This is a genomic window from Streptomyces puniciscabiei, assembly GCF_006715785.1.
Lineage (GTDB): Bacteria > Actinomycetota > Actinomycetes > Streptomycetales > Streptomycetaceae > Streptomyces > Streptomyces puniciscabiei.
Window position 1 is genome coordinate 5,203,592 of record NZ_VFNX01000001.1, and the last position, 455,509, is coordinate 5,659,100.

Here is a 455,509-nt window from a genome sequence, read left to right on the forward strand (position 1 = left end):
GGGCCGCCGCATGGACCCGCAGGCCCTGGCCGACCCCTCGAAGCCCCTGAAGGATGCCACGGACGACTAGCCTGGTCATCCCCGCCGGACCTGCCTGACTTCCGACTGTCAGTGGGGGATGGCAGGCTAGTTCTCGTGACCGAGATTGACGCAAAAATCGATGCTCTCGTCCCCGCCTGGCTCACCCTCCCCGACATCGCCGAACAACTCGGCGTCGAGGTGACGCGTGTGCGGCAGCTGGTCAAGGAGGGCCAGCTCATCGCCGTACGCCGGGGTGAGAACCGCGCGCTGCACGTCCCCGCCGCCTTCATCGACGGGGACAAGGTCGTCAAGGGCCTGTCCGGCACCCTGACGCTCCTGCGGGACGACGGCTTCACGGTCGAAGAGATGATCGAGTGGCTCTTCACCCCCGACCCGACCCTGCCCGGCACCCCCGCGCAGGCCCTGAGCGAGAATCGCGGCACGGAGGTGAAGCGCCGCGCCCAGGCGCTCGCCGTCTGAGCCGAACCGCACCACCAGGGGTGGCGTGCGGGCTGCCCGCAGCCCGCACGCCACCCGACGAAACCGCCAGGGACACCGATCAGGGGGGACCCACGTATGTCCGACACCGCACGCGCCGCGCTCGCCGACGCCCGGCTGTACCTCTGCACGGACGCGCGCACGCGCCAGGGCGACCTTCCCGAGTTCCTGGACGCGGTCCTGGCCGGCGGTGTCGACGTCGTGCAGCTGCGGGACAAGGGCTTGGAGGCCGCCGAGGAGCTGGCGCACCTGGAGGTCTTCGCGGACGCCTGCGCCCGGCACGGCAAGCTCCTCGCGGTGAACGACCGCGCGGACGTCGCCCACGCCGCCCGCGCCGATGTGCTGCACCTCGGCCAGGGCGACCTGCCGGTTCCGGCGGCGCGCGCGATCCTCGGTGACGAGGTGCTGATCGGCCGCTCCACGCACGCCGAGTCCGAGGCCGCCGCGGCGGCCGTGCAGGACGGCGTGGACTACTTCTGCACCGGCCCGTGCTGGCCCACTCCCACCAAGCCGGGCCGTCCCGCGCCCGGCCTCGGCCTGGTGCGGTACACGGCCGGCCTGGGCACCGACCGCCCCTGGTTCGCGATCGGCGGCATCGACCTGACCAACCTCGACGAGGTGCTGGACGCGGGCGCCCGCCGGGTGGTCGTGGTGCGGGCGATCACCGAGGCCGACGACCCGGGAGCGGCCGCGGCGGACTTCGCGAAGCGGCTGCGGCAGGGTTAGCGGCACCGCCGTCCCGGTCTTTGTCCGCGGCTTTGTCCATGGTTTTGTCCAAGGAGTGGACAGGAAAGCGACAATTCGGGCAAATCTCAGTCGTCCGGTTGGGGGACCGGCCACCCCTGGCTAACCTGCCCGTATGGCCCTCGGAACCCCCTCCACCAGGACTGATCGCGCACGCACCGTGCGCGACATGCTCGCCACCGGCAAGACGACGTACTCGTTCGAGTTCTACGCGCCGAAGACCCCCCAGGGCGAGCGGAACCTGTGGAACGCGCTCCGGAGGGTCGAGGCCGTCGCCCCCGACTTCGTCTCCGTCACCTACGGCGCCGGCGGTTCCACCCGCACGACCACGGTCCGGGAGACCCAGCAGATCGTCGTGGACACGACGCTCACCCCCGTCGCCCACCTCACCGCCGTCGACCACTCGATCGCCGAACTGCGGAACATCATCGGCCAGTATGCGGACGCGGGAATCCGCAACATGCTCGCCGTGCGGGGCGACCCGCCCGGCGACCCGATGGGCGAGTGGATCCCGCACCCGCGGGGCCTGACCTACGCGGCCGAACTGGTCCGGCTCATCAAGGAGTCGGGCGACTTCTGCGTCGGTGTCGCCGCCTTCCCCGAGATGCACCCCCGCTCCGCGGACTGGGACACCGACGTCGCCCACTTCGTGGACAAGTGCCGAGCGGGCGCGGACTACGCCATCACACAGATGTTCTTCCACCCGGAGTCGTATCTTCGGCTGCGTGACCGCGTGGTGGCCGCGGGCTGCGATACGCCCGTCATCCCGGAGGTTCTGCCGGTCACCAGTGTGAAGATGCTGCAACGGGTGCCGAAGCTCAGTACCGCTCTGTTCCCCGACGCCCTGAAAGAGCGGATCCTCACAGCGAAGGACGATCCGGCGGCGGTACGCTCCATCGGTATCGACTTCGCCACGGAGTTCTGCGCGCGGCTGCTCGCCGAGGGAGTGCCCGGACTGCACTTCATCACGCTCAACAACTCCACGGCGACCCTGGAAATCTACGAGAACCTGGGCCTGCACCACCCCCCGCAGGCCTAGACCGGCCGCACCGCGATACGACACACTGCGTAGCGGTCACTGGGAGAGGGGCGTACATGGGCTGGACGGTCCTCTACATCGCGTTCGGCATCGTCGCACTGTGGTTGCTGGGCGAGGTGCTGCTGCAGTACAAGGCGCGCCTGCGCTGGCGGCTGCTGGCGTTCGCCGGCTTCCTCGGTGTCGTGTTCGGCGTGCTGATGCCGTCCGTGATCGTGATCGGCATCGGTGCCATCGCCTTCGCGATCGGCCAGACCTACGTCACGCTGTCGTTCCGCCGTGGCTTCGCCGCAGGCTGGGCGGTCAAGCGCCCCGACGCCGGGGCCGAGACCGCGGGAGGCAGCAAACGCCGCCGCGGCAGGGCCGACCGGCACGACCCGGCGCTGGAGGGCGCCGACCCGGAGCCCCTCGCCCCGGAGGACGACCGGGACGCCGACCAGGCCGGCTACGGCCAGGGACACGGCGACTACGACGACTACGACCGCGACGACGTCTTCACCCCGGCCGGCCGTCCGGTCACGGAGCCCACCGCGGCCGAGACCACCACCGTCTACGAGCCGCAGCCCATCCCCGAGGACACCGGCTCCTACGGCGTCTACGGCGACACCGCCTACGCGGGCGCCACCCAGCCCCAGGGCACCGAGCAGCAGGCCTACGCCTACGACTACTCGGGCTACGGCCAGCAGGGCTACGGCTACGACACAGGCCAGCAGGGCTACGCCAACTACTCCGACCCGTACATCGGCAGCCAGTCCTACGACGGCGCCGCGTACGGCACCGGCTACACCGACCAGTACGGCCAGCAGGGCTACGCGCAGGCCCCGTACGGCGGCGGCTACGGCGAGACACCGGCGGGCGGGGTGTGGGTGCCGCAGCAGCGCACCGACGAGACCTACGGCGGCGAACTCCCGCAGGAGCAGCCGTACCCGTACCAGAACCAGGGGCAGGTCCAGCAGCAGCCCGGGACCGGGTACGACGAGCAGTACCGTTTCTGAAGCCGTACCCGCTCATGCGGCCCGGGCTCGGCTCACTGGGAGCCGCGGAAGCCCGGGCCCTCCACGATCAGTCCCGCCACCAGCGCGCCCGACATGCCCGCGTGCGGCAGGCCGCCCCCCGGGTGGGACCAGCCGCCGACCCGGTACAGACCGGGCAGCCGTGTGGTGTTCGACGGATGCAGGAAACGCCCCTGGCCCGCGGCGAGGGCCGGGGCGGGCACCGCGCCGAGGAAGGCGCCCGTCTCCTCGGCGGTGCGCCCGGGCGTGCGCACCTCCTGCCACAGGACGCGGTCCCGCAGCCCGGGCAGCGCGGCCTCGGCGGCCTCGAGGAGATGCTCCGTGTACCGCCGGACCGTGCCTGCCTGGTCCCAGTCGGCCTCCGTCGGCACGACCGCGGACAGCACCACGGACTCGTGCCCGTCGTCCGGTCTGAGCGTGGGGTCGTCCGGGCGCAGCACGGTCACCGTGGGACGCGGGGACCGGTCCCCGCCCGGCGAGGCCAGGAAGTCCAGCTCCGGCTCCGGGGCCGGCGCATGGACGACCGTGCGGTGCGCGGCACCTGTCTCGCGCCCGCCGCGCAGGGCCAGCAGCACGGCGAACCGCCCCGGCCGGGGGCCGAACGGATCGGTCCGTACGTCCCCGTCCTCGTCCAGCGGATGCTCCGTCAGCGTCCTCAGGCGCGCCGGGTCCACGTCCGCCACGACCTGGTCCGCCTCGGCGACCTCGCCGTCTCCCAGCTCCACGCCCACTGCCCGGCCGTCCTTCTCCAGGACCCGGGTGACCTCGGCGCCGAAGACGAACTCCACCCGCCGCCGCACACAGCGCTCGTACACCGCGCGCGCCAACTCCCGGATGCCGCCGCGCACATACCAGGTGCCGAAGGCGTGCTCCATGTAGGGCAGGACGGCCGCGCTCGCCGGAGTGGTGCGCGGATCGAGGCCGTGGGCGAGTGCCGAGCTCGTCAGCAGGGCCGCGAGGCGCTCGTCGCGCAGCTCCCAGGTGCCGATCTCGGACAGCGTGCTCGCGCGCCGCGTGCGCAGCAGCCGCTTGTGCGGGACGGCCGGATACGGCTCCTTCTCCGCCAGCACCCGCCAGTCGGGCCACAGCGGCTCCTCCAGCAGCGGCCTGCGGGTGCGGTCCCAGGCCTCGCGGGCCCGCACCAGGAACTCACCCCAGCGTTCGCCCGCGCCCCCGCCCAGCGCCTCGTCCAGGGCCGCGACCACGCCCGCGCGCGAGGCGTTCGGCAGCGCCACCTCGGTGCCGTCCGGGAACAGGTGCCGCGAGGACGGATCGACCTGGACCAGCTCGACGCAGTCCTCCAGCGGCTCCTTGCCGGTCTTGACGAACAGATCGCGGTACACGGCGGGCAGCGTCAGCAGACCGGGGCCGGTGTCGAAGCCGAACCCGTCCCGCTCGAAGCGGCGCACCGCACCGCCGTACGTGTCCGTCCGCTCGTACACCACCACCCGGTGGCCCGCGACGGCCAGCCGGGCGGCGGCCGCCATCGCGCCCATCCCGGCGCCGATCACCGCAATCCGTGCCATGCCTGCGACTTTATCGACCGCCACTGACAATCCGGCCGGTGGGAGGTGGGCGCGGACGCGATCGTGAGCCGGGCGGTGGCCTGGAAGCGTGGGCACGCGTGCGTACGGCTGAGTATCCGTACCTAGGCGGCGAGATGAGTACGCGCGCGGATGGGCAGCGACCTGTCTCGACGGGACAGTGGAGGCACGGCAAGGGGGCGCGGCCCGGCACCGCCGGCACGGGGCGGCGGAACGGCGCCCGCCACCCGGCCGCTCCTTCCGCCGATCCGTCGGCGGAAGCGAGCCGGGGGACCCGGGGACGACCACCCACGGGGGACCACAGGGGGAGTACGGGGGAGTGGGAGGGCGCCGGTCCGGCATGGGACCGGCGCCCTCCTCATGCGCTCAGCCCTTTCCGCTCACGCGTCCCTGGAGCAGCCGGGACAGGGCCGCGTGGACGTCGTCCAGGGAGCGTTCCGGCTGGAAGGACTTCCAGTCCAGCGCGGCCACCAGCACCATGCCGACCAGCGCGGCCGCCGTCAGCTGCACATCGATCTCGTCGCTGAACTCGCCGGCCGCCACGCCCTCGCGCAGCACCCCCTCGACCACCGCGACGGCCTCCTGCCGGACCACCATCAGGGTGGACTGCCAGGCCCGGTTGGTGCGCCACAGTTCGGCCACGTACAGCTGGGTGAAGGCCGGATAGCGGTCGATGAAGACCAGGCCCGCGCGGACCATCGCGTCCAGCGCGTCCACCTTGCTGCCGCCCGCCCGCGCGGTCTGCTCCGCCGCCTCCTGGAGAGAGGCGGTGAGCAGGCCCACCCCGTGCCGCAGCAGCTCCTCGAAGAGGACCGACTTGCTCGCGAAGTTGTAGTAGACCGTGCCCTTCGCGACCCCGGCCCGCTCCGCGATCTCGTCCACCGTGGTCGCGGAGAAGCCCTGCTCGGCGATGAGCGTGACGGCCGCCTCGTAGAGCTTCTGCCGGGTGGCCTCCCGGCGCGTGCTCCCGCCGGACCTGGTGCTGCTGCTTTCCATGGCCCTGATTCTCACAGGTACGCGCGCGTGCGAGGCCTCCGCCTGGTTCACAGGCTCAGCTCCGGGTGCAGCCGGTCCAGTGTCCACACCTGGCGGCGCCGGGCCGCCAGGGCGGTCAGCGCGAGCGCGCCCGCGGTGAACGCCGTCAGTACACCGCACGCCTGCCAGACCGGGCCGAGCCCTCCGCCGGTGATCAGCCGGCGCAGCGCCTCCACGATGTAGCTCATCGGCAGGAACGGATGGATCGCGTTGAAGAAGTGCGGGCTGGTCTGCACCGGGTAGGTGCCGCCCGCCGAGGTCAGCTGGAGCATCAGCAGCGCCAGCACCAGGATCCGGCCGGCCGCGCCGAAGCGGGCGTTCAGCCACTGCACGATCGCCGCGAAGCAGGCGGTGACCAGGCACAGGAAGCCGATCGTGCCGGCCGCGCGGAGCATCTGCAGACCGATCCCCCAGTGCAGTACGGCCATCAGCGCGGCCACCTGCAGCACGCCCACGGCGACCACCGGCAGCCAGCCCGCGAGCGCGATCCGCCAGGCCGGCGAACCGGCCGCCAGGGCACGCCGGTTGAGCGGCGGGATCAGCATGTAGGCGACCATCGCCCCCACCCACAGGGACAGCGGGATGAAGTACGGGGCGAAACCGGTGCCGTAGTTCGGCGCCTTGTGCAGGTCGTGGGAGGCCAGCTGGACCGGGTCGGCCATCACGCCGGTGCGCCGGTCGCGGTCCTTCTTGTCGTAGTCCGGGATCTTCTTCGCGCCGTCGTGCAGTCCGCCCGCGAGCTGCCCGGAGCCGTCGGACAGCTTGTACAGGCCGCCGCTCAGCGTCGTGGCGCCCGACGCGGCCGTGCCGATGCCCTGGTCCAGGGTGGTCGCGCCGGTCTGCGCGGTACCGAGCCCGGTGTGCAGCTTCTTGGCGCCGTCGGCGACCTGCTGAGCGCCGGTGTTCAGCTTGTTGATCTTCTTGACGGCGTCGTCGACGTCCTCGTACAGGTGCGGCGCGCGCTTTTCGAGCGCCGTGGCCTGCTGCTGGAGGGTGCCGAGGTTGTCCCGCATCGTCTTCAGGTCGCCGTCCTGGTCCGCGATCAGCGTGTTGAGGTCGTCGGCGACGGTGGCCACCTCGGCGGCGGCCTGCTTGGCCCGCTTCAGGTCCGGGCAGATCGGGTCGGGGAGGGTCGCGCTCTCGCAGTGGGTCCGGTAGATCTCGTCCAGGACGGCGGATTTGGCGTGGGCGGTCTTCGCCGCGCCCGGGGCCAGCTTCACCAGGACGTCGAGGTTGTCCTTGACGGTCCTGGCCGAGTCGGCGACCAGCTTGGCGGTGTCCCCGATGGTCTTCTCATTGTCCTTCAGATAGGGGCCGGTCTTTCCGTAGACGCCGTTGACCTTGTCGGCGAGGGCCTGGGTGCCGTCGGCGACCTGCCGGGACCCGTCCTGGAGGGCACCGGCGCCCGTGTTGAGCTTCTTCAGTCCCGTGGCGAGCTTGCCGCTGCCGGTCTTTGCCTCCCTGAGTCCGTCGGCGAGGTCCTTGGAGCCCTTCTCCGCCTTGCCGATGCCGGTGTTCAGCCTGTCGGCGCCCTCGGCGGCCGTGACCGTCTTGTCGTGGATGTCGGAGAACGAGACGAAGATCTTGTCCAGGAAGGTGCGGGAGGCCTTGGTGGAGGCGGCCGAGCGGACCTCGTTGAAGACGGTCCGGGAGATCTGGCCGACGATGTAGTTGTTCGCGTCGTTGGTGCGCACCTGCAGGGCGCCGGTCTCCGGGGAGTCGCCGGAGCTGGAGGCGATCCGCCGGCTGAGGTCGGCCGGCATGGTCAGCGACAGGTAGTACGTGCCGTTCTCGACACCCTCGCGGGCCTCCCGCTCGCTCACCTCGTGCCACTCGAAGGTCCGGCTGTCGCGCAGTCCGTCCACGATGTCGTCACCGGCGGTGATCCTCTTCCCGCCCGCGGTGGCGCCCTTGTCGTCGTTCACCAGGGCCACCGGGATGCGGTCCAGACGGCCGTAGGGGTCCCAGAAGGACCACAGGTACAGGGCGCCGTAGAGCAGCGGCAGCACGAGCAGTGCCACCAGGGCGGCGCGCGGCAGCCGCCCGCGCCCGAAGCGCCTCAGCTCGAGTACGGCCAGCCTAGGCGAGCGCATCGATGTCCTCCTTCGGATCGCTCTTCTCGCCCGGGTCGCCCTGCTCGCTCGCGTCGCCCTTGCCGGCCTGGGCCCCGGCTTCCTTCGCGTCGCCCGTGCCGGCCGTGGATCCGGCTTCCTTCGCGTCGCCCGTGCCGGCCGCGGATCCGGTTTCCTTGTCGTCCGTGCCGGCCTCTGCCGCGGTGTGCCTCGGTCCGGTCGGTACGACGACGCAGCCGCCGGGTGCGGTGCGGCAGACGGCCGCCACCGTCGTCCCCGCGCGCGTGAGCGAGCGCAGCAGCTCCCACAGTTCGGCGCGCTCGGCGTCGGAGAGCTTGGTGTCGAGGTCGTCGACGCCGAGCAGTCCGGGCCTGCCGAGCAGGGCCAGGGCGATGGACAGGCGCAGTTCCTGGGGCCGCTCCAGGTCGCGCACGGCCGTGCGGGAGCCCTTCGGCAGCGTTTCCAGGTCGAGCCCGGCGGCGGCCAGGGCCGCGTCGACGCGCAGCCGTGCCTCGTGCACGCGCTGGGTGCGCGGGCGCAGCAGTTCGCGCAGGGAGTCGCCGAAGCGGCTCTGCAGCAGGGCGCGTTCGCGCAGGTGCTCGCCGACGGTGAGGGCCGGCTCCAGGTCGGTCACCCCGGCCACGTTGGCCACCGCGCTGACGCGGCGCAGCGGGGCCGTCTGCCGGGGAAGTTTGAAGCCTCCGACGGTGGCCACTCCCTCGGTGGGCTTCATCCGTCCGGTGAGCGCGAGCAGCAGACACGTGCGGCCCGAGCCGGACGGTCCCTCGATCGCGATGAGTGAGCCGGGCTCCGCGTCGAGGGTGACGCCGCGGAAGGCCCACCCCCGAGGCCCCTTGAGCCCGAGGCCCTCGGCCTTGACGTGCACGCCGTCCACAAGCCCCCCTGCCCCTTCGGTCGAACCGTATTTTTGAACTGACTGGTCAGTGCAAAAATACGCCCGAACCTACGATCGAGGCAAAACCCCAGGTCAGAACGGATTGTCAGTGCCATACCCCACGATGGGCACATACGGCACCCGTGCCGTCACCCAGACGACAGGAGGTTCGTCATGGCCAATCCGTCCGCAGCCGCCGCCCGCCGGCGCCGCGCCACCGGCCCTGCCCCCTCACTGACCGGCCCGGCGAGCGATGTGCACCCCGTGCTCCGCCGGGCCACGGCCCCGCCCGCCGCCCTCGATCTGCTCGCCCAGGCCCGGTCCGGACTGGACGAGGCCACCGTCCTGGAAATGCCGAACGAGCGCTATGCGACGGCCCATCTCGCCGCCCTGCGCACCGCCGCCGCCGTGCTCGCCGCCCGCGGCCGCCCCGAGACCAACCCGCGCCGCCGCGCCCGGATCCGCAGCGCCTGGGAGGTGCTGCCCGAGATCGCCCCCGAACTGACCGAGTGGAGCGCGCTGTTCGCCTCCGGGGCCGCCCGCCGGGCCCGCGCCGAGGCCGGCATCCAGGGCGCGGCGAGCCGCCGCGACGCCGACGACCTGATACGGGACGTGGGCATGTTCCTGCGCATCGTCGAGCGGATGCTCGTCCTCCAGCCGGTCCTGCCCCAACCCCGCCAGGACCCCGGGGCACCGGACGGCCCGAGAGCGCGCGGTGACCTGCCGGACGCGGGCTGACCACGGGGAAGTCCGCCGTGCGAGACGCGTCGGCCGTACCCGCCCGCGGTGACCCGGTACGGCAGCGGAGGCAATAGGGTGGACGACGACTGAAGCCTTCAGCCTTCCGCCCTGCCGAGGAGTCAACTGCCGTGTCGGACCCGAGCCGCCCCCGCGCGTCCCTGCGTACCGCCGTGGTCTGGGATGTCCTCCAGGACGCCCTCGACCGCCGGGTGAAGGCCACGGGCCGGGAGTCGCTGGACGTCCTCGACACCGGAGGCGGCAGCGGCAACTTCGCCGTGCCCGTGGCCCGGCTCGGCCACCGTGTGACCGTCGTCGACCCCAGCCCGAACGCGCTGTTCGCGCTGGAGCGCCGGGCCGCCGAGGCCGGTGTCGCCGAGCGGGTCCGGGGCGTACAGGGCGATGCGCACGGCCTGTTCGACGTGGTCGAGCGCGGGGGATACGACGCCGTGCTGTGCCATGGCGTCCTGGAGTACGTGGACGACCCGGCCGAGGGTGTCCGCAACGCCGTCGCCGCGCTGCGCTCCGAGGGCGTCCTCAGCCTGCTCGCCGCAGGACTCGGCGGCGCCGTGCTCGCGCGCGCCCTCGCCGGGCACTTCACGGAGGCCCAGCAGGCGCTGCAGGACCCCGAGGGCCGCTGGGGCGCCGGCGACCCGATGCCGCGCAGGTTCACGGCCGGACAGCTCACCGCGCTGGTGGAGGCCGCGGGTCTCAGGGTCGGCGCCGTGCACGGCGTGCGGGTCTTCGCCGACCTGGTCCCCGGAGTCCTCGTGGACACCGAGCCCGGCGCCCTGGACGCGCTCCTGAAGCTGGAGGCCGCGGCGGCCGAGCTGCCCGCGTTCCACTCCGTCGCCACCCAGCTGCATGTGCTCGGCGAGACGCCGGGTGCCGCCGAGGTCTGAGCCGACGACCGTGACCCGCCGCTGATCAGGGCCTGGGCAGCGGATGGAGTACGCCACAAGCCCCCCGATCGAGGGGTTTGCGCCGTATGATCGAGGTACACCACCCGGCATGACGGGTCGGCCGCCGGGGAATGGAAGCCTCAGCGAGCCGGGACGGCCATGACGGATTCCGGTTGGTCAATTGGCGTAGAGGGGCGGGTTTCACGGGGGCGATTCCCTGCCTATCCTGAAGGGACCCCCCGGGTCGCCCCGGCGACTGCACGATGAGGAGGACTCCGTGCCGCTCTCGGAGCACGAGCAGCGCATGCTCGAGCAGATGGAGCGAGCGCTGTACGCCGAAGATCCCAAGTTCGCGTCGGCGCTTGAGGGAAACGGGCTGCGGACGTACACCCGGCGGCGGGTCTACCAGGCGGTTGCAGGCTTCCTCATCGGTATCGCGCTCCTCATGACCGGAATGGTCATGCAGCTGATCTGGGTCAGCGTGGTGGGTTTCCTTGTCATGCTGGGTTGTGCCGTACTCGCCGTCACCGGCTGGCGCAGGGCGCCGAAGCCGGGCGAGCAGCCCGCGGGCGGCGTGCGTCGCCCGGTGCGGCCGAAGCGCTCCATGATGGACCGGATCGAGGAGCGCTGGCAGCGCCGCCGGGACGGACACGGCCAGTAAGCCGGACGGAGTTTTCCCCGGACTTCCCGGACGCCGACAGACAACGTGTGAGGGGCGACCACCGCGGTGGTCGCCCCTCACCCATGTTCTCAGCCCTGCTGCTGCGACGGCCGGCGAAGTCCCGTCCGGGCCGTCGCCACCCTGGTCCTGAGCGCCGACCAGCGGGCCGACACCGCCCACAGCACCCGCACCGACGAGCGGGGCAGGAACAGCGCCCGCAGCCGGGCGCCGGTGCTCGCCGTGCCGCGCAGCCCCTCGACCACCCGGCGCACATCCGCCGCCGTGCCTGCCGCCGGGCGCGGCCGGGGCGCGTACAGCACCTGCTCCACCGCGTCCGCGACCCGGTGCACCAGTGCACCGGTCGCCGGGTCCAGCCGCCCGAGCTCGACGATCCGGGCCGCCGCCCGGCGCGGGGTCAGCGACTCGTCCGGCGCAATGCCATGGTCCCAGGCACTGTCCGTCAACTCCTGCCAGGCCGCCACCGTGTGCGCCGCCGCGCCCTGCTCGGTCCGGGCGTGCCCGCCGAGCCGCACCGAGCGCACCCGCGTCCGCCACATTAGCGGCGACAGCGGAATCGCCAGGACCACCAGCGCGGCCAGGCCGATCAGCAGATACCATCCCGGGCCCGGGCCACCGCCGCCGCTGTTCGGGGCCGCCGCGGCGGACGTGTTACCGCACTCCTGGAGCCTGCGCAGCCCGGGCGGGCAGCTCTGGCTGGGCGAGGGCGCCGCCGAGGGCGCCGTGGACGACTCGTGCGAGGGAAGGTCCTGGTCCGGCAGCGCGGTGCCGGGTGTGTCCGACTGGGTGTACGACGGCACGGTGCCGCGTGTCGGGGTCGGCTCGAAGCGAGTCCAGCCCACACCCTCGAAGTACAGCTCGGGCCAGGCGTGCGCGTCCTTCTGGTTCACCGCGACCGTGCCGTCGGCCTGCGGCGTACCGGGCGCGAAGCCCACCGCGACCCGGGCCGGGATGCCCAGGGTGCGGGCCATCGCCGCCATGGCGAAGGAGAAGTGGACGCAGAAGCCCTGCTTCTTCTTCAGGAAGTTCGCGATGGCGTCCGGCCCGCGGCCCACCTCGACCTGGGTGTCGTACTGGAAGCCGCCCGTGACCGCGAAGTAGTCCTGGAGCTTGACGGCCTCCTCGTAATGGCTGCGCGCGCCCGCCGTGATCTCCTTGGCGGTCCTGGCCACCACCTTCGGCACCGAGGACGGCACCTTCGTGTACTCGCGCTTCAGGGCCGCCGGCGGCTCCGGCGCGGTGGCCAGCTGCTCGGCGGTCGGCTGCAGGTCCAGGCTGGTCACCTGGTAGGTCTCACCGCGCGTGGTCTGGCCGTGGTCGCCGACCAGGGTCATGCCGACCGGCTCGTAGCGCCAGCGGCCCGAGATCCGCACACCGCTCGGCGGGTACGGCATCGGCAGCCAGTCCTGGGCGTACCAGTCCGAGGCCGTGACCGTGGTCGTCACCGTGCCGCGCTTGACGTCGCCGTCGAGGCCGAGGGGCGTGGGGAACCGGTCCGGTACGCCCACGATGTGCCGCTGGGCCGGTCTCCAGGTGGTGCCGTCGAAGTCGTCCAGGGAGACGATCCGCAGATACAGGTCCGAGAGGTCGTTGGTGCTGGTCTTCAGGGACAGCACCTGGCGGTCGTCGTTCGTGTTCAGGCTGTCGCGCAGCGACACCAGCGGGTTGACCGCGGAGATCGTGCCGCCGTCGCCGTTGCCCACTCCCACACCCGTGCCTGCGGCGTCCAGCAGGCCGCCCTGCATCGCGGGCAGGGCGAGCGGCACCACCAGGGCCGCACCGAGGGCGACCGCGCCGATCCGGCGTCCGGTGCGCACCGGAGCCACCGCACCGCTCTCCGGTGAGCCCGGGGCACGGGGAGCGCCGCCGAAGACCCGGCCCCACTGCGCCAGCCGGTCCCGGCCCTCCGCGAGCAGCAGCATCAGATAGCCGGCCGCCGCCACCAGGAACCACAGCCAGTCGGCCCCGCCGTGGGACAGCCCGGCGGCCACCGAGTACAGCGCGAGCAGCGGCAGCCCGGCCGGGGCCGCGCTGCGGAAGGTCACCGCGAGCGTGTCCACCAGCAGGCCGATCAGCAGCACCCCACCGATGAGCATCAGCCTGATGCCGTCGGTCAGCGGCGCCGGTATCGCGTATTCGCTGACGTCGTTCGAGCCCTGCTGGAACAGGTCGGCGAAGTGCCGGAAGGCATCCGGGCCGGGGATCAGCCCGACGATCGCGTACTGCCGGGCGAAGACCAGGGTCAGCAGCACCAGGGTCACCAGCGCCTGCGCCGCCACGGTCAGCGGCCGGCCCAGCGGCACCCGGCGGGCCGCCGCGCCCACCCCGGTCTGCACGGCCACCAGCGGCACCAGCTGCAGCAGCCAGGTCGGCGCGGCCACCAGGGGCAGCAGCGCACAGGAGGCCATCAGCGTGGCCGCTGCCGCGCACAGCGCCAGGCGTGCCCGCCCGCTCATCGCGTCGCCTCCCCGCCCACCGCGGCCAGGCCCGAGCGCTCCCGGTCCGCCTGCTGCCACAGCGCGTTCAGCGCGGCACCGCGCGGCACGCTCAGCGCCGTCCAGCCCGCCTCGCGCAGCATCCGCAGCCGCTCGGCGTGCCGGCCGCCCGGCCGTGGCACATCGGTCGCCTCCCGCACCCAGGTGTCCGGGTCCAGCACGAAGGCGACGGCACCGCCGCTGCGCCGGCTCATCTTGGCGACCGTCGCGGCCTGCTCCTCGTCCAGGTCGCCCAGGAAGGCGACCAGCAGCCCCTCGTTGCCGCCGCGCAGCACGTCGTACGCCCGGGACAGGCCCGTGCCGTCGGAGTGGTCGATCACCGCGAGGGTGTCCATCATCAGCCCGGCCGCCTCCGCCGTCTCCTGGCCGGTGCCCGCGAAACCGTCGGCGCCGTGGCCCGGCACCACACTGCCGCTGTCGGTCAGCAGCCGTACGGAGGAGCCGCGTTCGAGCATGTGCACCAGCACCGAGGCGGCGCCGGAGACGGCCCACTCGAAGGCCGAGTCGGGGCCCGCGCCCTCGTAGGCGCCGCCCCGGGTGTCCAGCAGCACGGTGCACCGCGAGCGCCGGGGCTGCTCCTCACGCCGCACCATCAACTCGCCGTAGCGTGCGGTGGACCGCCAGTGCACGCGCCGCAGATCGTCGCCGTAGCGGTAGCCGCGCGGGATCACGTCGTCCTCGCCGGCCAGGGCCAGCGAGCGCTGCCGCCCGTCGCCGTACCCCTTGGCCTCGCCGCTGAAACGGACCGGGGCGAGCGGCTCCACGCGCGGGATGACCGTGAGGGTGTCGAACGCCGAGAAGGAACGGGTGAGTTCGCACATCCCGAAGGGGTCCGTCAGCCGCAGCTGCAGCGGGCCCAGCGGGTAGCGGCCGCGCAGGTCGGAGCGGACCCGGTAGGAGACCTCGCGGCGACCGCCCGGCTCGACCCGGTCCAGCACGAACCGCGGCCGCGGCCCGAGGACGTACGGCACCCGGTCCTGGAGCATCAGCAGGCCGGTGGGCAGCCGGGAGACGTTGTCCATCCGCAGGTGCACCCGGGCCTCGCTGCCGGCCGGCACACGGGCGGGGGAGAGCCGGCGGGTGCCGGCCACCCGGTAGCGCGTGCGGTACACCACCGTCGCGCAGATCAGCGGCAGCGCGGCCAGCAGCAGACCGACCCGCAGCAGATCGCTCTGGCCGAGCACGTAGGCACAGATCGCGGCCGCGATCCCGGCCGCCAGGAAGGAGCGGCCGCGGGTCGTCAGACCCGCCAGGGCCGTACGGACGCCGCCCGCCTCCCCGCGGTCGGCCTCCGTCTGCCCCGTCCCCCCGGCGCTCATCACAGACTCCGCGGGGGCTGCTGGGGGTACGCCGGAACGCCACGGCCGAGCCCGCCGAAGCCCGGCGCCTGCTGCCCCGGAGCCGCGGGCACCGGGGTGTGCTGCAGGATCTCCTGCACGACCTGCTCGGCGGTACGGCGGTTCAGCTGGGCCTGGGCGGTCGGCAGCAGGCGGTGCGCGAGAACGGCGACGGCGAGGGCCTGGACGTCGTCCGGCAGGGCGTACTCCCGGCCGGCGAGGGCCGCGGACGCCTTCGCCGCGCGCAGCAGGTGCAGCGTGGCGCGCGGGGAGGCGCCGAGTCTGAGGTCGGGGTGGGCGCGGGTGGCGGCGACCAGCTCCACCGCGTACCGCCGGACCGGCTCGGAGACGTGCACGGTGCGCACGGCCTCGATCAGCTTCACGATCTCGTGCGCGTGCGCCACCGGCTGCAGGTCCTCCAGCGGGCTCACGCCGCCGTGGATGTCGAGCATCTGCAACTCGGCCTCCACGCTCGGGTAGCCGACGGAGACGCGGGCCATGAAGCGGTCGCGCTGTGCCTCGGGCAGCGGGTAGGTGCCCTCCATCTCGACCGGGTTCTGCGTGGCCACCACCATGAAGGGACTGGGCAGTTCGTACGTCTGTCCGTCGATGGTGACCTGCCGCTCCTCCATGGACTCCAGCAGTGCCGACTGGGTCTTGGGCGAGGCGCGGTTGATCTCGTCGCCGATCACGATCTGCGCGAAGATGGCGCCCGGCTTGAACTCGAAGTCCCGGCGCTGCTGGTCCCAGATGGACACACCGGTGATGTCCGAGGGCAGCAGGTCGGGCGTGAACTGGATGCGCCGCACCGAGCAGTCGATGGACCGCGCCAGCGCCTTGGCCAGCATCGTCTTGCCCACCCCGGGGACGTCCTCGATCAGCAGGTGGCCCTCGGCGAGCAGCACGGTCAGTGCGAGCCGTACGACCTCGGGCTTGCCCTCGATCACGCCCTCCACCGAACCGCGCACCCGCTCCACCGTGGCGGTCAGTTCAGTGAGGCTCGCTCGATCGTCATAGGTCGTCACCCGGCCCTCCTCGGCCCATTCTTTCCGGGCCGACGCTGCGTGCGAATCCGGCCCACCCCGAAACACGGACACCACGCGGGAAAAGTTCCGCGTGACGCCACACCCGCATTCTTGCCGCCGTTACCGATTCGTGTCACTCGCCTGTGGACAACTGCCCGCACGATGTCGGTCTTACGTCTTTTTCGACCGCATTTTCGATACGGAGGCGGCGGGATGCTTTCGGGGTGGCCGGCCGGTGAGCCCGGTCAGGCCGGGTCGACCTCGCGCAGCAGACCGGTACGCACGTCGAACACGAAGCCGCGCACGTCGTCGGTGTGCAGCAGGAACGGCGAGGTGCGCACGCGCTGCATGGACTGGCGCACGTCCTGGTCGACGTCCCGGAAGGCCTCCACCGCCCAGAGCGGCCGCTGGCCCACCTCCATCTCCAGGTCGTGCCGGAAGTCCTCGGTGATGGACTCCATGCCGCAGCCGGTGTGGTGGATGAGCACGACGCTGCGGGTGCCGAGCGCCCGCTGGCTGATGGTCAGGGAGCGGATCACGTCGTCGGTGACGACACCGCCCGCGTTGCGGATGGTGTGACAGTCGCCGAGTTGCAGGCCGAGCGCCTTGTGCAGGTCGAGGCGGGCGTCCATGCAGGCCACGACGGCGACCTTGAGAACGGGACGGGCGTCCATGCCGGGGTCGGTGAACTCGGCGGCGTACGCCTGGTTGGCCTCGACCAGGCGATCCGTCACGGTACCGCCATTGGTTATGGCGCCTTCGGATCCAGTGGGAACTGCTGCGGAAGTCGTCATAGTCATGACGTTACTGGTCACCCCCGGTCCCGGCGCGCTGTGAGAGGGGACAAAGAACGTCATCGCGGCTTGTTGTGAGCTACCCCATAGGGAGGGCAAACCTGTTCCGGACGGGTGAATCCCGCCGAATCGCGGCTCCCGCGGCGCCGCGGCAGGCGACGCGCAGGCCGGTTGATTGACCGCGAGACAGGGTGGACTAAAGTGACGCGAAGCGGGAGACGTGGCTCTCCCTGCTGGTGAAACCCCCGGAGACCCCGGTTCACCCCGGACCGTCTCCCCACGTGCGCGGCGCGTACGTACGGCTCGGCCTCCTCCCGCTCCCGGTCCGGCTGACGCTTCCGGCGCCGGCAGGCCCGACCCTTCACGAGCTGGCGGGGACCCGGCGGTGCGTGCGAGCCCGCCGGAAGATGAGAGGCCCCCTTGAGCCAGAGTCGACACGTCCCGGTGATGCTCCATCGGTGCCTGGACCTGCTGGCGCCCGCCCTGGAGCGCCCGGGAGCGGTGGTCGTCGACTGCACCCTGGGCCTCGGCGGGCACAGCGAGGCGCTGCTGACCCGGTTCCCCGAGGCGCGGCTGATCGGCCTCGACCGGGACAAGGAGGCGCTGCGCCTGTCGGGCGAGCGGCTCGCGCCCTACGGGGAGCGCGCCACCCTCGTGCACGCCGTCTACGACGAGCTGCCCGACGTACTGCAAAGGCTCCGCATCGCGCGCGTGCAGGGTGTCCTGTTCGACCTCGGGGTCTCCTCCATGCAGCTGGACGAGGCCGACCGCGGCTTCGCCTACGCCCAGGACGCGCCGCTGGACATGCGGATGGACCAGACGACCGGCATCAGCGCCGCCGAGGTCCTCAACACCTACCCGGCGGGCGAGCTCGTGCGGATCCTGCGCGCGTACGGCGAGGAGAAGCAGGCCAAGCGGATCGTGGCCGCGATCGTGCGGGAGCGCGAGAAGGAGCCGTTCACCAACAGCGCGCGGCTGGTCGAGCTGATCCGGGACGCGCTTCCGCAGGCCGCCAAGCGCACCGGCGGCAATCCCGCCAAGCGCACCTTCCAGGCGCTGCGCATCGAGGTCAACGGCGAACTGTCCGTCCTGGAGCGGGCGATCCCGGCGGCGGTGAAGGCCCTGGACGTGGGCGGCCGCATCGCCGTGCTGTCGTACCACTCGCTCGAGGACCGTCTGGTCAAGCAGGTGTTCGCGACCGGTGCCGCGACCACCGCGCCGCCCGGCCTCCCGGTCGTGCCGGAGCGCTACCAGCCGCGGCTCAAGCTGCTCACCCGGGGTGCCGAACTTCCCACCGAGGAAGAGGTCGCCGAGAACCGCCGGGCCGCACCCGCCAGGCTGCGGGGCGCCGAACGCATCAGGGAGGACGCCGAGTGACCGAGACGGGTCGGTTGGATTCCCGAACTCACCCGGGGGCTCGCGAGGATTCCGGGCCTCGCCGGAGTGCCCGCAGGGATCTCCGGGTGCGACGGGTGACCGGTGAGGGGATCCGGACGCACCGGAGGACCGGTGAGAGTTCCAGGGCGCACCAGGGCCGCTTCGAGGACTCCCGAAACCGACCGGGGGAGCAGTGAGTAGGAAACCCGAACTGAGGGGGCGGGCCGCGCGGCTCGCCCAGCTCTTCCCGGCCGGCCGTGCCCGGGCGGCCCGCACCCCGTTCGTCCTGCTCGTCGTCCTGCTGCTCGGCGGCGGCCTCATCGGACTGCTCGTGCTCAACTCGGCGCTCAGCGAAGGCTCGTTCAAACTCGCCGACCTGCAGAAGCAGACGAAGAACCTCACCGACGAGGAACAGGCCCTGCAGCGGGACATCGACGCCTACTCCGCTCCCGACGCCCTCCAGCGCCGCGCCCGCCAGCTCGGCATGGTCCCCGGCGGCGACCCGGCCTTCCTCGGCCCCGACGGCAAGGTCAAGGGCGCCCCGAGCGCCGCCCCCGAGTCCGCCGCCCTCACCGACCCGGTCGCCCCCGAGCCCACGACCCCGACCGCGACCCCCTCCGTGCCGCCCGCCACCGCCACGACGCCGACCCCGGCCACGCCCACCACCCCGGCCTCGGTCACCCCCTCGGCCGCGGCACCGGCACCGGGACAGCCCCAGTCCGCCCCCGCCGTCTCCGCCCCCGACGCGGCCATTCCCCCACCCCCCTCCCTCTCCCAGCCCATTCCCACCCCGACCCCCGGCAGGTGACGGAAGTGTCCGACAGGGAACCGCCGCGGCGTCGTGTGCCCGGACCGGCCAGGGCGCCGCGGCCGAGGAGTGCCGTACGGCGGCAGCCCGGGCCCGGTGCGCGTCCGGTGCGGCGGCCGAGCGCCACTCGGCCGCCGGGCCAGCGCCCCCTCCGGCTCGGCAGCCCGCGGCCCCGGCTGCGCCTGGTCAGCCTCACGCTGACCCTGGTCATGATCGCCTTCGTGGTACGGCTGCTCCAGGTGCAGGCCGTGGACGCCAGCGCGTACGCCGCGCGGGCCGAGCAGAACCGGTATGTGGTGCACACGCTGGCCGCCGAGCGCGGTGGCATCACCGACCGCACCGGCGTGGCCCTCGCCATCAGCGAGGACGCGTACGACATCACGGCCGACCCGACGATGTTCAGCAGGAAGCAGCTGAAGATCGGCGACGGCCCGGAGCGGGCCGCCGCGCTGCTCTCGCCGATCCTCGGGCAGAGCCAGGCCGAGATCGTGAAGAAGCTGCGGCCGGCGAACAGGAACTCCCGGTACGCCCGGCTCGCCACCCGGCAGACCCCGCAGGTCTGGAAGCAGATCAAGGACCTGAAGAACGCGCTCGCCAAGAAGACGGAGACGGACGGCGGCACCGTCAACGTGCTCGCCGGTGTCTTCGCCGACCCCAGCAGCCAGCGCGTGTACCCCAACGGCGATCTCGCCGCCGGGATACTGGGCTGGGTCAACGCCGACGGCCAGGGCGGCGGCGGCATCGAGCAGGAGCTGAACAAGGAGCTGGCCGGCAAGGACGGAAAGATCCGTTATGCCCAGTCCGGAGGGCGCGAGGTGCCCACCGCGGGATCGACCCAGATTCCCGCCGTGCCCGGTTCCGACGTCGAGCTGACCATCGACCGCGACATCCAGTGGGCCGCGCAGAACGCCATCACCGAGCAGGTGAGGAAGTCCAGGGCCGACCGCGGTTACGTCGTCGTCCAGGACACCCGCACCGGGCAGATCCTGGCCATGGCCAACGCGCCGGGTTTTGACCCCAACGACCTGTCGAAGGCCGACGGCGCGGCCCTGGGCAACGCTGCCGTCCAGGACGCCTACGAGCCCGGCTCCACCGCCAAGGTGATGTCCATGGCGGCCGTACTGGAGGAGAACGCGGCCACCCCGCTCACCCATGTCGTCGTACCGAACCGGCTGCATCGCGGCGACCGGCTCTTCGCCGACGACGTCGACCACGGCACCTGGTACCTCACGCTGAACGGCGTCCTCGCCAAGTCCAGCAACATCGGCACCATCCTGGCCACCGGCCAGCTCGGCAGGACGCAGGCGCAGGCCAACAAGGTCCTCTACTCGTACCTGCGCAGGTTCGGCATCGGCAGCTACAGCGGACTCGGCTTCCCGGGCGAGACCCCGGGCATCCTCGCGCCGTACCAGAAGTGGTCCACCTCGCAGCAGTACACGATTCCTTTCGGCCAGGGTTTCTCCATCAACGCCGTCCAGGCCGCCTCCGTCTACTCGACCATCGCGAACGGCGGGGTGCGTGTCCAGCCGACCCTGGTGCGCGGCACCAAGGGCGCCGACGGCCGCTTCACCCCCGCGCCCAAGCCGAAGGAGACCCGCGTGGTCAGCGAGAAGACGGCCAGGACGCTCGCCCAGATGCTGGAATCCGTCGTGGACGACGAGCAGGGCACCGGCATCAAGGCCCGCATCCCCGGCTACAACGTCGCCGGCAAGACCGGGACGGCCAACCGCGTGGATCCGGCCACCGGCAGGTACCGCGGCTACACCTCGTCGTTCGCCGGTTTCGCGCCCGCCGACAACCCCCGCATCACCGTCTACTGCGCCATCCAGAACGCCACCGCCGGCAACTACTTCGGTGGCCAGATCTGCGGTCCCATCTACAAGCAGGTGATGGAGTTCGCCCTGAAAACCCTCCAGGTCCCGCCGACCGGTGCGCCGGCCGCGAACCTGCCCGTCGACTACAAGCCCTGATCAGCACCGGAACACCAGGAACCGACTCGTGACGACGATCACCCCCGACGCCGGGAACCAAGGGGCCGAGAACCCCTCACTTCGCTCCGGAGCGGGTACGCCCGGTACGCTCACCGCCGTGCCACACGCTGATCAGTCCCAAACCACCCAGAAGGGCGCTTCCGTGACATACCCGGGACCGCCGCGACCGGTTCAGGTCTCCGCCACACCCCTGGCGGAACTGGCCGATCAGCTGGGTGCCGCCGCTCCGGACGCCGCCGCCGAGGTCACGGGCATCACCCATGACTCGCGCGCCGTCCGCCCCGGCGACCTGTACGCCGCCCTCCCGGGCGCCCGTCTGCACGGCGCCGACTTCGCCACCCAGGCCGCCGGCCTCGGCGCGGTCGCCGTGCTCACCGACCCGACCGGTGCCGGGCGCGCCGCCGCGACCGGACTGCCGGTCCTGGTCGTCGACGACCCGCGCGGGCGGATGGGCGAGCTGGCGGCGACGATCTACGGCCGCCCCGGCCGCGACCTGCTCCAGATCGGCATCACCGGCACCTCCGGCAAGACCACCACCGCCTACCTGGTCGAGGGCGGCCTCAGGACCGCGAAGTCCACCGGACTCGTCGGCACGGTCGAGATGCGCATCGGCGACGAGCGCATCAAGTCCGAGCGCACCACCCCGGAAGCCACCGACCTGCAGGCCCTGTTCGCCGTCATGCGCGAGCGCGGCGTCGAGGCGGTCGCCATGGAGGTCTCCAGTCACGCCCTGGTCCTCGGCCGGGTCGACGGCTGCGTCTTCGACATCGCCGTGTTCACCAACCTCAGCCCGGAGCACATGGAGTTCCACTCCGGCATGGAGGACTACTTCCGGGCCAAGGCGCAGCTGTTCACGCCGGAACGCAGCAGACTCGGCGTGATCAACGTGGACGACGCGTACGGCCGCCGACTGGCGGAGGAAGCCACGGTCCCCGTCGTCACCTTCTCCGCCGAGGGTCACCCCGACGCCGACTGGCGCGCCGAGGACGTCCAGGTCGGCCCCATGGACTCGACTTTCACCGTCGTCGGCCCGGACGGCGCGCGCATCCACGCCAGGTCGCCGATCGCCGGCCCCTTCAACGTGGCGAACACCCTCGCCGCCGTCGTCGCCCTCGCCGCCGCCGGTCTCGACCCGCAGACCGCCGCCGACGGCATCGCCGCCGTGCCGGGCGTCCCCGGCCGCCTGGAGCGCGTGGACGCCGGGCAGCCCTACCTCGCGGTCGTCGACTACGCCCACAAGACCGACGCCGTCGAATCCGTGCTCAAGGCGCTGCGCAAGGTCACCAAGGGCCGTCTGCACGTGGTGCTCGGCTGCGGCGGCGACCGCGACCGGACCAAGCGGGCCCCGATGGGCGCCGCCGCGGCCCGGCTCGCCGACACGGCCGTACTGACCTCGGACAACCCGCGCTCCGAGGACCCCCTGGCGATCCTCGCGACCATGCTCCAGGGCGCCGCCTCCGTGCCCGCGCACGAGCGCGGCGAGGTCCTCCTGTTCGAGGACCGGGCCGCCGCGATCGCCGCCGCCGTGGGGCGCGCCCGGGCCGGCGACACCGTGCTGGTCGCGGGCAAGGGCCACGAGCAGGGCCAGGACATCGCCGGCGTGGTCCGTCCCTTCGACGACCGTCAGGTGCTCCGCGAAGCCATCCAGAAAACCCAGGGATGAAAATCCAGAAGACCCAGGGGATGAACTTGTGATCGCCCTCTCCCTCGCCGAGATCGCAGCAGTCGTCGGCGGGCAGACGCACGACATACCGGATCCGTCCGTGGCCGTCACCGGACCGGTCGTCCGGGACTCCCGCGAGGTGGTGCCCGGCAGCCTGTTCGCCGCGTTCGTCGGTGAACGGGTGGACGGCCATGACTACGCACCGCAGGTGATCGGGGCGGGCGCGGTCGCCGTACTGGCGTCCCGTCCGGTCGGCGTGCCCGCGATCGTCGTCGACGACGTCCAGACCGCCCTCGGCGCGCTCGCCCGGCACGTCGTACGCCGGCTCGGCGCGACCCTCGTCGCCCTGACCGGCTCGGCGGGCAAGACCAGCACCAAGGACCTGATCGCCCAGGTGCTCCAGCGCAAGGCGCCGACGGTGTTCACGCCCCAGTCGCTCAACAACGAGATCGGGCTGCCGCTCACCGCCCTCACCGCCACCGAGGAGACGCAGTTCCTCGTGCTGGAGATGGGGGCCCGCGGCATCGGGCACATCCGCTACCTCACCGGCCTCACGCCGCCGAAGGTCGGTGTCGTCCTCAACGTCGGCACCGCCCACATCGGCGAGTTCGGCGGGCGCGAGCAGATCGCGCAGGCCAAGGGCGAGATCATCGAAGGCCTTCCGTCGGCGGAGGACGGCGGCGCCGCGATCCTCAACGCCGACGACCCGCTGGTCCGCGCCATGGCCCCCCGTACCAAGGCGAAGGTGGTCCTTTTCGGAGAGTCGGCCGAAGCGGACGTACGCGCCGAGAACGTGCGACTCACGGACAGCGGACAGCCCTCCTTCAGGCTTCTCACACCCTCCGGTGCATCCGATGTGACCATGCGCCTGTACGGTGAGCACCACGTGTCGAACGCGCTCGCCGCGGCCGCCGTCGCCCATGAGCTGGGCATGTCCGCGGAAGAGATCGCCACCGCGCTCTCCGAGGCGGGCACCCTCTCCCGCTGGCGGATGGAGGTCACCGAGCGCCCGGACGGCGTGACCATCGTCAACGACGCCTACAACGCCAACCCCGAGTCCATGCGGGCCGCCCTGCGGGCGCTCGCGGCCATGGGCAAGGGGCGCCGCACGTGGGCGGTGCTCGGCAAGATGGCCGAGCTGGGGGACGAGGCGCTCGCCGAGCACGACGCCGTCGGACGGCTCGCCGTCCGGCTCAACGTCAGCAAGCTCGTCGCCGTCGGGGGGATTGAGGCCTCCTGGCTGCAACTGGGCGCATATAACGAGGGTTCGTGGGGTGAGGAGTCGGTGCACGTGTCCGACGCACAGGCGGCGATCGACCTGTTGCGCAGCGAGTTGCGCCCGGGGGACGTCGTGCTCGTGAAGGCGTCCCGTTCGGTGGGGCTCGAGAGCGTTGCCCAGGCGCTCGTCGAGACCGGTGCCGAGGGCGAGGTTGCCGCCCGATGATGAAGCAGATCCTGTTCTCAGGAGTCATTGGCCTCTTCCTGACGCTGATCGGCACCCCGCTGCTGATCAAGCTCCTCGCCCGCAAGGGCTACGGCCAGTACATCCGCGACGACGGTCCGCGCGAGCACGCCAGCAAGCGCGGTACGCCGACCATGGGCGGTATCGCCTTCATCCTGGCGACGATCGCGGCGTACTTCCTGAGCAAGCTCATCACCGGTTACCCGCCCACCTACTCCGGGCTGCTGGTTCTCGGCCTGATGTTCGGCATGGGCCTGGTCGGCTTCCTCGACGACTACATCAAGATCGTCAAGCGGCGTTCGCTGGGCCTGCGGGCCAAGGCGAAGATGGCCGGCCAGCTGATCGTCGGCATCGCCTTCGCGGTGCTGTCCCTGATGTTCGCCGACGCACGCGGCAACACCCCGGCCTCCACCAAGCTGTCGTTCATCACCGACTTCGGCTGGACGATCGGCCCGGTGCTGTTCGTCGTCTGGGCGCTGTTCATGATCCTCGCGATGTCGAACGGCGTGAACCTCACCGACGGTCTGGACGGCCTGGCCACCGGCGCCTCCGTGCTGGTCTTCGGCGCCTACACGTTCATCGGGGTCTGGCAGTTCCAGGAGTCCTGCGCCAACGCGCAGACCCTGACGAATCCGGCCGCCTGCTACGAGGTGCGCGACCCGCTCGACCTCGCGGTGATCGCCTCCGCGCTGATGGGTGCCTGCCTGGGCTTCCTGTGGTGGAACACCTCGCCGGCGAAGATCTTCATGGGTGACACCGGTTCGCTCGCGCTCGGCGGTGTCCTCACCGGTCTGGCCATCCTCTCCCGCACCGAGCTGCTGCTGGCCATCATGGGCGGCCTGTTCGTGCTCATCACCATGTCGGTCGTCATCCAGGTCGGCTCCTTCCGGCTCACCGGCAAGCGCGTCTTCCGGATGGCGCCACTCCAGCACCACTTCGAACTCAAGGGCTGGTCCGAGGTCCTGGTGGTGGTCCGATTCTGGATCATCCAGGGCATCTGTGTGATTGTCGGACTGGGCCTCTTCTATGCAGGATGGGCAGCGGACAAGTGACCTCCACCTCGGAGCTCTACGACTTCCAGGGCAAGCACGTCACCGTCGCCGGGCTCGGCGTCTCCGGCGTCCCGGCGGCCAAGGTGCTGCACGCGCGCGGGGCGGTCGTCACGGTCGTCAACGACGGCGACGACGCACGCGCGCGTGAGCAGGCCGCGGAACTTCAGGCGCTCGGCATCACCGTGCGCCTCGGCGACGGGGCGACCCTGCCGGAGGGCACCGAGCTGATCGTGACCGCGCCCGGCTGGAAGCCGGACAAGCCGCTGTTCCAGGCGGCCGGGAAGGCGGGTGTGCCGGTCTGGGGCGACGTCGAGCTGGCCTGGCGCCTGCGCGGCCCCGATGCGGCGCCCTGGCTGGCCGTCACGGGCACCAACGGCAAGACCACGACCGTGCAGATGCTCGCGTCCATCCTGGGGGCCGCGGGCCTGCGCACCGCCGCCGTCGGCAACATCGGGGTCTCCCTGCTGGACGCGGTTCTCGGCGAGGAGACCTACGACGTCCTCGCCGTCGAGCTGTCCAGCTACCAGTTGCACTGGGCGCCCTCGCTGCGGGCGCATTCGGCCGCGGTCCTCAACCTCGCGCCCGACCACCTGGACTGGCACGGTTCCATGGAGGCCTACGCGCGCGACAAGGGCCGCATCTACGAAGGCAATCGGGTCGCCTGCGTCTACAACGTCGAGGACAAGGCGACCGAGGACCTGGTCCGCGAGGCGGACGTGGAGGAGGGCTGCCGGGCCATCGGCTTCACCCTCGGCGCCCCCGCGCCCTCCCAACTCGGCGTGGTGGACGGCATCCTGGTCGACCGCGCCTTCGTCGAGAACCGGCAGAAGAACGCCCAGGAGCTCGCCGAGGTCTCCGACGTCAACCCGCCGGCCCCGCACAACATCGCCAACGCCCTTGCCGCGGCGGCCCTCGCGCGTGCCTTCGGGGTACCCGCCAAGGCCGTACGCGACGGCCTCAGGGCGTTCCGCCCGGACGCGCACCGCATCGCGCACGTCGCCGATCTCGACGGGGTGGCCTACGTGGACGACTCCAAGGCGACCAACACCCATGCCACCGAAGCCTCGTTGGCGTCATATGAGTCGATTGTATGGATTGCGGGCGGTCTGGCGAAGGGCGCGACCTTCGACGAACTGGTCGCCAAGTCGGCAAAGCGACTTCGCGGTGCCGTCCTCATCGGCGCCGACCGGGCGCTGATCCGCGACGCCCTCGCGCGACACGCGCCGGAAGTACCCGTGGTGGACCTCGACCGGACCGACACTGGGGCGATGCTCCAGGCGGTGGCGGAGGCGAAGCGGCTGGCTCGGCCCGGTGACACGGTGCTGCTGGCCCCGGCCTGCGCCTCCATGGACATGTTCACCAACTACAACCAGCGCGGTGACGCGTTCGCGGCGGCGGTCCGCGAACTCGAAGCGGGCGCCTGACGGCGGGTCTCGGCCACCCAGGGTGCTTCGGGACCCTTGGAGGAACGGGAGACTCGGATGTGGCTGAGGTCGGGAGGAGCCGGTGATGTCCGGTAGCCGTACAGGTCGTCCTCCGGTTCAGGGGGCCGTCAAGCGGCCCCCCGCGCAGCGCCTTCCGCGCGAGAGCCCCGTCCAACGGGCCTACACCCGCGCGCGCAAGGCCTGGGACCGGCCGCTCACCGCCTACTACCTGATCCTCGGCGGCAGCGTGCTGATCATCGTGCTGGGTCTGGTGATGGTCTACTCGGCCTCCCAGATCACCGCGCTGCAGATGTCGCTGCCCGGCTCGTACTTCTTCCGCAAGCAGCTGCTGGCCGCCGTGATCGGCGGGCTGCTGCTGTTCGCGGCCTCCCGCATGCCGGTGAAACTGCACCGGGCGCTCGCCTACCCGATCCTCGCCGGCGCCGTCTTCCTGATGGCCCTGGTGCAGGTGCCCGGGATAGGGATGGCGGTCAACGGCAACCAGAACTGGATCTCCCTCGGCGGCTCCTTCCAGATCCAGCCCAGCGAGTTCGGCAAGCTCGCCCTGGTGCTGTGGGGCGCGGACCTGATCGCGCGCAAGCAGGAGAAGCGGCTGCTGACCCAGTGGAAGCACATGCTGGTGCCGCTGGTGCCGGTCGCCTTCCTGCTGCTCGGGCTGATCATGCTCGGCGGCGACATGGGCACCGCGATCATCCTCACGGCCATCCTGTTCGGCCTGCTGTGGCTCGCGGGGGCGCCCACCCGGCTGTTCGCCGGGGTGCTGACGATCGCGACCCTGATCGGCGGCGTCCTCATCAAGACCAGCCCCAACCGGATGGCCCGGCTCGCCTGCATCGGCGCCACCGAGCCCAGGGCGGGGGTGGCCGACTGCTGGCAGGCCGTGCACGGCATCTACGCCCTCGCCTCCGGCGGACTCTTCGGTTCCGGTCTCGGTGCGAGTGTGGAAAAATGGGGCCAACTGCCCGAAGCCCACACCGACTTCATCTTCGCCGTCACCGGTGAGGAACTGGGCCTGGCCGGGACGCTGTCCGTGCTCGCCCTGTTCGCGGCTCTAGGCTATGCGGGTATCCGCGTGGCCGGACGCACGGAGGACCCCTTCGTGAGGTACGCCGCGGGAGGCGTGACCACCTGGATCACCGCCCAGGCGGTGGTCAACATCGGTGCGGTGCTCGGGCTGCTGCCGATCGCCGGCGTCCCCCTCCCGCTGTTCTCCTACGGGGGGTCCGCCCTGCTGCCGACCATGTTCGCCATCGGGCTGCTGATCGCCTTCGCGCGCGACGAGCCCGCTGCGCGGGCGGCGCTTGCGATGCGGCAACCTCGCTTTGGTAGAAAGCGGGCGGGAGGCTCCGGCGGTGAGCGGGGGCCTCGGAGATGGAACACGATGCGACGGCGTGCCTCGGTGGCGCGTCCGTCCGGAGAGCGGTGAATTTCGGTGCATGTCGTACTCGCCGGTGGGGGGACCGCCGGCCACATCGAGCCCGCGCTCGCCCTCGCGGACGCCCTGCGCAGGCAGGACCCGACCGTGGGGATCACGGCCCTGGGCACGGAGCGCGGCCTGGAGACCCGGCTCGTCCCGGAGCGCGGCTACGAACTGGCGCTGATCCCGGCGGTGCCGCTGCCCCGTAAGCCGACCCCCGAGCTGATCACCGTCCCGGGCCGGCTGCGCGGCACCATCAAGGCCGCCGAGCAGATCCTGGAGCGCACCAAGGCGGACGTCGTGGTCGGTTTCGGCGGCTATGTCGCCCTGCCCGGCTATCTGGCCGCCAAGCGCCTCGGGGTGCCCATCGTGATCCACGAGGCCAACGCCCGCCCCGGCCTGGCCAACAAGATCGGCTCGCGGTACGCGGCCCGGGTCGCCGTCTCCACGCCCGACAGCAAGCTGCGCGACGCCCGCTACATCGGCATCCCGCTGCGCCGCTCCATCGCCACCCTGGACCGCGCCGCGGCCCGCCCCGAGGCCCGCCACCGCTTCGGTCTCGACCCGAACCTGCCCACACTGCTCGTCTCCGGCGGCTCCCAGGGCGCCCGGCGCCTCAACGAGGTCGTCCAGCAGGTCGCCCCCTGGCTCCAGCAGGCGGGCATCCAGATCCTGCACGCGGTCGGACCGAAGAACGAACTGCCGCAGGTGCACCAGATGCCGGGAATGCCCCCCTACATCCCGGTAAGTTACCTGGACCGGATGGACCTCGCGTACGCCGCGGCCGACATGATGCTCTGCCGCGCGGGCGCGATGACCGTCGCCGAACTCTCCGCCGTCGGGCTCCCGGCCGCCTATGTCCCGCTGCCCATCGGCAACGGCGAACAGCGGCTCAACGCCCAGCCGGTGGTGAAGGCCGGCGGCGGGCTGCTGGTCGACGACGCGGAACTCACGCCCGAGTGGGTGCAGCAGAACGTCCTGCCCGTGCTCGCCGATCCGCACCGGCTGTACGAGATGTCCCGCGCGGCAAGCGAGTTCGGCCGCCGGGACGCCGACGAGCTGCTCGTCGGCATGGTGTACGAGGCGATCGCCTCGCGCCGTTAGGACCGTATGACGAAAGGGCAGTGAGGGTGGCCGGACCGACTACCGCCGAGCGCGGTGAACGCCAGCAGGAGTCGTCCGGCCCGCCGCTCGCCCGCCGGCTCAGAAGGCCGCGCCTTCGTACGATCGTCATCCTGGCGGTTCTTCTGCTGCTCCTCGGAGCCGGTGGCACCTGGGTGTTGTACGGCTCGAGCTGGCTGCGCGTCCGGCATGTCTCGGTGTCGGGCACGCTCGTGCTGAGCCCCGCCGAGGTGCGGGACGCGGCGGACGTACCGGTCGGGGCGCCGATGATTTCCGTCGACACCCATGGCATCGAAGCCCGACTTCGCCGGAAATTGCCCCGAATTGACACCGTTGATGTGGTCCGTTCCTGGCCCCAGGGAATCGTTCTGAAAGTGACCGAGCGCACTCCGGTTCTGCTTGTCCAAAAGGGCGGCGAGTTCGTCGAAGTCGACCACGAAGGTGTCCGATTCGCTACGGTTTCGCAGGCGCCGAAAGGCGTTCCGACACTGGAATTGTCCGTCTCCCGCACGGGCTCCGGCGCGGCGAGCTTCCGCCGCTTCGGCACCGACCGGCTGGTGCGCGAGGCGGTCCGGGTCGTGGGGGCTCTGCCGGCCGCCGTGGCGGGGGACACCCGGACCGTCCAAGTCCGTTCCTACGACGACATCTCGCTGGAGTTGGCCGACGGCCGCACGGTGGCATGGGGCAGCAGCGAGAACGGCCGCGCCAAGGCACGGACCCTCGCAGCTCTCATGAAAGCAGCTCCCGGTGCGCGGCACTTCGATGTCAGCGTTCCCACCGCCCCTGCGTCATCGGGGAGTTGACGCACATCAGCGCAGGCCAGCACCCTGGTTGGGCACTGCTACGGCTGATCACATAGGGTGAAAAGAAAAACGGGAGGTTCGGCGTGTTCGTTGAACGGGCGCCACTTGTCGACTTAGTGTCCTGTTCAGAAGACTCCAGGGAACACACACACTGGTAACCCTAAACTTCAGGGTTAGGGTTCGGGTCGGCGCTACGGACCGTCCCATTCGGCATCCGTCGTCCCGGCGCGGGGCACCGCCCGGCGGCGACAACGTAATTCGAGGCGAGAGGCCTTCGACGTGGCAGCACCGCAGAACTACCTCGCAGTCATCAAGGTCATCGGTGTCGGCGGCGGTGGTGTCAATGCCATCAACCGGATGATCGAGGTCGGTCTCAAGGGCGTCGAGTTCATCGCCATCAACACCGACGCGCAGGCGCTGTTGATGAGCGACGCCGACGTCAAACTCGACGTCGGCCGCGAACTCACCCGCGGACTCGGCGCCGGAGCCAACCCGGCCGTCGGCCGCAAGGCCGCCGAGGACCACCGCGAGGAGATCGAGGAGGTCCTCAAGGGGGCCGACATGGTCTTCGTGACGGCCGGTGAAGGCGGCGGCACCGGCACCGGCGGCGCGCCCGTCGTGGCCAACATCGCGCGCTCGCTGGGCGCCCTCACCATCGGCGTCGTCACGCGTCCGTTCACCTTCGAGGGGCGGCGCCGCGCGAACCAGGCCGAGGACGGCATCGCCGAACTGCGCGAAGAGGTCGACACCCTCATCGTCATCCCCAACGACCGGCTGCTGTCCATCTCGGACCGCCAGGTCTCGGTCCTGGACGCCTTCAAGTCCGCCGACCAGGTCCTGCTCTCCGGTGTCCAGGGCATCACCGACCTCATCACCACCCCCGGTCTGATCAACCTCGACTTCGCCGACGTGAAGTCGGTCATGTCCGAGGCCGGTTCGGCCCTCATGGGCATCGGCTCGGCCCGCGGCGACGACCGCGCGGTGGCCGCCGCCGAGATGGCGATCTCCTCGCCGCTGCTGGAGGCCTCCATCGACGGCGCCCGGGGCGTGCTGCTGTCCATCTCCGGCGGCTCCGACCTCGGTCTGTTCGAGATCAACGAGGCGGCCCAGCTCGTCAGCGAGGCAGCCCACCCCGAGGCCAACATCATCTTCGGCGCGGTCATCGACGACGCCCTCGGCGACGAGGTCCGGGTCACCGTGATCGCGGCCGGCTTCGACGGCGGCCAGCCCCCGGCCCGCCGGGACAACGTCCTCGGCTCGGCCTCGACTTCGACGGGCGCCCGGCGCGAGGAGCCCGTTCCGGCCCGCTCGAGCGAGCCCAGCCGCCCGTCCTTCGGCTCGCTGGGCAGCGTCAAGCCCAAGGAGGAGCCGGAGCCGGCGCCCGAGCCGGTGGCCGACATCCCGGCGCCCCCGCCGGTGACGCCGGCGCCCCGCCCCTCCTACGCGGACAGCGCGGCCGAGGAGCTGGACGTGCCGGACTTCCTGAAGTGATAGGAGAGCGCGAGAGCGTGAGCGGCGCGCACTTCGCCTTCACCGACCGGTGGGGCGGGGTGAGCGCCGCTCCGTATGAGGAGCTGAACCTCGGCGGCGCGGTCGGCGACGACCCCGAGGCGGTACGGGCCAACCGGGACATCGCCGCCAAGTCGCTCGGCCTCGACCCCGGCCGGGTCGTCTGGATGAACCAGGTGCACGGCGCCGCCGTGGCCGTGGTGGACGAGCCCTGGGAAGACCGCCCGGTGCCGGAGGTCGACGCGATCGTCACCGCGCGCCGCGGACTCGCCCTCGCCGTCCTCACCGCCGACTGTGTGCCGGTGCTGCTCGCCGATCCCGTCGCCGGGGTCGTGGCGGCGGCGCACGCGGGCCGGCCCGGCATGGTCAAGGGGGTCGTCCCCGCCGCGGTACGGGCCATGGCCGAACTCGGCGCCGAGCCGGGCCGGATCGTCGCCCGCACCGGACCGGCCGTCTGCGGGCGGTGCTACGAGGTGCCGGAGGCGATGCGCGCCGAGGTGGCGGCCGTCGAGCCGGTGGCGCACGCCGAGACGAGCTGGGGCACGCCGGCGGTCGACGTGAGCGCCGGGGTGCACGCGCAGCTCGACCGGCTCGGGGTGCGCGACCGGGCGCATTCGCCGGAGTGCACGCTGGAGTCGGGCGACCACTTCTCGTACCGCCGTGACCGCACCACCGGGCGGCTCGCGGGCTATGTGTGGCTGGACTGATGGGGCATGACGGACCGTAAGACCGAACTCGCCGCAAACCTGGCGAAAGTGGAAGAGCGCATCACCGCCGCGTGTGTGGCGGCCGGGCGCGAGCGGGAGGAGGTGACCCTCATCGTGGTCACCAAGACCTACCCGGCGAGCGATGTGCGGATCCTGTCGGAACTCGGTGTGCGCCACGTCGCCGAGAACCGCGACCAGGACGCGGCACCGAAGGCCGCGGCATGTGCGGATCTGCCCCTCAAATGGCACTTTGTCGGCCAGTTGCAGACCAACAAAGTCCGTTCCGTGGTCGGTTACGCGGATGTCGTGCAGTCCGTGGATCGTCCCAGGCTCGTCACGGCTCTGTCGAACGAGGCCGTGCGGGCGGGCCGTGAGGTGGGGTGTCTCATCCAGGTCGCGCTCGACGCCGGGGAGAGCGGCAGGGGCGAGCGCGGAGGCGTGGCCCCGGGCGGAATCGAAGAGTTGGCCGATCTCGTCGGCGAGGCGCCGGGGCTGCGGCTCGACGGCCTGATGACCGTCGCTCCGCTCACCGGCGAGTACGCGGGACGCGAACAGGCGGCGTTTGAACGCCTCATGGATTTGTCGACCGACCTGCGCCGAGCCCATCCGGCTGCAACCATGGTGTCGGCAGGGATGAGTGCGGACCTCGAACAGGCCGTGGCCGCCGGGGCGACACATGTGCGCGTCGGCACTGCGGTACTCGGAGTCCGCCCCAGGCTCGGGTAACGTCGCCAAGAAGTCGGACCACAGCAGAAAATATGGTCAGTGCCCGTGAAGGCGGGCGCAACGACCTCGTGGATCGCGGGCACTTGGCAGTCGTCAGCCGATCCACCACAGAGCGGAGGACTCAGAGCATGGCCGGCGCGATGCGCAAGATGGCGGTCTACCTCGGCCTCGTGGAGGACGATGGGTACGACGGCCGCGGATTCGACCCCGACGACGACTTCGAGCCCGAGTTGGACCCGGAACCGGAGCGGGATCATCGACGGCACGAATCGTCACACCAATCGCACGGCGCACATCAGTCCCAAAGGGACGAAGAGGTGCGAATCGTGCAACCGCCCGCGCCGCGCGAGCCGGTGGTCCGTTCGACGGCCCTCGCCGCGGAATCCGGACGTCCGGCGCGCATCGCGCCCGTGGCATCCATCACACAAGAACGTCAGTCCCTCGAGAAGAACGCACCGGTGATCATGCCCAAGGTTGTGTCCGAGCGAGAGCCTTACCGGATCACCACGCTTCACCCCCGGACCTACAACGAAGCCCGTACCATCGGGGAACACTTCCGTGAGGGCACCCCGGTGATCATGAATCTGACTGAGATGGATGACACAGACGCGAAGCGACTTGTCGACTTTGCGGCCGGTTTGGTGTTTGGTCTTCACGGCAGCATCGAGCGGGTGACGCAGAAGGTGTTCCTGTTGTCTCCTGCTAACGTCGATGTCACGGCGGAGGACAAGGCCCGCATCGCAGAGGGCGGGTTCTTCAACCAGAGCTGAGACGCACAACCGGATCGAAGTTCGGAAGAGCTCGCAAGAGCATGGAGCAGGGGAGAGGGAAGCGCAGGCCATGAGCGTGTTCGTCACGGTGGTCCACACCGCGCTGTTGGTGTTCCTCGCCGTGCTCATCTTCCGGCTGGTCATGGATTACGTGTTCCAGTTCGCCCGCTCGTGGCAACCCGGCAAGGCGATGGTGGTCGTACTGGAGGCCACCTACACTGTCACCGATCCACCGCTGAAGCTTCTGCGGCGGTTCATCCCGCCGCTGCGTCTCGGGGGCGTGGCGCTCGACCTGTCCTTCTTCGTACTGATGATCATCGTCTACATCCTCCTCTCCATCACGGGGAGCTTCATGTGATGAGGGTGGACGATACGGTCTTGCCGACTGCCGATGACTACGTTGAGGTGAAGAGATGCCGTTGACCCCCGAGGACGTGCGGAACAAGCAGTTCACGACCGTCCGCCTCCGAGAAGGCTATGACGAGGACGAGGTCGATGCCTTCCTCGACGAGGTCGAAGCCGAACTGACCCGTCTGCTCCGCGAGAACGAGGACCTGCGCGCCAAGCTGGCCGCGGCGACCCGTGCGGCCGCGCAGAACCAGCAGAACATGCGCAAGGGCCCGCCGGAGCAGGACCAGCAGCAGCACCCGCAGCAGCAGGGCATGCGAGGTCCCGGCGCGCCGGTGCCCGCCGGCATATCGGGCCCGCCGCAGCAGCAGATGGGCGGCCCCATGGGAGGCCCGCCCCAGCTGCCGAGCGGTGCCCCGCAGCTGCCCGCCGGTCCCGGCGGTCAGGGCGGCCCGCAGGGTCCCGGCCCGATGGGCCAGGGTCCGATGGGTCAGGGCCCGATGGGCGGCCAGCCGCCCATGCAGCAGATGGGTGGCCCGATGGGCGGCCCCATGGGCGGTCCGATGGGCGGCCCCGGTCAGGGCCCCGGTGGCGACAGCGCCGCCCGAGTCCTCTCGCTGGCCCAGCAGACCGCCGACCAGGCGATCGCCGAGGCCCGCTCCGAGGCCAACAAGATCGTCGGCGAGGCCCGCAGCCGCGCCGAGGGTCTGGAGCGTGACGCCCGTGCCAAGGCCGACGCCCTGGAGCGGGACGCGCAGGAGAAGCACCGCGTCGCGATGGGCTCCCTGGAGTCCGCCCGCGCCACGCTGGAGCGCAAGGTCGAGGACCTGCGCGGCTTCGAGCGCGAGTACCGCACGCGCCTGAAGTCGTACCTCGAGTCCCAGCTGCGCCAGCTGGAGACCCAGGCCGACGACTCCCTGGCCCCGCCGCGCACCCCGGCCACCGCGTCGCTGCCGCCGTCCCCGGCGCCCTCCATGGCTCCGGCCGGCGCGAGCGCCCCGTCCTACGGCGGCAACCAGACGATGGGCGGCAACCCCGGTCCGTCCGCCCCGTCGTACGGCGGCCAGCAGCAGATGACCCCGGCCATGACCCAGCCCATGGCCCCGGTCCGCCCGCAGGGCCCGTCCCCGATGGGCCAGGCACCCTCGCCGATGCGCGGGTTCCTGATCGACGAGGACGACAACTGAGCACCGGGCACTAGTACGACAACGGCGTCGGCAGCGCTCCATAGGGCGGGCCCCTTGGACTTCGGTCCAGGGGGCCCGCCCTTTTTACGCGGGTTGCGTCACTCGCCCGTGCAAGAAGGGCCCGGCCTCCTCAGGGGAGACCGGGCCCTACTCGAACCGCTCGGCGCTTACGCCTTCCGCAGCCGGAACGTGAGAGACAGTCCCTCGTCGGTGAACGGCTCACCGAAGCTGTCGTCGCCCTCACCCTGCTGGAAGTCGGTCGACAAGACCTCCTCGGCGATCAGCTCGCTGTGCTCGGCCAGCGCGGCGACCACCGCGGGCTCGGTCGACGCCCAGCGCAGAGCGATCCGGTCGGCCACATCCAGGCCGCTGTTCTTGCGGGCCTCCTGGATCAGCCGGATCGCGTCACGGGCCAGGCCGGCCTGCCGGAGCTCCTCGGTGATCTCCAGGTCCAGCGCCACCGTGGCACCGGAGTCGGAGGCCACCGACCAGCCCTCGCGCGGGGTTTCCGTGATGATCACCTCGTCCGGGGCGAGGGTGACCGTCTCACCGTCGACCTCCACGGAGGCCGTGCCCGCACGCAGCGACAGGGACAGCGCGGCCGCGTCGGCGGCGGCGATCGCCTTGGCCACGTCCTGCACCCGCTTGCCGAACCGCTTGCCCAGTGCACGGAAGTTGGCCTTGGCCGTCGTGTCCACCAGGCTGCCGCCCACCTCGGACAGCGACGCCAGCGAGGAGACGTTCAGCTCCTCGGTGATCTGGGCGTGCAGCTCGGGGTCCAGGGACTCGAAGCCGGTCGCCGCGATCAGCGCGCGGGACAGCGGCTGACGCGTCTTGACGCCGGACTCCGCGCGCGTGGCCCGGCCCAGCTCCACCAGCCGGCGCACCAGCACCATCTGCTTGGACAGCTCCGGGTCGATCGCGGCGAGGTCCGCCTCCGGCCAGGCGGCCAGGTGCACGGACTCGGGCGCGCCCGGGGTCACCGGCACGACCAGGTCCTGCCACACCCGCTCGGCGATGAACGGGGTGATCGGCGCCATCAGCTTGGTGACCGTCTCCAGCACCTCGTGCAGCGTGCGCAGCGCGGCCTTGTCGCCCTGCCAGAAGCGGCGGCGCGAACGGCGGACGTACCAGTTGGACAGGTCGTCGACGAACGCGGACAGCAGCTTGCCGGCGCGCTGGGTGTCGTACGCCTCCAGGGACTGTGTCACCTGGTCGGTCAGCGCGTGCAGCTCGGACAGCAGCCAGCGGTCCAGCACCGGGCGCTCGGCCGGCGCCGGGTCCGCCGCGCCGGGCGCCCACTGGGACGTACGGGCGTACAGCGCCTGGAAGGCCACCGTGTTCCAGTACGTCAGCAGGGTCTTGCGGACGACCTCCTGGATGGTGCCGTGGCCGACCCGGCGGGCCGCCCACGGGGAACCGCCGGCCGCCATGAACCAGCGGACCGCGTCCGCGCCGTGCTGGTCCATGAGCGGGATCGGCTGGAGGATGTTGCCCAGGTGCTTGGACATCTTGCGGCCGTCCTCGGCCAGGATGTGGCCCAGGCAGACGACGTTCTCGTACGACGACTTGTCGAAGACCAGCGTGCCGACGGCCATCAGGGTGTAGAACCAGCCGCGGGTCTGGTCGATCGCCTCGGAGATGAACTGAGCCGGGTACCGGCTCTCGAACAGCTCCTTGTTCTTGTACGGGTAGCCCCACTGCGCGAACGGCATGGAACCCGAGTCGTACCAGGCGTCGATCACTTCGGGCACGCGCGTGGCGGTCTTGCCGCAGCCGTCGTGACGGCAGGCGAAGGTGACCTCGTCGATGTACGGGCGGTGCGGGTCGAGGCCCGACTGGTCGGTGCCGGTCAGCTCGGTCAGTTCCGCGCGGGAGCCCACGCAGGTGAGGTGGTCGTCCTCGCAGCGCCAGATCGGCAGCGGGGTGCCCCAGTAGCGGTTGCGGGACAGCGCCCAGTCGATGTTGTTGTTCAGCCAGTCGCCGTACCGGCCGTGCTTGACCGTCTCCGGGAACCAGTTGGTCTTCTCGTTCTCCTGGATCAGGCGGTCCTTGATGGCCGTCGTGCGGATGTACCAGGAGGGCTGCGCGTAGTAGAGCAGCGCGGTGTGGCAGCGCCAGCAGTGCGGGTAGCTGTGCTCGTACGCGACGTGCCTGAAGAGCAGGCCGCGCTGCTGGAGGTCCTCGGTGAGCTTTTCGTCCGCCTTCTTGAAGAAGACGCCGCCGACCAGCGGGACGTCCTTCTCGAAGGTGCCGTCCGGGCGGACCGGGTTCACGACGGGCAGGCCGTAGGCACGGCAGACCTTGAGGTCGTCCTCACCGAAGGCGGGGGACTGGTGGACCAGACCCGTACCGTCCTCGGTCGTCACGTAGTCCGCGTTGACCACGTAGTGCGCCGGCTCCGGGAACTCGACGAGCTCGAACGGACGTTGGTAGTTCCAGCGCTCCATCTCGGCGCCGGTGAAGGTCTGGCCGGTGGCCTCCCAGCCCTCGCCGAGCGCCTTGGCGAGCAGCGGCTCGGCGACGACGAGCTTCTCCTCGCCGTCGGTCGCGACGACGTAGGTGACCTCCGGGTGCGCGGCGACCGCCGTGTTGGACACCAGGGTCCAGGGGGTCGTCGTCCACACCAGGAGCGCGGCCTCGCCGGCCAGCGGACCGGAGGTGAGCGGGAAACGGACGTACACGGAGGGGTCGACGACCGTCTCGTAGCCCTGCGCCAGCTCGTGGTCGGACAGGCCGGTGCCGCAGCGCGGGCACCAGGGGGCGACGCGGTGGTCCTGGACCAGCAGGCCCTTGGTGAAGATCTCCTTCAGCGACCACCAGACCGACTCCACGTACTCGGGGTCCATGGTCCGGTAGGCGTCGTCCAGGTCGACCCAGTAGCCCATGCGGGTCGTCAGCTCGGCGAAGGCGTCGGTGTGCCGGGTCACGGACTCGCGGCACTTGGCGTTGAACTCGGCGATGCCGTACGCCTCGATGTCCTGCTTGCCGGAGAAGCCCAGCTCCTTCTCGACGGCGAGCTCCACGGGCAGGCCGTGACAGTCCCAGCCGGCCTTGCGGGCCACGTGGTAGCCGCGCATGGTGCGGAAGCGCGGGAAGACGTCCTTGAAGACGCGCGCCTCGATGTGGTGGGCGCCGGGCATGCCGTTGGCGGTGGGCGGGCCTTCGTAGAACACCCACTCCGGGCGGCCCTCGGACTGCTCCAGGCTCTTGGCGAAGATCTTCTGCTCGCGCCAGAAGTCGAGCACGGCGTGCTCAAGAGCGGGCAGGTCGACCTGTGCGGGCACCTGGCGGTACGTCGGCGCTGTCATCTGCGAGCATCCTCCAACGGACTTGCTGCCTTCCGTCGGAGGGACGAGAGCCTTCGATCCTGCCTACGCCGTGTGCGGCGCGCTCCCGCGGTACCACCCTCCTTGGCCCCCCGTCGCGCCCTACGCGCCGGTGAGCCCCCTCATTGGGGTCGCGAAGCCGGTTCTACTCGCCCTGCCTCACGGCTGCGGCTTTCTTCCGGCGGCTCCGGGGTGATCTTCACGTCGCGCTCGCCCCCGGGCTCACACCGTCCCCGGGTCGCTCTGGGCTGCGTACGCCGCTACTCGTCCCCATCCACGCTTTTCGCTCCGCCCAGTGTACGGCGCCGCGCGGACAGCGGCCGACCGGATTTCCCTGCGGTGCGTCCGCCGGCCGACGGGACGGTCCTGGATGACCCGAATGGCCAGGGGGCGGGCGCCCGGGTCCAGGCGGGCAGGGCCGGGCGGATTACCCGGCAGGGAGCTGGGCACAACGGATGCAGGCCCGCTGAGCGGGGGTGCGGGCGGGCGAATCGGGCGGTGTGCCCCGTTGCCGCGGGACTCAAGTCGATTTATCGTCCCAGCACGATTCGCGAGCAACATCACAATATGTGAAGGGGTCGCGGCCATGGTGGCGAAAAGGACCGCCGTACAGCAGCCGGCGACCGGCCGGCGCGGGGGCGCGACCGCCTCCGGCGCGGCTGCCTCCGGCGGTGCGGCCAAGGGAACGGCCGGGAAGAAGAGGGTGCCCGGGGGGAAGGGCACCGGGGGAAAGGGCACAGAGCCGGCCGTCGGGATGACGGCGGAGAAAGAGGCGACCACGAAGGACGCGGCCACGCGGCAGCCGGCCGCCGCCGGGAAATCGGCCGCGAAGAAGACCTCGGCCAAGGAGACGGCTGCCAAGCAGGCAGCCGCCAGGACGACGGCCGCCAGTACGACGGCCGCCAAGAGGACGGCCGCCAAGAAGGCCTCGGCCAAGCAGACGGCTGCCGAGAAGGCTCCGGCGAGGGAGGCGGTTGAGCGAACGGTCGTCGAGAAGGCGGCCGGGAAGAAGCGGGCTGGAGCTGCCAGGAAGGCGGACGGAGTGCCGGTGGCCGGCAAGAAGGCGGTTGCCGGGAAGGCCGCCACCAAGGACGCCCCGGCCAAGCGGACAGCGACCGAGAAAGCCCAGGCCAGGAAGGCCGTCGCCCAGGAGGCGGCCGGCGACGAGGCGGTCGCCCCGAAGAAGGCGGCGGGCGAGATGAAGGCGGCGGCAGGGAAGACCGGCGGAAAGACGCCGGCAGCGAAGGGAGCGGTGGAGGACACGGCCGTCAAGAAGACGCCGGCCAGGAAGGCCGGCGGCAGGAAGGCGGCCGCGGCGGGCGTCTCCCCGGAGGCGGCCGGCACCAGCAGGGCCAAGAAGGCGGGCGCGGCGCGGGCCGCGAAGCAGACGGGAGCCACGACAGTGGTTGCGAAGAAGACTCCTGGCACGGCCACGGCGGACACCGCCGTTCCCAAGGCGCGGGTCGCCGCGGCGGAGCCCGGCGAGCTGGCGGTGCGCCCCGGTGAGGATCCCTGGACCCCGGAGGAGGTCGCCGAGGCCCGTGCGGAGCTGCTGTCCGAGGTGGAGCGGCTGCGCGCCGAGATCAGCTCGTCCGAGGCGTCCCTGGTGGGCCTGATGCGGGACTCCGGGGACGGCGCGGGTGACGACCAGGCCGACACCGGCACCAAGAACATCACCCGTGAGCACGAACTGGCGCTGGCCGCCAACGCGCGCGAGATGCTGGTCCAGAACGAGCACGCGCTGGAGCGGCTGGACGCCGGCACCTACGGCCTGTGCGAGAACTGCGGCAACCCCATCGGCAAGGCCCGGATGCAGGCTTTCCCCAGGGCGACGCTGTGCGTCGAGTGCAAGCAGAAGCAGGAACGCCGCTCCTGAGTGTGCGCGGCCGTGCCGTAGTCTCGTCCTCAGTCAGGCACCTAGGTTGAGGGACTCACGTGGCAGAGGCGGAGCGCATCATCGGTACGCCGGACACCCCGGACGACAGCGGCGAGCAGCGGGACCGGGCACAGGCGCGAGGCAGCCGAGGCCGCCGGATCGCCCTGCTGTTCGCCGTGGCCGCGTTCGCGTACTCCCTCGACCTGATCAGCAAGGTGCTCGTGGTCGCCAAGCTGGAGGGCCACGAGCCGATCAGGCTCGTCGGGGACTGGCTGGAGCTGAACGCCACCCGCAACCCGGGCGCGGCCTTCGGATTCGGCGCGGCCTTCACGGTGATCTTCACCCTGATCGCCGCGGCCGTGATCGTGGTGATCATCCGCCTGGCCCGCAAGCTGTACAGCTACCCCTGGGCCATCGCGCTCGGTCTGCTGCTCGGCGGCGCCCTCGGCAACCTCACCGACCGGATCTTCCGCTCGCCCGGTGTCTTCGAGGGCAAGGTCGTGGACTTCATCGCGCCCAAGGGCTTCGCCGTGTTCAACCTGGCGGACTCGGCGATCGTGTGCGGTGGGATACTGATCGTCCTGCTGTCCTTCCGGGGCCTGGACCCGGACGGCACGGTCCACAAGGACTGAGGCCGGCACCGTCCACAGGCGGTTTTCCACAGGCTCGTGCGGGCCGGTTCCACCCGTCCGGCATACTCGACGGGTGAGCACGATTCCCGAGATCCGTACCCTGCCCGTGCCCGACGGCCTGGAGGGCGAGCGCGTCGACGCCGCCATCTCCCGCATGTTCGGCTTCTCCCGCACCAAGGCGGCGGAGCTGGCCGCGGCCGGCAAGGTCCAGGTCGACGGCACCGTGGTCGGCAAGTCCGAGCGGGTGAGCGGCGGTGCCTGGCTCGAGGTCGAGATGCCACAGGCGCCCGCACCCGTGCAGGTGGTCGCCGAGCCGGTCGAGGGCATGGAGATCGTGCACGACGACGAGGACGTGGTCGTCATCGTCAAGCCGGTCGGCGTGGCCGCGCATCCGTCGCCGGGCTGGAGCGGCCCCACCGTCATCGGCGGTCTCGCCGCCGCCGGGTACCGGATCTCCACCTCCGGCGCCGCCGAGCGCCAGGGCATCGTGCACCGCCTGGACGTCGGCACCTCGGGCCTGATGGTGGTCGCCAAGTCGGAGCGGGCGTACACCTCGCTCAAGCGCCAGTTCAAGGAGCGCACGGTCGACAAGCGTTACCACACCCTGGTCCAGGGCCACCCGGACCCGACGAGCGGCACGATCGACGCGCCCATCGGCCGCCACCCGAACCACGACTACAAGTGGGCGGTCACGGCCGACGGCAAGCCCTCGGTGACGCACTACGACCTCATCGAGGCGTTCCGCGCCGCCTCCCTGCTGGACGTGAAGCTGGAGACCGGCCGCACCCACCAGATCCGCGTCCACATGTCCGCCCACCGCCACCCCTGCGTCGGCGACCTCACCTACGGCGCCGACCCCACCCTCGCCAAGCGGCTGCGCCTGACCCGCCAGTGGCTGCACGCCGTGCGGCTCGGCTTCGAGCACCCCGGGGACGGCCAGTGGGTGGAGTTCGAGAGCGCCTACCCCGAGGACCTGCAGAAGGCCCTCGACCAGGTGCGTGAGGAGACGTACGCGTGAGCGTGCCGTACACCGTCCGCGTGGCCGAGGACCCCGCCGACCGCGAGGCCTGCTTCGCGGTCCGCAAGGAGGTCTTCGTCGTCGAGCAGGGCGTCGACGAGACCATCGAGTACGACGCCCACGACGCGGTCGCCGTGCATGTGCTGGCGGTCCGCGAGGACGGAGCGCCGCTCGGCACCGGACGGCTGCTGCACGGCGAGGCCGCGGTGGCGAAGACCGGCGCGGACCCCTCGGTGGGCTCCCTGGGGCGGCTCGCCGTCGCCCGCGCTGCCCGTGGGCTCGGCGTCGGTGTGGCCCTGGTGCGGGCCATCGAGGACGCGGCCCGCGCGCGTGGCCTCACGGCGGTGGACCTGCACGCACAGACCCAGGCGCTGGGCTTCTACGAGCGCCTCGGCTATGCGGCGTACGGCCCCGAGTTCCCGGACGCCGGCATCCCGCACCGGGCGATGCGCCGCACCCTGTAGCCCTGGGAGCCGCGTCCCGTCGGCGGCGGGCGTCGCCGTCGGTCGGATGGCAGGCTGGAGGCCTGCCGTGTGATCGTCGACCCCCGGAGCGCCGGCCGTGGACCAGTTGGCTCTGCTGTTCGTCCTGCTGCTCGGGGCGCTGGTGAGCGTCCCGGTGGCGGACCGGCTGAGGGTGCCGGCACCGGTGCTGATGACCCTGTTCGGCGGCGCTCTCGCGGTGGCAGACTTCGTGCCCGACGTGGACATCCCGCCGGATCTGATCCTGCCCGGGCTGCTTCCGCCGCTGCTCTACGCGGCCGTACGGCGCACCTCCTGGCGGCAGTTCACGGCCAACGTCCGCCCGATCCTCCTGCTGGCCGTCGCGCTGGTGTTCGTGACGACGGTGTGCGTGGCGTTCGTCGCCAACGCCATCGTGCCGGGGCTGCCGATCGCCGCCGCCGTCGCGCTCGGCGCCCTGATCGCCCCGCCCGACCCGGTGGCCGCGACCAGCGTCGCCGGGCAGCTCGGGCTGCCGCGCCGCCTGGTGTCGATCCTGGAGGGCGAGGGGCTGTTCAACGACGTCACCGCCATCGTGCTGTACCACGTGGCGATCGCCGCGGCCGTGAGCGGCTCGTTCTCGCCGTGGCGGGCCGGCCTGGACCTCGTGCTGTCCGCCGTTGTCGCGGTGGCCGTGGGCCTGGTGCTCGGCTGGGGCGCGAACAGGCTCATGGACCTGCTGGGCGATCCGACCCTGCAGATCGGCATGACCCTGCTGGTGCCGTACGCCTCCTACGTGCTGGCGGAGAAGCTGCACGGCTCCGGGGTGCTCGCGGTGCTCACCACCGCGCTGTTCCTCGCGGAGTACGCCACCGACGCCGACGACGTGATGACCCGGCTGGCCGGGCACACCTTCTGGGACATCATCGACACCCTCGTCACGGGCGTCGCCTTCGGGCTGATCGGCCTCGAACTGCACAACGCCATCCGCACGGCCCAGGGCCGCTGGGGCGAGATGCTCGGCTGGGCGGCCACCGTCGTGGGCGTGGTGATCGTCGTACGGCTGCTGTGGCTGCTGCCCGCGACCTGGCTGACCAAGCGGCTGCACGCGCGGCGGGACTCCGACGAGGAGATCCCGGTCAGCTGGCGGGAGACCGTCGTGATGTGGTGGTCCGGGATGCGCGGGGTGGCCTCGGTGGCGCTGGCGCTGGCCGTCCCGCTGAAGACCGACGACGGCTCCCCGTTCCCCGACCGGGACGAGATCGTCTTCATCGCTTTCGGGGTCATCATCGTCACCCTGGTCCTGCAGGGGCTGACACTGCCGTCCCTGGTCAGGTGGCTCGGGGTACGGGCCGACTCCGAGCGGGAGAAGGAGTTCGAGACGGAGCTGGCGGTGCGGGCCGCGAAGGCGGCCAAGCGCAGGCTGCGCGAGATCGAACAGGTGGAGGACCTGCCCGAGGACCTGTCCGAGCAGATGTTGCGCCGCGCCTTCGACATCGGGATCCGGATCAGCCCCGACATGGGGGAGAAGGAGCGGCGGGAGGCGCAGCACCAGCGGGCCAGGCGGCTGAAACGGATCCGGAACATCCAGAACGAGATGCTCAGCGCGGCGCGGCACGAGGTGCTGGCGGCGCGGAGCGAGCCGGGGGCGGATCCGGAGATCGTGGACCGGGTGCTCAGGCATCTCGACGTGCGCAGTCTGCGGTGAACTGAGCCCTGCGCATGAAAAGTCATATGAACATGACGGACCTGTGGATAAATCCGGGCATCGTCCGCTCATCACTCCTACTCTCGGATCATGACTCGCAACATCGTGATCAGTGGAGGCGGTACGGGCATCGGGCTGGCGACGGCACAGGCGTTCGCGGCGGACGGCGACCGGGTGCTGTTGCTGGGGCGGCGCGCTGAGGTGCTGCAGAAGGCCGCGGTACCCGGCTCCCTCACCTACGCGGCGGACCTGACAGAACCGGCGGACGTACGGGGCGTGGCCGAGTTCGTCGCCCGGGAACTCGGCACGGTCGACGTGCTCGTGCACAGCGCCGGAGGTGCCGGCGGCCGGCGTCCGGCGGCCGGCGACGACCCCCTGGAACAGGTGGCTCGCGCCTGGACCGACACCTTCCGGCTCAACACCCTGACCGCCGCTCTCCTCACCGAAGCCCTGAAGGACCGGCTCGCCGAACCGGGCGGGCGGGTGCTGTTCATCTCGTCCATCGCCGCCTACCGCGGTTCGGGCAGCGGCGCCTACGCGGCGTCCAAGGCCGCGCTGCACCCGTACGCCCACGATCTGGCCCGGCAGCTGGGACCGCACGGCATCACCGTGAACGTGGTCGCGCCCGGTTACATCGAGGACACCGAGTTCTTCGGCGACGGCCCGGCGCCGGAGCGGCGGGCGCAGCTCATCGCCGAGACCTCGACCGGCCGCGCCGGGATACCGGGAGACGTGGCCGCGACCCTGCACTGGCTCGCCTCGCCCGGCGCCGCGCATGTCACCTCTCAGGTCGTCCAGGTGAACGGCGGTGCTGAGCGGGGACACTGACGGGCTCCGAGGGAGGCGGCACCGCCTCAGAGGTGTTGACGCGAGGGAGGGCGTAAGGGTGTTCCCTGGCCAGCCAGGCGATCATCTGCTCGCGGACCGTGACCCGGACCGTCCAGATGTCGTCGGCGTCCTTGGCGGTCACCAGCGCGCGCGCCTGAATGGTGTTCGGCGTGGTGTCGGTCACCACCAGGCCGTAGGCGCGGCCGTCCCAGGCGGGGCACTCGCGCAGGAGGTCGCGCAGCTTCTCGCGCATCGCCTCGATGGGCGCGCTGTGGTCGAGGTGCCAGAAGACGGTGCCGGTCATCTGCGGGGTGCCCCGCGACCAGTTCTCGAAGGGTTTGGAGGTGAAGTACGACACCGGCATGGTGATCCGGCGCTCGTCCCAGGTGCGCACCGTCAGAAAGGTCAGGGTGATCTCCTCGACCGTGCCCCACTCGCCGTCCACCACCACCGTGTCGCCGATGCGCACCATGTCGCCGAAGGCGATCTGCAGTCCGGCGAACATGTTGGACAGCGTCGACTGGGCGGCGACACCGGCGATGGCGGCGATGATGCCCGCGGAAGCCAGCAGTGAGGCACCCGCCGCGCGCATCGCCGGGAACGTCAGCAGCATGGAGGCGATCGCCACGACGATGACGATCGCGGACACCACCCGCATGATCAGCTCCACCTGGGTGCGCACCCGGCGCACCCGGGCCGGATCCCGGTGTGCCCGGGCATAGCGGCTGTAGGTGGTCTCGACGACCGCTGCGGCGATCCGGATCATCAGCCAGGCGGCGGAGCCGATCAGCACCAGCGTCAGCGTCCGGCCGATGCCGGCCTGGTGCCGCTCCAGCAGCTTCGCCTGGTCGTACGACCCGCGGAGCAGGGCCGTGCACAGCACGAGCTGGTAGGGGACACGGCCGCGGCGCAGCAGCTGCCACAGAGGTGAGTCGTGGTCGCGTTCGTCGGCCTTGCGAAGGAGCAGGTCGGTGGCCCAGCCGATCGCCAGCGTGAGCAGCACCGAGCCGCCGATCACGATCACAGGACGGACTAGGTTCTCCATGCCTGCGCTCCTATCCGGTGCGGTGCGGGCATGAACATGTGAGTTCGGCGTGTTCCCGGGTACGGCCGCTCCGGCTGTGTCGCACCGGCTGGCACCATGGCCTCATGAACATCATGCTTTTTCACTCGACCTACGGGCTCAGGCCCGCGGTGCGCGAGGCCGCGGACCGGCTGCGCGCGGCCGGCCATGAGGTGTGGACACCGGACCTCTTCGAGGGGCGCACGTTCGACACCGTCGAGGAGGGCATGGAGTTCAAGGAGTCGATCGGCAAGGAGGAGCTGCTGAAGCGGGCCGTGCTGGCGGCGGCCCCGTACTCGGACCGCGGGCTGGTGTACGCCGGGTTCTCGCTCGGCGCCTCCATCGCCCAGACCCTCGCCCTCGGCGACGACAAGGCGCGCGGTCTGCTGCTTCTGCACGGCACGTCGGACATCGCGCCGACCGCGCACGTGGACGAGCTGCCGGTGCAGCTGCATGTGGCCGAGCCGGACCCGTTCGAGACGGACGACTGGCTGACCGCCTGGTATCTGCAGATGGGCCGGGCCGGAGCCGACGTGGAGGTCTACCGCTACGCCGGCGCCGGGCACCTGTACACCGACCCGGAACTGCCGGACTACGACGCCCAGGCCGCCGAGGCCACCTGGCGGGTGGCGCTCGGCTTCCTCGACAGCCTGCGGTCGGGGTAGCCGCCGGCTACACCGGGTCGTAGGTCCGCTCGACCCTCTGGGTGCCGCTGCGGGTGCGGTAGGAGCGCACCCACTTCGAGGTGGCGTTGGGGTCGGTGCGGTCGGACAGCACGTAGTAGTCCATCTGCGCGCGGTCGGCGGTGATGTCCAGCACGCCGTAGCCGTGCCGGTCGGTGTCCACCCAGTGGACGTGCCGGTTGGCGGCCTCGATGAGCGGCGCGGCGACGGCGGAGACGGTGCCCTCGGGCACCTTGACGATGTCGTCGAGGTTGTCGGAGGTCACCGAGGTGATCACGAACTCGGTGGCCGCCGACGGCGACAGCGGGTAGGTGCCCGCGTCCACGGGCACGTCATTGGCCCAGGACATGTGGATGTCACCGGTCAGGAAGACGGTGTTGCCGATGCCGTTCGAGCGGAGGTGGTCGAGGAGTTCCCGGCGGTCGTGGGTGTAGCCGTCCCACTGGTCGGTGTTGACGCCGATGCCGCCCCGCGGCAGGTCGAGCATCCTGGCGAGCGGCGCCAGCAGGCCGGCGGTGAGGGAGCCGATGACGAACGGCGCGATCATCACGGAGTTGCCGACCAGCCGCCACTTGGTGTCGGAGGCCTTCAACCCGGCCTTCAGCCAGTCGAGTTGGGCCCGGCCGGTGAGGGTCCGGTTCGGGTCGTCCACCGAGCCGCTGCCCGCGGACGCCTGCTGGGAGCGGAAGGAGCGCAGGTCCAGCAGGGACAGATCGGCGAGCTTGCCGAAGCGCAGCCGCCGGTAGGTGGTGCCCTCGAGCGCGGGGCGCACCGGCATCCACTCGAAGTAGGCCTGCTTGGCGGCGGCCTTGCGGGCGGTCCAGGTGCCCTCGGCGCCCTCCGTGTGGTTGACCGCGCCGCCCGACCAGGCGTTGTCGGCGAACTCGTGGTCGTCCCAGATTGCGATGACCGGCGCCTTCAGGTGCAGGGCCTGGAGGTCGGGATCGGTCTTGTACTTCGCGTGCCGGACCCGGTAGTCGGCGAGCGTGATGATCTCGTTGGCCGGTGCGTGCGGGCGGACGACCGTGCCGCGCGCCGCGTACTCGCCCGACTTGTACTCGTAGATGTAGTCCCCGAGGTGCAGCCAGGCGTCCAGGTCGCCGCGGGCCGCGAGATGGCGGTAGGCGGCGAAGTAGCCGGCCTCCCAGTTGGCGCAGGTGACCACGCCGAAGCGCAGTCCCGACAGGTTCGCGTCGGCCGCCGGGGCGGTGCGGGTGCGGGCCACCGGGGAGTCGGTGCCGCCGGCCGAGAACCGGAACCAGTAGTCGGTCGCCGGCGCAAGACCGCGGACGTCGGCCTTCACGGTGTGGTCGGAGGCCGCGGTGGCGGTGACGGTGCCCTTGGCGACGACGTTCGTGAACGCCTTGTCCCTGGCGACGACCCAGCTCACCTCGGTGTCCGGGCCGAGCCCGGAGCCGGGGGCGGCCTCGGGCGTCGGGGTCACCCGGGTCCACAGCAGGACGCCGTCGGGCAGCGGGTCACCGGAGGCGACCCCGTGCAGGAAGGCGGGGGCCTGGTCGGCGGCGCGCGCCGGAAGGGAGGCGGCGAGCGAACCGCCCAGTACAGCCGTCGCCGCCGCGGCCTTGACGACCGTACGGCGGCGAGGTGAGAACGAAGTGCGGCCTTCGGTGGCCGGAAGTGATCTTTTTCGACTGGTCACGGCCGATCAGGTTACTGATCGGTACGCAGTGAAGAGCGGGCGAACCCTCAATGTTCGCCCGCTCTTCACGGGAAGGCCGGATTCCGGCGGGTTCAGCCCTTGAGCGCCGCGTCGAGGGCCTTGTCGAACTCGGCCGTGGTCAACGGAGGGTTCTTGCCGTCGGCGCCGGTCAGCGTCTTGCCGCCCATCTTCAGGGTCGGGGTGCCCTGGATGCCGTCCTTGTCGAAGATCTTGGCCTCCTCCAGCGCCCACCGGTCGTAGGTGCCGTTCTTGACGTCCTTCTGGAAGGCCGCGTTGCCCTTCAGCGCGGGCACCGTGTCGGCGATCTGGATCAGATAGGAGTCGTCCTTGAACTTGTCGTCGGTCTCGTTCGGGTGCCACTTCGTCGAGTACATCGCGGCCTTGTACTCGAGGAACGCCTCCGGGCTGACGTTGAGCGCGGCGCCGAGGGCGCTGAGCGCGTTCTTGGAGCCCACCCCGGGCAGGTTCTTGTCGAGGAAGGTGGCGCCGACGTAGTGGAGCTTGAACTTGCCGTCGTCGACGTCCTTCTTCACCGTCGGTCCGACCTTCTGCTCGAAGTCGGCGCAGATCGGGCAGCGCGGGTCCTCGTAGATGGTAAGGGTCTTCTGGGCGGTGCTCTTGCCTATGACGACCGTCGTGCCGTCCGCGCCGGTGGTGTTGGCCGGCTTGACCAGCGGCTTGTTCTTCGTGGCGTCCCATCCGGTGGGCTTGTTCGCCTGGACGACGGCGTAGCTGATGCCGAAGACCGCGCCCAGCACCGCCACGACCGAGGCCGCCACGATGACCTGCCGCTTGGCCTTGTCGCGCTTGGCCTGCCGCTCGCGCTCCTGGCGCAGCCGCTCCCGGGCCGCCGTCTTCGCCGACTGGCTGTTCCGCTTGCTCATGTTGGTGATCTCCGTGTGGGACGCGCACATGCTGTACGCGGGATACGTGTGGGGGACTGGGTGTGCTCAGCTCTCGCCACTCAGGCGGCGGCGAGGGCGGGCGAGCACGGCGGTCCACGCCGTCCCAGGGAGTGCACGAGAAGCCGGTCGCGGGCGGCGGCCCGGCGCCTGGCCGGGCGCGGCGGCCGGCGGACCGGGGCCGGCCGGACGGTGACCGCGGCGACCGCCAGCAGCAGCGGCCGGAAGGTGGTGGCGGCGACCGCGCGCACCAGCTGCACCAGCGCCCGCTCGCCCCGGCGCAGCCAGGCGGCGGCGAGCAGGCCCACGCCGACGTGCGCGGCGAGCAGCAGCCAGGCGGCCGCCGGACTGGCGTGCGCGAACAGCGCTCCCGGGTGGCCGTGGGCCCCGGTCATCCGTGCCAGCGGGGAGCCGACGGCGCCGCCCTGGCACAGCACGTCGAAGCCGAACGCGTGCAGGGGCCCGGCGACCGGGCCGCCCGCCCGGCCGTAACAGGTGTTCTGGCCGGTGGTGAACAGCGTGTCGGCGGCCAGTTCCAGCGGGATCAGCAGGGCCGCGATCCGGCCGAAGCCGCGCTCGCGGCCAGCCAGCGCATAGGCCGTGGCGAACACCCCGGTGGCGACCGCGAGCACGGTCGCCACCGGCAGCGGGGCCCGGGACAGCAGGACGTGCGACGCGGTGCTGAGCGTCACGACGACAGCCGTGAACAGCGCCGCGCGCACGGCTCTGAGCTGGGTCCCGGATATGTCCATAGCGAGAGGAGAGTCTGTCACGTACGCGGTTAAGAGACCCCTAAAGGGTGCCTGTGAGTGCGCGAAGGTTACAGCCCCGGAATCCGGCCGTTGCGGAACAGGTCGACGAAGATCTGGTGGTCGGCACGCGCGCGTGCGCCGTAGCCGTGCGCGAAGTCCACCAGGAGCGGCGCGAAGCCCTCCTCGTCGGCGGCGATGGCCGCGTCGATGGCCCGCTCGGTGGAGAACGGAACCAGGGACTCGCCGGAGGTGTCGTCCGCCGCCGCGTGCATCGTTGCCGTGGCCCGGCCCAGGTCGGCGACGACCTGTGCGATCTCCTCCGGGTCGTCGATGTCGCCCCAGTCCAGGTCGACCGCGTACGGCGAGACCTCGGCCACCAGCTGACCGGCGCCGTCGAGCTCGGTCCAGCCCAGCCACGGGTCGGCGTGCGCCTGCAGGGCGCGCTGGGAGATCACCGTGCGGTGACCCTCGTGCTGGAAGTAGCCGGCGATGGCGGGATCCGCGATGTGCCGGGAGACGGCCGGGGTCTGCGCCTGCTTGATGTAGATCACGACGTCGTTCTCCAGGGCGTCGCTGTGACCCTCCAGGAGGATGTTGTACGACGGCAGGCCGGCCGAGCCGATGCCGATGCCGCGGCGGCCCACGACGTCCTTCACGCGGTAGGAGTCCGGGCGGGCCAGGGAGGAGTCCGGCAGGGTCTCCAGATAGCCGTCGAAGGCCGCGAGGACCTTGTAGCGGGTGGCCGCGTCCAGCTCGATGGAGCCGCCGCCCGGCGCGAAGCGTCGCTCGAAGTCACGGATCTCCGTCATCGAGTCCAGCAGCTCGAAACGGGTCAGCGAACGGGCGGCGCGCAGGGCGCCCAGCAGCGGGCCCTCGGCCGTGTCCAGCGTGAACGGCGGCACCTCGTCGCTCTTCGCGCCCGTGGCCAGGGCGTGGATGCGCTCGCGGTAGGCCGCCGCGTAGACCGTCACCAGCTCGGTGATCTGCTCGTCGCTGAGCGCCTTCGCGTACCCGATGAGCGCGATCGACGCCGCGAAGCGCTTCAGGTCCCAGGTGAACGGGCCGACGTAGGCCTCGTCGAAGTCGTTGACGTTGAAGACCAGGCGCCCGTTGGAGTCCATGTAGGTGCCGAAGTTCTCCGCGTGGAGATCGCCGTGGATCCACACGCGCGAGGTGCGGTCGTCCAGAAACGGACCACCGCGCCTCTCCGCGTCGAGGTCGTGGTAGAAGAGGCACGCCGTGCCCCGGTAGAACGCGAAGGCCGAGGCCGCCATCTTCCGGAACTTCACCCGGAACGCGGCCGGGTCGGCGGCCAGGAGCCGGCCGAAGGCGGTGTCGAAGACGGCGAGGATCTCCTCGCCGCGCTGCTCGTCCTTGAGCTGGGGGACCGACATCGCTGGGTGCCTCCTGGTGCATTTACTGGTGCATTGACGTGCATGACCTGAACGACGGCGTTTCTGCCGTCTCCAACGGGCGACGCCACGCGGGAGTGCCCGGTTCCCGCATGAAGGTACGCGGGGATCCGCCGCGCGTGTCAGTGCCGAGGCATAGACTTCGACGCTGACCCCAGAACTGTCCGCCTGCCCGCCGCCCAGTGTTTCCGTTGGAGGCCATACCGTGTCAAAGCCGCCCTTCACGCACCTGCACGTCCACACCCAGTACTCGCTGCTGGACGGTGCCGCGCGGCTCAAGGACATGTTCAACGCCTGCAACGAGATGGGCATGACGCACATCGCCATGTCCGACCACGGCAACCTCCACGGGGCGTACGACTTCTTCCACTCCGCGAAGAAGGCCGGAGTCACCCCGATCATCGGGATCGAGGCATATGTCGCCCCCGAGTCCCGCCGCAACAAGCGCAAGATCCTCTGGGGTCAGCCGCACCAGAAGCGGGACGACGTCTCCGGTTCCGGTGGCTACACCCACAAGACGATGTGGGCCGTGAACAAGACCGGCCTGCACAACCTCTTCCGCCTCTCCTCCGACGCCTACGCCGAGGGCTGGCTGCAGAAGTGGCCCCGGATGGACAAGGAGACCATCGCCCAGTGGTCCGAGGGCATCGTCGCCTCCACCGGCTGCCCCTCGGGCGAGGTGCAGACCCGGCTGCGCCTCGGCCACTTCGACGAGGCCCTGAAGGCCGCCGCCGACTACCAGGACATCTTCGGCAAGGACCGCTACTTCCTGGAGCTGATGGACCACGGCATCGAGATCGAGCGCCGGGTCCGTGACGGACTGCTGGAGATCGGCAGGAAGCTCGGCATCCCCCCGCTGGTCACCAATGACTCGCACTACACGTACGCGCACGAGGCGGGGGCGCACGACGCCCTGCTGTGCATCCAGACCGGCAAGAACCTCTCCGACCCGGACCGCTTCAAGTTCGACGGCACCGGCTACTACCTGAAGTCCACGGACGAGATGTACGCCATCGACTCCTCGGACGCCTGGCAGCAGGGCTGCGCCAACACGCTCCTCGTCGCCGAGATGGTGGACACGGACGGCATGTTCGAGAAGCGCGACCTCATGCCGAAGTTCGACATCCCCGAGGGCTACACCGAGGTCACCTGGTTCAAGGAGGAGGTCCGCCGCGGCATGGAGCGCCGCTACCCGGGCGGCATCCCCGAGGACCGCCAGAAGCAGGCCGACTACGAGATGGACGTCATCATCTCGATGGGTTTCCCCGGCTACTTCCTCGTCGTCGCCGACTTCATCATGTGGGCCAAGAACAACGGCATCGCCGTCGGCCCCGGACGAGGCTCCGCGGCCGGCTCGATCGTCGCCTACGCCATGGGCATCACCGACCTCGACCCGATCCCGCACGGCCTGATCTTCGAGCGGTTCCTCAACCCCGAGCGCATCTCGATGCCCGATGTCGACATCGACTTCGACGAGCGCCGGCGCGTCGAGGTGATCCGGTACGTGACCGAGAAGTACGGCGCCGACAAGGTCGCCATGATCGGCACCTACGGCACCATCAAGGCCAAGAACGCGATCAAGGACTCCGCGCGCGTGCTGGGCTACCCGTACGCGATGGGCGACCGCATCACCAAGGCCATGCCCGCAGACGTCCTCGGCAAGGGCATCCCGCTGTCCGGCATCACCGACCCCTCCCACCCCCGCTACAGCGAGGCGGGCGAGGTCCGCTCGATGTACGAGAACGAGCCGGACGTGAAGAAGGTCATCGACACCGCGCGCGGTGTGGAGGGCCTGGTGAGGCAGATGGGTGTGCACGCGGCCGGCGTGATCATGTCCAGCGAGACCATCACCGAGCACGTCCCGGTCTGGGTCCGGCACACCGACGGCGTGACCATCACGCAGTGGGACTACCCGAGCTGTGAGTCGCTCGGCCTGCTGAAGATGGACTTCCTGGGCCTGCGCAACCTCACGATCATGGACGACGCGGTCAAGATGGTGAAGGCCAACAAGGGCCTCGACATCGACCTGCTGTCGCTGCCGCTGGACGACCCCAAGACCTTCGAGCTGCTCCAGCGCGGCGACACCCTCGGCGTCTTCCAGTTCGACGGCGGCCCCATGCGCTCGCTGCTGCGGCTGATGAAGCCGGACAACTTCGAAGACATCTCCGCCGTGTCGGCCCTGTACCGCCCGGGCCCGATGGGCATGAACTCCCACACGAACTACGCGCTGCGCAAGAACGGCCAGCAGGAGATCACGCCCATCCACCCCGAGCTGGAGGCGCCGCTCAAGGAGGTCCTGGACGTCACCTACGGCCTGATCGTCTACCAGGAGCAGGTGCAGAAGGCCGCCCAGATCATCGCGGGCTACTCGCTCGGCGAGGCCGACATCCTCCGCCGTGTGATGGGCAAGAAGAAGCCCGAGGAACTGGCGAAGAACTTCACCATCTTCCAGGCCGGCGCCCGCAAGAACGGCTACAGCGACGAAGCGATCCAGGCCCTGTGGGACGTGCTGGTCCCCTTCGCCGGCTACGCCTTCAACAAGGCGCACTCCGCCGCGTACGGCCTGGTCTCCTACTGGACCGCCTACCTCAAGGCGAACCACCCCGCCGAGTACATGGCCGCGCTCCTGACCTCCGTCAAGGACGACAAGGACAAGTCGGCGGTCTACCTCAACGAGTGCCGCCGCATGGGCATCCGCGTCCTCCCGCCGAACGTCAACGAGTCCGAGTCCAACTTCGCCGCCCAGGGCGACGACGTGATCCTCTTCGGCCTCTCCGCCGTCCGCAACGTCGGCACCAACGTCGTCGAGTCGATCATCAAGTGCCGCAAGGCGAAGGGGAAGTACGCCTCCTTCCCCGACTACCTCGACAAGGTCGAGGCCGTGGTCTGCAACAAGCGCACCACCGAATCGCTGATCAAGGCGGGCGCGTTCGACTCCATGGGGCACACCCGCAAGGGACTCATGGCCCAGTACGAGCCGATGATCGACAACGTGGTCGCGGTCAAACGCAAGGAGGCCGAGGGGCAGTTCGACCTCTTCGGCGGCATGGGCGAGGACACCGGCAGCGAGCCCGGCTTCGGACTCGACGTGGAGTTCTCCACCGACGAGTGGGACAAGACCTATCTGCTCGCCCAGGAGCGGGAGATGCTCGGTCTGTACGTCTCCGACCACCCGCTCTTCGGCCTGGAACACGTCCTCGCCGACAAGGCCGACGCGGGCATCGCCCAGCTCACCGGAGGCGAGCATGCGGACGGCGCGGTCGTCACCATCGGCGGCATCATCTCCGGCCTGCAGCGCAAGATGACCAAGCAGGGCAACGCCTGGGCCATCGCCACCGTCGAGGACCTCGCCGGCTCCATCGAGTGCATGTTCTTCCCGGCGACCTACCAGCTGGTGTCGACCCAACTCGTCGAGGACGCCGTGGTGTTCGTCAAGGGCCGCCTCGACAAGCGCGAGGACGTGCCCCGGCTCGTCGCCATGGAGCTGATGGTCCCGGACCTGTCCAACGCGGGCACCAACGCGCCCGTGATCCTCACCATCCCGGCCGTGAAGGTCACTCCGCCCATGGTCAGCCGCCTCGGTGAGATCCTCAGCCACCACAAGGGCGACAGCGAGGTCCGCATCAAACTCCAGGGCCCGCGCAAGACCACCGTGCTGCGCCTGGACCGTCATCGGGTCAAGCCCGACCCGGCGCTCTTCGGCGACCTGAAGGTGCTGCTCGGCCCGTCCTGCCTGGCCGGCTGACACCCCACCAGGCCACGGCACACACGAAGGGGCGCACCCGCCAAGGGTGCGCCCCTCCTGTGTGCCTGGGCTTCAACTGCCCTTTAGTTGTGGCCGAAGCTCTTCCGCTTCTTGCCGGCAACATCCGCCGGGCTGCCCTGGATGTGCGACATCGGCGACTCGTGCGCCTCCGTCTGCCGCTGCGCGTGCTCGTGGGTCTGCTCGGCGTGCGACGCGCGGTTCTGCGGGCCGGCCTGCTTGCGGTTCTTGTTCTTGGCCATGGTGATCTGCCTCCTGTGGGGGATCTAGGGGCCAGGGCCGGGACCAGATTCACATACGCTGACATCAAGCGCATGTCGGATAATTACCGTGTGTGACAGGGGAGGTGGGTGCGGCGGATCCGGAAACGCCACGCCGAAGATCGAGTTCGGGCCGTTAACCTCCGCGCCGTCGGGCAGACTCGAAGGAAGTCCGAAGCAAAACCTCCCGGGAAGAGGGTGAGTCGCGTGGACCGCTGCATCGTCCTGGTGGACGCCGGGTACCTGCTGGGAGCCGCCGCCAGCCTCCTCGCCGGTGAGCCCTCGCGGTCCCGGATCACCGTCGACCACACCGCGCTGATCCAGGCGCTGCGGGTACGCGCGGAATCGGAGACCGAGCGCCCGCTGCTGCGCATCTACTGGTTCGACGGCGCGCCCGACCGCGTCCCCCAACCGGAGCATCGCCGGCTGCGTGTGATGCCCCGGGTCACTGTCCGGCTCGGCGCCCTGACCCGCAGCGACGGACGCTGGGCGCAGAAGGGCGTGGACGCCGCCATGCACGCCGAGCTGACCGAGCTGGCCCGCAACCGCGCCTGCTCCGACGTCGTCCTCGTCACCGGCGACGGTGATCTGCTGCCCGGCATGATGGCCGCCAAGGAGCACGGTGTCGCCGTTCACCTGTGGGCCGTACAGGCCGCCGACGGCGACTACAACCAGTCCGAGGACCTGGTCGCCGAGGCCGACGAGCGGCGTGTGCTGGACCGCGCCTGGATCACCCAGGCCGTCCGCGCGAAGGAGCTGACCGGCGTCTGCGCGCCGCCGCCCGCGCCCCGGCCCGAGATCGCCGCGATCCTCTCCGCCCCGCTGCCGGAGTCCGCGCTCGCGGGAGCGGCCGAGCGCCCGCCCGAAGACGGCGTGGCCCAGCCGGCCGCGGCGGTGACGGAGAACGGCACCCAGGAGCGGGCCACCGCCCACAAGGGCGTCCCCACCCCCAAGGACCTCGCCGCGCTGCGCGCCCCCGGCGCCCACCCCGTCCAGCACCCGGCGACCGCGACCCTGCGCTGGTCCTCCGACAAGGGCTGGGTGGACCGGCCGGGCGTGGTCGCCGAGCCGCCCGAGGTCGCCTCCATGCCGACGCTGGCCCAGCTCACCACGGCGGAGCAGCGGTGGGCCGACCGCGAGGAGGACATCACCACCGTCGGCGGCGACCCGTACGAGGTGGGACAGGTCTTCGCCCGCCGCTGGATCTCCCGGCTCGGCGACCAGGTCCATCTGCAGCGGCTCTCGCAGCTGTATCCGCGCATCCCGCACCGCATCGACGGGGAGCTGCTGCGGTACGCCGCGCGGTTCGGGCTGCTCGCCCACAAGGACGACCAGATCGACGAGCACGACCGCTACGCCATTCGGGCGGGGTTCTGGCGGGAGATCGACGTGCCGGCGGCGGCGGAGAGCGTGACCGGGGAGTGACGGCCGGCGTTCCTTACCGGCCGAGGACGGAAGTGCCCCCAAAGGCGAGTAAAGGGCCACGACCCCGTACTCTCGTCCCTTGTGAGTACGCGCGCGGCACAGGCATCTCGGCATGACGAGGTCGTACGCGTGCGCGGGCTCGGCAAGACCTATCCGGCCGTCAAGGGGCGGCGCGGTGCGCCCGGCACCCCCGAGGTGCGGGCCACCGACGGGGTCGAGCTGGACGTGCGGCGCGGCGAGGTCTTCGGGCTGCTCGGGCCGAACGGCGCCGGCAAGTCCACGCTCGTACGGCAGCTCACCGGGCTGCTCCGGCCCGACACCGGCAGCGTCGAGATCCTCGGGCACGACATCGTGCGGCACCCCGAGCGGGCCGCGCGTCTCCTCGCCTACCTGGGGCAGGAGTCCTCCGCCCTGGACGAGCTGACCGTCTCCCTGGCCGCCGAGACCACCGGACGCCTGCGCGGCCTGGACGCGGCGCGGGCCCGCGCCGAGCGGGACGCCGTACTGGAGGAGCTGGGGCTCGGCCCGATCGCCGGGCGGGCGCTGAAGAAGCTTTCCGGCGGGCAGCGCAGGCTCGCCTGCTTCGCCGCCGCCCTCGTCGGCGAGCGGCCGCTGCTCGTGCTGGACGAGCCGACCACCGGCATGGACCCGGTGGCCCGGCGCGCGGTCTGGGCGGCCGTGGACCGGCGGCGCGCCGAGCGCGGTACGACGGTGCTGCTGGTCACCCACAACGTCATCGAGGCCGAGACCGTAATGGACCGGGTCGCCGTCATCGACCAGGGCCGGGTGATCGCCTGTGACACCCCGGCCGGGCTGAAGGAGCGGGTCGCCGGCGAGGTGCGGGTCGAGCTGGTGTGGCGCGACCGCGCGCCGCTTCAGGTGCCCGAGGTCGCCGCGCTGCGCGAGCGCGCCGTGGAGTCCGGCCGGCGCTGGACGCTGCGGCTCGCGCCCGAGGAGGCCCGCGCCGCCGTCGCCACCGTGACCGGCGGGGCCGCCTTCGCCGCCCTGGACGACTTCACCCTCGCCACGCCCAGCCTGGAGGACGTCTACCTGGCGCTCGGCGGCGCGGCCCGGCAGGGGTTGGTGAAGGCGTGAGCGCGGCGGCCGTGCGGTGCGTATGGGTCTGTACGTCGGTCTGCGCGATCGCCGTGGGGAAGAGGAGCAGCTCGTCGTGAGTGTCGTACCCGCCGAGGTTCTGCCGGGCGGTGCCCGGGCCGTGCCGGAGACGGCGCCGGGCGCGGCCGAGCTCGGGCCGGCCGCGCGGCTGTGGCCGTCGCTCGTGGCCGTCTACCGGGCGCAGCTGTCACGGGCCCGGGTGGCGCGGATCCCGCTGCTGTTCGTGGCCACCTTCCAGTCCGTCGGCATCACCGTGATGATGCGGGGCGTCGTCGACAGCGGCAGTGAGGCCCAGTCCGTGGTGGCGGGGTCGTCGGTGCTGGTCGTCGCCTATGTGGCGCTGAATCTGCTGTCGCAGTACTTCGGGCAGCTGCGGGCCAGCGGCGGGCTCGATCACTACGCCACCCTGCCGGTGCCGCCGGCGGCCGTGGTGCTGGGCGCCGCGGCGGCGTACGCCTCGTTCACCGTGCCGGGGACGCTGGTGACGGCCGTCTTCGGGTGTGTCCTGTTCGGGCTGCCGCTGGGCAATCTGTGGATCCTGGTGGCCGTGATCCCGCTCGCCGGGGCCGCGCTGTCCGGCCTCGGCGCCGCCTGCGGGCTGCTGGCGCCGCGGCCCGAGCTGGCCACGCTGCTCGGGCAGCTGGGCATGTCGGCGGCGCTGCTGCTGGGGGTGCTGCCGGCCGACCGGATGCCGGAGGTCGTGCGGCTGGCGCGGGATCTGCTGCCGTCGACGTACGGGGTGGAGGCGTACGCCCGGACCTTCGGGGCCCATCCGGACTGGGCCGTCGTCCTGGCCGACCTGGGGGTGTGCGCGGGTGTCGGAGTCGTCTCGCTGGCCGTGGCGGCGCGGGCGTACCGCAGGGCCGCCGTCCGGTGACGCGGCGCGCGGGACGGCCTGGCACGATGTCAGGGTGACCGCACCGCTGACTCCGCCTCCGCCGCCGCACAACCAGTCCTCGAACGATGTCCGGCAGGCGCCGCCGCCCGCCGGGATGTCCGGGGGCGTGTACGAACAGGACGGCCCCGGGATGAAGACCGAACTGCGGGATGCCGCCGTGATCACGGTGGCCGTGGCCCTGGGCGGTGTGCTGTTCGGGCTGCTGTGGTGGTGGCTGGCGCCGCATGTGCCGCTGGTCGGCGACGTGGTCGACAGGAGCTGGGTCGTCTACCTCAAGGACAGCGAGGGCGAGCAGGCGGTGGGGGTGGACGGCACGTTCACCCTGCTGGGGCTGGGACTCGGGCTGGTCAGCGCGGTGGTCGTCTTTCTGGCGCGGCGGCGCGGGGGTGTGCCGGTCGTGGTGGCCCTCGGACTCGGCGCGCTGCTCGGGTCGCTGCTGGCGTGGCGGCTCGGGATATGGCTGGGGCCCACCTCCGACGTGCTGGCGCATGCCAAGCAGGTGGGGAAGGGGGTCACCTTCTCGGCACCGCTGAAGCTGGGCGCGAAGGGCGCGCTGCTGGCCTGGCCGTTGGCGGCGCTGTTGGTCCACCTCGGGCTCACGGCGTTGTTCGGGCCGCGTGATCCCGAGCTGCCGTATCCGCAGCAGCCGTAACCAGGGGGCTCCGCCCCCCTGGACCCCCCGTTTCCCGTCCGCCCACCCGACTCGGTGGGCTGAGAGCGCACCCGCCCGGCCGAGCTCGCTCCGTAAGGCGCCCGGTGTCGCCCACCGGAAAGGCGTTCGTCAGCCCCGCCCGATCGGCGCCTGGCGTCGCCCTCCGTAAGGCGTCCGTCAGCCGCGCCCGATCGGCGCCAGCACCGCGTCCGTCAGCTTCGCCAGATCCCCCGGCGCCAGCTCCACCTCCAGGCCCCGTCGGCCCGCCGACACGCAGATCGTCTCGTGGACCTCGGCCGAGTCGTCCAGGACCGTCGGCAGCCTCTTGCGCTGACCCAGGGGCGAGATGCCGCCCCGCACATAGCCCGTCGTCCGCTCGGCGAGCGTCGGGTCGGCCATCGTCGCCCGTTTGCCGCCCACCGCCGCCGCCAGGGCCTTCAGGTCCAGGGAGCCGGACACCGGGACCACGGCCACGGTCAAGGTGCCGTCGACATCGGCCACCAGCGTCTTGAAGACGCGCTCGGGGGACACGCCCATCGCCTCCGCCGCCTCCTCGCCGTAGGAGGGGTGGGAGGGGTCGTGGTCGTAGGAGTGGACCGTGAAGTCCACGCCGGCCGACGACAGGGCGACCGTCGCGGGGGTGCCTCCGGACTGCTGCTTCTTCGACTTCTTCGCCATCCGTGTCCCTCAGCCGTGTTCCTCAGCTGTCTTCCTCAGCCGTCTTGCTCAGTTCAGGCTCGTCGGCGCCCGGGTCAGCTCGAACGCGGGCAGCGACGGAAGGCTACGGATGATGGCCGTCTCGGCGCGAAGGAGTTTCAGCTCGTCGCGCAGGCGGGACGCGGTGTCGGGGGCCTGGAGCAGCCGCTGTTTGGTCGGCGTGTCGTGCACCATCGCCGCCGCCACCAGGTACGACACCACCGAGGGGTCGTCGGGGAGGTCGGCGCCCGTCGACAGCGAGCGCTCGCGTGCGCCCGCCAGCCGCTTCTGGTACTGGCGGAAGGAGCGCAGCACCCCCTCGGCCAGCGCGCCCGCCTCGTCGCCCGGCTCCTCCGGCAGTTCCTCCAGCTCCGCCGTCAGGTACGGGCCCGACGCGTCGACGGAGAGCAGCCGCACCCGGGTCGTGCCCGTCGCCAGCACCTCGTACGTGCCGTCGGCGCGCTCCCGGATGGTCGCCGCGTCCGCCACACAGCCCACTCCGTGGAAGGCCTTGAGTGGGTCGGGGCCGAAGCCCGCGGCCGGTCCGCGGTCGGGCTGTGCGGTGGGGTCCGGCATGCCGGGGGCGCTCGGCGCCACCTCGTAGCCGTCGCGGATGGCCACGACGGCGAACCGGCGCGGCTCGTCCTCCGGTGTCTTGAGCAGCTCGCGCATCATGGCGCGATAGCGCTCCTCGAAGACGTTCAGCGGCAGCACGAGCCCCGGGAACAGCACCGTGTTCAGGGGGAAGAGCGGGAGACGGACGGTGGTCACGACGCCCCAGCCTAGTGGTCACCGGCACCGGCGTGTCCGCCGCGTTCGCCGATGCGGTCCGGGGGCCCGGGGATCAGCCCGGCCGGGGCAGGCGCGGGAGCCGCCGCCAGCAGGTGCTCGCGCAGCCGCAGGAAGTGGCCGAGCGGGTCCTCGGCGAACCGTTCCCAGGGGAAGGACGTGGCGTACGGGCCGATCCGGCCCAGCTCGGCGCGGGCGTCCGCCCAGCGGTCCAGGCGCAGCAGGACGTACAGCAGCTTGTTGCGGATCTCGGCGGGCCACGGGTCGGCCGCCGGGAAGCGCGCGGAGAGCGCGAGCGCGCGGTCGGCGGCCGCGTGCAGCCGGGCGCGTGGCACCTCGTGGCCGCGGCCGTCGGTCAGATAGCCGAAGGCGGCCCGGGCCGGCAGGGCCTGGACGGGCGAGTCGGCCGGGGCGTCCTGCGCGGCCCGCTCGGCGAAGTCGAAGCAGGCGCCGTGCGAACCGTGCCGGAAGGTGGCCAGGTAGCGCAGGGCGGCCACATGGCAGCCGTAGTGGTGCGGGGCCCGGCGGACGGCCGCCTCCCACAGCTCCTCGAAGTACCGGTGCCCGGCCCGTGAGCCGCGCGCGTGGTCCAGGGCGATCCGCCAGGGCACCGGGTCGCGGTCGTCGGCGCGGGCGGCGGCGGTGATCAGCGGGCTCACCTCGCGCAGCAGCTCGGCGCGGGCCGGCGAGGGCCAGGCGCGGTCCACCGCCAGCTGCGCCCCGAGCAGCAGCGGGCCGGGGTCCTCCGGGGCGTTCGCGCGCCAGGCCTCGAACCACTCCGGGCGCGAGCGGGCGAAGGCGGCCAGGCGCCGGGCGTACCGGTCGTGGTTCTCCCACTCGGCCCCGGCGCGGGTGGCCGCGAGCAGCTCGGCCGCGGCCCGGTACTCGCCCCGGCCGGCCCCGACCAGGGCGGGCGAGAGGCGGTCGTCGGGTGCGTCGAGCACGACCTCGTCCCCGGTCGGCGGTCGGCCGGCCGGGCGGACGGGGCGTCTGGTCATCCGGGTGGGGCGGATGAACGAGGGGAGCAGAGCCATGGTGACCACCATTGAAAGACCGCAGGTCGGCGCCGCGCCAGAGGGTGCGCGGAAGTCGCGGAAAGTTGTACGGTCAAGGGTCAAGGGCCGGTAAAGGGTGACTGTTCAACTTTTGGCGGACCGGCGGTTTTCCCCCTCGTCCGGGCCGGCGCTTCCCGCTGTCGTCCGGGTCAGCTGCGCCGCAGCAGCCGGGTCGCCCCCGCCGCCACCGTCGTCGCCAGGATCCAGCCGAGCAGGATCATCACGGCCGCCAGCCACTGCCAGCCGCCGCGCAGCTGCCACTGGCCGACCTGGCCCAGGTCGATCACCGGCAGCAGCAGGTCCAGGGTGAACAGGGCGGGGCTCCAGTAGGGGTGGCCGTCGCGGCTCACCGGCGGATGGTCCGCGTGGGCGAACGCCAGCGTGCCCGCCGCCCACAGCACCGCCATCCACACCGCGGCACGGCCGGGCCGGTAGCCGTAGGCGACCGTCCAGTCCTGGACGTACCCCCAGAACTTCCCGGCGAGCGGCAGTGTCTCGCGGCGCCGGCGCTGCTTGGCCAGCAGCACCTCCCGCGCGTCCTCGTCCTCCCCGGCGGCCCGCAGCACCGCCGCCAGCCGCTCGTACGGCTCCGGGGCGTACTCCGCGGTGGCCGCCGCCACCCAGTCCAGCCGGCCGGCCAGCGGGAACGGGCCGCGCGGGACCAGGTTCTCGTACACGAACCCGCCCATGTGCAGATTTCCCGGGCCCGGCCAGCTCGCCGCCCGGTCCACCAGGCTGACGATCCGCGCGCCGGACAGCACCACCTTGCCGCGCTGCGGCCCGTCCCCGAGGAAGCGCAGCTCCGAGGCGTGCACCCGGCGCAGCGACAGCTCCTGGTCGTCGGTGAGGGTGTACCGGGCCCGCTCGAAGTCGACGGCGTCCCCGAAGCGCCCGTCGTCCAGGCGTATCCCGCCCCGGCACTCGAAGCGCTGGATCCGTGTCCCGCGCGCCGGTGTCGTGCCGCTCAGCAGCGGGCTGCCCACGCCGGCCGGGGTCAGGTAGAGGGTGCGCTCGACGGTCAGCTGGGGGGCGTTCAGGGCGTAGCGGGAGTAGGGGTTGTCCAGGCTGGCGCCGCGCAGGCTGAGCGACACGCCGACCTTGGCGCCGCGCAGCCGCAGCTCGCCGTGCGACTGGAGCATCTCCGCCTGGAGGTCCTGTCCCACGGTCATGCCGTCCGCCGAGATCGACCGCCCGCTGCGGTCGCGGTACACCACCGCCTCGTTGAGCATCAGATCGGTGCCGATGTGGGCGTCCGTCAGCCGGGCCCCGCTCCGGAACCGGCAGCGCGGCAGATGCAGGTCGCCCTCGGTGTGCACCCGGGCCGCCTCCAGCCGGGGCACCGCGCAGTCCACCATGCGCAGGGTGGTGAACCGGGCCTCCGGCAGCAGGACCTCCTCGTCGAAGCGGCAGCCGCGCAGCTCGACGTACGGCCGTACCGTGCCGCCCGAGAGGTCCAGCGTGCCGGTGATCCGCACGCCGGTCAGCTTCAGCGCGGACACCCGGCCCGCGAGTGCCGGCGGGCCGTCCAGCAGCAGCCAGGCCACGATCCGCGCCCGCACGGCACGCTCCGCGCCCCAGGGGTGTCCGCCGTGCGGATCGTCCACCACGGCGTCCCCGCTGCTCAGGTCGTACACACTGCCGTTGCGGAAGGCCTGCCACATGCCCGCCTCGGCCGCGGTCAGCTCGTCCGGCAGGTCCCCGGCGGCGAAGCCGGCCCCCTCGGTCACCTTTGTCCTCTCCTGCTCCCGTGCGTCCTGTACGTTCGTACAGCCGTTCATGCCCGCTCAGTGACGCCCGGAACACTAGAGGTGAAGGAGATCTTCCGAGTTCCGCCACATTCTGTATCAGCCATTGATACGCGCCCACGGCTCGCGAGTGCGGTCTGAGAGAATTGGGACTGTGATCTCCCGAATCGATCTGCGCGGCGACGCCCTGCCCGAGGGCCCCGCCCTGCGCGACCTGCTGCCCCGAGCCGACTTCGATGTTCAGGCCGCCCTGGAGAAGGTGCGACCGATCTGCGAGGCCGTGCATCATCGTGGCGACGCGGCGCTGATCGACTTCGCCGAGAGGTTCGACGGAGTACGGCTGGAATCCGTCCGTGTCCCGGCCCAGGCGCTCGCCGACGCGCTCACGGCCCTCGACCCGGCCGTGCGCGCCGCGCTGGAGGAGTCCATCCGCCGCGCCCGCCTGGTCCACCGCGAGCAGCGCCGCAGCACCCACACCACGCAGGTGGTGCCCGGCGGCTCGGTGACCGAGAAGTGGGTGCCGGTCGAGCGCGTGGGGCTGTACGCGCCGGGCGGCCGGTCCGTGTACCCGTCCTCCGTGATCATGAACGCCGTGCCGGCCCAGGAGGCCGGCGTCGGGTCGATCGCGCTCGCCTCCCCGCCGCAGGCGGAGTTCGGGGGCCTGCCGCACCCCACGATCCTCGCCGCCTGCGCGCTGCTCGGCGTGGACGAGGTCTACGCCGCCGGCGGCGCCACCGCCGTCGCGATGTTCGCCTACGGCACCGAGTCCTGCCCGCCCGCCAACATGGTCACCGGCCCCGGCAACATCTGGGTCGCCGCCGCCAAGCGCTTCTTCACCGGCAGGATCGGCATCGACGCGGAGGCCGGCCCGACGGAGATCGCGGTCCTCGCGGACGACACGGCCGACCCGGTGCACGTGGCCTCGGACCTGATCAGCCAGGCCGAGCACGACCCGCTCGCGGCGGCCGTCCTGGTCACCGACTCCGTCGAGCTCGCGGAGGCGGTGGAGAAGGAGCTTCAGCCGCAGGTCGCCGCCACCAAGCACGTCGAGGACCGGATCGTGCCCGCGCTCAAGGGCAGGCAGTCCGCGATCGTGCTGGTCGACGGCATCGAGGAAGGCCTCCGGGTCGTCGACGCGTACGGCGCCGAGCACCTGGAGATCCAGACCGCGGACGCCGCCGCGGTGGCCGACCGGGTGAAGAACGCGGGCGCGATCTTCATCGGCCCCTGGGCGCCGGTCTCGCTGGGCGACTACGCGGCCGGGTCCAACCACGTCCTGCCCACCGGTGGCTGCGCCTGCCACTCCTCGGGTCTGTCCGTGCAGTCCTTCCTGCGCGGCATCCACATCGTGGACTACACCAAGGACGCGCTCGCCGAGGTCGCCCATCACGTGGTGACGCTGGCGGAGGCGGAGGACCTCCCGGCGCACGGCGCGGCGATCAAGGCGAGGTTCGGCTGGAAGGTACCCGAGAGCAAGTGAGCGACGTGCGGATCGACGATCTTCCCGTACGGGACGAGCTGCGTGGCAAGTCCCCTTATGGCGCGCCCCAGTTGGACGTCCCCGTACGGCTGAACACCAACGAGAACCCCTACCCGCTGCCCGAACCGCTGGTCGAGCGGATCACGGAGCGGGTGCGGGAGGCCGCCCGCGACCTGAACCGCTACCCCGACCGGGACGCGGTCCAGCTGCGCACCGAGCTGGCCAAGTACCTGACGAGGACGGGCAAGTACCCGCTCGGCATCGAGAACGTGTGGGCCGCCAACGGCTCCAACGAGGTCATCCAGCAGCTGCTGCAGACCTTCGGCGGGCCGGGCCGTACGGCGATCGGCTTCGAGCCGTCGTACTCGATGCACGCGCTCATCGCGCGCGGCACCGGCACGGGCTGGATCTCCGGGCCCCGCAACGAGGACTTCACCATCGACCTCGCGGCGGCCGAGCGGGCGATCGCCGAGCACAAGCCGGACGTCGTCTTCATCACCACCCCCAACAACCCCACGGGCAACGCGGTCCCGCCGGAGACGGTCCTCGCGCTGTTCGAGGCGGCGCAGGCGGCCAAGCCGTCGATGGTGATCGTGGACGAGGCGTACATCGAGTTCAGCCACGGCCACTCGCTGCTGCCGCTGCTGGAAGGCCGCCCGAACCTGGTCGTCTCCCGCACGATGTCCAAGGCGTTCGGCGCGGCGGGCCTGCGCCTCGGCTACCTCGCCGCCGACCCGGCGGTCGTGGACGCCGTCCAGCTCGTCCGGCTGCCGTACCACCTGTCGGCGATCACCCAGGCGACCGCGCTGGCCGCCCTGGAGCACACCGACACGCTGCTGGGGTACGTCGAGCAGCTGAAGGCGGAGCGGGACCGGCTCGTCGCCGAGCTGCGCGCGATCGGCTACGAGGTCACCGAGTCCGACGCGAACTTCGTACAGTTCGGCCGGTTCGCGGACGCCCACACCGTCTGGCAGAAGATCCTCGACCGGGGCGTGCTGGTCCGGGACAACGGCGTACCGGGGTGGCTGCGGGTGTCCGCCGGAACCCCGCAGGAGAACGACGCGTTCCTCGACGCGGTCCGTGAAGTGAAGAAGGAGCTTGAGGCATGAGCCGCGTTGGACGCATAGAGCGCACCACGAAGGAGACCTCGGTGCTCGTCGAGATCGATCTCGACGGCACCGGCCGGACCGACATCGCCACCGGCGTCGGCTTCTACGACCACATGCTCGACCAGCTCGGCCGGCACGGTCTGTTCGACCTGACCGTGAAGACCGACGGCGACCTGCACATCGACTCCCACCACACCATCGAGGACACCGCCCTCGCCCTCGGTGCCGCCTTCAAGCAGGCCCTCGGCGACAAGGTGGGCATCTACCGCTTCGGCAACTGCACGGTCCCGCTGGACGAGTCCCTCGCCCAGGTCACCGTCGACCTGTCCGGCCGCCCGTACCTCGTGCACACCGAGCCCGAGAACATGGCGCCGATGATCGGCGAGTACGACACCACGATGACCCGGCACATCCTGGAGTCCTTCGTCGCCCAGGCGCAGATCGCGCTGCACGTGCACGTGCCGTACGGGCGCAACGCGCACCACATCGTGGAGTGCCAGTTCAAGGCCCTCGCCCGGGCGCTGCGGTACGCCTCCGAGCGCGACCCGCGCGCGGCCGGCATCCTCCCCTCGACGAAGGGCGCGCTGTAAAGCCATGAACAGCCTCTCCACCCTGCTGATCGTCGTCGGTCTCTTCCTGGTCGGCGGCATCATCTCCTTCGTCAAGCAGAAGATGCCCGCGAGCCTGATCGTGCTGCTCTCCATCGGCGCGGGGCTTTGCCTCGTCGCGGGCGTCATGCGGCTGGGGGTGTGGAATTGACCGCCGCTGCGAAGAAGGTCGTCGTCTTCGACTACGGCTTCGGAAACGTCCGTTCCGCCGAGCGCGCCCTCGCGCGCGTGGGCGCGGATGTGGAGATCACCCGTGACTTCGACGAGGCGATGAACGCCGACGGTCTGCTGGTTCCGGGCGTGGGCGCCTTCGCGGCCTGTATGCAGGGCCTGCGCGCGGCGCGCGGTGACTGGGTGGTCGACCGCCGGCTGTCCGGCGGACGTCCGGTGATGGGCATCTGCGTCGGCATGCAGATCCTGTTCGCGCGCGGCATCGAGCACGGCGTGGAGGCCGAGGGCCTGGACGAGTGGCCCGGCACGGTCGCGCCCCTCGAGGCCGACGTCGTGCCCCACATGGGCTGGAACACCGTCGACGCCCCCGCCGACTCGGAGCTGTTCGCCGGCCTGGACGCCGACGCCCGCTTCTACTTCGTGCACTCCTACGCCGTCCACGACTGGCAGCTGGAGTCGCACAACCCGGTGATCTCGGCCCCCAAGGTGACCTGGTCGACGCACGGCAAGCCGTTCGTGGCCGCCGTGGAGAACGGCGCCCTGTGGGCCACGCAGTTCCACCCCGAGAAGTCCGGCGACGCCGGCGCCCAGCTCCTCACCAACTGGATCGGAACCCTGTAGAGACATGGCCAAGCTCGAACTCCTCCCCGCCGTCGACGTCCGCGACGGCCAGGCCGTCCGCCTCGTGCACGGCGAGTCCGGCACGGAGACCTCGTACGGCTCCCCGCTGGAGGCCGCCCTCGCCTGGCAGCGCTCCGGCGCCGAGTGGCTGCACCTGGTCGACCTGGACGCGGCCTTCGGCACCGGCGACAACCGTGAGCTGATCGCCGAGGTCGCCAGGGCGATGGACATCAAGGTGGAACTGTCCGGCGGCATCCGTGACGACGCCTCGCTGGCCGCCGCCCTGGCCACCGGCTGCACGCGCGTGAACCTCGGCACGGCCGCCCTGGAGACCCCGGAGTGGGTCGCCAAGGTGATCGCCGAGCACGGCGACAAGATCGCGGTCGGCCTGGACGTGCGCGGCACCACCCTGCGCGGCCGGGGCTGGACCCGCGACGGCGGCGACCTCTACGAGACGCTGGAGCGCCTCAACAAGGAGGGCTGCGCCCGCTACGTCGTCACCGACATCGCCAAGGACGGCACGCTGCAGGGCCCGAACCTTCAGCTGCTGAAGAACGTCTGCGCGGCCACCGACCGCCCGGTCGTGGCCTCCGGCGGCGTGTCGTCCCTGGACGACCTCCGTGCCATCGCCGAGCTGGTACCCCTCGGTGTCGAGGGCTCCATCGTCGGGAAGGCCCTGTACGCGAAGGCGTTCACCCTGGAAGAGGCCTTGGAGGCTGTGTCGTCATGACGTCCGAAGCCGTACGGCGCGTGCAGAGCGGAAGTCCCTGGGAAGAGAGTTTCGGTTTCGCACGTGCCGTCGCGGCGGGCGACCGGGTGCTGGTGGCGGGCACGACGTCCTTCCGGGGCGATGTGCTGTACGGCGAGGGCGACCCGTACGAACAGGCCAAGGTCGCCTTCACCAGCGCCCTGGAGGCGATCGGCGAGTTCGGACTCGGCATCGACTCCGTCATCCGGACGCGGATGTACCTGACCCATGTGCGGGACGTGGACGCCGTCGGCCGGGCGCACAAGGAGATCTTCGACTCCGTGCGCCCCGTCTCCACCCTGCTGGTCGTGGAGGGGTTCGTCGATCCCCGCATCCTGGTCGAAGTAGAACTCGAAGCATTCAGAGGAGCCTGAGCAGTCATGACCCTGGCGGTCCGAGTCATCCCCTGCCTGGACGTGGACAACGGCCGGGTCGTCAAGGGCGTCAACTTCCAGAACCTGCGCGACGCGGGCGACCCCGTCGAGATGGCCAAGGTGTACGACGCCGAGGGCGCCGACGAGCTGACGTTCCTGGACATCACCGCGTCCTCGGGCAACCGGGAGACGACGTACGACGTGGTGCGGCGCACCGCTGAGCAGGTGTTCATCCCGCTGACGGTCGGCGGCGGTGTCCGTACGGCCGAGGACGTGGACAGGCTGCTGCGGGCGGGCGCCGACAAGGTGGGCGTGAACACCGCCGCGATCGCCCGCCCCGACCTGATCCGCGAGATCGCCGAGCGCTTCGGCCGGCAGGTGCTGGTGCTGTCGGTGGACGCCCGCCGCACCGAGGCGGGCTCCTTCGAGGTGACGACGCACGGCGGCCGCAAGGGCACCGGCATCGACGCGGTGGAGTGGGCCCACCGGGCGGCGGAACTGGGCGCCGGCGAGATCCTGCTGAACTCCATGGACGCCGACGGCACCAAGGACGGCTACGACCTGGAGATGATCGCGGCGGTCCGCAAGCACGTGACCGTCCCGGTGATCGCCTCGGGCGGCGCCGGCAAGCTGGCCGACTTCCCGCCCGCCATTGAGGCGGGCGCCGACGCCGTGCTGGCCGCGTCGGTGTTCCACTTCGGGGATCTGCGGATCGGCGAGGTGAAGGAGACGCTGCGGGCGGCGGGGCATCCCGTGCGCTGACGCTGCGCTGAGCCCCGGTTGCCTCTTCGGGCGGCCGGGGCTTTCTCGTGCGCGGATACGAAAGAGAAGTTGCGCAAAATCTGTTGTGCAATTTTTCTTTCGTATCTACGGTGGGTGCATGGCGAGCAAGGAGAACCGCCGCATCACGGACGTGGGCACGCTCAAGGCCCTCGCGCATCCACTGCGGGCCAACCTGTACCGGCTGCTGTGCATGGAGCGGGTGGCCACCGCCTCCCAGCTGGCCGAACGCGTGGACGAGGCGGTGTCCCTGGTCAGCTATCACCTGCGCAAGCTCGCCGACCACGGGCTGATCGAGGAGGCCGAGCCGCAGACGACGGACGGGCGGGAGCGCTGGTGGCAGCCCGCGTCGGACGGGGTGAGCATCCGGGACGAGGACTTCCGGGGCGAGCCGGGAAAGGCGGCCGCACACCTCGCGGCCACGCGTCTCTTCCACGACCAGCGGGCCGACCAGTACCGCCGCTACCTGGACGAACGCCCCACCTGGGGGCCCGAGTGGAACACCGCGTCGCTGGACACCGAATCCTGGATGCGGCTGACCCCGGCGGAACTCACCGAGCTGAAGGACGAGTTGGACGCCCTTCTGCGCAGGTTCGACGCGCGGGGCCGGGCCGCCGAGGCCGCGGGCGAGACCGGGGGACGCGAGCATGTCGCGCTCTACCTGTACGGCTTCCCCTTCCGCGGCTGAGAGGACCACGTCCGTGACCGCCACGCTCATACCGCCGGCGACCGCGCCGCAGGCTCACCGCGACCCCAACGTCCGGCGCTGGCTCGCCGCCTACACCTCCTCGATGCTCGGCGACAGCGTCTACTACCTCGCCCTGTCCTGGGCCGCCGTCCGGGCCGGAACCCCGGCTCAGGCCGGTCTGGTGATGTCGGCCAGCGCGTTGCCCAGAGCGGTGCTGATGCTGGGCGGCGGAGTGATCGCCGACCGCCTCGGGCCGCGCCGGGTCGTCATCGGCAGCGACGCGGCGCGCTGTGCCGCCGTCCTCGCCGTGGCCGCCCTGCTGAGCCTCACCAGCCCGGGGCTGTGGCCGCTCGCCGCACTCGCTCTGGTCTTCGGCACGGTCGACGCCGTCTTCATGCCCGCCGTGGGGGCTCTTCCGGCCCGTCTCACCGAGAAGGACCAGCTCGCCCGGGTCCAGGGGATGCGCGGACTCGCCATCCGTTTCTCCAGCGTGGTCGGCGCCCCGCTGGGCGGGCTGGCCGTGGCCCTGGGCGGCGCGGCCGCGGCGTTCGCGCTCGCCGGGCTGCTCATCGCCGTCTCGGTGCCGCTGCTGCTCTCGGTGCGGGTACGGGAACTGCCCGGACCGGGGAACGGCACCACCGCCTGGAGCGACCTCGGCGCCGGTCTGCGCTACATCCGCCGCCACCGCGTCCTCGCCCCGCTGATGCTGGCCATCGCCCTCGGCGACCTCGGCTTCGTCGGCCCGCTGAACGTCGGACTGACCCTGCTGGCCGACCGGCGCGGCTGGGGCGCCTCCGGCATGGGCTGGGTGCTGGCCGGGTTCGGCGTCGGCGCGGGAGCCGCCTCGCTGTTGCTGACGGTCCGGGGGCGGTTGCCGCGTGCCGGGCTGGTCACCGGGTGGGCATGTGTGGTGGGGGCCGTGGCCGTCGGCGCTCTCGCGTTCGTCCCCGCACTGGTCGCCGCCGTCGGCGTGGCCCTGCTCGTCGGCCTGCTCGCCGGGCTGAGCGGCGCACTGTGCGGGGCCCTGCTGCAGACCCAGCCCGACCCGGCGTACCTGGGCCGCGTCACCGCCGTCTCCAGCCTGGTCAGCCTCGGTCTGACCCCGCTCAGCATGCCGCTCGCGGCGGCCGCGATCGGGGCCTTCGGGCTCGGGCCGGTCTACGCCGTCAGCGCCGCCGTCTGCGGCCTCGGCGGGGTCGTCGTCCTGGTCGTACCGGCCCTGCGGCGCGCGGAACTCCCGGGCTGAGCGCCGGTTCACCCCTTCAGGCGAACCGGCTGCGCCGTGTTGCCGCGGCTGCCGGTCGGACACCCCAGCCGGCACGGAACCGGCGGCTCGCGGGTGAACCGGACAGACCTGCACCGCCCCACTCGGCTGCCGGGTTCCCGGCTCAGATCCCCAGCTGCCTGGACTCGTGCAGCTTGGCGATCGCGTCCGCCTCGCCCTCGACCTCCACCTCGGCCGCGTTCTGCCGCCCGAACGCGAACATCAGCAGCTCCGAGGGCTCGCCGGTCACCGTCACCACCGGCGTGCCCCGGTGCGCCACCGCCGTCTGCCCGTCCGGGCGGCGCAGCACCAGCCCCGTCGGCACCCCCCGGGCCACCAGCCGCGCGGTGCGCTCCAGGCGGGACCACAGGGCGTCCTGGAAGACGGAGTCCAGCTCGCGCGGGCTCCAGTCCGGCTGGGCGCGGCGGACGTCCTCGGTGTGGACGTAGAACTCGACGATGTTGGCCGCCTCGTCGACCTGCTTGAGCTGGAACGGGGAGAAGCGCGGCGGGCCGGTACGGATCAGCTGGATGAGCTCCTCGTACGGCTTCGCGGTGTACTCGGCCATCACCTTCTCCAGGCGCGGCACGAGCTGCTTGATCAGCGTGCCCCCGGCCGCGTCCGGGCGGCGTTCGCGCACGATCACGTGCGCGGCCAGGTCCCGGGCCCGCCAGCCCTCGCAGAGGGTGTCGGCGTCCGGACCGACGGTTTCCAAGAGGTCGGCGAGCAGCAGCCGTTCACGCTTGGCGAAGGTCGACATGGGGCCAGCCTACGACCCCGCGCCGAGTCCGCGCAGTGGACACGGCACCGGCGTTGTCGTACCCGCGCGGCACAATGGCACCCATGACCAGTACGACCGGGAGTCCCCGGCCCAGCAGCCTCGACCCGGAGATCGCCGCCCGCCTCAAGCGCAGCGCGGACGGCCTCCTGCCCGCCATCGCCCAGCAGTACGACACCGGTGAGGTGCTCATGCTCGGCTGGATGGACGACGAGGCCCTGCACCGCACGCTGACCACCGGCCGCTGCACCTACTGGTCGCGCAGCCGCCGGGAGTACTGGGTCAAGGGCGACACCTCGGGCCACGTCCAGTGGGTGAAGTCGGTCGCGCTGGACTGCGACGCCGACACCGTGCTGGTCAAGGTCGACCAGGTGGGCGCGGCCTGCCACACCGGCGCGCGCACCTGCTTCGACGAGGACGTGCTCCTCGGGGACGCCGACAAGCACGCCGATTCCGCCGCTCCGGCATCTGATCAGTAAGGTCGGCCGCCATGGACCTCGAGACCTTCCGCAAGCTCGCCACCGACCGGCGCGTCATCCCGGTGACCCGCAAGCTGCTCGCCGACGGCGACACCCCGGTCGCGCTGTACCGCAAACTGGCCGCCGAGCGCCCCGGCACCTTCCTGCTGGAGTCCGCGGAGAACGGCCGCTCCTGGTCCCGGTACTCCTTCGTCGGCGTCCGGTCCGCCGGGACGCTGACGGAACGCGACGGACAGGCCCACTGGCTCGGCACCCCGCCGGTGGGCGTCCCCGTGGACGGCGACCCCCTGGCGGCCCTGCGCGCCACCATCCAGGCCCTGCACACCCCGCACCACCAGAACGGCCTGCCGCCCTTCACCGGCGGCATGGTCGGCTACCTGGGCTACGACATCGTCCGCCGCCTGGAGAAGATCGGCCCCGGCGAGCGCGACGACCTGAGGCTTCCCGAGCTGACCATGCTCCTGACCAGCGACCTCGCAGTGATGGACCACTGGGAGGGCTCGGTCCTGCTGATCGCCAACGCGATCAACCACAACGACCTCGACACCGGTGTGGACGAGGCCTATGCCGACGCCGTGGCCCGGCTCGACGCCATGGAGGCCGACCTCACGCGCGCGGTGGCCCAGCCCCCGGCCGTGCTGCCGCCCTCCGAGCTGCCCGAGTACACCGCGCTGTGGGGCGGCCCCGACTTCCAGGTGGCCGTCGAGGACATCAAGGAGCGCATCCGTGCGGGCGAGGCCTTCCAGGTCGTGCCCTCCCAGCGCTTCGAGACCCCGTGCAGCGCCAGTGCCCTGGACGTCTACCGGGTCCTGCGGGCCACGAACCCGTCCCCGTACATGTACCTCTTCCGCTTCGACGGCTTCGACGTCGTCGGCTCGTCCCCCGAGGCCCTGGTGAAGGTCGAGGACGGCCGGGCGATGGTGCACCCCATCGCCGGCACCCGGCCCCGCGGGTCCACCCCGCAGGAGGACCAGGCCCTCGCCGAGGAACTGATGGCCGACCCCAAGGAGCGCGCCGAGCACCTGATGCTGGTGGACCTCGGGCGCAACGACCTGGGGCGGGTCTGCGAGCCCGGCTCGGTCGAGGTGGTCGACTTCATGTCCATCGAGCGCTACTCGCACGTGATGCACATCGTCTCGACCGTCACCGGCCGGGTCGCCGAGGGCCGCACCGCCTTCGACGTGCTCACCGCCTGCTTCCCGGCGGGCACCCTCTCCGGCGCCCCCAAGCCCCGCGCGATGCAGATCATCGACGAGCTGGAGCCGTCCCGGCGCGGCCTGTACGGCGGCTGTGTCGGCTACCTGGACTTCGCGGGCGACTCCGACACCGCGATCGCCATCCGTACGGCGCTGCTCCGGGACGGCACGGCATACGTGCAGGCCGGAGCCGGCATCGTCGCCGACTCCGACCCGGTCGCGGAGGACCAGGAGTGCCGCAACAAGGCGGCGGCGGTCCTCCGCGCGGTGCACACGGCCAACAGGCTCAGCTCATAGGGGAGTTCAGCCGGTGAACGCGGCGGTGCCGTTCGGGGTGCCGAGCCCGGTCGGCCCGTCGTACCCGGTGGTGCCGGTGCACAGGTACGAACCGGAGCAGCTGCCGTTGGAGCCGCTCGTCACGTCGTTCAGCGACGAGGTGTGCGCGTAGGGGAAGGACGCCGGGTAGGAGCCGGCGGACGGGGCGCCGGCCAGCGCGTAGGTCGCCGCGATCAGCGGGGAGGAGGCGCTGGTGCCGCCGAAGACCATCCAGCCGCTGCCCTGGCCGTAGGTGTCGTACACCGCGACACCGGTGTTCGGGTCGGCCACCGCCGAGACGTCCGCGACCGTGCGCTTCGCACAGCCGGAGTCCTTCTGCCAGCTGGGCTTGGCGTCGTAGGCGGAGCAGCCGGAGCCGGCCCCGCTCCACACCGTGTCGGTCCAGCCGCGCGTGTTGGACGCGGTCTTCAGGGAGGTGCCGCCCACCGCGGTCACGTACTTGGAGGCCGCCGGGTACTCGACGCCGTAGCCGTTGTCACCGGAGGAGACGGTGATGGCGACGCCCGGGTGGTTGAAGTAGGCGGAGTCGTACGTCGCGTCGCTGGAGGACTCGGAGCCGCCGTAGCTGTTGGAGACGAACTTGGCGCCCAGGTTCACGGCGGTGTTCACGCCCGTGCCCAGGTTGGTCATGCTGGACGAACTGGCCTCCACCAGCAGGATCTTGCAGTTGGGGCAGGCCGCGCTGACCATGTCGAGGTCGAGGGAGATCTCCTCGGCCCAGCCGGAGTTGCCCCGCGGGTACTTGGTGCCCCCGTTCTGGTCCACCTTCTTGAAGCAGCCGTTGGCCGTGGTGCAGGCCGACAGGCCGTACTGGGAGCGGTAGACGGCGAGGTCGGACTCGGCGTTGGGGTCGTCGTAGGCGTCGACGATCGCCACCGTCTGGCCCGAACCGCCGCTCGCGGAGGGCAGGTTGTACGCCGCCTGCAGCGAGGCGGGGCCGTAGCCGGAGGGAGCGGCGGCGGCCGTCAGGGCGCTCTCGGCGTGCGCCGAGGCCGGGGTGCCGGAGGTGACCTGCAGGGCGTTGCAGGCCATCTGGTCCTTCTTCGCAGGGGCGGCGCAGGCGTGGGCGACGCTGACGCCGTGGGACGAGGAGGCGGCGGCCTGGCCGACCGGGGCGGCCAGGGCGAGGGCGGCCGTGGCGAGCGTGGCCACGGCGGTGAGGGAAACGGTTCTGCGCAACGTACGTCCTCCACGAGGTGGGTGAACCGGGAAGGGCTGTGGGGGGTGCGCGGTGCCACCACGGCGCGGGGTGGCGCGCCGGGGTCGCGCAGAACGTACGGATGGCGGGACCACGTCAACAAGATGGATGTTGAAGGCGGAACGTTGCTTTGCCTTTCCTGGGGGATTCATGTGCCGTTCCTGAGCGCGGCATGGCGGAAATCTGAGATCCCCATGGGTTGACGGGCACCCGGGTGTCGGTTCGCCCGGGGTTCAGGCGATAGTGGGGTGCATGACTGCTGCTGTACCTCACCCCCGCCCGGAGGCGACCGGATCCGCCCGCTCCGGCCGGCGGAGCCTCGCCGTGGCTCTCCTGTGCGGTGCGCTCGGCGCGGCCGTGGCGCTGCTCGCGACCCGGCAGCGCTGGGCGGAGGGCACCGCGACGGTGGCCGGCGGCGCGTTCCCGCTCACCGCCAAGGGCAGCGACGTCACGGGCGTCCCCGCGGCCCTCGCCATAGTGGGCCTCGCCGCGCTCGTCGCCGTCTTCGCCGTCCGCAGGGCCGGCCGGCTCGTCGTCGCCGGGCTGCTCGCGCTCTCCGGCGCCGGCATCATGGCTGCCGCGCTCGTGGCCGCCTCCGACAGCTCCGCGCTGGACGAGAAGGCCGCCCAGGCGAGCGGCGACACCTCCGCCACCGTCGCCGCGCTCAGCCACACCGGCTGGCCGTACGTCGCGGCCGCCGGCGGCCTGCTGATCCTGCTGGCCGGCCTGCTCGCGCTGCGCTACGGCAGCCGGTGGCCCGCCATGTCCGGCCGTTACGAACGCGGCACCGAGCGGCCGCGCCGCACGGCCCGGCCGGTCGACCCGGAGCGGCCCGAGGAGATCTGGAAGGCCCTGGACCGGGGCGAGGACCCGACGGGAGCCTGACGCTCACCGCGGGTGTGGCGAAACAGACGCCACCCCCGCGTCCGGCAGGTGCGCCCGTACGGGACAATGGACGACGAGCGTCCGGCTCGGACAGTGACGGGCGGGCTCGGAGCCGTACGACACGTACGCCGCTCTCCTGGGACACGTACACAGCAACGAGGAGCACAGACATGGCGGGCAGCAGCCACGGCCACGGTCACACCCCGGCCGCCTGGACCGGTGTCATCATTTCCTTCATCGGTTTCTGCGTCGCGGGCGCCTTCATGGTGATGGCCCAGCCGGTCGGCTTCTGGGCCGGCATGGTGCTGATTCTCGGCGGCGCGGTGGTCGGCGGCATCATGCGCGCCATGGGCCTCGGCCAGGACCCCAAGCCGCTCAAGGTGGCCGGCGCGCCCGCCGCCGCGACCCGCGAGCCGGCCGGCGTCGAGAGCTGAGCGCACACACCGCTTCCCCGAGGGGCGGCCCGGCACCCGCACAGGGTGCGGGCCGCCCCTCGGCGTTTCCGGGGGAGGATTCCGGCGGCCCTGGGCGCGCGGGGTGCCGATGCGCCGGGGACAATGGTCGGGTGAACGCCGACAGCCGCACGGTCGCGCCGACCGTCCCGTACCCGGCCGTGCCGACCGTCCCGTACCCGGCCGTGCCGTCCGGCCCGGCCTGGCGGCGGCTCGCCGTCCCCGCCGGGCTGTTCGCGGCCGTCGCCGGGGCCTTCGCATACGTGGGCGCCGTCGACCCGAACGAACCCGGCCACTACCCCGTCTGCCCGCTGTACCGGCTCACCGGCCTGTACTGTCCCGGCTGCGGCGGACTGCGCAGCGCGCACGCCTTCGTCCACGGCGACCTGCTCACCGCGCTGCGGGACAACGCGCTGGGCGTGGCCCTCTACCTGGGCTTCGCGGTGCTGTGGACCGCATGGGTGGTCCACGCCGTACGCGGCCGGCCGATGCGGCTGGAGCCGCGGCCGGCGCACCTGTGGGGGATCGGCGCGTTGCTGCTGGTGTTCACCGTTGTCCGCAACCTTCCGTCAGGAGGCTGGCTGCACCCGTGATCACCTCGTGAACGTCCAGCTGATGGGACCGGCGTCCACCGGATGCGAGGGGTCCGCGCTCCTGCGGATACCATCGCAGTGACCACGGGTTTTCAAAACCTGGGTTTTCAGAACCTTAAGGAACCACCGTCTGAAAGGGGGCCGCTCGCGTGAGTGTGCTCGACGAGATCATCGACGGAGTCCGTGCCGACCTCGCGGAGCGGCAGGCACGCGTCAGCCTCGACGAGCTCAAGGAGCGCGCGGCCAAGGCTCCCGCCGCCAAGGACGGGGTGGCCGCGCTCAAGGGCGACGGCGTGAAGGTGATCTGCGAGGTCAAGCGCTCCAGCCCCTCCAAGGGCGCGCTGGCGGCGATCGCCGACCCGGCCGGACTCGCCGCGGACTACGAGGCGGGCGGCGCGGCCGTCATCTCCGTCCTCACCGAACAGCGCCGCTTCGGCGGCTCGCTGGCCGACCTGGAGGCCGTCCGCGCGCGCGTGGACATCCCGGTGCTCCGCAAGGACTTCATCGTCACGTCGTACCAGCTGTGGGAGGCCCGGGCGTACGGCGCCGACCTCGCGCTGCTGATCGTGGCCGCCCTGGACCAGCCGGCCCTGGAGTCGCTGATCGAGCGCGCGGTGTCGATCGGGCTCACCCCGCTCGTCGAGGTGCACGACGAGGACGAGGTCGAGCGGGCCGTGGACGCGGGTGCCAAGGTCATCGGTGTCAACGCGCGCAACCTGAAGACGCTGGAGGTCGACCGCGGCACGTTCGAGCGGGTCGCGCCGGAGATCCCCGACCACATCGTCAAGGTCGCCGAGTCCGGTGTCCGCGGCCCGCACGACCTGATCGCCTACGCCAACGCCGGCGCCGACGCGGTCCTGGTCGGCGAGTCCCTGGTCACCGGGCGCGACCCCAAGACCGCCGTCGCCGACCTGGTCGCCGCGGGTGAACACCCCGCTTTGCGGCACGGCCGGAGCTGATCACCGCTAAGCTGACCTTGATGACTCTCACCATGACGACCGTGGACCGGTACGCCCGCCTCGCGCGCGGCTGCCGCCCGAGGGGCTGCCGCGCCCCGGCGAGGCGTGTCCACGGTCGCAGAGTGCGTTATGTCATCGGTGATGAGCCCGGGCAAGTCAACGGCATGCGATGGCAGCAGCCAACCTAAGGGGCGCGGGGAACTGCGCGAGAAACCACTGACGGCTCGCAGCCAACAGACAAATCCCCGCCCCCACGGCGAATAGTGTCTTTTCACACGCACTCACCGTGAGGTTTCGGCATGCCCAGCACCTTCTTCCACCCCGACCCGGAGGGTCAAGTCCCCAGCCCCGAAGGCTACTTCGGGGTATTCGGCGGCAAGTTCATCCCGGAGGCCCTCGTCGCCGCCGTGGACGAGGTCGCCGTCGAGTACGACAAGGCCAAGCAGGACCCCGAGTTCGCCCGAGAGCTCGACGACCTGATGGTCAACTACACCGGCCGCCCCTCGGCGCTCACCGAGGTACCCCGCTTCGCCGAACACGCCGGAGGCGCCCGTGTGTTCCTGAAGCGCGAAGACCTCAACCACACCGGCTCCCACAAGATCAACAACGTCCTCGGCCAGGCGCTGCTCACCAAGCGGATGGGCAAGACGCGCGTGATCGCGGAGACCGGCGCCGGTCAGCATGGCGTCGCGACCGCCACCGCCTGTGCCCTGTTCGGCCTCGACTGCACCATCTACATGGGCGAGGTCGACACCAGGCGCCAGGCCCTGAACGTGGCCCGCATGCGCATGCTCGGCGCCGAGGTCGTCTCCGTGAAGTCCGGCAGCCGCACCCTGAAGGACGCCATCAACGAGGCGTTCCGCGACTGGGTCGCGAACGTCGACCACACCCACTACCTGTTCGGTACGGTCGCCGGCCCGCACCCCTTCCCGGCCATGGTCCGCGACTTCCACCGGGTCATCGGCGTCGAGGCCCGCCGCCAGCTGCTGGAACGCGCCGGACGCCTCCCCGACGCCGCGATCGCCTGCGTCGGCGGCGGCTCCAACGCCATCGGCCTCTTCCACGCCTTCATCCCCGACGAGGGCGTCCGCCTCATCGGCTGCGAGCCCGCCGGGCACGGCATCGAGACCGGCGAGCACGCGGCCACGCTGACCGCGGGCGAGCCGGGCATCCTGCACGGCTCCCGCTCCTACGTCCTGCAGGACGACGAGGGCCAGATCACCGAGCCCTACTCCATCTCGGCCGGTCTGGACTACCCGGGCATCGGCCCCGAGCACTCCTACCTGAAGGACTCCGGCCGCGGTGAGTACCGCGCGGTCACCGACGACGCGGCCATGCAGGCGCTGCGTCTGCTCTCCCGCACCGAGGGCATCATCCCGGCCATCGAGAGCGCCCACGCCCTCGCCGGCGCCCTGGAGGTCGGCAAGGAGCTGGGCAGGGACGGGCTGATCGTCGTCAACCTGTCCGGCCGCGGCGACAAGGACATGGACACCGCCGCCCGCTACTTCGGCCTGTACGACACCGACGCCGAGGTGGCCGCCGACGAAGCCGACACCGCCGAGATCGAGGGGGACGCCAAGTGAGCGGGAAGAGCCAACTGCTGTCGGACACCCTGGCCGCCGCCAAGGCCGAGGGCCGGTCCGCGCTCATCGCCTACCTCCCGGCCGGGTTCCCGACCGTGGACGGCGGCATCGAGGCGATCAAGGCCGTCTTCGACGGCGGGGCGGACGTCGTCGAGGTCGGCCTGCCGCACAGCGACCCCGTCCTCGACGGCCCGGTCATCCAGACCGCCGACGACATCGCCCTGCGCGGCGGGGTCAGGATCGCCGATGTCATGCGCACGGTTCGCGAGGCCTACGCGGCGACCGGCAAGCCCGTACTCGTCATGACGTACTGGAACCCCATCGACCGCTACGGCGTCGAGCGGTTCACCGCCGAGCTGGCCGAGGCGGGCGGCGCGGGCTGCATCCTGCCCGACCTGCCCGTCCAGGAGTCGGCGCTGTGGCGGGAGCACGCCGAGAAGCACGGCCTCGCCACCGTGTTCGTGGTGGCGCCGAGCAGCAAGGACGAGCGGCTGGCGAAGATCACCGCGGCGGGCAGCGGCTTCGTCTACGCGGCCTCCCTGATGGGCGTCACCGGCACCCGCGAATCCGTCGGCGCGCAGGCCCAGGACCTGGTCGAGCGCACCCGCGCCACCGGCACCGAGCTGCCCGTCTGCGTCGGTCTCGGGGTCTCGAACGGCGCTCAGGCCGCCGAGGTCGCCGGCTTCGCCGACGGAGTCATCGTCGGCTCGGCCTTCGTGAAGCGGATGCTGGACGCCCCGGACCACACAGCCGGCGTGGCGGCGGTCCGCGAGCTCGCCCAGGAGCTGGCGAAGGGCGTGCGCGGGCAGGCGTAACCGCAGGTCACAATCCCAGTCAGACAATTCGCTCAGAACATTCGGTCACTCGAACGAGTGGACCTCCGGCCGGGGAGGCGCGCTGCGCCTCCCCGGTTCGTTCTGGGGGTGTGAGCGAGAAGAACCATGACGGAAAGCGCACCGCACGGGAGCGGCTGGCGGTCGAGCGCGAGAAGCAGAAGGCCGCTGACAGGCGACGGCGCACGCTGATCGTGAGTGCGAGCGTCGTCTGTGTCCTGGGCCTGGCGGCGGTGATCGGCGTGCTCGCCGCGAACTCGGGCAAGAAGGCAAGCAGCTCGGGCCCGGTCGTGGCGCCCTCCGGCGCGCAGGGCAAGGACAGTCTGGCGGTCCCGGTCGGCAAGGACGGCGCCAAGTCGACGCTCACCATCTGGGAGGACTTCCGCTGCCCGGCCTGCCAGATGTTCGAGACGGCGTACCGGCCCACGCTGCATCAGCTGACCGACGCCGGCAAGCTCAGAATCGAGTACCACCTGGTCCGGCTGATCGACGGCAACCTCGGCGGCACCGGCTCCCTGCGCGCGGGCAACGCAGGCGCCTGCGCCCAGGACACCGGAAGGTTCCGCGACTACCACGACGTGCTGTACGCGAACCAGCCCAAGGAGACCGACGACGCCTTCGCGAACAACGACAAGCTGATCCAGCTGGCAGGCAAGGTGAAGGGCCTCGACACCCCCGCCTTCCAGAAGTGCGTCAAGGGCGGCACCCACGACAGCTGGGTGAACAAGTCCAACAAGGCCTTCCAGACCGGCGGCTTCAGCTCCACGCCCACGGTCCTGCTCGGCGGGAAGAACATCTACCAGGACCAGACCCTGACCCCGGCCAAGCTCAAGCAGATGGTGGAGGCGGCCGACCGCGGGTAAGGGATCTTCCCCCGCCGTCCGTTTTTCTCACGCCCCCGTTATGGACCCGTAGCCGGGCTGCTTGCCGTCACCACGGCCCGGCAGGGTAGCGTCGGACTTGCCATGGAACTTGCCTACATTCCCAGCCCGTCGCGCGGGGTGCTGTATCTCGGCCCGATCCCGCTGCGCGGCTACGCCTTCTGCATCATCATCGGCGTCTTCGTCGCCGTCTGGCTCGGCAACAAGCGCTGGATCGCCCGTGGCGGGCGGGCCGGCACGGTCGCCGACATCGCGGTCTGGGCGGTGCCGTTCGGTCTGGTCGGCGGTCGGCTGTACCACGTGATCACGGACTACGAGCTGTACTTCAGCCCGGGCCGTGACTGGGTGGACGCCTTCAAGGTGTGGCAGGGCGGCCTGGGCATCTGGGGCGCGATCGCGCTCGGCGCGCTCGGCGCGTGGATCGGCGCGCGGCGCCGGGGCGTCCCGATGCCGGCGTACGCCGACGCCGTCGCGCCCGGCATCGCGTTCGCGCAGGCCATCGGCCGCTGGGGCAACTGGTTCAACCAGGAGCTGTACGGCCGTGAGACGCATGTTCCCTGGGCGCTGCACATCACCTCCTCCGAGGGCGGCCGGGTGCCGGGCTACTACCACCCGACCTTCCTGTACGAGTCGCTGTGGTGCATAGGCGTGGCCCTCCTGGTCATCTGGGCCGACCGCCGCTTCACGCTGGGCCATGGCCGGGCGTTCGCCCTGTACGTCGCCGCGTACTGCGTGGGCCGAGGGTGGATCGAGTACATGCGCGTGGACGACGCCCACCACATCCTGGGCCTCCGCCTGAACGACTGGACCGCGCTGATCGTCTTCCTGCTGGCGGTGACGTACATCGTGGTGTCGGCCAGGAAGCGGCCCGGCAGGGAAGCCGTGGTTGAGCCCGCGGCCGTTTCCGAGGTGGCCGGTGACGAGCCGGAAGCCGCCGCCGAGGTGCAGGACAAGGCCGAGCCTTCCGATGTGCCCGGGCCTTCCGATGTGCCAGAGCCTTCTGACGCGGAGGCCGAGGACGAGGCCGAGTCGGCGACCAAGAAGAGCTGACGGCAGGTTGTACGGCCTGAGGGCGCCCGGAATTCGGATCCGGGCGCCCTCGGCGTATGCGGGCGACTGGTCGCGGCGGCACAACTAGTTCCTGCGCGCCAGCGACATGGTGCGCCGGGCCAGCGTCACCGCCGCCGCGTCGATGAAGCGGCCGTCGGGGAGGGCCTGGGCGCCCTCTTGCGCGGTTGCCGCCTTCAGCACCGTTTCGGCGTGTTCGAGCTCCGCCGGGGTGGGCAGGTAGGCGCGTTCGATCACCGGCAGCTGCCGGGGGTGGATGGCGGCGCGGCCGAAGAAGCCCAGGGAGCGGCCGTGGGCACAGGAGGCGGCGAGGCCGTCCAGGTCGCGGATGTCGGGATGGACCGACTGGGGCGGTGGCGCGAGGCCGGCCGCGCGGGCGGCGACGATCACCCGGGAGCGCGGCCAGTCCAGGCCCGCGTCGGCCCGCACCCCCAGGTCCGCCCGCAGGTCCGCCTCGCCGAGGGCGATGCCCCGCAGGGCCGGGTGTGCGGTGGCGACGGCGTAGGCCTGCTCGATGCCGAGGGCCGTCTCCAGCAGGGCGTACAGCGGCACGGGGGTGGCCGCGGCGACCTGCCTGATCTCGGCCGGCGCGGTCACCTTGGGCAGCCGCAGGCCCGCCAGGCCGGGAAGTGCCGCCAGGGCGGCCAGGTCCCCGGCGGACCAGGGGCTGTCCAGCGCGTTGACGCGGACGTGGACCGGGACCGGCGGAGGGTCGGTGAGGAGCTCGGCCGTGGCCGCGCGGGCGTACTGCTTGCGGTCCGGGGCGACGGCGTCCTCCAGGTCGATCACCACCACGTCGGCGCCCGCGGCGAGCGCCTTGGCCACCACGGGCGGCCGGTCGCCGGGGACGTAGAGCCAGGTCAGCGGGTGCGGGGTCACAGGGCGCCCTCCTCGCGCAGGGCGCGCAGTTCGGCGGGGGTGAGGCCCAGCTCGGTGAGCACGGCCTCGGTGTCGGCGCCGTGCGGGCGCCCGGCCCAGCGGATCGCGCCGGGCGTCGCGGAGAGCCGGAAGAGGACGTTCTGCATCCGCAGCGGGCCCAGCTCGGGGTCGTCGACCGTGGTGACCGTGCCCAGCGCCTGGTACTGCGGGTCGGCCAGCACGTCCCGCACGTCCTGCACCGGGGCCACCGCCGCCTCCGCCTTCTCGAAGGCCGCGAGGACCTCGGCACGGGTGCGGGCGGCGATCCAGGAGCCGACCGCCCGGTCCAGGACGTCGGCGTGGGCGGCGCGGTCGGCGCCGGTGGCGAACCACGGTTCCTCGATCAGCTCCGGGCGGCCCACCAGGCGCATCACCCGCTCCGCGACCGACTGCGCGGAGGTGGAGACGGCGACCCAGTGGCCGTCGGCGGTGCGGTAGGTGTTGCGCGGGGCGTTGTTCGAGGAGCGGTTGCCGGTGCGTTCCTGCACGTGACCGAGCTGGTCGTACCAGGTGGGATGCGGGCCGAGGACCGCCAGGATCGGCTCGATGATCGCCATGTCGACGACCTGCCCGGCACCGGTGCGCTCCCGCGCGGCCAGCGCGGTGAGCATGGCGTAGGCGGTCGCCAGGCCCGCGACCGAGTCGGCGAGCCCGAAGGGCGGCAGCGTGGGCGGCGCGTCCGGTTCGCCGGTGATCGCGGCGAAGCCGCTCATCGCCTCGGCGAGGGTGCCGAAGCCGGGGCGGTGTGCGTACGGCCCGAACTGCCCGAAGGCCGTCACCCGGGCGAGGACCAGCCGGGGGTTGGCGGCCGCCAGCTCCGCCCAGCCCAGCTCCCACCGCTCCAGGGTGCCCGGGCGGAAGTTCTCGATCACGACGTCGGCGGTGGCGGCGAGCCGGAGCAGGACGGCACGGCCGCCGGGCCTGGACAGGTCCAGGGTGACGGTCCGCTTGTTGCGGCCGAGCACCTTCCACCACAGGCCGACACCGTGCTTGGCCGGGCCGTGCCCACGACAGGGGTCGGGCCGCTCCGGATGCTCGATCTTGATCACCTCGGCGCCGAAGTCGCCGAGCAGGGTGGCGGCCAGCGGACCGGCGAAGAGGGTCGCGAGGTCCAGCACCCGCAGACCGGTCAGGGGCGCAGTCGTCGTACTCATGCGGAGTACCTCATGGAATACGTCATGGGGTACCTCATGCGGTGAACTGCGCGTCGATCTCCGGGCGGTACGGCATCGATGCCGACGCCCCCGCCCGCTGGACGGAGATCGCCGCGGCGGCCGCCGCCCAGGACAGGGCCTCCCGCACCGGTTTCTCCTCGGCGAGGGCCACCGCGAGCGTGCCCACGAAGGTGTCACCGGCGCCCGTGGAGTCGACGGCGGTCACCTTCGGTGCCGGGATCACCAGCGGCTCGGTGCCGCGGGTCAGACAGAGGCTGCCCGTGGCGCCCAGGGTGACGACGACCTCCGGCACCACCTCCAGCAGGGCGGCGGCGGCCTCGCGCGGGTCGGTGCGGCCGGTGAGGGTGACGGCCTCGTACTCGTTGGCCACCAACAGGTCGGTGGCGTCGAGGAGTTCGGGCGGCAGCGGCTGGGCGGGCGACGGGGTGAGCACCGTACGGACCCCGTGCCGGCGCGCCGCCTGAGCGCCCAGGACGACCGCGCGCAGCGGGATCTCCAGCTGTAGCAGCAGGGCGTCGGCGGAGGCGATCACACCCTCGTCGCCGGGGGAGAGGTGGTCGACGGTGCCGTTCGCGCCGGGGATGACGACGATGGAGTTGGCGCCCTCGTCGTCCACCACGATGTGCGCGGTGCCGGACGGGCCCTCGACCGTCCGCAGGAAGTCGGTGTCGACACCGGAGTGTTCGAGGGTGTCGCGCAGCCGCAGGCCGAAGGCGTCGTTGCCGACCGCGCCGATCATCGAGACCGTGGCGCCCGCGCGGGCCGCGGCGATCGCCTGGTTGGCCCCCTTGCCGCCGGGGATCGTGTGGAACTCCCGACCCGTCACCGTCTCGCCGCGCTGCGGGGCCTTGGCGACATAGGTGACGAGGTCCATGTTGATGCTGCCGAGGACGACGATGTGGGTCATGGGCGGGTCGCCTCCAGGTGGGTGAGATGGGCGAGGGTGTCGAAGCCGGTGCCGTCGAAGTCGGCGACGGTGGTGGCGAGCCGGTTCTTCAGCGGGGCACGCCAGCGGTCGGGCAGGGCCGCGGGGCCGCCGGCGAGCAGTCCGGCGATGCTGCCGGCCGTGGCGCCGTTGGAGTCGGTGTCCAGGCCGCCCGACACCGCACGGCAGATGGAGCCGGTGAAGTCGCCGTCCGCGTGCGTGAGGGCGGCGGTGAGCAGGGCGGTGTTGGGGACGGCGTGCACCCAGTGGTGGGCGGGGGAGTAGCGGGCGTGGAGCGCGTCCACGACGTCGTCGAAGTCCTCGTGGGACTCGGCCAGCCGGACGGCGTGGTCGATCGCCCGCGCGAGCCGGGAGCGGGGCGGGATCACCCTCCGGCCGGTGCGCAGACAGGCGTGCACGTCGTCGGTGCCGGTGGCGGCGGTGGCGATGACGGCGGCCGTGAACATCGCCGCGTAGACGCCGTTGGCGGTGTGGGTGAGGACCGCGTCGCGGTGCGCCTGCTCGGCGGCGGCGGCCGGGTCGCCGGAATTGGTCCAGCCGTGCACGTCGGCGCGGATCCGGGCGCCGATCCACTCGCGGAAGGGGTTGCGGTGACGGGCCGTGTACGGGGGTTCGATGCCGGAGAGGAGGTTGCGGTAGGCGACGCGTTCGGCGGTGAAGGTACGGCCGGGCGGGAGCTCGTCCAGCCAGAGCCGGGCCACGTCCGCGGTGCTGAAGGTCCTTCCGTGACGGCGCAGGAGAACCAGGTTGAGGATGGGGTAGTCGAGGTCGTCGTCCTCCGGCATGCCGTCGATGTTCTCGGCGAGGGAGGTGGGCCCGGAGCGGCGGTTCCAGGGATGCGCGGCAAGAAGCTCCCCCGGGACCCCACGCGCCGTGAAGTACGAGGTCAGGGGCCAGTTGCCGGTTGCCCGGGCGAGGGCGCGAATCCCGTCGAGGGGCAGCTTCTCGACCGGCTTGCCGAGCAGGCAGCCGATGGCCCGGCCGAGCCAGGCGGCTTCGAGGGCCTCCTGAGTCGGCACCGACGTGGTGGGGTCGTCGCCTGCCCGGGCCGGCGGGTCCGGCCAGTCCGGGCACAGGGACTTGATACGGGCCAGCTCCGTCGGCTCGTCGTGGGACAAGCCGCTGGGGAGGTCGGCCAGTTCGTCCAGGAGGTCTTCCGCCAGCAGGCGCAGATACCGCGAGACGCCGTGAGCGGACGCGCCCGCGCGGGTCGGGGCGTCCGGGCCGCCCGCCGCTCGCCATCTCGCCTCGATCCGCGACGGCTCCCGGCCGTCCAGGCGGGCCTGGCGGAGTTCGTGGCCGAGCAGGTCCTCCGGCTGGACCCAGGTCAGTCGGAGCATGCGGTGCCTCCGAGGGCCGTGAACGCCCGCTCGTGGGCGCGCCGCCGGCGCACGTCCCGCTGGAAGACCTCCCGCGCCACCTCGGTGAGGGTGCGGGCCGGCCCCCACAGGTCCAGGCGGCTGGCCTCCGCCACCGTCTTCGCCCAGTCCTCCGGGACGGGCGAGCCGAGCGCGCCCGCGACCGCGCCGGCCATCGTCGCGATCGAGTCGCAGTCGCGGCCGTAGTTGACCGCGCCCAGCACGGCGTGCCGGTAGTCACCGCCCGACACCAGCACCATGCCGAGGGCGATGGGCAGTTCCTCGATCGCGTGCAGCCGGGACGGGCGGCGGGCGCCGAGAGAGGGCGCGCGGTAGTCCGGGCCGACCGTGTCGTACGGGGCCACCGCCGCGCGCAGGGGCCGTAGCGCCGACTCGAAGTCCCGATGCCGTACGGCCACTTCGCAGACCTTCTCGACCGCCTCGCGCGTGCCGTCCTTCGCCAGGGACAGGCACGCGGTGACGACCGAGTCCGGGCTCGCGCCCGGGGTCGCGGCGGCGGCGACGGCCGCGGCGAGGACACCGGCCGCCTCCCGGCCGTACGACGACTGGTGTGCGCCGGCGATGTCCAGCGCCTCGGCGTAGGCGGCGGCCGGGTCGGCCGCGTTGACCAGGCCGACGGGGGCCATGTACATGGCCGCGCCGCAGTTGACGATGTTGCCGACGCCCGCCTCCCGGGGGTCGGCGTGGCCGTGGGCCAGCCGGGCCACGAGCCACTTCTCGGCGAGGAACAGGCGGTGCAGCGGCAGCGCCTCGGCCTCCAGTTCCGGGATCCAGCGCGGGTTCGTCATCAGGTCCGGGACCAGGTGGTCGGCGATCGCATAGGCGTCGAGGTGGTCGCGGACGCGGTCGTACACCCGGATCAGCGCGTGGGTCATCAGGGTGTCGTCGGTGACGTGGCCGTCGCCCTTGTGGTACGGGGCGAGGGGGCGGGCGGTGCGCCAGGCGTCGCCGTGCCAGGGGCCGACGACGCCGTGGACCCGGCCGCCGTGGCGCTCGGCGATCTGGTCGGGGGAGTACCCCTCGACCGCACCGCCGAGGGCGTCGCCGACGGCGGCTCCGACCACGGCACCGGTGATCCTCTCCTCGAGGCCGAGCAGGGATGGTCGGCCGCTTTCTTCTTCTTTGAGTCCTTTGGACTCCTTGGGCGTCATGCCCCGAATCATCCTCCTGGGTGGGCCGGTTGCGCGGCTTCCAGGAGTCCGGCGAGTTCCACCAGGTCGGTGCCGGTGAGGCGGGGCAGGGCGCAGCCGGACAGGGTGCGGCAGGCGTCCCGCCAGGTCCGCGGGACGGCCGCGCCGCCGCCGAGGGCTCCGGTGAGGGCGCCCGCGAGCGCGGGGGCGGAGTCGGCGACCCGGGACAGGCACGCGGCGGCGGGCACGGCCTCGGCGATACGGCCGCCGGCCGCGGTGGCCAGGGCGAGGGCGACCGGCACGGTCTCCGCGGCGGCGATGCCGTAGCTGTAGACGTGGTCGACGATCTGGTGCTCGAGGAGCGGGACGAGGGCGAAGGCGGAGTCGCTGTCCTCGGCGAGGGCGAGCGCGTGGCGGGCGTTGCGGCCGATCTCGGTGTGGGGCGGGAGTTCGGCGAGCGCGGCGGTCACACACGCGTCCGTGCCGGCGTCGGCGAGGGCGAGCGAGAGGGCTGCGGCCATGGCTCGGGCGCCGTGCACGCCGTCGCCGTCCTGGGTGTAGCGGGCGTCGAACTCGGCGAGGGAGGCGGCGCGTTCGGGGTCGCCGGGGTGGGCGACGGCGAGCACGCAGGCGCGGACGCAGGCGGCGTCGTCGAAGTAGTGCGGGTTGTCGTGGCCGGTGGCGGGCGGGCGCAGACCGGCGGCGAGGTTGCCGAGGCCGGCGCGGACGGAGATGCGGGCGCGCAGGGGGAGCACGGCGGACTCGACCTCGGGGGCGCGGTCCGCCGCGGCGGCGACTTCCGCGGCCACGGCGGTCCAGGTGAGGTCGATGGCGGCGCGGGTACGGCGCTCCCGGCTGAGGTCGCCGAGGGCGGCGTCGTCGCCGGCCCGCAGCACCGCCTCCGCGGCGAAGGCAGCCCACTCGGCGTCGTCGGAGGGGCCGAGGCGGAGGGGTTCGGGCGGTTGGTTGAGGGCGATCGGCACGGGAAGTGTGGTGGTCGCGTTGTGCTCGGCGAACGTGTCCAGTTCCCGGGTCAGCCGGCGGGTCCACTCCGGCATGCGGGCGGCTCGGTGCCGGGCGGCGGGCCAGCCGGCGGCGTCGCCTGCGGCGAGGCCCAGCAACAGGCCCTCGATCCGGCGGGGTTTCACGGCCGGCCCTCCCTGTCCGCCCCGACCAGGGGGCTCCGCCCCCTGGACCCCCGCTCGCCCACCCGCCCACCCGACTCGGTCGGCCGAGAGGCGGACGACAGGGGTGGGGATGGTTCGGGTGGTCGGAAGGCCGGCCCGACCTGGGTGACGGTGGCCGGGCGGGTTGGGCGGATGGACGGAACAGGGCCGGGGCGTTCGGGCGGCTGGGGGGTGGTGGGGAGATGTGGGGGTTTCTCGGTCGGCCGGGAGGCGGGTGAGAGGGGTGGGGGTGACTCGGCGAGTTGGGACGCCGATGCGACCTGGGTGGGGGTGGCTCGGTGGGCTGGGGAGGTGGAGGGAACAGAGGCGGGGCGCTCGGTTGGCTGGGAGGTGGGCGAGAGGGGTGGGGAGGTCGGCGAGATTGGGGTGGAGGTGGCGGGGCGGGGTGCTTGGGAGGTCGGCGGAACAGGTGCGGGGCGCTCGGTTGGCCGGCCGGTGGGCGGTGGGGATGTGAGTGAGAGCGGTGGCCGTGGTTCGACAGATGGGGAGCTCGGCGAGAATGGGGTCGGGGTGGCTTGGTGGGGTGTCTGGGAGGTCGGCGGAACAGGTGCGGGGCGCTCGGTTGGTCGGGAGGTGGGCGCGAGGGGTGGGCGGGGCCCGGTGGGGTGCGAAGTGGGGGGCAGGGGTGGGCGGGGCTCGGTGGGGTGGGGGGTCGGTGGGATGGTCGTGGGGCCGGGGACCAGGAGGTCCGCCACCTCCAGGACGTGGCGGCCCGCCATGGAGGGCAGGCAGCGGCCGTGGACCGGGCCGATCGCCGCTGACCAGTGGGCCGGAATCGCCGCGCTGCCCTGGGTCGCGCCCGCCAGGGCGCCGGCCACGGCCGCCGTGGTGTCGGCGTCGCGGCCCATGTTGACGGCGGTGAGGACCGCCTCCGCGAAGTCGCCGTCGGCCGCCGCGTACGCGCCGAAGGCGAGGGCGACCGCCTCGGGGGCCAGGTCGGTCCAGGGGTAGCCGCCGATGACGACCGCGGAACGGACCGCCCGTTCGCCGAGGTGGGACACGGCCACCGCGCGGCGCAGGGAACGTGCCGTCCACGAGTCCTCGGGGATGACCGCGAGGGCGGAGGCGATCACCACCGCGACCGGGGCGCCCGTCATCGCCGCGGCCACCCCCGCCGCGACGGCCTGGCCGCCGTAGATCCCCTCGCCCTCGTGGCTGACCGAACCGTCGATCGCCACCAGGCGGGCCGCTTCGGCGGGGCGGCCGGCGGCGAAGACGCCGAAGGGGGCCGCCCGCATGGCCAGGCCGTCGCTCCAGGCGTGCCGGTGCTGGGCCGAGATGGGGGCGGCCAGGCCCCGGCGCAGGTTCTCCAGCGTGCCGCGTTCGCTGAACCCCGCGCCGCGGAAGGGGCCCTCGGCGCGGTCGGCGATCCACTCGTGCCAGGCCGCCTCCACATGGGCCGGAGTCAGCGCCGAGCCGTGCCGGGCGAGCAACAGCCCCGAGAAGATCGCGTACTCGGTGTCGTCCGTACCGCACGGCCGCTCCGTCACGTAGCCCGTGATACGGCCCCAGCGGGCGCGGATCTCGGACGGCTTGAGGTTCTCCGCGGGCGCCCCCAGCGCGTCCCCGACGGCCAGGCCGAGCAGCGCGCCGCGGGCCCGGTCGCGCAGCCCGGCGGCGTCGTCGGGCGCCGGAACCGGGGGAGTGCAGGCGATCGATGCCATGGGCGGCCTCCTTCAGCGGGACCACGGGACGCTTTGCGGATGTGTGCCACCACGCGCGGCCGCGAGAGCCCCGGCAGGGTCCGAGTCACCCACTTGGCAACTGAGCAAGATCATGCACGGATGAGCAAATCCGGGTAAAGGCGCAGGTTAGCCCAGCCTTTCCTTGCTGGCGGCGAGGGGGGAATGGGCGTAGGTTCGGTGGCGTCGAAAAGTAGAACTCGTCCAAAGTTAGCTTTGGCTAAGCTATCCCGGGGGGCCCGCATGGCCATCATCGAAACCCAGGCCGCGCTCCACGAAGCGCACCGCGACAACCACACCCACCGCGATGTCAACGGAGGGTGGCTGCGGCCCGCCGTCTTCGGTGCCATGGACGGACTCGTGTCCAACCTCGCCCTGATGACCGGTGTGGCCGGCGGGTCCGTGAGCCAGCAGACCATTGTCATCACCGGGCTCGCGGGACTGGCGGCGGGTGCCTTCTCCATGGCGGCCGGTGAGTACACCTCGGTCGCCTCCCAGCGGGAGCTGGTCGAGGCCGAGCTCGACGTCGAGCGCCGCGAGCTGCGCAAGCACCCGCAGGACGAGGAGGACGAGCTCGCCGCGCTGTACGTCGCCCGGGGCGTGGAGCCGGACCTGGCCCGCGAGGTCGCGCGGCAGCTGTCCAGGGATCCCGAGCAGGCTCTGGAGATCCACGCCCGCGAGGAACTGGGCATCGACCCCGGTGATCTGCCCTCGCCGCTGGTCGCCGCCGTCTCCTCCTTCGGGTCCTTCGCCCTCGGCGCCCTGCTGCCCGTGCTGCCGTTCCTGCTCGGCGCGACCGCCTTGTGGCCCACCGTGCTGCTCGCCCTCGCCGGTCTCTTCGGCTGCGGTGCCGTGGTGGCCAAGGTGACCGCGCGGAGCTGGTGGTACAGCGGTCTGAGGCAGCTCGCGCTGGGCGGTGCGGCGGCCGGTGTGACGTACGCCCTGGGCACCCTGTTCGGAACGGCCGTAGGATAGCGACGCCGGTACTTATGCGTTGGGCCGTATAAGTAGCCAGGAAAGCCCGTTACTCGCTGGTTTCGACCGCGTGACCACCGGGCATGAGCCGTAAGCGCTGTGGGCAATGACGCCTGTGGCACCCCGCGGGGTGAGTGACGACGCTCCCCCCGCCTCCCATAGGGCCGCCGGATGCCGATCCGACCGATCGGGTCCGTTCGGTCCCCTTCACACGTTCGCCGCGACCGTGCGGCGCCCCGGCCGTCACGCGCGGCCCCGCCGTGCGCCGTGCGGCACTCGCCGCCCCCGTGCGGCAATCGCCGCCCTGCGCGGCACCCCGCCGCCCCCGTGCGGCACCCGCGCCACGGACCCCGTGGCGTCCGCATGTTGGAACGGTCTATCCGCTTCCCGGGAACCGCCCCATCATGTAACCTGCACGAAATTTTGAGATCACGCAGAGGGCCAACGTCGTCCCTCGGCACCTGCCACATGCCTGATGACGACGACGGGAGAGCCGATGCGTACGCCGCGCCAGCCGTCCCAGCACTCCGCGAATGGCCAGAACTGGTCCTTCATGGATGCTCGCCCTGCTGCGCAGGGTATGTACGACCCCCGCAACGAGCACGACGCCTGCGGCGTCGGTTTCGTCGCCACCCTCACCGGCGAGGCGTCCCACACCCTGGTGGAGCAGGCACTCACCGTGCTGCGCAACCTCGAACACCGCGGCGCCACCGGCTCCGAGCCCGACTCGGGCGACGGTGCCGGCATCCTCTCCCAGGTGCCGGACGCCTTCTTCCGCGAGGTGGCCGGATTCGACCTTCCCGCGGCCGGCTCCTACGCGGTAGGCATCGCCTTCCTGCCGGAGGAGGGGACCGCCGACGCCGTCTCGAAGATCGAGACGATCGCGACCGAGGAAGGGCTGACCGTCCTCGGCTGGCGCGAGGTTCCCGTCGCCCCCGAGCTGCTGGGCGCCACGGCCCGCTCCACCATGCCGGTCTTCCGGCAGGTCTTCGTGACCGACGGCGCCAGCGAGGGCATCGCGCTGGACCGCAAGGCGTTCGTGCTGCGCAAGCGCGCCGAGCGCGAGGTCGGTGTCTACTTCCCGTCGCTCTCCGCGCGCACGATCGTGTACAAGGGCATGCTGACCACCGGCCAGCTGGAGCCCTTCTTCCCGGACCTGTCCGACCGCCGGTTCGCGTCGGCCGTCGCGCTGGTGCACTCCCGGTTCTCCACGAACACCTTCCCGTCGTGGCCGCTCGCCCACCCCTACCGCTTCGTCGCGCACAACGGTGAGATCAACACCGTCAAGGGCAACCGGAACTGGATGCGTGCCCGCGAGTCCCAGCTGGTGTCCGACCTGTTCGGCCCCCAGGAGAAGCTGGACCGCATCTTCCCGGTCTGTACGCCGGACGCCTCCGACTCCGCCTCCTTCGACGAGGTGCTGGAGCTGCTGCACCTCGGTGGCCGTTCCCTGCCGCACTCCGTGCTGATGATGATCCCGGAGGCGTGGGAGAACCACGACTCCATGGACCCGGCCCGGCGCGCCTTCTACCAGTTCCACTCCACGATGATGGAGCCCTGGGACGGCCCCGCCTGTGTCACCTTCACCGACGGCACCCAGGTCGGCGCCGTACTCGACCGCAACGGCCTGCGCCCGGGCCGCTACTGGGTCACCGACGACGGTCTCGTCGTCCTCGGCTCCGAGGTCGGCGTCCTGGACATCGACCCGGCCAAGGTCGTCCGCAAGGGCCGGCTGCAGCCCGGCAGGATGTTCCTCGTCGACACCGCCGAGCACCGCATCATCGAGGACGACGAGATCAAGGCGTCCCTCGCGGGCGAGAAGCCGTACGCCGAGTGGCTGGAGGCCGGCGAGATCGAGCTGGGCGACCTGCCCGAGCGCGAGCACATCGTCCACACCCACGCCTCGGTCACCCGCCGCCAGCAGACCTTCGGCTACACCGAGGAAGAGCTGCGCGTCATCCTCGCGCCGATGGCCCGCGCCGGCGCCGAGCCGATCGGGTCCATGGGCACGGACAGCCCGATCGCCGCGCTCTCCGAGCGCCCGCGGCTGCTCTTCGACTACTTCACCCAGCTGTTCGCGCAGGTCACCAACCCGCCGCTGGACGCCATCCGCGAGGAGCTGGTCACCTCCCTGCGCTCGTCGCTGGGCCCCGAGGGCAACCTGCTGGAGCCGACGGCCGCCTCCTGCCGCTCGGTCACCCTGCCCTTCCCGGTGATCGACAACGACGAGCTGGCCAAGCTCATCCACATCAACGCCGACGGCGACATGCCCGGCTTCAAGGCCGCGACCCTGTCCGGCCTGTACCGGGTCTCCGGCGGTGGTGACGCCCTCGCCGCGCGCATCGAGGAGATCTGCGCCGAGGCCGACGCCGCCATCGAGAACGGCGCCCGTCTGATCGTCCTGTCGGACCGCCACTCGGACGCCGAGCACGCGCCGATCCCGTCGCTGCTGCTCACCGCGGCCGTCCACCACCACCTCATCCGCACCAAGCAGCGCACCCAGGTGGGCCTGCTGGTCGAGGCCGGTGACGTCCGCGAGGTCCACCACGTCGCCCTGCTGATCGGTTACGGCGCCGCCGCCGTCAACCCGTACCTGGCGATGGAGTCCGTCGAGGACCTGCTGCGCGCCGGCACCTTCCTCAATGGCCTGGAGCCCGAGAAGGCCATCAAGAACCTGATCTACGCCCTCGGCAAGGGCGTCCTGAAGGTCATGTCCAAGATGGGCATCTCCACCGTCGCCTCCTACCGCGGCGCCCAGGTCTTCGAGGCCGTCGGCCTGGACGAGGCCTTCGTGGAGAAGTACTTCAACGGCACCGCCACCAAGATCGGCGGCGTCGGCATCGACGTCATCGCCAAGGAGGTCGCCGCCCGCCACGCCAAGGCCTACCCGGCCTCCGGCATCGCTCCGGCGCACCGCGCGCTGGAGATCGGCGGCGAGTACCAGTGGCGCCGTGAGGGCGAGCCGCACCTGTTCGACCCGGAGACGGTCTTCCGCCTGCAGCACTCCACGCGCACGGGCCGGTACGACATCTTCAAGAAGTACACGTCCCGTGTGAACGAGCAGTCCGAGCGCCTGATGACGCTGCGCGGCCTGTTCGGCTTCAAGTCCGGCCGCGCCCCGATCTCCATCGACGAGGTGGAGCCGGCGAGCGAGATCGTCAAGCGGTTCTCGACGGGCGCCATGTCGTACGGCTCCATCTCCAAGGAGGCGCACGAGACCCTCGCCATCGCCATGAACCAGCTGGGCGGCAAGTCCAACACCGGTGAGGGCGGCGAGGACCCGGAGCGCCTGTACGACCCGGCGCGCCGCTCGGCGATCAAGCAGGTCGCCTCCGGCCGCTTCGGCGTCACCTCCGAGTACCTGGTCAACGCGGACGACATCCAGATCAAGATGGCCCAGGGCGCCAAGCCCGGCGAGGGCGGCCAGCTGCCCGGCCACAAGGTCTACCCGTGGGTCGCGAAGACCCGTCACTCGACGCCGGGTGTCGGTCTGATCTCGCCGCCGCCGCACCACGACATCTACTCCATCGAGGACCTGGCCCAGCTGATCCACGACCTGAAGAACGCGAACCCGCAGGCGCGGATTCACGTCAAGCTGGTCTCGGAGGTCGGCGTCGGCACGGTCGCCGCGGGTGTCTCCAAGGCGCACGCGGACGTGGTGCTGATCTCCGGCCACGACGGCGGTACGGGTGCCTCCCCGCTGACGTCGCTGAAGCACGCCGGTGGTCCCTGGGAGCTCGGTCTCGCCGAGACCCAGCAGACGCTGCTGCTCAACGGCCTGCGCGACCGGATCGTCGTGCAGACCGACGGCCAGCTGAAGACCGGCCGTGACGTCGTCATCGCCGCGCTGCTCGGCGCCGAGGAGTTCGGTTTCGCCACCGCGCCGCTCGTCGTCTCCGGCTGCGTGATGATGCGCGTCTGCCACCTGGACACCTGCCCGGTCGGCATCGCCACCCAGAACCCGGCCCTGCGCGACCGCTTCGCCGGCAAGGCCGAGTACGTGGTGAACTTCTTCCAGTTCATCGCCGAGGAGGTCCGCGAGCTGCTGGCCGAGCTGGGCTTCCGCTCCATCGAGGAGGCCGTCGGCCACGCCGAGGTGCTGGACGTCGAGCGCGCCGTCGACCACTGGAAGGCGCAGGGCCTGGACCTGGAGCCGCTGTTCCACGTGCCCGAGCTGCCCGAGGGCGCGGTGCGCCACCAGGTGGTCGAGCAGGACCACGGCCTGGAGAAGGCGCTGGACAACGAGCTGATCAAGCTCGCCGCCGACGCCCTGGCCGCGAACGACGCCACCGAGGCGCAGCCGGTGCGCGCCCAGGTCGCCATCCGCAACATCAACCGCACGGTCGGCACCATGCTCGGCCACGAGGTGACCAAGAAGTTCGGCGGCGCGGGCCTGCCCGACGACACCATCGACATCACCTTCACCGGCTCCGCCGGCCAGTCCTTCGGCGCGTTCCTGCCGCGCGGTGTCACGCTGCGCCTGGAGGGCGACGCCAACGACTACGTCGGCAAGGGCCTCTCGGGTGGCCGGGTCGTCGTCCGCCCGGACCGTGCGGCCGACCACCTCGCCGAGTACTCGACCATCGCGGGCAACACCATCGCCTACGGCGCCACCGGCGGCGAGCTGTTCCTGCGCGGCCGTACCGGTGAGCGGTTCTGCGTCCGCAACTCCGGCGCGCTGGTCGTCTCCGAGGGCGTGGGCGACCACGGCTGCGAGTACATGACCGGCGGTCACGCGGTCGTCCTCGGCCCGACCGGCCGCAACTTCGCGGCGGGCATGTCCGGCGGCATCGCCTACGTCATCGACCTCGACCGCGACAACGTCAACGTCGGCAACGTCGAGTCGGTGGAGGCGCTGGACGACACGGACAAGCAGTGGCTGCACGACGTGGTGCGCCGCCACGCCGAGGAGACCGGCTCGACGGTCGCCGAGAAGCTGCTCGCCGACTGGGACGCGGCCGTGGAGCGGTTCAGCAAGATCATTCCCAGCACGTACAAGGCAGTGCTCGCCGCCAAGGACGCCGCCGAGCGAGCCGGTCTGACCGAGACCGAGATCACCGAGAAGATGATGGAGGCGGCGATCAATGGCTGACCCGAAGGGCTTCCTGAACCACGGCCGCGAGGTCGCCAAGACCCGCCCCGTCGCCGAGCGGGTCAAGGACTGGAACGAGGTCTACGTCCCCGGCTCCCTGCTGCCGATCATCAGCAAGCAGGCCAGCCGGTGCATGGACTGCGGCATCCCGTTCTGCCACAACGGCTGTCCGCTGGGGAACCTGATCCCCGAGTGGAACGACTACGCCTACCGCGAGGACTGGGCGGCCGCCCAGGAGCGCCTGCACGCGACCAACAACTTCCCGGAGTTCACCGGTCGCCTCTGCCCGGCCCCCTGTGAGTCGGCGTGCGTGCTCGGCATCAACCAGCCGCCGGTCACCATCAAGAACGTCGAGGTCTCGATCATCGACAAGGCCTGGGAGACCGGGGACGTCGCCCCGCAGATCCCCGAGCGCCTCTCCGGCAAGACGGTCGCGGTCATCGGCTCCGGCCCGGCGGGTCTCGCCGCCGCCCAGCAGCTGACCCGGGCCGGCCACACCGTCGCCGTCTACGAGCGCGCGGACCGCATCGGAGGCCTCCTGCGGTACGGCATCCCCGAGTTCAAGATGGAGAAGCGGCACATCAACCGCCGTATCGAGCAGATGCGCGCGGAGGGCACCCGCTTCCGCACCGGCATCGAGATCGGCCGCGACCTCAAGGCGACCGACCTGAAGAAGCGGTACGACGCGATCGTGATCGCCGCCGGCGCCACGACCGCCCGTGACCTGCCGGTGCCGGGCCGTGAGCTCAAGGGCATCCACCAGGCCATGGAGTACCTGCCCCTGGCGAACAAGGTCCAGGAGGGCGACTACGTCACCCCGCCGATCTCGGCCGAGGGCAAGCACGTCGTCGTGATCGGCGGCGGTGACACCGGCGCGGACTGCGTGGGCACCGCCCACCGGCAGGGCGCGGCCTCCGTCACCCAGCTGGAGATCATGCCCCGCCCGAACGACGAGCGGCACCCGGTCAACCAGCCCTGGCCGACCTTCCCGATGCTCTACAAGGTCACCAGCGCGCACGAGGAGGGCGGTGAGCGGGTCTACTCCGTCTCCACCACCCACTTCGAGGGCGACGAGGACGGCAACGTGCAGTGGCTGCACCTCACCGAGGTGGAGTTCGTCGACGGCAAGCTGACCTCCAAGCCGGGCACCGAGCGCAAGATCCCGGCCCAGCTGGTCACCCTCGCCATGGGCTTCACCGGCACCGACCGGGAGAACGGCCTGGTCGAGCAGTTCGGCCTGGACCTCGACGAACGCGGTAACATCGCCCGCGACGCCGACTTCCAGACCAACGTGCCGGGTGTGTTCGTCGCCGGTGACGCCGGCCGCGGCCAGTCCCTCATCGTGTGGGCGATCGCGGAGGGCCGCTCGGCCGCCCGCGGAGTCGACCGCTTCCTGACCGGTGCCAGCGACCTGCCGGCCCCGATCCGCCCGACGGACCGCGCCCTGGCGGTCTGACGGCACCCCTGAAGACGTCCCGTACAACGGCGTACGGAACACTGACGGCGCCTGCCCAACTGTCCCCGACCGGACGCCGGGCAGGCGTCGTTGCATGTCCGGATGCGGGCGCTACTCGTACCAGACACCAGCGAGCGGCCCGCGCTCCGTGACGGCCCGCACCCCGGACGGCAGGACCGCCCTGTCCAGATCACCGCGGATGTGCTGATAGAGCGAGGGTGTGGGCAGGCCGGTGGTCTGGATCCAGCCACGGCCGTGCACATGGCCGGCCGCGATCAGCTCCTCCGTCTGCCCCGCCGGGGCCAGGTCCTTGTGGTACAGCTGACCGATCGTCTGGTCGTCGTCGGCGTAGGCGAACCGTGCCGCGTAGGCGTACCGGTCGGCGTTCAGCCAGACGTAGAGCACGACGGGCTTGTCCAGCACCGTACGGAACCACCGCGCCGACCGGTCGGCCAGTTCCTCGACGGTGCCGGTGGCCTCCAGACCCCAGCCGGAGGGACGGTCGGTCAGGGTGAACATCTGGTTGTGCAGACGGTCACCGCGGACCCGGTCGCCGTAGAAGTGCACGCCGACGTCGATCAGATGCCGGCGCGCCCCGGGGTCGCCGAAGGACAGGCAGGCGACCAGCGAGTCCCAGCCGTCCGACCGGAAGATGTCTCCGTCGACACGGGCCTCGGCCCAGCCGGCGGTGCGCTCCCGCAGCGCGGCCGCGAAGGCGCGCTCCTCGTCGGTGAACTCGAACTCTTCGTCGTCCTCCGGTTCGATGACGAACCACGGGTGCTCAGGCATGGCCGGAAGCGTACGGTCGGCCCCGCGGGCCGGACACCTGGTTTTCCCGTGCCGGCTCAGGCCGTCAGCGACGTCACCTTCATCCAGGTCAGGACCAGCAGCAGCGCGAGCACCGCCACGCACACGCCCGCCTGGATCGGCGTGCGCCGGCCGTCCCGGGGCGCGTAGGCGTAGGCCAGCGTCACCACTCCGCCCGCGAGCAGGCCGCCGAGATGGGCCTGCCAGGAGGTCAGCCATGCGGAGATCACCAGCCAGGCCAGCAGCCCGCCCATGTACTGGTTGACCGCCCGCATGTCGTAGCCGAGGCGACGCCCCATCACGTAGTAGGCCGCGCCCAGACCGAAGATCGCGCCGGACGCGCCGACCGTGAACGACGTGGGGGCGAGCAGCAGCACCAGCACCGAGCCGCCCAGCGCCGACAGCAGATACAGCGCGAGGTAGCGGGCGCGGCCGAGCTGCGCCTCGACCACCCGGCCGAGGTTCCACAGCGCGAGCATGTTGAACAGGACGTGCGTGATGCCGAACGTCCCCTCGCCGGGCGTCAGATGCAGGAAGGCGCCGGTCAGCAGTCGGTACCACTCGCCGTGGGCGACACCCTCCGGGAGGTATCCCGCGGGCACGGTGCCGAGCATGGCGAACCGGTCCTCGACCGACGGCCGCGCCAACTCGGCCAGGTAGGCGAGCAGGTTGAGCCCGATGAGGAGGTAGGTCACCAGCCGTACCGCGCTGACCCGGCCGCCGAACGCCGTGCGCGCCCGGCGGACCGACCGCGCGCCCTCCTTCACGCACTCCACGCACTGGTGGCCGACGGCCGCCTCGCGCATGCAGTCCGGGCAGATGTAGCGGTCGCAGCGTGTGCAGCGGACGTGGGACTCCACCTTGGGATGACGAAAGCAGGTGGTCACGGCGGACTCGGCGGTCACGGCCGGCTCCTCGGGGGAAGGTCGGGTCGGGGTGAGCCGGTGGGGACGGCGGCGAACAAAATAGCGAACTGGTGTGACGTGAGCGACAACAGGGCCCGGTGTTCACATAAGCTGCCCGGAAAGCCGAGGGGGGACCATGGCCGCGATCAGTCTCAGCAAGGTGGCGGAGACCGCGCCCGCGCTCGTCGGCGCGTACCGGTCGGCGGGAGTGTCGCTCACCAAGCACGGGCTCGACGGACTGCGCGCCGCCGTCTACCTGGTGGTCGACCACTCGGGCTCGATGAAGCCGTACTACCGGGACGGCAGCGTGCAGACGCTCGCCGACCGGGTGCTGGGCCTGTCCGCGCACCTGGACGACGACGGCCGGGTGCCGGTGGTGTTCTTCTCCACCGACGTCGACGCGGTCACCGACATCGCCCTCGACCGCCACGAGGGCAGTGTGGAGCGGATCGTGGCCGGGCTCGGGCACATGGGAAAGACCAGCTATCACCTGGCGATGGACGCGGTCATCGACCACTACCTGGACAGCGGCGCCACCGATCCCGCCCTGGTCGTCTTCCAGACCGACGGCGGCCCGGTCGACAAGCTCGCCGCCGAACGCTATCTGTGCAAGGCGGCGGGGCTTCCGCTGTTCTGGCAGTTCGTCGGCTTCGGCGACCCGGGCAGCCGGCAGTTCGAGTTCCTGCGCAAGCTGGACGAGCTGGCCGTGCCGGACAAGCGGATCGTGGACAACGCCGGCTTCTTCCACGCCGGCCAGGACCCCCGGCGTCTCTCCGACGCCGAGCTGTACGACCGGCTCGTGGCCGAGTTCCCGCGCTGGCTGGCGGCCGCACGCGCCGCCGGCGTCGTCCGGATTCCCTAACAGGTGTTTGAAACAATGGGTGGGTGCCGACCAAGAAGAAGCCCCAGGTGACCGCGGCGGCGGCCCGGCGCGGCGAACTCCTCCGCACCGCCGCCGAGGTCTTCGCCGAGCACGGCTACAACGCCACCACCGTCCGCAGGATCGCCGACCACGCCGGGATGCTCGCGGGCAGCCTGTACTACCACTTCGACTCCAAGGAGTCGATGCTCGAGGAGATCCTGCGGACCTTCCTCGACGAGCTGTGGGACGGCTACGACACCGTCCTCGCCTCCGGGCTCGGGCCCCGCGAGACGCTCCAGGCGCTGGTCACCGAGTCCTTCCGGGAGATCGACCGGCACCGCGCCGCCGTCGCGATCTACCAGAAGGAGAGCAGGCAGCTCGTCGCCCAGGAGCGGTTCGCCTTCCTCGCCGAGTCGCAGACGCGGTTCGAGAAGGCCTGGCTCGGTACGCTGGAGCGCGGGGTCGCCGAGCACGTCTTCCGCGCCGACCTCGATGTCCGCCTCACCTACCGGTTCGTGCGCGACACCGTCTGGGTCGCCGCCTCCTGGTACCGGCCCGGCGGCGGGCACAGCCCCGAGGAGATCGCCCGCCAGTATCTGTCGATGGTGCTGGACGGGATCGCCGTACGCGCCTAGATCCCCGTACGGTCAGCCCGTCAGGCGGGCCGCGGCGGCGCGCTGGCGCTCGCTCATGACGGACAGGAACCGGATGACGGTCCGCAGCTCGTCGGTGCTGAACTCCTCGCAGGCCTCGACGACGTCCCGCGCCCAGTCCTCGAAGAACCCCGCCAGCTCGGCGATCTTCTCCTCGTTCAGCTCGACCAGCACCCGGCGCTTGTCGGTCGGGTGCTTGACCCTGCGGACGAAGCCCTTGGTCTCCAGCCGGTCCAGCAGCCCGGTGACGGAGGCGGGCGCCAGTCCGGTCAGCTCGGCGAGGTCCTTCGCGGTGAGCGGGCCGTGTCGCTGGAGGAGGTCGAGGGTCTTCTCCTCCGTCGCGTTCAGCCCCTGCCTGGCGGCGACCGCGGAGTGGAACATGACCGTCACCCCGCTGTGTACCCGCCCCACCTCCATGAGCTGCCGCAACGCCTCGGACCGCGCCGGCTCGTCCGGCCTCTCGTCTGCCTTGGTCATGTCCCCAGACTAACAAAAATTTCGTTCGGACGAACTAACGACTTGCCAAGGCTGGCGTGCGGGTGCAACTCTTTCGTTAGGTCGAACGAAAGAAATCTGGAGGGGACCTTCATGTCCGCAACGCTCACCGAACCCGCCCCCACCACGGCGGAACCGCATCCGCGCCGCTGGGCCGCCGCCGTCGTGATGATGATCGCGGCGCTCATGGACCTGCTGGACGGCACGATCGTCAACGTGGCCGTGCCGTCCATCAGCCGTGATCTGCACGCCTCGGCGAGCGACCTGCAGTGGGTCGTCTCCGCCTATCTGCTGGGCTTCGCCGCCGCCCTGATCGTCTCCGGCCACCTCGGCGACCGCATCGGCCGCCGCCCGCTCTTCCTCACCGGCACGGCCGGGTTCGGACTGACCAGTCTGGCCTGCGGGATCGCCCAGTCGCCGGGGCAGCTGATCGCCGCCCGGGCGGTCCAGGGCGTCCTCGCCGCCGTGCTGGTGCCGCAGGTGATCGGCTCGTTCCGCACCCTCTTCACGGGCAAGGAGCGCGGGGCCGCCTTCGGGATGTACGGCGCCGTCGCCGGGTTCGCCTCCGCCGTCGGGCTGCTGCTCGGCGGGGTGCTCACGGACGCCGACCTGTTCGGCTGGGGCTGGCGCTCGGTCTTCCTGGTGAACGTGCCGGTGGCCGTGGCGACCTTCGTCGGCGGGCTGCTGCTGGTCCCGGCCACGCGGGAGCGGTCGGCGGGCCGGCCGGACGTCCTGGGCAGCCTGCTGCTGGCCGGCGGCCTGGTCGCGATCGTGCTGCCCCTGGTGCAGGGCCGGGAGAACGGCTGGCCGCTGTGGGGCTGGATCTGCCTCGGGGCGGGTGTCGTGACCGTGGCGGCGCTCGGGGTGTACGAGGCCCGGCGGCACCGGCCCGGGACGGTGCCCCTGCTGCCCGCCCGCGCCTTCCGGCTCCCCGCGTTCTCCCTCGGCGTGCTCGTGCAACTGCTGTTCTCCGTCGGCATGCAGGGCTTCTTCCTGGTCTTCGCCGTCTGGCTGCAGGCCGGTGAGCGGTACACGCCGATGCAGGCCGGGCTGGTGACGGTCGCGTTCTCGGCCGGCGGTTTCCTCACCGCGCCCGCCGCGGACGGGCTCGCCGTGCGGTACGGGCGGCTGGTGCTCGGCGCCGGGGCGCTGCTGATGGCGGGCGGCTTCGGCTGGGTCGGGGCGGTGGTCGACGGGGCGCCGGCCGTGCACACGGGGGCGTGGCCGCTGGTGCCGGGGCTGCTGATCGCCGGGGCCGGCCTGGGATTCCTGGTGGTGCCGCTGGTGAACGTGGTGCTGTCGGCGGTGCCGGGGGAGTTGGCCGGCGGCGCGTCCGGGATCTTCTCGACAGCGCAGCAGTTCGGGGGAGCGCTGGGCGCCGGCGTGGTCGGCACGGTGTTCTTCGGGGCCGTCGGGAAGGGGATGACCGGGGCGCTGACCGATGCGATGCCGTGGGTGGTCGGGGCGTTCGTGGTGTGCGCGGGGTTGTGCGCGGCGCTTCCTCGGCGGGGGTCGGCCGAGCAGCTCGGCTGACGCCCCGGGCCACCCGGGGGCTCCGCCCCCGGACCCCCGGCCTTCGCCCACCCACCACCCGACCCGGTCGGCTGGAAAGCGAGGTCCAAGGAACTCGCCCTTGCCTCGCCTCTCAGCCGACCGAATCGGGTGGGCGGTTGGGCGAACGGGGGTCTGGGGGCGGAGCCCCCGGGCGGTGCCGTTGCTCTACGTGTCGCACTCCAGCACCGTCCGGCAAAGACCGCACCGCGCCCGTACCCGCCCCTTCACCGGCACCCTGATCCGCTGCTGGCAGGTGGGGCAGGGAAAGGTCACGCGGAGGTGGCCGGCGGGGTCGGGGGAGAAGGCGTAAGGGACCGTCGGCTGGACACCGGAGGCGTGCCGGCGGTCGTGGGCGTACCGCCGCCGCCCCGCCCACCCGGCCCCGGTCAGCGGCGGCTGCTGCTCGTCCCGGCGGGCCACGGCCAGCCCCTTGACGTACGCGTCGTAGGCCTGCGGGCTGGTGAACCACACCGAGGGGTCCTCGTGGAAGAGCAGTGCCCGCTTGGCCAGGACGTAACCGAACTCCTCCGGGGTGAGATAACCCAGCTTCTGGGACGAGACGCCGTCCTCGCGGAAGGCGTCCAGCAGCAGCCAGCCCGCGCCGAGATACGTCGTCACCGTGTCCGTGAGGATCTCGTTCTCCGCCGTGCTGGGGAAGGAGAGGTCCAGGCGGTGCAGGTACACGTGCGCCACCTCGTGCGCGAGCGCCGCGCCGATGTCCCGGCGGTGGGTGCGGAAACGGTCGTTCAGCTCCACGAAGTACTCGGGACCCGCCGCCAGTTCGACGTTCGCCGCATGGGTCATCTCCCGGAAGCCGACGATCAGCCGCGCGTCCGGCAGCCGGAAGTGCCGCACGATCTCGCGGGCCACCCGCTGCGCGCCCAGATGCAGGTCGTCGGTGTCGCAGAAGGCCACGTCGGCGGGGGCCAGGCTGATCGAGAAGGTCTGGACGGTGTCGTAGGACAGCCGCCTGTACAGCGCGGTGATGGCGGCCCGCACCGTCTCCAGGTGCGGGTAGCCGTGCTGGACCGGTCCGCCGTTCGCCACGTCCGCACCCCCAAAGACGCCGGAACTCCTCTCCACTGTAGGCGCGGCGGGCACCCGGTCACACGGGCAGGAGACGGGGCGCCGGCCGGTCCTGGCCGGTCTCCTGCAGCTCCAGTACCCACACCTCGTTCTCGCCCTCGCGCAGCACCGGGCCGGGCACGTACAGGGACCGCTGGGGGCCCACCGACCAGTAGCGGCCCAGGTTGAAGCCGTTGATCCAGACGAACCCGCGCGTCCAGCCGGGCAGCTCCAGCCGGGCGTCCCCGGCCCCGCGGACCGTGACGCCGGCCCGGTACAGGCCCGGGGCGCCCTCCTCGGGCAGCGCGCCGAACCGCACCGCGTCCACGCCGTCGTCGAACGCGCACAGATCCAGTCCACGCGCGCGTACCCCGTGCAGAAACTGCCGCTCGTGCAGGATGCCGCCGGTGATCCCCTTCCCCTCGCCGAAGCGCGGACCGTAGTTCACCCGCCCGAGGGACTCCACCCACACCTCCACGCGCGCGGGGCCCGCGACGGGCTCCTTCAGCCGGGGCTCCTCCTCGGTGAGCACCCCGGCCCGCACGCCGTCGACGTACACCACCGCGAGGTCCCGCAGCCCGCGCAGGGTCAGCGGGTACGGCCGCCGGGGGCCGGGCACGTCCACCTCGTAACGCACCAGCCCCCGGGTGACGCGCAGTTCCTCGAAGGTGGCCGGCGCCGGGGCGGCTCTCTCCTCGCCGCCCAGTGTCTCCAGGACGTCACCCAGGGACACCCATCCGCCGAGCGTCACCTCGGCCGGGCCGCCCAACGGCGCGGGCCGGGGCGGCGGTTCGGGCAGCGGCCCGCAGTGGTACGCGGCCAGTACCTCGCGGAAGCGCCAGAACTTCTCCGTGGGGCGGCCGTACTCGTCCACGGGGGCGTCGTAGTCGTAGGAGGTCACGTCCGGTTCCAGCGGGCCCTCGTGCAGCTCGCCGCCGCCCCGGTTGGCGCCCGCCCAGCCACCGAGACTCGTGCCGCCGTGCGCCATGTAGAGGTTCACCGACGCCCCGCACTCCAGGATCTCCCGCAGCGCCCCGGCGGCCTCCTCCGGGTCCCGTACGACATGTTCGCCGGCCCAGTGGTCGAACCAGCCGCACCAGAACTCCATGCACATCAGCGGGCCCTCGGGGCGATGGCGGCGCAGCGTCTCGAAGGCCACGCGCGCGTGGGAGCCGAAATTCACCGTGGCGAGCACTCCGGGCAGCGAACCGCCGGTCAGCATGTGGTCCTCGGGGCCGTCCGAGGTGCACAGCGGGACCGTGATGCCTTCGGCGCGCAACAGACCGGCCAGGTGCTCCAGATGGCCGGTGTCGCTGCCGTAGCTGCCGTACTCGTTCTCGACCTGCACCAGGATCACCGGGCCGCCGTGGTCGATCTGCCGGGGCACGATCTCGGGCATCAGGTGGTGGAACCAGTGCTCCACATGGGACAGATAGCGCTCGTCTCGCGTGCGTACGCGCGTGCCCGGCTCGCCCGTCACCCAGGGCGGCAGCCCGCCGTTCTCCCACTCGGCGCAGATGTAGGGGCCCGGCCGCACGATCGCCCACAGCCCGGCCTCCCCGACCGCGTCCAGGAACCGGCCGACCGCCCGCACGTCCCGGTGGCCGCCCGGGACGGGCTGGTGCAGGTTCCAGGGGACGTACGTCTCCACGCAGTTCAGGCCCATCGCCCGCAGCATCGCCAGCCGGTGCCGCCAGTGCCCCTCGTGCACCCGGAAGTAGTGCAGCGCCCCGGACAGCAGCCGCAGGGGCCGCCCGTCCAGCAGGAAGTCGGATTCCCCCACCGTGAACTCGCTCATGCGGCCCAGCCTCACCCCTTTCCGGCGATGAGCGCCATGGACGAAGATCGTCGCTGCTTGGACAAAAGTCCGCCCGACCGCACGCCCGGGAGGAGCGCCGGTGTACCAGACCTGGATGCGGTTCTTCAGCCCCGGCCCCGCCCACCACCGCCTCGGACTGGTCTGTCTGGGCGTCGGTCTCCAGCACGGCGCCCTGCCGACGGTCGGCCCGCGCGCCCTCGACCACCACGTGGCCGTCGTGATCAGCTCCGGCCGCGGCTGGTACCGGGGCGCCGACGGCCGCCGTACGACCGTCACCGCGCCCGCGCTGCTCTGGCTCACCCCCGGCGTGACCCACCACTACGCGCCCGATCCGGACACCGGCTGGGACGAGGGCTTCGTCGACTTCGCCGGGCCCGCCACCCCGACGTACACCGAGCTCGGCTACATCGAACCCGAGCGGCCCGTCGTCCCGCTCTCCGACGCCGCCGGGCCCCGCGCGGTGGTCGCCCGCATCGCCCGCGCCGCCCGCCGCGGCAACCCGCTGCTGGAGGTGGAGACCGGTGCCGCCGTGCACGAGCTTCTCGTCGCCCTGCGCCGCGCCCGCGCCGATCTCGCGCCGGACGGCGACCAGGTGCTCCAGGCGCTCGCGCGGGCCGCGTGCACGCCGATGAGCGTCGCCGACCACGCGCGCGTGCACGGCATGACGCCCGCGGAGCTGCGCAGCGCCGTACGCCGGGCCGCCGGCTGCAGCCCCAAGGACTATCTGCTCGGGATCCGCCTCGCCCGCGCCAAGGAACTCCTCGCCGCCACCGAACTGCCCGTCGCCGCCGTGGCCCGCCGCGTCGGCTACGACGATCCCGCGTACTTCTCCCGGCTGTTCACCCGCCGGGTGGGACTCGCCCCGGTCCGCTTCCGCGCCCAGCAGGGCCGCAGCGTGCCCGGCGGCTGGAGCGACCGCGTCCCGGACCCGGACGATCCGCCGATGATCCACTCTCCGGACAGCCCTGAGAAGCGGCCCGCGGAACCCATAGGGTGACGTGCATGACCACCAGCAACACCGGAACCGGTGACGTGGACCCCGAGGTCCGCCAGGAACTGGCGCGGCTGCGCGACAGCATCGACAACATCGACGCGGCCGTCGTCCACCTGCTCGCCGAGCGGTTCAAGGCCACCCAGCAGGTCGGCCGGCTCAAGGCGGTGCACCAGCTGCCGCCCGCCGACCCGGCCCGCGAGGCCCGCCAGATCGCGCGGCTGCGCCGCCTCGCCGAGAACGCCAAGCTCGACCCGGCCTTCGCCGAGAAGTTCCTCAACTTCATCATCGCCGAGGTCATCCGGCACCACGAGCGCATCGCCGAGGACACCGCCAACGGACAGCAGACGGACGGCTGACCGCACGCCGGCAGCGGTACGCCGGGGGTTGGGGCCGGGGCCGGGGGCCGCGGACGGAAGCGGGGGTCCGGGAGTGGACGGAAACGGTCGGGAGTGAGCGGGGATCCTTCAGAACCGGGCGCATGGCAAGCCGGACATAAGCCGTGAACCCGTCCACCCCCTGTGCGCTGTCAGTGCGATCAGGCAGCATGGCCTGCATGTCCGTACTCACGCGCGATGAAGCGCAGCTCCGAGCACAGCTCCTCGACGTCCACCGCTACACGGTCGAGCTGGACCTCACGACCGGGGACGAGACCTTCGACTCCCGCACCGTGATCCGGTTCACCGCGCGGTCCGCCGGGGACACGTTCGTGGAGCTGAAGCCCGCCGAGTTGCGCGCCGTCACGCTCGACGGGGAGCACCTCGACCCCGAGTCGCTCGCCGACGGCCGGCTGCCGCTGAAGAACCTCGGTGCCGGGGAGCACGAGCTGCGCGTCGACGCGGCCATGCGCTACTCCCACACCGGCGAGGGCATGCACCGCTTCACCGACCCGAGCGACGGCGAGACGTACGTCTACACGCAGATGTTCATGGACGACGTCCAGCGTGTCCTCGCCGCCTTCGACCAGCCCGACCTGAAGGCCGTCTTCGAGGTCTCCGTCCAGGCTCCCGAGGGCTGGACCGTGCTCGCCAACGGCATCACCGAGCACAAGGGCGGCGGCCTCTGGCAGGCCGCGCCCACCCCCCTGATCTCCACCTACCTGGTCGCCGTCGCCGCCGGCCCCTGGCACTCGGTGCGCACCGAGCACCGCGGGCTGCCCTTCGGCATCCACTGCCGCCGCTCCCTCGCGCCCCACCTGGAGGCCGACGCCGAGGAGATCCTCGACGTCACGCGCGCGTGCTTCGACCGCTACCACGAGAAGTTCGAGGAGCCGTACCCCTTCGACTCCTACGACCAGGCCTTCGTCCCCGAGTTCAACGCGGGCGCCATGGAGAACCCGGGCCTGGTCACCTTCCGCGACGACTTCGTCTACCGCTCCGCCGTCACCGACACCGAGCGGCAGACCCGCGCCATGGTCATCGCGCACGAGATGGCCCACATGTGGTTCGGTGACCTCGTCACCCTCAAGTGGTGGGACGACATCTGGCTGAACGAGTCCTTCGCCGAGTACATGGGCTACCAGACCACCGCCGAGGCCACCCGCTTCAGCGGCCCCTGGACCGAGTTCGGCGTCACCCGCAAGGCCTGGGGCTACGACGCCGACCAGCGGCCCACCACCCACCCGGTCGCCCCCGAGAACGTCGACGACACGGCCTCCGCACTGCTCAACTTCGACGGCATCTCCTACGCCAAGGGCGCCTCCGCCCTGCGCCAGCTCGCCGCCTGGCTCGGCGAGAAGGACTTCCTCGCCGGCATCAACACCCACTTCGCCCGCCACAGGTTCGGCAACGCCACCCTCGCCGACTTCATCGACTCCCTCGCCTCCGCCACCGAACGCGACGTGCCCGCCTGGGCCGACAGCTGGCTGCGCACCACCGGCGTGGACAAGCTCACCCCCCTCCTCGCCCCCGCCGACGGCGCCTGCACCCTGACCGTCGACCGCACGGGCAGGCGCCCGCACCGCCTCACCGCCGGGCTGTACGACCACGACGTCGCCGACGAGGGCCGGCTGGTGCTGCGCGAGCGCCTCGACCTCGACGTCCCGCTGAGCGCCCCGCACCCCATCGGCAAGCGCCCCGCCCTGCTCGTGCTCAACGACGGCGACCTCACCTACGCCAAGGTCCGCTTCGACCCCGGATCCTTCCAGGCCGTCCGCGCCGGGCTGTCGGGCCTGCCCGACCCGCTCACCCGCGCGGTCGTCTGGAACGCCCTCAGGGACGCCGTACGCGACGGTGAACTCCCGCCCGCCGGCTACCTGGAGACGGCCCGCGCCCACCTCCCGCGCGAGACCGACCTCGCCCTGGTCCAGGGTGTCCTCGCCTTCGCCTCCGGTCAGATCGCCGACCAGTACCTGACGCCCGAGGACCGCCCGGCCGCCCTGTCGACCCTCACCGCCCTCTGCCGCGACCTCCTGCGCCGCACCGAGGACGGCGACAATCCGGGCCTGCGCCTGATCGCCGTACGCCATCTGATCTCCGCTGCCGCCCACCCCGACACCATCGCCGCCTGGCTCGCCGACGGCACGGTGCCCGGCGGGCCGGAGCTCGACCCCGAGCTGCGCTGGCGCATTCTCGGCCGGCTCGCCGCGCTCGGCGCCACCGACGAGGCCGCCATCGCCGCCGAGCTGGAGCGCGACCCGAGCGCCACCGGCCAGGAGGGCGCCGCCCGCTGCCGTGCCGCCCTGCCCGACCCGGAGGCCAAGCGGACGGCCTGGGAGGCCATGTTCGCCGGCGACGAGCTGTCCAACTACCTCTTCACGGCCACCGCCCAGGGCTTCTGGCAGCCCGAACAGGCCGAGCTGGTACGGCAGTACGTGCCGCGCTTCTACACGGACGCCGTCGCCGTCAGTGCCCGGCGCGGCCCCGCCATAGCGGTCGCCGCCGGCCGCTGGGCCTTCCCGGCCCATGCCGTCGACACCGAGAACCTGCGGCTGGGCGAGGCCTGTCTGCAAGGCGCCGACCCCACCCCGGCCCTGCGCCGTACCCTCGCCGACCGCCTCGACGACCTGGCCCGCGCCCTGCGGGTGCGCGGCGAGCAGGCACAGGAGGCGGCCGAGGCGCAGTCGGCGGAGGCGGAGGCGGAGTAGGTCCGGCGGCCTAGGGCGCGGCTGGTCCCTGCCGACGATGCGCCGGTGCGGACGGCCTTCCTAGGCTCGGGCTGTCAGGAACGACCAGTCCGATCCTTCGGAGGCAGTTTCCGTGATCGTAGTGACCGGCGCGACCGGCAATGTCGGCCGTGCCCTCGTCGACCGTCTCCTCGCCGCGGGCAGGCCCGTGCGGGCGCTCACCCGTGACCCGCAACGGGCCGCCCTGCCCGGCGCCGCCGAGGTGGTCCGGTTCCAACCGGACGACCCCGCAGGCCTGTTCGGCGGGGCGACGGCCCTCTTCCTCTACGCCCAGGCCACCACGCCCGAGCTGCTCGCGGCGGCCCGCGCCCACGGCGTACGGCACGTCGTGCTGCTCTCCAGCGGCATCATCCAGGAGGGCGCCGACGAGACCCACCCCATCCACATCATGCACGCCACCGCCGAACGGCAGATCCGTGACAGCGGGCTCGACTGGACCTTCCTGCGCCCGAACGCCTTCGCCACCAACGCCCTGCAGTGGGTGCCGCAGATCCGCGCCGGCAACGCCGTCCGGGGCGTCTTCGCGGACGGGCTCTCCGCGCCCATCCACGAGGACGACATCGCGGCGGTCGCCGAGCGGGTCCTGCTCGACGGCGGACACGAGGGTGCCGCGCACCGGCTGACCGGCCCCGAGGCGATCAGCAACGCCGGCCAGCTCGCGGCGATCGGCGAGGCCGTCGGCAGGGAGCTGACCTTCGTCGAGACCGACCCCCGCGAGGCGGGCCCGGAACTGTTCCCGCACGTCCCGCCGCCCCTGCTGGAGCGGCTGCTGCAGACCTTCCAGGAGACGGTCGGCGTGCCGCCGGAGATCACCGACACGGTGCACAAGCTCACCGGCACCCCGGCGCGCACGTTCGCCGAGTGGGCGCGGGATCACGCCGAGGACTTCGGCGCAAAGGCCTGAACGCTCCGCTTCCGCCGTACCCCCTTTCGGGTTCCGATCGTTGAACTTTCAGGACACACGGGGCTCTTCCCGTACAACCTGGAAGCCCACGGCCCCGTGAACGCCGGAAGCGCGAGGGCCGGGTCCACGAGCGGAGGGACAGCCGATGAGCGGTGCAGAACCTCTGCGCACCCCACCCCTCGCCTCGGGCCCGCACGGCCCCGGGACCCTGCGCCCTCTGCTCGACACCGTCCTCGACGCGCTCGCGGCCGGTGCCCGGGCACGCGGCGGGCCGTTCCCCGGCGGGGGCCCGGAGGCCGTGGCCGCGCGCGTCGCCGGCGTGCTCGGCGACGCGCTGCCGGAGCAAGGCGACCCCGGTGCTCTGGGCGCCCTGGTGCACGCCCTGGCCGAGGGCGCCGCCGACCCCGCCGACCCGCTGTGCGCGGCCCATCTGCACTGCCCACCGCTCGCCGTGGCCACCGCCGCCGACCTCGCCGTCAGCACCCTCAACCCGTCCCTGGACTCCTGGGACCAGGCCCCGGCCGCCTCCGCCCTGGAGGCCGCGGTCACTCGCGCCCTCGCCCGCACCGCCCGTCTCGCCGACGCCCTCGTCACCACCGGCGGCACCGAGTCCAACCAGCTCGCCCTGCTGCTCGCCCGCGAGGCGCACGGCGGCAGTGTCCGGCTGGTCTGCGGAGCCAACGCCCACCACTCGCTGCCGCGCGCCGCCTGGCTGCTCGGCCTGCCCGACCCGGTCGTCGTCCCGGCCCCCGGCGGCACCCTCGACCTCGCCGCCCTCGACGAAGCCCTCACCACGCTCTCCGGCCCGCTGCTGGTCGCCGCCACCGCCGGCACCACCGACGCCGGCCTCATCGACCCGCTGCCCGAGATCGCCGGCCTGTGCGCCGCACACGGCGCCCGACTGCACATCGACGCCGCCTACGGCGGCGGCCTGCTGTTCAGCGACCGGCACCGCGACAAGCTCGCCGGGCTGGAAGCCGCCCTCACCGTCACCCTCGACCTGCACAAGCTCGGCTGGCAGCCGGTCCCCGCAGGCCTCCTCGCCGTCGCCCGCCCCGGCGAACTCGCCGTACTCCACCAGCACGCCGACTATCTGAACGCCGACGACGACACCGAGGCCGGACTGCCCGACCTGCTCGACCGCTCCCTGCGCACCACCCGCCGCCCCGACATCCTCAAGATCGCGGTCACCCTGAAGACCCTCGGCCGCACCGGACTCGGTGCCCTGGTCGACCAGGTCTGCGCACGGGCGGGCGAGTTCGCCGCGCTGGTCGAGGAGCACCCCGGCTTCGAGCTGTACGACCGGCCCGTCATCAGCACCGTCCTCTTCCGGCCCGCGGGCGCCGCCGACGCCACCGTCGCCGCCGTACGCCGCAGGCTGCTGCACGAGGGCCGGGCCGTCCTCGGGCGCGCCCGGCCGGACGGCCGCCTCTGGCTCAAGGCCACCCTCCTCAACCCCCACATCCGGCTGGACGACCTGGTCCAGCTCCTGAAACTCGCAGAAGAAGGCACCCTCGCATGACCAACCCCCCACGCCACGAGCCCGCCTCCCCCCGTGACCTGGTCGGCGTCGGCATCGGCCCGTGCAACCTCTCGCTGGCCGCCCTCGCCCACCCGCTCGCCGAACTCGACGCCGTCTTCTACGAACAGCGCCCCGGCTTCGACTGGCACCCCGGCCTGCTCATCGAGGGCGCCACCATCCAAGTGCCCTTCCTCGCCGACCTGGTGACCCTCGCCGACCCGACCAGCCCATGGAGCTTCCTGAACTACCTCAGGACCCGCGAGCGGCTCTTCCCCTTCTACTTCGCCGAGCGTTTCCACATCGAGCGCGCCGAATACGACGCCTACTGCCGCTGGGTCGCCCAGAGCCTGCCCGGACTGCGCTTCCGCCACCAGGTCGACGCGGTCCGCTGGAACCCCGAACGGGACGTGTTCGAGGTCGACTTCACCCAGCTCGACGCCGAGGGCGAGGCCGAGGCACTGGGCCGCACCTACAGCCGCAACGTCGTCCTGGGCATCGGCACCGTGCCCCATGTGCCCGACCCGCTCAAGCCGCTGGTGGACGCCCCGGGCGTGCCGGTCGTCCACGCCGCCGACTACCTGGACCACCGCACCGAGATCCTGGCCGCCGAGCACGTCACCGTCGTCGGCTCCGGACAGTCCGGCGCCGAGGTCTTCCTCGACCTGCTCCGGCACCGCCCCGCCGGACGGGAGAAGCTGCACTGGATCGGCCGCACCGAGGCGTTCGCCCCGATGGAGTACTCCAAGCTCGGCCTGGAGCACTTCACCCCCGACTACACCCGCTACTTCCACGCCCTCGCCGAGCCCGTCCGGGACCGGCTGGTCACCGCGCAGTGGCAGCTGCACAAGGGCATCGACGCCGGCACCCTCGCCGCCATCCACGACGAGCTGTACCGGCGCACCCTGCACGGCGGCTGGCCCGACGCCGTCCTCACCCCCGGCGTCCGGGTCCGCACCGCCGGCCGCATCGCCAACACCAAGGTCGAGCTGCACCTGGAACACCTCCAGCAGGACAGCCGCTCCCGGCTCACCACCGACGCGGTCGTCCTCGCCACCGGATACCGCGAGCGTCCGCTCGACCGCGTCCTCGCCGGGCTCGACCCGTACCTGCGCCGCGACAGCAGCGAACGCCTACGCGTCGACGAGGAGTTCAAGCTCGTCCTCGACCCGTCCGTGACCGGCTCGGTGTACGTCCAGAACGCCGAACTGCACACCCACGGCGTGGGCGCACCCGACCTCGGCCTCGCCGCCTGGCGCAGCGCCACCATTCTCAATTCGCTCACCGGAAAGGATCTTTATCCGCCTGCCCCCCGCACCGCCTTCACCACCTTCGGCCTCCAGGAGGACCGGCACCGAGTGCCACCGTCCCGGCATCCACAGCACCTCACCCCCCTGGTCGAGGAAAGGTGACCAGGGAAATTCGCTCATCGGAGCGAGTGGTCGCACAATTCAACACTTGTCAATGACGCTTCACTCAAAGGTTGTTGAGTGGTCATGTGGGGCCGATTCTCTACCCGCGGGTAAGGCCTAGGCTCGAGATATGCGCCGAGCAAAGATCGTCTGCACTCTGGGGCCCGCCACCGACTCGTACGACCAGATCAAGGCACTGGTCGACGCCGGAATGGACGTGGCCCGATTCAATCTCAGCCACGGCACCCACGCCGAACACGAGGAGCGATACCGGCGAGTGCGCAAGGCGGCCGACGAAACCGGCCGCAGCGTCGGAATTCTCGCCGACCTTCAAGGCCCGAAGATCCGCCTCGGCCGATTCACCGAAGGCCCCGTACTCCTTGAACGCGGCGACACCTTCACCATCACCGTCGAGGAGGGCGTCGAGGGCGACCGCCACCAGTGCGGCACCACCCACGCCGGCCTCGCCGCCGACGTCACCCCCGGTGAGCGCGTCCTCGTCGACGACGGCAGGGTCTGCCTGGAGGTCACCGCCGTCGACGGCCCGCGCGTGCGCACCCGCGTGATCGAGGGCGGCATGATCTCCGACCACAAGGGCCTGAACCTCCCCGGCGTCGCCGTCTCCGTCCCCGCTCTGTCCGAGAAGGACGAGGAGGACCTTCGCTGGGCGCTGCGCACCGGCTTCGACGTCATCGCGCTCTCCTTCGTCCGCAGCGGCGACGACGCCAGGGGCGTGCACCGGATCATGGCCGAGGAGGGCCGGCGCCTCCCGGTGATCGCCAAGATCGAGAAACCGCAGGCCGTGGCGAACCTGGTCGACATCGTGGCCGCCTTCGACGGGCTCATGGTCGCCCGCGGCGACCTGGGCGTGGAGATGCCTCTGGAGCAGGTGCCGATCGTGCAGAAGCGCGCGGTCAAGCTCGCCAAGCGCAATGCCAAGCCGGTCATCGTCGCCACCCAGATGCTCGACTCGATGGTCGACAACTCCCGGCCCACCCGCGCCGAGGCCTCCGACGTGGCCAACGCGGTGCTCGACGGCGCGGACGCGGTCATGCTCTCCGGCGAGACCAGCGTCGGCAAATACCCCGTCGAGACCGTACGCACCATGGCCAGGATCGTCGCGGCAGCAGAGGAGGACATGCTGGCCAAGGGCCTGCCGCCGCTGACGGAGAGCAACAAGCCCCGCACCCAGGGCGGCGCGGTCGCCAGGGCGGCGGCGGAGATGGGCGACTTCCTCGGCGCGAAGTTCCTGGTCGCCTTCACCCAGTCGGGAGACACCGCCCGCCGCCTCTCCCGCTACCGCTCCCCGATCCCCCTCCTGGCCTTCACCCCCGAGCCCGCCACCCGCTCCCAGCTCAGCCTCACCTGGGGCGCCGAGACATTCCTCGGTCCGCACGTCGACTCCACCGACGCCATGGTCGACCAGGTGGACGAACTCCTCCTGAAGTACGGCCGCTGCGAAAAGGGCGACATCGTGGTGATCACGGCGGGCTCCCCGCCCGGCGTCTCCGGCTCGACCAACATGGTCAGGGTGCATCACATCGGCGAGGACGACAGCCCGAAGTAGGCGGGGCGAGGGTCAGTACTTCGGGCCGACGTGGGCGTCCATGAGGGCTACGGAGGCTTTGCGGGCGATGGAGATGGTCACGGCCGCGCGGCTCTGGTTGAGCGGCTTCCACTCGACACCGACCTTGTCGAGGGCGTCGGTGAAGAGGCGCACGATGTCGGTCGAGGTGTTGGTGAAGAAGTAGCGCGGGTATTCGTACCGCTTGCTCTCACCGGCCACCACGCGGGTCGTCCAGTTAATGATGCGGCAGCCGTCGGAGTGGATGAGGCCGCGGATGAACTCCCAGGGGTGGGCGTCGACGATGGCTTGCTGCCAGGGTTCGAGGACGATGGGGCGGTCGTGCTTTTTGCCGGGGCCGTGTTGAGGGAAGAAGCAGGGCCAGTGTGCGTTGTAGCCGACCACGGACGTGTATCCGACAGCCTGTACTCGGTATGCCTTCTTACTGGGGCTGACAGCTTCGACTGCGGAAGCGCACGCCTCGATGAGGCCGGGCCATGAGTCGGCGCACGCGATACGGAGGTAGTAGCCCGACTTCGGGGCGGGGCTGATGCAGCCATCGCCCAGATAGAGCCCGAGGAGGTAGCTGTACGACGCCTTGTCCTCGGGCGGTTCTCCCAACGGCCCGCACAACGAGCACGGGGTCTGGCACATGCGGGGCAGCGGTTCGATCCGCGTCTGCCACGAGCGGATGGCGGCCCGAGATACGCCCATTTTCTTGCTGACGGCATTCAGGCTTCGGCCCTGCGCAACGAGCGCGAGGGCTCGCTTGCGCGTGCTGATGTCGTACATGTGGACACCATCTGAGAGTGGCCCAGGCGACACGCAGCAAAAAGCGGAGAATCACGCGAGCGTGATCCTCCGCTTGCATGGGCGACCTTAGAATCCAAGGAAAAGTGCCCCGGGTGGGACTCGAACCCACACTGAATACCTTTTGAGGGTATCGTCTCTGCCGATTGGACTACCGGAGCCCCTGCGAATCGAAGATTTCCCCCGACCCGCTGCCCGTCCACCATACCGCAGCTAGGTAGGCTCTTGTCAGCAGTACCCCTGCCTGGAACGAGGAGCCCCCGTGACCGCCGAGTCGCCCCAGCCCGTAGACGCGCCCGACGACGACAAGTCGCACGTGCCTCCGCTGACGACCCGTGTCGTCATCGCCGAGGACGAGGCCCTGATCCGGCTCGACCTCAAAGAGATGCTGGAGGAGGAGGGGTACACCGTCGTCGGCGAGGCGGGGGACGGTGAGCAGGCCGTCGAGCTGGCCCGCGAGCACCGGCCGGACCTGGTCATCCTGGACGTGAAGATGCCCAAGCTGGACGGCATCTCCGCGGCCGAGAAGATCGCCGAGGAGTCCATCGCGCCGGTCCTGATGCTCACCGCCTTCTCGCAGCGCGACCTCGTCGAGCGTGCCCGGGACGCCGGTGCCATGGCGTACCTGGTCAAGCCGTTCAGCAAGAGCGATGTCGTCCCGGCCATCGAGATGGCCGTCTCCCGCTTCACCGAGCTGAAGCAGCTGGAGAGCGAGGTCGCCGACCTCACCCAGCGCCTGGAGACCCGCAAGCTGGTGGACCGCGCGAAGTCCATCCTCCAGACCGAGTACGGCCTGACCGAGCCGGCCGCGTTCCGCTGGATCCAGAAGACGTCCATGGACCGCCGGATGTCGATGCAGCAGGTCGCGGAGGCGGTCATCGCGGACAACCAGGAGAAGAAGGCGGCCAAGAAGGGCTGACCTACGCCGGCCCGCGCCCCGGAGAAGGGGGCGCGGGCCGGCGTCGTCGTACGGGTCAGTCCTCGCCGAGGTAGGCCTTGCGGACGGACTCGTCGTGCAGCAGGTCCTGCCCCGTGCCGGAGAGGACGATGTTGCCGACCTCCATGACGTGGCCGTGGTCGGCGAGGGAGAGCGCCGCCTGGGCGTTCTGCTCGACCAGCAGGATCGTGGTGCCCTGGGACTTCAGCTCGGCGATCGTCGCCATGATCTTCTGCATCATGATCGGCGACAGGCCCATCGACGGCTCGTCCAGCATCAGCAGCTTCGGCCGGGACATCAGCGCCCTGCCCATCGCCAGCATCTGCTGCTCACCGCCGGAGAGGGTGCCCGCGGCCTGCTTGCGCCGCTCGCCCAGGATGGGGAAGAGGTCGTAGGCGCGCTGGATGTCCTTCTCGATGCCCTCCTTGTCCTTGCGGAGGAAGGCGCCGAGCTGGAGGTTCTCGGCGATGGTCAGGCGCGGGAAGATGTGCCGGCCCTCGGGGGAGTGGGCGAGTCCGAGGGCGACGATCTTGTGCGCCGGTACGCCGGTGAGCGGCTTGCCGTCGAAGGCGATCTTTCCCGACGTGGGTTTGAGCAGGCCGGACAGGGTGCGCAGCGTCGTCGTCTTGCCGGCGCCGTTGGTGCCGATGAGGGTGACGACCTGGCCGGCCTCGACGCTGAACGAGATGCCCTTGACGGCCTCGATCTTGCCGTAGGCGACCCTGAGGTCCTCGACCTCCAGCAGTGCGGTCACTGGGCCTCTCCCTTGGTGGTGCTGGTGCTCTCCGCGCTTTCGGCCGGTTCGGTGGCGGTGGCGGAGTCCGTGGCGGCTTCCGCTGCCTCGGCTTCCGCGGCGTCGACCTCGGCTGCCTCGGCTTCCGCGGCCTCGACCTCGGCAGCCTCCGCCTCGCCCGGGTCGCCCTCGAAGGGCTCACCCAGATAGGCGGCGACGACCCGCTCGTCGGCCTGTACGACGTCGGACGTGCCCTCGACGAGCTTCTCGCCCTGGACGAGCACGGCGACCCGGTCGCACAGGTTGAAGATGAAGCGCATGTCGTGCTCGATGACGAGGACGGCGATGCCCTTGTCGCGGATGGCGAAGACCAGTTCCTCGGTGGACCGGGTCTCCTGCGGGTTCATGCCGGCCGTCGGCTCGTCGAGCAGCAGCAGGCCCGGCTCGCTGGCCAGTGCCCGGGCGATCTCCAGCTTGCGCTGCTCGCCGTAGGGCAGGTTGCGCGCGAGGTGGTCGCGCTTGGCGGCGAGGCCGACGAACTCGAGGAGTTCCATGGCCTTCGCCTCGGACTCCTTTTCGGCCTTGCGGAACCCGGGGCCGCGCAGCAGCGCGGACCACAGGCCCTCCTTGGTCCGCGTGTGGCGGCCCACGAGGACGTTCTCCAGCACGGTCATGTTGGCGAACAGCCGGATGTTCTGGAAGGTGCGGGCGATGCCCGCCTGGGTCACCAGGTGCGGCTTGGGCGGCAGCACCTTGCCCTGGTAGGCGACCGTGCCCTCGGTGGGGACGTACAGGCCGGTGAGGCAGTTGAAGAAGGTCGTCTTGCCGGCGCCGTTCGGGCCGATGAGGCCGACGATCTCGCCGCTGTTGACCGTGAAGTCGACGGACCGGACGGCGGTCAGACCGCCGAAGCGCATCGTGACGTCACGGGCTTCGAGTACAGGTGTCGTCATGGTCGCTCACGCCCCTGCCTTGCTGACGGCCGCCTCGTCGGTCAGCGTCTTCTGTTCCGGTACGTCGAGTTGGCCGGTCTCGTGGAACTCCAGCTGGCGGCGGCGGTTGGCGATGATGCCCTCGGGCCGGAAGCGCATCAGCAGGATCAGCGCGAGGCCGAAGGCGAACAGCTCGTAGTTCTGCAGGAACTGGAGCTTCTCCGGGACCAGGTAGAGGACGCTGGCACCGAGCAGCGGGCCGCTGACGGTGCCCATGCCGCCGAGGACGACGGCGGCCAGGAGGAAGGCCGAGTTGGGCGGGGCGGCACCGGCGAACTGGTACGGCTGCGGGTTGACGCTGTAGTTGACGTGCGCCATCACGGTGCCGGCGAGGCCCGCGAGGGAGGCGCCGAGCGCGAAGGCGATGAGCTTGACCCGGAAGCCGTTGATCCCCATGGCGGTGGCGGCGGTCTCGTCCTCGCGGATGGCGATCCAGGAGCGGCCGATGCGGGAGTCGGCGGCGCGGGTGAAGACGAGCACGACGATCGCCGTGATGAGGAGCATCAGGAAGAGGTAGTTGGCGAAGCGGCCGAGGGTGAACCCGCCGACGTCGTGGGCGTCACCGAGGTTGAACCCGAAGATCTTGATGTCGGGGATCTGGGTGATGCCGTTGGGGCCGCGCGTGACGTTCGGTCCGGAGGTGCCGTCCAGGCTGTTGACGGTGATGCGGAAGATCTCTCCGAATCCGAGGGTGACGATGGCCAGGTAGTCGCCGCGCAGCCGCAGCGTGGGACCGCCGATCAGGACGCCGAACACCAGCGAGGCGGCCATGCCCGTGAGGGCGGCGGCCCAGAAGGGGAAGTGGACGTTGTACGGGGAGTATTCGGACCCCGAGACCAGGGCGGCCGCGTAGGCGCCGACGCCGAGGAAGGCGACGTAACCGAGGTCGAGCAGTCCGGTGAGACCGACGACGATGTTCAGGCCGAGGGCGACGGTGGCGAAGATGAGGATGTTGACGCCGATGTTGGCGTTGTGGTCGTCGCTCTGGGTGAACGGGAAGATCACGGCGGCGAGGAAGGCGAGCGTGGTGGCGAAGCCCTTGTGGCGGGCGGACATCGTCGCGAACCGGTCGAGGAGGCCGGCGTGGACCAGGCCCCAGGCGCCGAAGACGAGGACGAGCAGGAAGCCGATGAAGGTCTCGCTGTCGTCGTCGTTGATGCCGATGCCGTAGGTGAAGACCACCAGGGCGAGAGCGGTGCCGACGGTGATGGCGACACGCTCGGCGAGCGGCGAGAGGGTGCCGGGCCGGGGCTGGTCGGGCTTGGTGAGGTAGCCCCGCAGGCCCGTGCCGGGCGCCGGGTGGGGCAGCGCGAGGGCGCCGACGACGGGCAGCGCGGAGGCCGCCATCGCCACGAAGGCACCGGGTTCCAGGTTCACCAGGCCGCCGAGGTCGACGGCGATGGCGATACCCGTGAACCAGCAGACGGCGAACGCCGAGAGGGCGATGAGGAGGACCGGGCTGGTGGCCTTGCCCGGGTTCAGCGGTCCCAGCCCTCGTACGTTCCACAGGGTGAGCCCGTACAGCAGGGTGAGGGCGCCGGCCACGAGGGCGATGACCTGCAGGCCCGCCGGGTAGCCGTAGATCGTCAGATCGCCGGGGAAGTCGGGGGTCCAGGTCCAGCTGAGGAAGGTGCTGGCGATGGTGCCGACCGCGCCGGCCGCGATGAGCAGGCGGGCGGCGACCGGGGGCAGCGGGACGGGCCCGCGCGCGGCCGGTTCCGGCGTCGTGGCGGTGGTCTCGGTGGTGGTGTCGGTCATGCTGCTCACGCCCTGTCCGCGACGCGTTCGCCGAGCAGGCCCTGTGGCCTGATGAGGAGTACGAGGATGAGGAGGACGAAGGCCCACACGGCTGCCCAGCCCTGGCCGCCGAGCTGGTGCATGCCCGGGATGTCGGCGATGTAGGCGGTGGCCATGGCCTCGGCGAGGCCGAGGACGAGGCCGCCGAGCATGGCCCCGTAGATGTTGCCGATGCCGCCGAGGACGGCCGCGGTGAACGCCTTCAGACCGGCGAGGAAGCCCATGTCGTAGGAGACCGAGCCGTACTTGAGGCCGTAGGAGACACCGGCGACGGCCGCGAAGAAGCCGCCGATGGCGAAGGCGATGACGATGATGCGGTTGGTGTCGATGCCCATCAGCTGGGCGGTGTCCGGGTCCTGGGCGGTGGCCTGCATGGCGCGGCCGGTGCGGGAGAGCCGGACGAAGAAGGCGAGGACCGCCATGCACACCGGGGCGGCGATGATCAGGAAGACGTCACCGCTCTGCACGGTCACGGAGCCGAGGTGCAGGGGCCCGAACGGCAACTGCGGGAAGACCCGGGCGGACTTGGCGTCGCCGCCGACGTGGTACCAGTTGAAGACCGCCTGCTGCAGGGCGAGCGACAGGCCGATCGCGGTGATCAGCGGCGCGAGGCGTGGCGCGCCGCGCAGTGGACGGTAGGCGAAACGTTCCGCGCCGACGGCGATGAGCACGGCGACCAGTGCACCGCCGATCAGCATCGCCGGCAGGGCTATCCACATGGATATGCCGTCCGGCAGGACGAGGTAGACCGTGAGGGCGCCGAAGCCTCCGGTCATGAAGATCTCGCCGTGGGCGAAGTTGATGAGCTGGACGATGCCGTACACCATCGTGTAGCCGATGGCGATCAGCCCGTACATCGAGCCGAGGAACAGCCCGTTGGCCAGCTGCTGCGGCAGGGTGTTCACCGCATGGCCTCCATGTGGTGGGGAGAGTCAAGGGGGCGGTAGAAGGCGGGCCGCGCGGTGACGGTGGTCTGCGCCGCGCGGCCCTGGTGAGGCGGTGTGCTCCGGTGGCTTACTTCGGGCTGGCCGTTCCGCTCTTGACGGACTTCCACTCGCCGTTCTTGACCTGGTAGACGGTCAGCTGCTTGTTCGTGGTGTCGCCGTACTCGTCGAACGAGATCTTGCCGGAGATGCCGTCGAAGGAGGTCTTCTGGACGGCGTCGACGATCTGGGCGCGGGCGTCGGACGGAATCTTGCCGTCCTTCACGACCTGGCCGACGGCCTTGATGATGGCGGTGGCGGCGTCGTAGGCGTAGGAGCCGTAGGTGCCGTAGTCACCGGGGTACTTCTTGGCCTTGTAGGTGGCCACGAAGTCCTTGGCGGCCGGCAGGGTGTCGACCGGGACGCCGATGGAGGTGACCAGGTCGCCCTCGGCGGCCTTGCCGGCGGTCTTGATGTAGGTCGGGGTGAACATGCCGTCACCGCCGAACAGCGGGATCTTGGCGCCGGCGTCCTTGAGCTGCTTGGTCAGCACCTCGGACTCGTCGTACTGGCCGCCGTAGTAGAGCAGGTCCGCACCCGAGTTCTTGATCTTGGTGACCAGGGTGGAGAAGTCACGGTCGCCGGTGTTGACGTGGTCGGTGCCGATGACCTTGCCGCCCTGCTTGGTGAACTGCTGGGTGAAGATCTTGGAGAGGCCCGCGCCGTAGGTCTGCTTGTCGTCGACGACGAACGCCTTCTTCGCGTGGACGCCGTTGTAGGCGTAGTCCGCCGCGTAGGCGCCCTGCAGGGCGTCGGTGGTGGCGGTGCGGAAGTAGGTCTTGAACGGGCGGGACTTGCTGGTCTGCCAGTTCTTGCCCTGGGTGAGCTCGGGGTTGGTGTTGGACGGGGAGATCTCCACCAGGTTGGCGGTGGCGAAGACCTGCTGCATCTGCGTGGCCACACCGGAGTTGAGCGGGCCGACGACGCCGAGCACGCTCTTGTCGGAGACGAGCTGGGTGGCGTTCTGCTGGCCGGTGGCGGGAATCGCCTTGTCGTCCAGCGCTTTGATCTTGAAGGTGACGCCCGGGACCGTCTTGTTCTTGTTGGCATCGTCGACGGCGATCTGCGCGCCGTACTGAATACCCAGGCCCGTCGCGGAGTTCTGGCCGGTCAGCGGAGCGTCGACGCCGATCGTGACGGTCACGTTGCCGCTGTCGCCGCCCTTGCTGTCGTTGTTGCGGGAGCCGCAAGCGGTGAGAGTCAGAGCTCCGGTGGTCAGCACGGAGGTAAGAATCACCAGAGAACGCTGTCGCACTATCGATCCTTTCCGCAGGCACGTTCCACCCCTTGCGGGGGAAGGAGGATGCCGCGCCGGTACCGAACTCCCTATGGAGCGGTGACTGGCCGTGACTCTAAGCGTGTGTGAGGAACGTGGAGGAGTGCTTGACCAAGGCTGTGACGCTCTTGTTATGACACGAGGTAATGCAGAGCGGTACAGCGTGGGGGGAAAGCAGGAATTCGGCCCGATTCACCCCGTCCGCATTCTGAGAAGCCGCAGGCCTCGCCTCGATCGGTTCAGGCGTCTCGGGGCTTTTGGTGATTACACAATGCCGTTGCTGCAGGTAACTTCCGGGGGTTGCGTGGGTGTTGTGTATCGGCCGGCTCGGAAGTGAAAGTATGAATGCGTATTGCACGCACATTACGCAGCGTTACGCGCGGGAAAAGAAGGCGCAGCCGGAAGGCGGGGGCGGGGCTTCGGAACTTCCCCGCGTTTCCGCGCCGGCGAGGGAGCCGCGTGACGGGCGTCCGGGCGCGGTGCGCCACGGGTGTTGGGCCATGGGCGGCGCGTGTGGCTGGGCTGCGTGGCGGTCCATCGGACCGCCGACTGGGGAAAGTTGCTGCCGACGGACCGTCAATTCAGCGGGGGACCTTGGTTGTTGATCTTCCGCGTTCGAGGTCCGTGTCCTGCGGCGGGCCGCTACAGGGAGCAGCCCTCTCGCCGGGCACGACGGATCGGCGGGGGTCGGCAGGCCCCCGCCGGTCGCGGTCAGGCGCGGTCGCCCTGGACGTGCGCGGCGTCGTCCTTGTTCACGTCCCGCAGCAGGCAGGTCAGCCGGGCGCTGCACACCCGGCGGCCCTGCTCGTCGCTGATCACGATCTCGTACGTCGCGGTGGACCGGCCCCGGTGCACCGGCGTGGCCACACCGGTCACCAGGCCCGAGCGCACCCCGCGGTGGTGCGTGCAGTTCAGGTCCACGCCCACGGCGATCTTGGAACTGCCGCCGTGCAGCATGGAGCCGACCGAGCCGAGCGTCTCCGCCAGGACCGCGGAGGCGCCGCCGTGCAGCAGGCCGTACGGCTGGGTGTTGCCCTCCACCGGCATGGTCCCGACGACCTTCTCCGCAGAGGCCTCCAGGATCTGCACGCCCATGCGCGTGCCGAGATGCCCGGCCGAGAAGAGTGCGGGCAGGTCGACACCGAGCGCCGCGTACTCGTCGATGACCTCCTGCGGGAATCTCACCTGCTGCTGCTCGCCCATGGGCCCGGCTCCGTTCGTCGTACAGCTGTCCGCTGCGGCTGTCTGCTCGCTGAGCAAACGCTCAGTCGGTCGCCGATTGTTCCAGACGGTCCTCCCCGCCGCGGATGTGACCTTCGAGACGTACGACCACGGACTTGCTGGCCGGGGTGTTGCTGGTGTCGGCGGTGGCGTCGAGCGGGACCAGGACGTTGGTCTCCGGGTAGTACGCCGCCGCGCATCCCCTGGGCGTCGGGTAGTGCACGACCCGGAAACCCGGCGCCCGCCGCTCCACCCCGTCCCTCCACTCGCTCACCAGGTCGACGTACGACCCCTCGGCGAACCCGAGCGCCCGCGCGTCCTCGGGGTTCACCAGCACCACGCGGCGGCCGCCCGTGATGCCCCGGTAGCGGTCGTCCAGGCCGTAGATCGTGGTGTTGTACTGGTCGTGCGAGCGCAGGGTCTGCAGCAGCAGCCGGCCCTCGGGCAGTTCGGGGTACTCCACCGGCGCCGCCGTGAAGTTCGCCTTGCCCGTGGCGGTCGGGAAGCGGCGCTCGTCGCGCGGGGCGTGCGGCAGGGCGAAGCCGCCCGGCCGGGCCACGCGCGCGTTGAAGTCCTCGAAACCGGGGACCACGCGCGCGATGCGGTCACGGATCGCCGCGTAGTCCTTCTCGAACTCCTCCCACGGCACGACGCTGTCCGCGCCGAGCACCCGCCGCGCGAGGCCGCAGATGATCGCGGGCTCCGACTTCAGCCGCGGGCTCGCCGGGGCCAGCCGCCCGCGCGAGGCGTGCACCATGCCCATCGAGTCCTCGACGGTGACGAACTGCTCGCCGCTCGCCTGCAGATCCCGCTCGGTGCGGCCCAGCGTGGGCAGGATCAGCGCCCGCGCGCCCGTGACGACGTGCGAGCGGTTGAGCTTGGTCGACACGTGCACCGTCAGCCGCGCGCGCCGCATCGCGGCCTCGGTGACCTCGGTGTCGGGGGAGGCGGAGACGAAGTTGCCGCCCATGGCGAAGAACACCTTCGCCTCGCCGTCGCGCAGCGCACGGATGGCCCGTACGACGTCGAACCCGTGCTCGCGCGGCGGCGCGAACCCGAACTCCTTCTCCAGCGCGTCCAGGAAAGCGGGCGCGGGCCGCTCGAAGATGCCCATGGTGCGGTCGCCCTGGACGTTGCTGTGTCCGCGCACCGGGCACACGCCCGCGCCCGGCCGGCCGATGTTGCCGCGCAGCAGCAGGAAGTTGACCACCTCACGGATGGTCGGGACGGCGTGCTTGTGCTGGGTGAGGCCCATGGCCCAGCAGACGATGGTGCGTTGCGAGGCGAGCGCCATGCCGAGGGCCTGCTCGATCTCCGCGCGCGTGAGGCCCGTCGCTCTCAGCGTCTCGTCCCAGTCGGCGGCACGGGCGGCCGCGGCGAACTCCTCGAAGCCGTGCGTGTGTTCACGGATGAACTCTTCGTCGACCGCACCCTCGGTCTCGAGGATCAGCTTGTTGAGGAGGCGGAACAGTGCCTGGTCGCCGCCGATGCGGATCTGCAGGAACAGATCGGTGAGGGCGGCGCCCTTCAGCATGCCCTGCGCGGTCTGCGGGTTCTTGAACCGCTCCAGACCGGCCTCGGGCAGCGGATTGACGCTGATGATCCTCGCGCCGTTCGCCTTGGCCTTCTCCAGCGCCGAGAGCATGCGCGGATGGTTCGTCCCCGGGTTCTGCCCCGCGACGATGATCAGGTCCGCCTTGTGGAGGTCCTCCAGCAGGACGCTGCCCTTGCCGATGCCGATGGTCTCGCTCAGGGCCGAACCGGACGACTCGTGGCACATGTTGGAGCAGTCCGGCAGGTTGTTCGTGCCCAGCTCGCGGGCGAACAGCTGATACAGGAACGCGGCCTCGTTGCTGGTGCGGCCGGAGGTGTAGAAGACGGCCTCGTCGGGGGAGGAGAGCGCGGCGATCTCCTCGGCGACGATGTCGAAGGCGCGCTCCCAGCCGACCGGCTCGTAGTGCGTGCCGCCCTCCGGCAGATACATGGGGTGCGTGAGCCGCCCCTGCTGCCCCAGCCAGTAGCCGCTCCTCGTCGCCAGGTCGGCCACGGAGTGCGCGGCGAAGAACTCCGGGGTGACCCGGCGCAGGGTGGCCTCCTCGGCCACCGCCTTCGCGCCGTTCTCGCAGAACTCCGCCTTGTGCCGGTGGTCCGGCTCCGGCCAGGCGCAGCCCGGGCAGTCGAACCCGTCCTTCTGGTTCACCCGCAGCAGCGTCAGCGCCGTGCGCCGCACGCCCATCTGCTGCTGGGCGATGCGCAGCGTGTGCCCGATGGCCGGCAGCCCGGCCGCCGCGTGCTTGGGCTCCGTGACCTGCGGCGCGTCCTGAACCGGATCACCCTTGGGCGGCTTCGTCGCCATCGCACGCTCCCCTTCGACTGCGTGTGAGAAGTACGCTGCCGATCCTCCCACGGCCGACCGACAACGCCCCGGCCGCCTTCTGCGCAGCACCTCTTCATAACCGCCACCCACAGCGCGTGACCGACCAGCGACCCTCGGCAGCCGGGACCGGAGTGTCAGTGCGGCGTGGCAGGATCGGGGACGTGGCAGAGACAGCATCGAAGCAGACCGACAAGACCCCCGGCGGCACCCGTCCCCGGCTGATGCTCATGGACGGGCACTCGCTGGCCTACCGCGCGTTCTTCGCGCTGCCCGCGGAGAACTTCACGACCGCGACCGGCCAGCCGACGAACGCGATCTACGGCTTCGCGTCGATGCTGGCCAACACCCTGCGTGACGAGGCGCCCACGCACTTCGCGGTGGCCTTCGACGTCTCGCGCAAGACCTGGCGCTCCGAGAGGTTCACCGAGTACAAGGCGAACCGCTCCAAGACGCCCGACGAGTTCAAGGGCCAGGTCGAGCTGATCGGCGAGCTCCTCGACGCGATGAACGCCCCGCGCTTCGCCGTGGACGGCTTCGAGGCGGACGACGTCATCGCCACCCTCGCCACCCAGGCCGAGGCCGAGGGCTTCGAGGTGCTGATCGTCACCGGCGACCGCGACTCCTTCCAGCTGGTCACCGACAACATCACCGTGCTCTACCCGACCAAGGGCGTCTCGGAGCTGACCCGGTTCACCCCGGAGAAGGTTTTCGAGAAGTACGGCTTGACGCCCGCCCAGTACCCGGACTTCGCGGCCCTGCGCGGCGACCCGTCCGACAACCTCCCCGGCATCCCCGGCGTCGGCGAGAAGACCGCGGCGAAGTGGATCAACCAGTTCGGCTCCTTCGCCGAGCTGGTCGAGCGCGTCGACGAGGTCAAGGGCAAGGCCGGGCAGAACCTCCGCGACCACCTGGAGTCGGTCAAGCTCAACCGCGTCCTCACGGAGCTGGAGCGCCAGGTCGAGCTGCCCAGGGCGGTCGCCGACCTGGAGCGTGCCGCCTACGACCGCAAGGCCGTCACGCTGGTCCTGGACACCCTGGAGATCCGCAACCCGTCCCTGCGCGAGCGTCTCTTCGCCGTCGACCCCGGCTCCGAGGAGGCCGAGGCCACGCCGATCGCCACCGACGGGGTGGAGCTGGACGGCAAGATCCTGCGCACCGGCGAGCTGGCCCCCTGGCTCGCCGAGCACGGCGCCGGGACCCTGGGCGTCGCCACCGTCGACACCTGGGCGCTGGGCACCGGCTCGGTCGCCGAGGTGGCCCTGGCCGCGGCCGGGGGAGCGGCCGCCTGGTTCGACCCCGCCGAGCTGGACGAGGCCGACGAGAACGCGTTCGCGGCCTGGCTGGCCGACGCCGCCCGCCCCAAGGTGTTCCACAACGCCAAGGGCGCCATGCGCGTCCTCGCCGAGCACGGCTGGTCCGTCGAGGGCGTGACCATGGACACCGCGCTCGCCGCCTACCTCGTCAAGCCCGGCCGCCGCTCCTTCGAACTGGACGCGCTGTCCCTGGAGTACCTGCACCGCGAGCTCGCGCCCGCCGCCGCGGCCGACGGCCAGCTGGCCTTCGGCGCCGACGAGGGCGCCGAGGCCGAGGCCCTGATGATCCAGGCCCGCGCGGTCCTCGACCTGGGCGAGGCCTTCGGAACCCGGCTCGAGGAGGTCGGCGCGGCCGACCTCCTGCGTGACATGGAGCTGCCCACCTCCGCCCTGCTCGCCCGCATGGAGCGGCACGGCATCGCGGCCGACCGCGCGCACCTCGAAACGATGGAGCAGACCTTCGCGGGTGCCGTGCAGCAGGCCGTGAAGGAGGCCCACGCGGCCGCCGGGCACGAGTTCAACCTGGGCTCGCCCAAGCAGCTCCAGGAGGTCCTCTTCGGCGAGCTGGCCCTGCCGAAGACGAAGAAGACCAAGACCGGCTACACCACCGACGCCGACGCCCTGGCCTGGCTCGCCACCCAGACCGACAACGAACTGCCGGTGATCATGCTTCGCCACCGGGAGCAGGCGAAGCTGCGCGTCACCGTAGAGGGCCTGATCAAGACGATCGCGGGCGACGGCCGTATCCACACCACGTTCAACCAGACGGTCGCCGCGACCGGCCGCCTGTCCTCCACGGACCCGAACCTGCAGAACATCCCGGTCCGCACGGACGAGGGCCGCGCGATCCGCCGCGGCTTCGTGGTCGGCGAGGGCTTCGAGTCCCTGATGACCGCCGACTACAGCCAGATCGAGCTGCGCGTGATGGCCCACCTCTCCGAGGACGAGGGCCTGATCCAGGCCTTCACCTCCGGCGAGGACCTGCACACCACGGCCGCCTCGAAGGTGTTCGGCGTCGAGCCCGCCGCGGTGGACGCGGAGATGCGCCGCAAGATCAAGGCGATGTCGTACGGCCTGGCCTACGGCCTCTCCGCCTTCGGCCTGTCCCAGCAGCTGAACATCGAGGCGGCCGAGGCGCGCGCCCTGATGGACGCCTACTTCGAGCGCTTCGGCGGCGTCCGGGACTACCTGCGCCGCGCGGTCGACGAGGCCCGGGCGACGGGCTACACGGCGACGCTCTTCGGGCGCCGCCGCTACCTGCCGGACCTCAACAGCGACAACCGCCAGCGCCGCGAGGCCGCCGAGCGCATGGCCCTCAACGCGCCCATCCAGGGCACGGCCGCCGACATCGTCAAGATCGCCATGCTCAAGGTGGACAACGCCCTGCGGGCGGCGGACCTGAAGTCCCGCATGCTCCTGCAGGTCCACGACGAAATCGTGCTGGAGATCGCCCCCGGCGAGCGGGCGGCCGCCGAGCAGATCGTCCGCAAGGAGATGTCCGACGCGGTCCACCTCCGGGCCCCCCTGGACGTCTCGGTCGGCGTCGGCCCGGACTGGGAGTCGGCGGCGCACTAGCCTGCGGCGCCTGAGCGGGGGGGCGTTGCGACTGGCCTCGATCGCAACGCGCCTGAGCAGGGGCGCTGCGACCGGCCTCGATCGCAACGCCCCCTCCATCGCAACGCCCCCTCCGCCGGCACCCCAACCGCTGTCCATCCCCACGCCGGCACCGATCCCGCCGCACCGGCCCTCAGCCCCACGGCGCGACCCGGCGGTGCCACACTCCCCGCGCGGCCCCCCGACCAACCGCCACCCCCAATCTCCGCCAACCGAAGAGCCCGCCCCCGGACACCGCCGCAACGGCGCTCAGCCCCCGACGGCGCGAACCGGCGGTGCCACACTCCCCGCGCGGCCCCCCGACCAACCGCCACCCCCAATCTCCGCCAACCGAAAAGCCCGCCCCCGGACACCGCCGCAATGGCGCTCACCCCCACGGCGCAACCCGGCGGTGCCAGACCCACCGCACCCACGCCCCCGCCCACCCCACCAGCACAAGACCCCGGCGCTCACACCGGCAAGTCGGCCGAACCCCCGGAGGGACCCGTCACTCACGTGGCCCCCGCCAAAACGCCCCCCACCCCCCACAGCCGCAACACTGCGGGCATGGGTATACGCACGCTTCACCGCCGGACGCCCGAGGCAGACCTCCGGGCCTGGGCGGACGCCGCCGCGGCGCGGGCCGTGCCCGCCTCGCCGGTCCCGGCCCTCGCGGCCGACGCAAGCACCGCCCGCATCCCCGCCGACCTGAGCGCGACCGTCCGCAGGGCCGCCAGGAACCTCCGGCACCGACTCGCCGGCCTGACCGCTCCCGTGGACCACGCCCCCGACTGGCGCCAGTGGGCCGACCTCGCCCGCGGTTACCTCGCCCTCGCGCTCACCGCGATCCCGAGACCGCGCCCCCGGCGTACCCTCACGGTCTTCGTCGCGTCGCTCACCGAGCGGCCGGCCGCCCCCGCCCCGCACCGACCACCCCACCAGGATCAGCGGGATCAGCGGGATCAGCGGAACCGCCCGGAGCCGGGCCCCGACGCCACACCCTGACCCCGACGGCGTACAGCACAAGCCCCAGGACCGGCCCGGCGCCCACCCCGAAGCACACGGCGGGCACCAGATCCCACGGCCGCTCGGGCGCCCCCACGAGCGCCCACCAGCGCGCCGCCCGCTGCACCGCCCCGGCCACCGCACACCCGCCGATCACCGCGCCGGCCCACCACCGGTCCCGCACGGACAGCACGGGCACCCCCACCGGCGCCCCGCCCGGCGTCCGCCGCAGCACACGCACGGCGAACACCGCGATCACGACCGCGCCCGTCACGGACGAGCCGTACTGCAGCAGCGAGAACAGCGGCACACCCGCCACCCGGTCCCGCCCGATGGCCGGAACCAGCCGCGTCCCCCACCGCCCCTGATGCGTGAACGCGTCCCACACCACATGGGTCAGCGCACCCAGCACCGCGGAGAGGTACCACCACACCCCCGTGACGACGCTCGCCCGCGCGCGTGCCGCACCGCAGCGCAGCAGCACGGCCGGCCGCCCCCGCCGGCCCCGGGGCAGCAGCGCGAGCAGCGGTTCGCGGACGAGCAGCCACAGTCCCACCAGTGCCCAGGACATGAGTACGTCGACCGTGAAAACCCGGCGAACGCGTGCGTGACGGCGCCGAATTCCATGCCGCCCGGCAGGACACTCGCCGCATAGAAGGGCATGTCGGGCGCGAAGGATCCCGCGACGAGCACCGCCGGCACGAGCCGGCCGCGGCCGGTCCCGTCCCGGCGGACCGCGGGCAGGACGGCCGCCGCATGGCTGAGCGTGAACGGCAACAGAGCCGCCGACAACGGTTGTCGGCCCTGGCGCCGGGCCGGTGATCAGGTCCGTCCAGTATCCGCCGATCGGGTCCGTCCGGTATGCCGGACCGCCCTCCCGGGGCCTGCGTGCCAACGAGAGTTGGCCAACGGGTGAAAAGCGGGCGGGAACGGGTCCCGACGCAAAGCAAGTTGTCGTAGGGTCACCTGCGGTGTGTCCTGCCCGGCGCGCGGCGGAACGCACGTCGCACGAAGGGAAGGACGTCACAGGGGAAACCAGAACACCGGGTCGACCGTCACACCAGTGCGAGGCGGACAGACGGAGACGGACGTACGAAGTCCACAGGAGGGGTTCACTCGATGGCGGCGCACTTCGGAAGGCGGCTGCGCAAGGGGGCGGCGACCACCGCCGTGGCCGCGGCGGCGGTCGCGGCCCTGTCCGCGTCCCAGGCTCCGGGAATGCCCGGCGGGGACCACGGCAGACAGGCGACGGCCGGCGCCTCCGCCCCCGTACCCGACGCCACCTCCGACGGCAACGCCACCGGCAACTCGCCGTACTACACGGACCTCCCGCCCCTCAACAGCCCCAACCCCAGCCCCTCGCCGAGCGCCACCGGCACCCCCGCCCCCCAGGGCGACACCGAGGCCGGCATCCCGGCGACGGTCCTCGACGCCTACAAGAAGGCCGAGGCCGAACTGCGTTCCTCCAAGCCCGGCTGCAACCTGCCCTGGCAGCTGCTCGCCGCCATCGGCAAGGTCGAGTCGGGCCAGGCGGAAGGCGGCCGGGTCGACGCCGACGGCACCACGATCGGCCGGATCCTGGGCCCCGCCCTCGACGGCAACGGCTTCGCCCTCATCAAGGACACCGACCACGGCCTCTACGACGGCAACACCGAGTACGACCAGGCCGTCGGCCCCATGCAGTTCATCCCGTCGACCTGGGCCTGGGCCGGCCGCGACGGCAACGGCGACGGCAAGAAGGACCCCAACAACGTCTACGACGCCGCCCTTGCCGCCGGCCACTACCTGTGCCGCAACGGCTGGGACCTCGCGCGCGAGGACGACCTGCACAGCGCCATCCTCAGCTACAACAACTCGCAGGACTACCTGAACACCGTCCTGTCGTGGCTGGAGTACTACCGCAAGGGCACCCACTCCGTGCCCGACGGCACCGGCAGTGTGCCGAGCCACCGCAGCGACGACGGCACCCCGCGCGCCAAGTCCCCGAAGCACACCAAGGCGCCGAAGACCAAGCCCCATCCGAAGCCGGACCCCAAGCCCAGCACGCCCGGCGGCAACGGCAGCCCCAGCCCGACCCCGCCGAAGCCGCCCGCCCCGCCGACGCCCCCGCAGACCCCCACGGACACCGTGGACCACCTGGCGGACGCGGGCACCGCCAAGCTCACGTCGATGGCCGGCCACGCCTTCAGCGAACGGATCGGCACCCGCGCCGAGACCAAGGCCGGCAAGGCCGTCGCCAAGGTCAGGATCCGGTTCACCATCACCGGGGACACCGACGCCACCTTCGCCGGCGGCGAGACCGTGGCCACGCTCGCCACCGACGCCAAGGGTGTCGCTCTCGCACCGGCGCTCCAGGCGGGCGAGAAGACCGGCGACTTCAAGATCATGGCCACCGTCGTGGGCCGCACGGTCACGGGCCTCGGCTACACGGCCACCGTCACCGAGCGCGCCGCCGACACCCTGACGCGCACCAGCGACACCCCGCTGACCTGCACCCCGGGCGGCGAGTTCGCCGACCAGGTCCAGGTGAAGGCGACGTACAAGGGCGCCGTCGCGGACAAGGTCGCGGCCACCGCCACCCTGATCAAGTCCGGCACCGACGCCACCGAGAACGACAAGGGCCCGTACTTCAAGGACGCCGACGGCAAGCCCGTCCGCACGCTCACCGGCCTCCAGACGGACGCCAAGGGCCTGCTGACCCTGCCGAAGCTGTACGCGGACGACACCACCGGCACGTTCCTGCTCCGCATCACCACCACCGGCGGCGCGACGCTCACCGTCGAGCTGCAGGTCGCCGCGGCGGACGCCTCGCCGAGCCCGTCGCCGAGCCCGTCCGCCTCCTCCTGAGAGCACGCGAGGGCGCCCTCTTCCGCACCCGCGGGGAGGGCGCCCTCGTTCGTGGGTGCACCGCTGTTCTCATCTCACCCGCCGGTTGCTACGGTGCCGAACCTGACGAACCATCAGGAACTCATGGGGACACCACCGTCCGCCGGGAGGCCCGTATGCGCGCCCTGATCGCCGCCGCGACCGGTCTCGCCCTCGCGCTCGCCCTGGTCCTGGCGATGACCGCCATGGGTGCGCCGACGGGCCGGACATCCCCCCAACCGCTGCTGACGACGGTGCCCTCGCACCCCTAGCCGCGCCCGTCCGGGAGGGAGGCCTTCCATGCGCCGCAAGGCAAGCCTGGTCCTGCTCGCCTGCGCCGTCTTCTGCGCCGCGCTCGCCCCGCTCATGCGCTGGTACGCCTTCCCGCGCCTGGCCAGGATCCCCGCGAACCAGTACCAGGACATGGTCCTGGAGGCCAGGGGCGCCACCCTGCTCGACTACGGCACCATGCGCGCGAAGAAGGTCTCCAAGGTCACCATCGTGCAGACCCTCAAGGGCGACGTGGCGGCCGCGCAGCGGATCGAGAGGACGGCGGGCCGGCCGGTCGTGGTCTGGGACGGCCTCTCCTACGTCCAGGGACCCGACGGCAAGATGGTCTCCGAGGTTCCCGAGCGCTACATCTTCGACGCCCACAGCCAGGACCCCGTGCACGCCACCGGCGAGATGGTCGACGGCGACCCCGTCACACGGCAGGGCATCGAGTTCAAGTGGCCGTTCCTGACACAGAAACGCGACTACGAGTACTTCGACGCGCAGACCCGCACCACCAGCCCCATCCACTACAAGGGCACCCAGACCTTCCGGGGCCTGAAGGTCTACTACTTCGAACAGACCATCCCCTGGACCAAGGTCCCCATGCCGAAGACCATGCCCGTCCAGGGCATCACGCCGGAATCGGTCGCCAGGACCGGAACCACCCGCTGGTACAGCACGGTCCGCAGATTCTGGGTCGAACCCGTCACCGGCGCGCCCGTCTACGGCGAGGAACTCCACAAGGAGGAACTGCGCGGCGGCACCCTGCTCGGCGGCCGGGACAGGGTCACGGCGTTCGCCGGGGACGTGAAGATGCGCGAGGACTACATCGAGCACACGGTCGCGCTGGTCGCACACAACCGCACCCTGGTGCTGATGCTCACCTCGTACGTCCCCTGGGGCTCCCTGACCGCGGGAGCCCTGCTCCTGGCCCTCTCCCTCTACCTGGAGGCCCGCGCCCGCCGCCCCCGGGACCCCGCACCCACCCGGCCGGCCGAACCCGAACCGGTCAGCGCCTGAGCCGCGCGTTGGTGTGCCGGGTGGGCTCGGCGGCCGCCGGGTCCTCGGGCCACGGATGCTTCGGATACCGCCCGCGCAGCTCGGCCCGTACCCCCTGGTAGCCGTCCTTCCAGAAGGAGGCGAGGTCGGCCGTCACGGCGGCGGGCCGCCCGGCGGGGGAGAGCAGATGCACGAGCAGCGGCACCCCCGCCACGGTCGGCGTCTCGCGCAGCCCGAACATCTCCTGCAACTTCACCGCGAGCACCGGCTGCTCCGGATCCCGATAGTCGATCCGGATTCTGGACCCACTCGGCACGGTGATCCGCTCCGGCGCAAGCTCGTCCAGCCGCCCGGCTTCCCCGCTCGCCCACGGCAGCAACCGCGCCAGCCCCTGCCCGGCGTCGATCCGGCCGAGATCGGCCCGCCGCCGGGCCCGGCTCAGCTCCGGCTGCAGCCATTCGTCCACGCGCGCGTGCAGCGCGTCGTCGGACACGTCCGGCCACGGCTCCCCGAGCCGCACCCGCAAGAACGCCAGCCGCTGCCGCAGCACCTCCGCCTCCGGCGACCACCGCAGCAACCCGAGCCCCTCCTGCCGCAGCCCCTCGAGCAGGGCACCGCGTACGAGCGCCGGATCGGCGTCCTTCAGCGGCCGTACGGCCAGCTCGATGGCGCCCAGCCGCTCGACATGCCGGGCCACGACATCCCCGTAGGCCCAGCGCACCTCGTCCCGCTCGCCGAGCAGCGCCCCGGCGGCGGCCCGCGCCACGTCCTCGCTCACGGCAGCCCCGAGCCGCACACGCGCGTGCCCCGTACCGGAGGGCCGATCGGCGACGGCGACGACGATCCACGGCGCACCCCGCAGCGCCGACGCATCACCCACCTCGGCCCGCGTGCCGGAGGCCATCAGATACGACCCACCGTCGAGCTTGGCGACCCGCTCGGGAAAGGCGAGCGCGGCGACGACCCCGGCGAGCTTGTCGTCACCGGTGCCCGGTCCGACCCGGACGGCGCCTTCTGACCGACAGGGACGGGTGGGCGAGTGGGAAAACTCCTGTGAGACGGCCCGGAGCCGCCGTACTTCCGCGGCCCACCGCCCTGCATAGGCGTCACCCCCACGCCGAGCACGACGCAACGCGCCGGCAAGATCATCCCCGTAATCCCGCGGCACCTCTTCGGACAGCAGAGCGACAACTTCCGCGCCCTCGCCGGCCGTGTCCAGGAGCGCCCGCCCCAGCCGAGGGTGCACCCCCAGCCGAGCCAGCCTCACACCGACCGACGTGGCCCGCCCGACGGAGTCCACCGCCCCCACCGCCGTCAACGCGGAGCGCGCCGCCGCCATCGCCCCACCCGGCGGCGGATCCAGCAAGGCCAGCCCGGAGGCGTCCGGATCCCCCCAGCAGGCCGCCTGCAGGGCGAACGCGGTCAGATCGGCCACCTTGATCTCCGGCGCCGGAAACGCCGGCAGACGCCCGTCCTCGGCCTCGGACCAGCACCGGTACACCGCCCCCGGCGCCTCCCGTCCGGCCCGCCCCGCCCGCTGCCGCCCGGCCGCCCGCGACGCCCGTACCGTCGTCAGCCCGCTCAGCCCGCGCGCGTGATCCACCCGCGGCTCCCGCGCCAGCCCGGAGTCCACCACCACGCGCACCCCGGGCACCGTCAGCGAGGACTCCGCCACCGAGGTCGCCAGCACCACCCGGCGCCGGGCCCCGGGCGCCAGCACCGCGTCCTGCACGGCGGCCGGCGCCCGCCCGTGCACCTGCAGCACATCGACCTCACCGAGTGCGCCGAGCTGCCCCGCCACGCGCGCGATCTCGCCCACGCCGGGCAGGAAGCACAGCACGTCCCCCTCCCGCTCGGCCAGCGCCCGCCGCACCACGGACGCCACGTGCGCCAGCAGCGCCGGATCGACCCGCATCCCGTGCGGCGGCCGTATCGGACGCACCGGGGGCGCCCAGACCACCTCCACCGGGTGCGCGACGCCCGCGGCCTCGACCACGGGCGCCCCGCCCAGCAGCCGCGCCCAGCCCTCCGCGTCGGTCGTCGCCGACGCGGCCACCAGCCGCAGCTCCGGCCGGAGCGCCTGCCGTACGTCCCACAGGAACGCGGCCGCCGTGTCGGCGTCCAGATGCCGTTCGTGGCACTCGTCGAGGACGACGGCGTCGACGCCCGGCAGCTCCTGGTCCCGTTGCAGCCGCTGCAGCAGCACGCCGGTCGTCACGACCTCCACGCGCGTGTGCCGGCCCACGGCCCGCTCGCCGCGCACCGTGAAGCCCACGCTCTCGCCGGGCTTCTCACCCAGCAGCCACGCCATGCGACGGGCCGCCGCCCGTGCCGCGATCCGGCGCGGCTCGGCCACCACGACCCGCCGCGCGGGCCCGCCCCCGGCCAGCCCCGCCAGCACGAGCGGCACCAGCGTCGTCTTGCCGGTGCCGGGCGGCGCCACGAGCACGGCGGTGCCGCCGTCCTCCAGGGCCTCGGTCAGGGCGGGCAGGGCCGAGCGCACGGGCAGCGCGTCCAGGGCGTCGTAACGGATCACGCCCCCCAGTGTCGTACGACGGCGAAACCGGCCCTCACGCGCGCGTGCACGTAGGTATAGGTACGGGACACGAGGCGGGAGGTCAGTCCCGCTCGCACACGAAGATCGCCGTGCCGGGGATGAGACGGCCCCGCAGCGGGGACCAGCCACCCCACTCCGAGGTGTTCCAGGCCGGCCATTCCGGCTCCACCAGGTCCACCAGGCGGAAGCCGGACGCCACGATGTCCCGGACCCGGTCGCCGAGCGTCCGGTGGTGCTCCACGTAGACCGCGCGGCCCTCCTCGTCCTGCTCCACGTAGGGCGTGCGGTCGAAGTAGGAGGACGACACCGACAGACCCTCGGGGCCCGGCTCGTCCGGGAACGCCCAGCGGATCGGGTGCGTCACCGAGAAGACGAACCGGCCGCCCGGCCGCAGCACCCGCCGCACCTCGCGCAGCACCAGCCCCGGGTCGGCGACGAAGGGCAGCGCGCCGTACGCCGAGCAGGCCAGGTCGAAGGAGCCGTCCGCGAAGGGCAGCGCACCGGCGTCCGCACAGACCAGCGGAAACGATCCACCGATCCGCAGGGCGTGCTGCAGCTGGCGGTGCGAGAGGTCCAGGGCCACCGGGCGGGCCCCCTGGGCGGCCAGCCAGCGCGCGCACTGCGCCGCGCCCGCGCCGATCTCCAGGACGTCCTTGCCCTTCAGCTCCTCCGGCGGGCCGAGCAGCTCGGCCTCCACCTCGTCCAGGCCCTCCGGGCCCCACACGAAGCGGTCGTCGCCGAGGAACGTGCCGTGCTCGACCTGGTATTCGTCCGCGTTGCGGTCCCACCAGCCCCGATTGGCCCGTGCGCTTTCCGCGACCCCGGCGTCACGCCGTGTCGCCTCCGGCTCGCACGCCTCGGGTCCTTCGGGCTCGTACGCTTCCGGCTCTTGGATGATCGGCTCCCTCGTCGTACTCTTCCGTCCAACCCGCCGGGTTCGTCACGGAACCGGTTCCCTCGGCCTGCGTGGCCTCAAGGGACGTTTCTTCTGCCGGTTATGGGGCGATCCGCCCCGGGTGTGCGCCTTCGCGCATTGACCATGTCCGGCTGCCCCCGTATGCTACAAGTTGCGCTGCGGGCCTGCGCACCTCAGACGTAGCAGGCTGCGCTCGCATCTGTTGTATGTCCCCTCGGTTGTCGAGGCGCCACCGGGCACCCGGTGTCCATTTGGTGGCGCTTCCTTGGCTGTCCGGCTTCTGCAGAGCGAAACGGGCTCCCGGCGTAAGCAGTACCTACGACTTCAATGTCCGTACCGGAGCCCTTTCCCACATGACGAGCAGCACCGAGACCACCGCCACCACCCCGCAGGTAGCGGTCAACGACATCGGTAACGAGGAAGCCTTCCTCGCAGCGATCGACGAGACGATCAAGTACTTCAACGACGGCGACATCGTCGACGGCGTCATCGTGAAGGTCGACCGGGACGAGGTCCTGCTCGACATCGGTTACAAGACCGAAGGTGTCATCCCGAGCCGCGAGCTCTCGATCAAGCACGACGTCGACCCGAACGAGGTCGTCGCCGTCGGCGACGAGATCGAGGCCCTGGTCCTCCAGAAGGAGGACAAGGAAGGCCGCCTGATCCTCTCGAAGAAGCGCGCCCAGTACGAGCGTGCCTGGGGCACCATCGAGAAGATCAAGGAAGAGGACGGCATCGTCACCGGTACCGTCATCGAGGTCGTCAAGGGTGGTCTCATCCTCGACATCGGCCTCCGTGGCTTCCTCCCGGCCTCCCTGGTCGAGATGCGCCGCGTCCGCGACCTCCAGCCGTACGTCGGCAAGGAGCTCGAGGCCAAGATCATCGAGCTGGACAAGAACCGCAACAACGTGGTCCTGTCCCGCCGTGCCTGGCTGGAGCAGACCCAGTCCGAGGTCCGCCAGACGTTCCTCACGACCCTGCAGAAGGGTCAGGTCCGCTCCGGTGTGGTCTCCTCGATCGTCAACTTCGGTGCCTTCGTGGACCTGGGTGGCGTCGACGGTCTGGTCCACGTCTCCGAGCTGTCCTGGAAGCACATCGACCACCCGTCCGAGGTCGTCGAGGTCGGCCAGGAGGTCACCGTCGAGGTCCTCGACGTCGACATGGACCGCGAGCGCGTCTCCCTGTCGCTGAAGGCGACCCAGGAAGACCCGTGGCAGCAGTTCGCCCGCACCCACCAGATCGGCCAGGTCGTGCCCGGTAAGGTCACGAAGCTGGTGCCGTTCGGTGCGTTCGTCCGCGTGGACGAGGGCATCGAGGGTCTGGTCCACATCTCCGAGCTGGCCGAGCGCCACGTGGAGATTCCGGAGCAGGTCGTCCAGGTCAACGACGAGATCTTCGTCAAGGTCATCGACATCGACCTCGAGCGCCGCCGCATCAGCCTCTCGCTGAAGCAGGCCAACGAGTCCTTCGGTGCCCACCCGGAGGAGGTCGAGTTCGACCCGACCCTCTACGGCATGGCCGCGTCCTACGACGACCAGGGCAACTACATCTACCCCGAGGGCTTCGACCCGGAGACCAACGACTGGCTGCCGGGCTACGAGAAGCAGCGCGAGGAGTGGGAGCGCCAGTACGCCGAGGCGCAGGCCCGCTTCGAGCAGCACCAGCAGCAGGTCATCAAGTCCCGCGAGGCGGACGCCGCCGCTGCCGCCGAGGGTGGCGGCGAGGCCGCCGCTCCGGCCGCGACCGGCGGTTCGTACTCCTCCGAGGGCGCGGACACCTCCGGTGCGCTGGCCTCGGACGAGGCGCTGGCCGCGCTGCGCGAGAAGCTGGCCGGCGGCCAGAGCTGATCGCTGTCGCTGAGGCTTAGCCGATAGCTGGTTCTGAGGGGCCGTACCTTTCGGGGTACGGCCCCTCAGGCGTGTCCGGGGACCGAGCCGCCGTCGGTTCGGCCGCGGGCGGTCTGTGGTCGCGCACGCCGCCGGGGAGTTGCGGGTGCCCACGCTTTCCTTCGTACCGCCCCCGAGAGCCTGATCAACGGCGTGTCGTGGGAATGCCCGTCGTCCAGGGCGTGTTGACGATGTCGAACACGAGGAGGAGCGGTCACAGTGCTTGATCCGCAGGGTTTGTACGCATGGGAGCCGAAGGGCCTCGCCGTGGTCGACATGGCGCTCGCCCAGGAGTCGGCCGGCCTTGTCATGCTCTACCACTTCGACGGATACATCGACGCGGGCGAGACCGGGGACCAGATCGTCGACCGGCTGCTCGACTCACTGCCCCACCAGCTCGTCGCCCGTTTCGACCACGACCGGCTCGTGGACTACCGGGCCCGGCGCCCTCTGCTGACCTTCAAGAGGGACCGCTGGACCGACTACGAGGTGCCGGCCATCGAGGTCCACCTCGTCCAGGACACCACGGGTGCCCCCTTCCTGCTGCTCTCCGGGCCCGAGCCGGACGTGGAGTGGGAGCGGTTCGCGGCCGCCGTACGCCAGATCGTGGAGCGGCTCGGCGTCCGCCTCTCGGTGAACTTCCACGGCATCCCCATGGGCGTCCCGCACACCCGCCCGGTGGGTCTCACCCCGCACGGCAACCGCACCGACCTCGTCCCGGGCCACCGCAGCCCCTTCGAGGAGGCCCAGGTGCCCGGCAGCGCGGAGTCGCTCGTGGAGTACCGCCTGATGGAGGCCGGGCACGACGTCCTGGGCGTCGCCGCGCACGTACCGCACTACATCGCCCGTTCGGCGTACCCGGACGCCGCCCTGACCGTCCTGGAGGCCATCACGGCCGCCACCGGTCTCGTCCTTCCGGGTGTGGCGCACTCGCTGCGCACGGACGCGTACCGCACCCAGACGGAGATCGACCGGCAGATCCAGGAGGGCGACGAGGAACTCACCGCGCTCGTCCAGGGCCTGGAGCACCAGTACGACGCGGCCGCGGGCGCCGAGACGCGGGGCAACATGCTGGCCGAGCCGGTGGAGATCCCGTCGGCGGACGAGATCGGGCGCGAGTTCGAGCGGTTCCTGGCGGAGCGGGAAGGCGAGAACTGACCTGCGCCGGACCCGCTGTCAGCGGCAGGGCCTAAGCTGACGCTCATGCTGAAAGTGGGCCTGACCGGTGGAATCGGTGCCGGCAAGAGCGAGGTGTCACGGCTGCTCGTGGAACACGGGGCCGTGCTGATCGACGCCGACCGGATCGCGCGCGAGGTCGTGGCGCCGGGCACCCCCGGCCTCGCGGCCGTGGTCGAGGCCTTCGGCGAGGACGTCCTCGCCGCTGACGGCAACCTGGACCGGCCCAGACTCGGCTCGATCGTCTTCGCCGACCCCGAGAAGCTCGCCGTGCTCAACTCGATCGTGCACCCCCTGGTGGGCGCCCGCTCCCGCGAACTGGAGGAGGCCGCGGCCGCCGACGCCGTCGTGGTCCACGACGTGCCCCTCCTCACCGAGAACGGCCTGGCGCCGCTGTACGACGTCGTGGTCGTCGTGGACGCGACCCCCGAGACCCAGCTCGAGCGGCTGGTCCGGCTGCGCGGCATGACCGAGGAGGACGCACGCGCGCGCATGGCCGCGCAGGCGACCCGCGAGCAGCGCAGACAGATCGCGGACATCGTGATCGACAACGACGTACCGCTGGACGCGCTGCACAAGCGTGTCACCGAGGTGTGGGAGGACCTCGTACGGCGGGCACATGAGGGCACCGCGCGGTAGCGCAGGAATAGCGGCCCCCTTCTCGCGCGTTGAAGGGGTGGAGTGAGGGAAGGACTCAGCCGTGCCCGAGACCAGCGGTTCCACCGGACGTACTCCGGAGACGCATGTCATCGACTTCCGTGCAGCCGAGCATCTGCTCAACTCACGGGACCCGCGGGGTGCGGTGAAGCTCCTCGATCCAGTCATCGCCGCGCACCCGGAGAACACCGCCGCCCGGCTGCTCCGCGCGCGTGCGTTCTTCGCCGCAGCCCAACTGCGGCCCGCCGAGCTGGAGTTCACGATCGTGCTGGAGCGCGAGCCGGACAACGCTTTCGCGCACTTCGCGCTGGCCCGGACCTATGAGCGCCAGGGCCGCCCCGACCAGGCCAAACGCCATTTCCGTCTCGCCGCCGCGCTGGACCCGAACCCGCAGTACGTGAGAGCGGCACGCTTCGACGACTGAGCGGCGGGCGTGCCGGGGCCCCACGGATGCGGATGCCGGTGTGGGGTCATGGACACCGGGCGTTGGCCATGCGCGCCGGGCGTTGGTCAGGGACGCCGGTGCCTCGACGGCCCCGGGAGTGGCGGTCCGTTGTCCGGGGGCCGGTACGGCGGTACGTCACGGCCCGGCTGATAGTGCGGACCCTGCCGGATGTGCCGGAGGATCATGATCATGTCCACGGTGACCACCAGCCACAGCGCCCCGCAGGCCGCCGCCCAGCCGGGGCGACCGACGAGCGCGAACGCCACCGTGCCGAAGACCGACCAGGCCAGTCCCCACACGCACAGCCAGAACCGCGCCCGCAGAGCACTGCGCGCGGTCACCGGTTCACTGCCCGTACGCATCGGACCACCACTCCTGCTTGCAACGTACTCTTCGCGGACGACGTTCATCAACGGCGCTCGTCCGCCGCTCGTCGAAGGGGGATCTCTTGCTGCCGGACGCCGACGACCTGCCCGAACTGCTCCTCGACCTGGCCGTGCCGCACGAGGACATCAACGAGCTGGTGGCCGGGTCGCGCCGGGTGACCGGTGACCCGGGGGCGCTGAGACTCCTGGAGGAGTGCGTCGAGGAGCTGTTCCGCGATCCGGTGGAGACCGGCCGCACACCCGAGCTCGCCGAACTCCTCGACGCGGCGCCGGCCGGGCTGGCCGGCACCTTCGCCGCGTACGTCTTCGTCGCCGCGCTCCCGCACACGCTCGCCCGGCACCGGAAACGCGGCATTCCGCCCGAAGTTTCCCGGCGCACCCTGGCCGACCTGGGCCGTCAGATGGCCGTTCACCGCCGACGGCACGGAACGACCGGGGTGAACGCCCGGCGCTGGCTCGTGCGGCACTTCCGCGGTGAGCTGTACCAGTTGGGCCGGCTGCAGTTCGAGCGGGCGCGGCACGGACAGCGCACGTCCGCGGTGATCGCGGCGGCCGGCCTGGACGTGGCGCCCGGCACCGCCTGTCTGAACCTGCACATCCCCGACTTCCTGGGCCCGCTGACCCCGTCCGCCTGCGACCGCTCGCTGGCCTGGGCCCGTGAGTTCTTCCCCCGGCACTTCCCGGAGGAGCGGCCGGTGGCCGTGCTGTGCCACTCCTGGCTGCTCGACCCGCAGTTGAAGCGGTACCTGCCGGCCGACTCCAACATCATTCGCTTCCAGGACCGGTTCCGCACCGCCCGCGAGGACACCGAGCCGTCCGACACCGAACCCGTCCAGTTCGTCTTCGGCGACCCCGGCCTCGCGATCGCGGACCTGCCGCGCCGCACGTCCGTGGAGCGGGCGGTGGGGGACCACCTGCGGGCGGGCGGCCACTGGTACATCGGACACGGCTGGTTCCCGTTCCGGTCGGACGGTGGACGCTGAGGGCTGAGCCGGACGGTGCGGACTGAGCCGGACGGTCCGGGCTGAGTCGGACGGTGCGGGGTGAGCCGGACGGCGGGGACTGAGTCGGACGGTGCGGGCAGAGTCGACGGTGCGGACTGAGCCGGGCAGCGCGGGCTCACTCGGACGGGTGAACCGCGGTCGGAGGGGAACGGCCGTGCGAGGGCGGGCCGTTGTTCGGGCATGACGGTCGAAATGCGTGAGGGATACGAGGGCACGGGGCCCGGCGCGATCACCCCGGACGGCTGCGCGGTCGAGCTGTACGAGCGGCTGCCGGTCGGAGACGAGCCGGACATCATCGCCGCGGCGGTACCGGCCGGGGCGCACATCCTGGAGCTGGGCAGCGGGGTGGGCCGGATGACCCACCCCCTGCTCGAGCGGGGCTTCACGGTCACGGCGGTGGACGAGTCCGCCGAGATGCTGAGCCGGATCCGCGGGGCGCGCACGATATGCGGGCCCATCGAGCAACTCGACCTGTGCGGTGAGAAGTTCGACGTGGTGATGCTCGCGTCGTTCCTCGTGCACGCCGGTGACGAGGAGGTGCGCCGGGGCATGCTGCGCACCTGCGTCCGGCATGTGGCGAACAACGGCTGCGTGCTCATCCAGCGGGAGGGCGAGGACTACCACACGAACGTGCCCAGGGAGCGGGTCGACCCGAGCGGCTTCACCGTACGGATCGTCTCCGCGGAGCCGGTCGGCAACGGAGCGAACTCGGTCCATGTCGAGTACGACTTCCCGGACGCACGCTGGACCCAGACATTCCTGGCCCGGCCGCTGACCAAGGAGCAGTTCGAGTCGGCACTGGAGGAAGCGGGGCTGGAGGTGGACGCGTATCTGACACCGGACCGGACATGGGTGCGTGCGGTGCCGAAGGGATAGCGGGCACTCGGTCGCCCGGCGCGGCCGGGAGAGCGATGACTTTCCGGATGCCGCGGGGTCTACCCCGGTGAAAGCAATCGGCACCGCTTCCCCAGGAGATCCCACATGTCCGAGACGACCGCTCCCGCCGCCCGCACCTCCTCCGTCGCCTCCGCCGGCTCCCTCAGTGGCCGCAGGCGTGTGGCCCGGGTCACGCTGCGGACCGTGCAGGTGCTGCTCGCGTTGTTCTACGGCGTCGCGAGCGCGCTGCCCAAGCTCATCGCGCACCCCTCGGCCGTCGAGGCCTTCGACAAGATCGGCTGGGGCAGCGGGGCCATGTACACGATCGGTGCGCTCGAACTCGCCGGAGCGATCGCGCTGTTGATCCCCGTGCTGCAGTCCCTGGCGGCGATCGCGCTCAGCGCGCTGATGGTGGGCGCGTTCATCGTCCAGCTCACGGCCTTCGACGGCCAGAACGCGGCGACCCCGCTGATCCTGATCGTGCCGCTCGCCCTGATCGCCTGGGCCCGGCGCGAGCACAACGGTGAGCTGCTGCGGCTGGTGCGGCGACGGTGACCCGGGTGCGCGGCGCCGGCGCGGCCGGCCGGGCGCGGGGGCCCGGCCGACGGCGCCGGCGTGTGCGTGCGTGGGGAGGCCGGCGCCTCCGGTCACCGTCCGCGGGGGCGCCCCCCGCTGCCGCCGGATCCGGATGCGCCGCGCCTGCCGGACGCGCGGGATGCGCCGCGTCCACCGGATCCGCCGCGTTCACGGGTTCCACCGGATCCACGGCGTTCACCGGACCCGACGGGGCCGCCCGGCCCGGACCCGCCCTGGCCCTCGGACCGATCCCGGCCCTCGGAGCCGCCGAGGCCGGCGGGCCCGGCGAGGCCTCCGGCGCCGCCGAAGGCGCCGAAACCGCCCGGGAGGCCCGGGCCCGCGAGGCCGCGGAGGCGTTCCATTTCGCGGCGGTCGCGCTTGGTGGGGCGGCCGGTGCCGCGGTCGCGAAGGCCCGCGGGTGCGACGGCTTCGCGGGGCGGAGGCGGAGGGGAGTTGTCGATGTAGCACTGGGCGGCCACGGGGGCGCCGACCCGCTTGCGGATCAAGCGCTTGACGATCACGATTCGCTCCCGGCCCTCGTGCCGCAGGCGGACCTCGTCGCCGACGCGCACGGAGTAGGCGGGCTTCACCCGCTCGCCGTTCACATGGACGTGGCCGCCCCGGCAGGCGGTGGCGCCGAGGGAACGCGTCTTGATCAGACGCACGGCCCAGATCCAGCTGTCGATCCGTACCGTCTCGCCCTTGCCCGGCCCCGCGGCCTCGGCGGCGGCCACCGCGGCGGCGGTCTTCGGATCAACGGGCTGCTCGACGGAGGCACCGGAGCTGGGGGTGTCCTGGGTGTTCCGGGCGTCCTGGGCGGGGTCGGGACCGTCCGGTCCGGCGGTCCCACGGTTCACGTTCTCGTCCGCATCCTCGGAAGCCATGCCCCGACCTTAACTCCCCGGGCGGGGTGAGCCGGAGGCGATTTTCCCGGGCGGTGGGGGCCGGTTTCCCAGGGCGCCGGGTGCCGGGTGCCGGGTATCGGCACGGATCACTGACGGCCGCAGCCGCCTGGCACACCCCGGATGTGCACACCGCGGCGGCGCCCTGTCGTCGTGCGCTCACCGGCGAGACGGACACCACGCCCTGCGGCCTCGACGGCCTCGACGACCTCGACCCACCCCTCCCGCAGCGGCCCGCGCCGTCTCCGTCGCACCTGTGCCGGCCGGGCCCGCCGGGGCATACGGTGGCCGTATGGACGACAGCTGCGCCCTTGCCCGGCTCGATCGGCGGGTCGCGGACTGCCGGGCCTGTCCTCGGCTGGTCGAGTGGCGCGAGGAGGTGGCCCGCACGAAGCGGGCCGCGTTCGCCGACTGGACGTACTGGGGGCGGCCGGTGCCCGGCTTCGGCCCCGCCGACGCACGCCTGGTGATCATCGGGCTGGCCCCGGCCGCGCACGGCGGCAACCGCACCGGCCGGATGTTCACCGGAGACCGTTCAGGAGACGTGCTCTATCAGGCGCTGTACGACGAGGGGCTCGCCTCGCAGCCCACATCCGTCAGCGCCGACGACGGGCTGGAGCTGTACGGCGTCCGGGTGACCGCGCCGGTGCACTGCGCCCCGCCCGCCAACAAGCCGACCCCGGGCGAGCGGGACACCTGCCGCCCCTGGCTGGTCCAGGAGCTGAAGCTGCTGCGCCCGACGCTGAGGGCCGCGGTCGTGCTGGGCGCCTTCGGCTGGCAGGCCGCGCTGCCCGCGTTCAGCGAGGCGGGCTGGACCGTGCCCCGGCCGCGCCCGGCCTTCGCCCATGGCACCCGGGTCGCGCTCGACGGCCTCGACCTGTTCGGCTGCTTCCACGTCAGCCAGCGCAACACCTTCACCGGCCGGCTCACCACCGAGATGCTCCGCGAGGTGCTGCGCACCGCGGCGAGGACGGCCGGACTGCGGTAACCGGCCGTCGGCAACCGACCTCGGCCGACCCTCGCCCGTCAGCGGCACGCAGCGGCCGATCCGCCGGCCCCTCGCCACCGGACTGGAGCTTCTCGGACTCCCGCGGCCGGTCCGTCAGGAGTCGATAGCCGCCTGTCAGCCGCCCTGGGGGCGCCCTGGGCAGCCGCCGGCAGCTGACCGGGGCACCCAGGGACCGGTCATCCGCAAGCCACTGGCCACCGATCCGGATGCTCCGGCGCCCACTCGGGGGATCCCGTAGCCGCCTGCAGGACCCGGCACCGGGCCACAAGGAGCCGATAGCCGCCCGTCAGCAGCCCACGACGAACCCTCGGGAACCGAACGTCGCAGGTCAGCAGCTCGCAGCGGTTCCTTGGGAGTGGGCAGCCGTCGGTCGGGGTCGCGCGGTGGCCCGTGGGGGAGCCGGTGCCGCTGGTCAGCACCTCTCGGCGGTCTCCCGTGAGTGGACAGCCGTCCGCTTCTCGCGGTGGCCCATCGGGAACCGACACCGCCGGTCAGCGCCTCGCCGGTCTCTCGTGAGTGGTCAGCCGTCGGTCGGGCCGCGCGGTGGCCCGTGGGGAGCCGGTGTCGCCGGTCAGCGGCTCGTGGCGGTCCATCGGGAGCCGGCCGGCGCCCTCCGCAGCCTGCGGCAGCGCTCGCCGGGGAGCGACAGCCGCCCGCCAGGAGCGCGCAGCGGTTCCCCTGCCGCCGGCCGTGGTTCTTCAGTCGGCGTCAGCGGTTCTCCAGTCGACGTCAGCGGGATCGGTGCCGAACAGGTGCCGTACCGTCGAGCGGTAGTTGGCGCGGACGTGGTCCAGGGCGTGGGCGCGGGCGCGGTCGGGGTCTCCGGAGGCGATGGCCTCGTACAAATCGCGGTGCTCGGTGAGGAGTTGGGGCCATTCCTCGTTCCGCCGGGTGAGCCAGCGCAGGCGGCCGTCGACCGGCTCCATGACCGAGATCAGCAGGCTGTTGCCGGCCAGGGCGCGGATGCCGTCGTGGAACCGGGTGTTGATGTCCGTGATCGCCTCGGCGTCGCCCTCCTTCGTCGCCCGCGCCGCCTGGTCGAGCAGTTCCCGCAGCTCCGCCAGAGCCTCGGGGGTCCCCCGGGACGCCGCCAGCCCCGCCGCGTACACCTCCAACGCCTCGCGCAGTTCGAAGAGTTCCCGGACGTCGGTCGGGGTCAGCCGGCGTACGACCGTGCGGCGGGCCGACTCGAAGAGGACGAAACCCTCGGCGACCAGCGCGCGGATCGCCTCCCGCACCGGCACCCGGGAGACGCCGAACCGCTCGGCCAGTTCCCGTTCGACGAGCCGGTCACCGGGTGCCAGACGCCCGGCGATGATGTCCTCCCGCAGACTCGCCAGGACCCGCTCGCGCACCGCGCCCAGGGGTTCGATCTTCGTCATGGGCCCATCTTCGCCGACGCGAGGCGACTTTTACGGGGCCGTAACGGCAGCGACATCGGTCCGAACGCTTGACGACGGCACCATGTCAGCAGTTTGGTATACCAAACGCGGCCCCGCTGTGGGCTTCCGGTCGCCCCGGCGCGCCACAGCCCGTCCGAGTTCCTGCGGTATGGCCCCTTCGTCCCCCCGTCCAGGAGGCCCCGTGTCCCTCGCCGACCGCGCCGAAACCACCGGCGCCCCCGCGTTCGTCCCCGACCCCCGCCTCGTCAACGAGGACCTCGCTCCCGCCAGGCAACGGAACTGGAAGGTCTTCGACCTCTTCGCCATGTGGATGTCCGACGTCCACAACCTCGGCAACTACACCTTCGCCGCCGGTCTGCTGGTCCTCGGCATGAACGTCTGGCAGGTCTTCACCGCCCTGCTCGTCGGCTTCGTGCTCATCTACGCCGGCATGAACCGGATGGGCAGGATCGGCCAGCGCCACGGCGTGCCCTTCCCGGTGGTCAGCCGCATCGGGTTCGGCGTCTGGGGCGCGAACATCCCCGCGCTGATCAGAGCCGTGATCGCCATCATGTGGTACGGCATCCAGACCTATCTGGCCTCGGTCGCCGTCAATGTGATGCTGCTGGCGGCCTGGCCGGGCCTCGCCTCCCTCACCCACCACTCCTTCCTCGGCCTGAACGCGCTCGGCTGGATCTCCTTCGTCTCGCTCTGGCTGCTCCAGGCGCTGATCATCAGCCGGGGCATGGAGTCGGTGCGCAAGTTCCAGGACTTCTGCGGTCCGGCGATCTGGCTGGTGATGATCGCGCTGGCGATCTGGGTCCTGGCCAAGGCCCACTGGAGCATCTCGCTCACCTCCACCCCGCACCCGGTGTCCGCGGGTGAGCAGTGGCGCCAGTGGTTCGGCGCGATCGGCCTGATCCTCGCCACCTACGGCACGCTGATGCTCAACTTCTGCGACTTCTCCCGCTTCGCACCCGACTACCGGACCGTGCGGCGCGGCAACTTCTGGGGACTGCCCGTCAACTCCACCGCGTTCGTGGTCGTGTCGGTGATCGTCACGGCCGGCTCGCTGAAGGCGTTCGGGCAGGCCATCACGGATCCGGCGGAACTGGTCGCCAAGGTCGGCAACACCTGGGTGCTCGTGATCGCCGCGTTCACCTTCGCGGTCGCCACCATGGGCGTCAACATCGTGGCCAACTTCGTCTCGCCGGCGTACGACCTCGCCAACGTCTGGCCGCAGAAGATCACTTTCAAGATCGGTGGCCTGATCAGCACCGTCGCCGCGCTGCTCGTCACCCCCTGGAACCTCTTCTCCAACCCGACCGTCGTCAACTACTTCCTCGGCGGCCTCGGCGCCTTCCTGGGCCCACTGTTCGGTGTGATCATGGTCGACTACTACTGGGTCAAGCGCGGCAAGGTCGACGTCGACGCGCTGTTCGACGCCCGGCCGGGCTCCCCGTACCACTACCGCAAGGGCGTCAACCCGAAGGCGCTGTGGGCGTTCCTGCCCTCCGCCGCCGTGGCAGCCGTGGTGGCGCTGGTCAAGAGCTTCAGCGACGTGGCGCCGTACTCCTGGTTCATCGGCACGGCACTCGCCGCCGCCCTGTACGCGCTGCTGGGCCGCGGGGAGCGCGCCGCGACGGCGAAGGAGGCCTGACCGGCGTGCGGATCGTCGTCACCAACTGCAACACCACGCAGGAGATGACCGAGGAGATCGTCCGCGGCGCCCGGGCCGCGGCGGCCCCCGGCACCACGGTGACCGGCCTGACCCCCGGCTGGGGCCCCGCATCGGCCGAGGGCTGGCTGGACAGCTACCTCTCCGCCGCCGCCGTACTCGACACCCTGCGGACGTACGACGGGCCCGCGTACGACGCCGTCGTCCTGGCCGGCTTCGGCGAGCACGGCCGGGAAGGCGTACGGGAGTTGGTGGACGTCCCGGTCGTGGACATCACCGAGGCCGCCGCCCACCTCGCCTGCCTCCTCGGCCGCCGTTACGGCGTCGTCACCACTCTCGACCGCTCCTGCGGGCAGATCGAGGACAGCCTGGAGACGGCCGGCGTGGCCCGGAACTGCGCCGCCGTCGTCGGCACCGGCCTCGGCGTCCTCGACCTCGCCGGTGATCCCGGCCGCACCGAGGCCGCGTTCCTGACGGCGGCCGAGCGGGCCCGGGACGCGGGCGCCGAGGTCCTGGTCCTGGGCTGCGCCGGGATGACGGGACTGCAGCAGGCGGTGGGGGAGAAGCTGGGGATGCCCGTGGTCGACGGCGTGGCGGCGGCGGTCAAGCTCGCCGAGTCCCTGGTCACCCTGGGCCTGACCACCAGCCGAGCGGGCGGCTACCAGCAGCCGCTGCCCAAGGAGAGGAGGTGGGGGCGGCCGGCGCGGGGAGCCGATGGGGCGTGACCCCGACCGCCACGGCGGGGCCGGAACGGCAGGGCTCACGGACGCCAGACGTACCGCACGTCCGGCTCCCGCTCCTCGTTCCCGCTTCCGTCCGTGAACTCGACCGCGGCGAAGCCGTGCCGCTCGTAGAAGCGGTGGGCGGACTTGTTCACCTGGAAGGTCCACAGGGTCAGCCCGCCCGGGCTGCGCTCCTTGGCCAGCGCGACGAACCGGTCACCGATACCGCGCCCGCGCCACTCCGGGGCCAGGTACAGCTGCGACAGCAACTCCCCGTCCAGCACCATCAGTCCGACGATCCCGCCACCGTCGGCCTCCGCCACCCAGGTCTCCCGCAGCGGCACCACCACATCCCGGATGTACGCGCGCACCTCGTCGTCGGTGTGCGGCCGGACGACGCTGGGCAGGGCGGCATCGAAGGACCGCAGATACACCTCCGCCGCGGCACGGGCGTCCGCCGCCAGCGCCCGGCGCAGTACGACCTCGCCAGTCATCGGTGGCCCTCCCGGTCCGGCACCACGGCCGTGGCCGTGATCTCCACCAGCTGCCCGGTGTAGCCGAGGCAGGCGACCCCGAGCAGCGTGGACGAGTGCGGACCCGCGCTCAGCCCGGAGGCCGCCACGACCTCCCACACCGCGGACAGCACCGAGGGCTCGCTGCTCACCACGTACACGTCCGTCGCGACGACATGCGCCAAGTCGCTCCCGACCGCGCCCAGTTGCTCTCGGAGATTGGCGATCACCTGCTCGGCCTGCCGCACCGGATCACCCGGCCCGACGATCTCCCCCTTCTCGTCGAGCGGCACCGCCCCGGCGAGGAAGGCCAGCTTCGTCCCGGCCTCGACGACGGAAGCGTGGGAATAGCGGGGTGGCGGAAAAAGGACCGGGACGGTTACGCGCTGGATCACGAGGGCTGCTCTCCTGGAAACGGCGGCGGACGACTTACTGACGCCCCCCGATAATCGTTCCCCTCGCCCCTGCCCGCATCCGAATTCTGCAGGCCGGGCCGACGCCCATCGCCTCGCGTCTGTGCCGGCGATGAGCAGTGGTTCGTTCGCGTGCTTCCAGCAGGTCACCCACAGTCCGCGGTCGAGGTGGTGGCGGACGGCTCCTGCCAGGTCCAGTACGCGTCCAGACGGAATCCCTGCAGCCCTTCGGCGCGGCAGGCCTCGTAGAACCGTGTTCAGCACCGCCCCGGCAATACCCCTGCGCCGGGCCGCCTGACGGACGTGGCGAGAGGAGACGCGGAGCGCGTCCGCGTCTGACGGCCAGGTGTCGACGGCGACGGTGCCGACGACTCCACGCCCGCCCTCCTCGGAACGATCGACCGGCCGCGCGGTCGCTGGGCTCTGGCACCCCCGGCCGCGGCCGCGGCGCGGCAGCGAAGTGCGGGTCGCTCCGCGGTGGATCGGGCTCGGCGAGCAGTCGCCGGACCATGCCCGGCGTGCATCCCCGCCCGTGCACGCCCGCCATCGACAGATGGGCGCGCGCATGAGCCGCGTCCCGACGGCCCCCTGCTGTTCCGGGACTTCCCCCCTCCCTCTCGTGCGCGCCCGCGTCCCTGTCCTGGATCGTCACGACTGCCTCCCCCGTCGTCACCCTGCGTTACGATTCCTTGATAACGCATGCCACTGACAACGGCCCGTGACCAGGGAGGCCGGACGCGGAGCGGACCTCAGACGGCGGCGGAGGACATGTGGCGGCAACCGGCCGGACCACGGGCGCCAGGGAGTGGACTGCGGCGGACTGCGGGGTGGCCGCGGCAGGCTGAGCACATGCATCGATCTCCCGACCCGCTCTTCCTCGACGCCGTCGCCGACCGCCTCGCCGCCCTGCCCACCGTCCGGGCCGTCGCCCTCGGCGGTTCCCGTGCCCAGGGCACCCACCGGGACGACAGCGACTGGGACCTGGCCCTCTACTACCGCGGCCCCTTCGACCCCGACGACCTGCGCGCCCTCGGCTGGGAGGGCGAGGTCTCCGAGATCGGCGGCTGGGGCGGCGGGGTCTTCAACGGCGGCGCCTGGCTGACGATCGACGGACGCCGGGTCGATGTGCACTACCGGGACCTCGACGTGGTCGAGCACGAGCTGGCGGAGGCGGAGGAGGGGCGGTTCCGGGTGGAGCCGCTGCTCTTCCATCTCGCCGGCATCCCCAGCTATCTGGTCGTGGCCGAACTCGCCGTCAACCAGGTGCTCCGCGGCTCCCTGCCCCGCCCGGCGGACTACCCGGCCAGGCTGCGCGACACCGCCGCCGCGCGCTGGCACGGCACCGCCCGCGCCACCCTCGCCTACGCGAAGGCCAACCACGCCCCCCACGGCCGGCTCACGGAGACCGCCGGCGCCATCGCGACGGCCGCCGCCCAGGCCGCGCACGGAGTGCTCGCCGCACGCGGTGAATGGGTCACGAACGAGAAGCGGCTGCTGGAGCGGGCCGGGCTGCGCGGGATCGACTCGGTGGTCGCTGAGCTGCGGGCCGGACCGGAGACCCTGGTGGCCGCCGTGACCGAGGCCGAGGAGATCGTCGCCGACGCATCGCGTCCCTAGAGGAGCCGGCGCATTGCGTTCATAAAGAAACCGGCCGCCCGGGCACCTTTCACATGCCCGAAACCTGATCGCCCGGTCCGCACCGGGAACGCCCCCTACCGTGAAGCGCAGCCCACCACCCGGCCACCGTCGTCCGAAGGCAAGGCACATCCCGCCCGCGTACGACAGGAGGCCCGTGTCCCGGCCCGCCGCACCCCTCTGGCTCGCCCACGCCCTGCGCGCCCAGCGCGGACCCGTCCCCTGGAGCGCGATGACCCGGGGCGCCCTCGCCGCCGGGCCGCTGCTGCTGGCCGGAGTCGGCACGGGACACACCGCCCCCGGCGTCCTCGCCGCCATCGCCGCGATGCTCGCCGGCATCAACGACCGGCCCGGCAGCCGGCGGGCCTCCGTCCGACGGCTCGGGGTGCCCGCGCTGGCCGGGGCACTCGGGCTGCTCGCGGGGACGTACGCGGGGCAGGGGCTGGCCGCCGTACCGCTGACCCTGGTGCTCACCCTGCTCGGGCTGTTCGCCGGCGGCATCAGCGCGGTCGGGCCCGTCGCCTCCGCCGCCGGAACGCACCTGCTCGTCGGCGCCGCGATCGGCGCCGGGATGCCGGCGGCCGCGAGCGGCTGGCAGCGGGCGCTCGCCTTCCTCGCCGGGGCCGGCTGGCTGCTCCTGCTGCGGCTCGCCCTGCCCACGCCCGGTTCGCTCGCCGGGGACTTCCGGTTCGACGGGGAACGGGCCGCGGTCGCCGAGGTGTACGACGCCGTCGCCGCGCTCCTCGACGCCGTGGGCGGTGAACACGCCACCGCCCGGCGGGCCGCGCTCACCGCCGCCCTCGACCACGCCCAGGACGCCCTCGCCGGACCCCGGCTGCGCCGGCGGGCCGGCTCCGCCGCCGAGCGCCGGCTGCACGCGCAGTACGTGGCCGCCCTCCCGCTCGCCGAGGCCGCCACCGCCTTGTTCTGGGCGGGGGAGCCCGTCTCCGTGCGGGCGGCGGAAGGGCCCCGGCGGCTCGCCGCCGCCGTCCGCGGCAACACCGGCACCGGCCCGCTGCCCGCCCCCCACCGGTCCGCCCCCGCCCTGCGGGCCCTCGACGACGCCCTGTTGCGCGCCGCCGAGGCCTTCGACCGGGCCGAGGACGCACAGCAGCGGCCACCCGCCAGGCGCCGGGGCGTGCGGCACGCCGTCCGCGCCGCGGTCGGCACCGGTGGACGCGAATACGGGCTGCGGGTCGCCCTGTGTTTCGGAGCCAGCGCCGCGATCGCCCAGGCCCTGCACCACACCCGCTGGTACGGCCAGCACCAGCACTGGTACTGGCTGCCCGCCACCGCCGTCTTCCTCGTCAAGCCCGACCTCGGGCCGCTCGCCTCCCGCGTGCTGTGCCGGGCCGCCGGAACGGTGCTGGGCGCCCTGGTGTTCGCCGGGCTCGCCGCGCTGCTGCCCCGGCCCGCCGGGCTGATCGTGCTGGTCGCGGTCTGCGGGGCGCTCGTGCCGGTCGCGACGAGGCACTTCGCCGCGCTGACCGCCGTCGTCACCGTCCTCGTCCTCGCCCTGGTCATGGCGGGCGGCGAGCCGCAGGCCTCCGTCAGCCGGATCGGCGAGACCCTGATGGCCTGCGCGCTCGTGCTGGTTGTCGGGCATCTGCCGATGCCGGGGGAGCGCGGCGGCGGGGTCCGGGCGCGGCTCGCCACGGCCGGGAGCGCCGCGCACGCCTATCTTGTGCACGTCCTCGGCGAGTCCGGTGACCGCGCCCAGCGGTGGGCGCTGCGGCGGGAGGCCTACCGCACCCTCGCCGAGGCCCGTACCGCCATCGCACTGGCCGCCGCCGAACTGCCCGCCCTCGCCCGGCACACCGCGGGCACGGACACCGTCGCTGTCGTCCTGGAGCGACTTGTCGACACGACCACGGCCTGTGCCGTCCACCTCGACGAGACGGGCCGGCTCACGCCCCGGCACGTCCGTCAACTGCGCAGCGCCTTGGATGAGTTGAGGCTGCAGGGGTTGGAGGTGCCCCTGCCCGCCGCCGCTCAGCCGTACCACGGGGCCCATGCCTGACACTCCCGCCGACCTCGTCGTCACCGGCCCCACCGGCCTCGTCCATGACGAGGACGAGGACATCGGGTTCCGCGAGGACGCGCCGATCGTCGTACGCGACGGCGCCATCGAGTCCGTCACCGCCGCCGCGTCCGTGCGGGACCTGCCCGCCGCGGAGCGGATCGAGGCGCACGGGCAGGTCGCCGACGTCGTCTGACCTGTCGAGTCCAACCTCACCGCCATCGGTACCGACTTCCTGACCCCCTGCCAAAAAATCTTCGCGCTCGGCGATGAGTTCCGCTCCCGGCAACGGTCACCATCCCGGACCGGCCGTTGGACAGGAGGGCTCATGTCGCTTCCGGAGATCGTCTCGCCCGAGCGGTGGCGCGCGGCGCGCGAGGAACTGCTGCGCAAGGAGGAGGCGGTCAGACGGGCCCGCGAGGTACTCGGGGAGGAGCGGCGGCGGCTGCCCATGGTCGAGGTCGAGGCGGAGTACGTCTTCGAGGGCGGCGACGGCAAGGCCACCCTTCTGGACCTCTTCGAGGGCCGGGCCCAGCTGATCGTCCATCACTTCATGTTCGCCCCGGAGTGGGAGACCGGCTGCCCGTGCTGCGCGGCCTTCCTGGACCAGGTCGGCCCCCTCGCCCATCTGCGGGCCCGCAATACCTCCTTCGCGGCCGTCTCCCGCGCGCCGTTCACCCGGATCCTGCCGTTCAAGGCGCGCATGGGCTGGACGGTGCCCTGGTACTCCTCCTCGTGCGCGTCGTCCCAGGGCGACTTCAACCTCGACTTCGAGGCCACCGTGGAGTCGGACCGGGGCCCGGTCGAGCGGCCCGGCATCAGCTGCTTCCTGCGCGACCACGACCGGGTCTTCCACACCTATTCGGCGTACGACGACGGGCTGGACGGAATCGGCACGCTCGCCGGCCTGCTCGACCTGACCCCGTTCGGCCGCGACCCGGCCGGCAGCGACCGGCTGCGCCTTCACGACGCGTACGACTACTGACACGCAAGGTGCGGAGCACGTCACAAAGTGAACGGTTTCTCACGCTCCGCGCCGAACGAGTGTAGGTAATGTCTCAGTCCCGTCACCGAGCGAGGCGTTTCCCTTCTCCAGGGCGTTAACTCCTACAAGTACGACGCTTTCTGGAGGTGCGAGATGGTGAACGGGCGAACGGTGCTCGAACGCTTTCCCGCCGGTGGGCCGCGGGGATCCTGGCCCGCGGAGGAGTTCGCGCACGCCCGGCGTCAGGAAGGCCTGCCGGCGGAGGTCGTCATGGACCTGGCCACGGACACCTTCCTGGTGATCGTGCGCGGCGGTGACAACACCGAGTGACCCCGCTCGGGCCGGCTTCGGCGCCGGTCCACGCGCCATGAACCGGTGTGCCCCCGGCGCGTGAGCTCGGCGCAGAGGGCGCCCCGCCGGCAGTTCCCTCCGGCGTCACAGCCAGTCCGGAGTCGTCCCGGTCACCCGGCACAGCGCCAGGTACAGCGGGATCGGCGGGGTGTACGGCACCGTGCCCTCCGGGCGGTGGATGAGCCGGGCGGTGCCGGTCACCAGGGCGCCGGGGGCGTAGTGGGCCGGGGACGGCCAGGGGAGGGCGTAGTCGGAATCCGACGGAACGATCCACCACCAGCGGGCGCCGTCGGTGTACACACAGCCCAGCCTTGGCAGTCGGGGTACGACGAGCGGGCCGAGGCGGTCGGGCACGGCCACGGCGTCGCAGCCGAGCGGTGCGGTCATGCCGTCCGGCACGGCTAGCCGGCGGGGCGCGTCCGGGACGGACCTGCGCCGCTGCAGCCGCACCAGGGTGTCCAGACCGAGGGCCCCCTCGGGACCCCGGCCGACGGCACCGGCGGCGCCGGGCGGGAAGGAGCTGCGCTGCGGCTCGTGGCCGTAGCCGCCGGAGTCGTGGGCGCGGAAGTCGCCCCTGCCGGTGCCGTCGTCGCCGAAGTCGCACCTGCTGGTGCCGTAGGCGCCGGAGTCGTACCCGTCGGAGCCATGGCCGGTGGGGTTGCGGCCGCCGGAGCCGTGCCGTGAGGTCACGGACGCTCCCCGGCACGGCGCTGCTCGGGGGGCCGGTGCGCCGGCTGGTGCGGGGGCCGGTCCGGAGTGCGGTGCCGGTGCGGATCCGGTGCGGCGTGGCGGTGCTGGTGCTCGGGAGCGTGAGGGGGGCGGGGGAGACGCGGGTGCCCGGCGGCCCGTTGCCGGCCCTCCGGCGTCTCGTCCTCGCCGGAGTCGTCGGGGCGGTCCGGCTTGGGGCGGGCGCCCCAGCCCAGGTCGCCCCGCGGAGCGGTGGTGTCGTGGGCCGCCTCGGCCCGGCGGGCCAGCTCGGCCCAGACCAGTAGTCCCGGCCCGTGTTCCTGCACGCCCCAGGCCCGGCACAGCGCGCCGACGAGGAGCAACCCCCTCCCGTGCTCCTCGTCGGCGCGCTGCGGGCACGGGTGGGGTTCGCCGGGGGCACAGCCCTCGTCCCGTACGGCTATGCGCACGGTGTCGTCCTGGTCATGCAGCTCGCACACCACACGGCTGCTCGCGGTGTGCACGATCGCGTTCGTGACCAGCTCGGATATGACCAGGACCGCGCTGTCGCAGGTGTCCGCGCACACCGACCAGCCGGTCAGCCGGGCATGCGCGAGGCGTCTCGCCTGGGCGACGGAACCCGGATGGGCGGCCAGCTCGAAGCGGAACCGGCGCCCGGCAGCGGCATCGTCGGGGGCTGCTTCCGTGGCTGCACCGCGACCGGGACGGTCTGCGGCGGCGGCTGTTCCTAAGGGCGCGGACGGAATCACGCTTGCCACTATCTCCCCGCCGTGAACACTTGGCAAGTGTCACTCTGAAAATTGCAGAGTGCCGTGTGACTCGGTCGAAGGCCGTGGCACACTGCTCGCAACAGCACGTCGCGCGGCGCCAATTGGAGTCATCGAAGAGCCGGCCCGGACTTCGAATGAACCTTCGAACGGCGCCGCAGGGCTGTCGGGAACATCTGTCAGGAAACGTTCGGTGGAGGCGGCGTCCGGTGGAGGTCAGAGCGTGAGCGAACCGCGGTCCGCACCGACGGTGGGCCAGGTGGTCCTCGGCCGACGCCTGTTGGACCTGCGGGAACGCGCCGGACTCAAGCGCGAGGAGGCCGCCCGCGTCCTGCGCGTCGCGCCCGCCACCGTCCGCCGCATGGAGATGGCCGAGGTCGCCCTCAAGATCCCGTACCTGCAACTGCTGCTGAAGGCCTACGGTGTACCCGACGACGAGACCGAGCTCTTCGTCCAGCTGGCCGAGGAGGCCAACAAGCCCGGCTGGTGGCAGCGCTTCCACGACATCCTGCCCGGCTGGTTCTCGATGTACGTCAGCCTGGAGGGCGCGGCCAGTCTCATCCGCTCCTACGAGCCGCACTTCGTCCCCGGTCTGCTGCAGACCGAGGACTATGCGCGTGGCGTGCTCAAGTCCGGTGCCATCGGCCAGACCAGCCCGGACGACATCGAGCGGCATGTCGCCCTGCGCATGCAACGCCAGCACCTGCTCACCCGCCCCGACGCCCCCCGCTTCTGGGCGGTGATGGACGAGACCGCCCTGCGCCGCCCGGTCGGCCCTCCGGAGGTGATGCGCGCGCAGATCGACAAGTTGCTCGAGGCCACGAAGCTGCCCCATGTGACGCTCCAGGTCGCCCCGTTCGCGAGCGGGCCGCACCCGGGGACGTACGGGCCCTTCGTGCTGTTCCGATTCGCCGTGCCGGAGCTGCCGGACATGGTCTACAGCGAGTACCTGACCGGCGCCGTCTACCTGGACGCGCGCACGGAGGTGGCGACCCACCTCGAGGTCATGGACCGCATGGCGGCGCAGGCCGCTACGGCACAACGCACGAAGGAGATCCTCCGGGATCTCCACAAGGAGCTGTGAATGGATCGCATCACGCCGCGCGGACACGTCTACAACGGCATGCCCGCACGGGAGTTGGGCAGCGAGGGCTGGCACAAGCCCTGGAGCGGTGGCAACGGCGGGAACTGTCTGGAGGCGATGAAGCTGGCCGACGGCCGGATCGCCGTACGCCAGTCCACCGACCCGGACGGGCCGGCGCTGATCTACACCACGGCCGAGATCAGTGCGTTCATCGAGGGCGCCAAGGCGGGGGAGGCCGACTTCCTGCTGTCCTGACCTCGACCATGTGTTGTCTTACGCTCAACTTCCTTATCCTGGCTACGACTTGATCATTCACTGCGCCAGACGTTCACGACACTGATGACGCCGATGACGCCGATGACGCTTATGGAGCGCCGCATGACAGGGCAGGACCCGACGGCCGTCGAGATCGACACGAGCAAGCCGCATCCCGCGCGGATGTACGACTGGTATCTGGGCGGCAAGGACAACTACCCCGTCGACGAGGCGATGGGCCGGCAGATGCTGGCCCTGGAGCCCCGGGTGCCGGTGATGGCCCGGGTCAACCGCGCGTTCATGCACCGCGCCACCCGCTGGCTGGCGCGCCAGGGCGTACGGCAGTTCCTGGACATCGGCACCGGCATACCCACCGAGCCGAACCTGCACCAGATCGCCCAGCGGATCGCGCCCGAGGCCCGGGTCGTCTACTGCGACAACGACCCGATCGTGCTGGCCCACGCCGCGGCCCTGCTGCGCAGCACACCGGAGGGCGCCACCGAGTACCTGCAGGCCGACGTGCGCGATCCGGACGCGATCATCGCGGGTGCCAGGGAGCTCCTGGACCTCGGCCGGCCGGTCGCCCTCTCCCTCGTCGCCCTGCTGCACTTCATCCCCGACGAGGACGGCGCACACGAGCTCGTCGCCCGCCTGCTCGCCGAACTGCCCTCCGGCAGTTTCCTGATGATGACCCACGCCACGGCCGACTTCACCCCGGAGGAGTCGGCGGCCGCCACCGAGAAACTCAAGGCGGCCGGCGTCACCCTCGCCCTGCGCTCCCGAGAGGAGTTCACCCGCTTCTTCACCGGTCTCGACCTGGTCGAACCCGGCGTGGAGATCGTCCACAAGTGGCATCCCGAACTGGGCGAGCCGGTCCCCGGCCAGGACGACGGGGTCATCCCGGGGTACGGGGCGGTGGCGCGGAAGCGGTAGCCCTGGCGCCGTAATCCTGGTGCACGTAGGTCCGCACGGCGCTTATGGTGACCGTGGTTCAGGTGCGCAGGCAGCGGATACTTCTGTCGCGAGTCATCGCTACCCCCCGGTGGGCCGGACCCGTTCCGGCCGACCGGTCATGCCGGCCGTCGAAGCCTCGATGCCTCGAAGCCTAGTTGTCCGACGACCGGCATCGCGAAGGTTTACGTCACCGCCGCCGACCCCGATCTCTGAACCACCGCCCCTCACCCGGCGGGCTCGGCGGGCTCGGCCGTCTCGGCCGTCTCCGGCGGCAGCACCCCGCACAGCGCCTCCAACGCCGCGCCGTAGGCATGCTCGGCGGCGGCCGCGTAGCCCACGACCAGTCCGTCACCCACCGTCGCCCGCGCCGCCTCCGGATGCCGGAACGCGGCGAGTCCGTCCAGGGCGACCCCCTGCCACGCGGCGGCCTTCACCGTGGACCGCTCGGTGCCCGGCGGCAGCCGCAGCACCGCGTGCAGCCCGGCCGCGATGCCCGTCACCTCGACATGCGGAGCGTGTTCGGCGAGCGCGGCGACGAGCCGGTCACGCCGGTGCCGGTAGCGCTGCCGCATGCTCCGCACATGACGGTCGTACGCCCCGGAGACGATGAACTCCGCCAACGCCAGCTGGTCCAGGACGCTCGCCCAGCCCTCCCGCTCGTCCTTCGCCGCCAGCACGGGCCCGACATACCGCTCCGGAAGCACCATCCAGCCCAGCCGCAGCGCCGGCGACAGGCTCTTGCTGACCGACCCGAGGTGGATCACCCGCTCCGGATCGAGGCCCTGGAGCGCGCCGACCGGCTTGCGGTCGTACCGGAACTCGCCGTCGTAGTCGTCCTCCAGCACGACCGTCCCACGCGCGCGTGCCCAGTCGATCACCGCCGCCCGGCGCTCCGGGTGCAGGGGGCCACCGGTCGGGAACTGGTGCGCCGGCGTGAGCAGCACGGCCCGCTCCCGCCTCAGTACGTCCACCCGCGCGCCGTGCTCGTCCAGCGGCAGCGGCACCGTCCGCACCCGGGCCGTCGTGAGCAGCCTCCGATGGAAGTCCAGCCCGTACGCCTCCACGCCCAGCGGGCCGCGCAGCACCCCGCCCGCGCCCTGGCCGAACAGCAGCCGCAGCGCGTGCGCGAAGCCCGAGCAGATCACGATCCGGTCCGGCTCTGTCCGCACGCCACGCGCGCGTGCCAGATATGCGGCCAGCGCCTCCCGCAGCTCCCGGCGCCCGGCGGGATCCCCCGGCCCGAAGGCCTCGTTCGGCGCCGCCTGCAGCGCCCGCCGATAGCAGGCCGACCAGGCCGCCCGCGGGAACGCCGACGCGTCCGGCCCGCCCTGCCGCAGATCGTGCCGCGGGCCACGCGCGCGTGGAGGTGTTCTCACCGGCGTCCGTACGGCGTGCCGCAGCGGCTCCGCCCGGTCGGCGACCCGGGTGCCCGAACCCTGGCGGGCGGTCAGCCAGCCCTCCGCGACCAGTTCCGCATAGGCGTCGGCCACCGTGTTGCGGGCCACGCCCAGATCGGCGGCGAGCGACCGGTACGGCGGCAACCGGGTGCCAGGCGCCAGCCGCCCGCTGCGCACGGCCTCCCGCAGCGCCCCGGTCAGCGCCGCCCGCCGCCCGCCCGGACCCGACAGCTCCAGATGCAGATCCGCGCCGATCCGCTCAGCGGAATTGACCCACGATTCCGTCATGGAAATGCACCCCATAACCGGTCTATCGGGCCCGTAGGTTGAAGCCATGCCGACGAACACGACAGCCACCGCAGCCGACCTCACCACAGCGATCGCCCAGGCCGAGGACGCCCGCAGCCGACTGGACTTCGCGAAGTCCGCCCCGAAGGCCTTCCGCGCCGTCATCGGCCTCGACGCCGCCGCCCGCGCCGGCCTCGACCCGGTGCTGGCGGAGCTGATCCAGATCCGCTCCTCCCTCCTCAACCACTGCGCCTACTGCCTGCACATGCACACGAACGACGCCCGCACGGCCGGCGAGACCGAGGACCGGCTGCACATGGTCGCCGTCTGGCGGGAGGCCCGGCACTTCTTCACCCCCAGGGAGCAGGCCGCCCTCGCCCTCACGGAGGCCCTGACCCTCGTCGCCGACGCGGGCGTCCCCGACCCCGTCTACGCCGAGGCCGCGGCCCACTTCGACGAGGCGGAACTGGCCCACGTCATCGCCCTGATCTGCACGATCAACACGTGGAACAGAGTGGCCCTGGCGACGGGGAGGGTGGCGGGGACGGACGAGCGGAAGGGATGACCGAGTCCCTGCGCGACCGCTGACCCGACCGCCGCGCTGCGCCACCGGTATGCCGCGACCACCAGGGCCACCAGCCGCCCAGGAGCCACAAAGAAGCCGTCGGCCACATTCATACCGTCATCGGCCGATCCCTCGGAGAGACCGGCGCCGGCAGCCGCGAGCGGCCGGTCAGATAACGGTCGACGGCCGCCGCCACCGCCCGCCCCTCCGCGATCGCCCAGACGATGAGCGACTGCCCGCGCGCCGCGTCACCGGCGGCGAACACCCCGGGGACGTTGGTCGCGAAACCGTCGTCCCGGGCGATCGTGCCGCGGGGTTGCAGCGCCAGCCCCAACTGCCCGATCAGTCCGTCCTCCTGGTCCGGTCCGGAGAACCCGAGGGCGAGCAGCACGAGATCGGCGGGAAGCGTCCGCCCGGTGCCCGCCACCGGGCGGCGCGACTCGTCGACCTCCACCAGGTGCAGCGAGCGCACCCGCCCGCCGTCGTCCCCGGAGAAGTGGAGGGTGGACGCCGCGAACAGCCGGGCGTCCGCGTCCGCCGCCGGTGCCGTACGCAGGTCCCGGGCCTCCTCGTGCGCGGCCGACAGCCGGTAGATCTTCGGGTACGTCGGCCATGGCTCGGTGTCCTCGTCGCGCTCGGCGCCCGGCTGCGCGTAGATGTCCAGCTGGGTCACGGACGCGGCCCCCTCGCGCACCGCGGTTCCCAGACAGTCCGCCCCGGTGTCCCCGCCGCCGACGATCACCACATGCTTGCCGGCCGCGGACAGCGGTGAAACCTCCAGATCCCCCTCACACACCCGGTTCGCCAGCGGCAGATACTCCATCGCCTGGTGTATCCCGTTCAACTCCCGGCCGGGCACCGGAAGTTCCCGCCACGCCGTGGCCCCGGTGGCGATGACGACGGCGTCGTACCGTCCCCGCAGGTCTGCCGCCCCGATGTCCCGCCCGACGGCCGTCGACGTACGGAACCTCGTCCCCTCGGACCGCATCTGCTCGATCCGCCGCTCCAAGTGGTGCTTCTCCATCTTGAACTCGGGGATCCCGTACCGCATCAGCCCGCCGATCCGGTCGTCCTTCTCGTACACGGCGACCGTGTGCCCGGCCCGCGTCAGCTGCTGTGCCGCGGCGAGCCCGGTGGGCCCCGAGCCGATGACGGCGACCGTCTTCCCGGACAGCCGCTCGGGCGGCCGCGCCTGGGTGAAACCTTCCTCCCAGGCCCGGTCGGCGATCGCGCACTCGACGTTCTTGATGGTGACGGCCGGCTGGTTGATCGCGAGCACGCACCCCGCCTCACACGGCGCCGGACACAACCGGCCGGTGAACTCCGGGAAGTTGTTCGTCGCGTGCAGCCGGTCGCTGGCCGCCCGCCAGTCCTCCCGCGAGACCAGGTCGTTCCACTCCGGGATCAGGTTGCCCAGCGGACAGGCCTGGTGGCAGAACGGGATGCCGCAGTCCATGCACCGGTCGGCCTGCTTGCTGATGATGGGCAGCAGCGCTCCTGGGACGTACACCTCGTCCCAGTCCCGCACCCGCTCCTCGACGGGCCGCCGCGGCCACTCCTGGCGCGGCGTGGTCATGAACCCCTTGGGATCGGCCATGGTCGTCTTCCTCGCGTACGGATACCGCGCGGGTATCGGGTGTACGACGGGCCGTACGCCATCGGGCGGCATCCTCCGGCACTCTTTCGGCCACGATACGTCCGCACCGACCACCGCGCAGAGTGGCGGACAGCGCTTTCTGACAGGGCGGTCCCGGCCTGGCGACGGACACCTTTCGACTCCCTGGCGGGGGGCCCTGAGAAGAGGGTCAGGGAGTGATCAGGGAGGGGGGTGCCGCTTGCGGAGTGGTCAGGGAGAGGTCGAGGCGCCGTCAGGGAGCGGTCCGCAGGATCAGGGAGCAGCTGCCGGGGGCTGGTCAGTGGCCGGTCAGGGGTCGATCAGTGGCTGGTCAGGGGCCGATCAGGGAGCGGTCATGGATCGGTCAGGGGGCTGTCGGAGGTGGGTCGGGGGGCGCTCGGGCATGAACGGATCAGGGGGCGCAGCGATTGTCAGGACCTTGTCAGGCAACGGTTGTCAGGACTGGTCGAACAAGGACCCGCCTGCAGGTCAGCCGAGCGCCAGCACGTAGACAAGGGTGGCCGCTGCAGAGGCGGCGGCGCGGATGTGGTTCCAGAACGTCCACTCGCGCACATACGCCGGCCAGTACACGGCAGCCTCCGGGGCGCCCGGGGTCATGCGGGCCAGCCTGTCGTTGCGCGGGACGTTGGCGACGATCGTCAGCCCGAACGAGCCCAAGAGGTACAGCGTGCTGCCCAGCAGCAGTTCGAGCCTCCCCTCGTCCGGCCAGACCACGAACGTCACCACTGCGATCATCGCGCTCAGTACCGCCGAGCCGGTGAACACCGCCATGAAGGCGGGCCTGACCGCGGCGGCGTTGATCGCGTTCATCGCCGCGACGCCCTGCGCCGGCGGCAGCGCGGCGAGCCCCCGCATCACAAAGGTCGAGAACGCGCAGAAGACCCCCGCCATCAGGCCGGTGCCGACAATCGCCACCACGACCAGGACGAAGAACGGTCCGTCGATCATCCCCACGCCCCATCTCGTCCTGTTCCGCCCAGTACGCCCCCGGTCGCTCCGCCCGTACGCGCCCGGCATGCACCGTCCCCCGGTGCCCAGGAACGGTCCTCGACCATGGCCGAGGAACGCGACGACCTGGCGAACGTCTGCCCCTCCCGCTCAGCCTGCTTCCGCCCCCGCGTCCTGCCAGGCCCGCAGCACGCTCTCCACAGCCGGGGCGATCCGACGACGTGCCTCGTACCGTGACACCCCGCTCATCAGTAGTTGGTCGTACGGCGTGTCGACGTGCCGTACGGCCGCCACCACCGCCGAGAGCACCGCTCCCTCCGACAGCGCCCGTCCGGCCGCACTGCGTCCGACCCGCCCACTGCCGCGCGCGGACGCGTGTGCCGCGATGGCTCGCGCGCGATCGGGAGGACAGCCGGGAAAGAGTCGCAGGATCTCGGCCGCGAACGCCGCCGCGAACCGCTCGTCCTCCACCGTCCGGCGCCGTGCGTCCCGCGCCCGCCGCCTGCGCCGCGCCTCCGCGTCCGCCAGGCAGCGTGCCTCGGCGCGGGCCAGCGCCGCCTCCTCCACGAGCACACCCTGCCGCTCGTAACGGCTCTTGCGCCGGTTGAACCGCACCACGACGACCGACAGCCCGCTCTCCTCCCTCGACCTGCGGGTCAGCGCGGTGTCCCCGCGCGGCAGGAACACCAGGTGTCCGAGGTCCGCGCACTCCAGGCAGCGCGGTGCCCCGTCCTCCAGCACGAGCAGCGACAGCGGCCCACGCCGGCAGGCGGCGCACCGCTTGGGCTTCTGCGCCTGGATGACGACAAGCCGACCGGGGGAGTGGGCAGTTGAGGGAAGCGCCATACGCGGTACTTTCCCCGCCGCCGCCCACGCCTCCCACGCGTGGGGCTACTCCTTCTTCGTCCTCGTCTCCCCTCCCCCTCCCCCTTCTCCGTTGCCTCGTCCCGGATGCGCTGCTCCTTCCCGCTCCGGAAGTTGAACACCGACACCCGCGTGCGGTGCCGTGCCGGAGCCCGGGTCTCGTCCACCACCGCCTCCGCGAGATCGGCGTACGACAGCCACGGTTCACCCCCGCCCTCGCCACCCTCGGTCCCGGGCAGCCGTTCCCTGCCGGCGCAGTACCGTCCCGTCCGCGGCCGCCGTTCGAAGTGTCCGGCGGGCGTGACCCGCCCCTCCGCCGCCGATCAGGCCCTTCCCGGACCCAGCGCGCGGCTCGCCCGGCAGCCTTCAGCACCTCGCTCTCTCCGCGGCCGAGCCCGCCCCCGGCGGCCAATGTCACCTCACCTTCCGTCACCCGGCATCATGGCCCTGTGCGACTCGAAGCGATCACGTGGGACCGGCTCGCCGGGCTGCTGGCCGATCGGCTGGCCGGGCTGGAGCCGGCCGACGGAAGCGCCTGGCTGCGTGTCTGTTTCGACGGAGCCCCGGCCGCCCGGCCCGGTGACCTCGCCGAATGGGTCGGTGATGCGTTGCGGGTGCGGGGCCGGCCCTCACTCGTCGTCGGCGCAGAGGGCTTCCTGCGCCCCGCCTCGCTGCGTCTGGAACACGGGCGGGGCGACGCGGAGTCGTACTACGGCGGTTGGTTCGACACCGGCGCGCTGTGGCGCGAGGTCTTCGGCCCGCTCGACCCCGGCGGCAGCGGGCGCGTCCTGCCCGACCTGTGGGATCCGGCCACCGACCGGGCCACCCGCAGCCCCTATGTCCAACTCCCGCCCGGCGGAGTCCTGTTGCTCCACGGACCCCTCCTGCTGCGGCACTGGTTCCCCTTCGACCTGACCGTGCACCTCCTCCTCTCCCCGGCGGCCCTGCGCCGCCGCACCCCCGAGACCGAGCACTGGACGCTGCCCGCCTTCGAGCGCTACGAGTCCGAGACCGACCCGGCCGGCACGGCGGACGTCCTGGTACGTGTCGACGACCCGCGCCATCCCGCCTGGAGCGGCTGATCCCGAACGGCCCGGCAGGGCGCCCCCCGCGGCTCAGAGCCAGCCGTTGCGCCGGAAGCCCCGGTACAGCACCAGACATGCCGCCGCCATGACGGCCATGACCAGCGGGTAGCCGAACCGCCAGTGCAGCTCCGGCATGTGGTCGAAGTTCATGCCGTACACCCCGCACACCATCGTCGGCACGGCGATCACCGCGGCCCAGGCCGTGATCTTCCGCATGTCCTCGTTCTGCGCGACGGTCACCTGTGCGAGGTGGGCCTGCAGGATCGAGTTGAGCAGTTCGTCGAAGGCGGCGATCTGTTCCTTGGCCCGTATCAGGTGGTCGAGCACGTCCCGGAAGTAGGCCTGTATTTCGGGGGCCACGACCCGTATGGGCCGGGTGGCAAGGTCCTCCACCGGTCGGCCGAGCGGCACCACCGCCCGCTTCAGCTCCAGCAGTTCACGCTTCATCTGGTAGATACGGCCGGGGTCGACCCGTGCGCCGTTCTCCGAGAACACCTCCGTTTCGACCTGGTCGATGTCGGCCTGCACCGCGTCCGTGACGTTCAGATAGTCGTCGACGACATGGTCGGCGATCGCGTGCAGCACCGCCGCCGGCCCTTTGGCGAGCTGATGCGGATGTGCCTCCAGCTCCTCGCGCAGCGGTCCCAGAGAGCCGTGCCGGCCGTGCCGCACCGTGATGACGAAGTCCTCGCCGACGAACACCATGATCTCGCCGGTGTTGACCACTTCGCTGGTCGCCGTCAGCTGTTCGTGCTCCACGTAGCAGACCGTCTTGAACACCGCGAAGAGCGTGTTGCCGTAGTGCTCGAGCTTGGGACGCTGATGAGCCTCGACCGCGTCCTCCACGGCCAGGGGGTGCAGGTCGAACAGCTCGGCGATGCCCGCGAACTCACGGTCCGTCGGCTCGTGCAGCCCGAGCCAGACGAACCCCTCGCCCGTCTTGCGCACCATCCGCACGGCATCCACCAGGTCCGTGCACTGCGGCACGCGCACGCCGTCCTGGTACGTCACACAGTTGACCACCGAGGAACCCAGCGGTGACCGGGCGGGATGACTCAGGTCCACGCGCGGCCGCCGCCGGGCCAGCCGCGCCACCTTGCGCAGGCCGCCGACCCTGCCCAGCTCTGTGACCTTCCGCAGATTCCCCGCCATGGACATCTGGATCTCCTCGCCTGGATCTCCTCACGCGACGCTTTCGCGCCTTGGTCGGCAAGTCTGCCAGCCGCGGGCAAAGTGCGGGTAAGCCTGTGGGAACAGGATGTTCCGCTTCGTTCCCGGCTGTGGACGAAGGCGACTGGGAAGATCGAGGCATGACCTCATCCGACGGCTATCTCCTGGACAACCGGCAGAACGAGGCCGCAGAGCGCTTCGACGCCTTCGCCGCCCTCTTCGATCCCACGACCTTCCGGCACATTGAGGCGTTCGGCATCGGGCCCGGCTGGCGCTGCTGGGAAGTCGGCGCCGGCGGCGCCTCGGTGGTGTCCTGGCTCGCCGGGAAGGTGGGTCTCACCGGACAGGTCGTCGCCACCGACATCGACACCTCGCGGATCGCCGCCGCTGCCCGTCCGCCGGTGGAGGTCCGCGTTCACGACGTGGGTGCCGAGGAACCGCCGGGTGAGGGCTTCGACCTCGTCCATGCCCGGCTCGTCCTCGTCCATGTGCCGGACCGGGAAAGGGCGTTGCGGTCCATGATCCAAGCTCTGCGGCCCGGCGGGCGGCTGCTGATCGAGGATGCCGATCCCGCTCTCCAGCCCCTGATCTGCCCCGACGAGTACGGTCCCGAGCAGCGGCTCGCCAATCGCCTGCGTCAGGGGTTCCGCAAGCTGCTCGCCGAACGTGGCGCCGATCTGTCCTACGGCCGCAAACTCCCGCGTCTGCTCCGCGAGGCCGGTCTGAGCGAGGTGGAGGCCGATGCGTTCTTCCCGGTGACATCACCTGCCTGCACCGCTCTGGAGGCCGCGACGGTCCGCCAGATCCGGGACCGGCTCGTCGGCGCGGGGCTCGCCACCGATGAGGACATCGACCAGCACTTGGCCAACGTCGAGGCCGGCGGCATGGATCTGGCCACCGCGCCGATGATCTCGGCGTGGGGGAGGAAGGACTAAAAGGACCAATAGGGGCGAATGGTAAACGGGGACGAAGGGATAACGGGGGCGAAGGGATAACGGGGGCGAAGGGATAACGGGGAGGAAGGGCTGACGGGGAGGAGGACCCGGGCGCCCGCGCCTCGGTGCGGCACCGATCCCAGCCGCCCCCGCCACGGCGTCAGCGGTGCGCCGAGGGTCGAGTCTCCGCTTCCCCTGCCCTCGCGCCGTCGGCCGCCGGCTAGCCGTCGCTTCCCGGACGCGGCGGTCTGGCGCCCACGCGTTCGACCGCTTCCGCACCCGCCCGGCAGCCGTGTGCCGCCGCCTCCTCCGGGTCCGCGCCTGCGAGCAGGCCGGCGAGGAACGCGCCGGTGAAGGCGTCACCGGCGCCCGTGGTGTCCCGGGAGACCGCGGGTGTGGCCGGGATCCTGGCCGGTGCGCTGCCGGAGCGGGCCACCAGCGCACCGTCCGCACCGGCCTTGGCGACCACCAGCGGGACGAGACGGCTCAGCTTGGCGGCCGCGTCCGCCGGATCCGGCAGCCCCGTCAGCAGACATGCCTCGTCCCGGCTGGGCAGCAACACGTCCAGCCCTTCCGCGAAGGCCAGGAAGCGGTCCAGCCCCAGCCGCACCAGGAAGCCGGCCGACGCCGGATCGAGGCTGACCGGCACGCCACGCGCGCGTGCCGCCGCGAGCGCGGTCCGCGCGAGCTCCCGGCTCGGCTCCGTGAACAGCAGATAGCCCGACAGGTGCAGCCTGCCGACGCCGTCGAGCAACGCGTCCGACCAGTCGGCGGGTTCGAGCCGCAAAGAAGCCCCGCTGTCCGTGAGGAACGTGCGCTCAGCCGCCGCACCCGTGTCGACGAGGCAGATCACCGTGCCGGTCGCCGCTGTCGGATCGAGGACCAGCCGGGGCCGCACCCCGGCCGCGACCAGCTCACGCTCGTGCCACGTGGCCGCGTCCTTGCCGACCCGCGCGAGCAGCCGCACGTCCGCACATCCCGTGTACGCGGCCCAGCAGGCCACGTTCGCGCCCGCGCCGCCCGGCAGGGTGCGGATCGCCGCGGCGGTGTCGGTGCCGGCCGCCAGCGGCCCCCGGTGCCGGGCGACCACATCCGTGACCACGTCACCGACGACCAGCAGGGCCCGGCCCCGGTCCGTGATCACCCCCTGGTCCACGCCGTGGCGATCCGCGCCGCCAGCCGTACATTGCCGCGCACTGCCGCCAGATTGGCGCTCAAGGAGGCCCCGTCGGTGTGCTGCACCAGGTAGTCCAGCAGGAACGGGGTCACCGCCTGACCGGAGACGCCCTGGTCCGCGCAGGCGCGCAGGCCGTCGGCCAGCACGCGCGCGTGCAGCTCGGGATCGAGCTGCTCCGCCTCGGGGACGGGCTGGGCGACGATCAGCGCCGACGGCGGCGCGTCGAGCGCATCCTGGGCCCGCATGACGTCCGCGACCTGCTCCGGGGTGTCCAGCGTCCAGTCCACCGGATGCCCCGAGTCGGACAGATAGAAGCCGGGGAACCGGTCCGTGCCGTATCCGGCGACGGCCACGCCCAGCGTCTCCAGCCGCTGCAGGGTCGCCGGCACGTCCAGGATCGACTTCACGCCCGCGCAGACCACCGTGATCCGGGTGCGGGCCAGCAGCCCCAGATCGGCCGACTCGTCCTGGGTCACCGTCCACTCCCGGTGCACACCGCCCAGCCCGCCGGTCGCGAACACCCTGAGGCCCGCGAGCGCTGCCAGTTGTGCCGTCGCCGACACCGTGGTCGCCCCGCTGGCACCTGCCGCCACGGCGAGCGGCAGATCGCGGTGGCCCAGCTTGCGGATGCCGTCCTCGTTCGCAACCCGCTCCAGTTGCTCCTTGTCCAGACCGACACAGGGGCGACCGTCCAGCACGGCGATGGTCGCCGGTACGGCGCCCTCCCGCCGCACCGCGTCCTCCAGCTCCAGGGCCACCTGCAGGTTGCGCGGGCGGGGCAGACCGTGCGCGATGATCGTGGACTCCAGGGCCACCACCGGCCGCCCTGCGCCGATCGCTTCCCGGACTTCTTCCGACACCACCAGCACCACGAGCACCGCCTCCTGTACGTCGGCCCTTCCTCATCTCTGGCGGGCGCGGGCCGCCGTTAAACGCCTGCGGCCGGTCCGCTTGCGGACTGTGGGGCATGCCACCAGCCTGGGGCCCATGACCAGGAACAGCACGCGTCTCGACCACGTCGTCCTGTGGGTGGCCGATCCCGTGGCCGCGGCCGCCTTCTACCGCGAGGCCGTCGGTCTGGAGCCGATCAGGGTCGCCGAGTTCGCCGGGGGAGAGGTGGCCTTCCCCTCGGTGCGCGTCAACGAGGAGGCCATCCTCGACCTCGCCCCGCTCACCATGGCCGCACGCATGAGGATGCTGCCCGGTGCGGCCGAGAGCGCGGGCCATCCCGTCAACCACATCTGCCTGTCCCTGCCGGCCGACGAGTTCGACGCCCTGCGCGCCCGCCTGGAGGAACGCGGCGTCGCCGTGTCGGGCATCGACCACGACCTCTCCGGCGCCCGCGGCAACGCCAAGCGCAGCTTCTACTTCCGCGACCCTGACGGCAACGTCTTCGAAGCCCGGCACTACGACGCATAGCCGGTGCCGGTCGGACACCGGTGGCCGGGACCGATCAAGACGCAGGTGGCCGGCGACGGCCGGACACGAGCAGCCGGGCCCGGTCAGAACAGCGGCTCGGGCAGCACCCCCTCCAGGGCCAGCAGTTTCCGCTTGGTCTCCAGCCCGCCCCCGAAGCCGCCTATCCCGCCGTCGCTCTCCACCACCCGGTGACACGGAACGACGACCGGCAGCGGATTGGCCCCCATGGCCGCGCCGACCGCCTGCGCCCCTCCGGGCTGTCCGACGCGCCCGGCGAGATCGCCGTACCCCACCACCGTGCCGTACGGCACACCGGTCGCCAGCTCGCGCAGCACCTGACGATTGAAGCCGGAGATCAGCGACCAGTCCAGCGGAAGGTCGAAGTCGTGCCGCTCGCCCGCGAAGTAGGCTCGCAGCTGGTGCGTCGCCTCCGCCAGCAGCGGCGAGTGCGGGTCCTCCACCGCAGCGGTGCCCAGCCGGGCCGCCAGCCGCTCCAGGGCGGCCTCGCGCACCGCGTCCGTGGCGTGGAAGACGACGTTGACCAGGCCGTCACGGGTCGCCGCCAGCATCAGCGGCCCGATGTCCGTGCCCACCACGGTCCACACGACCCGCTGCTCATCCTGCCCATGGCTGTCCATGCGCCCACGGTACGGCCCGCCACTGACAACGCCCTGCGCGGTCAGTGCGAGTCGAGTGCCGCCCGCACCACGTCGGGCTTGTTGGTGATGATCCCGTCGACGCCGTAGCCCGCGACCTTGCACGCGGTGGACGCGTCGTTCACCGTCCAGGCGAACACCCTGAGCGGCCTGCCGTGCGGCCCGTCCATGGAGTGCACCGCCGCGACGTACCCCTTGGAGAGCGAGGCGTACGAGGGGTTGACGAGATCGGTGAAGCGCGCGTACTGGTGCAGCTGCGTCGCGGTGGGCGATCCGAGATAGCCGGTGGTGATCGCGGGTTTCAGCTGGTGCACGGTCCGGATGCTGTCGGCGCTGAAGCTCTGCACGACCAGCCGGTTCAGGTGTTTGTGGTCCAGCCAGCCCTCGTTGCCGAGGAGCTTGAGGGTCTGCTGCTCGATGCCCGGATACAGCTCGGGGTTCTTGATCTCCAGGAGCAGCTTCTCGTGGTTGTGCTCGATCCGGCGCATGTACTGCTTCAGCGTCGGCACGCGCGTGCCCGCGTAGGCGGGGGAGTACCAGCTGCCCGCGTCCAGCCGGCCGATCTCGGCCGCGGTGAAGTCCTTCACCTTCCACGGCGCCCGGCCGGGGAAGACCTGCTCGACGTTGGTGGTGCGTTGCAGACTGTCGTCGTGGATGACGACCAGCTCGCCGTCCTTGGTGCGCTGGACGTCGTTCTCGACCCAGGAGAAGCCCAGCCGCGCCGCCTTGTCGATCGAGGCCAGCGTGTTCTCGGGGGCGTAGGCGGAGGCGCCCCGGTGGGCGATCACCACCGGCTCGCGGAAATCGCCGGCCCGGGCATCGGAGCCGGGGCTCAGCGGGACCGCCGTGCCCAGGAGGGCGGCGGCCGTGGCGGCAACTACGCGCGCGTGCATGCAGACTCCTCGCCTCTGGCGAACACGGACAGCAACTAGAGTGACAGCAGAAAGTCAATGGCACTCGGGCGCACGACGGCCACAGGCTGAATGGATCCGTCCCGAGTCCGCTCACCGATGCCCCACAACTGCGGCAAGGCCGTGTTTCTTTGCCGGAAAATCGTTCGACCATTCCGGTGGGGGTCATACTCTCTGCGACAACCCTGACCGCCCCGGCGGTCCTGGGCGGGGGGACATTTCGAGGGATTCCAGGGCGCAAGAGGGCGGAAGGGCAGCCGCGGATGCAAGGCACGGTCGACGGATTCAGCTACGGGGCCGTCACCCCGGTGGTGGCCTACCTGATGGCCTGCCTCGGCGGCGCCCTCGGCCTGCGCTGCACCACCCGGTCCCTGCTGGTCACGCACTCCCGGCGGCCCGCGTGGCTGGCCCTCGGCTCGGCCGCGATCGGCTCCGGCATCTGGACCATGCACTTCGTCGCCATGATGGGCTTCGCCGTCAAGGAGACGCCGATCCATTACGACAAGCCGATCACCTATGCGAGCCTCGCCCTCGCCATCGTCATGGTCGGTGTCGGGATCTTCATCGTCGGATACCGGGGCGCCACCGGCACCGCGCTGTACACCGGCGGCACGATCACCGGTCTGGGCGTCGCCTCGATGCACTACCTCGGCATGGCCGGCGTGCGCTTCCACGGGCGGTTCACCTACAACACGCTCACCGTCGCCGCCTCCGTCGTCATAGCGGTCGTGGCCGCCACCGCAGCGCTGTGGGCCGCCGGACGTGTCCGGGGCTTCATGTGGAGCGTGGGAGCGAGCCTCGTCATGGGACTCGCGGTCAGCGGCATGCACTACACGGGTATGGCGGCCCTCAACGTCCACCTCGACGGCACTGCCCACACCGCCGGAGGCGCGCCGGAGCCGTCGGTGCTCGCGCCCATGCTGATCGGCCCGCTCGCCTTCCTGCTCCTCGCGGGAGTCGTGGTGGTCTTCGATCCGCTGATGATCATGGGTCGGCCGGTTTCCAGGCCCGTCGAGCACAAACCCGGTGTCCCGGCCTCGGCCGTCGCCTCCCACCCGCACCGGCGTCCCGCCCTCCACCCTGGGCACCGGCCCGAACGCCCCGTCTCCCGGACCCCGCAGAACCGCTGATCGGGGCCCGTTGTCAGTGCGGGGTCGTACGGTGGATGACATGCGGCCCGTTTCCCACATCGAACGCACGGTGGCGCCCTTCGAGGTCGTCAGTTCCTACCAGCCCAGCGGCGACCAGCCGACGGCCATCGCCGACCTGGCCAAGCGCATCCGGACCGGCGAGAAGGACGTCGTCCTGCTGGGCGCGACCGGCACCGGCAAGTCCGCCACCACGGCGTGGATGATCGAGAAGCTCCAGCGCCCCACCCTGGTGATGGCGCCGAACAAGACGCTGGCCGCCCAGCTGGCCAACGAGTTCCGCGAGCTCCTGCCCAACAACGCGGTCGAATACTTCGTCTCGTACTACGACTACTACCAGCCCGAGGCCTACGTCCCGCAGTCGGACACCTACATCGAGAAGGACTCCTCGATCAACGAGGAGGTCGAGCGGCTGCGCCACTCGGCCACGAACTCGCTGCTCACCCGCCGTGACGTCGTCGTGGTCGCCTCGGTGTCGTGCATCTACGGCCTCGGTACTCCGCAGGAGTACGTGGATCGGATGGTCCCCCTCAGGGTCGGTGACGAGATCGACCGGGACGAGCTGTTGCGCCGCTTCGTCGACATCCAGTACACGCGCAACGACATGGCCTTCACACGCGGCACCTTCCGGGTCCGCGGCGACACCATCGAGATCTTCCCGGTCTACGAGGAGCTGGCCGTCCGCATCGAGATGTTCGGCGATGAGATCGAGGCGCTGTCCACGCTGCACCCGCTCACCGGCGAGATCATCAGCGACGACCAGCAGATGTACGTCTTCCCCGCCTCCCACTACGTCGCCGGCCCCGAGCGCATGGAGCGGGCCATCAACGACATCGAGAAGGAGCTGGGGGAGCGCCTGGCCGAGCTGGAGAAGCAGGGCAAGCTCCTGGAGGCCCAGCGCCTGCGGATGCGCACCACGTACGACATCGAGATGCTCCGCCAGATCGGCACCTGCTCCGGCGTGGAGAACTACTCGATGCACTTCGACGGCCGCTCGCCCGGCTCCCCGCCCAACACCCTGCTGGACTACTTCCCGGACGACTTCCTGCTCGTCATCGACGAGTCGCATGTCACCGTCCCGCAGATCGGCGCGATGTACGAGGGCGACGCCTCCCGCAAGCGCACCCTCGTGGAGCACGGCTTCCGCCTGCCCTCCGCGCTGGACAACCGTCCCCTGAAGTGGGAGGAGTTCCAGGAGCGCATCGGCCAGACCGTGTATCTGTCGGCGACCCCGGGCACCTACGAGCTGTCGCGCTCCGACGGCGTCGTCGAGCAGATCATCCGCCCCACCGGCCTGGTCGACCCGGAGGTGGTGGTCAAGCCCACCGAGGGCCAGATCGACGACCTGGTGCACGAGATCCGCAAGCGCACCGAGAAGGACGAGCGCGTCCTTGTCACCACGCTCACCAAGAAGATGGCCGAGGACCTCACCGACTACTTCCTGGAACTCGGCATCCAGGTGCGCTATCTGCACAGCGACGTCGACACCCTGCGCCGCGTCGAGCTGCTGCGCGAGCTGCGCTCCGGTGAGTACGACGTCCTGGTCGGCATCAACCTCCTCCGTGAGGGCCTCGACCTGCCCGAGGTGTCCCTGGTGGCGATCCTCGACGCCGACAAGGAGGGCTTCCTGCGCTCTGGCACCTCGCTGATCCAGACCATCGGCCGCGCTGCGCGCAATGTCTCCGGTCAGGTCCACATGTACGCCGACAAGATCACCCCGGCGATGGAGAAGGCCATCGAGGAGACCAACCGCCGCCGGGAGAAGCAGATCGCCTACAACAAGGCCCACGGCATCGACCCGCAGCCGCTGCGCAAGAAGATCAACGACATCGTCGCGCAGATCGCCCGCGAGGAGGTCGACACCGAGCAGCTGCTCGGGACCGGCTACCGCAAGTCCAAGGACGGCAAGGGCGCCAAGGCACCCGTCCCGACGCTGGGCGACAAGGCGGCCAAGGCCGGGAAGGCCGCCAAGGGCAAGGCGGCGGCCACCGTGCCCACGGACCGCCCGGCGGCCGAACTGGCCGAGCAGATCGAGGAGATGACCGAGCGCATGCGCGCCGCCGCAGCGGAGCTGCAGTTCGAGATCGCGGCCCGGCTGCGTGACGAGGTCTCGGAGATGAAGAAGGAGCTGCGCCAGATGCGGGAAGCCGGCCTCGCCTGAGCCCCCCGCCACCGTGCCGGACCTCGGAATATGCGCCAAGTGTTGCAACACCGACACAAAGCGCGGGCCGGGGTTCGGCACTGTCGGTGCCCCTGCGTAGGGTTCTGGACAACCGCGCGCTGCGCGGCAACAGGGGACCTTCGAGAGGGGATTCAGCGGTGTCCGTCAACTTGAGCAAGGGTCAGGCCATCAGCCTGGAGAAGAAGGACGGGGGCACCCTGACCGCGGTCCGTATGGGGCTCGGATGGCAGGCGGCGAAGCGGCGCGGTCTGTTCGGCTCCCGCACGCGCGAGATCGACCTGGACGCGTCGGCCGTTCTCTTCGCCGAGAACCAGCCGGTCGATGTCGTCTTCTTCCGCCACCTGGTGAGCGACGACGGTTCCGTCCGCCACACCGGTGACAACCTCGTCGGCGGCGCCGGACAGGGCGGTGACGACGAGGCGATCCTCGTGGACCTGCAGCGCGTTCCGGTCCACGTCGACCAGATCGTCTTCACCGTGAACTCCTTCACGGGCCAGACCTTCCAGGAGGTGCAGAACGCGTTCTGCCGTCTGGTGGACGAGACCAACGGCCAGGAACTGGCTCGCTACACGCTGGACGGCGGCGGCGACTACACCGCCCAGATCATGGCGAAGGTGCACCGCGCGGGCTCCGGCTGGACGCTGACCGCGCTGGGCGCCCCTGCCCGCGGCCGTACGTTCCAGGACCTGATGCCGGCGATCCAGCAGCACCTGTAGGACCGCCTGCTCGACCGGCGGGGCGTACGAGAGAACGACAACGACACAGGGGGGCGACGGCGATGACGGCCGAGCTGGTGCGGGGGCAGAACCACCCGCTGTCCCAGGTCCGGCTGACGATCCGGATCTCGGCCGGGGTGCCGGTCCTGGCCGGAGCCACGCTCGGCGACGAGAACGGCACCGTGCACGGCCCGCAGTGGGTGGCCCACCCCGGCGCGCCCGCCCTGCCCGGTGTTCAGGTGCCCCGGAAGGCCGCCACCGGACACCGGGTCGCCGTCGATCTGGATGCCCTGCCCGAGGCCGTCCACCGCGTCGACGTCTTCCTCGCCCTGCCCACCGGGCCCGGCACACCGCTCCGGTTCGGTGCCGTCGCCGCCCCGCAGGCGACGGTCGAAGGCCTCGACGGCACCGAACTCGCCTGCTACACCCTCACCGGCCTGGACCGTGAGACGGCCGTGCTCGCACTGGAGCTGTACCGCAGACAGGGCGTCTGGAAAGTGCGTGCCGTGGGCCAGGGCTACGCGGCCGGGCTGACCGCGCTCCTCGCCGACCAGGGCCTGCGCGAGGCCGCCGATGTCGCGACCGCCGCCCACGCGGCGGCGCACGGCGAGGCGGCGACCGCTGGCGGGGCGGTGGCGGATGGCGACGCGGTGGCCGCTGGTGAGGCGGCGGCGCATGACGACGTGGTGGCCGCCGGCGAGGCGGTGGCGCACAGTGAGGCGGTCGCCCACGGTCCGTCCCGCCCGCTGCCGACGCCGTCCTCCGCTCCGCCGGCGCACGAGACTCCGGCCCGCGCGCCGCAGGACACCTTCACGGCCCCGCAACCCGAGCCGTCTGCCTCCGCCGCCCGCGTCACTCCGACGGCAGGGCCGTACGACACCGACGCACCCGAGCCCCAGGACACCCCTGCGAGCGGGACGCCCGGGCCGACGCCCTCCCGCGCCCCGCGGCAGCCGGAGCCGACGCCGCCGTACGAAGCGGAGAACCCGCACGACACCCAGACGTCCGGCGCAGCCTCGCGAGACCGCGGCACCCGGGTCGACTACACGCACCCCGGCCGTCGCCCGCACGGGACACCTCCCCCGGCGGCCCCCGCTGCCGGCGACGACCGGCCCGCGCAGCCCGTCGCGGGCGACGCCGTGGGCTGGTCGATGGAGGAGCGGCTGTACAACCAGGTCTGGGGCATGTTCGAGGACCTGGCCCGCACGACCGCCGCGTACCGCAGCGCCGTCGACTTCGCCGACTCCCGCCTGGAGAAAGAGCTCGACCAGGTACTCACCGACCCCCGCGGCAGACTCGGCACCGCGGGCGACGCGGCGCGTGAGGCGGCCCATGCCCGCCGGACACAGCTGGTGGACCAGGCGCGTGCGGTCCTCGACCGTGACATCGCCCAGCTCACCGCCGAGTGCGAGGTGGTCGAGCCCGCGCTTCCGCCGGCCTGTGCCCGCTGGGACAACCCCGTCTGGCACGGCTATCGCGTGCCGACCGAGCCGCCGATGGCCCTGCGGCTCGGTGACCTCCATCTGCCCGAGAGCCTGTCGCTGCGCATCCCTCTGCTGGTCAGAATGCCGCTGGAACGCGGCCTGTGGCTCGACAGCGGCCCGGCGGCGTCCGGCGGCTTCCCGGACTCCGCCGAGCTGCGGCGCCTGGCCATGGAGGCGGCGGTGGCGCTCGCTGCGCGGCTGCTCGCCGTGCATCCGGCGGGGGACTTCACCGTGCAGGTCATCGACCCGGCCGCCACCGGGGCGGCGGTGTTCGCCCCGCTCACGCGGACCGGCGTGCTCGCCGCGCCTCCCGCGACCGGTGCGGCCGGTGTGACGGAGCTGCTGGAGCGGCTCACCCGGCGGGTCGACCTGGTGCAGATGGCGCTGCGCGGCGGCGCGCCCGAAGCGCTGCCGGCCGATGTCGACCCCGCACGTCAGCTGCTGATCGTCAACGACTTCCCGCACGGCTTCGACGACCGGGCGGTGACCCGGCTGCGCTATCTCGCCGACGAGGGGCCCGGCGTCGGTGTCCACCTCCTGCTGGTGGCCGACCGCGAGGACGCCGCCGCCTACGGCCCCCTGCTCGATCCGCTGTGGCGTTCGCTGATGCGACTCACCCCTGTACCCGACGATCACTTCGCCGATCCCTGGGTGGGTCATGCCTGGACCTACGAACCGTCGCTGGTGCCGACCGGGAGCCGGATCGTGCACCAGGTACTCACCGAGGTGGCGCGAGCTCTGACCAAGCGCAGTTAAAGTGCGCTGAACAGGCATCTTGGTCCTTATTTTACTTTTCTCTTTACCTTTCCTTGGTGATTGGGGTACTGTCTTCCGTACGGAGGGGAGTACTCCCTGACTGCGGCGCACCCGTCAGTACGGACCGGTTCCGGTCCCGGGGCGCCGGCCCGGCGCGGGTGGAAGAGACCTCCGGCAGCGACGATGCTGACGTGTTTGCCGTTACCTGATGCCGGAGGTGCAGTGGAAGTCTCCATGACCCTGTGGGTCCTCACCATCGTGGGTCTCGCCGGCCTGATCGCGGTCGATTTCTTCATCGGGCGCAAGCCCCATGAAGTGTCGATCAAGGAAGCCGGTATCTGGACCGTCGTCTGGATCGCCCTGGCTGGGCTGTTCGGCCTCGGTCTTCTCCTCCTCGGCGGTGGAGAGCCGGCCGGCGAGTTCTTCGCCGGGTTCATCACCGAGAAGTCGCTGAGCGTCGACAACCTCTTCGTCTTCGTCCTGATCATGGCGAAGTTCGCGGTGCCCACGCGGTACCAGCAGCGCGTCCTGCTCGTCGGCGTGCTCATAGCGCTGGTCCTGCGGGCCGTCTTCATCGCCGCGGGAGCCGCGATCATCGCCAGCTTCTCCTGGGTCTTCTATCTCTTCGGTGCCTTCCTGATCTGGACCGCCTGGAAGCTCATCCAGGAAGCCCGCGCGGACGAGGAGGACGAGGAGTACGAAGAGAACAAGCTGCTGAAGGCCGCGGAGCGCAAGTTCGGTGTCGCGGACCGGTACCACGGCACCAAACTGTGGATACGGCAGAACGGCAAGCGGGTCATGACGCCGATGCTGGTCGTGATGCTCGCCATCGGCACCACGGACGTCCTGTTCGCCCTGGACTCCATTCCCGCGATCTTCGGTCTGACCCAGGACCCGTACATCGTCTTCACCGCCAACGCCTTCGCCCTCATGGGGCTGCGGCAGCTGTACTTCCTCATCGGCGGCCTGCTGAAGAAGCTGGTCCACCTCTCGTACGGCCTGTCGATCATTCTCGGCTTCATCGGCGTCAAGCTGGTGCTGCACGCCCTGCACGAGTCCGGCGTCCATGTCCCCGAGATCGGCATCCCTGTCTCGCTCGGCGTGATCTGCGCGGTCCTGGTCGTCACGACCGTCACCAGTCTGATGGCCACCAGGAAGCAGGCCGCCGTCGAGGCGGCGCAGGCCGGCGGCGAAGCCGCTGCGAAGGACAGCGTCGACGCCTGACCGGACCTGCGGCAGCCACGCCCGGTGCGGGAGCGGATTGTGCTAAGCGGGTGGGCGCTCCCGCCGCGGTCGGCCTCGCGACGGAAACGGAAAGAAGCATCAGAAAGGGGACGAGGAATTCCGGAAATGAACGAAATGCGGATCCTGTACGTCTCTGCGACCATCGCGGCATGATCACTCGGCTCGGGGCGCTCACCTGGCAATGGACGATTTTCGTGCCCGTCCTCGCTGTCGTCCTCCTGGTCTTCACCTGGGGCCGTCACCTGCCGGGCGCGGTGGTCGCCCTGATCACCCTGGTGCTTGCGGCCTCCGTCCTGGCAGCAGTCCACCACGCCGAGGTCGTGGCCCACCGCGTCGGCGAGCCCTTCGGCTCCCTGGTGCTCGCCATCGCCGTCACGATCATCGAGGTGGCCCTGATCGTCACCCTCATGGCCGACGGCGGCGCCAAGAGTTCCACCCTGGCGAGGGACACCGTCTTCGCCGCCGTGATGATCACCTGCAACGGCATCGTCGGGCTCTGTCTGCTCGTCGCCTCCCTGCGGCACGGCACCGCGGTCTTCAACCCGGAGGGCAGCGGCGCGGCGCTGGCGACCGTCGCGACGCTCGCCACCCTCAGCCTGGTGCTGCCGACCTTCACGACCAGCAAGCCCGGACCCGAGTTCTCCTCGGTGCAGCTGACCTTCGCCGCGCTGTCCTCACTGATCCTGTACGGGCTGTTCGTGGCCACCCAGACCGTGCGCCACCGCGACTACTTCCTGCCGATCACCCGGCAGGGCGAGGTCATCGCCGCCGACCATCACGCCCCGCCCCCGTCCGCGCGCACCGCCTGGATCAGCCTCGGTCTGCTCGGCCTGGCCCTGATCGGTGTGGTCGGCCTGGCCAAGGGGGTGTCGCCCACCATCGAGTCGGGTGTGAAGGCGGCCGGGCTGCACCAAGCCGTCGTCGGTGTGATCATCGCCCTGCTGGTCCTGCTGCCGGAGACGATCTCCGCGCTGCGCGCCGCACGCCGTGACCGGGTGCAGACCAGCCTCAACCTCGCACTCGGCTCGGCCATGGCCAGCATCGGCCTGACCATCCCGGCCGTCGCCCTCGCCTCCATCTGGCTGTCCGGACCGCTCGTCCTCGGCCTCGGCTCCACGCACATGCTGCTGCTCGCGCTGACCATCGTGGTCAGCTCCCTGACAGTGGTGCCGGGACGGGCCACACCCCTGCAGGGCGGTGTCCACCTGGTGCTCTTCGCGGCCTACCTGGAGTTGGCCATCAACCCGTAGCCCACACGCCCGTCCCCTCTCCTTCCGAGGGAGGCTGGCGGCGCCCTCGCTGTCGTCAGGTTCCCGGCCGGTCAGCCCGTCGCCGGCTCCACGGCCGGCACGGGCACCGGCCGTGTCTCCGGAAGCAGTGCGAAGCACACCAGGCTGACCAGTCCGATGCCCGTCAGATACACACCCACGGCCCAGGGCACACGCCCGCTCTGCTCCGCGAGCGCCGTGGCCACGATCGGGGTGAGCGCGCCGCCGAGGACCCCGCCGAGGTTGTAGCCCACCGCGGCCCCCGTGCAGCGCACCCGCGCCTCGTACAGTTCCGGCAGGTAGGCGGCGATGACCGCGAACATGGTGACGAAGGCGATCAGCGCGCCAAGGATCCCGAGGAACATCAGCAGAGGTCGGCCGGTGGCCAACAGCGCAACCATGGGGAGCATCCACAGAACGCAGGCCGCACACCCGGTCAGACACATCGGCCGCCGACCGTAGCGGTCGCCGAGCAGCGCCACCAAGGGCGTGAGGGCCCCCTTCACCGCCACCGCGGCCATGACGCAGCTCAGCATCACCGTCCGGCTCACCCCGAGCCGTTCCGTCGCGTACGCCAGCGACCAGGTCGTCACCGCGTAGAACACCGCGTACCCGATGGCCAGCGCACCGGCCGTCAGCAGCACCAGCCGCCCGTGATGCCGTACGACCTCGACGAGCGGCACGCGCGCGTGGTCGTCGATTTCCAGGAACCGGGGGCTCTCGGCGAGCGACGAGCGCAGCCACAGCCCGGCGAGCGCCGGCACACCCGCGACCCAGAACGGCACGCGCCAGCCCCACCGCGCGAACTCCGTGTCGGAGAGTGCCGCCGACAGTGCGAGCATCACCCCGTTGGCGAGCACGAAGCCCACGGCGGGCCCCACTTGAGGGAAGCTCGACCACAGGGCACGTCGCGCGGCCGGGGCATGCTCGGCGGTCAGCAGCACCGCCCCGCCCCACTCCCCACCGAGCCCGAGACCCTGCAGGAAGCGCAGCAGGAGCAGCAACAGGGGCGCGGCCATGCCGATCGTTCCGTACGACGGCACACAGCCCACCGCGACGGTCGAGGCGCCCGTGAGCAGCAGGGAGGCGACGAGCACGGGCCGCCGTCCACGACGGTCACCGAGATGCCCGAACACCACCGAGCCCAGCGGCCGGGCCACGAATCCCACCCCGAACGTCACGAACGCCGCCAGCGTCCCCGCGACCGGCGAGAACGTCGGGAAGAACAGCGGTCCCAGGACCAGGGCCGCCGCGGTCCCGTAGACGAAGAAGTCGTAGAACTCGATCGCGGTACCCGCCAGGGACGCGGCGGCGAGTCTCGGCATCGAAGGGGCGCTCACGGCACGTACAGGCTGCATGCCGCGTCAACCACCTGCCGTGATCAAGAGTTACGGGGCGCGCGGAGGTGACCGAAGCGACCGTGGTGTGCGCCGAGACCCCCGGCGCAGATGGCCCGTCGTGCACTCCGGCCGCCGTGATAGACCGGGTGCGAGCGGCGGTCGCCGACGTACCGCCCCGAACGGACCGGAGGAAACGTGCCCCGCACCCTGGCCAACGCCCCGATCATGATCCTCAACGGGCCCAACCTGAACCTGCTCGGCCAGCGCCAGCCCGAGATCTACGGCAGGGACACCCTGGCCGACATCGAGGCGCTGTGCGCCAAGGCCGCGGCCGCGCACGGCGGCACGGTGGACCTGCGGCAGTCCAACCACGAGGGTCAGTTGGTCGACTGGATCCACGAGGCGCGCCTGAACCACTGCGGGATCGTCATCAACCCCGGCGCCTACTCCCACACGTCGGTTGCGATTCTGGACGCACTCAACACCTGTGACGGCATGCCCGTGCTGGAGGTCCACATCTCCAACATCCACCAGCGCGAGTCGTTCCGGCACCACTCCTATGTCTCGCTGCGCGCCGACGGTGTGATCGCCGGGTGCGGCGTGCAGGGCTACGTGTTCGGAGTGGAGCGGGTCGCCGCCCTGGTGGGCGCGGCCCAGGCCGAGGCCTAGGCCGGGGGGCTTCACAGCCGGCCCGCCTCCACGAGCCGCCGCAGGAAGCGCCGCGTGCGCTCCTGCTGCGGGTCGCCGAAAACCTGCTCGGCGGTACCGCGCTCCAGCACGACGCCACCGTCCAGAAAACAAACCTGGTCGGCGACGTCCCGGGCGAAGCCCATCTCGTGTGTCGCCAGCACCATGGTCATGCCGTCGTCCTTCAGGTCCCGGACCACCTCCAGCACCTCGCCCACGAGTTCGGGATCGAGCGCCGCCGTGATCTCGTCCAGCAGCAACAGCCGGGGCCGCACGGCGAGCGCCCGTGCGATGGCCACACGCTGCTGCTGGCCGCCGCTGAGCCGGTCGGGGTAGGCATCCGCCTTGGCGGCCAGTCCGAGGCGCTCCAGCAGCTCCCTGGCCTGTGCCTCGGCCTCCGCGCGGGGGACGCCGTGCACCCTGCGGGGCGCCAGCGTGATGTTGTCCACCACCGTCATGTGCGGGAAGAGGTTGTACGCCTGGAAGACCACGCCGATCCGGCGCCGCACCGCGTCCTGGTCGACGCGCGGACCGGTGATCTCCTCGCCGTCCAGCCAGATCGCGCCGTCGTCGATCTCCTCCAGCAGGTTGGCGCAGCGCAGCAGCGTGGACTTGCCCGAACCCGAGGCGCCGATCAGCGCGGTCACCGTGTGCGGGGCGACCTCCAGACCGACGTCCCGCAGCACGACGGAGCCGCCGAAGGTCTTGCGGACGGACTCCATGCGCAGCACGGGCGCGACTGCGTCGCTCATAGCGATCCTCCCTGGGCCCGCTGCCGGTCCATGCGGGCCGTCACCCAGTCCGTGAAGCGGGTCATCGGAATGGTCAGTGCGACGAAGACCAGGCCCGCGACGATGTACGGCGTGTAGTTGAGGCTGCGCTGGGCGATGATGTCGGCCGCCCGTACGGCGTCGACCGCGCCGCCGATCGACACGAGCCCGGTGTCCTTCTGCAGGGACACCAGGTCGTTCAGCAGGGGCGGCACCTGCCGGCGTACGGCCTGGGGAAGCACCACGTACCGCAGCGCCTGGCGGTTGGTCAGGCCCAGCGAGCGGGCCGCGGCGCGCTGCGAGGGGTGCACGGACTCGATGCCGGCGCGGAACACCTCGGCGACGTAGGCGGAGTACGTCAGCGTCAGTGCCGTACCGCCGAGCAGCACGGGATCGACGGTCACGCCCTGGAGGCGCAGCGCGGGCACCCCGAAGACCACGATCATCAGGTTGATGATCAGTGGCAGTCCGCGGAAGAAGTCCGTGTACGCGGCCGCAAGTACCCGCAGGGGGAAGAACACTGGGCCGGGAAGGGTGCGCGCGATGGCGATGAGCATGCCCAGGACGAGCACCAGCACGCCGCAGATCAGCAGCAGCCGGACATTGAGCCACAGCCCTTGGAGCACCTTGGGGAAGGCCTCGCGCGCGTACTGCCCGTCGAAGAACGTCTCCTCGGTGCGGGGCCAGCCGGGCGCGTTGACGACGACCAGGTAGAGAACGACGCCGGTGACCAGGGTCGAGAGTGCGGCGATCGCGGTCGCGCGGCGGGCACGCGCGCGCTTGTGGCGCTCGCGCTCCAGCCGCCGCTCGGACGGGACGTACCCGTCGTGCGGCACGTCCTCGCCGGAGGACTCCCCGGACTCCTCCTTCGTGACCGTCACTTGAGCACCGGAGCGTCGACGGCGTAGGAGAGCCACTGCTTCTCCAGCTTCGCCAGCGTGCCGTCCTTGCGCAGGGCGTCCACGGCCGACGTCACGCAGGACGTGAGGCCGCTGCCCTTGTCGAGGACGAGCCCGAACTGCTCGGGCGTGCCGCCCTGGTTCTCGAACTGGCCGACGATCCTGGCGTTGGTCACCTGGGCCGAGGTGACGTAGAAGGCGGTCGGCAGATCGGTCACGATCGCGTCCACCTGGCCGTTCCTGAGCGCGGAGATGGCCTGGTCGTTCTTGGAGTACGCGGCCGCCTCCTGCGACGGCTTCACCACGTCGCTGATGTAGTCGAGGCTCGTGGTGCCCACCTGGGCGCCCAACTTGAGTCCCTTCAGGTCCGCGACGCTCGTCGCCTTGGCGGCCTTGCTGCCCTTCAGCGCGATGACGGCCTGGCGCACGTCGTAGTAGCCGGAGGAGAAATCGACGGCCTTCTTGCGCTCGGCGCTGATCGACACCTGGTTGATGTCGAAGTCGAAGGTCTTCTCGCCGGGCGCGAACGCCTTGTTGAACGGCACGCTCTGCCAGACCACGGCGCTCTTGCCGTAGCCGAGCCGATCGGCCACGGCGTACGCGACGGCCGACTCGAAACCCTTGCCGTTGGCGGGCGTGTCGTCCTTGAACCAGGGCTCGTACGCCGGTTCGTCCGTCGCGATCGTCAGCTTTCCGGACGTCCTGGTGGCCAACTTTCCCTTGGCGCAGGTCTGCGCCGCCGAGCCGGAGGAGGCGGCCGACGCCTTCTTCTCGGGCTGCGGAGCACAGCCGACGGCGGTGGTGAGCAGGGCTACGGTGGCGGCGGCGGCTGCCGCACGGCGCAGGAGGCGAGGGGCTGGGTACATGGCGGGAGATTGGCAGCGAACTCCGCGTCTGTCCAGGTCACGACCACAACTGTCCGCATAGTGGGAGCGGGTGTTGCGGGAATGTGAACATCTCTCAGGGTTGCGAGTCGCCGGCCTGGGCCGCCGGTCGAGGGCGGGGTGGGAGACCGGCGGCCCTGCCGCAGAGGAGCCGTCATCCTCTGCGGGGTTGCCATCAGTTGACCGCGCGACAGGGCGTGCGGGGAGTGCGCACGCGCCCCCGTCGTGTGTGAATCGTTCACACGGGGCGCGCGGCGAGAAAAGCGTCCCGCGCTCAGGAGTGGACAGCGCCCGGCGCTCACCACCCGCGCGCGTGCCACTCCGGAAGATGCGGCCGCTCCGCACCCAGGGTCGTGTCGTTGCCGTGCCCGGGGTAGACCCAGGTCTCATCGGGCAGCACGTCGAAGATCTTCGTCTCCACGTCGTGGATCAGGCTGGCGAAGGCCTTCGCGTTCTTGTGCGTGTTGCCGACGCCGCCCGGGAAGAGGCAGTCACCGGTGAAGACGTGCGGGTGGCCGTGCGGGTCGTCGTAGACCAGCGCGATCGAACCCGGAGTGTGCCCGACGAGGTGCCGTGCGGTGAGCTCCACCTGGCCCACCCTGATCACGTCGCCGTCATCCACCAGGACGTCGGTGTGCACGGGGATGCCGGGGGCGTCCTCGCGGCCGGCGTACGTACGCGCGCGCGTGGCCGCGACGACCTCGGCGAGCGCCTGCCAGTGGTCGCCGTGCTGATGCGTGGTGACGACGGACGCGATGCCGTCGTCACCGATCATGCCGAGAAGCGTCTGCGCCTCGTTGGCGGCGTCGATCAGAAGCTGCTCGTCGGTGGCCCGGCAGCGCAGCAGATAGGCGTTGTTGTCCATCGGGCCGACCGCGATCTTCGTGATCATCAGGTCTTTCAGCTCGTGCACATCCGCAGGTCCGCCGACCCTGACCTCTCCGGTGTACGTCATGCTGATCAGCCTATAGCGGGGGAGGGCCCGCGGACCGTAGCGGACTACAGCGGAGGCAGCTCGGGCAGCGTGCCCTTCGTGGACAGGCCGGAGCCGTCGCGCCGCCCGGCGAGCCAGCCCAGCAGGTCGGCGGCCGCGCCCTCGACCTCGACGGGTCCGCCCTCCGCGCCGCCGCCGGTCGTCCAGGTCCGGCCGTTGCCGCTGGTCAGACTGGTCGACGGCACCTCCTTGTGGCCGGCGAAGCGCTGCGCCAGGAAGTCGATCTCCCGGTCCGTGAACTCGGCCGGAAGGTCCTCCAGCTCGTATCCGATGCCGAGGTCGACATGGTGCAGCTCCACCTCGGTCCAGCGCCGGAACGGCACCCGGGCTGCCGAGTCGGTCACTCCGTTGCGCAGCTCCACCGTGCGTGACCAGTCCGCCTGCGCGTCCCCCGCCGCCTGGAAACGGGCCGCGCTCTCACGCAGGTCGGTGAGCTGTTCGCCGAGGGGGCGCGGCGCGTCACGCTCGATGTCGGCGTCCCGCGCTTCGGCGCTGGCGTACATGGGGCGGCCTTCGAGAACGTTCACGAGGGCGTCCGCGTTGCGGGCGAGGTGGGCGAGGACGTGCCCGCGGGTCCATCCCGGAAGCCGTGACGGCTCGGCGAGCGATGCGTTGTCCAGTTCGGCGACGGCGCTGAGGAGCCGTTCGGTCGCGTCGCGTACACAGGCCAGGTCATGAGCGTGATCAATCATGGGCCTGACATTAGCCCCGCCACACCTTTGGGTGAAGGTGGTGAACCCCGACCGCAAATCGAAAGCACGTGCTATATCGTCGAAGGCGGCGTCGGGCATGCTGGATGGCCGGAGGTTGTTATGCAACCGGGCAATCCGACCGGCGTTGTCAGTGGCTCCCCCTAGTCTGAAGAAGCACGGGGGCCCCGCCCCTGTCACTTCTCTCAAGAAAGGTGCGGACCGGCGTGGCCGACCGTCTCATCGTCCGTGGCGCGCGCGAGCACAACCTGAAGAATGTCTCGCTCGACCTGCCTCGTGACTCGCTCATCGTCTTCACGGGCCTGTCCGGGTCGGGCAAGTCCTCCCTGGCCTTCGACACGATCTTCGCAGAGGGCCAGCGGCGCTACGTGGAGTCGCTCTCCTCGTACGCCCGGCAGTTCCTCGGCCAGATGGACAAGCCGGACGTCGACTTCATCGAGGGCCTGTCCCCGGCGGTCTCCATCGACCAGAAGTCGACGTCGCGCAACCCGCGCTCGACGGTCGGCACCATCACCGAGGTCTACGACTACCTGCGTCTGCTCTTCGCGCGTATCGGCAAGCCGCACTGCCCCGAGTGCGGCCGCCCGATCTCCCGCCAGTCGCCGCAGGCCATCGTCGACAAGGTCCTGGAGCTTCCGGAGGGCAGCCGCTTCCAGGTGCTGTCGCCGCTGGTGCGCGAGCGCAAGGGCGAGTTCGTCGATCTCTTCGCCGACCTGCAGACCAAGGGCTACTCCCGCGCGCGCGTGGACGGGCAGACCATCCAGCTGTCCGACCCGCCGGTGCTGAAGAAGCAGGAGAAGCACACCATCGAGGTGGTCGTGGACCGCCTCACGGTGAAGGAGTCCGCCAAGCGCCGCCTGACCGACTCCGTGGAGACCGCCCTCGGCCTGTCCGGCGGTATGGTCGTGCTCGACTTCGTCGACCTCCCCGAGGACGACCCGGAGCGCGAGCGCATGTACTCCGAGCACCTGTACTGCCCGTACGACGACCTGTCCTTCGAGGAGCTGGAGCCCCGCTCCTTCTCCTTCAACTCGCCCTTCGGTGCCTGCCCCGACTGCACCGGCATCGGCACGCGCATGGAGGTCGACCCCGAGCTGATCGTCCCGGACGAGGAGAAGTCCCTGGACGAGGGCGCCATCCACCCCTGGTCGCACGGGCACACCAAGGACTACTTCGGCCGCCTGATCGGTGCCCTCGCCGACGCGCTCGGCTTCCGCACGGACATCCCGTTCGCGGGCCTGCCGCAGCGCGCCAGGAAGGCCCTGCTCTACGGCCACAAGACCCAGATCGAGGTCCGGTACCGCAACCGGTACGGCCGCGAGCGCGTGTACACCACGCCGTTCGAGGGCGCGGTGCCGTTCGTGAAGCGCCGTCACAGCGAGGCCGAGAGCGACGCCAGCCGTGAGCGCTTCGAGGGCTACATGCGCGAGGTGCCCTGCCCCTCCTGCGAGGGCACGCGCCTGAAGCCGATCGTCCTCGCGGTCACGATCATGGAGAAGTCGATCGCCGAGGTCTCCGCGATGTCGATCAGCGACTGCGCGGAATTCCTGGGCCAGCTCAAGCTGAGCGCCCGTGACAAGAAGATCGCCGAGCGGGTACTGAAGGAGGTCAACGAGCGACTGCGCTTCCTGGTCGACGTCGGCCTGGACTACCTCTCGCTGAACCGCGCGGCCGGCACGCTCTCCGGCGGCGAGGCCCAGCGCATCCGCCTGGCCACCCAGATCGGCTCCGGCCTCGTCGGCGTCCTGTACGTCCTGGACGAGCCGTCCATCGGTCTGCACCAGCGGGACAACCACCGGCTGATCGAGACCCTGGTCCGGCTGCGCGACATGGGCAACACGCTCATCGTCGTGGAGCACGACGAGGACACCATCAAGGTCGCCGACTGGGTCGTGGACATCGGCCCCGGTGCCGGCGAGCACGGCGGCAAGGTCGTGCACAGCGGCTCCCTGCAGGACCTGCTCGCCAACACCGAGTCGCAGACCGGCGCGTACCTCTCGGGCCGCAAGGCGATCCCGCTGCCGGACATCCGGCGGCCTCGTGACCCGTCCCGTCAGCTGACCGTGCACGGCGCCCGTGAGAACAACCTGCAGGACATCGACGTGTCCTTCCCGCTGGGCGTGTTCACGGCCGTCACGGGCGTCTCCGGATCCGGCAAGTCCACACTGGTCAACGACATCCTCTACACCCACCTGGCCCGCGAGCTGAACGGCGCGAGGAACGTCCCCGGACGGCACACGCGCGTGGACGGCGACGACCTGGTCGACAAGGTCGTGCACGTCGACCAGTCGCCGATCGGCCGCACCCCGCGGTCCAACCCGGCGACGTACACCGGTGTCTTCGACCACATCCGCAAGCTGTTCGCCGAGACCACCGAGGCGAAGGTCCGCGGCTACCAGCCCGGCCGCTTCTCCTTCAACGTCAAGGGCGGCCGCTGCGAGAACTGCGCGGGCGACGGCACGATCAAGATCGAGATGAACTTCCTCCCGGACGTCTACGTCCCGTGCGAGGTCTGCCACGGCGCCCGGTACAACCGGGAGACCCTGGAGGTCCACTACAAGGGCAAGTCCATCGCCGACGTGCTGAACATGCCGATCGAGGAGGCCACCGACTTCTTCGAGGCCGTCCCGGCCATCTCGCGGCACCTGAGGACGCTGAAGGACGTCGGCCTCGGCTATGTCCGCCTGGGCCAGTCCGCCACCACGCTCTCCGGCGGTGAGGCTCAGCGCGTGAAGCTCGCCAGCGAGCTGCAGAAGCGCTCCACCGGACGCACGGTCTACGTGCTGGACGAGCCGACCACCGGCCTGCACTTCGAGGACATCAGCAAGTTGCTGACGGTCCTCGGCGGCCTGGTCGACAAGGGCAACACGGTCATCGTCATCGAGCACAACCTCGACGTGATCAAGACCGCCGACTGGATCGTCGACATGGGCCCGGAGGGCGGCGCCGGCGGTGGCCTCGTGGTCGCCGAGGGCACCCCCGAGGAGATCGCCGGGGTTCCGGCCAGCCACACCGGCAAGTTCCTGCGCGAGATCCTCGGCGCCGACCGCGTCAGCGACGCCGAACCGGTGAAGGCGCCGCGGAACGGTACGGCCAAGAGAACGGCCGCGGCGAAGACGGCGGCGAAGAAGACGGTGACGGCCAAGGCCAACAGCACGGCCACCAAGAAGGCCGATGCGGCCACGAAGAGGGTGGCGACCGCGAAGAAGACGACGCGGACACGCAAGGCCTGACACAGCACCAGAAAAACGGCGCCCCGCGGGAACTTCCCGCGGGGCGCCGCTCGTTCCACCATCAGCCACCCCGGCCGCGAGGTCCGCCAGGTCCCCGCACCACGCGTCGGGTCGCACCTTGACAACAGCAGAGTCGAGCACAGCAGACAGAACAGGCAGAGAGAACAGGCAGAGAAGAAGGCCGCTCAGAGATCACCGAGCTCGGCCGCGAACGGCGGCTCGGCCCCCGCCCGCGAGCAGGTGATCGCAGCCGCACGTGCCGCGAAGCGCAGCAGCCGCGTCCAGCCCTCCGTCCCGAGGGCGGCGAGCGCTTCCTCCGACAGCGCGTCCAGGGCGGAAAGCCCGTGCAGCAAGGCGGCGTTCACCGTGTCACCGGCGCCGATGGTGTCCACCACGGCGACCTTCTCACCGGGTACGAAGTGCTCCGCGCCGTCCCGGGTGAACGCGGTCAGCCCGTCCCCGCCCCGGGTCACCACCACGGCCGCAGGTCCCGCGGCCAGCCACTCCCGCGGGGTGCCGCCCAGCCACTCGGCGTCCTCCGCTGACAGCTTCAGCAGCGTGACCGAGGGCAGCCAGCTCTTGAAGCGCGCCCGGTAGGCGTCCGCGTCCGGGATCAGCCCCGCCCGGATGTTGGGGTCGAGGGCGGTGAACAGCCCCTGCCCGGCCGCCGTGCGCATCAGTTCCTCGTAGGCGCTCGCCCCCGGTTCCAGGACGAGCGAGCAGGTGCCGAAGGACACGGCGCGCGCAGCGGCGGGCAGCGTGGCGGGGGCGGTGAACAGACGGTCGGCGGTGCCGTCGACATAGAAGGAATAGGCGGCAGAGCCGCTGTCGTCGATCGTGGCCACCGCCAGCGTCGTCGGCTCCGTCCCGCGCTGCACGCCCGACAGGTCCACCCCCGCGCGCCGCAGCCCGTCCAGCAGGGCCTCGCCGAAGGCGTCGTGCGAGGTCCGGGAGCAGAAAGCGGTGCGGGAACCGAGCCGGCCAAGGGCCACGGCGGTGTTGTACGGGCCGCCGCCGAGCGCCGGCTTCAGTGCCGCAAGGGCACCGGAGCCCTGCGGTACCAGGTCGATCAGTGCCTCACCGGCGACGACGATCACGAAGCGGTTCCCTTCTCCAACGGCGTGGACGATTCGGTGTGCCCGGGCTCCTCGGGCCCTCCCGGCTCCTCCGGGCACCCGCAGGACGTGCGATGGACGAACGCGCACGGCAGCCGCACGGTCCGGGTCGGCCGACGCGGCACGTCGAGACGCTCCAGGAGCACCTCGACGGCCTGCGCGCCCAACTCCCTGCTCGGCTGGGCGATGGCGGTGAGCCGGGGGGAGAACAGATCGGCCCAGGCGAAGTCGTCGAAGCAGCACAGGGCGATGTCGTCCGGGACGGACAGGCCGTGTCGGCGCAGAGCGCGCAAGGCGCCGATGGTCATGGCGTTGTTGGCGGTGACGAGTGCCGTCGGCGGTTCGGGGAGTGCGAGCAGGGCGGCCGTGGCCTGCTCGGCACCCGAGGACTCGGAGTTGCCGGACACGAGGAGCCGTTCATCGACATTCAGGCCGGCGGCGCTCAGGCCGTCCCGGTAACCGGAGACACGCTCACTGGTGGTGCTGAGCCCGGGCAGGCCCGCGACCAGGGCGATCCTGGAGTGGCCCAGACCGGCGAGATGAGTGACCAGCCGGGCGGTCGGCTCGGCGCTGTCGGCACAGACCTGGTCGTACCAGGGCGTGTCCTCGTCGCGGGCCGCTCCTGCTCCGGCGTCCACCGCGGAGCCGTCCGTCGCGCCCGTGTCGATCATCCGGTCCAGGAACACGGTCGGCACGGCATGGCGGCGGAGATAGCGGACCAGTTCGTGAGGACGCGCGGAGGGAGCGACGATCAGGCCGTCCACCCTGCGTTCATGCAGCAGCTGCACGACCTTGCGTTCATGCCCGGGGTCGTCGTGCGGGTCCGCGATGAGCAGGCTGTAACCCGCCTTCAGGGCGGCGGCCTCGACGCCCTGGAGGATCTCCGTGAAGTACGGGTTGCTGATCGCCGACACCGCCAGCCCGATCGAGCGGGTGCGCGAGGTCACCAGGGACCGCGCCAGGGTGTTGGGCGTGTAGCCGAGGGCGTCGATGGCGTCGAGCACGGCCTGGCGGGTGTGGGGCAGCACCGGGCGCGTGCCGTTCAGCACATGGGAGACGGTCGCCACGGAGACCCCGGCGCTCCTCGCGACGTCTGCCATCGTGGGCATCGCCTCTCCCTCCTGAACCGGCCGAACGCAGTCCTTCCGGCCGGGACGCTATCTCATCGAGCAGGCCCGCGTAAACGCTTGCGCAAGCGTTTACGCGCCCTCCCTCGCCGTGGTCCTCTCCAGGCGGCCCTTGCGCTCCGCACCGCCACTGCCGGCACCGCTTCCTCCCAGCTGCCGCCCCCGCCCCAGGGCCGGCCGTTGTGCCCGGGTATCGTCGCCCCGCATACCCCTTGAGCAGTGGAGTCCCAGATGCCCTCCCGACCGTCCGCGAGCCGTCGTACCGTCCTTCGAGGGGCCGCCGTGGCCCCGGTCGCCGGGCTCGGCCTGACTGCGTGCTCCGCGCCGGGGGGAGGCGACTCGGTCGCGGCCACGCCTACCGCGTCGGTGGACCTCGGCGCCGAGAGCGAGGTCTCGAAGGGCGGCGCCAAGCTCTACCGGGACCACAACGTGGTCGTCAGCCGGGACGGGAGCGGCGCTCTGAAGGCCTACAGCACGATCTGCACGCACGCGGGGTGCCCGATCAACAAGCTCCAGGGGACGACTCTGATCTGCCCCTGTCACGGCAGCCAGTTCGACGCCGTGACGGGCAAGGTGGTCCAGTCGCCGGCCACCGAGCCCCTGGCCGAGCTGCCCGTGAAGACCACGAACGGCAGGATCATCGCAGGCCCGGGCGCCTGAACGAACAGCCGCGGTGTCGCCCCGGGCGCGTCAGCAGGGTGCACGCCCGCCCACCGTCGGCGTAGCCCCGCGCGATGTCGGGCCCAGAGGCCGGAGGAGTACTGCCACGCCACTGCACTGATGCACCGAGCAACCGCGTTCCTGCGGGCCCTCGGCCCTGGTGCGCATTTCACGGCCTCAGGGTCGAGCCTCCGGACCGACCCGGCCCGGCCCGGCCCACGGCCCCAGCCCGCAGCGCCCGGCCTCCGGCCGGCAGTGCCACCATGCCCAACCACTCAGCCGCCGCACCGCACCTCACGCCCGGCGCAACACCCCCGTGGCCCACGACCGGGTGATCTCACCTCCGCGCAGCCCCCGCCGGACCGCCCCCTCCCGGCACTTCACGCCGCAGCCGCACCTTCCGCGCCCGGGCGCATGCCTCGCGCTCCAACGCGAGCGCCCCAGGGCCCCATGGCCCCGTCCACGCCCAGCCCGCCCCGCGCCCCACACGCACCCTCAATCCCGCCACCACCCCGGCGTCCCACCCACCACCATGGCGCCCGCATGCCCGCATGCCCGCATGCCCGCACGCCCGCGTGCCCGACGCCATACCTCCGCCCCGCACGCCCGACGCCATACCTCCGCCCCGCACCCCGGCTCCGTCGCCCCCGCCCCGTACCCGAATCGCCTCAACGTCCGCCATCCCGTGCGGAGTTCACTCCCACTCCCACGCGATGCCGACGATGCCCGGGCGGATCCGTGGTTCGACCACGTGGACGTAGTGGTGGGGGCCGGTGAGCCGCAGTTCGTGGCGGCCGCTGCGGGGGGCCGCCGTCGAGTGCTGGGTGAAGCGGTGGCAGCGGGCGGGCAGCTCGGCCGCGTCGAACCGCACCTGGAGGGCGTACTGGCCGCCGGGGGAGCCGAAGCGGTGGAGGTACTCGCGGCAGGGTCCGGCCGTGCCGTCCTCGATGCCGTAACGGAAGAGGAAGGTGTCGCCCGCGCGCAGCCGGGTCCCGAAGAGCAGTTCCGCGACCAGCACACCGGTGTCCTGGTCCCAGCGGACGCGGCCGGTGCGGCAGTTCTCCAGTGCCCGCACCCTGATGTCGTACGGGCGGCAGCCGGGGTCGCCGTGGTGCACGGCGAGGAAGCGGTCGACGCCGTCGCGGTGGGCGCGCACGATGTGGTGGGCCTCGCGGCCGGCCAGCTCGCGCCGGGCGCCGATGCGGACGCATTCGTGGTGGCCCAGGGTGTGCAGCCCGCCGTCGAGGGACCAGCCGAGTTCGGCCCGGAGCCGGTCCAGGACGTCCGAGGCCTCGATCAGCGAGCGGTAGGAGCGCCCCGCCGGGCGGCCGGCCGTCGCGCGGCCGTCGGCCTCGGCGAGCAGCCGGATCAGTGACTCGTCCGGCAGCTGAAGGATCTCCTCCAGGGCCCGTACGGCCCGCAGGGACTCCGGGCGCTGGGGGCGGCGGGCGCCCTGCTGCCAGTAACTCAGGCTGGTGACGCCCACCTTGACCCCGTGGCGGGACAGGTGGTGCTGGACGCGCTGGAGCGGCAGCCCGCGTGCGGCGATCGCGGCGCGCAGCGCCACGTGGAAGGGGCCGCCCCGCAGGGCCGTGTCCAGCTCCGCGGTGGGGAGATGCGCGTGCTCTGTGGCATGCCGCATGCCGGGGCGCCTTTCTGTGAGGTCTCGCTACGGCTGGTCAGGCCGTCTGCGCTGGTCTGCGGGGCCACCCCCGTGGGCGTCGCGGACGCCCCTGGCTGCGCACGCGGTGCCTGTTCGGGTGCGTGCACGGCCCCGAGTTCCCCCGCATTGAAGCGTGTTGACCAGACCCCGACAACACCTCGAACCCGCCATGGCCACCCTGCGCGGGTCGTGGCTCCGCGCCGGGCCTTCCGGCCATGAGCGCCACGCCCTCCCCCACCGGCCGGTGCGAAGATCGACGTGTGACGGAGACCTGGACCTTCGGCGCTGATCGCACGGCTGTGACAGCGGAGGAAGCGGTCGACGTGCTGCTGCGGCGGATCGCCGAGGGCCGTCTCGAAACGTGGCCGACCAGCTCCGCCGGACGCCTGCTGTCCGTGGTGAGCAACGCCGAGCGCGCCCTGGTGATGTTCCTCGACGGAGAGGACGATCCGGGCGCCCACGCCGTTGCCGCGGGATCCGGAGGGCTGAGCGGGGGTTTCCGGACGGCGAACGGGCGGTGCGGCGCGTACCCCGGCCAGGACGCCGCACCGCTCGACGAGGCGTTCCGGATCGTCCGGCATCTGATCGGCACGGGCGGCCGCCGACGGACACCGGATGGGCTGTGGACAGGTGAGCGGCACGGGCGTGGGCGTTGTCCACAGGCCCGACGCGGTGTCGGTGCTCGCCAGTAGGGTGTGAGACATGGCCGACCCCTCCAGCTACCGCCCCAGGCCGGGTGAGATCCCGGACTCCCCCGGGGTGTACAGGTTCCGTGACGAGCACCGCCGGGTGATCTACGTCGGAAAGGCGAAAAGCCTGCGCCAGCGCCTGGCGAACTACTTCCAGGACCTGGCGAACCTGCACCCGCGCACCCGGACGATGGTGACCACCGCCGCGTCCGTGGAGTGGACCGTGGTGTCCACGGAGGTCGAGGCCCTCCAGCTGGAGTACTCCTGGATCAAGGAGTACGACCCCCGGTTCAACGTCAAGTACCGAGACGACAAGAGCTACCCGTACCTCGCGGTGACCATGAACGAGGAGTTTCCGCGTGTGCAGGTGATGCGCGGTCACAAGAAGAAGGGCGTCCGGTACTTCGGGCCGTACGCGCACGCGTGGGCCATCCGGGACACCGTCGACCTGCTGCTGCGCGTGTTCCCGGTGCGCACCTGCTCGGCCGGCGTGTTCAAGAACGCCGCCCGCACCGGCCGCCCCTGCCTGCTCGGCTACATCGGCAAGTGCTCCGCCCCCTGCGTCGGCCGGATCAGCCCCGAGGACCACCGGGAGCTGGCCGAGGAGTTCTGCGACTTCATGGCCGGCCGCACCGGCACCTACCTCCGCCGTCTGGAGAAGCAGATGACGGAGGCGGCCGAGGAGATGGAGTACGAGCGGGCGGCGCGGCTGCGCGACGACATCGAGGCCCTGAAGAAGGCCATGGAGAAGAACGCCGTCGTGCTCGCCGACGCGACGGACGCCGACCTCATCGCCGTCGCCGAGGACGAGCTGGAGGCGGCCGTGCAGATCTTCCACGTGCGCGGTGGCCGGGTGCGCGGCCAGCGCGGCTGGGTGACCGACAAGGTGGAGGAGATCACCACCGGCGCCCTCGTCGAGCACGCCCTGCAGCAGCTCTACGGCGAGGAGAGCGGGGACGCCGTGCCCAAGGAGGTCCTGGTCCCGGCGCTGCCCGAGCCCGTCGAGCCCGTCCAGGAGTGGCTGACCGGCCGCCGCGGGGCGAACGTGTCGCTGCGCATCCCGCAGCGGGGCGACAAGAAGGCGCTCATGGAGACCGTGCAGCGCAACGCCCAGCAGGCCCTCGCGCTGCACAAGACCAAGCGCGCCTCCGACCTGACCACGCGCTCGCGCGCCCTGGAGGAGATCGCCGAGGCCCTCGACCTGGACAGCGCCCCGCTGCGCATCGAGTGCTACGACATCTCGCATCTCCAGGGGGACGACGTGGTCGCCTCCATGGTCGTCTTCGAGGACGGCCTGCAGCGCAAGAGCGAGTACCGCCGCTTCCAGATCAAGGGCTTCGCGGGCCAGGACGACGTCCGCTCCATGCACGAGGTGATCACCCGCCGCTTCAAGCGGTACCTCGCCGAGAAGGAGAGGACGGGGGAGTGGGCCGAGGGCTCCGATGATTCCCTCTCCGACGGCGACGGTGCGCTCACCGGCACGGAAGGGGTCACCGACTCCCTCAAGGACGACGACGGCCGCCCCAAGAAGTTCGCGTACCCGCCCCAGCTGGTCGTCGTCGACGGCGGGCAACCCCAGGTCGCCGCCGCCCGGCGCGCCCTGGACGAGCTGGGCATCGACGACATCGCCGTCTGCGGCCTCGCCAAGCGCCTGGAGGAGGTCTGGCTGCCCGGCGACGACGACCCGGTGGTACTGCCCCGCACCAGTGAAGGGCTGTATCTGCTCCAGCGTGTGCGGGACGAGGCCCACCGGTTCGCGATCACCTATCAGCGCACCAAGCGCGCCAAGCGCTTCCGGGCCGGCCCCCTGGACGACGTCCCCGGCCTCGGCGAGACCCGCAAACAGGCGCTCATCAAGCATTTCGGCTCGGTGAAAAGGCTGCGGTCCGCCACAATCGAGCAGATCCAGGAGGTCCCGGGGATAGGCCGGAAGACGGCCGAGACCATCGCTGCGGCCCTCGCCCAGGCGGCTCCGGCCGCCCCCGCCGTGAACACGGCGACTGGAGAGATCATTGATGACGGGGAACCCGAGACGACGGCGGGTACCCCGGGGGAGCCCGTGACCGCGGGCCTCCCGGACGAACGACGGGGGCAGGAGAGATGACGGAGCACGACGCACAACCCACAGCGGCGCGAGATCGGGCCCACGAGGAAGCGGGGCAGGATCAGCGGCACCCCGCGGCCGGCGAGCAGCCCGCCGCCCAGGAAAACGGAGCACAGGTGAGCACGGACGGTACGCCGGCCTCGGGCCCGGAAGCGGCCATCCCCGAGCTGGTGATCATCTCCGGCATGTCCGGAGCGGGACGGTCGACGGCGGCGAAGTGTCTGGAGGACCTCGGCTGGTTCGTCGTGGACAACCTCCCGCCCGCCCTCATCCCCACCATGGTGGAGCTGGGCGCCCGCTCGCAGGGCAACGTGGCCCGGATCGCGGTCGTCGTGGACGTCCGCGGCCGGCGCTTCTTCGACAATCTGCGTGAATCCCTCGCCGACCTCGACACCCGGGGCGTCACGAGGCGGATCGTCTTCCTCGAGTCCTCCGACGAGGCCCTGGTGCGCCGCTTCGAGTCGGTGCGCCGCCCGCACCCGCTGCAGGGCGACGGCCGCATCGTGGACGGCATCGCCGCCGAGCGCGAGCTGCTGCGCGAGCTGCGCGGAGACGCCGACCTGGTGATCGACACCTCCAGCCTGAACGTGCACGAGCTGCGCGCCAAGATGGACGCCCAGTTCGCCGGCGAGGAGGAGCCCGAGCTGCGGGCCACCGTGATGTCGTTCGGCTTCAAGTACGGCCTCCCGGTCGACGCCGACCTGGTCGCGGACATGCGGTTCCTGCCGAACCCGCACTGGGTCCCGGAGCTGCGCCCGTTCACCGGCCTGAACGAGGAGGTGTCGGCGTACGTCTTCAACCAGCCCGGCGCGAAGGAGTTCCTCGACCGCTACGCCGAACTGCTGCGGCTCATCGCCGCGGGCTACCGGCGTGAGGGCAAGCGGTATGTGACCATCGCCATCGGCTGCACCGGTGGTAAGCACCGTTCGGTCGCGGTGTCGGAGAAGCTCGCCGCGCGCCTCGCGGCCGAGGGTGTGGAGACGGTGGTCGTACACCGGGACATGGGACGGGAATGACGGAACGTACACGGCGGCTCGGCAGGCTGCGCCGGATGGTGCCGGAGGGGCGCTCCAGCCGCGCCACGGCCGAGGGGACGGCCCGCCCCGCCGAGGCCCGCGGCGGCCGGCCACGCCGCCGGGGTGCTCAGCCCAAGGTGGTCGCGCTCGGCGGCGGCATGGGCCTGTCCGCCTCGCTCGCCGCGCTGCGCCGGATCACCGGCGACCTCACCGCCGTCGTCACCGTGGCCGATGACGGCGGCTCCAGCGGCCGGCTGCGCGACGAGCTGGGTGTGCTGCCGCCCGGCGACCTGCGCAAGGCGCTGGCCGCGCTGTGCGGCGACGACGAGTGGGGCCAGACCTGGGCCCGGGTCATCCAGCACCGCTTCCAGTCCAAGGGCGATCTGCACGAGCACGCTGTCGGCAATCTGCTGATCGTCGCCCTGTGGGAGCAGCTCGGCGACCACGTGCAGGCCCTGGACCTGGTCGGCAAGCTGCTCGGCGCGCACGGCCGGGTGCTGCCGATGTCCGCCGTGCCGCTGGAGCTGCAGGCTCTGGTCAAGGGCCACGACCCGGAGCGCCCGGACGAGGTGGACACCGTGCGCGGGCAGGCGAACGTCGCGCTCACGCCCGGTGAGGTCCAGTCGGTGCACCTGGTGCCGCACGACCCGCCGGCCGTGCCCGAGGCCGTGGCGGCGGTGCTGGACGCGGACTGGGTGGTGCTCGGTCCCGGCTCCTGGTTCTCCTCGGTGATCCCGCACCTGCTCGTCCCCGAGCTGCTGGACGCCCTCACCGAGACCAAAGCACGCAAGGTGCTGTCCCTGAACCTCGCGCCGCAGCCCGGAGAAACCGAGGGCTTCTCCCCGCAGCGTCATTTGGAGGTTTTGGGCCGACACGCCCCTAAACTCGCCCTGGACGTGGTGCTGGCCGACGAGGCCGCCGTGCCCGACCGCGACTCGCTCACCGAGGCCGCCAAACGGCTGGGAGCCGCGATCGAGCTGGCGCCGGTGGCCTGGACCGACGGAACACCCCGGCACGACCCGGAGCTGTTGGCCGCCGCGTACGACCGTATTTTTCGGATGCATGGAAGGATCGGCCCATGGCGATGACGGCAGCGGTGAAGGACGAGATCTCCCGGCTCCCCGTCACCCGGACCTGCTGCAGGAAGGCGGAGGTCTCCGCCATTCTGCGGTTCGCCGGCGGCCTTCACCTGGTGAGCGGGCGCATCGTGATCGAGGCGGAGCTGGACACCGCGATGGCGGCCCGCCGTCTCAAGCGGGACATCCTGGAGATCTTCGGCCACAGTTCCGAGCTGATCGTGATGGCGCCCGGCGGGCTGCGCCGGGGCTCGCGGTATGTCGTGCGGGTCGTCGCGGGCGGTGACCAGCTGGCCCGCCAGACGGGTCTCGTGGACGGCCGGGGCCGCCCGATCCGCGGACTGCCCCCGCAGGTGGTCTCCGGGGCCACCTGCGACGCGGAGGCGGCCTGGCGCGGGGCCTTCCTGGCACACGGCTCGCTGACCGAGCCCGGCCGTTCCTCCTCCCTGGAGGTGACCTGCCCGGGCCCGGAGGCCGCGCTCGCGCTGGTCGGCGCCGCCCGCCGGCTGTCGATCGCCGCGAAGGCCCGCGAGGTGCGCGGCGTGGACCGGGTGGTCGTCCGTGACGGCGACGCGATCGGCGCGCTGCTGACCCGGCTCGGCGCGCACGAGTCGGTGCTGGCCTGGGAGGAGCGCCGGATGCGCCGTGAGGTGCGGGCCACGGCCAACCGGCTCGCCAACTTCGACGACGCCAACCTGCGCCGCTCGGCCCGGGCCGCCGTGGCCGCCGGTGCGCGGGTGCAGCGGGCGCTGGAGATCCTGGGCGACGAGGTTCCCGAGCACCTCGCCGCCGCCGGTCGCCTGCGCATGGAGCACAAGCAGGCCTCGCTGGAGGAGCTGGGCGCGCTCGCCGACCCGCCGCTGACGAAGGACGCGGTCGCGGGCCGTATCCGCCGCCTGCTGGCCATGGCCGACAAGCGCGCCGCCGACCTCGGCATCCCGGGCACGGAGGCCAACCTCACCGAGGAGCTTGCGGACAACCTGGCCGGCTGACCGGTCTCCTCGCCAAGAGGCCGGTGCCGAGGCCCAGTCGGGACTCGGGCGCCGGCCTTCGCGCTCCTGGCAGCCGCTCATTTGCATGGCTATGAGGCGCTCTTGACTCGATCAAGGGGTGGCATGAACCTGGCAACCGTTCGCCGCTGTGGCGGACCACCGCTAGGGGGGTTCATGAGACACAGAGCGAGATCGATCCTCGCTGTCGGCGCGCTCCTGATCGGCGGAGCGAGCCTCGCACCCGTGGCCCAGGCGCGGAGCGGAAGTCCGGCGACGTCCGATCCTGACGCGGTCAAGGTCTTCCGCGCCGACGTCACCAAGCAGCAGGTACCCCTGCTTCTCAAGGCCGGCCAGGACGGTGAGGAACTCGCCGAGCAGGTCACCGGCGGCGGGAAGGCCCAGGTCGAGGTCTACCTCACCGAGCGACAGGCCGCGAAGCTCCGTGAACAGGGCGTGGCCCTGACCGAGCACACCGTTGCGGCCAAGGCCGAGGCGCTCATCGAGAAGGCGTCCCAGGGCGTGTTCCGCCCGTACGGCGGACGGAGCGGACTCAAGGAGGAGATTCTGCGGACCGCCCGGGCCAACTCCGGCCTGACCAAGGTCGAGTCCATCGGAAAGACCGTCAACGGCCAGGACATCCTCGCCCTGAAACTGACCGGGAACGCCCGCAGGACGAAGGACGGCTCCAAGCCGTCCGTGCTGTATCTGTCCAACCAGCACGCGCGCGAGTGGATCACACCGGAGATGACCCGGCGTCTGATGCACTACTACCTGGACCACTACACGACCGACAAGCGCGTCCGGAAGATCGTCGACACCACCGAACTGTGGTTCGTCATCTCGGCCAACCCCGATGGCTACGACTACACGTTCAAGAACTCCACGACCCGCCTGTGGCGCAAGAACCTGCGGGACGTCAACGGCGACGGCGTGATCGGCACCGGCGACGGCGTCGACCTCAACCGCAACTTCCCCTACAAGTGGGGCTACGACGACGAGGGCTCGTCGCCCAACCCCACCAGCGAGACCTACCGCGGCGCGAGTCCCGAGTCCGAGCCCGAGACCAAGGCGCTGGACGGCTTCGAGAAGCGCATCGGGTTCCGGTACGCCGTCAACTACCACTCCGCCGCCGAACTCCTCCTCTACGGCGTCGGCTGGCAGGTCGCCACCCCCACCCCGGACGACGTCCTCTACAAGGCGCTCGCCGGCACCCCGGACCACCCGGCCATCCCCGGCTACCGTTCGCAGGTCTCCTCGGAGCTGTACACCACCAACGGCGAGGCGGACGGGCACGCGTCGAACGTCAACGGCATCGCGATGTTCACCCCGGAGATGTCGACCTGCCAGACCGCGTCGGAGATCGACCCGAACGACGCCTGGAAACCCGAGGACTGCCAGTCGGTCTTCAACTTCCCCGACGACGAGAAGCTGATCCAGCAGGAGTTCGCCAAGAACATCCCGTTCGCGCTCTCCGTCGCCGAGACCGCCGTACACCCGGACCGCCCGGTCTCCTCGGTCGGGCTGAGCGCCGCCGACTTCACCCCGGCCGCGTTCCCCACGTCGTACGCGCGGGGCGCGGACCAGGAGGTCTCCGTCGTCGTCCGCAAGGCGATCCGCGACAAGCGGCTGAAGTACCGCGTGGACGGCGGCCGTACGCACGACGGGGCGCTGCGGCACTGGAAGGGCGGCAGGACCTACGGCGGCCACGACGACCTGTACTTCGACGAGTACCGGGCCACGGTGCGGGGCGGCGAGCCGGGAGACAGGGTGGAGGTGTGGTTCACCGGCGAGACGAAGAGCGGCAGGAAGGTCTCCAGCCCGCACTTCACCTACACCGTCGCCGAGCGGCCGAAGGCCGACACGCTCGTCGTCGCCGAGGAGGGCGCGGCCGCCACGCAGGCGCAGAAGTACGCGGACGCGGTCCGGGCTGCCGGGCACCGGGCGATCGTCTGGGACGTCGCCACGCAGGGCGCCCCGGACGCGCTCGGCGTGCTGAAGCACTTCCGCACGGTCGTGCACTACTCCGGCGTGCACGGCCCCGGCAACGCCACCCAGCTCCAGCTGCGCGCCTACCTCAACGAGGGCGGCAGGCTGATCGAGGCCGGTGAGCTGGCCGGCGGCAGCGTCGACCTGGGCGGCGGCACCCTCTCGGACGACTTCAGCCAGTACTACCTGGGCGCCTACAGCCGTACGTCGACCAAGGGAGCCACCGGCTTCACCGGTACCGGCGCCCTGGAGGGCTACTCCGGTGCCCTCGGCGACGCGCCCGGCGATCCGCTGGACGCGGCCGGCACCTACGGCGTCACCTCCGACGAGCTTCCGGTGTCTGCGTATCCGCAGTTCAAGAGCGCGGGCGCGGGACGGTTCGCCGGGGCGGCCAGCCCCTACGGGCCGTACTCCGGCTCCTACATGGCCGCCGCCGTGCACACCGACGACGCCTACAAGCGCCTCACCCGCACCATCGACCTCACCGGTGTCAGCGCTGCCGACAAGCCGGCCCTGCGTACCCGGCTGCTGTGGGACACCGAACCGGGCTACGACCACGCGGTGATCGAGGCGCACACCGTCGGCGCCGACGACTGGACCACGCTGCCGGAGACCGGAGGCGCCACGAGGACGGACGTGCCGGCGGACTGCGGACAGGGGTTCCTGATCGCCGAGCACCCCTGGCTGAAGCACTACCTCACGCTCGCGGACAACGCCTGCACCGCGACCGGGTCGACGGGCTCCTGGAACAGCCTCAGCGGCAGCTCCGGCGGCTGGCGGCAGGTCGGCTTCGACCTGAGCGCCTACGCCGGGGAGTCCGTCGAGATCTCGATCAGCTACATCACCGACCCGGGCACCGGCGGACACGGAGTCCTCGCCGACGACACCTCGCTCGTCGTGGGCGGGACGGCGAAGGAGACCGAGGGATTCGAGTCGTCCCTGGGCGCCTGGCACGTCGCCGGACCGCCCACGGGCAGCCCGCCGGCCCTGAAGGACTGGGCACGCTCCGGGGCGTTGTTCCAGACGTACGGAGCGGTCACCACGGACGACACGGTGCTGCTCGGTTTCGGCCTGGAACAGGTGTCGTCGGCGGCCGACCGGGCAGCCCTGTTGAGGAAGGCCTTCGCGGCCCTCGGCGGGTGAGGGCCGCCACGCCCGACGCGTGAGGGCCGCCACGTTGACAGATCCCGCTCGCCTTGTTCCAACAGGTGAGCGGGAGGCGTCTCAGCGGTGCGCGAAAGGGGTCCTGATCAAGTGAGCCGACCCGCTCACGAACGAGTGAAGACGGCGCGAAAATCGCCCGGCATTCCGTACTAAATACGAGTGAATCCACTGCCGATCCGGGAGGGTCCGTACCCCTACTGGCGGGTACGGAATACCTGCCCGTGTATGCGCCGTCTCGATGTCACTCCGGGGCCCTCCGGGAGGTAGGGTCGGTGGTGGTCGGGGACATCCCAAACAGAGCTCGCCGGCTCCGCATGGCCGGCGTACCAACGAGGAGATCGGTTCGTGACGATCCGCGTAGGCATCAACGGCTTCGGCCGCATCGGTCGTAACTACTTCCGCGCGCTGCTGGAGCAGGGGGCGGACATCGAGGTTGTGGCTGTCAACGACCTGGGTGACACCGCGACCACGGCTCACCTGCTCAAGTACGACACGATCCTGGGTCGCCTCAAGCAGGAGGTCTCCCACACCGCCGACACCATCACCGTGGACGGCCACACCATCAAGGTGCTCTCCGAGCGCAACCCGGCCGACATCCCCTGGGGCGAGCTGGGCGTCGACATCGTCATCGAGTCGACCGGCATCTTCACCAAGAAGGAAGACGCCGCCAAGCACCTCGCCGGTGGTGCCAAGAAGGTCCTCATCTCGGCCCCGGCCAAGGACGAGGACATCACCATCGTGATGGGCGTCAACCAGGACAAGTACGACCCGGCGAACCACCACGTCATCTCCAACGCCTCCTGCACCACCAACTGTGTGGCGCCGATGGCGAAGGTCCTCGACGAGAACTTCGGCATCGTCAAGGGCCTGATGACGACGGTGCACGCGTACACGAACGACCAGCGCATCCTGGACTTCCCGCACAAGGACCTGCGCCGCGCCCGTGCCGCCGCCGAGAACATCATCCCGACCACCACCGGTGCCGCCAAGGCCACCGCCCTGGTCCTGCCGCAGCTCAAGGGCAAGCTGGACGGCATCGCCATGCGCGTCCCGGTCCCGACCGGCTCGGTCACCGACCTGGTCGTGGAGCTCTCCCGCGAGGTCACCAAGGAAGAGGTCAACGCCGCCTTCCAGAAGGCCGCCGAGGGCGAGCTCAAGGGTCTCCTCGACTACACCGAGGACCAGATCGTCTCCTCCGACATCGTCAACGCCCCGGCCTCCTGCACCTTCGACTCCTCCCTGACCATGGTCCAGGAGGGCAAGAACGTGAAGGTCATCGGCTGGTACGACAACGAGTGGGGCTACTCCAACCGCCTCGTCGACCTCACGGTCTTCGTCGGCAACCAGCTCTGATCGCCGCAGATCGCGGCAGCAGGACCTTGAAGTGAGAACAGGGCCCGGGCAGCGCACCGCCGCGCTGTCCGGGCCCTGTCTCGCGTACAGACCACGTCCTTTTACGATCAGGTGCACCACGAGCCCTCCTTTGGAGTCCACTCAATGAAGACGATCGACGAACTTCTCGCCGCCGGCCTGAGCGGCAAGCGGGTCTTCGTCCGCGCCGACCTCAACGTGCCGCTGGAGAGCGGCACCATCACCGACGACGGCCGCATCCGCGCCGTGCTGCCCACCGTCAAGGCCCTCGCGGACGCGGGCGCCAAGGTGGTCGTCGCCTCGCACCTGGGCCGCCCCAAGGGCGCCCCCGACCCCGCCTTCTCCCTCGCGCCGGCCGCCTCCCGCCTGGGTGAACTCCTCGGCTCCGCCGTGGCCTTCGCGACCGACACCGTCGGCCGGTCCGCCCAGGACACGGTCGCCGGACTCACCGACGGCCATGTCGCCGTCCTGGAGAACCTCCGCTTCAACCCCGGCGAGACGTCCAAGGACGACGCCGAGCGCGGTGCCTTCGCCGACCAGCTCGCCGCCCTCGCCGACGTCTACGTCGGTGACGGCTTCGGCGCGGTCCACCGGGGGCACGCCTCCGTCTACGACCTGCCGAAGAGGCTGCCGCACTACGCCGGCTACCTCATCGCCACCGAGGTCGGCGTCCTGAAGCAGCTCACCGAGGACGTCAAGCGCCCCTACGTCGTCGCGCTCGGCGGCGCCAAGGTCTCCGACAAGCTCGCCGTCATCGACCAGCTGCTCGGCAAGGCCGACCGCCTGCTCATCGGCGGCGGCATGGCCTACACCTTCCTCAAGGCCAAGGGCTACGAGGTCGGCATCTCCCTCCTGCAGGAGGACCAGATCCCGGCCGTCACGGAGTACATGGAGCGCGCCGAGAAGCTGGGCGTCGAGCTGGTGCTCCCCGTCGACGTCCTGGTCTCCCGGGAGTTCCCGGACCTGAAGACCAAGGCGCCGGCCGACTACACCGTGGTCGACGCGGACAAGATCCCCGCCGACCAGGAGGGCCTGGACATCGGCCCGAAGACCCGAGAGCTGTACGCCTCGAAGCTCGCCGACGCCGCGACCGTCTTCTGGAACGGTCCCATGGGCGTCTTCGAGCACCCCGACTACGCCCAGGGCACCGCCGCGGTCGCCCAGGCCCTCGTCGACTCGAACGGCTTCTCCGTCGTCGGCGGCGGTGACTCCGCCGCTGCCGTGCGCACGCTCGGCTTCGACGAGAACGCATTCGGCCACATCTCGACCGGTGGCGGCGCCTCCCTCGAATACCTCGAGGGCAAGACGCTCCCCGGCCTCGCCGCACTGGAGGACTGACCTCAATGAGCACGCGCACGCCGCTGATGGCGGGCAACTGGAAGATGAACCTCAACCACCTCGAGGCCATCGCGCACGTCCAGAAGCTCGCCTTCGCCCTGGCCGACAAGGACTACGAGGCCGTCGAGGTCGCCGTCCTGCCGCCCTTCACCGACCTGCGCTCCGTGCAGACCCTGGTCGACGGCGACAAGCTCAGGATCAAGTACGGCGCCCAGGACATCTCGCAGCACGACTCCGGCGCCTACACCGGCGAGATCTCCGGCCCGATGCTGGCCAAGCTGAAGTGCACCTACGTGGTCATCGGCCACTCCGAGCGCCGCCAGTACCACAACGAGACCGACGAGCTGGTGAACGCCAAGGTCAAGACCGCCTACAAGCACGGCCTGACCCCGATCCTGTGCGTCGGCGAGGAGCTGGACGTCCGCGAGGCGGGCAACCACGTCACCCACACCCTCGCCCAGGTCGAGGGCGGTCTGAAGGACCTCCCGGCCGAGCAGGCCGAGACGATCGTGATCGCCTACGAGCCCGTGTGGGCCATCGGCACCGGCAAGGTCTGCGGTGCCGAGGACGCCCAGGAGGTCTGCGCCGCCATCCGCGGCAAGATCGCCGAGCTGTACTCGCAGGACGTGGCCGACAAGGTCCGCATCCAGTACGGCGGCTCCGTGAAGGCCGGCAACGTCGCCGAGATCATGGCCAAGGCCGACATCGACGGCGCCCTGGTCGGCGGCGCCTCGCTGGACGCCGACGAGTTCGTCAAGATCGTGCGTTTCCGCGATCAGTGACGCACGCTGTGAGTAGGCGCTAGCGGCGATACGTCGTACTCTTGCGGGGGCACCGCCGACGTGTTGTGCCCCCGTCGTCCATCCGAATCCGAGGAAGTTGGTCCAGCCGTGGTTTTGGGGTTCTCGATCGCCCTGATCGTCTTCAGCCTGCTGCTGATGCTGCTGGTGCTGATGCACAAGGGGAAGGGCGGCGGCCTCTCCGACATGTTCGGTGGTGGCATGGCGTCGTCCGTCGGCGGCTCCTCGGTCGCCGAGCGCAACCTCGACCGGATCACCATCGTGGTCGGTCTGCTGTGGTTCGCGTGCATCATCGTCCTCGGCATCGTGATGAAGACGAACAGCTGAGACGAACAGCTGAGAGGTGCGGCTGACAACCCGCACAGCACACACATCACGCATATTCGGTACGTAAGGCCCCATGTTCGGTACGCGCTCCTGGGTGCGGCCTATCATGGGGCTTGCGTCTGGATGTGGGGCTGGTAACTCCAATCACTGGACGCGCGTTGGGCCTTACGTAGACTGAGGCGCTCGCAGCGAAGCGAAACGCCGACTCGCTTCGCGGCACCATCACGCAGGGAGTTACACCGTGGCAAGTGGCAACGCGATCCGAGGAAGCCGGGTCGGGGCGGGGCCGATGGGCGAGGCCGAGCGCGGCGAGTCCGCGCCGCGTCTGCGCATCTCCTTCTGGTGCTCCAACGGGCACGAGACGCAGCCGAGCTTCGCCAGCGACGCGCAGGTTCCCGACACCTGGGACTGCCCGCGCTGCGGCTTCCCGGCCGGACAGGACCGGGACAACCCGCCGGACCCGCCGCGCACCGAGCCGTACAAGACGCACCTGGCGTACGTGCGGGAGCGGCGCAGCGACGCGGACGGCGAGGCGATCCTCGCCGAGGCGCTCGCCAAACTGCGGGGCGAGATCTAGTACTTGACACCAGCCGGGCGCCTCGAGGTGCCTGGCCGGAGCCGTGTCCGCCCGCTCGCGGCCGACCGATTGTCAGTGGCGCCCTCTACGGTTTTTCCTGAGCCGTTCTTCGACGGCACGGATCGTGAGGGGGAGCTGTGTCGGGGGTCGGGAAGGTGCAGGCGGGGGCGCCGGCGTGGCGCGGGGGATTCGCGCGGCTGTGGACGGCCGCCGTGGTGTCCCGGTTCGGGGACGCGTTACGGAACTCGGCGCTGCCCCTGCTCGCGGTGCGGCTCAGCGACGAGCCGCTGGTCATCGCCTCGGTGACAGCCTGTGGGTATGTGCCGTGGCTGCTGTTCGGGCTGCTCGGCGGGGCCGTGGCCGACCGGGTCGACGGGCGGCGGGCGATGTGGGCCGTGGACACGGTCCGCTGCCTGCTGGTGGCCGCGTTCGCCGTCGCCGTGGGACTGGGCCATGCCTCGATCCCCCTGCTGCTCGCCCTCGCATTCGCGTTGACCACGCTCCAGACCCTCTTCGACAACGCCGCCACGGCCCTGCTGCCCGCGCTCGTGGACCGAGCGGCCCTGGGCGGCGCCAACGCCCGGCTGATGACCGGCCAGCAGATCGCCGGCGGTCTGCTCGCCGCCCCACTGGTGCCGCTGCTGCTGACGGCGGGCGCGTTCATGCCGTTCGCGGCCGACGCGTGCACCTTCCTGGCGGCCGCCGCCCTCGTGGCGTCCCTGCGGACACGCCCGCCCAAGCGCGCGCCACGCCCCGCGGGCAGCACCCTGCGGACGGAGATCGGGGCGGGCCTGCGCGCCCTGTGGGGCGACCGAGCCCTGCGCGCGACCTGTGTGGCCACGCTGCTGTGCAACATCGGCATGGGCGGCCTGATCGCCACCCTGGCGCTGCACGTGACGCGCTGGCTGGACGCGGGCAACGCCGGATATGCCGCCGCGATGACGGCGTTCTCGGTGGGCAGCATCACGGGCGGATTCGTCGCCCAGCGTCTCGCGCGCCGCACCGGCCGGGTGCGGGCGCTGCTCGTCGCCGGCGGCATCCAGACGTCGTCACTGCTGCTCATCGGATCCGTCCGGCACCTGGCCGCGCTCGTCACCGGCATGCTGCTGCTCGGCGCCATGAACATGGTGTGGAACGTCAACCAGGTCACCCTGATGCAGCAGCGCAGTCCCGAGGCGATGGTGGGCCGTATCGCCTCCGCGTTCCGTACGTCCTCGACGTCCGGCGCCCCGCTCGGCGCGCTCCTCGGTGGAGTGGCGGCCCGGACATACGGGCTGAACGGCCCGGCCCTGTTCGCCGCCGTCCTGTTCGCCCTCGCCGTCACTTCGCTGATACCGGCCCGCAAGCCGGACGTACCTGTTGTTGCGCCGCACGACGACGTCATGACGGCTCGTGCCGCGCAGTGATCAATTAGGTTGGAACAGCTGGGACAGGCACGAAAGAAGGCGGAAGTCGGAAATGAACGCAGACGGCCGTACCAGGCTCCATCAGACGCCCGAGTGGACCGCTCTCGCCAAGCACCGGGAGGAGCTGGCCGACACCCATCTCAGGGAGCTGTTCGCCGCCGATCCCGGGCGCGGTGAGGGATACACGCTCCAGGTCGGCGATCTGTACCTCGACTACTCGAAGCACCTGGTCACCGACGAGACCCTGCGGTTGCTGCGCGAGCTGGCCGCCGCCACGGACGTGTTCGGCCTCAGGGACGCCATGTTCCGCGGCGAGAGGATCAACGTCACCGAGAACCGTGCGGTCCTGCACACCGCGCTCCGCGCCCCGCGCGACGCGGTGATCGAGGTCGACGGGGAGAACGTCGTCCCGAAGGTGCACGCCGTCCTCGACAGGATGAGCGACTTCGCCGACCGCGTCCGCTCCGGGGCCTGGACCGGCCACACCGGCAGGCGCATCAAGAACGTCGTCAACGTCGGCATCGGCGGCTCCGACCTGGGCCCCGCGATGGCCTATGAGGTGCTGCGCAGCTTCACCGACCGCGCCCTGACGGTCCGCTTCGTCTCCAACGTGGACGGCGCCGACCTGCACGAGGCCACGCGGGACCTGGACCCGGCCGAGACCCTGTTCATCATCGCCTCCAAGACCTTCACCACCATCGAGACCATCACCAACGCGACGAGCGCGCGGACGTGGCTGGTGGAGGCGCTCGGTGACGAGTCGGCGGTGGCCAAGCACTTCGTGGCGCTGTCCACGAACGCGGAGAAGGTCGCCGAGTTCGGCATCGACACGGACAACATGTTCGAGTTCTGGGACTGGGTCGGCGGCCGCTACTCGTACGACTCCGCGATCGGCCTGTCCCTGATGATCGCCATCGGCCCGGACCGGTTCCGGGAGATGCTCGACGGCTTCCGGCTGGTCGACGACCACTTCCGCACCGCGCCCGCCGAGGCCAACGCCCCCTTGCTGCTGGGCCTGCTGGGCATCTGGTACGGCAACTTCCACGACGCCCAGTCGCACGCGGTGCTGCCGTACAGCCACTACCTGTCGAAGTTCACCGCCTACCTCCAGCAGCTGGACATGGAGTCCAACGGCAAGTCGGTGCAGCGGGACGGCCGGCCGGTGGAGTGGCAGACCGGGCCGGTGGTGTGGGGCACCCCGGGCACCAACGGGCAGCACGCCTACTACCAGTTGATCCACCAGGGCACCAAGCTGATCCCGGCGGACTTCATCGGCTTCGCCCGGCCCGTCGGTGAGCTGAGCGTGGAACTCAAGGCCCAGCACGACCTGTTGATGGCCAACTTCTTCGCCCAGACCCAGGCGCTGGCCTTCGGCAAGAGCGCCGAGGAGGTCCGCGCGGAGGGGGTGCCTGAGGAGCTGGTCCCGCACAAGACCTTCCGGGGCAACCGGCCGACGACGACCATCCTGGCGAAGGAGCTGACCCCGTCGGTCCTCGGCCAGCTGATCGCCCTCTACGAACACAAGGTGTTCGTGCAGGGCGCCGTGTGGAACATCGACTCCTTCGACCAGTGGGGCGTGGAACTGGGCAAGGTCCTCGCCAAGCGCGTCGAGCCCGCCCTGACCGAGGGCGCCGAGGTCGAGGGCCTCGACGCGTCGACGCGGACACTGGTCGCCAAGTACCGGGAGCTGCGCGGCCGTAGCTGATCGGCGGGCAGCTGAGCGGTGGCACGCGGGAGCCGGACGCGGCGGTGGCCCTCCGAGGGGCCGGCCGGCCCGGCTCCCGTAGACTCCCCGATGATCATGTGAGTCACGACTCGGGGGAGTACGCAGTGGCCGCTGGGCGGGGAAGCCGCACCGGATCCGCGGAGCGCGGGCGAAACTTTCTGAAGGCCCATCACGCCGCCTGGGCGGTGTTCCACCCCGCGTGGATACCCGAACCGCTCGATCCGGCGGTGGAGGAGCTCAAGCGGATCCGCGTCGCCGCCGGCACCGTCGCGGCGGTCGGTGTCTACACCTTCGTCGAGGGCGGCTTCGCTCCCGAGGAGATGCTCCAGAACCTGCTGATCGCCTCGGTCGTCCTGCTGTTCGTCACCCCGCTCACCGTCGGTGTGATGCTCTGGATCTGGCGGCGCACCGGCAGCCTGCGCCCGCTGCGTCCCGCCCTGCTGAAGGCCCTGGGGCTGTTGCTGACCTTCGTGGGCTCGGTCGTCGCGACGGTCCTGATGCTGCAGCACGCCAATGCGCTGGCCGGCGGGCTGCTGATCATACCGGTGAGCGTGCTGACGCTGTGGATGGTCTGGTTCGTCGGGGCGGGCGCCCTCCGGATCAACGGGAACTTCTTCGGCACGGCAGCCGTGCACCGCTGTCTCCCGCCGCTGCTGGCCATGGTCACCAGCTGGCTGATGGCCCTGCCCGATCTCCTCACCGGAGACCTGCACGGCCTCGGCCTGCTGCTGGGCGTCGTGTTCATCCTCGGCGCCCCCGTGACGGTCTCGGCCATCGCGCTGTACGAGCTGGCCCTGCTCAAGCGCAGGCACGGCATCCGGCTGGCCGCCCATCCGGCGCTGCACACACCCCAGGGCCCGTACAACAACCGCACCCACAACAGCCGGTTCTCTTACGGGAGTTGAGTTCCCGACAGGCCTCGGTCAGGCCACCGCGCTCAGCGTGTCCGCGAGGCGGCTGCGTGCCGCGCGGGCCGCGGGCAGTGCCGCCAGCGCCGCCGCCCCGAGCACGGCGGCCGCGCCCAGCGCGAGCAGCAGCGCGGGCGACGGGGACTGGGCGATCCCTGCGCCGATACCGCTGGAGCTGCCCTGGGCGTCGATCAGCCGGCGGCCCAGCGGCAGCCCCAGCGCCATGGCGGCGACCACCGCGGCCAGGGCCGTACAGCTCGTCGCCGTGACGGTGATCGCGGTGATCTGCCGCGGGGACATGCCGATCGCCTTCAGTGCCAGCACGTCCCGCTCGCCCTCGCGGACGCTGCCGCCGATGGCGGTGAGCAGCTCGACCAGCCCGATCAGGGCCAGTACGGCGATCAGCCCGGCGACGACTCCGCGCAGCGGGGAGAGCCCGTCGGCGGGGTTCTCCACCGGGTGCACGTCCAGGTGGCCCCGGCCGGCCGCGGACAGCGCGGCGGCCACCTGCTGCGGGTCGGTGCCGGGGCGCAGCCGCAGTTCGTAGAAGGCGGGGGCCAGCGCGGGGTCGTTCTCGCGGAGGGTGTCCAGGGAGGTGGTCACCACCCGGCCGGCGTTCTGCGGTTCGATGCTGCGGCCCACGATGTGCAGGATCTGCGGCCGGTCGCCCACCGTCATCCGCACCCAGTCACCGACCCGGGCGTGCAGCAGGTCCAGCAGGCCCTGGCCGGCCACCGCCTCGTCCGGTCCGCGTGCGGCCCGGCCCTCGGCGAGGGCGTAGGGGTAGGGCTCGGCGCGGGTGCCGACACCGCGCAGCGCGATGGTGCCGGTCTGGCCGGGGACCAGCGCGGCGACCTCGACTCCGGGGTAGGCGGCGGCGACCCGGTGATCGCCGGTGAGCAGGTCCCGTACGGCGGACGTGTCCATGGCACCGTCGGAGCGGACGGTGAGGGACGTCGGCAGACCCATGTGGTCCGGGCTGCTGTGGAAGCGGTCGATCGTGGTCCAGGCGCTGAGCGCCACCACGATCAGCAGCAGCGGCAGGGTCAGCCGGGCCACGGTGGCCAGCGACCGGCCGCGCCCCGAGAACGCCTTGTGGCAGCCGAGGACCAGCGCGGCCGGCAGCCGCAGCCCGAGCGCCCGCCGGGCCGCTCCGGTCAGCCGCCCGCCGGCCGGTGCGGTCCGGCGCGGCACCGGAACCGGCGGCACCCGCCCGGCCCGCCACGCCGCGAGACCCGTCGTCAGGCCGATGAACAGCACCGCGCCCACGGGCACCACGAACAGCGCCACGGTGTGCCCCGGCAGCCCCTGCCACACGCCCACGGCGTCGCCGAGCCGGCCGGGGATCCGGTGCCCCAGGGCCTCGGTGAGTGCCGCGGCGGCCACCGAGCCGAGCAGCGCGTACGCCAGGTGCTGGAGCAGGAAGATCCGGACGACCTGGCCGGGGGTGAAGCCGATCGCCTTCAGCACCGAAATGTCCCGCAGGTGCCCGCGGATGCGGGTGGCGATGGCCCCGTGCACGGCGAACCCGGCGGCGATCAGGGCGCCGAGACCGAACAGGCCGAGCACCTGCCCGAGCAGCCGGTTGTCGCCCTGGGCGGCGGAGCGCGCCTGCTGCCAGGTGGAGACCTCGCCGACCGCGCCCGCGCCCAGCACCGTGACGGCACGCTGCACGGCGTAGTCCGTGTCGCCCGGGTCGGCCAGGCGCAGCCCGATCACCTGGCCGCCGGGAGCGCGTACGGCGGAGGGCAGGGCCCACACCAGCCCCGGCTGCTCGCCCGGGCTGTAGCGCGGCTCGGCACTGTCCGCGATGCCCTCGACGGTCAGGGTGCGGGCGGTGCCGGGCAGCGTGAGGGTGTCCCCGGGCTCGGCCAGCAGCGCCCGGGCCAGGCCGGTCTCCAGCACCACGCCGTCCGGTTCGGCCGGATCAAGCCAGTGCCCGGCGGTGAGCAGCGGCCGGCCGACGGACGGCAGCCCCGGCGTGCCGCGCAGCTCCACGGAGGCGCGGGTGCCGCCGCGTACGGCGACGGTGGCGGACTCGGTGCGGTAGGGGCCGGCCACGGACTCGACACCGTCCAGCCGGGCCAGCCCGCGGGCGTCGGCCGACGGCACGGTGTGGATCCACACATGCGCGCCACGGGCCTGGGTGAACACGCGCTGCCAGGGGTTGGTGGCGTACCCGAACAGGGCGGTGGCCAGCAGCAACGAGACGACGATCCCGGCGGTGGCCAGCACCAGGAACAGCGCCTCGCCCCGGTGGGTGCGCACGTCGGAGTGCGCCCAGCGCAGGGTGGCTCGCACGTCCCGGAGATCCAGCACCGTCAGTCCCTCAGCTCCAGCACACCCGAGATCCCCGACTTCCGGGACGCGGTGGTGCCGTCCAGCTGCGCGTCGTCGGCTATCCGGCCGTCGAAGAAGCTGATCACCCGGTCGGCGGCGCTCGCCAGCCGGGCGTCATGCGTGACCAGCACGATCGTCTGGCCGCGCCCGTGGAAGCGGGACAGCAGCCGCATGACCTCGCGCGTGCCCTTGCTGTCCAGGCTGCCGGCGGGCTCGTCGGCCAGCAGCAGCGGCGGATGGTTGACCAGGGCCCGGGCGAGCGCGACCCGCTGCTGTTCGCCGCCGGACAGCTCGCCCGGCATGCTGCGCTCCTTGCCCGTGAGCCCCAGCTCCGCCAGCAGCTCCTCACGCTCGGCGCGCGCCTTCTTCGGCGGGACGCCGGCGAGCAGGGCGGGCAGCTCGACGTTGTCGGCGACGGACAGGTTCGACACCAGGTTGAAGAACTGGAACACGATCCCGATGGCCTTGCGGCGCTCCACCGCCCAGCGGGCCTCGCCGAAGGAGTCCGTGCAGCGCCCGTCCAGCCAGATGCTGCCCGCGTCCGGACGCTGCAGCCCGCCGAGCAGGTGCAACAGCGTGGACTTGCCCGCGCCCGACGGGCCGGTGATCGCCACGAACTCGCCCCGCGCCACGGACAGGTCGACCCCGCGCACGGCATGCGCGGGCGCGCCCTCGCCGTGGTGCGTCTTCACCAGCCCCTCGGCCCGAAGCACCGGAACAGTGTCCTCGCTCGCCCCAGTGCTCATTCCAGTTCCTCCTGGCACCGCTCGAGCCAGTCGAGGTCGGCCTGCAGATGCAGCATCGCGCCCTCGATGAGCAGCTGGGCGATGCGGTTGTCCCGGTTCTCGGCCGTGGCCAGTTTCGACAGGTTGCGCATGGTGTTCAGGTACTGGCGCCGCTGCTTGTTGATGAGGGCGATCTGGTCGGCGAGACCGGTCTGCGGGGCGAGGGCGAGCTTCATGAAGAACTCGTCCCGCACCCGCGGCTCGTCCTCGGTCTCCTCGAACCAGGCGTGCAGCGCCTCCCGCCCGGCGTCGGTGAGGTGGTAGACCTTCTTGTTGGGCCGGCTGGACTGCTCGACGTCCTCGCCCTCGATCAGTCCCGACTTCTCGAGGCGGCCGAGGGTGACGTAGATCTGGCCGACGTTCGGCTGAGGGTACGCGGAGCCCAGCAGTTGCTCAAGGTCCTGCTTCAGCTCGTAGCCATGGGCCGGACCACGGGCGAGGAGTGCCAGGAGGGGCAGGCGCACTCGTGCTGTCCTCCTGTCTGCTCACAATGTGCTCCAGGCCCTAGTATCGCCCATACCTAACAGGTATACATGGCCTCTGACTCCCGGGCGAGGGTGCCCGGAGCCGTGTGTACGTGTTCAGGGAGGAACCTATGCGGTGGATACGCGCCGCCGGTAGGGGCCTCCTCGTTCTCGCCGTGATCCTCACCGGGTACGTCGCCTCCGGCGCGCAGGCCGACGAGGGCGCGGGCGAGAGCCGCGGCCCGCTCACCCTGGCCACCGCCGGCGACCTCACCGGATATCTCGCCCCGCTGCTGCAGGGCTGGAACCGCACCCACCCCGGCGAGAAGGTGACCCTCGTCGAGCTGCCGGACTCCGCCGACGAGACCCATGCGCAGATGACCACCGACCTGCGCGGTGGTGACCGGGGCCGCTTCGACGTCCTCAACATCGACGTCAACTGGACCTCGGAGTTCGCGGCGGCCGGCTGGATCCGCCCGCTGCCCCGTGATCGCTTCCCGCTGAAGAGCTTCCTGCCGCCGGTCGTGGACACGGCCACCTACGACGGCCGGCTGTACGCGGTCCCGTACGTCACGAATGCCGGACTTCTCCTGTATCGCAAGGACATCCTCGCCAAGGAGGGCGTCCCCCCGCCGCGCACCTGGGCCGAGCTGGAGCACGACGCGAAGACCATCGCGCCCAAGTACCACCTCGGCGGCTACGCGGGCCAGTTCCTGCCCTACGAGGGCCTCACGGTCAACGCGGCCGAGGCCGTCTACTCGGCGGGCGGCACGATCCTCGGCGGCGAGGGCACCCGGGTCACCGTCGACTCCTCCGCCGCCCGCGAGGGCATCGGCTTCCTCGCCCGCGGCGTCCGCGAGGGCTGGATACCGAAGGCGGCGCTGACGTACAAGGAGGAGGAGTCCAAGCAGGCCTTCCAGGACGGCGGGCTGCTCTTCCTGCGCAACTGGCCCTATGCGTACGCCGTGGCCTCGGCCAAGGGCTCCAAGGTGGCCGGGAGGATCGGCGCCGTACCGCTGCCCGGCCCCGACGGACCGGGGACCAGTGTGCTCGGCGGCTCCAACCTGGCCGTCAACTCCCATGCGGCGCATCCCGATTCGGCCGCCCGGCTGATCGCCTACCTCACCAGCGCGCCCGTCCAGCGCCAGGTGCTCACCCGGGGTGCCCTGCCGCCCGTGCGCGCCGCGCTCTACGAGGATCCCCAGCTGGTGCGGCGCTTCCCCTATCTGCCGACCCTGCGCACCGCCGTGCTCACTGCCCGGCCGCGCCCCAAGAGCCCGCACTACGACCAGGTCAGCCTGGTGGTGCAGGCCGTGATGCAGGACGCGCTCAGCGGGCGGGAGACGCCCGAACAGGCCGTGCGCAGGCTCGCGCGCGAGCTCGACGCGATCGCCCGCCGATAGTTACTTGTTAAGTAACGCGCAGATCTCATCTCGGCGCATGATGCCCGGTTAAGTCCGATTTTGCGCCCTCAACTCACCAGTAGCTTCCGTTCTTTTCGTTGACACCCTCACGACACGCCTACCTAACATGCATGCATGCTGAGTAAGTACCACTGGTGGCGTGACGCGGTGATCTACCAGGTCTACGTCCGCAGCTTTCTCGACAGCACCGGCGACGGCATCGGCGATCTGGCCGGCGTCCGGGCCGGGCTGCCGTATCTGAAGAAGCTGGGCGTCGACGGGATCTGGCTGAGCCCGTTCTACCCCTCGCCCCAGCACGACCACGGCTACGACGTGGCCGACTACTGCGGGGTCGACCCGCTCTTCGGCGACCTCGCCGAGTTCGACCTGCTGATGGCGGCCGCGCACCGGCTCGGCATCAAGGTGCTCCTGGACATCGTGCCCAACCACTGCTCCAGCGAGCACCCGTGGTTCCGCGAGGCGCTCGACAGCGCGCCCGGCAGCCCGGCCCGCGCCCGCTTCCACTTCGCCGACGGCCGCGGCCCGGACGGTGCCGAGCCGCCCAACAACTGGCACGCGATGTTCGGCGGCCCGGCCTGGACCCGGGTCGGCGACGGCCAGTGGTACCTGCACATGTTCACGCCCGAGCAGCCCGACTGGAACTGGCGCACCCCCGAGGTCGCCGCCGAGTTCGACCGCGTCCTGCGCTTCTGGCTCGACCGTGGCGTCGACGGCTTCCGCATCGACGTCGCCGCCGGCCTCTACAAGCACCCCGAACTGCCCGACTCCGACGACCCGGAGGCCGACGCCCGCACCCGCGACTCGGTCAACCCGCTCGCCTGGAACCAGCCCGAGGTGCACGAGGTGTGGCGGCAGTGGCGCGCGACCTGCGAGGAGTACACGGCCCGCGACGGCCGTGAACGCCTCCTCGTCGGCGAGGTCTCCGTCCCCACCGCCCGCGAACACGCCCTGTACGTCCGCCCGGACGAACTCCACCAGGCCTTCTTCTTCGACCTGCTCGGCGCCCCCTGGGACGCCGACGCCTTCCGCAAGGTCATCTCCGAGGCCATGCAGGACATCGCCGGCACCGGCTCCACGGTCACCTGGGTGCTCAACAACCACGACCAGGTCCGCACCGTCACCCGCTACGGCGAACCCGCCCCCGAGGGCAGCGGACTCGGCGCCGCCCGCGCCCGCGCCGCGGCCCTGCTGATGCTGGCGCTGCCCGGAGCCGCGTACATCTACCAGGGCGAGGAGCTGGGTCTGCCCGAGGTCGTCGACCTGCCCGACGACGTCCTCACCGACCCGATATTCCGCCGCACCGGCAGCCGCGCCCGCATCCGCGACGGCTGCCGGGTGCCGCTGCCCTGGTCCGGACAGGCCTCCCCGTTCGGCTTCACCTCCGGCGTGGAGGGCGCCAAGCCCTGGCTCCCGCAGCCCGACTACTTCGCCGAGTACGCCACCGACCGCGCCCTCGCCGACACCCGCTCCTTCTGGCACCTGTACCGCGACGGCCTCCAACTCCGGCACTCTCTGCCCCAGTTGGGCGAGGGAACGCTGCACTGGCTGGAGTCCCCGCCCGGCGTCCTCGCCTTCACCCGCGGCGACGGCCTGGTCTGCGCCGTCAACTTCGGTACGGCCCCCACGCCCGCCCCGGTCTCCGGCACCCCCCTGCTGTCCAGCGGCCCCTGCCCGGCCGGCGTCCTGCCCGGCGCCACGGCCGCCTGGTGGCTCAGCGATCTCTGACCCCCGACACCGTCACCTCACCTCCCCGAAGGGACATCAACGATGATGCGACGACGTACCACCCTGCTCACCAGCTGCACCGCCCTCGCCCTGGCGCTCGGCGCGACCGCCTGCGGCGGCGGGCCCGTCTCGGCCGGCGGCGGTGACAAGGCGCTCAGCGGCCAGACGGTCACCGTGGCCGGTGTCTGGACCGGCAGCGAACAGAAGAACTTCCAGAAGGTGCTGGACGCCTTCACCGCGAAGACCGGCGCCAAGACGCAGTTCATCTCCACCGGCGACAACGTCTCCACCGTCGTCGGCAGCAAGATCGAGGGCGGCAACGCGCCCGACGTCGTGATGGTCCCGCAGGTCGGCGTGCTCGACCAGTTCGCGAAGAAGGGCTGGCTCAAGCCGCTGTCCCCGACGGCGCAGGCGACGATCACCGCCGACTACGCGCCCGTGTGGAAGAAGTACGGCAGCGTCGACGGCACCCTGTACGGCCTGTACTTCAAGGCCGCCCACAAGTCCACCGTCTGGTACAGCCCCGGCGCGCTCTCCCAGGCCGGGGTCAAGCCGCCGAAGACGTACGACGAGATGCTGAAGGCCGGCCACACCGTCTCCGACTCCGGGCTCGCGGCCTTCGCCGTCGGCGGAGAGGACGGCTGGACCCTCACCGACTGGTTCGAGAACATCTACCTCTCCCAGGCCGGACCCGAGAAGTACGACGCCCTCGCCGCGCACAAGCTGAAGTGGACCGACGCGAGCGTGGTCAAGGCGCTGGGGACGCTCGGCAAGCTGTTCAAGGACAAGCAGCTGATCGCTGGCGGCCAGAAGGAGGCCCTGAACACCGACTTCCCCAGCTCGGTGGAGAAGGTGTTCGGACCCAAGCCCGAGGCCGGCATGGTCTACGAGGGCGACTTCGTGGGCGGAGTCGCGCACGACCAGTTCGGCAAGACCATCGGCAAGGACGCCGACTTCTTCCCGTTCCCGGCGGTCGACGGCGGCACGGCACCCGTCGTCAGCGGCGGCGACGCGGCGGTCGTCCTCAAGGACGGCAAGAACGCCAAGGCCGGCATGAAACTCCTGGAGTACCTGGCCACCCCGGAGGCCGCGGCCGTGTGGGCGAAGGCGGGCGGCTTCCTGTCCCCGAACAAGAAGCTCGACCCGGCCTCCTACGGCGACGACGTCACCCGCGCCACCGCCAAGTCCCTGATCGACGCGGGCGACTCGGTCCGCTTCGACATGTCCGACCAGGCCCCGGCGGCCTTCGGCGGCACCAAGGGCGCCGGCGAGTGGAAGCTGCTCCAGGACTTCCTGCGCGACCCGTCGGACCCGAAGGGCACCGCGGCGAAGCTGGAAGCCGCCGCGGCCAAGGCCTACCAGGGCTGAGCGGCAGCCATCATGACCGCCACCGCTCTCGTGAAACAGCAGGCGGGCCCGCGGGCCGCCGGCGCGGCGCGCGGGCGCCGCAGCCGGCGGCGCGCCCGGCTGATCGCCCTGCTCTTCGTCTTCCCCGCGCTGCTCCTGCTCGGCGCGCTCGTCGTCTACCCGGTGCTGTTCTCCGTCGGCCGCAGCTTCTTCGACGCCTCCGGCACCCGGTTCGTCGGCGGCGGCAACTACGCCGAGATGTTCCGCGACCCGGCGACCCTGAAGGCCATCCGCAACACCGCCATCTGGGTGGTGGTCGCCCCGGCCCTGCTGACCGGCCTCGGCCTGATCCTGGCCGTGCTGGTCGAGAAGGTCCGCTGGGCCACCGCCTTCAAGCTGCTGCTGTTCATGCCGATGGCGGTGTCCTTCCTGGCCGCCGGCATCATCTTCCGGCTGGCCTACGACGAGGACCCGAACAAGGGCGTCCTGAACGCGGCCGTGGTCTCCGTGCACGATGCCTTCGAGGGCACGTCGTCGTACCCGACGGCGCGCGGCCGCCAGGGCCTGCTGACCCAGGACCGGGACGGCTCGTACCGTACGACCGCCTCCGCCGGCCACTCGGTGGCCCTTCCGATGGTCGGCGTGCTGCCCAAGGACCTGCCCAAGGGCGCCGAGCCCGCTGCCGCGGCGGCCGCGCGCAAGGCGGCGCCCGGCGAGCTGCGCGGGGTCGTCTACCTCGACTTCACCCCCGGCGGCGGAGGCAGGCAGGGCAAGGTCGACCCGAAGGAGAGCGGCCTGCCCGGCATGAAGGTCCAGGCGGTGCGCGACGGCAGCACGGTCGCGAGCGCGACCACCGCGGCCGACGGCTCCTTCCGCTTCTCCGGGCTGCGCGCGGGCTCGTACACGGTGAGACTTCCCGGGTCCAACTTCGCCCCGCCGTACCAGGGCGTCTCCTGGCTCGGCCCGGCCCTCGTCACCCCGGCGATCATCGGCGCGTACCTGTGGATCTGGACCGGCTTCGCGATGGTGCTGATCGGCGCGGGTCTCGCGGCCCTGCCCCGGGACGCCCTGGAGGCGGCCCGGATGGACGGCGCGAACGAGTGGCAGATCTTCCGCAGGATCACCGTGCCGCTGCTGGCCCCCGTGCTGACGGTCGTCTTCGTGACCCTCGTCATCAACGTGATGAAGGTCTTCGACCTCGTCTACATCATCGCGCCCGGACCGGTGCAGGAGGACGCCACCGTGCTCGCCACCCAGATGTGGCTCGTGTCCTTCGGCGGCGGCAACAACCAGGGCCTCGGCAGCGCCCTCGGCGTGCTGCTCCTGCTGCTGGTGATTCCCGCGATGGTCTTCAACGTCCGCCGCTTCCGCAACAGTCAACGATGAGGAGTCAGCGATGAACGCGATCAGGCGGGGCCTGGGCAACGGCCTGGTGCAGGCCTTCCTGGTGGTGATCGGCCTGGTCTGGCTGACCCCGCTCGCAGGCCTCTTCGTGTCCTCCCTGCGCTCGGCGCAGGACACCGCGAAGGGCGGCTGGTGGACGGCGCTCACCAGCCCCGGCCAGCTGTCCTTCGACAACTACTCGGCGCTGCTGAAGAACTCCGGCATGACGCAGGCCTTCTGGAACACGGTGCTGATCTCGGTGCCGGCCACGACGCTCGTCGTGGTCATCGCCGCCCTCGCCGGATACGCCTTCGCCTGGCTGGACTTCCCGCTGCGGGAGCCCCTCTTCCTGCTGGTGGTGGCCCTGTTGGTGGTGCCGGTCCAGATCGGCCTGCTGCCGGTGGCCAAACTCTTCGGCGCGCTGGGCCTGTTCGGCACGATCCCCGGCGTGGTCCTCTTCCACGTGGCCTACGGCCTGCCCTTCGCCGTGTTCCTGCTGCGCAACTACTTCGCGGAGATGCCGAAGGAGATGCTGGAGGCGGCCCGGATGGACGGCGGCAGCGAGTGGCGCATCTTCACGCGCCTGGTCCTGCCGGTGGGGCGTCCCGCGATCGCCTCGCTCGCGATCTTCCAGTTCCTGTGGGTCTGGAACGACATGCTGGTCGCCCTGCTGTTCGCCGACAGTTCCTCCCAGCCGCTGACCGTGGAACTCCAGTCCCAGATCCGCCAGTTCGGCAGCAATATCGACGTCCTGGCCCCGGGCGCGTTCCTGTCCCTGATCGTGCCGGTGGTGGTGTTCTTCGCCTTCCAGCGGCACTTCGTCCAGGGCGTGATGGCGGGCTCGGTCAAGTGACCGAGCCCGCTGGGCTCACGCGTACGTCCAGCGCCAGGCGCTGCCGCTGTACGAGCACGTGATCGTCGTGCCGGCCGCGTCGGTGGTCGTCGCCCCGTGGTCGCCGCTGCGGCAGAACTGGCCCGCCCGGTAGCAGTTGCCCGCGTTGGAGACGATGGAACAGGTGCCGGTGCCGGTGCCGTCACTGCGCACCGTGCCGGAGGCGGCCTTGGTGACGGTGACGGTCGGTCCGGGCGTTCTGACGGTCTTCGTCCTGGTGACCGTCGGCCCGGGCTCCGGCCGGGCGGTCACGGTGGTCGTGGCCGTGACGGTCACGGTGGGCCGCGGCGGCGGTGCCGACGCCTTGGCCGCGCTGTCGTGCGTGGACTGGCCACAGCCGGCCGCGCCGGCGGCCAGCAGCGCGACGCAGGCGGCCCACAGCCGCACCCTCCTGGTTCGGCGGGGCATCAGCCGTGGAAGGTGATGTAGCCGTTGCCGTCCCGGTCGTCACGGGACCTGGTGTAGGCGTGGGTGTCCGCGTGGGCGCCGGACGGCTTGTACAGGTAGATGGTGTCCCCGTCGTTGTTCCACATGAAGTTGCAGTTCTGGCGGTAGACGACGTTGTTCGCGTCCGAGTCGGTGCCGTGGCCGCCGCGCAGCTTCACGTAGTCGCCGGGCTCGAGGTAGTGGTTCGAGGGGAACGTGAACCGGTTCCCGGCGGCGTCCTTGACGACGTAGCCCTTGAGGTTGACGGTCGTGCTGCGCGAGTAGTTCTTGATCGTCAGGTACTCGTCGCGGGTGTTGCCGGTACGGCAGTTGTTGGAGTCCCGCCCCGGGGCGTCGTACTGGACGCCCTTGATCTTCAGGGCGGAGGAGTACTCGGTGGCCTGGGCCGGCGCGGCGACGACGACGGCGAGCGTGCCGGCCGTGACAGCGGTGGCCAGCGCGAAACGTATACGCATGATGAGGTCCCCCCTCGGTGGTGCGATTCAGCGGCAGGAGCCTACACAAAAGTTGACGGTTGCACGGATATTCCGTGCAGAAAATGTGAAGCTCCGTTGAGGGGGGACCTCAGTGGTTCAGCGGTTCACGGCGAAGCCGGCGGATACAGCGACCTCGGCAACTGCGAAGCCGCGGCCGAGTCCAGCAGCCACAGGGTGCGGGAGCGGCCGTACGCACCCGCCGCCGGGGCCTGGATCTCGCCCGCGCCCGACAGGGCGATGGCCGTGGCCTCCGCCTTGTCCGCCCCGGCCGCGAGCAGCCAGACCTCCCGGGCCGAACGGATCGCCGGGAGGGTGAGGGAGATCCGGGTCGGCGGGGGCTTGGGCGCGCCGTGCACGCCGATCACCGTGCGTTCCGTCTCCCGGACCCCCGGATGCTCCGGGAACAGGGAGGCCACGTGGGTGTCCGGGCCGACGCCCAGCATCAGGACGTCGAAGGTCGGCACCGAGCCGTGGTTCTCCGGCCCGGCCGCCTTCGCCAGCTCCGCCGCGTACGCCTCCGCCGCCGCGCCGACGTCCGTGCCGTACGGGCCGTCGGAGGCGGGCATGGCGTGCACGCGCTCCGGATCCAGCGGGACGGAGTCGAGCAGGGCCTCGCGGGCCTGCGTCACATTGCGCTCGGGGTCGCCCTCGGGCAGGTAGCGCTCGTCGCCCCACCACAGGTCGAGCCGGCCCCAGTCGATGGCGTCCCGGGCCGGGGCCGCCGCCAGCGCGGCCAGCAGGCCGTTGCCGTTGCGGCCGCCCGTGAGGACCACGGACGCGGTGCCCCGGGAGGCCTGCGCGTCCACGATCTTCGTGATCAGGCGGGCCGCGGCGGCCTGCGCCATCAGGTCCTTGTCGCGGTGGACGACCAGCTGCGGAGTGCTCACTTCGCCGCCGCCTTCCTCGCCGGTGCCTTCTTCGCGGTCCTGGCCGCCGCCTTCTTGCCCGGCGCCTTGACCGCCTCCTCCACGGGCTCCGGCTCGGCGACCGGCTCCTGGCCTGCCTGCTCCGGAACCGTGTTCAGCCGCTCCACGCCGTAGCGCAGCGCCGACGCGTAGGTGTCGTCCGGGTCGAGCCGGCGCAGCTCCTCCGCGATCAGCTCGGCGGTCTCCCGCCGTTTCAGCGCCACCGCGCGGGCCGGCTGGCCCTCGATGGACAGCGTGGCCAGCGTGCCGTCCGCGCGGTCCAGGACGATCGGGCCGCAGCTCGTGTCCATGCGGACCGCGGTGAGCCCCGGGCCGCCCGACAGCGAGCGCTTCACCGGTACGTCCAGCCGGTCCGCGAGCCACATCGCCAGCAGCTCACAGCTCGGGTTGAACTCCTCGCCCTCCACCTCGACGGCCGTCACCTCGCAGGTGACCTGGTCCAGGGCGGCCGCCAGCATCGAACGCCACGGCGTGATCCGGGTCCAGGACAGGTCGGTGTCGCCCGGCGTGTAGGCCTCGGCGCGCGCGGACAGCTCCCGCACCGGCTGCTCGGCGGTGTAGGTGTCGGTGACCCGGCGCTGGGCGAGCGCGCCCAGCGGGTCCTTCGCCGGATCCAGCGGGGCGTTCACCGGCCACCACACGACCACCGGCGCGTCCGGCAGCAGCAGCGGCAGCACGACCGAGTCGGCGTGGCCCACGACCTCGCCGTACAGCCGGAGCACGACCGTCTCGCCGGTGCCCGCGTCCGCGCCCACCCGCACCTCGGCGTCGAGACGCGAGGAGGTGCGGTCGCGCGGGGTGCGGGAGACCCGCTTGATGACCACCAGCGTGCGCGAGGGGTGCTCGCGCGAGGCGTCGTTGGCGGCCTTCAGCGCGTCGTAGGCGTTCTCCTCGTCGGTGACGATGACGAGGGTCAGGACCATGCCCACGGCGGGGGTGCCGATGGCCCGGCGGCCCTGCACGAGCGCCTTGTTGATGTCGCCGGCGGTGGTGTCGGTCAGGTCTATCTTCATGGCCGGCGCCAGCTCCGTCCGTCTCGTGCGAGCATCTCGTCCGCCTCGGCGGGACCCCAGGTGCCCGACGGGTACTGCGCGGGCCTGCCGTGCTTGTCCCAGTACTCCTCGATCGGGTCGAGGATCTTCCAGGACAGCTCGACCTCCTCCGTGCGCGGGAACAGGTTGGCGTCGCCCAGCAGCACGTCCAGGATCAGGCGTTCGTACGCCTCCGGGCTGGACTCGGTGAAGGACTCGCCGTAGGCGAAGTCCATGGAGACGTCCCGGATCTCCATCGAGGTGCCCGGCACCTTCGAACCGAACCGCACGGTCACGCCCTCGTCCGGCTGGACGCGGATCACGATCGCGTTCTGGCCCAGTTCCTCCGTCGCCGTGGTGTCGAAGGGGGAGTGCGGGGCCCGCTGGAAGACCACGGCGATCTCCGTCACCCGGCGGCCGAGGCGCTTGCCCGTGCGCAGGTAGAACGGCACACCCGCCCAGCGGCGATTGTCCACCTCCAGCTTGATCGCCGCGTAGGTGTCGGTCTTCGACTTCGGGTCGATGCCGTCCTCTTCGAGGTAGCCGATGACCTTCTCGCCGCCCTGCCAGCCGGCCGCGTACTGCCCGCGCACCGTGCTGCGGCCCAGGTCCTTGGGCAGCCGTACGGCGCCCAGCACCTTCTCCTTCTCCGCGGCCAGCGCGGACGCGTCGAAGGAGGCGGGCTCCTCCATGGCCGTCAGGGCCATGAGCTGCAGCAGGTGGTTCTGGATGACGTCACGGGCGGCGCCGATGCCGTCGTAGTAGCCGGCCCGGCCGCCGATGCCGATGTCCTCGGCCATGGTGATCTGCACATGGTCCACGAAGGACCGGTTCCAGATCGGCTCGAACATGGTGTTGGCGAACCGCAGCGCCAGGATGTTCTGGACGGTCTCCTTGCCGAGGTAGTGGTCGATCCGGAACACCTGGTCCGGCTCGAACACCTCGTGCACGACCTTGTTCAGTTCCTCGGCCGACTTCAGGTCGTGCCCGAACGGCTTCTCGATGACCGCGCGCCGCCAGGAACCGCCCGACTGCTCGGCGAGACCGTGCTTCTTCAGCTGCTGGATGACGACCGGGAAGGAGCGCGGCGGCACCGACAGGTAGAAGGCGAAGTTGCCGCCCGTGCCCTGGGCCTTGTCCAGCTCCTCGATGGTGGAGCGCAGCCGCTCGAACGCGTCGTCGTCGTCGAAGGTGCCCTGGACGAAGCGCATCCCCTGGATGAGCTGCTGCCAGACCTCCTCGCGGAACGGCGTACGGGCGTGCGCCTTGACGGCGTCGTGGACCTCCTGCGCGAAGTCCTCGTTCGCCCACTCGCGGCGGGCGAAGCCCACCAGCGAGAAGCCCGGCGGCAGCAGACCCCGGTTGGCGAGGTCGTACACCGCGGGCATCAGCTTCTTGCGGGACAGGTCGCCCGTGACACCGAAGATGACCAGACCGGACGGCCCCGCGATGCGCGGGAGCCGTCGGTCGGCCGGGTCACGAAGCGGGTTCGCTCCGGAACCGGAAACGGGTGACAAGTCAGCCCTCCGTAGGGGCGAGGCGCTCGAGCTCCGCCTGGGTGGACTTCAGCAGGTCGTTCCAGGACGCCTCGAACTTCTCGACGCCCTCGTCCTCCAGCACCTGCACGACGTCGTCGTACGAGATGCCGAGCTTCTCCAGCGCGTCGAGGTCGGCACGCGCCTGCTCGTAGGTGCCGGCGATGGTGTCGCCGCTGATCTCGCCGTGGTCCTCGGTGGCCTCCAGCGTGGCCTCCGGCATGGTGTTGACCGTGTTCGGCGCGACCAGCTCGGTGACGTACAGCGTGTCCGGGTACGCCGGGTCCTTCACACCGGTCGACGCCCACAGCGGACGCTGCTTGTTGGCGCCCGCGTTCTCCAGCGCGCTCCAGCGGTCCGAGGAGAAGACCTCCTCGTACGCCTGGTAGGCGAGGCGCGCGTTGGCGACGGCGGCCTTGCCGCGCAGTGCCTTGGCCTCGTCGGTGCCGATGCCGTCCAGGCGCTTGTCGATCTCGGTGTCCACGCGGGACACGAAGAAGGACGCCACGGAGTGGATCAGCGAGATGTCCAGGCCGCGCTCCCTGGCCTTCTCCAGGCCGGAGAGGTAGGCGTCCATGACGGCCCGGTACCGCTCCAGGGAGAAGATCAGGGTCACGTTGACGCTGATGCCGAGGCCGATCGTCTCGGTGATCGCCGGCAGGCCCGCCTCGGTGGCCGGGATCTTGATCAGGGTGTTGGGCCGGTCCACCAGCCAGGCCAGCTGCTTGGCCTCGGCGACGGTGGCCCTGGTGTTGTGCGCCAGGCGCGGGTCCACCTCGATGGAGACCCGGCCGTCCTTGCCGCCGGTGGCGTCGAAGACGGGGCGCAGGATGTCGGCGGCGTCACGGACGTCCGCCGTGGTGATCATGCGGATGGCCTCTTCGACGGTGACCTTGCGGGCGGCGAGGTCCGCGACCTGCTGCTCGTAGCCGTCGCCGCCGCTGATCGCCTTCTGGAAGATCGTCGGGTTGGTGGTGACGCCCACGACGTGCTGCTGGTCGATCAGCTCGGCGAGGTTGCCGGACGTGATCCGCTTGCGCGACAGGTCGTCCAGCCAGATCGCGACGCCTTCCTCGGAGAGGCGCTTGAGTGCGTCTGTCATGGAATTACATCTCCTACGTGTCGTATATGAGCGTCAGCGCTGGGCGGCGGCGAGGGATTCCCGCGCCTTGGCGGCCACGTTCTCGGCAGTGAAGCCGAACTCGCGGAAGAGCACCTTGCCATCGGCGGAAGCACCGAAGTGCTCCAGGGAAACGATGCGGCCGGCGTCCCCGACGTAGCGGTACCAGGTCAGCCCGATGCCCGCCTCCACGGCCACACGGGCCCGGACGGACGGCGGGAGCACGGAGTCCCGGTACCCCTGGTCCTGCTCCTCGAACCACTCGACGGACGGCATCGACACGACCCGCGTCGGAACGCCGTCGGCCTGCAGCTGCTCACGCGCCTCGACGGCCACGTGCACCTCGGAACCGGTGGCGATCAGGATCACCTGCGGCTCGCCGCCGTCGGCCTCGAACAGGACATAGCCACCCCTGGCCGCGTCCTCGTCGGGCTCGTACACCGGCACGCCCTGGCGGGTGAGCGCCAGACCGTGCGGCTGACCCTTGCCGAACTCCTTGGTGTACCGCTTGAGGATCTCGCGCCAGGCGATCGCGGTCTCGTTGGCGTCCGCCGGGCGGACGACGTTCAGGCCGGGGATCGCGCGCAGCGAGGCCAGGTGCTCGACCGGCTGGTGGGTGGGGCCGTCCTCGCCGAGGCCGATGGAGTCGTGCGTCCACACGTACGTCACCGGCAGGTGCATGAGGGCCGACAGGCGCACCGCGTTGCGCATGTAGTCGGAGAAGACGAGGAACGTACCGCCGTAGACACGGGTGTTGCCGTGCAGCGCGATGCCGTTCATCTCGGCGCCCATCGAGTGCTCGCGGATGCCGAAGTGGATGGTGCGGCCGTACGGGTTGGCCTCGGGGAGCGGGTTGCCCGCGGGCAGGAACGAGCTCTCCTTGTCGATGGTGGTGTTGTTCGACCCGGCGAGGTCGGCGGAGCCGCCCCACAGCTCGGGGATCACCGCGCCGAGCGCCTGCAGCACCTTGCCGGAGGCGGCACGGGTCGCGACACCCTTGCCCGGCTCGAAGACCGGGATCTTCTCCTCCCAGCCGGTGGGCAGCTCGCCCTTGCTGATGCGGTCGAACTCGGCGGCACGCTCGGGGTTGTCGTCCCGCCACACCTGCAGCGCCTTCTCCCACTCGGCGCGCGCCTGCGCACCGCGCTCCAGGGCCTTGCGGGTGTGGGTGATCACCTCGTCCTCGACCTGGAAGTGCTTCTCGGGGTCGAAGCCCAGGACGCGCTTGGTGGCCGCGACCTCCTCCTCGCCCAGGGCCGAGCCGTGCGCGGCCTCGGTGTTCTGGGCGTTCGGGGCCGGCCAAGCGATGATCGAGCGCATCGCGATGAAGGACGGCTTGTCCGTGACCGCCTTGGCCTTCTGGATGGCCTCGTAGATGGCGGCCGGGTCCAGGTCGCCGTTGTCCTGGGCCTCCACGCGCTGCACGTGCCAGCCGTAGGCCTCGTAGCGCTTGACGGTGTCCTCGGAGACGGCCGTCTCGGTGTCGCCCTCGATCGAGATGTGGTTGTCGTCCCACAGCAGGATCAGGTTGCCGAGCTTCTGGTGACCGGCCAGCGAGGAGGCCTCGGCGGAGATGCCCTCCTGCAGGCAGCCGTCACCGGCGATGCAGTAGACGAAGTGGTCGAAGGGCGACTCGCCGACCGGGGCCGCCGGGTCGAACAGACCGCGCTCGTAGCGGGCGGCCATCGCCATGCCCACCGCGTTGGCGACACCCTGGCCGAGCGGGCCGGTGGTGGTCTCGACGCCCTTGGTGTGCCCGTACTCCGGGTGACCCGGGGTCTTCGAACCCCAGGTGCGGAAGGACTCCAGGTCCTCGAGCTCCAGGCCGAAACCGGCCAGGTAGAGCTGCGTGTAGAGGGTCAGGGACGAGTGGCCGGCGGACAGCACGAAACGGTCGCGCCCGACCCACTGCGGGTCGGCCGGGTCGTGCCGCATCACCTTCTGGAAGAGGGTGTAGGCGGCCGGGGCCAGGCTCATCGCCGTACCGGGATGGCCGTTGCCGACCTTCTGTACGGCGTCGGCGGCCAGGACACGGGCGGTGTCCACGGCCCGCTGGTCCAGGTCGGTCCACTCAAGGTCTGTGGTGGTCGGCTTGGTGCTCACCCTGGGTCAGGGCTCCTCTCCACATGTCGGTCGCCGGTCTTCGGGGCATACGCCCACCCGGCCGCCGGCGTGCTTGTCGCCCGCCGGCCGTTGCCGAGCCTACCCCTGTGAGGACGTGCATTTTTTCGAGTGATTCCAGACTGCCGGGACTCCGCACGATCCGCCTCCCGACTGGCCGAGAGGCCATTTGGCACATGAATACGGAGCCGGTCATCTGAGCGCTCAATCGAGTGCCGTGTCCCCTCTTATGGGGCTCCTCCGGGGCTCCTGTCATGGGGGGCCGCCAACACGACCCACCCCCGCGAAGGCCGGGGTATGGGCAACGTCTAAAGTGGCGTGGTACGCGCGAGCCCTTTACCCCGACTTCACACGGGGAGGCTCGCTGGGATGTCTCTGTCAGGGGTGTGCGTGACGGCCGTCGAATCACGTCCAGCGGGCGTGCTGGGTGGTGCGAGCCAGGGCCCGGTTCACCGGCCGTTCGGGGCCCGTGTCAAGGCGTTCGTGGCTCTGACCAAGCCGCGGATCATCGAGCTGCTGCTCATCACCACCGTTCCGGTGATGTTCCTGGCACAGCAGGGCGTGCCCGACCTCGGGCTGGTCCTCCTGACCTGCGTCGGCGGCTATCTGTCGGCGGGCGGCGCCAACGCGCTGAACATGTACATCGACCGGGACATCGACGCCCTGATGGACCGCACCTCGCAGCGGCCGCTGGTGACCGGCATGGTCAGCCCGCGCGAGTGCCTCGCCTTCGGCATCACCCTCGCGGTCGTCTCGACTCTCCTCTTCGGCCTCACCGTCAACTGGCTGTCCGCCTGGCTGTCCCTCGGCGCGCTCCTCTTCTACGTCGTCGTCTACACGATGATCCTCAAGCGGCGCACGTCGCAGAACATCGTGTGGGGCGGCATCGCGGGCTGCATGCCGGTGCTCATCGGCTGGTCGGCCGTGACGGACTCGCTCTCCTGGGCGCCGGTCGTCCTGTTCATGGTGATCTTCTTCTGGACCCCGCCGCACTACTGGCCGCTGTCCATGAAGGTGAAGGACGACTACGCGCGCGTGGGCGTGCCGATGCTCCCGGTGATCGCCTCCAACAAGGTCGTCGCCCGGCAGATCGTCGTCTACAGCTGGGTGATGGTCGCCGTCTCCCTGCTCCTCACCCCGCTCGGCTACACCGGCTGGTTCTACACGGCCGTCGCGCTGGCCGCCGGCGGCTGGTGGCTGTGGGAGGCCCACGGGCTGCAGAACCGGGCCAAGGCCGAGGTCACGGGCGCGAAGCTGAAGGAGATGCGGCTGTTCCACTGGTCGATCACCTATGTGTCGCTGCTGTTCGTGGCGATCGCGGTGGACCCGTTCCTGCGCTGACACCCCTTTCTTCCCGGTCGGGAGGGGTGCGTGGTCAAGGCCACGCACCCCTCCCGTCGCCCTTTGATCTACCCGCGAGTAGCATCCTGGCCATGGCAGACACGCAGCAGGTTGACCCCAAGGCCGAGCGCAAGGCGGCCAGGCTCGCCCACCGGATCAGCGCCTTCGCCAAGGCCCACGGCGGCGCCGAGGGCCAGGTGGCCTACATCGGCGAACGCGGCGCCCGCATCGTCCTCGTCGGCGAGGACGGCGGCTGGGGCGACCTGGTGGCCCCCAGCACGGAGATCGCCGAGAAGGCCGTGGAGAAGTCCGGCATCACCGTCCACGAGTCCTTCGACGGCGAGTTCGCGGCGAAGGTGAAGACGGGCTCGTACGAGTGGAAGCGGATGGCCGGCATTCAGGTGGGCGGCTGACGGTCGGGCAGCCAACCCCGACCGCGACCTCCGGCCCGTTCACCCGTTAGGACGTGTGAGGCAGCACGCGTCCAACGGGGAGTCCGGATGATCGAAACGCCGTCCCTCGTGGACCAGTACTGCCACGGAGTGCTCCGCACCGAGCTGGGCCTCGGCACCTTCGAGGCCCAGCTGGCCCGCACCGAGGGCCCGCCCGCTGCCGGCACCACCCTCTTCGACACCCAGACGGGGTTCGCCGTACGGCGCTGGTGCCCGCCCCTGCTCGGCCTGGAGCCGCACTGCCCGCCCGCCCGCTATCTGGCCCGGCGCCGGGAACTGGGCGTCCTGGAAGCGGGCCGCAGGCTGCTGCGCGGCAGCGGCATCACCACCTACCTCGTCGACACCGGCCTGCCCGGCGACCTCACCGGCCCCACCGAGCTGGCCTCCGCGGGCGGCGCCGACGCCCATGAGATCGTGCGGCTGGAGCAGCTCGCGGAGCAGGTCGCCGACACCTCCGGCACCGTCGAGTCCTTCCTCGCCAACCTCGCCGAGTCGGTGCACGCCGCCGCCGCGCACGCGGTCGCCTTCACCTCCGTCGCGGGACTGGGACACGGCCTGGCGTTCGCTCCTGAGCCGCCGGAACCGGGGGAGGTGCGCGGCGCGGCGGGCCGCTGGCTGGCCGGGCGGCGCGTCGGCGGGCCGCTCACCGACCCGGTGCTGATCCGGCACCTGCTGTGGATCGCCGTGGCCTCCGGCCGCCCGCTCCAGCTGCACGCCGGGCTCGGCGAGCCGGGCACCCGCATCGACCGTACCGACCCGGTGCTGCTCACCGACTTCGTGCGGGCCACGGCCGGCCTGGGTACCGACCTGATCCTGCTGCACGGCTACCCGTACCACCGCCACGCCGCCCATCTGGCCGGTGTCTTCCCGCACGTCTACGCCGACTCCGGCGCGGCGCTCGTCCGTACCGGCGCCCGTGCGGCCACCGTCCTCGCCGAGATCCTGGAGCTCGCCCCGTTCGGCAAGATCCTCTTCTCCACCGGCGCCCACGCCCTGCCCGAGCTGCACGTCGTGGGCGCCCGGCTGTTCCGCGAGGCCCTGGGCCGGGTCCTGGGCACCTGGGTCGCCGAGGGCGCCTGGTCCCTGGAGGACGCCCAGCGGGTGGCCCGGATGGTGGCGGCGGACAACGCGCGCCGGGTTTACGGACTCGGATGAGCTGTCCAGACTGGGCGGATGCCGACCGCACCGCTGCTCGACCGGTTCCTGGAGGAAGTGCTGCCCCTGCGACCGCGCGCGTTGTGGGCGCACGGCTCACTCGCCGGCGGTGACTATCAGGAGGGCCGGAGCGACCTCGACCTGATCGCCGTGCTGCCGGGCCCGGTGCGCCTGGCGACCGTACGACGGGTGGTGGCCCTGCACCGCAGGCTGCGCGCCCTGCCGCTCGCCGCGAAACTCCACTGCAGCTATCTCGCCCCGGCCGGCCTGGAGGACCCGGACCGCTCGCACCTCACCTGGGCACACGGACGCGTGCTGCGCCGCCCGGTCACCCCCGTCACCCGGCGCGAGCTGCACGACTTCGGGCGGGTGCTGCACGGCGAGCCGCCGGCCGGGCTGCTGCCGCCGGTGCCGGAGCGGCAGCTGCGCACCTTCGTCGTACGGGACCAGCGGGACTTCTGGCGGCCCCACGTCGACAGGGCCCGGCTCTGGACGCAGGACATCTGGGTCGACGCGGGCCTGCTGACCTTCGCCCGGGCCACCGTGACCCTGCGGGACGGGCGGCTGATCTCGAAGCGACAGGCGCTGGCCGAGCTGCCCTCGCTCGGCGCGCCCGCCGAACTCGTCGCGGACATCACCCGCCGGCGCTACGACGACGATCCCGCCCCGGCCACCGCCGACTGGCTCGGCCGCCGCGCCGGGCTGACCCGCGCCTACCTCGCCCCGGCGATCGACACCCTGGTCAGCACCTACGGGTGACTCACGCGCGCGTGCCCACCGAAACCTCGGCCGAGGGGCCGGGCAGGTCGAGGGCGGCCCCGGGGCGTTCGCGGAGCGCCAGCAGGATGCGCAGGACGCCGATCCACACCAGGCAGGAGCCGAACATGTGGAGGCCCACCAGCAGCCCGGGCAGGTGCGTGAAGTACTGCACGTAACCGATCACGCCCTGGCCGAGCAGGATCAGGAAGAGATCGCGGGTGCGGGCGAGCGGCCCCTTCGGCGCGTCCACCGCCTTCAGCACGAACCACAGTGCGAACGTCAGCGTCACCACGATCCAGGCGAGCACCGCGTGCAGCTTGGCCACCGTCTCCCAGTCGACGGGGATCCGCTTGACCTCGCTGGAGTCACCCGCGTGCGGTCCGGCTCCGGTCACCACCGTGCCGGCGACGATGAGCAGCAGGGACGCGGCCACCAGGAACCACACCAGCTGCTGCACGGCCTTGCCGACCAGCGGCCGGGGCGCTTCGTCGCCCTCGCGGGTGCGCTGCCACATCACCGCGGCGACCGTGGTCAGGGCCGTGGCCAGCAGGAAGTGGGCCGCGACGGTGTACGGGTTGAGGCCCACGAGCACGACGATGCCGCCGAGGATCGCGTTGCCCATGACCAGCCAGAACTGCGCCCAGCCCAGCCGGGTCAGGCTGCGCCGGTACGGCTTCTCGGAGCGCGCGGCGATGATCGCCCAGCCGACCGCGGCGCACAGCACGTACGTCAGCATCCGGTTGCCGAACTCGATCGCGCTGTGGTAGCTCAGCGCGGTCGTCGGCGTCAGCGAGCCGTCGGTGCACTCCGGCCAGGTCGGGCAGCCGAGGCCGGAGCCGGTCAGCCGGACGGCGCCGCCGGTGACGACGATGACCACCGACATCACGAGCGCGGCGAGGGCCGCCCGCTGGACGGTCCGGGGCTGCGGGGTCCAGCGGTCGGCGATGAAGGCGAGCGGGTTGCGCACGGCCGCTACGGCGTCGGCGGGGTTCAGCTTGGGCACGCCCACCATCGTAGGCCGCGGCTTGTGCACGCTTTCACGAGGGTCGTCGTGGCGGCTCACTCCCAGCGGAAGAACTTCCCGGCCGCGGTCAGCCCCACGACCGCCCACACGGCGAGGATCCCCAGGTCGCCCCACGGCGTCCCGGCGCCGTGCTGGAGCACGTCCCGCAGGCCGTCCGACAGCGCGGAAATGGGCAGCAGGCCGAGGACGTGCTGCCCGGCCGGGCCGAACCTGTCCAGCGGCACGACGACCCCGCCGCCGACGAGGAGCAGCAGGAAGACCAGGTTGGCGGCGGCCAGGGTCGCCTCCGCCTTCAGCGTGCCCGCCATCAGCAGTCCCAGACCGGAGAAGGCGGCCGTACCGAGGACGAGGAGGAGCAGCACGGCGGCGGGGTTTCCGTGCGGGGACCAGCCCAGCGCGAACGCGATCACCGTCAGCAGGATCACCTGCAGGACCTCCGTGACCAGCACGGACGCCGTCTTGGCGGTCATCAGGCCCCAGCGCGGCAGCGGCGAGGAGGCGAGCCGCTTGAGCACGCCGTAGCGGCGCTCGAAGCCGGTCGCGATGGCCTGCCCGGTGAACGCCGTCGACATCACGGCGAGCGCCAGGATGCCGGGGGCGAGGAAGTCCACCGCCCTGCCCTTGCCGGTGTCCACGATGTCCACCGAGCTGAACAGCACCAGCAGCAGGGTCGGGATCACCACGGTCAGCAGCAGCTGCTCGCCGTTGCGCAGCAGCATCTTCGTCTCCAGGGCCGCCTGGGCCGCGATCATGCGGGGGAGCGGCGCCGCACCCGGCTTCGGGGCGTACGTACCAACAGTCACGACCGCAACTCCTTGCCCGTGAGCTCCAGAAAAACGTCCTCCAGCGTGTGCCGCTCCACCGAGATCCGGTCTGGCATCACTCCGTGCTGGGCGCACCAGGAGGTCACCGTGGCCAGCAGCTGCGGGTCGACCTTGCCGACGACCCGGTAGGCGCCCGGGGTGAGCTCGGCGGCCGTGCAGTCGGCCGGGAGGGCCTTCAGCAGGGAACCCACGTCGAGACCGGGGCGGCCGGTGAAGCGCAGGGTGTTCTCGGCGCCCCCCTTGCACAGCTCCTCCGGGGAGCCCTGGGCGATGACCCGGCCGCCGTCGATGATCGCCACGGCGTCGGCGAGCTGCTCCGCCTCTTCCATGTAGTGCGTGGTGAGGATCACCGAGACACCGTCGGCGCGCAGGTCCTTCACCAGGTCCCAGGTGGCCCGGCGGGCCTGCGGGTCCAGGCCGGCCGTCGGCTCGTCCAGGAACACCAGTTCCGGCCGCCCGACGACGGCCATGGCGAGCGCGAGCCGCTGCTGCTGGCCGCCGGACAACCGCCGGTAGCTCGTCCGCCCGCAGGAGCCGAGCCCCAGCCGCTCGATCAGCGCGTCCACGTCCAGCGGGTGCGCGTGCAGCTTCGCGACATGCCGCAGCATCTCGTCCGCCCGGGCGCCGGAGTACACGCCGCCGGACTGGAGCATCACGCCGATGCGGGGGCGCAGCTCGGCGGACTGCCGCACCGGGTCGAGGCCCAGGACGCGCACCGTGCCGGAATCCGGCTTCCGGTACCCCTCGCAGGTCTCGACCGTGGTCGTCTTCCCCGCCCCGTTGGGACCGAGGACGGCGGTCACGCCCGCTTCGGCCACCAGGTCGAGGCCGTCCACCGCGGTCTTCGTGCCGTACCGCTTCACCAGGGCCCGGACCTGGACGACAGGCTCACTTCGCATGGGTCCAGAGTCTAGGGAGACCGCTTGCCGCTCAGGCGCGGGGGTGGTGGAAGTCCTCCTCACGGGGACGGTGGAGCGGCAGCCACCGCTCGGCGTAGGCCACGGCGTCCGCCACCGGGAACAGCCGTGCGCCGGCCGCGCCCACCGTCCCGCGCACGACGGGCCGGTCCCGTTCGAAGTCGTGGCCCAGCTCGGCGAACCGGTCGGAGGTGATCGACACCTCCCTCACCGTCTCCCAGCCGCCGCCCGGCGCGGGCCGTCCGACGTCGACCAGGGGCGCGGGGATCCGGTACTCGGCGAGGTGGAAGGCGGTGCAGGCGTCGTAGCCCGCGCCGAGCAGCAGGACCCGGGCGCCCAGCTTCTCCAGCCGGGCCAGCGGGCTGCGCTCGCCGAGCCGGCAGTCGGGGGCGTGGCCGTCGGTGATCTCCCGCGCCCGTGGACCGAGCGCCGCGAACGAGGTGTGCGGATGCGCGCTGCGCAGGGCGCCCGGCCAGGTCCGTACCGTCTCGGGGATGACGCCGACGCCCCGGGTGGGGGTGATCAGCGGATCGTACGGCGGCATGGTGGCCCGGATCCGGTCCCACCACTCCCGGGGCACGGGCGGCCTGCTCCACAGCGCGGGGTCCGACAGGTCGGCCGACTGGGCGGGGACGACGAGCGTGCCCGAGGGCCCGAGGGCGTCGAGGAGTCCCTGGACGACCGCGACCGCGCCGCCGTTGACCCAGCCGAGCGAGCTGAGCGAGGAGTGGACGAGCAGGGTCTCGCCGGTCTCGACACCCAGAAGGCGGAGCTGTGTGGCAATGGTGTCCCGCGTGACGAGAGGGCCGGTCGGAGGGGGTGTCGGCATGGTGGGGGAGTCTGCCGGACGGGGTCGCCGCGCGCCACCGAATTGCCTGCTCAGGGCCGCTCCGAATGATCGATCAAAGATCGTTTCCGCAGGTCGGATTAGGTAGGCCTAAGTGACGCAGGGCACCGCCCGGTGATCCGGACGGCGCTTGTCAGGCTCTGAAGAATTACGCAACAATGGCGTTGTGAAAAACGTCGGCGAGGCTCGGGAGGCCCCTCTGGGGGCCCCGCAGGAGGAACTCGCGACCGGTGAGCGCTCCACGCGCAACCGCGTCGCGCGCTCCATCCTGGACCACGGCCCGTCGACCGTCGCCGAACTCGCCGGCCGGCTGGGGCTGACCCAGGCGGCCGTCCGGCGCCACCTGGACGCCCTGGTCGCCGAGAACGTGGTGGAGGCCCGCGAGCAGCGCGTGTACGGCGCGCGCACCCGCGGCCGCCCCGCCAAGGTCTTCGCGCTGACCGACTGCGGCCGGGACGCCTTCGACCAGTCGTACGACAAGCTCGCCGCGGACGCCCTCCGCTGGATCGCCGAGCAGGGGGGCGGCCCCGAGGCGGTCGCCGCCTTCGCCCGCGCCCGGATCGCCGCCCAGGCGAGCGCGTACCGCAAGGCGATCGAGGCGGTCACGCCGGACAAGCGGGCCGAAGCGCTGGCCAGGGCCTTGAGCGTGGACGGGTACGCTGCTACGGCGCGCAGCGCACCGGTCGGCGAGCAGCTGTGCCAGCACCACTGCCCGGTCGCCCATGTCGCGGAACAGTTCCCCCAGCTGTGCGAGGCGGAGACGGAGGTCTTCGCCGAGCTGCTGGGTACCCACGTCCAGCGACTGGCGACCATCGCGCACGGCGACGGCGTCTGCACGACGTTCATCCCCAAGATTTCCAAGACCAGCGACAACGCACCTGCAAGCACGGCCGGGAGGAACCCCGCATGACTCTCCCCACGGAGACTGCCCACCCTGAGCTCGAGGGCCTGGGCAAGTACGAATACGGCTGGGCCGACTCCGACGTGGCCGGTGCCTCCGCCAGGCGCGGCCTCAGCGAGGAGGTCGTCCGCGACATCTCCGGCAAGAAGTCGGAGCCGGAGTGGATGACCAAGCTGCGCCTGAAGGGCCTGAAGCTCTTCGAGAAGAAGCCGATGCCGAACTGGGGCTCCGACCTCTCGGGCATCGACTTCGACAACATCAAGTACTTCGTGCGCTCCACGGAGAAGCAGGCGGAGTCCTGGGAGGACCTGCCCGAGGACATCAAGAACACCTACGACAAGCTGGGCATCCCGGAGGCCGAGAAGCAGCGCCTGGTCGCCGGTGTCGCCGCGCAGTACGAGTCGGAGGTCGTCTACCACCAGATCCGCGAGGACCTGGAGGAGCAGGGCGTCATCTTCCTCGACACCGACACCGCCCTGAAGGAGCACCCGGAGCTCTTCAAGGAGTACTTCGGGACCGTCATCCCCGCCGGTGACAACAAGTTCGCCGCGCTGAACACCGCCGTGTGGTCGGGTGGCTCCTTCATCTACGTCCCGAAGGGCGTCCACGTCGAGATCCCGCTCCAGGCCTACTTCCGCATCAACACGGAGAACATGGGCCAGTTCGAGCGCACCCTGATCATCGTCGACGAGGGTGCCTACGTGCACTACGTCGAGGGTTGTACGGCGCCGATCTACAAGTCGGACTCGCTGCACTCCGCGGTCGTCGAGATCATCGTCAAGAAGAACGCCCGCTGCCGCTACACGACCATCCAGAACTGGTCGAACAACGTCTACAACCTGGTCACCAAGCGCGCCGTGGCCTACGAGGGCGCGACCATGGAGTGGATCGACGGCAACATCGGCTCCAAGGTGACGATGAAGTACCCGGCCGTCTACCTGATGGGCGAGCACGCCAAGGGCGAGACCCTGTCCATCGCCTTCGCGGGCGAGGGGCAGCACCAGGACGCGGGCGCCAAGATGGTCCACATGGCGCCGAACACCTCGTCCAACATCGTCTCCAAGTCGGTCGCGCGCGGTGGCGGTCGTACGTCCTACCGCGGTCTGATCGAGATCGGCGAGGGCGCCGCCGGGTCGAAGTCCAACGTGCTGTGCGACGCGCTGCTGGTCGACACGATCTCCCGCTCGGACACGTACCCGTACGTCGACGTCCGCGAGGACGACGTGTCCATGGGCCACGAGGCCACCGTCTCCAAGGTCTCCGAGGACCAGCTCTTCTACCTGATGAGCCGCGGCCTGTCCGAGGACGAGGCCATGGCGATGATCGTGCGCGGCTTCGTCGAGCCGATCGCCAAGGAACTGCCCATGGAGTACGCGCTGGAGCTCAACCGGCTGATCGAGCTGCAGATGGAGGGCGCGGTCGGTTAATCACCGGTCCGCACTCCCCGTCAAGCCCACCCGTAAGAAAGCGAGCATTACGACAGCCATGGCTGAGGCCCAGAACATCCCGGTCGGTTCCACGACCGCCGGCTCGATCGCGGTCGCCGCGGAATCGACCGTCGTCTCGCGCATGAGCGCGCCCCCGTCCTTCGACGTCGCGGACTTCCCCGTCCCGCACGGCCGTGAGGAGGAGTGGCGGTTCACCCCGCTGGAGCGCCTGCGCGGGCTGCACGACGGCACCGCCGTAGCGAACGGCGACGGCGTGAAGGTCGACGTCCAGGCCCCCGAGGGCGTCACCGTCGAGACCGTCGGCCGTGACGACGCGCGCCTCGGCAAGGCGGGCACCCCGGTGGACCGGGTCGCCGCGCAGGCGTACTCCGCCTTCGAGAAGGCCTCGGTCGTGACCGTCCCGAAGGAGACCGTCCTCGCCGAGCCGATCCGTATCGCCGTGCACGGCCAGGGCGGCACCCGCTTCGGCCACCAGGTGATCGAGCTGGGCGCCTTCGCCGAGGCCGTCGTGGTCATCGACCACACCGGTGACGCGGTGCTCGCCGCCAACGTCGACTACGTCCTGGGTGACGGCGCCAAGCTGACCGTCGTCTCCATCCAGGACTGGGACGACAAGGCCGTCCATGTCGCCCAGCACAACGCGCTGGTCGGCCGCGACGCCTCCTTCAAGTCCGTGGTCGTGACCTTCGGCGGCGACGTGGTCCGCCTGCACCCGCGCGTGCAGTACGCCGGCCCCGGCGGCGAGGCCGAGCTGTTCGGCCTGTACTTCACCGATGCCGGGCAGCACCAGGAGCACCGCCTGCTGGTCACCCACAACACCCCGCACTGCAAGTCCAACGTCGTCTACAAGGGCGCGCTCCAGGGCGACGACGCGCACGCGGTCTGGATCGGCGACGTGCTCATCGAGGCCAAGGCCGAGGGCACCGACACCTACGAGATGAACCGCAACCTGGTCCTCACGGACGGCGCACGCGTCGACTCGGTGCCGAACCTGGAGATCGAGACCGGCGAGATCGTCGGCGCCGGACACGCCTCCGCGACCGGCCGCTTCGACGACGAGCAGCTCTTCTACCTGATGGCCCGCGGCATTCCGGAGCACGAGGCCCGCCGCCTGGTGGTCCGCGGCTTCTTCGCCGAGCTGGTCCAGCAGATCGGTGTCGCCGACATCGAGGAGCGCCTGCTCGCCAAGATCGAGGAGGAGCTGGAGGCTTCGGTCGCATGACCTTCGTACGCGCCTGCGGGCTGAGCGAGCTGGAGGAGGACACCCCGAAGCGGGTGGAACTCGACGGCACGCCGGTCTCGGTCGTCAAGACCGAGGGCGAGGTGTTCGCGATCTACGACATCTGCTCCCACGCGAACGTCTCGCTCTCCGAGGGCGAGGTGGAGGACTGCCAGATCGAGTGCTGGCTGCACGGCTCCTCCTTCGACCTCCGCACCGGCAAGCCGTCCGGCCTCCCGGCCACGCGCCCCGTCCCCGTATACCCCGTAAAGATCGAAGGGGACGACGTTCTCGTCTCCCTCACCCAGGAGTCCTGAGGCACCCATGGCAACGCTTGAAATCCGAGACCTGCACGTCACCGTCGAGGCCGACAACGCCACGAAGGAGATCCTCAAGGGCGTCGACCTCACCGTGAAGCAGGGCGAGACGCACGCCATCATGGGCCCCAACGGCTCCGGCAAGTCGACCCTCGCCTACTCCCTCGCGGGTCACCCGAAGTACACGATCACCGAGGGCACCGTGCTGCTCGACGGCGAGGACGTCCTTCAGATGTCCGTCGACGAGCGCGCCCGCGCGGGCCTGTTCCTGGCGATGCAGTACCCGGTCGAGGTCCCCGGCGTCTCGGTCTCCAACTTCCTGCGCACCTCCGCCACCGCCATCCGCGGCGAGGCCCCCAAGCTGCGCACCTGGGTGAAGGAGGTCAAGGAGGCCATGGAGCGCCTCAACATGGACCCCTCCTTCGCCGAGCGCAACGTCAACGAGGGCTTCTCCGGCGGTGAGAAGAAGCGCCACGAGATCCTCCAGCTCGAGCTGCTCAAGCCGAAGGTCGCGATCCTGGACGAGACCGACTCCGGCCTGGACGTCGACGCGCTCCGCATCGTCTCCGAGGGCGTCAACCGCGTCCGCGGGACCGGCGAGGTCGGCACCCTGCTGATCACGCACTACACGCGCATCCTGCGCTACATCAAGCCCGACTTCGTCCACGTCTTCTCCGGCGGCCGGATCGTCGAGTCCGGTGGCGCCGAGCTCGCCGACAAGCTGGAGGACGAGGGCTACGAGGCATACACGAAGGGTGGCGCATCCGCGTGACACAGCTGCCGGGCCTCCTCGACACCGAGGCGCTGCGCAAGGACTTCCCCATCCTGGACCGGGTGCTCCACGACGGCAGGAAGTTGGTGTACCTGGACAACGCGGCGACCTCGCAGACGCCGCGCCAGGTGCTCGACGTGCTCTCCGAGTACTACGAGCAGCACAACGCCAACGTCCACCGCGGTGTGCATGTGCTCGCCGAGGAGGCCACGGCGCTGTACGAGGGCGCGCGCGACAAGGTCGCCGAGTTCATCAACGCCCCCAGCCGCGACGAGGTGATCTTCACCAAGAACGCCTCCGAGTCGCTGAACCTCGTGGCGAACATGCTGGGCTGGGCCGACGAGCCCTACCGCGTGGACCACGAGACCGAGATCGTCATCACGGAGATGGAGCACCACTCCAACATCGTGCCGTGGCAGCTGCTGGCGCAGCGCACGGGCGCGAAGCTGAAGTGGTTCGGCCTCACCGACGACGGCCGGCTGGACCTCTCCAACATCGACGAGATCATCACGGAGAAGACGAAGATCGTCTCCTTCGTGCTGGTGTCGAACATCCTGGGCACGGTCAACCCGGTCGAGGCGATAGTGCGCCGCGCCCAGGAGGTCGGCGCGCTGGTCTGCGTCGACGCCTCCCAGGCCGCCCCGCACATGCCGCTGGACGTGCAGGCCCTGCAGGCCGACTTCGTGGCCTTCACCGGTCACAAGATGTGCGGCCCGACCGGCATCGGCGTTTTGTGGGGCCGCCAGGAGCTCCTGGAGGACCTTCCCCCCTTCCTGGGCGGCGGCGAGATGATCGAGACCGTCTCGATGCACTCGTCCACCTACGCCCCGGCGCCGCACAAGTTCGAGGCGGGCACGCCCCCGATCGCGCAGGCGGTCGGCCTCGGCGCGGCGATCGACTACCTCCAGTCGATCGGCATGGAGAAGATCCTCGCCCACGAGCACGCGCTGACCGAGTACGCGGTCCAGCGTCTGCAGAAGGTCCCGGACCTGAGGATCATCGGCCCGACCACGGCCGAGGACCGCGGCGCCGCGATCTCCTTCACCCTGGGCGACATCCACCCGCACGACGTGGGCCAGGTCCTCGACGAGCAGGGCATCGCGGTCCGCGTCGGCCACCACTGCGCGCGGCCCGTCTGCCTCCGGTACGGAATTCCTGCGACCACGCGAGCGTCGTTCTATCTGTACTCCACGCCGGCCGAGATCGACGCACTGGTCGAGGGGCTGGAGCACGTACGGAACTTCTTCGGCTGAGAGGCGTGAGCTGAAACCGTGAAGCTGGATTCGATGTACCAGGAAGTCATCCTGGACCACTACAAGAACCCCCACGGGCGTGGTCTGCGGGATGGCGACGCCGAGGTGCACCACGTGAACCCGACGTGCGGCGACGAGATCACCCTTCGCGTGAAGTACGACGGCACGAAGATCGCGGACGTCAGTTACGAGGGCCAGGGCTGCTCCATCAGCCAGGCGAGCGCGTCGGTCCTCAACGAACTGCTGGTCGGCAAGGATCTGACCCAGGCGCAGAAGATCCAGGAGACCTTCCTGGAGCTGATGCAGTCCAAGGGCCGGATCGAGCCGGACGACGCGATGGAGGACGTCCTGGAGGACGCGGTCGCGTTCGCCGGTGTCTCCAAGTACCCCGCGCGGGTCAAGTGCGCCCTCCTGAGCTGGATGGCGTGGAAGGACGCGACGGCCCAGGCGCTGGGTGCCGACGCCGAAAGGAAGACCGCATGACCGACACCGCAGAGATGAAGCCGGTCTCGGAGGAGGAACTCCGCGAGGCCCTGATGGACGTGGTCGACCCCGAGCTGGGCATCGACGTCGTCAACCTCGGCCTGATCTACGGCATCCACATCGACGAGTCCAACATCGCGACCGTCGACATGACCCTGACCTCGGCGGCCTGTCCGCTGACGGACGTCATCGAGGACCAGGCCAAGTCCGCCACGGACGGCCTCGTCAACGAACTCCGCATCAACTGGGTCTGGATGCCCCCGTGGGGCCCCGACAAGATCACGGACGACGGCCGCGAGCAGCTTCGGGCGCTCGGGTTCAACGTCTGAGCACACCGCGTGCGTGAAGCGGCGGCACCCACCGGGTGCCGCCGCTTTTTTCGTTCTCAGTCCAGTCCGTCCACCAGCCGGAACGCCGAGTCCGCGCGGTACAGGTCGGTGTTCTGGTACGGGTCCAGTTTCAGCTGGAAGTTCTGGTGGCGCAGGAAACGGCCGGGGTAGTCGACCGACTCCAGCATGGTCGCCCCGGTGAAGGACGACCGGCGCGGGCAGAAGGTGGCGTCCTGACGGAACAGGGCGGTGCCGTCGTCGGGTTCGGCGCGGAGCAGGAAGTTCCGGTGCCGGAGGTAGCCGCCGCCGGCCGTGGCGAAGGAGTAACAGCGGGCGTCGGCAAGGCCCTTGACCAGGGTGAAGGTGGCGGCGCGGCGGGCGTCGGGCGAATTGACCGGGTCGAGCTTCACGTAGTCGCCGCTGACGTGCCAATAGCGGTCCGGGTAGTTCACGGAACGCACCGACCGCCGCGTCGTGGTCGGGGCCGGCGAAACCCCGTGTCCCGGGGCCGACTTGGAGGGACTGGGCGTCGGAGTCGGCTCCGCGGGGCGTGCGGCGGTGGTACGAGACGTCGCCGACGTCATCGCGGTTCCGCCCGCGGGCGGCGCGGCCGTACTCGCCGACGGTGAGGCGAAGGAGAGCAGTCCGGGGCCGTTGTCCGTGGGGGCTCCGGACGTCCGCGGCGTGGCTGCGGTCCGCGGGGTCCCGTCCGTCGCCAAGGCGGCGACACAGGCGGTGACGACCGCGAGCGCCAGCGCGCCGGCCAGCCAGAGTCTTCGGGTGCCGGGGGGCCGGGAGGTGTCGGCGGTCATGCCGGTCTCCCAGGGATGGGGGGTGTGGTCGGGCATGAGCCCGCACATTAGTGGCCGGAGGGTGCCCGGTGAGCGGCTTCTGTGAAAGTGAAACTTTCTTGTGGCCCGGGCGTGTGTACGACCGTACGCATCCGTTGTGTACGCTCGTACACATGGGATACCTGACGCTCGCCGGCGCCATCGCCGCCGAGGTCGCCGCGACGACGGCGATGAAGTACAGCGAGGGTTTCAGCCGGCTCTGGCCCTCGCTCGTGACGGCTCTGGGCTACGTCGTCTCCTTCGCGCTGCTCGCCCAGACGCTGAAGAGCGTGCAGATCGGCACGGCGTATGCGATCTGGTCCGGCGTGGGCACCGCGACCATCGCCGTCCTCGGTCTGCTTCTGTTCGGCGAGGGGCTGAGCCTGCCCAAGGTCGCCGGAATTCTGCTGATCATCGGCGGAGTGGTGGTGCTGAACCTCGGCGGGGCGAGTCACTGATGCCCAGGCGCTATGACCCGGAGCGACGCCAGCGGATCATCGACGCGGCGCTCCGTGTGGCCGGCCGGGACGGCATCGCCGGACTGAGCCACCGTACGGTCGCCGCCGAGGCGGACGTCCCACTCGGCTCCACGACCTACCACTTCGCCACCCTCGACGACCTGCTGGTGGCCGCCCTCTGCCAGGCCAACGAGGGATTCGCGCAGGTCCTCGACGCGAGCGGGGTCCTGGCGGACGCCGACGGCGACCTCGCGGCCGGTCTCGCCCGTGTCCTCGGCGAATGGCTGGGACGCGAGCGGCCGGGCGTGGAGCTGGAGTACGAGCTGTATCTCGCGGCCCTGCGCCGCCCCGCCCTGCGTCCGGTGGCCGCCCAGTGGGCCGAGGAGACGGCCCAGCGGCTGGCCGCACGGGTGGACCCGGTGACGGCGCGGGCGCTGGTGGCCCTGCTGGACGGAATCTGTCTCCAGGTACTGCTGACGGGCGGTTCCTACGACGAGGGGTACGCCCGTGCCGTGCTGGCTCGGGTGATCCCCTGAAGCGGCGCCCGGCACGTGAGACGCGGTTCGCCCTGACCACCCCGCCCACGTTAGGTTTTCTTCCATGACCGACTCTGCTTCCCGCACCACCGGCGCCGTCGCCGCCGGCCTCGCCACCATCGCCTCCGACGGCACCGTTCTCGACACCTGGTTCCCGGCCCCCGAGCTGGTCGAGGCGCCGGGCCCGGCCGGCACCGAGCGGCTCTCCGCCGAGCAGGCGGCCGAGCTGCTGGGCGGCGGCGCCACCGCGGCGACCGGCCCGGACGCCCGCCGGGGTGTCGAGGTGGTCGCGGTCCGTACGGTCATCGCCTCGCTGGACGAGAAGCCGATCGACGCGCACGACGTCTACCTGCGCCTGCACCTGCTCTCGCACCGCCTGGTCAAGCCGCACGGCCAGAGCCTGGACGGCATCTTCGGCCACCTCGCGAACGTCGCCTGGACCTCGCTCGGCCCGGTCGCCGTGGACGACATCGAGAAGGTGCGCCTCAACGCCCGCGCGGAGGGCCTGCACCTCCAGGTCACCTCGATCGACAAGTTCCCGCGCATGACGGACTACGTGGCCCCGAAGGGCGTCCGCATCGCCGACGCCGACCGGGTCCGCCTCGGCGCCCACCTCGCCGAGGGCACCACGGTCATGCACGAGGGCTTCGTCAACTTCAACGCCGGCACGCTCGGGACCTCCATGGTCGAGGGCCGGATCTCCGCGGGCGTCGTGGTCGGCAACGGCTCCGACATCGGCGGCGGCGCCTCCACCATGGGCACCCTGTCCGGCGGCGGCAACGTGGTCATCTCCATCGGCGAGCGGTGCCTGATCGGCGCCGAGGCGGGCGTCGGCATCGCCCTCGGCGACGAGTGCGTGGTCGAGGCCGGCCTCTACATCACCGCGGGCACCCGGATCACCATGCCCGACGGCCAGATCGTCAAGGCCCGCGAGCTGAACGGCGCCTCCAACATCCTCTTCCGCCGCAACTCGGTCACCGGCACGGTCGAGGCCCGCCCGAACAACGCGGTCTGGGGCGGCCTGAACGACATCCTGCACAGCCACAACTGACCCACCGTGGCGCGTCGGCGCCCTCCGCCGTGCCTGGCGGAGGGCGCTGTGTCATGCGGACCGGGCCCCGGCGAACTCCCGCAGCGCCGCGAAGTCCGGCTCGCGCAGGCCGATCCTCGGGTTCACGTGCTGGAGCAGGGCCGGGGCGGGATGGCGGGCGGCCACGTACGCGGTGTCCTGCGCGCTCTGCTCGTCGTCCACCCATGCGAACGGGCGGCCCCCGGCGTAGGCCACGACCGCCTCGGTCTTCCAGTGCACGCCGTCCGGCCGCTCGGCGAACAGGCCGGCGCCGAAGTCGACGTACGGCAGCTCGGGCAACCCGACGGCCGGGGCGATCCAGACGTTGGCCTCGGCCATCCAGCTCGTCGCCCAGACCAGCTCGTAGCCGAGCCCGAGCAGAACCAGGCCGTGCTCCGGGTTGAGCCACACCCGCAGCGGACGCCGGGAGAACTCGGGCACCCGGATCGTCGTATAGCCCGCGGGCCGGCGTTCCGGCTGGGCCGCATACGGATTGAGGGGACCGTCGACGTCCAGGAACAGCAGGGGGCGGCTCACGGGGACACCGTACGGCAGGGGAGGCAGGCCGGTCCTCGGAGTTCTGCTCCGGGTGGGAGCGCCGGAGGACACCTTGCGGGCGCGAGCCGCCGGCCGCCGAAGTGGCCGCGGCAGCGTGCGTGGCTGACGGGATCACCACGAGTGATCAGGGCGCCATGAGCTCCTCGTAGCGCGCCAGCAGGCCGTCGGCCGTCTCCCGGGAGGTGGGCAGCAGCGGCGCGCGGACCGGGCCCGCGGGCAGGCCGAGCCGGGCGAGCAGGGCCTTGGCGGTGACCGTGCCGGGCAGGCCCGCGTCCATCATCGCCTCGATCAACGGCGTGGCCCGCAGCTGGAGTTCGGTCGCCAGAGCGGTGTCGCCGGCGTCGAAGGCGTCGAGGATCGCGGCGATCGGGCCGGGAGCGGCGTTCGCGACGGTGCTCACACAGCCCGCCGCGCCGACCGCGTACAGCGCCAGTACGTGCTCGTCGCAGCCCGCGTAGTACGCCAGGTCCGTACGGGCCAGCACCTTCTGGGTGCCGAGGAAGTCGTAGGAGCAGTCCTTGACGGCCACGATCCGCGGGTGTGCGGCGAGGCGGATCATCGTCTCCGGCCGGATCCTGGTGCCGGTGCGGCCCGGGATGTCGTAGAGCATCACGGGCAGCCCGCTCGCGTCGGCGACCGCGCGGAAGTGCGCCTCCACGGCCTCCTGCGGGGGCCGGCTGTAGTACGGCGTCACCACCAGCACGCCGTCGGCACCCGCCTTCTCGGCCGCCAGGGCCAGCTCGACGGTGTGGCCGGTGTCGGGCGTGCCCACCCCCGCGACCAGGGACACCCGGTCGCCGACCGCCTCCCGTACGGCCGTGACCAGCCGCGCCTTCTCCGTGTCCGTGGTGGTGGGCGACTCGCCCGTGGTGCCGTTCAGCACCAGGCCGTCGCAGCCCTCGGCCACCAGCCGCGCGGCCAGCTCGCGGGCGCCGTGCAGGTCGAGGGCGCCCTCCCCGGTGAACGGCGTGATCATCGCGCAGAGGGTGCGGCCGAAGGGGCGGGAGGTGGTGCGGGGGCGGGAGGTGGTGCGTGTGGGCGTCATACGAGTAGTCTCGGCAGGCCGGTGGTGAAGCTCTACTTAATTCTCCTAAGTGGCATCGCTAAGCGTTGCTGATGTGTGTGGGTGGCGGCCGCAGGCCCTGTGTCCAACTCGGCCCCTCATGGGTCACTATGGCCGGAGGGTCACCGACGTCCGTCATGGGAGGCACCATGAAGCTCGGCAAGGCACTGGCTACCGGAGTCGCCGAGGAGCGGCCGCTCGTCGGCGAAGAGGCCGTCCGCGAGGAGCGGGCCACGGTTCCCGAGGAGACCGCCCGCGTCGAACCGGCCGAGCCGGCCCGCGAAGAGGTTCCGGCCGCCCGATGAGACTGCGGCTCCCGGCGGAACGCCCTGCGGAGCCGCCGACCGGATACAAGATCGCCCACCCGGTGCTGTCCCAGGACGGCACCCGGGCGGGGTTCACCGGAGTGTCGCTCGGCGGCGCGCTGCCGTATGCCGTGCTCGACGACGCCGCGTGTGTCTACGGGCGGCGGCACCGGCCGCCGGCGCGGCTGTGTGACTGCGGGTTCCACTGCGTGCACGAGCGCAGTGCCGCCGAGGCCCTGTTGTGCACCACCGAGCATCGGACCGCCCTGCTGCTGGAGGTCTCCGTGCTCGGCGCCTACATCAGGTTCGAGCGGGGTTTCCGTTATGCCCGGCAGCGGGTGCGTGCGGCCACCGCCGGGCCGTGTGCCTGCGGCGCCGCCGCCGTCGCGCTCGCCGACGCCGGCTGGGGCAGGCCGGGCTGGCGGGTTCTCGGCCCCGTCTGCGCCGGCTGTGTGCGCGGCCGTACGTCCGTCTCGCTCGCCGGCTTCGCCCGGCTGGCCGGGGAGGGGCTGCGGGTCGTGGCGGGGGGTGGTGGTACGGCGGTGCCGTCCGCCGGGTTGGCGCACGACGGGGAGTTGGGCGTGCCCGAACTCGTTGCCGAGGCGGCGCTGTTGCAGGCGCGCCTCGACTGGTTCCAGAGCCAACTCGCGCGGCTGGGCGAGCGGGGGAGCGGGGGAGCGCAGCAGGGCTGACGGAATGGCCGTCTTCGGGCCGGGTACCCGTGGCTTCGGCGGCCGGCGGGTGGGTCGTGGGCGCGGATGCCCGCGGCGGCCCTCGCGTGGGTCCGGGTGCACGGGTGCCCGTCGCGGGTCGTGCGCTCCGTGTGGGTGCCTGTGGGTGCCTGTGGGTGCCTGCGACGGGTTCCGCGCGATGCCTGCGGCAGCCCGTGCGGGTGCGTTGTGGCTGGTGTCGCGCCTACGGTGGTGTGTGAGTCGGTGCCGCGCCGGGTGGTGCCCGTCCTCGGTCCGGCAAGCACTGTCTTGTGCGGGGCACTGCGTGTTGTCGCCGGCCGCTGCGGCGGACACCATCCGCCACGCCCCTCGCCGCCGTGCGCGGCCTCCCTTCGGGGCAGGCGCTCGGTGGTCGACGCGATCAGGGAAAGGGCATATCGATGAGGCACAGGATCCCGCACGGTTCGGGCGCCAAGGGGCCCGACGAGCTGCGGCAGCAGATCGAGCACGCCAGGCACCAACTCGGCGACACGGTCGCCCAGTTGGTCGGCAAGGCGGACGTCAAGGGGCGGGCCCGGGTGCGGGCCGCCGACCTGAGGGACAAGGCCGGTGCCATGTCCGTACAGCTGCGCGTGAGCGCCGCCCAGGCCGGCCACGGCATGCAGCACCGGGCCGCCAAGGCCGGGCACGTCATGCAGGGCAGGGCGGCCCAGGCGGGGCACATGGTGCAGGGGAAGGCCGCGCAGGCGGGGCACATGGTGCAGGGCAAGGCCGCGCAGGCGGGGCACGCGGTGCAGGGGCGGGTCGCGCGGGCCGGCCATATGGCGCAGGGCCGGGCCGGGCGTGCGGGCCACGGCGCTCAGGGCAGTGTTCCGCAGCCTCTGCGCGCTGCGCTGCGCCATCCGGGGCCGGTCATCGCCGTGGGTCTGCTGGGGGCGGCCGCGGTCGCCGCCGGCATCGCCTGGCGTCGGCAGCATCAGGGCTGAGCGGCCCGGCAGCATCAGGGCCGAGCGGCCTGGTGGTCCCGCCCTCGCACCGAAAACTATGTCCGTCTGGACAAAAAAAGTTTTCGGTGCGAGGGTGGACGCATGCTGGACGTGACCGTGATCGAGGACCCCGAGGCGGCGGCCGTGTCGCTGGACCCCATCCGGGCCCGGCTGCTCGCCGAGCTGGCCGCCGAGCCCGCGTCGGCGGCGATGCTGGCCGGCAAGGTCGGACTGCCCCGGCAGAAGGTGAACTACCACCTCAAGGCGCTGGAGCGGCACGGCCTGGTCGAGCTGGCCGGAGAGCGCCGCAAGGGCAATGTCACCGAGCGGCTGATGCGGGCCACGGCGGCGTCGTACGTCATCTCGCCGCTCGCGCTGGCCGCCGTGCAGCCGGACCCGGACCGCTTCCGCGACCAGCTCTCGGCGCGTTGGCTGCTCGCGCTCGGCGCCCGCCTGGTGCGGGACGTCGGTGCGCTGATCAGCGGTGCCGCGAGGGCAAGGAAACGGCTGGCGACCTATGCCCTGGACGGCCAGGTGCGCTTCGCCTCCGCCGCCGATCGCGCGGCCTTCGTGCAGGAGCTGACGGCGGGCGTGAGCGCGCTGATCCGCAAGTACGACGCCCCCGGCGCCGAGGACGGCCGCGACCACCGGATCGTCGTGGCCCTCCACCCCACGGTCAAGGACCAGCAGCCCACCCCCGCACTGGAACAGTGAGCAGGAGCCCCGCCATGTCCAAGGAATTCGAGATCGTCCGCGAGTTCGAGGTCGACGTCCCGCCCGAGAAGGTGTGGGAGGCGATCACCACGGGTACCGGGGGCTTTCTGTGGCCGATGGATCCGCCCGAGCCCCGGGAGGGGGGAAAGGGGCCCTTCGGGTCCACCGTCACCGCCTGGGATCCGCCCCACCGCTACACCAACCGCAGCGAGGACGTCGGCTTCCCGGTGCAGTCGGCCAACCAGCTCGACTACACCATCGAGCCCCGTGACGAGGGCCGCCGCGCCTGGGTGCGGTACGTGCACAGCGGCATCTTCACCGACGACTGGAACAACCAGTACGACGGGGCCAGCAAGCACACCAACTTCTATCTGCACACCCTGTGCGAGTACTTGACGCACTTCGCACCCCGCCCGGTCACCTTCGCCCAGCTGGACGGGCCCGCGGCCTCGCGGACCACGGAGGGGCTCGCCACCGTCGGCCGCGCCCTCGGACTCGCCGACGACGCGGCCGCGGGTACCAAGGTCGCCGTGCGGGGCCCCGGCGGGCGGACCCTGGACGCCGTGCTCGACTACCGCAACCCGTACTTCATCGGGCTGCGCACCGACGACGCCCTCATCCGCTTCTTCGGGCGCGGCCACTGGGGCGCCCCGCTCGGCATCAGCATCCACGACTTCGCGCCGGACGCCGACGCCGAGGCGAACGAGAGCGCCTGGCAGGACTGGCTGAACGGGGTGTTCAGCCGGTCCTGAGCAGGCGGTCACGGGCGGAAGCGCAGCACCTGCGGGTCGTGGTCGCTGATCTGGTCGTTGAACTCCGCGTTGATGTGCACGCTGTCGTACTCGAAGTCGCAGCCGCGCCGGATCGCCGGGCTGATCAGGATCTGGTCCAGGACCTGCTCGTTGCCCTGGTAGTCGTAGGTGTAACGCTCGCTCCTCGGCAGCGACTTGATCGCCGACCACAGCTCGCCGTCACCCTCGAGGATCTTCGCGGTGTCGGAGAACTCGAAGTCGTTCATGTCGCCGAGCGCGATGACGTCCGCGTTCCTCTGGACCTTCAGGATGTCCTTGACGAACGCGTTCACCGCGGTGGCCTGCGCGTGGCGCTGGATCTCCGAGCTGCGGGTCGGCGGCTGGTACTGCGAGGTCAGGCCCTGGTCGCCGCCCTTGGAGACCAGGTGGTTGGCGATCACGAAGACGGTCTTGCCGCGGAAGACGAACTGGCCGGCCAGCGGCTTGCGGCTGTCCTTCCAGGCGGCGTTCGCCGGGTCGATCCGGCCGGGGGAGACCGTCAGTTCGGCCTTGCCGTCCTCCTTGGTGACGCCGACCGCGGTGGTGGAGTCGCCGCCCGCGCGGTCCACGAAGGACACCCGCTCGGGGTTGAACAGGAACACCTGGCGGATGTTGCCGCCCGGCTCGCCGCCGTCCTGGTCGTTGACCGGGTTGATCGAGCGCCAGTCGTACTTCGGGCCGCCCGCCGCGACGATCGCGTCGATCAGTTTGCCGACGGTCTCGCTCGCGTCGACCGTTCCGTCGTCCTTGGCGCCGTTGTTGTCCTGGATCTCCTCCAGGGACACGATGTCCGGCGACTGGAGGTTGTTCACGATCGCGGCGGCGTGCTCGTCGAAGGTGGCGTCGGAGGGGTCGAGGTTCTCGACGTTGTACGTCGCCACCGCCAGCTCGCGGCTCGACTGCTTCCGCGTGGTCTCGCGCTCCAGGCCACCGCCCTGCAGTGTGCCGAGCTTGCTCGCGACGAGGGTGTAGCCGCCGAACTGGTTGAAGTCCAGGGGGCCGGTCGTCGTGCCGGAGAGGGTGTCGCCGACGTTCGCCTTCGGGAAGTCGGCGGTCGCGCCCAGCGACTGGATCTGCAGCCGGCCGGTGTTCTGCGAGTCGTAGGAGCCGTAGACCGTGCCGCCGCGGCGGTTCGCGTGTTCCCACGGCTTCACCGTGACCCACAGTTCGCTGTAGGGGTCGGTGCGGCCGACCACGCGGGTGTCCTCGACCTGGACGTTCATGCCCTCCAGGGACTCGTAGTAGTCCAGGGCGTACGTCGACGGGTCCAGGGTCAGGCCGTTGATCGAGCCCGCGGCCGCGGTGTCGCCCGCCGGTGCGTACGCGTCCGGCACCGAGTCCTCGTCGATCACGACCGGCGCCGGGACCGGGTTGCCGGTGGAGACGGAGGTGACCGTCGGTTTGGTGATCTCCGTGACCGACTGGTTGCCGGAGGAGGCGCCGCCGGGGACGTACTCGGAGACCGTGCCGGTCACCGTCACCGAGTCGCCGACCGCGACCTTCGGGGCGGAGCTGGTGAAGACGAAGACGCCCTCGCTGGTGGCCGGGTTGTCGTCCGGGTTCGGATCCTGGATCCAGAAGCCTCTGGAGGAGCCGTACGTGCGCGTGGCCGTGACGATGCCGGGCACGTCCGTCACCTTCTGGCCCGCGAACGGCGATATTCGGGTGGTGCCCTGAATGTCGTGGATGCGCACCGAGTCGGCGTGCGCGGGAGAGGTGAGGACGACGGCGGACGCCGCGCTGCAGACGGCGGCGACGGTGAGCGCGGCGAGGCGCGCGGAAGACCTGCTCGGCAAGGGTTCCCTCCGGGGACGTGACGATGCGCCGGGACGAGGGTGGTACGGGAGCGTGGAGGACTCGTAGCCCTCTGTGACACGCGTAGAGCCGAGTGAACAGTTGTCCCCCCAACTTCTACGCGCGTCAATCTCCTGCCTGACGACGGGAGTTGTCAAGGTTTCGGCCATGTACGGCGGCCGACGGGGAGATGAACCGGGCGGCATGGGTGGAAATCCGTCTAGGCTGAGCGGTTGAGCCCGTTCACGGTCCGAGGAGAACCAGCCGATGTCAGACAGCTCGCCCCTGCCGCCCGTACGGCTGCGCCCCGAAGCGGAGCTGGCACACGCCGCGCTGTCCACTCCGCTGCTCTCCCGCGCCGCCCGCCTCGCCCGCTGGGCCGGGCCCGACACCCGCGTGGACGCCGGCGGCGGACTGGTCGAGGAGCAGCTTCCCGCCGCCGCCGAACTACTCGGACTGAGCGGCGAGGACGCCGCCGCGTACGCGAGCGAGGCCTGGCGGGTCGCCGTGGACGCCGGACTGGTCGAGATCGTGGACGAGGAGGCCGGGACGGTCCGGGCCGGCGAGGAGCTGAACCTGCTCACCGGGGGTGCCCCGGCCGATGTGCTGGCCGTGTGGCTCGCCGCGCTGGAGACCGTCATCGCCGACGCGAGCGTCCCCGACCTGGACGATCTGGTCGACGCCCTGGACGAGGGCGGCGAGATCGATTTCTCGTCACTCGACTGGGACCCCGAGGCCGAGGCGGAGTTCCTGGACGGCGTCCTCGGCAACCTCTACCTGCTGACGGTGAGTGAGGACGGCCCGGGCGGGGGCCCGGTCCCGCTGCCCGCCCTCGCCGCCTCGATGATCGTCCCCGACGGCATGGGCGAGCCCACCAACGACGTCCTGGAGCAGGTCTCCGACGCGATGATGCGGCTCGACGACCAGTTCCGGGTACTGGAGCCGGTCGGGCTCGTGGAGTACCAGCCGGTCGACGAGGCGTTGATGGCCGACGCCGAGGAGGAGCCCGCGGCGGCGCCGGACGACACCGACGTCACCCGGTACGGCATGGTCCGGCTCACCCCGCTCGGCGCGTACGGGCTGCGGGCGCGGCTGCTGGAGGCCGGGCTCCAGGCGCCGGCCGTCGGTGAACTCGCCGACAAGGGCGCGGACGCGCTGCTGGACGGCACGGCCGCGTTCGGGCAGGCGGCGGCGCAGGCCGAGACCGAGCAGTGGCTCGCCCGACGCGAACCGCTCGCCGCGGCACGGGAGTTGCTCGCGGCGGCCCGGGGCGCGGACGCGGGCGCCCCGCTGCGCCGGCTGCGCTGCCAGCAGGCCCTGTCCCTGATCGGCGCGGAGGCCGAGCCGGCGCTGCGGGAGGTGCTGGACGATCCGGAACTGGGCGGTCTGGCCCGGGTGTGGCTCAGCGAACGGGGCGCGGTGGGGGTGCCGGCGCCGTCCGAGGAGCTGGTGTTCTGGCTGACCGTCGACACGGTGGCCGCGCAGCTGGCGGCCGAGGGCAACTCCGAGGAGCTGCAGGCGCTGGTGGAGGGGCTGGCCGCGCAGCACAGCGGGTTCTTCTCCGCGGCCTGGCGGGTGGAGCATCCGGCCACCGCCGACGTACTGGAGGCGATGGGGCGGCTGCATCCGGACAAGAAGGTGGCGAAGGAGGCGCGCAAGGCCGCGTTCAAGGCGCGCTCGCAGCACGGGGCCTGACCCGACTCCTTGAGACGGTCATGGGCCGGAGCATACGGATTCTTGAACAAGGGCTCCCGAAGTAGCCCGGCGTTCAACTCGCGTTCAGGGTGTGGCGGGAGCGTGTGCGCCGAACCGAGGTCCGCCACCCTCCACGGCACTCCCACCGTCTCAGGAGACACACCATGTCGCTCACTCGCAGGGACTTCGCCGGAAAATCCGCGATCACCGGCGCCGGGGTCGCCCTGACGGGCAGCGTCGGCGCGCTCGCCACCGCGCCGAACGCTCTGGCCGCGACCGACATCGACAGCGGCGAGGCGGAGCCGGCGCACGGTGGCCACCACGGCGTGGGCTACGGCCCGTTGGTCCCCGATCCGAACGGCATCCTGGCCCTGCCCGCGGGCTTCAGCTACCGGATCGTCACCCACAGCGGCAGGACCAGGCTGGAGTCCGGCGAGTTCACCCCGTCCAACCACGACGGCACCGCCGCCTTCGAGGGCCCCCGCGGCGCCACGCTCCTGGTCAACAACCACGAGCTGAAGGGCCCCCGCGCCAACTGGACGTATCCCGTGCCGCTCACCGAGGGCCTGGTCTACGACCCCGCCGCCTCCGGTGGCTGCACGGTGGTCGAGGTGCGCCGCGACCAGGTCGCCGAGTGGGTCGGCATCGCCGGCACCTCCACCAACTGCGCGGGCGGCAGCACGCCCTGGGGTACCTGGCTGACCTGCGAGGAGACCGAGGACAAGGCCGGCCAGAACGGCATGACCAAGGACCACGGCTATGTCTTCGAGGTCGACCCCGAGGACCGTCGGGCCAACCGCGACCCCCGGCCCGTCAAGGCCCTCGGCCGTTACGCCCACGAGGCCGTCGTCGTCGATCCCGGGCGCGGCCACCTCTACCTGACCGAGGACGCGGCCGGCCCCAACGGCCTGCTCTACCGCTGGACCCCGCCGGAGGGCTTCCGCCACGGCCGCGGCCGACTGCGCACCCTCGCCGAGGACGCCGGGGTGCTCCAGGCCTTCAAGTGCTTCGACTCCGGTGGAAGGTTCGTGGACGACCTGTCCCGCGCCACGAGGATCGGCACGGTCTACGGCGTCGACTGGATCGACGTCCCCGACCGCGACGCCCGGACGGTCCCGGTCCGCAAGCAGTTCACCGACGGCCAGGTCACCCGCGCCCGCAAGCTGGAGGGCATGTGGTGGGGCGACGGCGGGGCCTACATCGTCTCCTCCTACGCCCGCGAGGAGAGCCCGGGCCGGCACGACGGCCAGGTCTGGTTCTACGACCCGCGGCGGCGCACGCTGACGCTGAAGGTCGTGCTCGGCGTGAACCCGGACCCGGGCACGGACGGCGCCTTCGACGGCCCGGACAACATCACCGTCTCCCCGTACGGCGGCCTGGTCATCGCCGAGGACGGCGAGGGCGTCCAGCACCTGTTCGGCGCCACCGAGAGCGGCCGCACCTACCCCATCGCCCGCAACGAACTGAACATCGGTACCGAAGCGGAGCCGGGGTACAGCGAGTTCACCGGCGTCACCTTCTCCCCCGACGGCCGGACCCTGTTCGCCAACATCCAGACGCCCGGCATCATGCTGGCGATCACGGGGCCGTGGAAGCGGCAGCGGCGATAGAAGAAGCTGCGTGCCCTGCCGGCCCCGGAATTAATTCGCTCGCCCGTCCCGCGGCTCCCCTCCTAGAGTGATCCTCGTCCAGGTGCGACAGGCAGGACCTACTTCCGCTGATAACGGGGAGGCCGCGGGTTCGAGTCCCGCCACCGGTACCACAGGCCGGTGTAGCTCAGGGGTGAGAGCACCACACGTCGGTTCCGCCGACCTCGATCTCTGGACACGTAAGACCTCACGCACCTCCCGGTGCGAAGGCAGCGGCTACTTCCCTTTCATGGAATGAAAAACAGCCGCAGCCGATCTGATCTCGGGAGGCGCAGCTCATGGTGGGTGTCCGGTGCGCAGGCAGCGGTTACTTCATCGGACCGGACGGGTACGGGTTCGACTCCCGTCATCGACCCCAGGTCGATGTAGCTCAAGCGGAAGAGCATCTGGCTAAAGTCCGTCGCCGACCCCTGTCCTCGGACACCCTCCATTTGCTGCGCCTCCCTCCGAAACCGCAATGAATTCGGGGGAATTCACCATGGCGCGATTCAACACGCGTGCCGCCAAGGCACAGCCGGTCTCGCCGGTCACCACCACCGGCCGCACCCTGCTCACCCACGAGGGCGGCCGGGGCCACGAGCGGGACGCGCGCTCCGAGCTCTTCCTGCTCGCCGTCTCCAACCTCGTCACGCAGAACACCTTCTACGAGTCCGGCACCGACCGCGACGACCGGTTCGCCCGGCTCGTGCGCGACCTCGCCGTCAGCGACCCGGAGTGGACGGCCGGCCTGCTCGGCTGGCTGCGCGGTGAGGGACACATGCGGACGGCGTCGCTCGTGGGCGCCGCGGAGTACGTGCAGGCGCGTCTCACGGCCGGCGCGACCGGCGGCCCGTCGAACCGGCAGGTCGTGGACCGTGTACTCCAGCGCCCGGACGAGCCGGGCGAGTTGCTGGCGTACTGGACGTCGACGTACGGCCGTGCCCTGCCCAAGCCCGTCAAGCGCGGGGTCGCCGACGCCATACGACGGCTGTACCACGTCAAGTCGCTGCTGAAGTACGACACCGCGTCCAAGGGCTACCGCTTCGGCGACATCCTGAACCTGGTGCACGCGGCACCGGACCCGGACAAGCCGTGGCAGGGCGAGCTGTTCCGGTACGCGCTCGACCGCCGGCACCGCCCGGACACCGCCGTGCCGCCCGCGTCCCTGCCCGTGCTCACCGCGCACCGCGAGCTGATGGCACTGCCGGTGCCGGAGCGGCGGGCGGTCGTCGCCTCGCCCGGCGGCGCCGAGCGGCTCGCGGCGGCCGGCCTCACCTGGGAGGCGCTGGCCGGCTGGCTCCAGGGCCCCATGGACAAGGCGGCCTGGGAGGCCGTGATCCCGTCCATGGGCGCCATGGCGCTGGTGCGCAACCTGCGCAACTTCGACGAGGCCGGGGTGTCCGACGAGGTCGCGGCCCGGGTGGCGGCGAAGATCAGCGACCCGGAGCAGGTCGCGCGCTCGCGGCAGTTCCCCTTCCGCTACCTCGCCGCCTACCGGCACGCGCCGTCGCTGCGCTGGTCGTACCCGCTGGAGCAGGCGCTCGGTCACTCGCTGGCCAACGTGCCCGCGCTGCCGGGCCGGACGCTGGTCCTGGTCGACCGGTCGGGCTCGATGTTCTGGGCGCAGTCCCGGGACCGCTCGGAGCTCACCCGGGCCGACGCGGCGGCGATCTTCGGCACCGCACTCGCGCTGCGGGCGGCCGACGCCGACCTCGTGGAGTTCGGTACGACCAGCAACAAGATCACGTTCCGCAAGGGCGAGTCGGTGCTGAGGATCCTGGAGCGCTTCGGCAACCTGGGCGGCACCGACACCACCGACGCGGTGCGCCGGCACTACAGGAAGCACGACCGGGTGCTGATCGTCACCGACGAGCAGTACGCCCCGAACCGGCACGGCGACCCGACCGCCCAGATCCCGGCCCATGTGCCGGTCTACACCTGGAACCTGGAGGGCTACCGGGCGGGCCACGGCCCGTCGGGAAGCGGGAACCGGCATGTATTCGCCGGCCTTTCGGATGCCGCCTTTCGCATGGTTCCCCTGCTGGAGAGTGGTCGCGACAGCCGTTGGCCGTGGCTTGCCTGAGTTGCCGGAGCGGTGTCGGTACGGCGCTGGGCAATCCCGGCTGGGGCCGGCGCGGGCCGGGTTCGGGATCGGCGTCAGGGAGAGCTGGGAGCAGGCGCTGCGAGACGTCGAGGCGGCGGGCGGCAAGCCGTACGCCATCCCGGCCGGCGCCTCCGACCACTCGCTCGGCGGCCTCGGCTTCGCGCGCCGGGCCCACGAGGTCGCCCAGCGGGATGAGGAGTTGGGCGTCTTCGTCGACAAGGTGATCATCTGCTCGGTGACGGGTCCGCGCAGGCGGGCCTGGTCGCCGGATTACGGGCGATCGAGGAGACGGGCGGACGGCGGCGCCGGGTGATCGGCATCGGCGCGTCGGCCAAGCCCGCCGCCACGGGGACGTACGGCATCCGGACGAGGGAAAGTCGATGGCCGGGCTCATCGGTCTTGTCGGGCGCGGTGGGACCGGCGCGGTCTCCACCGTGCTCCACGCCCGCCTGGGCGGCCGGCCGGCGCTGAACGCCCGCCGTGCCTGCTCCGACGGCAACGGCGGTCCGCAGCAGGTGTCCGCGGTGGCTTCCGCGCAGGCCGTGAGAGGCCTGCTCGGTCATGCGCCGGAGTTCCGGGGCGGCGGCCGTCGGCGGGCGGAGCCATGATGGCGGTGTGCCCCGCCCCTCGACGCCCTCGGCCCCGGCGCCCCGCCCCCCGGCGTCCCCCGCCGCGTCCCGCCCGGCCGAGGAACCCCGTCCGGCGGCCGCCTCCGGCCGCGCCGAGTCGGCCCCCACCCCCCGGACCGCGGTGGCCTGGCTGCCCCCGGCCGAGCTGTGGCCCGCCATCCAAGGCATCCGTGCAGAGCACGACCCGCAGATCCGCCGCTGGCCGCCCCATGTGAACCTGATCTTCGGCTTCGTACCGGAGGAGGACTTCCCGGCGGCGCTCCCGCCGCTGGCCGCCGCGGCCGCCGAGTGCGCGCCCTTCGACATCCGCCTCCACGGCGTCCGTTTCTTCCGCCACCGGTCCTACTCCACCGTGTGGCTCGACCCCGCCGCGGCCGGCGCCGCGCCCTGGACGCGGCTCCGGAGCGTGCTGGCGGAGCCCTTCCCGTCCTGCACGGACCGCTTCCCCACCTTCACCCCGCACCTCTCGCTCGGCCGCACCCGTGCCCCGCGCGTCCTCGCGGCCGAATGCGCCGCCCGGCTCGGCGTGCTGCACGCACGCGTCGCCGAGATCGTGGTGCTCTCCCGCCGCGGCGACGGCCCCATGCGGACGCGCGCCACGATCGGCCTGGGCACCGGCGCCGTACGCCACCACCTCGGGCCGGATCCGGCTACCGGCGGGTACGAGCCACCGGAACGGCACTGAGCGGGCGGGCCGGGTCCCGATAGGATTCGGGGAGAATCCCCGGTTGGCGAGGAGTTCCTGGATGCCGCAGGTCAGGCCCATGCGCGCGGACGCTCGCCGCAACTACGAGCGACTGCTGAAGGTCGCGGCGGAGGCCTTCGCCGAGCATGGGGAGAACGCCTCGCTGGACGACATCGCCAAGCGGGCGGGCGTCGGCTCCGGCACGCTCTACCGCCACTTCCCGACCCGTCAGGCGCTGCTGGAGGCCGCGTACGTGGACCGGATCGAGGCCATGTCGGCCCGGGCCGGCGAGTTCGCCGCACAACTGCCGCCGGGCGAGGCGCTGATGGAGTGGCTGGGCGCGGTGTGTGCCGGGGCGATCCAGGTGCGCGGCCTGAAGGCCCTCCTGGGGTCGGCCGTCACCGACGGCGGCTCGGTCGCGGACACGGCCTGCGGCACCCATATGAAGGACGCGGCACGGCGGCTGGTGGAGGCGGCCCAGCGGGAGGGCAGCCTGCGGGAGGACGTCGAGCCGATCGAGGTCCTGCGCCTCGCCCATGGCGTGGCCTCGGCGTCGGAGCTCGCGGACGGGCAGGGGAGGCAGATCCGCCGCTATCTGTCGCTGCTGATGGACGGACTGCGGCCGGGCGGGGAGGCCTGAGAGCCGGGCGCCCCTGACGGACGGGGGCGCCGCCGGCTGTCGTACGGCCGTCTACAGAGCCCGCGCCCCCGGCTCCACCATGTTGCGCACCGTCCGGGCCTTCACGAAGTCGCCCAGCGCCGTCATGTCCCACTCGCCGGAGAACTGGCGGATGAGCTTGGCCATCATCACGCCCGTCTGGGGCTCGGCGTGGGTGAGGTCGAAGCGGACCAGTTCCTCGCCGGTGGTGCCGTCCAGCAGACGGCAGTAGGCCTTGGCGACCTCGGTGAACTTCTGGCCGGAGAAGGAGTTGACCGTGAAGACCAGGCCGGTGACCTCCTGGGGGAGACGGCCGAGGTCGACCGTGATCACCTCGTCGTCGCCCGCGCCCTCGCCGGTGAGGTTGTCGCCGGAGTGCCTGATCGCGCCGTTCAGGATCGTCAGCTTGCCGAAGTAGCAGCTGTCGAGGTGGTTGCGCTGCGGGCCGTAGGCGATGACCGAGGCGTCCAGGTCGATGTCCGCACCGCGGAACGCCGGCTCCCAGCCGAGCCCCATCCTGACCTGGGAGAGCAGCGGGCGGCCGCCCTTGATCAGGGAGACGGTCTGGTTCTTCTGGAGGCTGACCCGGCCCTTGTCGAGGTTGATCTTCCCGGCGCCCGGGGCGGGAGCGGGCGGGGCCGGCGGGGTGACCGGTGTCTGCACGGTGGGCCCCGGCGGAGCCACCGGCTGCGGCGGCGCGGCCGGCTGCGGCGGGGCCGCCGGGGCTGCCGCCGGCTCCTCCACCGTCACCCCGAAGTCCGTGGCGATGCCGGCCAGCCCGTTGGCGTACCCCTGGCCGACCGCGCGGGCCTTCCAGACGCCGCCCCGGCGGTAGATCTCCACGACGACCAGCGCCGTCTCCGCACCGAGCTGCGGCGGGGTGAACGTGGCCAGCACCGAGCCGCCGTCCGCGTCGCGGATCGTGGCCGTCGGCTCGATGCCGTGGAAGGTCTGGCCGGCCGCGTCCGGGCTGGCCGTGACCACGATCTTCTCGATGTCCGGCGGGACGGCGGCGGTGTCGACCGTGATCGCGTCGGGGGCCGTACCCCCGCCGGACGCGTGGTTCACACCCGGGCCCGTGGGCTGGTTGTAGAAGATGAAGTCGTCGTCCGAGCGCACCTTGCCGTCGGCGGTGAGCAGCAGGCCCGACACGTCGAGCCGCACCGGAGCGGCGACGTCCACCGTCACGCGCGCGGCGGAGAGAGGGATGTTCGAGCCAGGGGTCATAGCTGTCATGCCGGATGAACGAACGACACCGCTTTACCGTTCCCTTACCCGACCCCCATTCGGCTCAGGGTCCCACCCCGAGGCGGCTCAGGGTACGACCACGATCTTCCGCCCCACGCCCGCCGCGAACTGCTCCAGGGCCTGCGGGTACCGCGCCAGCGGGATCCGGTCGCTGATGAACACCTCTGGGTCCAGCACCCCGTTCGCGAACAGCTCGGCCGCCCGCTCGAAGCTGTGCAGCACCGCCATGGAGCCGGTGATGGTGATCTCCTGGTTGTAGATGCGGTACGGGTCGATCGTCACCCGGGTCGCGTAGTCGGCGACCCCGAACTGCAGGAACGTGCCCGCCTTCGCCACCCGGTCCAGGCCGTCCTGGATGGCCGCCGCGTTGCCGGTCGCGTCCACGACGACGTCCCAGCCCTGCGGCCGGTCCAGCTCGTCCGCGTTCCCCGCCGACGCCGAGACGCCCAGTCGTCGCGCGGTCTCCAGCCGCGCCGGGTTCACGTCGACCACGTCCACGCTCGCCGCGCCCGTCCGCTTGGCCAGCTCCAGCATCATCAGACCCATGGTGCCGGAGCCGTAGATCAGGACGTGGGCGCCGAGGCGGGACTGCAGGACGTCGTACCCGCGCACCGCGCAGGACAGCGGCTCCACCAGCGCCGCGTCCTCGGTGCGCACGTGCTCGGGCAGCTTCACGCAGTTCGCCACCGGCGCGACGGCGTACTGCGCCGCTCCGCCGGCCGTGGTCACACCGATCGCGGCCCAGCGTTCGCACAGGTTGTTGTGGCCGGTACGGCAGTAGCGGCACTCGTAGCAGTACAGGGAGGGGTCCACGGCCACCCGGTCGCCGACCGCGACCTCGGTGACCTGGCCGCCGACGCCGACCACCTCGCCCGCGAACTCGTGGCCGGGGACGATCGGCAGCTTGGGCGCGAACTCGCCCTGGAGGATGTGCAGATCGGTGCCGCACAGCCCGCAGGCGGCCACTTCCACGACGACCTCCCGGGGGCCCGGAGCCGGGTCCGGCACCTCGGTGACCACGGCGCGGCCCACGGACTCGATGACGGCGGCCTTCATTTCACGGCTCCCAACGACAGGCCCTGGACCAGCTTGTCCTGGGCGGCGAACCCCGCGGCGAGCACCGGCAGGGAGACGACGAGCGACGCGGCGCACACCTTGGCCAGGAACAGGCCCTGGCTGGTGATGAAGCCGGTCAGGAAGACGGGGGCGGTCTCGGCGACCACGCCCGTCAGGACTCGGGCGAACAGCAGCTCGTTCCAGCTGAAGATGAAGCAGATCAGCGCCGTGGCGGCGATGCCGGGCAGGGCGATCGGGGCGACCACGCGCGCGAGGATGGTCGGCAGCCGGGCGCCGTCGATCTGCGCCGCCTCGATCACCGCCACTGGGACCTCGGCGAGGAAGGACTGCATCATCCACACCGCGATCGGCAGGTTCATGGAGGTGTAGAGGATGACCAGGAGCCAGATGTTGTCGAGCATCCCGGTGTTCTTCGCGAAGAGGTAGATCGGCAGCAGGCCGGCCACCACCGGCAGCATCTTCGTGGACAGGAAGAAGAACAGGACGTCCGTCCACTTGCGGACCCGCCGGACGGACAGCGCGTACGCCGCCGGGAGGGCGAGGAGCAGCACGCAGACCGTCGACACCACCGAGGCCACGGTGGAGTTGACCAGCGCGGGCCAGGGGCTCGCGCCGCCGCCCGCCCCGAAGAACTCGCGGTAGCCGTCGAGGGTCAGCGAGGCGGCGAAGGACGGCGGGTTGGTCGCCGCGTCCGCCTCCGAGTGGAAGGACGTCAGCGCCATCCAGGCGATGGGCAGGAAGAACACGATCCCGACCAGCCAGGCCACGAGACCCAGCCCGTTTCTGCGGATCACGGCGTTCATGCGCGGGACACCTCCTCGCGGAACAGGGACGACACCACGCGCAGGGCGAAGGTCGCGATGACGATCGAGCCGATGACCACCAGGACGCCGGCGGCCGAGGCGAGGCCGTTCTCGTGGGCCTGGTAGAAGCTCTGGTAGACGGTGTAGGGCAGGTTGGCGGTGCCGAGCCCGCCGGACGTGATCGTGAAGACCGCGTCGAAGTTCTGGACGATGTAGATCGAGCCCAGCAGGGCGCCGAGTTCGAGATAGCGGCGCAGGTGCGGGAGCGTCAGATGGCGGAAGACCTGCCAGTCGTTCGCGCCGTCCACCCGGGCGGCCTCGATCTGCTCGGGGTCACGGCTCTGCAGCCCGGCGAGCAGGATCAGCATCATGAACGGCGTCCACTGCCACACCAGGGAGGCCTCGACCGCGAGCAGCGGGGTGTTGGAGATCCAGTCGGGCTGTGGGCCGCCCACATAGTGCAACAACCCATTGAGCAGTCCGTATTCGGGGTTGTACAGCACATGCTTCCAGAGCAGGGCCGCGGCCACCGGGACGACGAGGAACGGGGCGATCAGCAGCGTGCGGACGACGCCCCGGCCGCGGAACTTGCGGTCCAGGAGCAGGGCCAGCGCCAGCCCGAGGACCAGGCTGACCAGCACCACCGTCACCGTGAGCAGCACGGTCGTCCAGACCGAGTGGCGCAGGTCCGCGTCGGTCAGCACCTGACGGTAGTTGTCCAGCCCGGTGAAGTGGCGGGCCTTGGGGTAGAGGGCGTTCCAGTCGAAGAAGGAGATCACCAGCGTGGCCACGAACGGCAGCTGGGTCACGACGATCATGAAGACGAGGGCGGGCAGGAGGGGGGCCCGGGTGGCCCAGGCGCGCAGGCGGGCGGAGGGCTGCCGCGCGGCGCGTACCGGTGTGGCGGCGAGGGGTGCTGTCGTCGCGGTCATCGTCCCTCGTACTCCTTGGATATCTTCTCGGCGAGCGCCTGCGAGTTCTTCAGGGCCGTCTCGACGGACTGGCGTCCGGCGATGGCCGCGCTGATCTCCTGGGAGACCTTGGTGCCGAGGTCGGTGAACTCGGGGATGTCGACGAACTGGATGCCGGGCGCGGGGCGCGGCTGTACGCCGGGGTCGTTCGGGCGGGCGCTCTCGATGGCCTGCTTCGTCATGTCCTGGAAGGCGGCGGCCGACCTGCGGTAGTCGGCGTTGGTGTACGTCGAAGCCCGCTTGCCCGCCGGGACGTTCGGCCAGCCGCTGGTCTCGCCGACCAGCTGCTCGTACTCCTTACTGGACGCCCAGGACACGAACTTCCAGGCCTTGTCCGGGTTGCGGGAGGCCTGCTGGATGCCCCAGGCCCAGGTGTAGAGCCAGCCGGAGGACGGGGTCTTCTCCACGGGGGCGGGGGCGTAGCCGAGCTTGCCCTTGACGGGGGAGCCCTTCGCCTCCAGCAGGCCGGCCGCGGAGGTGGCGTCGTACCACATGGCGACCTTGCCCTGGGTCATGTCGTTGAGGCACTCGGCGAAGCCGGACTGGGCGGCGCCGGACTCGCCGTGCGCGCGGACCAGGTCGACATAGAACTTCGTCGCCTTCTCGAACTCGGGGGAGTCGAGGTGGGCCTTCCAGTTCCTGTCGAACCAGGTGCCGCCGAAGGTGTTCACCACGGTGGTCAGCGGCGCGATCATCTCGCCCCAGCCGGGCAGGCCGCGCAGACAGATGCCCTTCATGCCGGACCGCGCGCCGTCCACCTGTGCGGCGAGGTCGGCGACCTGCGTCCACGTGGGGTGCGCCGGCATGGTCAGGCCCTTCGCCGCGAACACGTCCTTGCGGTACATCAGGAAGGACGACTCGCCGTAGAAGGGCTGGCCGTAGAGCTTGCCGTCGGAGGCGGTCAGGGACTGGCGCATGGGGCCCAGGACGTCCTGTTCGTCGTACGACGGGTCCTTGGCGACGTAGGAGTTCATCTCGTGCAGCCAGCCGTTGCGGGCGTAGATGGGTATCTCGTAGTTGCTCAGGGTCGCCACGTCGTACTGCCCGGCCTGGTTGGCGAAGTCCTGGCTGATCTTGTCGCGGACGTCGTTCTCGGGCAGGACCGTGAAGTTGACCTTGATGCCGGTCTCCTTGGTGAAGCGGGGGGCGAGCTTCTGGAGTTCGGTCATCTGGGGGTTGTTGACCATCAGCACGTTGATGGAGTCGCCGCCGGAACCGGTCCCGCCCGCACCGACCCAGCAGCCGGAGAGCAGCGGGGCGAGCAGCGTCCCTGCGGCGGCCATGGCGAGCGTGGCTCGCGGCCTCCGTCGGCTCTGGGTTCGCATGGATCGCTCCTGGAGATATCTGGATATAAGGGGCACTTGGAGGTGCGGAGCGCCCCCAAGGGGAGTGGGTTGTACTTTCGGACTCGGACTTCTCAGACCCTGATGACCTGCGGGCCCAGCAGGGAGTAGCGGTGGGCCTCGGCGGCCGGGAGCTGGGTGCTCGTCACGATCGCCTCCAGCGCGCCGATCTCGGCGAACCGGCAGAAGCTGACCGCGCCGAACTTGGTGTGCACGCCCGCGAAGACGGTCCGGCGCGCGGCCCGTATCGCCTGCGCCTTGACCTCGCTGACCGCCGGGTCGGGCGTGGTCAGGCCGTGCTCGCGGGAGATGCCGTTGGCGCCGATGTAGGCGAGGTCGAGGACGAAACCGGCCAGCATCTTCGTCGTCCAGTGGTCGACCGTGGCCAGCGTGCCGGCCCGCACCCGGCCACCGAGCAGCAGCACCGAGATCTGCTCGGCCTCCGCCAGGGCGCCCGCGACCGGCAGGGACGCGGTGACCACGGTCAGCGGCCGGTCCGCCGGCAGGGCCTCGGCGATGAGCTGCGGGGTGAAGCCCTCGTCGACGAAGACCGTCTCCGCGTCCCCGAGCAGCTCGGCCGCCGCGGCCGCGATCCGGCGCTTCTCGGGCACGTGGCTGGTGGCGCGGAAGGCGAGCGTCGTCTCGAAGCCGGCGCTCTCCACCGGGTAGGCGCCGCCGTGCGTACGGCGGACCAGGCCGTGGTCCTCCAGGGCGCGCAGATCGCGCCGGATGGTCTCCTTGGCCACGCCCAGCTCCAAGGCGAGTGCGGTGACGTCGACCGAGCCGGTGGCGCGTGCGGCCCGCACGATCTCGCGCTGGCGTTCCTCCGCCGTCCTGATGGTCATGTCGTCACCCACTTCCCTGTGGAGCTGCCCGTTCGGGCCCATGGGGGAAGTTCTACCGTCGGTCTCCGGTGCTGACCAGGCCTGTTGCGGGCCCGATACTGCCCGTTCGTGCCCGTTCACCGAGGGCGGTGCCCGGCTCGGACCTGCGCGGCCGTGCCCCGCGGGGTGGGAGCGGGCGTACCGGATGCCCGAATACGGCGGCGGGCGGGCCCGTTCGGTGCCCGCCCGCGCGCGTGAGCGATCGTTTTGCGCCGCCCGGGCGCCTTGGACGGTTGCCCGAGGCGCCCGGGAAGCTCAGTACGGCCAGATCGGCGGGTCGTTCACGAAGTGCCCACCGAGGTGGCTGTGCGCCGGGTTCTGCGGGTCCAGCTCGCCCTGCTCGGCGATCAGCTTCTCGGCGTACGGCTCGGAGTCGTCCTGCGGCTCGTAACCGAGGGCCCGCGCGGTGGTCAGGTCCCACCACAGCCGGGTGTTGGCGGAGGAGCCGTAGACGACGGTGTGGCCGACCCCCTCGGCGGTCAGGGCCGCGTGGAAGAGGCGGGCGCCGTCGGCCGGGCTCATCCACACCGAGAGCATGCGCACGCTGGTCGGCTCCGGGAAGCAGGAGCCGATGCGCACGGAAACGGTCTCCAGGCCGTGCTTGTCCCAGTACAGCTGGGCGAGGTCCTCGCCGAAGGCCTTGGACAGGCCGTAGAAGGTGTCCGGGCGGCGCGGGGTGTCGATCGGGATCAGGGGCTCGCCCGCGCGCGGGGCCGGGGTGAAGCCGACGGCGTGGTTGGAGGAGGCGAAGACGATCCGGGGCACGCCCTCCTGGCGGGCGGCCTCGTAGAGGTGGTAGGTGCCCTCGATGTTGGACTTCAGGATCTTCTCGAAGGGGGCCTCCAGGGAGATGCCCGCGAGGTGCAGGATCGCGTCCACGCCCCGGACGGCCTCGCGCAGGGCGGCCGTGTCGCTGAGGTCGGCGGTGATCGCGTCCGGCGCGTCCTCGATGGGGCGCACGTCGAACAGGCGCAGCGTGTAGCCGTACTCCGGCAGCAGGGACCGCATCAGGGTGCCGAGTCCGCCGGCGGCGCCGGTGAGCAGAACGGTGCGGGGAGCGGGCATCCTCGGTTCTCCTTGCGGCCGGCATTCACATACGTGGACACGCTAGAGAGGTTCGCCGTGCACCGTCAAGTCTCGCGTGAGGTCGGTGAATTCGCTTCAGGTGGTGCGGGTTTGCCTGCTTGACCTGCCACAGGAAGGCCCCGTAGCGTGGTCGCGTTCAGAAATATGGACGAGGATCAGAGGCATGCACCGACGTGTGCGACGCCGGCGTGTCCCAAGGGAGAGCCCGTTGACGCCAGCCCCTCTCACCGAACGGCTCCGTGCACCGGGCGGGCCGCTCTTCTTCCCTGTCACGGCCTTCGGCCCCGACGGCTCGCTCGACCTCGACGTCTACCGCACACACGTCCGCCGGGGCGTCGCCGCCGGTGCCGCCGCCGTGTTCGCCTGCTGCGGCACCGGGGAGTTCCACGCCCTGCTGCCGGAGGAGTTCGAGGCCTGCGTCCGGGTGGCCGTGGAGGCGGCCGAGGGGCGTGTCCCGGTGGTAGCCGGCGCCGGCTACGGCACCGCGCTCGCCGCGCGCTACGCCCGGCTCGCCGAGCGGGCCGGCGCGGACGGTCTCCTCGCCATGCCGCCGTACCTCGTCCTCGCCGGTCAGGAGGGCCTGCTGCGGCACTACCGGGAGCTCGCCGCGGCCACCGGCCTGCCGGTCGTCGTCTACCAGCGCGACAACGCCGTCTTCACCCCGCGCACGGTGGTGGAACTCGCCCGCACCGACGGGATCGTCGGCCTCAAGGACGGCCTCGGCGACCTCGACCTGATGCAGCGGATCATCAGCGCCGTCCGTACCGAGGTCCCCGGCGACTTCCTGTACTTCAACGGCCTGCCCACCGCCGAGCAGACCCAGCTCGCCTACCACGCCCTCGGCGTCCCCCTGTACTCCTCGGCCGTCTTCTGCTTCGCCCCCGAGATCGCCCTCGCCTACCACCGGGCCCTGACCGCGGGCCGCACCGCGACCCTGCGGCGCCTCCTGGACGGGTTCTACCGCCCGTTCGTGGAACTGCGCGCCCAGGGCCGCGGCTACGCCGTCTCGCTCGTCAAGGCGGGCGTACGGCTGCGCGGCCTGGACGTCGGCGAGGTCCGGCCCCCGCTGCACGAGCCGGCGGAGGACCATGTGAAACAACTCGCCCAGCTGATCGAGCGGGGCTGCGCGCTGCTGGAGGAGGACGCGTGAGCGAGCGGGCTGCGGCCGCGAGACGGACGCGTGGGCGAACGGCGACACGGCCCGCAGGACGACGCGTGTGCGTGCGTGGGTGTGGCTCGGGGGAGGGCGTGGGCGTGCGTCTTCCCGGCTCGGGCGAGGGCGTGGGCGTGCGTCGGCACCGCTCGGGCGAGTACATGAGCGCGCGTCGGTACCGCTCGGAGGAGGCTGCGTGAAGGCGTCGGCGTTCGTCTACCCCTGGGACGTCAACGGGGACCCGGAGGCGCCCGCGCGCATCGCCGGGCTCGGCGTGCGGCAGGTCACCCTCGCCGCCGCCTACCACTCCACCCGCGCCCTGACCCCCCGCCACCCCCGCCACCGCGTCGTCACCGCCGAGTACGCGGCCGTCCTCTACCCGCCGGACCACCGCTGGGCGGGCCGCGGCATCAGGCCGTACCCCGCCGGCCGCTGGGCCCCCGGCGACGCCTACGGAGAGGCGGCGGCGGCCCTGGCCGCGGCGGGCCTTCAGGTGCACACCTGGGTCGTCCTCGCCCACAACTCCCGCCTGGGCGCCGAGCACCCGGACACCTCGGTGGTCAACGCCTACGGCGACCGCTACCCCTGGGCGCCCTGCATCGCCCAGCCCGCCACGCGCGCGTACCTGGTCGACCTGGCCGCCGAGGCCGCCGTACGCCCCGGCGCGCACGGCACCGAACTGGAGTCCCTCGGCTGGTACGGGCTCCAGCACCTGCACGCCCACGACAAGACCGGCGGTGTCGCCCTCGGGGAGGCCGGGCAGTACCTGATGTCCCTGTGCTTCTGCCCGTCCTGCCGCGCCGGGTACGCCGGGCAGGGCCTGGATCCCGATGAGCTGGCCGCGTCCGTGCGGGCCGCGCTGGAGCCGCTGTGGCGGGGCGCGGCGGACGACGAGGGCTGGCCGACGGTCGGGAAGCTGCTCGGCGAGGAGAACGCGGCCCGCACACGCGCGTGGCGCGAGGAAACCGCAGGCACCCTCCAGGAGGAGGCCGTCGCCGCCGTACGCGCCGCCGCACCGGCCGGCTTCCAGGTCCTGCTGCACGCCGACCCGGTCTCCTACCACTGCGGCGCCAACGCCGGCGTCGACCCCGCCCGCGTCCTCGCCGTCGCCGACGGCGTGGTGGTGCCCTGCACGGGCGGTACGGCCCTGCTGGCGCCCTTCGCCGAAGCGGCCGGGGAGCGGACGGTGCTGGCCGCCAACCTCACCGTCGTCTCCGGGATGGGCGGCAGCCCCGGCACCCTCGCGGCGGACGCGGCACGCGCGCGTGCCCAGGGCGCGACCGAACTGCGGCTCTATCACGCCGGGTTGGCGTCGGACGGCGACCTCACCTCGGTGCGCGAGGCGCTGTCCGCGCGCTGAGCCAGGGACGCCGCCGTACCGAGCAGCGCGAGGCCGTAGACCGGCAACAGCACTGCGGGCGGGGCGAGTTCGACCAGACCCGCGCCCACGGCGAGCCCGACGACATTGGGCGTGAAGACCAGGGTGCTCGCGGTGGCCGTCGCCCGGCCGAGCAGGGGGCCGGGCGTCTCCCGCTGGACGGCGGTGAACGTGGCGACGAGCACACAGGGCAGCCCGAGACCGCCCGCCGCGGACGACGCGAGGGCCACCGCGTCCGACGGCACGGCGCGCGCGGCCACCGCGAGCGCCGTCAGCGCGATCCCGGCCGCCGCGAACCGGCGCGCGCCCAGCCGCCGCAGCGCTGCGCCCGAGACGAGCCCCGCCGTCACCGAACCGGCACCCTGGACGGCGTACAGCACGCCGGTGTACGCGGGGGAGTGACCGAGACGATCGACGACGGCGTACAGCGTCGTGCTGCACAGGGCGGTCAGGAGCATCGTCGCACCGCCGGCCCGGACCAGCGGGCGCAGGCCGGGGTGCCCCCACAGGTGCCGGACCCCTGCCACGGTGTCCTCGCGTCGGCTGCCGCCGGACCGGGCGGGCCGCTCCTCGCGCACCCGCAGCAGCGCGTACAGCCCGGCGGCGACCGCGAAGGTGCCCGCGTCCAGGCAGGCGACGGCCGGACCGCCGAAGGCCGTGTACAGGCCCGCCCCGGTCAGCGGGGCGACGAGCTTCATGCCCTCGGTGACGGCCATGCGCAGCCCGTTGAAGTCGCCGAGGCGCTCCGCGCCGATCGCCGCGGTCACCAGGGCCGACTCCGCCGCGTCATGGACGACCTCGGCGGCGCCGTAGACCAGCAGGACGGTGAAGAGCAGCCACAGGCCGCCCGGGGAGCCCACGGTGCACAGGGTGGGCAGCAGGGCCGCCAGGCCCGCGTTCAGGGCAACCAGCAGGGGCTTGCGGCGGACGCGGTCGGCGATCGTGCCCAGTGCCGGGCCCGCCAGGGTGGGCGCCCACATGGCGAGCATGCACAGCGCGGCCGGGCCGTCGGACCCGGTGAGGTCCTTCACCCACACGCCCGACGCCAGGAACAGCGCGGAGTTGCCGAAGCCCGACACCACCACCGCCGCCAGATACAGCCCCGCGTCGCGGTCCCGCAGCACGCGGAGCAGGGTCCAGGAAGTCGTCATGCCTGCTCATCGTGGGTCTAAGGCGGGCGGGCGCGGATCGGTCAGGTGCCTTATCCCGGAGGGCCGGCCGGCGGCAGTCCGTGCCTGGGCGGCGGGAACCGTGGCGGCGGCCGCGCGCCACCGATGAGTTCTCGCGCCCCGGGCGGTCTGCCCTTCGTACGAGGAGTGCGACCGCGAAGGAGTAACGGCATGACCATGATCGACTTCGGCTCCCAGACAAGAATGGTGGCGGGGCTGGTCGAAACGGTGACCGACGAACAGCTCACGGCCGCCACGCCGTGTCCGGACCTCGCGGTGCGGAATCTGCTCGGCCACATCCACCTGCTCTCCGTGGCCTTCCGCGACGCCGCCCGCAAGGACCTCGGGCCGACGACCGACACCAGCCCGGCCGCGGCCGTCCCGGACATCGGCCCCGGCTGGCGCGAGGAACTGCCCAAGGCCCTGGACGAACTCGCCGACGCCTGGCGTGATCCGGCGGCCTGGACCGGTATGACCCGCGCGGGCGGGGTGGACCTGCCGGGCGAGGTCGCCGGTGCCGTCGTCGCCGACGAACTGGTCATCCACGGCTGGGACCTGGCCCAGGCCGTCGGACGCCTCTACGCCCCCGACCCCGCCGCCCTGGACGCGGCCCACGGCTTCCTGCTCAGGGCGGCCGAGGACCCGAACCGCGGCGGCGGCCTCTTCGGGCCGGTCGTCCCGGTGGCGGAGGACGCGCCGCTGCTGGAGCGGGCGGTGGGGCTGAGTGGCCGGGACCCGATGTGGCGTCCATGACTGAGTAGGAGGGCAGCCACGAGCTGAGTACGTGCACCGGTGCGGCGGCCCCCGGGACACCGGTGCACTGATCGCATGACGACACAGCACATCGCACCGCTTCCGGCACCGGCCGACCGGGCCGAGCGGGACCCCCGGGCCTGGGTGGCGCCGGCGATCGCGACGGTCCTGCTGGGCGTGCTCGGTCCGGCCGCCGTCCTGTTCGCCGGGTTCTCCGTGATGGCGACGGACAGCTGCGGCCCCGACGACTGCTCGGCCGCGTTGACCACCTCCCTGTCCTGGATCTTCGGCCTGCTCCACTACGGCGGCCCGCTGTGTGCCGTCGCCCTGCTCACGGCCTGGCTGCTGCCCTGGAAGCGCCGCTGGTCCGTCATGCGTGCCTGGACGGCGGTCCTCGCCGTGCTGCCGCCCCTGGCGGTGCTGTTCCTGGTGTTCACGCTGCCCGCGCCGTGACGGGGGACGATCACCGAAAGCACTGGTTCCGCTTGTCCGGGTGGACCACGGCGGCACCACCGGGGGCCGTACTCTCCCCCCATGCCCCTCAGTGCTGTCCGGCGGGGGTGCCGAGGTGTGGGTGGACGCGGGACCGGGGACGCTCGCCGCGTTGCAGCGGCACACGGATCCCGCGCGGCTCACCGCGATCTGGATCTCCCATCTGCACGCCGACCTCCCCCAGTCTCGGCTTCGCTCGACCGGGCGGTGCCCCCACCGCCGATCTGCTGTCGGCCGCGTACGCCTTCGCCTTCGGCGGGATGACCCCGGCCGCGCCGATCCCGGTGTACGCCCCGCAGGACTGTGCCCGCCGGCTGGCCGGCTTCCTCGGGCGGGCGGACGTCGGCTTCCTCAAGGGCGTTTTCGACTTCCGGGCCCTGTACGAGGGCCATGACGTCCGGCACTGGAACCTCCGCCTCACCGCCCGCGCCGTCGCCCACGACACCGAGGCGTACGGGCTGCGCGCCGAACGCCAGGGCAGCGTGCTCGCCTACTCGGGGGACAGCGGGCCCTGTGCCGCGCTCGGTGAACTCGCCTTGCGCGCCGACCTGTTCCTGTGCGAGGCGGACATCACCGAACATCGCGACGGCGAACAGGTCCATCTGACGCCGGAGGACGCCGGACGTATCGCCCGCGAGGCCCGCGTACGCGAACTGGCCGTCACCCATGTGGGTCCCAGGCTCACCCGCGAGGAAGCCACCGCACGCGCCGCCGCCGTCTTCGGCCGGCCCACGCACACCGCCGTGGAGGGCGCCACCCGCACCGTCTGAGGGCCCCACCTTCTTTGTCAGAAGCATTGACGAAACACGGGCCCCCTCCTACCTTCAACGCGTCATACTTCGTACGTCATATATGAGACGCGATATATGAGATCCGAGAGGGCCGCATGACCTCTGTGCCCACCCCGATCCCGTCCCGCACGCAGTACGTGCTGGACGCGATCAAACACCGCATCCTGACCGGGCGGCTGACGCCCGGTCAGGCCCTGGTCGAGACGGAGCTGGCCGCGCAGTTCGGGGTGTCCAAGACCCCGGTGCGGGAAGCGCTGAAGACCCTTGCCGGGACCGGACTCGTCGTGATGAGCCAGTACAAGGGCGTCACGGTGCGCATGGTGGACGCGGACATGGCACGCGAGGTCTACGACGTGCGGCTGCTGCTGGAACCGGAGGCACTGAGAAGAGCCGTCGGGCGAGGCGCCTCCCTCGATGCCGCGCGCGACGCGCTGAACCGGGCCGACCACGCCACCGACAGCGCCGAACGGTCGCTCGCCAACCGCGAGTTCCACCGCGCCCTGTACCTGCCGTGCGGCAACCCGCTGCTCGGCCGGATGCTGGACGAGGTCCGCGACCAGGCCGCGCTGGTCTCCGCCGTCGCCTGGGCCGCCGACCCCTCCTGGGAGCGGGAGGCCGCCGAGCACCGGGAGATCCTCCGGCTCGCGCTCGACGGCGACGCCGACGGCGCGGCGAGCGCCCTGCACGCCCACATCGCCTCCTTCGTGCAGCGCGCCTTCCCCTCGGACACCGAGGAGACCGCGGCCGCCGGCCCCCACGCAGAGGAAGGCCATTCATGAGCAGCGTGACGTTCGAGACCGGGCGGGCGGCCCTGGCCGACGTGGTGGCCATCCCGGTGACCCCCTTCGCCGCGGACGGCTCCGTAGACCCCGCCACCCACCGGGCCCTGCTGCGTCGCCTGCTCGACGGCGGGATCCGCACCCTCACCCCGAACGGCAACACCGGCGAGTTCTACGCCCTCACCCCCGAAGAACGCCGCCTGGTCACCGAGTTGACCATCGAGGAGGCGGGTGACCGTGCCGCGATCCTCGTCGGCGTCGGCCACGACCTGCCCACCGCCATCGCCTCCGCCCGGCACGCCCGCGACCTCGGCGCCGGGATGGTCATGGTCCACCAGCCCGTCCACCCGTACGTCTCGGCGGCCGGCTGGGTCGACTACCACCGCGCCATCGCCGAGTCCGTGCCCGAGCTGGGCGTGGTGCCGTACATCCGCAACGCGCAGCTCACCGGCGCCCGGCTCGCCGAACTCGCCGACCACTGCCCGAACGTCATCGGCGTGAAGTACGCCGTCCCGGACGCCGCCCGCTTCGCCGCCTTCGCCCGCGACGCCGGCCTCGACCGCTTCGTCTGGGTCGCGGGCCTCGCCGAGCCCTACGCCCCCTCCTACTTCTCCGCGGGCGCCACCGGCTTCACCTCCGGGCTCGTGAACGTCGCCCCGGCCGTCTCGCTGAACATGATTGAAGCGCTTCGATCCGGGGACTACCCGGGCGCCATGAAGGTCTGGGAGCGGATCCGCCGCTTCGAGGAACTCCGCGCCGCCCACGGCTCCGCCAACAACGTCACCGTCGTCAAGGAAGCCCTCGCCGCCCTCGGCCTGTGCCGCCGGGACGTGCGCCCGCCGGGCAAGCCGCTGCCCGAGGACGAGCGTGCCGAGGTCGCCGCCATCGCCGCCGGATGGTCCATATGAACGCGCCCCGCAAGAAGCCCCAGGAGCTGAGAAGCCACCAGTGGTACGGCACCGACGGGCTGCGGTCCTTCAGCCACCGGGCCCGGACCCGGCAGCTCGGCTACCTCCCCGAGGAGCACCTCGGCAAGCCGGTCATCGCGATCCTCAACACCTGGTCCGACATCAACCCCTGCCACGTCCACCTGCGCGACCGCGCCCAGGCCGTGAAGCGGGGGGTGTGGCAGGCCGGCGGGTTTCCGCTGGAGTTCCCGGTCTCGACCCTGAGCGAGACCTTCCAGAAGCCGACGCCGATGCTCTACCGGAACCTGCTGGCGATGGAGACCGAGGAGCTGCTGCGGTCCTATCCGGTCGACGGGACCGTGCTGATGGGCGGGTGCGACAAGTCCACGCCCGCGCTGCTGATGGGCGCGGCCAGCGCCGACCTGCCCGCCGTGTTCGTGCCCGCCGGTCCCATGCTGCCGGGGCACTGGCGGGGCGAGGTGCTCGGGTCCGGTACGGACATGTGGAAGTACTGGGACGACAGGCGCGCCGGGCTCATCGGCGACTGTGAGATGACCGAGCTGGAGAGCGGCCTCGCGCGCTCCCCGGGGCACTGCATGACCATGGGCACGGCGTCCACGCTGACCGCCGCCGCCGAGGCCCTCGGTGTGACCGTGCCGGGCGCCTCGAGCATTCCCGCGGTCGACTCCGGGCACGACCGGATGGCCGCCAGGGCCGGGATGACGGCCGTGGAGCTGGTGCGCGGCGATCGCAGGCTGTCGCGGATCCTCACCCGTGACGCCTTCGAGGACGCGGTCACCACGGTCCTCGGCCTCGGCGGCTCCACCAACGCCGTGATCCACCTGATCGCCATGGCCGGCCGCGCCGGGGTGAAGCTCACCCTCGACGACTTCGACCGCATCGCGCGGACCGTGCCCGTCCTCGCCAACGTCCGCCCCGGCGGACAGAAGTACCTGATGGAGGACTTCCACTTCGCGGGCGGCCTGCCCGGCTTCCTGTCCCGGATCACCGACCTGCTCCACCTGGACCGGCCGACGGTGTCGTACGACACCCTGCGGGAGCAGCTGCAGGGCGCCCAGGTGCACGACGACGACGTCATCCGCCCGCGCGACAACCCGGTCGCGAGCGGGGGCGGGGTCGCCGTGCTGCGCGGCAACCTCTGCCCGGACGGCGCGGTCGTCAAGCACATTGCCGCCGAGCCGCACCTGCTCAAGCACACCGGCCCCGCCGTGGTCTTCGACGACTACAGGACCATGCAGCGCACCATCAACGACCCCGCGCTCGGCATCACCGCCGACAGCGTGCTGGTGCTGCGCAACGCCGGTCCCAAGGGCGGCCCGGGCATGCCCGAGTACGGCATGCTCCCCATCCCCGAGCACCTGCTCAAGCAGGGCGTGCGGGACATGGTCCGCATCTCCGACGCCCGGATGAGCGGCACGAGTTACGGCACCTGCGTGCTGCACGTGGCCCCGGAGTCGTACATCGGCGGCCCCCTGGCCCTCGTGCGCACCGGGGACCTCATCACCCTCGACGTCGAGGCCCGCAGCCTCCGTCTCCACGTGGACGACGCGGAGCTGGAGCGCCGGCGCACCGCCTGGACCCCGCCGCCCGCCCGGTTCGAGCGCGGCTACGGCGTCCTCTACAACAGCCAGGTCACGCAGGCCGACACCGGCTGCGACTTCGAGTTCCTGGCCCGGCCGGGCCACGTGCCGGACCCCTACGCCGGCTGACCCACGCATCGAGGGAGGTGAAGCGCTTCACCCATGTGTATGTAGCAAGCGCTTCCTGTGCCGACACGACGTTCCACCGAGTGGATCAGCTCCCGCTGCCCCACTCGGCCCGGAGGTCCTGGCACCGGACGGTGATCGAGGCGTCGGTGAGTGCGATCTCGTGCACACAGCCGCCGGCCTCGGCACCGTCCTCGGCCGGGAGGGACTCGTCATCCGGGAGGATCTCGTCGAGCAGCACGGTGTCCACGCGCAACCAGTCGATCGCCCGGTGGTGGTCGATGGAGAAGTGGCGCACGCCCGAGTAGGTGATGCGCAGCCCGGAGTCGTGCTTGAACCGGTTCGGCGCGAACTCCAGCACGAGCTGCCCGCTCTTGTCGGTCGCCGGACGGATGTGGGCCAGCTCCAGGTCCTTCACACAGCGGACGGCGCCGGGAATGTCGTAGTGCCCCGGGTCCGAGGCGAACTCCCAGGCCCCGGGCGGCAGAACACCGTACAGCCGGGGCAGTTCGGCCAGGTAGGCACGGGGGTCGACGTAGAACCCGTGGCCGTGCCAGTGCGTCTTGACGAACCTCATGGCCACGATCCTCCCTTTCTCGCCCGCCCGTCACGGCAACCAGCCCGGGTCCTCCTCCCGGTGGCCCTCCTGCTGCTCAGTGATCACGGAGAAAAGTGTATCGATCGGATAACAGGCCTCGCAGTGCCCGGTGTTATGCGCGTAGACAGTCCCCGACCTGGTACATCACTCTCATCCACCAGATCCGGAGAATCCATGCGGAAGTCCCACAGAGTCGTCGCCGCCGGTGCCGCCTGTGCTCTCGCCGGCGTCGCGCTGTACGGCGCGGGCGCGGCCACCGCCGGTCAGTCGACGGCGAACTCCACCCACGAGCCCTACAACATAGGGCAGTTGGTGAAGGACATCGACACCTACTACGGCACCCACGCCGACGGCAACGGCGTCTACCAGGCGTCCCCGGACAGCCCCTACGCCCAGGACCTGGCCGACATCGACGCCGCCGCCGAGCGCTACATCGACAAGGCGGCCCGCAAGGCGCACCGCCACGGCGAGAAGCCGGCCGTGGTCTTCGACATCGACGACACGCTGCTGCTCAGCCTCGACTACGAGAAGCGCTACAACTACACGTTCAACCCCACCACGTGGAACGACTACGTGAACAAGGCCGACCGCCCGGCCGTCTTCGGCAGCCCCGAGCTGGTCCAGTACGCCGAGTCCAAGGGCGTCGAGGTCTTCTACAACTCCGGTCTGAGCGAGGCCCAGCGTGCCGCCGCCGTCGAGAACCTGAAGAAGGTCGGCGCCGATGTGAACCTCGACGCCGACCACATGTTCCTCAAGGACAAGGCCAACCCGCCGGCCTACCTGAGCGACTGCGCCACCCCGGGCACCTGGACCTGCACGACCGTGCAGTACAAGTCCGGGACCCGCAAGCACATCGAGGACGACCTGGGTTACGAGATCATCGCCAACTTCGGCGACCAGTACTCGGACCTGGACGGCGGTTACGCCGACCGCACGTACAAGCTGCCGAACCCGACCTACTTCGTCAGCTGAGCCCGTCCCCGCAGGTGGCGAGCAGCCGCTCGCACCCGGCCCCCGTCACCGGCAGCACCGTGCCGTGGCGGGGGCCGGCAACCGCGACTCAGGAGGTACCGCCCGAGCCCCCGTGCGCGGCGAAGTCACCGGTCACCGTGTAAGCACGCCCCCCGGCGGTAGCGCTGATCCGGTAGCTGTCGTCCTTCGCGTCGCGCCCGCCCCGCGCATGGTCGTACTGCCCCGCGAACACCCACTGCCCCGCGGGCACCGTACGGCCCTCCTTGAGCCGCCATGTGTAGACGACGAACCCGGCCCGCTCCTCGACCGTATGGGTGAAGTCACCCTCCGGCAGCGAACGCCACGCGCCCGTCGAGGACACCCCTCCGGTCTGCGCGACCTTCAACACCACCGTGAGCGAGGAGAGTTGCTTCGACGTCTTCAGGGTCAGATCGCTCTGCGCCCAGAATTCGTTGCTGTGCGGGTCCACCGAGCCGTCCGACCACAGGGGGCCGTCCTGGTCGCCGTGTGCCACGGGCGGCCGCTGGGGGGCTGTCGGTGTCCGGGACGGAGTGGTACCCGGGGTGCGGGACGGGCGCGAGGTGCCGGGGCCGGGCACCGGATGGGCGGAATGCTCCCGTGGACGCCCGGTCCCCGGCGGCGAGGAGCCGGGCGCAGGGGAGACCGCGACGTCCTGCCGGGCCGGCTGGTCGCCGCGGACCGCGGAGGCCACCGCGTAGCCGCCGACCGCCAGCACCCCGGCGACCGCCGCCGTGGCGCCGGCCACCCGGAGCCAGCCGAACACCGGCGGAGGTGTGGCCCGGCGCTCCGAGGGACGGGACGGCACGGCCATGCCGCGCTCCATCCGGGCCAGGATGCGCGCGCGGTCGGGTTCGTGGGCCTCGGCCGCCTCGTGCAGCCGGGCGCGCAGCTCGTCGTGCACGTCCTGCCGCCTCATCGGTTCCTTCCTCCGCTCCCGCCGCCCCGGGCCGCCATCGCCGCGTGCACCCGCCGCGGATCGCCCTGGGGTCCCAGCAGGCGCGCCAGTTCGGCCATGCCCTTGGAGGTCTGGCTCTTCACGGTACCGACCGAGACCCCGAGCGCGAGCGCGGTGTCCTTCTCCGAGAGGTCGAACGCGTGCCGGAGCACCACACACGCCCGTTTGCGGAACGGCAGTCTGCGCAGCGCCTCCTGCACGTCCACCACCCCGGGCACGTCCGGGTTCTCGGTCCGCTCCTCGCGGTGCGACCGGAACAGCGCGATCCTGCGGCGTTCGCGCACCGCGCTGCGGATCCGGGTGCGGGCCAGGTTGGCGACCACGCCCCGCGCGTACGCCACCGGGTGGTCGGCCGCGCGCACCCGGTCCCAGCGGTGCCACAGCGCCAGCAGCGCGTCCGCCGCCAGGTCGTCGGCGGCGTCCGCCTCACCGGTCAACAGGGCGGCCAGACGGGAGAGCTCGGCGTAGTGCCGTTCGAAGAAGGCATGGAACTCCACGGAGGCGGCGTCGTCTACGACTGTGCCCACGGGTGCCCCCTTCTCGGTGCGGCTCGGCGAGTGAACTGTACGGGTGGCCGGACAACGTATGGTCCACCGAACCAGATTCCGTAACACGGGGAAAACCTGAAACAGGTTGAACAGGGGAACAATCCAGCCAGCATCCGCAAGCCGATCATCAGATTGACGAGGAGTGGGACCATGTCAGTGGACCGGTACTTCAGGATCTCCGAGCGGGGATCCACGTTCGGCCGGGAGATACGCGGCGGCTTCGCCACGTTCTTCACCATGGCCTACATCCTGGTCCTGAATCCGATCATCCTGGGCAGCGCCAAGGACAAGTTCGGACACACGCTGGACACCGGCCAACTCGTCACCGCCACCGCGCTGGTGGCGTGCGTGATGACGATCGTGATGGGCGTCGGCGGCAACCTCCCGCTCGCCATCGCCGCCGGCCTCGGCCTCAACGCGGTCGTCGCCTTCCAGCTGGCGCCCCTGATGAGCTGGCCCGACGCGATGGGCCTGGTGGTCCTGGAGGGCCTGGTCATCTGCCTGCTGGTCCTCACCGGCCTGCGGAAGGCCATCATGAACGCCATCCCGCAGCAGCTGAAGCAGGCCATCGGCGTCGGTATCGGCCTGTTCATCGCCTTCATCGGCTTCGTGGACGCCGGGTTCGTCAGCCGCATCCCCGATGCCGCGCACACCACCGTGCCGGTGCAGCTCGGCGCCGTCGGGCGCCTCACCGGCTGGCCCGTGCTCGTCTTCTGTCTCGGCGTGCTGCTGACCGTCGCGCTGCTCGCGCGGAAGGTGAAGGGCGCGATCCTCATCAGCATCGTGACGATGACCGTCGTCGCGATCGTCATCAACGCCGTCGCCGACATCAAGAGCTGGGGCCTGACCACGCCCAAGGTCCCCGACAAGCTCGTGGCCGCACCGGACTTCGGGCTCATCGGTCACTTCAGCCTGTTCGGCGGTTTCGCCAAGGCCGGCGTCCTCACCGCCGTCCTGCTGGTCTTCACCCTCATCCTGTCCGACTTCTTCGACGCCATGGGCACGATCGTCGGCATCAGCGCCGAGGCCGGACTGCTGGACGACAGGGGGCAGGTGCCCGGCATCGGACGGGTGCTGTTCATCGACGGCGCCGCGGCCGTCGCCGGCGGTCTCGGCTCGGCCTCCTCCAACACCGCCTACATCGAGTCCGCGGCCGGCGTCGGCGAGGGCGCCCGCACCGGCCTCGCCAACCTCGTCACCGGCGGCCTGTTCGGCCTCGCCCTCTTCCTCACCCCGCTGCTCACCATCGTCCCGCTCCAGGCCGCGGCCCCCGCGCTGATCGCGGTGGGCTTCCTGATGATGACCCACGTCAAGCACATCGACTGGGACCGGTACGAGATCGCCATCCCCGCGTTCCTGACCATCGCGGCGATGCCCTTCACCTACTCCATCACCGACGGGATCGGGGCCGGTTTCCTGTCCTACGTCGTCATCAAGTCGGTGCTGGGCAAGGCGCGGGAGGTCAACTGGCTGCTGTGGGGGGTCTCGGCGCTGTTCCTGGTGTACTTCGCGATCGACCCCGTCGAGCAGATCCTCGGGGTGAAGTAAGGCACGCGCCTTACGGGCGCCCTACTTCAGCGCCGCCTGCATCATCGCCTTGGCCACCGGCGCCGCCAGACCGTTGCCGCTGACCTCCGACCGAGCCGCGTCCGACTGCTCGATCATCACAGCGACAGCCACCTCCTTGCCGTTGGTGTCGGACTTGGCGAAGGACGTGAACCAGGCGTACGGCGTCTTGCTGTTGTTCTCGCCGTGCTGGGCGGTGCCGGTCTTGCCGCCGACGGTGGCGCCGTCGATCAGGGCGTTCGTGCCGGTGCCGTCCTTGACCACCGTCTCCATCGCCGACTGCAGCTGGCCGGCGGTGGAGGAACTGACGATCTCCTTGCTGTCCGCGCTGTCGTCGTAGTTCTGCAACACATCACCGCCGCTGTCGGTGATCTGCGACACCATGTGCGGCGAGACCAGCTTGCCGCCGTTGGCAATGGCCGCGGACACCATGGCCATCTGCAGCGGGGTCGCGGTGACGTCGAACTGGCCGATGCCGGAATACGCGGTCTGCGGCTGGTCCATGCCGGAGGGGTACACGCTGGCGTAGGCCCGCACCGGCACGTCCTGCGCGTCGTCGTTGAAACCGAACTTCTCGGCCATGGCCCTCACCTTGTCCTGGCCGAGCTGGACGGCCATGTGCCCGAAGACGTTGTTGCAGGAGTACTGCAGGGCCTTGCGGATCGAGGCGTTCTTGCACGGCGCCGACTTGTTCTCGTTCACCAGCACGTGCGTCGTGCCCGGCGGGGTGTAGGGGTCCGGGCTGTCGGTCGGGTCGTCCACGTTCTTGTACAGCCCGTCCTCCAGCGCGGCCGCCGCCACGACCAGCTTGAAGGTCGAGCCCGGCGGCAGCGGCTGGCGCAGCGCGCGGTTGGTGAGCGGCTTGTCCTTGTCGGCATTGAGCTGCTTCCAGGCGGACCCGGCCGTATTGGCATCGGTCAGCGCGGAGGGGTCGTACGACGGTGTGGAAACCACGGCGAGGATCTTGCCGGTCTTCGGGTCGATCGCGACGGCCCCGCCCTTCTTGCCGCCGAGCGCGCGGTAGGCCGCCTTCTGCACGTCCGGGTCGATGGTGGTGAGCACGTTGCCCGGGTCGGCGCGCTTGCCGGTGAGCGTGTCCAGCACGGTCTTCAGCCGGTTGTCCGTGCCGTTGAGCACGTCCTTGTAGATGCCCTCGAGCTGGGTGGGGGCGTAGGCCTGCGAGGCGTAGCCCGTCAGCGCGGCGTAGAGCCTGCCGTCCGTGTACGTCCGCTTGTACGCGAGGTCGCTCCCCTTCGTCCGGGTGGAGCCGGTGATCGCGTTCCCGGCCACGATGATGTTCCCCAGCGGCCGCGAGTACGTCTGGATCGCGTTGCGCCGGTTGCTGTTGTCGTCCGCGAGGGCCTTGCCGTCGTAGAACTGCACCCACGTCGCCCTGACCAGCAGAGCGAGCACGAGCAGCAGCGTGAAGACGGACACCCGCCTGATCGTCTTGTTCATCCCGCTCCGAAGACGAGCGGGACGGGGCCGATCGTTCCCGTACGCCCCGTTTTCTCATCGTGCGCTCAGCAAACGCCTCACCGCGCGCTCAGGAAACCGGCCTCGTAGGCGGCGATCACCGCCTGGGTGCGGTCCCGGGTGCCCGTCTTGGCCAGCACCGCCGCGACGTGCGACTTCACGGTGGCGGGACCCACGTCCAGCCGCCGGGCGATCTCGGCGTTGGTCAGTCCCTCGGCCATGTGCCGCAGCACATCGCGCTCGCGTCCGGTGAGTTTGCTCACCCACGGCGCGGACGGGGCGGCCCCGCGCCCGTGTTCGGCCGCGAGGGCGCGGACGGCCGACGGGAACAGCAGGCTGTCGGTGCGCGCGACCAGCCGTACCGTCTGTACGAGGGTGTCGGCGTCCGCCCGCTTGAGCAGGAACCCGGAGGCTCCGGCGCGCAGCGCGTCGTACACGTAGGAGTCGTTCTCGAAGGTGGTCACGACCACGATCCGGGGCGGCTCGTCAAGGCCGGCGAGGATCTGCTCGGTGGCCCGGATGCCGTCGATCTCCGGCATGCGGACGTCCATGAGGACGACATCGGGCCGCAGCTCCCGCACGACGGACACGGCCTCGGCACCGGTCGCCGCCTCACCGACCACCTCCACGTCGGGCTCGACGGAGAGGATGGCACGCAGGGCGGTGCGGACCATGCGTTCGTCCTCGGCGAGGACGGTCCGGATCGCGGGCTGGGGCATACGAGTCCTTTCGGCGGTCACGCTGCGGTGTCAGGCAGCCTTCAACGGAAGTCGTACGCACAGGCGCCAGGTGTCTCCCGCCGGCCCCGCCTGTGCCGTGCCGCCGAGCAGCCGCACCCGGTCGGCGATGCCCCGCAGACCGTGGCCGCCGCCGGGCCGGGGAGCCGGGGCCGCGCCCAGGGGGTTCTCGACGGTGAGCTCCAGATGCCCGGCGGCGGAGGCGATGCGGACGGTGACGGGCGTACCGGCATGCTTCAGGGCGTTGCTCAGCCCCTCCTGCACGATCCGGTACGCCTCCCGGGAGACCAGCGGCGGCAGCGCGGCGGGGTCGGCGGCGACGGTGGCCGTCACGGGCTGCCCGGCGGCCCGGGTCCGGCGCAGCAGACCCTCCAGGTCGCTCTCCAGGGTCGGCGCGGGCGCGGTGCCGGGCGCGTCCCCGTCCCGCAACACGCCCAGCACGGAGTCGAGTTCGCCGACCGTGCGCCGGGTGGTCTCCTCGATGGCGGCGAGCGCCTCGCGCACGAACTCCGGGTCGGTGTCGAGGAGCCGGCGGGCCGCGCCCGCCTGGAGGGTGACGGCGCTCAGCGCGTGGCCGACGGAGTCGTGCAGCTCGCGGGCGAGCCGGTTGCGCACGGCGAGGTCGGCGGCGCGGGCCTCGGCGGCGGCCAGCCGGTCCTCGCGGGTGGGTCCGAGCAGCGCGGGCGCCCAGCGGGCCAGCAGCGCCCCGCAGCCGGCGGCGCACGCGGCGAGCGCGAACAGCATGGCCAGGCCCGCGAGCGGGGACAGCGCGGCCGCCCAGCCGTGGTCGAGGGCATGGGGCAGGGCGAGCGGGGAGCGGCGCAGTCCCGCGAACAGGGGCAGCACGATCAGCACCACCGCGAACGGCGGCACGGCCAGCGACATTCCGGCGATGATCCCGCCGAGGCCGAGGTGCAGCGTGAACCAGGCCGCCGTACGGGCCCGTTCGGCCCGCGTCCGGGCCGGGCCGTGGGCGAGCAGGTCCGCGTCGATCCCGCACAGGGCCCGTACCGCCGCCGACTCCAGCGGCCGGGTCAGCGGGAACAGCGCGGTGACGGCGGCGATCGGCAACCCGACCGCGAACGAACCCAGTTGGAGCGGCAGCGACTGGAAGACGTCGTCCACACCGGTGAGCGGCCCGACGATCACCGAGCCGACGAGGACGTACGGCATGGCGAGCGCGCCGCCGAGGATCAGATGGATCCACCGGCGCCGCGCCCGCCCGCCCAGCAGCGTCCCCAACGCCCTTGTCACTGGGCCACCTTGGCGGGCCGGTCCATGAGGAAGCGGGCGATGACGCTCGCCACGAGGATGCCGGTGATCACCTGCCCAGCGTAGGCGAGGCCGGTCAGCGGTGCCGGCACGTCGCCCGTCACCAGCACCGCCAGCGACATCCAGCCGCCCCAGCAGGCCACCGCCCCGGAGCCGGTCCAGGCCAGGGCGAGCGGCACGGCGACCGGCAGCCCGGCGCCCCGGCGGAAGGCGAGCTGCCAGGCACCGGTGACGGCCCCGGCGAGAAAGAGGACGTAGACGAACTCCATGGACCGGTCCCCGCCGCCGTCGGGCCCGATCGCCCCAGAGCCCCTCAGCAGCCGCACAGCGCACGGGACCAGCGCGACCAGCGCCGCCGCCACGGCCGTCCGCCGGCGTGCCCTCCCCGCGCTCCCGGTGCCCGGCAGCTCCCGCACCCGCCCCCGCCACAGATGCCCCCAGCGCTCGCGGGCGTACCCGGTGAACAACGCGCCGAGCGCCAGCCCCTGCACGATGAACCCGCCGTACACCATCCCGAAGACCCAGTCGGCCAGGAAGGGCCTGTCACCCGCGCCGCCGCCCCCGCCCTGGCCGGTGTGCAGGAGGAGTTGCAACGGGAAGCCCACCATGATCGGCGCGAGGAGTCCCGCGGCGAGCCACATCGGCACCGCGAGCAGCCAGGCGGGCGCCCGGCGCCCCCACGGGCGGGTCAGCAGCAGCGCCAGCACCACGACGGCCGCGTCCATCAGCACGGTGAGGCCGTTGGCGAGCGCCATGGTCAGCCGGTGCTCCAGGAGCGGGCTGCCGTCCGGGATGCCGAGGTGGCTGCCGGCGATCCAGGCGAGCTTGAGGGACAGATAGGGCAGGCAGGCGGCGACGGCGACGAGCCGGAGCGAGCGCCGGACGGCGCCGACACCGGCGGGAGCAGGGGCGGTTGAGTTCGTCATGGCCCAACGCTCCCGTGTGGGCGAGGGTGTTCACCTCCTGCGGCCCGACGATCCGTCTCCGCCGCACGGGGGAGGAACTCAGGCGTCCAGGACGAGCACGACCTCCTCGATCTGCCGGCCCCGCCCGCTCGCGTACCCCCGGGCCCTGGCCGTCTCGCGGAACCCGCACTTGTGCAGCACCCGCAGCGACGCGGCGTTGTCGGCCGCCGCCCGCGCGTACAGCGGCCGTTCGGGTACCTCGGCCAGCAGGGCCCGCAGCGCCGCCGTGGCGACGCCCCGGCCCCAGTAGGCGCGGTCGATCCAGTAGGTCACCTCGCGCTCGCCGGCCGCCCCGTAGACCGCCGCGCTGCCCACCACGTGGCCGTCGGCCAGGACCGTGCGCTGTATGTCGGAGGAGTTGCGCAGCCGCTCCCAGTGGGCCGCGAAGGACTCCCGGTCGTAGGGCTTCTCCGGGCCGAACGCGGCCATCCGGACGGCTTCCGGGTCGGTCATCTGCCGGAAGAACACCGGCAGGTCACCGTCCTCGACGACACGCAGCGCGATCTCCATGGGGATCGACCCTACGACGGCCGGGCGCCGGGCGCACGACCGCCCGCGCTCAGAGCCTGCGCGTCGCGAGCGTCAGCCGGTCGCGGGCGTCGAACAGCGCGTCCTTGATCATCTGCTCGTGGGCGGGGGTCAGCCGGGCCACCGGCACCGAGCAGCTGATCGCGTCCCGGGCGGGGGTGCGGTAGGGGATCGCCACGCCGAAGCAGCGCAGGCCGAGGGTGTTCTCCTCGCGGTCGACCGCGAAGCCCTGCTCCCGCACCTGGTGCAGCTCCTCGATGAGCTTCTCCCGGTCGGTGAGGGTGTTCTCGGTGAGCGCGGGCAGCGTCTCCGGCAGCAGCTTGCGCACCTGTTCGTCGGTGTAGGTGGCGAGGATCGCCTTGCCGAGGGAGGTGGAGTGGGCCGGGAGCCGGCGCCCGACCCGGGTGAAGGGGCGCAGGTAGTGCTGGGACTGCCGGGTGGCGAGGTAGACGACGTTGGTGCCGTCGAGCCGGGCCAGGTGGATGGTCTCCGTGGTGTCGTCGGAGAGGCGGTCGAGCGTCGGCCGGGCGGCGGCCACCACCTCGTCGCCGTCGATGTACGAGGTGCCGACCAGCAGCGCCCGCACCCCGATGCCGTACCGGGTGCCCGTCGCGTCGGTCTCCACCCAGCCCAGCTCCACGAGCGTGCGCAGCAGCATGTACAGGCTGGACTTGGGGTATCCGACGGCCTCCTGCACGGCCGCGAGGGAGTGCATGCCGGGCTTGCCGGCGAAGTACTCGAGCAATTCAACGGTCCGTACCGCGGACTTGACCTGCGCCCCGCCTGTCTCGCCAGCCGACATCGCCCTTGACCCCTTCAATCGCCGGGAAATAGTCTCCGAGCAGCATATTCATCATCAGAGACAGCGTTCAGTATATCGAACGCGGCTGATCGGTGACCCTACTTCGTGCGGCCTTACTGGAGGGACCCGCGGTGGCAGCAGCACCAGTCTGGAGTGTCGACCCGCGTACCGGGAAGCAGCGTGAGCAGGTTGCGGTGGAGGCTACCGCCCAGGAGGTGGACGCGGCGGTCCGGGCGGCCCACGCCGCACGCGGCGCCCTCGCCGACCGTGCGGTGCGCTCCGCCTTCCTGCGCTCGGCCGCCGCGGGCCTGGACGCGGCCAGGGACGGCCTGGTCGAGACCGCCGACGCCGAGACCGCCCTCGGCCCGGTCCGGCTGACCGGTGAACTCGCCCGCACCAGCTACCAGCTGCGGGCCTTCGCCGGCATCGTCGACGAGGGCGCCTTCCTCGACGTCGTCATCAACCACCCCGACGACACCGCGACCCCGCCCATCCCGGACCTGCGCCGCTACAAGGTGCCGCTCGGCGTCGTCGCCGTCTACTCCGCCTCCAACTTCCCCTTCGCCTTCTCCGTCGCCGGCGGCGACACCGCGAGCGCGCTCGCCGCGGGCTGCCCGGTCGTCGTCAAGGCCCACCCCGACCACCCGGCCCTGTCCGAGCTGGTCGCCAAGGTGCTGCGCCGGGCCGCCGCCGAGCACGGCATCCCGGAGGGCGTCGTCGGCCTCGTGCACGGCTTCGAGGCGGGCGTCGAGCTGATCAAGCACCCGCTGGTCTCCGCCGCGGGCTTCACCGGTTCCGTACGGGGCGGACGCGCCCTCTTCGACGCGGCCGCCGCCCGGCCCGTGCCGATCCCGTTCCACGGTGAGCTGGGCTCGCTGAACCCGGTCCTGGTGACCGAGGCCGCCGCCGTCGAGCGGGCCGAGGAGATCGGCACCGGGCTCGCCGGGTCGATGACGCTGGGGGTCGGGCAGTTCTGCGTGAAGCCCGGTCTGGTGCTGGTGCCGTCCGGCGCGGCGGGCGACGGCCTGGTCAAGGCCCTGACGGCCGCGGTGAGCGACACCGGGGCGGGGGTGCTGCTCGACCACCGGATGCGGGACAACTTCATCGCCGGGGTGGCCGAGCGGGCGCAGCTCCCCGAGGTGGACTCCCCGGTCACCCCGGGGGCGGGCGGCGAGCACACGGTCAGCGCCGGGTTCCTCACGGTGCCGGCGAGCAGGCTGGCCGAGGAGGGGGACCACGACCGGCTCCTGGAGGAGTGCTTCGGACCGGTCACCGTGGTGGTCCGCTACGAGAACGAGAGTGAGGCGGCGGCGGTTCTCTCCCGTCTGCCGGGCAACCTGACGGCGACGGTGCAGCTGTCCGCCGAGGAGGCGGCCGGCCAGGGGCGCGGCGCGGAGATCCTCGCCGAGCTGACCCCGCTGGCCGGGCGCGTGGTGGTCAACGCGTGGCCGACGGGGGTCGCGGTGGCGCCGGCCCAGCACCACGGGGGGCCCTACCCGGCTACGACCTCCACGTCCACGTCCGTGGGCGGTACGGCCATCGAGCGGTGGCTGAGGCCGGTCGCCTACCAGAACGCGCCGTCGGCCCTGCTGCCGGCCGAGCTGAGGGACGACAACCCGCTGGGACTTCCCCGGAGGTTCAACGGGGTTCTGGAGCGATAGCCCGGACTCGAACCTTCCGCCGAGACACGCTGGGACAATCGGACCATGGACGTGGAACTCCCCGAACTCCCCTTCCCGCTCCGCACCTACGGGCCCGACGGGCACTGGTCGTACGAGGACGGTGTGCTCACCGGGTGGGCCGGCCCCCGGCAGGACCGGTTCGTCACGCCCACCGGGGAGGCCCTGGACCCCGCCTCCGACGCGCCCCGGCTGCTGGGTGCGCCGGACGGGGACTTCCAGCTGATCGCCCGGGTCACCGTCGGGTTCAGCGCGTCCTTCGACGCCGGCGTGCTGTACGTCCACGTCGGTGACCGGGCCTGGGCCAAGCTCTGTCTGGAGTACTCCCCGGACGTGCCCACCGTCTGCACGGTGGTCACCCGGGGACACTCCGACGACGCCAACTCCTTCACCGTGCAGGGGAGTTCGGTGTGGCTGCGGATCAGCCGGACCGGCCGGGCCTTCGCCTTCCACGCCTCCCGGGACGGCGAGCGCTGGACCTTCGTCCGGCTGTTCACCCTCGGCGACGAGAAGGAGACCGGGGACGCGCTGGTCGGCTTCATGACCCAGTCGCCACTGGGGGAGGGGTGCGTGGTCACGTACGACCACCTCGAGTTCAGGACGTCCTGGCCGAGCGACCTGCGAGACGGAAGCTGAGGGCGAAGGTCACCGTGAGCAGGGCCGCGCCGACGGCCAGGCTCCAGCGCAGGCCGGCCTCGAAGCCATGGCCGAGCAGCGCCCCGAACACCGCGATGCCCAGGCCGCCGGCCACCTGCCGGGCCGAGTTGAGCACCCCGGCCGCGAGGCCCGCCCGCTCGGCGGGTACGGCCTCCATCATCGCGGCGGTCAGCGGCGGCACCGTCAGCGCACAGCCCAGGGCCAGCGGCACCAGCAGCACGGACACCAGGGCCGGGGGCGTGCCGGCGTCGACGTACAGCAGCAGGAGCAGGCCGGCGACGGCGAGCGGCTGGCCCACCAGCATCGGCAGCCGGGGGCCGTGACGCCCCGCGAGCTTGCCCGCCACCACGTTCGTCACCGCGATCAGGCCCGTCATCGGCAGGAACATCAGCCCGGCGTACAGCGCGGAGTGGCCCTGCACCTGCTGGAAGAACAGCGAGAAGACGAACACCATGCCGAAGAAGGCCACGCTGCACGCGGAGCCGGCCGCCACCGCCGTGGCCACGGTCCGGTCGCGGAACAGGCCGAGGGGCACCACCGGGTGGGGTTGGCGCGCCTCGATGCGCAGGAACGCCGCGCCCGCGAGGACCGCCACCGTCAGTGCCGCCCAGCCCGCCGTCCCGCCCTCGATGACCGCGAAGGTCAGGCAGACCAGGGCCACCACCGCCGTCAGCTGGCCCGGCAGGTCCAGCGGTGCCGGGCGGGGCCGCGAGCGCGGGGCGCGGACCAGCAGGGCCAGGATCGCGGCGCCCACCGGCAGGTTGACGAAGAAGATGCCGCGCCAGTCCCAGGCGGTGGTCAGCGCACCGCCCGCCACCGGACCGAGCGCCACGGCCAGCGAACCGCCCGCCGCCCAGGTCGCCACCGCGCGGGCCCGCCGCGCCGGCTCCCGGTACGCCTGCCGCACCAGCGCCAGCGTGGCCGGGAGCACCACGGCCGCCGCGACGCCCTGGACCACCCGCGCGCCGATCAGGGCCGGCAGGTTCGGCGCCAGTCCGCAGGCCGCCGAGGCGAGCGTGAACACGCTGGTGCCGAGGGCGAACGCCCGGCTCGCCCCGGTCCGGTCGGAGAAGGCCCCGGTGGACAGCATCAGCGCGGCGAAGGCCAGCGTGTAGGCGTCCACCACCCACTGCAGGCCGGACATCCCGCCGCCCAGGGAGGAGCCGATCGCGGGCAGCGCCACATTGACCACGGACGCGTCGAGGCAGATCAGCGCGAAGCCGAGCAGGGCGGCGGTGAGGGTGAGCGCGGCGGAGGACCGTGTGGGTCCCAAGTCTCCTTCCGCAGGGGCGAGTTGTGCGGCCCTGGGCATCTGGTTCGTTGACATGTCCCCATGGTGCGGAGCTCCGCCGCCGTACAGTAGTGGCCTGAATGCCATACGCCCGGAGGTTCTGGCCATGCCGCACCGTGTCGCCGTCATCGCACCCTCGCCGGTCTCGATGTTCAACCTCGCGATTCCCGAGATGCTGTTCGGCAAGGTGGAGGTGGACGGCCGGCCGTGCTACGAGGTGATCGTCTGCACCGCGGACCCGGGCCCGGTCCCCACCACCGGCGGACTCGACCTGTACGTACGCCACGGGCTCGACGCGGTGCGGGATGCGGACACGGTGGTCGTCGCGGGCACCGGCGCCCCGTTCGAGCCGGAGCCCCGGATCGTGGCCGCCGTCCGTGCGGCCGCCGCCGACGGCAAGCGGATCGCCTCCATCTGCACCGGCGCCTTCCAGCTCGCCGAGGCGGGCCTGCTGCACGGCCGCAGGGCCACCACGTACTGGGCGCACGCCGACGAACTGCGCAAGCGGTACCCCCAGGTCCAGCTGCAGGGTGACGTCCTCTACGTCCAGGACGGGCCGTACGTCACCTCCTCCGGCTACGCCGCCGGCATCGACCTGTGCCTGCACCTCATCCGCACCGACTACGGCGCCGCCGTCGCCAACGAGGTCGCCCGCCTCGCCCTGGTCGCCCCGGTCCGCCCCGGCGGCCAGACCCAGTTCGCCCACACCCCGCTGCCGCCCGAGCGCGGCACCGCCTGCGCCGACACCCGCGGCTGGGCCATGCGCCACCTCGACAAGCCGCTCACCCTCACCGACCTGGCCCGGCACGCCGGGGTCTCGGTGCGCACACTCACCCGCCGCTTCCACGCGGAGAGCGGGGTCAGCCCCCTGCAGTGGCTCCTCCACCAGCGCATCGAGCGCGCCAAGGAACTCCTGGAGACCACCACGCTGCCCATGGACCAGGTGGCCACCGCCTGCGGCCTCGGCACGGCCGACTCCCTGCGCGCCCACCTGGTCCGCCGCACCGGCCTCACCCCGAGTGCGTACCGGGCCCAGTTCAGCCGCCTCGGAACCGGGTCCGGAACCACGTCCGGTGCGGTCACGTCCTCCGTTGCATGATCAGTCAACGTGTCACGAGCGGCCCGGTGATCCGTACCGCCCTGCCCGCCGAGGCCGAGGTCATCGCCGAGCTTCACCTCCGGGCCCGTTCGACGTACTACCCGGACGGTGTCCCGCAGGCCGATTTCGACTGGACCGAGGCCTGGCGGGCCTCCATCGGGCGTCCCGACGGCCAGGTGCTGTGCGCCGTCGAGCAGGGCCGGATCGTCGGCATCGCCTCCTTCCGCCCCCCGGAGGGCGCCTGCGCCGACACCGTCAAGCTCTTCCAGTTCCACGTCGACCCCGACCACTGGCGCTCCGGGATCGGTACGGCCCTGCACGCGGCCTGTGTGGAGGAGTGGCGGGTGGGTGGCAAGCGCACGGCGGTCCTCGACGTCCACGTGGACAACCGACGGGCCCAGGCCTTCTACGACCGCCAGGGCTGGGCGCCGGACCCGGAGAACCCGCCGGCCGAGGGCGACCACCACCTCTTCCTGAGGTACGCCGTGCCACCCCGGGAATGAAACGCGCTGCTTGAACGTTCACGTACCAGCCGGAGAGAGCCTCCGCGCCCGTACGACCCGAAGAGAGCCGAAGACATGCGCGTCGAGATCTGGAGCGACATCGCCTGCCCCTGGTGCTATGTGGGCAAGGCCCGCTTCGAGAAGGCGCTGGCTGCCTTCCCGCACCGCGAGGACGTCGAGGTCGTGCACCGCTCCTTCGAGCTGGACCCGGGCCGCGCCAAGGGCGACGTCCAGCCGGTGATCACCATGCTGACCAGGAAGTACGGCATGAGCGAGGCCCAGGCCGAGGCCGGCGAGGACAACCTCGGTGCCCAGGCCGCCGCCGAGGGCCTGGACTACCGCACCCGGGGCCGCGACCACGGCAACACCTTCGACATGCACCGCCTGCTGCACTTCGCCAAGGAGCAGGGCAGGCAGGACGAGCTGATCCAGATCCTGTACCGGGCCAACTTCGCCGAGGAGCGGTCCGTCTTCACCGAGGGCGACGAGCGGCTCGTCGAACTCGCCGTGGAGGCCGGTCTCGACGCCGAGGCCGCCCGCGCGGTGCTCGCCGACCCCTCCCGCTACGCCGAGGAGGTCCGCGCCGACGAGCGCGAGGCCGCCCAGCTCGGCGCGAACGGCGTGCCCTTCTTCGTCCTCGACCGCACGTACGGCGTCTCCGGCGCCCAGCCCGCCGAGGTCTTCACCCGGGCGCTGACCCAGGCCTGGGGCGAGCGCTCCCCGCTGAAGCTGGTCGAGCAGACCGGTGCCGACGCCTGCGGCCCGGACGGGTGCGCGGTGCCGCAGCACTGAGAAACCGCAGGTCGGCCCGGACGTATAAGGCTTCCTAAGCGGATCCACGTAAAAATCCGCAATGGACTACGACTTCACGGGGCCGCACAGTGGTCCCATGGAGACCACGGAGACGTTCGACAGCCGCGTCCGCGCCGAGTTCGCCCCCAAGAGCACCTATCTCAACACCGCCAGCAACAGCCTGCTGCCCGCCCGCACCGTCGCCGCCCTGCACGAGGCGGCGCTGCTGCGGGCCGAGGGCCGGCCGCTGATCCCGCTGCACGAGGACGTGGAGGCCTGCCGGGCCGGATACGGCCGGCTCGCCGGCGTCCCCGCCACCCGGGTGGCCGCGGGCGCCTCGGTCGCGGCGCACACCGGGGTGATCGCCGCCTCGCTGCCCGCCGGCGCGGAGGTCCTCACCGCCGAGGACGACTTCACCTCCGTACTGAACCCGTTCCACGTCCGCGGTGACCTCAAGGTCCGCACGGTCCCGCTGGAGCGGATCGCCGAGTCGGTCCGCCCCGGCACCGCGCTGGTCGCGGTCAGCGCCGCCCAGTCCGCCGACGGGCGCCTCGCCGGCCTGGCCGCCCTCAGGGAGGCCGCCCGCGCGCACGGGGCACGCACCTACGTCGACTTCTCCCAGGCCGCCGGCTGGCTGCCGATGGACGCGGACGCCTACGACTTCACCGCCACGGTCTCCTTCAAGTGGCTGCTCGGCCCGCACGGCGCGGCCTTCCTCACGGTCCCCGAGGACTTCGGCGGGCTGAGCCCGGTGCTCGCCGGCTGGGTCGCGGCCGAGCAGCCGTGGGACAGCTGTTACGGCCCGGTCGCCGAACTCGCCCACTCCGCACGGCGATTCGATCTCACCCACGCCCTGTTCACCTTCGCGGGCCTGCGTCGCTCGCTGGAGCTGATCGAGGAACTGGGCGTCGCCGCCGTGCACGCCCACGACGTCGCCCTCGCCGACCGGTTCCGGGCGGGGCTGGCCGCCCTCGGCCACGAGCCGGTGCCCGCCCCGGGCTCGGCGATCGTCTCGGTGCCGGAACTCGGCTCCCGGCAGCCCGAGTTGAGCGAGGCGGGCATCGAGGTCTCCAACCGCGCGGGCAACCTCCGCGCGTCCTTCCACCTCTTCAACACCCCCGCCGACGTCGACCGTCTGCTGGACGCGCTGGCCGGCTGACCCGACCGGGCCGGGGCGTCCCGTCCCACACAGGAGGCCCCGGCCCGGTTGCTTTCGAGCGGTTACCGCACCGGAGTGAAGTCCCGGGCGCCGATGAACTCAGGTCGCCGCACGGGCGCCGCGAACGGCTCCACCGCAGCGTTCTCCACGCTGTTGAACACGATGAAGACGTTGCTGCGCGGGAACGGCGTGATGTTGTCGCCCGAGCCGTGCATGCAGTTGCAGTCGAACCAGGTCGCCGAGCCGGCCCTGCCGGTGAACAGCCGGATGCCGTGCTCGCCCGCCAGCGCGGTCAGCGCCTCGTCCGAGGGCGTGCCCGCGTCCTGCATCTGCAGCGACTTCTTGTAGTTGTCCTTGGGCGTGGCGCCGGCGCAGCCCAGGAACGTCCGGTGCGAACCCGGCATGATCATCAGGCCGCCGTTGGTGTCGAAGTTCTCGGTCAGCGCGATCGAGACGGACACCGTGCGCATGTTCGGCAGACCGTCCTCGGCGTGCCAGGTCTCGAAGTCCGAGTGCCAGTAGAAGCCGCTCGCGCCGAAGCCGGGCTTGACGTTGATCCGGGACTGGTGGACGTACACGTCCGAGCCGAGGATCTGCCGGGCGCGCCCGACGACCCGCGGATCGCGCACCAGGTTCGCGAACACCTCGCTGATCCGGTGCACCTCGAAGACCGAGCGGATCTCCTTGGACTTCGGCTCGACGATGGAGCGCTCGTCGGCGCGGATCGCCGGGTCGGTGACCAGCCGGTCCAGCTCGCGCTTGTAGACCTCGACCTCGTCCGGGGTGATCAGCTCGTCGATGGCGAGGAAGCCGTCATGCTCGTACGCCTGCAGGTCGGCCGTGGTGATCGGGCCCGGGGTGTCCGGGGAGCCCCAGACGACCGGGTCCTGGCGCGGGACGGTCACCTCGGTGGTGCCGCGGGTCGGGTAGAGATCCTTCACGGGGGCGGTGTTCGTGGCAGTGGTCATGGTTCTCACACCTCCTCGGGCTCGGTGAGCAGCGGGTAGACGCCGTTCTCGTCGTGGTCCTCCCGTCCGGTCACCGGCGGGTTGAACACGCAGATGCAGTGGAAGTCCTCCTTGACGCGCAGCGTGTGCCGCTCGTGCCCGTCGAGGAGGTACATGGTGCCGGGCGTGATGGTGTACGTCGTCCCGGCCTCGTGGTCGGTCAGTTCGGCCTCGCCCTTGGTGCAGACGACGGCCTCGATGTGGTTGGCGTACCACATCGACGTCTCGGTCCCGGCGTACAGGACGGTCTCGTGCAGGGAGAAGCCGACCCGCTCCTTGGCGAGGACGATCCGCTTGCTCTCCCAGGTACCGGACTTCGCCCTGACGTGCCGGTCGGTGCCTTCGATCTCCTTGAAGGATCGGACGATCACAGTGGTGCAACTCCTAGTCGGATCAGGCGGTTTCGCGGACGGCACGGGCGAGCACGCTCAGGCCCTCGTCCAGCTCGTCGGGGGTGACGGTGAGGGCGGGCAGCAGCTTGACGACCTCGCCCTCGGGGCCGGACGTCTCGATGAGCAGCCCGAGCTCGAAGGCCCGCCGCGCGATGCGGGACGCCCGGCCCTTGTCGTGGAACTCCATGCCCCACACCAGGCCGCGCCCGCGGTACTCCTTCACGTCGGCGAGGTTCTCCTCGGTGATGGCGATCAGCGCCTGCTCGACCTGCTCACCACGGGCCCGGGTCTGCTTCTCCATCGCCGAGCCGTCGGTCCAGTACGTCTCCAGCGCCGCGGTGGCGGTGACGAACGCGGGGTTGTTGCCGCGGAAGGTGCCGTTGTGTTCACCCGGCTCCCAGACGTCCAGTTCCGGCTTGAACAGGCACAGCGACATCGGCAGCCCGTAGCCGCTGATGGACTTGGAGACGGTGACGATGTCGGGCGTGATCCCGGCCTCCTCGAACGAGAAGAAGGCACCCGTCCGCCCGCACCCCATCTGGATGTCGTCGACGATCAGCAGCATGTCCTGCCGCTCGCACAGCTCCTTCAGCGCGCGCAGCCACTCGGGCCGGGCCACGTTGATGCCGCCCTCGCCCTGCACGGTCTCCACGATCACCGCGGCGGGCTTGTTGAGGCCGGAACCCTGGTCCTCCAGCAGCCGCTCGAACCACAGGAAGTCCGGCACGGTGCCGTCGAAGTAGTTGTCGAACGGCATCGGCGTGCCGTGCACCAGCGGGATCCCGGCGCCGGCCCGCTTGAAGGCGTTGCCGGTGACGGCGAGCGAGCCGAGCGACATACCGTGGAAGGCGTTCGTGAAGGACACGATGGCCTCGCGCCCCTTCACCTTCCGCGCCAGTTTCAGCGCCGACTCCACGGCGTTGGTGCCGGTCGGCCCCGGGAACATGACCTTGTACGGCAGATCGCGCGGGCGCAGCACCAGATCCTGGAAGGTCTGCAGGAAGGACCGCTTGGCCGTGGTCGACATGTCGAGCCCGTGGGTCACCCCGTCACGCGCCAGATAGTCGATCAACGCCCGTTTGAGTACGGGATTGTTGTGGCCGTAGTTGAGTGAGCCGGCCCCGGCGAAGAAGTCGAGGTAGACATGACCGTCCTCGTCGAACATCCGGCTGCCCTGCGCGCGGTCGAAGACCGTGGGCCAGCCGCGGCAGTAGCTGCGCACCTCGGACTCGAGTGTCTCGAAGACGCTGAGGTCGGGCTGGGTGATGGTCACGGTGAATCGCTCCTCAGTGGGCTTTCAGTGGGGGGTGGCGTCGGTCAACGGGCCGATGCGGTAGAGGACTTCGGGGTCGTGCGGGCCGTCCGGGAACAGCTCGGCGGGGAACAGCACCTCGCGCTCCAGGCGGGCGCCGTGGCGGGCGGCGAACGAGGTGAACAGCCGCTCGGAGGCGGTGTTGCCGGGCGTGATGGTGGTCTCCACGTCGGTGATGCCGCGCTCGGCGGCGAGCCGTGCGGTCAGCCCGTCCAGCAGCCGGGCGGCGATGCCGTGCCCCCGGTACGCCGCGTCGACGGCGACCTGCCACACGAGCAGCGTGCGGGGGCGCTCCGGCCGCACATAGCCGGTGACGAAGCCGACCGGCTCCCCGTCCGCACCGCGCGCCACCGCCGAGGTGCCGGCGAAGTCCCGGCACCACAGCAGATAGCTGTACGAGGAGTTCAGGTCGAGGGTTTTCGAGTCCTTGGCGAGACGCCAGAGCGAGGCTCCGTCCGTCACCGCCGGCTGGTCGACGATCAGGTCTGCGGGTGCGGCAGTCATGCGGCACGAATTTAGCGAGGCGAATTAGGAAATGCACGGGCGTCGTCGCTGTGCCGCACAGAGGGCATGCCGAAATGCCAGGATTGACCCGCATGAAATCGGGACAAAGCCACCGCGCTGTGGAGTGTGTCACACCACGGAAACCGTCAGAAAACCGCTAGGAAACTTCCCTGTTTAGCCTTGCAAAAAGCGGGCAGAAGAAGATGGGAAGCTGCCGCCCGGGAAATTCGCGGGAATTGTGAAACTAAATTGAATTCATGCTCCGGTGACCCCGTCGATTCGTTCACGCAGAATGTCGGCATGTCCGTTGTGCCGGGCGTACTCCTCGATGAGGTGGATCAGCACCCAGCGCACGCTGACCTCGGTGCCGGCCAGCGGCTCGTCGACGATCCGTCCGGTGTCCTCCAGGGACCGCCCGGCGAGCAGCTCCCGCCCGCGCGCGACCTCCCACCGCCAGGCGTCCAGCGCCTCCTCCAGCCCCCGCTCCGGATCGAGGGCGTACCCCGTCCCCTCCTCGAACACCGGCGGCACGTCCAGCCCGGCCAGCACCCGCTGGAACCAGTTCCGCTCGACCTCGGCCAGGTGCTGCACCAGTCCGAGCAGCGTCAACTCCGACGGCTCCGCCGAGGCCTGCCGCACCTGTGCGTCGTCCAGCCCCCGGCACTTGAGCTCCAGCGTGGCGCGATGGAAGTCCAGCCAGCCCTCCAGCATGGGGCGCTCCGGCCCGGTCAGCGAGGGGATGGGCCGGCCGTCGGGGAGGGTGTGCGGGGCCTGGGGCGTCTGGTCCGTGGTCATGCGGGCAGGGTGACACGGGCCACTGACATCGAAACCCGGCCGAGCCGGAGGGACGGCCCTTTCCGGCCGACCGGGCCGGCGTCACACGCCGAGTGCCGCCCCCAGTGCCGTCAGGCACCTCTCCACCGTCTCCGGCGAGGCGTCCGCCCCGTAGTGGTTGACCCGGATCATCTCCTTGGCCAGCGCACCCCCGCCCGCGGCCAGCGGCACCGCGGGGTCGCTCTCCAGCGCCCGGGCCACCACCTCCGACGCCACCACCCCCGGGGGCACCCGAAGCGTCGTAGCCACCGGCGCCGCGTCCTTCTCGTCGTACACGTACGGCTCGAGTCCCCCGCCCAGGGCGACCGCCCCCGACCGCGTCGCCAGCGCAGCGCGCCGGTGCCGCGCCATCACCTCGTCGAGCCCCACCGACTCGATCCGCTCCAGACACGCCTGGAGCGCCAGCATCTCCAGCTGCGCCGGAGCATGCGGCAGCGCGGCGCGGCCGGCGTCGATCCAGCGCTCCTTCCAGTCCAGCAGGGACAGATAGGAGCGGCGCGGCGCGTTCGGGTTGGCCGCCATCCGGGCCCAGGCCCGCTCGCTCACCGAGATCGCCGACACCCCCGCCGGACCGCCCATCGCCTTCTGCGCACCGATCACGCACAGGTCCACGCCCCACGCGTCCGGCAGCACGGGCTCCGCGCCCACGGAGGCGACCGCGTCCAGGTAGAAGAGCGCGCCCTGTTCCCGTACCGCCTCGCCGATCTCCGCGACCGGGTTGGTGTTGCCGGTCGCCGCCTCCGCGTGCACCAGCGACACGAAGTCGATCTCCGGGTGCTCGGCGAACGCCTCCCGGACCTGGTCGGCGGTCACCGCCGTGTGGAAGGGCACGGAGAGGTCGTGCACGGTCGCCCCCGCGTCCCGGAGCCAGTTGCCGAAGGTCTGCCCGTACGGGCCCGTGATCACGTTCAGGGCCACCGTGCCCGGACCGGCCGCCGCACGGATCGCGCCCTCCAGCGGCAGCAACGCCTCGCCCTGGGTGATCAGCACGTCCTGGCGGGTGTCCAGCAGCCTGGCGACCCCGTCCTCGATGGCGGCGAAGCGCTCGGCACTCAGCGGGGGCAGGTCGAGGAAGGGGTGGGTCACGGCGGCGCTCTCTTCGTTCTCTGGGTCGGTGTCCGGGGTCAACTCCACCGATCTTAGGTCCAAAGGCCTCGTAACCATCGGTTTGATTTGAGAGACTCAAACTCTTCCTTATAATCGGAACCCACAGTTCCCCCACAGAGAAGATCCCCCCATGAAAACGCTCCTCGGACGCCGGAACCGCCTCCTGGCTGCCACCACCGCGACCGCCGGGCTGGCCCTCGTCGTGGCCGGCTGCTCCTCGAACGGCAACGGGGGGAGCGGCGGTGCCACCGTCAAGGGGGTCCACGTCGTCAAGGCCGGTCAGCTGACCACCTGCACCCACCTGCCGTACCCGCCCTTCCAGTCGGAGATCAACGGCGAGGTGCAGGGCTTCGACGTCTCCCTCATCGACCTCGTCGCCAAGAACCTCGGCGTCAAACAGAGAATCGTCGACACGCCCTTCGAGAACTTCAAGACCGGCGCCTTCCTGAACTCCGGCCAGTGCGACCTGGCCGCCGCCGGCATGACGATCACGCCCGAGCGCAAGAAGAACGTCGACTTCTCCGACCCGTACTTCGAGGCCACCCAGGCCGTGCTCGTCGCCAAGAACAGCGGCATCAACTCCCTCGCCGACGTCAAGGCCAAGGGCAAGAAGCTCGGCGCCCAGGCGCAGACCACCGGCGAGGACTACGTCAAGGGCAAGGGCTACGACCCGATCTCCTTCGAGTCCTCCGACGCGGTCCTCAACGGCCTGCGCACCGGCCAGGTGCAGGCCGTCGTCATCGACTACCCGGTGGTCCAGGGCTGGCTGAAGGACAAGGCCAACGCGGACAAGTTCAAGGTCGTCGACAACCTCAAGACCGGCGAGCAGTACGGCTTCACGGTCAAGAAGGGCAACACGGCGCTGCGCGAGGCCATCAACAAGGCTCTGAAGGACGCCAAGGCCGACGGCACCTACAAGAAGCTCTACGAGCAGTGGATCGGCCCGTACAACCCCTCCGTGGCCTCTCCCGCCGCCTCATGACCGACACGGACACAGAACTCCGGCCGAGGAAGAAGGGGCTGACGCGGCGTCAGAGGCGTCGGCTGTCCCGCGGCGTGCAGTACGTCGTCTTCGTCGCCGCCGTGATCGCGATCGCGGTCACGGCGGACTGGGGCCGGCTGCAGAACCAGTTCGCGCAGGGCGGCATCGCCAAGCAGATGTGGCCGGACGTCATCACGCTGGCGCTGAAGAACACCGTGCTGTACACGGTGTCCGGCTTTGTCCTCGGACTGGTGCTCGGCCTGGTCATCGCGCTGATGCGGCTGTCCTCCGTCGGGCCGTACCGCTGGGTGGCCGGCATCTACATCGAGGTCTTCCGCGGGCTGCCCGCCCTGCTGATCTTCGTCTTCATCGCCGTGGCCGTACCGCTGGCCTTCCCCGGCACCGAGATTCCGGGCGGCACCTACGGCAAGGGCGCCCTCGGCCTGGGCCTCATCGGCGCCGCCTACATGGCGGAGACCTTCCGCGCCGGTATCCAGGCGGTGCCCAGGGGGCAGATGGAGGCGGCCCGTTCCCTGGGCTTCTCGCCCGCCAGGGCCATGATCTCCATCATCATCCCGCAGGCCTTCCGGATCATCCTGCCGCCGCTCACCAACGAGCTGATCATGCTCTTCAAGGACTCCTCGCTGGTGCTGCTGCTCGGCGTGACCCTGGAGGAGCGGGAACTGTCCAAGTACGGCCGGGACCTGGCCAGTACGACCGCCAACTCCACGCCGATCCTGGTCGCGGGCCTGTGCTACCTGCTGGTCACCATCCCGCTCGGCTTCGTCGCCCGCCGGCTCGAGGCCAGGGCCCAGGAGGAGATCAAGTGAGCCGCCCCGAGATCCGCGTCCGGGACCTGCACAAGTCCTTCGGCGACAACCACGTCCTGCGCGGCATCGACCTGGAGATCGGCCAGGGCGAGGTCGTCTGTGTCATCGGCCCCTCCGGCTCCGGCAAGTCCACGCTGCTGCGCTGCGTGAACCTGCTGGAGGAGCCCACCGAGGGCCAGGTCTTCGTCGGCGGCACCGAGATCACCGACCCGGACGTCGACATCGACGCCGTGCGCCGCCGGATCGGCATGGTCTTCCAGCAGTTCAACCTCTTCCCGCACCTGAGCGTCACCGAGAACCTCACGCTGCCGCAGCGCAGGGTCCTCGGGCGCGACAAGGCGAAGGCGGCACGGATCGCCGCCGAGAACCTGGCCCGCGTCGGTCTCTCGGAGAAGGCGGCGGCCTACCCGTCCTCCCTCTCCGGCGGCCAGCAGCAGCGCGTGGCCATCGCCCGCGCGCTCGCGATGGGCCCCGAGGTGATGCTCTTCGACGAGCCGACCTCCGCGCTCGACCCGGAGCTGGTCGGCGACGTCCTCGCGGTGATGCGCAGGCTGGCGCGGGAGGGCATGACCATGATGGTCGTCACCCATGAGATGACCTTCGCCCGCGAGGTCGCCGACCGGGTCGTCTTCATGGACGGCGGCGTGATCGTCGAGGACGGCAGCCCCGAGCAGGTCATCGGTGACCCGCAGCACGAGCGCACCCGCCACTTCCTCTCCCGCCTGCTCGATCCGGCGATGGCCGAGGTCGAGGAGGAGACCTCCGACCAGGTGGGCAAGGACCGGCCTTAGGTCGTCCGGCCGTGGGCCGTTAGGGTGCGAGGCATGAGCGATGGCGCCGTGCTGCACGTGAAGGGGCGGGTCCTCGTCGGGCCCGAGGACGTCCGCGACGAGCTGTGGGTGGTCGGCGGCAGGGTGTCGTACGACCGCCCCGCCGGGGCCCGTGACGTCCGCACCGTCGAGGGCTGGGCGCTGCCCGGACTGGTCGACGCCCACTGCCACGTCGGCCTGGGCCCGCACGGCCCGGTCGAGAAGGACGTGGCCGAGAAGCAGGCCCTCACCGACCGGGAGGCGGGCACCCTGCTGATCCGCGACGCCGGGTCCCCCTCCGACACCCGCTGGATCGACGACCGCGAGGACCTGCCGAAGATCATCCGGGCCGGCCGGCACATCGCCCGCACCCGCCGCTACATCCGCGACTTCGCCTGGGAGATCGAACCGGAGGACCTCGTCGCCTACGTCGCCCAGGAGGCCCGGCGCGGCGACGGCTGGGTCAAGCTGGTCGGCGACTGGATCGACCGCGACCTCGGCGACCTCGCCCCCTGCTGGCCGCGCGAGGCGATCGAGGCGGCCATCGCCGAGGCCCACCGGCTCGGCGCCCGCGTCACCGCGCACTGCTTCGCCGAGAGCTCCCTGCGCGACCTGGTCGAGGCGGGCATCGACTGCATCGAGCACGCGACGGGGCTGACCGACGACCTGATCCCGCTCTTCGCCGAGCGCGGGGTCGCGATCGTCCCCACCCTCGTCAACATCGCCACCTTCCCGCGGCTCGCGGCCGGCGGTGACGCCAGGTTCCCGCGCTGGTCGGCGCACATGCGCAGGCTCCACGGGCGCCGCTACGACACCGTGCGCGGCGCCTACGACGCCGGGATCCCGGTGTTCGTCGGCACGGACGCCGGCGGCTCGCTGGCCCACGGCCTGGTCGCGGCCGAGGTGGCCGAGCTGGTCACCGCGGGCATCCCCGCCGTGGCCGCCGTGTCCGCGACGAGCTGGGGCGCCCGTGCCTGGCTCGGCCGCCCCGGCCTTGAGGAGGGCGCGCCGGCCGACCTGGTGGTGTACGAGGGCGACCCGCGCGCCGACGTACGGGTGCTGGCGGCACCGCGCCGGGTGGTGCTGAACGGGCTCGTGGTCGAGTAGCAGCGCAGAGGCGCAGGGAGCGCACGGGAACGGCTGTGCCCGGTGATCCGAATCGGTGTGCGAGAAATCCACGTTTGAGTGAAGTGACCCTGGATAGCTGACCGTTCACCCACAGTGGGTACAAGGTTGACGGGTCCCAAGCATGTTCCCACTGGGGGTCCCACCGCCTTGAACAGCAACAACTTCCGCATGCCCGCACGCCGTCTCGCCACCGTCGCGACGGTCACCGCCCTGGCCGCCGGTCCCGCGGCCCTGGGCGCGGGCGCCGCGCACGCGACCACCGACCACGGTCGCGCCACCGCCGTCGTCCTGCGCACCGGCCTCGACGTCTCCCTCCTGAACAAGACCGTCGACGTCCCGCTCGCGGTCTCCCTCAACGAGGTCCAGGCACCGAGCAGCGCCGACAGGACCGCGTTGTCCGCCCGGCTCGACGGCGTGGCGGGCGGCAAGCCGTTCGCGGTCCTCGGCGCCGACGTCGCCTCGGCGAAGGCCACGGTGACCGCCGGGCGCGCCGAGGGCTCGGTCCGGCTCGTCGACGCCAGGCTGCACGTCCCCGGCCTGCCCCTGCTGTCCCTCATCGAGGTCGGCACGGTCACCGCCAGGGCGACCTGCGAGGCGGGCAGGGCGCCCGTGGCCGACGCGAACGTCCTCGGCGCCGTCACGGTCCTCGGCAAGCGCGTCACCCTCACCGCCGGCGGCCCGACCGAGGTCAGGGTGCCCGGCGTCGGCGAGGTCCGTCTCGACCTCGCCCAGCGGCGCACCACGACCCGTACGGCCGCCGCCACCGCCCTCGAACTCAAGGTCTCCGTCAACCCTCCCCCAGACTCCGTCCGGGGGTACCCCCAGCTCAACGTCGCCGACGTGGAGGGCACGGTCACCCTGGCGAAGGCCACCTGCGAGTCCCCGGCGGCCGCGCCCACCGGCCACCCGGTGCCGAGCCACGACCCAGCCGCCGGCGTGAAGCCGCAGGGCGCCCGGAACGACCTCGCGGAGACCGGCGGCAGCTCCGCGACCCCGTACATCGCGGGCGGCGCGCTGGCGCTGGTGCTGCTCGGCGGGGGAGCGGTGACGGTGGCCCGGCGCCGCAAGGGCTGACTCCACCCGGTGTCGCAAGGGCTGACTCCACCCGGTGTCGCTCCTCGCCCGGCCGTCGGACGGGCCCGCCGTCACGCCGGGTAGGGAGCGGCCTCCCGGCCCGACCGGAGCGTGGCCGCCCACCAGGACAGCTGGTCCAACAGGATCTTGGCGTAGCCGGGGGCCTGCTCGTCCAGCGGGCGGCCGTCCTGCCAGGAGGTGAAGTAGTTCGGGAAGGCGAGACCCTCCCGGATGGTCACCGCGTGCAGCTCGGTCAGCACGTTCTCCAGGTGCAGCACGGCATGCCGTCCGCCCGCCGCCCCGCCGTAGCTGACGAACGCGACCGGCTTGGCCGTCCACTGCGTGAAGTGCCAGTCGATCGCGGCCTTCAGCGAGGCGGGATAGCTGTGGTTGTACTCGGGCGTGACGACGACGAACGCGTCGGCCTCCTCCAGCGCCGAGGTCAGCCGGGCCATCCCCGCCGGACGCGGATAGGCGTCCCCGGCGAACCTGGGCGACTCGGCGGGCAGCGCCAACGGGATCTCGATGTCCGCCAGATCGACGACGTCGACCTCGAACCCGCCGTGCTGCCGGGCCTGTTCGGCCACCCACGACCCGACGACCGGTCCGAACCGGCCCTCCCGCACGCTTCCGACGACGACCAGCAACCTGTGTGTGTTCGTGTTCTCCATGCCCACCACGATCGGACGCCCGGCACCGCACAGCCAGGCCGGGCGCAGGCTGGCCCCCGCAGGGCCACCCTGAGCACTCGGCGACCGTCGGCCCGCCGACCTACCCTTCCCCCCATGGGCACACCACTGGGGGACTTCGTCCGGGCCAAGCGTGACAGCATCCAGCCGGAGACACTGGGCCTGCCGGAACGCGGCCGCCGCCGGTCACCGGGCCTGCGCCGGCTGGACCTCGCCGCACGGGCCGGCATCAGCGTCGAGTATCTGACCCGCATCGAACAGGGCCGCGACCGCAACCCCTCGGTGTCCGTGGTCAACGCCCTCGCCGACGCGCTCAGCCTCGACCCCGCCGAGCGCAACCACCTGCGCTACCTCGCGAAGATCACCGGCGGCGCCCGCACCGCCCACCGCCGCCCGGCCCCGCCCCGCCGGGACGTCCGCCCCGCGCTGCGCCGGACGCTGGGCCTGCTGGAACCGGGCATCGCCGTCGTGACCAACCGCCTCGGCGACATCCTCGCCCGCACCAGCGGCTACGAGCTGGTGACCGCCGGCACCGGGCTGCTCGACGGCGACACCCCCAACCTCACCCGGTACGTCTTCACCGACCCCCGCGCACGCGCCTTCTTCGCCGACTGGGACGAGGTCGCCGACGAGCAGGCCTTCGACCTGTGGCTCGGTCCGACCGCCGAGACCTCCGAATGGCTCAGCGCGGAACTGGCCCCCGTCGCGGGCCCGGAGTTCACCCGCCGCATGAACCGCCACGTGGTGCCACAGCGCGGCGCCCTCCGCCTCAACCACCCCACGGGGCCCGAACTCCGGTTCACCCGAGAGACCCTGGACGCCTCCGCCGACGCCCAGCAGCTGGTGGTGTACCTGCCGGCGGACGAGGAGACGACGGAGGCGCTGGCCGGACTCCGGGCACATACGAGGGTCAGGCTGAGGGCGATCTCGTAACAGCGCCTCTCAGCCGACCGAGTCGAGGCTCGTGGGTGCCTTTCCACCGCGTCGGGCGGTGGGTGGGCGAGGACGGGGGGCCAGGGGGCGGAGCCCCCTGGCGGGGTCTGGGGCGGAGCCCCGGTTACGGAAGCACAGCCGACAGCGCCTTCAGGAACCCGTTCACTGTCCCACGGTCCCGCACAGCCACCCGCACCCACTCCTCGCCGAGCCCCGGAAACGTGTCCCCCCGCCGCACCGCATAGCCAAGGTCACGCAACCGGTGTCGTACACCGGCGGCCCCCGGCATACGGACCAGCACGAACGGCCCCTCCGCGGGCTGCACCACCCGAACGCCCCGCGAGGCGAACACCGACAACCCCTCCACGAGATGCGCCCGGTCCGCCGCGACGCGATGCGCCGCATGCCCCGCCTCGGCCAACGCCCTCGGCGCCACACACGCCTGGGCCGCGGCGAGGGCCGGCGTCGAGACCGGCCACAGCGGCTGCGCCCGCTCCAGTTCGGCGACGAGCTCCGCCGGAGCCAGCACGTACCCGATCCGCAGCCCGGCCAGCCCCCACGTCTTGGTGAGACTGCGCAGCACGACCAGCCCCGGCACATCGGTCCGCCCGGCCAGCGCCTCCCGCTCACCCGGCACCGCGTCCATGAACGCCTCGTCGACCACCAACACCCGCCCGGGCCGGGCGAGTCGAGCGATCGCTCCCGCCGGATGCAGCACCGACGTCGGATTGGTCGGATTGCCGATCACCACCAGGTCGGCGTCCTCCGGCACCGCCACCGGATCCAGCCGGAACCCGTCCTCCTCCCGCAGCAGCACCCGCTCCACGGTGTGCCCCGCGTCCCTGAGCGCCGCCTCCGGCTCGGTGAACTGCGGGTGGACGACGACCGGCCGCCGTACCTTCAGCGCGCGGGCGAGCAGCACGAACGCCTCCGCCGCCCCCGCCGTCAGCAGTACCCGCTCCACCGGCAGCCCGTGCCGCGCCGCCACCGCCGCCCGCGCGAGCCGCCCGTCCGGGTAGGCCGCCAGGGACGACAGCGAGCCGGCGATCTCCTCCCGCAGCCACGAAGGGGGCGTGTCGGCGCGGACGTTGACGGCGAGGTCGACCAGTGCCGCCCCGTCGTCCCGCACCTCGGCGTCCCCGTGATGACGCAGATCCGGTCCCGTGCCCTCAGTGCGCATGGCTGTGCGAGTGCCCCCCGTGATGGTGATGCCCGTGCCCGTGTCCATGGCCGTGGTGGCCCTCGTCGTCGGGGTGGAAGTGCGGCTGCTGAGGCAGCCCCACCTTGTCCTCGAAGCCCGGCAGCGCGATCCGGTACACGCACGAGTCGCAGTTCATGCGCAGGTCGCCCTCGACGGCCTCCTGGTACCGCTCCATCACCAGGTCCAGCAGCTCCGGCTCGGGCCCGATGACATCGGCCGACCGCACCTCGATCTCCGGGTGCGCGGCCGCCCACCCCTCGGTCTGCTGCCGCACCCGGTCCGGCAGGAGCCCGGTGAACAGGAAGTAGGGGAGTACGACGATCCTGCGCGCCCCCAGCGCCTTGCACCGGTCGAGCCCGCTCGGCACGTCCGGCGCCGCCAGCGACACGAACGCCGTCTCCACCCCGGCGTACCCGCGGCCCTCCCACAGCAGCCGGGCGGCCTTGTACACCTCGGCGTTGGCGTCGGGGTCCGTCGAGCCACGGCCCACCAGCAGCACCGTCACATCGGCCCGGTCCCGAGGCGTCCGGGCGGTCCCGTCGAGCGCGTCGTCCAGCCGCCGCTCCAGCACGCTCAGCAGTGCCGGGTGCGGGCCCAGCGGACGGCCGTAGGTGTACGAGATGCCCGGGTGCCGTTCCTTCTCGCGGGCCAGCGCGGCCGGGATGTCGCCCTTGGCGTGCCCGGCGGACACCAGCATCAGCGGCACGGCCGCGAACCGCCGTACCCCCCGCTCCACCAGCTCGGTGACGGCCTCGCCCAGCGGCGGCGGGGACAGCTCGATGAAGCCGCCCGCGACGGGCAGCTCGGGGTGGCGGCGCCCCAGCTCCCGGACGAAGTCGCGGAACGCCTCGGCTCCGGCGTCGTCACGGGTGCCGTGGCCGGCGATGAGCAGGGCGGGCGGGGTGGTCACAGGGTCTCCTCAGGTGAAACGGGGTGGTACAGCAGGGCGTTGAGCGCGGCGGCGGCGACCGCCGACCCGCCCTTCTCGGACACGTTGCTCACGGCGGGCAGCCCGCTCGTCCGCAACGCGGCCTTGGACTCGGCCGCGCCGACGAAACCGACGGGCAGGCCGATGACGAGTGCGGGGGAGGCGTCCAGGGTGAGCAGCTCCTCCAGGGCGGTCGGCGCACAGCCGATCACCCACAGGGCCCCCGGACCGACCTCCTCGTACGCGAGCCGCACGGCACGGGCCGAACGGGTCAGTCCCGGGCCGGACTTGGCGTCCCTGAGCCGGCAGACGGTCTCCCGCCGGGTGATGCCGGCCGCGACCATCTCCACGTCCACGACGACGGGCGCCCCGGCGTGCAGCGCCGCGTGCGCCTTCACCAGGTCGTCCTCGGCCATGACGAGATCGGTCGCGTACTCCAGGTCGGCGGCCGAGTGGATGACCCGCTCCACCACTGCCCGGGTCAGCGGCGGGAAGTGCGAGGTGTCCAGACGTGCGCGCAGCCGCCGGAAGGACTCCTGCTCGATGGGGTGGACCACGCGATTCACTTCGGCTCCTCCTGCCAGCGGTAGCCGCGCGGGGTCACCATCCGCCCGGCGATGATCCGGGTGGCGGTGTTGCCCACGGTCACGACCGTCATCATGTCGACCGTCGCCGGGTCGAGTTCGGCCAGCACCGTGACGCGGCTCGACTCGTCCGGCCGGGACGCGTTGCGGACGACACCCACCGGCGTCGTCGGCTCCCGGTGCTCGGCGAGGATGCCGAGCGCCTTCGGCAGCTGCCAGTCCCGGCCCCGGGAGCGCGGGTTGTAGAAGGTCACGACGATGTCCGCCTCCGCCGCCGCCCGCACCCGCCGCTCGATGACCTCCCACGGCGTGTGCAGGTCGGACAGGCTGATGGACACGTGGTCGTGGCCCAGCGGCGCGCCCAGGACCGCACCGGCGGCCAGCGCGGCCGTCACCCCGGGCACCCCGATGACGTCGATGTCGTCCGAGGCCTCGGCGAGCGCGGGGGAGGCCATGGCGTACACGCCCGCGTCCCCGCTGCCGATCAGCGCGACCGCATGCCCCTTGCGGGCCTCGGCGACCGCCGTACGCGCCCGCTCCTCCTCGGCGCCGAGCCCCGACTCCAGCACCCGGGTGCCGGGCCGCAGCAGATCGCGGATCTGGTCCACGTACTGGTCGAGCCCGACGAGCACCGAGGCCCGGCGCAGCTCGGCGGCCGCGCGCGGGGTCAGCAGGTCCCGGGCACCCGGTCCGAGCCCGACCACCGCGAGCCGCCCGCGCCCCGGCCGGCGTACGACGGCACAGGTCGCCATCGCGGGCCGAGCGCTCGACTTCCGCTTGGGTACGAGCAGTTCACCGCCGCGCACCAGGGCCGCCGCCTCGGCGACCGACGGGGTGCCGACGGCGGCGAGCGGCGCGTCGGACGGGTTGGGCACCTCCACGGCGGCCAGTTCCTCGGCGGAGTACGTCACCAGCGGCACCCCCAGCCGCTCGGCGGCGGCCACGATGCCCGGTTCCCCCGCCTTGGCGTCCACGGTGGCGAGTTCGGCCACGGATTTCGGCGAGAGCCCCGCCTCGCGCAGCGCCCCCTCGACCAGCCCGAGGACCTCCTCCACCGGGGCACCCTTGGACGCGCCGACCCCGACCACCAGCGACGGCGGCCTCAGCAGCACCTCGCGCTCGCCCGGTGCGACGTCCCGGTCGGTGAGCCGGATGGTGTACGCCCCGTGCGGCACGGTCGGCAGCGGCGGCAGCGGCCACGTCGACTCGGCCTCCAACGCGACCGGTTCGCCGTCCAGCAGGGCGCGGGACACGGTCGCGACCGAGCCCTCGTACGGCAGCCCCAGCGTGTCCAGGCCCGCCAGCCCGACCGAGTCCGTCGCGGTCGTCACCACCGGCTCGGCACCCAGCAACTCGCCGACCTCCCGGGCGAGTTCGTTGGCGCCGCCGCCGTGCCCCCCGAGCAGCGACACCGCGAACCGGCCGCCCTCGTCCACGCACACCACACCGGGGTCGGCCGTCTTGTCGCCGAGCAGCGGCGCGAGCAGCCGTACCACCGCACCCGTCGCCAGGAAGCACACCAGCTGCTCGCACTCGGCGAACGCGGCCCGCACCGCCTCCCCGACGGGACCCTCGTACACCCGCGTCCGGTCCGGCCAGGCCGCCGCCAGCCGGTCCCGCGCCGCCGCCCCCGCCGCGGTGGCGGAAATCAGGCCGATCACTGAGCAACTCCTTCACTGGATGCCGGGGTTCTGACACCCCAGAGCAGAAACACGGGATTGGTCGCCGCGAGCCGGGTCACGTCCCCGGGGAGCGGCGCCAGGCGCGAGGACTGCAGCAGCACCCCGTCGCAGGTGAACCCGGCGGCCGTGAGCGCCTCGCGCACGGCCGGCACCCGGTCCAGCGCGGCCATGGAGACCACGACCGTCCGCCGGGCGCGCCGCGCGCACGCGGCGACGATGCCGGGCAGCTCGCGCCCGCCGCCCCCGACGAACACGGCGTCCGGATCGTCGGCCAGCCCGTCCAGGGCGTCCGGTGCCGAGCCGTGCACCACGGCCACGTCCACACCGTGGGCGTGCGCGTTGGCGCGGATCCGCTCCACCCCGTCCGCCGCCTTCTCCACGGCGACGACGGCCGCGCCGAGCCGCGCGCACTCCACCGCCACCGAGCCCGAGCCGGCGCCGACGTCCCACACCAGGTCGCCGAGACCAGGCCCCAGCCGGGCCAGCGCCAGCGCCCGTACCTCGAACTTGGTGATCATCGAGTCGCGGTGGGCGAACTCGCCCTCGGCCAGGGCCCACCGATCGGGCCGCGCGGGAACCCCGGCGACCGTACGCACCCCGCCCAGCGCCCGTGCCTCGTCCAGACACAGCACCACGCTCACCGCCGCACCCCAGTCACGGGCGGCGGCCTCGGCGGGCGTGACCCGTTCGACGCGCTCGTCCGCGGAGCCGAGGGCGGTGACGACGACGAGGACCCGCCCCGGCACGCACGCGTCGCCCTGCAGCGCCGCACCCAGCTCCGCCGGACCCGCGCCCGGCCCCGTCAGCACCGCCACCTTCGGCCGTGCCCGGCACACGTTGACCGCCGTACGCAGCTCCCTGCCGTGCGCGCTGACGACCACGGCGTCGTCCCACGGCAGCCCCACGCGCGCGAACGCGGCCGCGACGGACGAGACCCCGGGCCGCACGTCCAGCCGGTGCGCGCCGAACCGCTCGGCCAGCGCCCGCACGATCCCGAAGAACCCCGGGTCGCCGGAGGCCAGCACCAGCACCGGAAGCTCTTTGCCGACGTACTCGGCGATCGTGTCCAGGGCCGGTGCCAGCGGCCCGAGCACGACCCGCTCGGCACCCCCGGGCAGCCGTACCGCGTCCAGGTGCCGACGACCGCCGACCACCAGCGCGGCCCCCGCGAGGACGTCCTCGGCGACCGGCGCGCCCGTACCCGTCCCCGTGCCGACGACCGTGATCAACTCTTCGCCCGCTGCTCGCGCAGGGCCCGCCGGGCCTCCGGGTCGGCCTTGCGGTAGCCGTGGAAGTGCCCCGGGTGGTACAGGTGCGAGCGGGTGCCGTGCGCATCCAGTGCCGGGCCGACCAGGAACAGCGTGTGCTTCCAGAGCTTGTGCTCCTTGACCGTCTCCTCCAGCGTGCCGACCGTGCACCTCACGACCAGCTCTTCCGGCCAGGTCGCCTGGTAGGCGACGACCACGGGGGTGTCCGTCGGGTAGCCGCCCTCCAGCAGCTCGCGCACCAGCTGCCCGCTGCGCGCCGCCGACAGGAAGATCGCCATGGTGGTGCCGTGCCGGGCGAACTCGCGGACCTCCTCGCCGGGCGGCATCGGCGTCTTGCCGCCGCCCAGCCGGGTGAGGACGACGGACTGCGCGACCTCGGGGATGGTCAGCTCCCGCTGGGCGAGAGCCGCGACGGCCGAGAAGGCGGAGACCCCCGGTACGACCTCGGTCGCGATCCCGATCTCCGCGCACCGGTCCAGCTGCTCCTGGGTGCCGCCCCACAGCGCGGGGTCGCCGGAGTGGATCCGGGCCACCTTCAGCCCCTCGGCGTGGGCGCGCCGGTAGACGGCGACGACCTCCTCCAGGGGCATGGTCGCCGAGTCCAGGACCTCCGCGTCCGCGCGCGCGTGCTCCAGGACCTCCGCCTGGACCAGGCTCGCCGCCCAGATCACCACGTCCGCCTCCGCGATGGCGCGCGCGGCGCGGAACGTCAGCAGGTCGGCGGCGCCGGGGCCGGCACCGACGAACGTCACCTTGCCGGTGGGGGCATCGGCCATGGGAGGGGTCCTCTCGTACGGGATCACGAAGTGAAAAGCGGGGGAAATATCAGGTTCTGCGCCGATGTGGGCGTGGCCGGATGTGCGCGAGGGCACCTCCATCGGATAGCAAGGGCCTATGGCGGTCTTCGTCGCGCTCGGCGCGTTCCTGATGACGCTGGCCGGCGGCTGGACGGCACAGCGCGTGACCGACCGTCGGCACCTGGTCCTGGGCCTGGCCGGCGGTCTGATGCTCGGCGTGGTCGGCCTGGATCTGCTGCCGGAGGCGCTGCACGCCGCCGACCGCGAGATCTTCGGCGTACCCGCCGCACTGCTGCTGTTCGTGGCCGGATTCCTGCTGGCCCATCTGGTGGAGCGCACGCTGGCCGCACGGCAGGCGGCCCACGGCGGTGCAGAAGGGCACGACCACCGGGCGCCCGAGGTGGGCCTGACGGCCGCCGCCGCGATGGTCGGCCACAGCGCCATGGACGGCGTGGCCATCGGCGCGGCCTTCCAGGTGGGCGGCGGCATGGGCACGGCCGTGGCGCTCGCCGTGATCGCGCACGACTTCGCCGACGGCTTCAACACCTTCACCATCACGAGCCTGTACGGCAACGCCCGCCGCCGGGCGATCGGCATGCTGGTCGCCGACGCCTGCGCGCCCCTGCTCGGCGCCCTGTCGACCGCCTTCTTCCACATCCCCGAGCCGGTGCTCGGCGGCTACCTGGGCCTCTTCGGCGGCGTCCTGCTCTACCTCGCCGCCGCCGAGATCCTGCCCGAGGCCCACCACGAGCACCCCGCGCGGTCCACCCTGCTGTGCACGGTGGCGGGCGCGGCCTTCATCTGGCTGGTGGTGGGTCTGTCCGGCGGCTGACCGTGCGGCGGGACAGCGGGTGCTCACAGCTTCCCGCCCCGTCCGCCGTCCCGCCGCGGGGGTGCGATCAGCGTCGACAGATACGGCAGCGGCGTCCCGTCCAGCTCGGCGGCCGGCCGCACCGACTCCTCCGGCAGGCCCAGCGCCGATCCCCACACCGCGTCCGCCAGCCGCCCGTTCTCCTTCAGCGCCTCGGCGACCTCGGCGGCCTGCCGCCCGAACTTGTACGCGACGACGGTCCCCGGCCCGGCCAGCGCCTCCTTGAGCACGGCGGACCCGGCGGTCACCGGCACCAGCGTCAGCGGCTCGGTGCCCTCGGTCAGCACCGCGCCGGACCGGGCCGCCAGATCCTGCATGGCGGTGATCCCGGGCACGGTCTCCACGACCACGTCCGGCATCAGCTCCGTGATGGTCTGGGCGAGATAGGTGAACGTGGAGTACACGTTGGGATCGCCGATGGTGGCGAAGGCGACGGATCCGTGCGCTGCGAGAAGCGCGGCGACCCGCCCGCCCGCCGCGTCCCAGGCGGCCTCGCGGCGCGCCCGGTCGGTCCGCTCGTTCAGCGCGAACACCACCCGGACGACCTTGTCCTCGGGCACGTAGTGCAACACGGTCGCCTCGGCCCGCCCGCGCTCCCCGGTGTCCATCACGGGTACGACGACGACATCGGCGGCCCGCAGGGCGTTGACCCCCTTGACGGTCACCAGCTCCGGGTCACCGGGACCGACCCCGACTCCGACCAGCCTGCTGCTCATGACGTCCGGCACCTCTCCACGAACCGACGGGCGACACCGGGCTCGGACGCCCAGTGCGTGTGCAGATAACTCGCGTGCACGCCCCGCTGCACGAAACCTTCGACCCGCCGGACGGGCGCCCGCACGCCCCAGGCGGGAGCCTCACCGACGCCGGGCTCGACGACCGTGCGATGGAACTCGTGCCCCCGCATCCGGGTCCCGGCGACGGCCAGCACACTGTCCCCGACGGCCACGGCGTCCCGGTAGCCGAGGGTCAGCCGTTCCGTCATGCGCGCGGTGGCGTCCAGGACGCCGCACATCGGCTGCCCGTCCAGCTGGCGGCACAGGTAGAGCAGCCCGGCGCATTCGGCGGCGACGGGAGCACCGGCGAGGGCCAGTTCGGCGACGGCCTTCCGCAGCGGCTCGTTGGCGGACAGCTCGGCGGCGTACACCTCGGGGAAACCGCCGCCGATGACCAACCCGGCGGCGCCGTCGGGCAGTTGCTCGTCCCGGAGCGGATCGAAGGTGACGACCTCGGCACCGGCGGCGGTGAGCAGCTCGGTGTGCTCGGCGTAGGAGAAGGTGAACGCGGAACCACCGGCGACGGCGACCACCTCACGCTTCCGCGTTGGGGTGACGGGCGGTTCCCACGGGGCGCAGGACAGGTCTCCCGCACTGCGCGCCAGTCCCAGCAGGGCCTGGAGATCGCAACCGCGCTCCACCTGGGCGGCCATCGCCGCCACCGCGTCCGTCGCGCCGGACCGTCGCTCGGCCACCGGTACCAGTCCCAGATGGCGGGACGGCGTGTCCGCCTGAGGAACCCGCCGCAGCACCCCCAGCACGGGCACCCCTGACTGATCCAGCGCCTCCCGCAGCAACTCCTCATGCCGGTCGGACGCGACCTTGTTCAGGATCACGCCCCCGACCCGCACCTCCGGATCCCAGGAAGCGAACCCGTGCACCAGCGCCGCCACCGACCGCGACTGCGACGACGCGTCGACGACGAGCACCACCGGCGCCCGCAGCAGCTTGGCGACATGGGCGGTGGACGCCAGTTCACCCTCCCCGGCCGCCCCGTCGTACAGCCCCATCACGCCCTCGACCACGGCCAGGTCACAGCCCCGCGCCCCGTGCAGGAACAGCGGAGCGACCAGCTCCGGCCCGCACAGGTACGCGTCGAGGTTGCGCCCCACCCGCCCGGTCGCGAGGGCGTGGTACCCGGGGTCGATGTAGTCCGGCCCGACCTTGTGCGGGGACACGGCGAGCCCCCGCGCGGTGAACGCGGCCATCAGCCCCGTGGCGACGGTGGTCTTGCCGCTGCCCGACGAAGGCGCGGCGATGACCAGCCGAGGCACCGACGACGTCACCACTCGATGCCCTTCTGGCCCTTCTGCCCCACGTCCATGGGGTGCTTGACCTTGGACATGTCGGTGACGAGGTCGGCGAAGTCCACCAGCTTCTCCGGCGCGTTCCGCCCGGTGATCACCACATGCTGGGTACCGGGCCGGTTCCGCAGCACGTCCACGACCTCGTCGGTGTCCACCCACCCCCAGTGCATGGGGTAGGCGAACTCGTCCAGCACGTACAGCCGGTAGGTCTCGGCGGCCAGGTCCCGCTTGACCTGCTCCCAGCCCTCCCGGGCCTTCTCCTCGTTGGTCGCGTTGTCACCCTGGATGTCCCGCTGGACCCACGACCAGCCCTCGCCCATCTTGTGCCAGTCGACGGTGCCGCCCTCGCCGGAGGCGCCGAGCACCCGCAGGGCGTTCTCCTCGCCGACCTTCCACTTCGCGGACTTGACGAACTGGAACACCCCGATCGGCCACCCCTGGTTCCAGGCCCGCAGCGCGAGCCCGAACGCGGCGGTGGACTTGCCCTTGCCGACACCGGTGTGCACGACGACCAGCGGACGGTTGCGCCGCTGACGAGTCGTCAAGCCGTCATCGGGTACGACACTCGGCTGCCCCTGAGGCATTACGCGGCCCTCCTGCTGCTGTTGCCCTGCACATCTCTGACGAGACCGGCGATCGAGTCGGCCCGCAGCTCGTCCAGCGTGACGGCCGTACCGCCCAGCTCACCCGCGAGCTGCCCGGCGAGCCCGAGCCGCACCGGACCCGACTCGCAGTCCACGACCACCGACGCGACCCCCTCGGCCGCGAACAGCCGCGCCGCACGTCCGGCCAGCGCCACCGGCTCCGGACCACCCGTGGCCCGCCCGTCGGTCACCACCACGACCAGCGCCCGCCGCGCCGGATCCCGCAGCCGCTCCACCCGCAGCACCTCGTGCGCCCTGAGCAGCCCCGCCGCGAGCGGGGTACGGCCCCCGGTCGGCAGCGACCGGAGCCGGGCCGCCGCCGCGTCCACGGAGGAGGTCGGCGGCAGCGCGACCTCCGCCGAGGCACCCCGGAAGGTCACCAGACCCACCTTGTCCCGCCGCTGATAGGCGTCCAGCAGCAGCGACAGCACAGCACCCTTGACCGCGCTCATCCGCTGCCGCGCCGCCATCGACCCGGAGGCGTCCACGACGAACAGCACGAGGTTGCCCTCGCGTCCCTCCCGCGTCGCCTGCCGCAGATCGTCCCGGCGGATCACCAGTCCCGGCCCGGACCGGCCGCGCGCCCGCTGGTGCGGGGCCGCGGCCTGCACGGTGGCGGCCAGATGCAGCTTGGTCAGCGCCCCCTGGGGACGGCGGGACCCGGTCGTCCGCCCGTGCTCGGTCCGCGCGCGCGAGCGCCGCCCGGCGGCACCCTCCCCGATCCCGGGCACGCTCAGCACCTTGGTCCGGAACGGCTCGGAGGCTTGTGCGGGAGCCTGCTCACCGGCACCGGCAGCCTGCGGTTCCCCGCCCTCACCGGCCTCGGGCCGCGCGGCGCCGTCCCCGCCGCCCTGTGGCCCCGAGTCGGGCCGCGGCCGACCGCCGCCGGGACCGTCCGGGTCCGGATCGTCCTCACCGCTCCCGTCGTCCCCGGAGAACTGCTCCAGCGTCTCGTCCAGCTTGTCCTCGTCCAGCCCCGGCGCGTCGAAGGGGTTACGCCGCCTGCGGTGCGGCAGCGCCAGCAGCGCCGCCTGCCGCACGTCCTCGGCGAGGACGTCGGTCCGCCCGGCCCACGCGGCCAGCGCGGTCGCCGTACGCGCCATCACGATGTCGGCGCGCATGCCGTCCACCTCGAAGGCCGCGCAGGTCGCCGCGATCTGCCGCAGCGCACCGTCGCCCAGCCGCACCTGCGGCAGCAACTGCCGTGCCGCGACGATCCGTTGGCGTACGGAGGCCTCCTCCTCGGCCCACCGCGCGGCGAAACCGGCCGGGTCGTCGTCGTACGCCAGCCGGCGCCGTACCACCTCGACCCGCTGCTCCGGCTCCCGCGAGGCCGCGACCTCCACGGTCAGCCCGAACCGGTCCAGCAGCTGCGGGCGCAGCTCGCCCTCTTCGGGGTTCATGGTGCCGACCAGCAGGAAGCGGGCCGCGTGCCGCACGGAGACGCCCTCGCGCTCCACGTACGAGGCACCCATCGCCGCCGCGTCGAGCAGCAGGTCCACCAGGTGGTCGTGGAGGAGGTTGACCTCGTCGACGTAGAGGATCCCGCGGTGCGCGTCGGCCAGCAGGCCCGGCTGATACGCCTTCACGCCCTCGGCGAGCGCCCGCTCGATGTCCAGGGCCCCGACCAGCCGGTCCTCGGAGGCGCCGACCGGCAGTTCGACCATCCGCGCGGGCCGCCGGGCACCGCCGCCCGGCTCGTGGGGGCCGTCCGGGCAGGACGGGTCCGGTGCCGCCGGGTCGCAGGAGAAGCGGCAGCCGGGCACCACGGCCACCTCCGGCAGCAGCACGGAAAGGGCCCGTACCGCCGTCGACTTGGCCGTGCCCTTCTCGCCGCGCACCAGCACACCGCCGACCGCCGGGGAGACGGCGTTCAGCAGCAGCGCGAGCCGCAGGTCGTCCTGACCGACAACGGCCGTGAAGGGGAAGGGGGTGGTCACTGGTCGTCGCCCTCCAAGTCGCCTTCGAGCTCCAGGTAGGTGGCCCGCAGCCGCTCCAGCGTGTCCGCGTCCGGCTCGGCCCACAGGCCCCGGTCCGCCGCCTCCAGCAGCCGCTCGGTGATGCCGCGCAGCGCCCACGGGTTGGACTTCCTCATGAAGTCCCGGTTCTCCGGGTCGAAGACGTACTCCGCGCTGAGCTTCTCGTACATCCAGTCGTCGACCACGCCGGCGGTGGCGTCGTAGCCGAACAGGTAGTCCACCGTCGCCGCCATCTCGAAGGCGCCCTTGTAGCCGTGCCGGCGCATGGCCGCCATCCAGCGCGGGTTGACCACCCGGGCCCGGAAGACCCGGTGGGTCTCCTCGCCGAGCGTGCGGGTCCTCACCTGGTCGGGTACGGCGGAATCGCCCACGTACGCCTCGGGGTTGGCGCCGGTCAGGTGCCGCACCATGGCCACCATGCCGCCGTGGTACTGGAAGTAGTCGTCGGCGTCGACCAGGTCGTGCTCGCGCGTGTCGACGTTCTTGGCCGCCACCGCGATCCGCCTGAACGCCGTCTCCATGTCCCCGCGCGCCGCCCGCCCGTCGAGCCCGCGCCCGTAGGCGTAGCCGCCCCAGACGGCGTACACCTCGGCGAGGTCGGCGTCCGAGCGCCAGTTCCGGGCGTCGATCAGCGGCAGCAGACCCGCGCCGTACGCCCCCGGCTTGGAGCCGAAGATCCGGGCCGTCGCGCGCCGCCGGTCGCCGTGCCCGGCGGCGTCCTCGTCGGCGTGGGCCTTCACGAAGTTGCTCCCGGCGGGCTCGTCCAGCTCGGCCACGGCCCGTACGGCGTCGTCGATCAGGCCGACGACGTGCGGGAACGCGTCCCGGAAGAACCCGGAGATACGGACCGTGACGTCGATGCGCGGCCGGCCCAGCTCCTGGAGCGGGACCACCTCGAAGCCCGTGACCCGGCGCGAGGCGTCGTCCCACACCGGACGGCAGCCCAGCAGCGCCAGGATCTCGGCGATGTCGTCGCCCTGGGTGCGCATCGCCGACGTGCCCCAGACGGTCAGGCCCACCGACTTCGGGTACTCGCCCGTGTCCTGCAGGTACCTCTGCACCAGGGAGTCGGCCAGCGACTGACCGACCTCCCAGCTCAGCCGTGACGGAATGGCCTTGGGGTCCACCGAGTAGAAGTTCCGGCCGGTCGGCAGCACGTTCACCAGGCCACGGGTCGGCGAACCCGACGGGCCGGCCGGGACGTAGCCGCCGTCCAGGGCCCGCAGGATGTGCCCGATCTCGTCGGTGGTGCGCGCGAGGCGGGGGACGACCTCGTCGCAGGCGAACTCCAGCACCGCGACGGCGTCCGGGAGTTCGGTGCGGAGCACGTCACCGAGGACGGCGGGTACGGCCGCGCGGTCCCAGGCCCGCTCCTCCATGCCCTCCGCGATCCGCCGGCACAGCTGCTCCAGCAGGTCGATCGCGTCGGAGGCGGTACGCGCCGGCCCCTCCACCAGGTCGGTCAGCTCCACCGGCACCTTCACCGGGGCACCGGGCTCGGCCAGCAGCTCCTTCTCCACCAGCCCGAAGTGGGCGGCGAGGGATGCCCTGAGCCCCGGCAGCGCGTTCGCCTGCCCGCCCCACACCTGCGAGGCGCGCAGCACGGCCAGCACCAGGTTCACCCGGGGCTCACCGACCGGGCCGCCGCCCAGGATGTGCAGGCCGTCGCGGATCTGCACGTCCTTGATCTCGCACAGATAGCCGTCGATGTGCATGACGAACTCGTCGAACTCGGCGTCGTCCGGCTGCTCGTCCACATGCAGGTCGTGGTGCAGCTCGGCCGCCTTGACCAGCGTCCAGATCTGGGCGCGGACGGCCGGGGCCTTCGCCGGGTCCAGGTCGGAGACGAGCGCGTACTCGTCCAGCAGCTGCTCCAGCTTGGCCAGGTCGCCGTAGGTGTCGGCCCGGGCCATCGGCGGCACGAGGTGGTCCACCACCGTGGCGTGCCCGCGCCGCTTGGCCTGGGTGCCCTCACCGGGGTCGTTGACGATGAACGGGTAGATCAGCGGCAGGTCGCCGAGGACGGCGTCCGGAGCGCACCCCCGCGACAGACCCAGCCCCTTGCCGGGCAGCCACTCCATCGTGCCGTGCTTGCCCATGTGCACGATCGCGTCGGCACCGAACGAGTTCTCCAGCCACCGGTACGCCGCCATGTAGTGGTGCGAGGGCGGCATGTCCGGGTCGTGGTAGATCGCGATCGGGTTCTCGCCGAAGCCGCGCGGCGGCTGGATCGTGACCACGACGTTCCCGAACTGGAGGGACGCCAGCACGATGTCGTCGCCGTCGACGTACAGGCTGCCCGGCGGCTCGCCCCACGCCTCGGTCATGGCTTCCTTGAGGTCCGGGTCGAGCCTGTCGAACCACGCCCGGTAGTCCGCCAGCGGCACCCGCGCGGGCGCCGCCGCCAGCTGCTCCTCGGTCAGCCACTCGACGTCGTGGCCGCCGGCCTCGATCAGCCGGTGGATCAACTCGTCGCCCCCGGAGGGGTATTCGGTCAGCGAGTAACCGGCGTCCCGGAGCGCGTCCAGCACCCGCACCGCCGAGGCGGGCGTGTCCAGACCGACCGCGTTGCCGACCCGGGAGTGCTTGGTCGGGTACGCGGTGAAGACCAGCGCGACCTTCTTCTCGGCGTTCGGCTTGTGCTTCAACCGCGCGTGCCGCAGGGCGATTCCCGCCACCCGCGCGGCCCGCTCGGGATCGGCGACGTACACCGGGACCTCGTCGGGACCCTGCTCCTTGAAGGAGAACGGCACGGTGATCAGCCGGCCGTCGAACTCCGGGATCGCGACCTGCATCGCCGCGTCCATGGGGGAGAGGGCGGCGTCCGACTCCTCCCACGCGGACCGCGAGGAGGTGAGGCAGAGTCCTTGCAGCACAGGGATGTCGAGATCGGCGAGCGCGCCGATGTCCCAGGCCTCCTCGTCACCGCCCGCCGAGGCCTGCGAGGCGTGCGTGCCGCCTGCCGCCAGCACGGTCGCGATCAGCGCGTCCGCCTTCCCCAGCAGCTCGTACAGCCCGGCGTCCGCGCCGCGCAGCGAACCGCAGTAGAGGGGCAGCGCGTTGGCGCCCGCCGCCTCGATCGCCTCGCACAGGGTGTCCACGAAGGCGGTGTTGCCGCTGAGCTCGTGCGCCCGGTAGAAGAGCACGCCCACGGTCGGACGGCCCTCCCGCAGCTCGTAGCAGCCGTGGACGCCGTACTCCGGCATCTTCCGCGGTTCCTCGAAGCCCTCACCGGTCAGCAGCACGGTGTCCGACAGGAACCGGGACAGCTCCAGCAGGTTCGCGGGACCGCCCTCGACCAGGTACTTCAGGGCCTCCGCCACCACACCGGCCGGCACGCTCGACTCGGCCATCAGCTCCGCGTCCGGCACGGCCTCGCCGCCCAGCAGCACGGTCGGGATCCCTGCCGCCCTCAGCGCCGCGAGCCCGTCCTCCCAGGCCCGCTTGCCGCCCAGCAGCCGTACGACGGCGAGGTCCGCGCCCGCCAGCAGCCCCGGCAGCTCCTGCTCGACGTCCACCCGCGTCGGGTTGCCGATCCGGTAGTCCGCGCCCGAGGCCCGGGCCGCCAGCAGATCCGTGTCGGCGGTCGACAACAACAACACTGTGCTCATGCAGGCGCTCCCGGTGGGATGAAAGGCAGTCCTTGCGGCGCGCCCGACTCGATGAGCCGCCACAGCGCGTCCGTGTCCGCGTGCTGTTCGATCAGGTCGCCGAGCCGGTCGAGCTGCTCCTCGCGCAGCGCGGCGAAGGAGGTGTCCGGCGCGGGCACGAAGCGGCGGCCCGCGGCGGCGGCCACCTCGCGCAGGAAGGCCCGCCGGAAGCCGTCCGACTCCAGGGAACCGTGCCAGTGGGTGCCCCAGGCCTGGCCGACCCGGCAGCCGTCCAGGAAGGGCTCCCCGCCCAGGACTTCGGCCACTCCGTGGTGGATCTCGTACCCCTCGACCCGCTCGCCGAGGGCCTCTCCGGACGGCCGGGTGAGGGTCTTCTCGCGGGCGAACCGCACCCGCACGGGCAGCACGCCGAGCCCGTCGACCGCGCCGGCCCGCGACTCGACCTCGTCCTCGATGTGCTCGCCGAGGATCTGGAAGCCGCCGCAGACGCCGAGGACCGGGCGCCCTTCGGCGGCCCTTCGGACGAGGGCGTCCGCGAGCCCGCGCTCGCGCAGCCACTCCAGCGCCCGCACGGTTCCGCGCGTGCCCGGGATGACGACCAGGTCCGCGTCCGCCAGCTCCTCCGGCCGGTCCACGAACCGCACCACCACACCCGGTTCGGCGGCCAGCGCGTCCACGTCGGTGAAGTTGGACATGAGCGGAATCGCGCACACGGCGACCCGCAGCACGTCCTCCCCGACGGGGGGAGCCACGGTGGACTCCCGGACGGTTCCGCGCAGGGAGACCCTCAGCCCGTCCTCCTCGTCGATGCCGAGCCCGTGCCGGAACGGCAGCACGCCGTACTTGCGCCGCCCGGTGAGGCCGTACAGCATCTCCAGTCCGGGCTCCAGCAGGGAGACATCCCCCCGGAACTTGTTCACCAGGAACCCGGCGACCAGCTCCTGGTCCTCCGGCGACAGCAGGGCCACGGTCCCGAAGAAGGACGCGAAGACGCCCCCGCGGTCGATGTCGCCGACGATGAGCACGGGCAGCCGCGCACCCCGGGCGATCCCCATGTTCACGATGTCCGTCCGGCGCAGATTGATCTCCGCCGGGGAGCCCGCGCCCTCACAGATCACCGCGTCATACGTGCCCCGCAACTCGGCCAGGCAGTCCAGCACGGTGCCGAGGAGCTTCTGCTGCCGCCCGCCGTGGTACCCGCGCGCGCTCAGCTCGCCCACCGGCTTGCCCAGCAGCACCACCTGGCTGCTCTGTTCGCCGCCCGGCTTGAGCAGCACCGGGTTCATCAGCGCGGTCGGCTCGATCCGGCACGCCTGCGCCTGCATCGCCTGTGCCCGCCCGATCTCGGCGCCCTCGCGGGTCACGAAGGAGTTGAGCGACATGTTCTGCGCCTTGAACGGCGCGACCTTCACACCCTGACGCACCAGCCACCGGCAGATCCCGGCCGTCACGACGCTCTTGCCGGCGTCGGAGGTGGTGCCGGCGACGAGGAGTCCCCCGTTCACTTCCCACGTCCCTTCGGGCTCTTGAGGCTCTTGACGCCGCTGACGAGGAGGCGCGCGGCGACCGTGGTGCCGAGCGCGAGCAGGCCGACGCGGCGGGAGAGCCGTACGGCCCGGTCGATGTCGGTGACCCGAACGGCCCGGCCGGTGTCCCCGTTGAGCACGGGCCGGTGCTCGACGCGGCCGCCGTAGGAGAGGGTGCCGCCGAGCCGCACACCGAGCGCGCCCGCGAAGGAGGCTTCCACGGGCCCGGCGTTGGGGCTCGGGTGCTTGGGGGCGTCGGCCTTCCAGGCGCGCAGGGCACCGAGCGGGTCGGGTCCGGCCGCGGCGGCGAGTACGGCGGTCAGCCGGGCCCCCGGCCAGCCGGCCAGGTCGTCCAGCCGGGCCGAGGCCCAGCCGTAGCGGCGGTAGCGGGGGGACTTGTGACCGACCATCGCGTCCAGGGTGTTGACGGCCCGGAAGCCCAGCAGTCCCGGCACCCCGGCGACGGCCCCCCACACCAGGGCGCCCACGACGGCGTCCGAGGTGTTCTCCGCGACCGACTCGACGACGGCCCGGGCGATCCCGTCGGCGTCCAGCGCCTGCGGGTCCCGGCCGCACAGATGCGGCAGCCGCGCCCGCGCCGCATCGACGTCCCCGGACTCCAGGGCGCGCCCGATCGTGCGGGCCTCCCGGGCGAGCGACGTACCGCCCACCACTGCCCAGGTGGCCGCGGCGGTCAGCGCGACGGAGGCGGCGGGGGAGGGGCGCACGGCGCGTGCGGCCAGCGTGCCGAGTGCGACGGCGCCACCGGCGCACACGGCGGTGTGCGCGGCGCCCCAGCCGCGGTGGTCGTGCCACAACGCGCGGTCCACGGCAGCGGCCGCACGCCCGAACGCGGCGACCGGATGTCCCCGGCGCGGGTCGCCGAGAAGCAGGTCACCGAGAAGGCCGGCGGCGGCGCCGTACGCGTACGTGCGATCGGCACCCATCGGCTCAGTCGGCCGCGGGGTGAAGAGCGGGCCTGGTAGCGGTCCTTGTCCTTCGGCAGCCGGGCATGGCGATCGATGTCCTCACTCAGGGTGTCCGCGCCCTGGTTCGACGAGATTCGGCGGTGAGAGTTCCTGGCTCCCGAGGGGTTCTTCCCCGGTGACAGTGGCGGGACCGCGCCGGATTCGCACCGGCTTCCTCTCCTTGCCGCCGTACATGGCCTGGGCAGTCCACCACGCCCCCGGAACGGCCGTCAACTTGCCGTTGACCTGCGAGGGGAGAGTGTGCCGATCCCCACATCGCGGGACACCCGTGACCTCCGGGCATGGCGAAGGCTCCCCTCCGTCCTGGACGGAGAGGAGCCTTCGTGACGCCCGATTCGTGTGGCTCGGTCAGGACTTGGACACGATGAGGAAGATGCCGTACGCCACCGCCGCCGCGCACGCGGCGAAGCAGACGTACGCGCCGGTCACCGCGAGGGGGGCGGAACCGCCCTGCGCCGCGGCCTTCTCGCGCCGCGCCAGACCGCCCACGCCGAGGGTGAACAGGGCCACCAGGCCCACGGTGAACACGAGGCTGGCGCCGAAGACGGAGCCGAGGGCCGACCAGTCGATCTTCATGGGGTTGCTTCCTTGGGTACCGGTGTGCCGGGGTCAGACGGTCGCGGCCGGCGGGGCGGCCTCGGGCGCGGGCTCGGTGGCGGCCGGCGAGGGGATCGTGGCCGTCAGGTTCTCGCTGATCGTGCCCGCCGGGGGCGGGGTCACCGCGGCGATGGCGGCGGTCACCACACCGGCCGGCTCCTCGGGCCCGTCGACGACGTTGGTGTGGTCGACGACCTCGCGGCGGGAGATCTTCCAGATCGCGGCGCTCGCGGCGACCAGGAAGACGGCGACCAGCGCGGTGCCCCAGCCACCGAGACCCGTGACGGACTCGGCGCCCGCGCCGACCAGCGCGGCGGCCGGGAGGGTGAGCACCCAGGCGATCGCCATGCGGCTGGCGGTGGACCAGCGGACCACCCCGCCCTTGCGGCCGAGGCCCGCGCCCATCACCGAGCCGGAGACGACGTGCGTGGTGGAGAGGGAGAAGCCCAGGTGCGAGGAGGCCAGGATGGCGGTCGCGGCGCTGGTCTGGGCGGCGAAGCCCTGGCGCGGCTCCAGGTCGGTCAGGCCCTTGCCCATGGTGCGGATGATCCGCCAGCCGCCGATGTAGGTGCCGAGCGCGATGGCCAGGCCGGCGGAGAGGATGACCCAGGTGGGAGGGTTCGAGCCCGGGGCGATGGCACCGCCCGCGATCAGCGCGAGGGTGATGATGCCCATCGTCTTCTGGGCGTCGTTGGTGCCGTGGGCGAGGGAGACCAGGCCGGCGGAGGCGATCTGGCCGGCGCGGTAGCCCTTGCGGGTGGCCTCGCCCTCGGCCTTGCCGCCGATGCCGTAGGAGAACCGGGTGGCCAGCATCGAGGCGACGCCCGCCACGATCGGCGCGGCGACCGCGGGGAGCAGCACCTTGGTGACCAGGACGTCACCGTGCACGGCGCCGAAGCCGGCGGAGGCGACGGTGGCACCGATCAGGCCGCCCATCAGGGCGTGCGAGGAGCTCGAGGGGAGGCCCACCAGCCAGGTCAGCAGGTTCCAGAGGATCGCGCCGACCAGGGCGGCGAAGATGACCTCGGGACGGATGCCGGTCTCGTCGACGAGACCCTTGGAGATCGTGTTGGCGACCTCCACGGAGAGGAAGGCGCCCACCAGGTTGAGCGCGGCGGACATGGTCACCGCGATCTTGGGCTTCAGCGCGCCTGTGGAGATGGTGGTGGCCATCGCGTTGGCGGTGTCGTGGAAACCGTTCGTGAAATCGAACGCGAGCGCGGTTACCACCACTATCGCGAGGATCAGCGAGAAGCTTTCCATTTACCCAGGCAATCGTTCGAGGTCATTGGCTGGACGACCGTAGGCAACCTGGGTGAACGGAAGATGAACTGGGACAGGCGTCGGGGTGTCGGTAGAGGGGTGTTGGGGTTCCGCTTGACCTCGGCGGCCCAGGCGCCCCTTGGCTACCGGCCCCGCGCGAAGGCCCGCAGCCGGCTCGGGGAGCCGTTGAAGAGATTCTGGTCACCCGGCAGCCGCCCCCTGCTGCCGTACTGCCAGAACGTCCAGTACCGCCACCCGCCTGGGAGCTTCCCCGGCCGCGAGGTGCCGTGCCGGGCGATCCACAGGGCGTGGCTCCTGGCGAAGGCGCGGCTGTTGCCGGTGCACGTCCGCCACCACTGGGCCGTCGTGTAGATGACCGGGCGGCGGCCGGTCTCCCGCTTGACCTCGTTGCTGAAGGACCGGATCCAGCGGACCATCCGCTTCCAGCCCAGCCCGTAGCACTTGTGCTTCTTGTTGTACGGGTTGTATTCGATGTCGAGCGCGGGCGGCAGCGTCCGGCCGTCCGCCCGCCAGTCCCCGCCGTGCCGCACGAAGTACGAGGCCTGCCGGGCGCCGGAGGACCTGTCCGGCCGGGCGAAGTGGTACGCGCCCCGGTACAGGCCCGCCTCGCGCGCACCGTTGTACTGCTGCGAGAAGTAGGGGTTGCGGTAGTCCGTGGACTCGGTCGCCTTGACGTAGACGAACCGCGCGCCCCGGGACCGGGCGGCCGCCCAGTCGACGCGCTTCTGGTGGGACGAGACGTCGTGCCCCCGGGGCAGGCCCGAGGCGCGTGCCTCGGGCGCGGCGGCCACGGCCGAGGTGCCCATGAGGGCGAGCACCGCGGTGGCCGCTGCGAGGACACCGGCGCGGTGACGGAGAGGGGTGCGTTCGCTGGCCATGTGTCTCCCCGGGTCGGCGGACGAGGGATCGCCCGGCGGGCAAGAGTGACCATTGAAGGTCCGGTGATCACCGCAGCAGCGGCTTTTTGCGGCGATTCACCCCGACTTTCGCCCATTCGGGGGTGCGTGCTTGCGGCCGGAAGCGACCGTCCACCCCCTCCCCCCGGGCGCGGCTGGCAGGATCGCGGCATGGCTGAGCAGCGGCGGGACGCGGAACGGGACCGGATCTGGGCGGAGCTGGTCGGGACGGCACGGCGGACCGTAGCGGACGGGCTGGTGGTCGGCACCTCGGGGAACGTCTCGGCCCGCGTCGGCGACCTGGTGCTCGTCACCCCGTCCGGCGTGCCGTACGACCGGCTCGGCCCGGACGACATCACCGGCGTCGACCTCACCGGACACCAGGTGCTCGGCACGCTGGTGCCGACCAGCGAGCTGCCCATGCACCTCGCCGTCTACCGCACCACCGACGCCCGGGCGGTCGTCCACACCCACGCCGTGCACGCGACGGCGGTCTCCACGCTCGTGCCCGAGCTGCCGCTGGTCCACTACATGGCCGCCGCCCTCGGCGGCCCGGTGCGCGTCGCCCCCTACGCCACGTACGGCACCGACGAGCTCGCCGAGCACATGCTCCGCGCCCTGGCCGGCCGCTCCGGCTGCCTCCTGCAGAACCACGGCACGATCACCTACGGCGCCGGCCTCGACCAGGCCTACGACCGCACCGCCCAGCTGGAGTGGATGTGCCGTCTCTGGCTGACGGCGTCCTCGGTACCGGGCCTGACCCCGTCCCTGTTGACAGAGGCACAACTGGCCGAGGTCGGGGAACGCTTGAAGGGGTACGGCCAACGGAGGTGACCCCGTGCTGCCCAGCCCTTCGCCCCGACGCCTTCTCGACCGCCTCGCCCACCTTGCCGCGCCCGCTCCTCGCCGATCGGTTCCGGCGGCTTCACCTGGTCCCGTCCTTCGGCTGGCCGGTGACGACGGCCCCCACGACACTGGACCCGTGCGCACCGTCAAAGCCGCCGCCCTCACCACGGCCATAGCCGCCGGCATGGCAGTGGCGTCCGTCGCCGCCGGCCGCATCGCCAGCGACGCCGCGCTGAAGGCGCCCGCGGGCCGCCCCCTGCCCACCGAACCCCGCCTCACCGTGCACGGCACCGCCGCCGGCCAGATCACCCTCACCCGCGACCTGGCCTCGCTGCGCCCCGGCACCTACGGTCTCGCCGGCGACGGCTCCCACGCGGTCGTCGGCCCGGTCCTGGACGCGGCCCCGCACGCGGCCGACACCGTCGTACGCCGCCTGGAGGGCGTCACCCACGGCACCCTCGCCCCCGGCGACCCGGTGTGGCTCACCCCGAACCTGTACGTCGGCAACCCCGGCACCGCCCTCGGCCTCGACCACGCCGACATCGACGTGCCCGGCGAACTCGGCGAGCTGCCCGCCTGGTTCGTGCCCGGGGCCCGGGGCACCTGGGTCATCGCCGTGCACGGCCTCGGCACCACCCGGGAACAGGCCATGAACCTCATGGCCCCCCTGCACGGCCGCCGGGTGCCGGTCCTCGCGCTCGCCTACCGCGGCGACCTCGGCGCCCCGCGCCCTGCGGACGGCCTGAACCACCTCGGCGAGACCGAGTGGCGCGACCTGGACGCGGCGATCCGCTACGCCGTGCGCCACGGCGCCCGCCGGGTCGTCCTGCTCGGCTGGTCCACCGGCGCCACCATGGCCCTGCGCGCCGCCGAGCACTCCGCGGTGCGCGAGCGCATCGCCGGACTGGTCCTCGACTCCCCGGTGCTCAGCTGGGAGGCCACGCTGCGGGCCCTCGCCCGGGCCCGCCGCACCCCGCAGCCGCTGCTGCCGCTCGCGGTGCGCGCCGCCCAGGGCCGGACCGGCCTGTACGCCGACCGGATCCCCGAGCTCACCGACCCGGACCTGCTGACCGTGCCGACCCTGATCTTCCACGGGCCCGGGGACCAGGTGGCCCCCTGGGAGTTCTCCCGCCGGCTCGCCCGCCGCCGCCCGGACCTGGTCGCCCTGCACACCGTCCCCGAGGCCCCGCACGCGGCGATGTGGAACGCCGACCCCAAGGAGTACGAGGAGCGGCTGCGCCGCTTCCTGACCCCGCTGCTCTGAGGACCCTCCCAGCCCTCCGGCGGGCGCCGAGGGCCCGGTGCCGAGCATTCCGTTTAAGGCCGTACGACTGGCCTGATCACCCCTCCTCGCCCCGCCCCCGACACCGTGCCTTGGCCAGTCCCGTCGCCCGCCGTGACATTCCGTTTGGGTTTTCGGACCGTCAACCGGAAGACTGCACCCGTGACGTCCCGTATCCCGCGCGACTCCAGGCTCCGACTCGTCCGACCGCGACCCCTGGCCGCCGCCCCCAGAGCTGTGAACCAGCGGCGTCCGCGCCGCCTCGCACCCCGGCCGCCGGAGGGCACCCCGGCCCCCGCGGAACTGGCCGGAATGGCCCGCAAGGGGCTGGCCGGCCCGGTGCGCGTGGCTCGCTGGGCCGACGCCGCTCTCGGCCCCGGCAGCGACGGCGCCACCGCCGACGGAAAGGCCACCCTCTCCGACGCCACCGCCCGGCGCGCCGCCGCCGATCTCGGCCTGAGCGTCGCTCAGGTCCGCACCGACTGGGACACCGCCCGCCTCGCCGGACTCGTCGAGGTGCACGGCGACAGCGCGCGCCCCGGCTGGCGGCTGCGCGCCTGGGACCGCGACGACAGCGCCGTACTGCGCGGCTGGGTCGCCCTCTTCGACGCCTGGTCGCTCGCCTCCCCGGAACCCGAGGAGCACGAGCCGGCCGCCGTCGCCGAGGTCGTCTCGGCCATGCCCCAGGTGCTCTCCTTCCTCCAGCTGTCCGCCGGGCCCGTCCCGGTCGAGCAGCTCCTGGACCTGCTCCAGCAGCGGGTCACCGAACTGCGCACCGAGCGCTGTGAGGTGCCCTACGAGCCCGGCACCGCCCAGCCCGCCGAGTCCCCGAGCCCGGCCGATCTCACGGTCGCCGTGCCGGAAGACCCCGCGCCCACCGGCGACACCGCGCTCGGACCCCTCCTCGACTGGGCGCTGCGGGCCCTCGCCACGGTCGGCGCGCTGACCTACGGCGACGGCCAGGCCACGCTCACCCCGCTGGGCAGCTGGGCGGTGTGGGTCAAGCTGGAGCAGATCTGCGTGGCCGCGCAGAGCCCGGCCGGCAACATCGAGCAGTCCGCCGAGGACATGCTCCGCGGCTGCGCCCAGCTCCGCCCGAACGCCGCCCGCGCCGAATACCGCGCCTGGCTCGCCGCCCGCACCGTCGGCGACGCCGTCACCGAGCTGATCCACGCCGCGCGCGGCGAGGACGCCCTGCTGCGCGGCCTGGCCTTCGAGGCGCTGCGCGTCGTCGGCGCCCCCGCCGAGCCGGACGTGCGCGCCGTCGTCGACGAGCCCGCCCTGCGGCCGTACGCCCTGCTGTGGCTCGCCGAGCACGACGGGATCGACCCCGAGGACGCCCACGAGGTCCTCACCCGCCAGGAGGCCACCTGGCTGTGGGTGGACACCGCCGCCGCCGTCGCCGACCACGGCGAGTCGCCGATGCTGGTCCGGCATCTGGAGTCCGCGGTGCAGTCCACGGTCCCCCAGCTGCTCGACGAGGTCCGCGCCGTCGGGCACCCGCGCACCGTGCAGGTCCTGGTCGCGCTCGCCGCCGCACATCCCGACCCGGCCCTGGCCAAGGCCGTGCGCCGGGCCGCCTTCCAGGTGCACACCGGAGGATGAGCGGCGCGGGGGCCGCTCAGGCGCCGATCTCGGGGGCGTACGTCCCGAAGCTCCAGATGTTGCCCTCGGCGTCCCGGGCCATGTAGTCGCGCGAGCCGTAGTCCTGGTCCGTCGGGGGCATCAGGATCTCCACGCCGTGCTCCAGGGCCCGCTGGTGGTGGGCGTCCACGTCGTCCACGACGATGTACACCCCGGCGGGCCCGGCGTCCTTCATCGCCGTGTCGAACAGGCCGCCCCGGCCCTTGGAACCGATCATCACCGCGCCGTTGCCCTGGACCAGCTCGGCGTGCATCACCTTGCCGTCCTCCGTCTCGTACACCGACAGCTCGGTGAAGCCCAGGGCCTCCGTGAGCTGCTTGATCGCCGCCTGCGCGTCCGCGTACAGCAGCGTGGGGTAGAGACTCGGCCGTCCGCCGCCCGTGCCTGCCATGCCGATCACTCCTTCGTGCGTCGGTCCTCCGGCGTCCCGTTCAGTCTGGCAGCCGCCACTGACAACGCCTCACGCGACGAGCAGAGCCCGGCGCCCTCAGGGCAGTGGGGGACGTCACGGACCGAACGCGGGGACGCGGAAAACCGCTTGCATGCCCCCGTTAGACTTCTCCCCATGGCCATTCTCCTCGCGCATTAGACGGCGGGAACGTCCTCAGCCGCCCACCCGTCAATTTCCTGTACGCCCTGGAGTCTGTCCGTGATCTCCGCCTCCGGTATCGAGCTGCGCGCCGGTGCGCGCGTCCTCATCGAGAACGCCACCTTCCGTGTCGCCAAGGGCGACCGCATCGGCCTCGTCGGCCGCAACGGCGCCGGAAAGACCACCCTCACCAAGTGCCTGGCCGGCGAGGGCATCCCGGCCGCCGGGCAGATCACCCGCTCCGGCGAGGTCGGCTACCTCCCGCAGGACCCCCGCACCGGCGACCTCGACGTCCTCGCCCGCGACCGCATCCTCTCCGCGCGCGGCCTCGACGTACTGATCCGCAAGATGCGCGAGAACGAGCAGCGCATCGCGAACGGCAAGGGCGCCACCCGCGATAAGGCGATGAAGCAGTACGAGCGCCAGGAGACCGAGTTCCTCACCAAGGGCGGGTACGCCGCCGAGGCCGAGGCCGCCACCATCGCCGCCGCGCTGAACCTGCCCGACCGCGTCCTCGGGCAGCCGCTGCACACCCTCTCCGGCGGTCAGCGCCGCCGTATCGAGCTGGCCCGCATCCTGTTCTCCGACGCGGACACCCTCCTGCTCGACGAGCCGACCAACCACCTCGACGCGGACTCGATCATCTGGCTGCGGGACTACCTGAAGACCTACCGCGGCGGATTCATCGTCATCAGCCACGACGTCGACCTCGTCGACACCGTGGTCAACAAGGTGTTCTACCTGGACGCCAACCGGTCCGCGATCGACATCTACAACATGGGCTGGAAGCTCTACCAGCAGCAGCGCGAGGCCGACGAGAAGCGCCGCAAGCGGGAGCGGGCCAACGCCGAGAAGAAGGCCGCCGCCCTCAACGCCCAGGCCGACAAGATGCGCGCCAAGGCCACCAAGACGGTCGCCGCGCAGAACATGGCCCGCCGCGCCGAGAAGCTGCTCTCCGGCCTCGAAGCGGTCCGGATGTCCGACAAGGTCGCCAAGCTGCGCTTCCCGGAGCCCGCGCCCTGCGGCAAGACCCCGCTGATGGCCGAGGGCCTGTCGAAGTCGTACGGCTCGCTGGAGATCTTCACCGACGTCGACCTCGCCATCGACAAGGGCTCCAGGGTCGTCATCCTCGGGCTCAACGGCGCGGGCAAGACCACGCTGCTGCGCCTGCTCGCCGGCGTCGAGCAGCCGGACACGGGCCAGGTCGTCCCCGGCCACGGCCTCAAGCTCGGCTACTACGCCCAGGAGCACGAGACCCTGGACGCCGACCGCACGGTCCTGGAGAACATGCGCTCGGCCGCCCCCGACATGGACCTGGTCGAGGTCCGCAAGGTGCTGGGCTCGTTCCTGTTCTCCGGCGACGACGTCGACAAGCCGGCGGGTGTCCTGTCCGGCGGTGAGAAGACCCGGCTCGCCCTGGCGACCCTGGTCGTCTCCTCGGCCAACGTGCTCCTGCTCGACGAGCCGACCAACAACCTCGACCCCGCCAGCCGCGAGGAGATCCTCGGCGCCCTGCGCACCTACAAGGGCGCGGTCGTCCTCGTCACGCACGACGAGGGCGCCGTCGAGGCGCTCCAGCCGGAGCGGATCATCCTGCTGCCGGACGGCGTCGAGGACCTGTGGGGCTCCGACTACGCGGATCTCGTCGCCCTGGCGTGATCCACTGCGTATGGATCATTCGGCTCATCGGTGATCCATCATCTGTGTGAGATCTCCTCGTATCGAGGTGTGTCGTACACGGATTTCGTGGCCGATCCCTTTATTGCCAAGGGATCGGCCACCTCGCGTCTCTGACCTGGTACTTCGCGAATCCACCCGTTCGGCCCCGTGGGCGGGATCCCTTGGAACCTCGTCTTCCGCTTGTGCGGATCCACTCCTGTCGTCACAACGATGTCTCACGGACCTTGCCGAATGGGTGGCCATCACGCCCAGGAGGGGTGATCATGAGGAGACCAGAGCGCACTTCCCATGAGGAGGCACGGGTGGCCGAGACTCTGAAGAAGGGCAGCCGGGTGACCGGCGCCGCGCGCGACAAGCTCGCGGCAGACCTGAAGAAGAAGTACGACTCCGGTGCGAGCATCCGGGCGCTGGCCGAGGAGACCGGCCGCTCGTATGGCTTCGTACACCGGATGCTCAGTGAGTCGGGCGTCACGCTTCGTGGGCGTGGCGGAGCGACCCGGGGCAAGAAGGCCGCATCGTCCTGACTCCGGGCGGCCATCGGCTTCGATGGGTGGCCACCCGGTCGGCGGTCTGACCGGCCGGGTGGTTACTGTGCAGTCACTTAGCATGCCGTAACGGCACTGCGTGATGACCGCACCCATCGGAGGCGCCCCATGGCTACGCCCGAACAGGACCTCGCTCCTGTACTCGACAAGGACGGCGTACGGCTCACCGTCGACGACGCGCTCGCCACGGTGACGCTGACCAACCCGGCCAAGCGCAACGCGCAGAGCCCCGCCCTGTGGCGGGCGCTCACCGAGGCCGGCCGGCTGCTGCCGGGCTCCGTCCGTGTCGTCGTGCTGCGCGGCGAGGGCAGGTCCTTCTCCGCCGGTCTCGACCGGCAGATGTTCACGCCGGAGGGGATCCCGGGCGAGCCGAACTTCATCGAACTCGCGCGCCGTGACGACGCCGGGCTCGACGCGACCATCGCCGAGTTCCAGGAGGCGTTCACCTGGTGGCGGCGCAGTGACATCGTGTCCATCGCCGCCGTCCAGGGGCATGCCATCGGGGCCGGCTTCCAGCTCGCGCTCGCGTGCGATCTGCGGGTGGTCGCGGACGACGTGCAGTTCGCCATGCGCGAGACCAGCCTGGGCCTCGTCCCCGACCTGACCGGCACACACCCGCTGGTCGGTCTCGTGGGCTACGCCCGCGCGCTCGAGATCTGCGCGACCGGACGGTTCGTCGGCGCGGCGGAGTCGGTGGCGTCCGGGCTGGCCAACGTCAGCGTGCCGGAGGCGGAACTCGACGCGGCCGTACGGGACTTGGCCGCGGCGCTGCTGGCTGCGCCCCGGGACGCGGTCGTGGAGACCAAGGCGTTGCTGCGGGGTGCGGTGGATCGGACGTACGACGAGCAGCGGGCGGCCGAGCGGGCTGCCCAGGCACGCCGGCTCCGGGACCTGGCAGGCCTCGGCGAGTGAACGCGGCGGCGGAGCCGCACCTTGCTCCACCGCGCCCCTAGAGGGACGCGTCACCGACGGCCGTGATCAACACCGCCACCGTCGGCCGGTCCTCCAGCGCGGCCCGCACCGCCGTACGCACCCGCCGGGCCACCTCGACCGCCCGGTGGTCCGCGCCGGTCGTCAGCTCCACGCGCACGTGCCGGTGCGGCAGGGCGGCGCCGGCCGTGCGCTCCTCCAGGTGCGCCGCCCGGCCGAGGCCGCCGAGGGACCCCGTCAACCCGGTCACTCCGGGGACGGACAGCGCGGCCGCGGCCACCCGGGACTCGTCGGGACCGGTGGGCTCGCGCGCGGGCACCGGCCGCGGCGCCCGCACCCGCGCGCCCGGCTCCGTCGCGTCCAGCAGGCCGGTGACCCGCAGGTCCGCCTCCGCCACCGCGAGTCCGAGCCGCTCCGTCGCGGCCGTCACCAGGGTCAGCCGCAGCCGGGACGCCACCGTCGGCAGCGGCTCGGCGGCCGTCGCGGCGAAGTCCGCCGTCAGCCGCAGCGGCCCTGGCGGCAGCGCGCTCGGTGGAGCCGGTACGACGGGCTCGGGCGCCTCGTCCGGATCGGCGAGTGCGAGCCGCAGCGCGCCGAGCCGCACCTCGGGCATCGCGTCCGCCACCGCGCGTTCGAGTACAGCAGTGGCCGCGCTCTCCGCGATCCAGGCGCCGTCGCGTGGTCCGCCGAGCGGCAGCAGCCTGCCCAGCCCCACCTGGCGCCGCACTACCTCGGTCCACCTGTCCGCCGTCATTCCTCCAGCCTGCCGTATCGGCGGCGCGCGACCGGGGAACCATGCTTACGGTGGACGCAGGACGATCGAAGCCACCGAAAGGGACGTACGGCGATGACCGACATGACGACGACCCCCGAGGGCGACCAGGAGCCACAGGTTTCGACCCACAGGACGACCCGGCGCGGCGGCGGCGATCCGGCCACCCGCGGACGGACGACCATCGCCGACGGTGTCGTGGTGAAGATCGCCGGTCTCGCGGCTCGGGACGTGGTCGGCGTGCACGCCCTGGGCGGCGGCCTGGCCCGCACCTTCGGCGCCGTGCGCGACCGGGTGCCCGGCGGCTCCAAGTCCATCACCCGAGGGGTTAAAGCCGAGGTCGGCGAGGTGCAGACCGCGCTCGACCTGGAGATCGTCGTGGACTACGGCGTCTCGATCACCGATGTCGCCCGTGCGGTGCGGGAGAACGTGATCGCCGCCGTGGAACGCATGACCGGACTCGAGGTGGTCGAGGTCAACATCGCCGTCGGCGACGTCAAGTTGCCCGAGGAGGAGGAAGAGGAGCCCGAGCCGCCCCGGATCCAGTGAGGCACCGGCGGCCCGAGACCGTACACCCGAGGAGTGGAGGAGCGAGGCATGAGCATGGCCATGGTCGGCATGATCGCCGGAATGGCGCTGGGCTTCGCCGGGTACTTCGGCGGCTTCGGTGCGTTTCTGCTGGTGGCGGCCCTGGGTGCGGTCGGGTTCGTCGTCGGCCGGTTGGCGGAGGGCGACCTGGAACCGGGTGACTTCTTCCGCATCCGCGGCGACCGGCGCGAACGGCGGCGGTGACGGCGGGGTGAGCGCCGAGACCGGCGTGGCGCGCCCGCCGTCGGCCCTCGTGCCACCGGGGGAGCGCGGCGCCACCCGGATCGCCGACCGGGTCGTGGCGAAGATCGCCGCGCAGGCGGCCCGCGAGGCGCTGCCCTCGCCGCCCGCCGACGCGACCGCCCCGCACGCCACGGTCGTCGTGCACCAGCAGGCGGCCCGCGTCCGCGTCCACCTCGAACTCGGCTACCCCTGCGACATCGGCGCCCACTGCGCCGCCGTGCGTCGCCATGTCGCCGAGCGGGTAGGCGCGTTGGTGGACATGGCGGTGCCCGAGGTCGCCGTCCACGTCGAACGGCTGCACCCGGAACCGCACGGGAGGGCGTGATGAGCGAGCCACAGCTGGCCACCCCGACCCTCGACAAGGACCCCGGCAGCACCCCGTCGGAGGCGGCCCCCGCCGAGGGCAGCGGCCGCTTCTGGTCGCCGCGCCGCGTCCCGGCCGCCGTCGTCGCGCTCCTGCTGCTGGCCGGCGCCGGCCTGCTGCTGTACGACATCGCCGCCGTACGCGCCCACCATCCCGCGATGCGCTGGCGCCGCGCCCTCGCCCGGCAACTGGCGCAGCGGCCCCTGGACGACACCTGGGTGCTGACCGGCGCCGCCGTCGCCGTCGCCGTCGGCCTGTGGCTGATCGCCCTCGCGGTCACGCCCGGCCTGCGCGCACTGCTGCCCATGGTGCGCCCGCACCCCGATGTCCGCGCCGCACTCCGGCGCGACGCGGCGGCGCTCCTGCTGCGCGACCGGGCCATGGACATCTCCGGGGTCCGGTCGGTCCGGGTGCGGATGCGCCGCACGAAGGCCGACGTCCGGGCCCTCGCGCACTTCCGTGACCTGGACGACGTACGCGCCGACCTGGACGCGGTGCTCACGGACGCGATCCGGGGCCTCGGCCTGGCCCGGCCGCTCACGCTGTCGCTGCGTGTGTCCCGGCCCGGACGGAAGGGGTGAGGACGATGCGTACCGGCGGCCTCAACCGGGTCCTGCTGGCCCTGGCCGGCCTGCTCCTGCTCGCGCTCGGCGGTGCGGTGCTGGCCGTCGGTCTGGGCGCGCCGCCGCCGTCCTGGTGGATCCACGGCGGCCCGCACGACGTGCTGCTCACGAGGGCGGAGCGGACCCACTGGCGGGCCGCCGGCTGGTGGTGGCCGGCGGTCATCGCCGGGCTCGTCCTCGTCGTCGTGCTCAGCCTGTGGTGGCTCACGTCGGTCCTGCGCCGCCGCCGGCTGACCGAGATCCTGATCGACACCGGCGACGACGAGTCCGCCCTGTTGCGCGCCAGGGCCCTGGAGTCGGCCCTGGCCGAGGACGCCGTGCGACAGCAGGGCGTGGCGCACGCGGAGATCCTCCTGCGGGGCCGCCGTACGGCACCCACGGCGAGGGCGTGGCTCCAACTCGAACCGCACGTGGACCCGGCGACGGCCCTGAACGAGTTCACGGCCGAGGCCCTGGCCCACGCCCGCCGTTCGGCCCGCCTGCCCTCTCTTCCGGCAGAGGTACGCCTGCGGACGGTCAGGCACCGTGCGGAAAGGGTCACTTGACCCCGGCCCGCACTCTAGAACCCGTGGCGCATGCCCCCGTCCACCGGCAACATGATCCCACTCAGATAGGAGGCCGCCGGAGACAGCAGGAACGCCGCGACCCGGCCGAACTCCTCCGGCGTCCCGTACCTCCGCAACGGAATCCGGGACTCGTTCGCGGCCCGGGTGGCCTCGGGATCGGCGGACAGCGCGTCCAGCTCGCGCACGCGATCCGTGTCGATGCGCGACGGCAACAGCCCCAGTACCCGGATCCCGCGCGGACCGAGCTCGTCGGCGAGCGACTTGGCGAACCCGGCGAGGCCGGGCCGCAGCCCGTTGGAGATGGTCAGGCCAGGAATCGGCTCGTGCACCGACGCGGACAGCACGAACCCGATGACGCCGCCCTCCGCCAGTTCGGCGGCCGCCGCCCGCGCGAGCCGCACCGCACCGAGGAACACCGACTCGAACGCGTCGCGCCACTGCTCGTCGGTGTTGTCCGCCACGAAACCCGGCGCCGGCCCGCCCACGCTCACCAGCACGCCGTGGAACGCGCCGAACGTGTCACGGGCGGCCGCGATCAGCCGCGCCGGCGCCTCCGGGTCGGCGTTGTCCACGCCCACGCCCACCGCGTTCGGGCCCAGTTCGGCGGCGGCGTCGGCCACCCGCTTCTCGTCCCGGCCGCTGATCACGACCTTCGCCCCGTCGGCGACGAGTTCCCGCGCGGCGGCGTTGCCCAGTCCGCGGGTCGCCCCGGTGACGACGTACACCCGGTCCTTCAGTCCAAGATCCATGGCCCCTATCCTGCCTGGTCGTCCCCGAACAGTGTGAGGGCGGTGTTCACCAGCCCGATGTGACTGAAGGCCTGCGGGAAGTTGCCCAGGTGGCGGCCGTCGACGGGGTCGTACTCCTCGGCCAGCAGCCCCACGTCGTTGGCCAGGCCCACCAGCCGGTCGAACAGCTCCCGTGCCTCGTCCTTCCGGCCGGTCAGGTACAGGGCGTCGGCCAGCCAGAACGAGCAGGCCAGGAAGGCGCCCTCGCCGCTCGGCAGCCCGTCGACCACCGAGTCCTCGGTGTCGTAGCGGCGCAGGAAGCCGCCGTGCCCGAGGTCGTCGCGGATCGCGTCGACCGTGCCGACCACCCGCGGGTCGTCGGGCGGAAGGAAGCCGACGCGCGGGATGAGCAGCAGCGCCGCGTCGAGTTCACGGGAGCCGTAGTACTGGGTGAAGGTGTTGCGCTCGGGGTCGTAGCCCTTCTCGCACACCTCCTGGTGGACCTCGTCGCGGAGTCTGCGCCAGCCCTCCAGGTCGCCCTCGAGGTCCTTGTACCGCTCCAGCGTCCGCACGGCCCGGTCGGCGGCCACCCACACCATCACCTTGGAGTGCACGAACTGCTGCCGGCCGCCGCGCACCTCCCACAGGCCTTCGTCCGGCTGCCGCCACGCCGACTCCAGGAAGCCCATCAGGGCGCGCTGCATCGCCCACATGTGCGGCCGCGGGGACAGGCCCGAGCTACGGGCCAGGGCGAGCGAGTCCATCACCTCGCCGTACACGTCGAGCTGGAGCTGCTCGACCGCGCCGTTGCCGATGCGCACGGGGGCGGAGTCGGCGAAGCCGGGCAGCCAGGACAGCTCCATCTCCGGCAGCCGCCGCTCGCCCGCGACGCCGTACATGATCTGCAGGTCGGCCGGGTCGCCGGCGACCGCGCGCAGCAGCCAGTCGCGCCAGGCCGAGGCCTCGTCGTGATAGCCGGCCTGGAGCAGCGCGCCGAGGGTGAGGGTGGAGTCGCGCAGCCAGCAGTAGCGGTAGTCCCAGTTGCGCACCCCGCCCGGCTGCTCCGGCAGCGAGGTGGTCGCCGCGGCGACGATCCCGCCGGTCGGGATGTAGGTGAGGGCCTTGAGGGTGATCAGGGAGCGCACGACCATGTCCCGGTAGGGGCCCCGGTAACGGCACTGCCGGGCCCAGCGCTGCCAGTCGGCGACGCTGGACTCCAGGGCCTCGCAGGGGTCGTTGAGCGGTGGGCGGCGTTCGTGCGAGGGGTGCCAGGTGAGAACGAACGCGACCCGCTCGCCCCCGGCGACGGTGAACGCGGAGTGGGTGCCGAAGTCCTCGCCCCAGGTGTGCACGGCCGGCTCGGAGCGCAGCCAGGCCGAGTCCGGTCCCGCGACGGCCACCCGGTGCCCGTCCGCGCGGCGCACCCACGGCATGATCGACCCGTAGTCGAAGCGCAGGCGGAGGGTGCTGCGGACGGTGACCCGGCCGCTGAGCCCCTCGACGATCCGTACGACGTCGGGGGCGCGGTCGCGCTGCGGCATCAGGTCGGTGACCCGGACCGTGCCGTCCGGGGTCTCCCACTCGGTGTCGAGGACGAGCGTGTCGGGCCGGTAGGCGCGGCGCGTGCAGGCGTCCGCGCCCTCGGGGGCGATCCGCCAGTAGCCGTGGTCCTCGCCGCCCAGCAGCCGGGCGAAGCACGCGCCGGAGTCGAAGCGGGGCAGGCACAGCCAGTCGATCGAGCCGTCCTTGCCGACCAGCGCCGCGGTCTGCTCGTCACCGATGAGTGCGTAGTCCTCGATGCGCGCGTTCACGGCATCCGGTTTCCCGGCGGACCAGAGGGCCAATCAGGTGGTGCGCCGGGGGAGTGACGTCACCGCGCGGGAGCACGCGCGGGGCTCACACGGCGGCCGGTGCGCTCTCCGCCGGCTGCGCCTGCGCCGCCTCCTCCTCCTGGTCCCGGATCTCCCGGCGGACCAGGAACCACCAGCCGACCGGGACGCCCGCGGCGAACAGCCACCACTGGATCATGTAGGCGTAGTTGAGCGGGGCGTCCTCGCTGCCGGGGTCGGAGATCTGCTCCGGGCCGTCCTTGGGTGTGGGCGCCGTCTGCTCGACATAGCCGCCGAGCACCCGGGCGCCGAGCCGGTGCGCCTCCTCGGTGCTGTTGATCAGCATGATCTGGCGGTCGGGGAGGCCCTTGACGTTCTTGATGCCGCTCGCCGCGGTCGTCTCGTCGGCCATCAGCCGCCCGGTGACGGTGGTGCGGCCGGACGGCGGGGCGGGGATCTTCGGGAAGGCGGTCTGGACGCCGTTCGCGGGGATCCAGCCGCGGTTGACGAGGAGGATCCTGCCGTCGTCCAGGACGAAGGGGGTGAGCACGTGGAAGCCCACCTCGCCGTCGGAGTTGGTCCGGCGCCGGACCACGACCTCCCTGGCGGTGTCGAAGGTGCCGGTCGCGGTGACCGTGCGGTACTTCTCGGTGCGGGTCACGGCATGCCCGGGGGAGGTCAGCCGCTCGACCGGGACCGGCTTGGCGTGCAGTGCCGAGGAGACCAGGTTGTTGCGCGCGGTGCGCTCCTGGTAGCGGTGCTGCTGCCAGAAGCCCAGCCTGATCATCGTCGGGATCAGCGCGATCGCGACGATGGTGAGGATCACCCACTGGCGGGACAACAGGAAGCGGTAGCGGTGCACCCCACGACGGTACCTCCGAGCCGTGGGGTGCATTCAGGCGGGTACCGGGTCACACCCGGTCGACGATGCCCACCTTTCCCTCCGCGCGGGCGCAGTGGGCCCCACAGTAGAACCGGCCGTCGGCCTCCACGCCCTGGCCGATGATCTGCACCCGGCAGTGCTCGCAGATGGGGGCCATCCGGTGGATCGCGCAGGAGAAGCAGTCGAAGACGTGCACCGCGCCCTGTGCGTGGACCTCGAAGGTCATCCCGTAGTCATTGCCGCAAACTTCGCATTTCGCCATGCGCCACAGGGTGGGCCGTCACCCGGCGCACGGGCGAGCGGGCGCCGGGTGAGTCGTACGGCAACCACCCGTTCGTACGATTTCCTGCTGGTTCGTCATGTCGTTCCGTGCCGTCACGCGTCGGCGGGCTCGACATCCCGCAGCAGTTGCCCGAATGCGGCCTCGTCGACGATCGGCGTGCCGAACTGCCGCGCCCTGGCCACCTTGGACGTGCCCGAGTCGGGGTCGTTGGTCACCAGCAGGCTGGTCAGCCGGGAGATGCTGGACGCCACATGCAGACCGGCCTCGGTGGCCCGGTCCTCCAGCAGTTCGCGGTCGACGGAGGTGTCCCCGGAGAACGCCACCCTCATGCCCTGTTTGAGTGGTTTGCCGTCTTCATAGCGGCCGGGGTTGGGATAGGGGCATGCGGGCCTTTTGCGGGAGGGGCGCCATGTGGTCTGCCGGTAGCCGCCGTAGTCCCCGTACCCACCGCCGGACGACTGCCGGGGCACCGGGCGGTCCGACCACTCCGTCAGTGGCCGGCACTCCAGCAGCGGCAGCCGCACGCCGCCCGCCGCCGCGGCCCGAAGGCTCGGCCGGAACGCCTCCGCCAGCACACGCGCGTCGTCCAGCGCGTGGTGCGCCCGCTGCTGTACGACGCCGTAGTGCGCCGCCAGCGACTCCAGTTTGAAGTTCGGCAGCGGCAGCCCCAGCTCCTTCGACAGCGCGATGGTGCACAGCCGCTGACGGACCGGCGCCTCGCGCTTCGCGCGCGCGTACTCCCGCGCGATCATCTGCCAGTCGAAGACGGCGTTGTGCGCGACCAGCACCCTGCCGTCCAGGCGGGCCGCGAACTCCTCGGCGATGTCCGCGAAGAGCGGCGCCCCTTCGAGCACCTCGCTCGTCAGACCGTGTATCCACACCGGTCCGGGGTCGCGCTCCGGGTTGACCAGCGTGTACCAGTGGTCCTCGACCTCGCCGCGCCCGTCCAGCCGGTAGACGGCCGCCGAGATGATCCGGTCGTCCCGGGCCAGGCCGGTGGTCTCCACGTCAACGACCGCGTATCCCTTCGGATACGCGGCCGGCCACTGGGTGGGGGAGGACACTGCGGTCGCACGGTCTTCGAGCATGGTCATTGAGGATACGGGCCACGACTGACAGCGGGGTCCGGCAGGTGCGCTCGGCTCCGCCGGTTCGCCGCTCGCCCGCTCGACCGCCGCACAGGTGTGCGCTGTCCTCTGCCCGCCCACCGGTCCCGGTCAGCCGGCAGGCGCAGGGCGAGGGCTCGGCCGAACCAAGTGGGCAAGGCCTCGGCCGGCCTGCGAGCCCGCCCGCCGGGTGCGTGACGAGCGGCGGCATGCGTCGCACGCGCGGGTGGAGCGGTGGCACGCCGGTGCGTGCCGGGAAAACGCTGCCACGCGTGCGTGCTCGTTCTGCGCCTCTCAGCCGGCCGAGTCGGATGGGCGGGTGGGCAGGGTCGGGGTCAACAGCGACCGCACCAGCGCACGTACGGCCGTCACGAACAGCCGCTCGGTGTCCACCGGCCGGGCCAGCGCACGCGCCAGTGCGGGGTCGTCTTCGGCGTTCTGGGAACTCCACAGCTCCCGCTCGCCGGGGTGCTGCACCGGGGCGCGCTCGCGGTTGCGCTCCACCAGCACATGCCCGACGACCTGGAACTGCACGGCCCGCACGAACTCGGCCGCCCGCGCGCCGCGCAGCCCGGCGGCGTGCGCCTCGCGCACCAGGACCCGCTGGGCGGGCAGGAACATCCGCTCGGTCAGCCCGCGCTCGTGCACCAGGGCCACCAGATGCGGATGGTCGCGCAGTTGCCGGCGCAGGTCGCGGGCGACCCCGACCACGCGCTGCTCGGGTGTCCGCCCGGAGGGCCGGATCTCGCCGAGCTCGGCCACGGTCCGCTCCACGAGGGCGTCGAGCAGGGCCTCGCGGCCGCCGACGTGCCAGTAGATCGACGTCACGGCGGTGCCCAGATCTGCGGCCAGCGCCCGCATGGTGAGCGCGTCCGGCCCGTGCCGCCGCACCAGGGCGGCGGCGGCCTCCAGCACCGCCTCCCGGGTCAGCGCACTCCTCGTCCCGCCGGCCATGATCCCCCAACTTCCGTCCGTACGCGTGTCTTTACCCGGCGCGGAGTCTGCTGTAACTGTGTTACAGGTGACGATCCGTCAGAAGCTTCCGTCGGAAGAAGGGCGGTACGGCCCATGGCACGCGCACGCGTACGGTACGGCGCACGGACCGGGCGGGAGATCGCCGCGACGCGCACCGCGAGCGCGCGGCTTCCCGATATCTGGTCCACCGGTGTGGTGGCCGTCTGGGAGACCGACCCGGACGCGCTCGCCGCGGTCCTGCCCCCACCGCTGAAACCCACCGGCAGCCCGCTCGTCCGGGTGAACATCAGCGAGGTCGACCTGCCCGGGTACCCGCTCGGCGCGGGCTCCGTCGCGGTCGCCGCCGCGCACGGCACGGTGGACGGCTGGTACCCGCTGGTCATGCCGATGACCCAGGAGCGCGCCCTGACCGGCGGGCGCGAGGTCTTCGGCGAGCCCAAGAAGCTCGGCGAGGTGACGGTCGAGCGCGACGGTTCCGCCGTGCGCGCGTCGATGAGCCGGCACGGCATCGCGTTCGTCGAGGTGCATGGCACGGCCGGCGCCGGGCTGCCGGTGCCGGAGCCGAGCCGCAGGACCGACTTCTACTTCAAGTTCCTTCCCGCCGTGGACGGTTCCGGCTTCGACGCCGATCCGGTCCTGGTGCACTGCGTGCGTCACGAGCGCGTGCGCAGGCTGGAGCGGGTCACCGGCGAGGTCGTGCTGCGCGAGTCGGCGTACGACCCCGTGGCCGACCTTCCGGTGCTGCGCCTGCGCGAGATCACCGTCGGCGAGAAGACCAGCGACCAGAGCGGCCGGGTCGTCGAACGGGTCGACGCCCAGGCCCTGTTGCCGTACATCCACCAACGCTACGACGACCCGCTGCAGATCCTCGACGGACCACCGGAGTCCGCCTCGTCCGGGGGGAGCGCCTGATGGACCTCGAAGCCGGGCAGGTCGCCGTCGTCACCGGGGCGGCGAGCGGGATCGGGCTCGCCCTGGCCCGGCGGTTCGCCGCCGAGGGCCTGAAGGTGGTCCTCGCCGACGTGGAGGAGGCCGCCCTGGACAAGGCCGCCGCGGACCTGCGGGCCGAGGGCGCCGAGGTGCACGCGCGCGTGGCAGACGTCGGCGAGCGCGCCCAGGTCATGGAGCTGGCGGAGGCGGCGTACGACACCTATGGCGCCGTGCACGTCCTGTGCAACAACGCGGGCGTCGGCTCGGGTGCCGAGGGCCGGATGTGGGAGCACGACCCCAACGACTGGCGGTGGGCCTTCGCCGTCAATGTGTGGGGTGTCTTCCATGGCGTCCAGGCGTTCGTACCCAGGATGATCAAGTCGGGTCAACCCGGTCATGTGGTCAATACATCCTCAGGCGACGGCGGCATCGCACCCCTCCCGACCGCCTCCGTCTACGCGGTCACCAAGGCTGCCGTCGTCACCCTGACGGAGTCCCTGTACGCGCACCTGAAGGCCGAGCACGCGCGCGTGGGCGCCTCGGTGCTCTTCCCGGGCCCGCACATGCTGCGCACCGGCCTGTGGGAGTCGCACCGCAACCGCCCCGCACGCTACGCCAAACAGCGCCCGCGCAGGACCCCGTACCGCAGCCTCGACCAGTGGGAGGCGGCGATGCGCGCGGCCGGCAAGGAGGTCCGCTTCACGCCCGTCGAGGAGGTCGCCGGCCTCGTCGTGGCCGGCATCCGCGAGGACCGCTTCTGGCTGCTGCCGGCGAGCGAGCACAGCGACGCGCAGATCCGCGCCCGGGCCCGGTCGATGCTGGACCGGACGAACCCGTCGTACCTCGAAAGCTTCGTCCTGGACTGAACCGAGAGGAGGCTCTGGTGAGCGCATACGACGACCCGTACCTGATCATCTCCTCCGACTGCCACGCCGGACTGCCCACCGAGGAGTACCGGCCGTACCTGGAGTCCCGTTTCCACCGGGACTTCGACGAGTTCCTCGCGGGCCAGGGCCGGCGCCGCGAGGAGATGACCCGGCTCGGCATCCGCAACGAGACCTTCGCCGACCGGTGGTTCCGGGACAACGAGGAAGGCCTGCGCGGCGGCTGGGACACCGCGCAGCGCCTGAAGGAGCTCGACGGGGACGGCGTGGCCGCCGAGGTCGTCTTCCCGGACGCCGACGCCGTCGACAGCCGCACCGCCGCCCCCTTCGGCGTGGGCCTCGGCCTGTCCGGCGACCACGACCCCGAACTGGGCATGGCGGGCGCCCGGGCCCACAACCGATGGCTCGCGGACTTCGTCTCCGAGCACCCCGAACGGCACTGCGGGGTCGCCCTGTTGCCCGTCACGGCCCCCGTGGACCAGGTCGTCGCCGAGATCCACCGGGCCCGGGAGTCCGGCCTCGGCGCCCTGATGATCCCGGCCATGTGGGCGGACAGGGAGCCGTACCACGACCGCCGTTACGACCCCGTGTGGGCGGCCGCCGCCGAGTGCGGCATGCCGGTGCTCACCCACTCCGGCGCCGCCCCCCGCGAGGAGTACGGCGACCACCTCGGCATCTATGTGAGCGAGGTGACCTGGTGGCCGGCCCGGCCGCTGTGGTTCCTGCTCTGGTCCGGCGTCTTCGAACGCCACCCTGGGCTGCGTTTCGGCGTCGCCGAGTCCGGCTGCTGGTGGCTGCCGAACCTGCTGTGGTTCATGGACCGCCTCTACCTCGGCGCGCACGGCGGCAAGAAGCTCTCCCCGTTCGAGGAGCTGAAGCGCCCGCCGCACGAGTACCTGGACCGGCAGGTCTTCGTCTGCGCCACCAACACCAAGCGGCGTGAGCTGGCCCAGCGCTACGAGATCGGCGTCGACAACATCCTCTGGGGCAGCGACTTCCCGCACCCCGAGGGCACCTGGCCGGACACGCGCGCGTGGCTGCGCCGTACCTTCCACGACATCCCGGTGAGCGAGACCCGCCGGATGCTCGGACTGGCGGCGGCGGAGGTCTTCGGCTTCGACATCGGGAAGCTGACCCCGCTCGCCCGCCGCATCGGCCCGGCCCCCGCCGACCTCGGCCAGCCGGCCGACCAGGCGGCCGTGGAGGCGTCCTGGGCGCGCTCGCGCGAGACGGGCCGGCACTGGCTGACCGGCCAGGACTTCCCGGCGCTGGGGGTGACACGGTGAACGACCGGTACACGGTGATCTCCGCCGACTGCCATGCGGGAGCCGATCTCCTGGACTACAGGCCGTACCTGGAGAAGCGCTACCACGACGACTTCGACGTGTGGGCCGCCACCTACGTCAACCCCTACGAGGACCTGCTCGCCGACTCGGCCGACCGCAACTGGAACTCCGAACGGCGCCTCGCGGAGCTGGAGGCGGACGGGATCGTCGCGGAGGTGATCTTCCCGAACACCATCCCGCCGTTCTTCCCGTCCGGCTCGCTCATGGCCCCGCCGCCGACCGCTGCGGACTTCGAGCGGCGCTGGGCGGGCCTGCGCGCCCACAACCGCTGGCTCGCGGACTTCTGCGCCGCCGCGCCGGGCCGCCGGGCGGGTGTCTTCCAGATCCTGCTCGGGGACGTCGAGGAGGCCGTCAAGGAGATCCGGTGGGCCGCCTCGGCGGGCCTGAAGGGCGGCCTCATGCTGCCCGGCACCCCGCCCGGCTCCGGCCTGCCCGAGCTGTACTCGCGGACGTACGACCCGATCTGGGCCACGTGCGAGGAGCTCGGCGTCCCCGTCAACCACCACGCCGGCTCGGCCTCCCCGCCGCTCGGCGAGGAACCGGCCGCCCGCGCGGTGTTCATGGTGGAGACGACCTGGTTCTCCCACCGCGCCCTGTGGCACCTGGTGTTCGGCGGCGCCTTCCGCCGGCATCCCGAGCTGAGGCTGGTCCTGACCGAACAGGGCTCCGGCTGGATCCCCGGGGTGCTCGGCATGCTGGACTACTACCACGCCCGCCTGGTCGCGGCGGCCACGAAGGCCGGCACCGCCGAGGCCAAGTTCGGTGCCGGACTGGCCGACGGCATGGGTGCGGCGCCCTCGCAGGTGTGGCGGGACAACTGCTTCGTCGGCGCCAGCTTCATGCGCCCGCACGAGGTGCCGCTGCGGGACCGCATCGGCGTCGACAAGATCATGTGGGGCAGCGACTACCCGCACGACGAGGGCACCCATCCCTACACCCGCGAGGCCCTGCGGTTCGCCTACGCGGGCGTGCCGCGCGCGGAGGTCGCGGCGATGCTGGGCGGCAACGCGGCCCGCGTCTACGGCTTCGACCTCGCGCTCCTCGACCCCCTCGCGGCGAAGGTGGGCCCCACGGTGGCCGAGGTGGCCGAGCCCCTGACGGACCCTCCGGCGGACGCGACCAGCCCGGTGTTCGCCCGCGGGGCGTCGGTCCGGGTGTGGTGAGGAACGAGGTGCGTCGTACGGGTCCGGCGGCCCGGAAGGTGCCATCCTCGGTCCTGTGACCGAGCCAACCCACGAAGAGGCCCACGGGGGCGCGCTCGGCTCGCGGCTGAACTGGCTGCGGGCCGCCGTGCTCGGCGCGAACGACGGCATCGTCTCCACCGCGGGCATCGTCGTCGGCGTGGCCGGCGCGACCCAGAGCCGGGCCGCCCTGCTCACCGCCGGACTGGCCGGCCTGCTCGCCGGGTCGATGTCCATGGCGGCCGGCGAGTACGTCTCCGTGTCCACCCAGCGCGACTCCGAGAGGGCCGCGCTGGCCATGGAGAAACGGGAACTGCGGGAGCAGCCGGAGGCCGAGCTGCAGGAGCTGACCACGCTGCTGGAGGAACGCGGGCTGTCCCGGGACGTGGCCCGGGAGGCCGCCGAACAGCTCACCGCGCGGGACCCGCTCAAGGCGCACGCACGCGTGGAGCTCGGCATCGACCCGGACGAACTGACCAACCCGTGGAACGCGGCCTGGGCGAGCTTTCTGTCGTTCACCGTGGGCGCGCTGCTGCCGCTGCTGGCCATCGTGCTGCCGCCGGCCGGCTGGCGGCTCCCGGTGACCGTGCTCTCCGTGCTGGCCGCGCTCGTGCTGACCGGGTGGAGCAGCGCCCGTCTGGGCGCGGCCGACCCGAAGCCCGCGGTCCTGCGAAACGTGGCGGGCGGGGCGCTGGCGATGGGAGTCACCTACGCGGCGGGCCGTCTGCTGGGCGCGGCGGGGGTCTGACGTGCGGGCTGGGGCTGTGGGTGCGGTGGGGGTCTGACGTGCGGGCTGGGGGCTGTGGGTGCGGTGGGGGTCTGGCATGCGGGCTGGGGGTCCTGGGTGCGGCGGGGGTCTGGCATGCGGGCCTTGGGCCGTGGGTGCGGCGGGGGTCTGACACGCGGGCCGGGGGCCCTGGGCGCGCGGGCCCGGCCGGCGACGGCGTACCGTGAGGTGCGCTCGACCACCCCCTGAGCACCCGCACCGATCCGCACGAGAAGGACCCTCGCCATGCGCGCCACCACCATCCACGCCCCGTACGACATGCGCGTGGAGGACGTCCCCGAGCCCGTGGTGCAGCTGCCCACCGACGCCGTGGTGCGGGTGCTGCGCGCCTGCATCTGCGGCAGCGACCTGTGGGCCTACCGGGGCGAGGCGGCCCGGCAGCCGGGCCAGCGCATCGGGCACGAGTTCCTCGGTGTCGTGGAGGAGACCGGCTCCGAGGTGAGCACGGTCCGGCGCGGTGACCTGGTGGTCGCGCCGTTCATGTGGTCCGACGGCGTCTGCGACTACTGCCGCGAGGGCCTGACGACGTCCTGCGAGCACGGCGGCTTCTGGGGCTCCGTCGGCTACGACGGCGGCCAGGGCGAGGCCGTGCGCGTGCCGTTCGCCGACGGCACCCTCGTCCAGCTCCCCAAGGACGCGGCCTCCGACGACCACCTGCTGTCCGCCCTGCTGACCCTCTCCGACGTCCTCGGCACCGGCCACCACGCCGCCCTCGGCGCGGGCGCCCGCCCCGGCGCCACGGTCGCCGTCGTCGGGGACGGCGCGGTCGGCCTGTGCGCGGTACTGGCCGCCAAGCGGCTGGGCGCCGAGCGGATCATCGCGCTCGGCCGGCACGAGGTCCGCACCGACATCGCGCGCCGCTTCGGCGCCACCGACGTCGTCGCCGAGCGCGGGGACGCGGCCGTCGAGGCCGTCCGCGAGCTCACCCGCGGCCAGGGCGCGCACGCCGTCGTCGAGGCCGTCGGCACCGAGCAGTCCATGCGGACGGCCGTCAACATCACCCGCGACGGCGGCGCCATCGGCTTCGTCGGCGTGCCGCACGGCAGCGGCACCGGCCTCGACCTCGGCGTCATGTTCGACCGGAACATCGCCCTGCGCGGCGGCGTGGCCCCGGTCCGCGCCTACATCCCGGACCTCCTCCCCGACGTCCTCGACGGCACGATCGACCCCTCGCCGGTGTTCGACATGACCGTGGACATCGAGGGCGTGCCCGGGGGCTACAAGGCGATGGACGAGCGCACCGCCCTCAAGGTCCTGGTCACGGGCGACCGGTGACCAGCTAGCTCCAGCGGATCGGCAGCGGCAGTGCGGTGAGCAGACCCGAGACCGCGACGACCGCGCCCAGGGCGATAACCTCGGCCCGCGCGGGCGCGTACGCGGTCAGCGGGTCGCGGGCGCGGCGCAGCCGGATCCGCGCCCACAGGGCGAGCAGGGCGACGGCGGCGACCAGGATCACCTTGGCCAGCAGGGTGCGTCCGTAGGCCGTCGCCGTCAGCTGGTCCACGATCGTGCCCGACGGCATGCGGCGCAGCGAACTGCACACGCCCGTCGCGGTGATGGCGGCGAGCAGGAGGGCCGCCACGCGCGCGTAGCGGCCGAGCAGCGCGGCCCCGGCCGGATCGCCGTGCCACCGCCCGATCAGCCGCAGGGCGTGCAGGAGGCCACCGGCCCACAGCGCCGCGCACGTCAGGTGCACCAGCGTCAGGCCCGAGCCCACCAGCGGGCTCTGCTCGGTCGTGGGGTGGGCGCGCAGCGCCTCCGCGACCACCACCGCGGTCAGCGGCCACACCTGGGACGCCGGGCGGCGCAGATACGCGCACAGGGCCGCCAGCAGAAAGGCGTTGACCTCCAGCAGGGCCAGCCGGCCGTCGCGGGAGCCGTACAGGCCGCCGACGTCGATCTGGCCGGGGGAGTGCGGGATCAGATTGCCGGCGGACACCACCGAGGCGAGCGCCAGCGCGGCGACGAAACCGGCGGTGGTGGCGGGCGGAGCCCAGCTGCGCGGCCGTTCGGGCGGAGCACCCGGAAGGCGCCGGGCGAGCCGGTGCACGAACAGCTCGCCCAGCGGCACGCTCAGGGCGGCGAACAGCACCGCGCGCAGCAGCCCGATGCCGCCCACCCCCGGTGCGGCGGCCTCCCCGGTGCCGTGCAGCGCCGCCGACGGGCCGAGCAGGGGGATCAGGGCGCCCAGCACCCCCAGGGCCAGGACGGCGACGGCCCGGCCGGTGCCGGAGCGCCGGGGGCGGACCGCCGCGTCGGTCGCCTCGCCGGTCGGTCGTATCGAGCTCACCCCATGATCTTCGCCAGTCGTCGCAGAACCGGGCAAGTCCCGGAAAACAACGGGCAGTACGGCATTCCCTGCATACGTACATTTCCGGCCGCCCGCGCGCTCACCGCCAGCGGGCGCCGTCCGACCCCCACGGCACCGGAGGCCGCGCCCAGTCGGCGGGACCGCCCGCCAAGGACACCGGCGGCAGGGCGTGCCGCAGCCGGCCGAGCGGGCTGTCCGTCTCGGCCAGCCAGGTGTCCGGGCCCTGGTATGGCGCACCCGTGGCCGCGGCCGGCCGGATCCCGTCGGTCAGCCAGTGCGCGGTCCGGGCCAGCGCCAGCCGCACCAGTCGGCCGCCCCCGTCGTACGACTGCTCGGTCAGCGCCCGCAGTACGGCCGCCGCCAGCAGGTAGCCGGTGCCGTGGTCCAGTGCCTGCGCCGGCAGCGCGCCGGGCTCCGTCCCCGAGCCCTCGGTCACGGCGATGCCCGTCGCGACCTGCACCAGGCTGTCGAAGCCGCGCCGCCCGCCCCAGGGGCCGTACGCGCCCCATGCCGAGACCTGCGCCACCACCAGGCCGGGCCGGCGTGCGCACAGCGCCTTCGGCGAGAGCCCGAACCGGTCGAGGGCGCCCGGCCGGTAGCCGGTGACGACCACGTCGGCCGTGGCCAGCAGCTCCTCGAGGGTGTCGCCGCCGGTGGCGAGGTCGAGCGTCGCCGACCGCTTCCCAAAGCCCGTGTCGGCGTGCTGGTCGGGGAGCTCGGGCAGCCAGGGGGCGTCCACGCGGAGCACGTCCGCGCCGAGCAGGGCGAGGGTGCGGGTGGCGACCGGGCCGGCCAGCACCCGGGTCAGGTCCAGCACGCGCACTCCAGCGGCGGGGAGCAGGGGAGTGGTGGCGGGATCGAGCGGGGCGAGCACGCGTGCGGGCGCGGAGTCGAGGCGCTCGAGCTCGACCAGCGGGCGTGCGGTCACCTCGGCGGCCTGCTCGGTGACCGCCCACTCCTTCGGGGTGCGCAGGGCCACGGCGAGGCCGCCGGCGCCGCACACCGCCTCCTCGACCTCCACCGCGGACCGCTCGGCGAGCAGACCGGCCACCGCCTCCGGCGAGGCGTCCGCCGGCAGGCCCAGCGCGCCGAGCAACCGGGTTCGGTGGTGCGGGTAGTTGGCGTGGGTGCGCACCCAGCCGTCGGCCGTCCGCCAGAACCGCGACAGCGGCGCAAAGGAGACCGGTGCGCGCCCGTCGACCAGCAGGTTCCGTTCACTGTGGAAGGCGGCCGCCACGGCGCCGTCGTCGACCCGGACGCCGGGCACCTCGGTGAGCCCGGCGCGCCGGGCCGCCAGTTCCGCGGCTGCCAGCGCGCAGACGCCGACGCACGCGCGCGCCAGCTGCCGTACGGGAAGCCGCGCCGGAAGAGCGCCGGGGCGCTCTTCCGGCGTCACGCGGGAGACGAGGGCGGGGTCGCCGCCCAGTGCGGTCCATGCCACCTCGATGTCAGCAGTCATGACTACACTATGCATCATTGATTGATCAATATTGATTGAATCAACCTCGATGCTGGACGGGTGCCGAGTGCCCCTACTCGGTCATTGACTTGACCGGCCTACTCGACGGCGCGCAGCGCGTTGACGACGCCGAAGCCGTAGAAACCGTTGACGCGCTTGCCGCCGACGCACGTCGCGTCCACGACCCCGTCGCCGTCGCCGTCGTAAGGACCGCTCGGGCAGCCCGGGTTGTCCGCCTCGGCCTTCAGCAGGGCCTGCAGCTGGGCGGGAGTGGCGTGCGGATGGGCGGACTTCAGCAGCGCGGCCACCGCGGCCACGTGCGGGGAGGCCATCGAGGTGCCCTGGAGGAAGCCGTACTGGCCGTTCGGCAGCGTGGACAGGATGCGGCCGTTCTTCGACGGCGTGTCCGGGATCTGGTACTTGTCGCCGCCCGGCCCCGCCACGTCGATCACGCCCTGGCCGTAGCTGGAGTAGTACGACTTGGCGCCCTTCACGCCCACCGCGCTCACGGTCACCACACCGGGCAGCTGGGTCGGCACGTCGAAGCACTCATGAGGGTCGACCGTGCGGGTCGTGGCCGTCGAGTCGTCGGGACTGGAGTCGTCCACGAGCGCGTGCGCGTCCAGGTCGTCGTTGGAGTTGCCCGCGGATGCCACATTGAGCGTGCCCTTGCGCTGTGCATACAGCTGGGCCCTGTTGACCGCGTCAACGATGGCGCGTTGATCCGGATCGTCCATGCAGTTGTACAGCCACGGATCAACGTAGTAGCTGTTGTTGGTGATCTGTATGCCGTGGTCGGCGGCGAAGACGAAGGCGCAGACCACGCTCTCCGGGTAGAACAGCTGCGTCGAGTCGGGCTGGGCCACCGTGATGCTCGCGACCTTCACGCCCGGCGCCACACCGGCCACGCCCATGCCGTTGCGAGCCGCGGCTATCTCGCCGGCCACATGGGTGCCGTGGTAGTGGCCTGCGTCCGCCGGGCGCCAGGCGCCGTACGTCGTGTCCGCCCTGCCGCTCACACAGTTCGCCGACTGCGAGGCGGAGAAGTTCGGGGCGATGTCCGGGTGGGTGTCGTCCACGCCCGTGTCGATGACACCGACGGTCACACTGCGGCTGCCCGGGTCGATCCGTGCGGCCCGGTCGGCGCCGATCGCCCGCAGGTCCCACTGGTCCGCCTCGAGCGGCTCCTCGCCCGGCGCGGCGCTCCTGGCGAGCTGCGCGGCCTCCGCCTTCGACAGGACCTGCACCGCGCCCTCGTCGGTCGTCCCCGCGGCACTCAGCGGCGCCGTGCGCGTGGCGCCCGCCGAGTCCACCCCGCGCACCGCGCGCATCCGCGCGGCGAAGTCCGCCTGCGCCGAGTGGACGACGATCACACCGATCGTGTCGTAACTGGCCACGATCGAGCCGCCGTTGCGGACGATCTCCCGCTGCACGGACTCGATCGTGCGGTGATCCGTACGGGTGTTGACCACGTACGCGAGGTTCGGTCCGTCCGCCGCCCGCACCGCGCCGGCCGCAGCGGGGGCGGCCGTGGCAGCCGTCGGCAGGAAGCCGAGCGAGGCGGTCAGGGAGAGCACGACGGGCACGGCGAGCGCGAGCCGGCGTCTGGAACGCAGATGAACCATGGGGTCTCCACTTCATCCGGATACGAAACCGCCCGAGACACAGATGGTGCCCGGGCAGGTACATGACGCGTGGTGCAGGCAGAAGCTAACCCCATGGCCCCACCTCTCAGCAATGACTTGGCAATGGCTTGCCAAGACCGCTTGCGAAACAACTCATAGGACTTGAACCGGTCCTCGCGTGGCGCCGTGGACCTTGGGCAGGGAGCGCCAGCACGATCGAGCTCCCCCTTCGTCATCGCATCCGCAACGCGAGGAGACTCCGTGGCCACCGAGACACCGCCCCCCGCCACACCGGGGGCCCCACTTCCCTCCACCGAGGAGTTCGCCGAGGTGCAGCAGAGCGCGGAGTTCGGTGAACTGCGCCGCGCCCACCGATCGTTCGCCTTCCCGCTGGCCGTCGCCTTCACCTCCTGGTACCTGCTGTACGTGCTGCTCTCCAACTACGCGGGCGGCTTCATGGGCACCAAGGTGGCCGGCAACATCAATGTGGCCCTCGTCATGGGCCTCGCCCAGTTCCTCACCACGTTCCTCATCGCGTGGTGGTACGCCCGGCACGCCGCCGCCGAGCTCGACCCCAAGGCGGAGGCCATCAAGTCCCGGATGGAGGGCGGCGCATGAGCCCTGCGATCACCCTGGCCGCCGGCGAGGCGAGCCGGCACCGGCCGCTGATCATCACCCTGTTCGCGGTGTTCGTCGCCGCGACCCTCGTCATCACCGTCTGGGCGGGCCGCCAGACCAAGGACGCCGCCGACTTCTACGCCGGCGGACGCCAGTTCACCGGCTTCCAGAACGGCCTCGCCGTCTCCGGCGACTACATGTCCGCCGCGTCCTTCCTCGGCATCGCCGGCGCCATCGCCCTGTTCGGCTACGACGGCTTCCTGTACTCCATCGGCTTCCTCGTCGCCTGGCTCGTCGCCCTGCTCCTGGTCGCCGAGCCGTTGCGCAACTCCGGCCGCTACACCATGGGCGACGTGCTGGCCTACCGGCTGCGCCAGCGCCCGGTGCGCACGGCCGCCGGCACCTCCACGATCGTGGTCTCGATCTTCTACCTGCTCGCCCAGATGGCCGGCGCCGGTGTTCTCGTCTCGCTGCTGCTCGGCATCACCAGCGACGGCGGCAAGATCGGCATCGTCGCCCTGGTCGGCGTCCTGATGATCGTCTACGTCACCATCGGCGGCATGAAGGGCACCACCTGGGTCCAGATGGTCAAGGCGGTCCTGCTGATCGCCGGTGCCCTGCTGCTGACGTTCCTGGTCCTGCTGAAGTTCCACTTCAACGTCTCCGACCTGCTCGGCAAGGCCGCCGACAACAGCGGCAAGGGCGCGGCGTTCCTGGAACCGGGGCTGAAGTACGGCGCCACCGGCACCACCAAGCTGGACTTCATCTCGCTCGGCCTCGCCCTGGTCCTGGGCACCGCGGGCCTGCCGCACATCCTGATCCGTTTCTACACCGTGCCCACGGCCAAGGCCGCCCGTAAGTCGGTCATCTGGGCGATCGGCCTGATCGGCGCCTTCTACCTGATGACCCTCGCCCTCGGCTTCGGCGCCGCCGCGCTGATCAAACCCGACGAGATCATCGCCTCCAACAAGGCGGGCAACACCGCGGCACCCCTCCTGGCGCTGCATCTGGGCGGCGTCGACTCCGACTGGGGCGCGATCCTGCTCGCCACCATCTCGGCCGTCGCCTTCGCCACGATCCTGGCCGTCGTCGCGGGCCTCACCCTGGCCTCGTCGTCCTCCTTCGCCCACGACATCTACGCCAACGTCATCAAGAAGGGCCAGGCCACCGAGAAGCAGGAGGTCGGCGCGGCCCGCTGGGCAACGGTCGGCATCGGCGCGGTGTCGGTCGTCCTCGGCGCCCTGGCCCGCGACCTCAACGTGGCCGGCCTGGTCGCCCTCGCCTTCGCGGTCGCGGCCTCCGCCAACCTGCCGACCATCCTGTACAGCCTGTTCTGGAAGCGGTTCACCACTTCCGGCGCCCTGTGGTCGATCTACGGCGGTCTGGTCACCGCGGTCGGCCTGGTGCTCTTCTCCCCGGTCGTCTCCGGCAGCCCGGCCTCGATGTTCCCCGAGGCCGACTTCCACTGGTTCCCGCTGGAGAACCCCGGCATCATCTCCATCCCGGTCGGGTTCCTGCTCGGTGTCGTGGGCACCCTGCTGTCCAAGGAGGTACCGGACGCCGGCAAGTACGCCGAACTGGAGGTGCGGTCCCTGACGGGCACCGGAGCGCACTGACCTTCGTACGACGGCCGCGTCGTGGCGGGACTGTAAGGTCCTACGACGCGGCCGTGCCGTACCTCGTCGGATCGGGCCGCTGTCGTTGTCAGTGGGGTCACGTAGGCTCGCAGGTGACGGTAGACAATCGTTCCGGGATTCGAGGGAGGGGGCCCACGTGCTCATCGACACCTACGGCCGGGTGGCCACCGACCTGAGGGTCTCGCTGACCGACCGCTGCAATCTGCGCTGCACGTACTGCATGCCCGAGGAGGGCCTGCAGTGGCTGGCCAAGCCCGACCTGCTCACCGACGACGAGATCGTCCGCCTCGTCGACATCGCCGTGCGCCTGCTCGGCATCGAGGAGGTCCGCTTCACCGGCGGCGAGCCCCTGCTGCGCCCCGGCCTGGTCGGCATCGTCGAGCGCGTGGCGGCCCTCGACCCCCGTCCGCAGATGTCCCTCACCACCAACGGCATCGGCCTCAGGCGCACCGCGACCGCGCTGAAGGCCGCCGGCCTGGACCGGGTCAACGTCTCCCTGGACACCCTCCGCCCCGATGTCTTCAAGACCCTGACCCGCCGCGACCGCCACAAGGACGTCCTCGAAGGCCTCGAGGCCGCCCGCGAGGCCGGCCTGACCCCGGTCAAGGTCAACTCGGTCCTGATGCCGGGCCTGAACGCCGACGAGGCCCCCGACCTGCTGGCCTGGGCCGTGGCGCACGACTACGAACTGCGCTTCATCGAGCAGATGCCGCTGGACGCCCAGCACGGCTGGAAGCGCGAGGGCATGGTCACCGCCGGGGACATCCTGGCCTCCCTGCGCACCCGCTTCGACCTCACCCCCGAGGGCGCCGACGCGCGCGGCTCGGCCCCGGCGGAGCGCTGGCTGGTGAACGGCGGCCCGCACCGGGTCGGCGTCATCGCCTCGGTCACCCGCCCGTTCTGCGCGGCCTGCGACCGCACCCGTCTCACGGCCGACGGCCAGATACGCACCTGTCTCTTCGCGACGGAGGAGACGGACCTGCGCGCAGCCCTCCGCAGCGGCGCCGCCGACGAGGAGATCGCCCGCATCTGGAAGCTGGCGATTTGGGGGAAGAAGGCGGGGGCGGGCCTGGACGACCCGTCGTTCGTGCAGCCGGACCGGCCGATGTCGGCGATCGGCGGCTAGGCCCCTTCGGGGTCCTGCCAGTCGGTGAACTTCACGACGTCCTTCAGGAAACCCCGCACCCCGAGGAACTGCGAGAGATGCTCGCGATGCTCCTCGCAGGCCAGCCACGTCTTGCGCCGCTCCGGCGTGTGGATCTTCGGGTTGTTCCACGCCAGCACCCACACGGCGTCGGCACGGCAGCCCTTGGCGGAGCAGATGGGGGTCTCGTCACTCACAGGTTCGTCTCGGGTTCGTCGTACAGAAGGGGCCCGAACAAGGCGACGCCGAGCAGCCACGGGGGGAGCTGCCCGGCGTCGGTCCGTCGCTCCGACGGGGGATGCGGAGCGCGTACGCAGTATGTCACGGTTACCCCGCCGCCCGGCACTGGAACTACACGATTGATCTGAGCTTTTCTTGAGCTTGACGGGCGGCGGCGTTCCGCTTCCTGCGTACCCGTGGTGGTCATGCGGGGTCGGTCCGCTCCCCATGCGCGCCCGTAGGCTGAGCCGCCGCGTCCTCCGGTACGGATTCCGCCTGTGCCTCCTCCGCCCGCGGCGTGATCATCGGCCGCATCGGCGCGGTGATGAACGTCGAGGGAAGGGACGGCGGCCGCTCCCGGCCGGCGTTCGCGATCACCACGGCGATATAGGGCAGGAGCGCTCCGGCGACGAGCGCCACGGTGGCGACGTACCGCTCGACGTTCCACAGGGAGACCGCGAGGATCACCGACACCGTGCGGATCGTCATCGAGATGACGTACCGCCGCTGCCGGCCGCGCACGTCCTCGGCGAGTCCCGTCCGGGCTCCGGTGATCCGGAACACCTGGCCGCTGCCGCCGTGCTGTTTCCGCATCACATTCCACCATCCGCCCGCATCGGCTCTGCCCGACCTCCTTACGTTACGCCGCGGCTGCGCGGCCCACGAGACCGGGTCGCCCGCTGCCTGCGGCAACGCCTCGGCCCTGCCGCGTACGGGGGAACCCGACATGCGCCGTACGGCCCACCGACCCACACTGGCCGTAATGCTCACGTCGAGGCCGTACGAGGAGGCAGCATGGGCTGGTTGTGGGCGATCATCGTGGGATTCGTGCTCGGCGTGATCGCCAAGGCGGTCATCCCGGGCAAGCAGCACAGCCCCCTCTGGCTGACCACCATCTGCGGCATGCTCGGCGCCATCGTCGGCAACGCGGTCGCCCGCGCCGTGGGCGTCGCCTCGACCCGGGGCATCGACTGGAGCCGCCACATCTTCCAGCTGGTGGCCGCGATCATCATCGTCGCGGCCGTGGACGCTCTTTACATGGCGACGCTGGGCAAGAGGAAGCAGGAGAGAGTGGGAGTTTGAAAGCAAGCCGGGGTGAAGCGCCCCTGTAGGGGCGCGGGTCCACCCACGCCCCTACGGCGCTCAGGCGCCCACGAGCTCCACCGCGGCCAGGTTCTTCTTCCCCCGCCGCAGCACCAGCCACCGCCCGTCCAGCAGATCCTCGGACGAGGGCACCGCGTCCTCGGCGACGACCTTCACGTTGTTCACGTAGGCCCCGCCCTCCTTCACCGTCCGCCGGGCAGCGGACTTGCTGGCGACGAGCCCGACCTCGGCGAACAGGTCCACCACCGGACCCAGCTCCGTGACCTGGATGTGCGGCACCTCCGACAGCGCCGCCGCCAGCGTCCGACCGTCCAGGTCCGCCAGCTCGCCCTGCCCGAACAGGGCACGGCTCGCGGCGATCACCGCGGCCGTCTGGTCGGCGCCGTGCACCAGCGTCGTCAGCTCCTCGGCGAGCGCGCGCTGCGCGGCCCGGGCCTGGGGCCGCTCCTCAGTCTGCCGCTCCAGCTCCTCGATCTCCTCGCGGGAGCGGAAGCTGAAGATGCGCAGGAACTTCGAGACGTCACGGTCGTCCGCGTTGACCCAGAACTGGTAGAAGGCGTACGGCGTCGTCATCTCGGGGTCGAGCCACACCGTGCCGGACTCGGTCTTGCCGAACTTGGTCCCGTCCGCCTTGGTGATCAGCGGGGTGCCGAGCGCGTGCACCACGGCGTGCGGCTCGACCCGGTGGATCAGGTCCGTGCCCGACGTGAGGTTGCCCCACTGGTCGCTGCCGCCGGTCTGCAGGGTGCAGCCGTGTCGCCGGTACAGCTGCAGGAAGTCCATGCCCTGCAGGATCTGGTAGCTGAACTCGGTGTAGCTGATGCCCGCGTCGGAGTTCAGCCGCCGGGAGACGGCTTCCTTGGCGATCATCTTGTTGACGCGGAAGTGCTTGCCGATGTCCCGCAGGAACTCGATGGCCGACAGGCCCTGGGTCCAGTCCAGGTTGTTGACCATGACGGCGGCGTGGGGCCCGTCGAAGTGCAGCAGCGGCTCGATCTGGGCGCGCAGCCGGTCCACCCAGCCCGCCACGACCTCCGGCGCGTTCAGCGTGCGCTCGGCCGTCGGCTTCGGGTCGCCGATGAGACCCGTGGCCCCGCCGACCAGCGCCAGCGGCCGGTTCCCGGCCTCCTGGATGCGGCGCATCGTGAGGATCTGCACCAGGTTGCCGAGGTGCAGGCTGGGCGCGGTCGGGTCGAAGCCGCAATAGAACGTGACGGGGCCGTCCGCGAACGCCTTGCGCAGTGCGTCCTCGTCCGTGGAGAGGGCGATGAGCCCACGCCACTTCAGCTCGTCGACGATGTCCGTCACGGTTCTCGTGTCTCCTCGATGGTCTTCCGGCAGTCGGGCGACCGGGATGGTCGGCCCGACCACGAACGCCTACGAGGTTATACGCCCTGACTGACAGAGCTCATGTTGAAATCCGGGATCCGCAGCGTGGGCATCGCGGCCCGGGTGAACCAGTCGCTCCACTCGCGCGGGAGCGTCTTCTCCGTGCGGCCCGCCTCCGTGGCTCGCCGCAGCAGGTCCACCGGCGACTCGTTGAACCGGAAGTTGTTCACCTGCCCCGTCACCTCGCCGTTCTCCACGAGGTAGACGCCGTCCCGGGTCAGGCCCGTCAGCAGCAGCGTGGCCGGGTCGACCTCGCGGATGTACCACAGGCAGGTCAGCAGCAGCCCGCGCCCGGTGCCGGCGACCATCTCCTCCAGGGAGCGGTCGTCGCCGCCGTCGAGGATCAGGTTCCCGAGCACCGGGGCGACGGGCAGCCCGGTCAGGCCCGCGCTGTGCCGGGTGGTGGTCAGGTGCTTGAGCACACCCACGCTGATCCACTCCGTCGCGTGGGTCGGCAGCCCGTTGTCGAACACGGACTGGTCCCCGCCGGAGGAGTGGGCGACCACGAAGGGCGGGCACTCCAGGCCGGGCTCGTTCGGGTCGCTGCGCAGGCTGAGCGGCAGCTCGGCGAGCTTCTCGCCGACGCGCGTGCCGCCGCCCGGCCTGGAGAACACCGTCCGGCCCTCGGCCGCGTCCCGGCCCGACGCCGACCACAGCTGGTAGATCAGCAGGTCCGCCACGGCGGAGGGCGGCAGCAGCGTCTCGTAGCGGCCGGCGGGCAGCTCGACGCGCCGTTCGGCCCAGCCGAGCCGTACGGCCAGCTCCGCGTCGAGCGTGCCGGGGTCGATGTCCTTGAAGTCCCGCGTGGAGCGGCCGGCCCAGGCCGAGCGCGTGCGGTCGGGCGACTTGGCGTTCAGCTCCAGCGTTCCGGTGGGCTGGTCGTGCCTCAGGCGCAGCCCGGTGGACGTCCCCAGATACGTCGACACCAGCTCGTGGTTGGCGAAGCCGTACAGCTCACGGCCGCCCGCACGCGCGCGTGCGAACGCCTCGCCGAGCGCCGGGGCGAAGTCGGCGAACACCGCGGAGGAGGTCTCGGCGGGCGCGTCCGTGAAATCGGGCGACTGCGGCACACCGCCGACCAGCGGCTGCGCGTCCTCGGCGGGCCCGGCACCCCGCGCGGCGGTCTCGGCGGCCCGCACCAGCGGCTCCAGCTCCTCGGCCGTGACCGCCGACCGCGACACGACACCCGAGGCGGTGCCCTCCTTGCCGTCCACGGTCGCGATCACGGTGAGCGTACGGCCGCGCGTCACACCGTTCGTGGTCAGCGCGTTGCCCGCCCAGCGCAGGTTCGCCGTGGAGTGCTCGTCGGCGATGACGACACAGCCGTCGGCCCGGGACAGCGCGAGCGCCTGCTCGACGATCTCGTGCGGCTTGTTCGTACGGGCGCTCATCGACCGGCCTCCTGCGTGGTGTTGAGGATGTTCACTGCCCTGAACAGGGCTGACGGGCATCCGTGCGACACGGAGGCCACCTGTCCTGGCTGTGCCTTGCCGCAGTTGAAGGCGCCGCCCAGGACGTACGTCTGGGGCCCGCCCACGGCGGTCATCGAGCCCCAGAAGTCGGTCGTGTTCGCCTGGTAGGCCACGTCCTTCAGCTGCCCGGTGATCCGCCCGTTCTCGATCCTGAAGAAGCGCTGTCCGGTGAACTGGAAGTTGTAGCGCTGCATGTCGATCGACCAGGACCGGTCGCCGACCACGTAGATGCCCCGGTCGACGCCGCCGATGAGATCCTCGGTGGACAGCCCCGCCGGATCCGGCCGCAGGGACACGTTGGCCATGCGCTGCACCGGCACATGCGCGGGGGAGTCGGCGTACGCGCACCCGTTGGACCGGTCGAACCCGGTGAGCCGCGCGATCCGCCGGTCCAGCTGGTAGCCGACCAGGGTGCCGTCCTTCACCAGGTCCCAGGACTGCGCCTCGACGCCCTCGTCGTCGTACCCGATGGTCGCGAGGCCGTGCTCGGCGGTGCGGTCCCCGGTGACGTTCATCAGCTCGGAGCCGTACCGCAGCTTGCCCAGCTGGTCGAAGGTGGCGAAGGAGGTGCCGGCGTAGGCGGCCTCGTAGCCGAGCGCGCGGTCCAGTTCCGTCGCGTGCCCGATGGACTCGTGGATGGTCAGCCACAGGTTGGACGGGTCGACCACCAGGTCGTACAGGCCCGGCTCCACGCTCGGCGCCCGCATCTTCTCGGCGAGCAGCTCCGGGATCCGCTCCAGCTCGTCGTCCCAGTCCCAGCCGGTGCCGGTCAGATACTCCCAGCCCCGGCCGACCGGCGGCGCGAGGGTGCGCATCGAGTCGAACTCGCCGCTGGACTCGTCCACCGACACCGCGGTGAGCTGCGGATGCAGCCGCACCCGCTGCTGGGTGGTCACGGTCCCGGCGGTGTCCGCGTAGAACTTGTTCTCGTGCACGGTGAGCAGCGAGGCGTCCACGTGCTGGACGCCGTTCGCGGCCAGCAGCCGCGCGCTCCACTCCGCCAGCAGCCCCGCCTTCTCCTCGTCGGGCACCGAGAAGGGGTCGATCTCGTACGACGAGACCCACGTCCTGTCGGCGTGCACCGGCTCGTCGGCCAGCTCCACCCGCTCGTCGGCGCCCGCGGCCCTGATGACCTGCGCGGACAGCTTGGCCATGGCCACCGCCTGTGAAGCCACCCTGGCTGCCGCGTCCATGGTCAGGTCCACCCCGGAGGCGAAGCCCCACGAGCCGCCGTGCACGACCCGCACCGCGTACCCGAGGTCGGTGGTGTCCGACGATCCGGCGGGCCTGGCGTCGCGCAGCCGCCAGGACGCGCTGCGCACCCGCTCGAACCGGAAGTCCGCGTGCTCCGCCCCGAGCGCACGCGCGCGTGCCAGCGCGGCGTCGGCGAGGGACCGTAGCGGAAGCGCCGTGAAGGCTTCATCGATGGAATGAGGCACGGAGGTCTCCCTGCTGTCGTGGCCTGTCGGCTCCGATCATGTCGTGGGAGCGGCCCGTCGGACCACACGTTTCGAGCCCGGACCGGGGTGGTTCTGTAGGGACCCGACAGTGACTCCCGCCCGCCACTGTCGGTGCCCGAATGCCCACGGGCCCGGCCGTACCGATAGGTTTTCGATGAAGCCGCCTGTCATCCAGGTGTCCGGGCGGGTTGTCCGACATCTGCAGACCGCTATCGAAAGGGTGATCCGTTGAGCCGCTCGGTTCTCGTCACCGGAGGAAACCGGGGCATCGGCCTCGCCATCGCCCGCGCGTTCGCCGACGCCGGCGACAAGGTCGCGATCACATACCGCTCGGGTGAGCCGCCGGCCGGCTTCCTGGCGGTCAAGTGCGACATCACCGACCCGGAGCAGGTGGAGCAGGCCTACAAGGAGATCGAGGAGCAGCACGGTCCGGTCGAGATACTGATCGCCAACGCCGGTGTGACCAAGGACCAGCTCCTGCTGCGCATGACCGAGGAGGACTTCACCTCGGTCATCGACACCAACCTCACCGGCACCTTCCGTGTCGTCAAGCGCGCCAACCGCGGCATGCTCCGCGCCAAGAAGGGCCGCGTCATCCTGATCTCGTCCGTGGTCGGCCTGCTCGGCTCCGCGGGCCAGGCGAACTACGCCGCCTCCAAGGCCGCCCTGGTCGGCTTCGCGCGCTCCCTCGCCCGTGAGCTGGGCTCGCGCAACATCACCTTCAACGTCGTCGCGCCCGGTTTCGTCGACACCGACATGACCAAGGTGCTCACCGACGAGCAGCGCCAGAACATCGTCTCGCAGGTGCCGCTCGGCCGTTACGCGCAGCCGGAGGAGATCGCCGCGACGGTGCGGTTCCTCGCCTCGGACGACGCCTCGTACATCACTGGAGCCGTCATTCCCGTTGACGGCGGACTGGGAATGGGTCACTGATCACCATGAGCGGAATTCTCGAGGGCAAGCGCGTCCTGATCACCGGTGTGCTGACGGAGGCCTCCATCGCCTTCCACGCCGCCAAGCTGGCCCAGGAGCAGGGTGCCGAGGTCATCCTGACCGCGTTCCCGCGGCCCACCCTGACCGAGCGCATCGCCAAGAAGCTGCCGAAGCCCACCAAGGTCATCGAGCTGGACGTCACCAACGACGAGCACCTGGGCCGGCTGGCCGACATCGTCGGCGAGGAGCTGGGCGGCCTCGACGGCGTCGTGCACTCCATCGGCTTCGCGCCGCAGGACGCGCTCGGCGGCAACTTCCTGAACACCCCGTTCGAGTCGGTGGCCACCGCCATGCACGTCTCGGCGTACTCCCTGAAGTCGCTGACCATGGCCTGCCTGCCGCTGATGCAGAACGGCGGCTCGGTCGTCGGCCTCACCTTCGACGCGCAGTTCGCCTGGCCGCAGTACGACTGGATGGGCCCGGCCAAGGCCGCCCTGGAGGCCACCAACCGGTACATGGCGCGCGACCTCGGGAAGCAGAACATCCGCTGCAACCTGATCTCCGCGGGCCCGCTCGGCTCCATGGCCGCCAAGTCCATCCCGGGCTTCAGCGAACTGGCCGCCGTGTGGGACAGCCGCTCCCCGCTGGAGTGGGACCTGAAGGACCCGGAGCCGGCCGGCCGCGGCGTCGTCGCCCTGCTGAGCGACTGGTTCCCGAAGACCACCGGTGAGATCATCCACGTCGACGGCGGTCTGCACGCGATCGGCGCCTGAACCTCGCAGGTGACGCCCCGCTTCCCGCAGCGCGCGGGGAGCGGGGCGTCACCCGTTCGGCCCACCTGCCGGGCGGCACCCGGCCCGGGCGGCGCACCCTGGACTGAGCGTTCACCTCGCGCGTCCCTCCCCAGCCCTGCCGAGGAGGTCCCCTTGTGCGCCTGTCCAGAAGCCTGGCCCCGGTGACCGTGGCCGTGGCCCTCGTGCTCTCCCTGCCGTACGACGCGATGCCCTACGCGCGTGTGCACGACGGAAAGCCTCCCGCGCCGAGCCTCTTCGGGGCCGCCTGCCGTACGACCGTCCACAGCTCCCATGTGGTGGCCTACTGCCACAATCCCTATGTCGACACCGATCGCGTACGGCTGCACATCAAGTGCGCCCGCTGGTGGGACATCGCCACCGACAGCGCACCGGTGGACACCCTTCCGGCCATGACCGTACGGCTCAACGGCCGGTGCTGGAAGGAAGTCCGCTCGGTCTGGATCAGCCACCAGAAGGTGCGCTGAACCGGCCCGGCCGGCACAGGAACGGATAGCTCGCGGCCTCGGCGGCCGCCGCCTCCGCGTCCCCGGCGCGGATCGCGTCCAGCAGGCGCGTGTGGTCCATGTACGTCTCCGGAGTCAGCTTCGCTCCCACGTCCGCGCGCAGCCAGTCCCGCAGCACCTCGCCCAGATCGGCGTACATCGCGGTGATGACGTCGTTGTGCGAGGCGGCCACGACGGCCAGGTGGAAGGTGGCGTCGGCGGCCACGAAGGCCTCCGCCTCGCCGGTCTCCCAGGCGACCTCGCGCCGGTCCAGCAGCGCGTCCAGCTGCTTGAGGTCCTTCTCGGTGCGCCGCTCGGCGGCCAGCTTCGCCGCGGCCGACTCCAGCGCGGCGCGCAGCTCGGCGATGTGCCGGGGATCGGCGTCGGCGAACCGGCGGTGCATCACACCGGCCAGCTCGCTCGTCGCGACCACATAGGTGCCGGAGCCCTGCCGGATGTCCAGCAGTCCGTTGTGGGCGAGCGCGCGTACGGCCTCGCGGACCGTGTTGCGGGCCACGCCGAGCTGCTCGACCAGCTCCGGCTCGGTCGGGATGCGCGAGCCGACCGGCCACTCGCCGGAGGTGATCTGGTTGCGCAGTTCGGCGATGACCTGCTCGGACAGCGCCGAACGGCGCGGGTGGCTCAGGGGCATGGCACACCTTCGCACGCGAGGCCCGGGCGGAGACGCCACGGGGATGGACAACCAATCATCCCATGATTCTATGATGGCCTCATGGCACGTGAAACCAGGACAGCTCAGACCCGTACGGCGACATCACCGACCGAACGCGGTACGGCCGCCCCGACGAGCACCCCCGAGACGAACACCGGCGCGGGCCGCACGCGCGCGTGGGCGACCCGCCTGGTGGTCGTCGGCATCGTCCTGTCCGCGCTGAACCTCCGTCCGGCCATCACGAGCCTCGGCGCGCTCCTGGAGGAGGTCCGCGACGGGCTCGGCATGAGCGGCAGCGTGGCCGGCCTGCTCACCTCCGTGCCCCCGCTCTGCTTCGCGGTCTTCGGCATCACCGCGCCCCGGCTGGCCCGCCGCTTCGGTCCGGCCGCCGTGGTGTGCGCCGGCATGGTCGCCATCACCGCCGGCCTGCTGATACGGCCGTATCTCGGCAACACCGCCGGCTTCCTGGCCGCCAGCGCGCTCGCCCTGATGGGCATCGCCGTCAGCAACGTGCTCATGCCGGTCATCGTCAAGCGCTGGTTCCCCGACCGGGTCGGCTCCATGACCGGCCTGTACTCCATGGCCCTCGCCCTCGGCACCTCCGCCGCCGCAGCGGTGACCGTTCCCCTGACCGACGCCCTCGGCGGCAGCTGGCGGTCCGGCCTCGCCGTGTGGGCCGCGCTCGCGGGCGCCGCCGTCCTGCCCTGGCTGCCGCTGCTCAAGGAGCGCGGCGCCGGCACCACACCCGCACAGCCGGGGCAGCAGCGCGCGGCGGAGGAACCGCACGCCGGGGAACAGCGCGTCGCAGAACAGCCACTGCGCATCGCCCGCAGCCGCACCGCCTGGGCGCTCGCCGTCTTCTTCGGCCTCCAGGCCACCGCCGCCTACATCACCATGGGCTGGATGCCGCAGATCTTCCGCGACGCGGGCGTCCCGGCCGGCACCGCGGGCGTGCTGCTCGCCGTCACCATGGTCATGGGTGTCCCGCTGGCCTTCGTCATCCCGCGGGTCGCCACCCGGCTGCCCCATCAGGGGCCGATCGTGCTGGTCCTGGGCATGTGCGGGCTCGCCGGATACGCCGGGCTGTACCTCGCCCCGGCCGTCGGCGCCTGGGCCTGGGCGGTACTGCTAGGCGTCTCCAACTGCGCCTTCCCGCTGGCCCTGACCATGGTCGGCATGCGAGCCCGCAGCGGGCCGGGCGTCGCCCAGCTGTCCGCGTTCGCGCAGAGCACCGGCTATCTGATCTCCATCCCCGGCCCGCTGCTGGTCGGCGTGCTCTACCAGCAGAGCGGCGGCTGGGGCCTGCCGATCGCCCTCATGACGGGCCTGATGCTGCCGCAGATGGCGGTGGGCTTCCTGGCGGGCCGCGACCGCACGGTGGAGGACGAGGCGACGCGCTAGGAGGCACTTTCCATGCCCCGGAGGGCGGTTAGGAGGCACTTTCCGTGCCCCGGAGGGCGGTGGGGAAGCCCGGACGCCCTGCGGGGCTGTGGGGAGACCGCAGCTGATGGGACCTGGGGACAGAGGCCGGCACGCGCCCGGCGGGACGGCCGGCCGTCGCACGCGGGGCCGTACTGCACGGTTCGGCCGGCTTCTTGGACCGAGGGGGCGCCAGTGCAGGTTCGTGCCGGCGGCCGGACGGCTCCGGGCGCCTGCGCGCGCGACGGCCGCATCGCCCACGGGGCCCGTCGACAGACTCGCCCCGCCGGGTCCGCGTGCCGTCGGCCGCATCGCCGACCGATCCGTGCGCGACACCGGAGCCGGCCCACCAGGCCGGGGCGGCGCCGATCCGGCCCCGCCGGCGCGCGGCGTGACTGGCGCCCCCGGTCCACCCCGGCGGAACGCGGGGTGCGAGACTGGGCGCATGCAGCCTGTGCTCGACCCGAACCCGCAGAACGGCCAGAAGAAGATGCTGCTCGTCTTCGGCTCGTTCTTCGCCATCTTCGTGATCATCGCCGTCATCGCGACCCTCGCATCCCCCTGACGGCCGCGTCCCGGCCCCGCCTCCCGGCGGATGGTGGGGTTGACCCCACCATCCCCTAGGGGGAAAGGGTCAGGGTCAACTGGGTGGAAGTCCGGATGGGTTGGCGGCCCCGGATTCCGTAGCTTCGAGATGTGACCGCACGACCCGGTCACGGACCCGCTCGAAGACCCACGGAGGCGATCATGTCGGCCCGCACCCACTCCCGGCCCCACCCGGCGACCACGGGCGGCGTCGACATCCGGCTGCCCTGGTGGGCCCTCGCCCTCCCCGCGCTCGCCTTCATCGCACTGCTGGCGCTGATACTGAACCCGTCGGACGCCCACGCGGCGAGCGGCGATCCGGCCATCACGCACCTCTTCGAGCGCGCCCACCAACTCCTCACGCGCTGACCACAAGCCTCCGTACGCGGTGAATCCGCATGTCAACTCCCTGCGCCGCATGGCCTGTTTCATGCGAAGCTGGATCTCATGAGCGCCGCAGAACCTCGCACGATCGTCCTCCTCCGGCATGCGAAAGCCGACTGGCCCCAGGTGTCCGACCATGAGCGCCCGCTCGCCGAGCGGGGCCGCAAGGACGCCGCGGTCGCCGGACGCAAGCTGGCCGACACCGGCATCACCTTCGATCTCGCCCTGTGCTCCACCGCCGTCCGGACCCGCGAGACATGGAAACTCGCCGTCCACGAGCTGGCGCACCGGCCGAAGACCAACTACGAGGAGCGGGTCTACGAGGCCTCGCCCGGCGAACTGATCGCCGTGCTGAACGAGACCCCGGACGACGTGCGGAACGTGATCCTGATCGGCCACAACCCGGGCGTCCACGGCCTGGCCGAGATCCTGTCCGGCACCGCCGAGGGCGACGCCCGCGACCGGATGAACCGCCGCGGATTCCCGGCCGCCGCCTTCGTGCGGCTGTCCTTCGACGGCCCCTGGAAGAGTCTGGAGCCGGGCGTGGCCACGCTCGAGGACTACTGGGCGCCCGCCGAGTGACCTCGCCCGTGCGCAAGGGCCCGGCACCGCCGCGGTGCCGGGCCCTCACGCATCCGGGCCGGTTCAGCCCTCGTCGTGCGTGTCCGCCGCCTCGACCTCTTCGCGGGTGACGCCCAGCAGATACAGGACCGTGTCGAGGAAGGGGAAGTTCACCGCCGTGTGCGCCGCCTCGCGGACCACCGGCTTGGCGTTGAAGGCGACGCCCAGACCGGCCGCGTTCAGCATGTCCAGGTCGTTGGCGCCGTCACCGATCGCCACCGTCTGCGACAGCGGCACCCCGGCCTCCGCGGCGAACCGGCGCAGCAGCCGCGCCTTGCCCGCGCGGTCCACGATCTCACCGGTGACCCGGCCGGTGAGCCTGCCATCGACGATCTCCAGCGTGTTGGCCTGCGCGAAGTCCAGGCCCAACCGTTCCTTCAGGTCGTCCGTCACCTGGGTGAAGCCCCCGGAGACGACCCCGACCTGGTAACCGAGCCGCTTCAGTGTGCGGATCAGGGTGCGGGCGCCCGGCGTCAGCCGGACCTCCTCGCGCACCTTCTCCACCACGGAGGCGTCCAGCCCCTTCAGCAGCGCCACGCGCGCGTGCAGTGACTGCTCGAAGTCCAGTTCCCCGCGCATCGCCGCCGCCGTCACCTCGGCGACCTTGTCCTCGCAGCCCGCGTGCGCCGCGAACAGCTCGATGACCTCGTCCTGGATCAGCGTCGAGTCCACGTCCATGACCACCAGGCGCTGAGCGCGCCGGTGCAGCCCCGCCGCGACGACCGCGACATCGACACCCAGTGCCGCCGCGTCCGTGACCAGGGCCGTGCGCAGCGGCTCGGTCTCCACGCCGGAGACCGCGAACTCCACTGCCGTCACCGGGTACTTGGCGAGCCGGAAGATACGGTCGATGTTGCCGCCGGCCTTCGCGATCCGGTCGGCGATGGCGGCCGTGGACTCGGCGGTCAGCGGGTGGCCGAGGACCGTCACCAGCGAACGCCCGAGGCCGCGCGGCCGGTTGTCGCCGTGCCCCGAGATGATCTCCGCCTGCATCTTCATCGACTCGGCCCAGCTGTGCACGGTGGCCCTCAGGTCGCCCTCCAGGCCGGCCGGCGGCTGCGTCACCAGCGCGCACAGCACCAGGCGGCCCCGGGTGACGACCTGCTCGATGTCGACCACGTCGACGAGGTAGGCGGCGAGGGTGTCGAAGAGGCCCGCCGTGATGCCCGGCCGGTCCTTGCCGAAGATCTTGACGAGGAGGGTGGGGACCTCGGGGGTCTGTGAAGCGGAGGTCTGCGAAGCGCTCATGGTGTCACCACCGTATCCGGCACCCAGTGCCGTCCGCCGCCGAGGTCCGACTGACGGACACGGAACAATGGATGTCCCACCGGTGTCAGGGATCTTGCCGCCGGAAGACGCCGCCCGCCCGCACACGGCGTTCCCCGGCTCCACCACGACTGTGCCACGAGATGCGCTCACGGGCATGGACAGAGGGAAGGGACGGGGCCAGGCAAGGGCGGCATGGTTCCCGCCCCCCGCGCCCAACCCCTCCGCGTCACCCCCGGCGCTTCGGTTCCCCCGGTTCCCGCGGTGGCGCCGGTGGTGGAGGCGGTGGCGGTGGGGGCCATTCGGTGCCGTCCCGCCGCTGCGAGCGGTCGCCGGGCCGCGCTGGGGGACGGCGCCGGGCCGGAGGGGGAGCGGCGTCGAGCGGCCGGGCGACGGTCGGGGCGCCGTACATGTCGTCCCCGGCGCCCGGCGCTCCGTCACCCGGTGGATCCTCGTCCAGGGCAGGCGGCCCCTGGACATCCTCCGGCACCCGGAGGTACGGATTCGTGTCCGGGTTCGGCGGCCGGTACGGCGTGCTCGGCGCATACGGCCCGACACCGCTGCCCGGTCCCGGGTCACCGGCGCCCGGGCCGGCGCCGGGGCCGGGGTGCGGAGCCGACCCGGCCGCACGCCTGTACCCCGAGCCGTCGGCCTCACCACCGCCGACACCCCCGTACCCGGCCTCCCGGGCCTCCCCGGCCTCACCACCGCCGGCACCCCCGTGCACCGGACTCCCGCCGGCCCCGCCGTACCTCCCGCCGGCACCGTCACCCCCACCCGCAGCGTTCCCCGGCGCCCCCCGCGCCGCCCAAGTCGCTCGTGCCCCCGCCGCCCCGGTCGCCCAGGCCGTCAGGGCGCCGATCGCACCGGCGCCCGCGCCCCACACGGCGCCGAGCAGCAGGGCCGGGCCGAGGTGGCCGTGCAGGTCGAGGCCCGCGCCGAAGGCGTCGAAGCCGAGGACGGAGAGGGAGGCGGTGAGGGACACGGCCGTCAGCCGGGCGAGCAGGGGGAGGGCGAGCGCGGTGGTGATCGCGAGGCGCAGCCCGCACCGGACGGCGAACGCGGGGGCGCTGTCGGCGTGCCGTACGACCGGTGTGCGGACGGCCGTCAGGACACCGGTCAGCAGCATCGCCAGTGCCGCGGCCACCGCCAGCAGCCACACCCGGCCGTCGAGGCCGGCCAGCCGGCCCAGCGTCACGGGCTGATCGGTGTGCGCATTGAGGAGCTGGTTCAGCGGATGGGGGAGGGACCGCCCGAGGATCCCGGAGGCGTGGCCGTCCCAGGGGACGAAGAGACCGAGCGGGAGGCCCAGCCAGACGCCGTTCGGCGCGCCGAGCAGGGCCGCGCCGGCGATCCGCCCGGGACGGTCGTCGCCGAGCGCCGCGTACGCCGCCGCCGCGAGCCCCGCCGCCACGGTCACCAGCAGCACGGTGACGAGGGCCGAGACCGCCGGCCGTACCACCCGGTGCACGGCGGACCAGCCCGGTGGCAGGGGAGCGCGCCGGGAGGCGAGCAGGGCGATCAGCAGAACGCCGGCACACCACAGCGCGCCGCCGGGCAGTGTGGCCGCCGGGTCCACGGTGAAGCCGACCGCGGCCTTGGCATGGACGAGGCCGCCGATCCGGTCCGGCAGCAGTCCGCCCACGTCGCCGAGGCCGGGGATGCTCAGTCCGCCGCCTCCCCTGCCGCCCGCGCCCGGCAGTTTGTCCAGCCCGAGCGAGCCGCCGTCGATGGTGACGACGTCGTGGCCGGCCCAGGCGAGACCACCGAGCAGCGCGACGAAGAGCGCGACCACCGTGCCCGCGCGGGCGAGGAGTTCGGCGGGGGCGATCACAACTCCGGCCGTGCGCAAGGACCGTAGGAAGAACCACGACAGCAGCAGGGCACCAGCGAGGCTCACCCCGAGTGGCGTGATGTCGATGGCGGTGTGGGCCTCGGCGCCTTTCAGTCCGAACACGGACACATCGCCCGAGGGCTGGACCGAACCACCCGCCCCGAGTGCCACAACGGCCGCCGTCATGGGGCCCAGTGCGCCCGCCGAGTCCGCCTTCAGAAGGTGCAGGCCGAGCGCGGCCGTGCCCGCCATCCCGATCAACGCCCAGCTCACCGTGGCGATCGCGGACAGCACAACGTCCTTCCAGGGCACGGTCGTGACGTGCCGCGCGGCCTCGGCACTCGTGGCAGACCTCATGGCAGACCCCCCGATCCGCGGCGCGGCACCGGTGCCGCACCTGTCCCCCTCGCCGGGATTACCACTCTCCGGCCCGGTTTCAACCCCGTCAACGGGGTGAGTTGAAGCGCGCGCGGGCGCCCGTTGACAAGGCCCGGGTTTCGGTCAGCCGGCCGGGCCTGAAATAGTTCCCCCCGATGTTCGACATCCCTAGACTCCCTGTGATGGGGGTAATTCGGGGGACAACTCAGTGGGGCATGGAGTGCCGGAACTCGTACTGCAATCAAACGGACGGACCTGGACGCTGGACCCGTCCAGGCCCTACACCCTCGGCCGCGATCCGCAGGGTGACATCGTCTTCGACGACGCCAGGGTGTCCTGGCGGCACGCCACGGTCAGCTTCAACGGCCGCAGTTGGGTCATCGAGGACCACGGCAGCACCAACGGCACATTCGTGCAGGGCCGGCGGATCCAGCAGCTGGAGATCGGGCCGGGGGCGTCGCTGCACCTGGGCAACGCGACCGACGGACCGCGGCTGGACCTGTCGGGCGCCGCGGCCGGCCAGCAGCAGCCGGCACCGTACGCGGCGCAGGGCGCCGGGGCGCCGGGCTGGGCCCAGCAGGCCCCGCAGCAGGCACCCGCCGCGGGGCAGGCCGCCGCACAGCCGCAGGCCCAGCAGGCACCGGCCGCGCAGCAGGCCGTACCGCACCAGGCGGTCGCGCAGCAGCAGGCCCCCCAGCCGGGCTGGCAGCAGCAGGCGCCCGCGTTCCCGCAGCAGGCGGGGTCCGCGGACCCGTACGCGCAGAAGACGCCCGGTGGTGGCGCGGGGGCGCCGCCGGTCTACGGCGACCGCAGCCCGACCACGTTCCACCAGTTCGCCGTCGGCCGGGTGATGCGCATCGGCCGTGCCCTGGAGAACGACCTGGTCGTCTCGGACCTCCAGGTCTCCCGGAACCACGCCGAGTTCCACGCCACGCCGGACGGCCGGCTGGAGATCCGCGACCTGGGCTCGCACAACGGCACCTACGTCAACGGCCAGCCGATCCCCAAGGGCGGCTCGGTGCAGCTGGGCCCGGCCGACATCGTCGGCGTCGGCCACTCCACGTTCCGGATCGTCGGCGACCGGCTCGAGGAGTTCGTCGACACCGGTGAGGTCTCCTTCTCCGCGCGCCATCTGACCGTCACGGTCGACGGCGGCAAGCAGATCCTGAAGGACGTCTCCTTCGGCGTCCCGGAGAAGTCCCTGATCGCGGTCATCGGCCCCTCCGGCTCCGGCAAGTCGACCCTGCTCAAGGCGCTCACCGGCTACCGGCCCGCCAACCAGGGCGAGGTGCTGTACGACAACCGCAACCTGTACAAGCAGTTCGCCGAGCTGCGCCAGCGCATCGGTCTGGTCCCGCAGGACGACATCCTGCACAAGGAGCTGACCGTCAAGAAGGCCCTGAAGTACGCGGCCAAGCTGCGCTTCCCGTCCGACACCACCGCGCAGGAACGTGACGCCCGCATCGACGAGGTGCTGCGCGAGCTCAAGCTGGACATCCACAAGGACAAGAAGGTCACCTCGCTGTCCGGCGGCCAGCGCAAGCGTGTCTCGGTGGCCCTGGAGCTGCTGACCAAGCCCTCGCTGATCTTCCTGGACGAGCCGACCTCGGGCCTCGACCCGGGCATGGACCGCGACGTCATGCAGCTGCTGCGCGGCCTCGCCGACGACGGCCGTACCGTCCTCGTGGTCACCCACTCGGTGGCCGAGCTGGCGCTGTGCGACAAGCTGCTGGTGATGGCGCCGGGCGGCGCGGTCGCCTACTTCGGCCCGCCGGAGGAGGCGCTGAACTTCTTCGGCTACGACAGCTGGGCCGACGTCTTCTCCGCCTTCGAGAACTACCGCGACTACGACTGGGCGGGCCGCTGGAAGGGCTCGCAGCACTACCAGATGTACGCCGCGGACATCGACGCCGTTGCGCCGCAGTCCGTACCGATGCATCCCATGCAGCCGATCAAGCCGCCCAAGCCGCAGGGCTGGGGTTCGCAGCTGGTCACCCTGATCCGCCGCTACGCCTCGGTGATCGCCTCCGACCGCGGCTTCATCGCCCTGATGTTCCTGCTGCCGGCCGTGCTCGGCGTGGTGAGCACGCTGATCCCGGCCGAGTACGGTCTCGGCCTCGGCCCCGCGCGGACCCACTTCACCAACCGGGACGGCAGCACGATCCTGCTCATCCTCGCCGTGGGCGCCTGCTTCGCCGGCGCCGCGAACTCCGTGCGTGAGCTGATCAAGGAACGGGTCATCTACGAACGGGAGCGGGCGACCGGCCTGTCCCGCTCGGCGTACCTGATGTCCAAGGTGATCGTGCTCGGCGCGATCACGATGCTGCAGGGCGGCATCATCGGCGCGATCGGCCTGCTCTTCCGCGGTGACAAGGTGCCGCAGGAGGGCCTGCTGCTGAAGAACTCGCCGGTCCTGGAGCTCACCCTGCCGATCATGGCGCTCGGCTTCACCTCGATGATGATCGGCCTGATCATCTCCTCGCTGGTGAAGACCGCCGAGAAGACCATGCCGCTGCTGGTGATGTTCGCGATCGTCCAGGTCGTCTTCACCGGCTGCCTCTTCCAGCTGCACGGCAAGGTCGGCGTCGATCAGATCTCCTGGCTGATGCCCGCCCGCTGGGCGGTGTCCGCGGCGGGCGCCACGGCCCAGCTGAACGTGCTGCTGCCCTGGGACCCCGCCAACCCGGACCCGCTGTGGGACCACACGCTCGGCCACTGGCTCGCCGACATGGGCGTGCTCCTGGGGCTCGGCGTGCTCTGCGGCTTCGTCGTGGCCCGCTTCCTGCGCCGCCACGAGCCGGAGGTCATGCGCAAGTAGCCGCGCCGGTACGACGCGAAGGGCGGCACCCCGCAATGGGGTGCCGCGCTTCGGCGTCACGTCGCTGAGGTCCGCGCCAGGCCTCAGTACGCGCTGTTGACGTTGTCCATGGAGCCGTACCGGTGGGCCGCGTAGTTGGCGGCGGCGGTGATGTTGGCGACCGGGTCGTAGATGTTCCACGACGTACCGGGCACGTGGTAGGCGTTGAAGGTGGGCTGGATCACCTGCAGCAGACCCTTGGACGGAATGCCGTTGATCGCGTTGATGTCCCAGTTGTTGATGGCCATCGGGTTGCCCGAGGACTCCCGCATGATGTTGCGGTAGAGGCCGTTGTAGCTGCCCGGGATGCCCTTGGAGCGCATGATGTCCAGCGACTGCCGGATCCAGCCGTCCAGGTTGTTCGCGTACGTCTTCGCGGCGACCGGCTGCATGTCGATCCGCTGGGTGGAGCGGCTCGCGGCCTCCTTGGCGGCGCGGTCCTGCGCGGCCTTCTTGGCTGCGGCCTCGGCTGCGGCCTTCTTCGCGGCCTCGGCGCGCTGCTTGGCGGCGGCGGCCTCGGCGGCGGCCTTCTTCTGCGCGGCGAAGGTGTCGAGCTTGACCGTCTCGGTGGCGAGCTGGTCGGTGACCGTGCCCTTGACGTTCTTCAGCGTCTTGCCGCCGGCGACCTGAGCGGCCGTGGCCGGGGAGCCGGTGGTGACCGTGTCGGCGCTGCTGGGAACGGCCGAGACGGCGATGGCGGCGGTGCCGAGGCAGGCGATGCCGGCGATGGCGATCTTGTGCTGCTTGGTCAGGGCACTATGAGCACGGTTGAGGATGTTCTTGGGCATGGCTGATGGACCTCTTCGATAGCGCGGAGGTCGCTCCTGCGTCCGCCGGGGGAATCGGCTCCTCCCACACGAACGCCGCGGGCCGGGACCCACGGCGCTGAGCGACGGGAGCAATTCTTAGCTGGCGCAAAATTCCCAGGCAAAGGTGTGACGTACGATCCTCGATAGTGGATCACAGAAGTGCAAAACGGGACAGACTGGACCGTCTGCCCCGTTCATGTGGGATGGTTTATCTCCTATGCCTGTTCGTACGTGATGTGGGCCCTATGCGCGGGCTCACATCGGCGACGTAACAGTCTCACCATGAGTTGCCATCGCAACGCTCTGCGTGAGTGCCCTCCTCCGGCAGGATGAGATGGACGTCGCCGAACTCGTGCCACAGGTAGAGCCCCCGGAGCGCCTCCTCATAGGCACGGTCGACCGCGGCCGGCCCCGCCACCGCCCGCAGCATCAGCAGATGCGAGGCCTCCGGCTCGTGCAGCCCGGTCAGCAGCCCCTCCACCACCCGCACCCCGCGCCCGGGCGTCACGACCAGGTCCGTCCACCCCTCGGCCGCCCGTACCACCCCGTCCGGCCCGGCCGCCGACTCCACCGCCCGCACGGCAGTCGTACCGACGGCGATCACCCGCCCGTCACCCGCCCTCGCGGCGTTGACCAGCCGCGCCGACGTCTCCGGCACCGAGAACCGCTCCGGATACGGCGGCTCGTGCGCCTCCGCCGACGCCACCCCCGTGTGCAGCGTGACCGGCGCGAACTGCACACCCCGGCTCACCAGCTCCGCCACCAGGGACGCGGTGAAGGGGCGCGCCGCACTCGGCATCTCCGCGCTGCCCGCCCCGTCCGGCGACGGCAGCGCGAAGACCGTCTGGTACACCGACAGCGGCTGGTCGCTCTCCGTATAGGAGTAGCGAATGGGCCGCCCGTGCGCGCGCAGCATCGCGAGGACGTCCCCTTCCGCCCGGGCCCACCGGAGCCGCTCCCCGCGCGGACTCAGCGGCTCCTGCAGTACCAGCCGCCCCGCCCCCGGCAGCACCACCTCCGTACTCGCGCGCGTGCCCGTACGCGCGCGCGTGGTACCTCGCCCATCCGGTTCGCGCAGCTCCACCGCCCACCGGCCGTCGTCCCCGCGCGTGGAGAAATGCACCACCACGCGCGCGTGCCCGGTCCGCCCGTCCACCGCGGCGGCCAGCGTGGGGGAGGTGTTGACCACCAACAGGTCCCCGGCCCGCAGCAGCCGCGGCAGCTCCCGGAACCCGTGGTGCGTCACCTCCGTGCCCCGCGACACCAGCAGCCGTACGGCGTCCCGGTCCAGCCCCGGACCCCGCTGCTCGACGGGCACGCGCGCGGACAGCTCCGGAGGGACCCGCACGAGGACGGTCACAGCGCCTCCAGCAGCGCCTGAGCCGTGTACCGGCCGCTCGGCGGGCGGCGGTCCAGCAGCCGCACGAAAGCGGGAGCGATCTCCTCCGGCGCTGGCGTCCCCGACAGATCCTCCCCGGGTTCGGCGGCGGCCAGCATGTCCGTGCGCATCCCGCCCGGATCGACCCACCAGACCCGCAGCTCCGGCTCCTCCACCGCCAGCACCGCCGAGAGCTGGTCCACCGCCGCCTTCGTCGCCCCGTACGCGCCCCATGCGCGGTAGGCCTCCACCGCCGCGTCCGAGCTCACGTTGATCACCGCACCCGCCGGGGCCTCCCGCAGCAGCGGCAGCGCCTCGCGCAGCAGGCCCAGCGGAGCCACCACATTGGTCTCCAGCGCCGCCCGGAAGCCGTTCAGCGACTGGGCACCGAGCGGCACCAGGGGCTCGGCCCCCAGGATCCCCGCGTTGTTCACCACCAGATCGACACCGCCGAGCGTGCGGGCCGCGGCCACCAGCTCCGCCCGGTGCCCTGCGTCCGTCACGTCCCCGGCGTGCGCCGCCACGCGCGTGCCGTGCCCCGCGACGCTCTCCGCGGCCTCCTTGAGGGCCCCTGCGCCCCGGGCGTCCAGCACCAGGTCCCAGCCCCGCTTGGCGAGTGCCTCCGCGAGTGCCCGCCCCAGGCCCTTCGAGGCCCCCGTGATGATCGCCACCGGCATGACTACCGTCCCCTCGTCGACTCCCGCCCCCGTCGGGCGGTGACCACACCGTAGGAACGGACCCGTCCCGGCCGCCTCGGACGCGGGCCGCAAACCGGAGGGGGCCTTCGGCGTAGACCGCACGCCCGGGCCCCGGGCCCTACACCGATCGCCCGGCGCCCGGGGTCCTACACCGGCCGCCCTAGGACCAGCGGACCGGGCCCCGCCGTCACAGGTCCGATCCGCTTGTCATACCCCGCCGGTACCGTGAGGGCATGAGTCAAGGCCCCCGGTCCGGCCTCGCAGCGGTCAGTTCCGCGCTGCTGGCCATGAGCAGGCATCTGGAGGTGCGCGACGTCCTGAAGACGATCGTCGCCTCCGCCCGCGAGCTGCTGGACGCGCAGTACGCCGCCCTCGGCGTCCCCGACGACCACGGCGGCTTCGCCCAGTTCGTCGTCGACGGCGTCAGCGACGCCCAGTGGAAGGCCATCGGCCCGCTGCCCCGCCAGCACGGCATCCTCGCCGCGATGCTGCACGAGGCCCGCCCCGAGCGGCTCGCCGACGTGCGCAAGGACCCCCGCTTCGAGGGCTGGCCGTCCGCACACCCCGAGCTGGCCGACTTCCTGGGCCTGCCCATCCGCGACGGCGACGAGGTCATCGGCGCACTGTTCCTCGCGAACAAGAACTGCGCGAAACGCGAGGGGAGTTGCGGCTTCACCGAGGAGGACCAGGACCTGCTGGGCATCCTCGCCCAGCACGCCGCGATCGCCCTCACCAACGCCCGCCTGTACGAGCGCAGCCGCGAACTGACCATCGCCGAGGAACGCTCCCGCCTCGCCCACGAACTGCACGACGCGGTCAGCCAGAAGCTCTTCTCCCTGCGCCTGACCGCCCAGGCGGCGGCGGCGCTCGTCGACCGCGACCCCGCCCGCGCCAAGGGCGAACTGCACCAGGTCGCCGCCCTCGCCGCCGAGGCCGCCGACGAACTGCGCGCCGCCGTGGTGGAGTTGCGCCCCGCCGCGCTGGACGAGGACGGCCTGATCGCCACCCTGCGCACCCAGACCCAGGTCCTCGACCGCGCCCACACCGCGCGCGTGACCTTCACCAGCAACGGCTTCCGCGCCCTGCCCGCCGCCCAGGAGGAGGCCCTGCTCAGGGTCGCCCAGGAAGCCCTGCACAACGCGCTGCGCCACTCCGGCGCCGACCACGTCGAGGTGAGCGTGGGGCGGCGCGGCTGCGGAGCCGTGCTGCGCGTCACCGACGACGGCAGCGGCTTCGACCCGAAGGCGGTCCGCCGCGCCGGTCGGCATCTGGGCCTGGTCTCGATGCGGGACCGCGCGAGCGGGGTCGGCGGCACGCTGACCGTGGAGTCGGTGCCCGGCGAGGGCACCACGATCGAGATGGAGGTCCCCGGTGGCTGACGCGATCAGGGTGCTGCTCGTCGACGACCACCAGGTCGTCCGCCGGGGCCTGCGCACCTTCCTGGAGGTGCAGAACGACATCGAGGTGGTCGGCGAGGCCGCCGACGGCGCCGAGGGCGTCGCCCGTGCCGAGGAACTGCGCCCGGACGTCGTCCTGATGGACGTCAAGATGCCGGGCATGGACGGCGTCGAGGCCCTGCGCCGGCTGCGCGAACTCGACAATCCCGCGCGCGTGCTCATCGTCACCAGCTTCACCGAGCAGCGCACGGTCGTACCGGCCCTGCGCGCGGGCGCCGCCGGATACGTCTACAAGGACGTGGACCCCGACGCCCTCGCCGGCGCCATCCGCTCCGTGCACGCCGGCCACATCCTGCTCCAGCCCGAGGTCGCCGGCGCCCTGCTCTCCCAGGATGAGGTCAACTCCGGCCAGAGCAGAGGAGGTTCGCTCACCGACCGGGAGCGCGAGGTGCTCGGCCTGATCGCGGACGGCCGCTCCAACCGCGAGATCGCCCGCGCCCTCGTGCTGTCCGAGAAGACCGTCAAGACGCATGTCTCCAACATCCTGATGAAACTCGACCTCGCCGACCGCACCCAGGCCGCGCTGTGGGCCGTACGCCATGGCGTGACCGGCTGAAACGCCCTCCCCAAGGCCTCACCCACGGCAACACCCCAGGATGAGATTCATACCGTCGTGGGAATGTCACCCGGACGGCGCATCCTCCGGCGATCTCCGCCGTTCTCCAGTGCGTGCTGCGGCGAACCGCCGCGGTGAACGTCTAGGAGGGGTTGGAAAGTGAAGAACCTGAAGAAGGCCGCGGCCGTGACGATGGTGGCCGGTGGCCTGCTGGCGGCCGGCGCGGGGATGGCCTCCGCCACGGAGGGCGCCCACGCCTGCGGCGAGGCCCAGGGCTCCCCGGGCGTCATCTCGGGCAACGTCATCCAGGCCCCGGTGCACATCCCGGTGAACGCGGTCGGCAACAGCGTGAGCGTCGTCGGCGTGCTGAACCCGGCCTTCGGCAACCTCGGCGTCAACCACTGAGGTCCGGCCGACAGTGACCACCAGGCCTCCCGGTGCCCACCGGGGGGCCCAGGCCCTGTCGTCGAACTCCCCCCAGCCTTCAGGCCGGGAGGTGCCCCCAGCCCCGCGACGCCATGCACGCTCCCCCACTGCCTCAAGGGCGGGGGAAGTGCCCCCACTCGCACCGGACGCCGCAGGGCCCGCCCTCCGGGCGGACGGGCGGGGTTCGACGACAGGGCCCGGTCACGTTGCCGTACGACCGCGGTCGTCCCGGCACACCGGCTACCGGGCTCCGCGCTCCCGCTCCTCCACGATGGAGTTGTACGCCGCCACCTGCGCCCGCCGGGCCGTGCGCTCCACGGGCCGCAGCGCCTCCGCCCGTGCGGCCATCTCCGAGGAGCTGACCGCACCTCCGTGCCCGTTGCCGTACGCCAGCGACACCAGCAGCGCGACCCGCTGCGCCAGTTCCAGCACCCGCACCGCACGCGACGGATACCCGGGCGCCAGCACCTCCCGCCCCCGCTCGGCCCGCGCCCGGTACGCGTCGATCGCCGCCTCCGCCACCGGACCCGACCCGGCGACGTCCAGCTTCGACAGCACCTCGGTCGCCTCGCGCAGCGCCTCCGCGAGCTCCCGCTCGGCCTCGCCCAGCGAGGGCACATCGGCGGGCGGCGCCTCCCGCACCGGCAGTACCTGCCAGACGACCTCGGCATGTACATCACCCTCGGGCCCGGCCTCGTACACCTGAGGCACCAGCCCGAACGCGGCGCCGTAGCAGACCACCGCCTCCTCGGCCTCCAGCGCCCGCGCATTGAACTCGGGCGGACCGCTCAGCCCCAGCGGATGCCCCGGCGTCGGCAGCGCGACCCGCAGCCCGGTCGCCCCCAGCGTCCGCAGCCGCCCCAGCGCGAGCGTGAGCCCGACCTGCGCGGACTCCCCGGGCAGCCCCTCCACCCGGTGCACGGTGTCCTCGCCCACGATGGCGAGCGCGGCGTCATCCGGAGAGACAAGTCCGGCCAAAAGGGCATTTCCCCAAGCGGCGAGGCGTCCTGAACGCGGTTCCGTGAGCATGCCCCCACCCTAAGGACCGGACCGATGGAATGGAGCGGGGCACTCGTGGCGTAGATTTCATAAGGGCTGCGCCCACAGGCGCGGCGGACCGAGCCACAGGCGTACGCGACAGCCGAGACCGGCCACACTGCAAGGGGAGACAACGCGCTCATGAGCGATGTTCTGGAGCTTCAGGACGTATCCGTGGTCCGCGAGGGCCGGGCTCTGGTGGACCAGGTCTCCTGGTCGGTGAAGGAGGGCGAGCGCTGGGTCATCCTCGGCCCCAACGGCGCCGGCAAGACCACCCTCCTGAACGTCGCCTCCAGCTACCTCTTCCCCAGCAAGGGCACCGCCACCATCCTCGGCGACACCCTCGGCAAGGTCGACGTCTTCGAGCTGCGCCCCCGCATCGGCGTGGCCGGCATCGCCATGGCCGAGAAGCTCCCGAAGCGCCAGACGGTCCTGGAGACGGTCCTCACGGCCGCCTACGGCATGACCGCCCACTGGCAGGAGGAGTACGACGAGGTCGACGAGCAGCGAGCCCGCGCCTTCCTCGACCGCCTCGGCATGAGCGACTACCTCGACCGCCGCTTCGGCACCCTCTCCGAGGGCGAGCGCAAGCGCACCCTCATCGCCCGCGCCCTGATGACCGACCCCGAGCTGCTCCTGCTCGACGAGCCCGCCGCCGGCCTCGACCTCGGTGGCCGCGAGGACCTGGTCCGCCGCCTCGGCCGGCTCGCGCGCGACCCCATCGCCCCCTCGATGATCATGGTGACGCACCACGTCGAGGAGATCGCCCCCGGCTTCACCCACGTCCTGATGATCCGCCAGGGCAAGGTCCTCGCCGCCGGCCCGATCGAGCTGGAACTGACCTCCCGCAACCTCTCCCTCTGCTTCGGCCTCCCGCTCGTCGTCGAGCAGGTCGGCGACCGCTGGACGGCCCAGGGCCTGCCCCTGTCCTGATCCTTCGCCCGAGGCGGTCCCGAGCCCGGCCGCACTCCCTTTCGCGCCCTGTCCGCCGCCCGACCCCGGCCCTAACATGACCGTGTGAACGACATCGACGCATGGGTGTGGTGGCTCGTCGGCGCGGCGGCGCTCGGAATCCCGCTCGTGGTCACCGCCATGCCGGAGTTCGGCATGCTCGCGGTGGGAGCCGTCGCGGCCGCCGTGGTCGCCGCCCTCGGCTTCGACGGCGTGATCCAGGTCCTCGCGTTCGTCGTCGTCTCCGTCGCGCTCATCGCCGTCGTCCGCCCCATCGCGGCCCGGCACGGCAGACAACGCCCCCAACTCGCCACCGGAATCGACGCCTTGAAGGGCAAACAGGCCGTCGTCCTGGAGCGCGTCGACGGCTCCGGCGGCCGCATCAAGCTGGCCGGAGAGATCTGGTCGGCCCGCGCCCTCGACACCGGACGCGCCTACGAGGTGGGCCAGGAGGTGGACGTCGTGGACATCGAAGGGGCCACCGCCATCGTCATCTGAGGCATCGGGCCTCCTTCATCTGAGGCATCCGGCCCACGAGTTGGGCGACGGTCTGTCAGACTCGACCAGCAAGATCTTCTGCAACCACGAGATCTGCCGAAGGCGCCGAGGCGGAGAGGGGTACGGGGAACACGATGGAACCGGTCATCATCGTCCTGGTCATTCTGGTGGTGTTGGTCTTCATCGCCCTGATCAAGACCATCCAGGTCATCCCACAGGCCAGCGCCGCCATCGTCGAGCGCTTCGGCCGCTACACACGCACCCTGAACGCGGGCCTGAACATCGTGGTCCCGTTCATCGACACCATCCGCAACCGCATCGACCTGCGCGAACAGGTCGTACCGTTCCCGCCGCAGCCGGTGATCACCCAGGACAACCTGGTGGTCAACATCGACACGGTCATCTACTACCAGGTCACGGACGCCCGTGCGGCCACCTACGAGGTCGCCAGCTACATCCAGGCCATCGAGCAGCTCACCGTCACCACGCTCCGCAACATCATCGGCGGCATGGACCTCGAACGCACCCTGACCTCCCGCGAGGAGATCAACGCCGCCCTGCGCGGCGTCCTCGACGAGGCAACGGGCAAATGGGGCATCCGAGTCAACCGAGTCGAGCTGAAGGCGATCGAACCGCCCACCTCCATCCAGGACTCGATGGAGAAGCAGATGCGCGCCGACCGTGACAAGCGCGCCGCGATCCTCACCGCCGAAGGTACGCGCCAGGCCGCCATCCTCACCGCCGAGGGCGAGAAGCAGTCCCAGATCCTGCGCGCGGAAGGTGAGGCCAAGGCCGCCGCCCTGCGCGCCGAGGGCGAGGCCCAGGCGGTCCGTACGGTCTTCGAGGCCATCCACGCCGGCGACCCCGACCAGAAGCTCCTGTCCTACCAGTACCTGCAGATGCTCCCGAAGATCGCCGAGGGCGACGCCAACAAGCTCTGGATCGTCCCCAGCGAAATCGGCGACGCCCTCAAGGGCCTCTCCGGCGCCATGGGCAACTTCGGCCCCCTCGGCGGCGGAGGCCAGGGCAACGGCGGAGCCAACGTCCCCGCCCAGAACAACGGCCCGGGCACCGAACGCCGCGAGAAGCCGAGCATCGACTGAAGTGCCTCGTACGTCAAAGGGGCCCACCTTCCCCAGGAAGGTGAGCCCCTTTCGCACAGCCTATGCGGCGCTCTGCCCCAGCCATGCCGGCAACGCCTCGAAGTCCTCGTGCCCCAGAGCCAAGAGCATCGCATCCGCCGGCGTCGGCTCAAAAGGCTCCCGCAGCAAGGTCATCCCGGCCTCCTCCGGAGTCCGGTCGGCCTTCCGGTGATTGTCCTCCGCACACGCGGCCACGGTGTTCAGCCACGTGTCCTGCCCACCCTGCGCCCGCGGCACCACATGGTCCACGGTCGTCGCCCTGCGCCCGCAGTACGCGCACCGGTGCCGGTCCCGGACCAGCACCCCCCGCCTCGACCACGGAGCCTGTCTTCGGAACGGCACCCGTACGTACCTGCACAGCCTGATCACCCGGGGCGCGGGTATGTCCACATCGGCGCCGCGCATCCGCAGTTCGGGATGGGCCTGCTCGACGACGGCCTTGTCCTGGAGCACCAGAACGACGGCTCGATTCAGCGTCACCGTCGACAGCGGCTCGAAGCTCGCGTTCAGCACCAGCGTGTCCCGCATCCAGCCCACCTCCCGTGTGCACCTGCCCACCCCCCGGCGGGCTTGGATCAACTCTGGACGGGCGCGCCGAGATGGACAACGCAATAAAAAATGCCCGCCTCCGATCACTTCCAAGACCGGAGGCGGGCAAACGTTCAATGAACGCTCGGCTGAGTTACGGCAGCGCTCTCAGCCCTGCGCGGGGTTCTCGTACTCACCGATGAGCTGGGCACGCGCGATCGTGTGGAACCGCAGGTTGAAACCGACGACGGCCGGCGAGACATCGGCATCCGGACCGAGCTTCTCCTGGTCGACCGCGTACACCGTGAAGACGTACCGGTGCGGCCCGTCCCCGGGCGGCGGCGCGGCACCACCGAAGTCCTTCGTCCCGTAGTCGTTGCGCACATGCACCGCGCCCTCGGGCAGGCCCTCGAACTTGCCGCTGCCCGCACCCGCCGGCAGCTCCGTCACGGAGGCCGGGATGTCGAACAGGACCCAGTGCCAGAACCCGCTGCCGGTCGGCGCGTCGGGGTCGTAGCAGGTCACGGCGAAGCTCTTGGTCTCCGGCGGGAAGCCCTCCCACCGCAGATGCGGCGAGGTGTTCCCCTCCGCATGGATCTGAGCGCTCTTCAGCGTCGCGCCCTCCGCGACATCGTCGCTCGTCACCGTGAACGACGGCACCGGCGGATGGAAGTCGTGGGGGAGCGGCCGCCGCTTGAGCTCGGTCACCTCGGTACCTCCTGATCGATGATCTGGAACCAGCAGGTCCCGAGCCTAGAACCAGTTGCGCTTGCTGCCGACCTCGGACAGCCACTGGTTCAGATAAGCCGCCCAGTCGGTCCCCTGCCAGTCGTTCAGACCCACCTGGAAGGACCGGTAGGTGTCCGAACCCTCGCTGAACAGACCCGGCTTCTTGTCCATCTCCAGTACGACGTCCATCGCGTGCTCGTCGGCCACGAAGCTCAGCTCGACCTGGTTCAGGCCCCGGTACTGCGACGGCGGGTGGAACTCGATCTCCTGGTAGAACGGCAGCCTCTGCCGCGTCCCCCGGATGTGACCGCGCTCCATGTCCGCGTTCTTGAAGCGGAAGCCCAGCTGGATGAAGGCGTCCAGGATGGCCCTCTGCGCCGGCAGCGGATGCACGTTGATCGGATCGAGGTCGGTGGAGTCGATGGCCCGCGCGATCGCCAGCTCGGTCGTCACCCCGATGTGCATCCCGCGCAGCGCCTGGCCGTCGATCATCGTGACCGGTGTCTCCCAGGGGATCTCAAGACCGAACGGCACCGCGTGCACCGCACCGGCCTGCAGCTCGAAGGCACCACCGAGACGCACCTTGGTGAACTCGATGTCCTGCTTGTACTCCTGGTCGTCCCGCTCCACCTCGACCTTGGCCTGGAGGCCGACCGACAGCCCCTCGATGTCCTGGTTCACCGACCCGCCCTGGATCCGCACCTCACCCTGGACGACACCGCCCGGCACGACATTGACCTCGGTCAGCACCGTCTCGACCGAGGCCCCGCCGGCCCCGAGGCTCGCGAGCAGCTTCTTGAACGCCATTGACTCTCCCTTTACGAACGACCCTCGACCCCTACAAACGCGATCCGCACCCCGACCGGTTCCGCCGACGCACCGTCCCGTCTGCATTACCCTCGGAGGGCATGATCGCGCCCCCGGACCGTACGCCACTGCCCAGAGAGTTCTTCGACCGCCCGGTCCTGGAGGTGGCGCCGGACCTCCTCGGCCGCATCCTGGTGCGTACGACCCCCGACGGCCCGATCGCCGTCCGCCTCACGGAGGTCGAGGCGTACGACGGCCCGAACGACCCCGGCTCACACGCCTACCGTGGTCCCACCGCCCGCAACGCGGTGATGTTCGGTCCGCCCGGACACGTGTACGTCTACTTCACCTACGGCATGTGGCACTGCATGAACCTCGTCTGCGGCCCCGAGGGCCGGGCGAGCGCCGTGCTGCTCCGGGCCGGCGAGGTGGTCGAGGGCACCGAACTCGCCCGCAAACGGCGACTTTCGGCCCGGAACGACATGGAACTGGCCAAGGGTCCGGCCCGCCTGGCGACGGCCCTGGAAGTCGACCGGGCCCTGGACGGCACGGACGCGTGCGCCTCCGGCGAGACCCCGCTGAGGATGCTCAGCGGTACGCCGGTAGCCGCTGACCAGGTACGAAGCGGCCCCCGCACCGGAGTCGCCGGCGAAGGCGGGAATGGCGACATCCACCCCTGGCGCTACTGGGTGAAGGGCGACCCGACGGTGAGCCCCTATCGGGCACACGTGCCGCGGCGGCGCCGAAGTTGACGCGCTTGCCAAAGGTGCGTAACGTATCCCGAGCCGCTGAACCGGGTACGGCGATCGCCTGCAGCCGGAGCGGCCAACCCACTACTAGCTACAACCCCTCAGCGGGGTCGTTTCGGGCGCGCCCGCGCGCCCGAATTCGAACTCGCGAGACTCGATTATGAGTCGCCGAGAGAATGAGCTAACGTAGTGAATGTCGAAAGGGCCGACGGTGAAAGCCGAAAACCCCGAAGACATCCCGCCGACAGGGAATCGGATCGAGAAAAGATCTGATAGAGTCGGAAACACCGAAGGGAAGCGCCCGGAGGAAAGCCCGAGAGGGTGAGTACGAAGGAAGCGACCGTTCCTTGAGAACTCAACAGCGTGCCAAAAGTCAACGCCAGATATGTTGATACCCCGTCCGTCGGAACATTCCGATGGTCGAGGTTCCTTTGAAATAACACAGCGAGGACGCTGTGAACCACTGGATTATTCCTCCGGTGGTTCCGCTCTCGTGGTGTCAACCGGATTACCGGTAAACATTCACGGAGAGTTTGATCCTGGCTCAGGACGAACGCTGGCGGCGTGCTTAACACATGCAAGTCGAACGATGAACCACTTCGGTGGGGATTAGTGGCGAACGGGTGAGTAACACGTGGGCAATCTGCCCTTCACTCTGGGACAAGCCCTGGAAACGGGGTCTAATACCGGATACGAGGTTCGCAGGCATCTGTGAACTTGGAAAGCTCCGGCGGTGAAGGATGAGCCCGCGGCCTATCAGCTTGTTGGTGAGGTAATGGCTCACCAAGGCGACGACGGGTAGCCGGCCTGAGAGGGCGACCGGCCACACTGGGACTGAGACACGGCCCAGACTCCTACGGGAGGCAGCAGTGGGGAATATTGCACAATGGGCGAAAGCCTGATGCAGCGACGCCGCGTGAGGGATGACGGCCTTCGGGTTGTAAACCTCTTTCAGCAGGGAAGAAGCGCAAGTGACGGTACCTGCAGAAGAAGCGCCGGCTAACTACGTGCCAGCAGCCGCGGTAATACGTAGGGCGCAAGCGTTGTCCGGAATTATTGGGCGTAAAGAGCTCGTAGGCGGCTTGTCACGTCGATTGTGAAAGCCCGAGGCTTAACCTCGGGTCTGCAGTCGATACGGGCTAGCTAGAGTGTGGTAGGGGAGATCGGAATTCCTGGTGTAGCGGTGAAATGCGCAGATATCAGGAGGAACACCGGTGGCGAAGGCGGATCTCTGGGCCATTACTGACGCTGAGGAGCGAAAGCGTGGGGAGCGAACAGGATTAGATACCCTGGTAGTCCACGCCGTAAACGGTGGGAACTAGGTGTTGGCGACATTCCACGTCGTCGGTGCCGCAGCTAACGCATTAAGTTCCCCGCCTGGGGAGTACGGCCGCAAGGCTAAAACTCAAAGGAATTGACGGGGGCCCGCACAAGCGGCGGAGCATGTGGCTTAATTCGACGCAACGCGAAGAACCTTACCAAGGCTTGACATACACCGGAAACGTCTGGAGACAGGTGCCCCCTTGTGGTCGGTGTACAGGTGGTGCATGGCTGTCGTCAGCTCGTGTCGTGAGATGTTGGGTTAAGTCCCGCAACGAGCGCAACCCTTGTCCCGTGTTGCCAGCAGGCCCTTGTGGTGCTGGGGACTCACGGGAGACCGCCGGGGTCAACTCGGAGGAAGGTGGGGACGACGTCAAGTCATCATGCCCCTTATGTCTTGGGCTGCACACGTGCTACAATGGCCGGTACAAAGAGCTGCGATACCGTGAGGTGGAGCGAATCTCAAAAAGCCGGTCTCAGTTCGGATTGGGGTCTGCAACTCGACCCCATGAAGTCGGAGTCGCTAGTAATCGCAGATCAGCATTGCTGCGGTGAATACGTTCCCGGGCCTTGTACACACCGCCCGTCACGTCACGAAAGTCGGTAACACCCGAAGCCGGTGGCCCAACCCCTTGTGGGAGGGAGCTGTCGAAGGTGGGACTGGCGATTGGGACGAAGTCGTAACAAGGTAGCCGTACCGGAAGGTGCGGCTGGATCACCTCCTTTCTAAGGAGCATCTAGCTGCCGCAAGGCAGCCAGAGCCACTACGTCGGCGAACGATCGACGGTGGTCAGCTCATGGGTGGAACGTTGACTACTCGGCACACTCGGTCGGCTTCTCTTCCTAGTACTGCTTCGGCGTGGAACGGAACGGAGAAGAGGCGAGGGTGTCGGGCACGCTGTTGGGTGTCTGAGGGAATGGTTTTCCTCAGTCGCCGGCCCCAGTGAACTCACCGGATCTTCTGGTGGGGTGATGGGTGGCTGGTCGTTGTTTGAGAACTGCACAGTGGACGCGAGCATCTGTGGCCAAGTTTTTAAGGGCGCACGGTGGATGCCTTGGCACCAGGAACCGATGAAGGACGTGGGAGGCCGCGATAGTCCCCGGGGAGTCGTCAACCAGGCTTTGATCCGGGGGTTTCCGAATGGGGAAACCCGGCAGTCGTCATGGGCTGTCACCCACTGCTGAACACATAGGCAGTGTGGAGGGAACGCGGGGAAGTGAAACATCTCAGTACCCGCAGGAAGAGAAAACAACCGTGATTCCGGGAGTAGTGGCGAGCGAAACCGGATGAGGCCAAACCGTATGCGTGTGAGACCCGGCAGGGGTTGCGTATACGGGGTTGTGGGATCTCTCTTGATCAGTCTGCCGGCTGGTCGGTGAGTCAGAAACCGTTGATGTAGGCGAAGGACATGCGAAAGGTCCGGCGTAGAGGGTAAGACCCCCGTAGTCGAAACGTCAGCGGCTTGCTTGAGAGACACCCAAGTAGCACGGGGCCCGAGAAATCCCGTGTGAATCTGGCGGGACCACCCGCTAAGCCTAAATATTCCCTGGTGACCGATAGCGGATAGTACCGTGAGGGAATGGTGAAAAGTACCCCGGGAGGGGAGTGAAATAGTACCTGAAACCGTGTGCCTACAAGCCGTGGGAGCGTCGGATGCAGCTTGCTGCATCTCGTGACTGCGTGCCTTTTGAAGAATGAGCCTGCGAGTTTGCGGTGTGTTGCGAGGTTAACCCGGGTGGGGAAGCCGTAGCGAAAGCGAGTCCGAATAGGGCGCTGTAGTAGCACGCTCAAGACCCGAAGCGGAGTGATCTAGCCATGGGCAGGTTGAAGCGGAGGTAAGACTTCGTGGAGGACCGAACCCACCAGGGTTGAAAACCTGGGGGATGACCTGTGGTTAGGGGTGAAAGGCCAATCAAACTCCGTGATAGCTGGTTCTCCCCGAAATGCATTTAGGTGCAGCGTCGTGTGTTTCTTGCCGGAGGTAGAGCACTGGATAGGCGATGGGCCCTACCGGGTTACTGACCTTAGCCAAACTCCGAATGCCGGTAAGTGAGAGCGCGGCAGTGAGACTGTGGGGGATAAGCTCCATGGTCGAGAGGGAAACAGCCCAGAGCATCGACTAAGGCCCCTAAGCGTACGCTAAGTGGGAAAGGATGTGGAGTCGCACAGACAACCAGGAGGTTGGCTTAGAAGCAGCCACCCTTGAAAGAGTGCGTAATAGCTCACTGGTCTAGTGATTCCGCGCCGACAATGTAGCGGGGCTCAAGCGTACCGCCGAAGTCGTGTCATTGCAGCTTTAGCCCCAACGGGTGCTGTGATGGGTAGGGGAGCGTCGTCTGCCGGGTGAAGCGGCACTGGAAGGTAGTCGTGGACGGTTGACGAGTGAGAATGCAGGCATGAGTAGCGATTCACACGTGAGAAACGTGTGCGCCGATTGACTAAGGGTTCCTGGGTCAAGCTGATCTGCCCAGGGTAAGTCGGGACCTAAGGCGAGGCCGACAGGCGTAGTCGATGGATAACCGGTTGATATTCCGGTACCCGCTGTGAAGCGTCAAACATCGAGCATCGTGATGCTAAGGCCGTGAAGCCGCCCCGGAGCCTTCGGGCAAAGGGGAGTGGTGGAGCCGCCGAACCAAGCGGTTAGTAGGTGAGTGATGGGGTGACGCAGGAAGGTAGTCCATCCCGGGCGGTGGTTGTCCCGGGGTAAGGGTGTAGGACGCAGGGTAGGCAAATCCGCCCTGCATGTGTCTGAGACCTGATGCCGAGCCGATTGTGGTGAAGTGGATGATCCTATGCTGTCGAGAAAAGCCTCTAGCGAGTTTCATGGCGGCCCGTACCCTAAACCGACTCAGGTGGTCAGGTAGAGAATACCGAGGCGTTCGGGTGAACTATGGTTAAGGAACTCGGCAAAATGCCCCCGTAACTTCGGGAGAAGGGGGGCCAGTCCTGGTGATGAGCTTCGCGCTCTGAGCTGGGGGTGGCCGCAGAGACCAGCGAGAAGCGACTGTTTACTAAAAACACAGGTCCGTGCGAAGCCGTAAGGCGATGTATACGGACTGACGCCTGCCCGGTGCTGGAACGTTAAGGGGACCGGTTAGCTCCATTTCGGTGGGGCGAAGCTGAGAACTTAAGCGCCAGTAAACGGCGGTGGTAACTATAACCATCCTAAGGTAGCGAAATTCCTTGTCGGGTAAGTTCCGACCTGCACGAATGGCGTAACGACTTCTCGACTGTCTCAACCATAGGCCCGGTGAAATTGCACTACGAGTAAAGATGCTCGTTTCGCGCAGCAGGACGGAAAGACCCCGGGACCTTTACTACAGTTTGATATTGGTGTTCGGTTCGGCTTGTGTAGGATAGCTGGGAGACTGTGAAGCATGCACGCCAGTGTGTGTGGAGTCGTCGTTGAAATACCAGTCTGGTCGTGCTGGATGTCTAACCTGGGTCCGTGATCCGGATCAGGGACAGTGTCTGATGGGTAGTTTAACTGGGGCGGTTGCCTCCTAAAGGGTAACGGAGGCGCCCAAAGGTTCCCTCAGCCTGGTTGGCAATCAGGTGTTGAGTGTAAGTGCACAAGGGAGCTTGACTGTGAGACCGACGGGTCGAGCAGGGACGAAAGTCGGGACTAGTGATCCGGCGGTGGCTTGTGGAAGCGCCGTCGCTCAACGGATAAAAGGTACCCCGGGGATAACAGGCTGATCTTCCCCAAGAGTCCATATCGACGGGATGGTTTGGCACCTCGATGTCGGCTCGTCGCATCCTGGGGCTGGAGTCGGTCCCAAGGGTTGGGCTGTTCGCCCATTAAAGCGGTACGCGAGCTGGGTTTAGAACGTCGTGAGACAGTTCGGTCCCTATCCGCTGTGCGCGTAGGAGTCTTGAGAAGGGCTGTCCCTAGTACGAGAGGACCGGGACGGACGAACCTCTGGTGTGCCAGTTGTTCTGCCAAGGGCATGGCTGGTTGGCTACGTTCGGGAGGGATAACCGCTGAAAGCATCTAAGCGGGAAGCCTGCTTCGAGATGAGGACTCCCACCCACTTGATGGGGTAAGGCTCCCAGTAGACGACTGGGTTGATAGGCCGGATCTGGAAGCCAGGTAACTGGTGGAGGTGACCGGTACTAATAGGCCGAGGGCTTGTCCTCAGTTGCTCGCGTCCACTGTGTTAGTTCTGAGGCAACGACCGTTGCCGGCTTTGAGTAGAACGCATAACTACAGAGTGTGCTTGTTCGCTCGAAACCATTAGGGTTTCGGTGGTCATAGCGTGAGGGAAACGCCCGGTTACATTCCGAACCCGGAAGCTAAGCCTCACAGCGCCGATGGTACTGCAGGGGGGACCCTGTGGGAGAGTAGGACGCCGCCGAACAATCTTTGGAGGACCCCTGGTCACCAGCGTTCAGCTGGGACCAGGGGTCCTTTCGTTTTTACAATGCTTGCGGTACCGAAGACAGGAGTCACCATGTCCACCAACTCTCCCGACGAGCGACCGGAGCGCGACCAGCGGCGACGGGACAGTGGTGACCGTGGTGACCGCGGCGGCTACCGAGGCGACCGTGGCGGCTACCGCCGCGACAACGACCGTGGCGGTTACGCCGGTCGGCGCGAGGACCACCGTGGCGACCGTGGTGGCTTCCGTCGTGACGACAGGCGTGATGACCGTCGTGACGACAGGCGTGACGATCGCCGTGATGACCGGCGTGATGAGCGTCGTGATGACCGGGGTGGGTTCCGTCGTGACGATCGTGGCGGTTATGGCCGTAGGGACGATCGTCGTGAGGGTGACCGGGGTTCGCGTCCGGCGTTCCAGCGGGACGACCGTGACCGTGGCCCGCGCAGGGACGACCGCCGTGACGACCGCGGCTACCGCCGCGACGACCGGGGCGGCGACCGCCCCTCCTACCGCCGTGACGACGACCGTGGCGGTTACGCCGGTCGGCGCGAGGACCACCGTGGCGACCGTGGTGGCTTCCGTCGTGACGACAGGCGTGATGACCGTCGTGACGACAGGCGTGACGATCGCCGTGATGACCGGCGTGATGAGCGTCGTGATGACCGGGGTGGGTTCCGTCGTGACGATCGTGGCGGTTATGGCCGTAGGGACGATCGTCGTGAGGGTGACCGGGGTTCGCGTCCGGCGTTCCAGCGGGACGACCGTGACCGTGGCCCGCGCAGGGACGACCGCCGTGACGACCGCGGCTACCGCCGCGACGACCGAGGCGGCGACCGCCCCTCCTACCGCCGTGACGACGACCGTGGCGGTTACGCCGGCCGGCGCGAGGAACACCGCGGCGACCGCGGTGGCGACCGTGGTGGCTTCCGTCGTGACGACAGGCGGGACGACAGCCGGGGCGAGCGCGGTGGGTTCCGCGGCCGGGACGACCGAGGTGCCCGTGGGCCCCGTCGGGACGACCGTGGCGGGCGACCCGGTGGGTTCCGGGGGCGTGACGACCGTCGTGATGACAGGCGTGACGACCGCCGGGGCGGTGGCCGGTTCCGCGACGAGCGCGACCGTGACCGTGACAGGGACCGCGAGCCGATCAAGCGCCTGCCGATCCCGGAGGACGTCACCGGCGACGAGATCGACAAGGACGTGCGGCAGGAGCTCCAGAGCCTGCCCAAGACGCTCGCGGACGACGTCGCCAAGAACCTGGTGATGGTGGCCCGGCTCATCGACGAGGACCCCGAGGGCGCCTACGCCTACTCTAAGGTGGCGCTGCGTCTGGCGTCCCGCGTGGCCGCCGTGCGCGAGGCGGCCGGGTTCGCGGCGTACGCCAACCAGAAGTACAGCGAGGCGCTCGCCGAGTTCCGGGCCGCGCGGCGGATGACCGGCACCGTGGATCTGTGGCCGGTGATGGCCGACTGCGAGCGCGGGCTCGGGCGGCCGGAGAAGGCGCTGGACATGGCCGGTGCCCCGGAGGTGCACAAGCTGGACAAGGCCGGTCAGGTCGAGATGCGGCTCGTCGCGGCCGGTGCCCGGCGTGACATGGGTCAGCTGGACGCGGCCATCGTGACCCTGCAGAGCCCGGAACTCGCCTCCAACGCGGTGCAGCCGTGGACCGCGCGCCTGCGGTACGCCTACGCCGACGCCCTGCTGGCCGCCGGCCGGGAGAGCGAGGCGCGGGAGTGGTTCGCGAAGGCCGTGGAGGCCGACCGGGACGGCAGCACGGACGCCTCCGACCGGCTCGCCGAGCTGGACGGCGTGGAGTTCGTCGACGCCCTCGACGAGAGCGAGGACGAGCCGGAGAAGCCGTCGCAGGAAGACGGCGACGAGGACTGACGGCAGTCGCTGAAAAAAAGGGGGGCAGGTTCCCGGTGGAACCTGCCCCCTTTCGCGTTCCGGGCGCTCAGATGTCCAGCGCCCGCAGTACCAGCCCCGATGCCGGTTTCGGGCCGAACGACGTCGACTTGCGGGGCATCGTCACGCCCTGGCGGGCCAGGTCGCGTACGACCTCCTCGCGGACCGGGTGCATCAGGACGGCCGTACCGCCGTCGCGCTGCGCCTTGGCGACGGTCGCGGCCGTGTCGTGGATGTAGGCGATGTGGGCCGGGGAGTCCTCCGGGATGTGCCAGACGTGGTCGAGGAGCGTGGCGTGCAGGACCGTGGCGTCGAGGGAGCGCCAGGCCGCCGGGCGGTCGGCCGGGATCGTCCGGGCCAGCAGACCGGGGTCGGGGTGGTCGAGGAGGTGGAAGGCGCCGTCGCCGGCCAGCAGGAAGGCGTTGCCCGCGCAGGACGCGTCCGCCAGCGCCTCCAGCGCCTCGGTGAGCGGCGCGTCCAGGCGTCGTACCCGGAACAGGCCCTGCACCGCCGCGAGCGCGTCCGCGACCGGCAGGCCGTGCAGCAGGCGGTGGATGGCGCGCACGCGCAAGGGGTAGCGGGCGGTGTCGACGAGCAGGACCAGGCCGTGGTCCCAGGGGCTGGGGGAGGGGTGCTCGGCGCGCAGCCGCAGGTAGGTGGCCCAGCGGTGGTGGCCGTCGGCGATCAGGGCCTGCTGGTGGGCGAGGTCGGACCGGATGCGGGCGAGGTCGGCGGGGTCGGTGACGGACCAGAGGCGGTGGTGGAAGCCGTCCTCGGTGGTCGTGTCGAGCAGCGGGGGTTTCTCCGCCGTGCGCTCGACGACCTCGGCGGCCGTGCCGTCGCCCCGGTAGGTCAGCAGCAGCGGTTCCAGGTTCGCGCGCGTGGCCCGCATCAGAGCCGCGCGGTCGGCGACCACGGGCGGCATGACGTCCTCGTGCGGCAGCACCACGCCCTCCGCCGGTTCCGAGACCCGCAGCGCGCCGATGACACCGCGCTGGAGCATGCCGCCGCCGTCCCGCTGCTCGTACACGTACAGGCCGGGCTCCGGGTCCGCGGTGAGGATGCCCTCCTCAAGCCAGCGGCGCAGCGTGTCGGCCGCCTGCTCGGTGCGGGCGCTCGGGGTGCCGGCCTGGGGCAGGATCAGCCGGACGATGTTGTAGGGGTCGGCGGACTGGAGGTGGTGCACCCCGTCGGGACGTACGACGACGTCGTACGGCGGTGAGGTGACGGAGGCGAGGCTGCCGACCCGGTCGGGGTCGTAGCGAAGGCCGCGGAACGGGGTGAGTTCCAGGCCCCGGCGCGCCGTTGCTTCCGAGTGACCTGCAGTGTTCATCCCGGCATCGTACGTGTGTCAGTGGCGTGCGGGATGATCGGGGGAAAGACGGTCGAACGAGGAGCGATGTGGAATGAGCCAGGCGGTCAGGACGAGGCCCGAGGCCAGTGGGCAGCCCCTGAGCGAGGCGTACGACACGGCGCTGCTCGATCTGGACGGGGTGGTGTACGCGGGCGGGAGCGCGATCGCGCACGCGGTCGACTCGCTGGCGGTGGCGCGCTCCGGCGGGCTGCATCTGGCGTACGTCACCAACAACGCGCTGCGGACCCCGGACGCGGTGGCCGAGCATCTGACGGAGCTGGGGATACCGACGGGCGCCGATGACGTCATCACCTCCGCGCAGGCGGTCGCGCGCCTGATCAGCGAGCAGGTGCCGGCCGGGGCGCGGGTGCTGGTGATCGGCGGCGAGGGGCTGCGGGTGGCGCTGCGCGAGCGGGGGCTCGTGCCGGTGGAGTCGGCGGACGACGATCCGGCGGCGGTCGCGCAGGGGTACGGCGGGCCGGATCTGACGTGGGGGCGGTTCGCGGAGGCGTCGTACGCCGTCGCGCGCGGGGTGCCGTGGTTCGCGTCCAACACCGACCTGACGATTCCCAGCGGGCGGGGCATCGCGCCGGGCAACGGGGCGGCCGTGGAGGTCGTGCGGATCGCCACGGGCAAGGAGCCGCAGGTGGCGGGCAAGCCGCTGCCGCCGATGCACCGGGAGACGATCATCCGGACCGGCGCGAAGCGGCCGCTGGTGGTCGGGGACCGGCTGGACACGGACATCGAGGGCGCGTTCAACGGCGAGGTGGACTCCCTGCTGGTGCTCACCGGTGTCACCGACGGTGCCCAGCTGCTCGCGGCGCCGCCGCGGCACCGGCCGACGTATGTGGACGCCGATCTGCGCGGGCTGCTCACCGGGCAGCCGGAGGTCACCCCGGCCGGTGAGGGCTTCCGCTGCGGCGGGTTCACGGCGACGGCCGGCGCGGACCGTTTGGAGCTGGAGGGCGACGGGGAGCCGCTGGACGGGCTGCGTGCGCTGTGCGCGGCGGCCTGGACGGCGGGCGGCGACGGCTCCTGCGAGCTGGACGGGGGGAAGGCGCTGGCGCGACTGGGCCTGTGAGCAGGGACCAGGGGGAGGGGCGCATCCGCACCCGGGGATCGAGATAGGTAGCGAGGGTAGGCTAACCTAACCTCGTGTTGGTCGACAGTCCTCCGGAACAGCGCGCGGAGACCGCCCCCGCGCCCCCAACCCGCCGGGCGGCAAGGGCCCTTGGGCTCCTGCTCTCCACCGCGATCCTGGTGCTCGTCGCCCTGGCGAGCATCGCGATCGGGGCGAAATCGCTGTCAGTGGACCAGGTCTGGCACGGCCTGTTCCACGACACGGGGACCTACGGCGACGTCGTCGTGGACGAGCGGCTCGCGCGCACGGTCCTGGGCCTGCTCGCCGGGGCCGCGCTCGGCCTCGCGGGCGCGGTGCTGCAGGCGCTCACCCGCAATCCGCTGGCCGACCCCGGACTGCTCGGGATCAATGCCGGTGCCTCGGCCGCAGTCGTCACGGCCATCACCTACTTCGGCGTCACCAGCCTCACCGGCTATGTGTGGTTCGCCTTCCTCGGGGCGGCGGCGGTCGGCGCGCTGGTGTGGTTCCTCGGCGGCAGCCGGGGCGCCACCCCGGTGCGGCTCGCCCTCGCCGGTACGGCCATCAGTGCCGCCCTGTACGGCTATCTCCAGGCCGTGATGATCCTGGACGACGCGGCGCTCGGCAGGATGCGCTTCTGGACCGTGGGTTCGCTGGCCTCGGCCGCCGACTCGACCATCCTGCAGGTGCTGCCGTTCCTCGCGGCCGGCATGGTCCTGGCGCTGGCGCTGGCCCGGCCGCTGAACGCGGTCGCGATGGGCGACGACACCGCCCGCGCCCTGGGCGCAAACCTGGGCCGCACCCGCGCGCTCGCCATGCTGGCCGCCACCGTGCTGTGCGGCGCCGCGACCGCCGCCTGCGGCCCGATCGTGTTCGTCGGTCTGATGGTGCCGCACGTCGTGCGCTCCTTCACCGGCCCGGACCTGCGCTGGATCCTGCCGTACGCCGCGGTCCTGTCGCCGGTGCTGCTGCTCGGCGCCGACGTCGTCGGCCGGGTCGTGGCCCGCCCCTCGGAGCTCCAGGTCGGCGTCGTCACCGCGCTCATCGGCGGCCCGGTCTTCATCCTTCTCGTACGACGGCGGAGGACGGCCCAGCTGTGAAGACCCGATCCGGGAACCGGGCCGTACGCACTCCCGGCGGGCTCTCCCTGCGCCTGGACCCGCGCGCCCTGCTCGTCACCGTCCTGCTGCTGGCCGCCGCCTGTGCCGCCGGCGTCGCCCTGATCGGCACCGGCGACGCGAAGATCCCGGCGGCCGACGTGCTGCGGACCCTCGCCGGGAACGGCAACGCCTACCAGGACTTCATCGTGCGCGAGCTGCGGCTGCCGCGGGTGCTGGTCGGCCTGCTGGTCGGGGCCTCGCTGGGGCTCGGCGGCGCGCTGTTCCAGTCCGTCTCCCGCAACCCGCTCGGCAGCCCCGACGTGCTCGGCCTCTCCCAGGGCTCGACGGCCGGCGCGCTGGTCGTCATCGTGCTGCTGTCCGGCGGCACCACCCAGGTCACCGTCGGCGCGCTGATCGGCGGCCTGGTGACCGGACTCGCCATCTACCTGCTCGCCTGGAAGCAGGGCGTGCACGGATACCGGCTCGTCCTGGTCGGCATCGGTGTCTCCGCGATCGCCACCGCGGTCAACGGCTATCTGCTCACCAAGGCCGACCTGGTCGACGCGGCCCGCGCGGTCGTGTGGATGACCGGCTCGCTGAACGGCCGGGACTGGGACCAGGTCTGGCCGCTGCTCGCCCTGTGCGCCGTCCTCGTGCCGCTGGTGCTCGTCAACGCGCGGGCCCTCAGGATGATGGAGATGGGCGACGACGTGGCGGGCGCCCTCGGGGTGCGCGTGCAGCGCGTCCGGCTGGTGCTGATGGTCTCCGCCGTGCTGCTCACCGCCGCCGCCACCGCGGCCGCCGGGCCCGTCAGCTTCGTCGCCCTGACCGCGCCCCAGCTGGCCCGGCGCCTGACCCGCTCGCCGGGCCCGAACCTGGTGCCGTCCCTCTGCATGGGCGCCGCCCTGCTGGTCGCCGCCGACTGGGCCTCCCAGCGCGCCTTCGGCGCCGACCAGCTGCCCGTCGGCGTGGTCACCGGCGTCCTCGGCGGCGCCTATCTGCTCTGGCTGCTGGTCACCGAGCGCAGGGCGGGCCGGATATGAGCGGCACCGACACCCACACGACAAGGAGCACCGTGAACCGCCTGTCCGCGCAGAACGTCACCCTCGGCTACGACCAGCGGGTCATCGCCGAAGAGCTGTCCGTGGAGATCCCCGACAACTCCTTCACGGTGATCGTCGGCCCGAACGCGTGCGGCAAGTCGACACTGCTGCGGGCGCTGTCGCGGATGCTCAGGCCCAGCCAGGGCCGGGTGCTGCTGGACGGGCAGGTCATCCAGTCGATGCCCGCCAAGAAAGTCGCGCGGACCCTCGGTCTGCTGCCGCAGTCGTCCATCGCGCCCGACGGCATCACGGTCGCCGACCTCGTCGGCCGGGGCCGCTACCCGCACCAGGGCCTGCTGCGCCAGTGGTCGGCCGAGGACGAGCGGGTCGTGCGTGAGTCCATGCGGCAGACGGGGGTCGCCGAACTCGCCGACCGTTATGTCGACGAGCTGTCCGGCGGGCAGCGGCAGCGGGTGTGGATCGCCATGGCGCTGGCCCAGGAGACGCCCCTGCTGCTCCTGGACGAACCGACCACCTACCTGGACATCCAGCACCAGATCGACGTCCTCGACCTGTGCGCAGAGCTGCACGAGACCCAGGGCCGCACCCTGGTCGCCGTCCTGCACGACCTCAACCACGCGGCCCGGTACGCCACCCACCTCATCGCCCTGCGCGGCGGCGAGGTGATCGCCGAGGGCGCCCCCGGCGACATCGTCACGGCCGAGCTGGTGGAGCGGGTGTTCGGGCTGCGGTGTCAGGTGATCGACGACCCGGAGACCGGGACCCCGCTGGTGGTGCCCGCGGCGAGGAAGGCGCGGCTCACAGCAGCTTCCTGAGCCGGAACAGATCCAGCAGGCTCGCCTCCAGCCGCACCCGGCCCTTGCCCCAGGCGGTCGCGAAGTTCAGCCGGCCGTCCACCAGGGCCACCAGGTCGTCCCCGGCCATGGCGAGCCTGATCTGCGCTCTCTCGCGCGGCGGGCCCGGGTGGGTCTCGTCCACCTCGATCCGCCCGCCGGTCATCCGGCCGGCGAAAGTGACGTCCAGGTCGGTGATGTGACAGCTCACCGAGCGGTCCAGGGCGGCGGCCGCCCGGACGTCGCCCTCGGCGCCCTGCATGTTGTCCGAAAGCTTTCCCAGTGCGGCGCGGCACTCCTCGATCGTGGCCATCGCCCACGACCGTACCCCAGCGGTTCGCGGTAGCGTCTGGGCATGAGCGACTCGGTTCCGGAGACGGAGATCCCGCAGGATTCGGTGCAGGAGGCGGTGGAGGCACTCCAGGCGTACGACCCCGCGGCGCCCGCCCCCCTGAACATCCCGCGCACCCCCACCGGCAACGCCGAGGTCGACGCCCAGCTGGAGCGGCTGGGTGACGCCGACCACCTCGCCACCGACGGCCACATCGAGGTGTACGAGGATGTACACCGGGGGCTGCGTGACGCGCTCACCGCGCTCGACGCCCGCCCGGGACCTCCGGTGCCCCCTCCTTCGCACGCACAGGCGCCCTCACCGGCGTCACCACACAGGAGCTGAACCGAACGTGGCAGGAGTCGCACGCCGCCGTCTGGACGCGGAGCTGGTCCGCCGGAAGCTCGCCCGCTCGCGCGAGCACGCCAGCCAGCTGATCGCCGCCGGGCGGGTCACCGTCGGCAAGACCGTGGCGACCAAGCCGGCCACGCAGGTCGAGACCGCGGCCGCGATCGTCGTGCAGGCCGACGACGGCGACCCGGACTACGTCTCCCGCGGCGGGCACAAGCTCGCCGGCGCGCTCGAGGTCTTCCTTCCGCAGGGGCTCGTGGTCGAGGGCCGGCGGGCACTGGACGCCGGTGCCTCCACCGGCGGCTTCACCGACGTCCTGCTGCGCGCCGGTGCCGCGCACGTCGTGGCCGTGGACGTCGGGTACGGACAGCTCGCCTGGTCTCTCCAGAACGATGAACGCGTCACCGTCAAGGACCGTACGAACGTACGCGAGTTGACGCTCGAGGCGATCGATGGGGAACCTGTGGATCTTGTCGTGGGCGATCTGTCCTTCATTCCGCTCGGGCTGGTGCTGCCCGCCCTGAAGCGGTGCGTGAAGCCGGACGCCGATCTGGTGATGATGGTCAAGCCGCAGTTCGAGGTGGGCAAGGAGCGGCTGGGCAGCGGGGGTGTCGTACGGAGTCCGCTGCTGCGGGCGGAGGCCGTGCGGGGAGTGGCCGAGAAGGCCTGGGAGCTGGGGCTCGGGGTGCGGGGCGTCACCGCGAGTCCGCTGCCCGGGCCCTCGGGGAACGTCGAGTACTTTCTCTGGCTGCGGGCGGGCGCACCTCAGGTGGACCCGGCCGACGTCGACCGTGCAGTGGCGGAGGGGCCGCGTTGACACAGAACCTGGCGCGTACTGTTTTCCTGCTCGCCCACACCGGGCGGCCCGCGGCGATCCGCAGCGCGGAACTCGTCGTCAAGGGCCTGCTGCGGCATGGCATCGGGGTGCGGGTGCTGGAGGAGGAGGCGCGCGACCTGCCGCTCCCGGACGAGGTGCAGCTCGTCAAGGAGGCGACTCCGCAGTGCCTCGACGGGTGTGAGCTGCTGATCGTGCTCGGCGGTGACGGCACGCTGCTGCGGGGGGCGGAGTTCGCCCGCGCGTCCGGGGTGCCGATGCTCGGCGTCAACCTCGGACGGGTGGGGTTCCTCGCGGAGGCCGAACGCGACGACCTCGATCGGGTGGTCGACCGGGTGGTGGCGCGGTCGTACGAGGTCGAGGAGCGCATGACCGTCGATGTCGTGGTGCACCGCAACGGGGACATCGTGCACACCGACTGGGCGCTGAACGAGGCGGCCGTGCAGAAGGCCGGCGCGGAGAAGCTGCTGGAAGTCGTGCTGGAGATCGACGGACGGCCGGTGACGGGGTTCGGGTGCGACGGGGTCGTCCTGTCGACGCCGACCGGGTCCACCGCGTACGCGTTCTCCGCGGGCGGGCCGGTGGTGTGGCCGGAGGTGGAGGCGCTGCTGATGGTGCCGATCAGTGCGCATGCGCTGTTCGCGAAGCCGTTGGTGACCTCGCCGGACTCCGTGCTCGCGGTGGAGGTGCTGCCGCACGTCCCGTCAGGGGTTCTGTGGTGCGACGGGCGGCGGACGGTCGAGTTGCCGCCGGGGGCGCGGGTGGAGGTGCGCAGAGGGGCTGTGCCGGTGCGGTTGGCCCGGTTGCACCATTCGTCCTTCACCGACCGGCTCGTGGCGAAGTTCGCCCTGCCCACGACGGGATGGCGGGGGGCGCCTCACTAGAAAGAGCGGCCTGTGTGCACTCCCCGCCCCGGACCTCGTATGGTCTGTTCCGTGTTGGAGGAGATGCGGATACGGTCGCTCGGGGTCATCGACGATGCCGTCGTCGAGCTGTCGCCCGGGTTCACCGCCGTCACCGGTGAGACGGGTGCGGGCAAGACCATGGTGGTCACCAGCCTCGGGCTGCTGCTCGGTGGGCGGGCGGACCCGGCGCTCGTGCGGATCGGGGCCGAGAAGGCGGTCGTGGAGGGGCGGGTCACCGTCCCGGCGGACGCCGCCGCCGTCGTACGCGCCGAGGAGGCCGGGGCCGAGCTGGACGACGGGTCCCTGCTGATCAGCCGTACCGTTTCCGCCGAGGGCCGTTCCCGGGCCCATCTGGGCGGGCGCTCGGTGCCGGTGGGGCTGCTCGCCGAGCTGGCCGACGACCTGGTGGCCGTGCACGGGCAGACCGACCAGCAGGGGCTGCTGAAGCTGTCCCGGCAGCGGCAGGCGCTTGACCGGTACGCGGGCGACGCCGTCGCCGTACCGCTCGCCAAGTACACCGAGGCCTACCGGCGGCTGCGGGCCGTCTCCGCCGAGCTGGAGGAGATCACCACGCGCGCGCGTGAGCGGGCGCAGGAAGCCGACATGCTGCGGTACGGCCTCGACGAGATCGCCGGCGTCGATCCCCGCGCCGGGGAGGACGTCGAGCTGGCCGAGGAGGCCGAGCGGCTGGGGCACGCGGAGGCGCTGTCGTCCGCCGCGACGGCCGCGCACGCCGCTCTCGCGGGCAATCCCGAGGACCCCGAGGGGATCGACGCCTCGACCCTCGTCGCGGGCGCCCACCGGGCCCTGGAGGCCGTGCGCTCGCACGACCCGGCGCTGGCCTCCCTCGCCGACCGGATCGGGGAGATCGGCATCCTGCTCGGCGATGTCGCCGGGGAGCTGGCGGGGTACGCCGACGACCTGGACGCCGATCCGCTGCGGCTGGCCGCGGTGGAGGAGCGGCGGGCCGCGCTGACGACCCTGACCCGCAAGTACGGCGACGACGTGAACGCCGTCCTGGCCTGGGCCGAGCAGAGCGCCGCGCGCCTGACCGAGCTGGAGGGCGACGACGAGCGGATCGAGGAGCTGACCGCCGAGCGGGACGCGTTGCGCAGTGAACTGGGCGGTCTGGCACAGGCGTTGACGGACGCGCGGACGGAGGCCGCCGAGCGGTTCGCCGCCGCCGTGACCGCCGAGCTGGCCTCGCTGGCGATGCCCCACGCGCGCGTGTCCTTCGACATCCGGCAGACCGAGGACACCGACGGTGTCGAGGTCGGCGGGCGTACGGTCGCCTACGGGCCGGCGGGCGTGGACGAGGTGGAGCTGCTGCTCGCCCCGCACCCGGGTGCGCCGCCGCGGCCCATCGCCAAGGGCGCGTCCGGCGGTGAGCTGTCCCGCGTGATGCTCGCCGTGGAGGTCGTGTTCGCGGGCACGGATCCCGTGCCGACGTATCTCTTCGACGAGGTCGACGCCGGCGTCGGCGGCAAGGCCGCGGTCGAGATCGGGCGCCGTCTGGCGAAGCTCGCCAGGACCGCACAGGTCGTCGTGGTCACCCACCTGCCCCAGGTGGCCGCCTTCGCCGACCGGCAGCTGCTGGTCGAGAAGACCAACGACGGGACGGTCACCCGGTCCGGCGTGAAGGTCCTGGAGGGCGAGGACCGCATCCGTGAGCTCTCCCGCATGCTGGCCGGCCAGGAGGACTCCGAGACGGCCCGCGCCCACGCGGAGGAACTCCTGGAGACGGCCCGGGCGGACCTGTAGGCGGGTCCGGGTTCTAGGGTGGCGGGATGATCGCCAAGCGCAGGTCCCGCTCCTTCCTGCTGTCCGCCGCGCTCACCCGGGCCGGCCAGGCCGTGCTGCGCAAGGCCGCGCCCGGCGGGCGGGAGCGCTGGGAGCGGAAGAACTACGCCGGGCGCACGGTCGAGCTGTACGCCGGGCCCGCCTCGGCGCTGGGTGCGGCCGTCGCGGCCGCCCGGGTGTGTCCCGGGGCCGGGCTCGCCGTGCTCGCCGCAGGGGTCTGCGGGGCGTACGACGATGTCGCCGGGGACGACCGGCGGGGTTTCCGGGCGCATCTCACGGCGCTGCGGGACGGCGACGTCACCAGCGGGGCCGTGAAGCTGTTCGGGATCTCGGCCGCCGGCCTGGTCGCGGGGGCGCTGATGAAGGAGCGGGCGCTGGACAAGGTGCTCGCCGGGATCGTGATCGCCGGTACGGCGCACTTCGTGAATCTCGTCGACGTACGGCCCGGGCGGGCCGTCGGCACGGTGCTCGCGCTCGGCGCGCCGGGGGTGTTGCGGAAGGGGCCGGGGAGCGAACTGCCGGCCGTCGCGATGGGCGCCGCCGCTGCCGTGCTGCCCGACGACCTCGGGGAGCGCGTGATGATCGGGGACACGGGGGCGCACGCGCTCGGCGCCGCGCTGGGGGCGGCCGTCGTGGCGGGCAACGGGCGCGCGGGGCTGCTCGCGCACGCCGTCGCCGTGGTGGCCGCCGCCGTCCACGGGGACCGGGTGAGTGCGTGGGCGGGGGCGCGGTGAGCGTCTGACCTCGCCGGACGCGGCTCGCACCACGTTCGACCGTGCCGGGGTCCGCCTCACCCGTGTGGGTGACGTGCTCCGGCGCATTGCCCCGGCCCGCCGCAGAGTGCGCCCTCCGGATTTCCCGTAACGGCCGTATCCCCTGGCATGCTTGAGGGCACACGGTCCGTGAGGCAGGCGCGCGGGGTACGTCCTTCCGCCCCCCGGAGCCCGCTACGTTCTGTACGTTTCCTCGTGACCGCCCACGCCGAACCAGGAGCCCCGGCCCCGTGAGCCCCCTGAGCAGCAACGCACCGCACGGCCAGTCGCCGCTGCGCACCGTGCAGGTGCTGGGCGGGGGCAACGCCGGCAGCAGCGCGCATGTCCGCTCACTGGCCGAGGGACTGGTGGCGAGGGGCGTGCGGGTCACGGTGTGCGCCCCCGTCGAGGCCGACCGCGCCTACGACTTCACCGGCGTCGGCGCCGAGCACGTGCACGTGCCGCGCAGCAGCGACCCCGTCTCCGTGGCCGCGCTGCGGACGGCCTGCGCCCACGCCGACCTCGTGCACGCACACGGGCTGCACGCCTCCTTCCGGGCCGTCCTCGCGCTCAGCGGCCGCAGCACCCCGCTGGTGGTCACCTGGCACAACCGGGCCCACGCGCAGGGCCCGCGGGCGCATCTGCTGCGGCTGCTGGAGCGGCGGGTGGTGCGGACGGCGGCCGTGGTCCTCGGCACCAGCTCCGACCTGGTCGACCGGGCCCGGGACACGGGAGCGCGGGACGCCCGGCTCGCCGCCGTCGGCCTGCCGGGGCAGCGCCGGCCCGTCGTCCTCGACGACCCCGACCGGCGGCGCCCCAAGGCCCGGGCCGAACTCGGCGCCACCGGCCGCCCCCTGCTCGTCGCGGTCGGCTCCCTCGACCGGCAGCGCGGCTACGACCTCCTGCTCGACGCGGCCCGCGCCTGGCGGGACCTGGACCCCGTGCCGCTGGTCGTCATCGCCGGGGAGGGGCCGCTGCGCCCGGAGCTGCAGCGGCGGATCGAGGACGAGGAGCTGCCGGTGCGGCTCATCGGGCGCCGTGAGGACGTGCCCGAGCTGCTCGCCGCCGCCGATCTCGCGCTGCTGACGAGCAGGTGGGAGTCGAGGTCCGTCCTCGCCCAGGAGGCCCTCCACGCGCGCGTGCCGCTCGTCGCCACCCGGGTCGGCGGCATCCCCGACCTGGTCGGCGACGCGGCCGAACTCGTCCCGTACGGCGACCCCGAGGCCCTCGCGTCCGCCGTCGTACGGCTCCTCGCGGACCCGGAGCGCCGGGAGGAGCTGCGGGAGCGCGGGGTGCGGCAGGCCGCCGGCTGGCCGACCGAGGACGAGACGGTCGCCCAAGTGCTCAGCATCTACGACGAGTTGACGCAGCCAAGGCCACTCGCCTAGGCCCTGTCGTCAAACTCCCTCCCCCCAGCCTTCGGCCGGGGGACCCCCGAAGCACGCACCTGACGCCGCGAGGCCCGCCCTCCGGGCGGACGGCGGGAGTTCGACGACAGGGCCCAGGGAACGTGGGCTCAGGGCACGTGCCGGCGGGCCCGTAGGGCAAGGCTCAACGCCAGGACCGTCTGCGGGTCGTCCAGGTCGGTGCCCAGCAACTCCCCGATGCGGGCGAGCCGGTTGTACAGGGTCTGCCGGTTGAGGTGGAGCTCGCGGGCCGTCTCCGCCTTGCGGCCCGCGTGCGCCAGGTAGGTCTGCAGGGTCGGCAGCAGCGGCGGCTTGGAGCGGTTGTCGTGGTCGCGCAGCGGGCCGATCGCGCGGTCCACGAACGCGGCGAGGTCCGGGTGGTCCCGCAGCCGCCACAGCAGCAGGTCGATGTCGAGGCGGCGGGCGTCGTACCAGGGCCGGTCGGTCAGGCCCTGCGCGGCCGTCGCCGTCTCCGCCGCGTGCCGCAGCCCGGCCGACGCGGCCGCCCAGCCGCCCGCCACGCCGACCACCACGACCGGCGGCGGCGAGCCCGGCCGGCGCATCCCGGCCCGCTCCGCGCCCGCCCTGAGCGCCGCCGCCACCCGGTCGGCGACCGCCGAGCGCTCCGACTCCGAGCGCAGCCCGAGCAGCACCGGCACCCGGCCCTCCACCGGCCGCACGCCCAGCAGCACCGGCACGCCCACGGCGGCCAGCTCCTCGGAGACCGCCCGCGCCAGCACGGCCCAGCCCCCGCCCGGGGAGAGGCTGTCCCCGAGCCGCATCACCACCGGCAGCAGCGGGCTGTCGCCGGGCTTGAAGCCGAGGACCCGGGCCTGTGCCGGGGCGTCCTCGGCGGTGATCCGGCCCTCGGCGAGATCGGTGAGGAAGTCACCGCGGCCGCGGGCCGCCAGCTCCTCCTCCTGCCGGGCCTGCATCAGCACCACCGCGAGGATGCCGGCCGCCCGCTCGGCGGCGATCCGGTGCACGGGGGCCAGGGCCGCGCGGACCGGCAGCAGGGCCAGGCGGGCGCGCACGGAACCGGCCGTGCCGGGACCGCCGCCGGGCACGTCCACCAGCACCGAACCGGCGGGCGGCGGCACGTCCTTGTGCGGGCCGCGCAGCCCCTCCCACACCTGGAGCGGGTCCGCGCCCTCGGGTCCTTCCCCGGCGGCGTACAGCAGGCGGCCGTCGGCCGTCTCCAGGAACACCGGGTTGCCGCTGAAGTCCGCCAGGATGCCCAGCACCTGCGGTACCCCGCCGCCGCCCAGCAGCGCCTCGGTGCAGCGCCGGTGCACCTCCTCGGCCCGCTGCAGCAGGGCGTAGTGGCCGTTGACGATCTCGGTGTGGATCTCCTCGGTCACCGTCACGAACGGCACCTCGCGGTGCAGCTGGACCAGCGGCAGCCCGGCGGCCCGGGCGGTGTCCACCAGGGCCGCGGGCAGCCTGCTGAAGCGCGGGCCCAGCTCCACCACCAGGGCGGCGATCCCGCGCTCGGCGAGGGTGCGCACGAACGCCCGCTGCTCGGCCGGGCGGGTGCCGAGGCCGTAGCCGGTGGTGAGGAGCAGTTCGCCGCCCTTGAGCAGCGAGGCGATGTTGGGCACCTCGCCCGCGTGCACCCAGCGCACCGTGCGACCCAGCCGGTCGGCACCCGCCAGGATCTCCGGCAGTCCGCTGCGCAGCCCCGGCAGTTCCAGCGCCCGCTGAACGGTGATCCCGGCGCCCTGGGTGTCGAATCGGTGGTCCGTACGGCTGTCCATGCAGCGGACGCTACCTGCGGGAACGCCTCTCGGCACAGCTCCGGGCTACACCGGCTTGACGGTGTGGCCGAACCGGAAGACGTTGTCGGGGTCCCAGCGCCGCTTGACCTTCTCCAGCCGCAGCAGGTTCCCCGCGCCCAGACCCGCCCGCACCCGCTCGGGGCCCTCGTCGCCGATGAGGTTGAGACAGACGTCTCCCGTGCTCCAGGGCCGTACGTCGGCGCACGCGTCCCGCACCCAGGCCCGGTTCCCCTCGTCGTCGGCCGGGTCCGACCAGCCGGCGAAGGGGTGCACCATCCAGGACGCGTCCCGGTACGGCACCGGGTACTCGCGCGGCCCGGCGGCGATCGCGCCGCCCAGCGGGAAGACCGCATGCCGGCTGCAGTGCGCCGCGGGCACGCCGGCCGCGCGGGCGCAGAAGCGGTCCACCAGCTCGTCGGGCAGGTCCGTCAGGCACTCGGCGGACCAGTGGCTCCGCAGGCCGGACGGGGGTTCCAGCAGGCACTGCACATCCGCGTACGGCAGGGCGCCCACCACCTCCGCCTCGTGCGGCAGCGCCAGCAGCGGCTCGGCGAGCTCCCGCAGAGCGCTCTCGCCGCCGGCGTACGTCAGCAGAGCACCGCACAGCACCCCGGACTGCGCGGGCGGACCGGTCAGGTACAGCACGGTGCCGCCCAGCTCGTCCGGACCGGTACGGACGAGCTCGCGGAAGGCGCGGACCATCTCCGGGCCGAACTCGGGCAGGCAGGGCAGCAGCACGGCCGAGAACTCGGGCAGTTCGTGCAGCTCCAGGGTGAGCGCGGTGGCGAGGCCGAAGTTGCCGCCCCCGCCGTGCAGCGCCCAGAACAGCTCCGGGTTCTCGTCGGCGTTGGCGTGCACCCGCTCGGCGTCGGCGGTCACCAGCTCCACACCGAGGAGGTTGTCCACGGCCAGGCCGAAGGCACGGTCCAGCCAGCCGGTGCCGCCGCCGAGCACGAAGCCGCCGACACCGGTGGCCGGGGAGCGGGCGCCGGTGGTCGCGAGGCCGTAGGGCTGGGTCGCCCGGTCCAGGTCGCTCATCGTGGCACCGCCCTCGACCCGGACCGCCTCGCCCGCCGGGTCGACCGTCACCTCGTGCATCCGGCGCAGATCCACCACGAGCGCGCCGTCGACCCCGGCCCCCGTCAGCCCGTGCCCGCCGCCGCGCACCGCGATGTGCAGGTCCAGCTCGCGCGCGAAGCGCACGGCCCGGACGACGTCGGCCGCGTTCGCGCACTGCGCGATCACGGCCGGGCGGCGGTCGATCGCCGCGTTGAAGACGGTCCGGGCCTCGTCGTAGCCCGGGTCTCCCGGGGCGTACACATCGCCGGACAGATCCTCGCGGAGCGCGGCGAGAGCGGCGTGCGCCGTGGAACGGGTGGCCATGGCCGGCCCCCTTCAGGGCGGGGTGCTGCTGTCCAGCCTAGGCGGACCGCTCAGCCGCCGTACGCCCCGGACGCCGTCAGCCGCAGTGCCGTGTCGATCAGAGGCACGTGGCTGAACGCCTGCGGAAAGTTGCCGACCTGGCGCTGCAGGCGCGGGTCCCACTCCTCGGCGAGCAGGCCGAGGTCGTTGCGCAGCGCGAGGAGCTTTTCGAAGAGCTTCCGTGCCTCGTCCACCCGGCCGATCATCGCCAGGTCGTCCGCCATCCAGAACGAGCAGGCCAGGAAGGCGCCCTCGTCGCCGGGGAGGCCGTCGACGCCGGTGTGGGCGCCCTCCGTCGGGTAGCGCAGGATGAATCCGTCCGGGGTGGACAGCTCCCGCTGGATCGCCTCGATCGTGCCGATCACCCGCTTGTCGTCCGGCGGCAGGAAGCCCATCTGCGGGATCAGCAGCAGGGAGGCGTCCAGTTCCTGGGAGCCGTAGGACTGCGTGAAGGTGTTGCGCTCCTTGTCGTAGCCCTTCTCGCAGACGTCCCGGTGGATGTCGTCGCGCAGTTCCTTCCAGCGCTCCAGCGGGCCGTCCGCGTCCCCGGACTCGATCAGCTTGATGGTGCGGTCCACCGCGACCCAGGCCATCACCTTGGAGTGCACGAAGTGCCGGCGCGGGCCGCGCACCTCCCAGATGCCCTCGTCCGGCTCCTGCCAGTGGTCCTCCAGGTAGCGGATCAGCTTCAGCTGGAGCAGGGAGGCGTAGTCGTTGCGGGCCAGGCCCGTCATGTGCGCCAGGTGCAGGGCCTCGGTGACCTCGCCGTACACGTCCAGCTGGAGCTGGTGCGCGGCGCCGTTGCCCACCCGGACCGGCGCGGAGTGCTCGTAGCCCGGCAGCCAGTCCAGCTCGGCCTCGCCCAGCTCGCGCTCGCCGGCGATGCCGTACATGATCTGCAGGTTGTCGGGGTCGCCGGCGACCGCGCGCAGCAGCCACTCGCGCCAGGCGCGGGCCTCCTCGCGGTAGCCGGTGCGCAGCAGGGAGGACAGGGTGATCGCGGCGTCGCGCAGCCAGGTGTAGCGGTAGTCCCAGTTGCGGACCCCGCCGATGTCCTCCGGGAGCGAGGTCGTCGGGGCCGCGACGATGCCGCCCGTCGGGGCGTACGTCAGCGCCTTCAGGGTGATCAGGGAGCGGACCACCGCCTCGCGGTACGGCCCGTGGTACGTGCAGTGCTCGACCCACTCGCGCCAGAACTCCTCCGTCGCCTCCAGCGAGGCCTCCGGCTCCGGCAGCGACGGGGGCTCCTTGTGCGAGGGCTGCCACGAGATGGTGAACGCGATCCGGTCACCCGGGGCGACCGTGAAGTCGGCGTACGTCGTCAGCGACTTTCCGTAGGTCTCGGCCTCCGTGTCGAACCACACCGAGTCCGGCCCGGCGACCGCCACCGTACGGCCCTCGTGCTTGTGCACCCAGGGGACGACCCGGCCGTAGGAGAACCGCATCCTGAGCGCCGAGCGCATCGGCACCCGGCCGGTGACGCCCTCCACGATCCGGATCAGCTGGGGCGCGCCCTCACGCGGGGGCATGAAATCGGTCACCCGGACCGTGCCGCGCGGGGTGTCCCACTCCGACTCCAGGATCAGCGAGTCGCCCCGGTAGTTGCGCCGGGCGGCCGTGGGCGGCTGGGCGTCGGCCGCGTGCGCCGGGCCGAGCCGCCAGAAACCGTGCTCCTCGGTGCCCAGTAGGCCGGCGAAGATGGCATGCGAGTCGAAGCGGGGCAGGCACAGCCAGTCCACCGTGCCATCCCGGCAGACCAGGGCTGCGGTCTGCATGTCTCCGATGAGTGCGTAGTCTTCGATGCGCCCGGCCACGTGCAACTCCAGTCGAACGGCCACGTCACCCCCGCGCAGGGGGCTGTCGCTAGTGTGCGGTCAAGGGTCGTTGTTGTGCGTCGTTGAGCGGTGAAGCAAAGCAGCCGCCGAGCCCTGAGGCAACACGACAATCCTTGCTCAATGAACTGCCGCGCTCACGTTGTTCCGGGTGATGGTGGCGGGGGTGTGCCGTCGTTCCGGCCGGGCTCGGCAGCGAGTGTCCGAGCAGGATACGACGCACGTAGATGATCTGCGTGCCGCTCCGGGCAACCCCTGTGGGCCGAACGGGTGAGCAGCGGGTGACGGTCGTGTGACCTGCGTGTGCCTGTGGTGACAGGTGGGGCGACCTGCCCCGTTCCCGCCCAGGTGAGCCGCCCCGCGGCGGCGTGACGGAGCCGCCCCGTGGCCGGGTGAGCGCGGAGCGTGGCCGGAAGCCATCGGCCCCAGGCGCTGATACCCTGGTAGCCCGTGGACCGGTGGGCCCGAAACCCCCGAACCGCAGCGACGGCACCTCCGCCAGGAAGCACAGCAGCATCCGGGCCGGACGCCTTACCGCACGACAGACCGCGACCACGGGAGCCCCCTCTTGGCCATGCCGCCGAAATCTACGACGACCAAGCACATCTTCGTCACCGGGGGTGTCGCCTCCTCGCTCGGCAAGGGCCTCACCGCCTCCAGCCTGGGCATGTTGCTCAAGGCCCGCGGCCTGCGCGTCGTGATGCAGAAGCTCGACCCGTACCTGAACGTCGACCCGGGCACGATGAACCCCTTCCAGCACGGTGAGGTGTTCGTCACCAACGACGGCGCCGAGACCGACCTGGACATCGGACACTACGAGCGCTTCCTCGACCGTGACCTGGACGGCACCGCCAATGTCACTACAGGCCAGGTCTACTCGACGGTGATCGCCAAGGAGCGGCGCGGCGAGTACCTCGGCGACACGGTGCAGGTCATCCCGCACATCACCAACGAGATCAAGCACCGCATCCGGCGCATGGCGACCGACGAGGTGGACGTCGTCATCACCGAGGTCGGCGGCACCGTCGGTGACATCGAGTCGCTGCCGTTCCTGGAGACCGTCCGTCAGGTCCGGCACGAGGTCGGCCGGGACAACGTCTTCGTCGTACACATCTCGCTGCTCCCCTACATCGGTCCCTCCGGTGAGCTGAAGACCAAGCCGACCCAGCACTCGGTCGCGGCCCTCCGGAACATCGGTATCCAGCCCGATGCCATTGTCCTGCGGTGCGACCGTGAGGTGCCCACCGCGATCAAGCGCAAGATCTCGCTGATGTGCGACGTCGACGAGGCCGCCGTGGTCGCCTGCCCCGACGCCCGCTCGATCTACGACATCCCCAAGGTCGTGCACTCCGAGGGCCTGGACGCCTACGTCGTGCGCAAGCTGGACCTGCCGTTCCGGGACGTCGACTGGACGACCTGGGACGACCTGCTGGACCGCGTCCACAACCCCGACCACGAGATCACCCTCGCGCTGGTCGGCAAGTACATCGATCTGCCCGACGCCTACCTCTCGGTCACCGAGGCGCTGCGCGCCGGCGGCTTCGCCAACCGCGCCCGGGTGAAGATCAAGTGGGTCACCTCCGACGACTGCAAGACCCCGGCCGGCGCCAAGGCCCAGCTGTCCGACGTCGACGGCATCTGCATCCCCGGCGGCTTCGGCGACCGCGGTGTGCAGGGCAAGGTCGGCGCGATCCGCTACGCCCGCGAGAACAGGATCCCGCTGCTCGGCCTGTGCCTGGGCCTGCAGTGCATCGTGATCGAGGCCGCGCGCAACCTGGCCGACATCCCGGACGCCAACTCCACCGAGTTCGACCCGGCCACCGCCCACCCGGTCATCTCCACCATGGCCGAGCAGCTGGACATCGTCGCCGGTGAGGGCGACATGGGCGGCACCATGCGCCTCGGCATGTACCCGGCGAAGCTCGCCGAGGGCTCCATCGTGCGCGAGGTGTACGACGGCAAGGAGTACATCGAGGAGCGGCACCGTCACCGCTACGAGGTCAACAACGCCTACCGCGCGGAGCTGGAGAAGAAGGCAGGCATCCTCTTCTCGGGCACCTCGCCGGACGGCAAGCTCGTGGAGTACGTGGAGTACCCGCGTGACGTCCACCCCTACCTGGTCGCCACGCAGGCGCACCCGGAGCTGCGCTCGCGGCCGACGCGTCCGCACCCGCTGTTCGCCGGCCTGGTGAAGGCCGCCGTCGAGCGGAAGATCTCGAAGTAACACAAGGGTTGTACGGTGGCCGGGGCGCGCGCATTCAAAACGATCGCGTCCCGGCCGCTTGGCGCTTTGGGGAAGGACAGGGCATGACGATCAAGGACACCGCCGAGGAGTGGGAGATCCGGGCGACCGAGACCCCCTTCACGGGCAACAAGACCTCCGTCCGCACGGACGACGTGGTCATGCCCGACGGCTCGGTGGTCCGCCGCGACTACCAGGTCCACCCAGGCTCGGTCGCCGTCCTCGCCCTGGACGAGCAGGACCGGGTGCTGCTGATCAACCAGTACCGCCACCCGGTGCGGCACAAGCTGTGGGAGATCCCGGCCGGCCTGCTCGACGTGCCCGGCGAGAACCCGCTGCACGCCGCCCAGCGCGAGCTGTACGAGGAGGCGCACGTCAAGGCCGAGGACTGGCGGGTGCTGACCGACGTGTACACCACGCCCGGCGGCTGCGACGAGGCCGTGCGGATCTTCCTCGCCCGGGATCTGTCCGAGGCCGAGGGCGAGCGGTTCGCGGCGGAGCACGAGGAGACCGACATGGAGCACGCGCGCGTGCCGGTCGAGGAGCTGGTGCGCCGCGTCCTGGCCGGCGATGTGCACAACAACTGTCTGGTCGTCGGAGTCCTCTCGCTGGTGGCCGCGCGCGGCGGCGACGGCCTCGACGCACTCCGCCCGGCCGACGCACCGTGGCCGGCCCGGCCCTTCCACACCTGAGCCGCGCCCGGTCGGGCTTGTGCGCCGCGCCGGTCTCGGCTGCTGGGCCGCATCCGGTCGGGCTTGTGCGCCGTGCCTGTCTCGGCTGCTGGGCCGCATCCGGTCGGGCTTGTGCGCCGCGCCCGCCTCGACTCTTGAGCCGCGCCGGTCGCGCGGAACCGCACCCGATCGGCGTACTGGTGTGACGATCGCCTGATCCGATCGGGGGATCTGTCCGCAGCGCTCGTCACGGCACGTCGCAGAGCGTGAACTAGGCTCGTGCACGCCCGTAGCGGAAGATCCGGCGGGCTTGCGTGTGCGGTGGGACGGGAGCGTGGCCCGTGACGGATCAGGCGGTGGACGCAGGCGGGGTGCGGTTCTCGGGGCACCAGGGCGCGGAAGGCCATTTCCTGGGTCGCACAAGGGAGTTGAAGGAGCTGCGCGCCGACATCGAGCGCGCGGGACTGGACACGCTCTCCGGCCGCAAGGCGCCACGCGCGCGCGTGCTGCTGATCGCGGGCCGCCCCGGCTCCGGCCGCACCGCCCTCGCCGAGGAACTCGTACGCCAGGTGGCCGGCCGTTACCCCGACGGGGTGCTGCGGGCCCGCCTCAGCGATCCCGACGGCACCCCCGTCCCGGTCGGCCGCGCCGCCCGCGAGCTGCTCGCCGCGCTGGAGCTGCCGGCCCCGGCCGGCGCCGCCGAGGACGACCTGACCGAGGCACTGCGCACCGCTCTGGCCGGCCGGCGTGCCCTGCTGCTCCTGGACGACGCGGCCGGCGCCGAGCAGGTCGACGCGCTGCTCCCGGAAGCGCCGGACTGCCTGGTGGTGGCCGTTTCCGCGGGCCCGCTCACCGGCATCGCGGACGTCCGTCCCTGCACCCTGGGCGGCCTGGACACCAAGTCGGCGGTGGAACTCCTCACCCGCTACACCGGCGCCGTCCGCATCACGGTCGATCCGCGCTCCGCCGAGAGCCTGGTCGAGGCCTGCCAGGGCCATCCCGCCGCGCTCGTGCTGGCCGGCGGCTGGCTCGCCACCCGGCCCAAGGCCGCCGTCTCCGACCTCGCCAAACGGCTGCACACCGCCGCCGAGGACGGCCCGGACGGCACCCCGCTGACCCGGGTCTTCCGGCACGTCCTGGGCGACCTGTCCGGCCCGGCCGCCCGGATGCTGCCCCTGCTCTCCCTCGCCCCGACCGGCCTGATCGACCCGCACACCGCCTCGGCGCTCGCCGGCTGCTCGGTGAGCGCCGCCCGCGCCGCCCTGGACGACCTCGTCGCCCTCGGCCTGCTGCGCCCGGTGGACTCCCCGCTGCCCCAGTACGAGGTCCCCGGCTGCCTGCACCCGCTGCTGAGCGCCCTGGCCGAGAGCCAGGAGCGGCCCGCGGAGCTGCAGCTGGCCCGGGCCCGGATGCTGGAGCGGACCGTGCGGCTGCTGCAGTCGTGCCGGGCGATCACCGAGACGGACAGTCCGCAGGCCCGGGAGAAGCTGAACGCGATGCCCCGCGAGGTGCGCTTCCCCAGCCCCAGGGCGGCCGCCGACTGGCTGCGCATCCGGCGCCCCGCGCTGCTGGCGTGCGCACGTCTGGCGGTGGCCGACGGCGAGCTGGACACCCTCGCCCGGAGGTTGATGTCCCAGCTGGTCAGGGCCATGGTGGCGCACGTCGGCACGCAGGCCGCCGCGGCCGACCTGTACGAGATGCACAGCCTGGTCCTCGATGTGGCCCAGCGGCGCGGGCTGGACCGGGAGCAGGCCGCGGCCCTGCTGAACCTGGGCGACGTGGACGCGCAGTCGGGCCGTACCCGGGAGGCGCTGGCACGATATCGGTCGGCTTTGGACGCCGGACGCAGAGCAAATGACCCGTACGCCACGGGTCGCGCAATGGAATCCGTAGGTGGCGCCTACCAGGAGCTCGGGGATCACGACCGGGCGGCGGACTGGTTCGGCCGGGCCCTCGCCGAGCGGCTGGCCCGTGGCGAGCGCGAGCAGGCCGCCCGGCTGTACGGCCGGATCGCCACCGCCCACACCTACGCGGGCCGCTACGGCGAGGCCCTGCGGAACTGGCGGGCCGCCGTCGCCGGCCACCGCCGGAGCGGCGATGTCGCCGCCCACGCGCGGGCGTTGAGCGAGGTGGCCCGGGTGCAGGAGTACGCGGGACGGTTCGAGGAATCCCTGCGCACCTGCCACGAGGCGATGGAGTGGGCGCGGCGCGCCGACGACGTCCGGTTGCAGGCCGCGCTGCAGCTCCGGCTCGCCGACACGCTGGAGCGCCTGGGCGACTCCGCCGCCGCCCATCTGCACCGGGCGGCGGCCGGACGCATGCTGGACGAGGAGGCCCCGGAGCAAGAGACAAGCCCCAAACAGGACGCCGAAGCCTGCGAAATCCGTAGTGCATCCAGCGAAGATTGATGCAATGAAAGGCTAGACACGCGGAACGCCTTCATTAGACTGGCTCTGCCGCACGTTCTCCTGCGGTGTCTCCCGGTGTGCTCCGCATGCCTGGGTATGTCATGTAATGCACCCCCCATACCCTCTGAGCCAAGGACCGTGATCGACGTGAAGGTCGGCATCCCCCGCGAGGTCAAGAACAACGAGTTCCGGGTGGCCATCACCCCCGCCGGCGTGCACGAGCTGGTGCGCAACGGCCACCAGGTCGTCATCGAGCGGGGCGCCGGCCTCGGCTCCTCGATCACGGACGAGGAGTACGTCTCCGCCGGTGCCGCGATCCTCGACACCGCCGACGAGGTGTGGGCCACCGCCGACCTGCTGCTGAAGGTCAAGGAGCCCATCGCGGAGGAGTACCACCGCCTGCGCAAGGACCAGATCCTCTTCACCTACCTGCACCTGGCCGCCTCCAAGGAGTGCACGGACGCGCTCATCGAGTCCGGCACCACGGCCATCGCCTACGAGACCGTCGAGCTGCCCAACCGCGCCCTGCCGCTGCTGGCCCCGATGTCCGAGGTCGCCGGCCGGCTCGCCCCGCAGGTCGGCGCCTACCACCTGATGCGCGCGGCCGGCGGCCGTGGCGTGCTGCCCGGCGGCGTGCCCGGCGTGACCCCGGCCAAGGCCGTCGTCATCGGCGGCGGTGTCTCCGGCTGGAACGCCACCCAGGTCGCCGTCGGCATGGGCTTCGACGTGACCCTGCTCGACCGCGACATCAACAAGCTGCGCGAGGCCGACAAGATCTTCGGCACGAAGGTCAAGGCGATCATGTCCAACTCCTTCGAGCTGGAGAAGGCCGTCCTCGACGCCGACCTCGTCATCGGCGCGGTCCTCATCCCGGGCGCCAAGGCCCCGAAGCTGGTCACCAACGAGCTGGTGGCCCGGATGAAGCCCGGAAGTGTCCTTGTCGACATCGCGATCGACCAGGGCGGCTGCTTCGAGGACTCGCACCCGACCACGCACGCCGAGCCGACCTTCCAGGTGCACAACTCGGTCTTCTACTGCGTCGCCAACATGCCCGGCGCGGTGCCCAACACCTCCACCAACGCCCTCACCAACGCGACGCTGCCCTACATCGTCTCCCTCGCCAACAACGGCTGGGTCGAGGCGCTGCGCCGCGACGCCGCGCTCGCCAAGGGTCTCAACACCCATGACGGCAAGGTCGTTTACAAGGAGGTCGCCGAGGCCCACGGCCTGGAGCACGTGGAGCTCGAGACGCTCCTCGGCTGACCCGAAAGGCGATTCGTCAACACGACTCGTCAACAGCGCGTACCCGGCCGGACCTTGCCCGACAAGGTCCGGCCGGATGTGTGTATGGTCACTTGGCGACTCTTGGTCAACTCGCCTCGAACGCAACCCTTCGACCGATTCGTACACCGGTGAAACCTGCTGTGCGACGGCCGTACGCCCTTGACAGCGAGATGTTTCATTGCCGACACATCCTGCCGGGTCCGGCGGATTGTGTTGCTGCGGACCGCCGACACGCCATAGAGTCGCCAACCGTCGGCATGGTGCCACGCTGACCTTGTCTAGAAGTTTCCTGGTCACCAAGGAGGTAAGACGACTTGTGAATGAGTCGACATTTTCTCCCGGGGGTGGTCAACCAGGAATGCCTGCACGGGGCCAGGGGCCCGCGGGATTCGAGGCTGTCGGCTCCGTAGCTGTGCGCACCTTCGCAGCCCACCAGAGTTCCGGTCCGCAGGCGGCCGGGACAGCACACCAGAGCATGGATGGCCATCACGTGAACGCCATGGCCGGCGACGGAAGTGGCGCGCCCCACAACCACTTCGCCGACTACGACGAACTGCCCGAGGGGCACTTCTACGACCCCGACGCCGAGTACGAGCCCGATCCGGAGTACGCGGCCACGCTCGCGCCCGACGCGGCCCGCCAGCGCCGCGAGCGCATCGGCCCGACCGGGCGCCCGCTGCCGTACTTCCCGATCCCGGGCCCGCTGACCGACCACGGCCCCGCGAAGATCATCGCGATGTGCAACCAGAAGGGCGGCGTCGGCAAGACGACGTCGACCATCAACCTGGGTGCCGCGCTCGCGGAGTACGGCCGGCGCGTGCTGCTCGTGGACTTCGACCCGCAGGGCGCGCTGTCGGTCGGTCTCGGCGTCAACCCGATGGAACTCGACCTGACGGTCTACAACCTGCTCATGGAGCGGGGCATGTCCGCGGACGAGGTCCTGCTGAAGACAGCGGTCCCCAACATGGACCTGCTGCCCTCCAACATCGACCTGTCGGCCGCCGAGGTCCAGCTGGTCTCCGAGGTCGCCCGCGAGTCGACGCTGCAGCGCGCCCTGAAGCCGCTGCTGCCCGACTACGACTACATCGTGATCGACTGCCAGCCCTCGCTCGGCCTGCTCACCGTCAACGCCCTGACGGCCGCTCACAAGGTGATCGTGCCGCTGGAGTGCGAGTTCTTCGCCCTGCGCGGTGTGGCCCTGCTGACCGAGACCATCGAGAAGGTCCAGGAGCGGCTCAACCCCGAGCTGGAACTCGACGGCATCCTCGCCACGATGTACGACTCGCGCACGGTCCACAGCCGTGAGGTCCTGGCCCGTGTGGTCGAGGCGTTCGACGACCACGTCTACCACACGGTCATCGGCCGCACGGTCCGCTTCCCGGAGACCACGGTCGCCGGTGAGCCGATCACCACCTACGCCTCCAACTCCGTCGGTGCCGCCGCCTACCGCCAGCTCGCCAGGGAGGTGCTCGCCCGGTGTCACGCCGAGTGAGTCTGCCCGGGGCCGACGAACTCTTCCGTACGACAGGGGGGATGGCACTTCAGCCGTCGACTCCCCGGCGCACGGCCAACGGTGAGGCCCGGGTGCCGGCTCCCGCAGGGGAGAGCGACGACGTGGCCGCCGCCGAGGACGCACCGCAGTCGGTGCCGGTCCAGGGCGGCGACGGCGAGGGCGCCGAGCACGTCGCGGCCGAGGCCGAGCAGGACGGGGCCGGCGAGTCCCGCACCCGCCCGGCGCGCAGGCAGGCGGCGCAGGAAGGTTCTGGCGCACCCGCCGCACCGCCGCGCAAGCGGGGGCGGGCGGCGGCGCGGCGGCCCAGCGGGCGCGAGCGGCACGACGAGAAGATCACGGTGTACGTGTCGGCCGAGGAGCTGATGGACCTCGAGCACGCCCGCCTGGTGCTCCGCGGCGAGCACGGGCTCGCGGTCGACCGCGGACGGATCGTCCGCGAGGCGGTGGCCGTGGTGCTGGCCGACCTGGAGTCCCGCGGGGACGCGAGCATCCTGGTACGGCGGCTGCGCGGACGGTAGGGGTAGCCTGCGGGGGCTATGACCTCGTCTGACGTTCCCCTCCCCGGCGCCGGTGCCGGCCGTCGGCGTGCGCTGGGGCGGGGTCCGGGGGTGCCGCAGGAGGAACCTGTCGCCGTTCCCGCACCGCTTCCCGAGCCGGACGTACAGGTTCCGGAGCCCGCGGCGCAGGTTCCCGAGCCGGACGTACAGGTTCCCGAGCCGGACGCACAGCCTCCCGAGCCGGACCCGGTGCCGCCGGCCGTTGAGGAGCCCGCGGTCCCCGACGGCGTCTTCAAGGTCCGCCTCGCCAACTTCGAGGGCCCCTTCGACCTGCTTCTCCAGCTGATCTCCAAGCACAAGCTGGACGTCACCGAGGTCGCCCTCTCCAAGGTCACCGACGAGTTCATGGCGCACATCCGTGCCATGGGCCCCGACTGGGACCTGGATCAGACGACGGAGTTCCTGGTCGTGGCCGCCACGCTGCTCGATCTGAAGGCGGCTCGGCTGCTGCCCGCCGCCGAGGTCGAGGACGAGGCCGACCTGGCGCTGCTGGAGGCGCGGGACCTGCTGTTCGCGCGGCTGCTGCAGTACCGGGCGTACAAACAGATCGCGGACATCTTCAACCGGCGGCTCGATGACGAGGCCCGTCGCCGGCCCCGTACCGTCGGCCTGGAACCGCACCACGCCGAGCTGCTGCCCGAGGTCGTCATCAGCATCGGCCCCGAGGGGTTCGCCAGGCTCGCGGTCAAGGCGATGCAGCCCAAGCCCAAGCCGCAGGTCTACGTCGACCACATCCACGCCCCGCTGGTCAGCGTGCAGGAGCAGGCCGGGATCGTGGTGGCCCGGCTGAAGGAGCTGGGCGAGGCCAGCTTCCGGGCGCTGGTCGAGGACACCGACGACACCCTCACGGTCGTGGCCCGGTTCCTCGCCCTGCTGGAGCTGTACCGCGAGAAGGCCGTCGCCCTGGAGCAGGAGGCCGCGCTCGGTGAGCTGCTCGTGCGCTGGACCGGCGGGGACACCGACATGGCACCGATGGTCACCGACGAGTTCGACCGGCCGCCCGAGCAGCCCGCGGAGGAGAAGAAGGCATGAGTGAGATCACAGAGCTCCCCCCGGGGCTGCACGGCGTCGCCGACCTCGACCTCAAGCCCGCCCTGGAGGCGATGCTCATGGTCGTGGACGAGCCCGCGACCGAGGAGCACCTGGCCAGGATCCTGGAGCGGCCGAGACGGCGGATCGCGGACGCGCTGCGCGAGCTGGCCGACGAGTACACCGTGCAGGGCCGTGGCTTCGAGCTGCGGTTCGTCGCGGGCGGCTGGCGCTTCTACACCCGCGCCGAGTACGCCCCCGCCGTCGAGCGGCTGGTGCTGGACGGCCAGACGGCCCGCCTCACCCAGGCCGCGCTGGAGACCCTCGCGGTCGTCGCCTACCGGCAGCCGGTCAGCCGCAGCCGCGTCTCCGCCGTACGCGGGGTCAACTGCGACGGTGTGATGCGCACCCTCCTGCAACGGGGTCTGGTCGAGGAGGCGGGCACGGAACCCGAAACAGGTGCGATCCTGTACAGGACGACGAACTACTTCCTGGAGCGGATGGGCCTGCGTGGCCTGGACGAGCTTCCGGAGCTCGCGCCCTTCCTCCCGGAGGCGGAGGCGATCGAGGCCGAGACCCAGGAAGGGGTCCCGTCGTTCGACCCGGACGCGCCCGACGCGCCCGGTGCTCAGGACGCAGACGACTAAGACGGAAACCTTGATGCGAAGCAGCGGCAGCGGCAAGAGCGGCGGGCGCGGTAACTACCGCGGTGCCGGCAACAACAGGGACCAGAAGCAGGGGCAGGGCCGTCCCCGCAAGCCCCGCCCCGAGGAGCGCCGCTACGACGTGGGCCCGGCCGCCTCGAAGGACGGCCCCAAGTCCGGGCGCGGCGGCGCGGCGCGGGGCGGTGCCAAGGGCGGCCCCAAGCCGTCCCAGCAGGGCGGCGGGCGCGGCCGTACGGCACCGGCGCGCTCGCGTGAGTACGAGGCGCGCGTCGAGGAGCGCAACCGCGAGCGCTACGCCGGCAAGAAGGACATCAAGCTGCCCAAGACCTTCCCGGGCGCCGAGGAGGAGGGCGAGCGGCTGCAGAAGGTCCTCGCGCGCGCGGGCTACGGCTCCCGGCGGGCCTGCGAGGAGCTGATCGACCAGGCGCGCGTCGAGGTCAACGGCGAGATCGTCACCGAGCAGGGCAAGCGGGTCGACCCGGAGCGGGACGAGGTCAAGGTCGACGGCCTGACGGTCGCCACGCAGTCGTACCAGTTCTTCTCGCTGAACAAGCCCGCGGGCGTGGTGTCCACCATGGAGGACCCGGAGGGCCGGCAGTGCCTCGGTGACTACGTCACCAACCGTGAGACGCGGCTCTTCCACGTCGGCCGGCTGGACACCGAGACCGAGGGCGTCATCCTGCTCACCAACCACGGCGAGCTGGCGCACCGCCTGACCCACCCCAAGTACGGCGTGAAGAAGACCTACCTCGCGGCGATCGTCGGCCCCATCCCGCGCGACCTGGGCAAGCGCCTGAAGGACGGCATCCAGCTGGAGGACGGCTACGCCCGCGCGGACCACTTCCGGGTCGTGGAGCAGACCGGCAAGAACTACCTGGTCGAGGTGACCCTGCACGAGGGCCGCAAGCACATCGTGCGGCGCATGCTGGCGGAGGCCGGCTTCCCGGTCGAGAAGCTGGTCCGCACCGCCTTCGGACCGATCACCCTCGGCGACCAGAAGTCGGGCTGGCTGCGCCGCCTGTCCAACACGGAGGTCGGGATGCTGATGAAGGAAGTCGACCTCTAAGCGGAGCTTCAAAACGCCTTGCGGTGATCACCATCCCCCTTTATTGTCAGGGTGACGATAAAGGGGATGGTGATCCTATGTCCAAGCGCGCCGCCACCGGGGCACTCCTGGGCCTCGCCCTCGGGGACGCCCTCGGCTTCCCGACCGAGTTCGACGACGTGCCGCAGATCCTCGCCAAGTGCGGGCCCTGGCGGGAGATGGAGCTGCCGCGGCGCGCCCTCGTCTCCGACGACACGCAGATGACCCTCGCCGTCGGGCGCGCCCTCGGCACGGCCTTGGAACGCGGATACCTCGCCCCGAAGCGGCTGGAGCGGCCGCTGCGCGAGGAGTTCGTGGACTGGTTCCACTCCCCGGACAACAACCGCGCCCCGGGCAACACCTGCCTGACCGCGTGCAATCTGCTCAACGACGAGCGCCGGCTGTGGCAGGACGCCAGTCAGACCGGCTCCAAGGGCTGCGGTGCCAACATGCGGGTCGCCCCGATCGGGCTCGCCCCCGGTCTGAGCGGTGAACAGCGTTCCGGCGCAGCCCAGTTGCAGTCAGCGCTCACCCACGGCCACCCCACCGCGCTGGCCGCCTCCGACCTCACCGCCCACGCCGTCCACCTGCTCGCGCAGGGCACCGACCCGACGGGGCTCATCGGCCGGCTGCGCTCCTACGCCCTCGACCACCGCACGCACTACGACCACACCTGGCTCGGCGACCTGTGGACCCGCTCCCAGGACCCCACCCCCGAGCACTTCGTCGCCCGCGGCTGGGGCGAGTGCCTGGCGATCCTCGACCGGCTCCAGGAGGCCGTACGGACCGTCTCCCCGGAGACCGACCCGTGCCTGGCCACCGGCGCGGGCTGGATCGCCGAGGAGGCCCTCGCCACCGGGCTGCTGTGCTTCCTGCTCTTCCCCGACGAGCCCGTCACCGCCCTGCGCCGGGCCGCCTGCTCCTCCGGCGACTCCGACTCCATCGCCTGCCTCACCGGCGCCTTCGCGGGCGCCTGGCTGGGCGCGGACGCCTGGCCCGCCGGCTGGGCGGAACGGATCGAGTACCGGGGCGACCTGTTGGCCCTGGGCGCGCTCTGGGACGCTTAGGTCCATGATCGACGACCTCGACATCGACCTGAAGCCCGTGGTCGCGCAGCAGCCCGACCCCATGCTGTTCGCGACCGTGTCCGGAGCCCACCTGTACGGCTTCCCCTCGCAGGACTCGGACGTGGACCTGCGGGGCGTCCATCTGCTCCCGGCGGCCGACCTCGTCGGGCTGCGCGAGCCGGACGAGACCCGCTCGCGTACCTGGGTGCGCTACGGCGTCGAGCTGGACCTCGTCACCCACGACCTGCGCAAGTTCGTACGGCTGATGCTGCGCCGCAACGGCTATGTGCTGGAGCAGTTGCTCTCGCCGCTGGTCGTGCACACCGGGGACACGCACCGGGAGCTGGCCGCGCTCGCCCCCGGTGTCCTCACCGGCCACCACGCCCACCACTACCGGGGTTTCGCGGTGACCCAGTGGCGGCTGTTCGAGAAGACCGGCGAACTCAAGCCGCTGCTCTACACGTTCCGGGTGCTGCTCACCGGCATCCACCTCATGCGCAGCGGCGAGGTGCAGGCCCACCTGCCCACCCTGCTGGACCTGGTGGACGCTCCCGCCTACGTGCCCGAGCTGATAGCGGCCAAGGCGGAGCAGGAGCACGGGACGGCGAGCATCGGCCACGCGCGCGTGGAGGCCGACGTGGAGCGGCTGCACGCCGTGCTCGACGAGGCGCAGGCCGCCTCAGCCCTGCCCGACGCGCCGAGCGCCTACGACGCCCTGCACGACCTCGTGGTCCGCGTCCGCCTGCAGGGCTGAGGCGCGGCGCGCCCGGAACAGGAAGTCGGCCACGCGCGCGTGGTCCGGCTCGGGCGGGAGCGGGGTGGCCCGAAGGGCTTCCTCGGCCTCGTCCGCCAGCCGGACCATCCACGCCTCGACGGCCGGCCATGGCATCTCGCCCCGCTTCACCGCGAGCAACGGCTCCCGCCGGTCCCCGACGTCGATCCGCAGCTCGCCGGTGCGCAGCAGGTCGCGGGCGCTCATCAGCAGGCGCAGCAGATGCATGGCGTGCTTCCAGCGCGGGGCGCCGTGCGTACGGACGTCGGCGTCGAGCTTCTTGCGCTGGCCGAGGGCATAGCGGGTGAAGGTGTCGTAGGACCGGCGGGAGAGGAAGGCACCGCGCAGGGACAGCAGCTCCCGGCCGGTGTCGTCCACCTGCTCCACCAGCGGCGAGTGCAGGCACTCCAGGATGTTCGGGTTGCCGCGCAGCGCCAGCTCGCAGAACCGCTCCAGCTCCCAGGAGAACCGCTCCTCGCCCGGCCCCTCCACATGCGTGGGCGGCTTCTCGAACCGCCAGAACAGGGGAGTGGGGGCGAGGAACACGCCCCGCCGGTCGGTGTCGCTCGTGTCCGTCGCCAGACCGAAGGCCCGGGAACCCATCACGCAGGAGTAGACGGTGTGGTCGCGGACCAGGGTCTCGGGCTGCATGCCGGGAGCGTACGCCGCCCCCTCAGGTCAGTTTGATCGAATTTCCCTGCACCTTGATCGACTTCGCGGGCAGCGGCCTGGTCGCGGGTCCGTGGGCCACCGAGCCGTCGGCGATGTGGAACCTGCTGCCGTGACATGGGCAGTCGATGGTGCCGTTCGCGACCCTGTTGACCGTGCAGCCCAGGTGCGTGCAGATCGCCGAGAAGGCCTTGAAGTCGCCCTTCTGGGGCTGGGTGACGACGACCTTCTGCTCCTTGAAGACTTTGCCGCCGCCCTCCGGGATGTCACTGGTACTGCCCAGGTCCCCGCCACTGGATCCGTCGGCGTTGCCGCCGCATGCCGCGACAGGTGCGACGATCGCCGCCGCGCCCGTCGCCAGAACCGTGCGCCGCGTCGCGCCCTCAGTCATGCCGGCCTCCGTACAACACGTTGAAATCGGTCCATACCGGATTCACCGCATCGTCTCAGCGATCGGGCGCCGTGCGCTCCGTCCGCGCGTGCTGACTACGCTGGACGGACCAAGAAAAGATCCGCACCTCAGCAGGGAGCAGCGCCGTGGCGGTACGAGCGGTCCGGGGAGCCGTCCAACTCGAGCGGGACGAGGCCGGGCACATGGACGAGCAGGTCGGAGCCCTGATCACCGCCGTCCTGGAGCGGAACGGACTGACCGCGGACGACCTGATCAGCATCTGGTTCACGGCCACCCCCGACCTGCACAGCGACTTCCCGGCCGCCGCCGCGCGCAAGCTCGGCATCGTCGACGTGCCCCTGATCTGCGCCCAGGAACTGGACATCGAGGGCGCCATGCCCCGGGTCGTACGGCTCCTCGCGCACATCGAGTCGGACCGGCCCCGCGCCGACATCAACCACGTCTACCTCGGCGCCGCGGCCGCCCTGCGCAAGGACATCGCCCAGTGAGAACCGCACTCGTCATCGGCACCGGCCTGATCGGCACCTCCGCCGCCCTGGCCCTCGTGCAGCGCGGCGTCACCGTCCACCTGGCCGACCACGACCCCGAGCAGGCCCGTACGGCCGCCGCGCTCGGCGCAGGCACCGACGAGGCCCCCGAGGGCCCGGTCGACCTGGCGGTCGTGGCCGCCCCGCCCGCCCATGTGGCCGGCGTCCTCGCCGACGTCATGCGCCGGGGCGTGGCCCGCGGCTATGTCGACGTGGCCAGCGTCAAGGGCGGCCCGCGCCGCGAGCTTCAGGCGCTCGGCCTGGACCTGTCGGCGTACATCGGCACGCACCCCATGTCCGGCCGGGAGAAGTCCGGCCCGCTGGCCGCGACCGCCGACCTCTTCGAGGGCCGCCCCTGGGTGCTCACCCCGACCCGGGACACCGACACCGAGGTGCTGAACCTCGCCCTGGAGCTGGTCTCCCACTGCCGGGCCGTCCCGGTCGTCATGGACGCCGACGCCCACGACCGCGCCGTCGCCCTCGTCTCCCACATGCCCCACCTGGTCTCCAGCATGGTCGCCGCGCGCCTGGAGCACGCCGAGGAGGCCGCCGTACGGCTGTGCGGGCAGGGCATCCGGGACGTGACCCGGATCGCCGCCTCCGACCCGCGCATGTGGATCGACATCCTCTCCGCGAACCCCGGCCCGGTCGCCGACCTGCTCTCCGACGTGGCCGCCGACCTGAGCGGGACCGTCGAGGCGCTGCGCGCCCTGCAGTCCTCCGACGAGGCCAAGCGGCGCGAGGGCACCGCCGGCATCGAGGACGTGCTGCGCCGCGGGAACGCGGGCCAGGTGCGGGTACCCGGCAAGCACGGGTCCGCTCCCCGGGTCTACGAGACCGTGGCCGTGCTCATCGACGACCAGCCCGGGCAGCTGGCCCGCATCTTCGCCGACGCGGGACGCGCCGGGGTCAACATCGAGGACGTCCGCATCGAGCACGCGACCGGACAGCAGGCGGGTCTGGTTCAGCTCATGGTCGAGCCGAAGGCGGCGCCGGTGCTGAAGGAGGCGCTGCGGGAGCGGGGCTGGGCGCTGCGGCAGTAGGGGCGGGCCGCGGGTCCCGCGTGCGTCCGGACGAGTGACCCGAACCCAGTAACCTTGTGCAGGGCGCTCTTGCCCCCTCGCATCCGCCCGCACCGCACCAGGAAGGTGTCCCTCCGTGGAAAACGGCGCCGCCCCGACCGCCAAGCCCGTGATCGTCGCGATCGACGGCCCCTCCGGCACGGGCAAGTCGAGCACGTCGAAGGCCGTCGCCGCACAGCTCGGCCTGAGCTACCTGGACACCGGCGCCCAGTACCGGGCGATCACCTGGTGGATGGTGACCAACGGCATCGACCTGGAGGACCCGACCGCCATCGCCGCCGTCGCGGGCAAGCCGGAGCTCGTCTCCGGCACCGACCCGGCCGCCCCGACCATCACGGTCGACGGCGTCGACGTGGCGGGCCCGATCCGCACCCAGGAGGTCACCTCCAAGGTCAGCGCGGTCAGCGCGGTCCCCGAGGTGCGCACCCGGATCACCGAGCTGCAGCGCTCGATCGCCGCCGGCGCCGAGCACGGCATCGTGGTCGAGGGCCGTGACATCGGTACGACCGTCCTCCCGGACGCCGACCTGAAGATCTTCCTCACCGCCTCCCCGGAGGCCCGGGCGGCCCGCCGCAGCGGCGAGCTGAAGGGTGCCGACCTCCACACCACCCGCGAGGCCCTGATCAAGCGGGACGCCGCCGACTCCTCCCGCAAGACCTCGCCCCTCGCCAAGGCCGACGACGCGGTCGAGGTGGACACCACCGAGCTCACCCTCGCCCAGGTCATCGAGTGCGTCGTCACCCTGGTCGAGGAGAAGCGGACCGGGAAGTGAGCCTGCCGTCGCAGCGGGGTGCCGAGGTCGGCCGGCGTATCGGCGTCGGCCTGATGTACGGCCTGTTCAGGCCGCGCGTGCTCGGCGCCTGGAAGGTGCCGGCCACCGGCCCGGTGATCTTCGCGGTGAACCACTCCCACAACATCGACGGCCCGATGGTCATGGGCGTGGCACCCCGGCCGACGCATTTCCTGATCAAGAAGGAGGCGTTCGTCGGCCCGCTGGAGCCCTTCCTGACCGGCATCGGCCAGCTGAAGGTGGACCGCGCCACCGCCGACCGCACCGCGATCACCCAGGCCCTGGGTGTGCTGGAGGCCGGGGGAGTGCTGGGCATCTTCCCGGAGGGCACCCGGGGCGAGGGCGACTTCGCCTCGCTGCGCGCCGGGCTCGCCTACTTCGCCGTACGCAGCGGGGCGCCGATCGTCCCCGTCGCCGTACTGGGAAGTTCCGAGAGGCGGGGACGGTTGATAAAGGGGCTCCCGCCCCTGCGCTCCCGCGTCGACGTCGTGTTCGGCGATCCCTTCGAAGCGGGCGACGGCAGCGGGCGGCGCACCCGAAGGGCGCTGGACGAGGCGACCGAGCGCATCCAGAAGCAGCTCACCAGCCACCTGGAAAACGCCAGGCGCCTGACCGGGCGCCAGGCGACACTTGAGTAGTGGATCGGCCCACGGGGTTCGTCCCGGCAGGGCCCTTCCACCGATCACCACGAAGAACGACGAGGTACGGACTACATGAACGACGACATCCAGCCCGGCGACTCGGCTGAGCACGAGTACGACCACGGGGCTCTCGGCGACGCCGAGTACGCGGAGTTCATGGAGCTCGCCGCGGAAGAGGGCTTCGACATCGAGGACGTCGAGGGCGCCATCGAGGCGGCGGGCCACGGTCCGCTGCCCGTGCTCGCCGTCGTCGGCCGCCCCAATGTCGGCAAGTCGACCCTGGTGAACCGGATCATCGGCCGCCGCGAGGCGGTCGTCGAGGACAAGCCCGGTGTCACCCGTGACCGCGTCACCTACGAGGCCGAGTGGGCCGGCCGCCGCTTCAAGGTCGTCGACACCGGCGGCTGGGAGCAGGACGTCCTCGGCATCGACGCCTCCGTGGCCGCCCAGGCCGAGTACGCGATCGAGGCGGCCGACGCGGTCGTCTTCGTCGTGGACGCCAAGGTCGGCGCGACCGACACCGACGAGGCGGTCGTACGGCTGCTGCGCAAGGCCGGCAAGCCGGTCGTGCTGTGCGCCAACAAGGTCGACGGCCCGAGCGGCGAGGCCGACGCGGCCTACCTGTGGAGCCTCGGCCTCGGCGAACCGCACCCCGTCTCCGCGCTGCACGGCCGCGGCACCGGCGACATGCTGGACGCGGTCCTGGAGGTGCTGCCGGACGCGCCGCGCGAGACCTTCGGCGGGGCCGGCATCGGCGGCCCGCGCCGCATCGCCCTGATCGGCCGCCCGAACGTCGGCAAGTCCTCCCTGCTGAACAAGGTGGCCGGCGAGGAGCGCGTCGTCGTCAACGAGCTGGCCGGCACCACCCGCGACCCGGTCGACGAGCTGATCGAACTGGGCGGCGTGACCTGGAAGTTCGTCGACACGGCGGGCATCCGCAAGCGCGTCCACCTCCAGCAGGGCGCCGACTACTACGCCTCCCTGCGTACGGCGGCGGCGGTGGAGAAGGCGGAGGTCGCCGTCATCCTGATCGACGCCTCCGAGAGCATCTCCGTGCAGGACCAGCGGATCGTCACCATGGCCGTCGAGGCGGGCCGCGCGGTGGTCATCGCCTACAACAAGTGGGACACCCTCGACGAGGAGCGCCGCTACTACCTGGAGCGGGAGATCGAGACCGAGCTCGGCCAGGTCGCCTGGGCCCCGCGGGTGAACGTCTCGGCGCGCACCGGCCGCCACATGGAGAAGCTGGTCCCGGCCATCGAGACCGCGCTGGCAGGCTGGGAGACCCGCGTCCCCACCGGCCGCCTGAACGCCTTCCTCGGCGAGCTGGTCTCGGCCCACCCGCACCCCATCCGGGGCGGCAAGCAGCCGCGCATCCTGTTCGGCACCCAGGCCGGCACCAAGCCCCCGCGCTTCGTCCTCTTCGCCTCCGGCTTCATCGAGGCGGGCTACCGGCGCTTCATCGAGCGCCGCCTGCGCGAGGAGTTCGGCTTCGAGGGCACCCCGATCCACATCTCGGTGCGGGTGCGCGAGAAGCGCGGCACGAAGAAGAAGTAACGGCGGTACGACGTGAAGGGCGGCCCCTGGAGATCCAGGTGCCGCCCTTCACCGTACGCCGCTCACATGCCCCGGCGCGGACCCGGAGGCAGCGCCGCCGGAACGTGCTGCATCCCGGTGTCCTGCTGCCGCCCCAGCGTGCTCACCCGCTGCCACTGCGAGTGCTGCCGCGCGCTGTACGCGCCCGCGCTGTAGGCGCTGTACGAGCTGCTGAACGACCCCGGCCGGTGGCCCCCGTAGGAGCCCGTACGGTCCGGAAGGCTCCCGAACGGGCAGAACCTCAGCCCTTCTTCCCCGCTCCGGTCACCCGGCAGCGTGCGGAAGGTCTTCACCCACTCCGCGTAGAGCGAATCGTAGATCGGCGTGGCCGAGGCCCCCCCGCCCCCGTCCTGCGCCAACCGGGCAGACGGAACGGAGACGAAGGCGGACCGGCGGGGAGGGGGAGTGTCGTATGCGTGCACGTATGTCCAAACGACGGGACCTGCGAAGAGATGCGGCCCCTGTACGGCTTTCAGGAGCGCGGGGCTCTCAGGTACCGGCGAGAGGAAGCGCCGCGGCCACCAGCTTCCCCTCCGCCGCCGCCTTGTCGAGAGACTCCCGCAGCAGATCCTCCCGCGGCTGCCGGCCGATGGAACCCACCGGCGCCGCGAACATCAGCACCTGCTGGTGCTTGTTCGCCGCGGCCCGCCAGCTGTCCGTCACCTGCAGCGGCTGATGCGCCTGCCACCAGGCGACCGGCTGCCCGCCGTGCGCCGAGGGCTGCAGCACCGCGTGCAGCCGGCCCACGGCGAGCAGCACCGACCAGCCGTGCAGCACCGGCGGCACGGACGCCAGCTCGGTCAGCGGCATGAACCCCTGCTCGATGAGCAGCGGCAGGAAGTCGTCACCGGCCCCGGTGGAGCCCGGGCGCACGATCGGCGAGGTCGGCTCGACGACGAGCGCGGGGTGCAGTTCGCCCTCGATCAGGACGAGCCCGCTGGTCACGCCGAGCACCGCCTGCTCGGCCGCGGCCTGCTGCGGCTCGCCCGGGGCCGCGGCGATGCCGCCGATGGACCGGACCGCGCCCCGCAGCTGCTCCTCGGTGACCTGGACGACCTGCGAGGGCAGGCAGCTGGCGTGGGCGAAGGCGAGGACGGCGGTCTCGTCGCCGACGAACAGAACAGTGCTGGTGCGCTCCTGCTCGGAGTCGCCCGGGGTGCGGCAGGACGTGCAGTCGTAACTGCCCGGGGCGTTCTCTCCGGCGAGCAGCCGGTCGGCTTCTTCGTCGCCGATCTCGGCGCGTACGGCGTCACTGACGTCGAGCATGCGCGGCACGGTGGCTCCCTCGGGATGCGTGCTGAGGGCGACCGGGTGGCTCCCGGCCGCTGAGTTCCGGGGTTCCGGGCTCATGAAGAAGACAACGGACGTCCTGTGGTGGGAGTCACGCCCCGGGCACAACCGGTTCGAACCAACCAGCGCACACGGTCACCGTCGGTCCGGAATGCGCTACTCACGGTCAACTCCTCGCCGCGTCAAGGAACTTGACGGGGTGAAGTGAGTCACAGCTCGCCTCGGCCACTGGTCGACAAATCAGGAAATCAGCGAATGTAGTGGGTGGCCGAAAATCGCCGATACCATCGGTAACAGGCAACTGGCCTCGAATGACAGGGAGTTGGTTGATTCCGACCGCTGATCCTCCCTACATTCCTCCGCCGTGTGCAACGAGCACCGCTCGGGTACGTCCGACGCCCGGCACCGGCAGAGCACGAACGCCGGCACCGGTCACCCGGACGGGGCGGGCACGAGCAACCGCGGTCCTGCGCGGCGAGGCGTGCTCCGCCCGGGGGAGCCCGGGTTCGTGGAGAGGGAATTACATGTCCGAGTGTGCCGATACCACCCGCAACACCGCCCGTCCCGAGGGTGCCCGCAAGGGCCGTACGACGGCCGCGCTGGCCGGAGCCGCGCTGCTGGCCCCGCTGGGCCTGCTGGCCGCCACCGGCAACGCCGCCGCGGCGGACAACGGAGTGTGGGACCGCATCGCCCAGTGCGAGAGCGGCGGCAACTGGCACATCAACACCGGCAACGGCTACTACGGCGGGCTCCAGTTCTCCGCCGGCACCTGGCGCGCGTACGGCGGCACCGCCTACGCCCCGACGGCCGACCAGGCCTCCAGGAGCGCCCAGATCGCCGTCGCCGCCAAGGTCCAGCAGGCCCAGGGCTGGGGAGCCTGGCCGGTCTGCTCGGCCCGCGCCGGAGCCTCCGGCGCAGCCCCGGCGGCCGCGACCACCGGTACGGGCGTCGACAAGGGCAGCGTGACGACGAAGTCCGACCCGGCCAAGTCCGCCCCGACCCGGTCCGCCCCGGCGAAGACGCCGGACCGCCCGGCCGGCCACACCAACCGCAGCGAGTCCCGCGGCACGGGTGACTACACCGTCCGCGCGGGCGACACCCTGAGCGTCATCGCCGAGCGGCACGGGACCACCTGGCAGCGGATCTACGCCGACAACAAGAAGGTCATCGGCGAGGACCCGAACCTGATCCTGCCCGGCCAGCGCCTCGCGCTCTGAGCGCCGAGCACCCGCGCAGAACAGCCGCTGCCCGTCGAGGACAGCGGCTGTCCGCGTTCCCTGACAGACTCGGCCCATGTTGGAGACCTCGGCACGCCTGCTGCGCCTGCTCTCGCTGCTCCAGGCCCACCGCGAGTGGTCCGGCGCCGAACTCGCCGACCGGCTCGGCGTCACGACGCGCACGGTCCGCCGGGACGTGGACCGGCTGCGCGAGCTGGGCTACCCGGTCAACGCCAGCCCCGGCACCGGCGGCGGCTACCAGCTGGGCGCGGGCGCCCAGCTCCCTCCGCTGCTGCTGGACGACGACGAGGCCGTGGCCGTGGCCGTCGGCCTGCGCACCGCCGCCGGGCAGGGCATCGAGGGCATCGGCGAGACCTCCGTACGCGCCCTCGCCAAGCTCGAACAGGTGCTGCCGGACCGGCTGCGCCGCCGGGTGAGCGCCCTGAACGCCTTCACCGTGCCGATGCTGCGCGGCGGCCCGCCGGCCGCGGACGTCGACCCGGCGCTCCTCACCGAACTGGCCAACCTGTGCCGGGACGCCGAGCGGCTGCGCTTCGCGTACCGCACGCACGACGGCGCCGACAGCCGCCGTACCGTCGAGCCGCACCGGCTGGTGTGCACCGAGCGGCGCTGGTACCTGGTCGCCTGGGACGTCGACCGGGCGGACTGGCGGACCTTCCGCGTCGACCGCATCACCCCCAGGCCGCCGCACGGGCCCCGCTTCACCCCGCGCGAGCCGCCCGCCGAGGACCTGGCCGCCTACGTCTCGACGGGGGTCTCCACGCGCGCGTACGCCACGCACTCCTGCGTACGGCTGCTGGTGCCGCTGCACGAGGCCGCCGAGCGGATCTCGCCGTCCGCCGGGACGCTGGAGGCCGACGGCGAGGACGCCTGCCTCCTGCGCAGCGGCGCGCCGAACCTGGAGGTGATGGTCATTCACGTCCTGATGACCGGCTTCCCCTTCGAGGTGATCGAGCCCGCCGAGCTGACCGAGGAGATCAGCCGGCTCCGGGACCGGCTCGATGCGGCTCTGGCGCGGGGTACGGCTGCTGCTCCTTCTCGGCGTACTCCGGGTGGTGCAGGTCGAACGCCGGGGACTCCGAGCGGATCCGGGGCAGGGTGACGAAGTTGTGCCGGGGCGGCGGGCAGGAGGTCGCCCACTCCAGGGAGCGGCCGTAGCCCCAGGGGTCGTCCGTCTCGACCTTCTCGCCGTACCTGGCGGTCTTCCAGACGTTGTAGAGGAACGGCAGCGTCGACAGGCCCAGCAGGAACGCGCCGATCGACGAGACCGTGTTGAGCGCGGTGAAGCCGTCGGCCGCCAGATAGTCGGCGTACCGGCGGGGCATGCCCTCGGCGCCCAGCCAGTGCTGCACCAGGAACGTGGTGTGGAAGCCGACGAACAAGGTCCAGAACTGGATCTTCCCGAGCCGCTCGTCCAGCATCTTCCCGGTGAACTTCGGCCACCAGAAGAAGAAGCCGCCGAACACCGCGAAGACCACCGTGCCGAAGACCACGTAGTGGAAGTGCGCGACGACGAAGTACGAGTCCGTGACGTGGAAGTCCAGTGGCGGGGACGCCAGGAGCACCCCGGTCAGGCCGCCGAACAGGAACGTCACCAGGAAGCCCATCGCCCACAGCATCGGCGTCTCGAAGGACAGCGAGCCCTTGAACATGGTGCCGGTCCAGTTGAAGAACTTCACGCCCGTCGGCACCGCGATCAGGAACGACATGAAGGAGAAGAACGGCAGCAGCACCGCGCCGGTCGCGAACATATGGTGCGCCCACACCACGACCGACAGCCCGGTGATCGCCATCGTCGCGCCGACCAGCGTCAGGTAACCGAAGATCGGTTTACGGCTGAACACCGGGATGATCTCCGTGATGATCCCGAAGAACGGCAGCGCGATGATGTACACCTCGGGGTGCCCGAAGAACCAGAACAGGTGCTGCCACAGCAGCGCCCCGCCGTTCGCCGCCTCGAACACCCGCGCGCCGAACCGCCGGTCCGCCTCCAGCACCAGCAGCGCCGCCGCCAGCACCGGGAACGCCAGCAGGATCAGGATCGACGTGAACAGCGTGTTCCACGTGAAGATCGGCATCCGGAACATCGTCATGCCCGGCGCGCGCATCCCGACGATGGTGGTGATGAAGTTGACCGCGCCGAGGATGGTCCCGAAGCCGGACAGGGCCAGCCCCATGATCCACAGGTCGGGGCCGATGCCGGGGGAGTGCAGGGAGTCGTTCAGCGGCGCGTAGGCGAACCAGCCGAAGTCGGCCGGCCCGTCCGGGGTGAACAGCGAGCCGAGCACGATCAGCCCCCCGAAGGCGAACAGCCAGTACGACAGCATGTTCAGCCGGGGGAACGCCACGTCCGGCGCGCCTATCTGCAACGGCATCAGCTCGTTGGCGAAGCCCGCGAAGCTCGGGGTCGCGAAGAGCAGCAGCATGATCGTGCCGTGCAGGGTGAAAAGCTGGTTGTACTCCTCGTTGCTCATGATCTGCAGTCCCGGCCGGGCCAGTTCGGCGCGCATCAGCAGCGCCATGACGCCACCGGCCAGGAAGAAGCCGAACGCCGTGATCAGGTACAGGTGCCCGATCTTCTTGTGGTCGGTGATGGTGAGCCAGTCGACCACCACCCGCCCGGCCCGGTCCCTGCCGCGCACCGGCCCTGCCGTCGCCCCTGCCGTCCCGGTCCCCATCGCTCGCCCGCCCCTCCGCATCGTCGCGCCCGGGCCCCGCGTACCCGCGGACCGGCGCCATGATGCTCGCGGTGCCGCCCGCTCCGACAGGGGGCGTGCGGTGGGAATGTGCTGAATCCGTGAAATTCCTATGCGGTGTCAGTTGCCCCGGCGGCGGTTCCTGATTGCCGAGAAGGGAATGAGACCTGCGGACGCTGCCGGGATCGCGGCGGGGAACTTTCCGCCGGGTAATTCGACGCACTGCTCAGGGGGGCGTGAATTCTGTTCGATTGCCCCGGCGGGCGCTGCGGAAACCCTCGTACGTGTGAGGGAGTTCGAGGGATACGCGACCGTGTGGCTGTGACACAAGTGTGACGGGAGCCTGATACGACTCTTACCTTGCGCGGCGCGGTAGCGTGGCGGCATGGCACCGATTCCCACTCCGCCGGCGGAGCCCCAGGACAGTCCCGAAGGGTACGTCGGCCTCGACGCCACGGACGCCGAGCGGCTCGCCCGGCAGCGGGGGTGGTCGACGGTACGGTCACTGCCGCCGGGCGCGATCATCACCATGGAGTACCGGGTGGGGCGGCTGAACTTCGAGGTGCGGGACGGTGTGGTGTCCCGCGCCTGGAAGGGGTAGCGCGCCCCGAAGGGGCGCGGGGCTGTATCGGTATGCGGCTACCGCCGCGTGGGCGCGACGAGCCACTACGGAGCCCCGGACGAACGACTGCCGGTAGGTCAACCGCCCGTCAGGGGCCTGACCGGCTGGGTCGTGCCGCGCGGTAGGCGGTGGTCGGTGTGTGGCGGGCGGCGGCTGCCCGCCGGGGTGACCGGGGTGCGTTCCGAACGGGTCGTGTGCGGACCGGGGGCGAGATGGACCAGCCCTCTGGAGGCGCGGGTCGAGGCGACGGGCTCGGGCGCCGGGGCCGGCTGCTCGGCCGGGGCGCCGCGCGGCCGGAGCACCACCGGCGTGACGGGGACCACCGGTTCGGGCACGGGCCGGCCGCGGCGGGCGCGCCAGCGGTCGCGCAGGTCGAACAGCGCGTCCTCGGCCTTGGCGATCAGCGGCTCGAACCACGGCAGGGCCAGCAGGATCAGCAGGCCGGCGGCCCAGCCCAGCAGCACGTCGCTCAGCCAGTGCGTACCGAGGTAGACGGTGGTGAGGCCGACGCCCAGCGAGGTGATCGCGGAGAGCGCGGACAGCCAGCGGCGCGCTCTCGGGGTGGAGGCCAGATAGGCCAGGATGCCCCAGGTCACGACCGCGTTGGCGGTGTGGCCGCTGGGGAATATATCGCCGCCCCGCATCATCTCGTTCGAGCCGATCACGGTCGCGTAGTGCGGACCGAGGCGCCCCATGCCGTACTTGGCGGCGCCGACCGTGATGTTCAGCAGCAGCAGCGAGGTGGCCAGGGTGAGCAGCGGACGCAGGGTGTGCTGCCGCCAGGAGCGCCAGCCGAGCCAGGCCGCGACCATCACCGCGGTGGGGCCGCGCTGGCCGAGCACCACGTAATAGTCGAGGAAGGCGTGGATCTGCGGCCACTGCTGGTACGGCCGGAAGAACATGACCTGCCAGTCGAGCCGGACCAGCCAGGACGTGATCACCACGGCCCACACGATCGCCAGGTAGAAAGCCAGGGTCGCGGTGAACAGAACGACCCGGTGCCTGCTCATCCTTGGCACATCGATGTGGGCCGGTCGTTCCGGCTCACGGTCGAGTCTGGCGAACACCCGGTCCAGACGCCGGGTGAGGTTTCGTTCGGTACGCACCCAATCGACGTTACAGCGAGTGAGCTGTGTTCCCGGTCGAATCAGCGGGTTTGTGATGACGATGTGATGTGGGAAACCTCTCAAGGGCGGCTCGAATTCCAGGCATTCCGCAATCCTGTGAGGTCGTTCTCTGCAATTCCTTTGATCATGCCGGGCGTTGTTTATATGGCGCTTATGAATGCGTTAACCCGGTCCTGGCGCGGAATTTTCCCGAGCGTCATCGGCCGGAGAAGTCGATCAAGGAGGGCCGGAGCCGTTCAGCCAGAACGCCCCGTAGACCGCCGTGGCGACCGCCAACACGGCCGTGACCAGCACGGATCGGGACGTGCGCAGCCGGGCGAGGGCACCGGCGAGCGGCAGCAGCACGGGGAAGGCGGGCATCAGCAGCCGCGGCTTGGAGCCGAAGTAGCTCGACGCGCACAGGGCGAGGGCCAGGACGACACCCGTGTACACCAGCAGTTCGACCGGCTGACGCCCGCGGACGCCGCTCATGTACAGCCACAGCAGCAGGGCCACCCCGACGATCAGCCCGGCGCCGGCGAACGCGGACGGAAATGACGTGAACTTGTCGGCCACGAAGCGGGCGAACGCATAGCCTCCGTCGAACCCGTTGCGCCATCCGGCCTGAACGTCCAGGTACCCGAATACTCCCTGCCCGGTCCGCTGCCCGACCCAGAGCACATAACCGGCGGCGCCGAGCGGAGCGAGCGCCATGCCGAGCACGCGGCGCCATGCGGGGGCGGTGTGTGCGCCCGGTGCGCGCGCTGGGGCTTGCGTGCCATCGGACACGCCCGGCGTGGGCGCCGGGGCGCGCTCGTCGTCGTACGCGCCGGGGGTGCGCTTCACGCTCCGGTCCCGCACGAACGAGACCACGCCCGCCACCCATACCGCCGCGACCACCGCCGCCCCCACCGGCCGGGTCAGCCCCGCCAGCGCCGCCAGGGCGCCCGCGGTGATCCACCGTCCGGTCAGCAGCGCGTACAGGGACCAGGCGGCCAGCGCCGTGAACAGCGACTCGCTGTACGCCATCGACTGCACGATCCCGACCGGCAGCACCGCCCACAGCACAACGGCGCAGATCCCCACCCGGGGGCCGTACACCCGGTCGGCGACGGCGAAGATCCCGCAGGCCGCGCCGAGCGAGGCGAGCAGGCTGACGGCGAAGCCGGCGTCCGCGTACGACAGCGGTGCGACCGCGTGCCCCAGCCGCTCGAGCCACGGCAGCAGCGGGAAGAACGCCAGATTGGAGTGCACGTCGCCGTTGGGGAGCCGGACCTCGTAGCCGTACCCCAGTTCGGCGACCCGCGTGTACCAGAGCGAGTCCCAGCGCGCGGTCAGCAGGGTGTACGCGCTCTTGCCACGCGCGGCGCTCCACAGCGCCAGCACGACCAGCCCCAGGGCACGCACGGCCGCATAGCCCAGGAGGGCCGGTGCCGCCCGGCGCAGGAGTGGGGCGCGGGGTGGGGCCACGCGCGCGTCGAGATCGGTCACGGACCCGATTATCGACGGGCGATGGAACCGGAACGGCCCCAGGGGCGTGGTCAAGAGGGAACGACGTGGCGTACGCCACACGGGTTCCGTCCAGCGTGTGAGAGGTCCGCCACGTGTCCCCGTGGCGGACTCGCGTACGCTGACGAGTCACCCGCGTGGGTTTGCGCGGGCCGGAGACACCGCTCCTCTCCGGCCGTACGACGGGGAGTCCCCACCCCGTCGGTCCGCCCCGCGCGCGGCACATCTGGGAGGTACGTACATGTCCGGGACGACCACGGCTGCCGTACGGCCGTGCCGTCGGGCGGCCGGGGCCGGTGCCGCTGCCAACCGCTGGGTCGTTCTCGTCGTCCTCTGCGTCAGCCTGCTGCTCGTCGCCCTCGACGCGACCGTGCTGCACGTGGCGGTCCCCGCCGTCACCGAGGACCTCAGGCCCGGCGCCATAGAGCTGCTCTGGATCGTCGACGTCTATCCGCTGGTCTGCGCCTCGCTGCTGATCCTCTTCGGCACCCTCGGCGACCGGGTCGGCCGCAGACGCGTCCTGCTGCTCGGCTACGGCCTGTTCGGCATCGCCTCTGCCCTGGCCGCCTTCGCGCAGACCGCCGAGATGCTGATCCTCGCCCGCGCCCTGCTCGGCGTCGGCGGTGCCATGATCATGCCGGCGACCCTGTCGATCCTGCGTCAGGTCTTCCCCGACCGGCGCGAGCGCGCGCTCGCGATCGGCATCTGGAGCGCGGTGGCCGCCGTCGGCGCGGCCGTCGGCCCGCTGCTCGGCGGTTTCCTGCTGGAGCACTTCTGGTGGGGTGCGGTCTTCCTGGTCAACATCCCGCTGATGCTGGTCAGCCTCCCGGTGGGCCGGATCCTGCTGCCCGAGTCGCGCGGTGACGGGTGCGGTCCCTGGGACGTCACCGGCGCCCTGATGGCGGCCGGCGGTCTGTTCGGGGTCGTCCTCGGCGTGAAGCGGCTGGGCGGTGGCGAGGCGCCGGCGAGTGTGTTCACCGTGCTGCCGCTGCTGGTCGGCGTGGCCCTCCTCGTCCTCTTCGTACGGCGGCAGCGCAGGCTTCCGCAGCCGCTGGTGGACCTGCGGATGTTCCGCCGGCCCGCGTTCAGCACCTCGGTGGGCTGCATCGTGCTGGCGATGCTCGCGCTCGTCGGCCTGGAGCTGATCGCCGCCCAGTATCTGCAACTGGTGCTCGGGCTCTCCCCGCTGCAGACCGGCCTGAGGCTGCTGCCCCTGACCGTCGCGGCGATGGCGGCGGGCCTGGCGGGCGCCCGCATGCTGCGCCGCTTCGGGCCGCGCCGCATGGTCTGCTTCGGCTTCTGCCTCACCGCCGTCGCGGTCCTGACGCTCACCGCGATGGGCGGCACCGACAACGCACCGCTGCTGCTCGCCGGTTTCGTGCTGCTCGGCTTCGGTCTGGAGACCACCCTCTTCGGCGCCTACGAGTCGATGCTCAGCGAGGCCCCGGCGGAGCAGGCCGGCGGCGCGGCGGCGATCGGCGAGACGTCGTACCAGCTCGGCGCCGGCATCGGCATCGCGCTGCTCGGCAGCGTGATGAACGCGGCCTACGCGCCGCATCTGCGCTCGGTGCCGGGCGTTCCGCGGCACGCCTCGGACCGGGCGGGGCACTCGCTCGGCGAGGCCTATGACATCGCCGGACGGCTGGGAGGCAGCGCCGGGGAGACGCTGCGCCGGGCCGCGCGGGACTCCTTCGTGCACGGGCTGCATGTGACGCTGCTGGTGAGCGCGGGCCTGTTGCTGCTGGGCGCGGCGATGGCGCTGCGGCTGCCGCGGGTCATGCAGTGCGCGGAGCCCGCGGCGGCGGTGGAGCTGCCCGCGCCGAGGGAGGCGGAGTCCCGGGTCTCGGCCTGACGTACTGGACGTGTGGGACGGCGCACCGTAACGTCGGCGGGAGAGCCGTAACTAGCGCTGCTAGTTTTGCTGAGTTCCCGTGTCCCGGAGGGGTGTCCCATGTCCGCGTCCGCGAAGCTGCCGCCGTTCGATCCCACCGACCCGCTGGGGATCGACGACCTCCTGGACGCGGAGGACCTGGCCATCCGGGACACCGTCCGCGGCTGGGCCGCCGACCGGGTGCTGCCCTACGTCGCCGACTGGTACGAGAAGGGCGAGCTGCCCGGCATCCGGGAGCTGGCGCGCGAACTCGGTTCCCTCGGCGCCCTCGGCATGTCCCTGACCGGGTACGGCTGCGCCGGCGCGACGGCCGTGCAGTACGGCCTGGCCTGCCTGGAGCTGGAGGCCGCCGACTCCGGCATCCGGTCCCTCGTCTCCGTGCAGGGCTCGCTCGCCATGTACGCGATCCACCGGTTCGGCAGCGAGGAGCAGAAGCTTGAGTGGCTGCCCCGCATGGCGGCCGGCGAGGTGATCGGCTGCTTCGGGCTGACCGAGCCCGACCACGGCTCCGACCCCGCCTCCATGCGCACCCACGCCAAGCGCGACGGTGGTGACTGGGTGCTGAGCGGCCGCAAGATGTGGATCACCAACGGGTCGGTCGCCGGGGTCGCCGTCGTCTGGGCGCAGACCGAGGACGGCATCCGCGGCTTCGTCGTCCCCACCGACACCCCCGGCTTCTCGGCGCCCGAGATTAAGCACAAGTGGTCCCTGCGTGCCTCCGTCACCAGCGAACTGGTGATGGACGACGTACGGCTGCCCGCCACCGCCGTACTCCCGGAGGTCACCGGACTGCGCGGACCGCTCAGCTGTCTGTCGCACGCCCGGTACGGCATCGTCTGGGGCGCGATGGGCGCGGCGCGCAGCAGCTTCGAGGCGGCGCTGGAGTACGCGAGGACGCGGGAGCAGTTCGGGCGGCCCATCGGCGGCTTCCAGCTCACCCAGGCCAAGCTCGCCGACATGGCGGTGGAACTGCACAAGGGGATCCTGCTCGCCCATCATCTGGGGCGGCGGATGGACGCCGGCCGCCTGCGTCCCGAGCAGGTCAGCTTCGGCAAGCTCAACAACGTCCGCGAGGCGATCGAGATCTGCCGTACGGCGCGGACGATCCTCGGTGCCAACGGGATCTCCCTCGAATACCCCGTGATGCGGCACGCGACCAACCTCGAGTCGGTGCTCACCTATGAGGGCACCGTCGAGATGCACCAGCTCGTGCTGGGCAAGGCGCTCACCGGGCTCGACGCCTTCCGCTGATCCTCGTCAGCAGGCAGGGCCGGTGAGCGGCCCTGCCTCAGCTCTGGTTGAAGAAGCCGTCCTCGCGGTGGGCGGACGCCTCGCCGCTGATGATCTGGGTGTCGGCCGGCGTGAGCAGGAACACCCGGTTGGACACGCGGTCGATCGAGCCGCGCAGACCGAAGATGAGCCCCGCCGCGAAGTCCACGACGCGCTTGGCGTCGCCGGGCTCCATGTTGGTGAGGTTCATGATGACCGGGACCCCGTCCCGGAACAGCTCGCCGATGGCGCGGGCGTCCCGGAAGCTGTCCGGGGTGACCGTGCCGATCCGGCGGCCCTTCTCCTCAGCCGTGTCCGAGGCCACCTTCACCCGGGGGTCGGTGACCCAGGCGCCCTCGGACTCGGTGCCCTCGGAGTACTCGTCGTCGTAGTAACGCTCGTCATCGTTGTCGTCGACGAGGCCGAGCCACGCACTCGCCTTGCGTACCGATCCCATGGACGCCTCCTCTCACAGCGGTCTTTTTCTGCTTTCCGCATCCCTATGGTCATCCATGATGCGGACGGCGCGCCAAGTGGATAGACGCCGCGCGGGGGGTTTGTGACGGTACTGGTGCACAGCCGATCCGTCGAGAGTCCTTGTGCCCCAAGGGTCGTGACACATACGGCTGCTGACTGAGAGTGAAATATGATAGTCGTCGGCAGATGGGTGATGATCGGTGCGTCCGGGTGAACCTCAACGTCGTACCACATCACGGGGGACCGTCGTGTTCGGAATCGTCAGACCGTGCTCTCATCGGCTCGGGGAACGTCTCAAGGCCGAGTGGATGGCCCACTTGTGCGGACTCTGCCTCGCCCTGCGCCGCGACCACGGACAACTCGCGCGCATGGTAACGAACTATGACGGTCTTCTCATCTCGGTCCTGACGGAGGCTCAGTCCGGGCGGACCGCCGACGGCCGCCGTACGGCCGGGCCGTGCGCGCTGCGCGGGATGCGCACCGCGTCCGTGGCCCGGGGCGAGGGCGCCAGGCTCGCCGCCGCCGTCTCCCTGGTGCTCGCCGCGGCGAAGGTACGCGACCATGTCGCCGACCGGGACGGGCTGCTGGCCCACCGGCCCGTGGCCGCCGCGGCGCGCCGGGTCGCCGCGGGCTGGAGCCGGGCCGGCGCCCACAGCGGCGCCGCGGTCGGCTTCGACACCGCCGTCCTCGTCGAGGCCGTCGACCGGCAGGTGGGTCTCGAATCCCTCGCCGGCTACGGCACCCCGGTCCTGACCGTCACCGAGCCGACCGAGAGCGCGACCGCCGCCGCCTTCGCCCACACCGCGGTGCTGGCCGGACGGCCGGGCAACGCGACGGCGCTCGCGGAGGTGGGCCGGCTCTTCGGCCGGCTCGCGCATCTGCTGGACGCCGTGGAGGACCAGGAGGCCGACGCCGCGTCGGGTGCGTGGAACCCGCTGACCGCCACGGGCACGCCGCGGGCCGAGGCCCGCAGGCTCGCCGACGACGCCGTGCACGGCATCCGGCTCGCCCTGCGGGAGGCCGAGTTCGCCGACGGCAGGCTGGTCCACCTGCTGCTCGTGCACGAGCTGGAGCGTTCCGTGGACCGGGCCTTCGGCACGCGCGCGTGCGGACACGCGCCCGAGGCCTCGTTCGGACTGCCGCCCGGTCACCACGCGCCGAACGCGCCGGGACACCCGTACGGCACCCCCTTCGGCGGGCAGCCGCCGCACCCGGGCAAGCGGGGCTTCTGGGCCGGCTGCGCGGCCGCCCTCGGCCTGTGCTGCACCTGCAAGGCGTGCTGCGCCGACGAGTTCGAGGGGCCCTGGTCGCGGAAGAAGCGTGAGGGCTGCTGTTCCGACTGCGACTGCGACGACTGCGGCAGCCCCTGCGGCTGCTGCAACTGCGGCGGCGGTGGAGACGGCAGCGGCTGTGACTGTGACTGCTGTGGCTGCGACTGCTGTGACTGCGACTGCTGACCCGGTGACGGTCGCCGGTCTCAGGTCCCCAGTTCCGGAGGGCTGATCCGGGACCTTTTGATGGCCGACGCCGTCGTGCCCCACTTCCTGAGGATCCTGTCGTACGTGCCGTCGGCGATCAGCCTGTTCACCGCCGCCTGGAAGGCGGGCGCCAGCCTGGTGCCCTTCTTGAAGGCGAAGCCCACGTCCAGGCGGTGGTACTCGTTCAGGAACTTCAGCCCCTGCTGATGGGCCACGGCGTAGCCCAGGCCGTTGATGGTGGACATCACCACGTCGCTGCGGCCCTGCTGGACGGAGGACAAGATCGCGCTCGGTTCGGAGTACGTCTGCACCTGGTACGGCTTCTTGCCGGTGTCGGTGCAGACGTGCTTGTTCTCCTCCAGCGTGGCCTCGAAGGTCGTTCCGGCGCCGGTCGCCACGTTCAGCCCGCACAGCTGCCTCAGATCGGTGATCTTCGTCAGCCTGCTGTCCTTGCGGGCGGCGAAGCCCTGGCCGTCGTTGACGTAGGTGACGAAGTCGATGGTCTTGCGGCGCTCGTCGGTGACGCCGAAGTTGGACGCGCCGAAGTCGTACTTGCCGCTGTCCAGCGCGGGCAGGATCGCCTCGAAACTCGCCTGCTCCACCTTCAGCCGGATGCCGAGCACCTTGGCGACCGCCTTGGTGAAGTCGACGTCCTGTCCGGTCAGCGTCCTGCCGTCGGACAGATAGGCGGTGCCGGGCGGCGTGCCGCCGACGCTGACGGCGACGGTGAGGCGGGTGGTGCCGGCGGGCAGCAGCTTCGCCGCCGCGTCGTCCTTCTTCTCGGCCGAGACGACATCGGTGGTGGGTACCTGGTCGGATCCGGCGGCGACTGCCGACGTGCCCGTCCCGTCCGAGCCGCAGGCGGTGAGAAGCAGGGTGGCGGCCGTAATGCCAACAAAAGGTGCGAGAAGGCGCGTGCGCATCGGGGGCGGTCTCCTGGGAGCAGACAGGGTGGCAGAGCGCGAGGGGAGGGGAGTGCGTGTGAAGGCGAGGGAGGTGAAGAGGGAGAACGCGAGTGCGCCCGCCCGGAGGGCAGGCGCATGCAGGGGGTCAGCTCAACAGGAAGAGGACCACACGCGACCGAAGTCGATGTGGGAGCGGGTGACCAGCCACTGCTGTGGATGCATGGGCCAAGTGGAACAGGCATCCGGTTCCGCGTCAACTGACTTGAGACGTACGGCTCACAGTGCGGACAGCCTTGACAGGGCACCGAAACGACCGCGTACTCTCGACGAACGGCCCTGCTGAGGGGCTCGGCCGTACCCGCGCCGCGCGGCGCGCCCGTGTGAAGGCATCACCCTGACTCTTTCGCGTCACGGAGCCTTCGCATGTCATCCGACACCCTCGCCAAAGTCCCCGCCGCGGCGGAGAAACCCGATCCCGCCCACGCCCCGCGGATCGTCCCGCAGCGCCGGTACGGCCAGTGGGCGGCAGCCGTCGTCGTCCTCGCGCTGCTCGGGATCGCCGTCACCTCCGTCGCACGCAACAAGGCGTTCCAGTGGGACGTCGTCGCCGACTACTTCACCTCCGGCTCCATCCTGCGCGGCCTCTGGCTCACGCTGTGGCTGACCGCGGTCGTCATGGTCCTCGGCTTCGCCCTCGGCACCCTGCTCGCCGCCTTTCGGCTCTCCGCCAACCCCGTGCTCAGGGCGGTCAGTTGGGGCTACGTGTGGCTGTTCCGGTCCATCCCGATCCTGGTGCAGCTGCTGCTGTGGTTCAACATCGGGGCGCTGTACCCGCAGGTGTTCGGCCTGCGGACCGTCAACCTGCTCACCCCGGTCGCCGTCGCGATCGTCGGGCTCACCCTGCACGAGGCGGCCTTCGCCGCCGAGGTCGTCCGGGCCGGCATCCTCTCCGTCGACCGCGGCCAGATCGAGGCCGCCCAGGCGCTGGGCCTGAGCCGGTCGCGCCGCTGGTGGCGGATCGTGCTGCCGCAGGCCATGCGCTCCATCGTGCCGCCCGCCGGCAACATGCTCATCGGCACCCTCAAGGGCACCTCGATCGTCAGCGTCATCGCCGTCAACGACCTGCTGTTCTCCGCACAGTTGATCTACCACCGCACCTACCAGGTCATCCCGCTGCTGATGGTCGCGACCCTCTGGTACGCGGTCGTCACCTCGGTCCTCGGCCTCGGCCAGCACTACATCGAGAAGTACTACGCGCGGGGCACGGAGCGCGCCCGATGAGGCCGCAGCTGGTGATCGTGGGAGCCGGACCGCGGGGGACCGGACTGCTGGAACGTATCGCCGCCAACGCCCCCGAGCTGTACGCCGGTACGAGCCTCGACATCCACCTGGTCGACCCGCATCCGCCGGGCGGCGGCCGCATCTGGCGCGAGAAGCAGTCACCGCTGCTGTGGATGAACTCGCACGCCGAGGACGTCACCATGTTCACCGACGAGACGGTGGTCATGGAGGGCCCGGTGCGCGAGGGCCCCACCCTGCACCAGTGGGCGGGCCTCGACGGCAGCACCTTCACCGACCGGCAGCTCCAGGGCCGCTATCTGCGCTGGGTGTACGAGCGCGCGCGGGCCGAGCTGCCCGAGGGCATCACCGTCCACCACCATCCCCGGCGCGCCCTGCGGATCAGCGGCCCGCGCGAGGGCCGCCAGCAGGTCTGGCTGGAGGGCCGCCCGCGTCCCCTCCTCGCCGACCTGGTGATCCTCGCGATCGGCCACCTCGACGCCGAACTCGACGACAGCCAAGCCGAGTTGGTTGCCTACGCCCGCGCGCACGGCCTGGTGCACCTGCCTCCCGACTTCACCGCCGACACCGACCTGTCCGCGCTGAAGCCCGGCGAACCCGTCCTCGTGCGCGGCTTCGGGCTGGCCTTCGTCGACCTGATGGTGCTGCTCACCGAGGGCCGCGGCGGGCGGTACGAGGGCGACACCTATGTGCCCTCGGGGCGCGAGCCGGTGCTCTACGTGGGCTCGCGGCGCGGCGTGCCGTACCACGCGAAGATCGGCTACGACTGGACCGGCGACCGGCCCCCGCTGCCCCGCTTCCTGGGACCGGCCGAGATCGAGGCCCTGCAGGCCAGGCCGGAGGGCTTCGACTTCCGGCGCGATGTGTGGCCGCTGGTGGAGAAGGAGCTGGGCTTCGCCCACTACCACCGCCTCTTCACCGCCCACGCCGAGCGTACGGCGATGGCCTGGGCCGACTTCGAGGAGAAGTACACGGCCGCGAGCGACGTCGCCGAGGTGCGGGCGCTGGCCGCCGCCGCCGTACCCGACCCGGCCGACCGGCTCGACCTCGCCGCGCTCGACCACCCGCTGGACGGGGTGCGGTACGCCTCCCACGAGGACTTCCAGGACGGCCTGCGGGCCTATGTCGCGGCCGACCTGAGCCGCCGTCACAACCCTTCGCACAGCGCCGATCTCGGCGTGTTCCTCGGGCTGCTCTCCGTCTACGGGCAGCTCGTCCGCCTCGGGAACATCGGCCCCTGGTGGCACGGCTTCTTCAGCTACCTGGCGTCCGGGCCGCCCGGACCCCGGCTGCGGCAGATGCTCACGCTGTCCCGGGCCGGGCTGCTGAAGTTCCTCGGCGCGGACATGACCGTCACCGCCGAGGACGGGGTCTTCCGGGCCACGAGTCCCACCGTGCCGGGCTTCTCCGCCGAGGCCCGGGCGCTGGTCGAGGCCCGGCTGCCCGAGCCCACCGTCGGCCGGGCCCGCGACCGCCTGCTGCGCCAACTGCACGCCGACGGCGCCGCCGAGACCCCCGACGGACTGCTCCGGGTCGACCCCGGCGACGGCCGGATCCTCGACGGCGCGGGGCAGCCGCATCCCCGGCGCTTCGCGCTCGGCCCGTACACCGACGCCCGCTCCCCCGGCGCCTTCACCCGGCCGCGTACCGGAGGGGCCGCGTTCCGGCAGAACGACGCCACCGCCCGCGCGGCGCTGGCCTTCCTGAGCACCTCACCGAGAAGGGAACCCGCACGATGAGCGTCATGGTCGACATCAGGTCGGTGCACAAGAGCTTCGGCCCGCTCGACGTCCTCGAAGGTGCTGTGAGGATGGGTGCCGCTGGGGGCCGAGGGATGCCGAGGCGCCGGGCATGAGCAATCTGCTGCATCTCGCCGCCGCCGTCGATCTGCCGGACTGTTTCGGCGCCGAACCGTACGTCGAGCTGGTCCGGCTGGCCGAGCGCGGTGGGCTGGACTTCGTGACGCTGGACGACTCCTTCGCCCGGCCCGGGCCCGACGCGCTCGCCGTGCTGTCCCGGGCGGCGCCCGCGACCCGGCGCATCGGCCTGGTCCCGACCGTCACCACCACCCACACCGAGCCCTTCGCGGTGCAGTCGGCCGTGGCGACGCTGGACTGGGTCAGCGGGGGGCGGGCCGGCTGGCGGATCGACGTGTCCGCCGGTGAGGGCGAGGCCCGGCTCTTCGGCCACCGGCCCACGGCGCCCGTCGGTCAGCTGTGGGAGGAGGCGGGCGAAGTCGCCGACGTGGCCGCGAAGTTGTGGGACAGCTGGGAGGACGGCGCGGAGATCCGGGACATGCCGGGCGGCCGTTTCCTGGACCGGGACAAGCTGCACCGCGTCGACTTCACCGGCACGGCCTTCTCGGTGCGGGGCCCCTCGACCGTGCCCCGGCCGCCGCAGGGCCACCCCGTCCGGCTGGTCGACGCCACCGAACGCCAGGCCCGTACCGTCGCCGCCCGGTACGCCGACGTGGCCCTGGTCCGCGCCGCGACCCCGGCACAGGCCGGCGCCGTACGCGACGAACTGCGCGCGGGGGCCGCCGAGTTCGGGCGTAACCCGGATGCCCTGCGGGTCCTGGTGAGCCTGCTGGTGGACCTCGGCGACGGCGAGCACGCGGCCGAGCCCGGACACGGGGGCGGGGGCCCGCGGGCGACCGGGCGGGGGCCGCTGTACCGGGGCGGCCCGGTCGACCTGGCCGAACTGGTCACGGGCTGGTACACCGACGGGGTCGCCGACGGCTTCCACCTCGTGCCCGTCGAGCCGCGCCGTGACCTGGAGCGGCTGGTCAACGGCACGGTGGCGCTGCTCCAGCACCGCGGCCTGTTCCGCACCTTCTACCCGGGCAGCACCCTGCGCGAGCACCTGGGCCTGGCCCGGCCCGCCAACCAGTACGCCGTGTCCGGGAGGAACGTCATGGCCGGGGGAACGTCATGACCGTACGAGCACAGATGCACCTGGCGGTCCGGTTCCCGGCGGCCGGTGACACAGTGGAGGGGAGGACCGGTCCGCCGACCGGCCCGCGGATCGGGTACCACGCCTGCGAACGCCTCGCCCGCACCGCCGAGCGCGGGCGGTTCGACTTCCTGCTGCTCGACGGGGGACTGCGGCTGCCCGAGCACCGAGGGCGGCTGCACGACCTGGACCCGGTGGGATGGCCGGAGCCGGTCGTCGTACTGAACGCGCTCGCCGGAGGCACCGCACGGCTGGGGCTCGCCGCGACGGAGGACACCGCCTTCGGCGAACCGTACGAACTCGCCCGGAGAATCGGCACGTTGGACCATCTGAGCGGAGGCCGGGCGGCCTGGCGGGTGGCGGCCACGCCGGACGCCGCCGAGAATTTCCGCCCCGGTGCCCACCCGGAGCGCGCCCCCGGTTCCACGAGGACGGCCGAGTTCGTCACCGTGGCGAGGCTGTTGTGGGACTCCTGGACACCCGACGGTCTGCCCCGGCCGGTCACGCACCGGGGCCGGCACTTCGACCTCGCCGGCGAGTTCGGGCTGCCGCGCTCACCCCAGGAGCGGCCCGTGGTGATCCACGGCGACGAGTCCGAGGAGACCCGGGAGCTGGCAGCGGCCACGGCCGATGTGCTCCTCACCCGGCACGGCCCGCCCGAGACGGCCCGCGCCCGCCGTGCCGATGTCCGGCGGCGGCTCGCGGCGTACGGCCGTGCGCCACAGGCCCTGAAGGTCATGCCCGCTGTCACCGTCGTCCTCGGTGACACCGCCGCCGAGGCGCAGGAGCGGGCCGCCGGGATCATTCGGCAACGGGTCACCCCGCGGTATGCGCGCTACGCGCTGGAGCGACTCTGGGGCGTGGACCTCTCCGGCCACGACCCCGACGGCCCGCTGCCCGGGATCGCCCCACGGAGCAGCGATCCCGAAACCCTGGCGCGCGTCGCCAGATGGCGGGCGCTGGCGGAGGAGAAGGGGCTCTCCAGCCGGGAGACCGTGATCGAGACGAGCGGCAGGCCGTCCTTCGTCGGCACCCCCGACGCGGTCGCCGCCGACCTCGACGCCCATGTCCGCGAGGGACTGGCCGACGGTTTCCTGCTCGCGGCCGACGGGCTGGAGGAGTTCGTGGACCGGGTGGTGCCGCTGCTCCAGGAACGTGGCGTGTTCCGCACGGAATACCGGGGCGCGACTCTTCGCTCCCATCTCGGGCTGGATCACCCGGCGGGGAAGGCTGATCGCGGATGACGCAAGTGACGCGGATGGAGCGGATGGCGCGGATGGCGCGGATGGCGCAGGTAACGCAGATGAAAGGAAAGACGGTATGACGACGGACGCGGCCGATGCATGGAAGCAGTGGCACGAGACGCGGATCGAGCGGGTCTCGGCGCCCTACGGGCCGCTCGCGCTGACCGCCACGCACTGGGTGGAGGACTATCCGGACGGGCGACTTCCGGCCATTCCCGGGACCTGGGTGGCCGACGGGGAGGGCGTGGTGCTCACCGCCGGCGCGACCGACGGCCTGAGCGTGGACGGGCGGCCCTTCGCGGGTGAGGTCCGGCTCGCCGCCGACCCCGGGCCGGAGGCGCGGGCGCGGGTCGCGCTGGGAGAGAAGCGGCTGTTCGTCCTGGTGCGCGAGGGCGTGTGGGGCGTGCGGGTGTTCGACCCCGCCTCGGCGGCCCGGCGCGCCTTCCAGGGCATCGAGGCCACCCCGTACGACGCCCGCTGGTCGGTGCCGGGGCGGTTCACGCCGTACGACGGCACCCGCACCGTCCGGGTCGGTAACGCGGACGGGCGCGAGCGGGGGCTCGCCCTCGCCGGTGAGCTGGCCTTCACGCTGGCCGGACGGGAGCTGACGCTGCAGGTCGCTCAGCAGGGCGACGGGCTGCTGTGGGCGGTGTTCGCCGACGCCACCAGCGGCGGCACCAGCTTCCGGTTCCGCTTCCTGTACCCGGCCGCGCCGGACGCCGAGGGGCGTACGGCCGTCGACTTCAACCGTGCCCAGCTCCCGCCGTGTGCCTTCGCCGACCATTTCATCTGCCCGTTCCCGCCCCCCGGCAACACGCTGGAGGTGGCGATCGAGGCGGGGGAGCGTGCGGTGAGCTGACCTGTACGGGGTGGAGCGTGCGCTGAGCCGGTGTCAGGGACTGCCACGTAAAGGTGGTTTAAAGCCCAACGGCCGAAAGGCACTCTTGTGCCGACCGGTCATTCGGCCGAATACTCCCCCTCAGCG

Annotated in this window: 412 protein-coding genes, 1 tRNA gene, 3 rRNA genes, 5 pseudogenes and 1 riboswitch (1 of these 422 only partly in view); of the genes and pseudogenes, 251 read left to right on the forward strand and 170 right to left on the reverse strand. The window is 71.6% G+C overall.

Annotated features, from left to right (window positions below; translation table 11 throughout):
* The 5 genes from FB563_RS24095 to FB563_RS24115 form a co-directional block, all read left to right on the forward strand.
* Positions 1-70: the end of an NAD(P)/FAD-dependent oxidoreductase gene (locus tag FB563_RS24095; protein WP_199832882.1), read on the forward strand. It extends 1,163 nt beyond the left edge of the window; 70 of the gene's 1,233 nt are visible here — the last part of the coding sequence; its start codon lies off the left edge, out of view; its stop codon occupies positions 68-70.
* A 65-nt stretch (positions 71-135) separates the two neighbouring features.
* A complete protein-coding gene (locus FB563_RS24100) occupies positions 136-501 on the forward strand; it encodes an Rv2175c family DNA-binding protein (RefSeq protein ID WP_055707421.1) in 366 nt (121 codons plus the stop codon).
* A gap of 96 nt (positions 502-597) precedes the next feature.
* Positions 598-1,245: a thiamine phosphate synthase gene (gene thiE / locus FB563_RS24105; protein ID WP_055707420.1), complete on the forward strand. Its 648-nt coding sequence runs from the start codon at positions 598-600 to the stop codon at positions 1,243-1,245.
* Between the two features lie 133 nt (positions 1,246-1,378).
* Positions 1,379-2,302, forward strand: a complete 924-nt coding sequence (gene metF / locus FB563_RS24110; protein ID WP_055707419.1) for a methylenetetrahydrofolate reductase [NAD(P)H] — start codon at positions 1,379-1,381, stop codon at positions 2,300-2,302.
* Positions 2,303-2,358: 56 nt separating this feature from the next.
* The gene (locus tag FB563_RS24115; protein WP_055707418.1) at positions 2,359-3,294 is read left to right on the forward strand and encodes an SCO2102 family sporulation regulator; all 936 of its coding nucleotides are present in this window, start codon (positions 2,359-2,361) and stop codon (positions 3,292-3,294) included.
* 32 nt (positions 3,295-3,326) lie between these two features.
* Here the strand turns inward: FB563_RS24115 and FB563_RS24120 are convergent, their stop codons facing one another.
* The 4 genes from FB563_RS24120 to FB563_RS24135 form a co-directional block, all read right to left on the reverse strand.
* Complete coding sequence (locus tag FB563_RS24120; RefSeq protein ID WP_199832881.1) at positions 3,327-4,838, reverse strand: phytoene desaturase family protein; 1,512 nt, start codon at positions 4,836-4,838, stop codon at positions 3,327-3,329.
* Between the two features lie 384 nt (positions 4,839-5,222).
* Positions 5,223-5,852, reverse strand: coding sequence for a TetR/AcrR family transcriptional regulator (locus tag FB563_RS24125; protein WP_055707416.1), 630 nt, complete (start codon positions 5,850-5,852; stop codon positions 5,223-5,225).
* A gap of 47 nt (positions 5,853-5,899) precedes the next feature.
* On the reverse strand, positions 5,900-7,984 hold the full coding sequence (locus FB563_RS24130; protein ID WP_055707415.1) for a YhgE/Pip domain-containing protein: 2,085 nt from the start codon (positions 7,982-7,984) through the stop codon (positions 5,900-5,902).
* The gene (locus tag FB563_RS24135; RefSeq protein ID WP_055707414.1) at positions 7,971-8,858 is read right to left on the reverse strand and encodes an ATP-binding cassette domain-containing protein; all 888 of its coding nucleotides are present in this window, start codon (positions 8,856-8,858) and stop codon (positions 7,971-7,973) included. The genes FB563_RS24130 and FB563_RS24135 overlap by 14 nt, the downstream gene beginning before the upstream one ends.
* Positions 8,859-9,032: 174 nt before the next feature.
* On the opposite strand from FB563_RS24135, the gene FB563_RS24140 reads away from it, so the two are divergent.
* The 3 genes from FB563_RS24140 to FB563_RS24150 all read left to right on the forward strand — a co-directional run bounded on the left by FB563_RS24140 (position 9,033) and on the right by FB563_RS24150 (position 11,159).
* A complete protein-coding gene (locus FB563_RS24140; protein ID WP_055707413.1) occupies positions 9,033-9,596 on the forward strand; it encodes an SAV_6107 family HEPN domain-containing protein in 564 nt (187 codons plus the stop codon).
* Between the two features lie 131 nt (positions 9,597-9,727).
* Positions 9,728-10,498 (forward strand): methyltransferase, encoded by a 771-nt coding sequence (locus FB563_RS24145; protein WP_055707412.1) that lies wholly within the window; start codon positions 9,728-9,730, stop codon positions 10,496-10,498.
* A gap of 277 nt (positions 10,499-10,775) precedes the next feature.
* Positions 10,776-11,159 (forward strand): DUF3040 domain-containing protein, encoded by a 384-nt coding sequence (locus FB563_RS24150; protein WP_055707411.1) that lies wholly within the window; start codon positions 10,776-10,778, stop codon positions 11,157-11,159.
* An 89-nt stretch (positions 11,160-11,248) separates the two neighbouring features.
* On the opposite strand, the gene FB563_RS24155 is transcribed toward FB563_RS24150, so the two are convergent.
* The 4 genes from FB563_RS24155 to FB563_RS24170 all read right to left on the reverse strand — a co-directional run bounded on the left by FB563_RS24155 (position 11,249) and on the right by FB563_RS24170 (position 16,828).
* Positions 11,249-13,633: a transglutaminase TgpA family protein gene (locus FB563_RS24155; protein ID WP_142218898.1), complete on the reverse strand. Its 2,385-nt coding sequence runs from the start codon at positions 13,631-13,633 to the stop codon at positions 11,249-11,251.
* A complete protein-coding gene (locus tag FB563_RS24160; protein ID WP_142218899.1) occupies positions 13,630-14,991 on the reverse strand; it encodes a DUF58 domain-containing protein in 1,362 nt (453 codons plus the stop codon). The genes FB563_RS24155 and FB563_RS24160 overlap by 4 nt, the downstream gene beginning before the upstream one ends.
* Positions 14,991-16,034: an AAA family ATPase gene (locus tag FB563_RS24165; protein WP_142218900.1), complete on the reverse strand. Its 1,044-nt coding sequence runs from the start codon at positions 16,032-16,034 to the stop codon at positions 14,991-14,993. The genes FB563_RS24160 and FB563_RS24165 overlap by 1 nt, the downstream gene beginning before the upstream one ends.
* 245 nt (positions 16,035-16,279) lie before the next feature.
* Complete coding sequence (locus FB563_RS24170) at positions 16,280-16,828, reverse strand: beta-class carbonic anhydrase (RefSeq protein WP_055710646.1); 549 nt, start codon at positions 16,826-16,828, stop codon at positions 16,280-16,282.
* A 420-nt stretch (positions 16,829-17,248) separates the two neighbouring features.
* On the opposite strand from FB563_RS24170, the gene rsmH reads away from it, so the two are divergent.
* From rsmH to FB563_RS24250, 16 genes are all read left to right on the forward strand, one after another.
* Positions 17,249-18,205, forward strand: a complete 957-nt coding sequence (rsmH, locus tag FB563_RS24175; protein ID WP_142218901.1) for a 16S rRNA (cytosine(1402)-N(4))-methyltransferase RsmH — start codon at positions 17,249-17,251, stop codon at positions 18,203-18,205.
* 193 nt (positions 18,206-18,398) lie between these two features.
* Entirely contained in the window at positions 18,399-19,013 is a 615-nt protein-coding gene (gene ftsL / locus FB563_RS24180; protein ID WP_142218902.1) for a cell division protein FtsL, read from the forward strand.
* A 5-nt stretch (positions 19,014-19,018) separates the two neighbouring features.
* Positions 19,019-20,983: a peptidoglycan D,D-transpeptidase FtsI family protein gene (locus FB563_RS24185; RefSeq protein WP_280116572.1), complete on the forward strand. Its 1,965-nt coding sequence runs from the start codon at positions 19,019-19,021 to the stop codon at positions 20,981-20,983.
* Between the two features lie 28 nt (positions 20,984-21,011).
* Positions 21,012-22,667, forward strand: coding sequence for a UDP-N-acetylmuramoyl-L-alanyl-D-glutamate--2,6-diaminopimelate ligase (locus FB563_RS24190; RefSeq protein ID WP_199832874.1), 1,656 nt, complete (start codon positions 21,012-21,014; stop codon positions 22,665-22,667).
* Between the two features lie 28 nt (positions 22,668-22,695).
* Positions 22,696-24,111: a UDP-N-acetylmuramoyl-tripeptide--D-alanyl-D-alanine ligase gene (locus FB563_RS24195; protein WP_055707306.1), complete on the forward strand. Its 1,416-nt coding sequence runs from the start codon at positions 22,696-22,698 to the stop codon at positions 24,109-24,111.
* On the forward strand, positions 24,108-25,181 hold the full coding sequence (mraY, locus tag FB563_RS24200) for a phospho-N-acetylmuramoyl-pentapeptide-transferase (RefSeq protein WP_063797101.1): 1,074 nt from the start codon (positions 24,108-24,110) through the stop codon (positions 25,179-25,181). Before FB563_RS24195 ends, mraY begins: the two co-directional genes overlap by 4 nt.
* Positions 25,163-26,605: a UDP-N-acetylmuramoyl-L-alanine--D-glutamate ligase gene (gene murD, locus FB563_RS24205; protein WP_199832873.1), complete on the forward strand. Its 1,443-nt coding sequence runs from the start codon at positions 25,163-25,165 to the stop codon at positions 26,603-26,605. The genes mraY and murD overlap by 19 nt, the downstream gene beginning before the upstream one ends.
* 85 nt (positions 26,606-26,690) lie before the next feature.
* Positions 26,691-28,052, forward strand: a complete 1,362-nt coding sequence (ftsW, locus tag FB563_RS24210; RefSeq protein ID WP_055707303.1) for a putative lipid II flippase FtsW — start codon at positions 26,691-26,693, stop codon at positions 28,050-28,052.
* 6 nt (positions 28,053-28,058) lie between these two features.
* The gene (gene murG / locus FB563_RS24215) at positions 28,059-29,147 is read left to right on the forward strand and encodes an undecaprenyldiphospho-muramoylpentapeptide beta-N-acetylglucosaminyltransferase (protein WP_055707302.1); all 1,089 of its coding nucleotides are present in this window, start codon (positions 28,059-28,061) and stop codon (positions 29,145-29,147) included.
* Between the two features lie 26 nt (positions 29,148-29,173).
* Entirely contained in the window at positions 29,174-29,968 is a 795-nt protein-coding gene (locus FB563_RS24220) for a cell division protein FtsQ/DivIB (RefSeq protein WP_055707311.1), read from the forward strand.
* 279 nt (positions 29,969-30,247) lie between these two features.
* Positions 30,248-31,459: a cell division protein FtsZ gene (gene ftsZ / locus FB563_RS24225; RefSeq protein WP_055707301.1), complete on the forward strand. Its 1,212-nt coding sequence runs from the start codon at positions 30,248-30,250 to the stop codon at positions 31,457-31,459.
* A complete protein-coding gene (pgeF, locus tag FB563_RS24230; RefSeq protein WP_055707300.1) occupies positions 31,456-32,184 on the forward strand; it encodes a peptidoglycan editing factor PgeF in 729 nt (242 codons plus the stop codon). The genes ftsZ and pgeF overlap by 4 nt, the downstream gene beginning before the upstream one ends.
* A 6-nt stretch (positions 32,185-32,190) precedes the next feature.
* Positions 32,191-32,910, forward strand: coding sequence for a YggS family pyridoxal phosphate-dependent enzyme (locus tag FB563_RS24235; RefSeq protein WP_055707299.1), 720 nt, complete (start codon positions 32,191-32,193; stop codon positions 32,908-32,910).
* A gap of 128 nt (positions 32,911-33,038) precedes the next feature.
* Positions 33,039-33,680, forward strand: coding sequence for a cell division protein SepF (locus tag FB563_RS24240; protein ID WP_055707298.1), 642 nt, complete (start codon positions 33,039-33,041; stop codon positions 33,678-33,680).
* 70 nt (positions 33,681-33,750) lie between these two features.
* Entirely contained in the window at positions 33,751-34,038 is a 288-nt protein-coding gene (locus FB563_RS24245) for a YggT family protein (protein WP_055707297.1), read from the forward strand.
* Positions 34,039-34,093: 55 nt separating this feature from the next.
* Positions 34,094-35,215, forward strand: a complete 1,122-nt coding sequence (locus FB563_RS24250) for a DivIVA domain-containing protein (RefSeq protein WP_055707296.1) — start codon at positions 34,094-34,096, stop codon at positions 35,213-35,215.
* A gap of 167 nt (positions 35,216-35,382) precedes the next feature.
* Here FB563_RS24250 and ileS read toward each other — a convergent pair whose 3' ends face one another.
* The gene (gene ileS, locus FB563_RS24255) at positions 35,383-38,526 is read right to left on the reverse strand and encodes an isoleucine--tRNA ligase (protein ID WP_055707295.1); all 3,144 of its coding nucleotides are present in this window, start codon (positions 38,524-38,526) and stop codon (positions 35,383-35,385) included.
* Between the two features lie 604 nt (positions 38,527-39,130).
* Between ileS and FB563_RS24260 the strand changes: the two genes are divergently transcribed.
* The 6 genes from FB563_RS24260 (at position 39,131) to FB563_RS24285 (ending at position 45,046) form a co-directional block, all read left to right on the forward strand.
* Positions 39,131-40,420 carry a TraR/DksA family transcriptional regulator gene (locus FB563_RS24260; RefSeq protein WP_079048870.1) on the forward strand — a complete coding sequence of 430 codons (1,290 nt, stop codon included), beginning with the start codon at positions 39,131-39,133 and terminating at the stop codon, positions 40,418-40,420.
* Positions 40,421-40,479: 59 nt separating this feature from the next.
* The gene (lspA, locus tag FB563_RS24265) at positions 40,480-41,052 is read left to right on the forward strand and encodes a signal peptidase II (protein ID WP_055707294.1); all 573 of its coding nucleotides are present in this window, start codon (positions 40,480-40,482) and stop codon (positions 41,050-41,052) included.
* Between the two features lie 73 nt (positions 41,053-41,125).
* Positions 41,126-42,070, forward strand: a complete 945-nt coding sequence (locus FB563_RS24270) for an RluA family pseudouridine synthase (protein ID WP_055707293.1) — start codon at positions 41,126-41,128, stop codon at positions 42,068-42,070.
* Positions 42,067-42,534 (forward strand): GNAT family N-acetyltransferase, encoded by a 468-nt coding sequence (locus tag FB563_RS24275; RefSeq protein WP_055707292.1) that lies wholly within the window; start codon positions 42,067-42,069, stop codon positions 42,532-42,534. Before FB563_RS24270 ends, FB563_RS24275 begins: the two co-directional genes overlap by 4 nt.
* Positions 42,535-42,631: 97 nt before the next feature.
* On the forward strand, positions 42,632-44,218 hold the full coding sequence (locus FB563_RS24280; RefSeq protein WP_055707291.1) for a Na+/H+ antiporter: 1,587 nt from the start codon (positions 42,632-42,634) through the stop codon (positions 44,216-44,218).
* Between the two features lie 90 nt (positions 44,219-44,308).
* Positions 44,309-45,046 (forward strand): SDR family NAD(P)-dependent oxidoreductase, encoded by a 738-nt coding sequence (locus FB563_RS24285; protein WP_055707290.1) that lies wholly within the window; start codon positions 44,309-44,311, stop codon positions 45,044-45,046.
* Here FB563_RS24285 and FB563_RS24290 read toward each other — a convergent pair.
* Positions 44,997-46,091 (reverse strand): mechanosensitive ion channel family protein, encoded by a 1,095-nt coding sequence (locus tag FB563_RS24290; RefSeq protein WP_055707289.1) that lies wholly within the window; start codon positions 46,089-46,091, stop codon positions 44,997-44,999. The two genes, FB563_RS24285 and FB563_RS24290, sit on opposite strands and share 50 nt — an antisense overlap.
* A 104-nt stretch (positions 46,092-46,195) precedes the next feature.
* On the opposite strand from FB563_RS24290, the gene FB563_RS24295 reads away from it, so the two are divergent.
* Entirely contained in the window at positions 46,196-46,774 is a 579-nt protein-coding gene (locus FB563_RS24295; RefSeq protein WP_055707288.1) for a dienelactone hydrolase family protein, read from the forward strand.
* 7 nt (positions 46,775-46,781) lie between these two features.
* Here FB563_RS24295 and FB563_RS24300 read toward each other — a convergent pair whose 3' ends face one another.
* The 4 genes from FB563_RS24300 to FB563_RS24315 form a co-directional block, all read right to left on the reverse strand.
* On the reverse strand, positions 46,782-48,452 hold the full coding sequence (locus FB563_RS24300; protein WP_055707287.1) for an alkaline phosphatase D family protein: 1,671 nt from the start codon (positions 48,450-48,452) through the stop codon (positions 46,782-46,784).
* A 92-nt stretch (positions 48,453-48,544) separates the two neighbouring features.
* Positions 48,545-49,357 (reverse strand): DsbA family protein, encoded by an 813-nt coding sequence (locus FB563_RS24305; RefSeq protein WP_055707309.1) that lies wholly within the window; start codon positions 49,355-49,357, stop codon positions 48,545-48,547.
* Positions 49,358-49,437: 80 nt separating this feature from the next.
* Positions 49,438-50,127 (reverse strand): hypothetical protein, encoded by a 690-nt coding sequence (locus FB563_RS24310; RefSeq protein ID WP_055707286.1) that lies wholly within the window; start codon positions 50,125-50,127, stop codon positions 49,438-49,440.
* A gap of 68 nt (positions 50,128-50,195) precedes the next feature.
* Positions 50,196-51,521 carry a DUF2252 domain-containing protein gene (locus FB563_RS24315; RefSeq protein ID WP_055707285.1) on the reverse strand — a complete coding sequence of 442 codons (1,326 nt, stop codon included), beginning with the start codon at positions 51,519-51,521 and terminating at the stop codon, positions 50,196-50,198.
* Positions 51,522-51,744: 223 nt separating this feature from the next.
* Between FB563_RS24315 and dnaE the strand changes: the two genes are divergently transcribed.
* Positions 51,745-55,284 carry a DNA polymerase III subunit alpha gene (gene dnaE / locus FB563_RS24320; RefSeq protein ID WP_055707284.1) on the forward strand — a complete coding sequence of 1,180 codons (3,540 nt, stop codon included), beginning with the start codon at positions 51,745-51,747 and terminating at the stop codon, positions 55,282-55,284.
* An 83-nt stretch (positions 55,285-55,367) separates the two neighbouring features.
* Here dnaE and FB563_RS43060 read toward each other — a convergent pair whose 3' ends face one another.
* Positions 55,368-55,544, reverse strand: coding sequence for a hypothetical protein (locus tag FB563_RS43060; RefSeq protein ID WP_167528507.1), 177 nt, complete (start codon positions 55,542-55,544; stop codon positions 55,368-55,370).
* 225 nt (positions 55,545-55,769) lie between these two features.
* Between FB563_RS43060 and FB563_RS24325 the strand changes: the two genes are divergently transcribed.
* The 4 genes from FB563_RS24325 (at position 55,770) to FB563_RS24340 (ending at position 59,653) form a co-directional block, all read left to right on the forward strand.
* The gene (locus FB563_RS24325; RefSeq protein ID WP_142218903.1) at positions 55,770-56,987 is read left to right on the forward strand and encodes an NYN domain-containing protein; all 1,218 of its coding nucleotides are present in this window, start codon (positions 55,770-55,772) and stop codon (positions 56,985-56,987) included.
* An 81-nt stretch (positions 56,988-57,068) separates the two neighbouring features.
* Positions 57,069-58,082 carry an ABC transporter ATP-binding protein gene (locus FB563_RS24330; protein ID WP_142218904.1) on the forward strand — a complete coding sequence of 338 codons (1,014 nt, stop codon included), beginning with the start codon at positions 57,069-57,071 and terminating at the stop codon, positions 58,080-58,082.
* 76 nt (positions 58,083-58,158) lie between these two features.
* Entirely contained in the window at positions 58,159-58,980 is an 822-nt protein-coding gene (locus FB563_RS24335) for an ABC transporter permease (RefSeq protein ID WP_055710060.1), read from the forward strand.
* A 34-nt stretch (positions 58,981-59,014) separates the two neighbouring features.
* The gene (locus FB563_RS24340) at positions 59,015-59,653 is read left to right on the forward strand and encodes a hypothetical protein (RefSeq protein WP_055710056.1); all 639 of its coding nucleotides are present in this window, start codon (positions 59,015-59,017) and stop codon (positions 59,651-59,653) included.
* Between the two features lie 177 nt (positions 59,654-59,830).
* Here the strand turns inward: FB563_RS24340 and ybaK are convergent, their stop codons facing one another.
* The 4 genes from ybaK to FB563_RS24360 all read right to left on the reverse strand — a co-directional run bounded on the left by ybaK (position 59,831) and on the right by FB563_RS24360 (position 63,920).
* Positions 59,831-60,331 (reverse strand): Cys-tRNA(Pro) deacylase, encoded by a 501-nt coding sequence (gene ybaK / locus FB563_RS24345; RefSeq protein WP_055710055.1) that lies wholly within the window; start codon positions 60,329-60,331, stop codon positions 59,831-59,833.
* 48 nt (positions 60,332-60,379) lie between these two features.
* Positions 60,380-61,120 (reverse strand): LON peptidase substrate-binding domain-containing protein, encoded by a 741-nt coding sequence (locus FB563_RS24350; protein WP_055710054.1) that lies wholly within the window; start codon positions 61,118-61,120, stop codon positions 60,380-60,382.
* Between the two features lie 11 nt (positions 61,121-61,131).
* Complete coding sequence (locus tag FB563_RS24355; RefSeq protein WP_199833024.1) at positions 61,132-62,184, reverse strand: hypothetical protein; 1,053 nt, start codon at positions 62,182-62,184, stop codon at positions 61,132-61,134.
* A 158-nt stretch (positions 62,185-62,342) separates the two neighbouring features.
* Positions 62,343-63,920 carry a hypothetical protein gene (locus tag FB563_RS24360; protein WP_055710058.1) on the reverse strand — a complete coding sequence of 526 codons (1,578 nt, stop codon included), beginning with the start codon at positions 63,918-63,920 and terminating at the stop codon, positions 62,343-62,345.
* Between the two features lie 172 nt (positions 63,921-64,092).
* On the opposite strand from FB563_RS24360, the gene hisD reads away from it, so the two are divergent.
* The 10 genes from hisD to FB563_RS24405 all read left to right on the forward strand — a co-directional run bounded on the left by hisD (position 64,093) and on the right by FB563_RS24405 (position 71,763).
* A complete protein-coding gene (hisD, locus tag FB563_RS24365) occupies positions 64,093-65,418 on the forward strand; it encodes a histidinol dehydrogenase (protein ID WP_055710053.1) in 1,326 nt (441 codons plus the stop codon).
* Positions 65,415-66,527 carry a histidinol-phosphate transaminase gene (locus tag FB563_RS24370; RefSeq protein WP_055710052.1) on the forward strand — a complete coding sequence of 371 codons (1,113 nt, stop codon included), beginning with the start codon at positions 65,415-65,417 and terminating at the stop codon, positions 66,525-66,527. The genes hisD and FB563_RS24370 overlap by 4 nt, the downstream gene beginning before the upstream one ends.
* Positions 66,524-67,117 carry an imidazoleglycerol-phosphate dehydratase HisB gene (hisB, locus tag FB563_RS24375; protein WP_055710051.1) on the forward strand — a complete coding sequence of 198 codons (594 nt, stop codon included), beginning with the start codon at positions 66,524-66,526 and terminating at the stop codon, positions 67,115-67,117. The genes FB563_RS24370 and hisB overlap by 4 nt, the downstream gene beginning before the upstream one ends.
* 4 nt (positions 67,118-67,121) lie before the next feature.
* Positions 67,122-67,286: a hypothetical protein gene (locus FB563_RS43065; RefSeq protein ID WP_055710050.1), complete on the forward strand. Its 165-nt coding sequence runs from the start codon at positions 67,122-67,124 to the stop codon at positions 67,284-67,286.
* The gene (gene hisH / locus FB563_RS24380; RefSeq protein WP_055710049.1) at positions 67,277-67,927 is read left to right on the forward strand and encodes an imidazole glycerol phosphate synthase subunit HisH; all 651 of its coding nucleotides are present in this window, start codon (positions 67,277-67,279) and stop codon (positions 67,925-67,927) included. The genes FB563_RS43065 and hisH overlap by 10 nt, the downstream gene beginning before the upstream one ends.
* A 4-nt stretch (positions 67,928-67,931) precedes the next feature.
* On the forward strand, positions 67,932-68,657 hold the full coding sequence (gene priA / locus FB563_RS24385) for a bifunctional 1-(5-phosphoribosyl)-5-((5-phosphoribosylamino)methylideneamino)imidazole-4-carboxamide isomerase/phosphoribosylanthranilate isomerase PriA (protein ID WP_055710048.1): 726 nt from the start codon (positions 67,932-67,934) through the stop codon (positions 68,655-68,657).
* Positions 68,654-69,049, forward strand: coding sequence for a RidA family protein (locus FB563_RS24390; RefSeq protein ID WP_142218905.1), 396 nt, complete (start codon positions 68,654-68,656; stop codon positions 69,047-69,049). Before priA ends, FB563_RS24390 begins: the two co-directional genes overlap by 4 nt.
* Before the next feature lie 6 nt (positions 69,050-69,055).
* Positions 69,056-69,811: an imidazole glycerol phosphate synthase subunit HisF gene (hisF, locus tag FB563_RS24395; protein WP_055708892.1), complete on the forward strand. Its 756-nt coding sequence runs from the start codon at positions 69,056-69,058 to the stop codon at positions 69,809-69,811.
* A gap of 118 nt (positions 69,812-69,929) precedes the next feature.
* Entirely contained in the window at positions 69,930-70,517 is a 588-nt protein-coding gene (locus FB563_RS24400) for an ArsR/SmtB family transcription factor (protein WP_055708893.1), read from the forward strand.
* 13 nt (positions 70,518-70,530) lie between these two features.
* The gene (locus FB563_RS24405) at positions 70,531-71,763 is read left to right on the forward strand and encodes an MFS transporter (protein ID WP_055708894.1); all 1,233 of its coding nucleotides are present in this window, start codon (positions 70,531-70,533) and stop codon (positions 71,761-71,763) included.
* Between the two features lie 142 nt (positions 71,764-71,905).
* Here the strand turns inward: FB563_RS24405 and FB563_RS24410 are convergent, their stop codons facing one another.
* Positions 71,906-72,541, reverse strand: coding sequence for a TIGR03085 family metal-binding protein (locus FB563_RS24410; protein ID WP_055708895.1), 636 nt, complete (start codon positions 72,539-72,541; stop codon positions 71,906-71,908).
* 83 nt (positions 72,542-72,624) lie between these two features.
* Here FB563_RS24410 and hisI point away from each other — a divergent pair, with 83 nt between their 5' ends.
* Both hisI and FB563_RS24420 read left to right on the forward strand, forming a co-directional pair.
* Positions 72,625-73,038 (forward strand): phosphoribosyl-AMP cyclohydrolase, encoded by a 414-nt coding sequence (gene hisI / locus FB563_RS24415; protein ID WP_055708909.1) that lies wholly within the window; start codon positions 72,625-72,627, stop codon positions 73,036-73,038.
* A gap of 11 nt (positions 73,039-73,049) precedes the next feature.
* Positions 73,050-74,531: an anthranilate synthase component I gene (locus tag FB563_RS24420; protein ID WP_055708896.1), complete on the forward strand. Its 1,482-nt coding sequence runs from the start codon at positions 73,050-73,052 to the stop codon at positions 74,529-74,531.
* A 6-nt stretch (positions 74,532-74,537) separates the two neighbouring features.
* Here the strand turns inward: FB563_RS24420 and FB563_RS24425 are convergent, their stop codons facing one another.
* Complete coding sequence (locus tag FB563_RS24425; RefSeq protein ID WP_055708897.1) at positions 74,538-75,749, reverse strand: S53 family peptidase; 1,212 nt, start codon at positions 75,747-75,749, stop codon at positions 74,538-74,540.
* Positions 75,750-76,020: 271 nt separating this feature from the next.
* Here FB563_RS24425 and FB563_RS24430 point away from each other — a divergent pair, with 271 nt between their 5' ends.
* The 9 genes from FB563_RS24430 to lgt all read left to right on the forward strand — a co-directional run bounded on the left by FB563_RS24430 (position 76,021) and on the right by lgt (position 83,004).
* Positions 76,021-76,653, forward strand: a complete 633-nt coding sequence (locus FB563_RS24430) for a TIGR02234 family membrane protein (RefSeq protein WP_234357924.1) — start codon at positions 76,021-76,023, stop codon at positions 76,651-76,653.
* Positions 76,654-76,823: 170 nt separating this feature from the next.
* Positions 76,824-77,087: an HGxxPAAW family protein gene (locus FB563_RS24435; RefSeq protein ID WP_055708899.1), complete on the forward strand. Its 264-nt coding sequence runs from the start codon at positions 76,824-76,826 to the stop codon at positions 77,085-77,087.
* A gap of 179 nt (positions 77,088-77,266) precedes the next feature.
* Positions 77,267-77,698, forward strand: coding sequence for a DUF2752 domain-containing protein (locus tag FB563_RS24440; RefSeq protein ID WP_055708910.1), 432 nt, complete (start codon positions 77,267-77,269; stop codon positions 77,696-77,698).
* Positions 77,699-77,847: 149 nt separating this feature from the next.
* The gene (gene trpC / locus FB563_RS24445) at positions 77,848-78,657 is read left to right on the forward strand and encodes an indole-3-glycerol phosphate synthase TrpC (protein WP_055708900.1); all 810 of its coding nucleotides are present in this window, start codon (positions 77,848-77,850) and stop codon (positions 78,655-78,657) included.
* Positions 78,658-78,677: 20 nt separating this feature from the next.
* A complete protein-coding gene (gene trpM / locus FB563_RS45495) occupies positions 78,678-78,845 on the forward strand; it encodes a tryptophan biosynthesis modulator TrpM (RefSeq protein ID WP_411573214.1) in 168 nt (55 codons plus the stop codon).
* 111 nt (positions 78,846-78,956) lie between these two features.
* Positions 78,957-80,240 (forward strand): tryptophan synthase subunit beta, encoded by a 1,284-nt coding sequence (gene trpB, locus FB563_RS24450; RefSeq protein WP_055708901.1) that lies wholly within the window; start codon positions 78,957-78,959, stop codon positions 80,238-80,240.
* Entirely contained in the window at positions 80,237-81,055 is an 819-nt protein-coding gene (gene trpA / locus FB563_RS24455; RefSeq protein WP_055708902.1) for a tryptophan synthase subunit alpha, read from the forward strand. Before trpB ends, trpA begins: the two co-directional genes overlap by 4 nt.
* A gap of 110 nt (positions 81,056-81,165) precedes the next feature.
* Positions 81,166-81,936 (forward strand): DsbA family protein, encoded by a 771-nt coding sequence (locus FB563_RS24460; protein WP_055708903.1) that lies wholly within the window; start codon positions 81,166-81,168, stop codon positions 81,934-81,936.
* Positions 81,937-82,038: 102 nt separating this feature from the next.
* A complete protein-coding gene (gene lgt, locus FB563_RS24465) occupies positions 82,039-83,004 on the forward strand; it encodes a prolipoprotein diacylglyceryl transferase (RefSeq protein WP_055708904.1) in 966 nt (321 codons plus the stop codon).
* An 84-nt stretch (positions 83,005-83,088) separates the two neighbouring features.
* Here lgt and FB563_RS24470 read toward each other — a convergent pair whose 3' ends face one another.
* The 7 genes and pseudogenes from FB563_RS24470 to FB563_RS45235 form a co-directional block, all read right to left on the reverse strand.
* On the reverse strand, positions 83,089-83,901 hold the full coding sequence (locus FB563_RS24470) for an HpcH/HpaI aldolase/citrate lyase family protein (protein WP_055708905.1): 813 nt from the start codon (positions 83,899-83,901) through the stop codon (positions 83,089-83,091).
* On the reverse strand, positions 83,898-85,094 hold the full coding sequence (locus FB563_RS24475) for a CaiB/BaiF CoA transferase family protein (protein ID WP_199832959.1): 1,197 nt from the start codon (positions 85,092-85,094) through the stop codon (positions 83,898-83,900). The genes FB563_RS24470 and FB563_RS24475 overlap by 4 nt, the downstream gene beginning before the upstream one ends.
* 34 nt (positions 85,095-85,128) lie before the next feature.
* Complete coding sequence (gene rbsK / locus FB563_RS24480) at positions 85,129-86,022, reverse strand: ribokinase (protein ID WP_055708906.1); 894 nt, start codon at positions 86,020-86,022, stop codon at positions 85,129-85,131.
* Positions 86,019-87,401 carry an ADP-ribosylglycohydrolase family protein gene (locus tag FB563_RS24485; protein WP_055708907.1) on the reverse strand — a complete coding sequence of 461 codons (1,383 nt, stop codon included), beginning with the start codon at positions 87,399-87,401 and terminating at the stop codon, positions 86,019-86,021. The genes rbsK and FB563_RS24485 overlap by 4 nt, the downstream gene beginning before the upstream one ends.
* On the reverse strand, positions 87,389-88,591 hold the full coding sequence (locus tag FB563_RS24490) for an ADP-ribosylglycohydrolase family protein (protein ID WP_055708908.1): 1,203 nt from the start codon (positions 88,589-88,591) through the stop codon (positions 87,389-87,391). Before FB563_RS24490 ends, FB563_RS24485 begins: the two co-directional genes overlap by 13 nt.
* A gap of 8 nt (positions 88,592-88,599) precedes the next feature.
* Positions 88,600-89,718 carry an ADP-ribosylglycohydrolase family protein gene (locus FB563_RS24495; protein ID WP_063797130.1) on the reverse strand — a complete coding sequence of 373 codons (1,119 nt, stop codon included), beginning with the start codon at positions 89,716-89,718 and terminating at the stop codon, positions 88,600-88,602.
* Between the two features lie 712 nt (positions 89,719-90,430).
* A pseudogene (locus FB563_RS45235) lies at positions 90,431-91,421 on the reverse strand (ADP-ribosylglycohydrolase family protein); the annotation flags it as partial.
* A 261-nt stretch (positions 91,422-91,682) separates the two neighbouring features.
* On the opposite strand from FB563_RS45235, the gene FB563_RS24505 reads away from it, so the two are divergent.
* The 3 genes from FB563_RS24505 (at position 91,683) to FB563_RS24515 (ending at position 98,962) form a co-directional block, all read left to right on the forward strand.
* Positions 91,683-92,414: a VIT1/CCC1 transporter family protein gene (locus FB563_RS24505; protein ID WP_055705279.1), complete on the forward strand. Its 732-nt coding sequence runs from the start codon at positions 91,683-91,685 to the stop codon at positions 92,412-92,414.
* A 496-nt stretch (positions 92,415-92,910) separates the two neighbouring features.
* Positions 92,911-97,506, forward strand: a complete 4,596-nt coding sequence (gltB, locus tag FB563_RS24510; protein WP_199832767.1) for a glutamate synthase large subunit — start codon at positions 92,911-92,913, stop codon at positions 97,504-97,506.
* Positions 97,499-98,962: a glutamate synthase subunit beta gene (locus tag FB563_RS24515; protein WP_055705277.1), complete on the forward strand. Its 1,464-nt coding sequence runs from the start codon at positions 97,499-97,501 to the stop codon at positions 98,960-98,962. The genes gltB and FB563_RS24515 overlap by 8 nt, the downstream gene beginning before the upstream one ends.
* A 111-nt stretch (positions 98,963-99,073) precedes the next feature.
* Here FB563_RS24515 and FB563_RS24520 read toward each other — a convergent pair whose 3' ends face one another.
* Together FB563_RS24520 and FB563_RS24525 are read right to left on the reverse strand one after the other, a co-directional pair.
* Positions 99,074-99,751 (reverse strand): hypothetical protein, encoded by a 678-nt coding sequence (locus FB563_RS24520; RefSeq protein WP_055705276.1) that lies wholly within the window; start codon positions 99,749-99,751, stop codon positions 99,074-99,076.
* Positions 99,752-99,807: 56 nt separating this feature from the next.
* Entirely contained in the window at positions 99,808-100,674 is an 867-nt protein-coding gene (locus FB563_RS24525; RefSeq protein ID WP_055705275.1) for a rhomboid family intramembrane serine protease, read from the reverse strand.
* A 136-nt stretch (positions 100,675-100,810) separates the two neighbouring features.
* On the opposite strand from FB563_RS24525, the gene FB563_RS24530 reads away from it, so the two are divergent.
* Positions 100,811-101,536 carry a VWA domain-containing protein gene (locus FB563_RS24530; RefSeq protein WP_055705274.1) on the forward strand — a complete coding sequence of 242 codons (726 nt, stop codon included), beginning with the start codon at positions 100,811-100,813 and terminating at the stop codon, positions 101,534-101,536.
* A gap of 23 nt (positions 101,537-101,559) precedes the next feature.
* Entirely contained in the window at positions 101,560-102,171 is a 612-nt protein-coding gene (locus tag FB563_RS24535; protein WP_055705273.1) for a TetR/AcrR family transcriptional regulator, read from the forward strand.
* Positions 102,172-102,183: 12 nt separating this feature from the next.
* On the opposite strand, the gene FB563_RS24540 is transcribed toward FB563_RS24535, so the two are convergent.
* Positions 102,184-102,666, reverse strand: a complete 483-nt coding sequence (locus FB563_RS24540; RefSeq protein WP_055705272.1) for a MarR family winged helix-turn-helix transcriptional regulator — start codon at positions 102,664-102,666, stop codon at positions 102,184-102,186.
* Between the two features lie 111 nt (positions 102,667-102,777).
* On the opposite strand from FB563_RS24540, the gene FB563_RS24545 reads away from it, so the two are divergent.
* A complete protein-coding gene (locus tag FB563_RS24545; RefSeq protein WP_055705271.1) occupies positions 102,778-104,217 on the forward strand; it encodes an MFS transporter in 1,440 nt (479 codons plus the stop codon).
* 186 nt (positions 104,218-104,403) lie between these two features.
* On the opposite strand, the gene FB563_RS24550 is transcribed toward FB563_RS24545, so the two are convergent.
* Entirely contained in the window at positions 104,404-105,285 is an 882-nt protein-coding gene (locus FB563_RS24550) for a hypothetical protein (RefSeq protein ID WP_142218906.1), read from the reverse strand.
* Positions 105,286-105,343: 58 nt separating this feature from the next.
* Complete coding sequence (locus tag FB563_RS24555) at positions 105,344-107,101, reverse strand: glycoside hydrolase family 35 protein (protein ID WP_055708367.1); 1,758 nt, start codon at positions 107,099-107,101, stop codon at positions 105,344-105,346.
* Positions 107,102-107,201: 100 nt separating this feature from the next.
* Between FB563_RS24555 and FB563_RS24560 the strand changes: the two genes are divergently transcribed.
* The 7 genes from FB563_RS24560 to pyk all read left to right on the forward strand — a co-directional run bounded on the left by FB563_RS24560 (position 107,202) and on the right by pyk (position 116,639).
* Positions 107,202-108,119: a helix-turn-helix domain-containing protein gene (locus FB563_RS24560; RefSeq protein ID WP_142218907.1), complete on the forward strand. Its 918-nt coding sequence runs from the start codon at positions 107,202-107,204 to the stop codon at positions 108,117-108,119.
* Positions 108,120-108,124: 5 nt separating this feature from the next.
* Positions 108,125-108,472 carry a chorismate mutase gene (locus FB563_RS24565; protein ID WP_142218908.1) on the forward strand — a complete coding sequence of 116 codons (348 nt, stop codon included), beginning with the start codon at positions 108,125-108,127 and terminating at the stop codon, positions 108,470-108,472.
* A gap of 197 nt (positions 108,473-108,669) precedes the next feature.
* A complete protein-coding gene (pepN, locus tag FB563_RS24570; RefSeq protein ID WP_167528509.1) occupies positions 108,670-111,198 on the forward strand; it encodes an aminopeptidase N in 2,529 nt (842 codons plus the stop codon).
* Positions 111,199-111,310: 112 nt separating this feature from the next.
* Positions 111,311-112,141 carry an SDR family oxidoreductase gene (locus tag FB563_RS24575; protein ID WP_055703663.1) on the forward strand — a complete coding sequence of 277 codons (831 nt, stop codon included), beginning with the start codon at positions 111,311-111,313 and terminating at the stop codon, positions 112,139-112,141.
* Between the two features lie 145 nt (positions 112,142-112,286).
* Positions 112,287-113,663, forward strand: a complete 1,377-nt coding sequence (locus FB563_RS24580) for a pyridoxal phosphate-dependent decarboxylase family protein (RefSeq protein ID WP_055703664.1) — start codon at positions 112,287-112,289, stop codon at positions 113,661-113,663.
* Positions 113,660-115,072 (forward strand): lysine N(6)-hydroxylase/L-ornithine N(5)-oxygenase family protein, encoded by a 1,413-nt coding sequence (locus FB563_RS24585; protein WP_055703665.1) that lies wholly within the window; start codon positions 113,660-113,662, stop codon positions 115,070-115,072. Before FB563_RS24580 ends, FB563_RS24585 begins: the two co-directional genes overlap by 4 nt.
* Positions 115,073-115,202: 130 nt before the next feature.
* Positions 115,203-116,639, forward strand: coding sequence for a pyruvate kinase (gene pyk / locus FB563_RS24590; RefSeq protein WP_055703666.1), 1,437 nt, complete (start codon positions 115,203-115,205; stop codon positions 116,637-116,639).
* A gap of 12 nt (positions 116,640-116,651) precedes the next feature.
* Here the strand turns inward: pyk and FB563_RS24595 are convergent, their stop codons facing one another.
* Together FB563_RS24595 and FB563_RS24600 are read right to left on the reverse strand one after the other, a co-directional pair.
* Positions 116,652-117,428, reverse strand: a complete 777-nt coding sequence (locus tag FB563_RS24595) for a helix-turn-helix domain-containing protein (RefSeq protein WP_055703667.1) — start codon at positions 117,426-117,428, stop codon at positions 116,652-116,654.
* A 105-nt stretch (positions 117,429-117,533) separates the two neighbouring features.
* Positions 117,534-117,607 (reverse strand) — tRNA-Leu (locus tag FB563_RS24600).
* A 101-nt stretch (positions 117,608-117,708) separates the two neighbouring features.
* On the opposite strand from FB563_RS24600, the gene FB563_RS24605 reads away from it, so the two are divergent.
* Positions 117,709-118,365: an ANTAR domain-containing response regulator gene (locus FB563_RS24605; protein ID WP_055703668.1), complete on the forward strand. Its 657-nt coding sequence runs from the start codon at positions 117,709-117,711 to the stop codon at positions 118,363-118,365.
* Between the two features lie 55 nt (positions 118,366-118,420).
* Here FB563_RS24605 and FB563_RS24610 read toward each other — a convergent pair whose 3' ends face one another.
* The 7 genes from FB563_RS24610 to FB563_RS24640 all read right to left on the reverse strand — a co-directional run bounded on the left by FB563_RS24610 (position 118,421) and on the right by FB563_RS24640 (position 127,741).
* Entirely contained in the window at positions 118,421-119,137 is a 717-nt protein-coding gene (locus FB563_RS24610; RefSeq protein ID WP_055703669.1) for an ABC transporter ATP-binding protein, read from the reverse strand.
* Positions 119,134-120,069 (reverse strand): ABC transporter ATP-binding protein, encoded by a 936-nt coding sequence (locus tag FB563_RS24615; protein WP_055703670.1) that lies wholly within the window; start codon positions 120,067-120,069, stop codon positions 119,134-119,136. The genes FB563_RS24610 and FB563_RS24615 overlap by 4 nt, the downstream gene beginning before the upstream one ends.
* A gap of 6 nt (positions 120,070-120,075) precedes the next feature.
* Positions 120,076-121,875 carry a branched-chain amino acid ABC transporter permease gene (locus tag FB563_RS24620; RefSeq protein WP_425281736.1) on the reverse strand — a complete coding sequence of 600 codons (1,800 nt, stop codon included), beginning with the start codon at positions 121,873-121,875 and terminating at the stop codon, positions 120,076-120,078.
* Positions 121,872-122,810 carry a branched-chain amino acid ABC transporter permease gene (locus FB563_RS24625; RefSeq protein WP_055703671.1) on the reverse strand — a complete coding sequence of 313 codons (939 nt, stop codon included), beginning with the start codon at positions 122,808-122,810 and terminating at the stop codon, positions 121,872-121,874. The genes FB563_RS24620 and FB563_RS24625 overlap by 4 nt, the downstream gene beginning before the upstream one ends.
* 109 nt (positions 122,811-122,919) lie before the next feature.
* Positions 122,920-124,143, reverse strand: coding sequence for a branched-chain amino acid ABC transporter substrate-binding protein (locus tag FB563_RS24630; protein ID WP_234357548.1), 1,224 nt, complete (start codon positions 124,141-124,143; stop codon positions 122,920-122,922).
* A gap of 732 nt (positions 124,144-124,875) precedes the next feature.
* Positions 124,876-125,367 carry a hotdog fold thioesterase gene (locus FB563_RS24635; protein WP_055703672.1) on the reverse strand — a complete coding sequence of 164 codons (492 nt, stop codon included), beginning with the start codon at positions 125,365-125,367 and terminating at the stop codon, positions 124,876-124,878.
* Positions 125,368-125,428: 61 nt separating this feature from the next.
* The gene (locus tag FB563_RS24640; protein WP_055703673.1) at positions 125,429-127,741 is read right to left on the reverse strand and encodes an FdhF/YdeP family oxidoreductase; all 2,313 of its coding nucleotides are present in this window, start codon (positions 127,739-127,741) and stop codon (positions 125,429-125,431) included.
* Positions 127,742-127,923: 182 nt separating this feature from the next.
* Here FB563_RS24640 and polA point away from each other — a divergent pair, with 182 nt between their 5' ends.
* Positions 127,924-130,650: a DNA polymerase I gene (polA, locus tag FB563_RS24645; RefSeq protein WP_142218910.1), complete on the forward strand. Its 2,727-nt coding sequence runs from the start codon at positions 127,924-127,926 to the stop codon at positions 130,648-130,650.
* A gap of 913 nt (positions 130,651-131,563) precedes the next feature.
* Here the strand turns inward: polA and FB563_RS24655 are convergent.
* A pseudogene (locus FB563_RS24655) lies at positions 131,564-132,450 on the reverse strand (DUF4184 family protein).
* A gap of 342 nt (positions 132,451-132,792) precedes the next feature.
* On the opposite strand from FB563_RS24655, the gene FB563_RS24660 reads away from it, so the two are divergent.
* The 3 genes from FB563_RS24660 (at position 132,793) to pgfA (ending at position 135,831) form a co-directional block, all read left to right on the forward strand.
* A complete protein-coding gene (locus FB563_RS24660; RefSeq protein ID WP_142218911.1) occupies positions 132,793-134,520 on the forward strand; it encodes a lytic transglycosylase domain-containing protein in 1,728 nt (575 codons plus the stop codon).
* A gap of 155 nt (positions 134,521-134,675) precedes the next feature.
* A complete protein-coding gene (locus FB563_RS24665; protein ID WP_107100688.1) occupies positions 134,676-134,810 on the forward strand; it encodes an SPW_0924 family protein in 135 nt (44 codons plus the stop codon).
* A gap of 28 nt (positions 134,811-134,838) precedes the next feature.
* The gene (gene pgfA, locus FB563_RS24670; RefSeq protein WP_142218912.1) at positions 134,839-135,831 is read left to right on the forward strand and encodes a cell envelope lipid trafficking protein PgfA; all 993 of its coding nucleotides are present in this window, start codon (positions 134,839-134,841) and stop codon (positions 135,829-135,831) included.
* Here pgfA and hrpB read toward each other — a convergent pair.
* Together hrpB and FB563_RS24680 are read right to left on the reverse strand one after the other, a co-directional pair.
* The gene (gene hrpB, locus FB563_RS24675; RefSeq protein ID WP_055707057.1) at positions 135,821-138,346 is read right to left on the reverse strand and encodes an ATP-dependent helicase HrpB; all 2,526 of its coding nucleotides are present in this window, start codon (positions 138,344-138,346) and stop codon (positions 135,821-135,823) included. The genes pgfA and hrpB overlap by 11 nt on opposite strands.
* 82 nt (positions 138,347-138,428) lie before the next feature.
* Entirely contained in the window at positions 138,429-139,265 is an 837-nt protein-coding gene (locus tag FB563_RS24680; RefSeq protein WP_199832862.1) for a class I SAM-dependent methyltransferase, read from the reverse strand.
* Between the two features lie 371 nt (positions 139,266-139,636).
* On the opposite strand from FB563_RS24680, the gene rpsA reads away from it, so the two are divergent.
* The 4 genes from rpsA to FB563_RS24700 all read left to right on the forward strand — a co-directional run bounded on the left by rpsA (position 139,637) and on the right by FB563_RS24700 (position 143,426).
* On the forward strand, positions 139,637-141,130 hold the full coding sequence (gene rpsA / locus FB563_RS24685; RefSeq protein ID WP_055707059.1) for a 30S ribosomal protein S1: 1,494 nt from the start codon (positions 139,637-139,639) through the stop codon (positions 141,128-141,130).
* A 258-nt stretch (positions 141,131-141,388) separates the two neighbouring features.
* Positions 141,389-142,327 carry a PAC2 family protein gene (locus FB563_RS24690; RefSeq protein WP_055707060.1) on the forward strand — a complete coding sequence of 313 codons (939 nt, stop codon included), beginning with the start codon at positions 141,389-141,391 and terminating at the stop codon, positions 142,325-142,327.
* Between the two features lie 45 nt (positions 142,328-142,372).
* Positions 142,373-142,984, forward strand: a complete 612-nt coding sequence (coaE, locus tag FB563_RS24695; RefSeq protein WP_055707061.1) for a dephospho-CoA kinase — start codon at positions 142,373-142,375, stop codon at positions 142,982-142,984.
* Positions 142,985-143,045: 61 nt separating this feature from the next.
* Positions 143,046-143,426 (forward strand): tetratricopeptide repeat protein, encoded by a 381-nt coding sequence (locus tag FB563_RS24700; RefSeq protein WP_055707062.1) that lies wholly within the window; start codon positions 143,046-143,048, stop codon positions 143,424-143,426.
* An 86-nt stretch (positions 143,427-143,512) separates the two neighbouring features.
* Here the strand turns inward: FB563_RS24700 and FB563_RS24705 are convergent, their stop codons facing one another.
* Positions 143,513-143,809 (reverse strand): DUF6343 family protein, encoded by a 297-nt coding sequence (locus tag FB563_RS24705; protein ID WP_055707063.1) that lies wholly within the window; start codon positions 143,807-143,809, stop codon positions 143,513-143,515.
* 86 nt (positions 143,810-143,895) lie between these two features.
* On the opposite strand from FB563_RS24705, the gene FB563_RS24710 reads away from it, so the two are divergent.
* The 3 genes from FB563_RS24710 (at position 143,896) to FB563_RS24720 (ending at position 146,268) form a co-directional block, all read left to right on the forward strand.
* Positions 143,896-144,816 (forward strand): acyltransferase domain-containing protein, encoded by a 921-nt coding sequence (locus tag FB563_RS24710; RefSeq protein ID WP_055707064.1) that lies wholly within the window; start codon positions 143,896-143,898, stop codon positions 144,814-144,816.
* Between the two features lie 201 nt (positions 144,817-145,017).
* The gene (locus FB563_RS24715; RefSeq protein ID WP_234357802.1) at positions 145,018-145,713 is read left to right on the forward strand and encodes a class I SAM-dependent methyltransferase; all 696 of its coding nucleotides are present in this window, start codon (positions 145,018-145,020) and stop codon (positions 145,711-145,713) included.
* Positions 145,714-145,818: 105 nt separating this feature from the next.
* Positions 145,819-146,268, forward strand: coding sequence for a DoxX family protein (locus FB563_RS24720; RefSeq protein ID WP_055707066.1), 450 nt, complete (start codon positions 145,819-145,821; stop codon positions 146,266-146,268).
* A gap of 92 nt (positions 146,269-146,360) precedes the next feature.
* Here FB563_RS24720 and FB563_RS24725 read toward each other — a convergent pair whose 3' ends face one another.
* The gene (locus tag FB563_RS24725) at positions 146,361-147,173 is read right to left on the reverse strand and encodes an RNA-binding S4 domain-containing protein (RefSeq protein WP_055707067.1); all 813 of its coding nucleotides are present in this window, start codon (positions 147,171-147,173) and stop codon (positions 146,361-146,363) included.
* Positions 147,174-147,483: 310 nt separating this feature from the next.
* Between FB563_RS24725 and FB563_RS24730 the strand changes: the two genes are divergently transcribed.
* On the forward strand, positions 147,484-148,179 hold the full coding sequence (locus FB563_RS24730) for a uracil-DNA glycosylase (protein ID WP_055707068.1): 696 nt from the start codon (positions 147,484-147,486) through the stop codon (positions 148,177-148,179).
* Positions 148,180-148,898: 719 nt separating this feature from the next.
* Here the strand turns inward: FB563_RS24730 and FB563_RS24735 are convergent.
* Positions 148,899-149,582, reverse strand: coding sequence for a GntR family transcriptional regulator (locus tag FB563_RS24735; RefSeq protein ID WP_055707069.1), 684 nt, complete (start codon positions 149,580-149,582; stop codon positions 148,899-148,901).
* Between the two features lie 202 nt (positions 149,583-149,784).
* Here FB563_RS24735 and FB563_RS24740 point away from each other — a divergent pair, with 202 nt between their 5' ends.
* Together FB563_RS24740 and FB563_RS24745 are read left to right on the forward strand one after the other, a co-directional pair.
* Entirely contained in the window at positions 149,785-151,242 is a 1,458-nt protein-coding gene (locus FB563_RS24740; protein ID WP_055707070.1) for an NCS1 family nucleobase:cation symporter-1, read from the forward strand.
* Between the two features lie 5 nt (positions 151,243-151,247).
* Positions 151,248-151,985, forward strand: a complete 738-nt coding sequence (locus FB563_RS24745) for an aspartate/glutamate racemase family protein (protein ID WP_055707071.1) — start codon at positions 151,248-151,250, stop codon at positions 151,983-151,985.
* A 35-nt stretch (positions 151,986-152,020) separates the two neighbouring features.
* On the opposite strand, the gene FB563_RS24750 is transcribed toward FB563_RS24745, so the two are convergent.
* Together FB563_RS24750 and FB563_RS24755 are read right to left on the reverse strand one after the other, a co-directional pair.
* Entirely contained in the window at positions 152,021-152,476 is a 456-nt protein-coding gene (locus FB563_RS24750; RefSeq protein ID WP_055707072.1) for a GNAT family N-acetyltransferase, read from the reverse strand.
* On the reverse strand, positions 152,473-152,889 hold the full coding sequence (locus tag FB563_RS24755) for a RidA family protein (protein ID WP_055707073.1): 417 nt from the start codon (positions 152,887-152,889) through the stop codon (positions 152,473-152,475). The genes FB563_RS24750 and FB563_RS24755 overlap by 4 nt, the downstream gene beginning before the upstream one ends.
* A gap of 867 nt (positions 152,890-153,756) precedes the next feature.
* Between FB563_RS24755 and FB563_RS24760 the strand changes: the two genes are divergently transcribed.
* The 5 genes from FB563_RS24760 (at position 153,757) to FB563_RS43070 (ending at position 157,877) form a co-directional block, all read left to right on the forward strand.
* Positions 153,757-154,524: a nucleotidyltransferase domain-containing protein gene (locus FB563_RS24760; protein WP_055707074.1), complete on the forward strand. Its 768-nt coding sequence runs from the start codon at positions 153,757-153,759 to the stop codon at positions 154,522-154,524.
* A 250-nt stretch (positions 154,525-154,774) separates the two neighbouring features.
* A complete protein-coding gene (locus tag FB563_RS24765) occupies positions 154,775-156,562 on the forward strand; it encodes an FUSC family protein (protein ID WP_142219075.1) in 1,788 nt (595 codons plus the stop codon).
* On the forward strand, positions 156,555-156,758 hold the full coding sequence (locus FB563_RS24770; protein WP_055707038.1) for a hypothetical protein: 204 nt from the start codon (positions 156,555-156,557) through the stop codon (positions 156,756-156,758). Before FB563_RS24765 ends, FB563_RS24770 begins: the two co-directional genes overlap by 8 nt.
* A gap of 132 nt (positions 156,759-156,890) precedes the next feature.
* Complete coding sequence (locus FB563_RS24775) at positions 156,891-157,547, forward strand: DUF899 domain-containing protein (RefSeq protein ID WP_055707037.1); 657 nt, start codon at positions 156,891-156,893, stop codon at positions 157,545-157,547.
* 153 nt (positions 157,548-157,700) lie between these two features.
* Positions 157,701-157,877: a hypothetical protein gene (locus FB563_RS43070; protein WP_167528510.1), complete on the forward strand. Its 177-nt coding sequence runs from the start codon at positions 157,701-157,703 to the stop codon at positions 157,875-157,877.
* Positions 157,878-157,982: 105 nt separating this feature from the next.
* On the opposite strand, the gene FB563_RS24780 is transcribed toward FB563_RS43070, so the two are convergent.
* Entirely contained in the window at positions 157,983-158,360 is a 378-nt protein-coding gene (locus FB563_RS24780; RefSeq protein ID WP_055707043.1) for a hypothetical protein, read from the reverse strand.
* 224 nt (positions 158,361-158,584) lie between these two features.
* The gene (locus FB563_RS24785) at positions 158,585-159,370 is read right to left on the reverse strand and encodes an ATP-binding protein (RefSeq protein ID WP_411573193.1); all 786 of its coding nucleotides are present in this window, start codon (positions 159,368-159,370) and stop codon (positions 158,585-158,587) included.
* A gap of 205 nt (positions 159,371-159,575) precedes the next feature.
* On the opposite strand from FB563_RS24785, the gene FB563_RS24790 reads away from it, so the two are divergent.
* The 3 genes from FB563_RS24790 (at position 159,576) to FB563_RS24800 (ending at position 161,624) form a co-directional block, all read left to right on the forward strand.
* On the forward strand, positions 159,576-160,436 hold the full coding sequence (locus FB563_RS24790; RefSeq protein ID WP_055707042.1) for a helix-turn-helix domain-containing protein: 861 nt from the start codon (positions 159,576-159,578) through the stop codon (positions 160,434-160,436).
* Entirely contained in the window at positions 160,437-160,691 is a 255-nt protein-coding gene (locus FB563_RS24795; RefSeq protein ID WP_055707036.1) for a DUF397 domain-containing protein, read from the forward strand.
* Between the two features lie 123 nt (positions 160,692-160,814).
* Positions 160,815-161,624 (forward strand): SAM-dependent methyltransferase, encoded by an 810-nt coding sequence (locus FB563_RS24800; RefSeq protein ID WP_055707041.1) that lies wholly within the window; start codon positions 160,815-160,817, stop codon positions 161,622-161,624.
* 245 nt (positions 161,625-161,869) lie between these two features.
* Here FB563_RS24800 and pdxR read toward each other — a convergent pair whose 3' ends face one another.
* Complete coding sequence (pdxR, locus tag FB563_RS24805) at positions 161,870-163,330, reverse strand: MocR-like pyridoxine biosynthesis transcription factor PdxR (protein ID WP_055707035.1); 1,461 nt, start codon at positions 163,328-163,330, stop codon at positions 161,870-161,872.
* 46 nt (positions 163,331-163,376) lie between these two features.
* Here pdxR and FB563_RS24810 point away from each other — a divergent pair, with 46 nt between their 5' ends.
* On the forward strand, positions 163,377-163,895 hold the full coding sequence (locus tag FB563_RS24810) for a carboxymuconolactone decarboxylase family protein (protein WP_055707034.1): 519 nt from the start codon (positions 163,377-163,379) through the stop codon (positions 163,893-163,895).
* Between the two features lie 109 nt (positions 163,896-164,004).
* Here FB563_RS24810 and FB563_RS24815 read toward each other — a convergent pair whose 3' ends face one another.
* From FB563_RS24815 to FB563_RS24825, 3 genes are all read right to left on the reverse strand, one after another.
* Positions 164,005-165,492 carry a glutamate synthase subunit beta gene (locus FB563_RS24815; RefSeq protein ID WP_055707033.1) on the reverse strand — a complete coding sequence of 496 codons (1,488 nt, stop codon included), beginning with the start codon at positions 165,490-165,492 and terminating at the stop codon, positions 164,005-164,007.
* Between the two features lie 507 nt (positions 165,493-165,999).
* Positions 166,000-166,479 (reverse strand): anthrone oxygenase family protein, encoded by a 480-nt coding sequence (locus tag FB563_RS24820; protein WP_055707032.1) that lies wholly within the window; start codon positions 166,477-166,479, stop codon positions 166,000-166,002.
* A gap of 150 nt (positions 166,480-166,629) precedes the next feature.
* On the reverse strand, positions 166,630-167,325 hold the full coding sequence (locus tag FB563_RS24825) for a DUF2293 domain-containing protein (RefSeq protein ID WP_063797091.1): 696 nt from the start codon (positions 167,323-167,325) through the stop codon (positions 166,630-166,632).
* A 467-nt stretch (positions 167,326-167,792) separates the two neighbouring features.
* Here FB563_RS24825 and FB563_RS24835 point away from each other — a divergent pair, with 467 nt between their 5' ends.
* On the forward strand, positions 167,793-168,425 hold the full coding sequence (locus FB563_RS24835; protein ID WP_055707031.1) for a nucleoside/nucleotide kinase family protein: 633 nt from the start codon (positions 167,793-167,795) through the stop codon (positions 168,423-168,425).
* Positions 168,426-168,458: 33 nt separating this feature from the next.
* Here FB563_RS24835 and corA read toward each other — a convergent pair whose 3' ends face one another.
* A complete protein-coding gene (gene corA, locus FB563_RS24840; RefSeq protein WP_055707030.1) occupies positions 168,459-169,586 on the reverse strand; it encodes a magnesium/cobalt transporter CorA in 1,128 nt (375 codons plus the stop codon).
* A 152-nt stretch (positions 169,587-169,738) separates the two neighbouring features.
* Between corA and FB563_RS24845 the strand changes: the two genes are divergently transcribed.
* The gene (locus FB563_RS24845) at positions 169,739-170,533 is read left to right on the forward strand and encodes a class I SAM-dependent methyltransferase (protein WP_055707029.1); all 795 of its coding nucleotides are present in this window, start codon (positions 169,739-169,741) and stop codon (positions 170,531-170,533) included.
* Between the two features lie 220 nt (positions 170,534-170,753).
* Here FB563_RS24845 and FB563_RS24850 read toward each other — a convergent pair whose 3' ends face one another.
* Positions 170,754-171,689, reverse strand: coding sequence for a carbohydrate kinase family protein (locus FB563_RS24850; protein WP_055707028.1), 936 nt, complete (start codon positions 171,687-171,689; stop codon positions 170,754-170,756).
* Positions 171,674-172,582: a pseudouridine-5'-phosphate glycosidase gene (locus tag FB563_RS24855; RefSeq protein WP_055707039.1), complete on the reverse strand. Its 909-nt coding sequence runs from the start codon at positions 172,580-172,582 to the stop codon at positions 171,674-171,676. Before FB563_RS24855 ends, FB563_RS24850 begins: the two co-directional genes overlap by 16 nt.
* Positions 172,583-172,697: 115 nt before the next feature.
* On the opposite strand from FB563_RS24855, the gene FB563_RS24860 reads away from it, so the two are divergent.
* Positions 172,698-173,129: a VOC family protein gene (locus FB563_RS24860; protein WP_055707027.1), complete on the forward strand. Its 432-nt coding sequence runs from the start codon at positions 172,698-172,700 to the stop codon at positions 173,127-173,129.
* An 83-nt stretch (positions 173,130-173,212) separates the two neighbouring features.
* Here the strand turns inward: FB563_RS24860 and FB563_RS24865 are convergent, their stop codons facing one another.
* Together FB563_RS24865 and FB563_RS24870 are read right to left on the reverse strand one after the other, a co-directional pair.
* Positions 173,213-173,767: a methylated-DNA--[protein]-cysteine S-methyltransferase gene (locus FB563_RS24865; RefSeq protein ID WP_055707026.1), complete on the reverse strand. Its 555-nt coding sequence runs from the start codon at positions 173,765-173,767 to the stop codon at positions 173,213-173,215.
* A gap of 41 nt (positions 173,768-173,808) precedes the next feature.
* Positions 173,809-174,678: a glycerophosphodiester phosphodiesterase gene (locus FB563_RS24870; RefSeq protein ID WP_055707025.1), complete on the reverse strand. Its 870-nt coding sequence runs from the start codon at positions 174,676-174,678 to the stop codon at positions 173,809-173,811.
* Positions 174,679-174,959: 281 nt separating this feature from the next.
* Between FB563_RS24870 and FB563_RS24875 the strand changes: the two genes are divergently transcribed.
* The 6 genes from FB563_RS24875 (at position 174,960) to FB563_RS24900 (ending at position 183,477) form a co-directional block, all read left to right on the forward strand.
* A complete protein-coding gene (locus FB563_RS24875) occupies positions 174,960-175,826 on the forward strand; it encodes an MHYT domain-containing protein (RefSeq protein ID WP_055707024.1) in 867 nt (288 codons plus the stop codon).
* 40 nt (positions 175,827-175,866) lie between these two features.
* On the forward strand, positions 175,867-178,005 hold the full coding sequence (uvrB, locus tag FB563_RS24880) for an excinuclease ABC subunit UvrB (RefSeq protein ID WP_055707023.1): 2,139 nt from the start codon (positions 175,867-175,869) through the stop codon (positions 178,003-178,005).
* A 158-nt stretch (positions 178,006-178,163) separates the two neighbouring features.
* Positions 178,164-178,742, forward strand: a complete 579-nt coding sequence (locus FB563_RS24885) for a TerD family protein (RefSeq protein WP_055707022.1) — start codon at positions 178,164-178,166, stop codon at positions 178,740-178,742.
* Positions 178,743-178,804: 62 nt separating this feature from the next.
* A complete protein-coding gene (locus FB563_RS24890) occupies positions 178,805-180,982 on the forward strand; it encodes a TerD family protein (protein ID WP_055707021.1) in 2,178 nt (725 codons plus the stop codon).
* A 222-nt stretch (positions 180,983-181,204) separates the two neighbouring features.
* Positions 181,205-182,206 (forward strand): TerC/Alx family metal homeostasis membrane protein, encoded by a 1,002-nt coding sequence (locus FB563_RS24895; RefSeq protein WP_055707020.1) that lies wholly within the window; start codon positions 181,205-181,207, stop codon positions 182,204-182,206.
* A gap of 170 nt (positions 182,207-182,376) precedes the next feature.
* Positions 182,377-183,477 carry a calcium:cation antiporter gene (locus FB563_RS24900; protein WP_055707019.1) on the forward strand — a complete coding sequence of 367 codons (1,101 nt, stop codon included), beginning with the start codon at positions 182,377-182,379 and terminating at the stop codon, positions 183,475-183,477.
* Positions 183,478-183,548: 71 nt separating this feature from the next.
* Here FB563_RS24900 and FB563_RS24905 read toward each other — a convergent pair whose 3' ends face one another.
* Positions 183,549-184,820, reverse strand: coding sequence for an MFS transporter (locus FB563_RS24905; protein WP_055707018.1), 1,272 nt, complete (start codon positions 184,818-184,820; stop codon positions 183,549-183,551).
* Positions 184,821-185,030: 210 nt separating this feature from the next.
* Here FB563_RS24905 and aroQ point away from each other — a divergent pair, with 210 nt between their 5' ends.
* Positions 185,031-185,504 carry a type II 3-dehydroquinate dehydratase gene (aroQ, locus tag FB563_RS24910; protein ID WP_055707017.1) on the forward strand — a complete coding sequence of 158 codons (474 nt, stop codon included), beginning with the start codon at positions 185,031-185,033 and terminating at the stop codon, positions 185,502-185,504.
* 11 nt (positions 185,505-185,515) lie between these two features.
* Here the strand turns inward: aroQ and FB563_RS24915 are convergent, their stop codons facing one another.
* From FB563_RS24915 to FB563_RS24935, 5 genes are all read right to left on the reverse strand, one after another.
* Positions 185,516-186,274: an amino acid ABC transporter ATP-binding protein gene (locus FB563_RS24915; RefSeq protein WP_055707016.1), complete on the reverse strand. Its 759-nt coding sequence runs from the start codon at positions 186,272-186,274 to the stop codon at positions 185,516-185,518.
* A complete protein-coding gene (locus FB563_RS24920) occupies positions 186,271-187,173 on the reverse strand; it encodes an amino acid ABC transporter permease (RefSeq protein ID WP_055707015.1) in 903 nt (300 codons plus the stop codon). Before FB563_RS24920 ends, FB563_RS24915 begins: the two co-directional genes overlap by 4 nt.
* Positions 187,170-188,057: an ABC transporter substrate-binding protein gene (locus FB563_RS24925; protein ID WP_055707014.1), complete on the reverse strand. Its 888-nt coding sequence runs from the start codon at positions 188,055-188,057 to the stop codon at positions 187,170-187,172. The genes FB563_RS24920 and FB563_RS24925 overlap by 4 nt, the downstream gene beginning before the upstream one ends.
* 316 nt (positions 188,058-188,373) lie before the next feature.
* Positions 188,374-189,030, reverse strand: coding sequence for an MBL fold metallo-hydrolase (locus tag FB563_RS24930; RefSeq protein ID WP_055707013.1), 657 nt, complete (start codon positions 189,028-189,030; stop codon positions 188,374-188,376).
* A gap of 44 nt (positions 189,031-189,074) precedes the next feature.
* Positions 189,075-189,761 carry a maleylpyruvate isomerase family mycothiol-dependent enzyme gene (locus FB563_RS24935; RefSeq protein WP_055707012.1) on the reverse strand — a complete coding sequence of 229 codons (687 nt, stop codon included), beginning with the start codon at positions 189,759-189,761 and terminating at the stop codon, positions 189,075-189,077.
* A 224-nt stretch (positions 189,762-189,985) separates the two neighbouring features.
* Here FB563_RS24935 and uvrA point away from each other — a divergent pair, with 224 nt between their 5' ends.
* On the forward strand, positions 189,986-193,012 hold the full coding sequence (uvrA, locus tag FB563_RS24940) for an excinuclease ABC subunit UvrA (protein WP_055707011.1): 3,027 nt from the start codon (positions 189,986-189,988) through the stop codon (positions 193,010-193,012).
* A 185-nt stretch (positions 193,013-193,197) separates the two neighbouring features.
* Here uvrA and FB563_RS24945 read toward each other — a convergent pair whose 3' ends face one another.
* Together FB563_RS24945 and FB563_RS24950 are read right to left on the reverse strand one after the other, a co-directional pair.
* Positions 193,198-194,109, reverse strand: a complete 912-nt coding sequence (locus FB563_RS24945; protein ID WP_055707010.1) for a carbohydrate kinase family protein — start codon at positions 194,107-194,109, stop codon at positions 193,198-193,200.
* Positions 194,106-195,236 carry a LacI family DNA-binding transcriptional regulator gene (locus tag FB563_RS24950; protein WP_055707009.1) on the reverse strand — a complete coding sequence of 377 codons (1,131 nt, stop codon included), beginning with the start codon at positions 195,234-195,236 and terminating at the stop codon, positions 194,106-194,108. The genes FB563_RS24945 and FB563_RS24950 overlap by 4 nt, the downstream gene beginning before the upstream one ends.
* Positions 195,237-195,485: 249 nt before the next feature.
* Here FB563_RS24950 and FB563_RS24955 point away from each other — a divergent pair, with 249 nt between their 5' ends.
* Positions 195,486-195,914 carry a Rieske (2Fe-2S) protein gene (locus FB563_RS24955; RefSeq protein WP_055707008.1) on the forward strand — a complete coding sequence of 143 codons (429 nt, stop codon included), beginning with the start codon at positions 195,486-195,488 and terminating at the stop codon, positions 195,912-195,914.
* Positions 195,915-196,608: 694 nt separating this feature from the next.
* On the opposite strand, the gene FB563_RS24960 is transcribed toward FB563_RS24955, so the two are convergent.
* Positions 196,609-197,556, reverse strand: coding sequence for a hypothetical protein (locus tag FB563_RS24960; RefSeq protein ID WP_142218913.1), 948 nt, complete (start codon positions 197,554-197,556; stop codon positions 196,609-196,611).
* 281 nt (positions 197,557-197,837) lie between these two features.
* Between FB563_RS24960 and FB563_RS24965 the strand changes: the two genes are divergently transcribed.
* The 14 genes from FB563_RS24965 (at position 197,838) to FB563_RS25030 (ending at position 215,054) form a co-directional block, all read left to right on the forward strand.
* Positions 197,838-198,269 carry a hypothetical protein gene (locus FB563_RS24965; RefSeq protein ID WP_234358011.1) on the forward strand — a complete coding sequence of 144 codons (432 nt, stop codon included), beginning with the start codon at positions 197,838-197,840 and terminating at the stop codon, positions 198,267-198,269.
* 10 nt (positions 198,270-198,279) lie between these two features.
* On the forward strand, positions 198,280-200,370 hold the full coding sequence (gene uvrC, locus FB563_RS24970; protein WP_055709526.1) for an excinuclease ABC subunit UvrC: 2,091 nt from the start codon (positions 198,280-198,282) through the stop codon (positions 200,368-200,370).
* Complete coding sequence (rapZ, locus tag FB563_RS24975) at positions 200,367-201,386, forward strand: RNase adapter RapZ (RefSeq protein WP_055709527.1); 1,020 nt, start codon at positions 200,367-200,369, stop codon at positions 201,384-201,386. The genes uvrC and rapZ overlap by 4 nt, the downstream gene beginning before the upstream one ends.
* Entirely contained in the window at positions 201,383-202,474 is a 1,092-nt protein-coding gene (locus tag FB563_RS24980; protein ID WP_055709528.1) for a gluconeogenesis factor YvcK family protein, read from the forward strand. The genes rapZ and FB563_RS24980 overlap by 4 nt, the downstream gene beginning before the upstream one ends.
* Positions 202,465-203,454 carry a DNA-binding protein WhiA gene (gene whiA, locus FB563_RS24985; RefSeq protein WP_014672011.1) on the forward strand — a complete coding sequence of 330 codons (990 nt, stop codon included), beginning with the start codon at positions 202,465-202,467 and terminating at the stop codon, positions 203,452-203,454. The genes FB563_RS24980 and whiA overlap by 10 nt, the downstream gene beginning before the upstream one ends.
* Before the next feature lie 174 nt (positions 203,455-203,628).
* Entirely contained in the window at positions 203,629-206,583 is a 2,955-nt protein-coding gene (locus FB563_RS24990) for a M14 family metallopeptidase (protein ID WP_079049062.1), read from the forward strand.
* 366 nt (positions 206,584-206,949) lie between these two features.
* Complete coding sequence (gene gap, locus FB563_RS24995) at positions 206,950-207,957, forward strand: type I glyceraldehyde-3-phosphate dehydrogenase (protein WP_055709530.1); 1,008 nt, start codon at positions 206,950-206,952, stop codon at positions 207,955-207,957.
* A 144-nt stretch (positions 207,958-208,101) separates the two neighbouring features.
* Complete coding sequence (locus FB563_RS25000; RefSeq protein ID WP_055709531.1) at positions 208,102-209,313, forward strand: phosphoglycerate kinase; 1,212 nt, start codon at positions 208,102-208,104, stop codon at positions 209,311-209,313.
* A gap of 5 nt (positions 209,314-209,318) precedes the next feature.
* Positions 209,319-210,095: a triose-phosphate isomerase gene (gene tpiA, locus FB563_RS25005; RefSeq protein ID WP_055709532.1), complete on the forward strand. Its 777-nt coding sequence runs from the start codon at positions 209,319-209,321 to the stop codon at positions 210,093-210,095.
* A gap of 114 nt (positions 210,096-210,209) precedes the next feature.
* A complete protein-coding gene (gene secG / locus FB563_RS25010; protein ID WP_055709533.1) occupies positions 210,210-210,440 on the forward strand; it encodes a preprotein translocase subunit SecG in 231 nt (76 codons plus the stop codon).
* 289 nt (positions 210,441-210,729) lie between these two features.
* Positions 210,730-211,017 carry an RNA polymerase-binding protein RbpA gene (locus tag FB563_RS25015; RefSeq protein ID WP_004002138.1) on the forward strand — a complete coding sequence of 96 codons (288 nt, stop codon included), beginning with the start codon at positions 210,730-210,732 and terminating at the stop codon, positions 211,015-211,017.
* 212 nt (positions 211,018-211,229) lie between these two features.
* On the forward strand, positions 211,230-212,423 hold the full coding sequence (locus tag FB563_RS25020) for an MFS transporter (RefSeq protein ID WP_244329055.1): 1,194 nt from the start codon (positions 211,230-211,232) through the stop codon (positions 212,421-212,423).
* Between the two features lie 52 nt (positions 212,424-212,475).
* Positions 212,476-214,128 (forward strand): glucose-6-phosphate isomerase, encoded by a 1,653-nt coding sequence (gene pgi / locus FB563_RS25025; protein ID WP_142218914.1) that lies wholly within the window; start codon positions 212,476-212,478, stop codon positions 214,126-214,128.
* A gap of 125 nt (positions 214,129-214,253) precedes the next feature.
* A complete protein-coding gene (locus FB563_RS25030) occupies positions 214,254-215,054 on the forward strand; it encodes a hypothetical protein (protein ID WP_055709330.1) in 801 nt (266 codons plus the stop codon).
* A gap of 18 nt (positions 215,055-215,072) precedes the next feature.
* Here the strand turns inward: FB563_RS25030 and FB563_RS25035 are convergent, their stop codons facing one another.
* The 3 genes from FB563_RS25035 to FB563_RS25045 are packed head-to-tail and all read right to left on the reverse strand — an operon-like array spanning position 215,073 to position 218,646.
* Positions 215,073-217,358: an ABC transporter permease gene (locus tag FB563_RS25035; RefSeq protein ID WP_055709335.1), complete on the reverse strand. Its 2,286-nt coding sequence runs from the start codon at positions 217,356-217,358 to the stop codon at positions 215,073-215,075.
* Between the two features lie 20 nt (positions 217,359-217,378).
* The gene (locus FB563_RS25040) at positions 217,379-218,143 is read right to left on the reverse strand and encodes an ABC transporter ATP-binding protein (RefSeq protein ID WP_055709331.1); all 765 of its coding nucleotides are present in this window, start codon (positions 218,141-218,143) and stop codon (positions 217,379-217,381) included.
* The gene (locus FB563_RS25045; protein ID WP_055709332.1) at positions 218,140-218,646 is read right to left on the reverse strand and encodes a PadR family transcriptional regulator; all 507 of its coding nucleotides are present in this window, start codon (positions 218,644-218,646) and stop codon (positions 218,140-218,142) included. The genes FB563_RS25040 and FB563_RS25045 overlap by 4 nt, the downstream gene beginning before the upstream one ends.
* A gap of 131 nt (positions 218,647-218,777) precedes the next feature.
* Here FB563_RS25045 and FB563_RS25050 point away from each other — a divergent pair, with 131 nt between their 5' ends.
* The 5 genes from FB563_RS25050 (at position 218,778) to FB563_RS25070 (ending at position 225,378) form a co-directional block, all read left to right on the forward strand.
* On the forward strand, positions 218,778-220,049 hold the full coding sequence (locus FB563_RS25050) for an ABC transporter substrate-binding protein (protein WP_055709333.1): 1,272 nt from the start codon (positions 218,778-218,780) through the stop codon (positions 220,047-220,049).
* A 135-nt stretch (positions 220,050-220,184) separates the two neighbouring features.
* Positions 220,185-221,795, forward strand: coding sequence for a glycoside hydrolase family 13 protein (locus tag FB563_RS25055; protein WP_208766309.1), 1,611 nt, complete (start codon positions 220,185-220,187; stop codon positions 221,793-221,795).
* Positions 221,796-221,837: 42 nt separating this feature from the next.
* Positions 221,838-223,163, forward strand: a complete 1,326-nt coding sequence (locus FB563_RS25060; protein WP_142218915.1) for an ABC transporter substrate-binding protein — start codon at positions 221,838-221,840, stop codon at positions 223,161-223,163.
* Between the two features lie 12 nt (positions 223,164-223,175).
* Positions 223,176-224,528 (forward strand): ABC transporter permease, encoded by a 1,353-nt coding sequence (locus FB563_RS25065; RefSeq protein ID WP_055707830.1) that lies wholly within the window; start codon positions 223,176-223,178, stop codon positions 224,526-224,528.
* A 10-nt stretch (positions 224,529-224,538) separates the two neighbouring features.
* On the forward strand, positions 224,539-225,378 hold the full coding sequence (locus FB563_RS25070) for a carbohydrate ABC transporter permease (protein WP_055707831.1): 840 nt from the start codon (positions 224,539-224,541) through the stop codon (positions 225,376-225,378).
* Between the two features lie 15 nt (positions 225,379-225,393).
* Here the strand turns inward: FB563_RS25070 and FB563_RS25075 are convergent, their stop codons facing one another.
* From FB563_RS25075 to tkt, 7 genes are all read right to left on the reverse strand, one after another.
* The gene (locus tag FB563_RS25075; protein ID WP_055707832.1) at positions 225,394-225,825 is read right to left on the reverse strand and encodes a hypothetical protein; all 432 of its coding nucleotides are present in this window, start codon (positions 225,823-225,825) and stop codon (positions 225,394-225,396) included.
* The gene (locus FB563_RS25080; protein ID WP_055707833.1) at positions 225,825-226,319 is read right to left on the reverse strand and encodes a lamin tail domain-containing protein; all 495 of its coding nucleotides are present in this window, start codon (positions 226,317-226,319) and stop codon (positions 225,825-225,827) included. Before FB563_RS25080 ends, FB563_RS25075 begins: the two co-directional genes overlap by 1 nt.
* A 125-nt stretch (positions 226,320-226,444) precedes the next feature.
* Positions 226,445-227,227, reverse strand: a complete 783-nt coding sequence (pgl, locus tag FB563_RS25085) for a 6-phosphogluconolactonase (RefSeq protein WP_055707834.1) — start codon at positions 227,225-227,227, stop codon at positions 226,445-226,447.
* A complete protein-coding gene (gene opcA, locus FB563_RS25090) occupies positions 227,224-228,279 on the reverse strand; it encodes a glucose-6-phosphate dehydrogenase assembly protein OpcA (RefSeq protein ID WP_055707835.1) in 1,056 nt (351 codons plus the stop codon). The genes pgl and opcA overlap by 4 nt, the downstream gene beginning before the upstream one ends.
* The gene (zwf, locus tag FB563_RS25095; protein ID WP_055707836.1) at positions 228,276-229,814 is read right to left on the reverse strand and encodes a glucose-6-phosphate dehydrogenase; all 1,539 of its coding nucleotides are present in this window, start codon (positions 229,812-229,814) and stop codon (positions 228,276-228,278) included. Before zwf ends, opcA begins: the two co-directional genes overlap by 4 nt.
* Position 229,815: 1 nt before the next feature.
* The gene (tal, locus tag FB563_RS25100; protein ID WP_055707837.1) at positions 229,816-230,934 is read right to left on the reverse strand and encodes a transaldolase; all 1,119 of its coding nucleotides are present in this window, start codon (positions 230,932-230,934) and stop codon (positions 229,816-229,818) included.
* Positions 230,935-230,967: 33 nt separating this feature from the next.
* Entirely contained in the window at positions 230,968-233,055 is a 2,088-nt protein-coding gene (gene tkt, locus FB563_RS25105) for a transketolase (protein WP_055707838.1), read from the reverse strand.
* A 387-nt stretch (positions 233,056-233,442) separates the two neighbouring features.
* On the opposite strand from tkt, the gene FB563_RS25115 reads away from it, so the two are divergent.
* The 4 genes from FB563_RS25115 (at position 233,443) to FB563_RS25130 (ending at position 236,780) form a co-directional block, all read left to right on the forward strand.
* Positions 233,443-234,414, forward strand: a complete 972-nt coding sequence (locus FB563_RS25115; protein WP_234357854.1) for a heme o synthase — start codon at positions 233,443-233,445, stop codon at positions 234,412-234,414.
* A gap of 92 nt (positions 234,415-234,506) precedes the next feature.
* Positions 234,507-234,827 (forward strand): hypothetical protein, encoded by a 321-nt coding sequence (locus FB563_RS25120; protein ID WP_055707840.1) that lies wholly within the window; start codon positions 234,507-234,509, stop codon positions 234,825-234,827.
* 87 nt (positions 234,828-234,914) lie between these two features.
* Positions 234,915-236,021 (forward strand): amidohydrolase family protein, encoded by a 1,107-nt coding sequence (locus FB563_RS25125; protein WP_055707841.1) that lies wholly within the window; start codon positions 234,915-234,917, stop codon positions 236,019-236,021.
* Between the two features lie 18 nt (positions 236,022-236,039).
* On the forward strand, positions 236,040-236,780 hold the full coding sequence (locus FB563_RS25130) for a nucleotidyltransferase domain-containing protein (protein WP_055707842.1): 741 nt from the start codon (positions 236,040-236,042) through the stop codon (positions 236,778-236,780).
* A 1-nt stretch (position 236,781) separates the two neighbouring features.
* On the opposite strand, the gene FB563_RS25135 is transcribed toward FB563_RS25130, so the two are convergent.
* From FB563_RS25135 to FB563_RS25150, 4 genes are read right to left on the reverse strand one after another with little or no spacing between them, the layout of a single operon-like run.
* Positions 236,782-237,792, reverse strand: coding sequence for a COX15/CtaA family protein (locus tag FB563_RS25135; protein ID WP_055707843.1), 1,011 nt, complete (start codon positions 237,790-237,792; stop codon positions 236,782-236,784).
* A gap of 47 nt (positions 237,793-237,839) precedes the next feature.
* Positions 237,840-238,556: an ABC transporter permease gene (locus FB563_RS25140; RefSeq protein ID WP_055707844.1), complete on the reverse strand. Its 717-nt coding sequence runs from the start codon at positions 238,554-238,556 to the stop codon at positions 237,840-237,842.
* A 47-nt stretch (positions 238,557-238,603) separates the two neighbouring features.
* A complete protein-coding gene (locus tag FB563_RS25145) occupies positions 238,604-239,527 on the reverse strand; it encodes an ABC transporter ATP-binding protein (protein WP_055707845.1) in 924 nt (307 codons plus the stop codon).
* Between the two features lie 31 nt (positions 239,528-239,558).
* Positions 239,559-240,374, reverse strand: a complete 816-nt coding sequence (locus tag FB563_RS25150; protein WP_055707846.1) for an AAC(3) family N-acetyltransferase — start codon at positions 240,372-240,374, stop codon at positions 239,559-239,561.
* Between the two features lie 184 nt (positions 240,375-240,558).
* Between FB563_RS25150 and FB563_RS25155 the strand changes: the two genes are divergently transcribed.
* Genes FB563_RS25155 through FB563_RS25190 form a run of 8 tightly spaced genes read left to right on the forward strand, consistent with a single transcriptional unit; the run spans position 240,559 to position 247,114 of the window.
* Positions 240,559-241,302, forward strand: a complete 744-nt coding sequence (locus FB563_RS25155) for a helix-turn-helix transcriptional regulator (protein ID WP_055707847.1) — start codon at positions 240,559-240,561, stop codon at positions 241,300-241,302.
* On the forward strand, positions 241,299-242,720 hold the full coding sequence (gene sufB, locus FB563_RS25160) for a Fe-S cluster assembly protein SufB (RefSeq protein WP_055707848.1): 1,422 nt from the start codon (positions 241,299-241,301) through the stop codon (positions 242,718-242,720). The genes FB563_RS25155 and sufB overlap by 4 nt, the downstream gene beginning before the upstream one ends.
* A gap of 58 nt (positions 242,721-242,778) precedes the next feature.
* On the forward strand, positions 242,779-243,963 hold the full coding sequence (sufD, locus tag FB563_RS25165; protein WP_055707849.1) for a Fe-S cluster assembly protein SufD: 1,185 nt from the start codon (positions 242,779-242,781) through the stop codon (positions 243,961-243,963).
* Positions 243,960-244,277 carry a non-heme iron oxygenase ferredoxin subunit gene (locus tag FB563_RS25170; RefSeq protein ID WP_055707850.1) on the forward strand — a complete coding sequence of 106 codons (318 nt, stop codon included), beginning with the start codon at positions 243,960-243,962 and terminating at the stop codon, positions 244,275-244,277. Before sufD ends, FB563_RS25170 begins: the two co-directional genes overlap by 4 nt.
* A 7-nt stretch (positions 244,278-244,284) precedes the next feature.
* Positions 244,285-245,049, forward strand: coding sequence for a Fe-S cluster assembly ATPase SufC (sufC, locus tag FB563_RS25175; RefSeq protein ID WP_055707851.1), 765 nt, complete (start codon positions 244,285-244,287; stop codon positions 245,047-245,049).
* Positions 245,046-246,302 (forward strand): cysteine desulfurase, encoded by a 1,257-nt coding sequence (locus tag FB563_RS25180; protein ID WP_055707852.1) that lies wholly within the window; start codon positions 245,046-245,048, stop codon positions 246,300-246,302. Before sufC ends, FB563_RS25180 begins: the two co-directional genes overlap by 4 nt.
* Positions 246,303-246,320: 18 nt before the next feature.
* Positions 246,321-246,785, forward strand: a complete 465-nt coding sequence (sufU, locus tag FB563_RS25185; protein WP_055707853.1) for a Fe-S cluster assembly sulfur transfer protein SufU — start codon at positions 246,321-246,323, stop codon at positions 246,783-246,785.
* Entirely contained in the window at positions 246,782-247,114 is a 333-nt protein-coding gene (locus FB563_RS25190; protein WP_055707854.1) for a metal-sulfur cluster assembly factor, read from the forward strand. The genes sufU and FB563_RS25190 overlap by 4 nt, the downstream gene beginning before the upstream one ends.
* A gap of 56 nt (positions 247,115-247,170) precedes the next feature.
* Here FB563_RS25190 and FB563_RS25195 read toward each other — a convergent pair whose 3' ends face one another.
* Positions 247,171-247,962, reverse strand: a complete 792-nt coding sequence (locus FB563_RS25195) for an AbfB domain-containing protein (protein WP_055707855.1) — start codon at positions 247,960-247,962, stop codon at positions 247,171-247,173.
* A 116-nt stretch (positions 247,963-248,078) separates the two neighbouring features.
* On the opposite strand from FB563_RS25195, the gene FB563_RS25200 reads away from it, so the two are divergent.
* From FB563_RS25200 to dapD, 3 genes are all read left to right on the forward strand, one after another.
* Positions 248,079-248,402 carry a DMT family transporter gene (locus FB563_RS25200; protein WP_055707856.1) on the forward strand — a complete coding sequence of 108 codons (324 nt, stop codon included), beginning with the start codon at positions 248,079-248,081 and terminating at the stop codon, positions 248,400-248,402.
* The gene (locus FB563_RS25205) at positions 248,402-248,938 is read left to right on the forward strand and encodes a TetR/AcrR family transcriptional regulator (protein WP_055707857.1); all 537 of its coding nucleotides are present in this window, start codon (positions 248,402-248,404) and stop codon (positions 248,936-248,938) included. Before FB563_RS25200 ends, FB563_RS25205 begins: the two co-directional genes overlap by 1 nt.
* Before the next feature lie 64 nt (positions 248,939-249,002).
* Positions 249,003-249,989: a 2,3,4,5-tetrahydropyridine-2,6-dicarboxylate N-succinyltransferase gene (gene dapD / locus FB563_RS25210; protein WP_055707858.1), complete on the forward strand. Its 987-nt coding sequence runs from the start codon at positions 249,003-249,005 to the stop codon at positions 249,987-249,989.
* A 51-nt stretch (positions 249,990-250,040) separates the two neighbouring features.
* Here dapD and FB563_RS25215 read toward each other — a convergent pair whose 3' ends face one another.
* Both FB563_RS25215 and dapA read right to left on the reverse strand, forming a co-directional pair.
* Entirely contained in the window at positions 250,041-250,544 is a 504-nt protein-coding gene (locus tag FB563_RS25215; RefSeq protein ID WP_199832902.1) for an HAD domain-containing protein, read from the reverse strand.
* Positions 250,545-250,689: 145 nt separating this feature from the next.
* Positions 250,690-251,610, reverse strand: coding sequence for a 4-hydroxy-tetrahydrodipicolinate synthase (dapA, locus tag FB563_RS25220; RefSeq protein ID WP_079048917.1), 921 nt, complete (start codon positions 251,608-251,610; stop codon positions 250,690-250,692).
* A gap of 167 nt (positions 251,611-251,777) precedes the next feature.
* Between dapA and FB563_RS43075 the strand changes: the two genes are divergently transcribed.
* From FB563_RS43075 to FB563_RS25240, 5 genes are all read left to right on the forward strand, one after another.
* Positions 251,778-251,933, forward strand: coding sequence for a hypothetical protein (locus FB563_RS43075; RefSeq protein WP_167528511.1), 156 nt, complete (start codon positions 251,778-251,780; stop codon positions 251,931-251,933).
* Positions 251,930-252,625 carry a hypothetical protein gene (locus FB563_RS25225; protein ID WP_055707859.1) on the forward strand — a complete coding sequence of 232 codons (696 nt, stop codon included), beginning with the start codon at positions 251,930-251,932 and terminating at the stop codon, positions 252,623-252,625. The genes FB563_RS43075 and FB563_RS25225 overlap by 4 nt, the downstream gene beginning before the upstream one ends.
* Before the next feature lie 419 nt (positions 252,626-253,044).
* The gene (locus tag FB563_RS25230) at positions 253,045-253,590 is read left to right on the forward strand and encodes a DUF3618 domain-containing protein (RefSeq protein ID WP_055707860.1); all 546 of its coding nucleotides are present in this window, start codon (positions 253,045-253,047) and stop codon (positions 253,588-253,590) included.
* Positions 253,591-253,692: 102 nt separating this feature from the next.
* Positions 253,693-254,304, forward strand: coding sequence for an ArsR/SmtB family transcription factor (locus tag FB563_RS25235; RefSeq protein WP_055707861.1), 612 nt, complete (start codon positions 253,693-253,695; stop codon positions 254,302-254,304).
* Positions 254,305-254,318: 14 nt separating this feature from the next.
* On the forward strand, positions 254,319-255,056 hold the full coding sequence (locus FB563_RS25240; RefSeq protein WP_055707862.1) for an SRPBCC family protein: 738 nt from the start codon (positions 254,319-254,321) through the stop codon (positions 255,054-255,056).
* A gap of 8 nt (positions 255,057-255,064) precedes the next feature.
* Here the strand turns inward: FB563_RS25240 and FB563_RS25245 are convergent, their stop codons facing one another.
* A complete protein-coding gene (locus tag FB563_RS25245; RefSeq protein ID WP_055707863.1) occupies positions 255,065-256,891 on the reverse strand; it encodes an endonuclease/exonuclease/phosphatase family protein in 1,827 nt (608 codons plus the stop codon).
* A 265-nt stretch (positions 256,892-257,156) separates the two neighbouring features.
* On the opposite strand from FB563_RS25245, the gene FB563_RS25250 reads away from it, so the two are divergent.
* The 6 genes and pseudogenes from FB563_RS25250 (at position 257,157) to FB563_RS25275 (ending at position 264,270) form a co-directional block, all read left to right on the forward strand.
* Positions 257,157-258,584, forward strand: coding sequence for a hypothetical protein (locus FB563_RS25250; RefSeq protein WP_055707864.1), 1,428 nt, complete (start codon positions 257,157-257,159; stop codon positions 258,582-258,584).
* Between the two features lie 164 nt (positions 258,585-258,748).
* Positions 258,749-260,194, forward strand: a complete 1,446-nt coding sequence (locus tag FB563_RS25255) for an alkaline phosphatase PhoX (protein WP_055707865.1) — start codon at positions 258,749-258,751, stop codon at positions 260,192-260,194.
* A 517-nt stretch (positions 260,195-260,711) separates the two neighbouring features.
* Complete coding sequence (locus FB563_RS25260; RefSeq protein ID WP_055707867.1) at positions 260,712-262,295, forward strand: TROVE domain-containing protein; 1,584 nt, start codon at positions 260,712-260,714, stop codon at positions 262,293-262,295.
* A 52-nt stretch (positions 262,296-262,347) separates the two neighbouring features.
* Positions 262,348-262,807 (forward strand): annotated as a pseudogene (locus FB563_RS25265) (PALP domain-containing protein); the annotation flags it as partial.
* A 124-nt stretch (positions 262,808-262,931) separates the two neighbouring features.
* A complete protein-coding gene (locus FB563_RS25270) occupies positions 262,932-263,630 on the forward strand; it encodes a 2'-5' RNA ligase family protein (RefSeq protein WP_244329033.1) in 699 nt (232 codons plus the stop codon).
* 61 nt (positions 263,631-263,691) lie between these two features.
* Positions 263,692-264,270, forward strand: a complete 579-nt coding sequence (locus FB563_RS25275) for a TetR/AcrR family transcriptional regulator (protein WP_055709536.1) — start codon at positions 263,692-263,694, stop codon at positions 264,268-264,270.
* A 51-nt stretch (positions 264,271-264,321) separates the two neighbouring features.
* Here the strand turns inward: FB563_RS25275 and FB563_RS25280 are convergent, their stop codons facing one another.
* The 7 genes from FB563_RS25280 to FB563_RS25310 all read right to left on the reverse strand — a co-directional run bounded on the left by FB563_RS25280 (position 264,322) and on the right by FB563_RS25310 (position 271,679).
* Positions 264,322-265,515: a TerD family protein gene (locus tag FB563_RS25280; protein ID WP_055709537.1), complete on the reverse strand. Its 1,194-nt coding sequence runs from the start codon at positions 265,513-265,515 to the stop codon at positions 264,322-264,324.
* An 87-nt stretch (positions 265,516-265,602) separates the two neighbouring features.
* The gene (locus tag FB563_RS25285) at positions 265,603-266,592 is read right to left on the reverse strand and encodes a zinc-dependent alcohol dehydrogenase family protein (protein ID WP_055709538.1); all 990 of its coding nucleotides are present in this window, start codon (positions 266,590-266,592) and stop codon (positions 265,603-265,605) included.
* Positions 266,589-267,416 carry a carbohydrate ABC transporter permease gene (locus FB563_RS25290; RefSeq protein WP_055709539.1) on the reverse strand — a complete coding sequence of 276 codons (828 nt, stop codon included), beginning with the start codon at positions 267,414-267,416 and terminating at the stop codon, positions 266,589-266,591. Before FB563_RS25290 ends, FB563_RS25285 begins: the two co-directional genes overlap by 4 nt.
* Positions 267,413-268,348 (reverse strand): carbohydrate ABC transporter permease, encoded by a 936-nt coding sequence (locus tag FB563_RS25295; protein ID WP_055709540.1) that lies wholly within the window; start codon positions 268,346-268,348, stop codon positions 267,413-267,415. The genes FB563_RS25290 and FB563_RS25295 overlap by 4 nt, the downstream gene beginning before the upstream one ends.
* A complete protein-coding gene (locus FB563_RS25300) occupies positions 268,345-269,712 on the reverse strand; it encodes an ABC transporter substrate-binding protein (protein WP_055709541.1) in 1,368 nt (455 codons plus the stop codon). Before FB563_RS25300 ends, FB563_RS25295 begins: the two co-directional genes overlap by 4 nt.
* Positions 269,713-269,804: 92 nt before the next feature.
* On the reverse strand, positions 269,805-270,575 hold the full coding sequence (locus FB563_RS25305; RefSeq protein ID WP_055709545.1) for a DeoR/GlpR family DNA-binding transcription regulator: 771 nt from the start codon (positions 270,573-270,575) through the stop codon (positions 269,805-269,807).
* A gap of 294 nt (positions 270,576-270,869) precedes the next feature.
* Positions 270,870-271,679 (reverse strand): NAD-dependent epimerase/dehydratase family protein, encoded by an 810-nt coding sequence (locus FB563_RS25310; RefSeq protein ID WP_055709542.1) that lies wholly within the window; start codon positions 271,677-271,679, stop codon positions 270,870-270,872.
* A 229-nt stretch (positions 271,680-271,908) separates the two neighbouring features.
* Between FB563_RS25310 and FB563_RS25315 the strand changes: the two genes are divergently transcribed.
* Both FB563_RS25315 and FB563_RS25320 read left to right on the forward strand, forming a co-directional pair.
* Positions 271,909-272,850: a 5-dehydro-4-deoxyglucarate dehydratase gene (locus FB563_RS25315; protein ID WP_055709543.1), complete on the forward strand. Its 942-nt coding sequence runs from the start codon at positions 271,909-271,911 to the stop codon at positions 272,848-272,850.
* 199 nt (positions 272,851-273,049) lie between these two features.
* Positions 273,050-274,213 (forward strand): hypothetical protein, encoded by a 1,164-nt coding sequence (locus FB563_RS25320; protein WP_142218917.1) that lies wholly within the window; start codon positions 273,050-273,052, stop codon positions 274,211-274,213.
* Here the strand turns inward: FB563_RS25320 and FB563_RS25325 are convergent.
* A complete protein-coding gene (locus tag FB563_RS25325) occupies positions 274,150-275,382 on the reverse strand; it encodes an MFS transporter (protein ID WP_055703509.1) in 1,233 nt (410 codons plus the stop codon). The two genes, FB563_RS25320 and FB563_RS25325, sit on opposite strands and share 64 nt — an antisense overlap.
* Positions 275,383-275,571: 189 nt before the next feature.
* Between FB563_RS25325 and FB563_RS25330 the strand changes: the two genes are divergently transcribed.
* The 6 genes and pseudogenes from FB563_RS25330 (at position 275,572) to araD (ending at position 280,853) form a co-directional block, all read left to right on the forward strand.
* Positions 275,572-276,153 (forward strand): TIGR03086 family metal-binding protein, encoded by a 582-nt coding sequence (locus FB563_RS25330; RefSeq protein ID WP_055703510.1) that lies wholly within the window; start codon positions 275,572-275,574, stop codon positions 276,151-276,153.
* Positions 276,154-276,228: 75 nt separating this feature from the next.
* Positions 276,229-276,606 (forward strand): hypothetical protein, encoded by a 378-nt coding sequence (locus FB563_RS25335; protein ID WP_055703511.1) that lies wholly within the window; start codon positions 276,229-276,231, stop codon positions 276,604-276,606.
* A 40-nt stretch (positions 276,607-276,646) separates the two neighbouring features.
* Positions 276,647-277,415 (forward strand): annotated as a pseudogene (locus tag FB563_RS25340) (MBL fold metallo-hydrolase).
* Between the two features lie 116 nt (positions 277,416-277,531).
* Positions 277,532-278,215, forward strand: coding sequence for a GntR family transcriptional regulator (locus FB563_RS25345; RefSeq protein WP_055703512.1), 684 nt, complete (start codon positions 277,532-277,534; stop codon positions 278,213-278,215).
* Positions 278,212-279,123, forward strand: a complete 912-nt coding sequence (locus tag FB563_RS25350; protein ID WP_055703513.1) for a dihydrodipicolinate synthase family protein — start codon at positions 278,212-278,214, stop codon at positions 279,121-279,123. The genes FB563_RS25345 and FB563_RS25350 overlap by 4 nt, the downstream gene beginning before the upstream one ends.
* A complete protein-coding gene (gene araD / locus FB563_RS25355; RefSeq protein ID WP_107100477.1) occupies positions 279,120-280,853 on the forward strand; it encodes an L-arabinonate dehydratase in 1,734 nt (577 codons plus the stop codon). Before FB563_RS25350 ends, araD begins: the two co-directional genes overlap by 4 nt.
* An 85-nt stretch (positions 280,854-280,938) precedes the next feature.
* Here araD and FB563_RS25360 read toward each other — a convergent pair whose 3' ends face one another.
* Positions 280,939-281,427, reverse strand: a complete 489-nt coding sequence (locus tag FB563_RS25360) for a hypothetical protein (RefSeq protein WP_055703515.1) — start codon at positions 281,425-281,427, stop codon at positions 280,939-280,941.
* A 195-nt stretch (positions 281,428-281,622) separates the two neighbouring features.
* Between FB563_RS25360 and FB563_RS25365 the strand changes: the two genes are divergently transcribed.
* Positions 281,623-282,420, forward strand: coding sequence for an HAD family acid phosphatase (locus FB563_RS25365; protein WP_055703516.1), 798 nt, complete (start codon positions 281,623-281,625; stop codon positions 282,418-282,420).
* 88 nt (positions 282,421-282,508) lie between these two features.
* Here FB563_RS25365 and FB563_RS25370 read toward each other — a convergent pair whose 3' ends face one another.
* Both FB563_RS25370 and FB563_RS25375 read right to left on the reverse strand, forming a co-directional pair.
* Positions 282,509-283,357, reverse strand: coding sequence for a hypothetical protein (locus tag FB563_RS25370; RefSeq protein WP_055703517.1), 849 nt, complete (start codon positions 283,355-283,357; stop codon positions 282,509-282,511).
* On the reverse strand, positions 283,354-283,923 hold the full coding sequence (locus FB563_RS25375) for a SigE family RNA polymerase sigma factor (RefSeq protein WP_055703518.1): 570 nt from the start codon (positions 283,921-283,923) through the stop codon (positions 283,354-283,356). The genes FB563_RS25370 and FB563_RS25375 overlap by 4 nt, the downstream gene beginning before the upstream one ends.
* Positions 283,924-284,094: 171 nt before the next feature.
* Between FB563_RS25375 and FB563_RS25380 the strand changes: the two genes are divergently transcribed.
* The gene (locus tag FB563_RS25380) at positions 284,095-285,492 is read left to right on the forward strand and encodes an NCS2 family permease (protein ID WP_055703519.1); all 1,398 of its coding nucleotides are present in this window, start codon (positions 284,095-284,097) and stop codon (positions 285,490-285,492) included.
* Between the two features lie 21 nt (positions 285,493-285,513).
* Here the strand turns inward: FB563_RS25380 and FB563_RS25385 are convergent, their stop codons facing one another.
* From FB563_RS25385 to FB563_RS25410, 6 genes are all read right to left on the reverse strand, one after another.
* A complete protein-coding gene (locus tag FB563_RS25385) occupies positions 285,514-286,968 on the reverse strand; it encodes a peptidoglycan D,D-transpeptidase FtsI family protein (RefSeq protein WP_055703520.1) in 1,455 nt (484 codons plus the stop codon).
* Positions 286,969-287,045: 77 nt separating this feature from the next.
* Positions 287,046-287,705 (reverse strand): response regulator transcription factor, encoded by a 660-nt coding sequence (locus FB563_RS25390; protein ID WP_055703521.1) that lies wholly within the window; start codon positions 287,703-287,705, stop codon positions 287,046-287,048.
* 30 nt (positions 287,706-287,735) lie between these two features.
* On the reverse strand, positions 287,736-288,977 hold the full coding sequence (locus FB563_RS25395) for a sensor histidine kinase (protein ID WP_055703522.1): 1,242 nt from the start codon (positions 288,975-288,977) through the stop codon (positions 287,736-287,738).
* Positions 288,974-289,921 carry a hypothetical protein gene (locus FB563_RS25400; protein WP_142218918.1) on the reverse strand — a complete coding sequence of 316 codons (948 nt, stop codon included), beginning with the start codon at positions 289,919-289,921 and terminating at the stop codon, positions 288,974-288,976. Before FB563_RS25400 ends, FB563_RS25395 begins: the two co-directional genes overlap by 4 nt.
* Before the next feature lie 78 nt (positions 289,922-289,999).
* Positions 290,000-290,470: a GNAT family N-acetyltransferase gene (locus FB563_RS25405; RefSeq protein ID WP_055707928.1), complete on the reverse strand. Its 471-nt coding sequence runs from the start codon at positions 290,468-290,470 to the stop codon at positions 290,000-290,002.
* Positions 290,471-290,519: 49 nt separating this feature from the next.
* Positions 290,520-291,290: an IclR family transcriptional regulator gene (locus FB563_RS25410; protein ID WP_055707927.1), complete on the reverse strand. Its 771-nt coding sequence runs from the start codon at positions 291,288-291,290 to the stop codon at positions 290,520-290,522.
* Between the two features lie 131 nt (positions 291,291-291,421).
* Between FB563_RS25410 and FB563_RS25415 the strand changes: the two genes are divergently transcribed.
* Both FB563_RS25415 and FB563_RS25420 read left to right on the forward strand, forming a co-directional pair.
* The gene (locus FB563_RS25415; protein WP_079048923.1) at positions 291,422-292,951 is read left to right on the forward strand and encodes an aldehyde dehydrogenase (NADP(+)); all 1,530 of its coding nucleotides are present in this window, start codon (positions 291,422-291,424) and stop codon (positions 292,949-292,951) included.
* A gap of 45 nt (positions 292,952-292,996) precedes the next feature.
* Positions 292,997-293,605 (forward strand): DUF1349 domain-containing protein, encoded by a 609-nt coding sequence (locus tag FB563_RS25420; protein WP_055707925.1) that lies wholly within the window; start codon positions 292,997-292,999, stop codon positions 293,603-293,605.
* Here the strand turns inward: FB563_RS25420 and FB563_RS25425 are convergent.
* Positions 293,565-294,953 (reverse strand): MFS transporter, encoded by a 1,389-nt coding sequence (locus FB563_RS25425; RefSeq protein WP_055707924.1) that lies wholly within the window; start codon positions 294,951-294,953, stop codon positions 293,565-293,567. The two genes, FB563_RS25420 and FB563_RS25425, sit on opposite strands and share 41 nt — an antisense overlap.
* A gap of 70 nt (positions 294,954-295,023) precedes the next feature.
* Here FB563_RS25425 and FB563_RS25430 point away from each other — a divergent pair, with 70 nt between their 5' ends.
* The 4 genes from FB563_RS25430 (at position 295,024) to FB563_RS25445 (ending at position 298,470) form a co-directional block, all read left to right on the forward strand.
* Entirely contained in the window at positions 295,024-296,016 is a 993-nt protein-coding gene (locus tag FB563_RS25430) for a GlxA family transcriptional regulator (protein ID WP_055707923.1), read from the forward strand.
* Positions 296,013-296,519, forward strand: coding sequence for a GNAT family N-acetyltransferase (locus FB563_RS25435; protein WP_199832904.1), 507 nt, complete (start codon positions 296,013-296,015; stop codon positions 296,517-296,519). Before FB563_RS25430 ends, FB563_RS25435 begins: the two co-directional genes overlap by 4 nt.
* Positions 296,520-296,594: 75 nt before the next feature.
* Positions 296,595-297,311, forward strand: coding sequence for a DsbA family oxidoreductase (locus FB563_RS25440; protein WP_055707922.1), 717 nt, complete (start codon positions 296,595-296,597; stop codon positions 297,309-297,311).
* Positions 297,312-297,408: 97 nt separating this feature from the next.
* The gene (locus tag FB563_RS25445; RefSeq protein ID WP_055707930.1) at positions 297,409-298,470 is read left to right on the forward strand and encodes an aminotransferase class V-fold PLP-dependent enzyme; all 1,062 of its coding nucleotides are present in this window, start codon (positions 297,409-297,411) and stop codon (positions 298,468-298,470) included.
* Between the two features lie 62 nt (positions 298,471-298,532).
* On the opposite strand, the gene thpD is transcribed toward FB563_RS25445, so the two are convergent.
* The 6 genes from thpD to FB563_RS25475 form a co-directional block, all read right to left on the reverse strand.
* Positions 298,533-299,438, reverse strand: coding sequence for an ectoine hydroxylase (thpD, locus tag FB563_RS25450; RefSeq protein WP_055707921.1), 906 nt, complete (start codon positions 299,436-299,438; stop codon positions 298,533-298,535).
* A gap of 5 nt (positions 299,439-299,443) precedes the next feature.
* Positions 299,444-299,848 (reverse strand): ectoine synthase, encoded by a 405-nt coding sequence (locus tag FB563_RS25455; protein WP_055707920.1) that lies wholly within the window; start codon positions 299,846-299,848, stop codon positions 299,444-299,446.
* 22 nt (positions 299,849-299,870) lie between these two features.
* Positions 299,871-301,142 (reverse strand): diaminobutyrate--2-oxoglutarate transaminase, encoded by a 1,272-nt coding sequence (gene ectB / locus FB563_RS25460; protein WP_055707919.1) that lies wholly within the window; start codon positions 301,140-301,142, stop codon positions 299,871-299,873.
* A 24-nt stretch (positions 301,143-301,166) separates the two neighbouring features.
* Positions 301,167-301,685: a diaminobutyrate acetyltransferase gene (gene ectA / locus FB563_RS25465; RefSeq protein ID WP_055707918.1), complete on the reverse strand. Its 519-nt coding sequence runs from the start codon at positions 301,683-301,685 to the stop codon at positions 301,167-301,169.
* 255 nt (positions 301,686-301,940) lie between these two features.
* Positions 301,941-302,480 (reverse strand): DinB family protein, encoded by a 540-nt coding sequence (locus FB563_RS25470; protein WP_055707917.1) that lies wholly within the window; start codon positions 302,478-302,480, stop codon positions 301,941-301,943.
* A gap of 81 nt (positions 302,481-302,561) precedes the next feature.
* The gene (locus FB563_RS25475) at positions 302,562-303,605 is read right to left on the reverse strand and encodes a pyridoxal-phosphate-dependent aminotransferase family protein (RefSeq protein WP_055707929.1); all 1,044 of its coding nucleotides are present in this window, start codon (positions 303,603-303,605) and stop codon (positions 302,562-302,564) included.
* A 151-nt stretch (positions 303,606-303,756) separates the two neighbouring features.
* On the opposite strand from FB563_RS25475, the gene FB563_RS25480 reads away from it, so the two are divergent.
* The 5 genes from FB563_RS25480 to FB563_RS25500 all read left to right on the forward strand — a co-directional run bounded on the left by FB563_RS25480 (position 303,757) and on the right by FB563_RS25500 (position 308,449).
* Complete coding sequence (locus FB563_RS25480) at positions 303,757-304,608, forward strand: basic amino acid ABC transporter substrate-binding protein (RefSeq protein WP_055707916.1); 852 nt, start codon at positions 303,757-303,759, stop codon at positions 304,606-304,608.
* Entirely contained in the window at positions 304,605-305,438 is an 834-nt protein-coding gene (locus FB563_RS25485; protein WP_055707915.1) for an amino acid ABC transporter permease, read from the forward strand. The genes FB563_RS25480 and FB563_RS25485 overlap by 4 nt, the downstream gene beginning before the upstream one ends.
* Positions 305,435-306,229, forward strand: a complete 795-nt coding sequence (locus FB563_RS25490) for an amino acid ABC transporter ATP-binding protein (RefSeq protein WP_055707914.1) — start codon at positions 305,435-305,437, stop codon at positions 306,227-306,229. The genes FB563_RS25485 and FB563_RS25490 overlap by 4 nt, the downstream gene beginning before the upstream one ends.
* A gap of 33 nt (positions 306,230-306,262) precedes the next feature.
* The gene (locus FB563_RS25495; RefSeq protein WP_055707913.1) at positions 306,263-307,354 is read left to right on the forward strand and encodes an amidohydrolase family protein; all 1,092 of its coding nucleotides are present in this window, start codon (positions 306,263-306,265) and stop codon (positions 307,352-307,354) included.
* A 168-nt stretch (positions 307,355-307,522) separates the two neighbouring features.
* Complete coding sequence (locus tag FB563_RS25500; protein WP_055707912.1) at positions 307,523-308,449, forward strand: SCO1860 family LAETG-anchored protein; 927 nt, start codon at positions 307,523-307,525, stop codon at positions 308,447-308,449.
* A 71-nt stretch (positions 308,450-308,520) separates the two neighbouring features.
* On the opposite strand, the gene FB563_RS25505 is transcribed toward FB563_RS25500, so the two are convergent.
* Positions 308,521-309,120, reverse strand: a complete 600-nt coding sequence (locus FB563_RS25505) for an NADPH-dependent FMN reductase (RefSeq protein WP_055707911.1) — start codon at positions 309,118-309,120, stop codon at positions 308,521-308,523.
* Positions 309,121-309,234: 114 nt separating this feature from the next.
* Here FB563_RS25505 and FB563_RS25510 point away from each other — a divergent pair, with 114 nt between their 5' ends.
* Positions 309,235-310,071, forward strand: coding sequence for a helix-turn-helix domain-containing protein (locus FB563_RS25510; protein ID WP_055707910.1), 837 nt, complete (start codon positions 309,235-309,237; stop codon positions 310,069-310,071).
* Positions 310,072-310,195: 124 nt separating this feature from the next.
* On the opposite strand, the gene cobC is transcribed toward FB563_RS25510, so the two are convergent.
* Genes cobC through cobM form a run of 6 tightly spaced genes read right to left on the reverse strand, consistent with a single transcriptional unit; the run spans position 310,196 to position 316,510 of the window.
* On the reverse strand, positions 310,196-311,251 hold the full coding sequence (gene cobC, locus FB563_RS25515; RefSeq protein ID WP_142218919.1) for an Rv2231c family histidinol phosphate aminotransferase CobC: 1,056 nt from the start codon (positions 311,249-311,251) through the stop codon (positions 310,196-310,198).
* The gene (locus tag FB563_RS25520; RefSeq protein ID WP_055704324.1) at positions 311,241-312,182 is read right to left on the reverse strand and encodes a sirohydrochlorin chelatase; all 942 of its coding nucleotides are present in this window, start codon (positions 312,180-312,182) and stop codon (positions 311,241-311,243) included. The genes cobC and FB563_RS25520 overlap by 11 nt, the downstream gene beginning before the upstream one ends.
* The gene (locus FB563_RS25525; RefSeq protein WP_055704323.1) at positions 312,179-312,766 is read right to left on the reverse strand and encodes a precorrin-8X methylmutase; all 588 of its coding nucleotides are present in this window, start codon (positions 312,764-312,766) and stop codon (positions 312,179-312,181) included. The genes FB563_RS25520 and FB563_RS25525 overlap by 4 nt, the downstream gene beginning before the upstream one ends.
* The gene (cobJ, locus tag FB563_RS25530) at positions 312,763-314,445 is read right to left on the reverse strand and encodes a precorrin-3B C(17)-methyltransferase (RefSeq protein WP_055704322.1); all 1,683 of its coding nucleotides are present in this window, start codon (positions 314,443-314,445) and stop codon (positions 312,763-312,765) included. Before cobJ ends, FB563_RS25525 begins: the two co-directional genes overlap by 4 nt.
* Positions 314,442-315,695: a bifunctional cobalt-precorrin-7 (C(5))-methyltransferase/cobalt-precorrin-6B (C(15))-methyltransferase gene (locus FB563_RS25535; protein ID WP_055704321.1), complete on the reverse strand. Its 1,254-nt coding sequence runs from the start codon at positions 315,693-315,695 to the stop codon at positions 314,442-314,444. Before FB563_RS25535 ends, cobJ begins: the two co-directional genes overlap by 4 nt.
* Positions 315,692-316,510, reverse strand: coding sequence for a precorrin-4 C(11)-methyltransferase (gene cobM / locus FB563_RS25540; RefSeq protein ID WP_055704320.1), 819 nt, complete (start codon positions 316,508-316,510; stop codon positions 315,692-315,694). Before cobM ends, FB563_RS25535 begins: the two co-directional genes overlap by 4 nt.
* 118 nt (positions 316,511-316,628) lie before the next feature.
* On the opposite strand from cobM, the gene FB563_RS25545 reads away from it, so the two are divergent.
* Positions 316,629-317,363: a ZIP family metal transporter gene (locus FB563_RS25545; RefSeq protein ID WP_055704319.1), complete on the forward strand. Its 735-nt coding sequence runs from the start codon at positions 316,629-316,631 to the stop codon at positions 317,361-317,363.
* A gap of 23 nt (positions 317,364-317,386) precedes the next feature.
* On the opposite strand, the gene cobI is transcribed toward FB563_RS25545, so the two are convergent.
* The 10 genes from cobI to FB563_RS25595 all read right to left on the reverse strand — a co-directional run bounded on the left by cobI (position 317,387) and on the right by FB563_RS25595 (position 330,993).
* Complete coding sequence (cobI, locus tag FB563_RS25550; protein ID WP_107100517.1) at positions 317,387-318,118, reverse strand: precorrin-2 C(20)-methyltransferase; 732 nt, start codon at positions 318,116-318,118, stop codon at positions 317,387-317,389.
* The gene (locus FB563_RS25555) at positions 318,115-319,464 is read right to left on the reverse strand and encodes a cobyrinic acid a,c-diamide synthase CobB (protein ID WP_055704326.1); all 1,350 of its coding nucleotides are present in this window, start codon (positions 319,462-319,464) and stop codon (positions 318,115-318,117) included. Before FB563_RS25555 ends, cobI begins: the two co-directional genes overlap by 4 nt.
* Entirely contained in the window at positions 319,461-320,069 is a 609-nt protein-coding gene (gene cobO, locus FB563_RS25560; RefSeq protein ID WP_055704317.1) for a cob(I)yrinic acid a,c-diamide adenosyltransferase, read from the reverse strand. Before cobO ends, FB563_RS25555 begins: the two co-directional genes overlap by 4 nt.
* Positions 320,069-322,069: a putative cobaltochelatase gene (locus tag FB563_RS25565; protein ID WP_055704316.1), complete on the reverse strand. Its 2,001-nt coding sequence runs from the start codon at positions 322,067-322,069 to the stop codon at positions 320,069-320,071. Before FB563_RS25565 ends, cobO begins: the two co-directional genes overlap by 1 nt.
* Positions 322,066-325,719 carry a cobaltochelatase subunit CobN gene (cobN, locus tag FB563_RS25570; RefSeq protein ID WP_199832720.1) on the reverse strand — a complete coding sequence of 1,218 codons (3,654 nt, stop codon included), beginning with the start codon at positions 325,717-325,719 and terminating at the stop codon, positions 322,066-322,068. The genes FB563_RS25565 and cobN overlap by 4 nt, the downstream gene beginning before the upstream one ends.
* The gene (locus tag FB563_RS25575; RefSeq protein ID WP_055704314.1) at positions 325,716-327,224 is read right to left on the reverse strand and encodes a cobyric acid synthase; all 1,509 of its coding nucleotides are present in this window, start codon (positions 327,222-327,224) and stop codon (positions 325,716-325,718) included. The genes cobN and FB563_RS25575 overlap by 4 nt, the downstream gene beginning before the upstream one ends.
* Complete coding sequence (locus tag FB563_RS25580; protein WP_055704313.1) at positions 327,221-328,192, reverse strand: cobalamin biosynthesis protein; 972 nt, start codon at positions 328,190-328,192, stop codon at positions 327,221-327,223. The genes FB563_RS25575 and FB563_RS25580 overlap by 4 nt, the downstream gene beginning before the upstream one ends.
* A gap of 104 nt (positions 328,193-328,296) precedes the next feature.
* A riboswitch (cobalamin riboswitch) is annotated at positions 328,297-328,440 on the reverse strand.
* Positions 328,441-328,582: 142 nt separating this feature from the next.
* A complete protein-coding gene (locus FB563_RS25585) occupies positions 328,583-328,810 on the reverse strand; it encodes a hypothetical protein (RefSeq protein ID WP_055704312.1) in 228 nt (75 codons plus the stop codon).
* Positions 328,811-328,843: 33 nt separating this feature from the next.
* Positions 328,844-330,094: an inorganic phosphate transporter gene (locus FB563_RS25590; RefSeq protein ID WP_055704311.1), complete on the reverse strand. Its 1,251-nt coding sequence runs from the start codon at positions 330,092-330,094 to the stop codon at positions 328,844-328,846.
* A gap of 143 nt (positions 330,095-330,237) precedes the next feature.
* On the reverse strand, positions 330,238-330,993 hold the full coding sequence (locus FB563_RS25595; protein ID WP_055704310.1) for a lysozyme: 756 nt from the start codon (positions 330,991-330,993) through the stop codon (positions 330,238-330,240).
* A gap of 189 nt (positions 330,994-331,182) precedes the next feature.
* On the opposite strand from FB563_RS25595, the gene FB563_RS25600 reads away from it, so the two are divergent.
* The 3 genes from FB563_RS25600 (at position 331,183) to FB563_RS25610 (ending at position 334,744) form a co-directional block, all read left to right on the forward strand.
* Positions 331,183-331,845 (forward strand): class II aldolase/adducin family protein, encoded by a 663-nt coding sequence (locus FB563_RS25600; RefSeq protein ID WP_055704309.1) that lies wholly within the window; start codon positions 331,183-331,185, stop codon positions 331,843-331,845.
* Positions 331,846-331,993: 148 nt separating this feature from the next.
* Complete coding sequence (locus FB563_RS25605; protein WP_055704308.1) at positions 331,994-333,121, forward strand: alpha/beta hydrolase; 1,128 nt, start codon at positions 331,994-331,996, stop codon at positions 333,119-333,121.
* Positions 333,122-333,301: 180 nt separating this feature from the next.
* A complete protein-coding gene (locus tag FB563_RS25610; RefSeq protein ID WP_199832719.1) occupies positions 333,302-334,744 on the forward strand; it encodes a hypothetical protein in 1,443 nt (480 codons plus the stop codon).
* A 16-nt stretch (positions 334,745-334,760) separates the two neighbouring features.
* On the opposite strand, the gene FB563_RS25615 is transcribed toward FB563_RS25610, so the two are convergent.
* Complete coding sequence (locus FB563_RS25615; protein WP_055704306.1) at positions 334,761-335,174, reverse strand: VOC family protein; 414 nt, start codon at positions 335,172-335,174, stop codon at positions 334,761-334,763.
* A gap of 258 nt (positions 335,175-335,432) precedes the next feature.
* Here FB563_RS25615 and abc-f point away from each other — a divergent pair, with 258 nt between their 5' ends.
* From abc-f to FB563_RS25630, 3 genes are all read left to right on the forward strand, one after another.
* Positions 335,433-337,031: a ribosomal protection-like ABC-F family protein gene (gene abc-f / locus FB563_RS25620; RefSeq protein WP_055704305.1), complete on the forward strand. Its 1,599-nt coding sequence runs from the start codon at positions 335,433-335,435 to the stop codon at positions 337,029-337,031.
* Positions 337,032-337,354: 323 nt separating this feature from the next.
* Positions 337,355-337,576 carry a helix-turn-helix domain-containing protein gene (locus FB563_RS25625; protein WP_004002281.1) on the forward strand — a complete coding sequence of 74 codons (222 nt, stop codon included), beginning with the start codon at positions 337,355-337,357 and terminating at the stop codon, positions 337,574-337,576.
* Positions 337,577-337,705: 129 nt separating this feature from the next.
* The gene (locus FB563_RS25630; protein WP_055704304.1) at positions 337,706-338,509 is read left to right on the forward strand and encodes an enoyl-CoA hydratase/isomerase family protein; all 804 of its coding nucleotides are present in this window, start codon (positions 337,706-337,708) and stop codon (positions 338,507-338,509) included.
* Positions 338,510-338,546: 37 nt separating this feature from the next.
* Here FB563_RS25630 and FB563_RS25635 read toward each other — a convergent pair whose 3' ends face one another.
* Positions 338,547-339,281, reverse strand: coding sequence for a hypothetical protein (locus FB563_RS25635; RefSeq protein WP_055704303.1), 735 nt, complete (start codon positions 339,279-339,281; stop codon positions 338,547-338,549).
* Positions 339,282-339,374: 93 nt separating this feature from the next.
* On the opposite strand from FB563_RS25635, the gene FB563_RS25640 reads away from it, so the two are divergent.
* From FB563_RS25640 to amaP, 5 genes are read left to right on the forward strand one after another with little or no spacing between them, the layout of a single operon-like run.
* The gene (locus FB563_RS25640) at positions 339,375-339,848 is read left to right on the forward strand and encodes an Asp23/Gls24 family envelope stress response protein (protein WP_055704302.1); all 474 of its coding nucleotides are present in this window, start codon (positions 339,375-339,377) and stop codon (positions 339,846-339,848) included.
* 48 nt (positions 339,849-339,896) lie between these two features.
* Positions 339,897-340,091, forward strand: coding sequence for a hypothetical protein (locus FB563_RS25645; RefSeq protein WP_055704301.1), 195 nt, complete (start codon positions 339,897-339,899; stop codon positions 340,089-340,091).
* A 7-nt stretch (positions 340,092-340,098) separates the two neighbouring features.
* Complete coding sequence (locus FB563_RS25650) at positions 340,099-340,455, forward strand: Asp23/Gls24 family envelope stress response protein (protein WP_055704300.1); 357 nt, start codon at positions 340,099-340,101, stop codon at positions 340,453-340,455.
* Positions 340,455-341,075 (forward strand): DUF6286 domain-containing protein, encoded by a 621-nt coding sequence (locus FB563_RS25655; RefSeq protein WP_055704299.1) that lies wholly within the window; start codon positions 340,455-340,457, stop codon positions 341,073-341,075. Before FB563_RS25650 ends, FB563_RS25655 begins: the two co-directional genes overlap by 1 nt.
* 5 nt (positions 341,076-341,080) lie before the next feature.
* Positions 341,081-341,662 carry an alkaline shock response membrane anchor protein AmaP gene (amaP, locus tag FB563_RS25660; RefSeq protein ID WP_055704298.1) on the forward strand — a complete coding sequence of 194 codons (582 nt, stop codon included), beginning with the start codon at positions 341,081-341,083 and terminating at the stop codon, positions 341,660-341,662.
* Positions 341,663-341,676: 14 nt separating this feature from the next.
* Here amaP and FB563_RS25665 read toward each other — a convergent pair whose 3' ends face one another.
* The 6 genes from FB563_RS25665 to FB563_RS25690 form a co-directional block, all read right to left on the reverse strand.
* The gene (locus tag FB563_RS25665; RefSeq protein WP_055704297.1) at positions 341,677-342,432 is read right to left on the reverse strand and encodes an SDR family oxidoreductase; all 756 of its coding nucleotides are present in this window, start codon (positions 342,430-342,432) and stop codon (positions 341,677-341,679) included.
* A 5-nt stretch (positions 342,433-342,437) separates the two neighbouring features.
* Positions 342,438-344,222: a glycoside hydrolase family 15 protein gene (locus FB563_RS25670; RefSeq protein WP_055704296.1), complete on the reverse strand. Its 1,785-nt coding sequence runs from the start codon at positions 344,220-344,222 to the stop codon at positions 342,438-342,440.
* Between the two features lie 85 nt (positions 344,223-344,307).
* A complete protein-coding gene (locus FB563_RS25675) occupies positions 344,308-345,102 on the reverse strand; it encodes an SURF1 family cytochrome oxidase biogenesis protein (RefSeq protein WP_079048545.1) in 795 nt (264 codons plus the stop codon).
* Between the two features lie 49 nt (positions 345,103-345,151).
* Positions 345,152-345,385: a hypothetical protein gene (locus FB563_RS25680; protein ID WP_055704294.1), complete on the reverse strand. Its 234-nt coding sequence runs from the start codon at positions 345,383-345,385 to the stop codon at positions 345,152-345,154.
* Positions 345,386-345,498: 113 nt separating this feature from the next.
* Positions 345,499-346,494 (reverse strand): DEDDh family exonuclease, encoded by a 996-nt coding sequence (locus tag FB563_RS25685; protein WP_055704325.1) that lies wholly within the window; start codon positions 346,492-346,494, stop codon positions 345,499-345,501.
* A gap of 312 nt (positions 346,495-346,806) precedes the next feature.
* On the reverse strand, positions 346,807-347,466 hold the full coding sequence (locus FB563_RS25690) for a TetR/AcrR family transcriptional regulator (protein WP_142218920.1): 660 nt from the start codon (positions 347,464-347,466) through the stop codon (positions 346,807-346,809).
* A gap of 114 nt (positions 347,467-347,580) precedes the next feature.
* Here FB563_RS25690 and FB563_RS25695 point away from each other — a divergent pair, with 114 nt between their 5' ends.
* The 6 genes from FB563_RS25695 (at position 347,581) to FB563_RS25720 (ending at position 353,890) form a co-directional block, all read left to right on the forward strand.
* Positions 347,581-348,399, forward strand: a complete 819-nt coding sequence (locus FB563_RS25695; protein ID WP_055707825.1) for an acetoacetate decarboxylase family protein — start codon at positions 347,581-347,583, stop codon at positions 348,397-348,399.
* On the forward strand, positions 348,399-349,283 hold the full coding sequence (locus FB563_RS25700; RefSeq protein ID WP_055707826.1) for an SDR family NAD(P)-dependent oxidoreductase: 885 nt from the start codon (positions 348,399-348,401) through the stop codon (positions 349,281-349,283). Before FB563_RS25695 ends, FB563_RS25700 begins: the two co-directional genes overlap by 1 nt.
* A gap of 17 nt (positions 349,284-349,300) precedes the next feature.
* Complete coding sequence (locus tag FB563_RS25705) at positions 349,301-350,587, forward strand: amidohydrolase family protein (RefSeq protein WP_055707827.1); 1,287 nt, start codon at positions 349,301-349,303, stop codon at positions 350,585-350,587.
* Positions 350,584-351,810, forward strand: coding sequence for an amidohydrolase family protein (locus FB563_RS25710; protein ID WP_055707828.1), 1,227 nt, complete (start codon positions 350,584-350,586; stop codon positions 351,808-351,810). The genes FB563_RS25705 and FB563_RS25710 overlap by 4 nt, the downstream gene beginning before the upstream one ends.
* A gap of 55 nt (positions 351,811-351,865) precedes the next feature.
* Positions 351,866-352,576 carry a VIT1/CCC1 transporter family protein gene (locus tag FB563_RS25715; protein WP_055707829.1) on the forward strand — a complete coding sequence of 237 codons (711 nt, stop codon included), beginning with the start codon at positions 351,866-351,868 and terminating at the stop codon, positions 352,574-352,576.
* Between the two features lie 264 nt (positions 352,577-352,840).
* Positions 352,841-353,890 carry a zinc-dependent alcohol dehydrogenase family protein gene (locus FB563_RS25720; protein WP_142218921.1) on the forward strand — a complete coding sequence of 350 codons (1,050 nt, stop codon included), beginning with the start codon at positions 352,841-352,843 and terminating at the stop codon, positions 353,888-353,890.
* Between the two features lie 4 nt (positions 353,891-353,894).
* Here the strand turns inward: FB563_RS25720 and FB563_RS25725 are convergent, their stop codons facing one another.
* From FB563_RS25725 to FB563_RS25735, 3 genes are all read right to left on the reverse strand, one after another.
* Positions 353,895-354,905, reverse strand: a complete 1,011-nt coding sequence (locus FB563_RS25725) for a CopD family protein (RefSeq protein WP_142218922.1) — start codon at positions 354,903-354,905, stop codon at positions 353,895-353,897.
* A 100-nt stretch (positions 354,906-355,005) separates the two neighbouring features.
* The gene (locus FB563_RS25730; RefSeq protein ID WP_055710248.1) at positions 355,006-356,385 is read right to left on the reverse strand and encodes a CoA transferase; all 1,380 of its coding nucleotides are present in this window, start codon (positions 356,383-356,385) and stop codon (positions 355,006-355,008) included.
* 98 nt (positions 356,386-356,483) lie between these two features.
* A complete protein-coding gene (locus FB563_RS25735; RefSeq protein WP_055710247.1) occupies positions 356,484-358,010 on the reverse strand; it encodes a S8 family peptidase in 1,527 nt (508 codons plus the stop codon).
* Between the two features lie 261 nt (positions 358,011-358,271).
* Here FB563_RS25735 and FB563_RS25740 point away from each other — a divergent pair, with 261 nt between their 5' ends.
* From FB563_RS25740 to moaA, 3 genes are all read left to right on the forward strand, one after another.
* Positions 358,272-358,628 carry a DUF485 domain-containing protein gene (locus FB563_RS25740; RefSeq protein ID WP_055710246.1) on the forward strand — a complete coding sequence of 119 codons (357 nt, stop codon included), beginning with the start codon at positions 358,272-358,274 and terminating at the stop codon, positions 358,626-358,628.
* A complete protein-coding gene (locus FB563_RS25745) occupies positions 358,625-360,244 on the forward strand; it encodes a solute symporter family protein (RefSeq protein ID WP_055710245.1) in 1,620 nt (539 codons plus the stop codon). The genes FB563_RS25740 and FB563_RS25745 overlap by 4 nt, the downstream gene beginning before the upstream one ends.
* Before the next feature lie 157 nt (positions 360,245-360,401).
* Positions 360,402-361,391, forward strand: a complete 990-nt coding sequence (gene moaA / locus FB563_RS25750; protein WP_055710244.1) for a GTP 3',8-cyclase MoaA — start codon at positions 360,402-360,404, stop codon at positions 361,389-361,391.
* Here the strand turns inward: moaA and FB563_RS25755 are convergent.
* Positions 361,388-361,606, reverse strand: a complete 219-nt coding sequence (locus FB563_RS25755) for a hypothetical protein (RefSeq protein ID WP_055710243.1) — start codon at positions 361,604-361,606, stop codon at positions 361,388-361,390. The genes moaA and FB563_RS25755 overlap by 4 nt on opposite strands.
* Before the next feature lie 226 nt (positions 361,607-361,832).
* Positions 361,833-362,222 carry a DUF3099 domain-containing protein gene (locus tag FB563_RS25760; RefSeq protein WP_055710249.1) on the reverse strand — a complete coding sequence of 130 codons (390 nt, stop codon included), beginning with the start codon at positions 362,220-362,222 and terminating at the stop codon, positions 361,833-361,835.
* A gap of 201 nt (positions 362,223-362,423) precedes the next feature.
* Here FB563_RS25760 and FB563_RS25765 point away from each other — a divergent pair, with 201 nt between their 5' ends.
* Positions 362,424-362,711, forward strand: a complete 288-nt coding sequence (locus tag FB563_RS25765; RefSeq protein ID WP_055710242.1) for a GlsB/YeaQ/YmgE family stress response membrane protein — start codon at positions 362,424-362,426, stop codon at positions 362,709-362,711.
* Between the two features lie 60 nt (positions 362,712-362,771).
* On the opposite strand, the gene tyrS is transcribed toward FB563_RS25765, so the two are convergent.
* The 3 genes from tyrS to FB563_RS25780 all read right to left on the reverse strand — a co-directional run bounded on the left by tyrS (position 362,772) and on the right by FB563_RS25780 (position 367,032).
* Positions 362,772-364,040 carry a tyrosine--tRNA ligase gene (tyrS, locus tag FB563_RS25770; RefSeq protein WP_055710241.1) on the reverse strand — a complete coding sequence of 423 codons (1,269 nt, stop codon included), beginning with the start codon at positions 364,038-364,040 and terminating at the stop codon, positions 362,772-362,774.
* Positions 364,041-364,117: 77 nt separating this feature from the next.
* Complete coding sequence (locus FB563_RS25775; protein WP_055710240.1) at positions 364,118-365,512, reverse strand: TldD/PmbA family protein; 1,395 nt, start codon at positions 365,510-365,512, stop codon at positions 364,118-364,120.
* Complete coding sequence (locus FB563_RS25780) at positions 365,509-367,032, reverse strand: TldD/PmbA family protein (RefSeq protein ID WP_055710239.1); 1,524 nt, start codon at positions 367,030-367,032, stop codon at positions 365,509-365,511. Before FB563_RS25780 ends, FB563_RS25775 begins: the two co-directional genes overlap by 4 nt.
* A 249-nt stretch (positions 367,033-367,281) precedes the next feature.
* On the opposite strand from FB563_RS25780, the gene fabG reads away from it, so the two are divergent.
* From fabG to FB563_RS25795, 3 genes are all read left to right on the forward strand, one after another.
* Positions 367,282-367,986, forward strand: a complete 705-nt coding sequence (gene fabG / locus FB563_RS25785; protein WP_055710238.1) for a 3-oxoacyl-[acyl-carrier-protein] reductase — start codon at positions 367,282-367,284, stop codon at positions 367,984-367,986.
* 5 nt (positions 367,987-367,991) lie between these two features.
* Complete coding sequence (gene fabI / locus FB563_RS25790) at positions 367,992-368,759, forward strand: enoyl-ACP reductase FabI (protein WP_055710237.1); 768 nt, start codon at positions 367,992-367,994, stop codon at positions 368,757-368,759.
* 155 nt (positions 368,760-368,914) lie between these two features.
* Positions 368,915-369,265 (forward strand): hypothetical protein, encoded by a 351-nt coding sequence (locus FB563_RS25795; protein WP_055710236.1) that lies wholly within the window; start codon positions 368,915-368,917, stop codon positions 369,263-369,265.
* On the opposite strand, the gene FB563_RS25800 is transcribed toward FB563_RS25795, so the two are convergent.
* Positions 369,243-369,935: a FadR/GntR family transcriptional regulator gene (locus FB563_RS25800; RefSeq protein ID WP_055710235.1), complete on the reverse strand. Its 693-nt coding sequence runs from the start codon at positions 369,933-369,935 to the stop codon at positions 369,243-369,245. The genes FB563_RS25795 and FB563_RS25800 overlap by 23 nt on opposite strands.
* Positions 369,936-370,016: 81 nt before the next feature.
* Between FB563_RS25800 and FB563_RS25805 the strand changes: the two genes are divergently transcribed.
* From FB563_RS25805 to FB563_RS25815, 4 genes are all read left to right on the forward strand, one after another.
* Positions 370,017-371,357 carry a CynX/NimT family MFS transporter gene (locus FB563_RS25805; RefSeq protein WP_055710234.1) on the forward strand — a complete coding sequence of 447 codons (1,341 nt, stop codon included), beginning with the start codon at positions 370,017-370,019 and terminating at the stop codon, positions 371,355-371,357.
* Between the two features lie 463 nt (positions 371,358-371,820).
* Complete coding sequence (locus FB563_RS44960) at positions 371,821-371,940, forward strand: SGM_5486 family transporter-associated protein (protein ID WP_023551744.1); 120 nt, start codon at positions 371,821-371,823, stop codon at positions 371,938-371,940.
* 182 nt (positions 371,941-372,122) lie between these two features.
* Positions 372,123-372,329: a hypothetical protein gene (locus FB563_RS25810; RefSeq protein WP_055710233.1), complete on the forward strand. Its 207-nt coding sequence runs from the start codon at positions 372,123-372,125 to the stop codon at positions 372,327-372,329.
* Between the two features lie 78 nt (positions 372,330-372,407).
* Positions 372,408-372,926 (forward strand): SixA phosphatase family protein, encoded by a 519-nt coding sequence (locus FB563_RS25815; protein WP_055710232.1) that lies wholly within the window; start codon positions 372,408-372,410, stop codon positions 372,924-372,926.
* 63 nt (positions 372,927-372,989) lie between these two features.
* Here FB563_RS25815 and serB read toward each other — a convergent pair whose 3' ends face one another.
* Together serB and FB563_RS25825 are read right to left on the reverse strand one after the other, a co-directional pair.
* A complete protein-coding gene (gene serB, locus FB563_RS25820) occupies positions 372,990-374,213 on the reverse strand; it encodes a phosphoserine phosphatase SerB (protein ID WP_055710231.1) in 1,224 nt (407 codons plus the stop codon).
* Positions 374,214-374,460: 247 nt separating this feature from the next.
* Positions 374,461-376,422, reverse strand: coding sequence for a streptophobe family protein (locus tag FB563_RS25825; protein WP_142218923.1), 1,962 nt, complete (start codon positions 376,420-376,422; stop codon positions 374,461-374,463).
* Positions 376,423-376,663: 241 nt separating this feature from the next.
* On the opposite strand from FB563_RS25825, the gene FB563_RS25830 reads away from it, so the two are divergent.
* Positions 376,664-379,261 carry an FHA domain-containing protein gene (locus FB563_RS25830; RefSeq protein ID WP_055705541.1) on the forward strand — a complete coding sequence of 866 codons (2,598 nt, stop codon included), beginning with the start codon at positions 376,664-376,666 and terminating at the stop codon, positions 379,259-379,261.
* Between the two features lie 83 nt (positions 379,262-379,344).
* Here the strand turns inward: FB563_RS25830 and FB563_RS25835 are convergent, their stop codons facing one another.
* The 3 genes from FB563_RS25835 to FB563_RS25845 all read right to left on the reverse strand — a co-directional run bounded on the left by FB563_RS25835 (position 379,345) and on the right by FB563_RS25845 (position 382,164).
* A complete protein-coding gene (locus tag FB563_RS25835; protein WP_142218924.1) occupies positions 379,345-380,088 on the reverse strand; it encodes a transglycosylase SLT domain-containing protein in 744 nt (247 codons plus the stop codon).
* Positions 380,089-380,386: 298 nt separating this feature from the next.
* Positions 380,387-381,469: an S-adenosylmethionine:tRNA ribosyltransferase-isomerase gene (locus tag FB563_RS25840; RefSeq protein ID WP_142218925.1), complete on the reverse strand. Its 1,083-nt coding sequence runs from the start codon at positions 381,467-381,469 to the stop codon at positions 380,387-380,389.
* Complete coding sequence (locus tag FB563_RS25845) at positions 381,466-382,164, reverse strand: SDR family NAD(P)-dependent oxidoreductase (protein ID WP_055710147.1); 699 nt, start codon at positions 382,162-382,164, stop codon at positions 381,466-381,468. Before FB563_RS25845 ends, FB563_RS25840 begins: the two co-directional genes overlap by 4 nt.
* 254 nt (positions 382,165-382,418) lie before the next feature.
* On the opposite strand from FB563_RS25845, the gene FB563_RS25850 reads away from it, so the two are divergent.
* The 3 genes from FB563_RS25850 to chpE all read left to right on the forward strand — a co-directional run bounded on the left by FB563_RS25850 (position 382,419) and on the right by chpE (position 384,603).
* Entirely contained in the window at positions 382,419-383,564 is a 1,146-nt protein-coding gene (locus FB563_RS25850; protein WP_055710146.1) for a GAF domain-containing sensor histidine kinase, read from the forward strand.
* A complete protein-coding gene (locus FB563_RS25855) occupies positions 383,557-384,198 on the forward strand; it encodes a response regulator (RefSeq protein ID WP_055710145.1) in 642 nt (213 codons plus the stop codon). Before FB563_RS25850 ends, FB563_RS25855 begins: the two co-directional genes overlap by 8 nt.
* A gap of 159 nt (positions 384,199-384,357) precedes the next feature.
* Entirely contained in the window at positions 384,358-384,603 is a 246-nt protein-coding gene (gene chpE / locus FB563_RS25860; RefSeq protein ID WP_055710144.1) for a chaplin ChpE, read from the forward strand.
* Positions 384,604-384,864: 261 nt separating this feature from the next.
* Here chpE and FB563_RS25865 read toward each other — a convergent pair whose 3' ends face one another.
* Positions 384,865-385,653, reverse strand: coding sequence for a hypothetical protein (locus FB563_RS25865; protein ID WP_079049110.1), 789 nt, complete (start codon positions 385,651-385,653; stop codon positions 384,865-384,867).
* Between the two features lie 150 nt (positions 385,654-385,803).
* Between FB563_RS25865 and FB563_RS25870 the strand changes: the two genes are divergently transcribed.
* From FB563_RS25870 to FB563_RS25880, 3 genes are all read left to right on the forward strand, one after another.
* Positions 385,804-386,595, forward strand: coding sequence for an ABC transporter ATP-binding protein (locus FB563_RS25870; RefSeq protein WP_055710142.1), 792 nt, complete (start codon positions 385,804-385,806; stop codon positions 386,593-386,595).
* Positions 386,596-386,679: 84 nt separating this feature from the next.
* Complete coding sequence (locus tag FB563_RS25875; RefSeq protein WP_055710141.1) at positions 386,680-387,111, forward strand: NfeD family protein; 432 nt, start codon at positions 386,680-386,682, stop codon at positions 387,109-387,111.
* Positions 387,112-387,245: 134 nt separating this feature from the next.
* The gene (locus tag FB563_RS25880) at positions 387,246-388,214 is read left to right on the forward strand and encodes an SPFH domain-containing protein (protein ID WP_055710140.1); all 969 of its coding nucleotides are present in this window, start codon (positions 387,246-387,248) and stop codon (positions 388,212-388,214) included.
* A gap of 60 nt (positions 388,215-388,274) precedes the next feature.
* On the opposite strand, the gene FB563_RS25885 is transcribed toward FB563_RS25880, so the two are convergent.
* The 3 genes from FB563_RS25885 to FB563_RS25895 form a co-directional block, all read right to left on the reverse strand.
* Positions 388,275-388,781, reverse strand: coding sequence for an HNH endonuclease (locus FB563_RS25885; RefSeq protein ID WP_055710149.1), 507 nt, complete (start codon positions 388,779-388,781; stop codon positions 388,275-388,277).
* A 168-nt stretch (positions 388,782-388,949) separates the two neighbouring features.
* Complete coding sequence (locus FB563_RS25890) at positions 388,950-389,489, reverse strand: YbhB/YbcL family Raf kinase inhibitor-like protein (protein ID WP_055710139.1); 540 nt, start codon at positions 389,487-389,489, stop codon at positions 388,950-388,952.
* Positions 389,490-389,534: 45 nt separating this feature from the next.
* Positions 389,535-390,317 (reverse strand): sporulation protein, encoded by a 783-nt coding sequence (locus tag FB563_RS25895; RefSeq protein ID WP_055710138.1) that lies wholly within the window; start codon positions 390,315-390,317, stop codon positions 389,535-389,537.
* Between the two features lie 101 nt (positions 390,318-390,418).
* Between FB563_RS25895 and FB563_RS25900 the strand changes: the two genes are divergently transcribed.
* The 4 genes from FB563_RS25900 to rrf all read left to right on the forward strand — a co-directional run bounded on the left by FB563_RS25900 (position 390,419) and on the right by rrf (position 396,748).
* A complete protein-coding gene (locus tag FB563_RS25900; protein ID WP_055710137.1) occupies positions 390,419-391,069 on the forward strand; it encodes a DNA-3-methyladenine glycosylase in 651 nt (216 codons plus the stop codon).
* Positions 391,070-391,587: 518 nt separating this feature from the next.
* Positions 391,588-393,112: ribosomal RNA gene (locus FB563_RS25910) — 16S ribosomal RNA — on the forward strand.
* 297 nt (positions 393,113-393,409) lie between these two features.
* Positions 393,410-396,527: ribosomal RNA gene (locus tag FB563_RS25915) — 23S ribosomal RNA — on the forward strand.
* A gap of 104 nt (positions 396,528-396,631) precedes the next feature.
* Positions 396,632-396,748: ribosomal RNA gene (rrf, locus tag FB563_RS25920) — 5S ribosomal RNA — on the forward strand.
* Together the 16S, 23S and 5S rRNA genes form the textbook arrangement of a ribosomal RNA operon.
* A 30-nt stretch (positions 396,749-396,778) precedes the next feature.
* Here rrf and FB563_RS43535 read toward each other — a convergent pair.
* The gene (locus FB563_RS43535; RefSeq protein WP_208766325.1) at positions 396,779-397,666 is read right to left on the reverse strand and encodes a hypothetical protein; all 888 of its coding nucleotides are present in this window, start codon (positions 397,664-397,666) and stop codon (positions 396,779-396,781) included.
* A 306-nt stretch (positions 397,667-397,972) separates the two neighbouring features.
* Here FB563_RS43535 and FB563_RS43540 point away from each other — a divergent pair, with 306 nt between their 5' ends.
* Positions 397,973-398,659: a tetratricopeptide repeat protein gene (locus FB563_RS43540; protein ID WP_234357845.1), complete on the forward strand. Its 687-nt coding sequence runs from the start codon at positions 397,973-397,975 to the stop codon at positions 398,657-398,659.
* Between the two features lie 67 nt (positions 398,660-398,726).
* Here FB563_RS43540 and FB563_RS25930 read toward each other — a convergent pair whose 3' ends face one another.
* Positions 398,727-400,010, reverse strand: a complete 1,284-nt coding sequence (locus FB563_RS25930) for a DUF1015 domain-containing protein (RefSeq protein ID WP_055707691.1) — start codon at positions 400,008-400,010, stop codon at positions 398,727-398,729.
* 73 nt (positions 400,011-400,083) lie between these two features.
* On the opposite strand from FB563_RS25930, the gene FB563_RS25935 reads away from it, so the two are divergent.
* The 4 genes from FB563_RS25935 to FB563_RS25950 all read left to right on the forward strand — a co-directional run bounded on the left by FB563_RS25935 (position 400,084) and on the right by FB563_RS25950 (position 404,109).
* Positions 400,084-401,112, forward strand: a complete 1,029-nt coding sequence (locus FB563_RS25935) for an HAD hydrolase-like protein (protein ID WP_055707692.1) — start codon at positions 400,084-400,086, stop codon at positions 401,110-401,112.
* Between the two features lie 74 nt (positions 401,113-401,186).
* Positions 401,187-402,230, forward strand: coding sequence for a FecCD family ABC transporter permease (locus FB563_RS25940; RefSeq protein ID WP_055707693.1), 1,044 nt, complete (start codon positions 401,187-401,189; stop codon positions 402,228-402,230).
* Positions 402,227-403,273, forward strand: a complete 1,047-nt coding sequence (locus tag FB563_RS25945) for a FecCD family ABC transporter permease (RefSeq protein ID WP_055707694.1) — start codon at positions 402,227-402,229, stop codon at positions 403,271-403,273. The genes FB563_RS25940 and FB563_RS25945 overlap by 4 nt, the downstream gene beginning before the upstream one ends.
* Positions 403,270-404,109: an ABC transporter ATP-binding protein gene (locus FB563_RS25950; RefSeq protein ID WP_208766310.1), complete on the forward strand. Its 840-nt coding sequence runs from the start codon at positions 403,270-403,272 to the stop codon at positions 404,107-404,109. Before FB563_RS25945 ends, FB563_RS25950 begins: the two co-directional genes overlap by 4 nt.
* Here FB563_RS25950 and FB563_RS25955 read toward each other — a convergent pair.
* Positions 404,093-404,440, reverse strand: a complete 348-nt coding sequence (locus FB563_RS25955; RefSeq protein ID WP_142218928.1) for a sterol-binding protein — start codon at positions 404,438-404,440, stop codon at positions 404,093-404,095. The genes FB563_RS25950 and FB563_RS25955 overlap by 17 nt on opposite strands.
* A gap of 42 nt (positions 404,441-404,482) precedes the next feature.
* Here FB563_RS25955 and FB563_RS25960 point away from each other — a divergent pair, with 42 nt between their 5' ends.
* From FB563_RS25960 to FB563_RS25985, 6 genes are all read left to right on the forward strand, one after another.
* The gene (locus FB563_RS25960; RefSeq protein WP_142218929.1) at positions 404,483-404,803 is read left to right on the forward strand and encodes a hypothetical protein; all 321 of its coding nucleotides are present in this window, start codon (positions 404,483-404,485) and stop codon (positions 404,801-404,803) included.
* A gap of 7 nt (positions 404,804-404,810) precedes the next feature.
* Positions 404,811-405,626, forward strand: coding sequence for a TlyA family RNA methyltransferase (locus tag FB563_RS25965; protein WP_055707577.1), 816 nt, complete (start codon positions 404,811-404,813; stop codon positions 405,624-405,626).
* Positions 405,623-406,528 carry an NAD kinase gene (locus tag FB563_RS25970; protein WP_055707576.1) on the forward strand — a complete coding sequence of 302 codons (906 nt, stop codon included), beginning with the start codon at positions 405,623-405,625 and terminating at the stop codon, positions 406,526-406,528. The genes FB563_RS25965 and FB563_RS25970 overlap by 4 nt, the downstream gene beginning before the upstream one ends.
* Before the next feature lie 39 nt (positions 406,529-406,567).
* Entirely contained in the window at positions 406,568-408,310 is a 1,743-nt protein-coding gene (recN, locus tag FB563_RS25975; RefSeq protein WP_199832890.1) for a DNA repair protein RecN, read from the forward strand.
* 26 nt (positions 408,311-408,336) lie between these two features.
* A complete protein-coding gene (locus FB563_RS25980; RefSeq protein ID WP_055707575.1) occupies positions 408,337-409,083 on the forward strand; it encodes a hypothetical protein in 747 nt (248 codons plus the stop codon).
* Positions 409,084-409,352: 269 nt separating this feature from the next.
* Positions 409,353-410,489: a glycosyltransferase family 4 protein gene (locus tag FB563_RS25985; RefSeq protein WP_055707574.1), complete on the forward strand. Its 1,137-nt coding sequence runs from the start codon at positions 409,353-409,355 to the stop codon at positions 410,487-410,489.
* A gap of 128 nt (positions 410,490-410,617) precedes the next feature.
* Here the strand turns inward: FB563_RS25985 and FB563_RS25990 are convergent, their stop codons facing one another.
* From FB563_RS25990 to FB563_RS26000, 3 genes are read right to left on the reverse strand one after another with little or no spacing between them, the layout of a single operon-like run.
* The gene (locus FB563_RS25990; protein WP_055707573.1) at positions 410,618-412,264 is read right to left on the reverse strand and encodes a PucR family transcriptional regulator; all 1,647 of its coding nucleotides are present in this window, start codon (positions 412,262-412,264) and stop codon (positions 410,618-410,620) included.
* 45 nt (positions 412,265-412,309) lie between these two features.
* Entirely contained in the window at positions 412,310-413,668 is a 1,359-nt protein-coding gene (locus tag FB563_RS25995; RefSeq protein ID WP_055707572.1) for an FAD-binding oxidoreductase, read from the reverse strand.
* A gap of 50 nt (positions 413,669-413,718) precedes the next feature.
* On the reverse strand, positions 413,719-415,521 hold the full coding sequence (locus tag FB563_RS26000; RefSeq protein WP_055707571.1) for a glycoside hydrolase family 15 protein: 1,803 nt from the start codon (positions 415,519-415,521) through the stop codon (positions 413,719-413,721).
* Positions 415,522-416,113: 592 nt separating this feature from the next.
* Here FB563_RS26000 and FB563_RS26005 point away from each other — a divergent pair.
* The 11 genes from FB563_RS26005 to FB563_RS26055 all read left to right on the forward strand — a co-directional run bounded on the left by FB563_RS26005 (position 416,114) and on the right by FB563_RS26055 (position 428,813).
* Positions 416,114-417,763, forward strand: coding sequence for a CTP synthase (locus tag FB563_RS26005; protein ID WP_055707570.1), 1,650 nt, complete (start codon positions 416,114-416,116; stop codon positions 417,761-417,763).
* 83 nt (positions 417,764-417,846) lie between these two features.
* Positions 417,847-418,473 (forward strand): NUDIX domain-containing protein, encoded by a 627-nt coding sequence (locus tag FB563_RS26010; RefSeq protein WP_055707569.1) that lies wholly within the window; start codon positions 417,847-417,849, stop codon positions 418,471-418,473.
* Between the two features lie 320 nt (positions 418,474-418,793).
* Positions 418,794-420,860, forward strand: coding sequence for a tetratricopeptide repeat protein (locus tag FB563_RS26015; RefSeq protein ID WP_055707568.1), 2,067 nt, complete (start codon positions 418,794-418,796; stop codon positions 420,858-420,860).
* Between the two features lie 147 nt (positions 420,861-421,007).
* Complete coding sequence (gene ald / locus FB563_RS26020) at positions 421,008-422,123, forward strand: alanine dehydrogenase (RefSeq protein ID WP_159045554.1); 1,116 nt, start codon at positions 421,008-421,010, stop codon at positions 422,121-422,123.
* Between the two features lie 379 nt (positions 422,124-422,502).
* Complete coding sequence (locus FB563_RS26025; protein ID WP_079048901.1) at positions 422,503-423,636, forward strand: ParA family protein; 1,134 nt, start codon at positions 422,503-422,505, stop codon at positions 423,634-423,636.
* The gene (locus FB563_RS26030; protein WP_079048900.1) at positions 423,621-424,175 is read left to right on the forward strand and encodes a hypothetical protein; all 555 of its coding nucleotides are present in this window, start codon (positions 423,621-423,623) and stop codon (positions 424,173-424,175) included. Before FB563_RS26025 ends, FB563_RS26030 begins: the two co-directional genes overlap by 16 nt.
* Positions 424,176-424,193: 18 nt before the next feature.
* Positions 424,194-425,246 (forward strand): segregation and condensation protein A, encoded by a 1,053-nt coding sequence (locus FB563_RS26035; protein WP_055707565.1) that lies wholly within the window; start codon positions 424,194-424,196, stop codon positions 425,244-425,246.
* Positions 425,243-425,890 carry an SMC-Scp complex subunit ScpB gene (gene scpB, locus FB563_RS26040; RefSeq protein WP_055707564.1) on the forward strand — a complete coding sequence of 216 codons (648 nt, stop codon included), beginning with the start codon at positions 425,243-425,245 and terminating at the stop codon, positions 425,888-425,890. Before FB563_RS26035 ends, scpB begins: the two co-directional genes overlap by 4 nt.
* A 13-nt stretch (positions 425,891-425,903) precedes the next feature.
* The gene (locus FB563_RS26045) at positions 425,904-426,974 is read left to right on the forward strand and encodes a pseudouridine synthase (RefSeq protein ID WP_055707563.1); all 1,071 of its coding nucleotides are present in this window, start codon (positions 425,904-425,906) and stop codon (positions 426,972-426,974) included.
* A 77-nt stretch (positions 426,975-427,051) separates the two neighbouring features.
* Positions 427,052-428,059 carry an ADP-ribosylglycohydrolase family protein gene (locus FB563_RS26050; protein WP_055707562.1) on the forward strand — a complete coding sequence of 336 codons (1,008 nt, stop codon included), beginning with the start codon at positions 427,052-427,054 and terminating at the stop codon, positions 428,057-428,059.
* 4 nt (positions 428,060-428,063) lie between these two features.
* Positions 428,064-428,813, forward strand: a complete 750-nt coding sequence (locus FB563_RS26055; protein WP_055707561.1) for a nucleotidyltransferase domain-containing protein — start codon at positions 428,064-428,066, stop codon at positions 428,811-428,813.
* Here FB563_RS26055 and FB563_RS26060 read toward each other — a convergent pair.
* Positions 428,739-429,482 carry a nucleotidyltransferase domain-containing protein gene (locus FB563_RS26060; protein ID WP_055707560.1) on the reverse strand — a complete coding sequence of 248 codons (744 nt, stop codon included), beginning with the start codon at positions 429,480-429,482 and terminating at the stop codon, positions 428,739-428,741. The genes FB563_RS26055 and FB563_RS26060 overlap by 75 nt on opposite strands.
* A 22-nt stretch (positions 429,483-429,504) precedes the next feature.
* Positions 429,505-429,891, reverse strand: coding sequence for a Rieske (2Fe-2S) protein (locus tag FB563_RS26065; protein ID WP_055707559.1), 387 nt, complete (start codon positions 429,889-429,891; stop codon positions 429,505-429,507).
* Between the two features lie 146 nt (positions 429,892-430,037).
* Between FB563_RS26065 and aroH the strand changes: the two genes are divergently transcribed.
* The 5 genes from aroH to der all read left to right on the forward strand — a co-directional run bounded on the left by aroH (position 430,038) and on the right by der (position 434,509).
* On the forward strand, positions 430,038-430,400 hold the full coding sequence (gene aroH / locus FB563_RS26070; protein ID WP_055707558.1) for a chorismate mutase: 363 nt from the start codon (positions 430,038-430,040) through the stop codon (positions 430,398-430,400).
* The gene (locus tag FB563_RS26075; protein WP_055707557.1) at positions 430,397-431,482 is read left to right on the forward strand and encodes a prephenate dehydrogenase; all 1,086 of its coding nucleotides are present in this window, start codon (positions 430,397-430,399) and stop codon (positions 431,480-431,482) included. The genes aroH and FB563_RS26075 overlap by 4 nt, the downstream gene beginning before the upstream one ends.
* 115 nt (positions 431,483-431,597) lie before the next feature.
* Positions 431,598-432,293 carry a (d)CMP kinase gene (cmk, locus tag FB563_RS26080; protein ID WP_055707556.1) on the forward strand — a complete coding sequence of 232 codons (696 nt, stop codon included), beginning with the start codon at positions 431,598-431,600 and terminating at the stop codon, positions 432,291-432,293.
* A 53-nt stretch (positions 432,294-432,346) separates the two neighbouring features.
* Positions 432,347-432,949 carry a lysophospholipid acyltransferase family protein gene (locus FB563_RS26085; protein WP_234357832.1) on the forward strand — a complete coding sequence of 201 codons (603 nt, stop codon included), beginning with the start codon at positions 432,347-432,349 and terminating at the stop codon, positions 432,947-432,949.
* A 75-nt stretch (positions 432,950-433,024) separates the two neighbouring features.
* Positions 433,025-434,509 (forward strand): ribosome biogenesis GTPase Der, encoded by a 1,485-nt coding sequence (der, locus tag FB563_RS26090; RefSeq protein WP_055707554.1) that lies wholly within the window; start codon positions 433,025-433,027, stop codon positions 434,507-434,509.
* 62 nt (positions 434,510-434,571) lie between these two features.
* On the opposite strand, the gene FB563_RS26095 is transcribed toward der, so the two are convergent.
* A complete protein-coding gene (locus FB563_RS26095; protein ID WP_055707553.1) occupies positions 434,572-434,970 on the reverse strand; it encodes a hypothetical protein in 399 nt (132 codons plus the stop codon).
* Positions 434,971-435,037: 67 nt separating this feature from the next.
* Positions 435,038-435,823 carry a hypothetical protein gene (locus tag FB563_RS26100; RefSeq protein WP_055707579.1) on the reverse strand — a complete coding sequence of 262 codons (786 nt, stop codon included), beginning with the start codon at positions 435,821-435,823 and terminating at the stop codon, positions 435,038-435,040.
* A 539-nt stretch (positions 435,824-436,362) separates the two neighbouring features.
* Here FB563_RS26100 and FB563_RS26105 point away from each other — a divergent pair.
* Complete coding sequence (locus FB563_RS26105; RefSeq protein WP_055707552.1) at positions 436,363-437,055, forward strand: LysM peptidoglycan-binding domain-containing protein; 693 nt, start codon at positions 436,363-436,365, stop codon at positions 437,053-437,055.
* 76 nt (positions 437,056-437,131) lie between these two features.
* Positions 437,132-438,178, forward strand: a complete 1,047-nt coding sequence (locus FB563_RS26110; protein ID WP_079048899.1) for a helix-turn-helix transcriptional regulator — start codon at positions 437,132-437,134, stop codon at positions 438,176-438,178.
* Here FB563_RS26110 and ctaD read toward each other — a convergent pair.
* A pseudogene (gene ctaD, locus FB563_RS26115) lies at positions 438,069-439,754 on the reverse strand (aa3-type cytochrome oxidase subunit I); the annotation flags it as partial. The gene FB563_RS26110 and the pseudogene ctaD sit on opposite strands and share 110 nt — an antisense overlap.
* A gap of 403 nt (positions 439,755-440,157) precedes the next feature.
* Between ctaD and FB563_RS26120 the strand changes: the two are divergent.
* Complete coding sequence (locus FB563_RS26120) at positions 440,158-440,373, forward strand: I78 family peptidase inhibitor (protein ID WP_055707550.1); 216 nt, start codon at positions 440,158-440,160, stop codon at positions 440,371-440,373.
* Positions 440,374-440,471: 98 nt separating this feature from the next.
* On the opposite strand, the gene FB563_RS26125 is transcribed toward FB563_RS26120, so the two are convergent.
* A complete protein-coding gene (locus FB563_RS26125; protein ID WP_055707549.1) occupies positions 440,472-441,500 on the reverse strand; it encodes a phosphatase PAP2 family protein in 1,029 nt (342 codons plus the stop codon).
* 237 nt (positions 441,501-441,737) lie between these two features.
* The gene (locus FB563_RS26130; protein ID WP_055707548.1) at positions 441,738-442,991 is read right to left on the reverse strand and encodes a glycosyltransferase family 39 protein; all 1,254 of its coding nucleotides are present in this window, start codon (positions 442,989-442,991) and stop codon (positions 441,738-441,740) included.
* A gap of 259 nt (positions 442,992-443,250) precedes the next feature.
* Between FB563_RS26130 and FB563_RS26140 the strand changes: the two genes are divergently transcribed.
* Both FB563_RS26140 and FB563_RS26145 read left to right on the forward strand, forming a co-directional pair.
* Positions 443,251-444,861, forward strand: a complete 1,611-nt coding sequence (locus tag FB563_RS26140) for an MFS transporter (protein WP_142218930.1) — start codon at positions 443,251-443,253, stop codon at positions 444,859-444,861.
* A 99-nt stretch (positions 444,862-444,960) separates the two neighbouring features.
* Positions 444,961-446,151, forward strand: a complete 1,191-nt coding sequence (locus tag FB563_RS26145) for an acyl-CoA dehydrogenase family protein (protein ID WP_055710257.1) — start codon at positions 444,961-444,963, stop codon at positions 446,149-446,151.
* A 37-nt stretch (positions 446,152-446,188) separates the two neighbouring features.
* Here FB563_RS26145 and FB563_RS26150 read toward each other — a convergent pair whose 3' ends face one another.
* The gene (locus FB563_RS26150; RefSeq protein WP_055710258.1) at positions 446,189-446,626 is read right to left on the reverse strand and encodes a cell division protein SepF; all 438 of its coding nucleotides are present in this window, start codon (positions 446,624-446,626) and stop codon (positions 446,189-446,191) included.
* A gap of 268 nt (positions 446,627-446,894) precedes the next feature.
* Between FB563_RS26150 and FB563_RS26155 the strand changes: the two genes are divergently transcribed.
* Positions 446,895-448,103, forward strand: a complete 1,209-nt coding sequence (locus FB563_RS26155; RefSeq protein ID WP_079049120.1) for a DUF5685 family protein — start codon at positions 446,895-446,897, stop codon at positions 448,101-448,103.
* Positions 448,104-448,123: 20 nt separating this feature from the next.
* On the opposite strand, the gene FB563_RS26160 is transcribed toward FB563_RS26155, so the two are convergent.
* Positions 448,124-449,047: an ABC transporter substrate-binding protein gene (locus tag FB563_RS26160; protein ID WP_055710260.1), complete on the reverse strand. Its 924-nt coding sequence runs from the start codon at positions 449,045-449,047 to the stop codon at positions 448,124-448,126.
* A 405-nt stretch (positions 449,048-449,452) separates the two neighbouring features.
* Between FB563_RS26160 and FB563_RS26165 the strand changes: the two genes are divergently transcribed.
* The 5 genes from FB563_RS26165 (at position 449,453) to FB563_RS26185 (ending at position 455,383) form a co-directional block, all read left to right on the forward strand.
* A complete protein-coding gene (locus tag FB563_RS26165) occupies positions 449,453-450,310 on the forward strand; it encodes an amino acid ABC transporter permease (RefSeq protein WP_055707111.1) in 858 nt (285 codons plus the stop codon).
* The gene (locus FB563_RS26170) at positions 450,307-452,067 is read left to right on the forward strand and encodes an FAD/NAD(P)-binding protein (RefSeq protein WP_055707110.1); all 1,761 of its coding nucleotides are present in this window, start codon (positions 450,307-450,309) and stop codon (positions 452,065-452,067) included. Before FB563_RS26165 ends, FB563_RS26170 begins: the two co-directional genes overlap by 4 nt.
* A 112-nt stretch (positions 452,068-452,179) precedes the next feature.
* Positions 452,180-453,262: an LLM class flavin-dependent oxidoreductase gene (locus tag FB563_RS26175; protein ID WP_142218931.1), complete on the forward strand. Its 1,083-nt coding sequence runs from the start codon at positions 452,180-452,182 to the stop codon at positions 453,260-453,262.
* On the forward strand, positions 453,259-454,524 hold the full coding sequence (locus FB563_RS26180) for an NtaA/DmoA family FMN-dependent monooxygenase (protein WP_142218932.1): 1,266 nt from the start codon (positions 453,259-453,261) through the stop codon (positions 454,522-454,524). Before FB563_RS26175 ends, FB563_RS26180 begins: the two co-directional genes overlap by 4 nt.
* Before the next feature lie 76 nt (positions 454,525-454,600).
* A complete protein-coding gene (locus tag FB563_RS26185) occupies positions 454,601-455,383 on the forward strand; it encodes a DUF1684 domain-containing protein (protein WP_055709535.1) in 783 nt (260 codons plus the stop codon).
* The last annotated feature ends 126 nt before the right edge of the window (positions 455,384-455,509 follow it).

Bases quoted from the DNA above. Each gene is read 5' to 3' on its own strand.
- thiE (WP_055707420.1), top strand. From the start codon at position 598: ATGTCCGACACCGCACGCGCCGCGCTCGCCGACGCCCGGCTGTACCTC.
- metF (WP_055707419.1), top strand. From the start codon at position 1,379: ATGGCCCTCGGAACCCCCTCCACCAGGACTGATCGCGCACGCACCGTG.
- FB563_RS24115 (WP_055707418.1), top strand. From the start codon at position 2,359: ATGGGCTGGACGGTCCTCTACATCGCGTTCGGCATCGTCGCACTGTGG.
- FB563_RS24120 (WP_199832881.1), bottom strand. From the start codon at position 4,838: ATGGCACGGATTGCGGTGATCGGCGCCGGGATGGGCGCGATGGCGGCC.
- FB563_RS24125 (WP_055707416.1), bottom strand. From the start codon at position 5,852: ATGGAAAGCAGCAGCACCAGGTCCGGCGGGAGCACGCGCCGGGAGGCC.
- FB563_RS24130 (WP_055707415.1), bottom strand. From the start codon at position 7,984: ATGCGCTCGCCTAGGCTGGCCGTACTCGAGCTGAGGCGCTTCGGGCGC.
- FB563_RS24140 (WP_055707413.1), top strand. From the start codon at position 9,033: ATGGCCAATCCGTCCGCAGCCGCCGCCCGCCGGCGCCGCGCCACCGGC.
- FB563_RS24155 (WP_142218898.1), bottom strand. From the start codon at position 13,633: ATGAGCGGGCGGGCACGCCTGGCGCTGTGCGCGGCAGCGGCCACGCTG.
- FB563_RS24160 (WP_142218899.1), bottom strand. From the start codon at position 14,991: ATGAGCGCCGGGGGGACGGGGCAGACGGAGGCCGACCGCGGGGAGGCG.
- FB563_RS24170 (WP_055710646.1), bottom strand. From the start codon at position 16,828: ATGACGACTTCCGCAGCAGTTCCCACTGGATCCGAAGGCGCCATAACC.
- mraY (WP_063797101.1), top strand. From the start codon at position 24,108: ATGATGAAGCAGATCCTGTTCTCAGGAGTCATTGGCCTCTTCCTGACG.
- murD (WP_199832873.1), top strand. From the start codon at position 25,163: ATGGGCAGCGGACAAGTGACCTCCACCTCGGAGCTCTACGACTTCCAG.
- ftsW (WP_055707303.1), top strand. From the start codon at position 26,691: ATGTCCGGTAGCCGTACAGGTCGTCCTCCGGTTCAGGGGGCCGTCAAG.
- FB563_RS24235 (WP_055707299.1), top strand. From the start codon at position 32,191: ATGACGGACCGTAAGACCGAACTCGCCGCAAACCTGGCGAAAGTGGAA.
- FB563_RS24240 (WP_055707298.1), top strand. From the start codon at position 33,039: ATGGCCGGCGCGATGCGCAAGATGGCGGTCTACCTCGGCCTCGTGGAG.
- FB563_RS24245 (WP_055707297.1), top strand. From the start codon at position 33,751: ATGAGCGTGTTCGTCACGGTGGTCCACACCGCGCTGTTGGTGTTCCTC.
- FB563_RS24250 (WP_055707296.1), top strand. From the start codon at position 34,094: ATGCCGTTGACCCCCGAGGACGTGCGGAACAAGCAGTTCACGACCGTC.
- ileS (WP_055707295.1), bottom strand. From the start codon at position 38,526: ATGACAGCGCCGACGTACCGCCAGGTGCCCGCACAGGTCGACCTGCCC.
- FB563_RS24260 (WP_079048870.1), top strand. From the start codon at position 39,131: ATGGTGGCGAAAAGGACCGCCGTACAGCAGCCGGCGACCGGCCGGCGC.
- FB563_RS24285 (WP_055707290.1), top strand. From the start codon at position 44,309: ATGACTCGCAACATCGTGATCAGTGGAGGCGGTACGGGCATCGGGCTG.
- FB563_RS24290 (WP_055707289.1), bottom strand. From the start codon at position 46,091: ATGGAGAACCTAGTCCGTCCTGTGATCGTGATCGGCGGCTCGGTGCTG.
- FB563_RS24295 (WP_055707288.1), top strand. From the start codon at position 46,196: ATGAACATCATGCTTTTTCACTCGACCTACGGGCTCAGGCCCGCGGTG.
- FB563_RS24305 (WP_055707309.1), bottom strand. From the start codon at position 49,357: ATGAGCAAGCGGAACAGCCAGTCGGCGAAGACGGCGGCCCGGGAGCGG.
- FB563_RS24310 (WP_055707286.1), bottom strand. From the start codon at position 50,127: ATGGACATATCCGGGACCCAGCTCAGAGCCGTGCGCGCGGCGCTGTTC.
- FB563_RS24315 (WP_055707285.1), bottom strand. From the start codon at position 51,521: ATGTCGGTCCCCCAGCTCAAGGACGAGCAGCGCGGCGAGGAGATCCTC.
- FB563_RS43060 (WP_167528507.1), bottom strand. From the start codon at position 55,544: ATGGCCAAGAACAAGAACCGCAAGCAGGCCGGCCCGCAGAACCGCGCG.
- ybaK (WP_055710055.1), bottom strand. From the start codon at position 60,331: ATGGCGAAGAAGTCGAAGAAGCAGCAGTCCGGAGGCACCCCCGCGACG.
- FB563_RS24355 (WP_199833024.1), bottom strand. From the start codon at position 62,184: ATGGTGGTCACCATGGCTCTGCTCCCCTCGTTCATCCGCCCCACCCGG.
- hisB (WP_055710051.1), top strand. From the start codon at position 66,524: ATGAGCCGCGTTGGACGCATAGAGCGCACCACGAAGGAGACCTCGGTG.
- FB563_RS43065 (WP_055710050.1), top strand. From the start codon at position 67,122: ATGAACAGCCTCTCCACCCTGCTGATCGTCGTCGGTCTCTTCCTGGTC.
- priA (WP_055710048.1), top strand. From the start codon at position 67,932: ATGGCCAAGCTCGAACTCCTCCCCGCCGTCGACGTCCGCGACGGCCAG.
- FB563_RS24390 (WP_142218905.1), top strand. From the start codon at position 68,654: ATGACGTCCGAAGCCGTACGGCGCGTGCAGAGCGGAAGTCCCTGGGAA.
- hisF (WP_055708892.1), top strand. From the start codon at position 69,056: ATGACCCTGGCGGTCCGAGTCATCCCCTGCCTGGACGTGGACAACGGC.
- FB563_RS24400 (WP_055708893.1), top strand. From the start codon at position 69,930: ATGGCGAGCAAGGAGAACCGCCGCATCACGGACGTGGGCACGCTCAAG.
- FB563_RS24410 (WP_055708895.1), bottom strand. From the start codon at position 72,541: ATGTCGACCTTCGCCAAGCGTGAACGGCTGCTGCTCGCCGACCTCTTG.
- hisI (WP_055708909.1), top strand. From the start codon at position 72,625: ATGACCAGTACGACCGGGAGTCCCCGGCCCAGCAGCCTCGACCCGGAG.
- FB563_RS24420 (WP_055708896.1), top strand. From the start codon at position 73,050: ATGGACCTCGAGACCTTCCGCAAGCTCGCCACCGACCGGCGCGTCATC.
- FB563_RS24430 (WP_234357924.1), top strand. From the start codon at position 76,021: ATGACTGCTGCTGTACCTCACCCCCGCCCGGAGGCGACCGGATCCGCC.
- FB563_RS24435 (WP_055708899.1), top strand. From the start codon at position 76,824: ATGGCGGGCAGCAGCCACGGCCACGGTCACACCCCGGCCGCCTGGACC.
- trpM (WP_411573214.1), top strand. From the start codon at position 78,678: ATGACTCTCACCATGACGACCGTGGACCGGTACGCCCGCCTCGCGCGC.
- trpB (WP_055708901.1), top strand. From the start codon at position 78,957: ATGCCCAGCACCTTCTTCCACCCCGACCCGGAGGGTCAAGTCCCCAGC.
- lgt (WP_055708904.1), top strand. From the start codon at position 82,039: ATGGAACTTGCCTACATTCCCAGCCCGTCGCGCGGGGTGCTGTATCTC.
- FB563_RS24475 (WP_199832959.1), bottom strand. From the start codon at position 85,094: ATGAGTACGACGACTGCGCCCCTGACCGGTCTGCGGGTGCTGGACCTC.
- rbsK (WP_055708906.1), bottom strand. From the start codon at position 86,022: ATGACCCACATCGTCGTCCTCGGCAGCATCAACATGGACCTCGTCACC.
- FB563_RS24485 (WP_055708907.1), bottom strand. From the start codon at position 87,401: ATGCTCCGACTGACCTGGGTCCAGCCGGAGGACCTGCTCGGCCACGAA.
- FB563_RS24490 (WP_055708908.1), bottom strand. From the start codon at position 88,591: ATGACGCCCAAGGAGTCCAAAGGACTCAAAGAAGAAGAAAGCGGCCGA.
- FB563_RS24505 (WP_055705279.1), top strand. From the start codon at position 91,683: ATGGCCATCATCGAAACCCAGGCCGCGCTCCACGAAGCGCACCGCGAC.
- gltB (WP_199832767.1), top strand. From the start codon at position 92,911: ATGCGTACGCCGCGCCAGCCGTCCCAGCACTCCGCGAATGGCCAGAAC.
- FB563_RS24515 (WP_055705277.1), top strand. From the start codon at position 97,499: ATGGCTGACCCGAAGGGCTTCCTGAACCACGGCCGCGAGGTCGCCAAG.
- FB563_RS24520 (WP_055705276.1), bottom strand. From the start codon at position 99,751: ATGCCTGAGCACCCGTGGTTCGTCATCGAACCGGAGGACGACGAAGAG.
- FB563_RS24530 (WP_055705274.1), top strand. From the start codon at position 100,811: ATGGCCGCGATCAGTCTCAGCAAGGTGGCGGAGACCGCGCCCGCGCTC.
- FB563_RS24540 (WP_055705272.1), bottom strand. From the start codon at position 102,666: ATGACCAAGGCAGACGAGAGGCCGGACGAGCCGGCGCGGTCCGAGGCG.
- FB563_RS24545 (WP_055705271.1), top strand. From the start codon at position 102,778: ATGTCCGCAACGCTCACCGAACCCGCCCCCACCACGGCGGAACCGCAT.
- FB563_RS24555 (WP_055708367.1), bottom strand. From the start codon at position 107,101: ATGAGCGAGTTCACGGTGGGGGAATCCGACTTCCTGCTGGACGGGCGG.
- FB563_RS24565 (WP_142218908.1), top strand. From the start codon at position 108,125: ATGACCACCAGCAACACCGGAACCGGTGACGTGGACCCCGAGGTCCGC.
- pepN (WP_167528509.1), top strand. From the start codon at position 108,670: ATGTCCGTACTCACGCGCGATGAAGCGCAGCTCCGAGCACAGCTCCTC.
- FB563_RS24580 (WP_055703664.1), top strand. From the start codon at position 112,287: ATGAGCGGTGCAGAACCTCTGCGCACCCCACCCCTCGCCTCGGGCCCG.
- FB563_RS24585 (WP_055703665.1), top strand. From the start codon at position 113,660: ATGACCAACCCCCCACGCCACGAGCCCGCCTCCCCCCGTGACCTGGTC.
- pyk (WP_055703666.1), top strand. From the start codon at position 115,203: ATGCGCCGAGCAAAGATCGTCTGCACTCTGGGGCCCGCCACCGACTCG.
- FB563_RS24595 (WP_055703667.1), bottom strand. From the start codon at position 117,428: ATGTACGACATCAGCACGCGCAAGCGAGCCCTCGCGCTCGTTGCGCAG.
- FB563_RS24615 (WP_055703670.1), bottom strand. From the start codon at position 120,069: ATGACGACACCTGTACTCGAAGCCCGTGACGTCACGATGCGCTTCGGC.
- FB563_RS24635 (WP_055703672.1), bottom strand. From the start codon at position 125,367: ATGGGCGAGCAGCAGCAGGTGAGATTCCCGCAGGAGGTCATCGACGAG.
- FB563_RS24640 (WP_055703673.1), bottom strand. From the start codon at position 127,741: ATGGCGACGAAGCCGCCCAAGGGTGATCCGGTTCAGGACGCGCCGCAG.
- FB563_RS24660 (WP_142218911.1), top strand. From the start codon at position 132,793: ATGGCGGCGCACTTCGGAAGGCGGCTGCGCAAGGGGGCGGCGACCACC.
- FB563_RS24665 (WP_107100688.1), top strand. From the start codon at position 134,676: ATGCGCGCCCTGATCGCCGCCGCGACCGGTCTCGCCCTCGCGCTCGCC.
- pgfA (WP_142218912.1), top strand. From the start codon at position 134,839: ATGCGCCGCAAGGCAAGCCTGGTCCTGCTCGCCTGCGCCGTCTTCTGC.
- rpsA (WP_055707059.1), top strand. From the start codon at position 139,637: ATGACGAGCAGCACCGAGACCACCGCCACCACCCCGCAGGTAGCGGTC.
- coaE (WP_055707061.1), top strand. From the start codon at position 142,373: ATGCTGAAAGTGGGCCTGACCGGTGGAATCGGTGCCGGCAAGAGCGAG.
- FB563_RS24705 (WP_055707063.1), bottom strand. From the start codon at position 143,809: ATGCGTACGGGCAGTGAACCGGTGACCGCGCGCAGTGCTCTGCGGGCG.
- FB563_RS24715 (WP_234357802.1), top strand. From the start codon at position 145,018: ATGACGGTCGAAATGCGTGAGGGATACGAGGGCACGGGGCCCGGCGCG.
- FB563_RS24720 (WP_055707066.1), top strand. From the start codon at position 145,819: ATGTCCGAGACGACCGCTCCCGCCGCCCGCACCTCCTCCGTCGCCTCC.
- FB563_RS24725 (WP_055707067.1), bottom strand. From the start codon at position 147,173: ATGGCTTCCGAGGATGCGGACGAGAACGTGAACCGTGGGACCGCCGGA.
- FB563_RS24730 (WP_055707068.1), top strand. From the start codon at position 147,484: ATGGACGACAGCTGCGCCCTTGCCCGGCTCGATCGGCGGGTCGCGGAC.
- FB563_RS24735 (WP_055707069.1), bottom strand. From the start codon at position 149,582: ATGACGAAGATCGAACCCCTGGGCGCGGTGCGCGAGCGGGTCCTGGCG.
- FB563_RS24750 (WP_055707072.1), bottom strand. From the start codon at position 152,476: ATGACTGGCGAGGTCGTACTGCGCCGGGCGCTGGCGGCGGACGCCCGT.
- FB563_RS24760 (WP_055707074.1), top strand. From the start codon at position 153,757: ATGCATCGATCTCCCGACCCGCTCTTCCTCGACGCCGTCGCCGACCGC.
- FB563_RS24765 (WP_142219075.1), top strand. From the start codon at position 154,775: ATGACCCGGGGCGCCCTCGCCGCCGGGCCGCTGCTGCTGGCCGGAGTC.
- FB563_RS24770 (WP_055707038.1), top strand. From the start codon at position 156,555: ATGCCTGACACTCCCGCCGACCTCGTCGTCACCGGCCCCACCGGCCTC.
- FB563_RS24775 (WP_055707037.1), top strand. From the start codon at position 156,891: ATGTCGCTTCCGGAGATCGTCTCGCCCGAGCGGTGGCGCGCGGCGCGC.
- FB563_RS43070 (WP_167528510.1), top strand. From the start codon at position 157,701: ATGGTGAACGGGCGAACGGTGCTCGAACGCTTTCCCGCCGGTGGGCCG.
- FB563_RS24795 (WP_055707036.1), top strand. From the start codon at position 160,437: ATGGATCGCATCACGCCGCGCGGACACGTCTACAACGGCATGCCCGCA.
- FB563_RS24800 (WP_055707041.1), top strand. From the start codon at position 160,815: ATGACAGGGCAGGACCCGACGGCCGTCGAGATCGACACGAGCAAGCCG.
- pdxR (WP_055707035.1), bottom strand. From the start codon at position 163,330: ATGACGGAATCGTGGGTCAATTCCGCTGAGCGGATCGGCGCGGATCTG.
- FB563_RS24810 (WP_055707034.1), top strand. From the start codon at position 163,377: ATGCCGACGAACACGACAGCCACCGCAGCCGACCTCACCACAGCGATC.
- FB563_RS24815 (WP_055707033.1), bottom strand. From the start codon at position 165,492: ATGGCCGATCCCAAGGGGTTCATGACCACGCCGCGCCAGGAGTGGCCG.
- FB563_RS24820 (WP_055707032.1), bottom strand. From the start codon at position 166,479: ATGATCGACGGACCGTTCTTCGTCCTGGTCGTGGTGGCGATTGTCGGC.
- FB563_RS24825 (WP_063797091.1), bottom strand. From the start codon at position 167,325: ATGGCGCTTCCCTCAACTGCCCACTCCCCCGGTCGGCTTGTCGTCATC.
- corA (WP_055707030.1), bottom strand. From the start codon at position 169,586: ATGTCCATGGCGGGGAATCTGCGGAAGGTCACAGAGCTGGGCAGGGTC.
- FB563_RS24845 (WP_055707029.1), top strand. From the start codon at position 169,739: ATGACCTCATCCGACGGCTATCTCCTGGACAACCGGCAGAACGAGGCC.
- FB563_RS24860 (WP_055707027.1), top strand. From the start codon at position 172,698: ATGACCAGGAACAGCACGCGTCTCGACCACGTCGTCCTGTGGGTGGCC.
- FB563_RS24865 (WP_055707026.1), bottom strand. From the start codon at position 173,767: ATGGACAGCCATGGGCAGGATGAGCAGCGGGTCGTGTGGACCGTGGTG.
- FB563_RS24870 (WP_055707025.1), bottom strand. From the start codon at position 174,678: ATGCACGCGCGCGTAGTTGCCGCCACGGCCGCCGCCCTCCTGGGCACG.
- FB563_RS24875 (WP_055707024.1), top strand. From the start codon at position 174,960: ATGCAAGGCACGGTCGACGGATTCAGCTACGGGGCCGTCACCCCGGTG.
- uvrB (WP_055707023.1), top strand. From the start codon at position 175,867: ATGCGGCCCGTTTCCCACATCGAACGCACGGTGGCGCCCTTCGAGGTC.
- FB563_RS24890 (WP_055707021.1), top strand. From the start codon at position 178,805: ATGACGGCCGAGCTGGTGCGGGGGCAGAACCACCCGCTGTCCCAGGTC.
- FB563_RS24900 (WP_055707019.1), top strand. From the start codon at position 182,377: ATGATCACTCGGCTCGGGGCGCTCACCTGGCAATGGACGATTTTCGTG.
- FB563_RS24905 (WP_055707018.1), bottom strand. From the start codon at position 184,820: ATGCCGAGACTCGCCGCCGCGTCCCTGGCGGGTACCGCGATCGAGTTC.
- FB563_RS24915 (WP_055707016.1), bottom strand. From the start codon at position 186,274: ATGAGCGACGCAGTCGCGCCCGTGCTGCGCATGGAGTCCGTCCGCAAG.
- FB563_RS24925 (WP_055707014.1), bottom strand. From the start codon at position 188,057: ATGTACCCAGCCCCTCGCCTCCTGCGCCGTGCGGCAGCCGCCGCCGCC.
- FB563_RS24930 (WP_055707013.1), bottom strand. From the start codon at position 189,030: ATGACGTACACCGGAGAGGTCAGGGTCGGCGGACCTGCGGATGTGCAC.
- FB563_RS24935 (WP_055707012.1), bottom strand. From the start codon at position 189,761: ATGATTGATCACGCTCATGACCTGGCCTGTGTACGCGACGCGACCGAA.
- FB563_RS24950 (WP_055707009.1), bottom strand. From the start codon at position 195,236: ATGCCCACGATGGCAGACGTCGCGAGGAGCGCCGGGGTCTCCGTGGCG.
- FB563_RS24955 (WP_055707008.1), top strand. From the start codon at position 195,486: ATGCCCTCCCGACCGTCCGCGAGCCGTCGTACCGTCCTTCGAGGGGCC.
- FB563_RS24960 (WP_142218913.1), bottom strand. From the start codon at position 197,556: ATGCGGCATGCCACAGAGCACGCGCATCTCCCCACCGCGGAGCTGGAC.
- uvrC (WP_055709526.1), top strand. From the start codon at position 198,280: ATGGCCGACCCCTCCAGCTACCGCCCCAGGCCGGGTGAGATCCCGGAC.
- rapZ (WP_055709527.1), top strand. From the start codon at position 200,367: ATGACGGAGCACGACGCACAACCCACAGCGGCGCGAGATCGGGCCCAC.
- FB563_RS24980 (WP_055709528.1), top strand. From the start codon at position 201,383: ATGACGGAACGTACACGGCGGCTCGGCAGGCTGCGCCGGATGGTGCCG.
- whiA (WP_014672011.1), top strand. From the start codon at position 202,465: ATGGCGATGACGGCAGCGGTGAAGGACGAGATCTCCCGGCTCCCCGTC.
- FB563_RS24990 (WP_079049062.1), top strand. From the start codon at position 203,629: ATGAGACACAGAGCGAGATCGATCCTCGCTGTCGGCGCGCTCCTGATC.
- FB563_RS25000 (WP_055709531.1), top strand. From the start codon at position 208,102: ATGAAGACGATCGACGAACTTCTCGCCGCCGGCCTGAGCGGCAAGCGG.
- tpiA (WP_055709532.1), top strand. From the start codon at position 209,319: ATGAGCACGCGCACGCCGCTGATGGCGGGCAACTGGAAGATGAACCTC.
- FB563_RS25015 (WP_004002138.1), top strand. From the start codon at position 210,730: ATGGGCGAGGCCGAGCGCGGCGAGTCCGCGCCGCGTCTGCGCATCTCC.
- pgi (WP_142218914.1), top strand. From the start codon at position 212,476: ATGAACGCAGACGGCCGTACCAGGCTCCATCAGACGCCCGAGTGGACC.
- FB563_RS25040 (WP_055709331.1), bottom strand. From the start codon at position 218,143: ATGAGCACTGGGGCGAGCGAGGACACTGTTCCGGTGCTTCGGGCCGAG.
- FB563_RS25050 (WP_055709333.1), top strand. From the start codon at position 218,778: ATGCGGTGGATACGCGCCGCCGGTAGGGGCCTCCTCGTTCTCGCCGTG.
- FB563_RS25055 (WP_208766309.1), top strand. From the start codon at position 220,185: ATGCTGAGTAAGTACCACTGGTGGCGTGACGCGGTGATCTACCAGGTC.
- FB563_RS25060 (WP_142218915.1), top strand. From the start codon at position 221,838: ATGATGCGACGACGTACCACCCTGCTCACCAGCTGCACCGCCCTCGCC.
- FB563_RS25065 (WP_055707830.1), top strand. From the start codon at position 223,176: ATGACCGCCACCGCTCTCGTGAAACAGCAGGCGGGCCCGCGGGCCGCC.
- FB563_RS25070 (WP_055707831.1), top strand. From the start codon at position 224,539: ATGAACGCGATCAGGCGGGGCCTGGGCAACGGCCTGGTGCAGGCCTTC.
- FB563_RS25075 (WP_055707832.1), bottom strand. From the start codon at position 225,825: ATGCCCCGCCGAACCAGGAGGGTGCGGCTGTGGGCCGCCTGCGTCGCG.
- FB563_RS25080 (WP_055707833.1), bottom strand. From the start codon at position 226,319: ATGCGTATACGTTTCGCGCTGGCCACCGCTGTCACGGCCGGCACGCTC.
- opcA (WP_055707835.1), bottom strand. From the start codon at position 228,279: ATGAAGATAGACCTGACCGACACCACCGCCGGCGACATCAACAAGGCG.
- tal (WP_055707837.1), bottom strand. From the start codon at position 230,934: ATGACAGACGCACTCAAGCGCCTCTCCGAGGAAGGCGTCGCGATCTGG.
- FB563_RS25115 (WP_234357854.1), top strand. From the start codon at position 233,443: ATGTCTCTGTCAGGGGTGTGCGTGACGGCCGTCGAATCACGTCCAGCG.
- FB563_RS25120 (WP_055707840.1), top strand. From the start codon at position 234,507: ATGGCAGACACGCAGCAGGTTGACCCCAAGGCCGAGCGCAAGGCGGCC.
- FB563_RS25125 (WP_055707841.1), top strand. From the start codon at position 234,915: ATGATCGAAACGCCGTCCCTCGTGGACCAGTACTGCCACGGAGTGCTC.
- FB563_RS25130 (WP_055707842.1), top strand. From the start codon at position 236,040: ATGCCGACCGCACCGCTGCTCGACCGGTTCCTGGAGGAAGTGCTGCCC.
- FB563_RS25135 (WP_055707843.1), bottom strand. From the start codon at position 237,792: ATGGTGGGCGTGCCCAAGCTGAACCCCGCCGACGCCGTAGCGGCCGTG.
- FB563_RS25140 (WP_055707844.1), bottom strand. From the start codon at position 238,556: ATGATCGCGGCCCAGGCGGCCCTGGAGACGAAGATGCTGCTGCGCAAC.
- FB563_RS25145 (WP_055707845.1), bottom strand. From the start codon at position 239,527: ATGCGAAGTGAGCCTGTCGTCCAGGTCCGGGCCCTGGTGAAGCGGTAC.
- FB563_RS25150 (WP_055707846.1), bottom strand. From the start codon at position 240,374: ATGCCGACACCCCCTCCGACCGGCCCTCTCGTCACGCGGGACACCATT.
- sufB (WP_055707848.1), top strand. From the start codon at position 241,299: ATGACTCTCCCCACGGAGACTGCCCACCCTGAGCTCGAGGGCCTGGGC.
- sufD (WP_055707849.1), top strand. From the start codon at position 242,779: ATGGCTGAGGCCCAGAACATCCCGGTCGGTTCCACGACCGCCGGCTCG.
- FB563_RS25170 (WP_055707850.1), top strand. From the start codon at position 243,960: ATGACCTTCGTACGCGCCTGCGGGCTGAGCGAGCTGGAGGAGGACACC.
- sufC (WP_055707851.1), top strand. From the start codon at position 244,285: ATGGCAACGCTTGAAATCCGAGACCTGCACGTCACCGTCGAGGCCGAC.
- FB563_RS25190 (WP_055707854.1), top strand. From the start codon at position 246,782: ATGACCGACACCGCAGAGATGAAGCCGGTCTCGGAGGAGGAACTCCGC.
- FB563_RS25195 (WP_055707855.1), bottom strand. From the start codon at position 247,962: ATGCCCGACCACACCCCCCATCCCTGGGAGACCGGCATGACCGCCGAC.
- FB563_RS25200 (WP_055707856.1), top strand. From the start codon at position 248,079: ATGGGATACCTGACGCTCGCCGGCGCCATCGCCGCCGAGGTCGCCGCG.
- FB563_RS25205 (WP_055707857.1), top strand. From the start codon at position 248,402: ATGCCCAGGCGCTATGACCCGGAGCGACGCCAGCGGATCATCGACGCG.
- dapD (WP_055707858.1), top strand. From the start codon at position 249,003: ATGACCGACTCTGCTTCCCGCACCACCGGCGCCGTCGCCGCCGGCCTC.
- dapA (WP_079048917.1), bottom strand. From the start codon at position 251,610: ATGACGCCCACACGCACCACCTCCCGCCCCCGCACCACCTCCCGCCCC.
- FB563_RS43075 (WP_167528511.1), top strand. From the start codon at position 251,778: ATGAAGCTCGGCAAGGCACTGGCTACCGGAGTCGCCGAGGAGCGGCCG.
- FB563_RS25225 (WP_055707859.1), top strand. From the start codon at position 251,930: ATGAGACTGCGGCTCCCGGCGGAACGCCCTGCGGAGCCGCCGACCGGA.
- FB563_RS25230 (WP_055707860.1), top strand. From the start codon at position 253,045: ATGAGGCACAGGATCCCGCACGGTTCGGGCGCCAAGGGGCCCGACGAG.
- FB563_RS25235 (WP_055707861.1), top strand. From the start codon at position 253,693: ATGCTGGACGTGACCGTGATCGAGGACCCCGAGGCGGCGGCCGTGTCG.
- FB563_RS25240 (WP_055707862.1), top strand. From the start codon at position 254,319: ATGTCCAAGGAATTCGAGATCGTCCGCGAGTTCGAGGTCGACGTCCCG.
- FB563_RS25250 (WP_055707864.1), top strand. From the start codon at position 257,157: ATGTCAGACAGCTCGCCCCTGCCGCCCGTACGGCTGCGCCCCGAAGCG.
- FB563_RS25255 (WP_055707865.1), top strand. From the start codon at position 258,749: ATGTCGCTCACTCGCAGGGACTTCGCCGGAAAATCCGCGATCACCGGC.
- FB563_RS25260 (WP_055707867.1), top strand. From the start codon at position 260,712: ATGGCGCGATTCAACACGCGTGCCGCCAAGGCACAGCCGGTCTCGCCG.
- FB563_RS25275 (WP_055709536.1), top strand. From the start codon at position 263,692: ATGCCGCAGGTCAGGCCCATGCGCGCGGACGCTCGCCGCAACTACGAG.
- FB563_RS25280 (WP_055709537.1), bottom strand. From the start codon at position 265,515: ATGACCCCTGGCTCGAACATCCCTCTCTCCGCCGCGCGCGTGACGGTG.
- FB563_RS25285 (WP_055709538.1), bottom strand. From the start codon at position 266,592: ATGAAGGCCGCCGTCATCGAGTCCGTGGGCCGCGCCGTGGTCACCGAG.
- FB563_RS25290 (WP_055709539.1), bottom strand. From the start codon at position 267,416: ATGAACGCCGTGATCCGCAGAAACGGGCTGGGTCTCGTGGCCTGGCTG.
- FB563_RS25295 (WP_055709540.1), bottom strand. From the start codon at position 268,348: ATGACCGCGACGACAGCACCCCTCGCCGCCACACCGGTACGCGCCGCG.
- FB563_RS25300 (WP_055709541.1), bottom strand. From the start codon at position 269,712: ATGCGAACCCAGAGCCGACGGAGGCCGCGAGCCACGCTCGCCATGGCC.
- FB563_RS25305 (WP_055709545.1), bottom strand. From the start codon at position 270,575: ATGACCATCAGGACGGCGGAGGAACGCCAGCGCGAGATCGTGCGGGCC.
- FB563_RS25310 (WP_055709542.1), bottom strand. From the start codon at position 271,679: ATGCCCGCTCCCCGCACCGTTCTGCTCACCGGCGCCGCCGGCGGACTC.
- FB563_RS25325 (WP_055703509.1), bottom strand. From the start codon at position 275,382: ATGACGACTTCCTGGACCCTGCTCCGCGTGCTGCGGGACCGCGACGCG.
- FB563_RS25330 (WP_055703510.1), top strand. From the start codon at position 275,572: ATGACCATGATCGACTTCGGCTCCCAGACAAGAATGGTGGCGGGGCTG.
- FB563_RS25335 (WP_055703511.1), top strand. From the start codon at position 276,229: ATGACGACACAGCACATCGCACCGCTTCCGGCACCGGCCGACCGGGCC.
- FB563_RS25345 (WP_055703512.1), top strand. From the start codon at position 277,532: ATGACCTCTGTGCCCACCCCGATCCCGTCCCGCACGCAGTACGTGCTG.
- FB563_RS25350 (WP_055703513.1), top strand. From the start codon at position 278,212: ATGAGCAGCGTGACGTTCGAGACCGGGCGGGCGGCCCTGGCCGACGTG.
- araD (WP_107100477.1), top strand. From the start codon at position 279,120: ATGAACGCGCCCCGCAAGAAGCCCCAGGAGCTGAGAAGCCACCAGTGG.
- FB563_RS25360 (WP_055703515.1), bottom strand. From the start codon at position 281,427: ATGAGGTTCGTCAAGACGCACTGGCACGGCCACGGGTTCTACGTCGAC.
- FB563_RS25365 (WP_055703516.1), top strand. From the start codon at position 281,623: ATGCGGAAGTCCCACAGAGTCGTCGCCGCCGGTGCCGCCTGTGCTCTC.
- FB563_RS25370 (WP_055703517.1), bottom strand. From the start codon at position 283,357: ATGAGGCGGCAGGACGTGCACGACGAGCTGCGCGCCCGGCTGCACGAG.
- FB563_RS25380 (WP_055703519.1), top strand. From the start codon at position 284,095: ATGTCAGTGGACCGGTACTTCAGGATCTCCGAGCGGGGATCCACGTTC.
- FB563_RS25385 (WP_055703520.1), bottom strand. From the start codon at position 286,968: ATGAACAAGACGATCAGGCGGGTGTCCGTCTTCACGCTGCTGCTCGTG.
- FB563_RS25390 (WP_055703521.1), bottom strand. From the start codon at position 287,705: ATGCCCCAGCCCGCGATCCGGACCGTCCTCGCCGAGGACGAACGCATG.
- FB563_RS25400 (WP_142218918.1), bottom strand. From the start codon at position 289,921: ATGACGAACTCAACCGCCCCTGCTCCCGCCGGTGTCGGCGCCGTCCGG.
- FB563_RS25405 (WP_055707928.1), bottom strand. From the start codon at position 290,470: ATGGAGATCGCGCTGCGTGTCGTCGAGGACGGTGACCTGCCGGTGTTC.
- FB563_RS25410 (WP_055707927.1), bottom strand. From the start codon at position 291,290: ATGTCGGCTGGCGAGACAGGCGGGGCGCAGGTCAAGTCCGCGGTACGG.
- FB563_RS25420 (WP_055707925.1), top strand. From the start codon at position 292,997: ATGGACGTGGAACTCCCCGAACTCCCCTTCCCGCTCCGCACCTACGGG.
- FB563_RS25425 (WP_055707924.1), bottom strand. From the start codon at position 294,953: ATGTCAACGAACCAGATGCCCAGGGCCGCACAACTCGCCCCTGCGGAA.
- FB563_RS25430 (WP_055707923.1), top strand. From the start codon at position 295,024: ATGCCGCACCGTGTCGCCGTCATCGCACCCTCGCCGGTCTCGATGTTC.
- FB563_RS25435 (WP_199832904.1), top strand. From the start codon at position 296,013: ATGATCAGTCAACGTGTCACGAGCGGCCCGGTGATCCGTACCGCCCTG.
- FB563_RS25440 (WP_055707922.1), top strand. From the start codon at position 296,595: ATGCGCGTCGAGATCTGGAGCGACATCGCCTGCCCCTGGTGCTATGTG.
- FB563_RS25445 (WP_055707930.1), top strand. From the start codon at position 297,409: ATGGAGACCACGGAGACGTTCGACAGCCGCGTCCGCGCCGAGTTCGCC.
- thpD (WP_055707921.1), bottom strand. From the start codon at position 299,438: ATGACCACTGCCACGAACACCGCCCCCGTGAAGGATCTCTACCCGACC.
- ectA (WP_055707918.1), bottom strand. From the start codon at position 301,685: ATGACTGCCGCACCCGCAGACCTGATCGTCGACCAGCCGGCGGTGACG.
- FB563_RS25470 (WP_055707917.1), bottom strand. From the start codon at position 302,480: ATGACCACGGACCAGACGCCCCAGGCCCCGCACACCCTCCCCGACGGC.
- FB563_RS25480 (WP_055707916.1), top strand. From the start codon at position 303,757: ATGAAAACGCTCCTCGGACGCCGGAACCGCCTCCTGGCTGCCACCACC.
- FB563_RS25485 (WP_055707915.1), top strand. From the start codon at position 304,605: ATGACCGACACGGACACAGAACTCCGGCCGAGGAAGAAGGGGCTGACG.
- FB563_RS25495 (WP_055707913.1), top strand. From the start codon at position 306,263: ATGAGCGATGGCGCCGTGCTGCACGTGAAGGGGCGGGTCCTCGTCGGG.
- FB563_RS25505 (WP_055707911.1), bottom strand. From the start codon at position 309,120: ATGGAGAACACGAACACACACAGGTTGCTGGTCGTCGTCGGAAGCGTG.
- FB563_RS25510 (WP_055707910.1), top strand. From the start codon at position 309,235: ATGGGCACACCACTGGGGGACTTCGTCCGGGCCAAGCGTGACAGCATC.
- cobC (WP_142218919.1), bottom strand. From the start codon at position 311,251: ATGCGCACTGAGGGCACGGGACCGGATCTGCGTCATCACGGGGACGCC.
- cobM (WP_055704320.1), bottom strand. From the start codon at position 316,510: ATGGCCGATGCCCCCACCGGCAAGGTGACGTTCGTCGGTGCCGGCCCC.
- FB563_RS25545 (WP_055704319.1), top strand. From the start codon at position 316,629: ATGGCGGTCTTCGTCGCGCTCGGCGCGTTCCTGATGACGCTGGCCGGC.
- cobI (WP_107100517.1), bottom strand. From the start codon at position 318,118: ATGAGCAGCAGGCTGGTCGGAGTCGGGGTCGGTCCCGGTGACCCGGAG.
- cobO (WP_055704317.1), bottom strand. From the start codon at position 320,069: ATGCCTCAGGGGCAGCCGAGTGTCGTACCCGATGACGGCTTGACGACT.
- cobN (WP_199832720.1), bottom strand. From the start codon at position 325,719: ATGAGCACAGTGTTGTTGTTGTCGACCGCCGACACGGATCTGCTGGCG.
- FB563_RS25580 (WP_055704313.1), bottom strand. From the start codon at position 328,192: ATGGGTGCCGATCGCACGTACGCGTACGGCGCCGCCGCCGGCCTTCTC.
- FB563_RS25585 (WP_055704312.1), bottom strand. From the start codon at position 328,810: ATGAAGATCGACTGGTCGGCCCTCGGCTCCGTCTTCGGCGCCAGCCTC.
- FB563_RS25590 (WP_055704311.1), bottom strand. From the start codon at position 330,094: ATGGAAAGCTTCTCGCTGATCCTCGCGATAGTGGTGGTAACCGCGCTC.
- FB563_RS25595 (WP_055704310.1), bottom strand. From the start codon at position 330,993: ATGGCCAGCGAACGCACCCCTCTCCGTCACCGCGCCGGTGTCCTCGCA.
- FB563_RS25600 (WP_055704309.1), top strand. From the start codon at position 331,183: ATGGCTGAGCAGCGGCGGGACGCGGAACGGGACCGGATCTGGGCGGAG.
- FB563_RS25615 (WP_055704306.1), bottom strand. From the start codon at position 335,174: ATGGCAGGCACGGGCGGCGGACGGCCGAGTCTCTACCCCACGCTGCTG.
- FB563_RS25630 (WP_055704304.1), top strand. From the start codon at position 337,706: ATGGCTACGCCCGAACAGGACCTCGCTCCTGTACTCGACAAGGACGGC.
- FB563_RS25635 (WP_055704303.1), bottom strand. From the start codon at position 339,281: ATGACGGCGGACAGGTGGACCGAGGTAGTGCGGCGCCAGGTGGGGCTG.
- FB563_RS25640 (WP_055704302.1), top strand. From the start codon at position 339,375: ATGACCGACATGACGACGACCCCCGAGGGCGACCAGGAGCCACAGGTT.
- FB563_RS25645 (WP_055704301.1), top strand. From the start codon at position 339,897: ATGAGCATGGCCATGGTCGGCATGATCGCCGGAATGGCGCTGGGCTTC.
- FB563_RS25655 (WP_055704299.1), top strand. From the start codon at position 340,455: ATGAGCGAGCCACAGCTGGCCACCCCGACCCTCGACAAGGACCCCGGC.
- amaP (WP_055704298.1), top strand. From the start codon at position 341,081: ATGCGTACCGGCGGCCTCAACCGGGTCCTGCTGGCCCTGGCCGGCCTG.
- FB563_RS25665 (WP_055704297.1), bottom strand. From the start codon at position 342,432: ATGGATCTTGGACTGAAGGACCGGGTGTACGTCGTCACCGGGGCGACC.
- FB563_RS25680 (WP_055704294.1), bottom strand. From the start codon at position 345,385: ATGGCGAAATGCGAAGTTTGCGGCAATGACTACGGGATGACCTTCGAG.
- FB563_RS25685 (WP_055704325.1), bottom strand. From the start codon at position 346,494: ATGCTCGAAGACCGTGCGACCGCAGTGTCCTCCCCCACCCAGTGGCCG.
- FB563_RS25690 (WP_142218920.1), bottom strand. From the start codon at position 347,466: ATGGCCGGCGGGACGAGGAGTGCGCTGACCCGGGAGGCGGTGCTGGAG.
- FB563_RS25695 (WP_055707825.1), top strand. From the start codon at position 347,581: ATGGCACGCGCACGCGTACGGTACGGCGCACGGACCGGGCGGGAGATC.
- FB563_RS25700 (WP_055707826.1), top strand. From the start codon at position 348,399: ATGGACCTCGAAGCCGGGCAGGTCGCCGTCGTCACCGGGGCGGCGAGC.
- FB563_RS25720 (WP_142218921.1), top strand. From the start codon at position 352,841: ATGCGCGCCACCACCATCCACGCCCCGTACGACATGCGCGTGGAGGAC.
- FB563_RS25730 (WP_055710248.1), bottom strand. From the start codon at position 356,385: ATGACTGCTGACATCGAGGTGGCATGGACCGCACTGGGCGGCGACCCC.
- FB563_RS25735 (WP_055710247.1), bottom strand. From the start codon at position 358,010: ATGGTTCATCTGCGTTCCAGACGCCGGCTCGCGCTCGCCGTGCCCGTC.
- FB563_RS25745 (WP_055710245.1), top strand. From the start codon at position 358,625: ATGAGCCCTGCGATCACCCTGGCCGCCGGCGAGGCGAGCCGGCACCGG.
- FB563_RS25760 (WP_055710249.1), bottom strand. From the start codon at position 362,222: ATGCGGAAACAGCACGGCGGCAGCGGCCAGGTGTTCCGGATCACCGGA.
- FB563_RS25765 (WP_055710242.1), top strand. From the start codon at position 362,424: ATGGGCTGGTTGTGGGCGATCATCGTGGGATTCGTGCTCGGCGTGATC.
- FB563_RS25775 (WP_055710240.1), bottom strand. From the start codon at position 365,512: ATGAGCGCCCGTACGAACAAGCCGCACGAGATCGTCGAGCAGGCGCTC.
- fabI (WP_055710237.1), top strand. From the start codon at position 367,992: ATGAGCGGAATTCTCGAGGGCAAGCGCGTCCTGATCACCGGTGTGCTG.
- FB563_RS25800 (WP_055710235.1), bottom strand. From the start codon at position 369,935: ATGCCCCTGAGCCACCCGCGCCGTTCGGCGCTGTCCGAGCAGGTCATC.
- FB563_RS25805 (WP_055710234.1), top strand. From the start codon at position 370,017: ATGGCACGTGAAACCAGGACAGCTCAGACCCGTACGGCGACATCACCG.
- FB563_RS44960 (WP_023551744.1), top strand. From the start codon at position 371,821: ATGCAGCCTGTGCTCGACCCGAACCCGCAGAACGGCCAGAAGAAGATG.
- FB563_RS25810 (WP_055710233.1), top strand. From the start codon at position 372,123: ATGTCGGCCCGCACCCACTCCCGGCCCCACCCGGCGACCACGGGCGGC.
- FB563_RS25815 (WP_055710232.1), top strand. From the start codon at position 372,408: ATGAGCGCCGCAGAACCTCGCACGATCGTCCTCCTCCGGCATGCGAAA.
- serB (WP_055710231.1), bottom strand. From the start codon at position 374,213: ATGAGCGCTTCGCAGACCTCCGCTTCACAGACCCCCGAGGTCCCCACC.
- FB563_RS25825 (WP_142218923.1), bottom strand. From the start codon at position 376,422: ATGAGGTCTGCCACGAGTGCCGAGGCCGCGCGGCACGTCACGACCGTG.
- FB563_RS25835 (WP_142218924.1), bottom strand. From the start codon at position 380,088: ATGCCCAAGAACATCCTCAACCGTGCTCATAGTGCCCTGACCAAGCAG.
- FB563_RS25845 (WP_055710147.1), bottom strand. From the start codon at position 382,164: ATGCCGGTGGCGATCATCACGGGGGCCTCGAAGGGCCTGGGGCGGGCA.
- FB563_RS25850 (WP_055710146.1), top strand. From the start codon at position 382,419: ATGAGTCAAGGCCCCCGGTCCGGCCTCGCAGCGGTCAGTTCCGCGCTG.
- FB563_RS25865 (WP_079049110.1), bottom strand. From the start codon at position 385,653: ATGCTCACGGAACCGCGTTCAGGACGCCTCGCCGCTTGGGGAAATGCC.
- FB563_RS25870 (WP_055710142.1), top strand. From the start codon at position 385,804: ATGAGCGATGTTCTGGAGCTTCAGGACGTATCCGTGGTCCGCGAGGGC.
- FB563_RS25880 (WP_055710140.1), top strand. From the start codon at position 387,246: ATGGAACCGGTCATCATCGTCCTGGTCATTCTGGTGGTGTTGGTCTTC.
- FB563_RS25885 (WP_055710149.1), bottom strand. From the start codon at position 388,781: ATGCGGGACACGCTGGTGCTGAACGCGAGCTTCGAGCCGCTGTCGACG.
- FB563_RS25895 (WP_055710138.1), bottom strand. From the start codon at position 390,317: ATGGCGTTCAAGAAGCTGCTCGCGAGCCTCGGGGCCGGCGGGGCCTCG.
- FB563_RS25900 (WP_055710137.1), top strand. From the start codon at position 390,419: ATGATCGCGCCCCCGGACCGTACGCCACTGCCCAGAGAGTTCTTCGAC.
- FB563_RS25930 (WP_055707691.1), bottom strand. From the start codon at position 400,010: ATGAACACTGCAGGTCACTCGGAAGCAACGGCGCGCCGGGGCCTGGAA.
- FB563_RS25935 (WP_055707692.1), top strand. From the start codon at position 400,084: ATGAGCCAGGCGGTCAGGACGAGGCCCGAGGCCAGTGGGCAGCCCCTG.
- FB563_RS25950 (WP_208766310.1), top strand. From the start codon at position 403,270: ATGAGCGGCACCGACACCCACACGACAAGGAGCACCGTGAACCGCCTG.
- FB563_RS25955 (WP_142218928.1), bottom strand. From the start codon at position 404,440: ATGGCCACGATCGAGGAGTGCCGCGCCGCACTGGGAAAGCTTTCGGAC.
- FB563_RS25960 (WP_142218929.1), top strand. From the start codon at position 404,483: ATGAGCGACTCGGTTCCGGAGACGGAGATCCCGCAGGATTCGGTGCAG.
- recN (WP_199832890.1), top strand. From the start codon at position 406,568: ATGGTCTGTTCCGTGTTGGAGGAGATGCGGATACGGTCGCTCGGGGTC.
- FB563_RS25980 (WP_055707575.1), top strand. From the start codon at position 408,337: ATGATCGCCAAGCGCAGGTCCCGCTCCTTCCTGCTGTCCGCCGCGCTC.
- FB563_RS25990 (WP_055707573.1), bottom strand. From the start codon at position 412,264: ATGGACAGCCGTACGGACCACCGATTCGACACCCAGGGCGCCGGGATC.
- FB563_RS25995 (WP_055707572.1), bottom strand. From the start codon at position 413,668: ATGGCCACCCGTTCCACGGCGCACGCCGCTCTCGCCGCGCTCCGCGAG.
- FB563_RS26005 (WP_055707570.1), top strand. From the start codon at position 416,114: ATGCCGCCGAAATCTACGACGACCAAGCACATCTTCGTCACCGGGGGT.
- FB563_RS26010 (WP_055707569.1), top strand. From the start codon at position 417,847: ATGACGATCAAGGACACCGCCGAGGAGTGGGAGATCCGGGCGACCGAG.
- FB563_RS26025 (WP_079048901.1), top strand. From the start codon at position 422,503: ATGCCTGCACGGGGCCAGGGGCCCGCGGGATTCGAGGCTGTCGGCTCC.
- FB563_RS26035 (WP_055707565.1), top strand. From the start codon at position 424,194: ATGACCTCGTCTGACGTTCCCCTCCCCGGCGCCGGTGCCGGCCGTCGG.
- scpB (WP_055707564.1), top strand. From the start codon at position 425,243: ATGAGTGAGATCACAGAGCTCCCCCCGGGGCTGCACGGCGTCGCCGAC.
- FB563_RS26045 (WP_055707563.1), top strand. From the start codon at position 425,904: ATGCGAAGCAGCGGCAGCGGCAAGAGCGGCGGGCGCGGTAACTACCGC.
- FB563_RS26050 (WP_055707562.1), top strand. From the start codon at position 427,052: ATGTCCAAGCGCGCCGCCACCGGGGCACTCCTGGGCCTCGCCCTCGGG.
- FB563_RS26055 (WP_055707561.1), top strand. From the start codon at position 428,064: ATGATCGACGACCTCGACATCGACCTGAAGCCCGTGGTCGCGCAGCAG.
- FB563_RS26060 (WP_055707560.1), bottom strand. From the start codon at position 429,482: ATGCAGCCCGAGACCCTGGTCCGCGACCACACCGTCTACTCCTGCGTG.
- FB563_RS26065 (WP_055707559.1), bottom strand. From the start codon at position 429,891: ATGACTGAGGGCGCGACGCGGCGCACGGTTCTGGCGACGGGCGCGGCG.
- FB563_RS26085 (WP_234357832.1), top strand. From the start codon at position 432,347: ATGTACGGCCTGTTCAGGCCGCGCGTGCTCGGCGCCTGGAAGGTGCCG.
- der (WP_055707554.1), top strand. From the start codon at position 433,025: ATGAACGACGACATCCAGCCCGGCGACTCGGCTGAGCACGAGTACGAC.
- FB563_RS26105 (WP_055707552.1), top strand. From the start codon at position 436,363: ATGTCCGAGTGTGCCGATACCACCCGCAACACCGCCCGTCCCGAGGGT.
- FB563_RS26110 (WP_079048899.1), top strand. From the start codon at position 437,132: ATGTTGGAGACCTCGGCACGCCTGCTGCGCCTGCTCTCGCTGCTCCAG.
- FB563_RS26120 (WP_055707550.1), top strand. From the start codon at position 440,158: ATGGCACCGATTCCCACTCCGCCGGCGGAGCCCCAGGACAGTCCCGAA.
- FB563_RS26140 (WP_142218930.1), top strand. From the start codon at position 443,251: ATGTCCGGGACGACCACGGCTGCCGTACGGCCGTGCCGTCGGGCGGCC.
- FB563_RS26145 (WP_055710257.1), top strand. From the start codon at position 444,961: ATGTCCGCGTCCGCGAAGCTGCCGCCGTTCGATCCCACCGACCCGCTG.
- FB563_RS26150 (WP_055710258.1), bottom strand. From the start codon at position 446,626: ATGGGATCGGTACGCAAGGCGAGTGCGTGGCTCGGCCTCGTCGACGAC.
- FB563_RS26160 (WP_055710260.1), bottom strand. From the start codon at position 449,047: ATGCGCACGCGCCTTCTCGCACCTTTTGTTGGCATTACGGCCGCCACC.
- FB563_RS26165 (WP_055707111.1), top strand. From the start codon at position 449,453: ATGTCATCCGACACCCTCGCCAAAGTCCCCGCCGCGGCGGAGAAACCC.
- FB563_RS26170 (WP_055707110.1), top strand. From the start codon at position 450,307: ATGAGGCCGCAGCTGGTGATCGTGGGAGCCGGACCGCGGGGGACCGGA.
- FB563_RS26175 (WP_142218931.1), top strand. From the start codon at position 452,180: ATGAGCAATCTGCTGCATCTCGCCGCCGCCGTCGATCTGCCGGACTGT.
- FB563_RS26180 (WP_142218932.1), top strand. From the start codon at position 453,259: ATGACCGTACGAGCACAGATGCACCTGGCGGTCCGGTTCCCGGCGGCC.
- FB563_RS26185 (WP_055709535.1), top strand. From the start codon at position 454,601: ATGACGACGGACGCGGCCGATGCATGGAAGCAGTGGCACGAGACGCGG.